Genomic DNA, 461,373 nt, shown 5'->3' on the forward strand with positions numbered 1-461,373 from the left:
AATATCGGCGGCGAGCCCGCTCCTCCGCGCTGGCGGTCAGGAAAATCTTCAGCGGCGCATCGGTGAACACCACCGTGCCCATGTCCCGGCCGTCCGCCACCAGCCCCGGCGGCTCCTGGAAAGCCCGCTGGCGTTGCAGCAACGCCTCGCGCACCGCCGGCAGCGCGGCGACCTGGGAAGCCCCGGCGCCAACGCTTTCGGTGCGGATGACATCACTGACTTCATCACCTTCGAGGATGATCCGCTGCAACTGGCCATCGGTGGCCGCGATGAACTGCACGTCCAGATGGGCGGCAAGGGCCTTGAGCAGCTCTTCGTTGGTCAGATCGACGCCATGGTTGGCCGCGGCGAAGGCCAGCAAGCGATACAGGGCACCGGAATCGAGCAGATTCCAGCCCAGTTGCTTGGCCAGCATGCCGGCGATGGTGCCCTTGCCCGATCCGCTTGGGCCATCGATGGTGATGACCGGTGCCTTGATGTTCACGACTGTGCCTCTTGTGCTACTCGAATACCGACCTGCGCGCACAACGCCAGGAAGTTCGGGAACGACGTGGCGACGTTGGCGCAATCATGGATGCGGATCGGCGCGCTGGCGCGCAGGGACGCAACACTGAAGGCCATGGCGATACGGTGATCACCGTGCCCATGGACCTCGCCGCCACCAATCTGGCCGCCGTCGATGATGATGCCATCCGGCGTCGGCTCACATTTGACGCCGAGCGCGAGCAGGCCGTCCGCCATCACCTGGATGCGGTCCGATTCCTTGACCCGCAGCTCTTCGGCGCCAGTCAGCACAGTGCGGCCTTCCGCGCAGGCAGCCGCCACGAACAGCACCGGGAACTCGTCAATCGCCAGGGGAACCAGCGCTTCCGGAATCTCGATGCCCTTGAGTTTAGCCGCTCGTACGCGCAAGTCCGCAACCGGTTCGCCGCCCACTTCACGCTGGTTCTCCAGGGTGATGTCGGCGCCCATGAGGCGCAGGATGTCGATCACGCCGGTACGGGTCGGGTTGATGCCGACATGCTCCAGCACCAGGTCGGAGCCTTCGGCGATCGAGGCCGCCACCAGGAAGAATGCCGACGAGGAGATATCGCCTGGCACTTCGATGTGGGTCGCGGTCAGTTTGTTGCCGGATTCAACAGACGCCGTGGCGCCGTCGACCGTGACCGGGTAGCCGAAGCCACGCAGCATGCGTTCGGTGTGGTCGCGGGTCGGAGCCGGCTCGGTGACCGTCGTCTTGCCTTCGGCGTAGAGGCCCGCCAGCAGCAGGCAGGATTTCACCTGGGCACTGGCCATCGGCATGGTGTAGGTCAGGCCCTTGAGCTTGTTGCCACCACGAATGGTCATGGGTGGACGGCCCTCGGCAGCGGTCTCGATCACCGCGCCCATTTCCCGCAACGGGTTGGCAACACGGTTCATCGGGCGCTTGGACAGCGAGGCATCGCCGGTCAGGGTGCTGTCGAAGTCCTGGGCGGCCAGCAGGCCGGACAACAGGCGCATCGAGGTGCCGGAGTTGCCCAGGTAGATCGGGCCCGGCGCAGGCTTGAGGCCGTGCAGGCCGACACCATGAATCGTCACGCGGCCGTGGTGCGGACCTTCGATGACCACGCCCATGTCGCGAAACGCTTGCAGCGTCGCCAGAGCGTCTTCACCCTCGAGGAAACCTTCCACCTCGGTCACGCCCTCGGCCAGCGAGCCGAGCATGATCGAACGGTGGGAAATCGATTTATCGCCCGGTACACGAATCCGCCCCCTGAGGGAGCCACCAGGTTGTGCCAGGAAAATCAGATCGTTGGAGTTCATAGCGTCCACATAGGCCCGACGGGCCAGGATTTTACTGAAATGCTCGCGGGCCACCCTGGCACGTGTGAAAACGCCCAGCAATTGGTGCCCGTCCCCTGCATCGACCGCGTCGCGCAAGGCGTCGAGGTCGCTGCGAAATGTATCGAGTGTGCGTAGGACAGCTTCACGGTTGGCGAGGAAGATGTCATGCCACATGACCGGGTCGCTACCCGCGATTCTCGTGAAATCGCGGAAACCGCCGGCAGCGTAACGGAAGATCTCAAGATTTTCATTGCGTTTGGCCAATGAATCCACCAGACCGAACGCCAGCAGATGCGGCAAATGGCTGGTGGCGGCCAATACTTCGTCGTGTCGCTCGACCTGCATGTGCTCGACATCCGCCCCCAACTCGCGCCACAGGCGATCCACCACCGCCAGCGCCGTCGGGTCCGTCTGGTCCAACGGCGTCAGGATGACCTTGTGCCGACGGAACAGCTCGGCATTGGAAGCCTCCACCCCGCTCTGTTCGGAGCCGGCGATCGGGTGACCGGGCACGAAACGCGCCGGCACGCCGCCAAACGCCTCGGTCGCCGCCCGCACAACATTGCCCTTGGCACTGCCGACGTCGGTGAGAATCGCTTGCCCGAGCTCCATGCCGGCCAATCGGGCCAGTAGTTTCTCCATGGCCAGGATCGGCACCGCCAGCTGGATCACATCCGCGCCCTGGCAAGCGACCTGCAAATCGTCTTCACAGCGGTCCACCACGCCCAGCTCTACCGCCAGCTTGCGTGAATGCGGGTCAAGATCGACGCCCACGACTACCTGGCACAGCCCGCTTTCACGAAGGCCCTTGGCGAACGAACCGCCAATCAACCCCAGGCCGACCACCACCAGGCGACCGATCATAGGGGTCGCAGGTTGCAGCAAGGTGACATCACCCACGAGCCAGGACCTTGCTCAGCGCCTCCAGGAAACGGGTGTTTTCCGCCGGCAGGCCAACGGTGACGCGCAGGTGATTCGGCATGCCGTAGTTGGCCACCGGACGCACGATCACGCCTTCGCGCAGCAAGCCTTGATAGACCGGCGCCGCGACGCGTCCAACGTCCACACAAATGAAGTTGCCCTTGGAAGGAATCCAGCCCAGACCCAACTCACGCAAGCCCGTTTCCAATTGCTGCATGCCGGCTTCGTTCAAGCGACGGCTTTGCCCCAGGTAGGCTTCGTCCTGCAATGCGGCGCAAGCGGCAGCCAGGGCGAAGCTGTTGACGTTGAATGGTTGGCGCACGCGGTTCAGCACATCGGCCACCACCGCAGTGGACAAGCCGTAGCCAACCCGAAGCGACGCCAGGCCATAAGCCTTGGAGAAGGTGCGCGACACCAGCAGGTTCGGGTAGGCGGCGAGGAAATCCAACCCATCGGGCAAGTCACTGCCTTCGGCGTATTCGATGTAGGCCTCGTCCAGCACCACCAGGACGTGCTCGGGCACGTCCTGCAGGAAGTCGTCCAAGGCTTGGGCGTCGAACCAGGTGCCGGTCGGGTTGTTCGGGTTGGCGATGAAGACTACGCGGGTATTGGCGTCGATGGCGGCGAGCATGGCGGGCAGGTCGTGCCCCCAAGCCTTGGCTGGAACGACACGGGCATCGGCACCGACGGCCTGGGTGGCAATCGGGTAGACCGCGAACGCATGTTCACTGAACACGGCATTGAGGCCCGGCGCCAGGTACGCGCGGGCGACCAGCTCGAGAATGTCGTTGGAGCCGTTACCCAGGGTCACCTGGTTCAGCTCGACGCCGCAGCGCTCGGCCAGCAGGCTTTTCAAGGCGAAGCCGTTGCCATCGGGGTAGCGCGTCAGCTCGGCCAGTTCGTCGCGAATTGCCGCGAGTGCCTTGGGGCTCGCGCCCAGCGGATTTTCGTTGCTCGCCAACTTGACGATGCTGGCCGGGTCAAGATTCAGCTCGCGGGCCAGTTCGTCCACAGGCTTGCCTGGAACGTAGGGCGAAAGTTGTTGAACGCCTGGCTGGGCCAGGGCGAGGAAGTTGCCACTCATTTGCTATCCGCCCTTAAAGAACTGCCTTGGGGTAGGAACCCAGCACCTTGAGTGCCACTGCTTCCTGACTGATTTTCTCCAGCACACCTTTCACCAGCGGATCGCGGTGGTGGCCGACGAAATCGATGAAGAACACGTAGGTCCATTTACCACTGCGCGAAGGGCGAGTCTCGATCCGCGTCAGATCGATGCCGTTGTCATGGAACGGCACCAACAGCTCATGAAGTGCCCCCGGCTTGTTGCTCATGGAGACAATGATCGAGGTCTTGTCGTCGCCGGTCGGCGGAACTTCCTGGTTACCGATCATCAGGAACCGGGTGGAGTTGTCCGGACGGTCCTCGATTTTCTCGGCCAGGCGCGTCAGCTCGTAAAGGCCTGCCGCCATGTCGCCGGCGATCGCCGCCGAGTTCCACTCACCCTTGACCCGCTTGGCCGCCTCGGCATTGCTCGATACCGCCACGCGCTCGACGTTCGGGTAATGGGCGTCCAGCCACTTGCGGCACTGGGCCAGGGACTGTGCGTGGGAGTAGATCCGGCTGATGCTGTCGGTCTTGGTGTTCTCACCCACCAGCAGGTGATGGTGAATGCGCAGCTCGACTTCGCCGCAGATCACCATGTCGTGCTCGAGGAAGCTGTCCAGCGTGTGGTTGACCGCACCTTCGGTGGAGTTCTCCACCGGCACCACGCCGAAATTCACGGCACCGGCCGCCACTTCGCGGAAGACTTCGTCGATGGCCGCCATCGGCTTGCTGATCACGGCGTGACCGAAATGCTTCATGGCCGCTGCCTGGGTGAAGGTGCCCTCCGGGCCCAGGTAAGCGACTTTCAGCGGCTGTTCGAGAGCCAGGCACGAGGACATGATTTCGCGGAACAAGCGCGCCATCTCTTCGTTGCCCAACGGCCCCTTGTTGCGTTCCATGACACGCTTGAGCACTTGGGCTTCGCGCTCCGGCCGGTAGAACACCGGCACTTCGCCTTCGGCCAGGGACGCCATTTTTACCCGGGCAACTTCCTGGGCACAGCGTGCGCGCTCGCTGATCAACTCCAGGACTTTCTCATCCAGGGCATCGATGCGCAGGCGCAGCGCCTTGAGTTCTTGCTCAGACATCAGCCGTGTTCCTTCTCGAACTCCGCCATGTAGGCAATCAGCGCGTTGACTGCGTTGATGTCCACGGCGTTGTAGATGGAGGCGCGCATGCCGCCGACCGAGCGGTGGCCCTTGAGGTTCAGCAGGCCACGCTCGTCGGCGCCGGCCAGGAACGGCTTGTCGAGACGATCATCCGCCAGGCGGAACGGCACGTTCATCCAGGAGCGATCAGACTTGTTGATCGGGTTGCTGTAGAGGCCGCTGGCATCGATGAAGTCATACAGCGTGCGCTGCTTCACTTCGTTGAGCTTGCCGATAGCCTCGACACCGCCCTGCTCTTTCAGCCACTCGAAGACCAGGCCTGACAGGTACCAGGCCAGGGTCGGCGGGGTGTTGTACATCGAGCCGTTGTCCGCCGCGACCTTGTAGTTGAGCATGGTCGGGCACAGAGAGCGGGCGCGACCGAGCAGGTCTTCGCGGATGATCGCGACCAGAATGCCGCTCGGGCCGATGTTCTTCTGGGCGCCGGCGTAAATCATGCCGAAACGGGAGATGTCCACTGGACGCGAAAGGATGTCGGAGGACATGTCGGCCACCAGCGGCACGTCACCGGTTTCCGGGACCCAGTTGAATTCCAGGCCACCAATGGTTTCGTTCGGCGCGTAGTGGACGTACGCCGCGTCCTTGGACAGCTTCCACTCGTTCTGGCCGGGTATCGCGAAATAGTCGTAGGGCTTGGCGGTGGCCGCCACGTTGACGTGACCGTAGCGCGACGCTTCTTCGATGGCCTTCTGCGACCAGATACCGGTGTCGATGTAGTCAGCCGAGCCGTTTTCCGGCAGCAGATTCAGCGCAATCTGGGCGAACTGCTGGCTGGCGCCGCCCTGCAGGAACAGCACTTTATAGTTGGACGGGATGTTCAGCAGATCACGCAGGTCCTGCTCGGCCTTGGTGGCGATGGACACGAATTCATCGCTGCGATGGCTCATCTCCATGACCGACAGGCCCTTGCCATGCCAGTCGAGAAGTTCGCCCTGGGCACGCTTCAGGACCGCTTCGGGAAGCGCCGCCGGGCCGGCACAGAAGTTATAGGCTCTCTTGCTCACATCCAATCTCGCTCTGATCTGGTGGTCACATAAATCTTTTGGTCCGCACACCGCCCTACAGGGCTACCGCTTAATCAAGACATGGATGAATCCGTGGCGAGGGGGCTTGCTCCCGCTTGAGTGCGAAGCGCTCACAAAAAAGAGGGGCCGCTGCGCACTGGAACGCCAGCCGGCCCAGCGGGAGCAAGCTCCCTCGCCACAATGAATCAAACAAGCCTCAAGAGAGGGCAGTCCCCAAGGGATTGCGCAGTGTCGCAAATTTTCAAACGGAACAAACAACAAGGGGGCGAATTTTCATCCGCCCCCTGCGTGCCCGCTTAGTCCTGCGGCTCTTCTTCGTCTGCGGCAGCATCGAGCGGTTGGTCGCCGACGGTGTCGTCGACATCGGCACCGAGGGCGCCATCGAACCCCACGCCGTCCTCGCCTTCCAGCTCTTCGCCTTCGACTTCCGAAGGCTCCTGGACGCGCTCAAGGCCGACCAGTTTTTCGTCTTTGGCCAGCTTGATCAGCGTCACGCCCTGGGTGTTACGACCCAGGCTGGAGACTTCGTCGACCCGCGTACGCACCAACGTGCCTTGGTCGGAAATCAGCATGATCTCCTCGCCGTCGAGCACCTGGACCGCGCCAACCAGGCGACCGTTACGCTCGTTGCTGACCATGGCGATCACGCCCTGGCCGCCACGCTTGTACTCGGGGAACTCGCTGATGGCGGTACGCTTGCCGTAGCCACGCTCGGATGCGGTGAGGATCTGGCTGCCTTCTTCGGGGATCAGCATGGAAATCAGCTTTTGCCCTTCCGGCAGACGCATGCCGCGCACACCACGGGCGGTACGGCCCATGGCGCGGACATCGGATTCCTTGAAGCGCGTGACCTTGCCGCCGTCGGAGAACAGCATGACTTCGCGTTCGCCGTCGGTGATGGCGGCGGAAATCAGCACGTCGCCCTCGTCCAGCTCCAGGGCGATCAGGCCGACGCTGCGCTGGCGGCTGAAGGATTCCAGCGGGGTCTTCTTCACGGTGCCGTTGGCGGTTGCCATGAAGATGTAGTGACCTTCGGTGTATTCCTCCACCGGCAGCATGGTGGTGATGTATTCACCGTCGTCCAGCGGCAACAGGTTGACCAGCGGACGACCACGGGCAGCGCGGGATGCTTCGGGAATTTCGTAGGTCTTGAGCCAGTACACCTTGCCCTTGCTGGAGAACAGCAGCAACGTGGTGTGGCTGTTGGCGACCAGCAGGTGTGCGATGTAGTCCTCGTCCTTGACGCCGGTAGCAGATTTGCCTTTGCCGCCACGACGTTGGGCCTGGTAGGCGGCCAACGGTTGGGTCTTGGCATAGCCTCCGTGGGAAATGGTCACCACGCGCTCTTCTTCCGGGATCATGTCCCCCAGGGTCAGGTCCAGGCGCGCATCGAGGATTTCGGTGCGGCGCACGTCGCCGTATTCGGCGCGGATCACTTCCAGTTCTTCGCGGATCACTTCCATCAGGCGCGTGGCGCTGTTGAGGATGCGGATCAGCTCGCCGATCTGGTTGAGGATTTCCTGGTATTCGGCCAGCAGCTTCTCGTGCTCCAGACCGGTCAGGCGGTGCAGGCGCAGTTCCAGGATGGCTTGCGCCTGCTCCGGGGACAGGAAGTACTTGCCTTCGCGCAGGCCGTATTGCGGATCTAGGTTTTCCGGACGGCACGAATCGGCACCGGCGCGTTCGACCATCGCCACTACCGCACTGGATTCCCAAGGGGTGCTGACCAACGCTTCCTTGGCTTCCGACGGCGTCGGCGAGGCCTTGATCAAGGCGATCACCGGGTCGATGTTCGACAGGGCAACGGCCTGGCCTTCGAGGATATGGCCGCGCTCGCGCGCCTTGCGCAGCTCGAATACGGTACGGCGGGTAACCACTTCGCGACGGTGACGGACGAAGGCTTCCAGCAGGTCCTTGAGGTTCAGGATCCGCGGACGGCCGTCGATCAACGCGACGATGTTGATGCCGAACACGCTTTGCAGCTGGGTCTGGGCGTAGAGGTTGTTGAGGATCACCTCGGGCACTTCGCCACGGCGCAGCTCGATCACGACGCGCATGCCGTCCTTGTCGGACTCGTCACGCAGCTCGGTGATGCCTTCGAGTTTCTTCTCTTTCACCAGCTCGGCGATCTTCTCGATCAGGCGAGCCTTGTTCAGTTGGTACGGCAGCTCGGTGATGACGATCTGCTGGCGGCCGCCGACCTTGTCGATGTCCTCGACGGTGGAGCGGGCGCGCATGTAGATGCGGCCACGACCGGTGCGATAGGCCTCGATGATGCCGGCGCGACCGTTGATGATCGCGGCGGTCGGGAAATCCGGGCCGGGGATGTACTGCATCAGCTCATCGACGGACAGTTCCGGGTTGTCGATGAGGGCCAGGCAACCGTCGATGACTTCGCCGAGGTTGTGCGGCGGGATGTTGGTCGCCATGCCCACGGCGATACCGCTGGAGCCGTTGACGAGCAGGTTCGGGATACGGGTCGGCATGACCGCCGGGATCATCTCGGTGCCGTCGTAGTTCGGCACCCAGTCCACGGTTTCCTTGTGCAGGTCGGCCAGCAGCTCGTGGGCCAGCTTGGTCATGCGCACTTCGGTGTATCGCATGGCCGCGGCGTTGTCGCCGTCCACCGAACCGAAGTTGCCCTGGCCATCCACCAGCAGGTAGCGCAGGGAGAACGGTTGCGCCATCCGCACGATGGTGTCGTACACGGCAGTGTCGCCGTGGGGGTGATACTTACCGATCACGTCGCCGACGACACGGGCGGATTTCTTGTACGGCTTGTTGAAGTCGTTGCCCAGCTCGCTCATCGCGAACAGCACGCGCCGGTGCACGGGCTTCAAGCCATCGCGCGCATCCGGCAGCGCCCGCCCGACGATCACGCTCATTGCGTAGTCGAGGTAGGACTGTTTCAGCTCGTCTTCGATATTGACCGGGAGGATTTCTTTGGCCAGTTCGCCCATGAGAAGCCTGATTCCTTTTTCTGGTGAAACCTCGTCACGTCCAGATGGGACGAACGAAGCTCGCCGCTGCAGGACAAATGCCGAGCAGCGACTTACGACAAATCAACGAGTTATGCCATGGATCTGCGCAGTAAAGGCCACCTCGCGAGGCAGCCTTGGAAACCGCCGGATGTTATCACAAGAGCCGCCACGCACCTATCCCCCAGATGCGCATGGTGCGTAGTTAGTTGACCGATGACAGGCTGAAAAGGGACGAGAGAAGCTCAGAGGCGCTGGGAATGGCGATTGGTGGCCGGATTTGGCTGTTTTTTCAGGCTTTGCCGGCCCCATCGCGAGCAGGCTCGCTCCCACAGGGCAACGTACGCCGTCCAATGTCGGAGCGAGCCTGCTCGCGATGGGGCCAGCTCAGGCGCCGAAGCCCTTAGTGCAACCGCTTGCGACACATCAGTTGGGCCATCTTCGCCGCATCTGGCCGCTCAACAATGCCTTTCTCCGTCACGATAGCGTCGATCAGGTCTGCCGGGGTCACGTCGAAAACCGGATTGAAGGCGTCGGCATCGGCCCCGACCCGCTTGCCGCCAACTTCCAGCAATTCGCGGCCGTCACGCTCTTCGATGGGAATGTCTTCACCGCTGGCCAGGTTCATGTCGATGGTCGAGCTCGGCGCCACCACCATGAAGCGCACGCCGTGGTGCATGGCGCAGACTGCCAATTGATAGGTGCCGATCTTGTTCGCCACGTCGCCATTGGCGGTGATGCGGTCGGCGCCGACGATCACCCAGGTCACACCTTTGGTCTTCATGATGTGGGCGGCAGCGGAGTCGGCGTTGAGGGTCACCGGAATGCCTTCGTTCGCCAGTTCCCACGCGGTCAACCGCGAACCCTGTAGCCATGGGCGGGTTTCGTCGGCGTAGACCCGCTCGACCATGCCTTCAAGGAATGCACCGCGAATCACCCCGAGCGCAGTACCGAAGCCGCCGGTGGCAAGGGCGCCGGTGTTGCAGTGGGTCAGGATCGCCTGGGCGTTGCCCTGATGCTTGCGAATCAGGTCGACGCCGAGCTGGGCCATGGTCAGGTTGGCCTCGCGATCGCTTTCGTGGATCGCCATGGCTTCGGCCTCCAGGGCCGCCAGTGGATCGGCATGCTCTTTGAGGCGCGCCAAGCGGTCGCGCATGCGGTCAAGCGCCCAGAACAGATTGACCGCCGTCGGCCGGGAATCGGCCAGCAAGGCGAAATCCGCTTCCAGCGCATCTTGCCAGTCACCGCCCTCGGCCAACCGCGCCCGCGCCGCCAGCACCACGCCATAGGCGGCACTGATGCCGATGGCCGGCGCGCCGCGCACTACCATCGAACGGATGGCCTCGGCCACGCCGGCCGCACTGGTGTAGCCGATCCAGTTCTCCTCGAACGGTAAAACACGCTGATCGAGCAGATAAAGAGCGCCATCACGCCAATCGATGGCCTTCACCTTCTCCGCAGCCAACAGTCGATTGCGCATCCTTCACCCCGCACTCAGAAACAAAAGCCGCCGATTATAGCGATCCCTCCGCGAAGACGCTCGGGTATACTTCGCCTCCTTTATAACTCATGGAACCGTTCCACGATGCCCAAGCCTGCCGTTGCGCTCGACTTATTATTGCTGCCGACCTGGTTGGTGCCTGTCGAACCCGCCGGTGTCGTGCTCAAGGATCATGGCCTGGGCATTCGCGACGGTTGCATCGTGTTCATCGGGCCACGGGCCGAAGCCATGAGGTGCGACGCCGCTGAAGTCCGCGAATTGCCCGGCATGCTGCTCAGCCCAGGCCTGGTCAACGCCCACGGTCACGCGGCGATGACGCTGTTCCGCGGCCTGGCCGATGACCTGCCGCTGATGACCTGGCTCGAACAGCACATCTGGCCCGCCGAGGGCAAATGGGTCGATGAGGATTTCGTCCGCGACGGCACCGACCTGGCGATCGCCGAGCAGATCCAGGGCGGCATCACCTGCTTTTCGGACATGTACTTCTACCCCAAGGTCGCCAGCGACCGCGTCCATAACAGCGGCATCCGCGCGCAAATAGCCATTCCCATTCTCGACTTTCCGATCCCCGGCGCCGCCAACGCCGACGACGCCATTCGTCAGGGCATCGAATTATTCGGCGACCTCAAGCACCACCCGAGGATCAAAGTCGCATTCGGCCCGCATGCGCCATACACCGTGGGCGACGACAACCTGGAGAAGATCCGGGTGATCGCCGAAGAACTGGACGCGGCCATCCACATGCATGTTCACGAAACCGCCTTCGAAGTGCAGCAGGCTGTGGATAATACCGGCGAGCGGCCGATGGCCCGACTGGCGCGGCTTGGCCTGTTGGGGCCACGCTTCCAGGCGGTGCACATGACCCAGGTCAGCGACGAGGACCAGGCCCTGCTGGTAGAACACAACTGCAGCGTGATCCATTGTCCGGAGTCCAATCTGAAGCTGGCCAGCGGCTTCTGCCCGGTGGAGCGCCTGTGGCAGGCTGGCGTCAACGTCGCGGTCGGCACCGACGGTGCGGCGAGCAACAATGACCTGGACCTGCTGGGCGAAACCCGCACCGCCGCCCTGCTGGCGAAGGCCGTTGCGGGCTCGGCCACCGCCCTGGACGCCCACCGTGCGCTGCGCATGGCCACGCTCAACGGCGCCCGGGCTTTGGGCATCGAAGCGACGGTCGGTTCACTGGAAGTCGGCAAGGCCGCCGACCTGGTGGCCTTCGACCTGTCCGGGCTGGCGCAACAACCGGTCTACGACCCGGTTTCGCAGTTGATCTACGCCACGGGCCGGCATTGCGTCAAACACCTGTGGGTGGCCGGAAAACAATTGCTGGAGGAAGGTCGCCTGACTCGCATGGACGAGTCGCAACTGACTGCCACGGCCCAGGCCTGGGGCCGGCGGGTGAGCGGCCAGGACGAATAGCACGCCCTTTGAGCCAAGGCTCGGGGTCACTGATTTTTCAAGTTTTTCGAGGATCTTCACATGAGCAACGTCGACCACGCCGAAATCGCCAAGTTCGAAGCCCTGGCCCATCGCTGGTGGGACCGCGAGAGCGAATTCAAACCGCTGCACGACATCAACCCGCTGCGGGTCAACTGGATCGACGAGCGCGTCAGCCTCGCGGGCAAGAAAGTCCTCGACGTCGGTTGTGGCGGCGGCATCCTCAGCGAAGCCATGGCCCTGCGTGGCGCCACTGTCATGGGCATCGACATGGGCGAGGCGCCGCTGGCGGTTGCGCAATTGCATCAGCTTGAATCCGGCGTCAGCGTGGAATATCGGCAGATCACCGCCGAAGCCCTGGCCGAGGAAATGCCCGGCCAGTTCGACGTGGTCACCTGCCTGGAGATGCTCGAGCACGTGCCGGACCCTTCGTCGGTCATCCGCGCCTGCTTCCAGATGGTCAAGCCCGGCGGCCAGGTGTTCTTCTCCACGATCAACCGCAACCCGAAGGCCTACCTGTTCGCCATCATCGGCGCCGAATACATCATGAAGCTGCTGCCGCGTGGCACCCACGACTTCAAGAAATTCATCCGTCCTTCCGAGCTCGGCGCCTGGAGCCGCATGGCCGGGTTGACCGTCAAGGACATCATCGGCCTGACCTACAACCCGCTGACCAAGCACTACAAGCTGGCCGCCGACGTTGACGTCAACTACATGATCCAGACCCTGCGCGAGGAATAAGTCGATGCGTCTCAAAGCGGTTCTCTTCGACATGGACGGCACGCTGCTCGACACCGCGCCCGACTTCATCGCCATCTGCCAGGCCATGCGCGCCGACCGTGGCTTGCCGCCGATGAACACCCAGCACATCCGCGACGAAATTTCCGGCGGTGCCCGGGCGATGGTCGCGGCGACGTTCTCGATGGACCCCGAATCGCCGGGCTTCGAAGAACTGCGCCAGGAATTCCTCGACCGTTACCTCAAAGGGTGCGCGGTTCACAGTCACCTGTTCGACGGCATGGCCGAAGTGCTGGCCGACATCGAGGCGGCCAACCTTATCTGGGGCGTGGTCACCAACAAACCGGTACGTTTTGCCGAGCCGATCATGCAGCAGCTGGGCCTGGCCGAGCGCTCGAAAGTGTTGATCTGCCCCGACCATGTGAAAAACAGCAAGCCGGATCCCGAACCGTTGACCCTGGCCTGCAAGATGCTCGACCTGGACCCGGCCAGCGTGCTGTTCGTGGGGGATGACCTACGCGATATCGAGTCGGGCCGCGGCGCTGGCACCAAGACCTGTGCGGTCACTTATGGCTATATCCATCCAGACGACAATCCCAAGCACTGGGGCGCGGATGTGGTGATCGACCATCCCCTGGCCCTGCGTGAAGTGCTGGATAACGCGTTGTGCAGTTGCTGATCTGAGGCCCGCTCTTGTGGCGAGGGAGCTTGCTGTGGCGAGGGGATTTATCCCCGCTGGGGTGCGCAGCGTCCCCAAAAATATAACTGCCACCGCAGTACATCAAACCGAACCCAGAGGGGCGGTGCGACGTTTCGATAAATCCCCTCGCCACAACTGCGCACCACTGACGCATTGTTTTGTTTCGTGAGGTTTCTTTATGTTTGATTACTCCGCCCGCCCCGACCTGCTCGAAGGCCGCATCATTCTCGTCACCGGCGCCGGCCGCGGGATCGGCGCCGCTGCCGCCAAGGCTTATGCCGCCCATGGCGCCACCGTGCTGTTGCTGGGCAAGACCGAGGCCAACCTGACCCAGGTCTATGACGAAATCGAAGCGGCCGGCCATCCGCAACCAGCGGTGATTCCCTTCAACCTCGAAACTGCCCTGCCCCATCAATACGATGAGCTGGCCGCCATGATCGAGGCCGAGTTCGGTCACCTCGACGGGCTGCTGCACAACGCCTCGATCATTGGTCCGCGCACGCCGCTGGAGCAGCTTTCCGGCGAGAATTTCATGCGCGTGATGCAAGTGAACGTCAACGCCATGTTCATGCTCACCAGCACGTTGTTGCCGCTGCTCAAATTGTCCAGGGATGCCTCCGTGGTGTTCACTTCCAGCAGCGTCGGACGCAAAGGCCGGGCGTATTGGGGCGCTTATGGCGTGTCCAAGTTCGCCACCGAGGGGCTGATGCAAACTCTCGCTGACGAAGTCGACACCGTAGCGCCAGTGCGTTCCAACAGCATCAATCCCGGCGCCACCCGCACCAGCATGCGGGCCCAGGCCTACCCGGGAGAAAATCCGCTCAACAATCCGACACCCGAAGAAATCATGCCGGTCTACCTGTACCTCATGGGACCTGACAGCCAGGGCGTCAATGGCCAGGCGCTCAACGCGCAGTGACAGCCATCCGCGTCGCGGCGGTTTACCGTCGCGACGCACCCTTCCTCGATGCGCCACCCAACCGAAACGCCAAGCCGTTGCCGCCGCTTGCTCGCATTACGACCACCGTCAGTCATCAACGCCTTGATTCAATAGTGGTTTTTATCAAGGTGAACTGAATGGCACGAGTTTCGCTCTAACCCTTTTAAACACGCCGTGTCCGGCGAGTAGCGAACATTGCGAAGGGTTTATGCCTGCCAGATAAAGCGGACTAAACTCAACTCAGTGTCCTTCGGGACTGATGGATCAGTACGACGCGTAGCCTAGGGCCACCTCACCCCCGCCGGTCAGGATCGATAAAGTTCAGGGGCTCACGCCATATGAAAACGCCCACACAGACCAACGCGATCGACTTTGATAGCGCCAAGTTGCAGCGCCTGGGCCTGGCCCAGCCGTCTCCACTCGTGGCGCGGCCCGTCAGCCTGTCCCAGCTGCGCCAACAACTTGGTCAACAGTTGCAGACCAGCCTGGAACCGCAACGGATCCTTGGCTTGTTCTTCCGCGAAGTGCAACGGCTGGTGCCCTTGGACGCGCTGGCGTATCAGCACAAGCCCAGCGACCTGCGTATGGAATTCGGCCAACGCGGACACCACAACCTCAGCTACAACCTCAGCCATGAGGGCGAACATCTGGGTGAGCTGGTGTTCCGCCGCAATCAGCGCTTTACCGAGTCGGAACAGAGCGATCTGGAATCGACACTGTCTTCGCTGTTTTTTCCGCTGCGCAACGCCTTGCTCTACCGCGCCGCCACCCAAAGCGCCCTACGCGATCCGCTGACCGGCACCGGCAACCGCATCGCGATGGACCAGACGCTGGAACGTGAGATCGACATGGCCCGGCGCCACATGCAGCCACTGTCGCTGTTGATGCTGGACATCGATCATTTCAAGCGGATCAACGACACCCATGGGCATGGTGTCGGCGATGAAGTGCTCAGGGCCGTCGCTGACTCGATCAAAAGCCATCTGCGCAATGTCGACATGGTGTTCCGGTTTGGCGGGGAAGAGTTCCTGATCCTGCTGGCCAACACCAGCCGGGATGCCGCGGCCATGGTCGGCGAACGGCTGCGTTATGCCGCCCAGACCCAGGATTATTTCGCCGGCGGGACAAGGATTGAACTGACCGTCAGCCTCGGCTGCGCGACATTGCTGCCGGGCGAGTCGGCCGAAAGCCTCTTGCGCCGAGCCGACAGTGCGCTGTATGTAGCAAAGCGCGAGGGCAGAAACCGGTTGACGATGGCGGGCTGAAGCCCCAACTGCTTGACGCCGACACACCGCCATCGCGAGCAGGCTCGCTCCCACAGGGGATTGGCGGTGTACATAAGATCCTCACTCACCACAAAGCCACTGTGGGAGCGAGCCTGCTCGCGAAGGGGCCGGGTCTGCCAACGCAAGATTAACTGCCAGCCCGCCATCGCGAGCAAGCTCGCTCCCACAGGGGATTGGCGGTGTACATAGGATCTTCACTCACCACAAAACCACTGTGGCAGCGAGCCTGCTCGCGAAGGGGCCGGGTCTGCCAATACAAGATTAACTGCCAGACCGCCATCGCGAGCAAGCTCGCTCCCACAAGGGATTGGCGGTGTACATAAGATCTTCACTCACCACAAAACCACTGTGGGAGCGAGCCTGCTCGCGAAGGGGCCGGGCCTGCCAACGCAAGGTTAACTGCCAGACCGCCATCGCGAGCAGGCTCGCTCCCACAAGGGATTGGCGGTGTGCATAAGATCTTCACTCACCACAAAACCACTGTGGGAGCGAGCCTGCTCGCGAAGGGGTCGGACCTGCCAACGCAAGGTTAACTGCCAGCCCGCCGTCGCGAGCAAGCTCGCTCCCACAAGGGATTGGCGGTGTACATAAGATCTTCACTCACCACAAAGCCACTGTGGGAGCGAGCCTGCTCGCGAAGGGGCCGGGCCTGCCAACACAAGGTCAACAGCCAGCCCGCCATCGCGAGCAGGCTCGCTCCCACAGGGGATTGGCGGTGTACATAAGATCTTCACTCACCACAAAGCCACTGTGGGAGCGAGCCTGCTCGCGAAGGGACCGGGCCTGCCAACGCAAGGTTAACTGCCAGACCGCTATCGCGAGCAAGCTCGCTCCCACAAGGGATTGGCGGTGTACATAAGATCTTCACTCACCACAAAGCCACTGTGGGAGCGAGCCTGCTCGCGAAGGGGCCGGGCCTGCCAACACAAGGTCAACAGCCAGCCCGCCATCGCGAGCAAGCTCGCTCCCACAAGGGATTGGCGGTGTACATAAGATCTTCACTCACCACAAAACCACTGTGGGAGCGAGCCTGCTCGCGAAGGGGCCGGGTCTGCCAACTCAGGTTAACTGCCAGACCGCCATCGCGAGCAGGCTCGCTCCCACAAGGGATTGGCGGTGTACATAAGATCTTCACTCACCACAAAACCACTGTGGCAGCGAGCCTGCTCGCGAAGGGGCCGGGCCTGCCAACGCAAGATTAACTGCCAGACCGCCATCGCGAGCAGGCTCGCTCCCACAAGGGATTGGCGGTGTAGATAAGATCTTCACTCACCACAAAACCACTGTGGGAGCGAGCCTGCTCGCGAAGGGGCCGGGCCTGCCAACGCAAGGTTAACGGCCAGCCCGCCATCGCGAGCAAGCTCGCTCCCACAAGGGATTGGCGGTGTACATCAGATTTTCGATCCCCACAAAACCACTGTGGCAGCGAGCCTGCTCGCGAAGGGGCCGGGCCTGCCAACGCAAGGTTAACTGCCAGACCGTCATCGCGAGCAGGCTCGCTCCCACAGGGGATTGGCGGTGTACATCAGATTTTCGATCCCCACAAAACCACTGTGGGAGCGAGCTTGCTCGCGAAGGGGCCGGGCCTGCCAACGCAAGGTTAACTGCCAGACCGCCATCGCGAGCAGGCTCGCTCCCACAAGGGATTGGCGGTGTACATAAGATCTTCACTCACCACAAAGCCACTGTGGGAGCGAGCCTGCTCGCGAAGGGGCCGGGCCTGCCAACGCAAGGTTAACTGCCAGCCCGCCATCGCGAGCAAGGTCGCTCCCACAGGGGATTGGCGGTGCACATCAGATTTTCGATCCCCACAAAACCACTGTGGGAGCGAGCCTGCTCGCGAAGGGGCCGGGTCTGCCAACGCAAGATTAACTGCCAGACCGCCATCGCGAGCAAGGTCGCTCCCACAGGGGATTGGCGGTGTACATCAGATTTTCGATCCCCACAAAACCATTGTGGGAGCGAGCTTGCTCGCGAAGGGGCCGGAACATTCAACACAAGGTTGACGGTTCAGACCGCTTTCGCGAGCAAGCCCGCTCCCACAGGTGGGTCAAGCTATCGGGTATCAGCTACCCGCCAACGCCAGGCGCTCGCGGCTGGGCGGGGTCTTCTCGGCTACGCCCGATTGCTCCAGCTGCATGCATCGTTCCAGGAACAGATACATGTAGTCGTAGCTCTTGCAAACGGCCTGCCGCAGCTCCACCTGCAGCGCCTTGCTCGGGTTCATGCCCGCCAGTGTGCAGATGATTTCCAGCGCTTCCCAAGGGTGGGCATCGTCATACTGGGCATGCATCTTCAGCCATTTCATGGCCCGCTTGCGGTCTTCCTCGGCGAAGGCCGATGCGTAGACGCCATTGGAGCAGACCAGCGCCGACCATTCCCCGGTCGCGCCCTCGATGGCGTAGTTGGTCGCCGCGATCGCCACGATCAGCGAGTCCGCCGAGCTGGTGTGCCAGCACCAATGGCTCAGTGCGTGCAGCTCGGGCGGCACCTGCTGTGCCTGGAGATCCTCGAGCGTCACACCATGGGCGGCGCTCCAGTTCACCCAGTAGTCGGCGTGATTGAGTTCGACACGAATGTTGCGCATCAGCCAGCGACGCGCCATGTCCTCGCCAGGGTGGCGGGCAAAGCGGGTCTTGGTGAGATTCTGTGCCATGTATAAAGCGAACTGTTCAACGACCGGCCAACCACCAATGAGGTAGTGGCGCATGGTCTTGGCGCTGAGCTTGTTGTCACGCATGCGTTGATACAGCTCGTGTTCGACAACCCGGCGCTTGCTCTCGCTGCAATCTGTAATGAGCTGCTGTGCCCATTTCGGATAGCTACTAGCGTCCATGAGCGGGCCTGTTCGGTTGAATGTGTCGATCACTGTCGGGCTCCTTTTGATTGTGATTTTTTGCGGACCAACAAGAGTTTCAGCGGAACGTGCCGGGGGCCTTGAATAACAACGGCTGGGGCCTGGCCGGCCTGCACTGCAATGTGTCACAGGTAAACATTTGTGGACGCTCGATAACATACCCCTGAGCGTAATCCACGCCAATCTCAAGCAATGCCTGTTCGATCTGTACCGTTTCTACGAACTCGGCAATCGTACGCTTACCCATGACGTGGCCGATATGATTGATCACTTCGACCATTGCCCGGTTAATCGGGTCGTCCAGCATATCCTTTACGAAACTCCCATCGATCTTCAGGAAGTCTACAGGTAAATGTTTCAAGTAAGCGAATGAAGACATTCCGGCACAAAAGTCATCCAGGGAAAAGTAACAACCCAAGCCTTTGAGTTCATTGATAAAGCGGATCGCACTGCCCAGATTGGAAATTGCACTGGTCTCGGTAATTTCAAAACAAATCATTTCTGGTGGGATGGCGTACGTCTCAAACTGTTTACGCAGGAAGTCCAGGAATGCCTGATCTCCTATAGTCGTGCCTGACAGATTAATCGCACACATTGCCAACGGACCCCGCCTTGATTCGTTCAGGCACTGGCGAATGATCCTGAAAACATTCTCCACTACCCAACGGTCCAGCGAAGTCATCAGGCCATAACGTTCCGCCGCCGGGATGAAACTGTCCGGCAGGATCATCCGGCCCGCCTCGTCATGCAGGCGCAACAGGATTTCAATGTGACCGCCGCCATGGTCACCGGGACCCAATGCGGCAATTTCCTGGGCGTAGAGACAGAAGCGATTTTCTTCCAGGGCCATATGCAGGCGCTGGACCCAGGCCATCTCGCCGAAACGCAGGGACAGTTCCGAATCGTCGGCATGGTAGACCTGGACCCGGTTGCGCCCTTTTTCCTTGGCCATGTAGCACGCCATGTCCGCGGCCCGCAGGGACGCCTCCAGCGTGGTCGGACTCTGGGCGATGTGCACGAGGCCAATGCTCACGGTGGTCACGAATGGCCGACCTTTCCATACAAAATGCAGGTTCTGTACGGTCTGGCGCAGACCTTCGGCAATTTTTTCCGCCGCGTCCGGCGAACAGTTTTCCAACAAGATGCCGAACTCATCCCCGCCCAGCCGGGCCAATGTATCGTTTTCCCGCAACCCCGATTGCAGCAGCGCGCAAATATGGCGCAGCAACTCGTCACCCGCGGCATGACCGCACGTGTCGTTGACCAGCTTGAACTGATCCAGGTCGAGAAACATCAAGGCGTGGCGGCCCACTTGCCGAGTGAGGTTATGCAGGGCCTGTTCGAGGCGGTATTCGAATTCGCGACGGTTCGCCAGGCCGGTCAATGCATCGTGCGTGGCCTGCCAGGACAGGTTGGCGATGTACTGCCGCTCCTGGGTCATGTCGTGCAACACCAGCACCGCGCCGCTGACCTTGCCCGAGTGGCGGATCGGCGCACCGACCAGCGTGACCGACACGGTACTGCCGTCCAGCCTCTGGATCAGCTTGGAATGTTCGCTGCCGCCGCCAAGCCGCCCGCTGAGGATATGCTCGATCAATGTCAGCCCCTCGGTCTGGGCATTGTCGTCGAGCAGATTGAACAGCGCCGCCAGGGGCAGCCCCGCCGCATGCTCGGCTTTCCAGTGCGTCATCGCTTCGGCCGCGGGGTTCATGTAGGCAATGGCGCCTTCAACGTCGGTGGTGATCACCCCGTCGCCGATCGATTGCAGGGTGATCTGCGCCCGCTCCTTCTCTAACTGCAGCGCGTTGGCGAAGACTTGTCGCTGGGCCAGCAATTTATGCGTGCGCAACAGCGCCAGCACGATCAGCCCCAGGGCCGTGGCGAAGTTGGTCACGAGCAACAGGCGCAGGATGAACCGCGACCCCTCGCCCAGCGCATCGCTGAAAGCCTTGGCGGCCGGCGTCACCGAATCGTTGATCGCGAAAATCTGCGCTTTCCAGCCTCGCACGTCGTTTTCCGTCACCTCCCCCGCCGTGATGCTGCGGTGCATTTGTCGCGCGACATTATCCAGCTCGGTGAGGTAGCCATCGCCCACTGTCCAGAGGTCGATGGCTTCTTCCAGGTAACTGAAGTGGCGAAAGTTGAGGTACAGCCAGATCAGGCTGGAAACGTCGTCCGGATGATTCCCGCCCTGGAGGATCCCGGCCCGCGCCGCTTCCAGGTCCGGCGGTTGGCGGTCGAGGGCCACGCGAAGGTCATGGCCGCCCTCAGGCACGGCGATGGCCTGTTGGTATTTGCGGAAAATCGATTCGTCACGGCTGTCGGCATACAAATTGAGGTAATAAATGGCGTCTTTCTGGCCCTTGGACCAAAGACTTTCCCCCGCCACATATCCGCGTACCGCAGACAAGACATACAGGCTGACGCCGCCAAGCAATGCTTGAAATAGCACAACGGCAATAAAGGGCCAGACAATGCCCAACAATCGTGGCGTTCCGAGAGTCCGCTTTTGCTTCATGAGGTCCCTTGCACAAGCATTGCCAATGAGCACCCGCGAGAATTCCGCTCCAGATTCCACAGCCTAGGCTAGTTTTCGATCCTTCGAACGAATGGATCACGGGATCGCTTGGCTTGGGGTGGAGATTCGGACGAATCGGGGGCTCTGGCTGATTTTTTTCCGATACTAAGCACAGAAAAGCAAAGGAAACTCAAGGTCGCTGTATTTGTTGCAAGTGACCATAGAGTCGAGCGTACAAACCACCCTCGGCAATCAGTTGCAGATGGTCACCGTCTTCGGCGATTTGCCCGCCGTCGAATACCAATACCCGGTCGGCCTGTTTCACCGCCGATAATCGGTGGGCGATGATCAAGGTGGTGCGCCCGTGCAGGAACTTCGCCAATGCCTGGTGCAGGTTATATTCGGTGGCGGCGTCCAGCGCCGATGTGGCTTCATCGAGAATCACCACCCGGGGATCGGCCAGGACCATGCGCGCAATCGCCAGTCGCTGACGCTGCCCGCCCGACAACCTCACCCCGGATCGACCCACAACACTCTCCAGCCCCATGGGCAGCGCCCGCACTGTCGATTCGAGCTGGGCGATCGCCAGTGCTCGCCAGCAATCCTCATCGCTGCAGTCGCGACCCATGGACAAATTGGCCCGCACCGTGTCGTTGAACAGCGCGGGGTGCTGAAGCACCACCGCGACATTTTCCCGGATGGTTTCCAGGCCGATTTCCTGTTGGCTCGCGCCCCCGAACCGAATACTGCCGGCCTGTGGCGTATAGAGCCCCAACAGCAGTTGCACCAGGGTGCTTTTTCCGCCACCGCTGGCCCCGACGATTGCGACCTTTTCCCCCGGCGAGATGGACAGGTTCATCTGATCGAGCACCCGCTCCTCGCCGTAGCCAAAACTGAGCCCCTGAATGTCGATGCCTACCGTGTCCCGCCCTTTGAATGGGTCGACGCCACCGTCGTACTGAGGCTCATCGGCGCGGGCCAGCAATTCGTTGATGCGATTCAAGGCGCCGGACGCCGCGTAATAGGCGTATTGCAGGTTCAGCAGTTGCTCGACTGGGCCAATCATGAACCACAAGTAGCTGAACACCGCGAGCATCTGGCCCACGGACAGGTCCGAAAACAACACGGTGAGCATGGCCGCGGCGCGGAAAATGTCGATGCCGAACTGGAACAGCAGGCCACTGGCACGGTTCGAGGCGTCGGTTTTCCATTGTGAATTCACCGCGTAGTCCCGGACATCCCGGGCACGGATCCCCAATCGTCCGAGGAAAAATCCCTGGCGGTTACCGGCGCGTACTTCCTGGATGGCATCCAGGGTTTCAGTCAGCGCCTGGGTGAAACGCGAGGTGCTGTCGTTTTCCAGCTTCTTCAGGTGCTTGACCCGCTTGCCCAGTTGCACCGTGGCGTAGATCACCAACGGATTGAACAACAGGATCAGCAGCGCCAGCTTCCAGTGCATGCACATCAGGATCCCGGCGGTGCCCACCAGGGTCAGCATGGCCACCAGGAACCGGCTAAGGGTTTCGCCGACGAACTTGTCCAGGGTGTCCAGGTCGGTGACCAGATGGGTGGTCACGGTGCCGCTGCCCAGGCTTTCGTATTCGCCGAGGGAAATGCGTTTGAGGCGTTCAATCAGCCGGATACGGATGCGATAGACGATGTCCTTGGCCAGGCTGGCGAATAAACGGGCCTGCAAGACGTTGAACAGCAATGCGCCGCAACGCAGTGCCAACGTCACGAGCAGCATCAACCCAATGTAGCCGGCCGCACTCTGCCAGGCCGCCGGCAGCGCATGATTCATGACCTTCAATGCCGCGTCGCCATGACCCAGCAAGACTTCGTCCACGAGCAACGGCAGCAACAACGGGATGGGTACGCTGCACAGCGTCGCCAGCACGGCAACGCCGTTGGCGATCCACAGGGCTTTTTTGTGCTTGAGGGCCAGGCGACGGATTTCCGCCCAGCTCAACCGATCGATGCGCCGCGTGGCGGATACGCCATCACCGGGCAGGTCAGGCACAGGCCGCGCGCTCCAACCAGCGGCCCAGCAGCGGGGCCAACTGATCCAAAGGTTGGTAGCCGTTGGTCAGCAAGGCCAATTGGCCGTCCCGTTCGGCCAGCAGCGTGGGGAATCCGGCGATGCCCAGGTCTTGTACCCAAGTGAAGTCAGCGGCCGTGGCGGCATGTTGATCGGCGCGATCGAAGGCGGCGGCAAACTCGATGCGAGGCAGCCCGGCCTGCTCCGCCAGTTCCACCAGGACGCTGGCGTGGGTCACGTCGCGACCCTGTGCATAAAAAGCCCGCTGGATCAGCTTCATCAGCGTCCAGGCCATGTCCGGCGCCAGGCTGCGGGCCGTCACCAGCGCGCGGCAAGCGGGCTCGGTGTCGTAGACAAAACCGTCCGGTAGCGCACCCTCGAGCTTGAACGGCTGGCCGGTGGCCTGGGTGACCGCCTGCCAGTGTTCCAAGATGTAGCGCCGAGTCGTCGGCTCCAAGGCCGAACCGCTGCCAGTGCGCAAGCCGCCCACCACCAGGTGCAATTCCACGCCCGCGGCCTGCGCCTGCTCGGCCAACGCCTCGGCCACCGGCGCGAAGCCCCAGCACCAGGAACACATCGGGTCCATCACATACAGCAGGCGCGACGCCATGGCTCAAGCCTCGGAAGGTGTTTGCTTGTAGTTGTAGCCGATCGGGTGCGGCATGTTGCGGGCCTTGGCCAGTTCGATCTGCTTTTGCCGGTCGATGGCGCTGCGGCGGGTCTTCTCGCTCAGCTTGTCCCAGCAGTGCGGGCAACTGATCCCGGGCACGTAGTGCTCGGAGGCGCGATCTTCAACGCTCACCGGCGTACGGCATGCATGACATTGATCGTAGTCGCCTTCGCTGAGATCGTGGCGCACGGTCACGCGGTTATCGAATACAAAGCAGTCGCCGCGCCATTTGGTTTCTTCCTGGGGCACCTCTTCAAGGTATTTCAGGATGCCGCCCTTGAGGTGATAGACCTCGTCGAAACCTTGGCCAAGCATATAGCTCGACGCTTTTTCACAACGAATGCCACCGGTGCAGAACATCGCCACTTTCTTGTGCCGGGTTGGGTCGAAGTGGGCTTTGATGTAGTCGGGGAACTCTCGGAAGCTGGTGGTCTTGGGATCGATGGCGCCTTCGAAGGTGCCGATGGCCACTTCGTAGTCATTGCGCGTGTCGATCAGCAGGACTTCCGGATCGCTGATCAAGGCGTTCCAGTCTTGCGGCTCGACATAGGTGCCAACCTGCTTGTTCGGGTCCACGCCGTCGACGCCGAGGGTGACGATTTCTTTCTTGAGCTTGACCTTGGTGCGGTAGAACGGCTGCTCGTCGCAGTACGACTCCTTGTGGTCGATATCATCCATGCGCGGGTCGTTCTTGAGCCAGGCCATCAATCCGTCAATCCCTTCGCGGGTGCCGGAAACGGTGCCGTTGATGCCTTCTTCGGCGATCAACAACGTGCCTTTGATGCCGTTGTCGAGCATCGCCTTGAGCAGGGGCTCGCGCAGCTCGACGTAATCTTCCAGGGTGACGAACTTATACAGTGCCGCCACGACAATGGGTGGTGTCATGGGTATTTCTCCAGGTGGCTACCCTCGCAAAGGGTGAACCGGATGCGAAAAAAAACGCGCCGGGTAAGCGGCGCGGTGCGGATTCTAGCAAAAACATATGTATTGCAGGGCTGCAATTGCACGGCCGGACACTGCCCTGTGGCGAGGGGATTTATCCCCGCTCGGCTGCGAAGCAGGCGCCAGGCTTCCTTCCGGATGGGCCTGCTTCGCAGGCCAGCGGGGATGAATCCCCTCGCCACAACGAGCTACTTCACCCATGACAATCAGTGCTTGCTGCCTCCGGCACAGGTCGGCGAAGCCGGGGCCGCGTCGATCTGGGCCCATTCTTGCGGCGTGTAGGTGTGCAGCGCCAGTGCATGGAATTCGCCCATCAATTCGCCCAGCGTGCCGTAGACCATCTGGTGACGCTTGACCCGATTGAGCCCCTCGAACTGTCGGCTGACCACGACCGCCTTGAAGTGGGTCTGCAACCCACGGCTGTGCATGTGGCTTTCGTCCAGCACTTGCAAGTGCTCGGGCTGCAGAAGCCCAAGGGTCGATTCAATGCGTTGTTGCATGCTCATGCCGGGGCTCCGCTTATGGCTTTTTCTTGGCCGGGGCAGCGGCTTTCGGCTCGAGCTCGGCGGTCATGTCCGCCAGCAGCTTGTTGACCACCGGCACCGCGCTTTCCAGCTTGGCCTGGGTCAGTTGCGCCGATTGCTGGGTCAGCTGGGGCATTTTTTCCAGGACTTTCTTGCCCAGGGGAGACTGATAGAAGGACACCAGTTCCTTGAGCTCCGATTCGCTGAAGTTGCTGGTGTAGAGCTTGACCATGTCCGGCTTGAGCTTGTTCCAGCCGATGGCCTGGTCCAGCGCGGCATTGGCCTTGGCCTGGTAGGTCTCCAGCGTGGCCTTTTTCGACTCGGGAGCTTTGGTCTGCTCGAAGCGCTGGGCAAACATCTGCTGTACTTGCATGTAGACGGGGGTACCCAGCTTGTCGGCATGCGCCAGGGTCAGGAACGCTTCGGCACTGGCGTTGTGGCTGGCGGTATCGGCGAAGACAGGGCCGCTGGCACACACCAGAGCAACGGCGGTACAGATGGCACGAAGACGGGTCATCGAGTTTCCTTTTCTAACAGGCGAGGTAAAACCCCAAGGGCGACCATTCTGCGCCTAATAAACGCCGGGGCTCAACCCCGACCCTTGGCGGGGCCGATTGACGGACAGAACCGCGCGCCCCTAGATTGAGGGGTGATTGAGGGAACCGCTGGCGCCCACCAGGGCCTAAACTGCGCATTCAGACCTACAGGAGTTTGACCCGATGAGCCGTATTGAAACCGACAGCCTTGGCCAGGTTGAAGTCCCGGATGAAGCCTATTGGGGCGCACAGACACAGCGCTCCATGATCAACTTTGCCATCGGCAACGAACGCATGCCGCTGTCGGTGTTGCACGCTTTGGCGCTGGTCAAAAAAGCCGCCGCGCGGGTCAACGACCGCAACGGTGACCTGCCCGCCGACATCGCCCGCCTGATAGAGCAGGCCGCCGACGAGGTGCTGGCCGGCCAGCATGACGACCAGTTTCCTCTGGTGGTCTGGCAGACCGGCAGCGGGACCCAGAGCAACATGAACGTCAACGAGGTCATCGCCGGGCGCGCCAATGAGCTGGCGGGCAACCCGCGAGGCGGCAAGAGCCCGGTTCACCCCAACGACCACGTCAACCGTTCCCAGAGTTCCAACGACTGCTTCCCCACCGCGATGCACATCGCCGCCGCCCAAGCCGTCTACCAGCAATTGCTGCCGGCCATCAGCGAGTTGTCGGGTGGTCTCGCGGAACTGGCGGCGCGCCATATGAAGCTGGTCAAGACCGGCCGTACCCACATGATGGACGCCACGCCGATCACGTTCGGCCAGGAACTGTCCGCGTTCATCGCCCAACTCGATTATGCCGAACGAGCGATCCGCGCCGCCTTGCCGGCCGTCTGCGAGCTGGCCCAGGGCGGCACGGCGGTGGGCACAGGGCTCAATTCCCCCCATGGTTTTGGCGAAGCGATTGCCGCTGAGTTGGCGGCGCTGTCCGGCTTGCCCTTCGTTACCGCGCCGAACAAGTTCGCTGCGCTGGCGGGCCATGAGCCGCTGACCACATTGTCCGGCGCGCTGAAGACCCTGGCCGTGACCCTGATGAAAATCGCCAACGACCTTCGCCTGCTGGGTTCCGGGCCGCGAGCGGGGTTTGCCGAGGTGAAATTGCCGGCCAACGAGCCGGGCAGTTCCATCATGCCTGGCAAGGTCAACCCGACCCAGTGCGAAGCCTTGTCGATGCTCGCCTGCCAAGTCCTGGGCAACGACGTGGCCATCGGTTTCGCCGCCAGCCAGGGTCACTTGCAGCTGAACGTGTTCAAGCCGGTGATCATCCACAACCTGCTGCAATCGATCCGCCTGCTGGCCGATGGCTGCAGCAACTTCCAACAGCATTGCATCGCCGGCCTCGAACCGGATGCCGAGCAGATGGCGGCGCACCTGGAACGCGGATTGATGCTAGTGACGGCGCTGAACCCGCACATCGGCTACGACAAGTCGGCGGAAATCGCCAAGAAAGCCTACAGCGAGGGGCTGACCCTGCGGGAGGCCGCGTTGCAGCTGGGGTACCTGACCGATGAGGAGTTCGAGGCCTGGGTCCGGCCGGAGAACATGCTGGAGGCCGGTGGGCAGGGTTGAGTTTGTTGTCCTGAAGGCCGCCATCGCGAGCAGGCTCGCTCCCACAGGGGCCGGTGTGGGCCTTGATGTCGAGTCCACAGACGAACCCATGTGGGAGCGAGCCTGCTCGCGATGGCGCCAGCAGGCTCGACATCACCATACATGACACCCACATACGCTCCCTCAGCGATCTAGCGACCCACCGCCAAACGCTCGCGCCGGGCCCTGAGCCCGGCGATGAGCGATGGTCCCAACGCCACCAGCGCGGACCCCAGCACGACCAACACCGCCCCGCCATACCCCAAAACATTGATCTGTTCGGCATGGACATACTCGGGCCACCACCAGGCGGCCATCGCCACGGCGGCGAACGTCACCAGCGGCGTGATCGCCAGGGTCGCGCTGACCCGCGAGGCTTCCCAATGGGCCAGCGCCTCGGCAAACGCACCATAAGCGATCAACGTGTTGAGGCAACAGGCGAGCAACAGCCAGCCCTGCAATGGGGTCAGTTGCAACGCCTCCAGCGGATGAACCCAAGGCGTGAGCAACAACGCGCAGAACAGGTAGATCACCATCATCACTTGCAATGAATTCCAGACCGTCAGCAGTTGCTTCTGGCCCAGGGCATAAAACGTCCAGACCGTCGACGCAGACAGCACCAGCAAGACCCCGGCGGTGTAGTCGCTCAACGACGTCAGCAACTCGGTGAGACGCTGGTTGAAGAACAGCGCAAAACCAATCAGCAACACCAGCAGGCCAATGCCCTGCCCCACGCTGAAACGCTCCTTGAATACAAACAGACTGGCGACCAGCAGCATGATCGGCCCCATCTGCACCACCAGTTGCGCCGTACCGGGACTCAAGCGGTTCAGGCCCATCAGGTACAGAACGTAGTTACCCACCAGCCCCAACACCGCCATCACCACCAGCCAGCCGCCACGCGGGCCGAGCACCTTGCGGCTGGGCAGGCGCCGTGTCGCCGCCAGGTACACGAAGAGCAACCCGCCGGACACCGTCAGCCGAAACCAGGTCACCGTCACCGGATCCATCACTTGCAGCACTTGCTTGAGCTTGATCGGCAGGATTCCCCACAACAGGGCGGTCAACAAAGCCAGAAGAAGCCCGTAGACCCAGCGACCGGACGATATGTGCATGCAACCCTCGAAGCCCTCGATATGAACGCCCATTCTAGGCTCGGATCGATCGGTGGCACAGGCACAATCGGGCATTTGGCGCCGACGCAATTGTACGGGTCGCTAGCCGTCGATCGGCTGGACAGGCGCAAACCTGCGACACCACATATGCTCAATTGAGACAACCACGCAGCCCCCATGGAGACCCGAAATGCCAGGAACGCGCGCAAACGATACAGACGCCCCCAAGACAGTATTCCGAAGTGACCGGATCTGCCGGGTAAATGGCGAATTTTATTTCAATACGCGCGAAGGCACCCAGGAAGGTCCGTTCGAAACTCGTGAGGCGGCGGAGCAGGAGATTGCGGCATACATCCAACGGATGCAGAAGTTGCCCAAGGTGGCTGAACAGTTTGCAGCTCCCGTGGCGAGGGAGCTTGCTCCCGCTGGGCCGCAAAGCGGCCCTTCTATGGTTCATACCCAGTAAAAAGGGGCAACTGCTTCGCAGCCGAGTGGGAGCAAGCGCCCTCGCCACGAAGCTCCTGAGGCGGCGCTTATCGCACCGCCTCGAACAACCCCGTCGCCCCCATCCCGCCGCCCACGCACATGGTCACGACGCCATAGCGCAGGTTGCGCCGTTGCAACTCCCGCACCAGATGCCCCACTTGCCGCGAGCCGGTCATGCCGAACGGGTGACCGATGGAAATCGAGCCGCCGTTGACGTTGTATTTCTCGTTATCGATTTCCAACCGGTTGCGACTGTAGAGGCATTGGGAGGCAAACGCTTCGTTGAGCTCCCACAGATCGATGTCGCCAATCTGTAGTCCCTTGGCCTTGAGCAACCTGGGCACCGAGAACACCGGGCCGATGCCCATCTCGTCCGGCTCGCAACCGGCGACGGTAAAGCCGCGAAAAAACGCCTTGGGTTTGAGTCCCAGGGCCAGGGCTTTTTCCAGGCTCATCACCAGCGTCATCGAGGCGCCATCGGACAGTTGGGAAGAGTTGCCCGCCGTTACCGAACCGTCCTCGGCAAACACCGGCTTCAAGCCGGCCAGGCTTTCGTAGGTGGTATCGGGGCGGTTGCAGTCATCGCGGTCAACCACACCGTCCAGAATCTGAACCGCGCCGGTGTTCTTGTCCTCGACCCGGTACTTGACCGTCATCGGCACGATTTCATCGTTGAACAGCCCCTCGGCCTGGGCCCGGGCCGTGCGCTGCTGGCTCTGCAAGGCGTAGCGGTCCTGCTCCTCGCGGCTCACCTGATAACGGCGCGCGACGACCTCGGCAGTCTGACCCATGGGGAAGTAGATTCCCGGCACCTGTTCCTTGAGCAATGGATTGATCAGGTTGTCGGTGTTGACGCTCTTCATCGTCAGGCTGATGGATTCGACGCCGCCGGCGACGATGATCTCGCTGCAACCCGAGGCGATCTGGTTGGCGGCAATCGCGATGGCTTGTAGGCCCGAGGAGCAGAAACGGTTGAGGGTCATCCCGGCGGTGCCGATGCCCAGTTGCGAGAGCACCGCCACGTTACGCCCGATGTTGAAGCCTTGGGCGCCTTCGTTGGAACCAGCGCCGACGATGCAATCCTCGACACTGGCCGGGTCGATGTCGTTACGCGCCAGCAACGCATTGACGCAATGCGCCGCCATGTCGTCCGGACGGGTCATGTTGAACTTGCCGCGAAAGGACTTGGCCAATCCGGTCCGTACGCTGTCGACGATCACCACTTCACGCATGGCGGCACCTCATTGTTGTTATCGGTTAAGAGTGGATTCGAGGATAAATCCACCGCATAACCGAACGCGACAATCATTCACCCCGCGTATGCGTGCCCATCGTGCTAGCTCTTTTTCCGCGCTTGCCTGGCGGAACGCTCGAACGCGGCCTCCAGCGCGTCATTGAGCGTACGCAACACCTTGACCCGGGCCCAGCGCTTGTCATTGGCCTCTACCAGCGTCCAAGGAGCGATCTCGGTGCTGGTGCGATCGACCATGTCGCAGACCGCCGAGCGATAGGCGTCCCACTTGTCCCGGTTGCGCCAGTCGTCCTCGGTGATCTTGAAGCGTTTGAAGGGGATTTCCTCCCGCTCCTGGAAGCGCTCCAGCTGCGTTTCCTTGTCGATCGCCAGCCAGAACTTCACCACCACCACGCCGGCATCGGTCAACTGTTCCTCGAAATCGTTGATCTCGCCGTAGGCCCGCAGCCAGTCGGCACGGCTGCAAAAGCCTTCGACCCGCTCCACCAACACCCGGCCGTACCAGGAGCGATCGAACATGGTGAACTTGCCCCGGGCCGGAATATGTCGCCAGAACCGCCACATGTAGGGGTGGGCACGTTCTTCCTCGGTGGGCGCGGCAATCGGCACGATGCTGTACTGGCGCGGATCGAGCGCCGCCGCGACCCGGCGGATGGCACCGCCCTTGCCCGCCGCGTCGTTGCCTTCGAACACGGCCACCAGGGCATGCCGGCGCATGCGCTTGTCGCGCAGCAGGCCGGCGAAGCGGGCCTGCTCGGTGATCAACTGTTCTTCGTAGTCGGCCTTGTCCAGACGTAGCGTCATGTCCAGGCTATCGATCAAGGTCACCTGGTCATCCAGCGCTGGCAACGGCGCCACGTTGACCTTGGCCGCCTTGACCTTCGGCCGATCCAGGGCCTGGCGCAAGCCTTCGAGCAAGATGCGTCCGACCGCAAGGCTGCGGTAACAGGCATCCACCCCTTCGATCACATGCCACGGCGCGTAATCGCGACTGGTGCGGCGCAGCACGCGCTCGCCGTACTTGACGAACTTGTCGTAGGTCTTCGACTGCTGCCAGTCCAGCGGGCTGATGCGCCAGCTGTGCAGCGGATCGTCCTGGAGGCTTTTGAGGCGGGCCTTCATCTGTTTCTTGGATAGGTGAAACCAGAACTTGAAGATCAGCGCGCCCTCATCGCAGAGCATTTTCTCCAGGCGTTCGGCACCGTTGATCCCCTGGTCGAGCCGCGGGTCCTTGAACTCGCCGTGGACCCGCCCTTGCAGCATCTGGCTGTACCAGTTACCGAAAAAAATCCCCATGCGCCCCTTGGCCGGCAGCATCCGCCAATAGCGCCAGGCCGGCGGCCGCGCCAGCTCCTCGTCAGTCTGCTGGTCGAAGGTGCGGACCTCGATCAATCGCGGATCCATCCACTCGTTGAGCAACTTCACCGTCTCGCCCTTACCCGCGCCTTCGATGCCGTTGATCAGTACGATGACCGGGAAACGCCCCTGCTGGTGCAGCTCGTATTGCGCTTCGAGCAACGCTTCGCGCAGTGCCGGGACTTCAGCCTCATAGGTTTCTTTATCAACGACGTGACCGATTTCGGCGGACTCGAACATGGGCAGCTCCTTCAAGGAATGGGGCAAGACTAGCGGATTGGATGCGCGCCTGCGCAGCAGATTCCTTCCGGATGCGGGCACCCTTGCCTTGGATCAAGCAACGCCTTGCCGATCGGCTAGAATGGCGCCTTCATTTTCGCCGAGCCCGTCATGACGCCCATTCAACACCACGCCCAACTCGACTGGGACGACCAGGGTCGCCCCCGCTCCCGGGTGTTCAACGATGTCTATTTCTCGGACCAGTCGGGCCTGGAAGAAACCCGCTACGTGTTCTTGCAACAGAACAACCTCGCCGAGCGTTTCGCCGGGCTGGCGGAGGGCGGGCGGCTGGTGATCGGTGAAACCGGGTTTGGTACCGGGTTGAATTTCCTCTGCGCCTGGCAGTTGTTCGAGCAATGCGCACCGGCCGGGGCACGGCTGCATTTTGTCAGCGTCGAGAAGTTTCCCCTGAGCCCCGAGGACCTGCGCCGGGCCCTGGCCTTGTGGCCAGCGCTCAAGGTCCAGGCCGATCAATTGCTCGGGCAGTACGTGGCGATCCACCCAGGTTTCCAGCGCCTGACCCTGGCGAGCGGCCGGGTCACCCTGACGTTGTTGATTGGCGATGCCCTGGAGCAATTGCCGCAACTGGATGGGCGGATCGACGCCTGGTTCCTCGACGGTTTCGCCCCGGCGAAAAACCCCGAGATGTGGAGCGCCGAGCTGTTCGCCGAGCTGGCGCGACTGGCCGCGCCGGGGGCTACCCTCAGCACCTTCACCAGCACCGGCTGGGTGCGGCGCCGGTTGAACGCGGCGGGTTTCAAGATGAAGCGCACGCCAGGCATCGGCCATAAATGGGAGATTCTTCGCGGCGTGTTCCTCGGTTGGCCGGAGCAGACGCCGTCACCCGCGCCGATCAAGCCCTGGTACGCCCGGCCCGCGCCGCATACCCGCGAGCGGCGGGCCTTGGTGATCGGCGGCGGACTGGCCGGTTGCGCCAGCGCGGCCAGCCTCGCGGCCCGTGGCTGGCACGTGACCTTGCTGGAGCGTCACGCTGGGTTGGCCGAGGAAGCGTCCGGCAATCCCCAGGGCGTGCTGTACCTCAAGCTGTCGGCCCACGGCACGGCGCTGTCGCAGATGATCCTCAGCGGTTTCGGCTACACGCGGCGCGTGCTCGAACACCTGCAGCGCAGCCTCGACTGGGACGGCTGCGGTGTCCTGCAATTGGCCTTCGATGCCAAGGAAGCCGAGCGTCAGGCGCGCTTGGCCGAGGCCTTTGCGGCCAGTCTGTTGAAGGTGCTTGATCGCGACGAGGCCGAGGCGCATGCCGGCATTGGTTTGCCCAGCGGGGGCCTGTTTTACCCCGAGGGCGGCTGGGTGCATCCGCCAGCGCTGTGTCGCTGGCAGGCTTCGAACCCTGCGATTACCTTGCAGCCACACCATGAAGTGTTGGAACTGCGCCGTGTCGACGGCCAATGGCAGGCCTGGGACGGCGAACGTTGCGTGGCCAGCGCACCGGTGGCGATCCTCGCCAGCGCGGCCGAGATCAAACGTTTCGAGCCTGCCGCCGAGCTGCCCCTCAAGCGCATTCGCGGGCAGATCACTCGCCTGCCGCAAACCACCCGCAGCCAGCGCCTGGCAACGGTGGTCTGTGCCGAAGGCTACGTGGCGCCCCCGCGAATGGGCGAGCACACGTTGGGCGCCAGTTTCGATTTCCACAGCGACGACCTGACCCCCACCGCCGCCGAGCATGCCGGTAACCTTAAGATGCTCGAAGATATTTCCGTGGACCTGGTAGACCGGCTCAACGCCAAAGCGCTGGACCCAGCGCAACTGGAAGGCCGCGCGGCGTTTCGCTGTACCAGCCCGGACTACCTGCCAATCGTCGGGCCACTGGCCGATCATTCTGCCTTCATCGAGGCGTATTCGGTTCTGGCCAAGGACGCCCGTCAAGTGCCCGACGCCCCCTGCCCCTGGCTCGACGGCCTGTACGTCAACAGCGGCCACGGCTCCCGAGGCCTGATCACCGCGCCGCTGTCGGGCGAGCTGATCGCCGCGTGGCTGGAGAACGAACCGCTGCCCCTGCCGCGAAGCGTGGCCGAGGCCTGTCATCCCAACCGATTTGCGTTACGGGCGTTGATTCGGGGCAAGGCCTGACGGACTTTGACGATTCGCCACATTCTCCTGTGGGAGCGAGCCTGCTCGCGAAAGCGGTGGTTCAACCGGCTTAGAAGTTGGCTGAGCCACCGCCTTCGCGAGCAGGCTCGCTCCCACAAGGTCTAGTTTTTCCTGGACAAATGTCGCAAGACCCACAGCCTCCATCCGTCGGCTTATAACGCATCGATATAAAACTCACAGCCATCCCTCCGGTCAGTTTCAGAGTACCCGCCCTTTTGGCGTGTATGGCTTGACCCCTCCCCAACGGAAAAACCGGTAAGGACTTATGTGCGGATTAGCTGGTGAGTTACGTTTCGATCAACACCCTGCGGACCTTGCGGCCGTAGAGCGCATCACCCATCACTTGGCCCCTCGCGGCCCCGACGCGTGGGGCTTTCATAGCCAGGGCCCAATTGCCCTCGGCCATCGACGCCTGAAAATCATGGACCTGTCCGACGGCTCGGCCCAGCCGATGATCGACAATCAACTGGGCCTGTCACTGGCGTTCAACGGCGCGATCTACAACTACCCGGAATTACGGGCCGAACTCGAAGGCCTGGGCTACGCCTTTCATTCGGGCGGCGACACCGAAGTGCTGCTCAAGGGCTATCACGCCTGGGGCGAAGCTCTGCTGCCCAAGCTCAACGGCATGTTCGCCTTCGCCATCTGGGAGCGCGACGCCAAGCGGCTGTTCATCGCCCGTGACCGTCTCGGCGTGAAGCCGCTGTACCTGTCTCGCACCGGCCAGCGCCTGCGCTTCGCCTCGGCATTGCCGGCATTGCTCAAGGGCGGCGACATCAACCCGGTGCTCGACCCGGTCGCGCTGAATCACTACCTCAATTTCCACGCGGTCGTCCCGGCGCCTCGCACCTTGCTGGCTGGCATCGAGAAGTTGCCCCCGGCCACTTGGATGCGCTTCGAGGCGGATGGCAGCACCGAGCAGAAAACCTGGTGGACGCTGCCATACGGCCCCCGGCCCGACGAGCAGAACCTCAACCTGGAAGACTGGATCGAGCGTGTATTGGACAGCACCCGCGAAGCGGTCGCCATCCGCCAGCGCGCCGCCGTCGATGTCGGCGTGCTGCTGTCGGGCGGCGTGGACTCGAGCATGCTCGTGGGCCTGCTGCGCGAAGTCGGCGTTGACGACCTGTCCACCTTCTCCATCGGCTTCCAGGACGCCGGCGGCGAACGCGGCGACGAGTTCCAATATTCAGACTTGATCGCCAAGCACTACGGTACCCGCCACCATCAGTTGCGCATCGACGAAAAAGAAATCATTGAACAGTTGCCCGCCGCGTTCCGCGCCATGAGTGAACCGATGGTGAGCCACGACTGCATCGCCTTCTACCTGCTCTCGCGGGAAGTGGCCAAGCACTGCAAAGTGGTTCAGAGCGGCCAGGGCGCCGATGAGTTGTTCGCCGGTTACCATTGGTATCCGCAAGTGGATGGCGCCAGCGACCCGTATGCGGCCTATCGCGCGGCGTTCTTCGACCGCACTTACGAGGAGTATGCCGCCACCGTTCAACCCAAATGGCTGACGGCCAACGATGCCGCCGGAGACTTCGTCAAGGAGCACTTCGACCAGCCGGGCGCCGATGCCGCCGTCGACAAGGCCTTGCGCCTGGACAGCACGGTGATGCTGGTGGACGACCCGGTCAAGCGCGTCGACAACATGACCATGGCCTGGGGCCTGGAAGCACGCACACCGTTCCTCGACTACCGTCTGGTGGAGCTTTCCGCTCGGGTGCCGGCCAAATTCAAGCTCCCCGAGGGCGGCAAGCACGTGCTCAAGGAAGCGGCACGCCGGGTGGTCCCGAGCGAGGTCATCGACCGCAAGAAAGGCTATTTCCCGGTGCCGGGCCTCAAGCACCTTGAAGGCAACACCCTGGCCTGGGTCCGTGAACTGCTGCTGGATCCGAGCCAGGATCGCGGCCTGTTCAACCCGACCATGCTTGATCGCCTGCTGACCGACCCCAACGGCCAGCTGACGCCGTTGCGCGGTTCGCGGCTGTGGCAATTGGCAGCGCTGAACCTGTGGCTCAGCGAGCAAGGAATCTGACCGATGAAACCCCATTCCACCCTCCACAACCAACGACTCTTGCGCGGCCAACCGCCGTCCTACGAACGCTTGCAGGCACGCCTGGCCGAAGACGGCAGCGAACTCAATGCCGCCCCCATCGCCGTGCATTGCGGCTGGGGCCGGCTGCTGATCGGCCATACGTTCCCGGACCCGGCGACCCTGGCCCAGGAACTGCTCAACGAACAACCCGGCGAACGGGACATCGCCCTGTACGTCGCCGCGCCCCAACAAGTGCTGGGGCTGGAGCCGGCGCACCTGTTTCTCGATCCGTCCGACACCCTGCGCCTGTGGTTCAGCGATTACCGACAAGCCACGCGAGTATTCCGCGGTTTCCGGATCCGCCGCGCCCAGAACGATAGCGACTGGCAGGCCATCAATCAGCTGTACCAGGCTCGCGGCATGCTGCCCATCGACCCGGAGCGATTGACACCGCGCCATCAAGGTGGCCCGGTCTACTGGCTGGCCGAGGACGACGACACCGGCGCGGTGATTGGCAGCGTCATGGGCCTTAATCACCAGAAAGCCTTCAACGATCCAGAAAACGGCAGCAGTCTCTGGTGCCTGGCGGTGGACCCACAGTGTTCACGCCCCGGCGTTGGCGAGGTGCTGGTGCGCCACCTCATCGAGCATTTCATGAGCCGGGGCTTGAGCTACCTCGACCTGTCGGTACTGCACGATAATCGGATGGCGAAAAACCTCTATGCCAAACTCGGTTTCCGCAGCCTCCAGACCTTCGCCATCAAGCGCAAGAATGGCATCAACCAGCCGTTGTTCCTTGGGCCCGGCCCCGAGGCGCAATTCAACCCCTATGCGCGGATCATCGTCGAGGAAGCGCATCGTCGCGGCATCGAAGTGCAAGTGGACGACGCCGAGGCCGGCCTGTTCACCCTGATGCACGGCAGCCGCCGGATTCGCTGCCGGGAATCGCTGAGCGACCTGACCAGCGCAATCAGCATGACGCTGTGCCAGAACAAGAGCCTGACCCACAAAGTGCTGAAAAACGCTGGCCTGAACCTGCCGGCCCAACAGCTGGCGGGCAATGCCGACGACAACCTGGCGTTTCTCGATGAGCATGAACGGGTGGTCGTGAAGCCGTTGGACGGCGAACAGGGCCAAGGCGTGGCGGTGGACCTGCGCACGATCGAAGAAGTACAGGCCGCCATCGAAGCTGCCCGGCGGTTTGACAGCCGGGTATTGCTAGAAAGCTTCCACGAAGGGTTGGACTTGCGAATCCTCGTGATCGGTTTTGAAGTGGTGGCCGCGGCAATCCGTCGCCCGGCCGAGGTAATCGGCGACGGGCAGCACACCATCGGCGCGCTCATCGAAGCCCAGAGCCGACGGCGCCAGGCCGCTACCGGCGGTGAGAGCAAGATCCCGATGGATGCCGAAACCGAGCGCACCTTGAGCGCGGCCGGTTATGCCTACGATAGCGTGCTGCCCAAGGGTGAGCATCTGTTCGTACGGCGCACGGCGAACCTGCATACCGGTGGCGTCCTGGAGGACGTGACCGCCATCCTCCATCCGACCCTGGCCGATGCGGCGGTTCGTGCAGCACGGGCCCTGGACATCCCGATGGTCGGCCTGGACCTGCTCGTCCCGGCGGCTGATCAACCGGAATACGTGTTCATCGAAGCCAACGAACGCGCCGGGCTGGCCAATCACGAACCGCAACCCACCGCAGAGCGTTTTGTGGACTTGTTGTTTCCCCATAGCCAAGCGGTGGTCTGAGATTTCTGTGGCGAGGGAGCTTGCTCCCGCTGGGCCGGGCCGGCCACCAGCGCGAGGCGGCCCTGCTGACTCACTTAGTGCTCCGATTTGAGCTCAAGGCGACTGCTTCGCAGTCGAGCGGGAGCAAGCTCCCTCGCCACGGGTCTCTCGTTCCAATATTTCGCGAGGAGTTTCCATGATCAGTAAGATTCCCGAACCGAATCTCGAATACCTGCAGAAAGTCTTGCTGGAAATGCTCGCCATTCCCAGCCCTACCGGTTTCACCGACACCATTGTCCGTTACGTCGCCGAGCGCCTCGAAGAGCTGGGCATTCCTTTCGAAATGACCCGGCGCGGTACCATTCGCGCCACCCTCAAGGGCCGCAAAAGCAGCCCCGACCGCGCGGTCTCGGCGCACCTGGACACCATTGGCGCCTCGGTCCGGGCCATCAAGGACAACGGTCGCCTGACACTGGCGCCCGTGGGTTGCTGGTCGAGCCGGTTTGCCGAGGGCAGCCGGGTCAGCCTGTTTACCGATACGGGCGTGATTCGCGGCAGCGTCCTGCCGTTGATGGCGTCCGGTCACGCGTTCAATACCGCCGTGGATGAAATGCCCATCAGTTGGGACCACATCGAACTGCGCCTGGATGCCTACTGCGCCACCCGCGCCGATTGCGAGACCCTGGGCGTGGGCATCGGCGACTACGTGGCCTTCGATCCCTTGCCCGAATTCACCGAAAGCGGCCATATCAGCGCCCGTCACCTGGATGACAAGGCCGGGGTCGCCGCGTTGTTGGCGGCGCTGAAGGCCATCGTCGACAGCGGCGAAGAGCTGCTGATCGATTGCCATCCGCTGTTCACCATCACCGAGGAGACCGGCAGCGGCGCGGCCGCCGCGCTGCCCTGGGACGTCAGTGAGTTCGTCGGGATCGACATCGCACCGGTCGCGCCGGGCCAGCACTCCAGCGAACACGCCGTAAGCGTGGCGATGCAGGATTCCGGCGGCCCTTACGACTACCATCTGTCGCGGCACTTATTGAAACTGGCCAAGGAAAACGAACTGCCGGCGCGCCGTGACCTGTTTCGCTACTACTTCAGTGACGCCCATTCCGCGATCACCGCCGGCCACGACATCCGCACCGCCCTGCTCGCTTTCGGCTGCGACGCCACCCATGGCTACGAACGCACCCACATCGACAGCCTGGCGGCTCTCAGCCGTCTGCTCGGCGCCTACATCCTCAGCCCGCCGGTGTTTGCCAGCGATGCGCAACCGGCCCAGGGTTCACTGGACCGCTTCAGCCATCAGATCGAACACGATGCACAAATGGAAAGCGACACCCGGGTGCCTTCTGTGGACAGCCTGATTGGGCAGCGTTCCGATAGCTGATCCCACATGCTCACAATTCCATCAAGAACACGCTCGCTCCCACAACAGACTTCAATGCACTGAGGCCCTGTGGGAGCGAGCTTGCTCGCGATGAGGCCAGAGCAGACATGAGAAAGCCCGGGCTAGCCGCCACAGCTCATCCGCCGTAGCATCCGCCCAATATTTAGCGGAGCCCTATCATGCTGATCCCCCACGACCAACTCGAAGTCGACACCCTCACCCGCCTGATCGAGGATTTCGTCACCCGTGACGGGACCGACAATGGCGACGACACGCCTTTGGAAACCCGCGTCCTGCGGGTCCGCCAGGCCCTGACCAAAGGCCAGGCAATGATTGTCTTCGATCCGGAAAGCGAACAGTGCCAATTGATGCTCAAGCACGACGTGCCCAAGCATCTATTCGATTGAACAGGCCTTGCGTGCCGCCTGGGCCTTTTTTCTCTGGATCTTGTCGTAGATTTCGGAACGATGCACTTCGACGTGTCGAGGCGCCTCCACGCCGAAACGCACGGTGCTGCCGCTGACCGACAGCACGCGCACGGAAATATTGTCACCGATGGAAATCAACTCGCCCACTGCGCGGCTTAATACGAGCATGGTTCTTGTCCTTAAGAGTGTCTGGACCTTGACCATGCCCGGCCTGTTTTCCATGCACAAGATACCGGCGCGAATTCAGTATTCCCCTACACATCGGGATCCTTGTAACTGAAGGAAATGTCCTGCAAAAAACGTTTATCGAAGCCGATCAAGGTCCCGTGAATCGCGGCCCGAAGAGAATTATTCCCGCCCCCATTACACAGAGCGCCACGCCGATCCAGTCGGAAGCCAGCGGCCGCGCGCGCTCGATGACCGCCAGCCAGCCGATGGACGCGACGATATAGATCCCACCATAGGCGGCATAGGCGCGACCGGCATACGTGGCTTCGATACGAGTCAGCAACAGGGCGAACAATGTCAGGCTGAGTAACGCCGGCGCGATCCACCAGGCGCTCTTGCCCTGGCGCAACCACATCCAGAAGGCATAGCACCCGGCGATTTCAAAGAGCGCGGCAAGGAAAAACCACAGGTAATTGAGCATGGAGCGGTCCATCAGGAGGGCACGAGGCGCCATCCTGATGGATGCCGGGAAGGCAGGTCAACTTGGGGAGTGTCGCGCCTTGGCGCGCATTTTGTCTGCCATGGCGGTCATTTCGTCGTAGAGCAGCTGTGGGTTTTTCTGCTTCAACGTCCAGGCCGCGCGCCCCTGTTCGTGGGGCAGGATCATGAACTGGCCCTCGGCAACGTGCTGGTAGATGTAGTCGGCGATGTCAGCGGCACTGATCGGCGAGCTCTCCAGCAATTTACCGACCTGGGCTTTCATGGCGGGAGTCGGCCCGCGGAACGAGTCCAGCAGGTTGGTCTGGAAGAACGACGGGCAGACCACGTGCACACCGATTTCCTGCTGCGCCAGTTCAATCAGCAGGCTTTCCGACAACGCCACCACGCCGGCCTTGGCCACGTTGTAGTTGCTCATGGCGGGGCCTTGCATCAGGGCCGCCATGGAGGCGATGTTGATGATTTTGCCACGGCTTTTCTCCAGCAGTGGCAGGAACGCCTTGCAGCCCTTGACCACTCCCATCAGGTTGATCGCGATCTGCCAGTCCCAATCCTCGAGGGACAGTTCGCTGAAGAATCCACCCGACGCCACGCCAGCGTTGTTGACGATGATGTCGATGCCGCCAAGTTTTTCTTCGCAAGCCTGGGCAAACGCGGTGAGCTGGCTGTAGTCACGCACGTCGCAACGTTGCACAAAGCCGTCGCCGCCCGCTTCGCGAACCAGCCTGAGGGTTTCCTGCAGGCCCGGTTCACTGACGTCAGACAAGGCCAGGCGCCAGCCTTCGCGGGCCCAGCGCAGCGCGATTTCGCGACCCAGGCCAGAGCCAGCACCGGTGATCATCATGCGATTTTGCATAGGGAAACAGCCTTGTTGTTCCGGGAGAGATGGGCCGAGTGTAGCGAAGGAGCCGGCCCGACCCACGTTCCATCATCTTGCTGAATGGCGAGGGCAAACCATGACAGTTGATGGGTTTGAAACCTTGGCAAGAGATGGCGTCAACCCGCGCGCAATGGCGACGACAAAAAACTTTGAATTTTTTACAGGACGTTACGGTCGGAGTTTATAAGCCGCCCGGATTTAATGCATGCGCGCTGGCAGTTGAAAGTTTCATCACTCCAGAACTGACCAATAAGGAAATCAACAATGGGCACTATACTTATCATCATCCTGATCCTCCTGCTGATCGGTGGCCTTCCGGTCTTCCCGCACTCCAGAAGTTGGGGTTACGGCCCGTCCGGTATCATCGGCGTAGTATTGGTGGTGCTGTTGATCCTGCTGTTACTTGGCAAGATATAGATCCCCAAGCGCAAAAAAAAGAGGCCTTCAAGGCCTCTTTTTTATTCACCGGTTATCAGTCCGGCTTGCCGTCGATAACGCCGGCGGTGTTATCCAACAAACTCTTTGTCGCGGTTTGCAGGAACGATTCAAGCTTGAGTTTCATCTCGGCAGTTTCCGGTGCATCCGGAATGACTTCTGCCCGCGGGTTCGCACCGAGTTCATAGCGATACATCTTGGGCGCCATTTCTTTCTCTTTTGGCAGCACCAGGATCTTGTCGTCGCGAATGATCGCCGTGGTCTGCTCGCTACCGGACGGCTTGATCACGCCGAAACCGGTATCGCCTTGCGGCAGGTTCAGCAGGTCACGGCCCCAACATTGATTGCGCACTTCCCCGCCGAGGCGGCCCATGATGGTCGGGACGATATCGACCTGGGTGCCCACGGTGTGATTGCGCTGGCCAAACTTCTCCTGCACGCCCGGTCCGATCAGCAGCATCGGCACGTTGAAGCGGCCCAGGTCCATTTCGGTGATCTGGCGCTCGTTGCCAAAACCATGGTCGCCGACCACCACGAACAGGGTTTCCTTGAAGTAAGGCTCTTTGCGGGCCTTCTCGAAGAACTGGCCCAGCGCCCAATCGGAGTAACGCATGGCGGTCAGGTGTTCGTTCAGGCTGCCACGGTCAGTCACGCGCTCCACCGGCAACGGCGTTGGCAGTGCGTAGGGCGTGTGGTTGGACAGGGTTTGCAACAACGCATAGAACGGCTTGCCATTCTCCCGTGCCTTGAGCTCGATCAGGCCACGGTCGAACATGTCCTGGTCCGACACGCCCCAGGTTGGATCGGAGAACACCGGGTTCACGAAGTCGTTACGGCCGATGAACGTGGTCATGCCCTGGCTGCTGAAGAAGCCCGACTGGTTGTCCCAGGCGAAGTCGCCGTTATAGACATACACGTCGTCATATTCACGGGCGCTGAGCAGCTGCGGCAAGCCCGACAGCTTGTGACTGCCTTCCGGCGTCTGCATCAGGTATTCGAAACCTGGCAGGTTCGGGAAGCAGGCCATGGTGGCGAACATACCCTGGTGGGTGTGCGTGCCATTGGAGAAGAAGCGGTCGAACAGCAGGCCCTCCTTGGACAGCTTGTCCAGGTAAGGCGTGATGTTGCCCGGCGCGCCAAGGGCGCCCACGGAATGACCGGCCATGCTTTCCATCAGGATCACGACGACGTTCTTGATCGGCAGCGTCTTGTCGGCAGGCGGCGTGTAGTCGCGACGCACGGCGGCCGTCTCGGCGTCCACCAGCTTGTCGTCAGCCATCACCAGCATGTCGCGCACGGTCTGCTGCGCCAGCGGCTGCTCAAGAGTGGCTTTCCAGATGTTGTCACGGTCTTCGGACATCCGGCTCTTCGCCGCTGCCACCAGCGACAGCGTGCCGTTGAGACCCAACTGGTTGGCGAAGTTGGAATCAGTGGTGTAGACGTCACCCCAACGCAGCGGTGGCCCTTGGCGCAGGGTGCCACGCGCAGCGGCCACGGCCACCAGCAGGCAAACCAGGAACACGGCGACACGGCCATACCACGGCGCGATCTGGCGCGTGCCGATGCTGCCGCCACTGAAAGGCCCACGCGGCCGTGTGGCACGATCGGCGCCCTTGAACGCCAGGCTCAGGATGATGGTGCCGCCCACCCAGGCCAGCAGGTAACGAACCACGGGAAAACCATACCAGAGCATGCTCGCCACGGTTTTGGGGTCTTCCTTCACGTACTGGAAGACCAGGCCGTTGAGGCGCTGGTGAAACTCACGGTAGAAGTCCATCTCCATCAAGCCCAGGAACAGCGCGATGCTGGAGGTGACCGTCAGCCAGAAACGAAAGAATCCACGTGCCGCCATGGCCCGCGCGCTGAACAATGCCAGCAGCAGCGGAATGCAGAGATAGACGACCAGGCGCAAGTCGAAACGCAGCCCATTGATAAAAGCTTCCACGAAGGTCGAGGCTGGGGTATCGAGGATCATCTGGCGGTTGTAGACCAGCAGCGCCACGCGCAGCAGGCTGAGCATGATCATCATCACCAGGGCACAGAGCAGCGTGTAGGCCAGGTGCGATTTGACGGTCGGTTGCAGCAGGCGATGCGTGGTGCGCTGCTGACTCAGGGCGTCCGGGATTGCCATGTCGTTTTAGGACCTATTGGAAGTGGGGTCGAAAGTAGGAACAACAGCGCGCCCTCTGTTGAGCCATTCAAGGCCGGGGCTTGCGCGAAAGCGCAAATCTTGCACGAACGGTCATGGCATTGCCATTAATAACCGCCGCAATAAAAGCGCGTGGGATTGTCTGCAAGGTTTCGTGAAAATTTCGTTGATTGAATATTTGGCAACACAAAAGGGCCAGCGCCTAGTGGCGAGGGAGCTTGCTCTCTCGCCACAGGAGCAGACTGTCGCTGACGTCAGTCGTTGCTCGGCTTGTTGATCGCCTGCAGCACGTATTGCGGCATGGCGAACGCACCGATATGAATCTCGGGGTTGTAGTAGCGCGTCACGATACCGCTGCCGGTAAAGCGCTCGCGCAGGGTTTCGCGGGAGAGCTTGCGGTAAGCGGCGTTGGTCGAACCCCAGGCAAAGGTCATGGCGCCGCCGATATAGGTCGGCACGGCGGCCTGGTAGAAATGCCAGTCGGCGAACAGGCCGTGCAAGCGCCCGGCGGTGGTCTGGACTTCGCCCAACTGCATGAACGGCGTGCCGTTCTGAGTGACCAGGATCCCGCCTTCATTGAGGCAGCGGTGGCATGCCTGGTAGAAGTTCTCCGAGAACAGTACTTCGCCCGGACCGATCGGGTCGGTGGAGTCGGAAATGATGACGTCGAATTTTTCCTGGGTCGTGGCAACGAAACGCATGCCATCGTCAATCACCAGGTTCAGGCGCGGGTCGTCATAGGCGCCCTTGGAATGGTTCGGCAAAAACTCCTTGCACATGTCCACCACCGTGCCGTCGATCTCCACCATGGTGATGTGCTCGATGCCCACATGCTTGGTCACTTCCCGCAGCATGCCGCCGTCACCACCGCCAATGATCAGCACGCGCTTGACCGCGCCATGGGCCAGGATCGGCACGTGGGTCAACATCTCGTGGTAGATATATTCATCGGCTTCGGTGGTCTGGATCACGCCATCCAGGGCCATGACCCGGCCCATGCGCGGGTTTTCGAAAATCACCAGGTGCTGGTGCTCGGTGCGCACTTCATGCAGCAGCTTGTCCATGCGAAAACGCTGGCCATAGCCTTCGTAGAGGGTTTCAAGGTAATCGCCGGTCGGGGTGGTCGTCATGGTCAGGTGCTCCGATAAATACGCGGTTGGCCAGTGAGGCTCGCAAAGGCGCGCATTCTACGACGCTGGGGATGACAGGTCGAACCTTCAACTGTCTGACGACACAACGCAGCCTTTGTGGCGAGGGAGCAAGCTCCCTCCCCATCATGGTTTTTTAGTTGAATTTGCGTCCGAGCCCAGCCGGCACGCCTTCGATGGTGGTGTCTTCCCACGGCCCGTTCGGGCTGACGGAACGGCTCCATCCATTGTTCCAGCGATAGTAGGTGCGCTGGCGGTAGAAGGTATTGGTCTGATCATCCAGCACATAGACCCCGAGCTTGGCATCCCAATGGCTGTTGCCGCCGGGTGGGGGCGCGAAACTGGCGGAGGTACGCGGCACTGGCTTGGCCGGTTTGTTCGGGGTCACCGGTTTGCCGGGGGCGGTCGACGGTGCTGGCTTGGTGGTCGGCGTCGACGGCGGTATGGGCGGCAGCGGCGCCGAAGGTTCGGGCGGACGCTGGACCGCACAAGCGCTCAGGCCCAGGACGAGCGTGAGCAGTGTGATACGAGCGATGGCGGTCATGGGGCGAGTTCCTGTCATTGGTCCGGACTGTCGATGGTCAATTGCTGCGGTGCGGTGGTACTGCTCGCCAAGGGCTGGCTGCGACCGATCCACTCGCCGGCGGTCGGTTGACCGGCCCGGGATATACGCGCCACCAGTTGGACTTCGGGGAAGTTCGACAGTTTCAGCTGCGGCATCATTGCGTCCGCGTCGCCCAACTCGACGCTGGCGGGCAGGTCGGCGACGGTCAGGCGCTTGGCCGCCAGCGGCGCCGGCGGGCCGGAAACGGCGCGGGCGAAAATGAACACGCTGTCGCCCGGCTGCACCTTCGCCTTGAGCGCCGGAGCCAGGTCGACGCGAACCTTGAGCAGTGCCACGGCCTTGGCCGTCGGCGCCTGGGCGAGCTTGCCCCCACTGGCCTGGAGCTTCTCGGTGGCCCGGGTGATGCCGCCCTGCAACGCTTCGCGGGATCTATCGCCTTCAGGCAATTGCGCCAGCAAGCGTTCCCAATAATCGATCGCTTCCTGATAACGCTCGCCTTCAAACGCGGCGATGCCCAACAGGCCAAGGCTGGTCACTTCCTTGGGGTCGAGCTTCAGCGCTTCGTCGGTCAGGGCCTGGACTTTATCCGACCATTTCTTGCCATCGGCAAAGTACTGCGCCTGCGCCCATTGGCCCAACAGCTCCGGTTGGCGACCCGCGACCGCCACGGTGCGTTCGAAAATCTTCGCCGCGTCCGCCGGCCGATCCTGCGCCATGTAGGTCCGACCGAGGAAATACAAGCCCTCGGCGGAATCCGGTTGTGCCGCCACCGCGCGCTCCAGGCGCAGGGTCATCTCCTCCATGGACTGCGGCGCCTGGGCGAATTCGCGGGTCAGTTCGACTTTGTCGATGGCACCGAAATGCAGGTACAACGCCAGGCCCAACACCGGCACCAGCACAGCGGCGAGAAGCGGCAACGGCTTGCCCAGGCGTGATTCACGCGGCGCATCGGCGCCTTCGGTATCAGCCAGCAATTCTCGGGCGGCCTCGGCGCGCCCGGTGTCCAGTTGGGACGCGTTGAGCACGCCCTCTTCCCGCTCGGCCTGCAGTTCGGCAACCCGCTCCTGATACAGCGCCACGTTCAGCGCGGTGCGATCTTCTTCCAATTGGGCGCGACGGCCACGTAACACGGGGATCAACAGAAAACTCAGGGCGACCAGGAGAAGCAGACCTGCGGCGAGCCAGAAATCAATCATGCTTGGTTTTATCCAACAGTTGGTCGAGGCGCTGGCGCTCTTCGACAGAAAGCGTATCCGGGGCGGCGCTGCGCTGCACCCGACGGCGGCGCACGATCACCGCGATCACCACGAAACCACCCAGCAGCAGCCCGGCGGGGCCGAACCATAGCAGCGCGGTCTTGGAAGACAGGGCTGGGTTGTAGCGCACGAACTCACCGTAGCGATCCACCATGAAATCGATGATTTGCTGGTTGTCCTTGCCCTCGCCGAGCATCCGGAAGATTTCCTTGCGCAAATCGGTCGCGATCGGCGCGTTGGAATCGGCGATGTCCTGATTCTGACATTTGGGGCAGCGCAACTCCTTGGTCAGCTCGCGAAACCGCTCGCGCTCCGCGTCATTGGCGAATTCATAGGTATCGATGGCGGCATGGGCCACACCCGACAGACTCAAGCCGAGGACAGCGGCGGCTAACCAGCGCTTCATGGCTTGGCCTCATCCACCAGGGCCTGGTATTTGCCAGCCAGTTTTTCGCGCCAGACCTGTTCGTCGATCACACCGACGAACTTGTCGCGGATGATGCCCTTGGCGTCGATGAAGAATGTTTCCGGCGCGCCGTACACACCCAGGTTCAGGCCGAGGGTGCCCTCTTCGTCGCGGATATCGAGCTGATATGGGTTGTGGAATTCAGCCAGCCATTTCAAGGCGTCGGCGTTGACGTCCTTGTAGTTGACGCCGTAGATCACCACGCCATTCTGGGCCAGCTTGTTCAACACCGGATGCTCGACCCGGCAGGAAATGCACCAGGTACCCCACACGTTGACCAACGCCGGCTTGCCCTGCAGGTCGGCGTGGGTCAGGGTCCTGTCGCCTTGTACCGAGGGCAGGGAAAATTCCGGGAACGGCTTGCCGATCAGCGCCGAGGGCAACTCCGACGGATTCAAGAACAGCCCCCGGTAGAGGAACACCGCAACCATCAGGAACAGCGCCAGCGGCAATACCATCAACCAACGTTTCATGCAGTGGCTCCTGTCACGCCCAGCGCTTCACGCACCCGGGTCTTCACTTTGACGCGATAACGACGATCCAGCGCCGCCAGGACTCCGCCCAGGCCGGTCAGCAAGCCACCGAACCAGATCCAGCGCACGAACGGCTTGACGTGGACGCGCACCGCCCAGGCGCCATCGCCCAGAGATTCGCCCAGCGCGACATAGAGATCACGGGTGAAACCAGCATCGATCCCGGCTTCGGTCATCACCGAGTTCTGCACGGTGTAGAGGCGTTTCTCCGGGTGCAGCACGGTAATTTCCTGGCCGTTGCGAAGGACCCGCACGGTGCCCTTGTCGGAGGTGAAGTTAGGCCCTTCGAAATGCTTGGCGCCCTCGAAGACGAACTGGTAGCCACCCAGGTCCATGGATTCGCCCGGCGACAGGCGCAGGTCACGTTCGGCACTGTTCTGGCTGGACAGCACCACGCCCAGGGCGCAAACGGCGATGCCCAGGTGGGCGAGTTGCATGCCCCAATAACTGCGGGTCAGAGTTGGCAGGCCCTTGATCAGGCCTTTGTGACGGGTCTTGTCGAAGATGTCCCGAACGCCGGCCAGCAATACCCAGGCGGCCAGGACGAAGGTCGCCAGCACGGCCCAGTTGAAGTCGCCGTAGGCGATCCCGGCCACCACGGCCAGGGCAGCCGTGCCCAACAGCACCGGTGTCAGCATGCCCATCAGCCATTTGACCGGCGTGTCTTTCCAGCGCACCAGCACGCCGACGGCCATCACCACCATGAGGATCGCCATCAGCGGTATGAACAATGCGTTGAAATACGGCGGGCCAACCGACAGCTTGGCGCCGGACAACGCATCGAGCACCAGCGGGTACAGCGTGCCCAGCAGGATCATCGACGCCGCCACCACCAGCACCAGGTTGTTGCCCAACAGCAGGGTTTCCCGGGACCAGAGGTTGAAGCCGACCTGGCTCTTGACCACCGGCGCGCGCAGGGCGAACAGCGTCAGCGAACCGCCGACCACGACCATCAGGAACATCAGGATGAACACGCCACGCTCCGGGTCCGAGGCGAAGGCATGCACCGACGTCAGCACGCCGGAACGCACGAGGAAGGTTCCCAGCAGGCTCAAGGAGAATGCCGCGATGGCCAGCAGGACCGTCCAGCTCTTGAATACCCCGCGCTTTTCCGTGACCGCTAGGGAATGGATCAGGGCCGTGCCGACGAGCCATGGCATGAACGAGGCGTTTTCCACCGGGTCCCAGAACCACCAGCCGCCCCAGCCGAGTTCATAGTAGGCCCACCACGAGCCGAGGGTGATGCCGATGCCGAGAAAGGCCCAGGCAACAATGGTCCATGGGCGCGACCAGCGAGCCCAAGCGGCATCGAGGCGACCACCGAGCAACGCGGCGATGGCAAACGCGAAGGCCACGGAAAAACCGACGTACCCCATGTACAGCATCGGCGGATGGACAATCAGGCCTATGTCCTGGAGCAACGGGTTCAGGTCGCGACCGTCGGTCGGCACCTGGGGCAGGATGCGCTCGAACGGGTTGGACGTGACGATCAAAAACAGCAGGAAACCGGTGCTGATGATGCCCATCACCGCCAATACCCGGGCCAGCATCACCTGGGGCAATTGCCGAGAGAACACCGACACGGCAAAGGTCCACCCGGCGAGGATCAAGGCCCAGAGCAACAACGAACCTTCGTGGGCGCCCCACACCGCGCTGAACTTGTAGTACCAGGGCAAGGCGCTGTTGGAGTTGCTGGCGACGTACTCAACGGAAAAGTCGTCGGCCATGAACGCGTAGGTCAGGCAGGCGAAGGCAAACAGCATGAACGCAAACTGTCCCCATGCCGCTGGCTGGGCGAGGCTCATCCACAGACGGTCACCACGCCAGGCGCCGAGCAATGGAACCACGGCCTGCACCAGGGAGAAACACAGGGCCAGGATCATCGCCAGATGGCCCAGCTCGGGGATGAAGATACCGGTGGTCATCTTATCAACCCTCCTTCGCGGGCGCGGGCGCCGATTGGCCGCTGTCTTTCAGGGCCTTGGTCACTTCCGGCGGCATGTACTTCTCGTCGTGCTTGGCCAGCACTTCGTCGGCCACCACCACTCCGTCTGCATTGAGCTTGCCCAGGGCGACGATGCCCTGCCCTTCGCGGAACAGGTCAGGGAGAATGCCGCGGTAGGTGATGGTCACGGTCTTGTTGAAGTCGGTGACGTTGAACCTCACGTCCAGCGAATCGCCGGAACGCACCAGCGACCCCTGCTCCACCATGCCGCCGGCGCGGATGCGAGTGTCCTTGGGCGCCTCTCCGCTGGCAATCTGCGTCGGGGTATAGAACAGGTTGATGTTCTGCTGCAGGGCGCTCAGGGCCAGGCCGACCGCCGCGCCGACGCCGACCAGGATCGCCAGAATGATGACAAGACGTTTTTTGCGCAGCGGATTCACTGACCATTCTCCCGGCGCAGACGACGCGCCTCTTGTTGCAGATACCGCTTGCGGGCCAGGATCGGCGCCGCCACGTTGAGAGCCAGCACCGCCAGGCAAATGCCGTAGGCTGACCAGACATACAAGCCGTGATGGCCCATGGCGAGGAAATCGCCGAATGACGCGAAACTCATCGAGCGGCCTCCAGGCTGTTCTGTACTTCGGCTTTCACCCAGCTGGCCCGGGACTCACGCTTGAGCACTTCCAGGCGCATGCGCAGCAGCAGCACCGCGCCGAAGAAGCAATAGAACCCCAGCGCGGTCAGCAACAGCGGCAGCCACATCTCCACCGGCATCGCCGGTTTTTCAGTGAGGGTGAAGGTCGCGCCCTGGTGCAGGGTGTTCCACCACTCCACCGAGTACTTGATGATCGGGATGTTGATCACCCCGACGATCGCCAGCACCGCGCTGGCCTTGGCGGCGCTGTCACGATTGCTGATGGCGTTGCCCAGCGCAATAAGACCGAAGTACAGGAACAGCAGGATCAGCATCGACGTCAGTCGTGCATCCCAGACCCACCACGAACCCCAGGTCGGCTTGCCCCAGATGGCCCCGGTGACCAGCGCCACGGCGGTCATCCAGGCGCCGATGGGCGCGGCGCATTGCAGGGCTACGTCGGCCAGTTTCATTTTCCACACCAGCCCGACCACGCCGCATACCGCCAGCATCACGTAGATCGACTGGGCCAGCATCGCCGTCGGGACATGGATATAGATAATGCGGAAGCTGTTGCCTTGCTGATAGTCCGGCGGCGCGAAGGCCAGGCCCCAGACCACGCCGATGCCGATCAGCAACAGGGCGGCGATGCTCAACCAGGGCAGCATTTTGCCACTGATGCCGTAGAACCACTTGGGTGAGCCGAGCTTGTGAAACCAGGTCCAGTTCATTGCAGATTCCATCACGGTTGCGGCTCGCTATCGCGAACCGCTGGGGCGGCCTTTACTTCCTGGGAAGTGGTCAACTCCTGACCAGGCCTCATTATTATTCGCCGACGCTGATCTTCAGGCCAGCGGCTATTGCAAAGGGTGTCAGGGTTATCGCCAGGGCGGTCAGGCTCCCAAGCCACAGCAGATAACCGGTTGCCGGCATGCCTTGCAGTGCCGCTTGCAAGGCGCCACTTCCAAGGATCAATACCGGTATGTACAGCGGCAGAATCAGCAGGGCCAGCAACAAGCCTCCGCGCTTGAGCCCCACAGTCAGCGCCGCGCCTACCGCGCCGAGCAGGCTCAGCACCGGCGTGCCCAGCAACAGCGACAACAGCAGCACCGGCATGCAGGCCGCGGGCAAGCCCAGCATCATCGCCATCAACGGCGAGAGCAGCACCAGCGCCAGGCCGGAAAAAACCCAGTGTGCCAGTACCTTGGCCAAAACCAGAAGGGCCAGGGGGTGCGACGAAAGGACCCACTGTTCCAGGGATCCGTCCTCGAAATCACTGCGGAAAAGCCCGTCCAGCGAGAGCAGGACCGATAAAAGCGCTGCCACCCAGACCAGTCCAGGCGACAACGTTTGCAACAATTGAGTCTCCGGGCCGACCGCAAGCGGGAACAAGGCGATGACGATTGCGAAGAATACCAACGGGTTGGCCAGTTCTGCCGGACGACGGAACAACAGGCGCGCCTCACGGGCGAGCAACAAGCCAAAGACACTCATACCGCCCAGTTCCCCAGGTCGATGCTGCGATAACCGGAGGGCATCCGGGCCAAGGTGTGGTGCGTGGTGAGCAACACCATGCCGCCGTTTTCGCAATGGCCGGCCAGGTGTTCTTCAAGTTGCGCCACGCCCTGCTTGTCCAGAGCGGTGAACGGCTCGTCGAGGATCCACAGTGGCGGGCTGTCCAGGTACAGCCGGGCCAGGGCCACGCGGCGCTGCTGGCCGGCCGACAGGGTATGGCTCGGAACGTCCTCGAAACCTTTCAATCCCACCGCCGCCAATGCCCGCCAAATCGCCTCGCGCCCAGCCGGACGATGCAACGCGCAGAGCCAACTCAGGTTCTCTTCGGGGGTCAGCAGGTCCTTGATGCCGGCGGCATGGCCGATCCAGAGCAGGTTGCGTGCCAGTTCGCTACGCTGGCTGTGCAGCGGCTGGCCGTTGAGCAGGATCTCGCCGGCGGTGGGCTGCATCAACCCGGCCAGCAGGCGCAACAGGCTGGTCTTGCCACTGCCGTTGGGGCCACTGATCTGTACCATATCGCCAGGCGAGAGTCTCAATTCGAGATTTTCGAAAAGCAGTCGCAGATCTCGCTCACAGGCGAGGCCGACGGTTTGCAGGAGAGGACTGGTCAAGGGATCACGAGCCTTATACGGTTCAAGTCGGCAGTGCGGCAGCCGTTAAAGTGATGCAGCATAGATGCATTGACGGCCCGATCCACAGAGCTGCGTCAAACAATTGCAAGGTTTTGCCACTCTCTGGAAGGCGGGCGGCATTATACATGTGAAGTTCTTCTCTCAAGAGCGCTGATTTCCCCAAGGTAATACCGCAGATGACAGGCGACATGAACATCCCGCCGCTGCCCCAGCCCACGGCAACGACGCGTATGCCGGCGGTCACGGGCGAGTTGCTCAAGCTGCTGGCACCGGCCGAGGGATTGATCGGTCCGGGCCAGACCGCCAAGGCCGAGGTGCTGTCGCTCAAGCAGGCGGACCAGGCTTTCCAACTGCTGCTCAAGGTCACGCTGGAGAGCGGCCGGCAGGCCACCGTACAAGCCACCAGCACCCAGCCGTTGCCCCAGGGCACCAGCCTGGCCGTGACTCAGCCTTCGGCCAGCAACCTGGCGATTACCGTGCAGCAGGCCCTCGCCTCCAGCGTCGCCGCCCTGACCCGGATCGACACCGCGCAATTGCCCGTGGGCACTTTGTTGCAGGGCAAAGTGCTGACCAGCCAGGCCTTGCCGCAACAGCCCGGGCAACCGGCGGTGTATCGCTCGCTGGTAAGCCTGCTCAACACCGCCCAGGCCGGCAGCACCCTGGACATCGACAGCCCGCAGCCGCTGCGCATCGGCATGCTGTTGAGCGCCCAGGTACAGGATGCTCAGACATTGAAATTCGTGCCCTTGAGCAATCGCCAGGAGCAATTGGCGGTGAGCCAGCAATTGGTGACACAAGTGAGCCGCCAGGGCTCGCTGGACAGCCTGCTCACCGCCCTGCAAAACCTTCCCGCCAGCGATGACGCCGGCCCCGAACTGCGCGCGGCGGTGACACGCCTGCTGGCTGGCCTGCCGGACGTACAACAACTGAGCACACCCAAGGGCCTGGCCCAAGCCATGGCCGCCAGCGGCGTGTTCCTGGAAAGCAAGCTGCTGGCCGGCCAACCGCCAAGCCTGGCCCCGGACATGAAAGGCGACCTGCTGAAACTGATCGCCCAACTGACACCCGCCCTGCCCGCTTCCACCAACCTCTCCGCGGTCATCGCCGCCAACACCCTGGCCCAGGCATTGCCCAGCTTCGTGCGCAGCGCCCTGGGAATGCTCGGCCAGGTCAGCGCCAAGCCACAACCCACCGGCTTTCCGCTGCCCGCCAGATTATTGAAAGGTCAGGATGAAGAAGGTGACCTGGAGCATCTGCTGCGCCTGGCGGCCGCCGCCGTGTCACGCCTGCAAAGCCATCAGCTGTCCAGCCTGGAGCAAACCGGGCTGACCGATGACGGCCGGTTGATGAGCACTTGGCAACTGGAGATTCCGATGCGCAACCTGCAGGACATCGTGCCGTTGCAGGTCAAGTTCCAGCGCGAGGAAACCGCCGCCCGGGAACAACCGGACGAACGCCGCGAACAAACCGAACCGAAACAGCAGCTCTGGCGGGTCGAGCTGGCCTTCGACATGGAACCGCTGGGGCCGCTGCAGATCCAGGCCCAGTTGCTCAGTGGCAGCCTGTCCAGTCAGCTGTGGGCAGAACGAGCGTACACCGCGGGCCTGATCGAAATGAACCTGACCGCATTGCGCGAGCGCCTTGTGACGTGCGGGTTGAATGTCGGCGACCTCGACTGCCACCTCGGCACCCCGCCCCAAGGACCCAAGACCCGGCTGGAACAACGCTGGGTGGACGAAACCGCATGACAACCCACACCGAACCCCGCCAGGCCATCGCCCTCAAGTACGACGGCCACCACGCCCCCACCCTCACCGCCAAGGGCGACGAAGCCCTGGCCGAGGAAATCCTGCGCATCGCCCGCGAGAGCGAAGTACCGATCTACGAAAATGCTGAACTGGTGAAGTTGCTGGCACGGCTGGAGCTGGGCGACAGCATTCCGGAAGAGTTGTACCGCACGATTGCCGAAATCATTGCGTTTGCCTGGAACCTGAAGGGCAAATTTCCCCAGGGCTTCGACCCGCATGCGCAAAACATCGAGAAAGACGTGACGGAGCGTGGGGATGATTACTAATCGCTGAACGCGCTACCCCGTGGCGAGGGAGCTTGCTCCCGCTCGGCTGCTAAGCAGTCGTAAAAGCTGGGGCCGCTGCGCGACCCAGCGGGAGCAAGCTCCCTCGCCACGGGGACCGGGCTGGAATGATTATTTCTGAACGCCAGAAAAAACCTGTGGGAGCGAGCCTGCTCGCGATGGCGGTCATACACTCAGCATATTTGCTGACTGTCACACCGCTATCGCGAGCAAGCTCGCTCCCACACAGAGGTCACGGAACGCGGGAATGATCAGCGATCAGCGACGACGCTATCCGTGGCGAGGGAGCTTGCTCCCGCTCGGCTGCGAAGCAGTCGTAAAAACTTGGGGCCGCTGCGCGACCCAGCGGGAGCAAGCTCCCTCGCCACGGTGGCTGGGCTGGAATGATTATTTCTGAACGCCAGAAAAACCTGTGGGAGCGAGCCTGCTCGCGATGGCGGTCATACATTCAGCATATTTGCTGACTGTCACACCGCTAATTACTAATCGCTGAAGGCACTATCCCGTGGCGAGGGAGCTTGCTCCCGCTCGGCTGCGAAGCAGTCGTAAAAACTTGGGGCCGCTGCGCGGCCCAGCGGGAGCAAGCTCCCTCGCCACGGTGGCTGGGCTGGAATGATTATTTCTGAACGCCAGAAAAACCTGTGGGAGCGAGCCTGCTCGCGATGGCGGTCATACATTCAGCATATTTGCTGACTGTCACACCGCTATCGCGAGCAAGCTCGCTCCCACATGGGTCCTGGGGGATAGATAGATATCAGCCGCCCTTGTGCAACTTGCTCATCAATTCGGCTTCGGCCTGGGTCAGGCCGCACGCCTGGGTCAGTTCGTCGATGCTGGCGCCCATGCCGACCAGCCGGGCGGCTTGGGCAAAGGACAGGCTGGAGGGGTCGCGCTGTTCCAGTTGCGCCAGTTTGTCCGGCAATGGCGCGACGACGGCACGCAGCTCATGGAGCGCTTCGCCCATGCGCACGGCGCCGTTCTGATAGTCGTCGACACGCTTGGCCAGGTCCCGGATGCGCTGATCGCGCAGCGCATCGCCCTGGGCCTGTTGAGCGGCGATTTCCCGCTGGCCACGTATGTAGGACAAAAACATCGCCAGCGTGCCTGCCCAGAAAAGGAACAGGACAATGACTGCTACCTCAAGAATCAAATCAGATACTCTCCAGTTCCGACCACTCTTCTTCGCTCATCATTTTTTCCAGTTCGACCAGGATCAGCAACTCGTTGTTCTTGTTGCAGACGCCCTGGATGAACTTGGCCGATTCCTCGTTACCGACGTTAGGCGCGGTTTCGATTTCCGACTGACGCAAGTAAACCACTTCAGCAACGCTGTCGACCAGGATACCGACCACTTGCTTGTCCGCCTCGATGATCACGATACGGGTGTTGTCGTTGACCTCGGTGGAGTTCAAGCCGAAACGCTGACGGGTGTCGATCACGGTCACGACGTTACCACGCAGGTTGATGATGCCCAGCACGTAGCTTGGCGCACCCGGGACCGGGGCGATCTCGGTGTAGCGCAGCACTTCCTGCACGCGCATCACGTTGATGCCGTAGGTTTCGTTATCGAGCTTGAAAGTCACCCATTGCAAGATCGGATCTTCGGAACCCTTGAGAGACGACGCCTTATCATTCATACCCTGACCCCTCGAAAAACCGCCTGTGGCGGTGTGTGTTCTGTCCGGCGTCGCCCTGCGCCGCCGGTTGTCTTATTTCGGTTTCCGGACCGGCTTGGCGCCGTCCAGGTGTTTTGCCCCGCCGCTGGCGATCAGCTCCGCCAGTTCGGAAACGTCCAGCAAGGCGCACATGTGTTCGATCACCGTACCGGCCAGCCATGGCCGTTGCCCTCGATGGCTGCGCCACTTGATCTCGTTCGGGTCCAGGCGCAGCGAACGGCTGACCTGATGCACCGCCAATCCCCATTCGTAGCCCTGCACAGAAATCACGTACTGCAGGCCCTGGCGAAAATCATCGCGATAACGATCCGGCATGACCCAGCGCGCGGTGTCCAGCACTTTCAGGTTGCCGGCCTGGCTCGGCAGGATTCCGAGGAACCACTCCGGTTGGCCAAACAACGGCGTCAATTCCTGCCCGGCCAGGGAGTAGATCGATCCCAGGCACACCAGCGGCACCGCCAGCGTCAAACCGGCCACATCGAACAACAAGCACTCGAACGGCTCGGCGGCCCACGCCGGGCGATCATCGCCCGGCGCCGGCGGCGGCGTGTTGCTCGGCGGCATGTGGATTTCCACTACCGGCGTCACCAACCCCTGCAACAATGGCGCGACGGTGGAGACCGGCGCCAGGATCGGTGCGGGTGCTTCCATCACCGCCAACTGCGGCTTGACGAACGGCGCTTCCACCGCTGTCACAACCGCTGAAGCCTGTGCATCACGGGCCTGCTCCTCGAGCACGGCGGCCTGGAACTCGTCGAGCGCGGGTTCGGCTTCGACAGGCTCGGGCAACGCCTGGAACGCGCTCGGCTGCGCTGGCAATTCATCGGTCGCTTCCTGCAACAGCCCATCCAGATAGGACTGCAGGGCCAATTGGGGACGCGAAGTTGTCTTGATGGGGCGGTTCATGGGAACTGTGCGCCACTTGAAAAGGTTATCGGCATGGATACGGCAGGACTTGAGCGCCCGCAAGCAAGCACAACGTCTAAGGAGAACTTCATCAACTCAAGCCACCTGCTGCGCAACGAGCTGCTGGGCCAGCAGGTGCTTGAGAAGCGCGCGATAGGCCAGTACACCACGGCTTTTGCCATCGAATTGCGACGGTGTCACGCCGGCGCGGCTGGCGTCGCGCAAACGTGTGTCCACCGGGATGTAGCCTTGCCAGATGTCGTCCGGGTACATGTCGCGCAGCACTCGCAAGGTGCCGAGGGACGCCTGGGTACGACGGTCGAACAGGGTCGGCACGATATTGAATGCCAGCGACTGCTTGCGTGAACGGTTGACCATCGCCAGGGTGTTGACCATGCGCTCCAGGCCCTTCACCGCGAGGTGTTCGGTCTGCACAGGAATGACCAATTGCTGGCTGGCGGCCAAGGCATTGACCATCAGCAGGCCCAGCAACGGCGGGCTGTCGATGATCGCGTAATCGAAATCCTGCCACAGCTGCGCCAGACTCTTGGCGATCACCAGGCCCAGGCCGCTCTGGCCGGGCGATTGGCGCTCCAAGGTGGCCAGGGCGGTGCTCGACGGTAGCAAGGAGATCCGCTCGTCGCTGGTGGACAGCAGCAACTGCCCCGGCAAGCCTTCGGGCACGCTGCCCTTGTGCAGGAACAAATCATAGTTGCTGTGTTCCAGGCTATCGGGATCGTAGCCGAAGTAACTGGTCATCGAGCCATGGGGGTCCAGATCGACGATGACCACACGCTTGCCGGCCTCGGCCAGCAAACCGGCTAAAGCGATGGAGGATGTGGTTTTGCCCACACCACCTTTTTGATTGGCGACTGCCCAGACTCTCATTCGGATCGTTCCTCCCGGTCGAGACGTGCTCGACCGAGAAATAGCTCGGTTATAAAGCCGGTGACGGAGAATTGACGGCGTTCTGTCTATCCGGCGACTTGACCGGGGTCGGTGCAGTTTGTGTGCCAGCCCGCTTCAATGCCGCATCGGGCTTTGCGTTGGCGGTGCCGGTACCGGTCAGGCTGCGACGCACATCGAGGTTGCGCGAAACCACCAGCACCACCCGTCGATTGCGTGCGCGCCCCTCGGCCGTGGCGTTATTGGCCACCGGCTGGAATTCGCCATACCCCACCGACGCCAGGCGGCCCGGGTTGACACCCTGCATGGCGAGCATGCGCACGATGCTTGCCGAACGGGCCGACGACAATTCCCAGTTGGTGGGGTACTGCGCGGTGCGGATCGGCTGGTCGTCGGTGAAACCTTCGACGTGGATAGGGTTGTCGAACGGTCTCAGGATCGCCGCCACTTTATCGATGATGTTGAACGCCATGTCGCTGGGCATGGCATCGCCGCTGCCGAACAGCAGGCTGGAGTTGAGTTCGATCTCGACCCACAACTCGTTGCCACGCACGGTCATCTGGTTGGAACTGATCAGGTCGCCGAACGCCGAACTGATGTCATCGGCAATGCTCTTCAACGGATCGCTGCCACCGGCAATGCCGGCGTCGACCTGTTCGCTGTCCTTGACCAGCGGCTTGGCCGGGGTCGTCGTCTTCGGACGCTCTTCGCCGATGGGAATCGGCTTGAGGGCGCGGTCCGAATCGGTAAAGACGCCGATCAACGCTTCGGAAATGACCTTGTACTTGCCTTCGTTCACCGAAGAGATCGAATACATGACCACAAAAAAGGCGAACAGCAGCGTGATGAAGTCGGCATAGGAAACCAGCCAGCGTTCATGGTTGACGTGTTCTTCACGATGTCTGCGACGCGCCATCTGCCATTTCCCCCATCAGTCCATGAAGCCCTGGAGCTTCAACTCGATGGAACGCGGGTTCTCGCCTTCGGCAATCGACAGGATCCCTTCCAGCAGCATTTCGCGGTAGCGCGACTGGCGCAACGCAATGGATTTGAGCTTGGCCGCGATCGGCAGCAGCACCAGGTTGGCGCTCGCCACGCCGTAGATGGTGGCAACGAATGCCACGGCAATGCCGCTGCCCAGTTGCGACGGATCGGCCAGGTTGCCCATCACATGGATCAAACCCATGACAGCACCGATGATACCGATGGTCGGCGCGTAGCCTCCCATGCTCTCGAACACCTTGGCCGCTTCGATGTCGCGGCTTTCCTGGGTGTAGAAATCCACCTCCAGGATGCTGCGAATCGCTTCGGGTTCGGCGCCGTCCACGAGCAATTGAAGGCCCTTGCGCGAGTAGCTGTCGGGTTCGGCATCGGCCACCCCTTCCAGCCCAAGCAGGCCTTCCTTGCGGGCGGTCAGGCTCCAGTTGACTACGCGGTCGATGCCGCCGGCCAGGTCGACCCGAGGTGGAAACAGAATCCACACCAGGACCTGCATGGCGCGCTTGAAGGCGCTCATCGGCGACTGCAACAGCGCAGCGCCTACAGTGCCACCGATCACGATCAACGCGGCCGGGCCGTTGGCCAGCGCACCGAGATGACCGCCTTCCAGGTAATTGCCACCAATGATGGCGACGAACGCCATGATGATGCCGATCAGACTGAGCACATCCATTACAGGCACGCCTCGATCAGATGTTTACCCATGTCGTCCAGGCTGTAGACCGCGTCAGCCAGGTCGGCCTTGACGATCGCCATGGGCATGCCGTAGATCACGCAACTGGCCTCGTCCTGGGCCCAGATCGCACTGCCGCCCTGCTTGAGCAGGCGCGCACCCTCGCGGCCATCGGCACCCATGCCGGTGAGCACCACCGCCAGAACTTTGTCGCCGTAGGATTTCGCCGCGGAACCGAAGGTGATGTCTACGCAAGGCTTGTAGTTCAAGCGCTCATCGCCCGGCAGGATTTTCACCGCGCCACGGCCGTCGATCATCATCTGCTTGCCACCCGGTGCCAGCAGCGCCAGGCCTGGACGGAGGATGTCGCCATCCTCGGCTTCCTTGACGCTGATGCGGCACAGTTTGTCCAAACGTTCAGCGAACGCCTTGGTGAACGCGGCGGGCATGTGCTGGATCAACACGATCGGGGCCGGGAAGTTCGCTGGCAGCTGGGTCAAGACCCGTTGCAGCGCAACCGGGCCGCCCGTGGACGTGCCGATGGCGACCAGTTTGTAGGCCTTGCGCTTGGGCGCTGGCGACGACGGGCTGGCGGGCGCCGGGCGAGCGGGCGCCGGCGCAGGAGCACTGCGAACCGGCGCCGAACTGAAGCTGCTCGACGCAGAAGGCGCAGGCGTTGGTGCTGGCGCAGCAGCCGGCACTGACGCCGGTGCGCTGTAGGCACTGACGCGGCGGTTACTGCGGGAAATACTGTGGACCTTCTCACATAGCAACTGGCGGACCTTGTCCGGGTTGCGCGAGATGTCTTCAAAGTTCTTTGGCAGGAAGTCCACCGCCCCGGCATCCAGCGCATCGAGGGTGACTCGGGCGCCTTCATGGGTCAGGGACGAGAACATCAAAACCGGGGTCGGACAGCGTTGCATGATATGCCGCACTGCCGTGATGCCGTCCATCATCGGCATCTCGTAGTCCATGGTGATCACGTCCGGCTTGAGCGCCAGGGCCTGATCGATCGCCTCTTTGCCATTGGTCGCCGTACCGACGACCTGAATGCTCGTGTCCGCTGAAAGAATTTCCGAGACGCGGCGGCGGAAAAACCCCGAATCGTCCACCACCAGGACTTTAACTACCATAAACACTCCGTTAGACAAGGCGCGGCGTCGGGCCGCGCCCCTCCAGAATCAAATACGCCGAGCGGCGTAGCGCTTGAGCATGCTAGGCACATCGAGGATCAACGCGATGCGGCCGTCGCCGGTGATGGTGGCGCCGGACATGCCCGGGGTGCCCTGGAGCATCTTGCCCAACGGCTTGATGACCACTTCTTCCTGGCCCACCAACTGGTCGACGACGAAGCCGATCCGCTGGGTGCCCACCGAAAGGATCACCACATGGCCTTCGCCCTGCTCCACATGAGCGGCAGAGCTGACCAGCCAGCGCTTGAGGTAGAACAGCGGCAGTGCCTTGTCCCGTACGATGACCACTTCCTGGCCATCGACGACGTTGGTGCGCGACAGGTCGAGGTGGAAAATCTCGTTGACGTTGACCAGCGGGAAGGCGAACGCCTGGTTGCCCAGCATCACCATCAGGGTCGGCATGATCGCCAAGGTCAACGGGACCTTGATGACGATCTTCGAGCCCTGGCCCTTGGTCGAGTAAATGTTGATCGAACCGTTGAGCTGGGAAATCTTGGTTTTCACCACGTCCATGCCCACGCCACGACCCGACACATCGGAAATCTCGGTCTTGGTCGAGAAGCCCGGGGCGAAGATCAGGTTGTAGCACTCGGTGTCGCTCAGGCGATCGGCCGCGTCCTTGTCCATCACACCGCGTTTCACGGCAATGGAACGGAGCACGTTCGGGTCCATGCCCTTGCCGTCGTCGGAGATCGACAGCAGGATATGGTCGCCTTCCTGCTCGGCGGCCAGGATCACCTTGCCGCTGCGGACCTTGCCTGACGCTTCGCGCTCTTCCGGCGACTCGATGCCGTGGTCGACCGCGTTGCGCACCAAGTGGACCAGCGGGTCGGCCAGGGCCTCGACAAGGTTCTTGTCGAGGTCGGTCTCTTCACCCACCAGTTCCAGGTTGATTTCTTTCTTGAGCTGGCGAGCCAGGTCGCGAACCAGGCGCGGGAAGCGCCCGAAAACTTTCTTGATCGGCTGCATCCGGGTCTTCATGACCGCGGTTTGCAGGTCAGCCGTGACCACGTCGAGGTTCGACACGGCCTTGGACATGGCTTCGTCCTGGCTGTTGAGGCCCAGGCGCACCAGCCGGTTACGCACCAGCACCAGTTCGCCGACCATGTTCATGATCTCATCCAGCCGCGCGGTGTCGACGCGAACGGTGGTCTCGGCTTCGCTCGCCGGTTTTTCGGCGGGCGCGGCGGAAGGCGCGCGAGCCGGGGCTGGCGCCACTGCGGCGGCAGGCTTCGGGGTTTCGGCTTTCGGTTCCGGCGCCTTGGCGGCCGGCTTCGGCGCGGCCTTGGCGGCGGGTGCAGCCGTGGCGGCAGCGGCAGGCGCGGCGGCGGCCGTGCCGACTTCGCTGAACTTGCCCTTGCCATGCAGCTCGTCGAGCAGCGATTCGAATTCGTGGTCGCTGATCAAGTCGCTTCCGGCTGCCGCTGCCACTGGTTTGGCCGGGGTCGGCGCCGAAGCGATGGCCGAATCCAACGCGTCGACGGCAAAGTTGCCCTTGCCATGCAACTGGTCGAGCAAGGCTTCGAATTCGTCGTCGGTAATGTCGGAGTCATCCCCCGCTGCCTTTGGCGCAGCCGGGGCCGCCGGCGCTACGACCGCATCGGGGGCGAACTGGCCCTTGCCGTGCAGTTGGTCGAGCAGCGATTCGAACTCATCGTCGGTAATTTCATCGCTGGCAGCGGCATCGGCGGCTGGCGCAGCGGGCGCGGCCGGAGCCTCGGCTTCGGCCTTGACGGCGTTCAGCGAGTCCAGCAGCGATTCGAATTCATGATCGGTGATGTCGCCCGATTCTTGCGCAACCGGTTCTTCGACCACAGGCTCGGCAACGGGCATGGCCTCGTCAGCCGACTGCGGCTCGGCCAGGCGCGACAGCGCGGCGAGCAGCTCGGGGGTGGCCGGGGTGATCGGCGAGCGCTCGCGCACTTCGCTGAACATGCTGTTGACCGCATCCAGGGCCTCGAGCACCACGTCCATCAGTTCCGAGTCGACGCGACGCTCACCCTTGCGCAGGATGTCGAACACGTTCTCGGCAATGTGGCAGCACTCCACCAGCTCATTAAGCTGGAGGAAGCCGGCGCCTCCTTTTACAGTGTGGAAACCGCGAAAAATTGCATTGAGCAGATCCGCATCATCAGGTCGGCTTTCCAGCTCGACCAGCTGTTCGGATAGTTGCTCTAGAATCTCGCCGGCCTCAACCAGGAAATCCTGAAGGATCTCTTCATCGGCGCCGAAGCTCATTAATGGCTGCTCCTAAAATAGGGCTAAAACTTAGAATCCAAGGCTGGACAGCAAATCGTCCACATCGTCCTGACCGGACACAACGTCTTCTCTTTTATCGGCATGAATCTGCGGACCTTCACCCTGAGAGAGATGTTTTTGTGGATCTTTTTCAGCGAGCATCGCTTCACGGTCGTGTTCGATGCCGGCAAAGCGGTCGACCTGGCTTGCCATCAACACCAGTTTGAGCAAATTGCTTTCCACTTCGGTGACCAGTTGGGTCACACGCTTGATCACCTGGCCGGTCAGGTCCTGGTAGTCCTGGGCCAGCAGAATGTCGTTGAGGTTGCTGGCCACGGCGCGATTCTCGGCGCTGCTGCGCGCCAGGAAACCGTCAACCCGACGGGCCAGCTCCCGGAACTCCTCGGCGCCCACTTCGCGACGCATGAACCGTCCCCAATCGGTGCTCAACGCCTGGGCTTCCTCGCTCAGGCCGTTGACCAGGGGCGTTGCGCTTTCCACCAGGTCCATGGTGCGGTTCGCTGCGGCTTCGGTCAGCTTGACCACATAACCCAGGCGCTCGGTGGCGTCGGTGATCTGCGAGACTTCCTCGGCCTGCGGCATGTTCGGATCGATCTGGAAATTGACGATCGCGCTGTGCAGTTCACGGGTGAGCTTGCCGACTTCCTGGTACAGACCGCGATCACGGGTCTGGTTGAGCTCATGAATCATTTGAACCGCATCGCCGAAGCGGCCCTTTTCAAGGCTGTCTACCAGTTCGCGGGCATGTTTTTTCAGGGTCGATTCGAAATCGCCCATTGAAGATTCGTTGTCCATAGCTCCCCCGTGGCGCCGTTAACCGATGCGTTCGAAGATTTTTTCGATCTTCTCTTTCAACGCCTGGGCCGTGAAGGGTTTGACCACATAGCCGTTCACACCGGCCTGGGCCGCTTCGATGATCTGCTCGCGCTTGGCTTCGGCAGTGACCATCAGCACCGGGAGGTGCTTGAGTTTTTCGTCGGCGCGCACGTGGCGCAGCAAGTCGATACCGGTCATGCCAGGCATGTTCCAGTCAGTCACCAGAAAGTCGATGCTCCCGCTGTTGAGGACCGGAATGGCGGTTGTGCCATCGTCGGCCTCGACCGTGTTGGTGAACCCGAGGTCACGCAACAGGTTTTTTATGATCCGCCGCATCGTTGAGAAGTCATCAACGATGAGGATTTTCATGTTCTTGTCCAATTCGACCTCCAAGCAGTCTTAAACGCGCCCAGCACCTGGACGCGCCATTTCAATCAATCCGGCACAACACTCGACAACGGTATGGAGCACAACGGATGGAGACTGGCCCGGCATACGCCATGCCAGCCCCGCTCGCAGCGTCCCCACACTGCTCGTCAGCGCGCTCGCCACTCCCCCAAACGCCCCCGCAAGCGGGCCGCGCACTGGCTATGTAACTGGCTGACCCGCGATTCGCTGACCCCCAGGACCTCACCGATTTCCTTGAGGTTCAGCTCTTCGTCGTAGTACAGCGCCAAGACCAGTCGCTCACGCTCCGGCAAATTGGCAATCGCATCCGCCAGGGCGCTCTGGAAACGTTCATCTTCCAGGTCGCGCGACGGCTCCATGTGAGCACTCGCGCCGTCCTCGTGCAGCCCTTCGTGTTCGCCGTCCTGCAACAGGTCGTCGAAACTGAACAGGCGACTGCCCAAGGTATCGTTCAAAATCCCGTAATAATCATCGAGACTCAACTGGAGTTCGGCCGCAACTTCGTGATCTTTAGCGTCTCGCCCGGTTTTCGCTTCAATCGCACGAATCGCGTCGCTGACCATGCGGGTGTTGCGATGCACCGAACGCGGCGCCCAGTCGCCCTTGCGGACCTCATCGAGCATCGCCCCGCGGATACGGATACCGGCGTATGTCTCGAAACTGGCGCCCTTGCTCGCGTCGTATTTATTCGACACTTCGAGCAGGCCGATCATGCCCGCCTGGATCAAGTCCTCGACCTGGACACTGGCCGGCAAACGCGCCAGCAAGTGGTAGGCGATGCGCTTGACCAGTGGCGCGTAACGCTCGATCAATTCGTACTGGGCGTCCCGTGCCGATTTTTTGTAGAGATGGTTGTAACCGCTGGCTGTCATAACACGGGCCCTGCTGTTTGTTGCACGAGACGCTCGACGAAAAATTCCAGATGCCCACGTGGGTTGGCCGGCAGCGGCCAGGTGTCGACCTTCTGGGCGATCGCCTTGAACGCCAGGGCGCATTTGGAACGAGGAAAAGCTTCATAAACGGCACGTTGCTTCTGGACAGCCTTGCGTACGCTTTCGTCGTAAGGCACTGCGCCGACGTATTGCAGGGCGACGTCCAGGAAGCGATCCGTGACCTTGGTCAACTTGGCGAACAGGTTGCGTCCTTCCTGTGGGCTTTGGGCCATGTTGGCCAGGACGCGAAAGCGGTTCATGCCATAGTCGCGGTTAAGCAGTTTGATCAGCGCGTAGGCGTCGGTGATCGACGTCGGTTCGTCGCAGACCACCAGCAACACTTCCTGGGCGGCGCGCACGAAACTGACCACCGAGTCACCAATACCGGCAGCCGTGTCAATCACCAGCACATCGAGGTTGTCACCGATGTCGCTGAAGGCCTGGATCAGGCCGGCGTGCTGCGCCGGGGTCAGGTGAACCATGCTCTGGGTGCCGGAGGCGGCCGGCACGATGCGAATCCCGCCGGGGCCTTGCAACAGCACGTCGCGCAATTCACAGCGCCCTTCGATCACGTCCGCCAGCGTGCGCTTGGGTGTGAGCCCCAGCAGCACGTCGACGTTCGCCAGGCCCAGGTCGGCGTCCAGCAGCATGACCCGTCGGCCAAGCTCTGCCAGAGCCAGGGACAAGTTCACTGACACGTTAGTCTTCCCGACGCCACCTTTGCCGCCGGTCACCGCGATCACCTGTACGGGATGCATGCTGCCCATGTTCGTTCTTTACCTTGTCTTACTTAGACGGAGGCCACATTACTGGCTGCGCGTTCACATACGGAACAATGCATGGCAGACCATCGATGTAGGTACAAAAAATATTCATGAATACCTCAGCCAACCTGCTTGGTCGGGCTGTGGTAGATATCAGCGAACATGTCAGCCATGGCTTCTTCGCTGGGTTCTTCCTGCATTTGCACACTCACGGCACGACTGACCAGTTGATGACGGCGCGGCAGATGCAAATCATCCGGGATCCGCGGCCCGTCGGTCAGGTAGGCCACCGGTAGTTCATGACCGATCGCCAGGCTCAACACCTCGCCCAGGCTTGCCGTTTCGTCCAGCTTAGTCAGGATGCAGCCGGCCAGCCCGCAGCGTTTGTAACTGTGGTATGCGGCGGTTAGAACCTGTTTCTGGCTGGTGGTTGCCAACACGAGATAATTTTTTGACTTGATGCCACGCCCGGCCAGGCTTTCCAGCTGCATGCGCAGGGCCGGATCGCTGGCTTGCAGGCCGGCGGTGTCGATCAGTACGACGCGCTTGCGCATCAGCGGTTCCAGCGCCTGGGCCAGGGATTGGCCCGGATCCACATGGGTCACCGACACATTGAGGATCCGGCCCAAGGTCTTGAGTTGCTCCTGGGCACCGATGCGGAAACTGTCCATGCTCACCAGGGCGATACTCTGGGCGCCGTACTTGAGTACATAACGGGCCGCGAGCTTGGCCAGAGTGGTGGTCTTGCCCATGCCGGCCGGGCCGACCATGGCGATTACTCCGCCCTCTTCCAGTGGCTCGACTTCCGGCGTGGCGATCATCCGCGCCAGGTGCGCCAGCAGCATGCGCCAGGCCTGGCGAGGCTCGTCGATGTCGCTGATCAATGCCAGCAGGTCGCGCGCCAGCGGGCCGGACAGGCCAATGCGTTGCAGGCGACGCCACAGGTTGGCCTGGGCCGGACGGCTGCCTTGCAGTTGGTTCCAGGCCAGCGAGCCGAGCTGGACTTCCATCAGCTCGCGCAGGCTGTTGAGTTCGAAGCGCATCGAGTCCAGGGCACGGGGATCAACGCCCGCGGCTGCGGCAACGGGTGCCGGTGCCGGACGACGCGGTTCGGCCGGCGTCGGCTCGATCAGCGGTTCGGCAGCGGTCAGCGGCAGGCCTGCGGTCAGTGGCTGGCCGGCGAACAATTGACGATTGGTGCCCGCGCTGGCCGAGCCTTCGCTGCTGCGCAGGCTCAACTCGGCCTGGGCGCTGGCGATGCGCGACTGAGTCTTGCGCAGCTCGTCCTCGAGCTCCATGTTCGGAACGCGAGGGGCCAGCGCCGACAATTTGTAGTCCAGGGCTGCCGTCAGCTCGACACCGCCGGCGATACGACGGTTGCCGATGATGGCTGCTTCAGCGCCCAGCTCGTCACGAACCAGTTTCATGGCCTGACGCATATCGGCGGCGAAAAAACGCTTCACTTGCATAAACCACTACCTCAGCCGTTGGGCCCTACTGTCGCAACGATGGTCACTTGCTTGTTGTCCGGTATTTCCTGGTACGCCAGCACATGCAGCCCCGGGACCGCGAGGCGCCCGAACCGCGAAAGCATCGCGCGAATCGGACCGGCCACCAGCAGGATCACCGGTTGGCCTTGCATCTCTTGCCGCTGGGCTGCTTCGATCAGCGAACGCTGCAGCTTCTCGGCCATGCTTGGCTCCAGCAGAACACCCTCTTCCGAGCCTTGTCCTGCCTTCTGCAGACTATTGAGCAATATCTGTTCCAACCTTGGTTCCAGAGTGATCACAGGCAGCTCAGACTCAGTGCCTACAATGCTTTGGACGATTGCGCGGGATACGCCGACCCGCACCGCAGCCACCAGAGCGGCGGTATCTTGACTCTTCGAAGCGTTGTTGGCGATCGCTTCGGCAATGCTGCGTATGTCGCGCACCGGAACCTGTTCGGCTAGCAGCGCCTGCAACACCTTGAGCAATTGGGACAACGAAACCACGCCCGGCACCAATTCTTCAGCCAGTTTCGGCGAGCCTTTGGCCAGTACTTGCAGCAGTTGCTGGACTTCTTCGTGACCGATCAGCTCGCTGGAATGCTTGTAGAGAATCTGGTTCAAGTGGGTCGCCACGACCGTGCTCGCGTCCACCACGGTATAACCGAGGGACTGGGCCTGGGCCCGCTGGCTGATTTCGATCCACACCGCTTCCAGGCCGAAAGCCGGATCCTTGGCGGTAATGCCGTTGAGCGAACCGTAGACCTGCCCTGGGTTGATCGCCAGCTCGCGGTCCGGGTAGATCTCGGCTTCCGCCAGGATCACGCCCATGAGCGTCAGGCGATAGGCGCTCGGCGCCAGGTCGAGGTTGTCGCGAATGTGGACGGTGGGCATGAGGAAGCCCAGATCCTGGGACAGCTTCTTGCGCACGCCCTTGATCCGCGCCAGCAATTGGCCGCCCTGGTTGCGATCGACCAATGGAATCAAGCGGTAGCCGACTTCCAGGCCGATCATGTCGATCGGCGTCACGTCATCCCAACCCAATTCCTTGGTTTCCATGGCACGCGCTGGCGACGGCAGCAGTTCCTGCTGGCGCTTGACCTCTTCCAGTGCCTGGACCTTCTGCACGTTCTGCTTCTTCCAGAACAGGTACGCGCCACCCGCGGCCAAGGCCGCCATGCTCAGGAAAGAAAAGTGCGGCATTCCCGGCACGAGGCCCATCACCGCCATCAGGCCGGCCGCCACGGCCAGGGCCTTGGGCGACGCGAACATCTGGCGATTGATCTGCTTGCCCATGTCTTCGGAGCCCGAAGCACGGGTCACCATGATCGCCGCCGCTGTGGATAACAACAGTGATGGCAATTGCGCCACCAAACCGTCACCGATGGTCAGCAACGCGTAGACCTTGCCGGCGTCGCCGAAAGCCATGCCGTGCTGGAAGATACCGACGGCCATGCCGCCAATCAGGTTGATGAACAGGATCAGCAGGCCGGCGATGGCGTCACCGCGGACAAACTTACTGGCACCGTCCATGGACCCGTAGAACTCGGCTTCCTGGGCTACTTCGAGACGGCGCAGCTTGGCCTGGCTCTGGTCGATCAAGCCGGCATTGAGGTCGGCGTCGATCGCCATCTGCTTGCCAGGCATCGCGTCGAGGGTGAAACGCGCGCTCACCTCGGAAATCCGCCCGGCGCCCTTGGTCACCACGACGAAGTTAATGATCATCAAGATGGCAAAGACCACGATACCGACCACGTAGTTGCCGCCGATCACCACTTCGCCGAAGGCCTGGATCACCTTACCGGCGGCCTGGTGCCCCTCGTGACCGTGAATCATCACCACCCGGGTGGACGCCACGTTCAGCGCCAGGCGCAACAGCGTCGCCACCAGCAGGATGGTCGGGAAGACGGCGAAGTCCAATGGGCGCAGGGCGTATACGCACACCAGCAGCACCACGATCGACAAGGCGAGGTTGAACGTGAAGAACACGTCCAGCAGGAACGGCGGTACCGGCAGCATCATCATGGCGAGCAGGACCAGCAGCAACAGCGGCACGCCCAGATTGCCCCTGCTGAGGTCTACGACGTTGCTGCGCGCGGTGCTGAGTAACTGAGAGCGATCCACCAATATTCCCCGTTCCTGGAAGCAAACTTTTGACGCCCGGAAGGGGCGCAGGCGGGGTATTGCAAGAAGCTTTCCAACTTTTGCGGGAGGTTGAAATAGAGGCTTTCAAGGGATGCCGACCTGTGGGAGCGAGCTTGCTCGCGATGGCGGAGGGTCAGTTTGTGCGAGCGTTGACTGGAAGACCGCTATCGCGAGCAAGCTCGCTCCCACAGGGGCTTTGGCACCTTGGTTCAGGAATCGCGGCGCAAATCCGGCGGGATGGGCAGGTCCTTGAGCGGTTCTGGCCGCTTGCCCTTGCCGGCGCGGTGCTGGCGGATCTGGTAGACGTAGGCCAGCACCTGGGCGACGGCGAGGTACAAGCCTCCTGGGATTTCCTGGTCAAGCTCGGTGGAGTAATAGATCGACCGCGCCAATGCCGGAGATTCGAGCAACATCACTTCGTTGGCGACGGCGATCTCGCGAATCTTCAACGCCAGGAAATCGCTGCCCTTGGCCAGCAGGACCGGCGCATTGCCCTTGTCGGGATCGTACTTGAGCGCGACGGCATAGTGAGTCGGGTTAGTGATGACCACGTCGGCGTCGGGAATCGCCGCCATCATCCGCCGCTGGGAAACCTCGCGCTGCAACTGGCGGATCCGCTGCTTGACCTCCGGCTTGCCCTCCGAGTCCTTGTACTCGTCGCGCACCTCCTGCTTGGTCATCATCAATTTCTGCTTGCTCTGGTAGAGCTGGATCGGCACGTCGATGGCGGCGATGAGGATCAGCCCGCAAGCCATCCACAAGGTGCTCCAGCCGACCAACTGCACGCTATGGATGATGGCTTGCTCCAGCGGCTCATGGGCGATGCGCAGCAGATCGTCGATATCGGCCTGCAACACCGCCAGCGCGACGAACAACACCAGAAGAAATTTTCCGAAAGCCTTGAGCAGTTCCATCAACGCCGTGGTGGAAAACATGCGCTTGATACCGGCGGCCGGATTCATCCGGCTGAACTTCGGTGCCAGGCTACCGGCGGCGAACAGCCATCCGCCCAGGGAAATCGGGCCGATGAAAGCCGCCAACAGCAGAAAAATGAGCACCGGTTGCATTGCAAGAATCGCGATCTTGCCCGAATGCAACAGGTACTGCGTCATAGCGCCCGGCGTGAGCAATACCTCGCGAGGCAAGGAAAAATTCAACCGCATGATTTCCAGCAGATCCAACGCCAGTCCGCCACCGTAAATCAGCAAGCCACCGGCACCGGCGAGCATGATCGCCAGGGTGTTGAGCTCCTTGGAACGGGCAATCTCGCCCTTTTCCCGGGATTGCTTCTTGCGTTTCTCGGTGGGGTCTTCTGTTTTATCCTGACCGCTTTCGCTCTCGGCCATGGTTCAGCGCGCCTGTGCCATGTCGCGTAACAGCTGCAAGGCCTGGGTGGCCAACGGCTGATACTGATTGAGAATGTCCCCCAGGCTGACCCAGAAAATCACCATGCCCAGCACCAGGGTCAGCGGGAAGCCGATGGAAAAGATGTTCAACTGCGGCGCCGCCCGGGTCATCACACCGAAGGCGATGTTGACCACCAGCAGCGCGGTAATCGCCGGCAACACCAGTACCATCGCCGCGCCGAGGACCCAGCCAAGCTTGCTGGCAATGTCCCAGAAATGATTGACCAGCATCGCGCTGCCTACCGGCAATGTGGTGAAGCTCTCCGTCAATACTTCGAACACCACCAGATGCCCGTTCATGGCGAGGAACAGCAACGTCACCAGCATCGTCAGGAACTGCCCGATAACGGCAGTGTTCACGCCGTTGGTGGGGTCGATCATCGAGGCGAACGCCATGCCCATCTGGATTGAGATGATTTGCCCGGCCACCACGAATGCCTGGAAAAACAACTGAAGCGAAAAGCCCAGCAAGGCGCCTATGAGGATCTGTTCGGCCACCAGCATCAACGCGGTGAGGTCCAGGGCGTTGACCGGCGGCATGGGCGGCAGCCCGGGGGCGATGACCACCGTAATCGCCAGGGCGAAATACAGGCGCACACGACCCGGCACCAAGGTCGTGCCGAAGACCGGCATGCTCATCAGCACGGCCGTGACACGAAACAACGGCAGGATGAACGACGCCACCCAGGTACTGATCTGGGTATCCGTCAGCGCGAGCATCGACATCGTCAGCCGATCAACTGCGGAATACTGCCGTACAACTGCAGGATGTATTCCATGAAGGTTTGCACCAGCCAGGGGCCGGCGACGATCAGCGTGACCAGCATCACCAGCAGGCGCGGCAGGAAACTCAGGGTCTGCTCGTTGATCTGCGTGGCGGCCTGGAACATCGCCACGAGCAAGCCAACCAGCAGGCTCGGGATCACCAGGATGGCCACCATCATGGTGGTCAGCCAGAGGGCCTCGCGGAACAGGTCTACCGCTACTTCAGGCGTCATATCGTGCTACCCGCGTGAGAGGTCTAAACACCGCCGAAACTGCCCGCCAGGGTGCCGATGATCAACGCCCAGCCATCCACCAGCACGAACAGCATGATCTTGAATGGCAGCGAAATGATCAGCGGCGACAACATCATCATGCCCATGGCCATGAGGATACTGGCGACCACCAGGTCGATGATCAGGAACGGGATGAATATCATGAAACCGATCTGGAAGGCGGTCTTGAGCTCGGAGGTCACGAACGCCGGCACCAGGATGGTCAATGGCGCCTGGTCGGGGCTGGCAATGTCGGTGCGTTTGGACAGGCGCATGAACAGCTCCAGGTCGCTGCTGCGGGTCTGGGCGAGCATGAAATCCTTGATCGGCACCTGGGCCCTGGCCACGGCATCCTGGGCGCTGAGGGTTTCCGCCAGATAGGGTTGCAGCGCGTCCTGGTTCACCCGGTCGAACACCGGCGCCATGATGAACATGGTCAGGAACAGCGCCATGCCGGTGAGGATCTGGTTCGACGGCGTCTGTTGCAGGCCAAGGGCCTGGCGCAAGATCGAAAAGACGATGATGATCCGGGTGAAACTGGTCATCAGCATGACGAACGCCGGGATGAAACTCAGCGCGGTCATGATCAGCAGGATCTGCAAGCTGACCGAGTATTCCTGTGCCCCTTCGGCGTTGGTGCCCAAGGTGATCGCAGGGATCGACAGCGGGTCGGCGGAGAACGCCAACGGCGCGGCCAGCATCAGGGCCAACGCCAAGAGAATGCGCAACGGCATTACTTTTTATCCTTTTGGTCTTTTCCCAGCAGTTCCATGAGCCGTTGGGCAAACTCGGGCGTGGCCTGCTCCGTGACCGGCACCTGCACCGGTTCCTTCAGGACATGCAGCGCAGTGATGCTGCCAGGACTCAGGCCGAGCAGGATCTGCTCGGTGCCGACCTGCACCAGCACCAGCCGATCCCGTGGCCCCAGCGCGCGGGAACCGACAATGTCGATGACCTGCCCTTTGCCGGCGGGCCCCGCCTGCTGAACGCGTCGCAGCATCCACGCCAGGAAGAAAATCAACCCGAGCACCACCAGCAGGCCCAGCACCAGTTGCGCCAGTTGCCCGGCCATGCCGCTGCCACTCGCCGGCGCAACGGCAGCCGTGGCCACCGGCTCGGCTGCCAGAACACTGAACGGCAGCATCAGGGCTGCGGCGAGAAAGCCTTTCATTCAGCGCAGCTTCTTGATGCGTTCGCTCGGGCTGATCACGTCCGTCAGGCGAATGCCGAACTTCTCGTTGACCACAACCACTTCGCCATGGGCGATCAGGGTGCCGTTGACCAACACATCCAGCGGCTCACCGGCCAGGCGATCCAGCTCGATCACCGAGCCTTGGTTGAGCTGCAGCAAGTTGCGGATGTTGATGTCGGTGCTGCCCACTTCCATGGAGATCGACACCGGGATGTCGAGGATCACGTCCAGGTTGGGACCGTCGAGCGTCACTTGTTCGTTGCTTTTCGGCACGCTGCCGAATTCTTCCATTTGCAAGCGGTTGGAACCATGGTTGCCTGTGTCAGCCGCCAGCAATGCATCGATGTCTGCCTGCCCGGCATCGCCGGTTTCTTCCAGGGCCGCAGCCCACTCATCGGCCAGCGCCTGGTCATCCTGGGTATTCATATCGTCAGCCATCATGTTTCCTCGGCGGGCAAAAATCGGTTAAAAACCAAAACTTAAGAAGTTGACACCGCTCAGCGGCGTTCGATCGGCTCGATCACCTGCAACGCCAGGTTGCCTTTGTGAGAGCCCATCTTGACCTTGAAGGCCGGCACGCCATTGGCGCGCATGATCATGTCTTCCGGCATTTCGACGGGGATGATATCCCCCGGCTGCATGTGCAGGATGTCCCGCAATCGTAGCTGGCGCCGGGCGACCGTCGCGCCGATCGGCACGTCGACATCCAGCACGTCCTGGCGCAAGGCGTTGATCCAACGCTCGTCCTGGTCGTCGAGGTCCGACTGGAAACCGGCGTCGAGCATTTCACGCACCGGCTCGATCATCGAATACGGCATGGTCACGTGCAGGTCGCCGCCACCCCCATCGAGCTCGATGTGGAACGTCGAGACGACAATGGCTTCGCTTGGGCCGACGATGTTGGCCATCGCCGGGTTCACTTCCGAGTTGATGTACTCGAAATTCACTTCCATGATCGCCTGCCAAGCTTCCTTCAAATCGACGAAAGCCTGCTCCAGCACCATGCGCACGACACGCAGTTCGGTCGGTGTGAATTCGCGACCTTCGATCTTGGCGTGACGACCGTCGCCGCCGAAGAAGTTGTCCACCAACTTGAACACCAGCTTGGCGTCGAGGATGAACAATGCCGTGCCACGCAGCGGCTTGATCTTCACCAGATTGAGGCTGGTGGGCACGTACAGCGAATGAACATATTCGCCGAATTTCATCACCTGCACGCCACCCACGGCCACGTCGGCCGAGCGGCGCAGCATGTTGAACATACTGATGCGGGTGTATCGGGCGAAACGCTCGTTGATCATTTCCAGGGTCGGCATGCGTCCACGAACGATGCGATCCTGGCTGGTCAGGTCGTAGCTTTTGACGCTGCCCGGTTCAGCAGCGTTTTCGGTCTGCACCAGGCCGTCGTCGACACCGTGCAACAGCGCGTCGATTTCGTCCTGGGACAACAAGTCCTGCACGGCCATGTCGTGTTCCTACTGCAATACGAAGTTAGTGAAGAGCAACTGTTCGATCACCACTTTGCCGAGTTCTTTCTGGGCCACTTCCTGCACGCTGGCCGTGGCTTTCTGACGCAGCATTTCCTGGCCCACCGGAGTGGCCAGGGTGTCGAAACTCTGTCCGGAAAACAGCATCACCAGATTATTGCGAATCAGCGGCATGTGTACACGCAACGCTTCCAGGTCGGCCTGGTTGCGCCCCAGCAAGGTAATGCTCACCTGCATGTAGCGCTGACGACCGTTCTGGGTGTAGTTGGCGACGAAGGCCGGGGCCATCGGCTCGAAAACCGCTGGCTGCTTGCCCACCGGAGCAGCTTCCACCGCCTCGGCCGGCTTGCTCTGGGCGTTGTGCATGAAATACCAGGTCGCCCCCACGGACACGCCCACGGCCAGGAGCAAGCCCACCACGATCAGGATGATCATCTTGAGTTTGCCTTTGGTTGCGGGGTCTTTTCCAGCTGCTGCTTCGCTCTTCGCCATGCCAATAATCCGTCGTTAATCGGGGGTTCACTGTTGCATGGCTAGGCTGGAGCAAGTGTTATGCCAGAAGAGAAACGATGGTCGACGCAATTTCGAGAACACCCTAAACCATTATGGGAGCGAGCTTGCTCGCGACGCCGGTTTTTCAGCCACCGTTGCAGGTGACTGATCCATCGTTATCGCGAGCCAGCTCGCTCCCACAAGGTTAATGCGTTGAATCAGGCGTAATAATCGACCGCGCTGGTGCCAATGACGCTGGTGGTGCTGGCCGCCACTTCGGCAACGCTGGCCGGCACCTCTTCATCCAGCGAGTCAACTCGGCCGCCGGAGGACGTGGTGCGTCCAGCCTGGGCTTGCTGCTGGGCCTGTTGATCCTGGTTCTGCGAGCCACGGGATTGATCCGACACGCTGACGTCGACCTGCCCCATTCCCTGCTGGGCGAAACTGTCACGCAGACGATGCATCTGGCCCTCAAGGGCTTCGCGCACGCCTGAGTGGGCGCTCATGAAGGTCACCTGGGTCTGCTGGTCTGGAATCATGTTCACCCGAATATCCAGGCGTCCGAGCTCGGCCGGTTGCAACTGGATGTCCGCCGCCTTGAGATTGGCGCTCGACAAGTACATCACCCGGTTGACCACCTCCTCGGTCCAGCCGCCCTGGTTCATGGCGATGGGCTGATTGACCGGCACCGCGTTGGCGGTTTTCGGTGTGGCGGCCTGGGTCAGTGCCGCCAGGCGGTTGGCAAAGTCATCCACGCGCGTATCGCTGGAAGCGGCCGTCAGATCCTTGAGGCCTTCGCTGATCAGGCCACTGAACGCCTTGTCACCCCCCTGGCTGCCGGCACCGGTGCTGTCCTGGTCGGCTTGCACGGTGAGCATGCTCGCCATACCGGCGGCGAACGTCTGGGCCGAAGTCGGCTCACCATCGAGAGACGCCGGCGCAGCGGTCTTGGACTGCGCCTGGCTGGAAGCGGACACGTGGCCGCTCTGCTCCATCGCCAACCGCAACGCCGGTAGTGCGTCGAGCGGATCGGCCTGCGGGTCGAACTCCGGGTCCGTCACCGGCGCCGAGGCATTGGCCGCCACACTCGGAGCAACGGGAGCCGCTACCGCCGCAGTGACTTGGGCCTCGATCGTAGGCACCACGGGAGCAGGCTGCGCCTCAGCGACGCCCTCTGGAATAACGGTGCCCGGCAACAACGCAGGGTCCAGCGTCGGATCGACAGGCGCGGCATCCGCTACGGGCGTTTCTGGCGCATCGCTGTCGGCATCATCCGCCGTCTTGCTGCCGGCAGTGGTCGGCTTGTCGGCGGGCAAGGGTTTGCCGCTATCGGCAACCGCCGGCTCCGGAGCGGCAGTATCGCTGCCCGCGTCCTTCTTGGCGACATTGTCGGCGGTCTTGTCGCGCACCGGTTTTGCCGATGGCTCAGGCACCGCCGGTGATTTGACGGGTGCCTGCTTGGCGAAGACCTGGGCGAAGCTGGAGGCTCTGTTCTCGGCGTCCGGACCTGCTGCCAGTGGATTGACGGCGGCCTGCGGCTTGGCCTGGGCGGTGGCCTGGAGCAGTGTGTTGGGTGTAACGGGCATAAGATGGTCTCCGCTGCACTGGAATCATAGATGCAGTTGAGACAGGGCAATGCAAGGGACGGGCCAATGAAGCAAACGGGATGCTTCAGCAGTGAAAGCTTTCGCGCTCTTCTCGACAAAGCGTACGAACGTGAGCGAATTCGCTATCGATTTCATTGACCAGGCTCTCGATACCGTGCAGCGACGGCTCCTTGGCACGCTGCTCCAGCTCACCACACAGCTCGGCCAGGCGAATGGCGCCCATGTTGCTGCTGCTGCCCTTGAAGCTATGGGCAGTAGCACTGAGCATTTGCGCGTCCCTCGCCTCGTGCAGTACACGAAGGCGGGCTTCGGAATCCTTGAGGAAAGTATCCAACAGCTCCGGATACCCGTCCTCCATGACTTCCTTCAACGTGCTCAGCACGTCGAGATCCAGATGAACTTCGTTCACTTGTTCGCTCCCTGATCAAGAATGGCCCCGATTATGACAGAGCCTCCCAGAAAAACTCCACGCGCGCACTACGACCATCGTCGGACCAGGAGGCCTGATGACAGAGTTGGCGCACCAGGCTCACGCCGCGCCCAGACAATCGATCCCGGTCCAGCGGCCGCGCCAACACCTTGGCGACATCGAAGCCCTTTCCGCTGTCTTCGACTTCAATGATTAGTCTGCCACCGTCGCCCTGGGGCGTGACGTGCAGATGCACCCGCACGTGACCATCGTCCAGCTTGTCCAGACGCGCGCCGCGCTCCTGATAGTAACGAGCAAAACCGGTCGCATCACGCTTCAGGCTGGAGTCGAGCCCCAGCACCCCGTGTTCCAGGGCGTTGGAATAAAGCTCCGACAACACGTTGTATAGTGCTCCACTCTGCGCCCTTAGCCCGTGGACCTCCAACAATAATTGCAGCAGGTAAGGCATCGGGTTGAAGCGCTTGAGTGTTTGCGCGCGGAATTCGAAACTCAACGACCAATCCAGCGGGCTGGACTGGCCACTATCGGAATAGACCGGTGGCGGCGGGTTGAGTTGCGTCGGCGCGACCAGCCGCACCTCGACCATGCTGAAGTCATCACGGGCCTCACCGCGAAAATCCCGCAAGGCTTGCTGGATATCCTCGAAGAGACGGTCGGGTTCGCGGTTGGCCGAGAACACCTGCTGCAACCGCTCCACGCCAAACGGTTGATCATCGTGGTCGCTGGTTTCTATCACTCCGTCGGACAACAGGAAGACCCGATCACCCACCGACAGCGAGTGGACCTCGGTGCGATCGTCGAACAACTGGGGCGTCAGCACACCCAGCGGCAAGTGCCGCGCCGGCAACGGCGTGCGCACGCCACTGAGGCTGTCGTGCAGATACCCGTCAGGCATGCCGCCATTCCAGACCTCGACGGTGCAGCGCTGGAAACTCATGCTTAACAGCGTCGCGCAACAGAACATATCCACCGGCAGGATGCGCTTGAGCTTGGCATTCATCTCCCGCAGGATCTGCGCCAGGCCATAACCTTTGGCAGTCATCCCGTAGAACACTTCCGCCAGCGGCATCGCGCCGACCGCCGCCGGCAGGCCGTGCCCGGTAAAATCGCCGAGCAGGATATGCATGTCGCCGGCCGGGTTGAACGCGGCCAGCAGCAAGTCGCCGTTGAACAAGGCATAAGGTGATTGCAGATAACGGATATTCGGCGCGCTCAGGCAACCGGAGTGGGCAATCTTGTCGAACACGGCCTTGGCGACCCGCTGCTCATTGAGAAGGTAATCGTGGTGTCGGGCGATCTGGTCGCGCTGCTCGACCACCGTGGCCTGCAACCGACGCAAGCGGTCCATGGCCTTGATTTTCGCAGCCAGGATGACTTGGTTATAGGGTTTCGCCAGGAAGTCATCCCCACCGGCCTCAAGGCATCGGGCGAGCCCTTCGCTTTCGGTCAATGAGGTGAGGAAAATGATCGGGACCAACTGATCCCCGGCCAATTGCTTGATTTTTTGCGCCGCTTCGAAGCCATCCATGACCGGCATCATCGCGTCCATCAGCACAAGATGAGGACGCTGCTCCAGATAGACGTCGACCGCCTCGGCGCCATCGGCGGCGGTGAGCACGTGGTGCCCCTGGCGACGGACAATGGTCGACAACAGCAGTCGGTCCGCGGCGCTGTCTTCGGCAATCAGGATCGTCAGCGGCTCCGGCGACGATTGCATGGCGATCAACTGATATCGAACAGCTTGTCGAAATTGGAAATCGCGAGGATTTTCTTGACGTCGCTGCTGCTGTTGACGACGCGGATATCCGATTCGTCGCCACCGGCATGGTCACGCAACAGCAGGAGCATGCCCAAGGCAGAGCTATCTAGGTAAGTGGCCTCTTTCAGATCCACCACGATGGACTCGGGTTTCGTGTTGAGCTTTTCATAGGACTCACGAAACTCCTGATGCCGGCCAAAATCGAAGCGGCCCTTGATCGAGATCGTCAGTTTTTGCCCATCAGGAGATACTTCGGTAACGACAGACATATTCACTTCCTTGTCGTGGACATACGTGTACAAGGTTTAGCACCTGGTAGAGGTCTGAGCAAGGTTTCAAATCGCCTGCCCGACAAAACTCTACCGCCAATATCAATACGGGTCCTGGCGCGGCAAGCGCTGGGACAATTCATCCAGCAGTTTCTGCTCACGCTTATCCTCCAATTGCCGCGCCTCGTCGATGTAACGCTGTACCAGTTTGCGCAGCCCCTCGACTCGGGCGAACGCTTCCTGCCAACTCTGGCGAGCCTTCTCGAGATTGTTCTGGTGCCAGACCAGGCTTTGGCGCTGCTGATCGATGGCGGTGCCCAATTGCGCCAGGAACCCCTGGTAACCCAACAACCACTGTCCGGAAACGCCGTGACTGCCACGGGCAATCCACTGTTCCTGGTATTCCAGACGAAAATTCTCCAGGTCAGCCAGCTTGCTTTCAGCAACAGCCACTTGCCCCTGGAAATACGCCAACCGCTGTACAGCGGTTTTCTCAGCCTTTTCCGCCATGTCCACCACCGGTGCCAGGCGCGCCGCACGACTCGTGGCCATGATCGGTTACGTGCCGGAGACTGGGGCGAAAATGGTTTGCAGGTGCGCTTCGCTGGCGCCCATGCCGATGCTGTCATTCAGCGCCTGGCGCAGATACACCGCCATGGCCGGATAGAGGTTGATGGCCGTGTCGGTTTCGCGATCGCCGCCAGGCACATAGGCACCTACGCTGATCAGGTCGCGACTCTGCTGGTAACGGGACCAGTACTGCTTGAACTGTTGCGCCCGCTTCATGTGCTCGGGGCTGATCACCGATGGCATGACCCGGCTGATCGACGCTTCGATGTCGATGGCGGGGTAATGTCCTTCTTCCGCCAGACGCCGGGACAATACGATATGGCCGTCGAGCACACCACGGGCCGAGTCGGCGATCGGATCCTGTTGGTCGTCGCCCTCGGACAGCACGGTGTAGAACGCGGTGATGGAGCCACCGCCCTTCTCCGCGTTTCCGGCGCGTTCCACCAATTTCGGCAGCTTGGCGAAGACTGAAGGCGGATACCCTTTGGTCGCCGGAGGTTCGCCGATGGCCAGGGCGATTTCCCGCTGGGCCTGGGCGAAACGGGTCAGTGAGTCCATCAGCAACAGGACATTCTTGCCCTTGTCGCGGAAATATTCAGCGATACGCGTGCAGTACATGGCGGCACGCAGGCGCATCAATGGCGCATCGTCCGCCGGCGAAGCCACCACCACGGAACGTTTGAGCCCTTCTTCGCCGAGGATGTGCTCGATGAATTCCTTCACCTCGCGACCCCGCTCGCCGATCAAGCCCACCACGATGATGTCGGCTTCGGTAAAGCGGGTCATCATGCCCAGCAGCACACTCTTGCCCACACCAGTACCGGCGAACAGGCCCAGGCGCTGGCCGCGTCCAACCGTCAACAAACCGTTGATGCAACGAATGCCCACGTCCAGCGGTACGCTGATGGGGTCGCGCTTGAGCGGGTTGATCGTCGGGCCATCCATCGGCACCCAATCTTCAGCCTTCATACCGCCCTTGCCGTCCAGGGCCCGTCCAGCGCCATCCAGCACCCGGCCGAGCATGCTCATGCCCATGGGCAGGCGACCGGTATCGGCCAGCGGTACCACGCGGGCACCCGGGGCGATGCCGGCGACACTGCCCACCGGCATCAGGAATACCTTGCTGCCGGAGAAACCCATGACCTCGGCTTCGACCTGCACCGGGTGATAACTGTCATCGTTGATCACCAGGCAACGACTGCCCATGGCGGCACGCAAGCCTTCCGCCTCAAGGGTCAGGCCGACCATACGCAGCAGGCGACCTTCCAGGATCGGTTGGCCGGCCAGCTCGGTGGCCTCGGCGTAGCTGCCCAGGCGCTTGCCAAAGCTGGTTCGCTCAAGGCGCATCGCGGCTGTCCGTTGCGCCAACAAGCGGTTCGTCACCGTCCGGATCGACGATGACAGCGGCCTTGGGTTCGTCCGGCAGATCCAGGCTGAGGTCGGCCGGAGCCGGATGCAGGGCCTGTTCGTGCAGTTGGTCAAAGAGTTTCGCCATGATCTGGCTGATGCGCGTCTCGATTGTCGCGTCGATGCGGCTGTGCTCGGTTTCTACGCGGCAACCGCCCGGCAGCAGGGACTCGTCCTCGACGATGCGCCAGGTTTCCTCGTGGCGCTCGCGCAGGGCCTTCACCAGTTCGAAGTCCTGAGGATTGATGTACAGCCGCACGTTGCCCACGCCCAGCGGCAGCAGCTTGAGGGCTTCGCGCATGACGTGTTCGATCTGGCTCGAATCGATCGCCAGCTCGCGCTGGATCACTTGGCGGGTGATGTGCTGCACCAGCCCGACCAATGACTTTTCGATCTGGGTGTCCTGCTCGGCGATGGGCTCGAACAGATTGAGCATCAGTGATTCCAACGCACGTAGCTTCGCCGTCAGCGCCACGTCGGCTTCCTGGCGAACCTTGATCGTCGTGCTGTGGAAACCTTCTTTCTCGCCAATGGCGAAGCCTTCGTTGTAGGCCTCCTGACGAATGCTCTCGACTTCTTCGAGGGTCAGTGGCTGGACTTCCTCCAGCGGCACCTCCTCCATCTCCGGCAGTTCTTCCACCGGCTCCGGCTCGGGCTCGGGCACGAAGGGGTCGAAACTGGGCAGCGACCAGACGTCGAAACCTCCGACGTCCCGGGCGCGGATCAGGTCGCTGGGTGCATCATCACTCTTGGCAGACATAACGACCTTAGATCATCTCTTCGCCGCCCTTGCCACCGAGCACGATTTCTCCGGCTTCGGCCATACGGCGGGCGATGGTGAGGATTTCCTTCTGTGCGGTTTCCACGTCGCTGACGCGCACCGGGCCCTTGGCCTCGAGGTCGTCGCGCAACAGTTCGGCCGCTCGTTTGGACATGTTCTTGAAGATCTTCTCCTTGACGCCTTCGTCCGAACCCTTGAGGGCCAGGACCAGGACGTCGGAGGACACTTCGCGCAACAGAGCCTGGATACCACGATCGTCGACATCGGCCAGGTTGTTGAACACGAACATGAGGTCTTCAATCTGACCGGACAGGTCTTCGTCGACTTCGCGAATCGAGTCCATCAGTTGACCTTCGATCGAACTGTCGAGGAAGTTCATGATGTCCGCCGCGCGTTTGATACCGCCCAAGGTGGTGCGCGAGGCATTGGAGTTGCCCGAGAACTGCTTCTCGAGAATCTGGTTCAGTTCTTTCAGGGCCGCCGGCTGCACGGTGTTCAACGACGACACACGCAGGATGATATCGAGGCGAACCTTATGGTCGAAGTTGCCTAGCACTTCGCCGGCCTGGTCCGGGTCGAGGTACGCCACCACGATCGCCTGGATCTGGGGGTGTTCGTAACGGATCACGTCGGCAACCGCGCGCGGCTCCATCCACTTGAGGCTGTCCAGGCCGCTGGTGTTGCCACCCAGCAGGATCCGGTCGATCAGGCCGTTGGCCTTGTCCTCGCCCAGGGCCTGGGTGAGCATCTTGCGCACGTAGTCGTCGGAACCGACGCCCAGGCTGGTCTGGTCGCCGACGATGTCGACGAACTCGCTCATGACCTGCTCGACCTGCTCGCGATGGACATTGCCCATCTGGGCCATGGCCACGCCAACGCGCTGGACCTCTTTGGGCCCCATGTGACGCAGCACTTGGGCGGCGTCGGTCGAACCCAGGGACAGCAGCAGGATCGCGGCTTTGTCGACCCGGGACAATTTGGCAACAGCGGCTCGATTATCACTCATCTGCGTTAATCCACTCTTTCACGACCTGGGCCACACGACCCGGATCTTCTGCCACCAGACTCTTGATGGCGTTCAACTGAGCGTCGTAGCCTTCGCTCGGGCTTGGCAGCAGGATGCTCTGCGGCCCGCCGAGGCTGACGCGATCGTTGGCCAATTCGCCATCCAGGCCGCCCATGCCTCCCAGCTCTACATCGCCCAAGCCTGCCAACTGCTTGTTCTTGCCGCCACCGGTGATGTTGTTCAGCACCGGGCGCAACACGCCGAATACCAGTATCAGGATGAACAACACACCCAATACTTGCTTGACCACATCCCAGAACCAGGGTTGCGAATAAAACGGAATGTCGGCGATTTCTTCACCGCGCTCCAGGGAGAACGGCACGTTGATCACGCTGACGCTGTCGCCACGGCTGGCGTCGAAACCAACGGCGTCCTGCACCAGGCGAGTGAAGCGCGCCAATTCGTCGGCGCTCCACGGCGCGCGGCTGGTTTCGCCGTTGGCCGGGTTGATCTTGACCTGATCGTCCACGACGACGGCGACCGACAGGCGATTCAAACGGCCCTGCTGCTGCTTGGTGTGGCTGATGGAACGGTCGAGCTCGAAGTTCTTGGTGGATTGTTGACGCTTGTCGGCCGGGTACGGCGCGAGCATCGGCTGGCCGGTGGCCGGGTCCATGATCTGTTGGCCGTTGGCATCGATCAGCGGCTGGCCGGGCTGCACCATGCCCGCGGCGGCGGTGGCGCCACCGGTGGTTTGCGGCGCGCTGGCCGGCGACGGCGGCTGGTTGCTCAGGGCACCCGGCACGCCTTGCGGTCCATTGCTGGCGGTACGCTGTTCGTTCACCGACTGCTCGCTGCGCAACGCGGGTTGATCCGGGTTGAATTGCTCGGAGGTCGATTCGACCGCACTGAAATCCACGTCCGCCGAGACTTCGGCCTTGTAGCGGCCATTGCCCAGGATAGGTTGCAAGATGTTATGCACCCGCTGGGTGAACATGCCTTCCATGCGGCGGCTGTAATCGTATTGCTTGCCGGCCATGGTCAGTTCGGAGTTTTCCGCCTGGTCGGACAGCAGGTTGCCCTTCTGGTCGACCACGGTGATTTGCGACTTGCTCAGTTCGGGAACGCTGGTCGCCACCAGGTTGATGATAGCGACGACTTGGCCTGGCTCCAGGGAGCGGCCGGAATACAGTTCAACCAGTACCGAAGCACTCGGCTTGCGCTCATCGCGCACGAACACCGAGCTTTTCGGGATCGCCAAGTGCACACGGGCAGCCTTGACGTTGTTGAGGCTGGAGATGGTGCGCGCCAGTTCGCCTTCCAGGCCGCGACGATAACGAGTCGCTTCCATGAACTGGCTGGTGCCCAGGCCCTGGTCCTTGTCCAGAATCTCGAAACCGATGTTGCCATCGGTCGGTGTCACGCCAGCGGCAGCGAGCTTGAGGCGCGCGCGCGCCACGTCGTCGGCCTTGACCAGCAAGGCGCCAGAATTGGGTTCAACGGTGTAGGGAATGTCGGCAGAAGCCAGGGTTTCCATGACCTGCTTGGCGTCCATGCCTTCCAGGCTACCGTACAACGGACGGTAGTCTGGCTGCTGGGACCACAACACGACGGCGAAACCAATCGCCACGCTGGCAGCCAGGCCGACCAACAGGCCAACCTGACGCAGCATGGTCATCTCGGAGAGGTTTTCCAGGAAAGACAGACCGAACAACGGCGGTTTGCCGTCTACCGGAGTGGCCTTGGCTGGAACGTTATCAACGGCTGCTTCTGCCATGACTCAATAGTTTCCTTAGACCGGCATCTGCATGATGTCTTGGTAGGCTTGAACCAGTTTGTTACGTACCTGGGTCAACGCCTGAAACGAGACACTGGCTTTCTGCGAAGAGATCATTACATCCGTCAGGTCGACGCCACTTTTACCAATCTCGAAAGCACTGGCCAACTGGTTCGAAGCCTGCTGGGTATCGTTCACTTTATTGACGGCCTGACCGAGCATGTCGGAAAAGCTGCTGCCACCCACCTGGGGGACCGCGACCGATTTCGGCTGGGCCATGGCGTCCATTTGCATGGACCGCATGTCCAACATCAATCGATTAAATTCAATACCTTGGCTCATGGTCTATTCTCTCTGGCGGCCCGCATTTTTTTGACACTTACTCAGCGGGTACGTAGGTGTTAGCAACAAGGGTGCCAGCTCGATGGCCGTAAAAAACAAATGCATGCGCGAGCTCATCCGGACTCATGTGGGAGCGAGCCTGCTCGCGATAGCGGCCTGTCAGCCAACATCTACATCGCCTGAATCACCGCCTTCGCGAGCAGGGCTCGCTCCCACAGATTTAGAGGTGCAACTGCTTGGATCAATGATTCAACTGGCGAAAAGGTAAGCCTCCACATCCATCCCGGCATCACGCATTTGCGCCAACTTGTAGCGCAGGGTTCGGGGACTGATGCCGAGGCGTTCGGCCGCTTCCTTGCGACGGCCGCGCTCGGCGCGCAGGGTGTCGATGATCATCTGGAATTCGCGACGACGCAGATCGTCCTCCAACGCACCGGCTGATTCGGCTACCTCGACCGGAGGCACTACCGGCGCCAGCGGCGGTACCGGCAAAGGCGCACAAGCCACCGGACCGGCCAGGCAGAAATCCTCGGGCTGGATCAAGCCGCCCTGCTGCAGGATCAGCGCCCGCTGGATCGCGTTATCCAGTTCCCGGACGTTACCGGGCCAGGGATACCCGATCAGGCAAGCCTGTGCCTCGGCGGACAGGCGCGCCGTTGCGTGCTTCATTTTATTGACGTGCTTGGCCAGCAGACGCTCGGCCAGCGGCAGGATATCGGCGGTGCGCTCGCGTAACGGACGCCAGGCCAACGGAAAAACCGACAGCCGGTAATAAAGGTCTTCCCGGAAACGCCCCGCCGCCACTTCGCCCGCCAGGTCGCGGTTGGTCGTCGCGACCACCCGGATGTCCAGGCTGATGGGCTTGCGCGCGCCGACCCGCTCCACTTCTCGCTCCTGCAACACCCGCAGCAATTTTGCCTGCAGGCCCAGGGGCATCTCAGAGATTTCATCCAGCAGGATGGTGCCGCCATCGGCCTGTTCGAACTTGCCAGCCTGGGCCGCGATGGCGCCGGTGAACGAACCCTTTTCATGGCCGAACAATGTTGCTTCGAGCATGTTGTCGGGAATCGCCGCGCAGTTGATGGCAATGAACGGCTCGCTGGCGCGACGGGACTGCTGGTGAATATAACGGGCCAAGACTTCCTTGCCCGTACCGGACTCACCGGAAATCAATACGGTTGAATCGCTGCGTGCCACCCGCGCGGCCAATTCCAGCAGCTGCGCACTGGCTGGCTCGATCGCCACCGGGCCTTCACCTTCAACGGCAAGGCTTCCCAGGGCATGGCGCGCCACTAGGTCCAGCAGCGCCTTGGGCTCGAACGGCTTGACCAGATAGTCCGCCGCCCCCTGGCGCATGGCATCCACCGCTCGTTCGACCGCACCGTGGGCGGTCATCAACAGGACTGGCAATTGAGGCTGGCGCGCCCGCAGTAAACCGAGCAACTGATGGCCGTCCATGCCCGGCATATTGACGTCGCTGACCACCAGGCTGAACGGCTCACGGGCGACCGCCAACAACGCCTCCTCCGCCGAACCGACGACGGCATGATCATGCCCGGCCAACAGCAGTGTATCGGCGAGCGCCTCGCGCAGGGCACGATCGTCCTCCACCAGCAAAACCTTGATTGCCATTGCCTTCACTCCACCCCTGGCACACTGGAAAACAGCGGCAGGAGGACCAGCGCGCACGTGCCGCGCCCCGGCCGCGAGCGCAACTGCAATTCACCCTGATGGGCCCGCGCCACGGCCTTGACCACGGTCAGACCGAGGCCCGTCCCGGTGGTCTTGGTGGTGAAAAAAGGCTCACCCAGGCGGGTCAACACGGCTGGATCAATGCCGCTGCCGTTGTCGCTGACACACAGGCGCAACGTGCTGCCACGGGTGTACAGGTGGACTTTCAGGCGAACGTCGCCGTCGCCCGCCTGGATCGCGTTTTCAATCAGGTTCAATACCGCGCCCACCAGTGTGTCGCGGTTGCACAGGACTTCGCCCGCGCGGCTGTCACACTGCCAGCGGATCGGCAAACCCTGTACGTGGGTCGACGCTGCGGCCTGCAAGGATTGCAGCAACGCCTTGGGCGTCACGCGGTCGGTCAACGGCAATTCGCCGCGGGCAAACACCAGCATGTCGCGGACCTGGTGCTCCAGCTCATGCAAGCGTTCCTTCAGGCGGCCGGCGAAGCGCTGCTGGGTATCCATCGGCAGTTGCTGTTCAGTCAAATGACTGGCGTAGAGCAACGCGGCGGACAGCGGCGTACGGATCTGATGGGCCAGCGACGCCACCATCCGCCCAAGGGAAGACAGCCGCTCGTGGCGAGCCAGCTGATCTTGCAGGTGACGGGTTTCAGTCAGGTCGTTGAGCAGCACCAACTGCCCGGGCTCGGCATCAAGCGAACGGGTCGAGATAGAAAGGCGTCGACCGTCCTTGAGGGAGATCTCATGGCCGTCATCTTCGCGAGGAGCGAAGCAGCGGGCAATCACATGCCGCCACAGCTCGCCCTCCAATGGCAGGCCGAGCAGCTCGCACGCTGCCGGGTTGGCTTCGCGCACGAAACCGTGCTCATCAATGACAATGACGCCGCCAGGCAAGAGGTCGAGGAGGTTTTGCAGCCGATTGGCCAGGCGTTCTTTTTCCGCCAACTCCTGCATGCGCTGAGCGCTGACCACCGCCAGCTCACCCTTGAGCTCGGTGACCCGGGCTTCGAGCAGGCTGTAGGAGTCGGATAACTGGCTGGAGACCTGGTTAAACAGCGAAAACGCCTGCTCAAGTCCAAGCCGGCTAGCCTGCTCGGCGGACGGCATGAGTCCCGGCTCAGGGACAGGAGACATCAGGGCGGCTTGGGTCATCGTGCTCTCTCGCTTGGCTGACCGTCAGTTAAACGGAACGTTGCGAGGGCAGTAGCAATACCCGTGCCGAAAAAAAACCGCCCAGAAATCAGGCGGTTGTAAAACAGGCGTCAATCATCCGCCTGTTCATCTCCTTCGCGACGGCTCATGCCGTACTTGCGCATCTTTTCCACCAGTGTCGTGCGACGGATGCGCAGGCGTTCCGCCGCGCGGGCGACGATGCCGTTGGCATCGTCGAGTGCCTGCTGGATGAGGCCCTGCTCCAGGCCTCCCAGATAATCCTTCAGATCCAGGCCTTCCGGCGGCAGCATGGCGTTACTGGTGAAGTCCGGCGTATGGCCATTGATCGCTACGCGCTCTTCCAAGTCGCTGCGCAGGCTGTCGACCATCTGCTCGTCTTCGTCGTCGACGTAGCGGAACTTCTTCGGCAACTCGGCCACGCCGATCACGCCGTATGGGTGCATGATCGCCATGCGCTCCACCAGGTTGGCCAACTCGCGGACGTTGCCCGGCCAGCCATGGCGGCAGAGGGACATGATCGCCGCAGAGTTGAAGCGGATCGAACCGCGCTTCTCATGCTCCATGCGCGAGATCAATTCGTTCATCAGCAGCGGGATGTCTTCGACCCGCTCACGCAGCGGCGCCATTTCGATCGGGAATACGTTGAGGCGGTAATAGAGATCCTCGCGGAAACTGCCGACCTCGATCATGCTTTCCAGATTCTTGTGAGTCGCGGCGATGATCCGCACGTCGACGCTCTGGGTCTTGTTGCTGCCCACGCGTTCAAAGGTGCGCTCTTGCAGCACGCGCAGCAGCTTGACCTGCATCGGCAGCGGCATGTCGCCGATTTCATCGAGGAACAGCGTGCCGCCGTTAGCCAATTCGAAACGCCCGGCGCGACTGGTAATTGCGCCGGTGAAGGCGCCCTTCTCGTGGCCGAACAATTCGCTTTCCAGCAACTCGGCTGGGATCGCCCCGCAGTTGACTGGAACGAACGGCGCTTCGCGGCGCTTGGAATGGTAATGCAGGTTGCGCGCAACCACTTCCTTGCCGGTGCCGGACTCACCCAGGATCAGCACGCTGGCGTCGGTGTCGGCCACCTGCTGCATCATCTGGCGCACGTGCTGGATCGCACGGCTGGTGCCGACAAGGCTGCGGAAAAGATTGGGTTCACGATGCCGGCCGCGTTCACGGGCCTGGTCATACATTTCGCGATAAACCTGGGCACGGTGCAGCGAATCAAGCAATTTGCTGTAGCTGGGCGGCATTTCCAAGGTGGAAAGTACCCGGCGGCGCTGGTCTTCCGGCAGGTCTAGGGAAGAATTTTCGCCCATCAGCAAAACGGGAAGGAACTCATCCCAGGTTGAGAGTGTCTTTAGCAAGCCCAAAAGCGATGCGGGGGCATTTACGGTCCCGATAAGGACGCAAATGACTTCACGGCTGGACGACAATGAGCCGACAGCCTGCTGCCAGTCATGGCTGCCGCAGGGTAAATTTTCTTCGCCGAGAAAATTAAGGATCACCGCCAGGTCACGGCGGCGGACGCTATCGTCATCGATCAGGAGAATTTTGGTTTCACGCCACATGCAATAGCAACTTCCCTAGTCAACTCAGTGCCCGAATTTGGGGGCAAGCTAGACGCTTGCAGACTTGTCATGCCTGTAGACGCCTGAAATCTGTAAACAGCCACTAGTTAAGTCAAAAAATCGTGCACAGTCAAATTTATGGCGCACTTTGTTCGGATTAAATGAAAATTAAATCATCCGAACAGGTGATAAACCTTCGCCGCGTTCTGTGCCTGGTTAATCTGTGACATTTCGTTCACGATCGCCTGACGTTCCCCCGTCGCGGCATCCAGCAACTGCCGATACACGCCAAGCAACTCTTCCAGGTTGTTACGCAACGCCGCCTCGTCCACCTCGGACTCGCCCATGACGTCTTCCATGCAGGAACGGCACGCCAGGTCCAATTGACCGATGGCCTCCCAATTGCGCTCAGCCAGGGCATCAACCAGGGCATCTCGGGTTTGTTCTATGCGCTGCAAGACAAGACTCATGAGCTTATTCCTCAGAATTGCGGGCCAGGTGGCGCGATACCGTCCCAGCCTTCCTTGACCGTGCGCAGTAGATCAGCGACTTCGTCGAGAATCTTCGGATCGGTCTTGGCGTTGGCTTCGGCGAGACGTTTCATCATGTAGGTGTAAAGAGCATCCAACTCGGCTACCGACTCGGCCTGGTTTTCCAGATCCAGGCCTTCACGCAGGCCACCCACGATACCGATGGCCTTACTGATCAGGACGCCTTTGTTGGCTATGTCCTTGCGCTCCATAGCGCCCTTGGCCTGGGCGATACGGTCCAACCCACCTTCCATGAGCATCTGCACGAGACGATGGGGACTTGCTTCGGAGGTTTGCGCCTGGGCGCCAATCTTCTGGTATTGGCGAAGGGCTAACATCGGATTCATGTTCTACCTCATCAAAAACTTCGGTTCGTATAAACAGCGTATCGACGCTGTGTCAAAAAACTTTAGACCGAAAAGCCGAAAGCCCGGAGCGTTGTCAAAACGCTGCCGGGCTTTTTGTATCGGTCGAAAATCAGCTGTTCTTCTGTTGTGCCGTCATCGCTTCAAACATCGAGGTGATGTTACTGGCAGTGGCTTTCAGCTTGCCGACGAGGGTATCCATGTCGTTGTACTTTTTGGTCAGTACGGCGGTGAGGGTTTCGATGCGGCGATCAAGAGCCTGCTGATCTTCGAACAGCTTCGTCTTGATGATGTCGAGGTTCTTGGAGCGAGTAGTCAGGATGGCCTCTGAGCCCCCAATACCACCCGCACCCGTTTTGCCTTCAGTGTACGGCTTGATGGCGTTATCCATGCGCTCAAGCAGGCCATTCTCACCTACAAACAGTGTCTGGATCTCCCCACCCAACTGTTTGTCATTCAACGCAGAGGTGAATTTCCCACTGTCGAAATCCAGAGCCCCGGTCGTCTGATTGGTGGTGATTCCCAACTGAGAAAGAACCGTCAGCTTGTCACCTGCCCCGGTCTCAGACAAAGGCGCGCGAATGGCCGCCAAAAGCGAGCGAGGCAACGAGTCACCGGTCAAGGCGGCTGGAACCGAGTTACCCTCAGCATCTGTGGTCGGCTTGGTCAGGGACGTCACGGCCTTAGCAACAGCATTATAAGCGTCGACGAACTTCTGGATCGAAGCTTTAAGGCCGTCGGCGTTGGTAGCGACGGTAACGACGGTCGGGCCAGTGCCCTCGACGAGTAACGTCATGCTCAAGCCCGAGACCACGTTATCCAGCTTGTTGGTCGGGCTGGTCATTGCCAAGCCGTCAACAGTGAAAATAGCGTCCTTGGCAAACCCCAGCGACCCCGAAGAAGTCGCGGTGGGTGATGAGGCCATGGCTACGGAGCCATCAGCTGCGAGGCTGGCAATGCCGCTGAGGGAGATATCATTACCCGCACCGGTTTTAGTCGAGCCGACCACCAGGCGTGAACCAAAACTGTCGGTCACGATGTTGGCGGTCAGACCGCTGGCCGAGTACTTGCTGTTGATGGCGTCCCGAACCGACTGCAGCGTCGAATCAGCAGGTATATCAAGGGTGTAATCCGTGTCTCCTTGACTGATGGTCAGCGTACCGGCTTCCACTGCACTGGAAGCACCACCGGCGAAAGCAGCCGTCGCAACTTTCGACGAGGTTGCCAACTGAGTAACGTTTACCGTGTAAGTGCCGCTAACCGCCGAGTTGCCGGCTGTCACCGTCAACGCGCTGGTGTTGGCCGAAGTCGCGGAAACCCCGGTAAATTGAGGCGTAGTCGTGCTGCCCAGGCTTTTCAGCGTGGATTGGAAGGTAGCCAACAGCGACTTCAGGGTGCCGATCCCCGAAATATTGGCCGTATTGATCTTGGTGGCACGATCAATCTGACCTTGCTTGGCCGCTTTGTCAGAATCCACCAATGCCTTGACGATAGCACCGGTATCAAGGCCGGAGCCTAAACCCAAGCCAGGTAGAATTGGACTTGCCATGTGGGACTCCCTTCAGTGTGTCGCCGGCCTTTTGACCTTTACAACGCCCAAAAGAACATAACAACAGAATTCGTGCCGGTTGTCAGGCTTCAGCGCTGAACAACAAGCTGTTTGCATCATTCAAACTGTTGGCCAGTTTCAGAACTTCTTCGTTCGGGATCTGGCGAATCACTTCACCGGAACCACTGGCGATCACTTTGACCACTACTTTGCCTGAAGGCTCATCGATAGAGAACTCCAGGTTACGCTTGACCGACTGGACGAACTTCTCGATTTCCTGAACGGCTTTCTTGAGTTTGTCCTGCTCGGCAGCAGCATCCTTAGGGGCTTTTTTGACCGGAGCTACCACAGCCATCTCGGCCCGAGGCTTCTCCACCGGCTTATCGGCCACACTAGGCGCCGGTTTCGCCGCCGGATAAGACAAGTTCAGCTTCACGCTCATATCCATGTCCATCACCTCTTGAACGGAAAAAGCGAGAGAGTACGCAAGCGCACTCCCCCGCTAAAACTCATCCGACTATTACTGAAGCAGCTTCAGTACAGCGGACGGCAGTTGGTTAGCCTGGGCCAGAACCGAAGTGGAAGCTTGTTGCAGAGTCTGCTGCTTGGTCAGCTGGGCAGTTTCAGCAGCGAAGTCGGTGTCTTGTACGCGACCCAGTGCAGCAGCGGCGTTTTCGTTGATGTTCTGCAGGTTGGAGATGGTGCTGGTCAGACGGTTCTGGGCAGCACCGAGGTCCGCACGGCTGGCGTTGATGGTCGCCAAAGCAGCGTCGATCGCGTCGATTGCAGCAGAGGTGTTGGTTTCGGCTTCGGCGCTGTCTGCAGCACTGATCGCGATGGCACCAGAGTCAACGCTCAGGGTAGCAGCGTCGAAGCTGTCGCTCAGGGTCAGAGTGATCTGGTTGGTAGCACCAGTGTTGGAACCGACCTGGAAGGTCATGGTGCCAGCGGAACCGTCGATCAGGTTCTTGCCGTTGAGGTTGGTCGAATCAGCGATACGAGTCAGCTCGTCCGACATCTGAGCAAATTCTTTGTTCAGAGCATCACGGTCAGCTGTACCGTTGTTGTCGTTTCGTGCCTGTACGGCCAGTTCACGCATACGCTGCAGAATGTTGGTGGATTCCTGCAGAGCGCCTTCAGCGGTCTGAGCGATGGAGATACCGTCGTTGGCGTTCTTGATCGCAACAGTCTGACCGCGGATTTGCGAAGTCATACGAGTGGAGATCTGCAAGCCGGCGGCGTCGTCTTTGGCACTGTTGATTTTCAGGCCGGACGACAGGCGGGTCATCGAAGTGGACAGAGCATCGGAAGCCTTGTTCAGGTTCTTCTGAACGTTCAACGATGTGACGTTGGTGTTTACTGTTAAAGCCATGACGAATTCCTCGTTGGTTGGGTACTGCGGCTTCCGGCCCTGGCAACCGCCGGGTGTGGCCTAGAGAACCTTCGTAATAGTTATCGTCGTATTCGGAACTTGCTTTAGCAGATTTTTCAAAAAATTTGCCATCAGGGTGCCACCCCTCGTAAATCAAGGACTTGGCTGCGATTCAAGGGTGAAAAAATGGCGTCAGGGAAACGCCGCTGACGTCGCTGGAAGCGCATGACAGCGGGGAAGCTGCGAAAAGTAGCTAGATGGAGTGACCAGCGGTCAGCAGCTGGACCCACTCGTACTCAAGATAATCGGCCAGCGAAATCCAATTCTGCGCCTGCTGATCATCGAGCATCAGGGCAAGCAGCGCGTTCCACGACGAGAGGACATCGCCTGGCATCCGTTCGACCAGGGGCTGCGCCGACTCGATCAGCGTGACCATCGCCAACCCCGCCTCAACATCCCGCCCAAGTCGAAACAGGCGCGCGCATGCGCGGGCATCAATGATTGCCTCATCAAGCGTGGTCATTGCACGTACTCCGGATGGAAATCGGTGCCGACGATCATCGCCCCGTCCCGACTGCTGTTGAAGAAGCGTACGTTGGGGTGCCTGGCAATGAAACGCTCCAGTTCACAGAGGTAGCTGCGAAAGTTGAGCTGGGTCTTGACGCGCCGTCCATGCCCATCGAGCACCCAATGCCTTGACGCCCCCAACTGCGGCCCCAAATCGCCATCGCCCCATCCTGCGTGAGTCTTGTCATGGGGGAAGGCAAAATCGGCACCAAACAGCGTGATTTGCGCAGCGCCCATTTGCACCGCTAAATCGACCGCTGGATGAATCACGCTCCCGCCCACATGAAGTTCGGCCCGGCAGAGTCGCTCACGCATCTGGCGGTAGACGGGACTGGAGGAATAACCGGCGTAGCGCGGCCCCCGCCATGCCTGAATCACTAAGGGGTCGGCCATGGGCAGATAAACAAGGGCAATGCCTTCGGTTTGCTCAGGCGGAAGATGACGCCCCGAGATACGCTGGTCGATGCTGACCACGACATCAGGACGGATGCCGTGATTGATCAACGGTCGGTAAGCCGTGTCGACACAAATCAACAACGGTCGCTCAGCTCGCTCGCTCACGCGGCGCAGCCTGTCGAAATGGTGCTCAAGGCTCGGACCGGTGGCAACGACGAACACCTCACGCCCCTGGAATGCGCCGAACAGCTCGGCAACATCGCGGTCGCCCTGTACAAGATTGAACGTCGATTGCAGCCGCTCGACGACCTCGGGAGCCTTGGGGTCGAACGTTCGGTTGGTGAAGTCCAGATGAACTTCACTGATCAACCGATCGCGAATCTTGGCACTGTAATCATCGGCCAGTACCAGCTCGGCGGGGAGTGCGAAGAATGGCAGCTGGATTTCCGTCAGATCTCCCGCGTAGAGCAATACCACCCTGGGATCGGCAAGCCATGGCATCTGATCCAGCACCTGCAATACCAACGCAAACACCGCGCCATTGAGCACATGAACATACAACCGCTCGAGCCCTGCCCGTTCCAGCAAACGGTTTTGCAGGTCGCCCAGCCCGGTTCCGTAGACGTGCACGACGCAAGCGTCCAAAGGCAGACTGGCGGCTTGCAGGTCCGCCTCGGCAAGACGGTCATGTCGGCTGGTCAGTTGGATTCCATTGATACTCAGGGTCGAACCAATGCCCTCCACCAGATCAGCTTGCAATCTACCCACGTCTTCCAGCAGCAAGCGCTCGGCCAGGGCCGGCCAACGCTGCTGGATGATCTGGAGATTGCGCTCGAAGAACTCGCTCATGGTGTCTCGCCTTCGCGTCAGGCAAAAAAATAGCGTCCAAGATTACACCTTGGACGCTATTTTTGTGCCTGGGTTTTATAGATTCACGGGCGATAGATGATCGCCGACCCCCATGACAGACCTACGCCAAAGCCACTCAACGCGACCCGTTTCCAGTCGGAATCGAGCACGTGCTTTTCGAGCAGCAACGGAATACTCGACGACACGGTGTTGCCGGTCTCGACCATGTCCTTGATGAACTTCTCCGGCTCGCCTTCGAAACGCCGCGCCACGGCATCGACGATTGCGGCGCTGCCTTGATGAATGCAGAACGCATCGATGTCACTGGGTTGCAGATCGGAATCGGCGAGCAACTCATGCAAATGTGCCGGCACCTTGAGCAACGCGAAGTTGAACACCTGGCGGCCGTTCATGAAGAATACGCCGTCGCTGACCTTCAGGTGCGGCGCACCGGAGCCGTCGGTGCCGAACTTTGCCTTGCCCAGTTGCCACGGCGCATCCTCGCCTATCCACGTCGCCGTGGCGGCATCACCGAACAGCATCGTGGTGTTGCGATCTTCCGGGTCGACGATTTTCGAGTATGGGTCGGCGGTTACCAACAGGCCATTCTTCAGGCCAGCGGCTTCCATGAAGCCCTTGATGGCGTAGATGCCATAGACATAACCCGAGCAACCCAGGGATATATCGAACGCCGCTACGCTGGTGGGCAGGCCGAGCTTGTCCTGGACGATAGCCGCCGTGTGGGGCAAGCCTTCTTCATCGCCGTTCTGGGTGACGACGATCAGCACGTCAATGGATTCGCGCTTCAGATCGGGATTATTGGCAAACAGCGCGTTGGCCGCTTCGACGCACAGATCCGAGGTTTCCTGGCCGTCATCCTTGCGTGGCAAGAAGGCGGAACCGATCTTGCCGAGGATGAACTCTTCATCCTTTTCAAATTTTGCACCTTGTGCGTAATTGTCCACGCCGGCTACAGGAACGTAGCTCGCAATGCTTTTTATGCCAATCATTACGGCTTCCCAATCAAAAACAGCCCAATACCACCGCTCGCAAGGAATCGAGGGGCGCCGACAAACGGGAAGTGTAAAGGGCTATCACCGGTCCTGATAAGGGCCAGGCGCCATCTTCCCGGTCAATACAATACAGTGAAGATGCGCGTTATGACTCGCAGGTCACGCTAAATTGCCGAATAAGCCCATTGAGAAGCTATTCAACCAATGACCAGGACAGCGCCGTGCCACGCTTGATTGCCTGGCGGGCACGACGACCCATTAAGGAATCCAGATGTTTGGGCGCCAACCCGAGCCCCGGACGGATGGCCCGGACGTTCTGCGACGTGAACACTTCGCCGGTGGCCATGTCCTGCGTAGCGTACAGCGAACGACGATAGACCAGCGATTTCTGCTCGGCCTCGGTCACGCCATAGCGCACCTGTCCCATGGCCTGCCAGGCGCGCTCGGTTTCGATCACCAGCGCTGCCAGCTCTGCCGGTTCCAGGGAGAAACTGGCGTCCACGCCGCCAGCGGCACGGTCAAGGGTGAAATGCTTTTCCACGACGGTCGCCCCCAGCGCCACCGCAGCCACGGATACCCCGACGCCCATGGAGTGGTCCGACAAACCAACCTCACAGCCGAACAACTCCCGCAGATGAGGGATGGTGCGCACGTTGCTATTGGCCGGCGTCGCCGGGTAGGTGCTGGTGCACTTGAGCAGCACCAAATCCTTGCAACCAGCCTGGCGAGCGGCACGCACGGTTTCGTCGAGTTCGGCGATGCTGGCCATGCCGGTGGAGATAATCAACGGCTTGCCGGTGGCAGCGACCCGGCGAATCAGCGGCAAGTCAGTGTTTTCGAAACTGGCGATCTTGTAGGCCGGCACATCCAGGCTTTCCAGGAAGTCCACCGCCGTTTCGTCGAACGGGGTCGAGAACGCTAGCATCCCCAGCGCCTTGGCCCGGGCAAAAATCGGCGCGTGCCATTCCCACGGCGTATGAGCTTTTTCGTACAAATCATAAAGGGATGTTCCAGCCCAAAGGCTGCTGGGGTCCCTGATGAAGAACTCCCCTTCGCTCAGATCTAACGTCATGGTATCGGCAGTGTAGGTCTGCAGCTTCAAAGCGTGAGCACCGGCTCGGGCAGCGGCTTCGACGATCTGCAAGGCCACCTCCAGGGATTGGTTATGGTTGCCGCTCATCTCGGCAATGATGAAAGGCGGCGCGTCAGCCCCGATGCTGCGCTGACCGATCTTGAAACTACTCATGAATTTCTTCCTTCAATACGCGGGTAAACACGCATGTGCCCTGACTGAAACCTGCCTGGCGGAACAACGCCAGAGACGCTTGGTTAGCGGGCAGGATCTGAGCGGTAAAGCTGCGCAGTTGCGGCCAATGGACGGTAGCAAACGCCTCACCACGGGCCAGCAATGCCCTGCCCCACCCCAACCCCAGGCGGTTCTTGAACAAATAAATCGATACCAGCGCTTCGCTGCCTTGCAGGTCATAACGCAATACACCGACGGGTCCGTCGGACGCTTCGCCAACCAACAACAAGCGCTGTGGATTGACCAGACTGGCTTGCAGCCATTGGCAATGACGATCCCAGTCGACGGGCGACTGATCCAGCGATACGCGGCGCACGACCTCGGCATTACGCCCCTCGAAAAGCAAACGGGCGTCGGCTTGCGTGGCCGGACGAACCCGCAGCAAGGCACCAGCCAGTGCGACGGCCACGCGCAAGGCACCCAGGCCATCGACCAATTGCCGGGAGTGCTGCGCAAGACTCTGACGCAACCCCTGGTTATCCACGACAAAGCCGATGGCCTGGCGCAACTGTTCAACGGTGACGCTTTCTCTGCACCCGAGATAGACATGGGCACCGAACGTCGCCATGACATCGCTGTTGGCCTGCTGGTTGTTCGATACCGCGATACAGATCGTGGGCAACCCCATGGCGGCCCGCTCCCAACTGGTTCCGCCACCGGCCCCGATGAACAGATCGGCCTCCAGCATGAGCTGATGAAAATCGCTGACGAAACTGTGCAATCGCCAGTGGGGTCGGCTCGCCGCCATCCGTTGCATCCGAGCCCAGGCCGGGTTGTCCGCACCGGCGACAAAATCCACTTCCAACTCGGGGTAAGCCACCAGCGCCAGCATTGCGTGATGGGTCTGCATCGCCGCATCGAAACCGCCGAAATTGACGAGTACGCGCCTGACCTTCTTTTTTATCTCAATCGCCCCGCAACGAAACTCATCGCGCAACAACGCGTAACGCGGTCCCAGCAGCGTCCGGCAATGCTCAGGCAACAATCCTTCATACGCAGCTTGCGTGCCGGACAGATTCTGATTGAGCAAGAGGTCAGCGCTGTAAGTCCGAGTCGCCAGGTCATCCAATGCCATGATCCGAGGCGCGAAGCGCCGGGCCGCAGTCTGCCAACGTTGATCCAGACCATAGTGGTCAACAATGACCCAGTCGAAGCCGGGCCGCTCGGCCAACGCTTGTTCCAACGCATCGATATCCGCTTGCCAGGGCAGCAACGATTCGATGGCCTGTTGCGGATCTTCCCCGCGATAAAGATCCGGCAGGGCGAACGTTTCGAAGCCCTCGGCCGTCAGAGCGTGCAGACGATGCCCAACAAGCAGCCGACAAGCAAACGCGACGTGCACGCCTTGCCCGCGCAGGGCTCGCGCCAGGGTCAGGCAACGGGCAATGTGCCCGCTGCCGATGATTGGCGAAGCATCGGCGCGAATCAGCACTCTCATTGCAATTCACCGCCCGCTCTCAAAGCGGCGTAGAGATACTCGGCGCGCTTCCAGTCCTCGGCTGTGTCGATGTCTTGCACCAGATGACGAGGCAGCACAACCGGCAGGCTTTTCGGCGAAAACAACGTATCGCCACGCAACCAGGCGTCCCGACGCCCCCAATAGAATTGGCCGGCGTCCTGGAAAGCTTCAGCCAGGTCCTGGGAGCGCGTATCGCGAAATTGCGGATACAGTGGGGTCAACGCGCCCTGCTCATCCAACGTCAAGGCGCGCTGTACGGGAAAACCGAAACTGCTCACGGAAAACGCGAACGACTTGTCCGGATGGCCGCGCAGCAAGTCAATGCCCTCACGTAAAAACCGCGCTTGCAACAGCGGCGCCGTGGCGTAGATGCAACAGGCGAAATCGAACGAGCGCTCACGTAGCTCACCCAGGGCGTGAACCATCACCGCTGCCGTCCCGGTGAAATCATCCGCCAGCGCGGCTGGTCGCAAGAACGGCACTTGCGCACCATGAGCCATCGCCAATTCAGCAATTTCTTCGTCATCGGTACTGACAATCACCCAGTTGAAAAGTCCCGAGTCCAACGCCGTGCGAATCGAGCGGGCAATCATGGGCACGCCATCGAACGGCTTCAGGTTCTTGCGAGGAATGCGCTTGCTGCCGCCACGGGCGGGAATGATCGCGATTGCGCTCACGCGTCGTTACTCCTCAAGCAATCGTTGCAGTTGCCCCATCACATAGTCTTGCTGTTCATCACTGAGGGAAGGAAACATTGGCAAGCTGATGGCCTCGGCGTAATAACGCTCAGCCTGTGGATAGTCTCCAGGGGCAAATCCCAGTTCGCGGTAATACGGCTGCAGGTGAACCGGTATGTAGTGCAGGTTCACGCCGATCCCTGCCGCACGCAAGCCTTCGAAAATCTGGCGATGATCCAGGGATATCTCGTCGAGCCGCAAGCGCACTACATACAAATGCCAAGCCGATTCGGCCTCGGGTTGCAAACCGGGCAAGGTCAGTGGCAAACCATTCAGCAAGCGGTTATAGCGCGCCGCCAGTGCACGACGGCGGGCGATGAAACGTTCAAGCTTATCCAACTGGGAAAGCCCCAGGGCAGCTTGGAGATCCGTGATCCGGTAATTGAATCCCAACTCCACCTGCTGGTAGTACCAAGGCCCATGGCTGGGCTCGCTCATCTGTTCAGCGTCACGGGTCATCCCATGGCTGCGCAGACGTCGCAGGCGCTGCGCCAGCTCCGGGCGATTGGTCAAGACCATCCCACCTTCGGCGCTGGTAATAATTTTCACTGGGTGGAAACTGAACACCGTCATGTCCGCAAATTCGCCACACCCCACCGGCCTGCCGGCATAAGACGCGCCCACCGCGTGAGAGGCATCTTCAATGACCGTGAACCCGTAGCGCTCGGACAAGCGAGCCACTTCACGCATGTCACAGCTTTGCCCGGAGAACGCTACCGCCACCAACACGTTGGGCAGGGTCCCATCACGCTCGGCTTTTTCAAGCTTTGCGGCCAGGGCAACGGCATCCAGGTTCCAGGTCAGCGGATCGATATCGACGAAATCCACCTGCGCGCCGCAATATCGGCCGCAGTTGGCCGAGGCCAGGAAGGTATTGGGTGTGGTCCACAAACGATCCCCCGGCCCAAGCCCCGCCGCCAGGCAAGCGATGTGCAGCGCAGCGGTCGCGTTGCACACCGCCACGGCATGGCCGGCCTGGCAGCGGCGCGCCATGGCCTGTTCAAAACGCTCGATCGCAGGCCCTTGCGTCAGCCAATCGGACTGCAACACGGCGACGACGGCATCGATGTCAGCTTGATCGAGGCTTTGCCGACCGTAGGGAATCATACCGACAGCCGGGCGTGCAGATCGGCGATCTGCTCCACCGACAAAAAGTGTGGATTGGTGTCAGAGCGATACTCGAAGTCTTCCGCAACTGGCGTGCCTCGTTCGCCCAAATTGTCCATAGCGAAATCCACGTCCACGCTGGTGAAGCGAATCGATGGCTGGATCGTATAGTGATCGGTGAACTCGATGGTCATGCGCGCGTCGTCCAGCGGCACCATTAACTCGTGCAGCTTTTCACCGGGCCGGATGCCCACGTTCTTATGAGGCAGATGCCTGGCCATGCCCGACGCCAAGTCGACGATGCGAATCGACGGGATCTTCGGCACGAACACTTCACCGCCATGCATGCGGGCGAAACTGTCGAGCACAAACTGCACGCCGTGATCGAGGGTGATCCAGAAGCGGGTCATGCGCTCATCGGTGATCGGCAACTCCGTGGCCCCCTCGGCAATAAGCTTGCTAAAGAACGGCACCACCGAGCCCCGCGAGCCCGCAACGTTGCCATAGCGCACCACGGCGAAGCGGGTCTGCTGTTCACCCGCGATATTGTTGGCGGCGACGAACAGTTTGTCCGACAGCAATTTGGTCGCGCCGTACAGATTGATCGGGCTGGCCGCTTTGTCGGTGGACAGCGCAACGACCTTTTTCACGCCATTGTCGATGGCCGCAGCGATGATGTTTTCTGCGCCATTGACGTTGGTACGAATGCATTCGGTGGGATTGTATTCCGCCGCCGGCACCTGTTTGAGCGCCGCCGCATGCACCACGTAATCAATCCCGCGCATGGCCTGGCGCAGGCGATCGGCGTCGCGCACGTCCCCCAGGAAATAACGCATGCACGGAGCATTGAAGGTTTGTTGCATCTCGTACTGCTTGAGTTCGTCTCGGGAAAACACCACCACGCGCTTGGGCTGGTATTGCTCGAGCAACCGGCGGATAAAATTGCGCCCGAACGAACCGGTACCGCCTGAGATGAAAATCGATTTACCGTTGAACATACCTGATTCCTTTTGCCTGGCAGGCTTATGCGAGCAACCGGGCCCAGTCGACCGCCGTGGCGGTGCCCAACGCAAAACCGGTGTCGGTCAAGGCCAGGTTCGGATTACGGGCCGCGTCATGTTGGAAGCGTGCCTGCCACTTGTCGCGCAAGGCAATCACCGCCTCGGGTGCCGCGGAAACCGTACCGGCGTGCAGCATCTGCGCCTGGGGTGTCCAGACCGTGAGATAGCCTGCGTCAGCTACTTTCAGACAAAGGTCGACGTCGGCAAAGGCCTCGGCGAAATGTTCTTCGTCCAGGCCGCCTACGGCTTCGAACAAATCCTTACGAATCATCAGGCAAACGCCGGACACCGCAGAGTAGTTCTGTTCCGCCTGATGGCCATTGAGATAACCCTTGGCGTCCTTGCGTTCGCCAACGAACACCGAGGCCACCTGGCCATCGGGCTTGAGCACCAGGCCAGCCTGAGTGGTGATGCCGCGAATATCCATCTGTTTGCTGCCGACGATCCCCACCTCCGGGCGCTGGGCCTGGTTGAGCAAGCTGTCGAGCCAGTTGGCGTTGATCACTTGCACCTCGGCCGACAACAGCACCAGGTATTCCCCCTTGGCCTGGGCGCTCGCCCAGTTGTACAGAGCCGACGCACTCAAGCGCCGATCGCTGCGCAGGATACGGATCCGATCGCCTTTGCCTTCCAGGCTGTCGAGCCACTGGGCCATTGCTTCGGACTGGCTATGATTATCTGCGATCAGGATTTCATGGCGATGATAACGGGTGCGCTGCAGCACGCTGACCAGCGCCTGTTGAATCTGTTCGAAGTTGTCCCGGCTTTCGAGAATGATCGATACCAACGGCCGCTCGGCATGCTGGTAGTCGATTTGATAGGTCAGCGGTTGCGCCGAGGTGACCTGGGCACGATAACCCCGGGCCGCCAAGTGGCGCGTCAGTACTTGACGCTCCTGGGCATTTTCCTCTTGCGCCGGGGCATTGCAGATCAGCAACGGCTCGGACAGATGCGCCAGGCCGGCAAGCCCCGCCTCTTCGATCAGACGCAACAACACGTCCAACTCCAACGCCTGGGTGTATTCAGGCGTTAAACCGCGTGCCTGTACCAGCACGTCACGACGAATCAGCCAATGCCGCGCCATCAGCGAAGGCACCGATTGCAGGAAGTCAAGATTGACGCCAGGACGGAACACATCGACCAGGCTGCCGTCGGCCTTACGCTGGATTTCGTCCATGGCCACGGCACGCACGCCATCAGCGCCGATCAGTTCAAGACTGGCGCGCAGCAGACCGCTTTCGGTGAACTGGTCGCCAGCCTCGGCCAGTACCATCCAGTCGGCGGAGGACTGCCCGATGATCTGGTTGATGCGCTCGACATAATTGCCAGTGCTGACTTTGACGAAGTGCACGGTGTCGCGCACGGTGGTGGTCGCCGGCAGGTCGCCGGTGGTGAAGACCACCACGTTGAACGCCTTGCTATGACCGTTGACCAGGCTGTCGAAGGTCGCCTGCAGCTTGAACATGTCAGCGTCCAGGTCCAGCAACAAGATGCCGAACCGCGGGCCGCCTTGATGCTCGGCCAGGTGCGCCGCGATGGACTTGAGCTGCTGCGCATCTGGATTACGCGCCTCAAGCCAATTTAACAAACGGCCGGAGTGCATGTTTTCCAGTAACCGGCGCTCTTGCTGACCCGGCACCGAGTCCAGGCGCTCGGCCCAGGCCTGCAGTTTCACTGCCTCATCAGGCTCATCGCTGCTTTTCAACGACTCGGCCAGGCGCTTGATCACGGTGCGGTTGAACGCGTACAGGCCTTGGGCTTCCCACAGACGGCTGCGTAGGGTGCGCTCGTTATCGTTTGGTTGCACACGCATCAGCTCATGCTGACGCAGCAGAATGCCTTCCAATTGTTGAAGCTGAAGGCGGCCGGCTGGCATGGCATGCAGCAGGAATTCAAAGTGAGTCAGAAGATCGAAGACCCCTTGATTGTAGAAAGGCATTTCAACAAATTGCTGTGGGCCAAACGAACGAACCGGCTCACCACCGGCCTCCAACCAGGCCGAACGGATAATCTGCGTGCCCTTGAGCGAACGCCCTTGCTGCAGGCAGTCGGCCATGGCCGCAAAACTGTCCAGGGCAATCTGCTTGATGCGTTCCGGAGCCTGCTCGCTGAGCTGGGTCGGCACCGATGCCAGGAACTCGGCGAACTGCTCACGCTCGGCGACGCTTTTGGCGTCTTTGTAACTCAACACCGTCAGGACGTTGGTGTTGTGTTCGGAACCGCCGTAGTTGAGTTCGCGCACGGCGAACGGAATCGGCAGGATCCGCGCCTTGGCACAAGCCAGCAAGTAAAAGGTATGGCCGATCTCCTGCCACTCGAAACTGGTGCCAGGCGGCAACATGCCGTACCACTGTTGCAGCAAGTCAGTGCGGGTCACGGCGTAGAACGGCGGCAGGAATTGATCCATGAAACGGATCACACGGTCCTCGGCCAGTTCGCTGTCGTAGTCCTCATGCACCTTGCGGTCACGACGGAAGTAGCAGACTTCTGTTGCGCAGGACAAATACATGATGCCGTAGCCGTGGCAAAGGCCGTAGTCGGGGTTGGCTTCGAGAAACTCAACCGATTCGGTCAAGGCATCATGCAGCAGGAAATCGTCGTCGGCGGCGAACACCATATAAGGCGTTTTGACCTGGTTGACACCGTAGGTCAATTTTTCCTGAAGCCCTTTGTAGGTGAACTGGGGCAAGTGGCGGTAATCGACCGACGGAAAATCCTCGGCGATCCGATCATCGCGCTCCACCGACGAGTCCAATACCAGTACCGAACATGGATAGCTGCTGTAGTAATGCAATGTGCGGCGCAGAAATGCGCTGCGGTTGTGGGAGATGATTACCACGGTGAACCGCTCGCTCAGCGGTGCCACGTTGTTTTGAAGCATATTTCGAACCTGCATATTTCCTAGTCCCCACAACCTGCCAGACGCCAATGACTTAAACGGATGGATTAACGAACCCGACGCAGATAACCATCCGGCGCAACGGTGATCAGCAGCTTGTTCTGCAGTTGCTGGTCGATTTCGAAGCTGTCGTTTTCTTCGAGGTATTTCCACACAGCGGTTTTCGGGTTGTCGCCCGGGCCCCATGGGCGATCCGGGAAGAAGTCCGCCGGCATGTCTTCCACCACCGTGTCCATCACCACGCAGTAGCTGCCCACCGAAACCAGCGGCGCGTACAGGCGCAGTTCTTCGAGGACATGGTCATGGGTGTGGTTGGAGTCGAGTACCAGAATAACTTTCTTGCCTTTGGCCGCTGCATGGACCTGCTCGGCAATGGCCGGATCGATGCTCGAACCCTCGATCATCGAGATGCGCTTGCTCATCGGATGGCTCTCGATGGCTTCACGGTTGTGCGGGCGGATATCCAGGTCGATGCCCAATACTTCGCCGTGGCCTTGCAACTCCAGCAACGAAGCGTAATAGATGATCGAACCGCCGTGGGCGATACCGCATTCGATGATCAGGTCAGGCTTGATCTGCCAGATCAGTTCCTGCATGGCCATCATGTCCTGCGGCAGTTGGATGATTGGCCGGCCCATCCATGAAAAATGGTAGCTGTACTTGTGGCGGGCCGACTCGTTGAAAAACTCCTTGGCCAAGCCGACGAGTTTCTGATCTTGGCCTTGCCCGGCGATTTCGGTCTGGCATTGGGCTTCGAAAGCTGTATGGATAGTGTTGTCAGTCATTTTTCGAATCTCGCGGTTATTGGAACGAAGCGCTGTCAACGGCGTGGTAGACGTAGCGCCCACCGGTCATCCGCTTGATCTCTTCGAGGTAATTGGAATTCATTACGAACAGGTTGGCGCCTTCGGGCAATGCATTCATGGCTTCTTGCGGCGAAGACACCCGGGCGCCCGACAGCGGCAGATATCGCCCCTGCTTGGCCGGGTTGATATCCACCACGCAGTCCACCGCTACACCGGCTCGTTGCAGGAATAGCGAGTAGATCACCCCTTTGGAGGATGCCCCCCAGATCGCCGAGCCTTGTTGCGGCGCGGCCTGAACGATCTGCACGGCGCGACTGAGGCTGGCGGTGAATTCGTCTGGCATTTGCAAGGCTGGAACGGGTTGCTCCGGCTCCAGGCGCAACGTGGCCAGATCGGCAACGATGTACAGGTACTGACCGCCGAACAGGTGCCCGGCCTCATGCACCGTGCCAAACATCCGGCGCAGGTCATCGAGGCGGAAATAGTTCACGTGCTCATAGAACAGGTCGAACCAGGCACGATGCTCCAGGATCCAGTCCAGGCACGGCACTTCAATATAAATCTGTCCGCCCTGGTTGGCCGCTGAGATTTCTGCAAGGAAAGCCACCGGATCCTGAATATGCTCCAGCACGTGACGTAGCACGACCGCGTCGGCCGACAGGCCCAGATCGCGAGTGAACGGCGCCTTGATCACGTCGGCGTTGTCGCCCTCATAGGCAGGGTCGATACCCGTGATCGCATAACCACGTTCCTTGAGCAGTTCCAGGAAATAGCCTTTGCCGCAACCGACCTCGATCAAGTCCTGACCGCTGAAATGCCTGGCGATGATGCCTTCCACGTCAGCGAGATGCCTCTGGAACTGACCGGAGTGGGCCTGTTCATTCTGGTAGTCGCTGTCATAGCTGAGCTTGTCCGCATCGAACGCTTGGTTGAAAACCAACCCGCTCACGTCGTCCTGAACCAACACCATGTCGGCACTCGCCGAGGCTCTGGCCGACTGCTCATCGGCGAAGGTACGGTTCTGCAGAACCGGAAGGCCGGCGGCCCGGTACAGCTCACGCGTCATGTTCGGCTCCCAACAAGGTTTGCAAACGTTCGGCCACGCCCCAGAACGCCATGGGTTCGTGGGTCGGATAGGGATAATGGCCCAAGTTCAGGCGAATGGCCGCGCCACGCTCGCGCAGGCGTGCTTCTACCAGTGCGCGAACCGACACCGGTTCGCCACTTGAGCAATTGACGACACCATTGAATTCGCGCCGCGACAGCAGACCCGCCATATAAGCACTCGCTGTTTCGATGGCCAGGTAATCGCGCAACTGCTCGCCACCCGACATATCGAATACCGGCGCTTGGGCATCGATGGCCCGGTCCAGCGCCGCGAGCAGGCTGTTGGGGTTCTGACCGATGCCGTGCAAATAGAACAAGCGTACCCACTGCAACGTAAACGAATGCTCGCGTTGCAGGTGTTCAAGAAACAGGCGCAAGGTATTTTTTGCCAAGCCGTAAGGGTTGGACGGTTGTGGCGCAGTCTGCTCGTCAAGCGGCCCGCTCTGCAGGCCATATTCAAAACAGGTCCCCGTGACCAGCACCTGTCCCACCCCCGCCACGACTACCTGTTTGATGAACTGATAATCGGCCATCAGGTTATGTTCGAAATGAAGGAGGGCCTGGTAATTCGGCAATCCCGGCCACGCCAGGTGCGCCAAGGCATCGACACCCTTGACCAATGCAGCGACGTCCAGCTCTTTGGAATGGACATCGGCCGCGACGAATTCAACACGGTCGAACCAGGGCAGCGCCTCGGCCGGCTCGACCCGACGTGCAACGGCCCGAACCTGGCAACCACGCGCGAGCAGAGCTTCGACGAGATGTCGACCGACAAATCCGGTTGCCCCCGTCACCAGCACCTTCATAGGAGCGTCAACTCAGGTACGGCGACTACAAATCGGCCACCCCACCCACGCGCCTCTTCCAACTGCTGGCTGACTTCGCTCAGCAGGTTCCAAGGCAGGACGAGAATGTAATCAGGCTTCTCGGCGGCAATACGCTCAGGCGCCACTATGGGAATGCGACTGCCCGGCAAGTATTTACCTTGTTTGTGTGGATTGGCATCGGCTACCCATGCCAGCAGGTCGGGCCTGACCCCCGCATAATTCAGCAATGTATTGCCCTTGGCCGCTGCGCCGTAGCCCACCACACGCTTGCCGTCGGCCTTGGCCTGCAAAAGGAAACGCAGCAAGCCATGCTTGATCGCTTCGGCAGCCGGCGCCAGGGTGGCGTAGTACGCGGCGGTCTTCACGCCAGCCTCCTGTTCGGCCTGCAATTGTTGCTGCACCGAGGACTGGATCGAACGCCGCACTCCGTCGGCACGCTGGACGAAGACTCGCAACGAACCGCCATGGGTCGACAACCGGCTAACATCGAATACTTCCAGCCCGTTGCGCTCGCACAGGGTTTGCACGGACGTCAGCGACAAGTAGGAAAAATGCTCGTGGTACAGCGTGTCGAATTGCTGCCCGGCCATCAATGTCAGCAGTTGCGGAAACTCGAACGTGGCGACGCCGGTTGGCTTGAGCAGGGTGGCAAAACCAGCAAGGAAATCGTTGATGTCCGGCACGTGGGCAAGCACGTTGTTGGCCGCCATCAAATCCGCTGCCCAGCCTTCGCTGTTCAATTGCATGGCCGTTTCGCGACCAAAGAACAACTCGCGGATCACCAGGCCTTTGGCACGAGCCGCCTCGGCGGTGCTGCGCGTCGGCTCGACGCCCAGGCAGGGAATACTGCGCTTGGCCACGTACTGCAACAGGTAGCCATCGTTGGCGGCAATTTCCACCACGCGACTGTCTGCACTCAATTCGAAGCGCTCCACCATCTCGGCAACGTAGCGCTCGGCGTGGGCCAGCCAGGTGCTGGAGAACGAACTGAAATAGGCGTACTCAGCGTCGAACAATGTGTCCGCGCGGGTGTAGTCCTCGGTCTGCACCAACCAGCATTGCTGGCACACCGCGACCTTGAGCGGCATCCACTGCTCGGCCTGATCCAGTTGGTCGGCCCGCACATAAGCGTTGGATGGCGGCGAAGTACCAAGATCGATCAAAGGCAAAGCCAGGGCAGTTCCGCAACCTCGGCAGTTCATAGACGCACTCCAGCGAAACGCTCGTCGAGCAAGGGATGGTTGCTGTCCCGGCTCGACAGATTATTGACAGGCAGCGGCCAGGCAATCGCCAGCCGCGGATCATTCACCGACAGGCCGCCCTCGTGCTCGGGAGCGTAGTCGGCACTGTGCAAGTAAAGCAGCTCGGCGTCTTCGGTCAGGGTCTGGAACCCATGGGCAAACCCGGCCGGGATCAACAGGCTGCGGCCATCGCCAGCCTTCAAGTGCTCGGCATGCCAATGCAAAAACGTCTCGGAATCGGGACGCAGATCCACGGCTACATCCCAGACTTCGCCACGCAGGCAGGTGATCAGCTTGGCTTCCGGCTGCGCCGCGTTCTGATAATGCAACCCACGCACGCTACCGCGCTCACGAGTGCAGGAATGGTTGATCTGGCGGATATGAAATGGCTGGCCAAATGCGCTCAGGCTACCTTCGCAGAACAGCCGGGCGAAATGCCCGCGCTGGTCTTCGAAGCGTTTGTGCTGAACGCTGAACAGACCGGCCAGCGGCAACGCCATCAAGGAAAACTCGCTCACAACGCCCCTCGATACAGGTTCAGTTGGCCGAGGCTGACTTGACGCATATCATCGCCGTCCTGCCATGCCAAGTGCCAATCCAGGGTCTGGGCCAGGCATTGTTGCAACGACCAGCGCGGCTGCCAGCCAAGCAGCTGCCGGGCGCGACTGCTGTCCAGGCGCAACAGGCCGGCCTCGTGTAAGTCGCTCGGCTCGATGCGCAGGCCGGGCGCTTGCGGCCAGCGCTCGGCCAACAGCTGGACGACCTCGCCGACGCTGCACATGTCGGTTTCACCCGGGCCGAAGTTCCAGGCACCGGCGAACTCTGGTCCCTGCTGATAAAGGCACTCAGCCAATAACAGGTAACCGGCCAACGGTTCCAGGGCGTGCTGCCACGGACGAACGGCCTGTGGATAACGCAGCGTCACCGGCTCGTCTGCCGACCAGGCTTTAAGCACGTCGGGAATCAGGCGCTCGGGAGCGAAATCACCGCCGCCCAGCACATTGCCGGCCCGTGCCGTGGCCAGAGCAAGGCCATGCTCGGCATAGCGCTCAGCCGAAAAGAATGAGGCGGCATAAGACTGCGCCAGCAATTCGCAGCAGGCCTTGCTGCTGCTATAAGGATCGTGACCGCCCAAAGGCTCGTTTTCGCGGTAGGGCCATAACCATTCCTGATTGGCGTAGACCTTGTCGGTGGTAACCAGTACACATGCCTTGACGCCACCCACCTGGCGAACCGCTTCCAGCAGGTTGAGAGTGCCCATGACGTTGCTGGAATACGTGCCCAATGGGTCCCGGTAACCTTCGCGCACCAGCGGCTGAGCGGCGAGGTGCAGGACGATCTCCGGCTGCACGTCGGCCAGCAGTTCCAGCAAGGCGCCGAGGTCGCGCAAGTCACCGCGCCGGTCATCGATGCCCTCGCTCACGCGGGCCAACTCGAACAGGTTCGGCTGGGTGGCGGGGTCGAGGGAAAAACCACTGACCTTGGCCCCGAGGCTTTGCAGCCACAGCGTCAGCCAACTGCCCTTGAAGCCGGTATGGCCTGTGACCAGTACGCGCTTGCCACGCCAGAACTCAGGGTTCAAGACCATTGCTTCCATGGGGCCTCGCCGCTTTGCCACAGGGCTTCGAGGTGGTTCTTGTCCCGCAGGGTGTCCATCGGATGCCAGAAACCGTCGTGCTGGAAAGCGTTGAGTTGCTCCTGCGCTGCCAGCGTCGCCAGCGGTTCGGCCTCCCATGAGGTCTGATCGTCAGCGATATAAGGCAACACCTTGGGCGAAAGCACGAAGAATCCGCCATTGATCCAACCGCCATCGCCTCGCGGTTTTTCGGTAAACCCGAGGACAGAATCGCCGTTGCGCTCCAGCGCACCGTAACGTCCAGGCGGCTGGACGGCTGTCACCGTGGCAAGCTTGCCGTGGGACAAATGAAAATCCACCAGCGCGCCAATATTGAGATCCGACACACCGTCGCCATAGGTGAAGCAGAACGCCTCTTCATTCTCCAGGTAACGCGCCGCCCGACGCAGTCGCCCACCGGTCATGGTGTCATCGCCAGTGTCGATCAAGGTCACACGCCACGGTTCACTGTAGTTCTGGTGAACGTCCATGCGGTTGTTGCACATGTCGAAGGTAACGTCAGAGGTGTGCAAGAAGTAGTTGGCGAAGAAATCCTTGATGGCATAGCCCTTGTAGCCCAGGCAGATCACGAAGTCGTGGATTCCATGGGCGGAATACTGCTTCATGATGTGCCAAAGAATTGGCTTGCCACCGATCTCGATCATCGGCTTGGGCTTGAGGTGCGACTCCTCGCTGATCCGCGTGCCGAGACCACCTGCCAAGATAACTGCCTTCATCGTCTCCCCTCTTGTTCATCACCGGGCTCGACCAAGCGTTGTTTCGCTTTGCGGACGCGGGGATTACACCTTCAATGCCGATTTGGGCGCTGCGAAAGGCCGCGAGCGCTCGTTTTATGGCGATATGAGGGGGGCTTGCAGGAAACGCGCCAGCAAATGCTGGTATCTAAACTATAACGTTTATAACCTCACCAAGACATTCGGCGTAAGAACTAGCCCTCTCTGAATGCTCGTTGGGCATGGTCGCTGATCGGTTTAAGCAGGTAAGACATGACGTTTCTGGAGCCGGTCTGAATCATCGACTCAACCGGCATTCCCGGCACTAAGGCTAGCCCTTGCAATTTTGCCAGTTCACTTTGAGGAATCTTGATGCCCGCCCGATAAAACCCCACCCCGGTGCGCTCATCCTGAATCAGATCCGCTGACAGCCGCACCACGGTGCCGGTCAGTTCCGGGGTGGTGCTGCGGTTGAACGCACTCAAGCGCAAGGTCGCAGATTGTCCAACCGTTAGTTGGTCGATGTCCTGGGCACTGATTTTCGCCTCCACCAGCAGTTCATCGTCGGCGGGTACGATCTGCATGAGCCCCTCGGCCGGTGAGATGACGCCACCGATTGTGTGCACGGCCAATTGCTGCACGCGCCCAGCAATCGGCGAGGTGATGTCGATGCGTTTGAGCTGATCACTGGCAGTGATTTCCCGCTCGATCAACTCGCCCTGACGGGCCAGCAAATCCCTCAGTTCCTGGGACACTTCACTGCGGAAAGTCTGGTCAACCTGAAGTCGTTGCAACTCGGTTTCGGCGATCTTGCCCCGCGCCTCGGCAATGGACGCCATCAACTGTCCCCGCTCTCCGCGCAAGCGGGCAATACCTCGAGCCAGGGCATTAACTCGGTCGAGGGTCATCATTCCTTTGTCGAACAGCTTTTTGACGGCTTGGTATTCGCTATCAATCAGTTCGATTTCCTCAAGCTTGGTTTTTTGCTGGAGGTCGTGGCCGGCAATGGTTTCGTTGAGTTGCTGGACACGCTCGCGCAGTTGCTTCTTCTGCCCTTCCCGGGAAGCGCGGCGGTCGATGAACAGTTGCTGCTCGCTGGCCATGACTGTCTTGGCCTCTTCCAAGCTCATACGACTCAGTAGCTCTTTCGGCACCATCACTTCGCTGGCATTGTCCCGCTCGGCCTCCAGGCGAGCCAGACGGGCCCAGGCCTGATTCAAAGACTTGCTTACGATGGCCTGGCTGGCGGCTGGCAAGGTGGCATCTAGACGCAACAACACGTCCCCTGCCGCGACTGCCTGCCCTTCCTTGATCAGCAATTCGGCCACCACACCTCCAGTAGGATGCTGGATCGTCTTAACGCTGCCCTCCACGGCCACCACCCCCGAAGCAACGACTGCACTAGACAGGTTGGTCAGCATCGCCCAAGTCAGGCTTCCGCCGAGCAGCAGCACCAATGACACTGCCCCCCAACGCAGATGACTGGATAAAGAATCGGTCAGATTGGCTTCTTGATCGGTCTGCATCAGTTGGACACTCCCAATTCCGCGACATTGGTGGTGGGCCGGGGAGCTGGCGCAGGCGGCCTTTTAAGGACGACATCCTTGGGACCAAAAGCTGCCTGCATGCCGTTTTCGAGAATCAACACATGGTCAATCACCGACAAGATACTGGTGCGATGGGCAATCACCACCACGATTGCGCCACGGGCCTTGAGTGCCAGGATGGCCTTGGCAAGCGCCTGTTCACCTTCGGCATCGAGGTTTGAATTTGGCTCGTCCAGCACCACCAGGAACGGATCACCAAATAGAGCCCTGGCCAGTGCCACCCGTTGTCGCTGACCGGCCGAGAGGTTGACCCCACCTTCCCCCACTTGGGTTTCATAGCCTTGGGGCAGTTGCAGAATCAACTCATGGACCCCAGCCAATTGCGCTGCGCTGACGATCGCACTGTCCGGTGCCGAAGGGTCTAGCCGAGCGATGTTCTGGGCGACAGTTCCGGTAAACAGCCCAACGCATTGCGGCAGATAACCGATCAACTTGCCTCGCGCCTGTTCGGTCAGCAGCTCCAGCGGCGCGCCGTCGAGCCGGACATGTCCGCGAGCCGGCGCCCAGGCGTTGACCAGCACCCGCGCCAATGACGACTTGCCCGATGCGCTCGGCCCTACCACACCAACGGCAGTGCCCGCGGCGACCATGAAGTGGATATTTTGCAAGGTCAGGCTTTGCACGCCGGGCGGCGCGGCAAAAACATTTTCGACCTGCAAACTGCGATAGGCAGCGGGCAATTCGGTCTTGCTCTGTGCATCCGGAAACAGAGAGAACACTTCCAACAGCTTCTTCCAGGCGATCTGGGCACCCAACAGGCTACGCCACGTGGCAATGACCTGCTCCGCTGGCGCCAGGGTCCGCGCCACGATGATCGAGGCCGCGATCATTGTGCCGCCGCTCAAGTCGCCTTGGATCACCAGCCACGCCCCCAAGGCCAGGGCGGCCGACTGAACGACCTGGCGCAGGGTTTTAGAAATGCCACCGTAAAAGCCGCCGATGTCGATCGAGCGTCGTTGTAGGGTGATGAAGGTGCTGTGATTCTTCTGCCAGATGGTCGACGTATTGGCCAACATGCCCATGGCCATCAGTGCTTCGGCGTTCTGGTGAGCTTGCTGGCCCAGATGATTGCGCTTGTTCAACGCCTCGGCCGACGCTAGCATCAGTTTGCGGGTTTGCCGGTCAGTGATCAGGGTCAGACCGATGAGGATAATCATCAGGCCGACGGTCAAAAAACCAAAGAGCGGGTGAATATAAAAGCAGATCGCGAGGTAAACCGGCATCCACGGCAAATCGAAAAATGCCATAAGTCCCGGACCACCAATAAAACTGCGGATCTGGTCTAGCTCCTGGGCCGGTTTCAAAGCGTCTCCGGTAATCGGCGTTTTCAGCGAAGCGCCGGCAATCATGTTGAAGACTCTCGAAGAGAGCGTCAGATCCAGCGAGGAAGCAATTCGCACCATGACTCGGGAGCGAATTATGTCCAGCAGGCCTGAAAGCGCATAAACCCCCAGCGCCAGCAGCCCCAGGGCGACCAGGGTCGGGACGCTTTGGCTGGGAATCACCCGGTCATACACTTCCAGCATGAACACCGGGCCAATCAGCGCCAGGATATTAATCACCCCGGAAAACAGCGCGGCGCCTATCAGCCCCCGGCGCAGTGCCGATTTCAATGGAGGCGCGACAACAGGCGCGCTGACAGCGTTAGGGGGTTTCAACTGTTATCCATCCCTTGGTTTTTCATGACATCCATGTCCCCAGTCCATACTGACTGGATGACAGAGATCGTATGGAAACTTGACGCTCTTCGAGCGCTTTGCGCTGAACTGCAAGTTCCGCACCAGACAGTCCGCCTACGGCAGGACTCGGCTGCGTAAGATTGCGCCCAAGCTGCGGGCAAAATAAAAACGCCTCTGGGTCAATAAGACCCAAAGGCGCTCCTGTAGCCCTGTTCTTGATCAAGCTCCCCAGGCTAGAAGGAGCTCACGCAGGTGTTATGCGGGGATCGTAAAGACATCCCCATTGGCCGTATGGAACTGTTCGATGGTGTTAAAGCCCGCATACCAGTCCTGCAGCTTCACGCCCATGTCCGAAAGAGGTTGGCCAGAATGGTAGCTGGAGGTATTGAAGATATAGGCATCATTGCCACTTCGTACGGTCGTTATCGTGTCCATCGACTCCATTCCATTCAGCATCACCCGATCAAATCCTCCTGCGCCGTCATCCTTGATCGAGACTTGACCGTAGGTATCAATGACGTAGGTATCGTCATCCTGGCCCCCATTGACGAACCCTTGACCACCTTCAGCGACAGTCAAAGTGTCATCGCCTGCCCCGCCCAATAAGCGGAAACCATACCCTTTGCCCAACAGAACATCGTTGCCGGCCCCACCGTCAGCAGTGCCGCTGAACACCGCGATACCGTCGCTGCCAGCCTCGCCATAAGCCACTGTGCCGGTGTCCAGGCTGGCCGTGGTGATCGAATCATTGCCGAGGCCACCATAGAGCTGATCGGCCTGGGCAACGTTGGTGGAGCTACCGGGAAGCATCGGGCCTGTAGCCGTGTACAAGCCGCCATAGATGTAATCGGCGCCATCGCCCCCGTAGATGATGTCGCTGCCCAACCCGCCCTCCAGCCAGTTAGCCAGGCTGTCTCCTGTCATGGAGTCATTGAACTGGCTGCCCATGACCCGCTCGATGTTAGTCAGCACATCGCCCTGGGCGTCGCCTCCCTGGTGAATGCCCGTCTGAAGGTTGATATCCACAGCGGCAGCACTGTTGATGTACCACGCTTGGTCCACACCATCGCGACCATTGATGACGTCGGCGCCCGCACCACCAATAAAAATGTCGGCTTTAGCAGAGCCCAGCAGGGTGTCATCGAAGCCCGATCCCTGATAGATTTCGATCGCGGTAAACGTATCGCCAGCCGCATCGCCGGCATTCACATTGGTTGTCAAATCGATGGTCACCGCGCTGGAGGACTGTTCATAGCTGGCCAAGTCTGTACCCAGCGCTCCATCAAGGCCCATCGCTTGCGAGCCACCGATAAAGGTGTCAGCAGCGCCTGTACCACGAATGACTTCAATGTCGGTGAAGGTATCACCCGCGGCAATCCCAGAATGGATGCCAGTCTTGAGGTTGATGTTCACGGCAACTTTGCTGTCAATATAACCAACCACATCAAGCCCCGCGCCACCGAAAAACTGATCTGCGCCATCACCACCAAACAACAGGTCGTTGTTTGCACCGCCGATAATGATGTTGTCACTGGCGCTACCGTAACCGGTAAAAGAGCCCGTGCCCGTGTACACCATTTTTTCGACGAACACATCCATGGTGGTCGTTGCGGCGCTAGTACGCAGTTCGTCGAAGCCGCCATTGTCCTGCTCAATGATCTTCACATTGGTGGTAGCAATGTTGTAGATATCGTTGCCGGAACCGCCTTCAAAAGTCACGTTGGTGATCGCGCTGGTGAAAGTGTCATCGAAAGCCGTCCCGATGACTTTTTCCACCGCCGCTAACGTGTCGCCTTCCGCGTCACCACCGATGCCAGCCCTGCCAACACCGTTGCGGATGTCCACGTCAATGGCAGCAGAAGATCCAGAGTAGTCCATGGTGTCGATACCCGCGCCACCGTCAAAGCCAATTGCCCGGTCATCCGCCACCACGGTGTCAGCAGCGCCTGTACCACGAATGACTTCAATGTCGGTGAAGGTATCGCCCGCCGCAATCCCAGAATGGATGCCAGTCTTGAGGTTGATGTTCACGGCAACTTTGCTGTCAATATAACCAACCACGTCAAGCCCCGCGCCACCGAAAAACTGATCTGCGCCATCACCACCAAACAACACGTCGTTGTTTGCACCGCCGATAATGATGTTGTCACTGGCGCTACCGTAACCGGTAAAAGAGCCCGTGCCCGTGTACACCATTTTTTCGACGAACACATCCATGGTGGTCGTTGCGGCGCTAGTACGCAGTTCGTCGAAGCCGCCATTGTCCTGCTCAATGATCTTCACATTGGTGGTAGCAATGTTGTAGATATCGTTGCCGGAACCGCCTTCAAAAGTCACGTTGGTGATCGCGCTGGTGAAAGTGTCATCGAAAGCCGTCCCGATGACTTTTTCCACCGCCGCTAACGTGTCGCCTTCCGCGTCACCACCGATGCCAGCCCTGCCAACACCGTTGCGGATGTCGACGTCAATGGCAGCAGAAGATCCAGAGTAGTCCATCGTGTCGATACCCGCGCCACCGTCAAAGCCAATTGCCCGGTCATCCGCCACCACGGTGTCAGCAGCGCCTGTACCACGAATGACTTCAATGTCGGTGAAGGTATCGCCCGCGGCAATCCCAGAATGGATGCCAGTCTTGAGGTTGATGTTCACGGCAACTTTGCTGTCAATATAACCAACCACGTCAAGCCCCGCGCCACCGAAAAACTGATCTGCGCCATCACCACCAAACAACACGTCGTTGTTTGCACCGCCGATAATGATGTTGTCACTGGCGCTACCGTAACCGGTAAAAGAGCCCGTGCCCGTGTACACCATTTTTTCGACGAACACATCCATGGTGGTCGTTGCGGCGCTAGTACGCAGTTCGTCGAAGCCGCCATTGTCCTGCTCAATGATCTTCACATTGGTGGTAGCAATGTTGTAGATATCGTTGCCGGAACCGCCTTCAAAAGTCACGTTGGTGATCGCGCTGGTGAAAGTGTCATCGAAAGCCGTCCCGATGACTTTTTCCACCGCCGCTAACGTGTCGCCTTCCGCGTCACCACCGATGCCAGCCCTGCCAACACCGTTGCGGATGTCCACGTCAATGGCAGCAGAAGATCCAGAGTAGTCCATGGTGTCGATACCCGCGCCACCGTCAAAGCCAATTGCCCGGTCATCCGCCACCACGGTGTCAGCAGCGCCTGTACCACGAATGACTTCAATGTCGGTGAAGGTATCGCCCGCCGCAATCCCAGAATGGATACCAGTCTTGAGGTTGATGTTCACGGCAACTTTGCTGTCAATATAACCAACCACGTCAAGCCCCGCGCCACCGAAAAACTGATCTGCGCCATCACCACCAAACAACACGTCGTTGTTTGCACCGCCGATAATGATGTTGTCACTGGCGCTACCGTAACCGGTAAAAGAGCCCGTGCCCGTGTACACCATTTTTTCGACGAACACATCCATGGTGGTCGTTGCGGCGCTAGTACGCAGTTCGTCGAAGCCGCCATTGTCCTGCTCGATGATCTTCACGCCGGTGGTGGCAACGTTGTAGATATCGTTCCCATTACCCCCTTCAAATGTCACGTTACCGATCGCGCTGGTGAAAGTGTCGTCGAAAGCCGTCCCGATCACTTTTTCCACCGCCAATAACGTATCGCCTTCCGCATCGCCACCGATGCCAGCCCTGCCGACACCGTTACGAAGATCAATGTTAATGGCAGCCGTCGATGCGGAATAATCCACCGTATCAACGCCCGTTCCCCCATCCAGTTTGTCCGCCCCAGCACTGCCCCAGAGAATATCATTCGAACCTAAACCAAAAATCTCATCATCCCCGCTGCTTCCGGCCAGCGTATCTACGCCGCTTGTCCCATTAATCACTGCCATTTGCTTCGTCCTTGCTCCGTTGTGAAAAGCGGGTATCGTCCAAGCGGCAGAGGAACGCCACTTTTGATCGAAAAGTATTTCCGGTAACCCGTCTATAGTTGGAGCGACAGGTCATAAAAAAGGCGACTGAAGTCGCCTATCCCTCGGAATCAATCCGGCAACCACCCCCACAACCAATGCTGCAGGTTCTTGCCGCTGAGCATGTAGTCCCGCAGCACCGCTTCGCGCAGTTCGTCACCCATGCGGTAACTCGCGTCCGGATCGGCCAGGTGCATGCGGATCGCTTCAACCCACTCCTCAGTGCTGTTGCTGCGCACTTTGGTGCAGGGCAGAAAACCGTCGTAGGCCTTGGTGTCGGTGCAGATGACCGGGTAGCCACAGGCACCGTATTCCAGCAAGCGCAGGTTGCTCTTGCAGTCGTTGAAAATGTGGAACTCCAGGGGAGCCAGCGCCAAGTCGAGATTCAGGCTGGCCAGCTTGAATGGGTAGGTGTTCAAGCCGACCGAGCTGTGGAACTCATGAATATACGGACGCAGTGCATCCGGGCACATACCGAAGAACACCCATTCCACTTCGTTTGCCAACTCGCGAACCACGTCCGCAATGATTTCCAGATCACCGCTGTGGCTGGTTCCTCCCCCCCAACCCACCCGAGGCTTGGAGGACGTGCCGCGCCGGCTGGTCAGCTTCGCCCACGGCTCAGGTGGCAACATGTTAGGCACGATACGAATTTCATTGTGCATGCTGGACAAGGCATCAGCGAGCGAAGGTGTCGTCACCACCACACGATCACACAGCCCGATTCCTTCGCGCAGCATCTGTTCGATATTGGCCGGCTTGTTGCGCGCATGCGTGTTTTTCTTGGGTGCCTGGATGACGTAATCGTCGAGTTCGAAAATCCGCAAGGCACCGGAGTATTTTTTCATTCTGAGAATATCGCCGGCGGCCCCTTCGCTGTAGCGCCCCTGCAATACGATCGTATCCGGCGACAGGCGCTCAATCTCGACGGTAGGAGGCGACTCGTAGGCGACCCGAGCGATTACCCGCCCGGCGGCCTCCAAAGCGGCCAACGGGGCCGTGACGCGATAATGCCCAACCGCGGTGGCGTTGACCGGCAAGCCAAGTATCAATGGCAGGGCGCGGCGGCAGAACGGGTTCCAATTGTTGCGCAGCGAAGGTTCCAGGCTGAAGCTGGACGCCCCGAGGCTCAGCGCAGGGTTGTAGCCTGGATCCTGGGCGATCTGCGGCAGCCATTTGCGATAGAAGATTTCGCGCTCGCGCTCCACCAACGTGGTTTCTTCAGGCTGGACAGCGGTCGACGGCAGGTCGACTTTCATGACCGTGGCGTAGGGCGTCCAGACAACCAGGTAGCCAATTTTTCCTGCGCGCAGGCACAGATCGACATCGCTGAGGCCGAAGGTTAAGGACGCATCCAGGCAGCCGAGTTCATCGAATACCTGCTTGCGCACCATCAAGCAATCGCTGCTTACCGAACTCCAGTTCTGCGTCGTATGCAAACGCTGCATGTAGCCGCGCGAAGCCGCGGATTCACCGTAGAACGGCGTGCCCACCGGCCCAGCCAACCCAAGAACTTGCCCGCCGCCGACAATCGTGCCTTGAGGACTGAGTATCCTCGCACCGACCACCGCTACCTCAGGACGCTGGGCATGATTGACCATCTCGTCCAACCAGTCATTTTCACAAATGACCGTTTGCGGACTGAGCAACAGCAAATAGTCGCCCCGGGCCTGACCTGCAGCAAAATTGCGCACCGCTGCATCGCTGTCATCACCGGCGTATCGCAATACGCGCAACATGCTCGCACCCAACTGCGACATGTTATCCAGCCAGTCGAGCATTGCCGGGTCCCGGACGCCGCTGTCAACAATCAGAATTTCATAATGGGTGTAGGCCGTACGTTCGATCAGGCTCTCGGCGCAACGCTGCAAGGCGGCGAGCGAGTCACCGGTACGCATGATGATCGATACCAGCGGGCGCTCGCCGTGTCGGTAGCTGATGCGGTTGATCAACGGCAAGGTGTCCGGGGAAATCTCATGATCGATGCCGATACGCTCCAGATGCGCGCCAACCAACCGGGCGTTGCCCTCGATCACCTCGGGCAGCGACAACCATTGGGCGAAGCTCAGGACCGACTCAACCTGGATTTCCGCGATGTGTTCGATGGTCTGAGGGCCAGCCTCTTCCACCAGGCGCCAGAGCAGATCGTGGGGCGCCAGTTCACCGTGATCCGGTTCAAAACCACCGAGGGCCATGAATCGTTCACGCTCGAAAGCCAAGGTCCGACCGACATAGGGATAGGCGCGCATCAGGTCCAGGTTGAAATCCGGCTTGAACACTGGCTCGAAGGACTCGCCGTCCACCAAAGCGCCTTCATCGCTGTAGACGCAAAGGATGCCCGGCCTTCCGGCAACGCGCTCGGCCAGGATCAACAACGCTGAATCGCGCAGCACGTCGCCCGCGCGCAGCACGTAGAACCAATGGGCGCCTTCCAGCTGTGGAACGATGGCATTAAGCTGACTCGGCCAATCCGCCTGGTAAGGCAACTGCAGAACCCGTTCATCCGCTTCGCAAGGAGCATCGGAAAGCACCACTACGGCCTGGGCTGAATACAGCTGGCCCTTGATGCTGCGTAGCGTCGCCTCAAGCGACTCCGCATCGCCGAGCGCGTCGATGACCAAAGGCACGATGTTCGGCCGAAACGGCCAACTATCGATGCGCGCGGGCATGACGCGTCGTTCTACCTCACTGAACCGGCGGACGGCCAGCCATTCCCGATAGAAGTCGGCATAACTATCGCTTTGCGCCCCGACTCGACCATTCACGACGGTATTGCGGTTGCCCAATACGCGGGTTACGCAGAGCTCCTGCCAGGCGTGAGGTTCATCGGTGATCTTGTCCAGATCAATGCAGCGCACCCAACCAGAAGCCGGCGCCGCTTCACCGCTGCGCGCGACAAGCATCTGCGCCAGCCATTCCCACTCTGTCTTTGCTGCCTTGAGCATTTCCGGGGTCTTGCTCAAACGCTCCGGGTAGAGGCGCTCGATACTCAACACGGTATTCAAGGCAATCAGATTGCCGCGCCGCATCAGGCAAACAAACAAGGCGAAGTCGAGCACCGCGACAAAACCGGCACCGTCCTGGATCAACGCAGGCAACAATTCCAGCACATCGGCGCGGCGCATCAGGGTGGAACTGAAATTGCCGATGAAGTTGGTTGGCGTGCTCTCGAAAATTGCCAGCATGTCGTCGCCTTTGAGCAAGGCGTCATTTGGCGAGAAGCGGCAGTTATCCACCCGGGGCGGCAAGATGAAGTTGCCTGCGTCGCACAACAGCCGCAGCGCGAACACCACGCTCACGTCAGCATGATCCATCAACGCCTGGGCCTGCATCGCAATGCTCGGTGCGAATAGACGATCGTCATCGCACAAGACCTTGATGAACTCGCCCTGCGCCTCATCGACACAACGCAACAGGTTGCCCGGCAGTCCTAGCCGTTGAGGATTTTTCAGATAGCGGACCGGATGGGCCGGCTGTTTGAATGACGCGACTATGTTGCGAATCTCATCGTCAGGCGAATCGTCGCAAACGATGATTTCAACGTTTTCGTAGGTCTGGGCCAACGCACTGAGCAGTGCCTGGTCGAAGAACCGCGGGTTGTAGGCAGGAATGACGATACTGACGAGGGGAAGTGACTTCACGGTTTAAACTCTCGAGCGGCGGGCCCCGGCCTTTTCAGGCCGGAGCCCCGGAACCGCTTAAAAAAAGACGGTTGGCGGCTCGGTCGATACCGGCTCAGATCTTGTTGAACAGACCCAACTGGGCGATCTTGCTGAACGCCAGTTGCGAGGCTTGCAGCATGGTCTGTTGCAATGTCAGGCGGGTTAATACCTCGGCCGAATCGGAGTCACGGATCGACGATTGGGTCTGTTTATTGGCCAGCATCAAGCTCTGGTTGGTGTCGCTCTGGGTGTCCAGAGCGGCACCACGACCACCCACGGAACTCAGGGCGCTGGACAATTGATCGGTGCCGCTTGCCAGGTTGCCGATGCCGGACGCCAGCGAAGCCTGCAGTTTCTGCAACGCTATCGGATCGTTGTTGGTCGGTGTGTTCAACGCGGTTTTCAGCTGATTCACGGTGTCCAGGATGTTCTGGGTTTCGTGGGTGTTGACCGCGATGCTGAACTGATCGTCTGCGGCTGGCGTGCCGTCCAGGGTGAAGCTCACGCCTGAAGCGGTGGCTACGTTACCGGCCAGGGTGCCGCTGGACACGGGTTGGCTGTTAGCGGTCAGCGGCGCTGCGTAAAGGTCGAAATCGGTGGCGCTGGTGAACTTCAACACGGCCGCCCCCGTAGGGAAACTGGCGTGGTAGGCCACCGGATCGGTGATTTCGCTGCCGGTGACTTGCACCGCGGTCGGGTTGCCAGGACTGCGCATCGGAACAAAGGTGTCCGGCTTGGCAGCCAGGGTGAAGGTATGGCCTGGCAACACCGTGCCAGGGACATCGCCCGTTTGCAGATTGATGTTCAGGGTCAGCTCCACACCACGGAACTGGACCGCCTGCCCGCTCTTGCTGTTAGGGTCGAACGCGCCGCCCTGGCTCGCTTCGGCGGTCACGTCATTGCCGAGCGAGTCGGTGATTCTCAGTTGCGTGCCGCTGGTGAACTCCACGGTGTACGGCTCGCCGCTGCGGAACTTGCTGTTATAGCTAACGCTGGAGGAAACCTGGCCGTCGGACAAGACCACGCGCCCGTCATCCACCGGCGGCGCGGTCCGAGTGACCTGGCTGCGGCTGGTGTTGACGGCTTGCTGGAACACCTCCCAGCCGGTGCTGTTGGTGGCCATCGACATGGTGTCACCGACCGGCAGGTCGAGCGTCACCTGGTCGCCGTTGTAGCTGTAGCTACCATCGGTGTTGCGGGTGAACGGGACGGTGTCACCCTTGGAACCGGAGAAGATGTACTTTCCGTTTTCGTCCTTGCTGTTCATCAGGCTCAGCAACTGTTCTTCGATCTGCGCCAGCTCCGAAGCGTTGGCCTGACGATCAGCGTCGGTGTAACCGGCGTTACCGGCACCGACAGCCAGTTCCTTGGCGCGCTGCAGCACGTTGCCGATGCTGGTCATCACCGCTTCGGTGGTACCCAGGGTGGCCTTGATGGTGTTGGCGTTGGTTTCGTACTGGGCCAGCATCGAAGCCTGGGTACCCAATTGCAGCAGACGCGAAGCGCCCACCGGATCATCGGCGGCGGTGTTCACGCGCACCAGGCTGCTGGCCTCTTCGCTGGTCTTGACCACGTTGGCGAAGTTCTTCTGGTAGTTCGCAGCCGTGCTTTCGTAAAACTGAGAAGTAGAAATGCGCATGGGCTACGGCTCCTTAAAGACTGTTGATCAATGTGCTGAAGATTTCCTGCGCAGCCTTGATGATCTGCGAAGACGCGGTGTAGTACTGCTGGAACTTGACCAGATTGCCGGTCTCTTCATCCAGGTCAACGCCCGACAGCGAGTCGCGGGCATTCTTGGCGTTGTCCAGGATCGCGCCGGTGGCGGCGCTGTCCAGCTTGCCTTGGGCGGCCTTGGCACCGACGCCTTCCACCAGTTTGCCGTAGGCATCGTTCAAGGAAATGCCCTTGCTGGCCGAACCGGTATCCACGGTTTTGGCGGTCTGCAAGCCAGCGAGCACGGTACCGTTACGGTTATCAAGGCTACCAGGCTGACTGAGGCTTATATCGATGCCGGCACCGTCGGAAGGCGCGCCGGCGATGGACATATCGAACGTGACGGTACGCTGCACCGGCGGTACGGACGAATCCATGATCGGGGCGCCGGTGGCGTCCTTGAGCGGAACGCTCAGGCTCAGGGTGTTGCTCTGACCGGGTTTGATGGTGCCACTGCTGATCACGCCGCCCTTGGCATCGAGCAACTGATAAGCCTGGCTGGTGCCACCGGCCGACGTCGCCCCGAACACCACTTTGACCGGCATCGAATTCTTGATGCCGTTCTGGATGATGCTGGTAGTGGCTTCGTCGTAGATGTCCAGCTTGGTGGTCATGGTCGGCTGGCCGCTGGCCGGAATGGTCAGCGTGCCGCTGCCGCCCGGCGTGATGGCGGCGCCCAGCGGCGCGGCAATCGCCAGCCGCTTGGAGTCGGTCATCTCGGTCTTGATGCTGCCCGCGGCGTTGCGGGTCGGGGTGATCTTGAACGAGTCACCGACGGCCGCGGTGCCGTTGGCGAAGGTCAGCGAGAAACCATCGACCACCGGTGCCGGCGTGGTCGCGGTGTTGAACGCACCCATCGGCGTGTTATCGGGCAGACGCTGGACGGTGTAGTCGGTGGCGCTGGTGAAGGTGATCTTGTAGTCGTTGGTCGTCAGCTTGCCCGTGTCTTCGATCGACACGTTGAAGTTGCCGGACCCGGCGCTGTTGCCCAGCGAGGCAACGCTGCGCTGGCTCATCTGGGCCGCACTATTGATGCTGCTGAACAGGTTGGAACCGAATGCGCCGTTCTTGTCGATACCCGAGGCCTGGATGCTGTTCATCTGGTCGGCGACGACCAGCGCCACACGGCCCAGCTCGTTCATGGCCGGGTCGAGGACGGTGCTGCGGTAGCGCATCAGGCCACCGATTTCACCGCCGGTCATCACCTGGGTGATGTCCATGACGCTGGAGCCGCTGTTGAGCTGGATGCCAATGCGACCGGGGTCGTTCTTGTCCGGCACCGCTTCCAGTTTATTGGTGATATTGCCCATGACCAGTGGCTGGCCGGATCCCAGGTAGATGTCCAGGCTGCTGCCGTTCTCCACGACCTGAGTGCCGGTGAAGGTGGACAGCTGGCGAATGGTCTCGCTGCGGGCATCGAGCAGGTCGTTCGGCGCGCCGCCGGCGTTGGAAACTTCGGCGATTTTCTTGTTCAACTGGGCGACGGTGGTGGCCAGGCTGTTGATCTGCTCGACCATGTTCGACAGGTTGCCGTTGATGTTCTCGCTCTGCGCCGTCAACTGGCTGGCTACCGAATTGAAACGGTTGCTCAAGGCCTGTGCATCGCTGAGCAGCAACTGGCGAGAGGCGTCGTCGCCCGGCTTGGCGTTGACGTTCTGCACCGAGGCGAAGAACTTGGTCAGCGCGCCGTTGAGGCCAGTGCCGCTGTCCGACAGCAGGGAATCAAGCGGTGTGATCTGCCCCTGGTAGGCCGCCGCATCGCTGTTGAGCGAGGTGGTGGTCTTCAGTTGCGCTTCAAGATAGGAGTTGTAGACCCGGCGTACGTCCGCCAGGGTCGTGCCGGAGCCGATGAACACGTTGCCGTACTGGTTCGACGCCTTGGTGGTCTGCACGGTCTGCTGACGCGAATACCCTGCGGTATCGACGTTGGCGATGTTGTTACCCGTGGTCACCAGTGCGGTCTGGCTTGCGGACAGACCCGACATCCCGATATTGAGCAAACTCATGGTTCAGACCTTATAAAGTCGTGGTGGCACCAGCCGAAGCGTAGTTTTGGTAACTCGTCATCTGCCGGGCTATGTTCGAAATCTTGCTGGCGTAGTTCGGGTCGGTGGCGTAACCGGCCTTCTGCAACTCGCGTACAAACTGTTCCGGGTTATCGGCCGACTTCAGCACAGCTTGATAGCGACTGTTGCTTTGCAGCAGATTGACCAGGTCATGGAAACTGTCACGGTACGAGGCGTAGGAACGGAACTCGGCCGTCTCCTTGACCATCTCGCCATTGCGGAATTCGCTGGTGATCGCCCGCGCCGAATCGCCCTTCCAGTTCGCGCTGGCCTTGATGCCGAACAGGTTGTGGCTGCTGCTGCCATCGGGCTGTCGCATCACCGATTTGCCCCAACCGGTTTCGAGAGCAGCCTGGGCCACCAGGTAACGAGGGTCGACGCCGATACGGTCCGCTGCTTCCTTGGCCATTGGCAGCATGGCGTTGACGAATTCATCGGCATCGCGGAAGGCCTTGCGCGCCGGCGCCAGCGGTGGCTGGGCCACGGCGCGGCCATAGACTTGCATGTCGCCTTTGGGCTCGGCAGCCTTGAGCGCGGCCAGCCAGTCACCGTTGGCCAGCTCACCGGAAGCCGGCTTGACGGCGGCAATGGCGCGATCAGGCAAGACGTTCTGCGCCATCGCTTCAGGCTTGACCGATGCCGAAGGCACCAACCCCGCGAGCAAGCGGTCGGCGAGTTTCGGTGGCAGGGCCAGGCGGCGCTGGTTGATCAATTCCATGTCGTTACGGTGAATGCCCTCGGCACCTTGCGGCGCGCTCACGGCACGCGACGCCCAGAGTGGGCGCTGGCCGTTGCTGCGCGACAACGGCCCGTCGGGCAGCGTTCCGGCCGCCACAGGCGTGGGTACTGGCGCCTTGGCCTTGTCCAGCGCCTCTTGCTGCTTGGCGGCCGATAAGGTGGCCGCCTCGCCCGAGGCCAGCGGTTTGTTCTTCGACATCTGGCGCAGCAGCACGTCAGCCAGGCCGATACCGCCGCCCTCGCGGGACATGGAAACGGCCAACTGCTGGTCGTACATTTCCTGGTATTGCTTGGCTTCCGGCGTGTTCATCGGATTGTCCTTGCCGAGGGCCTCGGTGGCCGAACGCATGGACTTGAGCATTTCGCCGAGGAACAGCGACTCGAACTCCTGCGCCACTTTGCGCAGGTTGCCTTCGCTGTTCTTGTCGCCGACCTTGAGCTGATTGAGGCGATTGAGGTCCGAATAGGACGCTGAATCCCCACTGATCAAGGCGCCTTTGCGCATATCCACCATGACCGCTTTCCTTAAATCACGATCAGGTCGGCTTGCAACGCGCCGGCCTGCTTCAAGGCTTCGAGAATCGCCATCAGGTCGCCCGGTGCCGCGCCGACCTGGTTCACCGCCCGGACGATTTCATCCAGGGTCGTGCCCGGGCCGAACTTGAACATCGGCTTGGCTTCCTGCTCGGCATTGACCCGCGAACGCGGGACCACGGCGGTCTGGCCGTTGGACAATGGGCCCGGCTGGCTGACGATCGGGTCTTCGGTGATGGTCACGGTCAGGCTGCCGTGGGTCACGGCGGCTGGCGAAACCTTGACGTTCTGGCCAATCACGATGGTGCCGGTGCGCGAGTTGATGATGACTTTCGCCACCGCCTGGCCCGGGTCGACTTCGAGGTTTTCCAGGATCGACAGGTAGTCGACCCGCTGGCTCGGATCCAGTGGCGCGGTGACGCGGATCGAACCGCCGTCGATGGCCTGGGCCACGCCTGGGCCGAGCATGTCATTGATCTTGTCGACGATGCGCTTGGCCGTGGTGAAGTCGGAACGATTGAGGTTCAGCGTCAGGCTGTTGCCCTGGTTGAAACCGCTCGGCACCGCACGTTCAACCGACGCGCCGCCAGGGATGCGCCCGGCCGACGGAACGTTGACGGTGATCTTCGAACCGTCGCGCCCTTCGGCATCGAAACCGCCCACCACCAGGTTGCCCTGGGCGATGGCGTAGACGTTGCCGTCGATACCCTTGAGCGGGGTCAGCAACAAGGTGCCGCCGCGCAAGCTCTTGGAGTTACCGATGGACGAAACGGTGATGTCCACCTGCTGGCCGGGCTTGGCGAAGGCCGGCAGATCGGCACTGACCGACACCGCCGCTACGTTTTTCAACTGCACGTTGCCGGAGCCCGCCGGCACCTTGATGCCGAACTGCGACAGCATGTTGTTGAAGGTCTGCAGGGTAAACGGTGTCTGTGTGGTCTGGTCACCGGTGCCATTGAGGCCAACGACCAGGCCGTAGCCGATCAACTGGTTGGAACGCACGCCGGAAATACTGGCGATGTCCTTCAGGCGCTCGGCTTGAGCGCTGAAGGCTGCCGACATCACCAGGGCACCGATCAACAGCTGTTTAAGATTCAACTTGATCACCTAGAAAGGGAACTTCGGGCTGAGGAAGAAGCGGTCGAACCAACCTGGCTGACTCGCATCGGCAAAGGCACCAGTGCCCGAATAGGTGATGCGCGCATCGGCCACGCGAGTGGACGAAACGGTGTTATCGGTGGCGATGTCATCGGCCCGAACCATGCCGGCGATGCGTACCAGTTCGTCACCGGTGTTGAGCGTCAGCCACTTTTCACCCCGTACGACGATGATGCCGTTGGGCAGGACGTCGGCCACCGTCACGGTGATCGAACCGGTCAGGCTGTTGCTCTGTCCCGACTTGCTGTCGCCCTTGGTGGCACGGTCGGCGCCATAGCCGGCGTTGAGGCTGAGATCGTTGCTGCCGATCGGATTGTTGGTGGTCAGGCCCGAGCCGAACAGCGATGTCAGGCCGACGCTGGTCTCGCTGGTCTTGTCGATCTGCGAGTTGGCGTTCTTGCTGGCCTGGGTCCGCTCGTTCAGGGTGATGGTGATGATGTCACCGACCCGGAAAGCCTTGCGATCGCTGTACAGGTTCTGCTCGAAACCGGCCTGGTAGATCGAACCGTTATTGGCCGCCGCCGGCAACGGTGTGCGCGGCAACACCGGAGCGTAGTACGGGTCATTGGGCCTTGGCGTTGGCGCGACACAGCCCGCCAATGTGGTGATCCCACTCAATGCCAGAACAGATACGAAGCGATTCATGACCCTACCTCTTGGTGTTGCAGGCGACCCTGGAGCCGCCCTGTCTACGTGATGACGAATGTTGCGACGCGATTACAGGTTCTGCGTGACGAACGAGAGCATCTGGTCGGCGGTGGAGATCACTTTGGAGTTCATCTCGTAGGCGCGCTGGGTGGTGATCATGTTGACCATCTCCTCAACGGTGCTCACGTTCGACGTTTCCAGGGTGTTCTGCAGCGTGGTGCCGAAGCCGTTCAGGCCAGGCGTGCCGACTTGTGGCGCGCCGCTGGCAGCGGTTTCCATGAACAGGTTGTTACCCACCGCTTGCAGGCCGGCCGGGTTGATGAAGTCGGCGGTCTGCAGGTTGCCGATCACCTGGGAGGCCGGGTTGCCCGCCACGGTGATGGACACGGTGCCGTCGCGGCCCACGGTGAAGGTCTGGGCATCGTTCGGGATGATGATGGCCGGTTCCAGGGCGAAACCACTGGCGTTGACGATCTGGCCATTGGAATCGAGGTGGAAGGTACCGTCGCGAGTGTAGGACGTGGTGCCGTCCGGCTGCAGGATCTGGAAGAAACCGCGACCGTCGATGGCCATGTCCAGCGGCTGCTCGGTGGTCTGCAGGCTGCCGGCGTTGAAGTTTTTCTGGGTGCCGACGATGCGCACACCAGTACCCACTTGCAGGCCCGACGGCAATTCGCTGTCCTGGGTCGACTGGGCGCCTGGCTGGCGTTTTACCTGGTAGAGCAGGTCCTGGAACTCGGCGCGATCACGTTTGAAACCCGTGGTCGAGACGTTCGCCAGGTTGTTGGAAATGGTGGACAGGTTTGTGTCCTGGGCGGACAGACCTGTTTTGGCAACCCAAAGAGCCGGAAGCATTCGATTCTCCTCTCACGCCTGTTTTTCGGCGCAGCGCTGTAATTAGTGATTAGATCTGCAAGACCCGAGCCATGGCCTCATCGCCTTCTTTGGCGGTGTTCATCATCTTGACGTGAAGCTCGAACTGCTTGGCCAGGGCCAGCACCGAAGTCATTTCATCCACGGCATTGACGTTGCTCGCTTCCTGGAAGCCCGACACCAGTTGTACGTTGGCATCGATGGGCGCGGGCTGGCCATCCTTGGTACGGATCGAGCCGTCGAGGCCCTTGGTCATGTTCTTGAGGTCAGGGTTGACCAGTTTGATTCGGTCCACCTCAGCCATCACCCGCGGGCCTTCGCCCATGGCGCGAATGCTGATGGTGCCGTCCTGCCCGATTTCGATTTTCTGCTCTGGTGGCACGGCGATCGGACCGCCATTGCCCATTACCGGCATGCCGTTGCCGGCCCGCAGCACACCCAGGGCGTCAACGTTGAGGCTGCCGGTACGCACGTAGCTTTCACCGCCGTCGGGATTCTGCACGGCCATCCAGCCCGGCCCGCTGACCGCCACGTCCAGGTCGCGACCGGTTTCAACCAGTGCTCCCGGGGTGAAGTCAGTGGCAGGCCGCTCGGACATGGCAAACGCCCGCGCCGGAAAGCTGTCGCCGAACACCGGCATCGAACGTGCCTGCTCCAGGTCTTTCTGAAAACCATTGGTGGAGATGTTCGCCAGGTTGTTGGCATGGGCCCGTTGCGCCAGTGCGTTCTGGCTGGCGCCGGTCATTGCCACATAAAGGTACTTGTCCACTGTCGTTCCTCTGCATGCCGGACGTTTGCCGCCCACTGCTGTGTTGCACAGCCTTAAGCAAATTGCAGACCAACTTATTTCTGACGCTGGTGGGGCCGGTAAATAAAGGACTTGGCGGAATTGAAAGGGATTATGGAAACGTATCGAAGACGAAAAACCGGCGGTGTCGTGCCGCTTACGGCAAGTGTCCGCCTAACCTGATCAAATAGACGCCCCGTGGCGAGGGAGCTTGCTCCCGCTGGGCCGGTCCGACGCCTCGGGCGTAGCGGCTCCACACTTTTGGCGATTGCTACGCAACCGAGCGGGAGCAGCTCCCTCGCCACGAAGCGTCTATCATCACACGCCGGGTTCTTTGCCCACCTCATACTCACGCAACTTATTGGCAATCGTCGTATGGGAAACCCCCAACCGCTTGCCCAGTTGCCGGCTGCTCGGGTGTTCGGAATACAGGCGCTCGAGCACGGCCTTCTCGAAACGGCCGACGATCTCGTCCAGCCCTCCGTCGAGGGAAAAGTCACCGAGGGGTTGGCGCACGCCGTAGTCCGGCAGGCGAATGTGTTCGGCCTTGACCTTCCCGCCGTCGCATAGGGAAACGGCCTGGAACAGCACGTTTTCCAGTTGCCGGACATTGCCTGGCCAGTGGTAATGACTGAGCCGGTCCATCGCCGCTGGGGCCAGTCTTGGCAGTGGGCAGCCAATCTGGCGACTGGCCTGGTCGAGGAAATGCTCGACCAGCGGGGCCAGCCCGTCGAGGCATTCGCGCAGCGGCGGGATGTGCAGAGAAAGCACATTCAGGCGATGGTACAAATCTTGACGGAATTCTCCCCGGGCACAGAGTTCGGACAAATCGACCTGGGTCGCGCAGATCACCCTGACATCCAGGTAGACCTCTTCGTCACTGCCTACGCGGCGGAAGCAACCGTCCTGTAGGAAACGCAGCAATTTCACTTGCAAGCGCGGACTCATTTCTCCGACACCGTCGAGAAACAGCGTACCGCCCGCCGTCAGCTCCAGCAGCCCGAGCTTGCCTTCGGCCCGCGCCCCTTCGAAGGCGCCGGGCCCGTAGCCGAACAGTTCAGTCTCGGCCATGGACTCCGGTAATCCGGCGCAGTTGAGCGCCATCAACGGCGATTGCCCCCGTGGGCTTGCCAGGTGACAGGCACGGGCCAGCAATTCCTTGCCGGTTCCGGTTTCGCCTTCTATCAATAGCGGCGCGTCCAGCGGCGCCATGCGCCGGGCCTCGCGGACCACCGCCGCCATTACCTTCGAACTCTGGAAAATACTGTCGAAGCCGCGCAGTTCCTGCTTGCGCACGTTATAGATGCGCTCGCCCACCCGGTCGGCGCGGTGCAAGGTCAGCACCGCGCCGGCCATCGCCTCGCTGTCGTCGTGCTCCGATTGCAACGGCGCGATGTCCGCCAGGAACACATCGCCCTTGACCTTGACCCGCAGGCCATTGATCCGCGATTGGTTGGCCCGCACCAGTTCCGGCAGGTCGAAGTCCTCGGCGTAGCGGGACAAGGGAATCCCCGGCACCTCGTCGACCCGCACCCCGAGCAACTGCGCCGCCGCCCGGTTGGCCGCGACGATGGAGCCGCCCATGTCGATGGACAACACCGGAAACTCCAAGGCGCCAAGCAAGGCATTGAGTTCCATGTGCCGACGCTCGCTCGGCATCAGCCCTACGCGCTTGACGCCGAACACCCCGGCGATGCCTTCGAACTTCGGACGCAACGCCTGGAACTGGATGTTGATCAGGTTCGGGCAGTGCAGGTAGATCGCATTGCCATGCTCGCCACCGACCTCGCCTCGGGCGACGTTGATGCCGTATTCCACCAGCAGATTGAGAATGTCCCGCAGGATGCCGATGCGGTTCTGGCAATGGACTTTGATACGCATGAGAGGCCCGATGCTGTTCACTTAAGGTTTGTTTGATTCATTGTGGCGAGGGAGCTTGCTCCCGCTGGGGCGCGAAGCGGCCCTGTTTTTTTGGGGCTGCTGCGTAGCCCAGCGGGAGCAAGCTCCCTCGCCACGGTTTTCTGCGCTGCGGCGCAAATAGCCGTCAAGATTATGTGACAGTTTGAGGACCTTTCCCAGCCGAAAATACCTGCAACACCGAGACTCGCCAGAATACGTAACGGAAACTTTACACTTTATGCATGACTGGCGGTTGTTCGGCCAGCTAGCCCTGCTGCGCCTGCCCCTGGTTTGGGTTATCCCTTATGCATCGCTGGAGATAACAACAAACAAATCTTCCCTTTGAGGGATATCAGCAGGAGAGCAGCATGAAGCAGACGCAATACGTGGCCCGCGAGCCCGATGCGCAAGGTTTTATCCACTACACCGCTGAAGAACACGCAGTGTGGAACACGCTGATCACCCGCCAGCTGAAAGTCATCGAAGGCCGTGCGTGCCAGGAGTACCTGGACGGTATCGACAAGCTGGGGTTGCCCCATGACCGCATCCCGCAGCTGGACGAAGTCAACAAAGTGCTGGGCGAGACCACGGGCTGGCAGGTCGCCCGGGTGCCCGCGCTAATCCCTTTCCAGACCTTTTTTGAGTTGCTCGCCAGCAAGCAGTTTCCGGTGGCGACCTTTATTCGTACCCGTGAAGAACTGGACTACTTGCAAGAGCCGGACATTTTCCACGAGATCTTTGGTCACTGCCCTCTGCTGACCAATCCCTGGTTTGCTGAATTTACCCACACCTACGGCAAACTCGGCCTACAGGCCTCCAAGGAAGAACGCGTCTACCTGGCGCGTCTGTATTGGATGACCATCGAATTCGGCCTGGTGCAGACGCCGCAAGGCCGGCGCATCTACGGCGGCGGCATTCTCTCGTCGCCCAAGGAAACCGTGTACTGCCTGTCAGACGAGCCGGAGCATCAAGCCTTCGACCCGCTGGAAGCCATGCGTACGCCTTATCGCATCGACATCCTGCAGCCAGTGTATTTCGTGCTGCCCGAGCTCAAGCGCCTGTTCGACCTGGCCCACGAGGACATCATGGGCATGGTCAAGCGCGGGCGGGAACTGGGTCTGCACGCACCGAAATTTCCACCGAAAGCCGCGTGAACCGCTGGTTTTGATTCCAATTGAGTCTGTTGCGCCTCGCGACTTTGCTTTAGCGTGGCTGCATCGACGTTTTCCAAATATCCGATCCGGGAACCCACCATGACCACTTTGAACCAAGCCCATTGCGAAGCCTGCCGCGCCGATGCCCCACAGGTCAGCGACGAAGAACTTCCAGTACTGATCAAGCAGATCCCCGACTGGAACATCGAAGTGCGCGACGGCGTGATGCAGCTGGAAAAGGTTTTCCTGTTCAAGAATTTCAAGCACGCCCTAGCGTTCACCAACGCCGTCGGCGAGATCTCCGAGGCCGAAGGTCATCACCCGGGCCTGCTTACCGAATGGGGCAAAGTCACCGTCACCTGGTGGAGCCATTCGATCAAGGGCCTGCACCGCAACGACTTCATCATGGCCGCCCGCACCGATGAAGTTGCCAAGACCGCCGAGGGCCGCAAGTAATGCATTTCGATGCCATCGGCCGCGTGCCCGGCGACCCGATCCTGGGCCTGATGGAGGCCTACGGGGCGGACTGCAACCCTGGCAAGTTCGACCTGGGCGTTGGCGTCTACAAGGACGCCCAGGGTCTGACGCCGATTCTTCAGTCAGTGAAACAGGCCGAGCAGTGGCTGGTGGATCGCCAGTCCACCAAGACTTACATCGGCGGTCATGGCGACGCCGCGTTCGGCCAATTGATGAATGCGCTGGTGCTGGGCGCCGATTCACCGTTGATCGCCGGCAAACACGCCGGTGCCACCCAGACCCCAGGCGGCACCGGCGCCCTGCGCTTGAGCGCCGACTTCATCGCACAGTGCCTGCCGGGCCGTGGTGTCTGGTTGAGCAACCCGACCTGGCCGATCCACGAAACCATCTTCGCCGCCGCGGGCGTCAAGGCCAGTCATTACCCCTACGTGGGCGCCGACAACCGCCTGGATTTCGAGGCAATGCTCGCCACCCTGGGCCAAGTGCCAAAAGGCGATGTGGTGTTGCTGCACGCGTGCTGCCACAACCCGACCGGCTTCGACCTGTCTCACGAGCAATGGCGCCAGGTGTTGGAAGTGGTGCGCAGCCGTGGCCTGCTGCCGTTGATCGATTTCGCTTACCAGGGCTTCGGCGACGGGCTGGAGCAGGACGCCTGGGCCGTGCGGTTGTTTGCCGAAGCGTTGCCCGAGGTGCTGGTCACCAGTTCATGCTCGAAGAATTTTGGCCTTTACCGCGACCGCACCGGTGCGCTGATTGTCTGTGCTCGCGATGGGGAAAAATTGACGGACATTCGCAGCCAACTGGCCAACATCGCCCGCAACCTTTGGTCGACGCCGCCGGATCATGGCGCGGCGGTGGTGGCGACGATCCTCGGCAATCCGGAACTCAGGGGCCTGTGGGCCGACGAAGTGGAAGCCATGCGCCTACGCATCGCTCAACTGCGCGGCGGTCTGCTGGAAGCACTCGAACCCCACGGCTTGCGTGAGCGCTTTGCCCATATGGGGGTGCAGCGCGGGATGTTTTCCTACACCGGCCTGACGCCGGAACAGGTCAAGCACCTGCGCGAGCGCCATAGCGTCTATATGGTCGGCACCGGCCGGGCCAACGTGGCCGGCATCGATGCGACGCGCCTGGATGCGCTGGCGGTGGCGATTGCGGATGTTTGCAGGTAGCTTTCTGTCGCCGCTGGTCTCGTGGCGAGGGAGCTTGCTCCCGCTGGGCTGCGCAGCAGCCCTAAAGTAGAAGCTTAAGATTGTCAGGCTGTCTCTGCTCGACACTTTGGGGCGGCTTCGCCGCCCAGCGGGAGCAAGCTCCCTCGCCACGATGGATCCAAACAGCCTCGAGTCATCCGCCGCCCTTGAGAAGTTATTCCCCCGTCCAGGCCCGGACAAACCGCCCGATATCTTCCTGTGGTGCCGTGCGCGCCTCTTTCTGCGGCGTCCCAAGGTAAAGGAAACCAATCACCTCCTCGCCGTCTTCAAGCCCCAGGCCCCGGGCCACATGCGGCGAGTAAGCCAGCTCACCCGTACGCCACACGCCGCCTATCCCTTGTGCATAAGCGGCCAGCAGAATGCCGTGTGCCGCGCAGCCTGCCGCCAGCAATTGTTCAGGCTTTGGAATCTTGAAATGGTCTTGCAACCGCGCAATCACTACCACCACCAGCGGCGCCCGTAGCGGGCCGTTGAGGGCTTTCTCCACGACGGCTTCGGGCACCAGCGGATCATTGAAGCGCGCTGCTTCGGCCAACAGCTCGCCCATGCGATGGCGTGCCTGCCCCTCTACCGTCAGGAACCGCCACGGGCGCAACTGGCCATGATCGGGCGCGCGCATCGCGGCCGCGAACATGACTTCGCGCTGTTGCGGCGTGGGCGCCGGGTCCACCAGGCGTGGCACGGAAACACGGTTGAGCAAAGCATCTAAAGCCTGCATCGGCGACCTCCTGGAAAAATGTTCGGCTATTCTAGTGGCTGTTCCGTCAATCCGTTAGCCCGAATTCAGAGACAGGCAACGCCGGACGCCGGTTTACACGCCGCTTGTCGCAGGTAGAATGGCGCCCTTTCCTCTTTCAGACCGAGCGGACTTCATGGCGTTGCCGACCCTGCGGATCATTGGTTTCATCATCGGCATCTTCCTGATCACCCTGGCGATCTTCATGGTCGTGCCGATGGCCACGTTGCTGGTCTACGAGCGCACCGGCGACCTGCCATCGTTCCTCTGGTCAAGCATGATTACTTTTGTCGCCGGCCTGGCACTGATTCTTCCCGGACGCCCCGAGCACGTCCATCTTCGGCCCCGGGACATGTACCTTTTGACCGTCAGCAGTTGGCTGGTGGTGTGTGTGTTTGCCGCGCTCCCCTTCCTGTTGACCCAGCACATCAGCTACACCGATTCGTTCTTCGAAAGCATGTCAGGCATTACCGCCACCGGCGCGACGGTGTTGAGCGGCCTGGACACGATGTCGCCCGGAATCCTGATGTGGCGATCGCTGTTGCACTGGCTTGGCGGCATCGGCTTTATCGGCATGGCCGTGGCGATCCTGCCGCTGTTGCGCATCGGCGGCATGCGGCTGTTCCAGACCGAGTCGTCCGACCGCTCGGAAAAGGTCATGCCCCGCTCGCACATGGTGGCGCGGCTGATCGTGGCGTCCTATGTGGGCATTACGGTTCTCGGCACGCTGGCGCTCTGGTGGGCCGGGATGAGCCTGTTCGATGCGATCAACCATTCGATGTCGGCGATTTCCACCGGTGGTTTTTCCACCTCGGACCTGTCCCTGGCCAAATGGACCCAGCCAGCGGTGCATTGGGTCACTATTGTGATCATGATCCTCGGCAGCCTGCCGTTCGCCTTGTATGTCTCGACGCTGCGGGGCAATCGCCGGGCGCTGATCAAGGACCAGCAAGTCCAGGGGCTTATCGGCGTGCTGCTGGTCACCTGGCTGGTGCTTGGCACCTGGTATTGGGCGACCACCGACCTGCATTGGCTCGACGCGCTGCGGCATGTGGCGCTGAACGTGACGTCCATCGTCACCACCACCGGTTTCGCCCTGGGCGACTACAGCCTCTGGGGCAATTTCTCACTGATGCTGTTCTTCTACCTGGGTTTCGTCGGCGGCTGCTCGGGCTCGACCGCCGGCGGAATCAAGATTTTCCGCTTCCAGGTCGCCTACATCCTGCTTCGGGCCAACCTTAACCAACTGATCCACCCGCGTGCGGTGATCAAGCAGAAATACAACGGCCATCGCCTCGATGAAGAAATCGTGCGTTCGATCCTGACCTTCTCGTTCTTCTTCGCCATCACCATCTGCGTGATCGCCCTGCTGTTGTCGCTGTTGGGCGTGGAATGGATGACAGCGTTGACCGGCGCGGCCAGTACCGTGTCCGGCGTCGGCCCTGGGCTCGGCGAGACAATCGGCCCGGCCGGCAACTTCGCGCCGCTGCCGGACGCGGCCAAGTGGATCCTCTCGGGCGGCATGTTGCTGGGCCGGCTGGAGATCATCACGGTGTTCGTGTTGTGTATTCCTGCGTTCTGGCGTCACTGACCGGCTTGGCCACGCCCCGCGCCCGATAGTCGCCGGGTGTGGTACCGAACCAACGGCGGAAGGCCCGGAAAAAATTGCTCGGATCGGCAAACCCGAGCAAATAGGCGACTTCCAGCAAGGTCATGCTGGGTTGCGCCAGGTATTGCTCGGCCAGTTCGCGTCGGGTGTCGTCCAGCAAACTCTGGAAACTGGTGCCCTCTTCCTGCAAGCGCCGCTGCAAGGTGCGCTGGGACAAGTGCAGCGTCTGCGCCACCACGTCACGCTTGGGCTCGCCCTGGGGCAGCAACCGGCACAGCACTTGCCGCGCCTGGTGAGTCACGCGGCTGCCTGAAAACCGCGCCAGGTATTCCCCCGCGAACCGGTCGTGCAACAGCGCCATGGCCTCGTTGGCCGTGGGCAGTGGTGTTTCCATGTCGTCCTGCTGGAAAATCAGCGCATCGTAGGGTGCGTCAAAAACCAGCGGCGCGCCGAAGGCCTGTCGATAAGGTGCAACGTCAACGGGTTCGTTGCCTTGGAACAGCACTTTCACCGGATGCAAAGCGCGCCCGGTCAGCCAACTGCACAAGGCCAGCGCGCAAGCCAGGGACGCTTCGGCACTTTGCCGGGTGGGCGGGAGGTGGTCGCCGTGTACCGTCAGGATCAGACCATACCCTTCATCCAAATGGCGGAAGCTCAAGTCGGCGCTTTCGGCAATGATTCGTTGATAACGCACCAACCGGCGGAACCCTTCGGCCAGCGTCCGACTGGACATCAACGCGTAACCGACCACATGGAACGATGCCGGGCGCACCACCTTGCCCATGTTCAAGCCGATGGCCGGATTGCCCGACTGCTCCACCGCAAGCTGCCAGAGCCGTGTCATCGAATCCTGGGGAAAGCGCGCATCCGGATCGTCCAGCGCCTCGAAATCCAGCCCCAGTTGCTTGAACAGCGCCCGACAGTCCAGGCCGTCCATTTCCAACGCCTTGACAATCCCCATCGCCCAGCTTGAAGAAGTGGTTCGTTCGCTCATGACGTTTACTTGCATGACGAGCCGCAGGGTACGGCTGGATTTGCGGAGGATATCAGTGTCCTGTCATACGAACAGTATTTGTAAGACAGGACACTAGAGTGGCGCTGATTGTCACTGGCCGTTGCGAACGGCCGCTCTAGACTTGGTCATGAGCCATGAAACACCGGTCGCCAGAACAATAACCAAAGAGCCCGCAGTCTTGGAAAACACTAAACGATTCAACACCTTCGCCGAGTTTTATCCGTACTACCTCAGCGAACACCGCAACAGCACCTGCCGACGCTTGCACTTCATCGGCACCTCCCTGGTCCTGCTGGTTTTCGCCACGGCGCTGGTGGTCGGTGCCTGGTGGCTGTGGGTCGCCCTGCCGGTGGCGGGCTACGGTTTCGCCTGGGTCGGGCATTTTTTCTTCGAGAAAAACCGTCCTGCCACTTTCCAACATCCCCTTTACAGCCTGCTCGGTGACTTTGTCATGTACCGCGACATGCTGCTGGGCAAAGTCGCGTTCTAGGAGGGCTGTCGATGAATTCTCACGCACGCTTCACCCACATGCAGGACGGGACCCAGGAAGACTGGGCGATCATCGCGGCCGACTTCAGCGCCTATGCGCGGCAGCTGCCGAGTCGGGTTCTCGCTCATCTGAAATTGCTCGACGGCGATTTTGGCGGGTTCCCGGTGGATCGCATGACCCATTCCCTGCAAACCGCCACGCGCGCCTACCGCGACGGGCGGGACGAGGAGTACGTGGTCTGCGCCCTGCTTCATGACATCGGCGATACGTTGGGCACCTACAATCACCCGGACATCGCCGCGGCGATCCTCAAGCCGTTCGTCAGCGCCGAAAACCTGTGGATGGTGGAAAAACACGGGATTTTCCAGGGCTACTACTTTTTCCATCATTTGGGCATGGACCGGCATTTGCGCGAGCAATTCTGCGAACATCCTCAGTACCAGGCGACCATCGACTTCTGTGCGAAATACGACGCCGCGGCGTTCGATCCCGAATACGACACGCTGCCGTTGAGCTTCTTCGAGCCGATGCTGGAAAGGGTGTTCGCCGCGCCGAAGCAATCCATCTACAAGGCGGCGATGGCCGAACAGCCCTGAATTCTTGCAGACGCAACCACAGGTTCTAAGTGGGTGGATAGACAGGCCGGCGCTCTAGGCAGGCTCAGCCACTTTCAATTCAGCCTTGAGCAGCGCCTCCCGCGCCTGGGCGTCCGCCAACCGATACAGCTCGATCGTCCCATCCCAATGTTCGATCAGCGCCGTGCAGGATTCGACCCAGTCGCCGCAGTTAAGGTATTCCACCTCGCCCACCTTGCGAATCTCGGCATGGTGGATGTGCCCGCAAACCACCCCGTGCAATTCACGCTTCACGCATTCATGGGCGATGGCTTCTTCGAAATCGCTGATAAAACTGACGGCGGTCTTGACCTTGTGCTTGAGGTACGCCGACAGCGACCAATAGCCGTAGCCGTAACGGGCCCGCCAATGGTTGAGCCAACGGTTCAGCGTCAGGGTGAATTCGTAGGCCCAATCCCCAAGGAACGCCAACCAACGGTGGTAACGGGTAATGACATCGAACTGATCGCCATGGATCACCAGCAGGTGCCGGCCGTCGGCGGTGACGTGCACCGCTTCGTCCACCAACTGGATATTGCCCAGTATCAGCTTCGAATAACGCCGCAGGAATTCGTCATGGTTGCCGGTGACATAGATCACCTCGGTGCCGCGCTTGCTCATGGTCAGCAGGCGGCGAATGACATTGGTATGGGCCTGGGGCCAATACATGCCGCTGCGCAGTTTCCAGCCGTCGATGATATCGCCCACCAGATAGACCTTGTCGGCGTGGTAGCCCTTGAGGAAGTGCGACAGGTGTTCGGCCTGGCAATCCCGAGTGCCCAGGTGCACATCGGAAATCCACAGGGTGCGTACACGTTGCTTGCGGCTGGGCCTGGCGAGCTCGGCGCTGGTCATGGGGGCAACCCTCTGATCGTTTTCACCACAGTGCACCCGAGCGGTTAATGCTCCGTGACAGCAATAAGTCGATTACATGACAGCGCGGGGCGCCGCGCCCTCGGTGTAGACTGGCCGCCTGACAAGGGAGACTGCGATGAGACCGATCCTCACGCTACGCCACTACAGCCACGATCTGATTGTCCACAGCCACGACCACGCGCAACTGGTGTTCGGGGTGTCTGGCGCGCTGGACTTCGAAGTCGAAGGGCGTGGCAGCCAGGTGGTGCAGCAGAGTTTCGTGGTGGTACCGGCCGGTGCTCATCATGCGTGCGGCAGCCCCCGGGGCAGCCGTTGCCTGGTACTGGACGTGCCGGATGATGAATGGATCGGGCAATGCCTGGGCGACCATGCCGATGCCAGCCGCCGATTACTCGACAACAACACCCGCCTGCCCCTGGATGCGGGGCAAAGCCAACTGGTCAGTTGGTTGGCGGGCAGCCCGGTAGACGACCCGGTGATTGCACAGCAAGGCGCGGTACTGTTGCTGGCCAGCCTCAACGGCGGGCGTGTGGAAACCACCGGTGGCCGGCGCCTGCCCTACGCGGCGCTCCACGCTCACATCGACCAATATGCCGCTTATCCGCTACAGGTAGCGGACCTGGCGCAAGTCGCAGGGCTTTCCAGTGCTCGCCTGCATGCCCGTTTCGTCGCCGAATGCGGCCAGACACCGATGGAATACATCCGCAGCCGCCGCTTGCACAAGGCACTTGAGCTGCTGCGTGACTCGCAGTTGGCGATCGGCGAGATCGCCCATCGCGTTGGCTACAGCTCGCAAAGCGCTTTTGCCGCAGCCGTGCAGCGCGAATTCGGCGTCCCGCCGGGCAAGCTCCGGCAACCGCGCTAGTCTCGCGCTAAAAATCGCTAGGATCGCGACAGACGAAGGCGCTTGGCAGCGGGCTTAATAGCCGAACGTCCCACCGTTGAACAAGGATTGCAATGACACCCCGTACCGCCCTCGGCGCCCTGCACATCGGCGCACTCATGTTCGGCCTCACCGGCGTGTTCGGTAAGCTCGCCGCAGCCTCGCCGGCCGTCATCGTGTTTGGTCGCGCGGTGTTCGCCGTGCTGGCGCTGGCGGCGTTTGCCCGGTTCGCCAGCCCTACCCGCTGGGAAAAGCTGCGGGGCCGGGACCTGCGCAGGTTGCTGCTTGGCGGGCTGTTGCTCACCGGGCACTGGGTGAGTTTTTTCATTTCGGTGAAAGTCGCCGGCGTTGCGATCGCCACCCTGGGATTCGCCAGTTTTCCGGCCTTTACGGTGCTGCTTGAAGGGCTGATTTTCCGCGAGCGCATCCGCGCCAACGAAATCCTCTTGGTGGTGCTGGTGAGCGTCGGCCTGGTGTTGGTCACGCCAACCTTCGACCTGGCGAGCGGCGCTACCACCGGGCTGCTCTGGGCGGTGGCCTCGGGGCTGTTGTTCTCGTTGTTATCGCTGACCAATCGCGCCGGCTCCGGACACGTGCCCCCGGTGCAAGCCGCGCTGTGCCAGAACGTCGTGGTCGGACTCTGCCTGTTGCCAATGGCCGCGCCGCAATTGGCCGACGTTCGTCCGCTCGACTGGTTGTGGATCGGCCTGCTCGGGGTGTTCTGCACCGGCCTGGCCCATAGCCTGTTCGTCGCCAGCCTCGCGGTGATCAAGGCCCGCACCGCCGCGGTGGTGTTCGCCATGGAGCCGGTCTACGGCATCACCATCGCCTGGCTGCTGTTCGACGAAGACCCGACCCTGCGCATGTTGCTCGGTGGCGCGCTGATCATCGTTGCGATCGTGGTGTCGAGCCAGCTGGACGGCACAAAGAAATCCAGCGCCGGTGCCCAGGCCCCGTCTCACTGAGCCCGGTCACTGGATTCTGTCGTTGTGCCCCAGGTCGCGCTCCGGGTCGATCTGGTCGCGGACCCGCTGCTTGAGCACCTTGGCCTCGGGAAAACCTCCATCCGCCTTGCGCTCCCAGATCTGGGTACCATCGCAGCCAATGTGGAAAACCCCACCGGTGCCTGGCACCAGGGACACCTTGCCGAGGTCGTCGCCGAACGTGCTTAGCAGTTCCTGGGCCAACCAGGCGGCACGCAGCAGCCATTGGCACTGTGTGCAATAAGTGATGACGATTTCCGGTTTCTGCGCGGTCATGGGATCAACTCCTGGTTGCAAAGGCGTCGTTATACTACTCGCCTTTGATTGCCTACCCGGAATTGACGATGCGCCGCCTGCTGCCTTGCCTGCTACTTTTGCTATTGCCCCTGCTCGGCCAGGCCAACGAGCCCGCCGTCGAAACATCGCGCCCGAAGATCGGCCTGGTACTGTCCGGCGGCGCGGCCCGTGGCCTGGCCCACATCGGCGTGCTCAAGGCCCTGGAGGAACAAGGCATCAAGATCGACGCCATCGCCGGCACCAGCATGGGCGCGGTGATCGGCGGCCTCTATGCCTCGGGCTACAAGATCGACGAGCTGGAAAAACTCGCCCTGGGCATTGATTGGCAACAAGCCCTGTCCGATGCCCCGCCGCGCAAGGACGTACCCTTCAGGCGCAAGCAGGATGACCGGGATTTCCTGGTCAAGCAGAAACTGAGCTTTCGCGACGACGGCAGCCTCGGCCTGCCGCTGGGAGTGATCCAGGGACAGAACCTGGCCCTGCTGCTCGAAAGTCTCCTGGCCCACGCCAGTGATACCCGGGACTTCGACAAACTGCCAATCCCCTTCCGCGCCGTGGCGACCGACATCGCCACCGGTGAAAAAGTCGTGTTTCGCAAGGGCCACCTGCCCAAGGTCATCCGCGCCAGCATGTCGATCCCGGCCGTGTTTGCGCCGGTGGAGCTGGACGGCCGCCTTCTGGTGGACGGTGGCATGACCGACAACATCCCTTTGGATGTGGCTCGGGAAATGGGGGTGGACGTGGCCATCGTCGTTGATATCGGCACCCCACTGCGCACCCGCAAGCAACTGGTCACGGTGGTGGACGTGTTGAATCAGTCAACGACGCTGATGACCCGGCGCAACTCCGAAGAGCAATTGGCCACGTTGGGGAAAGATGACGTGTTGATCCAACCGGCCCTGGCAAGCTTCGGTTCCACCGACTTCGGACGAGCGCAGGAAATAGTCGATGCCGGTTACCGCGCCACACGGATACTCCAAACGCGCCTGGCGCACTTGCGTCCCGCCGAGCCGGCCGACGCCGAACTGCTGGCGGCGCGCACCCCGAGCGAGCGCACCCCGGTCATCACCGCGATCCGGGTGGAAAACGATTCGAAAGTCGGTGACGACGTGATCCGCTATTACATTCGCCAGAAGATCGGCGAGCCGCTGGATCTGGGGCGCCTGCAAACCGACATGGGCACGCTGTACGGCCTGGATTATTTCGAGCAGGTGCAATACCGCGTCGTACACAAGGGCGCGGACAACACGCTGGTGATCAATGCCCGGGGCAGACGCACCGGCACCGATTACCTGCGCGTGGGCCTGAGCCTGTCGGACGACATGCGCGGCGACAGCGCCTTCAACCTTGGCGCCAGCTATCGGGTCAACGGTATCAATCGACTGGGTGCGGAATGGCTGACCCGGGCGCAGATCGGCGACAAACAGGAGCTGTACAGCGAGTTCTACCAACCGCTGGATGTCGGCTCGCGCTACTTCGTCGCGCCCTATGGACGGTTCGAATCGCGCAACGTCGATTCGATCCTCGACAACGATCCGGTGGCCCAGTACAGGGTCGAGCGCTATGGCTTTGGTCTGAACCTGGGTCGCCAGATCGGCAACAGCGGGGAGATCCGCTTCGGTGTCGGCCAGGCCTGGGGCAAGGCCGACGTGCGCATCGGCGACCACGACCAGCCCAGCGAGAATTTCAATGAGGGCTTTTACGAGCTCAAGTATTCCTTCGACTCCCTGGACAACGTGTACTTCCCCCACGAAGGCGAAGACATCGGTTTGTCCTGGCGTCAGTACGAACCGGGCCTGGGCTCGGACCAGCGCTACCGCCAATGGGAATTCAAACTGGACAAGGCCCTGAGCAGCGGCCCGGATACGTTCATCCTGGGCGGTCGCTACGGCCGCACCCTCGATACCGCCGAAGTAGTGACCTCCAGTTTTGTCCTCGGCGGCGCTCGGCAATTATCAGGCTTTCGCGAGGACGGGATATCCGGCCAGAACATGAGCCTGATGCGCGCCGTGTATTACCGCAGGCTCACGCCTCGGGCCTACCTGCCACTGGATTTCCCGCTGTATATCGGCGGCTCGCTGGAGCGTGGTCGGGCCTGGAACAACGACAACGAGTTCGACAGTGGCTACATCAATGCCGCCAGTGTCTTCCTAGGCTTCGACACGCCGCTGGGCCCCTTGAACTTCAGCTATGGCGTAAATGACGACGATGAGCAGGCGGTGTATTTGAACCTGGGGCAGACGTTCTAAAGTACACAGCCCCTACCTTGTGGGAGCGAGCCTGCTCGCGAAAGCGGTAGACCGGCTTGCACTGGTCGTGAATACACAACTGTCATCCCGAGCAGGCTCGCCCCCACACGGGATTCCCGTCGGCCTTGCAATCGTCTCAGCGAATCCCGGCGAGCAAAACCCGGGCGGTTTCCCTGAGCGGTTCATCGCCCTCTTGCAGCAGCTCCTCCAGCAACGTGATGGCGCTCTTCAGATCGCCCTCGTCGATGCAATTCTGGGCTTCTTCAAGTTTCTCCGAGTGCTCCGATGTGTGCGGTTCGAAGGAGACAGGTTCGAGGGAGAGGGATTCGAATTCGGGTTCAACGGGCGCTGGCTCCAACTCCAGCGCTTGCTCCTCATCGGCAAACCCATCGAGGAAATCATCGTCCAACGACTCCGTTTCCAACGGCGCGCCCCATTGCAGGTCCGTCTCATCGAAGCCCGATAGGGTCAGCGTATCGGCGGCAGCGGCCGGCGGTTTTGGGGGCTCTGGGGATGCCCGTTGGTCATCGGCCAGGTCCCAGCTGTTCTCCAGGGAAAGTCCATCCAGGTTCAACTCGAACTCATCGCTGGGCGCGGCCACAGGTTTCGGCGCGGGCACTGGTGCCTGGAGTTCTGTCGGCGTTTGCGTCGCAGCATTAACGAGGGTCACCCTGGGGTAACGCTTGCGGACGTCTTCCAGTGCCTGGCGATCGACGCCCTGGGCCGATAAATGGCTCTCCTGGGCCTGGAAGCCGATCACATCGCCCTGCTTGCCCAATACATCCAGCAACTTCAGGCCCAGGTCGGTACGGTCCGGCTCGGCCAGCAGTGCCGCGCGCAGCAGCCCCGCGGCTTCAGTGAAACGGCCATACGTCAGGTAGATCCCAACGCCCTCGAGCACGTCTCCCAAAGGCGCATCGCCATTGTTGAACGACGAGGCGACCTCGGGATGCTCTTTGTCGGCACTCTCGGCATAGGTTTCGGTGTCGTCATCCAGGGCCAGGTCCGGACGCTCGGCCAATGGCACAGGCCTTGTCACTTCCTGTTGTTGACGGTGACGAAGGAACAGCAAAAGCGCAAGCAACCCAACCAGCCCCACCAATCCCCCTACCCACAACCAGTCGACGCCTTCGGTTTGCGTCGCTGGTGCTGTCTCGTCCATCGGCAAGGCTTCGGCGGGTTCGGTTGATTCGGCAGGTTCCGGAGCAAGTTCCGAGGTGATCTCAGGTGACGATGCCTGGGTCAGTTGCGCCTGGAGATCGCTGATCTGCTGGCGTTGAGCGGCGATTTCCTGGTCCTGAGCCTGGATCCTGGCTTGCAGTTGTTCGATGGTCTGCTGTTGCTGCTGGCCTTGCAGCACACTGGCTGCCAATTGCTCGGCATTGTTGTCGGGCGCGGCGGGAGCCGGGCTGACAGCACTCTGGGCTGGAGCAGGCAGGATGGCCGAATCGGGAAGCAACAAGCGTTGGCCGATGGAAAGTCGCTCGCTGCCGGGGTTCAAGGCCTCAATCCCCTGCATCAGTTCATTGACCGATGCATTGCTGCCCGCATCGTGCAGGCGCTTGGCGATGATCCAAGGGTTGTCGCCCTGCACCACGGTGTAGCGTTTGCCCTGTGTGGCCGGAGGCGGCTTGATGGCTGCCTTTGTCTCGGCCGGGGCGGAAGGCTCATCAACAGACGGAGCTATGCCGGGCGCGCCCGGTGGATCGATCAACACGGTGTATTCGCGCAACAAACGCCCGTTGGGCTGATTGAGCTGCACCAGAAAGTTGAGAAACGGCTCCTCCACCGGTTTGCTGGACGTCACCCGAATGAAACTGCGCCCGCCACGCAGCACGGGGGTAAAGCGCAAATTATTGAGGAAGAATACCCGCTCCACGCCCGCACGACTGAAATCCTCCGCCCCCGCCAGGCTGGCGGACAGGTCGCCCTCGCTGAGGCCCGCCGCGTCAACCAAGGCGATATCGGCGCGCAACGGCTGGTTCAGGGCGGAATGGAGCGTGATCTCACCCAGCCCCAGCGCCGACGCCAGGGCTGGAAATCCCAGGACACCCACGACGACCGACACGTTGATCCAACTGCGCAACGTGGACTGCAAACTTTCAAGCATGGGTATCCCTTTGATCAACGACCTATGCGAAACGCTTCCAATACGATCGCTTAGTACTGGTTATAGTTCGCTAACCGTCGAATCTCAAAAGTCGGATGCCAGGGATATGCCTCAGGATTTTTCAAGGTTGGCCAGGATCGTGCCGTGAACCCGCATGCAAACCCGCATGTCCGCTTCATCGACGCCCTCGAACAACTCCCGGCGCAACTGCGTGGCAATGGTTTCGATTTGTTCGATCAGCGGTAACGCCGGGGCGCACAGCACGATTTTCTTGGCCCGACGGTCTTCGGCCACGGCTTGGCGTTGCACCAGCCCCTGGGTTTCCAGGCTATCGAGCAAGCGGGCCAGGGTCGGGCCTTCGACGGCGACACTCTGGGCCAACTCGCGTTGGGTCGGCGCCTGCTCGAAACGGGCCAGGTGCAGCAGCACCAGCCAGCGCGCCTGGGACAGGCCCAGTCCGGCGAGACGACGATCCAGTTCGGCGCGCCAGCCTCGGGACATTTGCGCCAACTGCATGCCAAAACGGTGTTGATCGGTCAAAGGCATAAAAAACTCATCAAATCTGAAATAGAGAAAAACTAATTATTAGTCAGCTAAGCATGAGCTTGAGGTTCAGGCAAGGCTCGCACTGTAGTGAATCGTTAAAGGAATGTAACTGGCTGATCAGACTTCAAATTCCGATTGCAATGCAGCCCTGACGCAATACAAAACTCCTTCTGGGACACGTCCTACAAACAACGCGGCGACTTCCGATACGGGAGGCAACTCGCCCTCCCCATCGAGGAACGCATCCTGAACCTCGCCCATCAATTCTTCAGGCAGATCCAGCGCCTGCTCCAGGGACAGCTGTTGCTCGCCGATGGCCTCGGCCAGCATCGTGTAGACGTTCTTTTCCGAGCATTGCAACTGTCCGGCAATCTGCAGCGGGGTCATGCCGGCTCGAGCCAAGGTGATGAGTTCGTGGCGTACATCGGCCACCGCTGGCGGTGTCTCGGCTTCGCCGCCCAACACCTGGAGGAAGGCCTCGCCGTAACGCTCCAGCTTGCGCGCGCCGACACCACTGACCCGGGCCATTTCCGCCAGGGAAGTCGGTTGGCTGCGGAGCATTTCCAGCAAAGTGGAATCGGGAAAGATGACATACGGCGGTACACCGTGTTCCTCGGCCAGCTTGCGACGCAGGGCGCGCAAGGCTTCCCACTGATCGCGCTCTTCGCCGCGCACCAGTTGGCTGGCCTGGCTCTTGCTGCTCTTGACCGCTGTCGCGGGCTTGAGGTCGCGGCGCAGCTCCAGGGTGACCTCACCCTTGAGCAAGGGGCGGCAACTCGCGCTCAGGCGTAAGCCGCCGTAGCCTTCCAGGTCGATGTCCACCAGCCCGCGGGCCACCAGTTGCCGGAACAATGACCGCCATTCGCTTTCGCTGCGGGCCTTGCCCACGCCAAAGACTGACAAGTGCTGATGACCGAAGCCACGGACCTTCTCGTTGTCCTTGCCCAGCAGCACATCGACCAGATGCCCCACGCCATAACGCTGGCCCGTGCGATAGATCGTCGAGAGTGCCTGGCGGGCAGGCTCGGTGGCGTCCCAGGTCTCCACTCCATCGACGCAGTTGTCACAGTGCCCGCAAGGCTGGGGCATGTCTTCGTCGAAATAGGCGAGCAGGGTCTGGCGTCGGCAGCGGGTTTCTTCGCACAGTGAAAGCATCGCGTCGAGCTTGTGCTGCTCCAACCGCTTGTGACGTTCATCGCCCTCCGAGTTCTGCAGCATCTGCTTGAGCATCACCACGTCTTGCAGGCCGTAGGCCATCCAGGCATCCGCCGGCAAGCCGTCACGACCGGCACGCCCGGTTTCCTGGTAATAGGCCTCGAGGGACTTGGGCAAGTCAAGATGAGCGACGAAACGCACGTTGGGCTTGTCGATGCCCATGCCGAACGCCACGGTGGCGACCATGATCAAGCCTTCTTCGTTGAGAAAGCGCTTCTGGTGATAGGCCCGCAAGTCATTGGGTAGCCCCGCATGATAGGGCAATGCCGGGAAACCTTGTTCGCTGAGGAACGCCGCCACCTCCTCGACTTTCTTGCGCGACAGGCAATAGACAATGCCCGCGTCGCTGCGCCGCTCCGCGAGGAACGCCAGCAACTGCTTGCGTGGCTGCTCCTTGGGCACGATGCGATAGAAAATATTCGGGCGGTCGAAACTGGAGAGGAATCGCTCGGCGTCTTGCAGATGCAGCCGCTCAATGATTTCTTCACGGGTACGCTTGTCGGCGGTGGCCGTCAGCGCGATCCGCGGTACATCGGGAAACAGCTCCGCCAGTTGTCCCAACTGCAGGTATTCGCGACGGAAATCATGACCCCATTGGGACACGCAGTGAGCTTCGTCGATGGCGAACAGGGCTATTTCCAAGCCCTGTAGAAAAGCCAGCATGCGCGGCTGCACGAGGCGCTCCGGCGCCAGGTACAGCATTTTCACCTCGCCACGCTTGATGCGCGCCGCCAGGTCCCGCTGCTGCTCGGCGCTCAAGGTGGAATTGAGCGATGCGGCGGCGACACCCAGCTCTTCAAGCGTGGCGACCTGGTCATCCATCAAAGCGATCAGCGGCGAAACCACCACCGCCAGACCATTGCGCAGCAGCGCGGGCACCTGGAAACACAAGGACTTGCCACCGCCGGTGGGCATGAGCACCAGGGCATCGCCACCGCTGGCCACGCGCTCAATAATGGCACCCTGGCGGCCACGGAAACTGTCGTAGCCGAAGATGTCCTTGAGAACGCGTTGAGCCTGTTCGAGCATAGAAACTCCAAAATCACCAAAACATCCCTGCAAGGCTGGTTCAGAATCCAAAAGACTGCACCGACAAATCGTAAGTGGGCGTTTCGAACCGGCGGGACGCCGCAGGGCATCACAAAACGCGGCAGTATACCCGAGGGCTTCGTTGCGAAGGGGGTTGCTGACAAGAGGCGCTAGCGGCGAGTGTTGGACCAGGCCCAGACCTGCCACAGATCGCCCTGACATTGAGTCATGCCCGGCCAACGAAGAGGCAAATCCACCACGCGGCTGGCCTGAGCGCTCAAGAAGGCCTAGAATTCCCGCATTGTTTATTCCCCAAGGTAGCCCGTAATGTCCTTCGCTGAGCAACTGACCCGCCTGCAAGTCTTCCTCGACGCCGATGAGCTGCACGAAGAGGCGCTGGATTACGTGGCCGCTCATGGCTATCTGACTGCCCTGTCGATCTGCGCAGAATCGGTGCCCGATCGTGAGTGGATCGACGCCCTGTTCGCCGAAGAACCGCACTACGCCGACGAAGCCCAGCGCGCTGAAATCGAAGCCACGCTGGTGGGCCTCAAGGCCCACATCGCGCGTCAACTGGCTTCCGATGAGGAATTCGAGTTGCCGTGCGAGCTGGACCTGGGCGACGACCCGGACGATTCGGAACTGCGCGGCTGGTGCATCGGTTTCATGGAAGGCGTGTTCCTGCGCGAAGCCGCCTGGTTCGAAACCGCCGAGGAAGAAGTCAGCGAAATGCTGCTGCCGATCATGGTCGGTTCCGGCCTGTTCGACGAGCAACCGGAGTTCGAAGACATTGCCAAGGACGCGAACCTGATGGACGACATGATCGTGCAGATTCCGGAAGCGCTGACGGCCCTGTATCTGCTATGCAACGCACCGGACGAGAAGCCGGCGATTCTCAAGCCTCGCCACCACTGAGTCACCGGGTGCGCGCCCCTATCGGCAAGCGCCCGCTGATCCTGCGTTACGCTCTGCTGGCCGTCGGCTGGCTGAGCGTGGTGCTGGGGGTCATCGGCATCTTCATTCCCGTTCTCCCCACCACCCCCTTCCTCCTCCTGGCCGCTGCCTGTTTCGCTCGCAGTTCGCCGCGCTTCTACCAATGGCTGGTGGAACATCCCCGCCTCGGCCCGTGGATCGGCGACTACCTCAGCGGCAACGGCATCCCGCTCAAGGGCAAGGTCTACGCCATCGGCTTGATGTGGGTAAGCATCCTGCTCTCGTGCTACCTGGTGCCATTGCCGTGGGCGCGGGTCTTCATGCTGACCAGCGCGGTGCTGGTGACGGTTTACATACTCCGGCAAAAAACGCTGCGCCGGCCCTGATGCAGAAGGTCGCGTAGCGTCGCAAAGGTTCTGCACCTTTCGTCGCGAATCGCTGCCGACCTGTCAACCTTGACAGTAGCCAGCGCGCCACGGTCGAGGCTCAATGTCATCATTTCGTCATGCTTCAACCATAGCGTCGCCCCAAGGAGCGTGGTCATGCCCGACATTTCCTCCCCACTCGGTTCCTACGCCAATCAAGTATCGCCTCGCGCCCGCCATGCAGCCAAACGGCTGCCCCCTACCGTGCGTGCCACGTTGCCCTGCCCCAGGTTGGAAGAGGCCTCCCCGCCGGATGTGTTCGACCCTGGCAAAGAGTTCGAAGTCGTTCACGTGCTGATCGAATATCCGCAAATGGCCCGCAACGACATTCTTAGGTGCTATTGGCTTGGGGAAGATTCGTTGGGGTGTACCAGCAGCAAATTGACCGTCTCCGACGTCTTCGAAGGCCGTCCGGTGCGGTTCGCGGTGGGGACAGAATTTGTCATGCCGAACATGGGCCGACGTGTCAGGGTGAGCTACACCTTGTGGCGCGCCGGCACGAGGGAATATGAATACTCATCGGTGCTCAACTTGTTGGTGCGTGAACTCATAGCATGACCCGTTCCAGCAGAGCCCTCCCGTAGCTGAATAGACAACACCCGGCATTGCGCCGGGTGTTGTCTATTCAGCTCAGCTCAAACCGTGTCCAGCTTCAACGCTTCGCCCACCAAGCCTGCGAAAAACGTCACCCCTCCCAGCTCCCTGCCGCTCATCCAAAACCCGCCCAAACCTGTCGACTCTGACAGTAGCCAGCGCTTCCCGTCGGGAGTTTGATAGCCCTTACGTCTACGGGTATTCGCCCGTTAATTCTCTGGGAAACTCGCCATGGATATCCAGAACAGTGCCGGCGCCAATCGTTGGGATCGATGACATCGTACAAATAACCTCCACCCAAGGCGCCTTCGCCGCACTGCGTGCCAACGGCACGATCGTGGCCTAGGGTCTCCCGGCGTGGGGGGGGCGATACCGCCGCGGTGGCGAGCCAATTGCACGATGTGCGCGCGGTTTATGCCAACAACCAGGCGTTCACCGCGTTGACGACCGACGGACGGGTCGTCACCTGGGGACTTGCCGGGGCGGGCGGCAACAGCGACGCAGTCCAGGGTCAGCTGCAAGGCCAGGTTTCTTACGAGGCCACCCCCATATCGCGTGGCGTGGCGTGGCGCAGACAACGTTTGCAGCGTTCCAGGACGATGCCTGACCCTCGCTCATAAGCTCCCGCAATCCAATAGACAACACCCGGCAGATCGCCGGGTGTTGTCATTTCTGCTCAGCTCAGACCGTATCCACCTTCAACGAATGATCATTCAGCATCCCGTTGATGATCGTCGCCGTATCAGCCCCGCCAATCATTCCACCCGATCCCGTCGTCACCCCGTAATGGCTGGCAAGATCGATGCCGGCCAGGTCGATGGTCTGGTTCGGCGTGGTACCGGCGGTGGTGCTGACGTCGATGCTGGTCACGACCGATGCGCCGGTGCCGTTATCTCCCCCCCCTGCCCAACCACTCGTCCAGAACATGTCCGCACCTGTCAGACCTGACAGTAGCCGACTTTTGCGAGCCGGGGTCTCATAGCATTTCAACCCACTGCCCGCGCAATAGGAGTCCGTTCATGTCCGACTCAACGCCAACCGACGATCAAACCGTACTGGTGCTCTTCCCTCCCCGTCTCCCCCTGGCCACATCCCCTGTGGCCCGCGCGCACTACGGTGTGCCCATACACAGTTACGATTTAATCCCGATGGGTTGCAAAGTGGAGGTCGACCCTTATCAGGGGCAGCAGGCTGGCGACACCGTTTCAATCAATCTAAATGGCGAAACGGCTCTTGATAGCCAACAGACCACCGGTACGAACGACACCGTCACGCTCCATATTCCTCATCAGAAATTGATGCCTGGCGTTGTAAATCGCTTGACCTACACCGTGACTCGCGCCAGCACGAACCTGGACACCTCTGAGCCACCGCTGGAAATCCTTTACCACAGGATCCGCCCAGGTAACGAGGACTTGACCCCGGGAGACAGGGAGCACTCCGAGCTTGTCCTGCTGTTGCCGGACGAAATCAAAAATGGTGTGGGCCCGGGTTTTACCGGGGCGACCGTGTGCGTGGAATATCCGTATTGCCGTGCTCACGACGTCATTCGACTCAACTGCAATGGCAATGACGTGCGTTACGTGGTGACCGAGACCCAGGCCCCTGCGCCGCCGGATCATGGTTCGTCCGTACCCACTCGGGTGTGCTTCGACATCACCAGTACCGACCTGGGCCCTGATCATCCCGAGTTCAAATTCTCCTTCACCGTAAACGACCAGCTCAACAACAGCCCCGACCTCGATTCCCCTTGGTCGGCCGTCCAGACAGTGGACGTGGACCAAGCCGGGGCCCGTTTGCCGGAGCCGATTCCACGGGAAATTCTCAGCGAGGCGAACGACGACCCCCATGTTATCGACCTCGAGAAACTGGGTTCCAATTCTTTATCGGTGATTATTCTGACCAGCGATCCGCGCTTTGTAGCAGGGGATACGATCGAGGCGACTTATATCGCGAAAATCGCCGGACAGCAGAATATCGAGTTCACCGTGACGGGCATCGTTGAATTGGATGAACTGGGACAAAAGAAGGCATGCATCCTTCTGGTTCCAAACGACAAGGTGATTCCAGACAGTACGGTGCAGATATCCTACAAACTATCCAGAAATGGCGCCCCGGTGGGCTCTTCCAGAACAGCAACCGCAACCGTTGTCGGAACAGCACCGGGACAACTTCCCACACCTTTAATCGATGAGGCTGCTGGAGATCACCTCGATCCATCCAACGTACCCAGCACCGGCGCAACCGTACGCATCGACGCATCAGCCCAATTGAAGGCCAACGATAACGGCGAAGTCCACTGGATGGGCGCGGCAGGCGCCGGTAGCAGGACTGTCCCGTTTTCGGTGGCGGCAAGTGAGGAAGGCCAGGACAAGACGGTCAAGGTACCGTTCTCGGTGGTTGAGGCTAACGAGGGGCGCACCATTACCCTGACCTACACCCTCAACCGCGCCGCAGGCGGCCCGCCCGAAGACTCGCCACCGTCGATTTACGACGTCGGGCGGCAGGTAGGCCCCGGCGCGCTGTTGGTCATGGGTGCTCGTAGCGCTTTCTTCAGGCATTGGTCCAGCATGGACATACGCCAGCTGGCGGCACTGGACCCAACGACCCTTCAGCCCCGCCTAGCGCTGTGGAGCTATGAGGGGGACAGTGGCAGCGTAAATGCAACCCACTTCCCGGATACCCAACCGTCACGCATGCTGTTGGTGCGCAGTGGCGACGATTCGATTCGTATCAATCCCATCAACGTTTTCAGCAACGGCAACGACCGGGAAACCGACCACCCGCTACCCTTCAGCGCATTTGCCGCTCGCCGTGACCGAGGCACCCTGATCGGGTGGGGCAGGATAGAGAACGGCAGTGACATCCCGCCGACCATCCGTACCTTCACAGACATTGTCGAAGTTGCCGGCTCAGCCTTCGCCTTTGCAGCATTGCGCGCCAACGGCCATGTGGTTGCCTGGGGCGATCCGACCAATGGTGGAGACCTGCCAGCATCGATAGCCCCTTACAACGATATCGTTGGAGTCAGCGCAAATGCTTCCGCCTTCGCAGCGCGCCGGTCCAACGGTAATCTGCTTGTCTGGGGCAGTGGTCGCTATGGTGGAGTTGTGCCGGACGAGATCGCGTCCCTTGGTGACATCGTTGAAGTGACAGGTAATCACGCGGCATTCGCTGCTCGTCGCGCCAATGGTCATGTTGTTGCTTGGGGCGTTTCAACCGCAGGCGGCTCGGTCCCGTCAGACATCTCGGCGCTGAACGATATCGATCACATCGTGAGCTCTGCTGCTGCTTTTGCAGCGCTACGCACCAATGGCAGGGTGGCCGCCTGGGGATATCCTACAGGGGGCGGAAGCGTTCCAGGCGCGATCACGATATTGGATGACATAACCTACATTACTTCCACTCAGGTTGACGCCAACGCCGATGCCACCCAAGGCACCTTCGCAGCACTTCGGCAAAACGGACACGTCGTGGCCTGGGGCAACCCAGCACTTGGCGGCACAGTTCCTGGGGACATCGCCGAGCTGAGCGACATCAGGCAGATCTCCTCCACGCTCGGGGCCTACGCGGTGTTGCGAGCCAGCGGGCATGTGGCAGCCTGGGGCCATACGACATATGGCGCAGTGGTACCGGCAGATATCATCGGGATCAATGACATCGTGCAAGTCACCTCCACCCAAGGCGCCTTCGCCGCACTGCGTGCCAACGGCACGGTCGTGGCCTGGGGTCTCGCGGCGTGGGGGGGCGATACCGCCGCGGTGGCGAGCCAATTGCACGATGTGCGCGCGGTTTATGCCAACAACCAGGCGTTCACCGCGTTGACGACCGACGGACGGGTCGTCACCTGGGGACTTGCCGGGGCGGGGGGCAACAGCGACGCAGTCCAGGGTCAGCTGCAAGGCCAGGTTTCTTACGAAGCCACCCCCATATCGCGTGGCGTGGCGCAGACAACGTTTGCAGCGTTCCAGGACGGTGCCTGACCCTCGCTCATAAGCTCCCGCAATCCAATAGACAACGCCCGGCAGATCGCCGGGTGTTGTCATTTATGCTCAGCTCAAACCGTATCCACCTTCAACGAATGATCATTCAGCATCCCATTGATGATCGTCGCCGTATCAGCCCCGCCAATCATTCCACCCGATCCCGGCGTCACCCCGTAATGGCTGGCAAGATCGATGCCGGCCAGGTCGATGGTCTGGTTCGGCGTGGCGCCCGCGGTGCTGCTGACGTCGATGCTGGTCACGACCGATGCGCCGGTGCCGGTGACGGTGAAGTGCAGGTAGTCGTCCAGGGACGCCGCGCTGCCGTTTTCGCCCAGTAGCAGTTGGGACAGGTCGAGTTTGTCCAGGCCCGGGGTGAAGTCGGTGATGACGTCGTGGCCGCTGTTGCCAGCCTGCCATTGGAAGGTGTCCGCGCCGCTGCCGCCGCTGAGGATGTTATTGCCCAGGCCGCCAATCAAAATGTCGTCGCCGCCCCCGCCGTTGAGCACGTCATGGCCAAGGCCGCCATCGATGCGATTGCCCGAGCCGTCGCCCGTGAGGGTGTCGTTGAAATTCGAGCCAACGAGGTTTTCGATGCCGGCCAGGGTGTCGGTCCCGGCCCCGAGGGTGTTTTGCGCGGCCAGCAGGCCGAGGTTCACAGTGACGCCTGCCGTGGCATGGGCATAGCTGGCGGTATCGTTGCCGGTGCCGCCGTCGAGCAGGTCGTTGCCGACGCCGCTGTAGAGCACATCATCCCCTGCCCCACCGTGCATGGCGTTATTGCCAGAGCCCGCGCTGAGAACATCGTCGCCACCGCCGGCGTTCAGCACGTTGTCGCCATTGCCGGCCAGCAGCACGTCGTCGCCCGCCGTCCCCGTCAGGGTGTGACCGGCTTGATAGCTGATGCCTACCCCGGCGCTATCGCTGCCACCGTGGTTGTCGCTGGCGGTGTAGGTGCCATGGAAATCCGGCGTGCTGTTTTGAGCGCCCGCGTAGTTGACCGTCAGGGTCAGCTGGTAGTTTTCCGAGCCATTGCCGTTGCCATTGCCAGGATTGGGAATGTTGGTCACATGGATCTGGTAGTTGCCAGTCGCCGCCGCCGTGAACGAGGCACCGTCGCTGATCGCGATGAAGGGCCCGCCATTCAAGGAGTACTCCATGGCGATGCGGCCCGCGGCCAGGTTGTGATCCAGTTTGAGGGTTTCGCCCTGCTTCAGGCTGATGTTGAGCCGGTCTTCATCGTTGGCGTTGCTGTTCGACACCGCCCCCAGCGCGCCACTGACTACCAGCACCGCTGTCATGCTCGCGGCATTGGCGACGAAGGCGCTGCGGTTCAGGTTGATCGACTGGACGTTGTTGCCGGCGAAGCTTGCGGTGCCGGTGCTGCCGGTGAAGTCCGCGCCCTTGGCAACCCAGCCTGTGTTGAAACTGGTCGGCGACGCGGTAAGCGGGTCGCTATTGGCGTCGCTGTCGTTGCCCAGCAACAGCTCACCGGGGACTACGATATTGCCCGACAGCACGTTGGTTATGACGTTGTCATCGATCGCCACCGGCGGGCTGTTGGGTTGGACCTTGATGACCAGGTTGGAGCTGGCCAGGTCGCCATCGTTATCACTGAGGGTGTAGCCGATGTTCTCGGTGATCAACGTACCGGTGGTGGTCTGGGAGGTGTAGCTGAACGCCCCGGTGTCGAGGTTCACCACCAGAGTGCCGTCGTGGCCGGTGGCGATGCTGACCGTGTTGGTCGCCGTATTGAAGACCCCATGATTGGTGCCGCCGCTGGCAGTCAGTGCTCCCTGGCCACCGTTGGCGTCCGGGTTGTAGCTGTAGGTCGTGCCGTCCACCAGGAGGCTTTTCACAAATCCGCCGTCGGCGCCGAACGAACCGCCCTCCCCGAGCAGGCTGCCGGTGACCGGCACGCCCTGCACGGTGCCGGAAAGCACCGAGTTGAGCTGGTTCAGGTCGGTGACCACGACCGCGTTCGTGTCGGTGTGGGTGCTGCCGTCGTGGGCCAGCGGATCGAGATTGATGTTTCTCGCGCCGCTGCCCAGTCCGATGGCGTAGTTCTTGATGCCATTGGCATCGAGAAAGGCTTTCCACGCGACCTCGTCCGCCGAGCCGATTTCGCCCAAGGTCGGCTTGCCGTCGGAAAAGAAGTAGCCAACGTTTTGTGCGCCAGCCAGTTTGCCGGAGGTTGCGAACGCAGTCTGGGCCGTGGCCACTGCCGCGTCGTAATTGGTGTCACCGTGCGCTTTCAGCGCGGCGATCAGCGTCTTGGCGGTTGCAACGTCCACCCAGACGGCACTCTGGTCGGTGGCGCTGCCGCTGAAGGTCACCAGTTGGACTTTCACGTCGCCCATGTCGTCGTATTTGTCGAGCAAGGCGCTGACCGCCTGCTTGGCCAGGTCCATTCGCGAAAGCCCCGGGACACCGGAGGCATCTTTCATGCTGCCGGAGACGTCGAGCACGATCAGCAGGTTCGAGTCGATCTCGGTCGCCGTGACCGAACGCTCGGACGCGACAGCCTTGGGTACGTCATCGACGATGCTGACCATCAGGTTGCCGGTGGTGCTGTTGCCCAGGGCGTCAGTAGCCTGATAGGTGAAGTTCTCGGTCAATACGTTCGGGCCATTGTTGGCATTGGGCGACGTTGCCGCCGCAGACGTCAGCGTATAGGTGTAGGAACCATTGGGGTTGAGCGACAATTGGCCGTGGGCGCCGTTGGCATCACCCACCAGGGCGAACGTGACGGCTCCGGTTGCGCCAGTGACCGAGCCTACCAGGGAGCCAGTCGCGGTTTCGCTGGTGGAGCCTGGCTCGCTGCCGGTCGTGGTGCCGGGCGCCAGGTCCTGGCCGTCCTGTTTCAGGTCCAGGGCCTTTTCGTAGACGGTGATGTCATGGTCGGTCTCGGCAACCAGGCAACTGTTGTGCACATCGATGGTGATGGTCGTGGTGCTTTCATCGCCGTCACCGTCGCGCACGGTGTAGGTGAACACATCAGTTGCACCTGGCGCGCCGACGGAGTCCGGATTGCTGTGATAGACCGCATTGCCGTTGGCATCCAGCGTCAGGTAGCCATAAGCGCCATTGATCTGCGTATTGAGGCCGCCGTTGGCGGGGCTTGAGGTGTCGTTGCCAGCGCGCACGCCAACCACCGTGCCACCGTCGGCACCAAGCACGTCGTTGTGCAAAACGTTGCCGCTGACCGTCCCGCCCTCCACCACCGCTGCGGTATCGCAATGCGCCTTGGGCACATCGTCGACAATATTGATGACGATGGTGCTGGTGACGGTGTTGCCGAGTGCATCCGTGGCCTGATAGGTAAAGCTTTCACTCAGTTCATTCGGGCCATCGTTGGCGGCGGGCGTTGTCGTGGCGGGCGACGTCAGGGTGTAGGTGTAGGAACCGTCCGGGTTGAGCAATAGTTGACCGTGGGCGCCGGTGGCATTGCCGACCAGGGCGAACGTGACGGCGCCAACGGCACCGGTCACCGAGTCCAGCAGGCTGCCGCTGGCGGTTTCGCTGGTGGCGTTCGGCAGGCTACCGGTGACGGTGCCGGGGGCCAGGTCCTGGCCGTCCTGGTTCAGGTCGAGCGCGCTTTCACGCACGCTGACTTCATCATCCGGTGCGGCGACGAGGCAGCTGTTATGCACGTCGATGGTGATGGTGGTGGTGCTTTCGTCACCGTCGGCGTCGCGCACGGTGTAGGTGAACACGTCGGTGGCACCCGGTGCGCTGACGGCATTCGGATTGCTGTGGTACACAGCGTTGCCATTGGCGTCCAGGGTCAGGTAACCATAGCTGCCGTTGATCTGGGTATTGAGGCCGCCAACGGCCGAGGTCGAGGTATCGCTGCCAGCGCGAACGCCGATCACCGCGCCGCTTGCCGCAGGCCCATCGGCACCGCCCTCATCGTTGTTGAGAACGTTGCCGCTGACCGTCCCGCCCTCATCCACCGAGGCGGAGTCGGCATGAGCGGTAGGCAAGTCATCGACAATGTTCACGTCCAGATTGCCGGTGGCCGTGGTCCCGTTATCGTCCGTGACCACCACGGTAAATTGCTCGCCCAGGCTGTTGGCGCCGTTGGCGTTGGGATGGGCTTCGTTGTCGAGCAAGGTGTAGCTGTAGCTGACCACGCCCGTGGCGGCGTTGAAGCCGGTCACGGTCAGGGTATTGCCCAGCGCCGTGGTGATCGATTGTGGAAATCCGGCGGCCACGCCACCGCTGACCACGGTGATGCCGCCAACGCTCAGGCTCTGCACGCCGTCCAGCGCGGTCACGGTGAAGGTGCCGTTTTGCGTCAGCGCCGACGTGTCCGGGCTGCTGCCGTCGTCGAGGTTGTTTTCCTGGACCGTGAGCTCGCCGCCATCGGTATCCAGGCCGGTGATGATCACCGGGTCGTCGTTGTTGTGGACTTGCAGCACCAGGTTCGCGGTGCTGGTGTCGCCATCGGCGTCGGTCAGGGTGTAGGTGAAGGTTTCCGTGCCGCTGCCGCCGCCATTCAGGCCTTTGAAATCGGTATCGGACGCATTGAGCGTGTAGGTGTAGGACCCATCGGCGTTCAGGACGAGGGTGCCATAGGTGCCGGTGAACGTTCCGGGCGTGATCGGATCGGACGCCACCTGATCGGCGCCTTGGGTGTCGTTGGGCAGCACGCTGCCGGTGAGGGTCAGGTTGCTTTCCGACGCGGTGCCGGTGTTGCTGTCGTCCACGGCGTTGGGCACGTCATCGACGATATTCACGTCCAGGTTGCCGGTGGCCGTGGTCCCGTTATCGTCCGTGACCACCACGGTAAATTGCTCGCCCAGGCTGTTGGCGCCGTTGGCGTTGGGATGGGCTTCGTTGTCGAGCAAGGTGTAGCTGTAGCTGACCACGCCCGTGGCGGCGTTGAAGCCGGTCACGGTCAGGGTATTGCCCAGCGCCGTGGTGATCGATTGTGGAAATCCGGCGGCCACGCCACCGCTGACCACGGTGATGCCGCCAACGCTCAGGCTCTGCACGCCGTCCAGCGCGGTCACGGTGAAGGTGCCGTTTTGCGTCAGCGCCGACGTGTCCGGGCTGCTGCCGTCGTCGAGGTTGTTTTCCTGGACCGTGAGCTCGCCGCCATCGGTATCCAGGCCGGTGATGATCACCGGGTCGTCGTTGTTGTGGACTTGCAGCACCAGGTTCGCGGTGCTGGTGTCGCCATCGGCGTCGGTCAGGGTGTAGGTGAAGGTTTCCGTGCCGCTGCCGCCACCGTGTAACGCGACAAACTGCGGATCGCTGGTGTTCAGCGTGTAGGTGTAGGTGCCATTGGGATTGAGAACCAAAGTACCGTAGGTGCCGGTAAATGTGCCGCCAATGATCGGCCCGCTGTCAGGGCCGGTGGGAATGCGGTCCGCACCCTGGTGATCGTTGGGCAAAACGTTGCCGGTCAGGCTCACGAGGGTTTCCGACGCGGTACTGGCGTGGCTGTCGTCGATCGCCTGGGGCACGTCGTCGGTGATGTTGACGTCCAGGCTCCCGTTCGCGGTATCACCGTCGGTGTCGATTGCCACCACCGGGAATTGCTCGCTGATGGTGTTGGCACCACCGCCCGCCGGATGCGCTTCGTTGTCGGTCAAGGTGTAGCTGTAGGTGACGACGCCAGTGGCGGGGTCGTATCCGGTAATCGTCAGCGTGTTGCCCAGGGCCGAAGTGATGGACTGCGGGAAACCTGCGGGCACGCCACCGGTGATGACGCTGATGCCGCCGATGCTCAAGCTGCTCAGGCCGTCGGGAGCCGAGATGGTAAAGGTGCCATTTTGCACCAATGCACCAGCATTACTGGCGGTGCCGTCGGCGAGGTTGGCCTCGTTGGCGGTCAATTCGCCACCGTCCACGGTCAGGCCATCGAGGGTGACGGGGTTGTCTGGGGTTTCAGGAATGACCGGCGCAACGGCTGCGTCGTCGCCATCCGGGTCAGCCGCCACCTCCAGCAGCGGAAATTCGGGTATGCCATTGAAGCCTGCGGTGGGGAAGCCGATCAGTGGATCGACCTGTCCACCGACTTCTTCCAGCAACACAAAACTGTGCCCGCCGCCCACTGCGCCGGGGTTGCCGCCCTCGGCCCCGGCGGCCGTGGCCTCGCCAGTCTGGGTCGGGTCGGCGCCGGCCGCGATGGCTTGCTGCAGCTTCTGCACATCGGTCAGTTGGGCCTCGCTGGGCGTCGGCGTTTGCGGCGTGTCCACCCGCGGCGCCTGCTGATCGGCGAGCAATTGTGGGGTCAAGGTCAAGTCGCTGCCGCGACCCAGGGTCAGCTCATGGCCGTTCTGCAACTGCACCGCGACAGCGCCTTCGGCCCCGGTGACCAGGTGCTCGCCGGCATACAGCCGGTCACCTTCGACCAGAGGACGCCGCAGCCCGCCGACGTCCTGTGCGAAAACCTGCCCTACCACCTTGCTGACGGTACCGATGAGCGCTGCCATGTGCATTCCCTCCGCTGCCAACCACAGTCGGCACCTGTCTGGGTGAAGATCGGTGCTGGGTAGCCGCCAGAATTTGGAAAATCTGCCAGCTTTCGAGACCGTACGAGGGACAGTCAAATTGCCATAACGACAAAAAAACGTCACTCAAAACTGTCTCACTTTTGAACCCTTAGCACCTCTTCACATCGTTTCAAAAATTATGTGGAACTTTTTATTGACGCCTACAAACCGACGAAACCCTTATTCGGCGAGGCTTTCGCTTTGAACAATGTGCTGGATTTTTCCAAGCTCATAAGTTTTTTTTGGAATAACTGTTATGAGAAATTCTTCTTAGGTTTTTCCTAGGATGTTCTTAGCTGTGTTGTTACAAGGTTGAAACGGTTTTGATCTTTTAAACGTCAATATTCTGGCGACAACGAAGTACAACAGACCTCAGGAGAAGCACCCCATGCGCGTTCTTACCCCCCTCTGCAGCGCGGTTCTACTGGCCATGGCCTGCTCCTCTCAGGTTCAGGCGATGTCCCTGACCGAGGCGATCCAGAGCACCATCGCGACTCACCCGGAACTGGCGCAACGGGTAGACAGCCGTCTGTCGGCCAACGAGGACGTCAAGGTCGCCAGAGGAGGCTTCTTTCCGTCGGTGGATTTGAACGCCGGTTATGGCCGTGGCTACAGCGACAACACCAATACCCGGGCACTGGGCAACCATCACACCAACATCCTGACCTACACCCAGTCGGAACTGCGCCTGCGGCAGATGATCTTCGACGGTTTTAATACCGCCAATGAAGTGGAACGTACCCAGGGCGTGGTCAATTCCCGGGCCTATTACGCCCAGGGCACCGCGCAGGATCTGGCGCTGCGGACCATCGAGGTCTACCTGGAAGTGCTCAAGCGTCGCGAACTGGTGACCTTGGCCAAGAACAACCTGCAAGCGCACCTGCGCGTCAATGACCAGATCGGCCTGCGCACCGAGCGCGGCGTGGGCAGTACCGCCGACTCCGATCAGTCCAATGCACGTCGGGCCCTGGCGGAAAACAACTACGACACCGCCCAGGTCGACCTGGCGGACGCGGAAGCAAATTTCTACAGCGTGGTCGGGCGCATGCCCGATGAGCTGGAAACCCCACCGTCCACCAAAGGCGAGATCCCCGTGGACCTGCGCGAAGCCCAGCAAAGCATGGTGGATAACAACCCGTACCTGAAATCGGCCCAGGCCGACATCCAGTCCGCCGAAAGCCAATACGAGGTGGCGAAATCACCGTTCTATCCGCGCTTCGACGCCGAAGCAGCCGTGGGCGCCAACAACAACCTGGGTGGCGAGGAAGGCCACGACAACAACTGGCGGCTGGGCGTGGTGATGAACTACAACCTGTTCCGCGGCGGCAGCGACAAGGCGCGGCTGGCATCCAACGCCCACCAGATCAACCAGGCGATGGACATCCGCAACAACGCACTGCGCCAGCTCAACGAAGACACCCGCCTGGCCTGGAACGCAATGCTCAACGCCCGCAAACAGACGCCGACCGCCCGGGAATACGCCGACACCACTTCTCGTGTGCGCGCGGCTTATCAAGATCAGTTCGGCCTCGGCCAACGCACACTGCTTGACCTGCTCGACAGTGAAAACGAGCTGTATAACGCCAACCGCCGTTACACCGAGGTGCGCTACACCGAGGAGTATTCGATGTACCGGGTGTTGGCGAACATGGGCCTGCTGCTGCAGAAACAGCGGATCGTGCTGCCGGCCGATGCGGTCGCGCAGACCGAAGTCAAGAACCAGGCACGGCTGCCGGAACTGAAGTAATCCAGTGGGAGTGATCAGCATGACCCGCATGGAACCGGCAATTCCCGGCACCGACCCGCGCTTGAACTTCGATGATCCCTTGCTGGACGGCTTGTTGATCCTCTGCAAACTCCATGGCGCGACCGTCAGCCGCGCCAGCCTCAGCGCCGGGCTTCCTATGGCGCACCAACGTCTGAGCCTGGACCTGCTGCCTCGCGCAGCGGCCCGGGCCAGTTTGCAGGCGCGGCTGTTGCGCCGCGAGCTGGGGGATATATCGGCGCTGAATTTGCCAGTGATGCTGATCCTCGCCGGGGGCCGCTGCGCGATATTGCGGCGCTGGGGCGAGGACGGTCGCGCGCTGATCCTGCCCAGCGAGGCCGATGGCGGTGAACAATGGGTCAGCCGCGAGGAACTGACCACCGATTACAGCGGCCAGGCGCTCTTCGCCCGGCCGCGCCATGAGCTTGAAGACCTGCGCGCGCCTCTGGTGCCACGGGTCGAAGCGTGGTTTCGCGACACCTTGAAACTGTCCCGCTGGCTGTACAGCGACGCAATCCTGGCCAGTTTCCTGATCAATCTGCTGGGCTTGATGGTGCCACTGTTCGTCATGCAGACCTACGACCGCGTGGTGCCGAACCAGGCCACCTCCACGTTGTGGGTGCTGGCCGTCGGGCTGTTGATCGGCACCGGTTTCGAGCTCGTGTTGCGGGTGGTGCGTGCTCATCTGCTGGACACCGCCGGCAAGAAAACCGACGTGATTCTTTCCGCCACCCTGTTCGAGCGCATCACCGGCATGGCCATGAAAGCCAAGCCGGTGACCATCGGCGGATTCGCCCAAAGCATCCATGACTTCCAAGGGCTGCGGGAGTTTCTTACCGCCGTGACCCTTACCAGCCTGATCGACCTACCCTTCGCCCTGCTGATGCTGGTGGTGATTGGGCTGCTGGGCGGTTGGCTGGTGGTGATTCCGGTGGTGGCGTTTCCCATCACCGTGGTATTCGCGATGATCATCCAGGCGCGCCTGCGCGACACCGTGCAAAAAAGCCTGGCCCTGGGCGCCCAGCGCCAAGCCCTGCTGATCGAAACCCTCGGCGGCCTGGAAACCCTCAAGGCCTGCAGCGCCGAAAGCGAACGCCAGCATCAGTGGGAAAGCACCCACGGCGCCCTCACCCGCCTCGACAGCCATGCGCGCAATCTTTCGGCTCTGGCGACCAACGGCACGTTGTTCCTGCAACAACTGGCGGGCATGGCGACCATCGTCGCCGGGGTCTACAGCATCATCGCTGGCAACCTCAGCGTCGGCGCACTGGTGGCGACTTACATGCTCGGCAGCCGCGTGCTGGCCCCGCTCGGGCAGATCGCCGGGTTGATCACCCGCTACCAGCAAGCGCAGCTCACCATGCGCAGCACCGATGCCCTGATGGCCTTGCCCCAGGAGCGCGACGCCAAGCAGCGCCCGCTGGACCGAACCCAATTGCAAGGTGCCCTGGACATCAGCGGCATCACCTTCCATTACAACGGCCAGGACGCTCCGGCGCTGGCCGATGTCAGCTTCAGCCTCAAGCCCGGCGAACGGGTCGGGATCATCGGCCGCAGCGGCTCGGGCAAAAGCACCCTGGCGCGGCTGGTGATGGGGTTTTATGCGCCGGAGCAAGGCCAGTTGCTGCTGGACGGCCTGGACTTGCGGCAACTGGACGTTGCCGACTTGCGTCAGCAGATCGGCTATGTCGCCCATGACTTGCCGCTGCTGGCCGGCAGCCTGCGGGACAACCTCACCCTCGGCGCGCGCTACATCAGCGACGGGCGCATGCTGGAAGTGGCGGAACTGACCGGCGTTACCGAATTGGCCCGTCAACATCCCCAAGGCTTCGACCGCCCGGTGGGCGAACGCGGGCAACTGCTGTCCGGCGGCCAACGCCAGGCCGTGCTACTGGCCCGGGCCTTGTTGCTCGATCCGCCGATCCTGCTGCTGGACGAACCCACCAGCGCCATGGACAACAGCAGCGAAGACACTCTGCGCCAGAAGCTTCATACCCATGTGCAAGGCAAGACCGTGCTGCTGGTCACCCACCGTACCTCGATGTTGAGCCTGGTTGACCGGTTGGTGGTGCTGGATAACGGGCGGATCGTGGCGGACGGACCGAAGGACGCGGTGATCGATGCGCTGCGCAAGGGACGGGTGGGCTCTGCTGCGGTGTAGAAGCCAACACATAATCTGTTTGGTCCGGGGACAGGGTTAACACTGTGGCGAGGGAGCTTGCTCCCGCTGGGCTGTGAAGCAGCCCCAGAACCATTCACCTCGGTGTATCTGACAGACCGCATCGACTGGTTTTGCGATGGCTGCGCCATCGAGCGGGAGCAAGCTCCCTCGCCACAAGAAGCAGCATCCAGCTCTATTTCATTTAACCAACGGGTACCGCCCATGTCTGCTCAAACATCCGATTCAGCCGCCCGAAGCTACTTCGGCAGCTTCAGCAAAAGCGCTGAAAGCGAGTTCATGCCGGAAACCGCCGGTGCCACGCTGCAGGACTCGCCCCGTCGCTCGCGGGTCACTGTCTGGCTGGCGGCCGGGCTGATTGTCACTGGGCTGGTCTGGGCGAAACTGGCGGTCCTGGAGGAAGTCACCACCGGCGAAGGCAAGGCGATTCCATCGAGCAAGATCCAGGTGATCCAGAACCTGGAGGGCGGCATCGTCACCGAGATTTTCGTGCGCGAAGGCCAGATGGTGAACAAGGGCGACACCTTGCTGCGCCTGGATGACACGCGGTTCCTGTCGAACAAGGGCGAGAGCGAGGCCGACCGTTATGCGTTGATGGCCCAGGTCGAACGCTTGTCGGCGGAGGCCGAAGGACGACCATTGCAGTTATCCAGCGAAGTGACCGGCAAGGCGCCACAAGTGGCCGAGGACGAGCGTGCGCTCCATGAGCAGCGCCAGCGTCGCCTGGCCAGCGAGCAACGGACCTTGACCGAACAATTGCGGCAGAAAACCCAGGAACTGGCGGAGTTTCGCTCCAAGCAAGGCCAATTCAGCTCGGCACTGGCGTTGCTGCAGGAAGAGATGAACATGTCGGCACCGCTGGTGCGTACCGGGGCGGTGTCGCCGGTGGAGATTCTGCGGCTCAAGCGCAGCGCGGTGGAAATCCGCGGCTCGCTCAACGCCACCACCCTGGCGATCCCTCGGGCCGAGTCGGCCATCAATGAGATCAAGAGCAAGATCGACGAATCGGAACAGACCTTCCGCTCCGACGCGGCCAAGGAGCTCAACGAGAAACGCACGGAACTGTCGAAAATCACCGCCTCCAGCATCGCCATCGATGACCGCGTGACCCGCACCACCGTAGTCTCGCCGGTGCATGGGGTAATCAAGCAAATGAAGGTCAACACCATCGGCGGCGTGGTCCAGCCGGGCAGCGACATGATCGAAGTCGTGCCCTTGGAAGACAACCTGCTGATCGAAGCCAAGGTCCGCCCACAGGACGTCGCCTTCCTGCACCCAGGCCAGAAAGCCATGGTCAAGTTCAGCGCCTACGACTACACGATCTATGGTGGGCTGAGCGCCAAGCTCGAACTGATCGGCGCCGACACCATCACCGACGACAAGGGCAACAGTTTCTATTTGATCCAGGTGCGCACCGATAAGAACCACTTGGGTGGGGACGCGAAACCATTGCTGATCATTCCGGGAATGGTGGCGACAGTGGACATCATTACCGGGGAGAAAAGTGTGTTGGACTACCTGCTCAAGCCGGTGTTGAAGGCGCGGACCGAGGCGATGCGCGAGCGGTAATCCGAATCTACGCCGATCTCGTGGCGAGGGAGCTTGCTCCCGCTGGGCTGCGCAGCAGCCCAAGACCATTCACCTCGTTGTGTCAGGCAGACCGCGCCGGCAGGTTTTACGACGGCTGCGCCCGAGGCGTCGGACCGGCCGAGCGGGAGCAAGCTCCCTCGCCACAGGGGTCTCTATACCCCTCCATGGTTCTTCTGGTAAGTCTCCTCCCCCATCGCCGCAATCTGCCCCTCGATCAACGCCTCGAACGGCCGCAACAACGGCTCGAAACTCACCGGTGTCTCAAGCGTCTGCAACGCCTGGGCGATCGCCTCCACCGTCGACAACGCCCCTGGCCCTGGCGCCTTGCGCAAACGATAGCGGGACACGCCGCCGTCGGCCAAGGTCACCCTTGGCAGTGCCGCCAGCAGCGGGTTGAGGTGCAGTAACTTGCGGGCCTTGCGCCAGGTGCCGTCAGGAACGACCAACAGCAGCGGTTCATCGCAGGGGGTGTAGGCTTGCAGCGGCTGCGCATCGTCGGCGGGAAACAACAACCGCGCCCGGTAACCCGGTTGATCGAGCAGCCGTGACAGATCCTCGAACACCTCGCCCACGATCAATTCGGCATTGTTGAGCCCCAACGCCGCCAGCCGTGCGGTGTTCAAGGCATGGTTCACCTCGCTGGGATGCTGTAACAGCAACACGCGGGTGCGGCTGTCGAGGCTGGGGATCAAAGGGCACAGGCAATGGCTTTGCGGCCTGAGGCAACGTGGGCAGTGGATTCTGGACATGGTCAGGCCTGGTTCAGTTGAGCTTTGAGCAGATCACGGAAGGTCTGGATCAGCGGCTCGCGGCTGCGGCCACGGCGCACGATCATAGAGAACGGCGCCTGATAACCAAACGTCGCCGGCAGCAGCACGCGTAAATCGTCCTTGTCGACCCAGGCCTGAGCGTAATGTTCGGGCAGATAACCGATGTAGGCGCCCGACAGTACCAGGATCAACTGTGCCTCCATGCTTTCCACTGTCGCCGCGCTGTGCTTGAAGCCATGGCGGGCCAGCTCGGCCTGACTCCAGTAACCGCGCCCGACCATGCGCTGCTGGGTGATGAGTTGCTCCGGGATACGTCGTTCGCCGAACAACGGGTGGCGACTGCTGCAATACAGCCAGTGCTGCTCGCGGTACAGCGGCATGTAGACCAGCCCACTCATGCGCGTGGAAAACGCGCCGATGGCCAGGTCCAGGCGGTTGTCCTGGACGCCGAGTTGCAATTCGTAAGGGCTCAGGACCGACAGGTGCAGATGCACCGCCGGGTGTTCCTGACTGTACGCGCCGATGGCTTCGGCGAACGGCAAGGCTTTGTCGCTCACCGTGGAATCGATCACCCCCAGGTTCAGGGTGCCGCGCAACTCGCCCTTGAGGGCCGCAGCATATTGCTCGAAGCCTTCGAGTTCGCCGAGCAGGCGCAAGGTTTCCTGATGGAACAACTCGCCCTTGCTGGTCAGGCTGAACCCACCCCGCCCGCGATGACAGAGCACCAGGCCCAGGGCCGATTCGAGTTGGCTCATGTAGGTACTGATGGCGGATGTGGAGAGGTTGAGCTCGTGCTGCGCGTTGGCAAACCCCTGGTGCCGGACCACGCTGACGAAGATGCGCAGCAGTTTCAGGTCGGGTAGAGCGTTGGCCATGGGGGTCTCCGAATTACTCAGGGCTTAGTAGCGCTCTTGTGGCGAGGGAGCTTGCTCCCGCTCGATGGCGCAGCCGTCGCAAAACCTGCCCACGCGATCTACCTGATACACCGAGGTGAATGGTTTTGGGGCTGCTTCGCAGCCCAGCGGGAGCAAGCTCCCTCGCCACAGGGGGCATCATGTCCGCTACAACTGCGCCGGATCGGAGTCTATCGCCCCGCCCGCCATTAGTTTAGAAAAATCTGAACTAAGTATTTGCCGCCAGCGATTCTTCACGGCACAGGCTTTTCGCAGAATCGGCCCCTGATAAATAAAACAAACGATGAGGCCCTACCCGTGGACAAGATTCTTCACCAACCACTGGGCGGCAACGAAATGCCGCGCTTCGGCGGCATCGCCACCATGATGCGACTTCCCCACGTGCCCACCGCCGCCGGCCTGGACGCTGCCTTTGTCGGCGTGCCGCTGGACATCGGCACGTCCCTGCGCGCCGGCACCCGTTTCGGGCCGCGCGAAATCCGCGCCGAATCCGTGATGATCCGCCCCTACAACATGGCCACTGGTGCCGCGCCGTTCGACTCCTTGTCGGTGGCGGACATTGGCGACGTGGCGATCAATACCTTCAACCTGCTCGATGCCGTGCGAATCATTGAGGAGTCGTACCACAAGATCCTCGAACACAACGTCATCCCCCTGACCCTGGGCGGTGACCACACCATTACCCTGCCGATTTTGCGGGCGATCCACAAAAAACACGGCAAGGTCGGCCTCGTGCACATCGACGCCCACGCCGACGTGAACGACCACATGTTCGGCGAGAAAATCGCCCACGGCACCACCTTCCGCCGCGCCGTGGAAGAAGGCCTGCTCGATTGCGACCGCGTGGTGCAGATCGGCCTGCGGGCCCAGGGCTATACCGCTGAGGATTTCAATTGGAGCCGCAACCAGGGTTTCCGCGTGGTCCAGGCCGAAGAGTGCTGGCATAAATCCCTGGCACCGCTGATGGCCGAAGTGCGCGAGAAAGTCGGTGGCGGACCGGTGTACCTGAGCTTCGACATCGACGGCATCGACCCGGCCTGGGCGCCAGGCACCGGCACCCCGGAAATCGGCGGCCTGACCACCATCCAGGCAATCGAAATCGTCCGCGGCTGCCAGGGCCTCGACCTGGTCGGTTGCGATCTGGTAGAAGTTTCGCCGCCGTACGACACCACCGGCAACACCTCGCTGCTGGGCGCGAACCTGCTGTACGAGATGCTCTGCGTACTGCCCGGCGTGGTTCATCGCTGAGGCGCGGCCATGAACGATCGAGATCAAGTCTTCGAAGCCGCCGCCGATCTGGTGTCGGCCTTCGCCCGCAACGATCGCGAGGCTTACTTCGGTGCGTTCAGCACCGATGCGAGCTTCGTGTTCCACACCCTCGAACAGCCGCTGCTGTCGCGCGATGCCTACCAGGCGTTGTGGGATCGCTGGCGGTCCGAGGATGGTTTCGAGGTGCTGAGCTGCACCTCGAGCAACGCCTTCGTCAGCCTGCAAGGGAACGTGGCGATTTTCATCCATGACGTGGCCACCGAGCTGCGCATGCAAGGGGAGCTTCACTTTAGCCAGGAGCGCGAAACCATCGTGTTTCGCCAAGAACAACAAGGCCTATGGCTGGCCTGTCATGAACATTTGTCCGCAATGCCGGAAGGGCTGCCACCCCCTTAGCCAAGCAGGCGACGTTCACGCACGATGAACGCGCCTTGATGATCGGAGCAGATCATGGATAACAATAACGATAAAAGCCTTACGCAGATTGAAACCAACGGGGTCGAGCAGATCCCGGACCATGAACGAACCGCCGGCCCGGGTGATCTGTTTCGACTGATCTTCGGCGGCGCCAATACCTTTGCCACCGCCGTGCTCGGCAGTTTCCCGGTGTTGTTCGGCCTTTCGTTCCAGGCCGGGGTCTGGGCGATCGTGCTGGGGGTTTTGGTCGGTTCGATCATCCTCGCGCCGATGGGCCTGTTCGGCCCGCTCAACGGCACCAACAACGCGGTTTCGTCCGGCGCGCATTTCGGTGTTCACGGCCGGATCGTCGGCTCGTTCCTGTCGCTGCTGACCGCTATCGCGTTCTTCTCCCTGTCGGTATGGAGTTCGGGGGACGCGCTGATCGGCGGCGCCAAGCGGCTGGTCGGTGTGCCGGAAACCGACTTGAGTCTGGGCCTGGCCTACGGCCTGTTCGCCCTGCTGGTGCTGACGGTGTGCATCTACGGCTTCCGCTTCATGCTGTGGGTCAATCGCATCGCCGTGTGGGCCGCGAGCCTGTTGTTCCTGCTGGGCATCTTCGCCTTCGCGCCGAGTTTCGACAGCCAGTTCGCCGGCACGGTCGCCCTCGGCCAAACAGGCTTCTATGCCGCCTTCATCGGCGCGGCACTGGTGGCCATGAGCAACCCGATTTCTTTCGGCGCCTTCCTGGGTGACTGGTCGCGCTACATTCCGCGAAATACCCCCAAGCGACACATCATGCTGGCGGTGATTGCCGCTCAGTTGGCAACGCTGATCCCGTTCCTGTTCGGCCTCGCCACCGCCACCATCGTGGCGACCAAGGCGCCGGACTACATCGCGGCAAACAACTACGTGGGCGGGCTGCTGGCGGTTTCGCCGGGATGGTTCTTCCTGCCGGTGTGCCTGATAGCGGTGATCGGTGGCATGTCCACCGGCACCACATCGCTGTATGGCACGGGATTGGACATGTCCAGCGTATTCCCACGGGTGCTGTCGCGGGTCAAGGCGACGCTGCTGATCGGCGTCATGTCGATTGCCTTCATCTTCATCGGCCGCTTCGCGGCAAACCTTGTGCAGAGCGTCTCGACCTTCGCCGTGCTGATCATCACCTGCACCACGCCGTGGATGGTGATCATGATCATCGGGCTGCTGGTGCGCCGCGGCTTCTACTGCCCGGATGACCTGCAAGTGTTCACCCGAGGCGAGACCGGCGGACGCTACTGGTTCAGCCACGGCTGGAACTGGCGCGGTCTGGGAGCGTGGATTCCCAGCGCATTGGTCGGGCTGTGCTTCGTCAACTTGCCGGGACAGTTCGTCGGGCCGCTGGGTGAGTTGGCCGGTGGGATCGACATCAGCCTGCCGGTGACCCTGGGGCTGGCCTCGGTGGTGTACCTGGCATTGCTGGGGCTGTTTCCGGAACCGGCGGCGGTGTATGGGCCGCAGGATCCGCGGAGCATAGCGCCGCTCACGAAACCAGCGCTCCGGCAGGCCGCCTGACTGACAAATTCCGTGGCGAGGGAGCTTGCTCCCGCTGGGCTGCGCAGCAGCCCCGGTTTTCTGAACTGAAAAGCGACGACGGCTGCGCCGTCGAGCGGGAGCAAGCTCCCTCGCCACCAACGCTCGTTCGCCAGGGACGGCAGCACTTCATCCCGTACATAAAAAATAAAATCGGAGACACGCCATCATGGCCTTGGATTTAATCGTCGTTCTCATCTACGCCACCGGCATGATCGCCCTCGGCTGGTACGGCATGCGCCGCGCCAAGACCCGTGACGACTACCTCGTCGCCGGACGCAACCTCGGCCCGGGCTTCTACCTGGGCACCATGGCCGCCACCGTGCTCGGCGGCGCATCGACCATCGGCACCGTGCGCCTGGGCTATGTCCATGGCATTTCCGGATTCTGGCTGTGCGGCGCCATCGGCCTGGGCATCGTCGGGCTGAGCCTGTTTCTCGCCAAGCCGTTGCTCAAGCTCAAGATCTATACCGTGACCCAAGTGCTAGAGCGCCGTTACAACCCGGCCGCACGCCATGCCAGCGCATTGATCATGCTGGTCTACGCGCTGATGATCGGCGCCACCTCGACCATCGCCATCGGCACGGTCATGCAGGTGCTGTTCGGCCTGCCCTTCTGGGTTTCGATCCTGGTGGGCGGCGGCGTGGTGGTGCTGTATTCAACCATTGGCGGGATGTGGTCGCTGACCCTGACCGACATCGTGCAATTCCTAATCATGACCATCGGCCTGGTGTTCTTGCTGATGCCCCTGTCCATCAGTGACGCGGGTGGCTGGGACGCGATGGTGGTGGCCTTGCCGGCGCGCTATTTCGATTTCACGGCCATTGGCTGGGACACCATCATCACGTACTTCCTGATCTACTTCTTTGGCATCTTCATCGGCCAGGACATCTGGCAACGGGTGTTCACCGCCCGCAGCGAAGGCGTGGCAAAAGTCGCCGGCACCGCCGCCGGCCTGTACTGCGTGCTGTACGGCCTGGCCGGTGCGCTGATCGGCATGGCCGCCAAGGTGCTGTTGCCGGACCTGGAAAACGTCAACAACGCCTTTGCCAGCGTGGTGCAACACAGCTTGCCCAACGGGATACGCGGTCTGGTAATCGCCGCAGCCCTCGCGGCGCTGATGTCCACTGCGGCGGCGGGTCTGTTGGCAGCCTCCACCACCGTGGTCCAGGACCTGCTGCCGCGTCTGCGCCAGGGTCGTGAAAGCGGCAACGGCGACGTCCATGAAAACCGCATCGCAACCCTGCTACTGGGCGCCGTGGTCCTGGCGATCGCCCTGGTGGTGAGCGACGTGATCAGCGCCCTGACCCTGGCCTACAACCTGCTGGTGGGCGGCATGCTGGTCCCGCTGATCGGCGCCATTTACTGGAAACGCGCTACCACGGCCGGCGCGATTACCAGCATGTCGCTGGGCTTCGTGACCGCGCTGTTCTTCATGGTCAAGGATGGCCTGGACGCGAATACGCCGATCTATTACAGCCTGAGCGTGGCATTGGTGAGTTTCGTGGTGGTCAGCCTGCTTTCGCCACGGTCGAATGTGGTGCCAAAGGCGGCTTGATCGTCAACTCTCGGCAAGAAGAGATTCCTGTGGGAGCGAGCTTGCTCGCGATGACGGCGGTACATTCAACATGGATGCATGCCGGTCACCGCTATCGCGAGCAAGCTCCCTCCCCCAGGTTCTGTCTTTCAGAAATAAAAAGATCGCAGCTGCGGGCCATCTCGACTGAAATGGTCCGCAGCTGCGATCTCTCCAAATTCGGCGGTGTTTACCGGCGGCGCGGCTGGCGGCGGCGTTGCTCATCGTCAGTGCGGATCGGTATCGGCTGCATGGGCGGCTCGATCAGGCCGAGCGCGACACCCAAGTCGTGAAGCCAGTTCTGGATTTTCTCTTTCATCGTGGTGCCCCCTCAGGTGGTGCGAGCGGCAGATTTCTGTGGCCCCTTCGCACTGATAATAGTCCGAAGTCCTACGCAATGCTCGTTACAGATTGCAATGATCTGTTACTGAATTGATCCGAATCCCAGGCTGTGAGTTCAAGCCGATTGCGCCGTCATCATTGGCGCCCGCGGCCACGCTTGTTGTTGCATCTCAATCCAGGCGTTCAGGTTGGCTCCGACCATGCCTTTACGCCACATCAACCACGTTGTCGCACTCGCAAATGGCTCAGCCAGTGGATGGACCATCACACGCTCGCGCCCCGGCAGGCTGGCGAGCATCGACTCGGACATCAGCGCCACCCCGGACCCGGCGATGACACACGCCAGCATCCCCTGATAGGACTCGATCTCCATCGCCCGACCCATGGTTGCATGATCATGGGCAAACCAGGCCTCCAGGCGCATCCGGTACGAACAGCCCCGGCGAAAGGTGAACACTGCGCGGCCTTGCACGTCCAGCGCACTGCGTACCGGTGCGTGGTCAGCCTCGGTGATCAGCACCAGCCGCTCGTCGCACAACGGCACGCCATCGAGCCCCGCCAGTTCCAGCGGGCCGTCCACCAGCGCCGCGTCGAGGCGATTGGTGAGCAGGCCTTCAAGTAATTCGCCACTTGGCCCCGATTGCACTTGCAGGTTCACCGCCGGGTAGGCCCGGTGATAAGCCGCCAGCAGATCAGGCAAATGCGTCGCTGCCGTGCTGTACATGGTGCCGAGCAGGAAATCCCCGGCCGGCTGACCGCCCTGCACCGCCGCGTGGGCTTCGTCATGCAGGGCAAACAGCTTGGTCGCATAGTCCAACAGGACTTTTCCCGCAGGCGACAATTGCAAACGCTGACGCTCTCTTAGGAAAAGATCCACGCCCAACTGCTCTTCGAGCTGTTTGAGCCGCGTCGACAAGTTCGACGGCACCCGATGCAAGCGCTCGGCAGCCCGGGTGATCGAACCTTCCTCGGCCACGGCCTGGAAAATCCTAAGTTGGCTGAACTCCATGACCTTCTCCAAAAAAGAACAAGTTACTCACTATTATTCATTTTTAATGAAAGTCAATCAGTCCTAGCCTGACGGTCATTCGCCTCAGCGCTGGAGTACGACCATGTCGCCCTTGATTCGCCTGCTCGCCAGTTTCATAGCCCTGATGATGGCCATGGGCATCGGCCGCTTCGCCCTTACACCGCAGTTACCTCATTTGATCGGCGAAGGCCAGGTGGACTTGACCGCCGCCGGTCTGATCGCCGCCGCCAACTACCTGGGTTATTTCCTCGGGGCGCTGGACGCCATGTTTGCTCGTCGCGCCGAACAGGTACAGCGGCGTTTATTGGGCGGCCTGTGGTTGTGCGTGCTGCTGACGCTGGCGTCGTTCTGGGCCTGGGGCTTCTGGCCGCACTTGGCGCTGCGCTTCGGCACAGGCGTGGCGAGCGCTTGGGTGATGGTGATGATCACCGCCCTCAGCCAACCCTTGGCTGCGGCGGCAGGACGGCCACGCCTTGGTGCACTGGTATTCGCCGGACCGGGGCTGGGGATTTTTCTCACAGGCTTGTTGGCCCTTGGCTCGAACCTGCTGGGCCAGACCTCCGACGTGTTGTGGCTGGTATATGCCGGCGCGGCACTGTTGATGTTGCTGGTGATCCTGCCGGCCCTGCCGAAACCCACGTCGGCAGCCGCCCCAGCAGCATCCGTCGTTGCATCCAGCAATCGCGGCATCGCCCGGCTTTGCGTGGTCTACGCCTTGTATGGCGTGGGCTACATCATACCGGCGACGTTCCTGTCGCAGATGGCTTCGGCGCAGTTCCACGGGCAATGGCAGGCGGATCTGTTCTGGCCTTGTTTCGGCCTGGCGGCCGCCACGGGCGTGCTGTTGGTGAGTCTGCGGCGGCCGAACCCGGACACCACTGCCCGGTGGTTGATGGCCACTTTATGGCTGCAAGCCGCGGGCGTGTTTGCCTGCATGCTGGGCAGTGGCACAGGCCTGGCGCTGGGCGTGATCCTGTGTGGCGCCCCGTTTCTGGCCTGCATGCAATTGATGGTGATGCGCGCCCGGGAACTGGCGCCCCATGCCACCCAGCGCAACATCGGTTTGTTGACCGCATGCTTCGCCGTCGGCCAACTCAGCGGCCCCCTGTTGGCGGCACTGAGCAGTCACTTCAGCGGCGGCTTGCAACCGGCATTGATCGTTGCCGGCAGCGGCCTGGTGCTGGCGGGCGGCCTGTTGCTGCGGCCCACCAATGCGAGCGCGGTGAAACCTTGCGCCCAGACCGCCCTGCGCTGATCAAGCCGGGCCGACCGGGTTTAACGACGGGTTCAGGTGTAGGAAGGGTTGGCGTCGGGCCAAGGCGAAATACAACACGCCTCCAAGGAAGCAACCGGTGAACCAGGCAAAGTTGGCCATTGGCTGGAGGAGCGGCGTGAAAGTGATCGCCACGCCCATCAGCGTCGCCGGGATCAACGCTTTGACTGCTGTCCAGTTAATGCCCCCGCTGTAGTAATAGCGCCCGGTCGGGCCATCATTGAATAGCGAATCAACGTCGATCTGCTGCTTCTTGATCAGGTAGTAATCCACCAGCAGGATCCCGAAAAGCGGGCCAATAAACGCCGCTAGCACGTCCAGGGTGTAGTGGATCACTTCAGGGTTATTGAACAGGTTCCAAGGCGTGATGAAAATCGAGGCCACTGCCGCGATCATGCCGCCGGCGCGCCAGCTGATCTTGCTCGGCGCGACGTTGGCGAAATCAAAAGCCGGGGACACGAAGTTGGCGACGATGTTGATGCCAATGGTTGCGGTGACGAACGCAAAGGCTCCCAGCAAGACGGCCACGTCGTTGTCGATGCGTGCCACGGTGGCGATCGGGTCGTGGAGCATCTCGCCGAACACTGGCAACGTCCCGGAAACGATCACCACGGTCACCAGGGAAAAGGCCAGGAAATTCACCGGTAGCCCCCAGAAATTGCCGCGACGTACGTCGGACATGCTCCGGCAGTACCGGCTGAAATCACCGAAATTCAAGGTAGGGCCGGAAAAGTACGACACAACCAGGGCCGTTGCCACGATCACTTGGCCGAATGCCTGCCAGCCGGACAGCGATTTTTCCGCCAAGGTAAAACTGATGTTGCTCCAGCCGGCCTTCCAGACGATCCAGCCGGCCAGCAGGAACATCACGGCATACACCACCGGCCCGGCCCAGTCGATGAAGCGACGGATCGACTCCATGCCCGTCCAGAACACCAGCGCCTGGACAAACCACAGCCCAAGGAAACCGAACCAGCCGAGGTAGGACAAACCTGCAAAATGTGGCGTCGCGTAGACTTCCATCGAAGGAAAGAACCGCAGGACCACGATGATCAGAGCGCTGGACGCCAGGTACGTCTGGATCCCATACCAAGCCACGGCGATCAGCCCACGAATGACCGCCGGGATGTTCGCCCCGAACACGCCGAACGCCAGCCTGCAAATGACCGGATAAGGCACCGCCGCTTGCTGGCTCGGCTTGGCGACCAGGTTGGCGATCAACTGCACGATACAAATCCCGCCGAGCAAGGCAATCAGCACCTGCCAACTCGCCAGGCCCAAGGCGAACAGGCTGGCAGCAAACACATAACCGCCGACGCTGTGCACATCACTCATCCAGAACGCGAAGATGTTGTACCAATTCCATTTCTGCGGCAGCGGGCCCAGGTCTTCGTTATAGAGGCGGGGGCTGTAGCCGTTGGGCAATTGCTCGGACATTGCGGGGCTCCTTGGGTGGCCGCCGTGCTCCCGCGTTTGATTGTCCACCACACTGCGCACGGGAGCCGGCGTGGTTTGTATACGGGTTCCTACGCAGAATGCGTGCCATGGATGGTGGATACGAGACAAACCGCGCTTTTCAGCGCAGGTAAAAACCGAACGAACACAACAGAACGCCCACGAACGGGGCGCGGGTGCATGGTTAAGGTGCAAGGATTTTTGTATACAGCGAAGATTTGTGGCGAGGGGATTTATCCCCGCTGGGCTGCGGAGCAGCCCCAAAAATAACCACTCAATCTGGCAGGTACACCGAGGCGTTCGAATCAGGGCTGCTTCGCAGCCCAGCGGGGATAAATCCCCTCGCCACAGGATGACCTAGCCAACGGTGGTTTGCTCGGCCTAACGATCAAGTCAGCTCAATACGATCAGCATGAATGATAATCTGGCCATTCTTGTACAGCGCACCAATGGCTTTCTTGAAGTTGCCCTTGCTGACGCCAAACAGACTGGTGATCAGCGCAGGATCGCTCTTGTCGCTCACCGCGAGCGTGCCGTTGTTCTCACGCAACTTGGCAAGAATCTTGGCGTTGAGGCTGGTCGCCGCTTCCTGGCCCACCGGCTGCAAGCTCAGGCTGATCTTGCCGTCCGGACGGACTTCCTTGATAAAGCCCTTTTCCTGTTTGCCGGCGCGCATGAACTTGAAGATTTCGTTCTTGTGGATCAAGCCCCAGTGCTTGTTATTGATGATTGCCTTGAAGCCCATGTCGGTGGCTTCGGCGACCAGCAAATCCACTTCCTGACCAGGCGTGTAGTTGGCCGGGGTCTTGTCCAGATAACGATCCAGGCGTGCCGTCGCGGTGATGCGGCGGGTGTGCTTGTCCAGATAGACATGGACCACGCAGTACTCGCCGGCGGTCAGCTGGCGTTTCTCTTCGGAATACGGCAACAGCAAATCCTTGGGCAGGCCCCAGTCCAGGAACACGCCGATGCTGTTGACTTCAACCACTTTCAGACTGGCGAATTCGCCCACCTGGACTTTTGGTTTTTCTGTCGTAGCGATCAGTTTGTCGTCGCTGTCCAGATAAATGAAAACATTGAGCCAGTCTTCATCTTCGCTGGGAATATCCTTGGGGATATAACGGTTGGGCAGCAGGATTTCACCGTCCGCGCCGCCGTCCAGATATAAACCGAAGTTAGTATGTTTAACCACTTGCAAACTGTTGTAGCGCCCGACTAAAGCCATTTCCAAATACCCTCGTTACGTGGGCGGCATTCTACCCGGTTTTGGCGTGCGATTCGTCGCCGCCAGCATCGATCGGCGTGCACCCTTGATTTTCCTGACTTTTTGCCCCGCAAGCGGCCATTCGTCAGAAGACACTGGGTTTGAATCGCCCCGCTTACGTTTTAAATTTCAAGACACGTTGTTATTTAAAACAGTGGCTTAGGTCAATACACAGGCATGAGTCGGTCGATATTCCAGCCCTACTGCAAATAATTCAGGGGGATATTTGCCAAGCAATTGTCAAGTATTTCCTGTACGATGCCTGGCCCAATTAATTATCCATAGGTTAATGGCCGTCATGCGCGTAAAAGCATCCAACAGCAAAGCAAAGCCAGCTCCAGCCGTTGAAACCAGCGAGTCGATCAACGACCAGATCGCTGCGTTCCTCAAGTCCGGCGGTGAAATCCAGCAGATTGCCAAAGGTGTCAGCGGCCAGACATTCGGCCCGTCCAAGCAGATCAGCCTGGGCAAGAAGTAATCCCCGCGTCACCTGGTCCCAAAGCGCTTTGAATCTCGAAGCGCTTGGACTGGAACCCCTCTCTCAGCCCCCTTCCCCGCAAAAATCGACGAACGGCCATCTCGGTCGAGCATTCGTCGGTATGCTTGCACCTCTCTAGCTCAAGCGTTTCAGCTTGGTTACGGTTCCCTGCTCCTCGCTATTCATGGAGTGAAGCATTTGCGCATTACTGTTGTCCTGCTGGCGTTCAGTCTGCTCGCTTGCCCTGCTTCTTATGGGCAGGTGTTTCAGCGTGAGCTCGGTGACTTCGACCTTAAACTCGGCACCACACCCAGCCGCAGCATGGCACAGGGCCTCGTCACGCCGTCGAGCACCGGCTCGTTCCATGGCGGCCTGGACCTGAGCCATGACAGCGGCTGGTACGTCGGACAATGGTCACCCAGCGCCGGCTTCTCCGCTGACCTGGAAGTCGATTCCTACATGGGTTTCAAACAACCCTTCGACCAGACCTTGGGTTACGAAGTCGGCCTGATCCACTACAGCTACCCCACCGTCGATACCCTCGACAGCCAGGAATTCTATGGCGGCCTGACCATTCTAGGCAGCCGCTTCGGTGCGGCCTTGAGCAACGACCCGGACAAACAGAACAGCACCCTGTTCGCCGACCTCGGTGGCAACGTGCCCTTCGGCATCGGCATCAGCGCCAAGTACACCACCCACCAGCTCAATACCCCGGTCTCGGTGGAGAATGGTTACGTAGGCAGTTTCAGCGACTGGTCGTTGAAAATATCCCGTCCCTGGAAAGGTATCGACCTGGACCTGATCTACAGCGACTCAAGCCTCAGCGGCAGCAGTTGCTCGGCCTATTCCGGGCACAACAGCGAATGCGACAGCCTGCTGACCCTGAAGATGGCCCATCCTTTTTACTAAGCGTTACTTATTCGTTCGGCTGAACTGCCGCGCGCCTGCCATGCTCAAACAAATCACCTCCGCCTTCGCAAGGACCCGCTCATGTCGCGCTGGTTAACACGCACCGCCATGTTCATCGCCCTGCTGCTGACACTCACCGCTTGCAGCCGTGTCGGCCTGGCCTACCGCAACCTCGACCTGATCATTCCCTGGACCCTCAACGATTACCTGGAAGGACGATTACCTGGAGATCAACGGCGAGCAAAAGGACTGGTTCGACGATCGCCTCAAGGAACACCTGAGCTGGCACTGCACCACGCAACTACCAGGCTACCTCGATTGGCTGGACCGCCTGAAGACCATGGTGCAAACCAACGCGGTAACCGACGAAGCCCTGCAGCAACGCACCCGCGAAGCCAAGGCCGCCATCGCCGAAACCGCCCGGGCAATCACCCCGTCGGCCATCGAACTGCTGCAAGGCCTGAGCGACGAACAAGTCGCCGACATGGACGCCGCGTTCGTCAAGGATCAACAAAAGCGTCAGCGCGAATACCTCAAGCCGACGTTGCAGCAGCAGATCCAGGAACGTGCCGAGCGCATGGAGAAACGGCTCAACGACTGGATCGGCCCGCTCAACGACGCCCAGCGCCAGCGTGTGATGGCTTGGTCTACCGCTCTTGGCGATCAAAACCAGCAATGGATCGCCAACCGCGCACACTGGCAAAACCAGTTCAGCGAGGCCGTCGCCCAACGCCACAGCCCCGACTTCCCGAAACGCATCGAGCAACTGCTGGTAAACCGCGAAAGCTTGTGGACCCCGGCCTACCGCGAGGCCTACAACAAAACCGAAGCCCAGGCTCGCAGCCTGCTGGTGGATCTGATGGCCGACAGCACCCCGGCACAGCGTGAACGGCTATTGCAGAAAATCGACGGCGTAAAGAAGGATTTCAGCGATCTGAAATGCTTGAAGGCAGCACGATCATAAACCACTGAGATCCATGTGGAAGAACCAATGTGGGAGCGAGCTTGCTCGCGATAGCGGCCTGACATTCAACAGGTGTTTTGCCTGTTTAATCGCCATCGCGAGCAAGCTCGCTCCCACCGGGTTCAGTGCCAGCCTTTCAGGCAATCTGCGCCTTAGAAGCCAGATCATCAAAGGTAAACTCATCCAGCGCATCTTCCTGCTCATCCAGCACCTGGCGCGGATGATCATTGCCCGGAATGCTGCTGTCGATCAGGCTCAACAACCGCGAGCCGCGAGGCGTCAGCACAAAATTCTCGCCATTGCCGCCCTCTTCCTCCGGCCGAGGCTCGATATACCCACGCTCCAGCAGTAATTTTTCGTACTCTCCGGCGACCGCTTTCAGATGATCAAGGTTCTCGATTTCCTCGCCCTGAGCCGCCTTTTCCGCCGCGTGCTGCTCCGCGTAGGGCCGAGGGGTAAAACTGTGGCCGGCGCCGTTCTGCACTTCGTGCAGCAACCGTTCGATCAAGTCCCAGTTATAAGTCGTCATCCTGGTCCATCCTCTAATGCTTAAGAGTGAGATGCCTACTTAAGGTGTGACCTAGGCGGTTCAGCGCCGTTCAGCTTGGTTTTCCAACGGGTCCGCCAGCCAGCCGACCAACGGTGTGTCGAAACCGTGGCCGCCCAAACGACTAGGCATTGCAAACGTCGATAATTGAATCCCTGAGGAGAAGCCCCATGAACATCGAGCACCATCAGGTCGTCTCGCGGGAAGCCTGGCTCGCCGCCCGCCGCGAACACCTGGCCCACGAAAAAGCCTTCACCCGTGAACGAGACAAACTCAGCGCCGAACGCCGCGCCCTGCCCTGGGTAAAAATCGACAAACCCTACCGCTTCCAAGGCCCCCACGGCGAATTGAGCCTCGCCGACCTGTTCGGCGGCCGCAGCCAACTGATCATCTACCACTTCATGTTCGGCCCCGGCTGGACCGAAGGCTGCCAAGGCTGCTCGTTCCTGTCCGACCACATCGACGGCGCCAACCAACACCTGGCCCACCACGACGTCGCCGTCGTAGCCGTCTCCCGCGCGCCCTTCACCGAATTCCAACCCTTCAAACGCCGCATGGGCTGGGCCTTCGATTGGGTCTCGTCGCAAGGCTGCGACTTCAACTACGACTTCGGCGTCAGCTTCAAAACCGAAGACACCGCCGCCGGAACAGCCACCTACAACTACGAAAAAACCGACACCACCGAAGGCGAACTCCCCGGCCTGAGTGTCTTCTATCGCAACGAAGCCGGCGACATCTTCCACACCTACTCCACCTACGCCCGCGGCCTCGACATCCTCGTCGGCACCTACAACTACCTCGACCTCACGCCCAAGGGCCGCAATGAAGACGAGATCATGGATTGGGTGAGGCATCATGATAAGTATGAAGAGGCCAGGCCGCGTGGTTGCTGCCACAGTTGATGCGCCAAGCAGCCCAGTCGAGCCCAGTCCCCGTGGCGAGGGAGCTTGCTCCCGCTCGACTGCGCAGCAGTCGCCAGTTTTGTCTTAACCACAGCGCCACGCGAGAGGATTGATCGAATCGGAAGACCTGCGAGCGCAGCTAACAGAATCAATGACAACGGGCGACTTCTCAGTCGCCCGCTTCATAGCATTGATTTGCTCATCGCCGATGGCCCTGCTGGGCCTGCATGTATTGGCGAAGAAGCTGATTGATGCGTGTCTGATAGCCCGCGCCCTGCCCCTTGAACCACTCGACCACATCGGCATCAAGGCGAATAGTCACCGCCTGCTTTACCGGCACACGCAGCTCGGCGCGACGGAAGAAATCCTCATCCAATTCGGGGATATCGCTGGTATCGATGTCCGCATCATCTAACTTGGCCAAGCGCTCCCAGTCAGTTTTCGATGTTTTCGACATAACGTATGGCCTCCTGCTTAGTGGCTTTTCGGGCGGAGATGATGCGGATCACATCGTCCCGCCGTTCGGTATACACGACCACGCCAATCAACGCTTTGATCAATCCGATAGTGATCCAACGCTCTTCCCCGTAAGCCATTCGGTCATCGTGGAAGACCAGCATCGGATGCTGGAAAATGCCCGGCACGTCGTTGAAGTCGATGCCGTGCTTAAGAATGTTGGCCCGGTTCTTGGCTTCGTCCCATTTAAATAGCATGGGACCTTCTGTACTTACTTACGTACATACACACTACTCTCCTCTGCAGAAATACACAGCCCCGGTAGCTCGATGAGATGACCATCGGATCACTAGCGACATTGGAAACGGCTCAGAAGGCGCAACCGTATTCGACACATGACGCCTCTTTCCCGAAGATTACTGTCGTAACCGTCCATCCGAAATCAGACGCATCCTGTAAAAAAGTGCGAAAGGTCCTGCGCAGAGGTGGAAACCTCCTGCAAAACGGACAGACAAGATGGCAAACAGGTCGTAGTAAGAAACGGGGACTGGCTCCGCATCGCGATGAATACGAAGCAGAAATGCCCGCGGTTGCTGATGCGACTAAGCGCAATCCTCAAGTCGTCACCGCTCCCGTGGCGAGGGAGCTTGCTCCCGCTCGACTGCGCAGCAGTCGCTTGCTTTAAGCCGACAAATGCTAGGTCAAACGTCCTACATGAAGCTCGGAAAGCGGTGTCTTGTGGCATTGGAACAAGCCAGCCTATAGTCCCTCGTCGCCCAAAAAGGCGATTCGGGTTTGGCGACTCGATTACAGAGAATGCGAAAGCTACCGGCTGATTGCAGGTACCGACGCACCCGCAAAGCCGCTATATTCCACGGCGGCTGTGCGCGGGAGATCCTCGGATCTGCCGGTTTTCTCTGTAACCGGTTCGCCAACCTGCGCACAGCCACCACCCAATCGTTTGGCGACGATTGAGTGATGGCTTTCAGCCAATCAAACAGAGATATTCAAAATGAATCGATACATGCCCATCACCGGCGTCGACTGTACCCCGGCCACCCTTCTCATCGACACCGAAGCCCCACTCGACGTCCTCTTCGAAACCGCTGACTACCGCATCCGCACCGTGACCCAACTGCTGGAAAACATCGCGTTTCGTTCGGATATCAGTTCCGATACGCTGGTGCTTTCAGACTTTTGCAAGATGCTGACGATAGCGTTGCGTGATGGGTGTGATGTGATGGATGTGATTGGGAGACGATTGCGGGCGCTAGCTGCTGAATAACGAAAACGGGCGACCTTTGGGTCGCCGTTTTCATATAAGTATTTGTTGCTAAACACGACGCCAAGTTTGGTGAAGAGCTGGCACCGATCATCATGTTAGAAACCGATGACATAGACCGGTTTGCAAAGGTCGGTAACTTGGCCTCTTACGCTCGCATGCTGATGAAAATACGTCGATTAGCCAGGGCCGAAGTCAGGAAAAATGGTCAGGTCACCCGAAGAAGGTTAAGTAAGAGCCATTCAAATCTGTCCCCTTTTCTTCATGGATATATACCGAGCCGCTCAAGCTCAGAGAAAAAATATTCCATACCTTCCCGCATGCTATCTGTATCTTTTCTTATTACAACATCGTTATTTGTCGACGTATTTAAAATAAAAGTATAAATATTACACTCTCTTTCACCATCCACCTTAAAGATGAAAAAACCCTTACTTTTCATCGCCACCAACTCTAGTATTTGAATAAACTCCTCTAGCCCGACGCTATTCATACTTGGCGAACCGAAACGAGCCGCATATTTTTCAGAAAGCTCATTGAAAGACATTAATCCCGCCCTCTTAATGCTTTTGAAACGTCTTGGACATGGAAAAACGGGGACAGACCACGTTTTCCTGCTATCTGGGAAACGCACAGATAACGTGGTCTGTCCCCGTTTTTCCGCCGCAACAGGTTTGAAACCAGGTCCTGACAAGGACTTGAAATCCAATATCAATCAACTCCTTAGAACACACAGGACGTACGGTTAGTTCGTTCTGAACGGTCTCATCCATAGGAAAATACCAAACGCCATGCTGTTCGATATCTCGCGCAGTCAAATCACACACCTGCTTATCAAACATAAACCACCTACTCAATTAAATGTTTGATAAGCTCAAAGAGCTCGGGACGCCCAATATCCTTGTAAGCCTGCTGCAACCCAGTTTTTATTTGATCAGAGGTATAGATTGCTTTTTTACCTTCCTTCATTGGCGGCAAATATTGATTGATCGCTTAAATCCCTCAGGGACAGACCACGATTCCTATCTGGGAAACGCACATAAAACGTGGTCTGCCCCCCGATTCTGTTCGTTACTCTTCATCCCAAAAAACTCCCGGAGGCGCATACTCCCCACCCTGTAAGACAGCGCACCAGCCGTAACTTCTATAGAACATCTCAAGATCAAGGATCTTGTAAACGCCTTCATCGACTTTCTGCAACGTAATCAAACCATAAGCGAAATGCGTATATCGACCACCCGCCCCTGCAACTGCTCTTAGCTCCAGCTCTCTACGATCCCAGCCTGATACCACCCCCGACGACTCAGGAACAGTATCCGAAAATGAAATTTCAAACTCATTTGAAACCTTGCAAAAGCAAGGAATTCGTTCCTGCCTAAGTAATTCATCCGTGATCATGTTTTTAGGGAAATCAATATTTAATTTCACTTAAGTGCCCTCCGAGGAACAACAACCTCACCTGAAAAATTTCTTTGAAAAATACTTATAGGACTAAAATATTGACAAAAACGGGACGGATTTATTTTCCGGTCTTCACCCTTGGCCGCCCCTGACCTCGTTGTTCTACCCGGATACCAACTATCCGCTCTACCTCATCAACGAAGCGTCCCGTCCCAGTCAACTGGCCTCGCTGCAACGCATCACGGATCAAACGGACCTGCTCTGCAGGTATGGCCTCGCACACGAAAGCCTCATACCTACGACGCCGCTCCAAAGCCGTAGCGCCTAGAGCAACGAAGCAGGGATCGACATCCAGCCATTCGCTGTCAGGCCCATCACACACCCTGCTTCTGTAGCTCGACCAAAGGTAGTCCGCCAACATCGGCCACCATTTGAGCGCGTACGGGATTCAATTCAATGTAACGACAACAGGCAAGGAGATAGGCATCTGATTGCACCACGCTGGATTTGTAACGACTTTCCCATAGCGTACCGGAGCGCCCTTCGAGTCGATTGCGGTAACGCGTGGCTCGCGCCGCTAAAGCCTTCATCATCTGTCCCAATCCAGCGATGGACTCACCCGGAGCCAGTAACAGATGAACATGATTGGTCATCAAACAATAGGCGTAGACCCTGACCCCAAACGCGTCCTTGAGCTCGCGCAGATCCGTCAGGTAGCGTTGATAATCCTCGGCGACCGCAAAAACTACCTGACGGTTGTGACCGCGTTGCACGATATGGTGTGGGTAATTCGGCAAAACAATACGTCCCATCCTGGGCATATTTGACCTCTCCTCCGTGGAAGCTTCCAGCGTAGCAAAGGCTTAGAAAATAAATCTGTCCCCTTTTCTAGTCCCCTTTTCTCAGCGACTAAAAGAGACAGCTTGCCGGGCCAATAAAACGGGCCAACCTTGAAAAAAGGACCAGTTCTGTGGGGCTGCCGCTGTGTATAACAAATGCTATACAACTCACGTCAGTGCTTGCTGGGTGAAACACTCGTTTTGTATTACAAATGTATAACAGCACCCAGAAGACAGAAACCGGATAACTAATTGATACATATAGAAAATACCCACCTCGCGAGAGGTGCGTGTTGTGTATTGAGATTTTGCTCCTGTTAAGGGGCGAAAAATCATGCTCAAAAAGGGCGTATTGGTTAGGTAGACCGAAGGTCGTCAGACTGGGGTGCAGAAAGACTACAGAACGGGTGCAACTTGAGTGCAGAGAGGGCGCAATCAGGGTGCAGCAGCAACTGAAAATACCGGCGCAAGAGTGCGCCGGATCACAGACAAAGCAAAATACCTGCTGATTAAGACTCTGGCAAAACCGAAAGTACTGCTTTAAAAATATAAGCTCCATCATCAACGGCTGATGATGCCTCATATATTGCTTCGGTCGCTGTCATAAGCGAATCCTCTCCACCAGCTAAGGACAGCGCCGATACAGCGCGGGCCTGGCTAAACAACTGAAGTCCTTCTTCATTTAAGTTTTGCCCTTCATCCAGGCTGTCTTGCAAGTCAAAATACTTCTCATCTAACTGTGCAGCTAAAGCATCTAGCCCAGAAACCTGATCAGTCGTGAGTTTATTACCAGATCGTAGCTGCCTAAGAGATTCGACAACAATAGGCACCTCTACTGGACAGGCCTGAAAAGCAAGTTCACAAGCCACTTTTACAGCACTTCTTCGTTGCTCTTGACTGACTAACTTAAGCTTTTCTACAAGGCCTTTCTCAACCTTTTCTAAACGCATAATCATTGTTTAGCCTTTGGCAGTGGTTTTAATGGTGTTGACACATTGGCCCCTGTCGGCTCAATTACGTTCTGACATGATGCACAGACAGGGCGTGTCGCACCGATATCAACAACTTTCAATCCGTTAGCGTTGGCATAGCTGACAATATCCGCTTCTGCGTGGCCAGTTCCAACAACTACTTTCTCGCCTTCTTGCAAACTCACTCCAGGGCGAAGATAGCCACGAGGTTCACTTGTACTGACCAGAACAGAGCGAACACCATTCGCATCCTCTACTACCGCGACCCCCATAGTTATTCGGCCTTGAGAGTTCGCAGGTATTTGTGACTGAATTTCACTTACACGATTTTGGACAAGGTTTGATGGGTTGTCATAGGCAAGACCTCGCTCTAAGGATGTACCTGCGCCTTTTGCACCCACCACCACCGCATCAGCACCACCAGCCGCAGCAAGCCGCCTAGCCAGCAAGGCCCTTAATACCGCAGGCGCCCCCGTAACTGCAAGCGCAGCATCCAAATCCCAGGTAACCCTTTCGATCCCACCGCCGACTATAGTTGAAACCCTTTGCACCAGGTCGTCGAACTCTTGCCGGCTACTGGAAACTCCAGCGATTTCCCTAAGATAAGTGACGGCGTCCCGACCGAATTGCTCCCTCCAAGCCGTGGGAACGATCTCAGGCTCATTGGCCCAATTGTTGTTGCTGGACCATTGGGAGGCGGTATTGAACAAGGCCGGATCAACAAACTGAGCCGTCGTCGCCTGAAACGCATGTACCTCGGCGCCGTTGGCGACAATTGTGCGGCCATCACTCCATGTAAGGGCAGTGTTCCGAGCAGCTAGGCTTTGAATGCTACTGGTCGCCTTTAACAAGTCTTGCGCAAGATGCTGACCTTCAGGGTTGCCCGGGGGAAAGCTGTTTACCAGTGCCTGCAATCGCGCATTTTCGGTAGCATCCACTTGAGCATTGGCCGCGAGGAGCAGTACCTCTTCCCAAGACATATCTGACTTGGGCTTGCCCAATTTCTCTTCTAGAGCCTTCGCCTCATCAGCAAGCGCTTTTTTCTCCGACGAATGCAACAGCCGGTTATAGGAAGTCGCACTGCCCGCTACCCATGACCCGGTCTGAAGGCTCTTCGCATCCCCTCCCTGCGCGGCGGCTGCAAGCACGCCTACTATTTGGGAGTTCATCACCAGAAGCCGATTCTTCTGTTCCAAGGTCATCTCGGTGTACTGCTCGGCCAAGCTATCAATCAGCAACTCATTGACACCCGCAGCCAATGCGCCGGTTTTGAAATCACCGCCGGCCGCCTCAGCGGCCAGTCCGCCCATGACCGCGTGCAAGCCAACCTTGGCCAGCCCCCCTTCTTTCAAATCGAATTTCTTGCCAAGATCCCCAACGAGATTGAATCCCGCGGCAGCAAAGGTATTCGCCAAACTGGAACGCAGGGCATTATCGAACTGACTGTCACCACCCAGCGCCCGGTCCAATAGTGTTGACGTACCGTTCTGCAACAGCTGGTTCGCGCCGAAGCGACCGATGCCTTCCAAACTTCCTAAGCCGCCTTCGGCAATTACCTTGCCTGCATTCGGCAACGCCCCCTCCAGCGAGGTGGTGGTACTGGTCATCTTGTCGAAGATGCCGGCCGTCAACCCCGCCGTCACCCCCGACACGACATAACCGCGCAAGGCATCCGAAGAAGTTACATCCTTGAATACGGCCCCCAGATTTCCACCGTTATTGATAAAGCTGACCGTGGCGTTGCTCGCAGCCCCCGTTGCGACAGCCGTGAGCGCCACGTTCGCCCAACCTGCGGCCACGGTTGACCCAGCTGCCGCGCCACCGGCCACCGCTGATGTGGTGGCTGTTCCGGCTGCTGCAAAGGCTGTACCTGAACCAGCAGCAGCGGTGCTTCCGGCCATAGTGCCAATCAAGCCACTGGCAGCACCCGCGGTGAAATAGACGACAAGGATCGCGATGATCATCTGCACAGCCGGCCCCATGCCGGAGTGGCTGTATTTATAAGAGTCGTGGACTTCCCTGACCTTGCGCCAATCCACATCGCCGCGCTTCTCGGCTTCGGCCAACCACGCCAGTTGCGGGTCCGCATCGACCATGGCTTTGATCGATTGATGGACGCTTTCTTGATTGACCTGCTTGATGTCGATGTTCAACCCATCGACAGCTTTGATCGCAATGGCACCGGCAGCAACCATGTGCGTCTGGCGCAGTGTTTCGTCGGTATTGCCTTTGCCCGACATCGAGCTCCAGGCCATGCTGCTTTTGCTTTTTGCGTGGTCCTCTTTATGCAAATCCTTCACGGCTTCGAAGGTAATCGAACCGCCACTGTCCAGCGTGATGTCCTTGCCACTTTCAAGCTTCGCCACCTGATATCGCTGGTCATCCCCGCTCTTGATGACCAGATCGCCCCCCGTCGTGATCTCACTCCCAATGTTCTTCACATCAGTCACTTCATCACGCTGAGTCTTCTTGCTCCCCCAACTCCCCTTTTTCTTCTCGTCATACAGTGAGTAATCGCTGTTCTGCGCCGCGATCAACCCCAGTTTCCCCCCCCGCCACCAGGTAGGCCTCGTCACCCGCCGTGATCCGGCTGGCGACCATCATCAGGTTCTTGCCCGCCGCCAAGGCAACATCGCCGCCGGCGGTGATTTGGGCCTTGACCTGCCGGACATGGTCTTCCTGGATCGTCAGCTTCTTGCTCTTGTACAGAAAGTGCTGTTCATCCGCCGCCGAGCTGATGTTGACGTTCTCGGTCGCGGCCATGTCGACGTCGCGCTTGGCGTCGATCTGGCTGGCAACGACATTGAGGTCCCGGCCGGCCGTAGCCGATACATCTCGCCCGGCGCTGACGCTGGCGCCGTACTGGGTGATGGTGCTGCTGTTGCGGTTGACGTCGCGGATCAGGTTGTCGACGGTCTGCGCAGCGACGAGGTTGACGTCGTTTCCGGCATTCAAGCGGATGTCGCGCCCACTTTGCAGGGCACCGCCGATGTTGTTGAGGCTGCCGCCCGCCGAGAGGCTCAGGTCATTGGCGGCTTCGATGCGCGCCGCGCTGTCGGCGAAATCGTTGCGATCCTGGACCTGGCCGTAGGCAATTTGCGATGACGTCACCGTGCGCTCGTTGACCACATCCCCCATCAACGCCGTGGCAGAGACATCCCGACCGGTGATGATGCCACCCGCCCTGTTGACGAGATGGTTGCCGGCCAAAAGGTCGAGACGCTCACCTGCTTGCACCAAGCCGCTGTTGACCAGATTCTCCCCCGCCGAAGCTGACAGGTTACTGGTCGCCTTCAGCGTACCTACGTTAGCCAGGTTCTTGCCGGCGACCAGGTTGAGGTTGTTGCCCTCAATCAACGCCCCATTCGGCGAGAGGCGGTTATTGGCGTTGGCCAGGTACAGGACTGGCGTCAGAAAAAACGGGGACAGACCACGTTTTCCTGTTTTAGCTCCTTCACCTCAGCGACGAGTCGATTTCGATCGCCACTCACCAACAACCAAATGAAACTTTCCCTCCCGCCTCAGCCTCAACCGAATATCCGCCCATCAAAGGAATACGAGGCCCGAGCCATGAAAACCTTCCTTAAACTCACCCTCGCCGCCACCCTCGCCTGCGCCCTGCCGGCCTGGGCTACGTGCACGCCTGAAGAAGCCACCATCAAGCGTGAGCAGCTGGCGGACAAAGTCGCCAAGCTCACCGAGCAGGACCCATCCAAGGCAAAAGAGATGAATGAAGAACTGCAGGCCATGAACATGGAGACATCCAGCAAGGACGTGCCGGACAAGTGCCAGTTGATCGACAAGCGTCTGCAGGAGTTGGAAGAGGCGCAGAAGAAGGCGGAGTGATGAGTCGGGCACGACCCGCTTTTGTGGCGAGGGAGCTTGCTCCCGCTGGGCTGCGCAGCAGCCCCAATAAAAGCCCCCCGTTTGCTCCTGGCACACCGAGTCGGTGGTTTTAGGGCTGCTTCGCAGCCCAGCGGGAGCAAGCTCCCTCGCCACAGGGTTTGTGGAATTCTCTCAATAAAAAACCGGACCCAAGGTCCGGTTTTTATGCAGCGTTAACGCGATTTCACTCAGCCGCCGGCGCCTCTGGCTTGCGGCGCTTGAGCGGGGCCATGCCGTCCTTGCTGACCAGAGACGGCGCGTCGGTCTTCGGGCGGTTGGCGGTCTTGCGTTTGGTCGGGGCCTTGGCGCCGGTCTTTTTCTTGTCGCCCTTGCCGTCGACCTTTTTCTTCTTCACGCCAACGGCCTTGCCCGATGCCTTGACCTTCTTCGGTCCGCTGTAGGTGCCTTTGACTTCCTTGATGGTGCGGCGCTCGAAGCTCTGCTTCAGGTAGCGCTCGATGCTCGACATCAGGTTCCAGTCGCCGTGGCAAATCAGCGAGATCGCCAAGCCATCGTTGCCAGCACGACCGGTACGGCCGATGCGGTGAACGTATTCATCACCACTGCGGGGCATGTCGAAGTTGATGACCATGTCCAGGCCTTCCACGTCCAGGCCACGAGCGGCGACGTCGGTGGCGACGAGGATTTTCACGCCGCCCTGCTTCAGACGGTCGATGGCCAGCTTGCGGTCCTTTTGATCCTTCTCGCCGTGCAGCACGAACGCCTTGTATTCCTGGGCAACGAGGCGGCCGTAGATGCGGTCGGCCATGGCCCGGGTGTTGGTGAAGATGATGGCCTTTTCGTAGGTCTCGTTGGCCAGCAGCCAGTTCACGATCTGTTCTTTGTGCTGGTTATGGTCAGCGGTGATGATCTGCTGGCGGGTGGTGGAGTTCAGCTGGCTGACCGCGTTGAGCTGCAGGTGCTCGGGGTTGTTCAGCACCTTGGCGATCATCTCGCGCAGGCCCGAACCGCCGGTGGTGGCGGAGAATAGCATGGTCTGCTGGCGGTTCACGCACTCGTCTACCAGGCGTCGCACGTCTTCGGCAAAACCCATGTCGAGCATGCGGTCGGCTTCGTCGAGCACAAGCACTTCGACTTCCTTGAGGTCGAGGTTGCCGGCGTTCAGCTGCTCGATCATCCGCCCAGGGGTGCCAATCAGGATGTCCGGAACCTTGCGCAGCATGGCGGCCTGGACCTTGAAATCTTCGCCGCCGGTGATCAGGCCGGACTTGATGAAGGTGAACTGCGAGAAGCGCTCCACTTCCTTCAAGGTCTGCTGGGCCAGTTCACGGGTTGGCAGCAGGATCAGCGTCTTGATGCTGACACGGACCTTGGCCGGGCCGATCAGGCGATTGAGGATCGGCAGCACGAACGCGGCCGTTTTGCCGCTCCCGGTCTGCGCCGTCACCCGCAGGTCACGCCCTTGGAGCGCGAGCGGAATAGCCGCTGCCTGCACCGGCGTTGGCTCGACAAATTTAAGCTCGGCCACGGCTTTGAGCAGGCGTTCGTGCAGGGCGAATTGGGAAAACACGGGTGCTACCTCGAAGAAATGCAAAAAAACAGCTGCATAGGGTAACGGTTTCGAGCGCGAAGGCCGAGTTTCTTTATGCAAACGGCCGCAAATCAGTGTGTTGTCATGATTGGATTCACGATCAACGGTCACTTCCCGCCGCTTAAAATGCTCTAATTCGCCCCTCGCGCTCATAAAAGAACCGTCTCGCCCATGGATATCAAACAACTCTGGCTCAACCTCCAGGATTTCTGGGGCGCCCTTGATCAACATCCGATCCTGCATTCGAGCCTTGCGCTGGTGTTGCTGCTGGCGATCGCGCTGGTGCTTGGACGGGTGGCGCGCTATTTGATCCTGCACGGCGCCAAGCTGATCGGCCGCCAGCCGGCGCTGCACTGGGTCAACGACCTGCGCCAGAACAAAGTTTTTCATCGCCTGGCGCAGACGACGCCGTCGCTGATCATTCAGTTCGGCTTGCACCTGGTGCCAGGGCTGAGCAAGACCAGCATGATTTTCCTGGGCAATGTCGCGCTGTCCTTCACCATCCTGTTCATGTTGCTGGCCATCAGCGCCTTGCTCAGCGCCCTGCTGGACGTCTACGCCCGCACCGAACACGCGCGCACCCGCTCGATCAAAGGCTACGTGCAGCTCACGAAAATGGTGTTGTACGTGTTTGGCGCGATCATCATTGTCGCCACGCTGATCGATCGTTCGCCGCTGTTGCTGCTGTCGGGCCTGGGTGCGATGTCGGCGGTGATCCTGTTGGTCTACAAGGACACCCTGCTGTCGTTCGTCGCCAGCGTGCAGCTGACCAGCAACGACATGCTGCGGGTTGGCGATTGGATCGAAATGCCACAAGTGGGCGCCGACGGTGATGTAGTGGACATCACGCTGCACACGGTGAAGGTGCAGAATTTCGACAAGACCATCGTCTCGATCCCCACCTGGCGGTTGATGTCCGAGTCGTTCAAGAACTGGCGCGGCATGCAGCAATCCGGCGGACGACGGATCAAGCGCAGCCTGTTCATCGACGCCAGTGGCGTGCGCTTCCTGCATGACGACGAAGAGCAGCGCCTGTCCCAGGTTCGCCTGCTGACTGATTACATCGGCCGCAAACAGGCCGAGCTCAAGGCCTGGAACGAAGCCCAGGGCAACGTCGCGGCGATGTCGGCCAACCGTCGGCGCATGACCAACCTGGGCACCTTTCGCGCCTATGCCCTGGCCTATCTGAAAAGCCACCCCGAGATCCAGCCGAACATGACCTGCATGGTCCGGCAGCTACAGACCACCGCCCAAGGGATCCCGCTGGAGATCTACTGCTTCACGGGTACCACCGTGTGGGCCGACTACGAGCGCATCCAGGGGGATATTTTCGATTACCTGCTGGCGGTGATGCCGGAGTTCGGGCTGGGCTTGTACCAGCAGCCGAGCGGCACGGATTTGCGGGCGGGACTGCTGCCGGCGGCGCTGGGGGCGAGTCACTTGTCGGAGCCGGAGAAGCAGGCGGTATAAAGCCAACCCCATTCGCCTGTGGGAGCGAGCTTGCTCGCGATAGCAGTGTGTCAGAAACATAGATGCTGACTGATACAACGCCATCGCGAGCAGGCTCGCTCCCACAGAGGTCAGCGTGTAACGAGCGGTTGGCGAACCCCCAACCGACTGATCCACACCGCCGCCAGTATCACCGAACCACCCAACACCAACCGCCCCAGCGCCTCGTGCTGGTTCCAGATCAGCAGGTTCACCAGCAACCCCACCGGCACGTGCAGGTTATTCATCACCGCCAGCGTGCCGCCGTTGACCAGGCACGCGCCTTTGTTCCACCAGTAGAGGCCCAACGCGGTGGAAACCAGGCCGAGGAAGACCAGCACGCCCCACTGCAACGGCGCTTGCGGCCAGAAGTCGGCTTTGCCGAACAGCAGGAACGCCGGCAACGCCACCATCAATGCACCGAGGTAGAAATAACCGAAACGCCGGTAATGCGGCAGATCGCTTGGGTGACGCGCCACCAAGTGCTTGTAAAGCACCTGCCCGGCCGCGTAGGTGAAGTTGGCCAGTTGCAGCAGCAGGAAACCCATGAAGAAGTCCGGGTTGATCCTGTCATAACGAATCACCGCCGCACCGGCCACGGCCACCAGTGCCGCAACCAATGCCCAGGGATTGAAGCGCCGATTGAGGGCGTCTTCGATCAAGGTCACGTGCAGGGGTGTAAGGATGGTGAACAGCAGCACTTCCGGGACCGTCAACACCCGGAAACTCAGGTAGAGGCAGACGTAGGTCACACCAAACTGCAAGGCACCGATCAACAGCATGCCGCGCATGAACGACGGCTCGACCTGGCGCCAGCGCGTCAGGGGGATGAACACCAGCCCCGCCAGCACGACCCGCACCAGCACCGCGAAATAACTGTCGACATGCCCCGCCAGGTATTCGCCGATCAGGCTGAAGGAAAACGCCTGGATCAGCGTTACAAAAAGTAGATAGCCCATACCGCCCCTCGTTTTGAATGGCGGCGAAGATAGCGGGTTTTGGTGGTTGTCGCTAATTACCTCAATACACAGATCCTGTGGGAGCGAGCCTGCTCGCGATAGCGGAGTGTCACGTAGCAAATGTTTGGCTGACATGACGCCTTCGCGAGCAGGCTCGCTCCCACATCGGGTTATTGAGCTGGTTTGAAATAGCAGGCAAAAAAAAGCCCGATCTCGCTTAAGCGTTCAATCGGGCGGGTGCACTCAGGAGCTGTGAAAGTGCGAAGGGAGGTTCGATGCGCAAAACGGTTTGAAGGGAAGCGCCGAGTCACTAGAACACCCGGCGATTATCCGAAGATTAACGGCTTAGGCGACCTGGGAAAGCTTGGCGTTGGCCTGGTTCAAACCCTTCTCCTGGAAGTCGCCACCCAGGTTCATGCCCTCGGCGTGAATGAAGGTCACGTCGTGGATACCGATGAAACCCATCACTTGGCGCAGGTACGGTTCCTGGTGATCGGTGGCGCCGCCGGCGTGGATGCCGCCGCGAGCGGTGAGCACGAAGGCGCGCTTTTCGGTCAGCAGACCTTGAGGACCGGTGGGGGTGTATTTGAAGGTCACACCAGCACGCAGCACATGGTCGAGCCAGGCTTTCAAAGTGCTGGGAATGGCGAAGTTGTACATCGGCGCCGCCATCACCAGGACGTCGGCGGCCAGCAGCTCGTCAGTCAGTTCGTTGGAGCGTTCCAGCGAAGCGTTCTCGATGTCGTTGCGTTGCTCGGCAGGCTTCATCCAGCCGCCCAGCAGGTTGGCATCCAGGTGCGGCACCGGATTGATTGCCAGGTCGCGGACGCTGATCTCATCGGCCGGGTGCGCGGCTTTCCACTGGCTGATAAACGTTTGGGTCAGTTGGCGGGAAACCGAATGTTGCTGGCGGGCGCTGCTTTCGATGATCAGGACGCGGGACATGGCTTGTAGGCTCCATCTGAGAATGTTGTCAGTCGATGGAGTGAAGGTTAAGCGTGATCATATCGATGAGAAAGCGCAAATAATTGCTGCGAACCATCGATATTTTCGTTTATAAGCGGAGCAAGCTTTGTGATGCCGCCCCGCCGCTGGCTATTTCGGCTTGCAGGTCAGCTCGATGCGCAGCTTGATGATGTTGCGGTTGAACTTGGCGGTGGCGTTCTTGAACTTGCCGGCGGCGACTTCGATGGTGCGGGTGCGCGGCGCCTCCGGGCCGTTGCGGAACACTACTTTGCAGGTTGCATCGGTGCTGCCGTAGTTGTTGACCTGGATCGAGCCGATGTCGGCGTCGGTGTCATAGGCGTTGTAGTCGATGCTCAGGCCGTTGAGGTGTTTTTCCACATCGATCGGGTAGGCAAATGCAGTCAGCGGCAGCAGGGCCAGCACCGCACAACAGATTTTTTTCATTCGGCAGTCTCCACCAAGGGACCGCCAGCTTAGGACAAGAGGAGCTCAATATGAAAGCGCCCCGCGTGACCCTTGATCAATGGCGAACGTTGCAGGCGGTGGTGGACCACGGTGGTTTCGCCCAGGCCGCCGAAGTGCTGCACCGCTCGCAATCGTCGGTGAGCTACACCGTGGCTCGCATGCAAGACCAGCTCGGCGTGCCGCTGCTGCGCATCGATGGACGCAAGGCGGTGCTGACCGAGGCCGGCGGCGTGCTGCTGCGCCGCTCGCGGCAACTGGTGAAGCAGGCCAGCCAACTGGAAGACCTGGCCCACCACATGGAGCAAGGCTGGGAAGCGGAAGTGCGTCTGGTGGTGGATGCGGCCTACCCCAACGCCCGCCTCGTCCGCGCCCTCACGGCATTCATGCCACAAAGCCGGGGCTGCCGGGTGCGCCTGCGCGAAGAAGTGTTGTCGGGCGTCGAAGAAGTGCTGCTCGAAGGCGTGGCCGACCTGGCCATCAGCGGCTTCAGCATCCCTGGTTACCTGGGCGCGGAGTTGAGCGACGTCGAATTCGTCGCGGTGGCCCACCCCGAACATGCCCTGCATCGCCTCAACCGCGAACTGAGTTTCCAGGACCTGGAAAGCCAGCTGCAAGTGGTCATCCGCGACTCCGGTCGCCAGCAGCCCAGGGACGTCGGCTGGCTCGGTGCCGAACAACGCTGGACCGTAGGCAGCCTGGCCACCGCCGCGACGTTTGTCGGCAGCGGCCTGGGGTTCGCCTGGCTGCCGCGGCACATGATCGAACGAGAGCTCAAGGAAGGCTTGCTCAAGCGTCTACCCTTGGAGCAAGGAGGCAGCCGCAACTCGACTTTCTATCTGTTCTCCAACAAGGAAAAACCTCTGGGCCCGGCCACGCAAATCCTCATCGAGCTGCTGCGCACCTTTGATACCGCGCCGCTGGATGCGCCGTTCGCCGCACCTGAACAAGCCTGACAAGGAATTCGCCGATGGCCTATTTTGCGCACGAAGGTTGCAACCTGCACTATGAGGAATATGGCCACGGCGCGCCCCTGGTGCTGGTCCACGGGTTGGGCTCCAGCACACGGGATTGGGAAAAGCAGATCCCGGTGCTGTCCGCCCGCTATCGCCTGATCGTGTTGGATGTGCGCGGACACGGTCGGTCCGACAAGCCGCGTGAGCGCTACAGCATCGAAGGCTTCAGCGACGACCTGAGCGCCCTGATCGATTACCTCGACCTGGGCGCGGTGCATCTGGTGGGCTGGTCCATGGGCGGCATGATCTGCTTCCAACTGGCCGTGGACGAACCCACGCGGGTCAAGAGCCTGTGCATCGTCAACAGCGCCCCGGAGGTCAAGGTCCGCACGCCCGACGATTGCTGGCAATGGTTCAAGCGCTGGAGCCTGATGCGGCTGCTCAGCCTGGAAACCATCGGCAAGGCCCTCGGTGCCAAGCTGTTCCCCAAGCCCGAACAGACCGAGTTGCGCCTGGAAATGGCCCGGCGCTGGGCAATGAATGACAAACGTGCTTATCTGGCCAGCTTCGACGCCATTGTCGGCTGGAGCGTACAGGAACGCCTGTCGCAAGTTGCCTGTCCAACCCTCATCATTTGCGCCGACCACGACTACACCCCGGTGGCGCTGAAAGAAGCCTATTCAAAGCGTTTGCCTGACGCACGACTGGCAGTCATCACCGATTCACGGCACGCTACGCCGCTGGATCAACCCGAACGCTTCAACCAAACCCTGCTCGAATTCTTGATCGCAATCGATTCCACTACTCAGGATCACTGAACCCATGCTGAAAAAAATCGCCCTCGCCGCCGGCTCCGTCCTCTTTGCTGCCAACCTGATGGCCGCGCAACCGGCCAAGGCCCCTCACGTATTGCTGGACACCACCAACGGTCAGATTGAAATCGAACTGGACCCGGTCAAGGCCCCTATCAGTACCAAGAATTTTCTTGAGTACGTTGACAGCGGCTTCTACAACAACACGATTTTCCACCGTGTGATCCCGGGCTTCATGGCCCAGGGCGGCGGTTTCACCCAACAGATGCAACAGAAAGACACCAAGGCGCCGATCAAGAACGAAGCCAGCAATGGCCTGCACAACGTACGCGGCACCTTGTCGATGGCCCGCACATCCAACCCGGATTCGGCCACCAGCCAGTTCTTCATCAACGTGGCCGACAACGCCTTCCTGGATCCGGGTCGCGACGCTGGTTACGCGGTGTTCGCCAAGGTGGTCAAGGGGATGGACGTGGTGGACATCATCGTCAACTCCCAGACCACCACCAAGCAAGGCATGCAAAACGTGCCGATCGACCCTGTGATCATCAAGTCGGCCAAGCGCATCGACTAAACCCACAGGGCAAGCCTGGGCGGCGTCGGCGATCCCGCGCCGCCCACAGCAAAAAAGGAGAGCCCTGCCCGGGCTAGGTACCCCATGGTTTATCGCCGTTTCGAAAAACTGATCGACATCTTCCGCGACGCCCCGACTTCGGCCCCGCCGAACCGCGTCCTGCCCTTTTACACGTATTACCTGAAACAGGTCTGGCCCAGCTTCGCCGTGCTGCTGGTGGTCGGCCTGATCGGCGCGCTGATCGAAGTGGCGCTGTTCAGCTACCTGAGCCGCATCATCGACCTGACCCAGGCCACGCCCAACGCAGAGTTCTTCAAGCTCCACGGCCTCGAATTGGCCTGGATGGCGGTGGTCGCACTGGTTCTTCGGCCGATTTTCGTCGCCCTGCATGACTTGCTGGTTCACCAGACCCTGAGCCCCAGCATGACCAGCCTGATCCGCTGGCAAAACCACAGCTATGTGCTCAAGCAGAGCCTCAACTTCTTCCAGAACGATTTTGCCGGGCGTATCGCCCAACGCATCATGCAGACCGGCAACTCGCTGCGGGACTCGGCGGTGCAGGCCGTGGATGCGTTGTGGCACGTGCTGATCTACGCCGTCAGCTCGCTGGTGCTGTTCGCCGAAGCCGATTGGCGCCTGATGATCCCGCTGTTGATGTGGATCGCCGCCTACATCGGCGCGCTCTATTACTTCGTCCCCCGGGTCAAGGAACGCTCGGTGGTGTCCTCCGATGCCCGTTCAAAGCTCATGGGGCGGATCGTCGATGGCTATACCAACATCACTACCCTGAAGCTGTTCGCCCACACCAACTTCGAACAGCAATACGCTCGCGAAGCCATCGAAGAGCAGACTCAAAAAGCCCAGCTCGCCGGTCGCGTCGTGACCAGCATGGATGTGGTCATCACCAGCATGAACGGGCTGCTGATCGTCGGCACCACAGCCCTGGCGCTGTGGCTGTGGACCCAGTCGCTGATCAGCGTCGGCGCGATTGCACTGGCCACCGGACTGGTGATCCGCATCGTCAACATGTCCGGCTGGATCATGTGGGTGGTCACCGGCATTTTTGAGAATATCGGCATGGTCCAGGACGGATTGCAGACCATCTCCCAGCCCGTCAGCGTCATCGACCGAGATCAGGCCAAGCCGTTGGCGGTAGCCCAGGGCGAAGTGCGTTTCGAGCAGGTGGATTTTCACTACGGCAAGAAAAGCGGCGTGATCAGCGACCTCAACCTGGTGATCAAGCCGGGCGAGAAAATCGGCCTGATCGGCCCGTCCGGCGCCGGCAAATCGACCTTGGTCAACCTGCTGCTGCGCCTTTATGACGTGCAGGGCGGGCGCATCCTCATCGACGGCCAGGACATCGCCCACGTCGGCCAGGAAAGCCTGCGCGCACGCATCGGCATGATCACCCAGGACACGTCGCTGCTGCACCGTTCGATTCGCGACAACCTGCTTTACGGCAAGCCCGACGCCACCGACGCGCAACTCTGGGAAGCGGTACACAAGGCCCGGGCCGATGAATTCATCCCGTTGCTCTCAGACGCTGAGGGCCGCACCGGTTTCGATGCCCACGTGGGCGAGCGCGGCGTGAAGCTCTCTGGCGGCCAGCGTCAGCGCATCGCTATTGCCCGGGTGCTGCTCAAGGACGCGCCAATCCTGATCATGGACGAAGCGACCTCCGCGCTGGACTCGGAAGTCGAGGCGGCCATCCAGGAAAGCCTCGAGACGCTGATGCAAGGCAAAACCGTGATCGCCATCGCCCACCGCCTCTCCACCATCGCCCGGATGGACCGGCTGGTGGTGCTGGAGAAGGGTCGCATCGCCGAGACCGGCAGCCATGCCGAGTTGCTGGCCCAGGGTGGGTTGTACGCGCGGCTGTGGCAGCATCAGACGGGTGGGTTCGTCGGGATCGACTGAACCCTGGTTATGCACAAAACCCCGTGGCGAGGGAGCTTGCTCCCGCTGGGTTGCGTAGCAGCCCCAAACTGTATCTGGCACTGCGATGTGTCAGATACACCGCAGGGGCCTGCTGCGCAGTCCAGCGGGAGCAAGCTCCCTCGCCACGGGGGCTCAGAGAACTTCAGCACTGCCGATAAGGCAGTGCCGTTTTCGCTTCTTCGGCATACGCCATCACGCCCTCCTGCTCGCGCGCAAGAAAATCCGCCACCGCCGCTTTCAAGCCCGGATGGCGAAGGTAGTGCCATGAACGGGTGATCACCGGTTCGAAGCCGCGAATCAACTTGTGCTCACCCTGGGCCCCGGCGTCAAAACGCTGCACGCCGTTGGCAATCGCGTAGTCCATGCCTTGATAGAAACACGTCTCGAAATGCAGCCGATCGAACTCTGCCAGGCAGCCCCAATAACGCCCATAAAAACTGTCGCCCGCCAACAGGCTGAACGCCATCGCCACCGGCCGTGAACCTTGCTTGGCCAGTACCACGCGAATGGCCTCGGGCATGCGCTCGGCCAGCAGGCTGAAAAAAGCACGGGTCAGATAAGGCGCCTGCCGACGCACCGCGTAGGTATTGGCGTAACAGGCGTAGACAAAATCCCACTGCGCCTCGTCCAATTGATGGCCTTCCAGCCATTCGAAATCAATGCCCTGCCCCGCCACCTGCTCGCGCTCCTTGCGCATCTGCTTGCGCTTGCGGGAACTGAGCGCGTCGAGGAAATCCTGGAAATCCCGATAGCCGCGATTCTGCCAGTGGTACTGGCAACCGATTCGCTGCAACCAGCCCTCCTGCCTGGCCAATGCCTCGTCGGTGAAGGCGTCGGTGAAGTTGATGTGGGCGCTGGATAGCCCTTCGATCTCCAGATAGCCCGGCAGGCTGCCCAGCAGTTCCAAGCCATCCTCAACACGCGCCGTCAGCAGTCGCGGGCCGCTCACCGGACTGAATGGCACCGCCGTCAGTAGCTTGGGGTAATAGTCGATGCCGGCCCGGGCACAAGCGTCGGCCCAGCCATGATCGAACACGTACTCACCGTAGGAATGCCACTTGCGATAGCTGGGCAAAGCCGCCAGCAGCCGCCCCTCTTCAAGGTGCAGCAGATGCTCGGGCTGCCACCCGGAATGCGAACCCAGGCTGGCGCTGTCTTCCAGGGCGGTGAGAAAAGCGTGGCGCAGGAAGGGTTGGTTGACGGGCACCAGCGCGTCCCACTCATGTGGCGCGATGGCGGACAGGCTGTCCAAGACGTGAAGCGGCATGCGGTTCCCCGATATCCAGACGACGGATTGGGCGAGTATCGCCGATCCGAATCGCAAGGGGATAAAAAAACCCCGCCAGAGGCGGGGTTCAAAGGAGCTGTAACGGATGAAAGTGCAGCGGTGTATCAGGTCAAAAGGGCTTAGAACACGTACTGGGCACGGACTACGAAACCGTCGCCATCATCATCGCCATTGGCGTTGGTGACTTTATCGGTCTTGGCCTTGACGTAGGCACCGGTGATTTTCACCGCTTCGTTGGCGTACCAGTTCACACCCAGGTTGTGCACCTTGGCTTCGGCATCGCCCACTTCGCGGGTCGCCGAGGCGGTGGTGATGTTGTCGTCTTCGACGGTCATGCTGTCGAAGCGGTAGAACACTTCCCAAGCGCCGATGGATTTGTTCTGAGGCTTGATGGCGTCGAATTTGCCGAGTTTATAACCACGGGATTCACCAGTGAGGGTGTAGGCACCCTGGACGTAGAAGCCGTGACCTTTTAGGTCTTCGAAGGCGTCGCTGTCAGCCTTGGTCTTGCGGGAGATGTATTCACCCTGGATAGACGCTGGGCCCATGGCGAAAGCGGCTTCCAGACCGAAGGCAGTGTCGGTGTCGTAGGAACCGGCCGGCGAGTTGTTGGCGCCGCCCAGGACCGGACGGTTGCCGTTAGGGCCGGCGTCATTGCCGCCCAGGGTTTCAACGCCACGCATGCCCAGACGGGAGCGATAACGAGCGTCGAATGCGGTGTCCGAAACGTCGCGCGAGGCCACGTTCAAACCGAAGTGCAGCACGTTGCCAGCTTCGTGCATCGGGGCGAACACGAAACGACCATTGGCTTGCTTGATGCTGTTGCCGTCGGTGTCGTCGGTGTCTTTGCTGAACACACCGGCCGAGACGTAGAACGAATCAGCGAAGACGCCGGATGCTTGCAGGCCCAGGCCGTTCTGGTGGCCGTTGGCCCAGTCGATCAGGTCGTAGGCGGCATTACGCTCAGGTGCGGTGACCCATTTGGAGCTGGTGGCTTTTTCAAGGCCGAAATCCGGGTCGAAACGGCCGACCTTGATCGAAACCGGCTTGAAGCCGTTGTAGGCCAAGGAAGCTTCGTCGAAGTAGCCGTTATCGGAATCGCCGCTGTTGTGGGAGAAATCGTAGTTGATGGTGTAGGCCCAGTCCGTGTACAGCACACCGGACAACTCCAGGAAGCCACGGCGGATGTAAGCGGCATCGGCTTTGTCACCGTTGTCGGTGTAGATGCCATCGAACTGGCTGTAGTCAGCCTGCAAACGACCGCCGAGCTTGAAGCTGAACTCTTTGTCAGTGGTAGCGACCTCCAGGCCGCCCTTGGTCTTGACCACGATATCGGCGCCGTCTGTGGTCACGGTGCCGGCGAAAGCCTGGGCGGTTACTGCCATTGCCAGAGCGCTGGCGGCAAAACCTGCGAAGTGCTTACGGATCATCGAAGAATTCCCCTATCTGGTAATCTATGCGTTAGAAAACACGCGGAACTGGGCCCGCTGGTGTTGGGAGGGGATCTTGGCGACGGGGTGTGTCAGGCAAGTTGCTATCACATAAAGATTTTATGACAGCGGAACTTTTTACTTCGAAAGGGAATAACAGAAATGCCACAAAAATGTGGGAGCGAGCCTGCTCGCGAAGGCGGTGGATCAGTCAGATTCAAGTTGACAGATCTTCCGCCTTCGCGAGCAGGCTCGCTCCCACAGGAGTTTTTTTACATTGAACGAGAGTTCAACGCTTGCGCAGGATCACGCTGCCGATCGAATAGCCGGCGCCAAACGAGCTGAGCACCGCGACGGAGCCGCTGGGCAGGTCGTCCTGATACAGGTGGAACGAAATCACCGAGCCGGCCGAGCTGGTGTTGGCGTAGCGGTCGAGGATCACCGGGGCTTCCTCTTCGCTGGCTTCGCGTCCCAGCAACTTGCGCACGATCAGCTGGTTCATGCTCAGGTTGGCCTGATGCAGCCAGAATCGCTTCACTTCGCCGACGTTCAGCTGGTTTTCCTCCAAATGGGCGCCGATCAGTTCAGCCACCATCGGGCAGACGTCGCGGAACACCTTGCGTCCTTCCTGAACGAACAGTTTGTCCCGGGTGCCGATGCCCTCCTCCGCCGCGCGGTTGAGGAAGCCGAAGTTGTTGCGGATGTTGTTGGAAAACTTGGTGAGCAGCTTGGTGCTGACCACATCGAACTGATACGGCGACGTGGCCTGGTCCGCGCGCTCGATGATCACGGCGGTGGCCGCGTCGCCGAAGATGAAGTGGCTGTCGCGGTCACGGAAATTCAGGTGGCCTGTGCAGACTTCCGGGTTGACCATGAGGATCGCCCGGGCCTGGCCCAGTTGCACGCTGTTGGCGGCGGCCTGGATGCCGAACGTCGCCGAAGAACAGGCCACGTTCATGTCGAAACCGAAACCTTCGATGCCCAGGGCTTCCTGTACTTCGATGGCGATGGCCGGGTAAGGACGCTGCAAGTTCGAACAAGCCACGATCACGCCGTCGATGTCGGCGGCGGTGCGACCGGCGCGTTCCAGGGCCTGCTTCGCGGCGCCGACGGCCATTTCGCAGAGCACCGACCACTCGTCATTGGAGCGCTCGGGCAGGCGCGGCGTCATGCGTTGTGGATCAAGAATGCCGTCCTTGTCCATGACAAAGCGGCTCTTGATGCCGGAAGCCTTCTCGATGAACGCGGCGTTGGATTCGGTCAATGCTTGCACTTCGCCGCGCTCGATGGCCTCGGCGTTATCGGCGTTGAACTGCGCGACGTAAGTATTGAAGGATTGCACCAGCTCTTCGTTGGAGATGCTGTTGGCCGGGGTGTACAGGCCGGTGCCGCTGATGACGACGTTATGCATGGTCGTGTCTCTATTCTGTTCAGGCAGAAAGTATTGGCACCGACGTACCAACACGCAAAGGGACTTTTCCCATCCCGGGGAAGCAGCCCTGGCATCGCTTTATTCCGATCCGCCCGTGACCTTGAAGAGCAAAACCACGGGACCGGTATTTATAGGCGCGAAGTTTGCCATAAACGCTGGCTTTTGGCCCTTGTTCCCTTTTACCAGACAAGAATCCACAGGGAATAGGTGGTGGTCTGATCAACCCTCCACCAACCCCCACTGCTTACCCAGGCGCTTGTCGGAAATCGGCACCTTGGTCCCCAACTGCTGGGCGAACAGCGACACGCGGTATTCCTCCAGCCACCAACGGTAGAGCTCCAGTTGCGGGTCGCGCTTGCCTTCCTGGGCGTGTTTGCTGGCGCGGGCCTGGTATTGAGCCCAGAGATTGGAGAGCTCGCCGCTCCAGACCCGGTCCTTCTGGACCTGGCTGCCCAGCTTCTCGAAACGTTGCTCGATTGCCTTGAGATAGCGTGGCAGCTCCTTGAGCCATTGATGGGGGGTTTCCCGCACGAAGCCTGGGTACACCAAGTGGCCGAGCTGTTGCTTGATGTCGTTCAGCGCCACGGCCTGGGCCAGGTCGATCTTGCCCTTGAAGCGTTTTTGCAGGCCGTGCCAGAGCTTGAGGATGTCCAGGGTCAGCTTCGCCAGGCGTTCGGCGTGCTCGGTCCAGGCGCCGCGCTTGCGTTCGGCCAGGGCCGCCAGCGCGGCACCGTCACGGGGCAGGCTCGGCTCGCCTTCGAGGATGCAGCTGTCGAGGCTCGCCAGCAGGATGTCTTCCACCAGAGCGTCGACGCGCCCCAATTCACGATAGAGCAGGCCCAACTCCGTCAATCCCGGCAGCTTGCCACGGAGGAATTTCGCCGTTTCGGCCAATTGCTGCATGAGCAAACGCTGCAAGGCACGACGGTGCTGGAACTCGGCTTCGGCCGGGGTCGGGAAGCGCCCTTCCTTGACCACGCCGCCCTCTTCCACCAACGCCGGGTACACCGTCATCGACAACCCGGCGATCTTCTGCTGGGTTTTCTCGGCCACCGGTGCGAAGACTTTCGCCTCCACCGGTTCCTGGCTCTTGGCTGTTTGCGGCACGGCCAAGGCGGCCTGGCTGGCCTCGGCAAAACGCGCCGTCAGCTCGGCCAGGTCGCGGCCTTCACCGAGGAACTTGCCCTGGCCATCGACGATTTCCAGGTTCATGCGCAAATGGCTTTCTACCTGCTGCGCCGCTTCCGCCCAGGCGTCATCGCTGACCCGCGCACCGGTCATGCGCAGCAATTCGCGCCCCAGGGATTGCGGCAACGAACCTTCGGCAAACGTGATGCGTTGCAACGCGGCCTTGACGAAGTCCGGCACCGGCACGAAGTTCTTGCGCAAGGCCTTGGGCAGGTTGCGCACCAGCGCGATGCACTTGGCTTCGATCATCCCCGGCACCAGCCATTCCAGGCGCTCAGGTGGCAGCATCGGCAGCAGCGGCGCCGGTACACGCAACGTGACGCCGTCGCGGGGATGGTTGGGCTCGAAGTGATAGCTTAACGGCAACGTCAAGTCGCCGACGCGCAAGGTGTCGGGGTACTGGTTGGCCGTCACCTCGCTGGCCTCCCGGGCCAGCACGTCTTCTTCGCGCATGATCAACAGCTGCGGATCTTTCTGGCTGTTGATCCGATACCAGCTGTCAAACGTCGCGGTCTGATGAATTTCGGCAGGCAGGCGCGCGTCGTAGAAGGCGAACAGCGTTTCCTCGTCCGCGAGGATGTCGCGGCGACGGGCCTTGGCTTCGAGCTCGTCGAGTTGTTCAAGCAACCGCGTATTGGCGCTCAGGCACTTGGCCTTGGACTGGATCTCGCCACGCACCAGCGCCTCGCGGATGAACAATTCACGGGACACCACCGGGTCCACCGGCCCGTAGTGAACGGGCCGACGACCAACGACGATCAGCCCGAACAAGGTGATCTGCTCATAAGCCACCACTTGCCCGCGCTTCTTCTCCCAATGGGGCTCGAAGTGGTTTTTCTTGATCAGGTGCCCCGCCAGCGGTTCGATCCAGTCCGGCTCGATCTTCGCCACCATGCGCGCGTACAACTTGGTGGTTTCCACCAGTTCGGCGGTCATCAGCCACTGCGGACGCTTCTTGCCCAGGCCTGACGATGGATGGACCCAGAAGCGCCGCTGGCGAGCGCCGAGGTAATCGCCGTCTTCGGTTTTCTGGCCGATCTGGCTCAACAGCCCCGAGAGCACCGCCTTGTGCAGTTTCGGGTAATCGGCCGGCTCTTTGTTGAGGCTCAACTGCATGTCGCGGCAGATCAGGCTCAACTGGCGGTGGGAATCACGCCATTCGCGCAGGCGCAGGTAATTCAGGAAGTTCTTGCGGCACCAGTTGCGCAGCGGGTTGGCGGTCAGGGCCTGGCGCTGTTCTTCGAAACCTCGCCACAGATTGACCAGCCCGGCGAAGTCCGAATCCGCGTCCTTCCATTGGGCGTGAGCCTGGTCGGCGGCCTGTTGGCGCTCGGGCGGACGCTCGCGCGGATCCTGGATCGACATGGCGCTGGCGACAATCAGCACTTCCTGCAGGCTGCCCAGCTTCGCTGCTTCCAACAGCATGCGGCCCATGCGCGGATCCACCGGCAAACGCGCCAATTGCCGACCCAACGGCGTCAATTGGCTGTTACGGTCCACCGCCGACAATTCTTGCAGCAGGTTGAATCCGTCGCTGATGGCCTTGCCGTCCGGCGGCTCGATGAACGGGAAATCGGTGATCTCGCCGAGACGCAGGTGCAGCATCTGCAGGATCACCGCCGCCAGGTTGGTGCGCAGGATTTCCGGATCGGTGAATTCAGGGCGACTGATGAAATCCTCTTCGCTGTACAACCGCACGCAGATCCCCGGCTCGACCCGCCCGCAACGGCCTTTGCGCTGGTTGGCGCTGGCCTGGGATATGGCTTCGATGGGCAGGCGCTGGACCTTCGCGCGATAGCTGTAGCGGCTGATGCGCGCGGTGCCGCTGTCGATTACGTAGCGGATACCCGGCACGGTCAATGAGGTTTCGGCGACGTTGGTGGCCAGCACCACGCGACGGCCCGGGTGGGACTGGAAGATCCGTTGTTGTTCGGCCGGCGACAAGCGCGCGTACAGCGGCAGGATCTCGGTGTGCTTGAGTTGGGCCTTGCGCAGCATTTCCGCGGCGTCGCGAATCTCCCGCTCGCCCGGCAGGAACACCAGCACGTCGCCGGGGCTGCGCCGTTCGCTGCGCTCGTAAGCAGCGATTTCGTCGAGGGTGGCGAGAATCGCCTGGTCGACGGTCAAGTCATCCTCGACCCGGTTACCCTCCTCGTCTTGCTCAAGGGTCAGCGGGCGATACCAGGTTTCCACCGGGAAGGTGCGGCCCGAGACTTCAACGATGGGGGCGTCATCGAAGTGCTTGGAGAAACGCTCCAGGTCGATGGTCGCCGACGTAATGATGACTTTCAGATCGGGGCGACGCGGCAACAGGGTCTTGAGGTAGCCCAGCAGGAAGTCGATATTCAGGCTGCGCTCGTGGGCTTCGTCGACGATGATCGTGTCGTAACGTTCGAGGTAGCGGTCGTTCTGGGTTTCCGCCAGCAGGATGCCATCGGTCATCAACTTGATGAGCGTGTTGGCGTCGCTCTGGTCCTCGAAACGCACCTGATAACCCACCAGCGCCCCCAGGGGGGTCGCCAGCTCTTCGGCGACACGGCTCGCCACGCTGCGGGCGGCGATGCGGCGTGGCTGGGTGTGGCCGATCAAACCCTGCTGGCCACGGCCGATCTCCAGGCAGATCTTCGGCAACTGGGTGGTTTTGCCCGAGCCGGTTTCTCCGGCGATGATCAGCACCTGATGCTTGAGCAGCGCCTCCTTGATCTCGTCGCGCTTGGCGGCGATCGGCAAGTTGTCGTCGTAGCGAATCGACGGCACGCTCGCCTTGCGCGCCAGCACCAGGTCGCACGACGCTTGCATCCGCGCTACCCACTGGGCCAGCTTGGCCTCGTCGGGCTTCTTGCGCAGCTCGAGCAACTGCCGCCGCAACCGGTGCCGGTCGGCGAGCATGGCGTGATCGAGGTTTTTCAGCAGTTTGTCGATAGCGGGGGTTTGGTCAGTCATCAGGTACGCAGGGTTCGTCGGTTTGAGCGAGGGGGCGATTGTCGCAGATTTGCGGCTATTGCGCCGAACACCAGAAGTGGCCTCACCACCGTCCCCTTGTGGGAGAGAGCTTGCTCGCGATAGCGGTGGATCAGCAATCGTTGATGTTAACTGGCACACCGTCATCGCGAGCAAGCTCGCTCCCACAGGTGGCTTTTGCTTGCCTGCTGGTTATTCGCTGTCCAGGTCTTTACGCCGATACGGGAACACATCGATCACCTTTCCCGCCCGGATCGCGTCCTGCAGGCCTTTCCAGTAGTCAGCGTTGTACAACTCGCCGTGCAACTGGTCGAACAGCTTGCGCTGCCCGGCGTCGGCGAACAGGAACGGCGGGAACTCTTCAGGGAAAACGTCCAGCGGGCCGATGGAATACCAAGGCTCGGACGCCATCTCATCTTCCGGCGTGCGCGGCTGGGGGATATGGCGGAAGTTGGCCTCGGTGAGAAAGCAGATCTCATCGTAATCGTAGAACACCACGCGGCCATGGCGGGTTACGCCGAAGTTCTTGAGCAGCATGTCGCCGGGGAAGATATTGGCGGCCGCCAGTTGCTTGATCGCCAGGCCATAATCTTCCAGCGCCTCGCGCACCTGAGCTTCGTTGGCGTTTTCCAGGTAGAGGTTCAGAGGCGTCATCCGGCGTTCGGTCCAGCAGTGGCGGATCAACACCGTGTCGCCCTCCACCGACACCGTGGACGGCGCCACATCCAGCAGTTCTTCCAGGCAGGCCGGCTCGAATTTGCTCAGGGGGAAGCGGAAGTCGGCGAACTCCTGGGTGTCGGCCATGCGCCCGACCCGGTCAACGCTTTTCACCAATCGGTATTTCTCGATGACCGTGGCCCGGTCGACGTTCTTCGACGGCGAGAAACGGTCCTTGATGATCTTGAACACGGTGTTGAAGCCCGGCAGGGTGAACACGCTCATGACCATGCCGCGCACGCCAGGCGCCATGATGAACTGGTCATCGGTGTTCGCCAGGTGGTTGATCAGCGCCCGGTAGAACTCCGACTTGCCGTGCTTGTAGAAACCAATCGAAGTGTACAGCTCGGCAATGTGCTTGCCCGGCAGGATGCGCTTGAGAAAGCCAATGAATTCCGCCGGCACCGGCACGTCCACCATGAAATACGAACGGGTGAACGAGAAGATGATCGACACCTGCGCCTCGTCGGTGATCAGCGCGTCGATCTGGATACCCCGGCCTTCGCGGTGCAGCAACGGGATCACCAGGGGCCACTGATCGTCATGGGTGTAGATGCGGCCCACCAGGTAGGCGCCCTTGTTGCGATAGAGCACCGAGGAAAACAGTTCGACCGTCAGTTCCGGGTCCTTGCAGACCCAATCCGGCAGGTTTTCGCGCAGCTGGCTTTCGAGACGTCGCAGGTCGCCGGGCAGGTCGGCGTACTCTTCACTGAAGCGATAATCGGCAAAGATCGCCGCGAGCATTTTGTCCAGTTGCCCTTCGGGTTTATAGGTGCGGGTCTGTGCCGCGCGAGCACGACGCAGGCTCGGCCGGGTCGTGTGGATGAACATGGTGCCGTCGCTGATCAGATCATGGCTGAACAGGCCGCAGAAGATCGAGTTGTACCAGGTCTCCGACAATTCATCGTCGAAGCGCAGGTCGATCAGGCTGATATAGGCGCTCTTCACCAATGGCCAGCAACCAACGTCCATCAAGGCCTCGGCGCTAAAGGCCTGGCGCAACCGGGCGACGGTTTCGAAGACTTTTTCTTCATACAGATTGATGCGCGCCGCCGAGGCCGCCTGCGCCTCCAACCATTGCGCCTGCTCGAACCGGGCGCGGGCGCCGTCGGTGATCTGCCGGAAATGCTCACGATAATCGTCGAAACCGTCGAGGATCGAACGGGCGATATCGGTCGCGGGCCATGGCTGCGGCATAGGGTAAACCTCGGCGGGTCATGCTTGTTATTGGCGACTGAGCTTAGAGGCCAATCCCTGGGCAACGCAACCATTGCCATCGGTGTTTAGCGGGGTGACACTTGCGACCCGATCAAGGAAGGATGCACCCGTGAACCTCGTCGATATCCTGCGCTTGCTGTCACTGGCCGCCATCTGGGGCGCGAGCTTCTTGTTCATGCGCATTATCGCTCCGGTCATCGGTACGATTCCCACGGCTTTCTTTCGCGTCTCCATTGCCTTCGTCGGCCTGCTGGTCATTCTTGCGCTGATGCGTGTCGACTGGAATTTTCGCGGCAAGCTAAAAGCCGTGATGGTTTTTGGGCTTGATCAATTCCGGCATTCCCGCAACGTTCTACTCCCTGGCGGCCCAAGTGTTGCCGGCGGGCTACTCGGCGATCTTCAACGCGACGACGCCGCTGATGGGCGTGCTGATCGGTGGGTTGTTTTTCCGTGAGCCACTCACGGCGGCCAAGGTCAGCGGGGTTTTTCTCGGCCTGATGGGCGTCGCGATCCTCACCCGCGCAGGTCCGGTGGCGTTCGACCAGCAACTGTTGATGGGCGCCCTCGCCTGCCTGCTCGCCACGACCTGCTATGGCTTTGCCGGTTTTCTGACCCGGCGCTGGCTCGATCATCAAGGCGGGTTGGACAGCCGCTTGTCCGCCCTTGGCAGCATGTTCGGCGCCACGATCTTCCTGTTGCCGCTGTTTGGCTACAGTGTCATCACCCAACCACCGGCCAGCTGGGGCGGCTGGAGCGTATGGCTGTCGCTGCTGGGCCTGGGCCTGGTGTGTACGGCGCTGGCGTACATTCTTTATTTCCGCTTGCTCAGCTCCATTGGCCCAGTCAAATCCATGACAACGACCTTTCTGATCCCGCCGTTCGGCGTGCTGTGGGGCGCATTGCTGCTGGATGAGCCACTGGGCATGGCCCATGTGTATGGCGGGGTGTTGATTGCGGCGGCGTTGTGGTTGGTGTTGAAGCCTGGGGTGGTCAAGCCGGTTGGAGCGTCTGCCCGGTAATTCATCGGTGTAGCGGAGTAGGCCATCGCGAGCAAGCTCGCTCCCACAGGGTTATGCGCAGCCTTTTGTGGGAGCGAGCTTGCTCGCGATAGCGGTGGAACTGCCAGCGATCAGCTAGCGACTTTTACGAAACACAAACAGCAACCCCACGATGATCAACCCCATCCCCAGCAAGCTCAACAACGCCAACCGGTTGCCGAACACCAGGTAGTCCATGATCGCCGTCACCGCCGGCACCAGGTAGAACAGGCTGGTGACGTTGACCAGATTGCCCCGGGCAATCAGCCGGTACAGCAGCAACGTCGCCAACACCGACACCACCAGCCCCATCCACAACACCGGCACGATGAAACCCGCGCTGCGCTCGAAGTGGAAGGGTTGGAACGGCACGAACACCGAGCACAACACCAGCCCGGCCAGGTACTGCACCGGCAGCGTGCCCAGTGGGTTGTCGGTGATGCGCTTCTGCATGATGGAGCCCGCCGTCATGCTCACCAGCGCCAGCAACCCGCACAGCATGCCCGCCAGGGACATGCCGGCCAGGCCAATGCCTTGGTAAACCACCATCACCAACCCCACCAGCCCCAGCGCCAGGCCGAACATGCGCTGCCATGAACGCTGACGCTCCATGAGCACCACGGTAAGGATCGGCTGCACGCCCATGAGCGTCGCCATTACTCCAGGGGTGACGTTCAGTTGCAGCGCCAGCAGATAGAAAATCTGATAGGCACCCAACAGCACCAGTCCCGTCGCCGCCGCGTACAGCATCGGCTTGCCGGTGCCGGGCAGCTTGAACTTCAACATGGGGATCAACAGCACCAATGCGCACAACGCGATGGCGAAGCGGATCAGCAGGAAGGCGAAAGGTGACGCGTGGGCCAGGCCCAATTTGGAGAAGATCGCCCCGCTGCTCCACAACAGAACGAACAGGCTCGTCGAAGCCGTCGCCAATAAGGCGTTTTTGGAAAAGGAAAACATGAAAAACCACCTGTAGTCAGGCAAAAAGCCAACTCAGCCGAAGCTGAAATCCAGTCGTTTTTTCAGGCGGGCGCAGGGAACGGCAACCGTTGCCGATCAGCCCTGAACGCCAACACCCGGCGGTGATACGCAGGCGTATACCGGTGAGCGACTGACAGGTGGAGGGTATTGACCGATCTGCTCAGGCGACCTGTTCCCGCACGGCACGACGCCAGCGTTGAACGCTGGGACCACGACCGCGGTGACTGGGAATGAAGGCATGAGCCGATCTCTTGGAGGGTGGGTTCGAAAACCGAGCGCTGACTATAACCAGCGCTCGACATGTAACGCAATGTTTAAACAAACAACCAGTAGCCGAGCGCCGTCAGCACAGCCACGGCCAGCACCGGCCGCATCACCCGATACGCCTTGGGGTGCTTGCGCTTGAATTGCTTGACCCTACCGCTGATGCCGTCACTGAACGACTTGCTCCAGGCGTAGGCCCGGTTGATACCGCCGACGCGTTCGTCGTCGAGGTTCTGCGGCGCGGTAGCGCGGCCAAGGAATGCACTGATAGCGCGATTGAGACGAGTCATCAGCGGGTTTTTAAGTGGACGCTCGACATCGCAGAACAGGATAACGCGGGTCTGCGGCGTTTCGTTCTTGACCCAGTGCACGTAGGTTTCGTCGAACATGACGTCTTCACCGTCGCGCCAGGCGTAGATTTGTCCGTCTACGAAGATCCGGCAATCATCGGAGTTGGGCGTGGACAACCCGAGGTGATAGCGCAGGGACCCAGCGAACGGATCGCGATGGGGGTTCAGGTGACTGTCGCCCGGCAGCAGGGCAAACATCGCGCCCCGAACGTTGGGAATTCGATTGACCAGCTCAACGGTCCTTGGGCAGAGCTGCTTCGCCGAGGGCAGCGGCTTGTCATACCACTTGAGATAGAAGCGCTTCCAGCCCTTCTTGAAGAAAGAGCCGAAGCCGGCATCGTTGTTCTTCTCGGCGGCGCGAATATAACCCTCGTCGAACAGGCGCATGGCTTCGTCGCGGATCACTTGCCAGTTCTCCTTGAGCACATCCAGCTCTGGGAACTGGCTGCGATCCAGATAAGGCTTGGACGGCACGCTGGAGAACAAGTACATCAGGGCGTTATAGGGCGCGAAGAATGCCGAGTGGTTGACGAACTGGCGCAGGACAGGCAAACGCGCCTTGCCACGTAAATGCACGTAAAGCGTGCTGCCCAAAAACAGCAGCAATACCGAAGCCTTCGCGACAAACGAAACGGTCATTTCTTTTTCAACTCCTTGTTTAAATGCAACTTGCGCTACGCCATCTGCCCGACGCGGCGGCCGGCCATGTTAAATATCCCTGTCCAGGTTAAACATCGCCGGAGGCGACATTCACCGTTGAGAAAAATGCAACAAAGCCCTTGTTACCATGCGTCGCCTGAACCTTGGCTGACGCACTCTCAAACGTGACTCCTTTTCGTGGCTAGGGAGCTTGCTCCCGCTCGACTGCGCAGCAGTCGCCTCCAACCGCAAGGATCGCCGGGGCGCGCTTCGCATTCCAGCGGGAGCAAGCTCCATCGCCACATGGATCAAGCTTCCACAGAAAGCTATTTCGCCATTGCACAGAGGTCTACTGCTGGGTCTCCTGCTCGGTAAACAAGTCACTGAACAACATGCTCGACAGGTATCGTTCGCCCGAATCCGGCAGGATTACCACGATGGTCTTGCCCTGCATTTCCGGCTTTTCCGCCAGGCGTGCCGCCACGGCCATCGCCGCGCCGCAAGAGATGCCGCAGAGAATTCCCTCTTCCTGCATCAAGCGCAGGGCCATGGCCTTGGACTCGTCATCGGTCACCCGCTCCACCTGATCGACGATCGACAGATCGAGGTTCTTCGGCACGAAGCCCGCGCCGATACCCTGGATCTTGTGGGGGCTGGGCTTGATTTCCTGCCCCGCCATCACCTGGGTGATCACCGGGGAAGCCTCGGGCTCTACCGCCACCGACAGGATCGGTTTGCCGCACGTATTCTTGATATACCGCGAGACACCGGTAATGGTTCCGCCCGTCCCGACGCCCGCGACCAGAACGTCCACCGCGCCATCGGTGTCGTTCCAGATTTCCGGGCCGGTGGTTTTCTCGTGGATCGCCGGGTTGGCCGGATTCTCGAACTGCTGCGGCATGAAGTATTTCGAGGGGTCGCTGGCCATGATCTCGGCGGCTTTCTCGATGGCACCTTTCATGCCCTTGGCCGGCTCGGTGAGCACCAGTTCCGCCCCCAGGGCCTTGAGCACCTTGCGCCGCTCGATGCTCATGGACGCCGGCATGGTCAGCATCAATTTATAGCCACGGGCGGCGGCCACGAATGCCAGGCCAATGCCGGTGTTGCCCGAAGTCGGTTCGACGATGGTCATGCCGGGCTTGAGTTTGCCGGAGCTTTCGGCGTCCCAGATCATGTTCGCGCCTATCCGGCACTTGACCGAATAACCCGGGTTGCGCCCTTCGATCTTGGCCAGGATGGTCACGCCGCGCGGGGCGATGCGATTGATCTGCACCAGTGGCGTATTGCCAATGGAATGGGCGTTGTCAGCGTATATACGACTCATGACCGGGTCCTTAATGCAGAGGGAATTTAGCGCTTAAAGGTAAGCCTGTTGCCCAAAGGCGTCCAGTTGCACCGAACGTTCCCGTTGTTACAAGAGTCAATGGCTTTAACAACGGAGACTACTGTCATGAAGCGTCGATACAGCTGGCCACTGTGGGCCTTCGTCGCCATCGTTGCGCTGTTGGTGGCCCTGCATTTCGCATTGCCTTACCTGGTGCGCAACTACCTCAACGACAAACTGGCGGACATGGGTGATTACCGCGGCCAGGTCGTCGATGTCGACCTGGCCCTCTGGCGTGGAGCCTACCGGATCAATGGCTTGAAGATCGTCAAGGTCGACGGCAAGGTGCCGGTGCCATTCGTCGATGCTCCGGTGGTCGACCTGTCCGTGAGCTGGCACTCGCTGTGGTATGACCATGCGGTGGTGGCCGAAGTGGAATTTGCCCGTCCCGAAGTCAACTTCGTCGACGGCGGGGCCGACCGGCAAAACTCCCAGACCGGCCAGGGCACCAACTGGCGCGAGCAGTTGAGCAAACTGTTGCCTATCACCTTCAACGAAGTGCGCCTGCGGGATGGCAAGGTCACCTTTCGCAATTTCAACTCCAAGCCACCGGTCAACCTGCGGGCCACAGAGGTCAACGCCAGCTTCTATAACCTGACCAACGTGGTCGACACCGAAGGCAAGCGCGACGCCCGGTTCGAGGGCAAGGCCCTGGTGGCCGAACACGCGCCCCTGGAGGTGCAAGCGACCTTCGATCCCTTGAGCAATTTCGAGGACTTCGACTTCCGTCTGCGGGCCAGAAACATCGAGTTGAAACGCCTGAACGACTTTGCCGCGGCCTATGGGAAATTCGACTTCAATGCCGGTCACGGCGATCTGGTGGTCGAAGCCGAAGCTGACAATGCTCGGCTCAGCGGCTACATCAAGCCGCTGCTTCGCGACGTCGACGTGTTCGATTGGCAGCAGGACGTGGAGAACGAGAAAAAGAACATCTTCCGCTCGGTCTGGGAAGCCTTGGTCGGCACGGGCGAAACGGCCCTGAAAAATCAGAGCAAGAACCAGTTCGCCACGCGGGTGGAGCTGAGTGGCAACGTGCATCAGCAGAACATCAGTGCCTTCGAAGCCTTCCTGCAAATCCTGCGCAACGGTTTCGTACAGGCCTTCAATGCCCGGTACGAGCAACCGCCGCCTTCCAAAGATTAGATCTTGCGTTATTGGTGGCGAGGGGATACATCCCCGCCAGGGTGCGAAGCGGCCCCAAACCAGGCAACTCGGTGTGCAAGGTAAAACGGGTTCACTGCCTTAGGGCTGCTGCACAGCCCAGCGGAGCGGTGCGACGTTTCGCTTAATCCCCTCGGCACAAGACTGAGTCAACATGTGACGCTCCATTCAGAGACTGAATACAGCGTCTGCGTTCACAGTCGGCGGGGCCTCGCGGTATAGTCGGGCACGACATTTATTTCGCGCGCCCCGCCTCGCCGGGCCGGCGACACGTTCGAGGAATTGCAGATGAAGTTCGAAGGCACCAGCGCCTACGTGGCCACCGATGACCTGAAACTGGCCGTCAACGCCGCCATCACCCTGGAGCGGCCGCTGTTGGTCAAGGGCGAACCGGGCACTGGCAAGACCATGCTCGCCGAACAACTGGCGGAGTCCTTCGGCGCGCGCCTGATCACCTGGCACATCAAGTCCACCACCAAGGCCCACCAGGGCCTGTACGAGTACGATGCGGTCAGCCGCCTGCGGGACTCGCAGTTGGGCGTGGACAAGGTCCACGACGTGCGCAACTACTTGAAGAAGGGCAAGCTCTGGGAAGCCTTCGAGTCCGAAGAACGGGTGATCCTGCTGATCGACGAGATCGATAAGGCCGACATCGAGTTCCCCAACGACCTGCTGCAAGAGCTCGACAAGATGGAGTTCTACGTCTACGAGACCGACGAAACCATCAAGGCCAAGCAGCGCCCGATCATCATCATTACCTCCAACAACGAAAAGGAACTGCCGGACGCCTTCCTGCGTCGCTGCTTCTTCCACTACATCGCATTTCCCGACCGCGCCACCCTGCAGAAAATCGTCGACGTGCATTACCCGGATATCAAGAAGGACCTGGTCAGCGAAGCGCTGGACGTGTTTTTCGATGTGCGCAAAGTCCCGGGCCTGAAGAAAAAGCCTTCCACCTCCGAGTTGGTGGATTGGCTCAAGCTGCTGATGGCCGACAACATCGGCGAAGCGGTGCTGCGCGAGCGTGATCCGACCAAGGCCATTCCGCCGCTGGCCGGCGCCTTGGTCAAGAACGAACAGGACGTGCAATTGCTTGAGCGCCTGGCGTTCATGAGCCGTCGCGGCACTCGCTGATCCTCTTCGTCCAACAAGAGCGAGGGCGATTGCCATGCTGCTTAACCTGTTCAATGAGATGCGCGCCGCCAAGGTGCCCGTGTCGGTGCGAGAACTGCTGGACCTGATCAACGCGCTGAAACAGCGGGTGATCTTTGCCGACATGGATGAGTTCTATTACCTGTCCCGGGCCATCCTGGTGAAGGACGAGCGGCATTTCGACAAGTTCGACCGGGCGTTCGCCGCGTATTTCAATGGCCTGGAGAAACTCGACGATCACCTCCAGGCGCTGATTCCCGAAGACTGGCTGCGCAAGGAATTCGAGCGCTCGTTGACCGACGAGGAACGGGCGCAGATCCAATCCCTGGGCGGCCTGGACAAGCTGATCGAAGAATTCAAGAAGCGCCTGGAAGAACAAAAGGAACGCCATGCCGGCGGCAACAAGTGGATCGGCACTGGCGGCACCAGCCCGTTCGGTTCCGGCGGCTTCAACCCCGAAGGCATTCGCGTCGGCGACGCCGGCAAGCGCCAGGGCAAGGCCGTCAAGGTCTGGGACCAGCGCGAATACAAGAACCTCGACGACCAGGTCGAACTGGGCACCCGCAACATCAAGATCGCCCTGCGCCGCCTGCGCAAGTTTGCCCGTCAGGGCGCGGCGGAAGAGCTGGACATCGACGGCACCATCGACCACACCGCCCGGGATGCCGGCCTGCTGAATATCCAGATGCGCCCGGAGCGACGCAACACCGTCAAGCTCCTGTTGCTGTTCGATATCGGCGGTTCGATGGACGCCCACGTGAAGATCTGCGAAGAGTTGTTCTCGGCCTGCAAGACCGAGTTCAAGCACCTGGAATACTTCTACTTCCATAACTTTGTGTATGAATCGGTTTGGAAGAACAACCTGCGCCGTACCTCGGAGCGCACGTCGACTCAGGATTTGTTGCACAAGTATGGCGCCGACTACAAAGTGATCTTCATCGGCGACGCCGCCATGGCGCCCTATGAAATCACTCAGGCCGGCGGCAGCGTCGAGCACTGGAACGAAGAAGCCGGTTACGTGTGGATGCAGCGCTTCATGGAGAAGTACAAGAAACTCATCTGGATCAATCCCTACCCCAAAGACACCTGGGGTTATACCGCCTCGACCAACATCGTGCGCGAGCTGGTGGAAGACCGGATGTATCCGCTGACCTTGCGGGGGCTGGAGGAAGGGATGCGGTTTCTTTCCAAGTAAAGTTCTTTGGTGCCTTTCAGGGCCTCATCGCGAGCAGGCTCGCTCCCACAGGGGTCTTGTATACGACGAAGATCCAGTGTGGGAGCGAGCCTGCTCCGGGCGGCGATCCGACGATGCTTTTAGCGGTTTAACAGCGCCCGCATACACTCCACCTGCTGCCGATGCGCAACCGCCTGCACCACCGGACGCAACCGCACCTGAGTTCCCGGCAGGCATTGCGCCAACCGTGCCAGGGACAGCGGCGTCAACGCACCCAGGCGTGGGTAACCGCCGATGGTTTGCCGATCATTGAGCAACACGATCGGCTGGCCGTCCGGCGGTACCTGCACGGCACCGAGGGGAATGCCCTCCGAGATCATCGCCGGCCCCTGATACTCCAGCGCAGTCCCCAGCAAACGCATGCCCATGCGGTCGGCGCGACTGTCCAGCGTCCACGGGCTGTTGAACGCATCGAACAGGCTCCGTCCGCTGAACTCGCCATTCTGCGCACCCAGGATCAGATCCAGCGGCTGCACCTGCTGGAAATCCGGAATCCGCGTGTGCGGCATGGGCCGAGGCGTCGCCGAGCCTGAATAGCTCAAGCGCGCCCCACGATCCAGGGCCCGCCCTCGCCCATCCAGGCCACCAAGTTCTTCGCGCACGACGGTCGAACGGCTGCCCAGGACTTGCGGTGCATCGAACCCGCCAGGCGCCGCCAGGTAGGCCCGGGCACCGAGCACGGGCTGGGTCAGCGCCAGCACCTGGCCCTTGCGCAAGCTGAAAAAGCGCCACGACGCCACGCCCTGGCCGTCTATCCGCGCACCCAGGTCCGCTCCGGCCAGGGCCAGCACACAATCCTCTTCAGCCACCACCGTGAAGCCGCCGAGGGTAACCTCCACCACCGCCGCGTCGAGATCATTGCCGAGCATCCAGTTGGCCCACGCCATCGACAGCCAATCCGCCGCGCCGCCCTGGGTCACGCCCAAGTGCCTCACGCCGAAGCGGCCGGTGTCCTGCAACAGGCACAGCGGCGTGCTGGCCTCGATCAACAACCGACTCATGCCTGGGCCTCCAACGGTGTGTCGTCGCCACCCAGGGCGATGAATTCGGCGTGGTCCACGGCAGCGAAACGCACCGTGTCCCCCGGCTGCATCAGGCTGTAGCCGTCGCGCTCACGATCAAACAGTCTGGCCGGGGTGCGCCCGATCAGGTTCCAACCGCCGGGCGACACCGCCGGATACGCTGCGGTCTGCCGTTCGGCAATGCCGACACTGCCCGCCGCGACCCGTTTGCGCGGCGTGTCGAGGCGCGGGGCGGCCAGTGCTTCGTCCACCAGCCCCATGAAGGCGAACCCCGGTGCGAAGCCCAGGGCAAATACCTGGTATTCGCGCTCGCTGTGGCGCCGGATCACCTGCTCCACCGTCAGCCCACTGCGACTCGCCAGCAGGCCCAACTCCGGCCCGACGGTAGCGTCGTACCACACCGGCAGCACGTGGCATTGACCGGCGGATCGGGCGTCCGGTGAAAGGTTATGCAATGCCTCGTCGATCAGTTCGCGGGCCTGGACCGGGTTCAGGACGAGCAAATCGTAATGGACCATCAACGTGGTATAGGACGGCACCAGGTCGATCAAACGCTCGGCAAACACCGCTCGCAGGCGCTCGCTGGCGGCCAGCATCCAAGGCATGTTGGCCTCTGCGATTTCGTCGAACAGGCGCACCATCAGGCAGTCCACCGCCACCACTTCCAAGCGTGGTTTCATGGCGCGCTCTGCCGGTCCAGGGCTTCACGGATGCGTTGAACAGCGGCTACCGAACTGGCGTTGTCGCCATGTACGCACAACGTAGTGGCGTGCAGGTTCAGGGCGCTGCCATCGCTGGCCGTCAACGGATCGCCGCGAGCAATTGTCAGGGCCTGCGCGATGATGACCTCGGGGTCGTGATGCACCGCGCCCGGCGTTTGCCGCGAAACCAGGCGGCCGGCACTGTCATAAGCACGATCGGCGAAGGCTTCGAACCACAGCGTCAGGCCATACTCATCGCCCAGGGCCTGGGCGGCGCTGTTGTCCCGGGTCGCCATGAGCATCAACGGCAACCCGCGATCATAAGCGGCAACGGCCTGGATGACGGCGCGCAGTTGCGCCGGGTTGGCCATCATGTCGTTGTACATCGCGCCGTGGGGCTTGACGTAGCTGACCTGCCCGCCCTGGGCCCGGCAAATGCCGTCCAGCGCGCCGATCTGATAATGCAGCAAGTCCTGCAGTTCCTGGGCGCCATAAGCCATGGAACGCCGGCCGAAGCCCGCCAGGTCCTGATAGGCCGGGTGGGCGCCTATCCGCACGCCGTGGCTCAGGGCCAGACCGACGGTCTTGCGCATGATGCTCGGGTCGCCGGCATGGAAACCGCAGGCGATGTTGGCGCAATCGATGAAGGGCATCACCTCGGCATCCAGACCCATGGTCCAACTGCCGAAACTTTCGCCTATGTCGCAATTCAATAGCAGGCGGTTCACGGTGAACGCTCCTGTAAGTTCTTTCTTTTAAGCCTGTGGGACTTCGTCCCCCAGGGTATCAGTTACTCGGCTTCCAGCTGCTTGCCTTGGGTTTCCGGCAGGCTCAGGGCCGCCAGGATCACCACGCCGTAGGACACTGCCGCGAACGCACCGATGCCAACACTCAACGGCACCTTCTGGCTCAAGATACCGATCAGCAGCGGAAACAGTGCCGCCACCGCCCTGCCGATGTTGTAGCAGAAACCCTGGCCAGAACCCCGGATGCGCGTGGGAAACAGCTCGGTGAGGAACGAGCCCATGCCACTGAACATACCCGATGCGAAAAAGCCCAGGGGAAAGCCCAGCCAGAGCATCACGTTATTGCTCACCGGCACCTGGGTGTACAGCAAGACGATGGTGAACGAGCCTACGGCATACAGGACGAAATTCTTCTTTCGTCCCAGGATGTCCGACAGGTACGCACTGATGACGTAACCCACGTAGGAGCCGACGATCACCATGGCCAAGTAGCCACCGGTGCCCAGGACGCTCAGGCCACGTTCGTTCTTGAGAAAAGTCGGCAGCCAGGACGTGATCGCGTAGTAACCACCCAGCGCGCCGGTGGTCAGCAACGAGGCTCGTATCGTGGTGAAGAGAATGCCGGGGGCGAAAATCTCGTAGAACTTCGCTGGGTTTTCCGGCGTCAGGCGGGCCTTGGTCTGGTTATAGACTTCCGGATCCTTGACCAACCGGCGGACGAAAATCACGAACACGGCGGGCACGATGCCGAGAATGAACAGTGCGCGCCAGGCGTCTTCCGGCGGCAGCACCGAAAACAGCAGCGCATACAGGATCGCCGTCATGCCCCAACCCAGCGCCCAGCCCGATTGCACCATGCCCACCGCTTTACCGCGGTCCTTGGCGCGAATGACTTCGCCCATCAACACCGCGCCAGCGGTCCACTCGCCGCCGAAACCGAAGCCCATCAGCGTGCGGGCGATCAACAGTTGTTCGTAGTTCTGGGCAAAGCCGCACAGAAAAGTGAAGAATGCGAACCACAGCACCGTCAGTTGCAGGGTACGGACCCGGCCGATGCGGTCAGAGAGAATGCCCGCCACCCAGCCGCCAATGGCGGAGGCGATCAAGGTGCTGGTGTGAATCAGGCCTGCCTGCCCGGTGGTGATGCCCCACATCGCGATCAGGGTCGGCACCACGAAACTGAGCATTTGCGTGTCCATGCCGTCCAGGGCGTAACCGATCTTGCAGCTCCAGAAGGTGCGCCGTTCCTGCTGGTTGATGTTGCGATACCAATCGAACGGGCCGGACCGGGCCTGGGGTTGGGGGACGCCGAGCGTGTCGGGTGCACTCATGGTGGTTCTCCACGGTTTTATTGTTGTGAGTCTCGACGATGCTGGCGCGGAGACCGTTGCCCCGATTCTTGAGCGCGCAGCCGATCCCGTCCAACGAATAAAACCTTGGCCGGGTCATAAGAAAAATTTGATTGGGTGGGCAAGATTGCCGGAAAACTTGGAGGACACCGTTGTGGCGAGGGGATTTATCCCCGCTGGGTCGCGAAGCGGCCCCCAACAAGGCCAAACAGGATTATCTAATTAACTGCAATGGGGGCTGCTTTGCAGCCCAGCGGGGATAAATCCCCTCGCCACTAGAGCCCGCGCAGGTCACGCTCTTCGATCGGCCGGCTCTGGCGCAAGCGCTTGCCGCCCAGCACCACCCAGTCGATCAGGCGGAACAGGCATTCCAGGCCGAACGACAGCAACATCGCGCCGCTGATGCCCCAGATCATCGCCTCGGGGGTCAGCAGGATCTGGTAGCTGTAGCCGTTCCAGGTTTCCTTGCGGATGTCCGGATCGGCGGCCAGCGCCACTTGCAGCAGGCGGATGTACCACGGGCCTTGCATCGCCTGGAATTGCTTGTCCAGGGCCTGCTGGCGCACGAGCAAGGTGTTCAGGCTGTCGGCATCGCTGCGAAAGATCGGGTCTTCGCTGGCGCGGTAATGGGCCACGAGGGCCTGCATGTCGCCTTTGAAGAACTGATTGGCGGTGCCCTGGAAACCTTGCAGGCCAGTCTGCGCCTCGATCAGGTGAGCCTCGACCCGCTTGGCGTAGTCATTGATGAACCCCGGAACCTGGACCCCCACCAACAGGCCCACCGCGAACAACACCAGCCGTAGATAACTGAGCAACATAACGTGACGTCCTTATTCGGTCCGGCCGTGGCTGACGCATTCGCCGCGCCGCCACAGGCTCCATTGGCCCGGCTCGTAGCGGGTCCAGGTTTCGTTTTCGGTCAAGGGTTCGGTAGCGATCACCGTGACCACGTCGTTGGGGGTGGTTTCCGCCTGGAAATCGACAATCACGTCCACGTCCTTGAGCCGCGCCGGGCCGAACGGCGCGCGACGGGTTATCTGCGCCAGTTTCGTCGAGCAATAGCAGAACAGCCAGTCGCCATCGCTGAGCAAGCAGTTGAACACGCCTTTGCTGCGGTATTCGGTGCAGGCCTCGATCAACGACGGCAGCAACTGTTCCACGTCTACTGGCTCGGGAAACGCCTGGCGCACGCGGTTAAGCAGGTCGCAGAACGCCGCTTCGCTGTCGGTATCACCCACCGGACGGTAGAAGCTTGCGCCCGGCTGGAAATCAGCGAGCTGGCCGTTGTGGGCGAAACACCAGTTACGTCCCCATAACTCCCGCACGAACGGGTGCGTATTGGACAGGCAGACCTTGCCGACGTTGGCCTGGCGGATATGCCCGATCACCACTTCGCTCTTGATCGGATAACGCTGCACCAGGTTCGCCACTTCAGACTCGCTGCTCGCGGCCGGGTCCTGGAACAGGCGCAGGCCACGGCCCTCGTAAAAGGCGATGCCCCAGCCGTCGCGGTGCGGCCCGGTCTTGCCGCCGCGCTGCATCAGCCCAGTGAAGCTGAACACGATGTCGGTCGGCACATTCGCGCTCATGCCCAATAACTCACACATGCTCGAACCCTCGTTTGAATGGGCGGCCCGATTACAGGCGCGGTTCGATACGCGAACGCTGGGGGTTGCTCGGCACGGGTGGGCGACCGTAACGGTCGTCACCGGCCACGCCGAACGGCGGCTCGTCGTCAGGCTCGGCAGCGGCGGCGGCTTTAGCGGCGGCGGCCCGTTCCCTGCGAGCGTTGGCAGCGCGTTCGATGGGGAAGCGGATCAGCACGAAAATCAGATAAAGGCCGAACGCGATCATGCCGTACATAAGCAGGTCGGACGCTGCGCGCCATACGTTGTTGCCGACCTTGAACAATACGTCCAGGGCGACGATGGCCAAGGCCGGCGCGACTTTTTCCTTCACCGGGTCGACGATGGTGGGGCTGAACAGCAACACCGCCATCAGCAGCCGCAGCGGCTCGCGCAACCAGCGCCACATGAAGCGGGTCATGCGCATCCAAACCAGGAGGCAGCCCACGGCGGCAAAGGCGTACAGGCCCCAGGCAATCAGATAGTCGTTCTCGGTCATGGTGTCCATGGCAAGGCAGGCAAAGAGGCGCTTATAGTAACGGCTTTTCGCTCGTCAGGCTGCCCCGGCATCCAGCGGATGCCCGGCATGGAGAGTTTTTCGGTCCGGCGGCAGAACTGACCCCGCCAGGCACTTGTCCCTTTTCGTATCACGCTCGAGAGTTTTTCCATGCCCCGATCTGCCCACGTTACCGATGCCCCGATTGCCCGCAAGGCCCCTGGTATCGACCCGTATGCCTGGCTGCAAGACCGCGACACCGACGCCGTGCTCGATTACCTAAAGGCTGAAAACAGCTACCAGGAGGCCCTGCTTGCCGACCAGGCCGAACTGCGCGAGACGCTGTTTAAGGAAATCAAGGGACGGATCCTCGAAACCGACCTGTCCCTGCCCTCGCCCTGGGGTCCCTACCTGTATTACACCCGCACCACGGCGGGCGACGAATACCCGCGCCACTACCGCTGCCCGCGTCCGGCCGACGACAGCCTGACCGTGGATGAAAGCCATGAACAGCTGCTGCTGGACCCGAACGCCCTGGCCGGGGGCGGATTCTTTGCCCTGGGCGCGTTCAGCATCAGCCCCGATCACCAACGCTTGGCCTACAGCCTGGATACCACGGGTGATGAGATCTACACGCTGTTCGTGAAGGAATTGTCCAACGACAGGGTCAGCGAACTGTCCTTCGAAAACTGTGATGGCAGCATGACCTGGGCCAACGACAGCCTGACGCTGTTCTTTGGCGAACTGGACGACACCCATCGCCCGCATAAGCTGTTTCGTTATCGTTTGGACGGCACCGCCGCCGAAGAGGTCTTCCATGAGCCGGACGGGCGGTTTTTCCTGCATTGCTACCGCTCCAGCTCGGAAAAACAGTTAATCCTGTCCCTGAGCAGCAAGACCACGAGTGAAGTCTGGGTGCTCGACGCGGCGCAGCCGCAACAACCGTTTACCTGCGTGGCGCCACGGGTGGAAAACCATGAGTACGACGTCGACCACGGCTTGCTCGATGATCGTTGGACCTGGTTTATCCGCAGCAACCGTGACGGCATCAACTTCGCGCTGTACGAGGCCGTCGACACGGGCGAGGCGCCGACCGAGGCCGACTGGCAGAACCTGATCCCCCACAGCGACACGGTGATGATCGACGGCCTGAGCCTGAACGCCATGGCCATGACCTTGAGCTTGCGCGAAGGCGGCCTGCCGATCATCGAAGTTCACCCACAGGGATCGCCGACATATCGGGTGCAACTTCCAGACGCGGCCTACAGCCTGCACGTACAGAACAGCCTGGAATTCGTCAGTGAGCGCATCCGCCTGCGCTACGAGGCACTGAATCGCCCGGCCCAGATCCGCCAGTTGGACCTGGCCAGCGGCAACCAGGTCGTGCTCAAGCAAACCCCGGTACTGGGTCCGTTCGATGCCGACGCCTATGTCAGCCAACGGCTTTGGGCCACGGCACCGGACGGCACGCAAGTGCCCATCAGCCTGGTGGTCAAGCGCGAGGCCCTGGGTCGGCCAGTGCCGCTGTATCTGTATGGCTACGGCGCCTATGGCGAAAGCCTCGACCCGTGGTTTTCCCATTCACGGTTGAGCCTGCTGGACCGCGGCGTGGCGTTTGCCATCGCCCATGTGCGCGGTGGCGGTGAACTGGGCGAAGCCTGGTATCGCGCCGGCAAGCAAGAGCACAAGCACAACACCTTCAGCGACTTCATCGCCTGCGCCGAACACCTGATCGCCAATGGCTTCACCACCGCCGGCCAGTTGGCGATCAGCGGCGGCAGCGCCGGTGGGCTATTGATCGGCGCGGTGCTCAACCAGCGCCCGGAGCTGTTCAAGGTCGCGATCGCCGAAGTGCCGTTTGTCGATGTTCTAAACACCATGCTCGATCCCGAGTTGCCATTGACGGTGACCGAATACGACGAATGGGGTAATCCCGAGGAGCCGCAGGTCTATGATCGGATCAGGGCCTACGCCCCGTACGAAAACGTCCGCGCCCAGGAATATCCGGCGATGCTGGTGATCGCTGGCTACAACGACAGCCGCGTGCAGTACTGGGAAGCGGCCAAGTGGGTCGCGAAGCTGCGGGCCACCAAGACCGACGACAACCTGCTGCTGCTCAAGACTGAACTGGGCGCCGGCCATGGCGGCATGAGCGGTCGCTACCAGGGATTGCGTGACGTAGCGCTCGAATATGCGTTTGTGTTGAAGGTTTTGGGAGTGGCCTGAGGAACTCTGTGTGAAGGCCGGGTCTTAGCTCCATGCGCTGGGCCCGGATTTGACACAATCCTCTGTGGGAATTGGCTGATACCCAAGCACTCCAAAACCGCAACGAGCACAAGAAAAAGACCGTGACGACATGTCAGAACCGACCTTACTGAACAACCAAATCCGCGATTGGCTGATGGACTGCGGTCTGTTCGACCAACTGCTGCCCGTCGACTTCGCCGCCGCATCGGGTTACTTCAGCATCAGCACCGTCGCCGAGGGCGAGGCGATTTTTCGCGAGGGCGATGCTGGCAGTTTCATGTGCATCCTTCATACAGGGCAGGTGGCCGTGCAGAAAACCGGCCCCGACGGCCAACCCGTGACCATTGCCACACTGCGCAGCGGCAGGGCGTTCGGCGAAATGGCCGTGCTCGACGGCGAACGGCGCTCGGCCAGCTGCATCGCGGCCACTCACTGCCAATTGCTGAACCTGGGCAAGGACTCATTGGAAAAAATGCTCAACGACGCACCGAAGGTCGCCGCCAAGATCATCCGCGCCCTCGCCGTCTCCCTCTCCAAGCGTCTGCGCATGGCGGATGGACAGCTGCTGTCGCAGCAGGTCTAGCCCCTAGCTGAAACACAGACCTGTGGGAGCGAGCAAGCTCGCTCCCACAGGGGATGGCGTCGTATTCGCAATCTACCCCCCCGGAGACTTGGCCTTCTCCGGCTTCGGCTCCATACCCGGTATCGGCTGGTCCTTGGGCGGCCTGGGCATTTCGATGGGCGGCAACAGGGGCGGGCCGTTTCCTGGCGCCACCTTTGGGACGCCGCTGGGCGTAACCGGCGGATACGGCATGGGCGTGGCGGTGCCGGGAGAGCCGGGAATGCTCGGCGGCGCGACCGGAATCGTCGGTTGCTGGGCCTGGGCGCAACTTATCGAGAGCGTCACCAGCGCAATGGCCGTTAGAATGATGCACTTCATCAATGGCTCCGTGGCTATTGTCTGCTTTCAGGCTAGCCCCTGCCGGGCCGGTCTGCTTCTTCTCCATGAGATTTCCATGAAACGTTTTGTTCTGCTCGACACCACGCCTATCCCCGACAACGGCGGCGCCTTGTGCCTGTTCGAGTATGGCGAGGACTTCGTCATCAAGATCCAGGGCGGCGACGGCGGGCAACTGATGAACACCCGCATGCACGGTTCCGAAGACGCCTTGGCCGAGATCCCCTGCCGCAAGGTCGCCGGTCGCCCCGGCTCGCGCGTGTTAATCGGCGGGCTTGGCATGGGCTTTACCCTCGCCTCGGCCCTCAAGCATTTGGGCAAGAGCGCTGAAGTGGTGGTGGCTGAACTGGTGCCAGGCGTGGTGGAGTGGAATCGTGGCCCCTTGGGCGAAAAAGCCGGGCGACCGCTGTCGGACCCACGCACGGTGATCCGCCTGGAGGACGTTGCCAAGGTGTTGCAAGCCGAACCTCAGGGGTTCGACGCGATCATGCTGGATGTCGACAACGGCCCCGAAGGCCTGACCCAGAAAGCCAACAGCTGGTTGTATTCGGCCGGGGGCCTGGCCGCCTGCGCCAAGGCCCTGCGGCCCAAGGGCGTACTGGCCGTATGGTCGGCCAGCGCCGACCGGCAGTTTTCCGACAAATTGAAGAAGGCCGGTTTCAAGGCCGAAGAGGTGCAGGTGTTCGCCCATGGCAACAAAGGCACCCGCCACACCATCTGGATTGCCGAGAAGCTCAAGGGCTGAGCTAAACTCTATCCAACCGTCATCAGTCTTTTCTACTAAGGTGAACCCATGAGTTCGTCCACCCCGCCGTCCAACACTGCCAAGCTGGACCGTATCCTCGCCGACGCCCAGCGCGACCGGGAGATGGGCTACCGCGACAAAGCCCTGAAAATGTACCCCCACGTCTGCGGCCGCTGCGCCCGTGAATTTTCCGGCAAGCGCCTGAGCGAACTGACCGTTCACCACCGCGACCACAACCACGACAACAACCCGCAGGACGGTTCCAACTGGGAACTGCTGTGCTTGTATTGCCACGACAACGAGCACTCGCGCTACACCGACCAGCAGTATTTCGGCGACGGCTCCCTGAGTACGCCGAAGATCGCCAAGGCGACCCACAACCCCTTCGCCGCGTTGGCGGGGTTGATGAAAAAAGACGACTGATTGGCATCACCGAAGAATCTTTACAGGCTGCAAGGCCGCCATCGCGAGCAGGCTCGCTCCCACAATTTTTTGATCGCCAAAAAATCCAATGTGGGAGCGAGCCTGCTCGCGATGACGATCGAACGAACACCACACATCTCGAACCTGACCACCCTCCCCCATTCCCCGTATAATCGCGCCTTTTCCCAAAGGCACCCCGTCCGTGGCCAACAAACGCTACAGCTGCATCGGTCTGTTCAACCCCAAGTCACCGGAAAACGTCGGTTCGGTCATGCGCGCCGCCGGCTGCTACGGCGTGGCGTCGGTGTTCTACACCGGCAAACGCTATGAACGCGCGGCCGACTTTGTCACCGACACCAAGAAAGTCCACTACGACATCCCGCTGATCGGCATCGACGACTTGAAAAAGATCCTGCCCCTGGGCTGCGTGCCGGTGGCCGTCGAACTGGTGGAAGGCGCCCGCCCGTTGCCCGAATACACCCATCCGGACCGCGCCTTGTATATCTTCGGCCCGGAAGACGGCTCGCTGGACAAAGACATCCGCGACTGGTGCGAAGACGTGATCTACATCCCCACTCATGGCTGCATGAACCTGGCGGCCACGGTCAACGTCGTGCTGTACGACCGGATGGCCAAAGGCAACAACACGCGCTCGGGACCGCAATTCCGCTGACCGGCGGGAAATTCCATGGAACGACGGATTCGCTCTGGCAGTCAGCTCTATACAAATTCCCACACTGGAGACAGATCATGAGCGATAACAATCCGTTCGGGCCGGTTGAAACCACCCCCTTCCAATCCCACAGCCCACAGAACGTTCACGGCTGGGAGCGCATTGGTTCATTGGCCGGCGGGGTGCTGATGATGGGCAAGGGTCTGCGTCGCGGCGGGGTGATCGGCCTGGCGCAACTGGCAATCGGTGGCATGGCCTTGGCGCGCGGCATCACCGGGCATTGTTCGGCCAAGAGCATGCTGGAAAGAAATCGCCAGCATCTGCATGACGCCCGGGCCCGCATCGAACAGGCCGGCGACGAACTGAGCCGCATGAAGGCCAATGCCGAGGCGGCGACTGGCACGGCTACCGTGACCGGGAATGATTCGTTGGTTTCGCCAAAGGCTGGGCTCTGATTTTTTTCAGTGCCGCTGATGGCCTCATCGCGAGCAGGCTCGCTCCCACATTGGATTTGTGGTGTTTACAAGAACCCTGTGGAGCGAGCCTGCTCCGGGCGGCGTTCCGACGATAGCGGTATTACTGAAGTAACCGGGTATCCAGAACAGTTGAACCACCACCCAGAATGCTCTCGCTGAGCTGCACAAATTCCTCGGTGTCGACCGTTTCCAGGCGCATCGCCGCCTGCAGCACATCATCGAGCGAGCGCTTGTTGCGAGTCTTCAGGCGAATCTCCCGGTCCAGCTCCTGTAACAACAGCACCGCCCTGGACACCATCGCGGGGCTCATCTGCTCGCCGCGCAGCGTGGTGACGCCCTTGCTGTCCCGGGCGAGCCGATCGTTCAGGGCCTGATAACGCTCATCGCTCATGCCTCCGGCTCGGCGCAGCAATTCGATGGCGTAGTATTCATTGAACCCTTCGCTGATCCAGTCGCTGCGATCATGATCGTTGATACGCGCCAGCACCTGCATCAACTCGCGCAACAAAGGGCTGCTGCCTCGCTCGCTGACCAACGGTGGGCGGCTATGCAGATAAATCGATTCGCGGCCGGCCTGGGCGCCACGCCACAACGGATCGCCAGCGCCGACAATCAGCAACTTGCCGGGATGACGCGGCACCACCGCCTGGACCTGCGGCCAGACAAACGTCAGCAGTGTCAGTACGTCCATCCTGCGCATGCCCTGGCCCTTGGGCGAAGTCACCGTCACGTCGGTCTCGCCCAGGCGCGTGCGGCGACTGCCGAGCTTGCCGGCAAGCATCCAACCGGTGGGACGATCGAAGAGGCGAGATGGATTATCGATACGAAAGCGATGCTTGCCGATACGCGGCCAGGCCGTCTCGATGCTTTGCCAGCCGCCCGGCAACTCGAACGCCAGGCGCGACACCAGCTCAACGCCGTCCTGCTGGTCCAGCTTCGCCGGCGGCACCAGGGCGTCGCCGCGCAGCAGCGCCCAGCCAGGGGTCATGCGGGTTTCGAAAGAGCCGTTCTTGCGCGACTCGCTGATGCGTACGCGGTAAGTCAGGCTCGCCTTGTCAGCAGCGGGACGCCAGACGCCTCGCGACGCCTTGCCGGATGTGAGCTGCCATTGGCCGTCCGCCTTGAAATCGCTGTAGCGGCCATCATCGCCGAGGTCAAAATCCAGGCTGCGCACCGCCGAGCCCCGCGCGAGGGTCAGGCGCACTTCAGCCTGGTCGCTCTGCGGCAACAAATGCACGTGATAATCCAGATCGACTTTCTGCGCCGCCCACAGCGGCCCGCACACCGCCAGCAGCCCCGCCGCCAGTGTCTGTCTCAATCCTGAAGCCATGGGCGCTCCCGTGATGCGATGCGATGTCTTTTGATTCAACCAGCGCGGAAAATCAGATGATCTTCCCAATCTTCTTCAGCCACGCTGCCTTCGGCCAGCATGCGCCCCGACTGGGAAATGCGCTCGTGATGCACGGCATCCCTGTCGCCACAGACCAAGTGGTGCCACAGCGGCAAATCCTTGCCCTCGCTGACCAGGCGATAACCGCAGGTCGGCGGCAGCCATTTGAACTCATCGGCCTTGCCCGGCGTAAGCTGGATGCAATCGGGCACGAAGTCGCGGCGGTTGGGGTAGTCGGTGCACTGGCAGGTCTTCAGGTCCAGCAGTTTGCAGGCGATGCGCGTGTAATAGACGGCGTTGTCGTCTTCGTCCTCGAGCTTTTGCAGGCAGCACAGGCCACAGCCGTCGCACAACGATTCCCACTCCTGCGGATCGAGTTGATCGAGGGTTTTGCGTATCCAGAACGGTTCGACTTTGGCGGCCATAGCTCGAGCATCAACATCACGTGGTGAAAAGGCCGACAGTCTAGTGCCGAGGCCTCGTGAGGCCAAGCATTGGCGACTGTCGGTAGAAGGGACTTGTCAGGCCACACACCGAGACGTAGGTTGCGTCATCAGATTCCCTAACCTAGCCAAGGTGAACCCATGAGCGCCAACTCCCGCATTGCCGACTACGCGATCCATCCCCAATTCATCGAACGCTGGTCCCCCCGCGCTTTCACTGGCGAACATATTGCGGAAGAAACCTTGCTGAGTTTCTTCGAAGCCGCGCGCTGGGCGCCGTCGGCCTACAACTCACAGCCGTGGCGCTTCCTTTATGCCCGTCGCGACACGCCGAACTGGGAGCGTTACCTGGGCCTGCTCAACGAGTTCAACCGTGGCTGGGCCCAGCACGCCTCGGCGCTGGTGATCATTGCCTCGAAAACCACGTTCGCGGTGCCCGGCGCCACCGAAGAAACCCCGGCGCAATGCCACACCTTCGACACCGGCGCGGCGTGGGGCCATCTGGCGCTGCAAGCGAGCCTAAGCGGCTGGCATACCCATGGCATGGCCGGCTTCGACCAGGAGCTGACCCGCAAGGAATTGAAGATCCCGGACGGCTACGCCCTGCATGCCGCCGTGGCGATCGGCAAGCTGGGGGATAAATCCACCTTGGCCGACTACCTCCAGGCCCGCGAAGTCCCAAGCCCGCGCCGGCCGTTGAGCGAACTGGTGGCCGAGGGGGATTTCACTCTCTGAGCGTCACAAGCAACAGTGGGAGCGAGCTTGCTCGCGATGGCGTCAGGCCAGTCACTTTTGATGGCAACTGACACACCGCTATCGCGAGCAAGCTCGCTCCCACAGTTTGATCGGGGCTTGCTCAATAGCCCCGATTGAAATCCACTTCCCCACGCAGCGCTTCGCCAGCCTGGTAAGCGCGCAGGTTCTCCAGGAACAGCTGCACCATCATGGACGGCGAGGTCGGTGCCGAGCTATGCCCCGTCAACAGCAAGCCCCAAGCCGTCCAGAACGGATGGCGCTGCGGCAACGGCTCCTGGCGACACACATCGATCACCGCCCCGGCCAGGTGCCCGTCCTTCAAGGCTTGCACCAGGTCGGCATCAACCACGGCCACGCCACGGCCGACATTGATAAACAAACCGGTGGGCTTGAATTGCTTGAACAGCGCGGCGTCGTAGATGTCATGGGTATCCGGCGTGTTCGGCAGCAGGTTGATCACATAATCCATCTCGCCCACCAACCGCGGCAAATCCGCCAGCGCACCGACTTCGATAAACGGCGCCAACTCACGGGCTTCACTGGCGATGCCGTACAACTGCACGCCAAACGGCACCAGGAACTGCGCCACGCGCTGGCCGATATCGCCGGTTCCGACGATCAGCACCTTGCGCCCCGCCAGGCTTTGCCCCTGGCGGTTGTCCCACTTGCGCTCCACCTGGCTGACCAGCCGAGCCAGCACCTCGCGCTCATGCCCCAGCATGTAGGTCAATACATATTCAGCCATCACTTGACCAAAGATGCCCACTGCGCGGGTCAGACGGTACTCGCGGGTCAGGCCCTCGGCCAGCAGCGGCGTGATGCCCGCCCACGTCGATTGCAACCAACGGGGTTGATGGCCCTGACGCAACAGCGTCGCCAATAGATCAGGCTGGCCGAGCCAGACCGGGCAGTCGGTGGCAAGCCGCGACAGCTCGGCGGAATCGCCGCTGGTCAGCACTTCGATATCGGGTGCAGCCTGACGCAGGAGCTGGGCATAGACCGCGTGGTCGTGTTCGGCAATCAGAACGCGCATGAATCAAACCTTTCAAAAACAGTGCAGACGACCGCTGACAGAGTATCGCTCCATCCTTGCGGCCAATCGCCAATAATCATTTTTCGTTTTCAACAGGCGCCTGGACAGGCGCCCAGGCATCGTCAGACCGGATCGTTGCGTCGCAGCAACTCTTCAGGCAGATGCTCGATGTACTCATCTTCGGCCGGTGGCATTTGCAGGTGATAACCCTGGGTGTCGAGGTTCTCCAGCACCTTGCCGATGTCCTCCCGGGACAACTGGCGCTCCGGGCTCAATACCAGGTCGAATGCGTGGATGGCCTTGCCGAATGCCGCCATCAACGGTTCCGGCACACGGGCCAACGCGTCGCTCTTGAGCACGTACAGGTACATCTCGTTTTTCTTCGAGCTTCGGTAGATGGAGCAGATTCGTTTCAAGGCTGTTCTCCGGCGGTGGCCAGGCTGTCGAGCAATGCCTGGCCCATCAACTCGCGGCGCCAGCCACGCAGCGAATCGGGCAGTTGGTAAGGGCCCTCGGGAAAGCCACTCTTGATCAGGGCTTCGAGGGTTTTCTTGCGCAGCATCAATTCCGGGGCGATGCCCAGGCGCTCGGCTTCGGCCTGTCCCAGTGCCTTGAGACGCTTGAGCAGCGCCGAGGCCTCGATGGGCAAGGGTTCAGCCACGGTGGGCGGCCACTGTTCGGGCGGCACGCTGCCCGCGCGCTTGATCAGGTCCAGCAGGAACTCACCGTCCTGACGCACGGTACGCGGATGCATGTCTTCGATTTTTGCCAGCGCAGCGAGGTTATCCGGCTGCGTGCGGGCCAGGGGCCACAACGAGTGCTCGCGAATGATCCGGTTGCGCGGCAAATCACGAGCCCTCGCCTCGCGCTCGCGCCAGGCACACAGTTCGCGCAGCACGGCCAACTGCGCGCGGGACAGTTTCCAGGCCAGCTTAGCCTCGCGGTAAACCTCGTAGGGGTCCACTTCGCGACGCAGGTTGGCGACCAGTTCGGCGCCGTCTTCCAGCACCCAGGCGTATTTGTCGTCGCAAAGCTTGGGACGCAGCTCTACAAAGACTTCCGCCAGATGCACCGCGTCCTCCGCGGCGTAGCTGATCTGCGTCTCGGACAAGGGTCGCTGCAGCCAGTCGGAGCGCGTCTCGCCCTTGGGCAACTCGATGCCCAGCACCTCCTGCACCAACCGCGAGTAACCCATGGAAAAACCCAGGTTCAGGTAGGCGGCGGCCAGTTGGGTGTCGAACAGCGGCGCGGGCAGGCTGCCCGTCAGGCGTAGCAGGACTTCCAGGTCTTCGCTGCAGGCATGAAGCACCTTGAGCACAGCCGGATTTTCCAGCAGCGCGGCCAAGGGCTGCCAATTGTCGATGCTCAAGGGGTCGATCAGGTACGCACTTTTACCATCGCCAATCTGCAGCAAGCCGGCGATGGGATAGAAGGTGTCGACCCGCATGAATTCGGTGTCGAGGGCGACGAACGGCAACTGTTGCCATTCGGCGCAAAACCGACCGAGGCTATCGTTGTCGCGAATCCAGTGAATATCGATGGCCACACGGCTCTCCCTTGAAGAATGGCGCGCAGTATATATCGCCGTCGGCGATTGCGAGCATCTACGGAGCAAGAGCTTGAGAGAAATCGCCTACGCAATCGCAAGAATAGTCCTACATCAGAACTTAACTGGCCTTGCGTAATACATAAACCCGTCTCAAGGCGAAACCCGGAAGGAAATCCTGATACCACAGCACACTGAAACCGGCTTCGACAAACTCCCCTTCGACGTCGTTCTTGCCAGCCAGGATTCGCCGCCCAGGCTGGCCGAGCTTGAGACGCCCTTCGATCCGGACCGACACGACCACCGTATCGCGGCTGACCCGATGAAACTCGCGCAACAAGGCCTGGCGATGTTCGCTGGCCTTGATGTGCTGAAACAGTTGCAGGCAGAAAATGCAGTCCACGGCGTTGGCTGACAGCCCAAGGGTAAACGCCGAACTGGGGAAGGTCTTGACCCGCTTGAGCAACGCACCACCGTGGTGGCTGCGTGCGTGATCGAGGGTGTCCGGCGAAGGGTCCGCCGCCAGGATGACCCGGTTGGCATGTTCGGCCAACACCGGCCAGAACCGCCCGGCTCCACACGCGACATCCAACACCAGCCCAGGCTCACCGGCCACTTTCATGGCGTTGCGCACTAATTGCTCGTCACGCCAGAAGGTCAGGCGTAAACGGCGGGGCACCGGCTGGCGACAGATTTGTGCATGCTCTTGGTCATGCTGCCTGGCGAATTCAAGCTCGACGGTGGATGGGGGTTGCCCGGACATACTTACGCTCATGGAAGATTCGACAACAGCTTAAACAACGCCAGGTGAAAAAAAGGTGTAGGAATCATTCCCGGGCAAGCACGCCATCGATCACCGCTCCCCGGCAATTGGCAAACAGATCGAGGTCCGGGTTGTAGACCTTGCTGTTGACTTCCAACAGCCCAATCATCGAATGAAACAAGTTGTCCTGGCTCAGGGGCTTGTCCCGACTCAGTTGCAAGCAATGGGTGTCGACAGCAAAGGACTTCTGATAGCTATCGGAGAACCATGCCAGCATTGCCACATGTTTCTGTTGCTCCGGCGCTAGCATGTAGGGCGTGCCATGGAGGAACAGGTTGTACTCGCCCAAGGATTCGCCATGGTCCGACAGGTACAGCATGGCCGTGTCGACTTTGTCCTGGTTGGCCCGCAACAGATCGATCAGCGTCGACAACACGTGGTCGGTGTACACCAGCGTGTTGTCGTAGCCGTTGACGATGCTTTCGCGGCTGCAGTTGTTCAACGCGTTGCTTTCACACACCGGGGTGAAATGCTCGTATTCCTTGGGGTAGCGCTTGAAGTATTCCGGCCCATGGCTGCCCATCTGATGCAGTACCAGCACGGTGTCCTTGTCGAGGCTGTCGATGAAGTGCTGCAAGCCCTGAAGCAGGATTTCATCACGGCATTCACTGTTGGCGCACAGGGCCGGGTCCTTGAGATTACTCACGTCCTGCACCGTGACCCGATCACAGGTGCCTTTGCAGCCGGACTGATTGTCGCGCCAGATCACGTCCAGCCCGGCGTGCTTGAGCACGTCGAGCAACCCCTCTTCGTTCTTGGCCTTGCTCGCGTCGTAGTTCTTGCGCCCCATGTTGGAAAACATGCAAGGCACTGACACGGCGGTTTCGGTGCCACAGGAATGCACGTCGGTGAAGGCGATCAGGCCGGCCTCTTTGTCCAGTTGCGGCGTGGTATCACGGTTATACCCAAGAATGCCGAAGTTCTCGGCACGGGCGCTCTCGCCCACGACCAGCACAGTGAGGGATTTTCGTGGATGGGTTTGCCAGGCGGGGTTGCGACTCGCATCCTCGCCCAACGTGATGAACGGTTGCTTGGCCGATGCGACCTGCTCGCGCAAATAGCCGATCGACGCACCGATGTAGTTGCTCGGCACGACCATCAAGTGCAACTCGTGATGATTGCGAAACAACGACGCCAAGCCCTGGTAGTTGACCAACGCCACCCCGCCGAGCACGGCAATCGTGACCACGGAGACCACAAACTTACTTAACAACTCCTTGGGCCAGCGACGATATTTTATCGGTGTCTTGAATAACAACCAGGCTGGCAGGACACCCAACGAGAATAAATAGGCAAACAACTTGAACGACAACAGGTCGCGAACTTCCGTGGCATTGGTTTCGGCAAAGTTGCGCAACATCCCGGCATCGATCAACACGCCGTACTCGGCCATGAAATATGCCACGCCAGCGCTGATCATAAACAGCGCCATCAACAACGGCTTTAGCAGCGGCCGGAACGCCAGCAGCGTGAGCACCAGGTTGAACGCGCAGAACACCATCACGCCAAACGCCAGGCACAGCAGCGCACCGTGCCCATCGGATGCGGTTATGGTGAGCAGATGCTGCCAGAGGATCAGATTGAAACCCACTAACAAAAAGGCACTGGCGGCCAGCGTCACCCACTCGGGGCGCACGGCTTTGATAGTCAGCATGATGGGTGGAAACTTCCTGAAAAGTTGCTCTAAGAAAGAAAAGCGCCGCAAGGAAAATGTGAAAATTCATTCCCTACGGCAGCACAAACTTTAGGTAGCCCACCATCAATTTTTCGTGAAAAAGTTGCCGTTAAATAATTATTTAGATCTTCCTGAACGCCCTCAGGCCTGGTTCAGGTACCAACGCCAATCCTGCTCGCCGACCTCACCCATGAACTGGCGATACTCCGCACGTTTGACCGCCAGGTAGACACCGAGGAACGCCTCCCCAAAAGCGTCCCGCGCCCAAGTGGACGCCTCCAGGGCGCGTAAAGTCGTGAGCCAGTCGGTGGGCAATAATTGGGTGGCCTGGGCATAGCCGTTGCCTTCGACAGGCGCACCAGGATCAGACTGTCCACGGATGCCCCGATGGATGCCAGCCAATATTGCCGCCGCAGCCAGGTAGGGGTTGGCATCGGCGCCACAGATACGATGCTCGATGTGCCGCGAGGACGCCGGGCCGCCGGGCACCCGCAAGCTGACGGTGCGATTGTCCACGCCCCACGTCGCCCCCAGCGGCGCGTAGCTGTTGCTTTGAAACCGACGGTAGGAATTGGCGTTCGGACAGAACATCAACAGCGAGTCGAGCAACGTTTCGAGCATACCGCCCACCGCTTGACGCAGTAACGGCGTGCCATCGGCGGCTTCGCTGGCAAACAGATTGTTGCCATCCCGGTCCGCGAGGCTGACGTGCATGTGCAGGCCAGATCCCGCCAGATGCTCGAATGGCTTGGCCATGAAACACGCCGCCATCCCATGTTTATGGGCCACGCCCTTGACCAGTCGTTTGTAGCGCACCGCTTCATCCATGGCTTGCAAGGCATCGGCACGGTGTTCGAGGGTGATTTCCACCTGCCCCGGAGCGTATTCGGAAATGGCTGTCCGGGCCGCAATGCCCTGCAGTTTGCAGGCCGCATAGAGATCGGCGAGAAAGGGCTCGATCTGCTCCAGTTCACGCAAGCCATAGACCTGGGTATGGCGCGGCCTGCTGCCGTCGGCGTCCCGCGCCGGTTGGGGCCGGCCCTCGCTGTCGCGCTGCCCATCCAACAGGTAGAACTCCAGCTCCGCCGCCATCACCGGGTAATAGCCGTCCGCCTGCAATTCATCGATGACCCGGCCGAGCAGATGGCGGGGATCGGCGATGGCCGCCGGCATGCCCTCCTGGGGATGCATGGCCACTTGCACCGCGGCGGTAGGAATCTGCCGCCAGGGCATGCGTTGCAAGCTGCCGCTGATGGGATAGGCCCGGCAATCAATGTCACCCACATCCCAGACCAGGCCGGAATTCTCCACGTCGTCGCCATTGACGGTCAGCCCCAGAATCGTGCTGGGCAGTGGCCGGCCACTTTGATAGACCGCGAGCAATTCGTCCCGATGCAGCCACTTGCCCCGGGGCACGCCGTTGTTGTCGACGATAAACAATTCGAACAGCTCGATATCCGGGTTTTGTGCCAGGAACGCCTGGGCCTGTTGCTCGGATGCAAAAGAAAGATTCATGGACACACTCGTATATTCATGTCGGACGGGCGACCAGGCGCCGTCAGGCTGTACTCGCCAGCGACGAGCACAGTTCAAGGATCAACAGGAAATACGAAGGTCTGGAGGACGCGCATGGCGGCAATGCCAGAGCGCCCAGAACGCCAGTTCACAGGGCAGCGCGCAGGATGAAGGTGCGATGGCAGGTATGCGGCCGCCAGCCGCCCCCTCGGCGGTGAGTGGTGGGTATGCAGGGCCTGCGGGCCAACCGTCCATAGGGATATCACAGGAAATGTTCGGTTCAAGCGTCACACGACGCCATTGACCGTTAAACCATCATTTAGCGGAGTCTGGATCGACTCGCGCTAAACAATCGCACCGCTCGAACAGACATTAAAAACCGATGGCAGCCTTGGCGTACGGGCCACGGTCGATATCCAGCAGTTCCACGCACAACTGCACGCTAACGCCGGCGGGCCAAGGGCCCAGGTCCTGAATTACCACCAGCAGGCTGTCCGCCAGCTGTTTTTTGATTTCCGGTGAACGGCCGCTCAGCAAGGCCAGTTTCACATGCACGAAAGCCCGCTCCCCCATGCCGGTTCCTACGCGGAACGTCTCGAGCTTCACGGCCCGGCTCTTGATGTCGAACTCGGCAGCGAACTGCCCCGAGGCTACCAGCGCATTGTTCAAGCGCAACAGCGCGACATCAGCGTTCAGCTCGGTCAGGTTGGCGGTGTACTCCATGTGCAGGTGAGGCATGCGTTCGACTCCGATTCGAAAAAAAGTGATTGCTGGAATGGGTTGGCGCAACCATACCTCGACTTTGTGCTTTCAGGCAGGTTTTGTTTCGTCCATCGCTCCCATGCGCTCACTCATGAAGGCCTCCAGCCGGGAATTCAACCAGCGCTCCGCCGGACCGTTGTCGACATGGCTCAGCCAGACCATGGACAGGTCCAGCGTCGGCGTCTTGAAGGGAAATGGCTCGCTGAACAAGTGACCGGAAGCGGCCATGGCCGTGGCGGTGTAGTCCGGCAGGCTGGCGGTTACGCTCCAGCATCAACGTTTCAAAGACGACCATGAGGTTGATGTCGGCCTTGCGCAATTCGTTGCGGTTCATCCTTTCGCTCCTGGTTATCAGTTTGAGCAGCGCTGAAATTCACTGAAATATCCCATCATCATTGGAAACGTTTTCCCCATAGCGAAAACGTGCAGCTTGGCTAGGCTTGCGACGACATGTCCAGAACATGTCTTGAATGAATAAATCGCAGGGAGCGAACCGATGTATTTTGAAATCTACCGACAGACCCGAGGAACCCCAAGCACCGGACGAGGCCAGTGGCGCTGGCGCCTGAGGGCCGGCAATCACGAAACCATCGCCAGCGGCGAGTCCTATGTGAACAAGGCCGACTGCCTGCACGTTATCGGATTGATCAAAAGTGCCCACGGCGAGACGCCCGTGAAGGAAATCTGAAGCCGTCCATGGGCGGCGGATGCGCAAGCTGCTCTGCACCAGAGCAGCTTTACCCGAACTTGAATTGAGTTTTTTGCTGCGACGCGAGCTGGCAGGCGGGTATCGTGTGCAGACAACAGCGAGAGGTCGGAGCTCATGAGTCAATTCAGTCACCGTCGCGACTGGCTGATGCGTGCGCCTGAATCGAGGAAACTGGAACGCATCGAGGCCTATTTCAGCGGTCATGGGTATAACACCCATCGGCATGACACCTATGCCATCGGCTTCACGCTTTCCGGCGTCCAGAGCTTCAATTACCGGCACAGCAAGCGCCATAGCCAGCCCGGCGGAACCATCGTCCTGCACCCGGACGAGGTGCATGATGGGGAGGCCGGAACGATCGATGGCTTTCGTTACCGGATGTCCTACATTGAGCCCGCGTTGATCCAACAAGTGTTGGGCGGCAGGTCACTGCCCTTCATCGAAGGCGGACTTTCGAACGATCCACGACTCAACATAGCGACCCGCCGGTTATTGGCCAGCCTCGAGCATCGTCTCGATCCACTGGAGGAAGAGGATGCCATCTACGACCTGGCCCAGGCGCTCGCCGTCGCGTCAGGGAGCCGACGAGGCCGCAGGCTGCTTGATTACCCTGCTGCGGAACGCGCGCGGCTGTTCATTCATGATGCCCTTGACCAACCCATTACCCTCGATGACCTCGTGCAGGCCAGTGGCCGGGACCGATGGAGCCTGTCGCGGGACTTTCGCGCCTTGTACGGCACCAGCCCCTATCGCTACATCACCCAACGTCGATTGAGCGAAGCTCGTCGCCTGGTATTGCACGGCATGCCCTTGAGTGAAGCGGCGCTGGCCTGTGGCTTTTTCGACCAGAGCCACATGACGCGGCTCCATACCCAGGCCTTTGGTCTTTCACCGGCACGCTGGCTGAAAATGCTGCGCTGAAGCCCTGCGCCCCTCCAGCAGAAAGCTGCACGATCATCCAATACCCGCGACGATCCAGACCCTAACGTAGCACTCACTTTCAATTGAGGAGCGTACCGCGATGAATCATTACTCCCCCATTAACTTCGCGCAGAAATACGCGCTGTTCCATGAGCAGTGGGCGCCCAAGGTTGTCGCCGAGATGAACGACTACCAGTTCAAGATTGCTCGTCTCGAAGGCGATTTTATCTGGCACACCCATGCCGATACCGACGAAACCTTTATCGTGCTGGAAGGTGAATTGCGCATCGACTTTCGCGACGGCGCCGTCATGATTGGCCCGGGCGAGATGTATGTGGTCAAGAAAGGCGTCGAGCACAAACCCAGTGCCGAGCGGGAAGTGAAGTTGTTGTTGATCGAACCGCGGGGCGTCATCAACACGGGGGAGCAAATCAATACGCGAACCGCAGTCAATGACGTCTGGATCTGACCGGGCAGCTCAGTCGTATTGCGCTTCCTGGTGATCGCCAAGCAGCCGTCGCTGGCGAGGCGTCGCGGCGGCCAGTACATGCGGGGTTGAACCGCCACTGAAGATAAGGCGAGAACTTCTGCGCAACCATCCGCCGACCGTAATGCACTTGGAGCATGTACCGCGTGCGGTCGGCGGTCCGGTTGTCGCTGCCGGCGTGCCACAACTCACTGCGCAGTACCAGAACATCGCCCGCCCGGCACAACACTGGCTGCGCCGAACGTCCCTGCCACTGCGTTTCGCCCGCCGCAGGCGCCCGGCCCGCCTTGTGACTGCCGGGTATTACCCGTGTCGGGCTCAGGTCAGCATCGATGTCATCAAGGTAAAACTGTGCGGTGAACACCTGCATCGGCAGTTCGAAGCCGGAGTCGGCCAACAGGGCGGGCGGCAGCTCCATGGGCAGGTAATCCAGATGCAACGGCGCGCCGATAAAACCGGGATGGCAGCGCCAGGCTGTCTGCCCGATGATATGGCAATCATCTCCCAGGGCGGCCTCGGCAAGCTCGATAACTGCGCTCACGTCCAGGTACGGCAACCAGAACGGATCCCGGTTGAAAACGCATTTGTAATGATCGATGACGCCGCTGTAATCCCAGTGCTGAGGCTTCAGCAAGTCGATAGCGCGACGCAGGTCGGCGACCTGCCCGGCGTCCAACACACCGGGCATCAGGACGAAGCCGTCCTGATGCAAGGCACGTAGAAGGTCGTCAGTCGCCACGACACCACCTGGCTCAGGTGCGGAAGCGGCCGGTCAGCTCTGCGAGATTCCTCGACAGATTCGACAACTGCTGGCTGGCATGCATGCTTTGGGCAGAATTGGCGGCCGCTTCGTTGGAAAGATCGCGGATATCGGAAATATTGCGGGCTATTTCCTCGGTGACGCTGCTTTGTTCCTCACAGGCATTGGCGATCTGCGCGGCCATGTCGTTGATCCGCTGGATCGAACCGCCGGTACCGCTGAGCACCTGATCGACACCTGCCGCACGCTCCACGCTGTCCCGGGCCTTGCTACTGCCCACATGCATGGCTTGTACCGCCTTGGCGACGCCGCTCTGCAAGCGCTCGATGCGAACCTGGATGTCCTTGGTGGAGTCCTGGGTGCGGGCCGCGAGCGCCCTCACCTCGTCGGCCACCACAGCAAAACCACGGCCCTGCTCACCGGCCCGAGCGGCTTCGATGGCAGCATTCAGCGCCAACAGGTTGGTCTGCTCAGCGATGCCACGGATCACCTCGAGCACGGCACCGATACTGGAGGTCTCCTGGGCCAGTGCCTCGATCGTACCCGAGGCGCTCTCCACTTCCTGGGCCAACTGGCGGATCGACTCGATGGTGCTGCTGACCACCTCGGCGCCATCGCGAGATTGACTGCTCGCCTGTTGCGCTGCATCCGAAGCACTTACCGCGTTGTGCGCCACTTCATGCACCGCCGCGCTCATTTGGGTGGCGGCGGTACTGACCTGATCGAGCGCGGCATGCTCGCTGCTGATCAACCGATCGTTCGTCGCGGCCATATCGGCCATGGCCCGCGCGGCGGAATCGACCTCGCCGGTCACCCGCCCTACTTCGGCAATCAGCGGTTGCAGCTTGTCGAGGAAACGGTTGAAGGCGCTGCCGAGTTGTCCCAGCTCATCGGCCGAACGTACCTCCAGGCGTCCCTTGAGATCGCCGCCGCCCTCGGCAATTTGCTCGACACGATGCAGCAGCCGGCGCATCGGGCTCAACACCACCAGCGGCAGGGCAACCAGCACCAAGATGCAACCGAGCAAACCGACCAACAGAATCACACCCTGTTGCACCCCGACTGTCTCGCCGTTTTCAATCGCTGCGTCGCCTTCACGATGCGACGCAGCATCTTCCAGCTCACCCAGCTTGTCGATGGAATCGCGCATGGTTTCGAACAAGCGCTCACTGTCACCAAAGCTCAGCGCGCTAGCGCCTTGCGGATCGCCTACCGACAGCTCGAGGACCCGTCGCGAAACCTGCATCCATTTGCCGAAACTGTCATTGAACTGACTGACCAACGCCTGCGACTCGGCACCGGGCTGCATCGCAGCATATTGCTGCACACGGTCATAAGCCTGCTTCGCATTTTCACTGTGACTGGCACCCAGCGCTTGCAGGTGCTCGCTTGCATGACCGTCCAGCAAACTGCGCTCGGCCACGAAAGCCTGATAAAGATCACGATCGGCATTGAGCAACAGGCTGATGGCCGGCAGATAACGCTTGGTCAACTGCGTGCTGGACTCCGTCACCTGGCCGATACCGCGCACACCCGCCCCCCCCATCAGCACAAGCAATGCAGCCAGGAACGCAATCGGCAGAGTGATTTTCCAACGAAAGCCCAAATCGGCAAAAAACCGCGGCATGGGGTGAAACTCCTTTCATGGGGGATTAACTGGCCTATCGGCAGCCATGTCTTGAGCTATAGACCATTAGTCCAATTGTTACAAAGCTCTGGGTGTTGGGAAGGCTATGGTTATGCAGGTTGCGGAGGGGTTGGGCGGGATAAAAAAGATGGGATGGACGCAGGAGCTGCGGGGAATTTTCTGACATTTCAAATCAGCGGCGGCCTGGCCGGTGAAAACGCACAGAGCCAGGACCATGATTTTGGCAAATGCACAGGGACGTTTTCATCGGTGCCCATCCTTGAAGCTATTGTTCGTAGAAACGAAGCCAGAAATCCGTTTCTTGGACTCCCAAAGCGTCCGGGGGGGGTGGGCAAGTGTCCCTCAAGCACTGATCATTGGGGGTGAAGCTAAATACCTGGCCGTCCGTGGCGTCGAAACGCATATGGACGATAGGCCAGAAGCGCCCCGTTACCTTGAAGTAGTCATCCTGGATGTACCGCGCCCCGACAGGTCCGTCTCCTGGAACGCCTCCGTCGCTGTGATACAACGCATCGACAGGCAACTGCTCCGGGATATTTTGTTCCCAAAGTGTCAGGACAGACTCGTTCCAGTGGGAATGGGGATGGGTCACTCCATTGCGGATGTCCATCATCAACTGGACGCCTTCTTCCGTAGGAGAAAAACTGCAAGAGTCGAAAACATTCGAAGTATAGCGGGCCGCCCATTTTTCAACGCTGTCGATACCCAGGTCCGAACACCGCTGACGCTTTGTACATGCATCTCCCCCACCCTGCGTCCATCCATCGAATGGGTAATAGCAACGTACCGGTACGGGGTTGATGGCAGGTGCCGACAAGGGTTTGAACAATAGTCCTTGCCGATATGGCACCATTACCAGCGAGGAGTCAGCCCGTGCATAGCTGCTGGAAACACCGCCCATGGCGATTGCAATTGGACTGGGGTTCCATGAATGAAACTGTGAGGTGGAATGGACCCCCCTGACGATGACCCCATTGCAATAAGGCGCCGGCTGGCCATTCGGGCAGGTTTTCGCCGTGTTGAAATAGCGCTTGTTGAGCCGCTCCGCCACCTGATAGCCGACGTACAACTGCTCCTGCAAATCGAAACCAAACACCAGGCCGTCGGCCTGTGTCAGATCCAGGCGCAGGATCGGCAGCCATTGCCCCGTGGCCGCGTAATAGTCGTTCTGATCAGCCTGGGCCACACGTAGCCCGCCGCGCTGCTTGAGGTCATAGAACAACGCTTGCACGGGCACTTGGCCCGGCGCCTGGGGATCCCAATTGCGCACTTGCAGCTCATTGGGCTGGGCGCTCCAACTGCCGCCCAGTTGTTCATGGGCCAGCAAACTGGCACGAAACTGCGCCGCGATGCGGCTGCTCAACGAACATTGCAGCGACGGCGCCTGGCCTTGCTGCTGGAAATGCGCCAGCCAGCCTGGGGCATCGCTCACGCCCTGGGCAGCGCAGGAGCCCGGATCACTCTCGTTGCCTCCGACGCCACAACCATATTTATCCCGATTCGCCGCCACCAATGGAAAGGCGCAGAGCACGTCCAGCGGTTTGCCTTGGCTGATAGCGGTAAACGAGTCAGTGAACACCATTCCGCTGGGCTGCGTCAGGGTGCGAGTACCCACATCGCGCCGCAGATAGGAAAAGCCGCGCGCGCCCAGCGCGATAGCCGTGGGGCCATGTTCCCAAAACTTCACCGTGAAATTGCCCGCCAGCCCGCTGACCAGCACGCCGCTGCAGTAGTACGCAGGATGGTTTCCGGGGCATTCCTGCGGAGTCGCGCGGTAACGGTTGTTGAGCAGTTGTGCGACTTCCGGGCCAGTGGCGGCCTGAGTCGTGCAAGCAAGCAAACACAAGATCAACAACAAGCCTTTACCAGACCAATCTGAAGAACCTCTCATACCAGCCTCCCCTCGATGTTATTGCCCGTGCTTGAGAAACCAGATATCCGCGTCCTGTGCCCCAAACGCCTGCGCAGGGGGAGCACAATCGTCAGCCAGGCACTGATCGACGGGATTAAAGATGAATATCTGTCGATCCGTGGCGCCAAGTTTTAGCTGAACAATTGGCCAAAAGCGCTGCGTACTCTTGAAGTAGTCATCTTGGATATAACGCGCGCCGGCCAGACCATCTCTTGGAAAATAGGATGTGTGGCTATAAAAAAGAGCATCGACGGGCAATTGCTCGGGAATATTTTGTGGCCAGGCCGCCAGGATGAATTCGTTCCAATCGTACTCAGGCATCGAGACCGTTCGGCGAATCTCATCGATCAATCGAAAAGCCGCTACCGTTGGATCGAAGCTGCAGGAAGAGTAGAGACTCGCATGATATTTCTCCGTCCATTTTGCCAGGCTGTCGATCCCAAGATTGACGCATGCGTCATTTACCAGGCACGCATCGGTGCCCCATCCCGTATGACCATCGTAAGGGTATCCACAGCGCAATGCCTGCGGGTGAGCGGTGGGAGCACCCAACTCTTTGAACAATAACCCTTGAGGCCAAACCGGTCGCGGCACCAAGGAGTCAGTCCTGAGGAGAGTGACGGAAACACCATTATTCAAGACCGAAGCGGGACTGGGATTCCAAGAGTGAAATAAAGCGGAAACATCCGTTCCTCTCAACATTACCCAATTGCAGTAGAACGACGCCCGACCATCCGGACAAGTCTGTGCCGTATCGAAATAGCGCTTGTTGAGCCGCTCCGCCACCTGATAGCCGATGTACAACTGCTCCTGCAAATCGAAACCAAACACCAGGCCGTCCGGCTGTGTCAGGTCCAGCCGCAGGATCGGCAGCCATTGCCCCGTAGCCGCGTAATAGTCGTTCTGGTCAGCCTGGGCCACGCGCAATCCGCCGCGCTGCTTGATGTCATAAAACAACGCTTGTACAGGCACCTGTGCCGGGGCCTGGGGATCCCAGTTACGCATTTGCAGTTGATTGGGTTGAGCGACCCAACTGCCACCCAGTTGCTCATGGGCAAGCAGACTGGCGCGAAATTGCCCGGCGATCCGGCTACTCAGTGAACATTGCAACGACGGTTCCTGGCCTTGTTGCTGGAAAAACGCCAGCCAGCCTGGGGCATCGCTAACGCCCTGGGCGGCGCAGGAACCCGGATCATTCTCGCTGCCACCGATGCCGCAACCGTATTTATCCCGATTCGCCGATACCAGCGGATAGGCGCACAGCACCTCCAGCGGCTTGCCTTGGCTGATGGCAGTAAACGCATCACTGAACACCATTCCGCTGGGCTGCGTCAGGGTGCGAGTGCCCACATCGCGCCGCAGATAGGAAAAGCTGCGCGCGCCCAGTTCAATGGCCGTGGGGCCATGTTCCCAGAACTTCACCGTAAAATTGCCCGCCAGCCCGCTGACCAGCACCCCGCTGCAGTAATACGCCGCATGATTGCCGGGGCATTCCTGCGGTGTGCTGCGATAGCGGTTGTTGAGCAGTTGCGCGACTTCTGGACCGGTGGCGGCCTGAGTGCAGAGGACACTTAATAGCAATGACAACAGAATGATCTTGCGAGGCTCGAGCATTTTCATATGCCTGGTGCTCCAGGCTCCACCTGATCTCGCGGATCGAAGGAAAAGCTCGGCGCCTCGTCCGTAGGGGTTGGATTGAGTTTGACGATCGGCAAAAATTTTCCGGTCTGCTCGAAATAATTCCACTGAAAATACCGAGCCTGGGGTAGGGCCTGGCTGGAAACAGTATAGAAAAACGCTTCCAGAGGAATCCGTTCTGGAATGTCCTGGTCCCAACTGGCAATGATGACTTCGTTGTGCCCCCGCTTGAAGTTCTCAGGAAGCTGGATCCGGGCTTGTATGCTCAAGGCAAAATACGTCGCATCCCCTCTGAAGCTGCATCCTGTGATCGGATTAGCAAGAGAGCGAAAATAAACCAGCCATTGCTCGACCGTGGAAATTCCCTGTTCAGCGCACGGGCGGCTTACGGCAGGGTTAACACTGTGTTCGTTACAACTGTCACTTCTAGAAAAGGTTGATCCGTCATAAGGATAGGAACATCGCACGATCAGGCGATATGACATGGGTGCAGCGAGTTCCTTGACTATCAACCCTTGATGTTTATCCCAAGCGAGAATCGGAAAGGGTATGTCGGCGCGCATATAGGAAAATGCCACACCATTGCGCTCTACCGAACCAGGACTTGGATTCCAAGCATGAAAATCCGGATGCGCGTCGGTGGTACGTATCAGAACGCCGTTGCAATTGAACGCCGCGCTGCCGTCGGGACAGGTAGTAGCAGTATTGGCATAGCGCGCATTCAAACGTCCGGCCACCTGATAACCGACATACAACTGTTCTTGCAAATCGAAACCAAACACCAAGCCGTCGGGCTGCGTCATATCCAGCCGCAGAATCGGCAGCCACTCGCCCGTGGCCGCGTAATAATCCCTCTGGTCAGATTGGGCCACGCGCAGTCCCTTGGCCCCATGCACGTCATAAAACAGCGCCTGCACAGGCACCTGCGCCGGGGCTTGGGAATCCCAGTTGCGTACCTGCAATTGATTGGGCTGGGCAACCCAACTACCGCCCAGTTGCTCATGGGCAAGCAGACTGGCGCGAAATTGCCCGGCGATCCGGCTACTCAGTGAACATTGCAACGACGGTTCCTGGCCTTGTTGCTGGAAAAACGCCAGCCAGCCTGGGGCATCGCTAACGCCCTGGGCGGCGCAGGAACCCGGATCATTCTCGCTGCCACCGATGCCGCAACCGTATTTATCCCGATTCGCCGATACCAGCGGATAGGCGCACAGCACCTCCAGCGGCTTGCCTTGGCTGATGGCAGTAAACGCATCACTGAACACCATTCCGCTGGGCTGCGTCAGGGTGCGAGTGCCCACATCGCGCCGCAGATAGGAAAAGCTGCGCGCGCCCAGTTCAATGGCCGTGGGGCCATGTTCCCAGAACTTCACCGTAAAATTGCCCGCCAGCCCGCTGACCAGCACCCCGCTGCAGTAATACGCCGCATGATTGCCGGGGCATTCCTGTGGGGTGGCGCGGTAACGGTTGTTGAGTAGCTGGGCGACTTCCGGGCCAGTGGCCGCCTGAGCCATCGGCCCCAGCAACACCCATAGCAGCCAGACGAGCCTGACCAGCGCCCCCCGGGAAGAACGACTCATGATGCTTCACCGTTCATGCCAGTGCCCTGGCTGACCGGTAATAAGAAACCTGGCCATTGAGCAAAGACTGCACGGCGTCACGGTCTCCGCCTCCAAGGGCATGGCCCCAGGTCACCACCCGGCCGTCGCCAGTCAAGGCAGTGAACCCATGTGAGTTGCCGTAGATGGCAAGGACATTGATCAACGACTCATCTTCCGGAGTCGAATCTCCCCCCACCGTGGCGTCGCCCCAGGCGACCACGCTGCCATCCTCGCGCAGGGCCGCGAAAGCCTTGGATGACGCAACCACCTGGACAATGTCATTCAGCCGGGCGATGTCATCGCTGAGTTCGCCACCGCTCTCCACGGTTCCCCAGGCCGCTACACGGCCATTTTCCCGACGGGCGACAAACGACTGCCAATTGGCCGTCACCTCGACGACATCGTCCAGGTCCTTGATAAGGTCCGGCAATACCCCACCGTGAGTCGCCGCTCCCCAAGCGACAATGTTGCCGCTGGCGCGCCGGGCGACGAAGGCCTGGGCATTGGCGCAACTCAACTCGATCACGTCATCCAGATAGGCAATCTCTTCCGGCAGCACCCCACCTTGCGCGTCGCTCCCCCAGGCAATCAGACGACGGTTGGCACGCAGGGCGGCGAACGCGCCAAAGTTGCCGATCACATCTTCGATGTCAGTCAGCTGTGCGATCTCTTCGCCCAGCTCGCCGCCATGGGCGACGTTACCCCAAGCGACGAGTGCACCCGTGCCGCGGATGGCGGTGAAGGCCGTCGCCCCGCCATACACCCGAACGATATCGGTACACTCTGCGACCGACTCCGACAGCACTCCACCACTGGGCCCGTCGCCCCAGGCAACCAGTTGGCCGCTGCGCTTGAGACCGGCGAACGCCGCGCCATGGGTCGCCAGCCCCCAGGCAACCACGTTGCCATTGGCGCGGCGCGCGGCAAACGCCGCCATCGTGGCACTCACCTCAACGATATCGTCCATGCTGATGATGGTTGGCGGAATCTTCGCGCCCTCGACAGCATTGCCCCAGCCCACCAGATCGCCGATATTCCGCCGAGCAACAAAGGCCGCATCGCCGGTAAGCAGGGTATCGACGCCGTTGCCAAAGACGTTGGCCGGGTTGAGGGTGACCTGGGAATCGGTTGAGCGCACATGCAGGAGTCGGGACGCATCGGTGTCACGGAACGTCGTACCGGCGACCCAGCTGTCATCACCGTCATACTGCCATTGCGCCAGGATCGGCCGCCCCGTGGCGGCCTGGAACGCACTCAAGCGCCGCGAACAACCCGAACAGCGATACAAGCCACGGTTGTACCGCGCGCCCATGACCCGCAGTTCCCCGGCGCCAATGTCTCGCTTGATTGAATACACGGCCTCTGGGCTCGGGTCCCGCCCGTTGACGGTATAGGACAACACGACAGACCGGCCTTCGTTGGCGTTGATCACGCTATAGAGAATGGTAACTTCCAGCGCCTGCCCGGCCTCGCTCGGCAGGACCGTATGCGTCACCTCGGTACTGCCGGCACCCGCCGCGCCCGCCAGGTTCACCCGCAGTACATCGCCAGCTTTCAGCCAGGCTTCGCGCGGTATCAGTGCCGTGGCGTCACCTAACAAGTCGTCCGGGTTCAGTTGGTTGTCCTCGGCCTTCAGCATCGTCGGCGCGGGCAGCGGCAGCTTTGCCACCCGAAAGCTGAAGACTTCAGAGTCTTCGTCTGCGCCGCCCCCCAAGCGCTGCACCGTGTAGCTCAGCGCCACGCTTTGATCGAGGAACCGGCGAGCCTCTGCCTGGGCTACGGTGAAGTACAAAGGTTGGCCCACGTCGTTATAGGTATAGGGCTTGTCGCGCGTGTAAGCGGCCACGACGCCTGCCGCGTCCGCCCAACTGAGCACTGCAAGATCACCCTCGACCAAGCTGCCTGCGGGAATTTGAACCCTGATACCCTTGGGCACCGAATCGGGATCAAGTGTCGCGTCCTCACCCACTCCCTCCACGGAAGGCGGTGGCAACAAAGCGTTTGCTGCAGTGTTCTCTGGCGTGTCGTTCATGTCGCGCACCCCTCCAGCGAATAGTCATGACACTCGTTTGGAGATACCGAGTGCCTGGTGATGGGCGCCGGCATCGGCTGACGTCTTGTCACCGGTGTCCATGTCATAGATCCAATAGGTACCCGCCCCCGCCGCGTCACCGGTCCAGAACGGATAGGGCAACCAACCCAGATACTCCCCGACCGCCTCACCAATATCCGGGTGTTTGTACACTGCCCGTAACCGGTCGAGGTCCGATCGCGCGACGATATCCACGCCGGCGACATCACAAACCGCGGTCATGCCCTGCCAATCGGCGCTGTTACTCAGCCACTGCACTTGCCGGATGCCCTTGACGGTCAGCTCATACTGGCGCGGCTGATTCAGGCTGTCGGTGGCAGTGATCGTGCATTGGCCGTTGCCCCTGGCGGTCACCTCGCCGGTCTGGGCATCGACGCTGGCCACGTACTCGTTGCTGCTTTCATAGCGATAGGGCGGGGTGCCCCCGGTCGCCAGTCGTGTCATCCGGGCATAGGGCGGTACGTCCAGCGGAGCCTTGTCGGCCACCGCGACATAATTATCCTGGCTGAGATCGAATATCGCAGGCGCCTCGAAGCCAACGTCTACTTTCAGTTCAAGATTTTCCGAGTGTTCCGTGCTGCCATCGCTCATCAGCACGTCATAACGGATGATCACGATACCGTCCGCATCAGCAACAAAATGCTCTGCCTCGACATAGAACACGACATCCTTGATCGTCGTTCCTACGGGTAGCTGATTGCTATAGGTAGGGCCGACGAAGACAAACGCCTTCTGCCAGCCAGTATCGGCGGCAGAGCGCTTGAGCCGGACACGGGCGCCATCAGGCGGGATATCGGCAGGGTCGAGGACGCCGTCAGGCGCTTCATCCACCGACGGGGGAGGCAGGTTTACCGCACGTTCAGGCGTACCGGACATGATGAAACCTCATAGGAAGTGAGGACTCGGCGCCCTTGCGCTGCGCCGAGAGGAGCCACGCGTCGAATAATCGGTCAGGAGCTGCTGGAGGCGTGCTCAGCCTGGGCGGCCAACGGTCTCGGTGCCGGTGGCGAGCGGTAGTAGGAAACGTTGTTGCGCAACAGATGGATTACGCTCGCATTGTTCCCGCCGCCGATGGAATGCCCCCAGGAGACCACGTCGCCCGTAGAGGTCAATGCGGTAAAACCATGAGAGTTGCTGTAGAGGGCCAAGACGTTAGTCAGGGTCGGTGCCACGCCGCCCACCGACTGATTGCCCCAGACTACGATCGTGCCGTCACTGCGCAACGCGGCGAAAGCCTCCGAACTGCCAGCTATCTGCACCACGTTGTCCAGCCCCGGCGGCGCGGTTCCACCCTCGCTAACCCGCCCCCATGCGCCCACGGTACCGTCACTGCGACGCGCGGCGAATGCGCGCCAAGTGCTGACGACTTCGACGACGTTGCTGTTGGGTGACGGAACCCCGCCGCCTCCGTAATCCGGTGTGCCCGACGATTGCACCTGCTGACTGTTATTCAGGACACAGAACGCCTGGGCGTTTGAACACCCCAGAGAAGCAATGCCGGAGAGATTTGGTGACGTGCCGCCATAGGCAGGATTACCCCATGCCACCACTCGGCCGCCAGTACGCAACACCGCGAAAGCGGCGAAACTGCCCATGATATCCACCGCGTCAGTGATGACGAGGCCCACAGGAATAGTACCGCCGTAGTCACCGTCCCAGTTTCGACCCCAGGCCACGACTGGGTTATTCAGGCGACGAACCGCAAATGCCTGGGAGGCGCCGTAAACATGTGTCGTTCCGGGGAGCCCGCCCAGTTCCGGGGGGATCAAATCCGTCTGCTGACCTCTCCCCCAGGCCACCAAGCTGTTGTTGCTGGTCTTGCGTCCGGCAAATGCATTGCCATTGGCGGTCAAATCAGCGAAGCCATAAGGCAATACGCTTCCCATCATCCCGCCTGCGGCCGGATCACCCCAGACATGGACAGTGCCGCCACTGTCCAGCGCCGCGTAAGCGCTCTGGGTGCAGCTTATTTCGACAATGTTGTTCAAGGCAGGAGGTGCCGCGCCGAAATCCGAATTGCCCCAGCCAACCACACTGCCTTGGTCGAGCAAGGCGACAAAAGCCGCACCACCATTGGTAAGCGTATCGGCCCCATTGCCGAAAATATTCGCCGGGTTCACTGTCGCCTCATGGCTGCTGGAGCGTACCTGCAAGGGCTTGGACGGTTGGGTATCACGCCAGCTAGCGGAAGGAGCACTCCAGCTCGATTCATCCAGGTATTTCCACTCGACCCGCAACGGCTGCAGGGTCGTGGCGTGTAGCGCGCTCAGCAACCGTGAGCTGCCGGAAGCTCGATAGGTGGTGCGGTTGAAACGCGCGCCCATGACCTTGAACGGCTCCTGCGATACAGGCGTTTCAACCCGCATATTGAACGCCAGTGATGGTCCGGTGATCGTCCCGTTTCGATCCCGCGTATAGGTGACTCTCACGTTCTTCCCGAGGAATCTCAGAACATCAGCCGCAGGGATCAGAAACCGCAGATAATTATTGGGCTGGTCGTTGGCCGTATACGGTTTGGGTGGAGAGACGTAGGGCGTGATCGCTCCATTTGAGTCCGTCCAGGTTACGGTGACGTCATCACCAGGGTTCAATCTATCACCGGGTACTCGAGTCCAGACTTGGACTGTTTGAGAGGGGTCGAGCGTGCCGCCGTCCTGCACACCTTCGACGATGGGTGCCGGTAGCTCCGGCTCGATCTGATCAAGGTGGACAGCGATGTATTTGATCGCTGATTGGTTGGAGTTGCCCAGTTGGTCCATCACCCGGAATTCGAGAGGCGTGTCTGGATTGTCCCCTGCCTGTACGAATGTATCGGTAAAGAGCGTATGCACCACGGGCACCGAACCGTCCAATACCTCAAATGGAACCGTCGCATTGCCTATCAAAAAATTGATGCGGTCATAGGTCCGCCGGTTGGAATAAGTAAAACCAAACGCTACACCTTGCGCCGCCCGTTCGGCGCTGACTCCGTCGGCAATCACGTCGGGTGGAATCACCAGGTCGAGACCTTGGGGCGCAGGCTCGCCCGGCGCCCTGAGGTGATAAAGTACGAGCAAATCCCTGGATGGCGCACCGTTCTGGCCGGGACGGGTTACTTTGTAGTGCAGCCGATTGACACCATCCAATAAACGGCCATGGGGCACATGCAACTCCATTCGCAATTGCTCTTCTCCTGGCCCTACGTCCTTGCCAGCCACCGGAAAAGGATCGTCGTTGACGTACAAGTCCGCTCGATCATCCACCGCCATTGTCCAGGAACGCCGCTGAAGTTCGGTCCACGGATCGATCAGACATCTCAGTCCCCTGGGCTGATCGTCGTAAAGGCTCTTGGGAATACCGCCATGCGCACGATCCGCCGGCTTCACTGGCGTTACCCATCCCATAATGATCACAGGGTATAGCGTGAACAATTCGCTCAAGGCGGAAGATTGGATGTCCATGATGTTTCCTGACCAAGACGTAAGGCCTTTCGGCATAGAGTCATCAGACTCCATCCAGGGAGGACCAGCTACTGTCAGAACTAACAGGTCGGACGAGATTTACGACGGACGGTTGAGTAAGGCTGGATGAGCAACGGATTTTTAGAATCGCCAAAAACGAAAAGGCCCCTGAAATGTTCAACCATTTCAGGGGCTTAGTCGTATTCAATAATGGCGGAGAGATAGGGATTTGAACCCTAGGTACTGTTGCCAGTACAACGGATTTCGAATCCGTCCCGTTCGGCCACTCCGGCATCTCTCCAGTGGCGCGCATCATACCAGCACATTCGCCGGAAGCGAACCCCCGGGCGAAATTTTTTCCGTGCTATCAGTCGCTTGCGTCGACTACAGCGGTACACCCAGGCGCTGGGCGACTTCTTCGTAGGCTTCGATGACGTCACCGAGGCCTTGGCGGAAGCGGTCCTTGTCCATTTTCTTCTTGGTATCCTTGTCCCACAGGCGGCAGCCATCCGGGCTGAACTCGTCGCCCAGGACGATGGAGCCATCGCTGAACACACCGAATTCAAGCTTGAAGTCCACCAGCAGCAGGCCCGCGTCGTCGAACAGCTTGGTCAGCACTTCGTTGACCTTCAGGGACAGTTCCTTCATGCGAGCCAGTTGCTCGGCGGTGCCCCAACCGAAGGCCACGACATGGGATTCGTTGATGAACGGGTCGCCCTTGGCGTCGTCCTTCAGGAACAGCTCGAACGTGTAAGGGTTGAGCTTCATGCCCTCCTCCACGCCCAGGCGCTTGACCAGGCTGCCAGCGGCGTAGTTACGCACGACGCATTCGACCGGGATCATGTCCAGCTTCTTGACCAGGCACTCGTTGTCGCCCAGCAGCTTGTCGAACTGAGTCGGCACGCCGGCGGCTTCGAGTTTCTGCATGATGAAGGCGTTGAACTTGTTGTTCACCATGCCCTTGCGGTCGAGTTGTTCGATGCGCTTGCCGTCGAACGCCGAAGTGTCGTTGCGAAACAGCAGGATCAAGCGGTCAGCGTCGTCGGTCTTGTAAACCGACTTCGCTTTGCCGCGGTAGAGTTCTTCACGTTTTTCCATGATGGGCTCCGCTTGCTAAGTAGATGGGCTAGGCGATATGTCGCCAGTCGAGCCCTGAATCTTGATCGGCCAGTTGCAGCCAGTCCGGGTCGCACCCAAGGGTGTCGACGAAACATTGCCGGGCCAGCTGCGGCAGGTTGTTCTTGCTGCTCAAATGGGCCAGGACCAGGTGTTGCAGGCCTTGCCAGCCCAACTCGGCCACCAGGTATGCCGCCTGGTGGTTGTTCAAATGTCCGTGCTCCCCGCCTACCCGCTGCTTGAGAAAATACGGATAGTACCCACGCGCCAACATGTCCCGGCAGTGGTTGGACTCGATCATCAACGCATCGAGGTCCCGGTAGCTGTCCATGACCCTGTCGCAATACGATCCCAGGTCGGTGAGCAATCCAAAGCGCCGCTCGCCGTCGCTGAACACATACTGGGTTGGCTCCCGGGCATCGTGGGCCACACTGACCACGCTGATATCCAGGCCGCCGACACGCAGTTGCTCGCCGCCGGCCACGAAACCAGCTGGCTCGATGGGTTTGCGCAGGCCTTCGAACGTCCCACGGCTCAGGTACACCGGCAGATTGTAGCGCCGAGACAGCAAACCCACGCCATGCACGTGGTCGGCATGTTCGTGGGTCACCAATATCGCGCTCAGTTGCGCCGGGTGCACACCCAGGCGCAGCAGGCGCTTCTCGGTTTCCCGCAGGGAGAAACCACAATCGACCAGAACGTAGGTCCCAGCACTGGCTATCAGCGTGCCGTTCCCCTGGCTACCGCTGCCGAGAACGGCAAAACGCATCGGATCAGCCCAGGTTGTCCTGAATCACGCCCAACACCTTGCGGGCTACATCGGCCGGCGCCACGGTGTTGATGTTCTTCTCGACGGTGACCTGGACGTTGTCGCCGACCTTGCTCAGGCGAACCTGGTAACGCTCGGCGCGGGCTTCGATTTCTTCCTTGTCCGGCGCGCTGCCGAACAGGTTGCTGAAGAAGCCAGGCTTCTCGTCTTTCTTCTCGGCTTTTTCAGCCAGGTTGATGTAGTACAGGCCCAGGCTGCGGTTGATGTCTTCAACGCGCCATTCGCCCTGCTCCAGCGCACGACCCACGCTCGACCAGGCACGGTCGAGGTCGGAGCCGACGTTGAGCACCGGGTTGCCGCTGCCGTCTTCGCTCAGGCTGACGCGGCTTGGCGTGTCGTAGTCGCGGGTCGCGAGCATCGAAACCGAACCGCCCTGCTCCGCGGTGCGGCTCATGCTGGCAAGCATGTCGTCCACCAGCGCGGCGTCGAGGCCGGTATTGACCGAGCGATTGGTGAAGGCCACGTCGGCGGTGCTGCCGGCGGGACGCTCGGCGCTGACCACGTAGATCTCACTGGTGTTGCGCTGTACGCCCGGCTCGATCCGTACGCGCACGCGGGTTTCGCTGTCTGCCGAGACACCGGCGGCGCTCAGGCGCTTGGCCATGGCGGCGGACAGTTCATCGGAACGCTGCCAGGTGGTGGTGAATTCACCCGTCTGTGGGCGCTGCTCGTCCAGGCGGAAACCGTTGTCCTGGAAGAACTGGATCGCCACCGGCCAGACTTCGGCCGGTGGGTGCTGGCCCATGACCCAGCTGGAGTCACCGCTCTTTTGCAGGGTGTAGTCGCTGGCATCGGCCACGGCCGACAGCGGCTGTGGTCGCGGGACTACGTATTCGCCCTTGACGCTGTCGTCAGCGACGTTGCGCGGGATCGGCAGCAGCGGATCCAAACGCTTGGCGACGCTGACGTCCGGTGGCAGTTGCATCGGTGCAGTCTGTTGCGCTTCGAGGTAGTCGCTACCACGGTCGCGGAAGTAACCATCCGGTCCCCAGATCCACCCGCAGCCACTGGTGCTGGAGATAATCAAGGCAAGTGCGGAAAGTCCGGCCATTCGCTTCATGCGTTGTACTTCCTCAATTAAACCAGGACGCCGGACTGGCGCATGGCCTGCCGCAGCGGTTCGTGACAGGTGTTGCTCAACCAGGTGAGCGGCAGGCGAATGCCTTCGTGCATCAGGCCCATTTCGACCAAGGCAAACTTCACCGGGATCGGGTTGGCTTCGATGAACAGGTCCTTGTGCAGCGGCATCAGTTTTTCGTTGATTGCACGTGCGGTCTCGGCATCGCCCTTGAGCGCGGCCTCGCACAGATCGGCCATTTCTCGCGGAGCGACGTTGGCGGTCACGGAAATATTGCCCTTGCCGCCCAGCAGGATCAGCTCGACGGCTGTCGGGTCATCGCCAGACAGCACGATGAAATCCTTGCTGACGCCATCGAGGATGGCCTTGGCCCGTACCAGGTCGCCCGTGGCTTCCTTGATGCCGATGATGTTCGGCACGGTGGACAGGCGAATCACGGTCTCGGCTTGCATATCGCAGGAGGTGCGGCCGGGAACGTTATAGAGGATCTGCGGGATGTCGACCGCTTCGGCAATGTACTTGAAGTGCTGGTACAAGCCTTCCTGGGTCGGCTTGTTGTAGTACGGAACGACCAGCAGGCAGGCATCGGCGCCGGCTTCCTTGGCGTTGCGGGTCAGTTCGACGGCTTCGCGGGTCGAGTTGGCTCCGGTGCCGGCGATCACCGGAATGCGCCCGTTGACCTGCTTGACGACGGCGCGGATGACTTCGATATGTTCGTTGACATCAAGGGTAGCCGACTCGCCGGTGGTGCCGACGGCGACAATGGCATGGGTGCCGTTTTCAAGGTGGAAGTCCACGAGTTTGCTGAGGCTGGCCCAGTCAAGACGCCCTTGTGCATCCATGGGTGTGACCAGTGCCACCATACTGCCCGCAATCATGAAACCGCTCCTGCCGGAAAAAGAGAGCCGTAATGGTACTGGCGCCAAGATGCTTGTACAAGCGAACTCCCATTCCCCTTGGCGATGGTTTTCGCTACCCTTCAGGCTTTGATCGGTAACGATAAGCTCATACGCCGGTCCCCAGCCTCCGTTTTCGTCGTTACAAGCCCCGATCCTGCGTGTGTCCCGGTGTATTTGTGTTGCCCCGCAACGCAACGCATCCACGAGGCGAAGGGCTTGAACCGTTCGATTTCCCAAGGCTGGCACCACATCGAGCTGAAACGTACCGACCGCTCATCGCTTTAGGAATGCTGCATGTCCACCCCCACAGTCCGCGAACAATTCCTTGTTATCAGTGCCCTTGGCGCCAACCCCATGGAGCTGACTAACGTCCTGTGCCGCGCCAGCCATGAAAATCGCTGCGCCGTCGTGACGTCACGCCTGACCCGTCATGGCGAGTGCAGCGCGCTCGTGCTGGAAATTTCCGGCAGCTGGGACGCGCTGGCCCGCCTTGAGGGCAGCCTGCCTGTACTGGCCAAGAAACATGCCTTCACCGTCAACGTGGTACGCAGCGCCGCCTTGGAGAATCGTCCCCAGGCCCTGCCTTATGTGGCTTACGTCAGCTCGGCCTACCGCCCGGACATCATCAACGAGCTGTGCCAGTTCTTCATGGACCACCACGTCGAACTGGAGAACCTGACCTGCGACACCTACCAGGCCCCGCAGACCGGCGGCACCATGCTCAACGCCACGTTCACCGTGACACTGCCGGCCGGCACCCAGATCAGCTGGCTGCGCGATCAGTTCCTGGATTTCGCCGATGCGATGAACCTGGACGCATTGATCGAACCGTGGCGCCCACAAAACCCAATGTAAGGAAGCGTTCATGGCCGTTGCCATCGACCAGCCGGTTACCGATTTCCAGGCGCCCGCCACCAGCGGGCAGACCATCAGCCTCGCGGCCCTGAAGGGCAAGCAAGTGGTCATTTATTTTTACCCCAAGGACAGCACGCCCGGCTGCACCACCGAAGGCCAGGGTTTCCGCGATCAGTACGCGCAATTCCAGGCCGCCAACACCGAAGTGTTCGGCGTCTCCCGGGACAGCCTCAAGTCCCACGAGAACTTCAAGTGCAAGCAGCAATTCCCCTTCGAGCTGATCAGCGACAAGGACGAAGCGGTTTGCCAGTTGTTCGACGTGATCAAGTTGAAGAAGCTTTACGGCAAGGAATACCTGGGCGTTGATCGCAGCACGTTCCTGATCGATAAACAGGGAGTGTTGCGCCAGGAATGGCGTGGCGTGAAGGTGCCGGGGCATGTGGATGCGGTGTTGGCGGCGGCTCAGGCCCTCGACAAGTCCTGAAGTTCTTCGCCGTCAGCACTGGCCTCTTCGCGAGCAGGCTCGCTCCCACAGGGAATTGATTAACATCATCGATCCAATGTGGGAGCGAGCCTGCTCGCGAAGAGGCCGGCAGCCTCACCGGCTAGGCTAACTCACCTCTTATAACAACGGCGCCACCACCGGCTCCTTGCTCGGCCACGCATCCAGCACCGCCTTGAACAGCGTCGCCAGGGGAATCGCGAAGAACACTCCCCAGAACCCCCACAATCCGCCGAACAGCAACACTGCGCAGATAATCGCCACCGGATGCAGGTTCACCGCCTCGGAGAACAGCAACGGTACGAGCACGTTGCCGTCCAGGGTCTGGATGATTCCGTAGACGGCCATCAGATAGATGAACTGATCGCTCCAGCCCCACTGGAACAGTGCGATCAATGCCACCGGCACGGTCACCACCACGGTGCCGACGTAGGGCACCACCACTGAAATACCCACCAGCAGCGCCAACAGGGCGGCGTAATTGAGCCCCAGGGCGACGAAGCCGATGTAGGTGACGCCGCCACAGATAAAAATCTCGATGACTTTCCCGCGGATGTAATTGGCGATCTGCCGATTCATCTCCTGCGCCACCCGGGTGATCAATGCCCGTTCGCGCGGCAGGTAACCGCGGACCCAGCGTCCGATCATTTCCCGGTCCTTGAGGAAGAAAAACACCAGGATTGGCACCAGCACCAGATAGATCATGATGTTCACGAGCAACGGCAGGCTGGACAGCGAAAACGTCAGCGCCCACTGGCCGAACTTGCCGATCTCGCCGCGTACCACTTCGATCGTCTGCAATACCTGCTCGTCCGAGACCAGGTGGGGATAACGCTCCGGTAGCAGCAACAGCAGCGATTGCCATTTGACAAGCATCCCCGGCAATTCGTTGAACAACGTCACCAACTGGTGCCACAGCAAGGGCACGATCACCACCAGGAAGACCACCAGCACGCCCATGAACAGCGCGAACACCAACCCTACCGCGACCGAACCCGGCAGTCGCAAGCGCTCCAAAGTGATGACCAGCCCTTGCATCAGGTACGCCAGCACCATCCCCGCCAACACCGGTGCCAACATGCCGCCCAGCGTGAGCACGGCGGTAAAAGCCAGGAACAGGAGCACTGCCAGGACCACCGCCTCTTCATCGGAAAAGTAGCGCTGAATCCAGTCGCGTAACACTTTGAACATTAAAAATCCCTAAGAGATGTCGCCTGCCTTCAGGCTTTTTTCAACCAGTAACGGTAGGTGCCGTTTTCGTCCTCTTCACGCAGCAGCGTATGACCGGCCAACCGGGCGAAGGTGCGGAAATCGCGCTGGGAGCCAGCGTCCGTGGCGGTTACCTTGAGCACGGCGCCACTGGTCAGACGATTGAGTTCCAGCTTGGCCTTGAGCAACGGCAACGGACAATTCAGGCCACTGGCGTCCAGCTCGGCATCGTGGGCTACAGCATCGGTCATTATTTCACTCCGCAACGGGTCGTCGAGCCGCCTAGAATATCTGGTCCCGGACCCGCTGTCCGGCTACAGTAAGGTCTTTGTCGACTAAGGCTTCGTGCATGACATTTCTGCGCCCCACCCTGCTGACGCTCGCCTGCCTGCTTGCCTCACCGGGCTTCGCCGACGACCTGCCGTCACTTGGCGACGCCAGTTCTGCCATCGTCTCGCCAGAACAGGAGCACCAACTGGGCCGCGCCTGGCTGGCGCTGCTGCGCAGCCAGGTTTCACAGCTCAACGACCCCCAGCTCAAGGACTACGTCGAAACCAGCGTCTACAAGCTGGTGGAGACCAGCCAGGTCAATGACCGGCGCCTGGAATTCATCCTGATCAACAGCCCGCAGCTCAACGCCTTCGCCGCACCGGGCGGAATCGTCGGGGTCAACGGCGGGCTGTTCCTCAACGCACAGACCGAAGGCGAATACGCGTCGGTCATGGCCCACGAGCTGGCGCACTTGTCGCAGCGCCACTTCGCCCGTGGCGTGGAAGCTCAACAGCGCATGCAAGTACCGATGATGGCCGCGCTGCTGGCTGGCATCGTGGTCGCCGCCGCTGGCGGGGGCGATGCAGGGATTGCCGCCATCGCGGGGACCCAGGCCGCCGCCATCCAGGAGCAACGGCGCTTTTCGCGCCAGAACGAACAGGAAGCCGACCGAATCGGCATCCAGAATCTGGAAAAAGCTGGGTACGACCCTCGATCCATGCCGACCATGTTCGAGCGTCTGATGCGCCAATACCGCTTTGACGCCAAGCCTCCGGAGTTTCTGTTGACGCACCCGGTCACCGAGTCGCGTATCGCCGACACCCGCAACCGCGCCGAACAGGCCAAGCCGGGGGGCATCGAGGACAGCATGCGTTATCAACTGATTCGTGCGCGCGTCCAGCTGACCTATGAGGAAACCCCAGGCCTGGCCGCCAAGCGCTTTCGCGCACTGTTGGACGAGAACCCCAAAAACGATGTGGCCCGCTATGGCCTGGCCATCGCCCAGGTCAAGGGTGGCCAGTTGAATGAAGCGCGGGAGAACCTCAAGCCGCTGCTGGCCAAATCACCCAACGAAATCATCTACAACCTGGCCCAAGTCGATCTGGACATTACCAACAACAAGCTGGCTGACGCCCAATCCCGCGTTGACCGGATGCTGGTTCAATACCCTGGCAACTATCCCCTCAACCAAGTGCGCGTTGACCTGCTGCTAAAGCAAAACCGCCCCGCTGACGCAGAGAAAGCCCTGGAGACGCTGCTCAAGAGTCGCCCGGACGATCCGGACGTCTGGTACATGGTTGCCGAGACGCGCGGCCTGTCGGGCAACATCATCGGCTTGCACCAGGCCCGCGCCGAATACTTCGCGTTGGTCGGCGACTATCGCCAGGCGATTCAACAATTGGACTTCGCCAAACGCCGCGCCGGCGGCAACTTTCCATTGTCGTCCCGCATCGACGCACGGCAGCGTGAGCTTATGGAACAGGAGCGTATGGTCAAGGACATGATGGGCTGAGCTTCAGCCAGGCATAAAAAAAACCGCCTCGACATACATCGAGGCGGTTTTTTTTCAGCTGCAGACGGGCTTATTCAGCCAGTTTGAACGTGATGAAGCTCGCACGTCCCTGGCGCAGGACTCGCATCGACACCGAGCGATTCTTCGGCAGGGCCTTGGCGATATCGGTGAATTCCTTGGCGGACCCGATGGCCTGGTTATTCAGGTGCGTAATGATGTCGCCCGGTTGCAGGCCGATCAGTGCAGCAGGACCGTCCTGTACTTCCCTGATCACCACCCCGCCCTGCAGTTCCAGAGTGCGCTTCTGCTCGTCGGTCAGTTCGACCACCGCGACGCCCAAGCGATTACTGCTGCGCTCTACGCCGGACTTGGGCAGCGAATCCAGCTCCTTGCCCTCTTCCGGGATAGCGCCAACGGTCAACTCGACGTTCTTGCGCTTGCCTTCGCGAATCACTTCGAGGCTGGCCTTGGCACCGGCCTTCAGGGCACCCACCAGGTGCGGCAAGTCGGCGGACATGACGATCGGCTGGCCATTGAGGCTGAGAATCACATCACCAACCTGCAAGCCGCCCTTGGCAGCCGGGCCACCTTCCTGGATCTGTGCCACCAGGGCACCGGCGGGTTTTTCCAGCCCGAACGACTCGGCCAGGTCCTTGTTCACTTCCTGGATGACCACGCCCAGCCAGCCACGGCTGACTTTGCCTTCGCTTTTCAACTGATTGGAAACGTCCATTGCCACGTCGATTGGAATGGCGAAGGACACACCCATGAAACCGCCCGAGCGGGTGTAGATCTGGGAATTGATGCCCACTACTTCACCGTCAAGGTTGAACAACGGGCCGCCGGAGTTGCCGGGGTTGATCGGCACATCGGTCTGGATGAACGGCACGTAGTTCTCGTTCGGCAGGCTGCGGCCGATGGCGCTGACAATGCCCTGGGTCACGGTGTGGTCAAAGCCGAACGGCGAACCGATCGCCACGACCCATTGGCCGGCCTTCAGGTTCTGGGATTTGCCAAGCTTGAGGACTGGCAAATCCTTGCCTTCGATTTTGAGTAGCGCCACATCGGACCGTGGATCGGTGCCGATCAGTTTGGCCTTGAGCTCACTGCGATCGGCCAGGCGGACCAGGATCTCATCGGCATCCGCGATGACATGGTTATTGGTGAGGATGTAGCCATCGGGCGAAATAATGAAACCCGAACCCAGGGATTGCGCTTCCCGCTGGCGGCCACCACCCGGTGAACGAGGCTGCGGCATTCCGCGCTCGAAAAACTCGCGCAGCATGGGTGGCAGACCTTCCAGGTCCGGCATCTGTGGGTCCATCACCCGGCGCTCAGGCAGCTTCTGCGTCGTACTGATGTTCACGACTGCGGGTGAAGCCTGTTCGACCAGTTGGGTGAAGTCCGGCAATTCGACCGCCGCTGCGGGAACGGCCTGACCGAGGACCAGCACGGTGGCGAATATGGAGAGATAGGTTTTCAAGCGTGGTATCGACATACGGCTCCCGTTACGACGAGCATGGTTAAGCGATATGGAGCTGAAACACCGGAGAACGATACGCCGGTATTTTCGTTCCGCAAACAGACAAGGCCAGAGCCGAGCGGCTCTGACCTAATAGAAAAAAAATCGATTTTTTGCAAATGAAAATGCTGACAGGAAGTTTCAGCAATTCGATCAAGCCTTGGCGTTAACGGCCTGCCGCGCAATCGAGCCACTTGCGCAATGGCTACTTGGCTGCCGCGACGTCGGAGCGCATGGAAAGCGCGATCCGTTCCGCCGTCCCGATAGGTATCTCACCTACCACCGTGACCATCATTTCACCTTGCGGCGTGGTCAGACGGCGGGATACGGCGGCGGTCGGACCTAGCTGAGTTCGGGTATCGGTAGCCGTGGCGCCGTTCAACGGCTCCAGAAACACCGAGAACCGAGCCAGGCCATCGTCGTACATGAGGCTGCTGACCTGTACTTTGGTGTCTGGGTCATTTCGCGCAACACTGCTGGTCAATTCAAAGCCCGGCGGAAGCCAGTCCGAACGCCACGCGGTCTTCACTGCCGTCGCCTTGTTCGGATCCTGCGCCACAGCCGTGCATTCGGCACTGGCCTGCAGGTCAGCGTCCGAAGGTGAGGTGATGTTCAGGCGGGTGAATTGAAAGCGTTCGAGCAACTGTCCCTTGTCGTTGAGCAGCAGGGATTTGAGCGGCAGCCCGGTTTCCTTGTCCAGATGCAACTCGAACCCGTAGCGATGCTGGTCCTTCGGGGTCAGGGCCACAATGACAGCTTGTCGCCCAGCCACACGCGACTTGCCGATCACGGCAAGGTCATACCAATTCTTGAGTTTTTGCGGATCGAGCGCACGTGCAGTGCCATCTGGCGTATTTCCCAGCCCGGCGATCAAGGTGCCACTGACGCATTGAGTACGTCCATCAATGCGCATGACCTCCTGTGCCGAACCGTCGAGCTGGAGCAACCGCTCGCGGATTTTGCCATCCTGGACGCGATGCCAGATGTTATGGGTAGAAAAACTACCGTTACGCTCGTAAACGAAAGTGCCCTGGAAGCTTTGCTGTTGCTCGGCTTGACTCAGACGATTAAGCCAGTCTTGAGCCTCGCCGGCATGGGCTGGAATCACGCACCAGCCACCGAGCAGAAGCGATAAAAGAGGTATGGCGCGCATGGTCCTCCTTAACGGTTTTCCAGACTGGCCGCGCGAGCGTAGGGCAGCGCGCTTTCAGTGCCCTTCAATGCAGCCTGTTGGGCATGCTGGCGCAGGTAGTTAGGCAGGCGTTGATCGTGCCAGCCTGGTTGTCCTTGCAGGACACCATTGTTCATCGGGCCAGCAGCTTCCGAACCTTCACTGTAGCCGGCCAGCACCGCAGGACCTTTGACCTGTGGCGTTGCCAGGCTTGGCTGGTTAGATTGCTGCGCCATTTGAACGCCAGCGATCTCGTCCTGGTTGTACAACCGCACACCGGCCAGTACCGCTACGGTGACCGAAGCAGCTACAGCCAGGCGACCCAGGCTACGCCATGGACCGCGGGAGGCTTTTGCCGGTACGGCTTCATCAGCCAGCGCAGCAGACACTGCCGCAGCGATATCCAGACGCGGAAGCAGCAGGTCCTTGTGCATGACAGCCCGGGCGATCTGATAGCGCGCCCAGGTCTCACGGGTTTCAACATCGTCGAAGGCATTCAATACCCGACGTAATTCCAATTCGTCCGCTTCGTTATCCATCACTGCGGACAGCGATTCCTGCAGGGCTTCACGACTCATGGCGTTCCTCTCTTGGCTGTCGCCGCTGTCTCAGTTTTCCTGCAACAACGGTTGCAGGGCTTTATCGATGGCCTCCCGAGCGCGGAAGATCCGGGAGCGCACGGTACCCACCGGACATTGCATGACGCTCGCAATGTCCTCGTAACTCAGACCGTCGAATTCACGTAAAGTTAAAGCCGTACGCAAATCTTCAGGCAATTGCTGGATGGTTCGATGGACGGTGCCTTCGATCTCATCCCGCAGTAATGCACGCTCCGGAGATTCGAGGTCCTTGAGGCCATGATCGCCATCGTAGAACTCAGCATCTTCGGAACTCACATCACTATCCGGCGGCCGGCGGCCGCGTGAAACCAGATAGTTTTTCGCCGTGTTAATGGCGATGCGGTAAAGCCACGTGTAAAACGCGCTATCCCCGCGGAAATTTCCAAGTGCGCGGTAGGCCTTGATGAAGGCTTCCTGGGCAACATCCTGGGCTTCATGGGTGTCGTGCACGAAACGCACGATCAACCCGAGAATTTTGTGCTGGTATTTCAGCACTAGCAGATCGAAAGCTCGCTTGTCGCCGCGCTGAACGCGTTCGACCAGCTGCTGATCCTCTTCCTGGGTTAGCATGAACACTCCTCGATAAGCTCGAAGGAGGGTTGCACTACTAATCGACCGGGCTTGCAAACATAGACTCGGGCTTTTCGCAAAAGTTCTCCCCCTTCCAAGCAAGTTTCCGGCGCGCTCTGATCCGGCACGCACGAAAAACGCAGCACGAGATTCCCCGGCTGCGCGAATAATCTGTCGCCGGGCCTGTCGGACGAGGACTTGAATCGAAGTCCTTAACCAACCCGACGCTGTTCCCTTTTGCAGACAACCGTCTATTGAACGTAGGCGCTTGGCAAAAGTTCCCGTTATTTTCAGCTCTTCGAAACGAAAATCTGGCAACCGTGACGAGATAAACAACGTTCTGTCCGCGAAAACGTCGCGTTGTCGCCATTTCAAGAAAACCCTGATCCGACGAAGCGTGTTGTTTTTCCGTCACGCTGGTTTCACATCGCCATGATTGCCCGGCTATTGTGCCGATCCCCCCCTCTATATACTAGTGGGCTGCAAGGCTGCCCGACCCGTCAAACGGATGTCCGGCGCCAACCCCTCACGGGTCGCTTTGAGCGGAAATCATTCGAATGAGCCAACAGTTCCAACATGATGTTCTGGTAATCGGCAGCGGTGCCGCCGGATTGAGCCTGGCGTTGACTTTGCCCGCGCATCTGCGCATCGCCGTGCTGAGCAAGGGCGACCTGGCCAACGGCTCGACGTTCTGGGCCCAGGGCGGCGTCGCGGCCGTGCTGGATGACGCCGACACGATCCAATCCCACGTCGACGACACACTCAACGCTGGCGGCGGGCTGTGCAATCAGGATGCGGTGCGCTTTACCGTCGAGCACAGCAGGGAGGCCATCCAATGGCTGATCGACCAAGGCGTGCCATTCTCCCGCGATGAGCAGTCCGGCACCGAAGATGGCGGCTTTGAATTTCACCTGACCCGCGAGGGCGGCCATAGCCATCGGCGGATCATCCATGCCGCCGATGCGACCGGCGCGGCGATTTTCAAGACGCTCCTGGCCCAGGCCAGGCAACGGCCGAACATCGAGTTGCTGGAGCAACGGGTCGCGATCGATCTGATTACCGAAAAACGCCTGGGTCTGAACGGTGATCGCTGCCTGGGCGCCTATGTGCTCAACCGTGGCACGGGCGAAGTCGACACCTACGGCGCGCGCTTCGTGATCCTGGCCTCCGGTGGCGCGGCCAAGGTCTACCTCTACACCAGCAACCCGGACGGCGCCTGCGGTGACGGCATTGCCATGGCCTGGCGTTCCGGTTGCCGGGTGGCGAACCTGGAGTTCAACCAGTTCCACCCGACTTGTTTATATCACCCGCTCGCCAAGAGTTTTTTGGTGACCGAGGCCCTGCGCGGCGAAGGCGCGCACCTGAAGCTGCCCAACGGGGAACGCTTCATGCAGCGCTTCGATCCCCGCGCCGAACTGGCCCCACGGGACATCGTTGCCCGAGCCATCGACCATGAGATGAAGCGCCTGGGCATCGACTGCGTTTACCTGGATATCAGCCACAAGCCCGAAGCGTTCATCAAGAGTCATTTCCCGACGGTCTACGAACGCTGCCTAGAATTTTCCATCGACATCACCAAGCAGCCTATCCCGGTGGTGCCGGCGGCGCATTACACCTGCGGCGGGGTCATGGTCGATCAGTTCGGTCGCACCGACGTCCCCGGCCTGTATGCCATTGGCGAAACCAGTTTTACCGGGCTGCACGGCGCCAATCGCATGGCCAGCAATTCGCTGCTGGAATGTTTTGTCTACGCCCGCTCGGCAGCGGCCGACATCCTTGAGCAATTGCCGCGCATCGACATACCTGCCGCCCTGCCCTCGTGGGATGCCAGCCAGGTCACCGACTCGGATGAAGACGTCATCATCGCCCACAACTGGGACGAACTGCGGCGCTTCATGTGGGACTACGTTGGGATCGTGCGCACCAACAAACGCTTGCAACGGGCCCAGCATCGGGTACGACTGCTCCTCGATGAGATCGATGAGTTCTACAGTAACTACAAGGTCAGCCGGGACCTGATCGAACTGCGCAACCTCGCGCAAGTGGCCGAATTGATGATTCGCTCGGCGATGGAACGCAAGGAAAGTCGAGGGCTGCATTACACCCTCGATTACCCGGACCTGTTGCCCGAGCCATTGGATACTATCCTGGTGCCGCCCACCTACGCCGGCTGAACCTGAGCCGCACTCGCAGGCGTCGGTGCACATCCGGCGCCAGCGCATCACGGGGCACACACAGCGAGCGGACCCGCCGCTCGCCCTGGAGCCGAAAGCGCAACACGACGATTATCGGCAATGCGAGGCTATCGGGCCGCAACTGCACCGATTGCCAGCCGCCGTCGGAGCTCCATAGCTGCCAGCCACCGGCATCGCGACGCAAGCCGCGAAACGCCTGTCGATGGGTCAGCAGCAGGTGTCGCGGCAGTACCCAGGCGCCATGGCCCAGGCACAGTATGATGCCGACGGCTGCGAACCCGGGTGGGACGGCCAATAGCAACAACGAGCCAAGGGCGAACAGCTGCGCCAGCAGATAGGCCGCCAACAACTGCCCGGAGGCGCGCCAGCGGCATTCGAAGCGATTACTTGGGTTGGACACGGTCCAGGATCATCCGGACCATGCGCTGCAACTCCGGATCTTCGGACTCACTGCGTTCCATGAACCAGCCGAACATGTCCTGGTCCTCACATTCCAGCAGGCGGACGTAGCATGCACGGTCAACCTCATTGAGGTGGGGGTAGACCTCCTTCACGAAAGGCACCAGCAACACGTCAAGCTCAAGCATGCCGCGGCGGCTGTGCCAGTAGAGGCGATTCAGTTCAACATCTTCGACCATGGAGCGCTCCTCAAATAGGGCGCAAGTATACAGGCCCGGCCGTGGCGGAACACACGGCTTTGTCGGCCGTCGACGATCCTTTGGCAACTACCCATTTCAAGGGCGCCCCCTTATGATGTCCACCAGACTTTTTTACCCTGCGATGACCCATGGCTGATTCCGCTTTTTTCTGCACCCTGTCCCACGAAGGCATTCTCGCGGTCCGCGGCGTGGATGCCGGTAAATTCCTGCAAGGCCAATTGACCTGCAATCTCAATTACCTGAGCGACAGCCGGGCCAGCCTCGGCGCCCGCTGCACACAGAAAGGCCGGATGCAATCAAGCTTCCGGATCCTGCTCGAGGGCGACGGCGTACTCATGGCGATGGCCAGCGAGTTACTCGAACCGCAACTGGCGGACCTGAAAAAATACGCGGTGTTTTCCAAATCCAAACTCACCGATGAAAGCCCGGCCTGGGTTCGCTTCGGACTGGAAAACGCTGACGCCGCCCTCAGCGAACTGGGCCTGGAGCTGCCGGCCGACACCGATAGCATGGCACGCCATGAATCCTTGATCGCCATCCGCGTATCCCCGGGCCGCGCCGAACTCTGGGTCCGCGCCGAACAGGCCGATACGCTGCGCGCTCGCCTGGGCTCGCAACTGGGCGAAGGCGACTTGAACCGCTGGCTGCTGGGCCAGGTTCGTGCGGGAATCGGCCAAGTCATGGCGGCCACACGCGAACTGTTCATTCCTCAGATGCTCAACCTGCAGGCCGTTGGCGGTGTCAGCTTCAAGAAAGGCTGCTATACCGGCCAGGAAATCGTCGCGCGCATGCAGTACCTCGGCAAGCTCAAGCGTCGCCTGTATCGCCTGCAACTGGACGCCACCGAGTTGCCGGAGCCTGGCACCCCGCTGTTTTCCCCTACGCATGGCAGCTCGATCGGCGAGGTCGTCATTGCTGCCCGGGCCGAGCAGAATATTGAGCTGCTGGGAGTGTTGCAGGCCGAAGCCGCCGAGGATGGCAATTTGCACCTCGGTGCTTTGGAAGGACCCGCGCTACAATTGCTGGACTTGCCTTACGAACTGGACCGCGACCGCGAAATCCAGCGTTGATCGCAACATTTTGTCGCAACACCTAGAGAACCGAAATGAGCGATTTGGCGGATAAGGTCCAGCGGGATTTGGTGGCGGCCATCGATAAGGACGACCTGGTCCTGCCCACACTACCGGAAGTGGCCATGCAGATTCGCCGGGCCGCGGAAGATCCGGAGATCAGTGTCAGTAACCTGAGCAAAGTGATCGGTCGTGACACGGCACTCTCGGCGCGCCTGATAAAAGTGGTCAACAGCCCGCTGCTACGCGCCACGCAGGAAGTGACGGACTTGCACACGGCCATCACTCGGCTGGGCGTCAACTACAGCAGTAACCTGGCGATTGGCCTGGTCATGGAGCAGATATTCCATGCCCGCTCCGATGTCGTGGAACAGAAGATGCGTGAGGTGTGGCGCAAGAGCCTGGAGATCGCCGGTGTCAGTTATGCGCTATGTCGCAGCTATACCCACCTCAAGCCTGACCAGGCCGCGCTGGGCGGATTGGTCCATCAGATCGGCGTGCTGCCGATCCTGACGTACGCCGAAGACAACAACGAATTGCTGTCGGATCCAATCAGCCTCAACCACGTCATCGAGACGATTCATCCCGTGTTGGGGGACAAGCTGCTCAGCGTCTGGGAGTTTCCGGAACGATTGATGAGGTTGCCGGGGTTGTATCTGGATTTCACCCGGGATTCGGAACAACTCGATTACGTCGACCTGGTGCAAGTCGCCGCACTGTACTGCTACAAGGACTCCGACCATCCGCTGAGCAGAATCGACGTATTTGGCGTCCCCGCGATCAAGAAGCTGGGCATTGACCTGGACAACCACGACCGCTGCGCGGATCTGGAAGAAGCGCGGTCGATGTTTTACTGACAAAGCCCGTTGTGGCGAGGGACTTTGCTCCCTTTCCACGGGTTTTGCATTGCCTGGCTTAGCCGGGGATAAAACTCACCCGCACCTTCAGCCCACTCTCCTGCCCGTCATGCAGGGTGATCTGGGCCAGATGCGCGCGACAGATTTCCCCGACGATCGCCAATCCCAAGCCAGAACCGGCCACTTGCTGGTTGCGTCGATAGAAGCGCTCGAATACTCGCTCGCGCTCAGTCTCAGGAATGCCGGGGCCGTCGTCCTCGACTTCCAGGATCGCCGGCGCGATCACCCGCAGGATGACGTTGCCACCCGAGGGGGTGTGGGCCAGGGCGTTGTCCACCAGGTTGCTCAACAGTTCGTTCAGCAACGTCGGTTCGCCCCGCAACCAGACGGGCTCATCGGCCTCCAGCGCCAACGCGACCCCACGGGCATGGGCCAAAGGTGCCATGGCCATGCCCAGCTCACGGGCGAGCTGGCTCAGGTCGAGCAATTGCGCGCCGCCCTCGGCAATCGCCCGGGCGCCATTTTCCACCCGGGCCAATGACAGCAACTGGTTGGCCAGGTGGGTCAAGCGGTCGGTGCCCTGGGCGGCGGTCTCCAGGGTTTGGCGCCACGTGGCCGGTTCGCTGGCGCGCAGGCCCAGCTCCAGGCGAGCCTTGAGGGCGGCCAATGGCGTTCGCAGCTCATGGGCGGCGTCGGCAATGAATTGCGCCTGACGCTCGAATTGGCCGCGCAGGCGCTCGGTGAAGTGATTGAGTGCCCGTACCAGCGGCCATAACTCATGTTGGACTTCCACCAGCGGCAGCGGTCGCAGATCGTCTGGCTGCCGCTCTTCCACCGCCGTGCGCAAGCGTTCCAGGGGACGCAGCGCGGCACTGACCGCGAACCACACCAAAAGCAGCGCACCCACCGCCAGCATGCCCAACCGCAGCAAGGTATCGGCCATCAAGCTGCGCGCCATGCTGACCCGCGCCTCTTCGGTTTCCGCCACGCGGATTTCCGCCATGCCGTTCATCTCCGGCTCGCTCACGGCCTTGAGCAGGCTTACGACGCGCACATTCTGGCCCTGATAAGAGGCGTTATAGAAGCGCGCCAGCGCGGGGTAATCGTCCGTGCGCGGCGTACCCGGCGGCGGGCCAGGAAGATTTTCGTACCCGGAGATCAGCTTCTGGTGGATATCGTTGACCTGATAGTAGATACGCCCGGCGCTGTCATAGGCGAAGGTGTCCAAGGCCACGTACGGCACGTCCGCACTCAGGGTGCCGTCTCGCTGGGAAAGCCCGGCGGCAATGGTCCGGGCCGAAGCCAGCAACGTCCGGTCATAGGCAGTATCGGCCGCTTCGCGACCATTCCAATAGGCACTCAGCCCACTGGCGAGCATCAGCACCACCAGCAGCGATGCAAGGTTGCGAAGGAGCCGCCAGCGCAGGCTGTCGGGCTTATGCATCACGGGTTTCCAGCAAATAGCCCAGGCCCCGGAACGTCACGATCGCCACCGCATGGCCATCGAGTTTCTTACGCAGCCGATGAACGTAGATCTCGATGGCGTCGGGGCTGGCCTCTTCGTCCAGGCCAAACACCTGGGCGGCCAGTTGTTCCTTGCTCATCACCCGCCCCGGTCGAGCTATCAACGCCTCCAGGACCGCCTGCTCGCGGGAGGTCAAGGTCATCAGTTCCTCATCAAGGGTAAAGCGGCGGGTGTCCAGGTCGTAGACCAACCCACCGCAGCGCTGCTGGCGCTCGCCCCCGAGTACGCTACGGCGCAGCAACGCCTTGACCCGGGCTTCCAGCTCGGTCAGTTCGAATGGCTTGGCCAGGTAATCATCGGCGCCGAGGTTCAGGCCGTGGACGCGGTCCTTGACGTCGCTGCGCGCGGTCAACATCAGCACCGGCAAGGTCTTGCCCCGCGCCCGCAAGCGCGCCAGCACTTCGAAACCGTCCATGCGCGGCAGCCCCACATCTAGAATCGCCACGGCGTATTCCTCGCTGCTCAGGGCCAGGTCAGCGGCCACCCCATCGTGCAGCACGTCCACTGTCAAACCCGTGCTCTTGAGCGCCTGGGCGACACTTTCGGCCAGCTGCAGATGGTCTTCGACGAGCAGAACACGCATGGGTTTTTCCTCGATTCAGGGATGGCCGGCGCCATTCTTTGGCGCGGAGTTTACAGCCGCATCCGCCACTGTGAAGCCAAAAATCATCCTGAAAGCTTTTGAAAGGTTAGCGAAAGGTTGGGTCGTTAGAGTCGCTCCACGGACAGTTTCGACTGCCGGTCGCGACACACCTCGCGAACGAAAAACGCCACGAAGCGTTTTCGCCGAATAAAAACAATAAGCGGAGTATTCACCATGCTGTCCATACAGCTCCAGGCTTCAATGCCCACCCGCCTTTGCTGCCCCAACCAGACTACCCTTGCCTGTGCCTCTGCGCAGACCGAACTGCTGCGTCTTTGAAACGCGTTCAGGGGTCTGCACCGTACATGTTCTGCGAAGCCTGATTTGAAACACAAAACAACAACTCCTGTGGAGACAAAAATGAACCTAGCACTGCGTAAAGTAGCCCTTGCCGTCGGATGCCTGATGCTCGCCGGGCAAACGCTCGCCGCTGATTCGTCCAAAGAGCCGAAGCGCCCTGAGTGCATCGCCCCCGCCGCACCCGGCGGTGGTTTCGACCTGACCTGCAAATTGGCGCAAAGCGCACTGGTCAATGAAAAGCTGCTGACCAAGCCGATGCGCGTCACCTACATGCCCGGCGGTGTCGGCGCGGTGGCCTACAACGCAGTGGTTGCGCAGCGCCCGGCAGACGCCGGCACGCTGGTGGCCTGGTCCAGCGGCTCGTTGCTGAACCTGGCGCAAGGCAAGTTCGGCCGTTTCGATGAAACCAATGTGCGCTGGCTCGCTGCCGTCGGCACCAGCTATGGCGCCATCGCGGTGAAAAGCAATTCGCCCTACAAGAATCTCGACGATCTGGTACAGGCTCTGAAGAAAGATCCTGGCTCGGTGGTGATCGGCTCTGGCGGCACCGTCGGTAGCCAGGATTGGATGCAGACCGCTTTGATTGCCAAGGCTGCCGGTATCGACCCGCGCAAACTGCGCTACGTGGCCCTTGAAGGCGGCGGCGAAATCGCTACCGCTCTGCTCGGCGGTCATATCCAGGTGGGCAGTACGGACATCTCCGACTCCATGCCACACATCCTGAGCGGCGACATGCGTCTGCTGGCCGTATTCTCCGATAAGCGCCTGGAAGAGCCGGAAATGAAAGACATCCCGACCGCCGTGGAACAAGGCTACGACATCCGCTGGCCGGTGGTACGTGGCTTCTACCTGGGCCCGAAGGTCACCGATGAGGAATACGCCTGGTGGAAAAACGCCTTCGACAAACTGCTGGCCTCCGAAGAGTTCGCCAAGCTGCGTGACCAGCGCGAACTGTTCCCGTTCGCCATGACCGGTCCGGAGCTGGACACCTACGTGAAGAAGCAAGTGGCCGACTACAAGATGCTGGCCAAAGAGTTCGGCCTGATCCAGTAATCGCCCCTGTCTCGCGGCGGCGTCGGCACAACCGGCGCCGCCCAGGAGTTAGTCATGCTCGTCATCCAACGTATTGTTGCCGCGGTGCTGCTGCTGGCCTGTATCGGCCTGGCGCTGATGGCCTGGCCTTATCAGGCCGCCTTTTCCTATGAACCGGTCGGCCCGCGCGCCTTTCCCCTGCTGATAATCGGGCTGATGGGGCTGGCGCTGCTGTACATGCTGTTTCGTCCTACCCCCGTGGTGCACAGCGAAGACGACCCGCAACTGGACCGTGAAACCCTGCAGAAAATCGGCATCTGCGTTTTGCTGCTGTTGGTCTTCGCCGGAACTTTCGAACCCCTGGGCTTCATCCTCGCCAGCATTGTCACCGGCGTGCCGATGGCGCGCCTGTACGGCGGCCGCTGGGTACCGAGCGTAGTGATCATCAGCCTGATGGCCATTGGTCTTTATCTGTTGTTCGACAAGCTGATGGACGTGCCGCTGCCCCTGGGCCTGCTCGACGTCCTGGAGAATTGATATGGATACCCTGAATTATCTCGGCCAGGGTTTTGGCGTTGCATTGACTCCCTACAACCTCGTCACCGCGTTGAGCGGCACCTTGATCGGCACCGTCGTAGGGCTGCTGCCGGGCCTGGGCCCGATCAACGGCGTGGCGCTGCTGATCCCGATCGCCTTCGCCCTGGGCCTGCCGCCGGAGTCGGCGTTGATCCTGTTGGCGGCCGTTTACCTGGGCTGCGAATACGGCGGGCGTATCAGCTCGATTCTGCTCAACATCCCGGGCGAAGCGTCCACTGTAATGACCACGCTGGACGGCTACCCAATGGCTCGCCAAGGCCTGGCCGGGGTCGCTTTGTCACTGTCGGCGTGGAGTTCGTTCCTCGGCGCGCTCATTGCCACCTGCGGCATGGTGCTGTTTGCTCCCTTGCTGGCCAAATGGGCAATTGCCTTCGGACCGGCGGAATACTTCGTACTGATGGTGTTCGCCATCGTCTGCCTGGGCGGCATGGCCGGTGATCGACCGCTCAAGACGTTCATCGCGGCGCTGATCGGCCTGTTCCTGTCGTGCGTCGGCATCGACGCCAACAGCGGCGTCTACCGCTTCACCGGTGACAACATTCACTTGACCGATGGCATCCAGTTCGTCGTGCTGGTGCTGGGCCTGTTCTCCATCAGCGAGATTCTGTTGCTGCTGGAAAAAACCCATCGCGGCCAGGAAGCTGTGAAAGCCACCGGGCGGATGATGTTCAACGTCAAGGAAGCTGCCTCGGTGTTCTGGGTGAACATGCGCTGTGGCGTGCTCGGTTTCATCATGGGCGTATTGCCAGGTGCCGGCGCGACCTTGGCCAGTGCCGTAGCCTATATGACTGAAAAACGCATGGCCGGTGCCACCGGTACGTTCGGCCAGGGCGACAAGCGTGGGCTCGCGGCGCCGGAAACCGCCATCGGTGGCGCAGCCTGCGGCGCCCTCGTGCCTATGCTGACCCTCGGCGTTCCCGGCTCGGGCACCACGGCGGTCATGATCGGCGCGCTGTCGCTGTACAACATCACCCCCGGCCCGCTGCTGTTCCAACAGCAACCGGACATCGTCTGGGGCCTGATCGCCTCGTTGTTCATCGCCAACGTCATGCTGGTGATCCTCAACATCCCTATGATCCGCGTGTTTACGCGCATCCTGGCGGTGCCGAACTGGGCGCTGGTGCCGGTCATCGCAATCATCACCGGGATCGGTGTCTATGCGGTACACGCCACCACGTTCGACCTGTTCCTGATGATCGGCATCGGTATCTTCGGCTATATCCTGCGCAAGCTTGAGTTCCCGCTGTCGCCAGTCCTGCTGGGCTTCATCCTTGGCGGCCTGATGGAGCAGAACCTGCGTCGTGCGTTGTCGATCTCCAACGGCGCGCTGGAAATCCTCTGGTCGAGCCCGATCACCTTCGGTTGCTGGGTCCTGACCGCAATCATGTTGTTCCTGCCGCTGCTGCGCATCTGGCGTCGCCGCAGTGCCCAGCGTCGTGCCCTGGCCAATGCCTGAGACGACAACTTTCAGACAATGGTGGGGAACACCGCTGGTCGGTCTGGCCGGCGGTTATCTGGCCAGCCTGATCGGCTGGCCCTTGCCCTGGATGGTCGGCTCGCTGTTGGCGATCATCCTGGTGCGCTGCCTCACGCCGTGGCAATTGATGGAAATCCCCGGCGGCCGCAAATGCGGCCAATGGGTGGTGGGCATCGGTATCGGCCTGCACTTTACGCCAGTGGTGATGGAGCAAGTTCTGAGCCACTTCGGCCTGATTTTCTTCGGCGCGCTGATCACCAGCGTGTCCAGCGTGGTGAGCGTGTGGCTGATGCGCCGCACCGGCGAGGACCGCGCCACCGCTTTCTTTTCCAGCATGCCAGGCGGTTCCGGCGAGATGGTCAACCTCGGCGCCCGCAACGGCGCGATGCTCAGCCATGTCGCCGCGGGCCAGAGCCTACGCGTGCTGGTGGTGGTGCTGTGCGTTCCCGCCGCCTTCAAGTACCTGCTGGGCGAAGGCACCCCACTGCAACACGCCACGACAGTGGACTGGATGTGGCTGGCGATCCTGTTCCCGGCCGGCGCACTGCTCGCCTGGATCTGGGAGCGCCTGCGCCAGCCCAACCCATGGCTGTTCGGTCCGCTGTTGGTCAGCGCGGCGGTGAGCATCGGCTGGGATTTGCACATCGGCCTGCCCGACGGCGGTAGCCAGATCGGCCAATGGCTGATCGGCAGCGGCCTGGGCTGTCATTTCAACCGGCAGTTCTTCCGCCGGGCACCGTCGTTCATGGGGCGTACATTGGTTGGCACGGTATTGACGATGCTGATCGCCACGCTCGCGGCCCTGGGCCTGAGCACCTTGACTCACCTGGATTTGCGTTCGCTGACCCTGGGCATGATGCCCGGTGGCATCGCGGAGATGAGCCTGACGGCGGAGACGTTGCAATTGTCGGTGCCGTTGGTCACGGCGTTGCAGGTGATGCGGCTGCTGTTCGTGCTGTTCCTGGCGGAGCCGTTGTTCAGGTATTGGATGCGCAAGACAGGTTCAAGCTTGTAACCGAGTTGCCTCATCGCGAGCAGGCTCGCTCCCACGGGAGTCTGCGGCGAGTATCCATTTGGCGTCCCACCACAAAACCTTTGTAGAAGCGAGCCTGCTCGCGATGGGGCCCGCTCGACTAGCGCGTCAAACCGGCGGCAACCGCCACTCGATCGGCTTCTCGCCGTGCTGCTCCAGAAACTTGTTGGCCCGGCTGAAATGCCCGCAACCAATAAAGCCCCGATGGGCCGACAGCGGTGACGGATGCACCGAGGTCAAGACCAAATGCTTGGTCGCATCGATCAGCTTCTGTTTGCTCTGGGCATGGGCGCCCCACAGCAGGAACACCAGGTTCGACTGGTGTTCGCTGACCACCTCGATGACCCTGTCGGTAAAGTGCTGCCAACCTTTCTTGGCGTGGGCGTTGGCATTGGCGCGTTCAACGGTCAGGGTGGTATTGAGCAGCAATACGCCCTGTTCGGCCCAACTTTGCAAATAACCGTGGTTGGGAATGTCGATGTTCAGGTCGCGCTTCAATTCCTTGTAGATATTCACCAGCGATGGCGGTGTCGGCACGCCCGACTGCACCGAGAAGCACAAGCCATGTGCCTGGCCCGGCCCGTGGTAGGGATCCTGGCCGAGGATCACGACCTTGACCTTGTCCAGCGGAGTGGAATTGAGGGCGTTGAAAATCAACGGGGCCGGAGGGTAGATCTCCTTGCCGGCGGCGTATTCACTGCGCAGGAATTCGCGCAACTCTGCCATGTAGGGCTGGTCGAACTCGGCACGCAGTGCCTGCTTCCAGCTGGGTTCGAGCTTGATACGGTCGTCAGCGGTCATGGTTGTACCCGGTAAAAACAATGGGCGCACCCTAGGAAAGCCCACAAGGCTTGTCAATTGATCTGACACGGATCCGGCACTTTCCCGTACAGCAGTCATACTGATCATTCAATTTCTGATCGAGGTCACGATGAATCTGCACTTCGAAGAACTCACCGGCATCGATGGCGCGCGCCTGGGCATCGCCACCCTGGACGCCGAAAAATCCTTGAACGCCCTCTCCCTGCCAATGATCAACGCCCTGCGTGATCGGCTCGACACCTGGGCCAGGGACCCGCAGATAGTCTGCGTATTGCTGCGCGGCAAAGGTGCCAAAGCGTTTTGCGCCGGTGGCGAGGTCCGCAGCCTGGCAGAAGCCTGCCGCGCCCACCCCGGCGAGGTGCCGCCGCTGGCCGCGCAATTCTTCGCCGCCGAATATCGCTTGGACTTCAATCTCCATACCTACCCCAAGCCATTGCTGTGCTGGGGCCATGGCTACGTGCTCGGCGGCGGCATGGGATTGCTGCAAGGCGCGAGCACGCGGATCGTCACGCCGAGCAGTCGGTTGGCGATGCCCGAAATCAGCATCGGGTTGTACCCGGATGTAGGCGCCAGTTGGTTCCTGTCGCGCCTGCCGGGCAAGCTGGGCCTGTTTCTCGGCCTGACCGGTGCCCACATGAACGCGCGCGACGCCATCGACCTGGGCCTGGCCGATCGTTTTTTACTCGATGAGCAGCAGGACGACCTGATCGAGGGCTTGTTGCAACTCAATTGGCAGGAACAGACCGAGATGCAACTCAACAGTCTGCTCAAGGCCTTGCAGCAAGAAGCGCTGACCCAGTTGCCCGAAGCCCAGTGGTTGCCCCGTCGGCACAAAATCGACGAATGGCTGGATGTCAGTGACGTCCGCTGCGCCTGGAAGGCCCTCAGCTTGCTGGTGGAGCATCCTGATCCGCTGATCGCCCGCGCGGCCAAGACCATGACCGAGGGCTCGCCGTTGACGGCGCACCTGGTCTGGGAGCAGATCAGCCGGGCGCGGCATTTGTCATTGGCCGGTGTGTTCCGCATGGAGTACACCTTGAGCCTGAACTGCTGTCGCCATCCGGAATTCAGCGAAGGCGTGCGGGCGCGATTGATCGACAAGGATCACAAACCCCACTGGCACTGGCCGGACATCAATCATGTACCGGAAGCAGCGGTGCAAGCGCATTTTCACAAGGTGTGGGAGGGTCGGCATCCGTTGGCGGATTTGTCCAACGAATAACCGAGCCAGAATCATATCCGCGCAGGAGAAAACTCACTCCCACAGAGGTCATCCCGCCGGATTTATCGCAGGCACAAAAAAAGCGGCGCTTCATGCGCCGCTTTTGCTGCCTGTCCTTTACCGATGGTTGCCTCGCCCATCATGACCACGTCCTCGATGGTCATGTCCGCGGTCACGCCCGCCCCGGCCACGACGGTCATCGTTCCAGCCGCCTCGATCGCGACCATCCCAGCCGCCTCGGTGTGGATAAGGCCGGTACGCCGCTCGCGGTGGCGAGTAATAGCGCGGGCCATGTTGGTAGTAGCGCGGGGCCGAGTAATAACGGGGCGCCGGTTGGTAGTACCGTGGGGCGTAATAGCCCCGTGGGGCCGAGTAATACCCACCGCTGTAATAGGCCGGCGCTGGTGAGGTATAGACCTCTGAACGATAGTAGCTCGAGCCTCCGTCATAGTAAGGCACGCATGCCGAAAGAGTCAGACCAAGAAACGCAATGAGGAGCAGTCGTCGATACATGGCGGCCTCCTGGACCGCGAATGGGCCGCACCAGCGACGCTGATGGGCGGCAGTCATCTATTGGGGTGACTGACGATTAATCTGACAGCGAAATCGGAATCTGGTGCGACCTGGCAACAACTGGAAACATGTCCCTCGTCGCCCTCTTCCGGTGCGCGACAGCACCACAACCAAGCACAAATCCGCCCCCCGATCATTGCTCCCTCAGACCCACCCCCTCTGGCCCGGGCCTCTGCCCGAATTGGCACGGCTCTCGCTTTACCAATCCCGTGCAGGAGTCATCACAGGTTCGCGGCACCACAATTTGCAATGGCTGACTAGGGTTCCGGCTCGCCTCTGGCGAGTGGCTGGTCCGAGAGTTGGCGACCTCCAGTTGAGGTTACACGGCGGGACAAAAGCCCGGGAGACAAGACACCGTTCGCGGTGCCGCGTTGCTCCTGTCCGCCCTTGATCAACTGGAGAACCACCATGTTCAAGCTTCGTCTGTCCGCCCTGCTCGTCGCCGTCCTCTCGGCCTTCCTGAGCTTCTCATCCGCCGCCACGCAAAAAGACCACTTCAGCGTCTGCTGGACCATTTATGCCGGCTGGATGCCCTGGGAGTACGCGGGCAGCCAAGGCATCGTCGACAAGTGGGCAAAAAAGTACGGCATTACCATCGATGTCGTGCAGCTCAACGATTACGTTGAATCCATCAACCAGTACACCGCCGGCCAGTTCGACGGCTGCACCATGACCAACATGGACGCCCTGACCATTCCCGCCGCCGGCGGCGTGGACAGCACCGCGCTGATCGTCAGCGATTTCTCCAACGGCAACGACGGCATCGTCCTCAAGGGCGAAGGCAAGAAAGTCGACGATCTTAAAGGCATGGACGTCAACCTGGTGGAACTGTCGGTGTCCCATTACCTGCTGGCCCGTGCCCTGGATTCGGTCGGCCTCGCCGAGAAAGACCTGAAAGTCGTCAACACCTCCGACGCTGACATCTCCGCTGCCTTCAACACCGACCAGGTCAAGGCCGTCACCACTTGGAACCCGATGCTTTCGGACATCAAGGCCCAGCCGGGCGTGAGCGAAGTGTTCAACTCCAGCCAAGTGCCCGGCGAGATCATGGACATGATGGTGGTCAACACCCAGACCCTGAAAGACAACCCAGCCCTGGGCAAGGCCTTGACCGGCGCCTGGTTTGAAGTGGTGGCGCTGATGAACGCCAGGAACGCTGCCGCCAACGCTGCGCTGGAACACATGGCCAAAGCGTCGGGCACTGACCTCAAAGGTTTCCAGGCGCAACTGGACACCACCAAATTGTTCGCCACGCCCACGGAAGCGCTGGCCTTCGTCACCAGCGAACAACTGCCCGCCACCATGGGCAAGGTGGCGGCATTTTCGTTCCAGCACGGCTTGCTGGGCGAAGGCGCCAAGGACACCGATGCGGTCGGCATGGCGTTCGCCAATGGCGTGACTCGCGGCGACAAGGCCAACCTGAAGCTGCGCTTTGATCCGACCTACGTACAGCTGGCCGCCGACGCCAAGCTGTAAACCGGAGGAGCTGGCATGCGCCTGATCAACCGCTACCCGGACCGTCCCAGCCGCTTGTTGCTGGTGATCCTGCCGTTCGCGTTGGTGCTGTTCGCCTACTTCATGGGCTCTGCCGAACGGTTGACGGACAACCCCAACGACAAGCTGCTGCCCAGCGCCGGGCAGATGGCCGATGCGGTGAAACGCCTGGCCTTTACCGCCGATGCGCGCAGTGGCGACTACCTGCTCTGGCAAGACACCGCGTCGAGCCTGCGCCGGTTGGCGATCGGCCTGGGCATCAGCGCCCTGGTCGGGCTGTGCCTGGGCATCGCGGCTGGCACGCTGCCGCTGTTGGGCGCACCGCTTTCACCGTTGCTCACCGTGGTGTCGATGGTGCCGCCATTGGCGATTCTGCCGATCCTCTTCATCGTCTTCGGCCTGGGGGAACTGTCGAAAGTGATGCTGATCGTGATCGGCATCACACCGTGTCTGGCCCGGGACTTGGAACAGCGCGCCCGGGAGATTCCCCGTGAGCTGCTGATCAAGGCCCAGACCCTCGGCGCGTCAACCTGGACTCTGATCTTGCGCGTGGTCCTGCCGCAACTGCTGCCACGCTTGCTGATCTCCCTGAGGTTGATGCTGGGTTCGGCCTGGCTGTTTCTGATCGCCGCCGAAGCCATCGCGTCCACCGATGGGCTGGGTTATCGGATTTTCCTGGTGCGTCGTTACTTGGCGATGGACGTGATCCTGCCGTACGTGGTGTGGATCACCCTGCTCGCCTGGCTGATGGACTGGGGTCTCAAGCGCCTGACCCGTCGAGCGTTTCCTTGGTACGAGGGAGCGCAGGCATGAGTTTTATCTGTGTGAACAATGTCTGGCAGCAATACGCCGATCAGGTCGTGCTGGAACGCTTGAACCTGAACGTCGCCGAGGGTGAATTTTGCACCTTGGTGGGCGCATCGGGTTGCGGCAAGTCGACTTTCCTGCGCTTGCTGCTCGGCCAGGAGCGCGCCAGTCGCGGACAGATCCTGCTGGACGGCGAACCCTTGGCGGGCGAGCCGGATGCGAGCCGGGGCGTAGTGTTCCAGCGCTATTCGGTGTTCCCGCACCTGACGGTGCTGGACAACGTCGCCCTGGGCCTGGAGTTGCCGCGCTCGCCGATGCTGGGGCGTTTGTTCGGCAGTGCCAAACGCCAAGCTCGCGAAGAGGCTGCGCAACTGTTGGACAAGGTTGGCCTCGGCCACGCGCTGGACAAATACCCGGCGCAGCTCTCCGGCGGCATGCAGCAACGGCTGGCGATTGCCCAGGCGTTGATCATGAAGCCCCGGGTCCTGCTGCTGGACGAACCGTTCGGCGCCCTCGACCCGGGCATTCGCAAAGACATGCACGCCCTGCTGCTGGAACTGTGGCGCGAAACCCGGCTGACGGTATTCATGGTCACCCATGATCTGTCCGAAGGTTTCAGCCTCGGCACACGCCTGCTGGTGTTCGACAAGGTCCGCGTCGATCCACACGCCCCTGGCGCCTATGGCGCACGCATCACCTACGACATTCCATTGAACAGCGACCGTCGCACCGCCCGTGCCGCCGTCGACGCCCTGCCCGCCGAACTGGCCGGCACGCTGCGTATCGCTTGAAAGGAGCTTTTCCATGACCGATTCGATCCAAGTGTTTCCCCCCTTCGCTGAAGAGATTCTGCCCGGCGGCGGCCACCGTTCCTTCGTGCTCAAGCGCGGCCAACTGCTGCGCCTGACCGACCTTCGCGGCGGCGCCAACGTGAGCCTGACGCTGCTCAACGCCAACGAAAAAACCGAACGCCTGAACCTGCCGGACAGCCTCAAGTGCCAACACACCGCCAAGCTCACCGCCGGCCATTGCCTTTATTCCGACATGGGCCGGGTATTGGCGGCGATCACCGTCGACACCTGCGGCTGGAGCGACAGCCTGGGCGGTGTGCTCTGCGCCGAGGAAGTCGATGATAAATATGGCCAGGGCCGCTATCAGGAACTGCGCAACGGCTTCTTTCGCAACGGCACCGACAACCTGTTGGTGGAACTGGGCAAATGGGGGCTGGGCCTGTCCGACCTGCTGATGACCCTCAACCTGTTCAGCCGGGTCGATGTCGACGAGGCCGGCCACTTTCATTTCGTGGAAGGCAACTCCAAGGCGGGCGACTACATCGAGTTGTACGCGCCAATGGACACCTTGGTGGTGCTGACCGCATTGCAACACCCGATGGACCCGAACCCGCAATACGCCCCGCAGCCGCTCAAGCTCAGCTGGATGAATGCCAACCCCAGCGTCGCCGAACACTGCCGCCTTTCGCGCCCGGAAAACCAGCGGGGCTTCATCAATACCGACCGCCTGTTCGCCTGAGGATCGTCGCCATGTCACTCGCCATCGCCACCGCACACAAGCACGCCGAGACCGCTGTCTACCGCGCCACGATTCCCGCCGGGGAACCCTGGCTGACCGAGGTCAAGGCCGGCCAGACCCTGCGCATCCTGGACCTGGAAGGCAACCAGGCGGTCGATACGCTGTTCTACAGCCTGGCCAACCCCAAGGAACGCTACGACGTGCAACGCACCCTGCGCCGGCAGAACAGCGTTTATCTAAGTACCGGCAGCGTGCTGTACTCCAACCTCGGTCGACCGATGCTGACGATCATCGAAGACACCTGCGGACGTCACGACACCCTCGGCGGCGCCTGCGCCCAGGAAAGCAACACCGTGCGCTACGCCCTGGAAAAACGCTACATGCACAGCTGTCGCGATAACTACCTGCGGGCCTGCGCCCACGACGGCCGCCTCGGTAAAGGCGACATCGGGCCGAACATCAATTTCTTCATGAACGTACCGGTGACCGCCGAGGGCGGCCTGACCTTCGAAGACGGGATCTCGGCACCGGGCAAATACGTCGACCTACGGGCCGAGATGGACGTGATCGTCCTGATCTCCAACTGCCCGCAGTTGAATAACCCATGTAACGCCTATAACCCCACGCCTGCGGAGCTTTTGATATGGAACTGAAACTCATGCGCCTGCGCCGCTGGCTGTTCGCGTTGTGCCAGAGCCGGTCGGGGCAGTGCATTAAATAAAGACAATTTTACGACCCCCCAATCCCCTGTGGGAGCGAGCCTGCTCGCGATAGCGGTCTGTCAGTCACATTGATGTTGAATGTACCACCGCTATCGCGAGCAGGCTCGCTCCCACAAAGGGAGGATTGGTGTTCGGAGATATTTGCCGCCGGGGACGACCCCGGCGGCCATCGAAAACTGCGGGACGGCCCGCATCCCAGTTCAGGCAGCACCCATGCCTGAGGGGGTAATGCCATGTTCGAAAAAATCCTCATCGCCAACCGTGGCGCTATTGCCTGCCGCGTCCTGCGGACCTTGCGCGAGCTGAATGTCCAAGGCATCGCGGTGTACTCCCAAGCGGACGAAGCCAGCCTGCACATCCTCCAGGCCGACGAAGCCCACTGCCTGGGCGAAGGCGCGGCGGCGGGCACCTACCTGGCGGTGGATAAGCTCCTGGCAATCGCCAAAAGCAGCGGCGCGAAGGCGATTCATCCCGGCTACGGTTTCCTCTCGGAAAACGCCGCTTTCGCCGAAGCCTGCGAGGCCGCCAGTATCGCCTTCATCGGCCCCACGCCGGAACAACTGCGGGTGTTCGGCCTCAAGCACACCGCCCGAGACCTGGCCAAGCGGCACGGCGTGCCGCTGCTCGAAGGCACCGAACTGCTCGACAGCCTCGACGCCGCGCTGCTGGCCGGAACGCAGGTCGGTTACCCGGTAATGCTGAAAAGTACGGCTGGCGGCGGTGGGATTGGCATGCGTGTGTGCCGTAGCGCCGCCGAATTGAGCGATTCCTTCGAAGCGGTCAAGCGCCTGGGACAAAACAACTTCAGCGACGCCGGCGTGTTCATCGAAAAATACATCGAACGGGCACGGCACCTGGAGGTGCAGATCTTCGGCGACGGCCAAGGCCAAGTGATCGCCCTCGGCGTGCGCGACTGTTCGGTGCAGCGGCGCAACCAGAAGGTCATCGAAGAAACGCCCGCGCCCAACCTGCCCGAGGGCATGGCCGACGCCCTCTGCGCAGCGGCGATCAAACTGGCCCGGGCAGTGAACTACCGCAGCGCGGGCACCGTGGAGTTCGTCTACGACAGCGACGCCGGGCGCTTCTACTTCCTGGAAGTAAACACGCGCCTGCAAGTGGAGCACGGCGTTACCGAGCAGGTATGGGGCGTGGACCTGGTGCGCTGGATGGTGCAACTGGCCGCCGGCGAACTGCCGCCCTTGAGCGAGCTGAGCCTGGGCCTGAAAGCCGAGGGCCACGCGATCCAGGCGCGCCTGTATGCCGAGGATCCGGGCCGGGATTTCCAGCCGAGCCCGGGCCTGTTGACCGCCGTGAAATTCCCCCACGCCGACGGGCAACAACTGCGCATCGACACGTGGGTCGAGGCCGGCTGCCAGATCCCGCCCTATTTCGACCCGATGATCGCCAAGGTGATTCGCTGGGCGCCGACCCGTGAACAGGCGCGCTTGGGATTGCATCAAGCGCTGGACGAAAGCCTGCTCTACGGCGTGGAAACCAACCGCATCTACCTGCAACAAATTCTTCTCGACGCGCCCTTCGCCGGCGGCCAGCCCTGGACGCGCTGCCTGGAAACCCTGGCCTATCGCGCCAACACCTTCGAAGTGCTCAGCCCTGGCACCCAGACCAGCGTGCAAGATTACCCGGGCCGCCTCGGTTATTGGGCCGTGGGCGTACCGCCGTCGGGTCCGATGGACAGCCGCTCGCAGCGCTTGGGCAATCGCCTGCTGGGCAATGACGAAGGCGCGGCGGCCCTGGAAATCACCATGAGCGGGCCGGTGCTGCGCTTCAATTGCAACGCCCGGGTGGCGGTGACCGGTGCGCAAATTGCCCTGACCCTGGACGGCGAAGCGGTGCCGATGAACGCCCCGCTGTCGATCAATCCCGGATCCACTCTGGCCCTGGGCACCATCACCGGCGCCGGGGCGCGCAGCTATGTGTGCCTGCAAGGTGGCTTGCAGGTACCGAATTACCTCGGCAGCAAAAGCACCTTCACCCTCGGCCAGTTTGGCGGCCATGGCGGACGGGCGCTGTGTACCGGCGATGTGCTGCACCTGGCTGCGCTGGATGAGCACGCCGTGTTGCCGACAGTGGACGAGCCGCCTCTGCTGTTGCCAGCCGTGCGGCAAATCCGGGTGATCTACGGCCCCCATGGCGCGCCGGAATATTTCACCGAGCGCTACATCCAGACGTTTTTCGATACCTCCTGGGAAGTGCATTTCAACTCCAGCCGAACCGGCGTGCGACTGATCGGGCCCAAGCCGCAATGGGTGCGCGCCGACGGCGGCGAAGCAGGCCTGCACCCGTCCAATATCCATGACAATCCCTACGCCATTGGCGCCGTGGACTTCACCGGCGACATGCCTGTCATCCTCGGCCCCGACGGCCCTAGCCTGGGTGGCTTCGTCTGCCCGGTGACGGTGATCGAGGCGGACCTCTGGCAGTTGGGGCAGCTCAAGGCGGGGGACAAGGTGCGGTTCGTACCGGTGGATCTGAAGACCGCCCGCTCCCTTGCATTGAAATGGGATCAATGTGGGAGCGAGCCTGCTCGCGAAGGGGCCAGTTCAACCACCGCGTCGACTTCTTCGCGAGCGGGCTCACTCCCACAGGGGATGGTGTCGCCTGTGGTATTGGACATCGGCCAGGACGATACCCGCCTGGTCGCACGCCTGTCCGGCGACACCCATCTGCTGCTGGAAATCGGCGCACCCGAACTGGACCTGGTGCTGCGCTTTCGCGCCCACGCCTTGATGCAGGCGCTGGAACAAAAACACCTGCACGGCGTGATCGACCTGACGCCTGGCATCCGTTCGCTGCAAGTGCATTACCAACCCGAACAACTGCCTCTGGCCGAACTGCTGGCAATCGTCGCCGGCGAGTGGGGCGCCGTGTGCGCCGCGCGAGATCTTCAAGTGCCGTCGCGCATCGTTCATCTGCCACTGTCCTGGGACGATCCGGCCTGCCAATTGGCCATCGAAAAATACATGACCACCGTGCGCAAGGACGCCCCTTGGTGCCCAAGCAACCTGGAGTTCATCCGCCGCATCAATGACCTGCCGAACCTCGACGAGGTCCAGCGCACGGTCTTTGACGCCAGCTACCTGGTGATGGGGCTGGGAGACGTCTACCTCGGCGCGCCGGTCGCCACCCCGCTGGACCCGCGTCATCGCCTGGTGACCACCAAATACAACCCGGCACGGACCTGGACCGCGGAAAACTCGGTGGGCATCGGCGGCGCCTACATGTGCGTGTACGGCATGGAGGGTCCCGGCGGCTATCAGTTCGTCGGGCGCACGTTGCAGATGTGGAATCGTTATCGGGACGTCGCCGCGTTCGATGGCAAGCCCTGGTTGCTGCGGTTCTTCGACCAGATCCGCTTCTACCCGGTCAGCGCCGATGAGCTGTTGCGCATCCGCCGGGATTTCCCGCTGGGCCGCTTCGACCTCAAGATCGAGCACAGCCAACTCAACCTCTCGCACTACCAGCATTTCCTGGCCCGGGAAGCGGACAGCATCGGCGCATTCCGCCAGCAGCAACAACGTGCCTTCAACGCCGAGCGTGAGCGCTGGATCGCCAGCGGCCAGGCTCATTTCGACAGTGAGGAACCGACACTCGCGCCGAGCGAAGATGCGTTGCTGGGCGCGGGCCAACTGAGCGTCGACAGCCACATCGCCGGCAATCTCTGGCAAGTCCAAGTGCAGGTGGGTACGCGAGTTGCTGCCGGTGACGTACTGGTCATTCTGGAGTCCATGAAGATGGAGATCCCGGTGCTTGCGCCCATGGCCGGCGTGGTACGTGAAGTACGCGTCCAACCCGGTTCGGCGGTGCGCGCAGGGCAGCGTGTCGTGGTGCTGGAACGTGACTGAACTCAATCAAAGGATTAACGCGATGAACCTTTCTCTGCGCCTGGACAACCTTCGCGACGCCTATCGCAAAGGGGAAACGACACCCCGCCAGTTGCTGCTGGCCCTGCGGGAAAAAGCCGCTGCGCTCAACCCGGACTACCACCTGTTCATTCACCTGCTGTCGCCCGAGGAGCTGGAGCCTTATCTGGCGGCCCTGGAAAGTCGCGACCTGGACAGCTTGCCGTTGTATGGCGTGCCGTTCGCCATCAAGGACAACATTGACCTGGCCGGCATTCCCACCACGGCCGCCTGCCCGGCGTTTGCCTACGTACCGCAACGTTCGGCCACGGTGGTCGAGCAGTTGCTGGCGTTGGGCGCTGTTCCCCTGGGCAAGACCAACCTCGATCAGTTCGCCACCGGGCTCAACGGCACCCGCACCCCCTACGGTGCCTGCCGCAACAGCGTGCTGGCGGATTATCCGGCGGGTGGCTCGAGTGCCGGCTCGCCGCTGGCGGTGGCCCTGGGTGTGGCAAGCTTTGCCTTGGGCACCGACACCGCGGGCTCCGGCCGGGTGCCCGCGGCGCTGAACAATCTGGTCGGCCTGAAAGCCACCAAAGGTTTGGTTTCCACCGCCGGCGTGGTGCCGGCCTGCCGTACGCTGGACTGCGTGACGACCTTCACCGCGACGGCGCGGGAAGCCAGCCAGCTGTTGGCATTGACCGCGCATCTCGACCCGCGCGACGAATACAGCCGCCGCAACCCGCAATGGAACGACGGCTCGGCGTTCGGCGCGCCACGGCGCTTTCGTTTCGGTGTGCCTCGCTGGCAAGACCTGGAATTTTTTGGCTGCGACGAAGGCCCACGGTTGTTCCGCGACGCCATTGAGCGACTCGAACGTCTGGGCGGCGAAGCCGTCGAGCTGGACCTGTCGCCCTTCCTCGAAGCGGCGCGCTTGCTGTATGAGGGGCCTTGGGTTGCCGAGCGCTACAGCGTTGCCGGGGACCTGATCGAGCGCGACTCCAGCGCGGTACTGCCGGTCATCCGCGCCGTGCTGGCGAAAGCGCCTACCGTAACGGGTGTAGAAACTTTCCGCGCCCAGTACCGTTTGCAAGCGCTCAAGGCCCAGTGCGACCGAACGATGGAAGCCCTCGACTGCGTGCTCACCCCCACCATCGGGCGCCCGGTGAACCTCGCCGAACTCGCTGCCGAACCGCTGCAGCGCAACGCTGAACTGGGTTATTACACCAACTTCATGAACCTGCTGGACTACGCCGCCGTCGCCGTGCCCAGCGCCTTCATGGCCAGCGGTTTGCCTTGGGGCGTGACGTTGTTCGGCCGGGCCTTCACCGATCAATACCTGCTGGGCGTGGCCGACGCCTTGCAGCGTCAGCAACTGGATGACTTGCCAACCCCCGCCAATCCCGCGCGCCATGATCGGGCTCGGCTGGTGGTGTGCGGCGCGCACCTGGAGGGTTTGGCGTTGAATTGGCAACTCAAGCAGCGTGGGGCCCGGCTGGTCGAGGTCAGCCAAAGCTCACCGGATTATCGGCTCTATGCCCTCGCCGGCGGCCCGCCAATGCGCCCCGGCATGCTTCGGATTGGCGAGGGAGGCATGGCGATCGAGGTGGAGATCTGGGATCTGCCAACCAGTGAACTGGGCTCGTTCCTGACCGGTATCCCCGCACCGCTTGGGTTGGGCAAGGTGCAATTGGCCGACGGGCGCTGGGAAAGCGGTTTCATCTGCGAGCCGTATGGCCTGGACGGCGCACAGGACATCAGCCATTTGGGCGGATGGCGGGCTTATTTGCGAACCCTGGAATCGCGATGAACCGGTGGCGAGGGAGTCCGCTCCCTCGCCACCGTTTCACAAATCGCAAATCCAGGGGCTCCTTTTCTCACAAGGCCACTAAACTGATTCCATCGGGTCACTCCTGAGGAATCGCCATGTCGCTTCGTTCGCCGCTGTATTCCCAGCGCTCACCGGTGCTGATGCTCGCCGTTTTGCTGGGTGCCGCCTTCCTGCTGACTTCGCTGTTGGCTTATTACGCCGCCAACACGTCACTCAAGGACAACATCCTCAAGGCGTTGTACGTCAACCTCCTGATTGGCCTACTGGTCACGGTGACGGTGTTCGTCATGCTTTATCGGCTGATCGCCAGTTTCCAACGCCGGATCGACGCCCAAGCGATTCTGGATGGGCTGACGGAACTGCCCAATCGCCGGGGCTTCGACCTGCTGGCGGTGCAAGCGCTGCACGAAGCCCAGCGAGAACCCAAGCCCTTGAGCGCGTTGTTGCTGGAGGTGGATGCTTTCAAACAACTGGATGCCACCCACGGTCATGTCGTCAGCGACCAATTGCTGAGCGGTTTCGCCCACGACCTGACCGACACCTTGCGGCACTCGGACATCGTGTGTCGGTGGGGCACAGACGCCTTCGTCATGCTACTCAAGGACACCGATGGACAGAACGGTCTGAAAATCGCTGAGAAAATTCGCCAGCGCATCGAGTTGCAGCGCTACTTTTGCAGCGGGAAACAATTGCAGGTCACCGTCAGCATCGGCCTGACCACCTTGCAGGACAAAGACACCTTGCATAGCCTGCTGTCCCGAGCCGATCATGCGCTGCAACGCGCCCGACAAACCGGCAGCAACCGAACCTGCGTGGAAATGCCTCACTCCAGCTATGAATGAACCTGACCATTGCCCGGCCTGCGGCGGCGCCAACGACTGCACCCTCGCCGATCCGAGGACCGCCGACCGCGCCTGCTGGTGCTATGGCGTCAGCATCGACCCGGCTGTGCTCCTGGCATTGCCGGCCGATCTACGGAACAGATCCTGCCTGTGCCCACGGTGCGCTCAGGTCGACGACCAGCTGCGCGCCAATCCGCGACCGATCGCGTAATATTGCGCCCCCGCTTCCTGGCCTGAACGTCCCATGCGCGTTGACCGTTTCCTCAGTAATCTGCCGCGTTTCAATCGGCAGCAGGTCCGCCTGCTCCTGGTGGGGCGTCGGGTGCGTATCGATGGCCAGACCGTCACCGACCCACACGCGCCGGTGCGCGAGTTCAGCCGCGTCGAAGTCGATGGTGACGTATTGCAAGCAGGCCGACCCGCGCGGTACTTCATGCTGCACAAGCCGCCTGGCTGCGTCAGTGCCACCCGCGATCCACAGCACCGCACCGTGCTCGATCTACTGGACGAGCCGGACAAGGACGACTTGCACATCGCCGGCCGCCTGGATTTCAACACCACCGGGCTGATGCTGATCACCAACGACGGCAGTTGGTCGCGGCGCCTGACCCAACCGCAAACCAAACTGCCGAAGGTCTACTACGTCGAGACCGAGCAGCCCCTCACCGCCGAGTACGCCCCCACCTTTGCCAAAGGCCTGTATTTCGGATTCGAAGACCTGACCACGCAACCGGCGCAACTGACGCTGCTAGGGCCGAAGTCCGCGCGATTGAGCATCGTTGAAGGTCGCTACCACCAGGTCAAGCGCATGTTCGGTCACTTCAATAACAAGGTGCTGCGCCTGCACCGCGAGAGCATGGGCCCCCTGGTGCTGGACTCGGATCTCGAGCCCGGTCGCTACCGTGCCCTTGGCCCCGAGGAAATCTGCCTGGTCTGAGCCAACGACCGCTGGGCAGAAGTGCCGGACAATTTTCAAAGAGCACTTGCGCAACGCTCGACCCCCTGCTTGAATCAAACCGTCGGCCGAAATGTGACCGACGAGTCACCTCATACCTCTAAGAAACTTTTTGCCGGCTGGAGCCCCCAGGTTCCGCCCCATCCCTCCGGCAAACTGCCCGCCATAACAATACCCGTCGACCGAATGTCATGGATCGACATGGGCCTTATCTTCCAGGCGTATGCCTACCTGTCACATTGCCCGTGCAATCTCATTGCGCGCATACCCGCTTGCCAGGAGTCTTATGACATGAGGCCAGAAATCGCTGTGCTGGATATACAGGGTCAGTATCGGGTTTACACGGAGTTCTATCGCGCAGACGCCGCGCAAAAGACCATCATCCTGGTCAACGGCTCGATGGCCACCACCGCGTCGTTTGCCCAGACCGCCAAGAACCTCTACCCGCAATTCAACGTCGTGCTGTACGACCAGCCCTACGCGGGCAAGTCCAAGGCCCATAACCGTCACGAGAAAATGCTCACGAAGGAAATCGAAGGGCAGATCCTCCTGGAGTTGATCGACCACTTCGCCGCCGAACACGTGCTGTCCTTTTCGTGGGGCGGCGCGGCCGCGCTGACGGCACTGGCCCACCGCCCGCGGCGCATCGAAAAAGCCGTCATCAGCTCGTTCTCACCGGTGCTCAACATGCCGATGCGCGACTACCTGGAACGCGGTGTCGACTACCTCAGCAGCCTGGACGGCGACCGTGTTGGACATTTGGTCAACAGCACCATCGGCAAGCACCTGCCGCCCCTGTTCAAGCGCTTCAACTATCGCCACGTCAGCAACCTGGCCGAGCATGAATACGGACAGATGCACTTTCACATCAACGACGTGCTTCACAGCGACCAACAGTGCTACGTCAACGCAGCCAGGAAGGTCAACGTTCCGGTGCTGTTCCTGAACGGCGAATGGGACGAGTACACCTCGGCAACCGACGCCAGGCTCTTCGCCGACCACGTCCAGCACAGCAGCTTCACCACGTTGCAAGCGACCGGGCACTTCCTGGACATGGAACACAAAGCCGCCTGCCGCGACAGCCGCGACGCGTTGCTGGGCTTCCTCAAGCCGACCCGCCACGAAAGCCGACCGCGCTACAGCTATGTGCAGGACTACCATGCACTGGCTATCTGAAAAAAGTCATCGCGAGCGAGCCTCCCACAACGAGGCTTGCCCGCGAAGACCGCTCTGCTTTAAGGCTTGCGCAGACGGATGACCTGACCGGCCGGAAAGAAAAACTTCAAATCCAAGGCGACATCTGGTACAAAGTCAGCCGCTCTGAGCGGGTGTCGTATAATGGCATTACTCCAGCTTCCCAAGCTGATAACGAGGGTTCGATTCCCTTCACCCGCTCCAATCGAATTCTGGTCTCGCGTCGTGGTGGTTTTTGACGGGAGATTGAAAAAACCGGCTCTTGGTGGCCGGTTTTTTTTGGTCTGGGGTTTGTGGGGTTTCTGTCCTGACGCTTACGCCAGTCATTTATTGTTTTCCATAAGGGCGGTAAGGCGGCGGATGATCAGCGCTTGGTTCGTCGACATAAAACAGCAAGTTGCTTACGACAGACAACCGCCTCAATCCCCACCCAAATGCCCCAACGGCAACGGCCCCGGCGCCTTCACCGTGTTGATCGCGAAATTGCTGCGAATATCACTGACCCCCGGCAACTTCAGCAGCTTGCCCGTGACAAAACGGTCATAGGCTCGTAGGTCAGGCACCGCCACTTGCAGCAGGAAGTCGGACTCACCGGACACCAGGAACGCCGAGATCACTTCGGGCAGCGCGGTCACCGCCTGACGGAAAGCCTCGGCTCGCTCGTCGGTGTGCCGTTCGACCTTGATGCCAACGAAAATCGTCATCCCAAGTCCCACTTCATCGCGATCCAGGATGGCTTGATAACCGCGAATCACCCCCGCCTCTTCAAGCATCCGCACGCGACGCAGACAGGGTGAGGGAGACAAGCCGATTTCTTCGGCCAGTTGCACGTTGCTCAGCCTACCGTCCCGTTGCAGTGCCGTCAGGATTTTGCGGTCGAACGTATCCAATTTCATAATTTGGCATTATCCGTTTCAATCATTCGATTAAGTGGCAGGTTATGCCAATTTCAAGAGCTTTAGAAGCTGACTACGCAACCACCTGCCCTGCCCTTCGACCCTAGACTGGCGTCTCCAATCTACAGAATGCGGAGGGCTTGCAATGACAGGGCTCTGGTTGTTTTTCATGGCATTGACGGTGGCGTATCTACTGCCTGGGCCGGACATGATCCTGGTGCTGCAAACCGGAGCTCGACAGGGCAAAGGCGTGGCATTGGCAACGGCGCTGGGATTGGGCGTTGCCCGGGCATGTCATGTCGCGCTGGCAGCGATGGGCCTTTCGGTATTGTTCAAGACGGCGCCGTGGACGTTTGATGCGGTGCGCCTGGCCGGAGCTGCTTATCTGGCCTGGATCGGGTTTCAATGTTTGCGGACGACGTTGTTGCCCCGCTTCGAAGGAGCCGCCGCTGAAATCGGGAAGAGGCAATGGCATCAGGCGATCCGGCGCGGTCTGTTGACGAATTTGCTCAACCCCAAGGCGTTGCTGTTCTGCTCGGTGTTGCTCCCGCAATTCATCGATCCACAGGACGGGCCGGTGTTGGGGCAATTCGCGATATTGGGTGTAGTACTGGTCGGCGTTGGCCTGCTGTTCGACAGCGCTTATGCATTGATCGGTGTAGCGCTTGGGCGATGGCTCCAACGCTCGCCTTCGGCCCAGCGCGTGCAGCGGTGGGTGTTTGGTGGTTTGCTGATCGGTTTTGCGGTCCGGCTGACGTTTGTGCAGCAGTCGTGAGTCCTATGGATTTGTAGCGGATACGCTGAAAAACCAGGGCTGCTCCGCAGCCCAGCGGCAGCAAGCTCCCTCGCCACGTCAATATCAACCACCCCGTCTCACATCCCGAAATAAAGCCAACCCGCCCTTTCCCACCCTAGCGTGACGCTGCTCCTAGACTTCAAGCAAAGAGCTCGCCAGCCCAACCGTCCTTAATGGTGGTTATGGTGTTGATCATTTTTCTTCAGTAGGTATAGTACTTACCGATGACACCACAGGGAGGTGTTGTGAACAGCCGATTTTTGATAAGCCAAATTGTTGCGGATGGTTGGTATCTGGTGCGTATCCGAGGCAGTCACCATCACTTCAAACACCCAACCAAACCGGGGCTGGTTACGGTTCCTCATCCCAAGAAGGACCTGCTCAAGAAGACGGCTATCAGTATCTTGCAACAGGCCCTTCTCCAGACGCCTGGTTGCCGCGCTTTTCCAGAGGACGATTGAATGCTTTACCCAATTGCGATTTCCATGGGCGATGACAAGCACGCCTGGGGTGTGGAAGTGCCGGATATTCCCGGTTGTTTTTCCGCAGGTGACGACCTGGACGAGGCCATGGCGATGGCGCGGGAGGCCATCGAGGGTCATTTCGAGATTCTGGCCGAAGACGGTTCGCCCATTCCATCGGCCAACACCGTTACCCTGCACGCAGCCAACCCACAATACGCCGGTTGCACCTGGGCGCTGGTGGACATCGATGTGACCAAGTACCTGGGCAAGGCGCAGAAACTCAACATCACGTTACCCGGCTACCTGCTCAACCGGATTGATGAATATGTATTGCACCATCCCGAAGAGAAGAGCCGCTCCGGCTTCCTCGCGTCGGCAGCGCTGAAGGTGCTGCAGCAAGGGCGATGAGCAATCACTGACGAAACACGAACCGGTGTGAGCGAGCTTGCTCGCGATGGCTTAGGGTCAGCGATAACAGGTTGCCTGACACAGAGCCATCACGAGCAAGCTCGCTCCCACCGTTTCACCGATTCTACTTGCTCTCCGACTTGGACTCCTGCATCTGCACCGAAGACTTGCTGCCGTCGGTGTTGTCCTTGGTCTCGTTACCCGAGTTGTCGAAGCAGCCTTGCAAAGCGAACAGGCAGCAGGCGAGGCAAAGGGTGCGGGCGATATTCATGATGTACTCCAATGCTGAGGGCTTTCATGAGTGACCCGTGGCAGCGGCAATGGTTGCGACTGTCATCGTGCTGCACGATGAACGTAAGGGACCTTGCGATTGAAATGTAAGTAGAATTTTCACCGCCTCGTTGCTGTCTCACCAGACAGGTGCATCCCAAAAGGAAACACAGCAATGACGTTCGCCAAAATCGCTCAAAAACTATCCCTCTGGGCCGGGAGCCCCAAGACCTTCCTAGGGGCCATCGTGCTGTTGGTGCTCTGGGCTGCCAGCGGACCTTTGTTCGGTTTCAACGATACCTGGCAACTGATCATCAACACCTCGACCACGATCATCACCTTCCTGATGGTGTTCCTCATCCAGAATACGCAGAACCGCGATACGGATATCCTGCACCTGAAAGTGGATGAATTGCTTCGGGCGTCCAAGGACGCGCAGAACGCAATGCTCGGTCTCGAGTCGCTTGATCTCAAACAACTTGAAGCGTTGAGGAAGCGGTATCAGGACATGGGCAAGGTCGACGCCAAGAGCCTTGATGGCGTCGAACAGGAAAAAAAGGTAGACCTGAACCAATGCTGATACTGATGCGCGAGGGGCCCATGCCACTCGCGCACTCCCTTGGGCATCAGGGCAAAGGGTTGCCTCCCGTCACGCCAAATACTTCCCCGGTGATATAGCTCGACTCCTGGGAAGCGAGCAGTACATAAAGCGGCGCGCATTCAGCGGGTTGGCCCGGACGTTTCATCGGAACCTGGGAGCCGAACGTAGGAATCTTCTCCCTAGGTTGTCCGCCGCTGGGTTGCAGCACGGTCCAGATTGGACCCGGCGCGACTGCATTGACACGAATGCCCTTGCTGATGACTTGCCCGGCCAGCGCCTTGGTAAACGCCACGATTGCCGCTTTGGTGGTGGCGTAGTCCAGCAGCGTCGCGGACGGATCGTAGGATTGGATAGAGGCGGTATTGATGATGGTTGCCCCAGCTGGCATCAGCGGAACAGCAGCCTTGCAGATCCAGAACATCGCATAGATGTTGGTCTTCATGGTGTCATCGAATTGCGCGGTGGTGATGTCGGCAATGTCTTTTTGCGCCTCCTGCTTACCGGCGACATTCACCAGGATATCCAGGCCATCGAGTTGCTGCTGCGCCATCTTCACCATCTGGACACAGAACGCCTCATCCTTCAGGTCGCCTGGTATGGCGATGGCCTTGCGGCCCTCAGCCTTGATCAGTTCGATGACTTGTTGTGCATCGCGCTCTTCGCTGGGCAGATAATTGATCGCGACATCAGCCCCTTCCCGGGCGTAGGCGATGGCAGCGGCGCGACCAATCCCCGAATCGCCGCCCGTGATCAAGGCCTTGCGCCCCTCCAGGCGACCAAAACCTTGATAGCTTTTTTCACCATGATCCGGTTGCGGTTCCATATCCTGATCAATGCCAGGGGGTGACTGCGGCTGGTCGGGAAATTCCGGACGCGGGTATTGGGTCAGCGGATTCTGCATCGCGTATTGGTTGGGTTCTCGGCGTGTAGACATCGAGGTTCTCCTTTTCAGCGGGCAAAACAAGCCGGGACGTTGGCGCCCCGGCCCTGGAATTGACACAGGTGCAGCGAAGATCAACGGCTGGCTTGCAGGGCCCTGGCCATTTCAAGGTGCGTCTGCAATTTAGGCAGGGTTTCGTCGGCGAATGCCTTGATCTCCGGCACGTCAGTGGTCTGGGCCTGCTGCTGGATCTGCGCGATGGCGTCCTCAGTGGCCTTGACCTGGCTGGCGGCATACGCCGCTTCAAACGACTCGCCCTCGGCGACTTGCGGCTGCAGGGTCTTCGCTTTGTCCGCCACTACTTCCCGCGGCGCGACAGGCAAGTCGAGTTTCTTGGCGATCTTCGCCAGATGTTGGTTGGCGGTGGTGCGGTCGTTGATCACCATGATGGTGTAATCCTTGACCTCCCGTGACTCCGCCTTCGAATGTGCCTCGCGGCTGGCTTCGATGTCGGCCATGCCTTTGGCGGATGCATCGTTGATGAATTCGACAGGTGACTGGGCCCACGCACTGTTGGCACCCAGGCCCATCAGTACAACAACACTGGTGGTGCGTAAAAAGGTGGCCATCCGGCTCATGGTCGCGCCCTCCTCTGAAAGATATTGCGACGGGATTTTGCGCCGCAGAAATCAGAACCACCGTTGAACATTCAGCGAGACGTCCCGCCCGGCTTGCGGCCAATCTCGGCTTTCAGCGGACTTTTATCGACACTCGCGATGGTGGTTCTCCCACTTTTGCGACCCGCTTCGGACACCTTCGTTCGATCGTGGGCAATGTTTCCCGGATAAATGTTGCTTGATCCGCCCATAGTCCAACCCTCCGTAAACAAAGAATGATGGGCACGCTTGCCCCGTATTCATTTGAAGTGACCTGGGATTCAAGGTTTGGAGAAAACGCTCACGCCACGACGAACGGTGGCGCGAATTCAAATGCCGAAAGCCCTATGATTGTGGCGCTTGGCTGCGTACATCGCCTCATCGGCATGGCGGAACAGCGTTACGTCTTCGGTCCCGTGGTCAGGAAAACAGGCCAGACCGATGCTCGGCTCGATGCTGAGACAGTGGCCGTCCAGCCGCAGAGGTTGGGCCAATGCGAGACGAATTTTCTCCTGTACCCTGCCGGCATCTTCCACGCTGTGGACGCTATGGAGCAACACGACGAACTCATCGCCACCGATGCGCGCGACGGTGTCGGCGTCACGTATGCACCCCTTCAATCGGCTGGCGACCGCTTGCAGCAGCATATCGCCGACGCCATGGCCGTAGGTGTCGTTGACTTGCTTGAAACGATCCAGGTCGATGTACAACAACGCCATCCGTCCGGAAACAACACGGGCCGTGGCCAACGCGGCCTTGAACCGATCCCGCAGCAACTCACGGTTGGGTACCTGGGTCAGTTGGTCGTACTGCGCCATGTGCTGAAGCCGGGCGTGCAGTTGCTGGCGCTCGATGGCGAGGGTGATCTGGGCGCAGACGTATTGCAGCAATTCCTTGTCCTGCTCCGTATAGCGACCACTGTCCGGAGCACTCTTGACGATCAATGCGCCGATCGTACTGCCTTGCGAATTCAGCGGTACACCCAGCCAGCAAGGCGCATCAGGCTTCGCCACGAGGTCGCAGAATTCCACGGGCGACGAGCTGCAACCGGGCGTGAGCAGGATCGGCTGGCCGCTGCGTACCACTTCGGCGCACAAGCGCCCGATAGCCGTGCCAGGCAGCTCGGGCTGTCGTTCTCGATCGTCGACGTGATAGGCAAAGTTGAGCTGTGCGCACTGCTCGTCATACAACGCCACCGAGAAATTCAGCGCCGGCAACCACTCGCCAATGATGAGGTGGATACGCTTGAATAATGCCAGCAAGTCGGCGGCGGCATGGGCCGCCTCGGAAATTGCATACAACGCGGCCTGCCTGGATTCCGCCTGCTTGCGCTCGGTGATGTCGCGAGCCACGGCGATCCGAAGCTGGTCAGCCTCCGACCAGCGCGCCGACCACAAGATGTGCACCACGCCACCGTCCTTGCGCAGATAGCGGTTTTCGAAATTGAGCTTGGGCTCGCCCCCCATGATCTCCCGCGCCGCCTCGAGGGTACGTTGGCGATCGGCGGGATGAACCAGCTCGATCATCGACCGACCGATCAGTTCCTGGGGGGTATAGCCGAAAATACGCTCGCAGGCGGCGCTGACGAATACGAAGCGTCCCTGGACATCGACGGCGCAGACGGCATCGAGCAGCAGGTCGAGGTAACTGGCCAACGGCGTGGAGTTTCGGGTGTCCATGACGCGCAAGCCATCCGGGTAATCAAGCAATGGGCGAACCGGGTCGCCCCCGTTCATGACGCCGACGGAGCATGCAAAGCCGACGCGCCCCCCACGGTACCGATGAGGATAGCGCAGGGTATCGACACGCGGGGTGCCCAGACGCCTGAGGATAGCAAACGCCCCGGGCTCAGAGGCGAGGAAGCAGCTCCGACATGGCAAATGGATTTCCCGGCCAAGGTCCTAGGCAGGGTCCTACGCAGAAGTCTCCGGTAACACTCAAACACGCCGGAATCAGCCGATTCAAAGCCCCGCCCATCGGTCTGTAAAGTCTGGACACACAAGCCCCACGGACAGCAACGCTAACCAAGGAATGTATTCACGCCATGAACCAGATTGCGCAGCCCACTCAGCACTTCAGTAACTATCGCAAAATCATTTCCCTGGCGGACCGGGACTGGCAGAACGCCGAAAACGGAAAGATCGCTGGACTGAACGTCGAGGTCCAGTCTCCCAACGTGCTCATCGACCAATATGGTCGCACCTTGCATCACTTTTGCACCACGTCGTACCTGGGCCTGGATTACCACCCCGCCTTGCTGGATGGCGCCATGACCACGCTGTGGGAAACAGGAACACTGCGTGTCGCTAACCCCAGAAACCGCAGCCGGCTAGCAATCCTGGACCAATACGAAACCCAGCTGTCGGAGCTGTTCGGCGCCAGCTGCCTCAGTGCGCTGTCCTGCAGTGCGGCGAGTGCGGGAATCCTGCCGCTGCTGGCCAGCGGCGCGCTGACGAAAAACCGCCCGCCGGTGATGGTGTTCGACAAGCACGCCCACTACTCGATGAACCATATCAAGGCCGCTTGTGCGGATGAAACCCAGGTCCTCACCTGCCCACACAACGACATGGATTTTCTTGAGGACGTCTGCAAACGCCAGGGCAACGTGGCCTACGTGACGGACGGTGCCTACAGCATGGGCGGCATGGCGGACCTGGACAGTTTGTTGTACCTCAGACAGCGCTATGGTCTGTTCCTTTATTTGGACGATTCCCATGCCGTGTCTACCGTGGGGCACTGCGGCATCGGTCGGGTACGCTCACGGATCCACGCCTTGGATGAGCGAACCCTGATCGTCGCCTCGCTGGCCAAGTCCTTCGGGGCCAGTGGCGGGCTGGCCATGTTCGGCAGCGAGCGGCACAAGACGCTGGTGCAGCGTTACGGCGGCCCCGCCAACTGGTCGCAGAGCCTCAATTCGGCGGCTATCGGCGCCGGCATGGCCTCGATCCGCTTGCATCGCAGTCGAGAATTCCACGCCTTGCAAGAACGTTTGCAGGCTAATATCCGTTTTTTCGACAGCCTCATCCGCACCGAACAGTATGCAAGCCCCATGGCAATCCGCCTGGTGCGCTGCGGTGAGGCAGCCCTGGCTACCCGCCTGGCGGTGGAGTTGGCCGACCTGGGGTATTTCACTTCAGCGGTCTTTTTCCCCGTGGTGCCGCAAGACAAGGCCGCGATCCGCATCACCCTGCGCGCCGACATGGAGCCGGACGTGATTCGTTTGTTCTGCGAACAGCTGACCAGTCTTTTGGTGGCCCACGGCCGTGATATCCGTCCTTGAAACGAGCCCTTGATGAAAAACCGTACAACACTGATCGTCACCTGCACCACGGTCTTCCTGGCACAGCTGGGCATGAGCATCTATCTGCCAGCCCTGCCGGATATCGCCCAGGCTCTGAGCGCCGATGCATCCCGAGTGTCGTGGGGGTTGTCGGTGTACCTGGTCGGCATGGCCTTGCCGATGCTGATGTGGGGCAGCCTGAGCCAGCGTCTTGGACGCAAACCGGTGCTGTTGGCGGCATTGACGCTGTACGGCCTCGCAAACCTGGCGCTGCCGTTGGGTACGACGATAGAAACGTTCCTGGCGTTCAGGTTGGTCCAGGGCGTCGGCGCCAGCGGTATTTCGGTGATGGCGAGGGTGCTGATCCGTGACAGCTTCAGCGGCGACCAACTGGCCAAGGCCTTGTCCTGGATATCGATCGCCTTCGTGGTTGCCCTCGGCATCGGCCAGTACCTCGGCTCACTGATCCAGGCTGCGTTTGGATGGGAGGCGATTTTTCTCGGATTGGGCGCGGCCAGCCTGGTCATGGCCGCCGCGGTGTCCACGGCGGCGTTCCCGGTACTTGCCGAAAACAGCAATGGACAGTCGGCTTGGGGGATCTACGTACGGATACTCCAGCATCGTGGTTTTCTGTTGCCTGCGTTGGCGGGCGGGTTGGGTTATGGCGTGATCATCGCCTTCAACACCGCCGCGCCGCTGATCCTGCAACAGGGCTTTCACTGGTCTGCCATCGAGTATGGGCTGTTGGGCTGGCCGATCAGCGGCGCGTACTTGCTGGGCGCGCTCGCGGTCAATGCCTTTGTGCTGCGCACGGGCCAGCGCCGGCTGATGGGTTGGGGCATTGCCCTGGTCCTGGGTGGCAGCGCGACCATGCTGGCAGGAAGCGTTTCATTGAGCAGCGTCGCGCTTTTGTTCTGGTTGCCATACTGCTTCGCGGTGTTCGGCCAGTCGTTGAATTATCCGATCAGCCTGTCGCTGGCAAACGAAGGCTCGCCGATCGCCGGTGCTTACGCCATGGCGTTGAGCGGTTTCCTGCACCAGCTGATGGCGTCTATGATCGGCGCGATTGCCAGCCTCTTGCTAAGCCAACAGGCGTGGCCACTCGCGGTTTTATGCATGTTATTGGCGACGGCGGCGACGCTGTGCGCCAGGTTCACGCCAAATGGACCGGGTCGGTAAAAACACAGGAAATCGACTGTTCAAAACGCATCTCGATCTGGCTCAAGACTGGGTCGTGATAAAGTCACGCCCTGCCTTAGCCACGTTTTGAGATGATTTTCGCGATGACCGATTTCCAGGAATACGACGCCCGGCTCGAAGATTGGGAGACCTTGCGCGCCGACACCGCCTTCAGCGGCTTGTTGGTGGGCAATGGCGCCAGCCGCGCCGTGTGGGATGATTTCGGCTATGACTCGTTGTTCGAGAACGCCCGCACCGTCGAGGAAAAACCCTTGAGCGCGTCGGAACTGAGCGTCTTCGACGCGCTGCAGACACGCAGTTTCGAACAAGTGCTGGGGGCGCTGAAAACCACCAGTCGGGTCAACAAGGCCTTGGCCGTCAGCTCCGCGGCGCCGCGCAATCGTTATTACGCGATCAAGGAAGCGCTGATCAACACCGTACATGCGGTGCATATTCCTTGGCGGTTGGTACAACCGTCGACCCTGGAGAACCTCAATCAGGAACTGGGTAGCTACCGTACGGTGTTTACCACCAACTACGATCTGCTGAGCTATTGGGCGATCCAACAAGCGCCCGAAACCCTCACCGATCTGTTCCTGGGGGCCGACCACAGCTTTGACCTGAGCCAGGCCCACCTCGACAAACCCCGTCTCTTGTACCTGCACGGTGGCCTGCACCTGGTGCGCAACCAGGACGGCACGGCACGCAAGCTCACCTCCACCGAAGGCACGCTGCTGGGCAGCTTCGCCATCAACAACACCATCAAGACCCTCGACGATGTGCCGTTGTTGGTCAGCGAAGGGCCGAGCCAGGACAAACTCAAAACGATTCGCAGCAGCGACTATCTGTCGTTCTGCTACGACCAACTGCTGCATCACCACGACAATCTGTGCCTGTTCGGCCATGCCCTGGGCGAGCAGGACAGCCACATTGTCGATGCCTTGCGCCAAGCCGCGCCGAAGACCGTCGCCATCTCGATCTACCCACGCAGCCAGGCGTTCATCCAGCACCAGAAACGGCATTACGCCAAGCTGTTCCAGGGTTTGGACACAGAGCTGCGTTTCTTCGATGCCAAGAGCCATCCACTGGGCGATCCGAAGCTGTCGGTGCCGGTGGAGGTCTAGACCGCCCCGTTGGCTCGGTGCCTATAGGGTAATCGCCGTACCGAGCAACGTCAGAAACCCCGCCAGCCAGCTCGGGTGCGCCGGCCAGGCCGGTGCCGTGGCGAGGTTGCCCTGGACATGGCCTTCGGTCACCGGGATGTCGATGAACGTCCCGCCGGCCAAGCGCACTTCCGGGGCACAGGCCGGATAGGCGCTGCACTCGCGCCCCTCCAGGATGCCCGCCGCCGCCAGCAATTGCGCCCCGTGGCACACCGCCGCGATCGGCTTGCCCGCCAAGTCAAAATCGCGCACCAGTTGCAAGACTTTTTCATTCAGCCGCAAGTATTCCGGAGCGCGACCGCCTGGCACCAGCAACGCATCGTAGTCGGCCGCCTCGACGCTGGCGAAGTCATGGTTGAGGGCGAACAGATGTCCCGGTTTTTCGCTGTAGGTCTGGTCGCCCTCGAAGTCATGAATCGCCGTGCGGACAGTCTGCCCGGTCGTTTTATCCGGGCACACGGCATGGACGGTGTGGCCGATCATCTGCAGGGCCTGAAACGGCACCATGACTTCGTAATCTTCGACGTAATCGCCGACCAGCATGAGGATTTTCTTGGCGGCCATGGAATGGGCTCCTTTGGAATGCGTGAGAGTGGACGCATTAAAGGTAGACCGCTGTAACGACAGCCCGCCATTAACTGACAGACTGCACCACTTGATGGGTGGGAGCGAGCAGGCTCGCGAATCAGGCAGCGCGGTTTGTCAGATATTCCGCGTTATCGTTCTTCGCGAGCAGGCTCGCTCCCACAGGGTTCAGATTGGTTTGTCAGGCCAGGTAACCATCCGCCCGCAGCAGCGTTTCGAGGCAGTGCTCGGTAATGTGGTAGAACGCCTTGAGTTCGTCGATCCTGGCCAGCAGTTCGGTAGGCTCCACCGGTTCGGGGCGTTTGACCGCCAGGATCATCTTGTTCTTGTTGGTGTGGTCCAGGGAAATGAACTCGAACACCTTGGTCTCATAGCCGCAGGCTTCGAGGAACAACGCCCGCAAACTGTCGGTGACCATTTCCGCCTGCTGGCCCAGGTGCAGGCCATATTGCAACATCGGCTTGAGCAGCGCCGGGCTCTGGATTTGCAGGCGGATCTGCTTGTGGCAGCACGGTGAGCACATGATGATCGAGGCGCCCGAGCGGATGCCCATGTGGATAGCGTAATCGGTGGCGATGTCGCAGGCGTGCAAGGCGATCATCACATCCACCGCGCTCGGCGCCACGGTGCGCACGTCACCGTGCTGGAAACTCAGGCCCGGATGCTCCAGTCGTGCCGCGGCTTCATTGCACAGCTTGACCATGTCTTCGCGCAGCTCGACACCCGTCACCACGCCTTCGGCCTGCAAGGTGTTGCGCAAGTAATCATGGATGGCGAAGGTCAGGTAGCCCTTGCCCGAGCCGAAATCCGAGACTCGCACCGGCTTGTCCAAGGCCAATGGCGAAGATGTCAGCGCGTGGCTGAACACTTCGATGAACTTGTTGATCTGCTTCCACTTGCGCGACATGGCCGGGATCAATTCGTGCTTATGGTTGGTCACCCCCAGGTCGGCCAAAAAGGGCCGATTCAGGTCGAGGAAGCGGTTTTTCTCGCGGTTGTGCCCGGCGGACGGTACTTCCCGCAGTTGCTGCGGCTTGCTCTTGAACAGCGAGCTCTTGCCTTTCTTGCTGTATTCCAACTGCGCCTCGTCGGTAATCGCCAACAAGTGAGCATTCTTGAACGAAGTCGGCAACAGCGTGGCGATGGCATCCACGCCTTCGGCCAGCGAAAAATTCTTGGTGATGTCGCGGGTCTTGTAGCGATAGACAAAGGACAGGCACGGCTGGTCCTTGACGGTCAGTTGCTTGATGATCAGCCGCTGCAGATCGCTTTCGTCACCGACGTACTTGGCCAGCACCAGCTTGATGAACGCGTTTTGTTCGAGACTGGTTTGCAAAAGCTCGATGAACTGAGCGTGGTGATCCGGCCCGGGACGGGTGGGAGTTGCGGTGACGGACATGGAAAAGCGGCCTCGGGGCGGGCGGATCGGGAATGACGGGTATTTTAGGGGGGATCGGATGCGGGGGCACGGGGAATTTCCCCAACGGTGCGAAATGCGCAGCGCAATCTAGGTGGCAGCGCGCTTTTGTGGCGAGGGAGCTTGCGCCCGCTCGGCTGCGAAGCAGTCGTCGATGTGCGAGCCCGTTGCCTGACCCTGGAATCGATGGGGACCGCTTCGCGGTCCAGCGGGAGCAAGCTCCCTCGCCACAAAGGCGCCTTCGCCATGGTGGCCGGCAGCCAATCAGCCCAACACCACCAACCGATTCGGCAGCTCATTACGCGCATGGGTCACCGGCACGTGCTCCTTGAGCAATTCGCCGCAAGCCTCGATGCACGCCACAAAACCTTGCAACGTCTGGCCTTGGCGAACCTGCTGGGTGAACGTACCGACGATGGCATCCCAATGGCTGTTGTCGAGTCGCTTGGAAATACCCTCGTCCACCAGGATTTCCACATACCGCTCGGCCTCGCAGACGAAAATGAGCATGCCGGTGCTGCCTACGGTGTGATGCAGGTTCTGTTCGAGGAATTGCCGGCGCGCCAGGTTGGAAGCCCGCCAGTGGCGTACCGAGCGAGGAATGAGGTGCGTGGTGACGGCAGGAATGCGAAACATCAGGCACAGCACGATGAAACCACCCCATTGCACCCACAACAGGCTATGCACGCTCAGCCATCCCGTCACGTAATGCAGGATGCCCGGCACCACCAGCGCCAGCAGGCTGGCCCAGAGCAAGGGGATATAGGCGTAGTCATCGGCGCGGGCGGCGAGCACCGTGACCAGTTCGGCGTCGGTGTCGCGCTCGACCCGAGCGATCGCCTCGGCCACTTTGCGCTGTTCGTGTTCAGTCAGTAATGCCATGTTTGAAAATGCCCGCTCATTGTTATTCTCACCAGCCGCCGGACGAACCGCCGCCGCCGAAACTGCCGCCACCACCGCCGAAGCCACCGCCACCACCGCCGCCGAAGCCGCCTCCTCCGCCTCTATAACTTGCGCCGGAGCCCCCTCCGCTGGGCAGGATACCGAGCACTTGGCAAACGAAAATCGTCAGGATGAAAAGCATCGCGAGGAAGATGAACAAGCCTGGGTGGCGCTCGACGAAATCGCCCTCGTCCGCACTGCCCGCGCTGTATGCCGCAGCCGGTTCATCGAGGGGGTTGCCACCCAACACCACGAGCATCGCCGCCACACCGTCACTGATGCCCTTGTTGAAGTTGCCCGTCTTGAACGCCGGGGTGATCACCTGGTTGATGATCACCGAACTCTGGGCGTCGGTCAGGCGATCTTCCAGCCCGTAACCCACTTCGATGCGCAGTTTACGGTCATCGCGGGCGACGATCAGCAGCGCGCCGTTGTTTTTATCCTTTTGCCCGATGCCCCAATGGCGCCCCAATTGATAACCGAAGTCTTCGATGCTGGCGCCTTGAAGGTTCGCCAGCGTAACGACAACCACCTGCTCGCCGGTGGCCTGTTCATGGGCCTTGAGTTGCGCATCGAGTTGCGTGCGCACCGATGGGTCGAGCAACTGGGCGGTGTCCACCACCCGCCCGGTCAGCGCCGGGAAGCTCAATTCTGCCTGGGCCGTGGCTGCAAAAGCCCAGAGCAACAGCACGAACAGCTTCAAGCTTCGAGCAGCAAGCCTCAAGCCGAAAGCCGTACGCGTTACCTGAGCTTGCAGCTTGCCGCTCAGAACTTGAGGCTGCTCCATCAGAACTTCACTTCAGGCGCTTTTTCGGCATTCGGGCTGGTGGCCTCGAAAGTCTCGCGAACTGGCAGATCGCTGTACATCACGCTGTGCCACAGGCGACCCGGGAAGGTACGAATCTCTGTGTTGTATTTCTGCACGGCCAGGATGAAATCACGACGCGCCACGGCGATGCGGTTCTCGGTGCCTTCGAGTTGCGATTGCAAGGCCAGGAAGTTCTGGTTGGCCTTCAGGTCCGGGTAGCGCTCGGATACCACCATCAGGCGGCTCAATGCGCCGCTCAACTGGTCCTGGGCCTGCTGGAACTGCTTGAGTTTTTCCGGGTTGTCCAGGGTGCTGGCATCGACCTGAATGGACGTGGCCTTGGCCCGGGCTTCGATCACCGCCGTCAAGGTTTCCTGCTCATGCTGGGCATAACCCTTGACGGTCTCCACCAGGTTGGGAATCAGGTCGGCGCGGCGCTGGTATTGGTTCTGCACCTGGCCCCAGGCCGCCTTTGCCTGCTCGTCCAGGGTCGGGATGTTGTTGATGCCGCAACCGGCCAGCAGCGTGGTGAACAGCATCAGGGCCAGCATTTGCAGCGCGCTGCGGTGGTTCAGTCGTCGAATCATCGGGTGAAGCTCTCCCTTGCATTGCATTAAGAAAACACCGCCACCTATCTTACCGGCGTCTGGGGCATAATCGCCGCCGCACTGGATCGAATCGGGTCTATGGGCTAAAAGATGCGCAGTGCGAAACTAAGTTCATCGGCACAGGTTCGAAAGTGTGCTGCATTTAACTGGATAACACCCGAACAACAATAGCCGTTCCTCACATTTAGGCTGACCGGCGTGTCCTGATCACCGCCCTTTAGGCTTGCGAGAAAACTATTCATGAAGAAGCTGTGTTTGCTGGGCCTGTTTGTCAGTCTGGCCAGTCAATCCGTATTAGCCGACAACCTGCCAGCCCCCATAGAGAACAAGGACGCTTTCATCAGCAGCCTGATGAAGCAAATGACCCTCGAGGAAAAGATCGGCCAGCTGCGCCTGATCAGCATCGGCCCGGAGATGCCCCGGGAGATGATCCGCAAGGAAATCGCCGCCGGCAACATCGGAGGCACATTCAACTCCATTACCCGCGATGAGAACCGTCCGATGCAGGACGCGGCCATGCGCAGCCGGCTGAAGATCCCGATGTTCTTCGCCTATGACGTGATTCATGGCCATCGCACCATTTTTCCGATTCCCCTGGCCCTGGCCTCGAGCTGGGACATGGACGCCATCTACCGCTCCGGCCGCATCGCGGCCAAGGAAGCAGCGGCCGACAGCATCGACATCACCTTCGCGCCCATGGTCGATATCTCCCGCGATCCACGCTGGGGCCGGACCTCCGAAGGCTTCGGCGAAGACACTTATCTGGTGTCGCGCATTGCCGGGGTGATGGTCAAGGCGTTCCAGGGCACCGGCGCCAACGCCGCCGACAGCATCATGGCCAGCGTCAAGCACTTCGCCCTGTACGGCGCCGTGGAAGGCGGCCGGGACTACAACACCGTGGACATGAGCCCGGTGAAAATGTACCAGGACTACCTGCCGCCCTATCGCGCCGCCATCGACGCCGGCGCGGGCGGGGTAATGGTCGCGCTGAATTCCATCAACGGCGTACCGGCCACCGCGAACACATGGTTGATGCACGACCTGCTGCGCAAGGAATGGGGCTTCAAGGGCCTGGCCGTCAGTGACCACGGCGCGATTTTCGAGCTGATCAAGCATGGCGTCGCTCGGGACGGTCGCGAAGCGGCCAGGCTAGCGATCAAGGCCGGCATCGACATGAGCATGAACGACTCGCTCTATGGCAAGGAGCTGCCAGGGCTGCTCAAGGCGGGCGAGATCGAGCAGAGCGACCTCGACAACGCGGTGCGTGAAGTGCTGGCCGCCAAGTACGACATGGGCTTGTTCAAGGATCCGTACCTGCGTATCGGCAAGGCCGAGGACGACCCGGCCGATGTCTATGCCGACAACCGCATGCACCGCGCCGATGCCCGTGACGTGGCGCGCCGCAGCCTGGTGCTGCTGGAAAACCGCAACCAGACTCTGCCCCTGAAGAAAACCGCGAAGATCGCCCTGGTCGGCCCGCTGGCCAAGGCGCCGATCGACATGATGGGCAGTTGGGCCGCCGCCGGGCGACCGGCGTTGTCGGTCACGGTGTATGACGGCATGGCCCGCGCGTTGGGCGGTGAGTCGAAGCTGATCTATGCCCGTGGCGCCAACATCACGGGCGACAAGAAGGTGCTCGATTACCTGAACTTCCTCAACTTCGATGCCCCGGAAGTGGTGGACGATCCGCGTCCGGCCCAAGTGCTGATCGATGAAGCGGTGAAAGCCGCGAAAGAAGCGGACGTAGTCGTCGCCGCCGTGGGCGAGTCCCGTGGCATGTCCCATGAATCGTCGAGCCGTACCGAACTGAACATCCCCGCCAGCCAGCGCGAGCTGATCAAGGCCCTGAAGGCCACCGGCAAGCCGTTGGTGCTGGTGTTGATGAATGGCCGCCCGCTGTCGTTGCTGGAAGAAAAACAGCAGGCCGATGCGATCCTGGAAACCTGGTTCAGCGGTACCGAAGGCGGCAACGCCATCGCGGACGTGCTGTTCGGCGACTACAACCCGTCGGGCAAGCTGCCGATCACGTTCCCACGCTCGGTCGGGCAGATTCCGACCTACTACAACCACCTGAGCATTGGTCGGCCGTTCACGCCGGGCAAGCCAGGCAACTACACCTCGCAGTACTTCGACGACACCACCGGCCCGCTCTACCCGTTCGGCTATGGGCTGAGCTACACGACGTTCAGCCTGTCGGACATGGCCCTGTCGTCCACCACGCTGAACAAGACCGGCAAGCTCGACGCCAGCATCACTCTGGAAAACACCGGCGATCGTGACGGCGAAACCGTGGTGCAGCTGTACATCCAGGACGTTACCGGCTCGATCATCCGTCCGGTGAAGGAGCTGAAAAACTTCCGCAAGGTCATGCTCAAGGCCGGCGAGAAGAAGGTCATCCACTTCGACATCACCGAAGACGACCTGAAGTTCTTCAACGCGCAGCTCAAGTACGCGGCAGAGCCAGGCAAGTTCAACGTGCAGATCGGCCTGGATTCCCAGGACGTGAAGCAGCAGAGTTTTGAGTTGCTCTGATCCAGCAACACCGCAATACCCTGTGGGAGCGAGCCTGCTCGCGAAGGCGATCTTTCAGTCATTGCATCATTGACTGTCAGGCCGCTTTCGCGAGCAGGCTCGCTCCCACAGTTGTATCCAAGGTGTTTGAACTAACCCCGCCGATCCAGCAGATTCACCACCACCCGATCCACCAACCCCCATACCCTTTGCTTGACGCGCTTCCAAAATGGCCGGCGCTGCCAGGTGTCGAGGCTCACTTGCAGGCTCTGCTCGAAGTCCCGTTCAAAACTGGCGGCCACGGCCTTGCTCAGCCCAGAGTCCAGTGCTTCCAGGTTGGCTTCGAGGTTGAAGCGCAGGTTCCAGTGATCGAAATTGCATGAGCCAATGCTGACCCAATCGTCCACCAGCACCATTTTCAAGTGCAGGAAGCAGGGCTGGTATTCGTAGATTTTCACCCCTGCCTTGAGCAAGCGTGGGTAATAGCGATGGCCTGCGTATCGCACCGATGGATGATCCGTGCGCGGGCCCGTCAGCAGCAGCCGCACGTCGATGCCTCGCGCCGCGGCCTTGCGCAAGGAGCGGCGCACGTTCCAGGTCGGCAAAAAGTATGGCGTGGCCATCCAGATGCGTTTCTGGCCGCTGTTCAATGCCCGGGATAGCGACTGCAGGATGTCGCGGTGCTGGCGGGCGTCGGCATAGGCGACCCGGCCCATGCCTTCGCCCACCGGCGGGACGCGAGGCAGACGGGGCAGGCCGAAATTGGACGCCGGTTTCCAAGCCCGTCGATGGCGGTTGGCAAGCCATTGGCGATCGAACAGCAATTGCCAGTCCAGTACCAACGGGCCGACGATTTCCACCATCACCTCATGCCAATCGCTTCGGTCGTCCGAAGGGTTCCAGAATTCGTCGGTGACCCCGGTACCGCCCACCACCGCCAAGCGTTGGTCGACCAACAGCAACTTGCGGTGATCGCGGTAGAGATTGCGCACCCAACGCCGCCAACTCAGGCGATTATAGAACCGCAGCTCCACGCCCGCCTGGATGAGGCGATTGCGCAGGCCCAAGGTAAATGCCAGGCTGCCATAGTCATCGAACAGACAGCGCACGCGCACCCCGCGCTCGGCCGCCTGGACAAGGGCCTGGACCATCGCCTCGGCGCAAGCGCCCGCTTCCACCAGGTACAACTCCAGTTCGACCTGTTCCTGGGCGCGGGCGATTTCCACCAGCATGCGCGGGAAAAATTGCGGGCCGTCGATCAACAGCTCGAAGCGATTGCCTTCACGCCAGGGAAAGACCGGGCCGCTCATGTCAGCGCGCCGTGAAAATCAGCACCGCACTCACCGGCACCGACAGGCTGATGGTCGACAATCCGGCCAGGTCGCGCAGCTTCTCCAACCCCGGCGCCAGGTCGAAATCCGCCGCGTTGAGCACCACCGGTTCCAGGGTCACGACCTGAAAACGCCGCTCATCCAGGCGAGTCGCCAGCAGTTGGACGTTGTACTCATGCTGCTTGCCATGCAGGTCCACGGTCACCGGCAGGCGCAGTTCCAGTTGCGCGCCGTTGGCCAGGTCCTGGATCGGCATCAGGTCGAGCTGCGCGGTGATGGTGGCTTCGGCGAATTGCTTGATATCGAACAACTCGGCGCGCATGCGCTCGTCCCGCAGGGGGATACCGCTGTTGATGGATTCGAGTTCGACCTCCAGCCGTGCCTGGCCCTTGGGCTGGACCTGCCCATGAAGCACCAAGAAACGCTGGACTTCGGAGACATTGCCGTTTTTGCTGCTGATAAAGGACAGTCGCGAGGACTCACCATCCAGGTACCAGTCGGCCTGGGCCGGCAGCGTGGCGCAGGCCAGGAGCAAGGTGGTGACAGCGCGAGAAAATAACCGCTTGAACATACAGACTCGGGGGGCAGATAAACCTGTGGCGAACCTTAACCGGGCCGAGGGCGCTTGCAAACTGTCTGTTTCACAACATCGCTGCTTCCGACATAACCCAGTGGCGAGGGAGCTTGCTCCCGCTGGGCTGTGAAGCAGCCCCAAGTCGCGATTGACTGATGGATTTGCGAGCGCTGCGCACTCGAGCGGGAGCAAGCCCCCTCGCCACAAAAGGCATCGCTGAAACAGCATTCAGGGTTCTAACCGACAGCCTTCCCGCTCCCCCATCCACCGCGCACTGTGGCTACGCCCCAAGCCGCTGACTGTGATGCGTTTTGCTTCGACGGTCTCGAGGAAATCGCTGATCGGCACCGACTGCTTCACATAGCCGCGGCAATAGTCGGCAGGTTGCCGCATCACATAGCGGCACGAGCAGTATTCCTTCGCGGTATAGGCGCTGATGATGTCGGGGAACGCCCGCAAGGCCACCCGCTCCTGCCAGCCCCAACCGAACAGGCCAACAAGCAACATCGACAAAAGAATGAGCACTATCCTGCGCTTCATGGTTGCACCGTCCCGGCGAAGGCCGCCATGGCACGCTTGAGCAGTTCGTTGTGGCGATAGGTGCCGTCGCGGTCATCGCCGTAGCGCACGATCACCAGCCTGGCGCTGGGGATGACATACAGCGCCTGGCCCCAATGGCCCAGGGCGGCGAACGTATCCGGCGGCGCGTCGGGCCACGGGCGGGTCGACGGGTCGGCGCCGCGATTGAGCCACCAGTGTCCGCCAGGCACGGCTTCGTCCTGGCCCGCCTGAAACCGAGCGAAAGGCTCGCGGTTGAAGGCAATCCAATCCTTGGGAATCAATTGCCGGTCGCCCCAACGGCCATCGCGTTGCATCAGCAGGCCGACACGCGCCAGGTCCCGGCCGGTGAGATAGGCATAGGACGAACCGACAAACATGCCGCTGGCGTCGGTTTCCCAGGTCGCGTGGCGTATGCCCAGCGGCTCGAACAAGGCTGTCCAGGGGTAATCGGCATAACGCGCCGGGCCGACGATATTTTTCAGGGCTGCCGCCAGCAGATTGCTGTCGCCGCTGGAATAACGGAACACCTGCCCGGGTGGGCTGAAGCTGTCGTGCCTGGCGGTGAACGCGGCCATGGCGTGGCGTCCACGGGTATAGAGCATCGCCACGACCGAGGAATTGAGTGGCGCGTATTCATAGTCTTCTTGCCAGTCCAGGCCAGACGCCCAATGAAAAAGATCGGCCAGGGTCATGTCCGGATGTCGCTTGAGCGGCGGGTAGTACTGGGCGGCTGGATCATCCAGGGCAAAGCGTTTTTCACCGTAGGCGACGCCGAACACCGTCGCCAGCAGGCTTTTACTGATGGACCAGGTCAGGTGCGGGGTCTGTACGTCAGTCGGTCCGGCGTAGCGTTCGTAGACCAGTCGACCGTCCTGGATAACCACCAGCGCGTCGGTGCGGATGCCTTGGCGGGTGGCGTCGTCCCTGGGTGCAAAAGCGTAATGCGCCAAGGCTTCGATGGCCGGCCCACTCGAGGCCTGGCCGGTCGGCCATTGTTCGCCAGGCCAGACTTCGGCGCGGGCCGTCAGGGTCAGCAGCAGGAGCGAAAGCAACAACCAGCCTTTGGGCATGCGCGGGGCTCGCAGAGGTGAACTTGCAGAGCCTATTCAGACTTGATGACAGTTTAAGTTTTGGTGTTCGAAAGGACGCCATCGCGAGCAAGCTCGCTCCCACAGCAACCTTATGCGCGACGCAAAGCCCCGAAAGAGCGAGCTTGCTCGCGATGAGGCCCCTCAAATCGACGAAGACCCCAACGCCTTGTCCAACCGCTTGGCCCGCGCGCCCGCCGCGATGTCCATCACCGCCTTGTCACGCCCCCACATCTCACGCCACGCCGCCGGCCCATCGGCCAAGGCATCGTCCAACTCAGCATCGAGCCCTTTGAATTGGGCGAACAGCCCACCCAGCAACACATGCGCGACAGCACTCGAAGGGTTGTGGCGACTCGTCTGCGCGCAACCGGCGAGCAACGCCAACAGACGCAGTTGCAACGGCCGGGGCCAGCCGCATTCTTGCCCTAAGCCGTACAACCAGGCCGTCATCGCACTGAGCACGTAGACATCTTCCAAGGTGCGAAACGGTTTGACGTAGACGTCCCAGCCGTCGCCGGGGAGCAATTGGCACAGCGCACCGTCCAGCAACATCCGCCCATGGCTGATATCCGGCATGAACGGCAACGTCGGCAACTTTTCCAGCGTCACGCCCGGTTCGCCCGCATGCACCACCGCCAGGTTCAATCGCGGCGCCTCGTCGGGAGCCTCGCTCCGGGCCGCGACCAGCAACCACTCGGCGGCATCGCCCGCGGTGACGAAATCCTTGCGCCCGCTAAGCCGCAAGTCGGCGAGTCGGGTCTGCATGTCCGCCGGGCGCAAGCTGCGCTGCTCGGTTGCGCACAACGCACCGAGGCTTTGGGGCGCGCTCGGCCAAAGCGCCCGCAACGCCGCTTGGTAACCCACCAGAAACGCCAACCCGGGCGTGGCCATCGACCGACCGCCGACCACGGCCAACTCGAACGGCGTCACCGACCCCAAGCGATGCAGCAACGCGGCATAACCTTCGGCCAGATCCGCACAGGCGGGCAGCCGCTCGCCGCGTTCGATCAGGGTTTGCCAAGGCATCTGGGCCTCCTTGTGGGCTGTCATATAAGCATCACCAAAGCTTCATGGCGATGACACCGGGGCTACATAGCCTGACTTTGCACAACATGGCTGCATAAAGAAAGTCGACAGGCTGCAACTGAACAGCCCGCACGGAGATTCGCTATGACCCAGATCGCCCGCATCAGCGACACCGGCAATGAACGCCGCCTGCAAGCCGAACGCCTGATCGGCGCCCAGGCCTTGCAAGAAGCACAGGCCCTGCGCTTCAACGTCTTCAGCGGCGAATTCAACGCCAAGCTCAAGGGCGCGGAGATGGGTCTGGACATGGATGACTATGATGTTCACTGCGCTCACATTGGCGTACGCGACCTGAACACTGGCCGCCTCGTGGCCACCACTCGCCTGCTCGACCACCAGGCCGCCAGCAGCCTGGGCCGGTTCTACAGCGAAGAAGAATTCGCCCTCCACGGCCTAATTCATCTCCAAGGCCCGATTCTGGAAATAGGCCGTACCTGCGTGGACCCGGCCTACCGCAACGGCGGTACCATCGCGGTGCTCTGGGGCGAGTTGGCCGAAGTCCTCAATCAAGGCGGCTACAGCTACTTGATGGGTTGCGCAAGCATCCCGATGCAGGACGGCGGCATCCAGGCCCAGGCAATCATGCAGCGCCTGCGCGAGCGCTACCTGTGCACCGAACACCTGCAAGCGGTGCCGAAAAAGCCGTTGCCGGCTTTGGACGTCCCGTCCAACGTCATCGCCGAAATGCCCCCGCTGCTCAAGGCCTACATGCGCCTGGGGGCGAAAATCTGCGGCGAGCCCTGCTGGGATGAAGACTTCCAGGTGGCCGACGTGTTTATCCTGCTCAAGCGCGACGAGCTCTGCCCGCGTTATGCCCGTCACTTCAAGGCGGCGGTCTGATGAGCCGGTTGCGGGTGTACGCGCGAGTCGCACGAGTATTGCTGGTCGTCACCCTGGGCCTGGCCATGGCCAGTGTGTTCGGGATGCTGGAACGTCTGGGACTCGCTCATTCGATGGTGCGCCGCCAGCGCTGGTCGCGTTTCTTCATGGCGCGGCTGACCAATGCCCTGCCCTTTCGCGTCACCGTCCATGGGCAACTGCCGAAACAGCCGATGCTGTGGGTCAGCAACCACGTGTCCTGGACCGATATCCCACTGCTGGGCATGCTCACGCCCCTGTCGTTCCTGTCCAAGGCCGAAGTGCGTACCTGGCCGGTCGCCGGATGGCTGGCAGCCAAGGCCGGCAGCCTGTTCATCCGTCGTGGTTCGGGCGACAGTCAGTTGATTCGCAAGCAGATGAGCCGTCACCTGGAGCAGGCCTATCCGCTGCTCATGTTCCCCGAAGGCACCACCACCGACGGCCGCACGCTGCGCACTTTCCACGGCCGCCTGTTGTCGGCGGCCATCGATGCCGACGTGGCCTTGCAACCGGTGGCGATCCGTTACCTGCGCAAGGGCGAACCCGATTTGCTGGCGCCGTTCATTGGCGATGACGATCTGCTGTCGCACCTGATGCGATTGTTCGCCAATGATCGTGGCGATGTGGAAATCCATCTCTTGGAGCCGATTGCTTGCCACGGCCAGGAACGCGCGGCCCTGGCTTTCCAGGCCCAACAAGCGGTACACAAAGCATTGTTCGGCGAAATGCCCGAGAAGCAGACAATGCCGGTTCGGCCGGCGGCGATTGCGGCTTGATCCAGGATATTGTGCAGTTCCCCCTGTGGGAGCGAGCCTGCTCGCGAAGACGGCGCATCAGTCGATAAATATATTAGCTGACACACCGCTTTCGCGAGCAGGCTCGCTCCCACAGTTAGTTTTGTGGCGTGACTTGGCCCAGCGCAAAATCCTGCAACTGCGGATAGAACAACCGAAAGTCTTCGCTCAACGGCTCATAGAGCCTGACCAGTTCTGACATCGCCCCCGCCAGTTCCTCCGGCCGCGATAGCCGCCGGGAAATGCCGCGCAGCACCTGGCCCAGCACCTCGAATTCCGTATACGACCCCAGCCAGTCGTCCGCCGCCATATAAGGTGCGATCTGCGCCAGCCGCCCCGGCAGTTGCGGTTCAGCAGCGAGGACCTGATAGACCCGGGAGGTGAAGTCCATCAGCGGTCCTTCGCTGTACAGCGTCCAATCCCGGGCCAGGCAATGGTCGAAGAATACATCCAGCACGATCCCGGCATAACGCCGCCGCACCGTGGAGAAACGCGACAAGGCGATATCCACCAGCGGATGGCGATCGGTGTACATGTCGATGCGTCGATGCAGGGCTATCGCCGCTTCGATCCGCGGGTTGAATTGGCCCTGCAGCGGCCCTTTGACGAAGTCGCCATAAAGGCTGCCGAGCAGTTGTTCCCGGCCAGGGCCGCCGAGGTGCAGGTGCGCGAGATAGTTCATGGCCCGCAGCTTAGCACCCCGACGCCTATATCGTTATAACCCGATATAGCGATTTGTAAGATCTTCAGATCAAATACATATTGGTATATCGCGAAGCAACGATTTAAGGTTCGCCTCATCTCGATATAGCGTTATTCATGTGAGCTGCCCCAATGACTCTCGACCTCGACGAAATAATAAAAGCCCTGGCACACCCAGTACGGCGAGACATCCTCAACTGGCTCAAGGACCCCAAGGCCCAGTTTCCCGAACAGTTGCACAACCACGAATTCGGCATCTGCGCGGGCCAGATCGACCAGCGCTGCGGCCTGTCGCAGTCCACGGTTTCGGCGCATCTGGCGGTGTTGCAACGGGCCGGGTTGATCACCAGCCAGAAGGTCGGCCAATGGCACTTCTTCAAACGCAACGAGGAAGCGATCCAGCAGTTCCTCAAGCAAATGAGCCAAGAGCTCTAAACCGACAAGGATTCGAAATGCCCCTTTCACTCTTGATTCTGGCGCTTAGCGCCTTCGCCATCGGCACGACGGAATTCGTCATCATGGGCCTGTTGCCCGATGTGGCGGCGGACCTGGGCGTATCGATTCCCGGCGCCGGCTGGTTGGTGACCGGCTACGCCCTGGGCGTGGCCATCGGTGCGCCGTTCATGGCCCTGGCCACCGCGCGACTGCCGCGCAAGGCTGCGTTGGTGGCATTGATGGGGATTTTCATTGTCGGCAACCTGCTCTGCGCAGTAGCCAGCGACTACAACGTGCTGATGTTTGCCCGAGTCGTCACCGCCCTCTGCCACGGTGCGTTCTTTGGCATAGGCTCGGTCGTCGCCGCCGGCCTGGTGGCGCCCAACAAGCGTGCCTCGGCCGTGGCCCTGATGTTCACCGGCCTGACCCTGGCCAATGTGCTTGGCGTACCGCTGGGCACTGCATTGGGCCAGCAAGCCGGCTGGCGCTCGACCTTCTGGGCCGTGACGATCATCGGCGTGATTGCCCTGATCGGTCTGATCCGCTTCCTGCCGGCCAAGCGCGACGAGGAAAAACTCGACATGCGTTCAGAGCTGGTGGCGCTCAAGGGCGCCGGCTTGTGGCTGTCGTTGAGCATGACCGCGCTGTTCTCCGCCTCGGTATTCACCCTGTTCACCTACGTCGCCCCGCTGCTCGGCGAAGTGACCGGCGTGTCGCCCCGTGGCGTGACCTGGACCCTGGTACTGATCGGCCTCGGCCTGACCCTGGGCAACATCATTGGCGGCAAGCTGGCGGACAAGAGCCTGGCGAACACGCTGATGGGCGTATTCCTGACCATGGCCGTCGTGTCCACCGTCCTGAGCTGGACCAGCGTGGCGCTGATCCCGACCGAGATAACGCTGTTCCTGTGGGCCACCGCCTGCTTCGCCGCCGTGCCGGCCCTGCAGGTCAACGTGGTGACCTTCGGCAAAGACGCGCCCAACCTGGTGTCCACCTTGAATATCGGCGCCTTCAATATTGGCAATGCCTTGGGCGCCTGGGTCGGCGGCACTGTCATCGACCATGGCCTGGGCCTGACCACCGTGCCCCTCGCCGCCGGCGCGCTGGCCGTGCTGGCGCTGCTGGTGACCCTGATCACTTTCCGTCAGGGCGGCCATGCCGACCTGGCAACTGCCACTCACTGACTTCTGATCCTTCACTTTGCGAGGTTGTATTTCATGGCAACAATTTTCGACCCCATCAAACTCGGCGACATCGAACTGAAGAACCGCATCATCATGGCCCCGCTTACCCGCTGCCGCGCCGACGCAGGCCGCGTACCCAACGCCTTGATGGCCGAATACTACGTGCAACGCGCTTCCGCCGGCCTGATCCTCAGCGAAGCCACGTCAGTCACGCCAATGGGCGTGGGTTATCCGGACACCCCTGGCATCTGGTCCAACGACCAGGTACGCGGCTGGGCCAACGTGACCAAAGCCATCCACGGCGCCGGCGGCAAGATCTTCCTGCAGCTCTGGCACGTGGGCCGGATCTCCCACCCTTCCTACCTGGACGGCGAACTTCCAGTGGCACCGAGCGCCATCCAGCCCAAGGGCCACGTGAGCTTGGTTCGCCCGTTGGCTGACTACCCGACGCCGCGAGCACTGGAAACCGCTGAAATCGCCGACATCGTCGATGCCTACCGCGTCGGTGCCGAAAACGCCAAGGCCGCCGGTTTCGACGGGGTGGAAATCCATGGTGCCAACGGCTACCTGCTCGACCAGTTCCTGCAAAGCAGCACCAACCAGCGCACCGATCACTACGGCGGCTCCCTGGAAAACCGTGCTCGCCTGCTGCTGGAAGTCACCGATGCGGCCATCGAAGTCTGGGGCGCCGGCCGCGTGGGCGTACACCTGGCGCCGCGCGCCGACTCCCATGACATGGGCGACGAGAACCGTCTGGAAACCTTCAGCTATGTCGCCCGCGAGCTGGGCAAGCGTGGCATCGCCTTTATCTGCTCCCGCGAGAAAGAAGGCGACGACAGCATCGGCCCACAACTCAAGCAAGCCTTCGGCGGCCCGTACATTGCCAACGAGCGCTTCACCAAGGAAAGCGCCAACGCCTGGCTGGCAGCAGGCAAGGCGGACGCCGTGGCGTTTGGCGTGCCATTCATTGCCAACCCGGACCTGCCGGCACGCTTGAAAGCCGACGCGCCATTGAACGAGCCGCATCCGGAAACCTTCTACGGGAAAGGCCCGGTGGGTTATATCGATTACCCTGTACTTTAATCTCCACCTCTATAAAAGCCCTGCCTCGAAAGAGCCAGGGCTTTTTTAATTTCCAATATTCGGTCAAACATAAGAACTTTGTAATCAAGGCAAAGCCGCTCATTATCAGGAACAGTGAGCGCATACGGCGTTCCCCTCCTGCCATTGAAAGGCAACATTGAAAAAAGGAATTTGAGAATGAATGACGCGACGGACAGCACCCCACCGGCCAATAACGACCTTATCGAGAGACTCCTTTCACAGTTCCGCTTTTTGCCCTTGTCAGTCTTGTACGAGCAATTCAAGTCACTCGACACGACAGAGTACGCCGAGGCACTTAACGCCTTGATAGAAAAGAATAAAAAGAACGATGAGGTCGACCGGAAGATTCAAGCCTGGGAGCAAGAAAAGATTCGCCAGGATAAAATCCGATTGCTGGTCAAGATATTCAACCACACCGACCAGGCTTTTCAATTTCGCGAAAATAACCTCAACTTGAACGCCATTGATCATGATTTCATCAATATCCGTCGCGGGGATATCCAGGCGTTGAAATTCGACTTCTCGTACGTCAGGACATTGCGCAGCCGTAGCAAGGATATGTTCCAACACTTCATTGTGTTTGGCGACAAACAATGTGGATTCCGCTTCGATTTCGGCTTACGCGTGGAGACTTCTTTTGGCGTTTTCACCCCCACCCTGACACCGGTACGGACCCATAACGTGACCTCTATTGGCGCAACGCCCGTCAATTGCACAACTCGCATCACGCACGCGGCGGAGGGAGAACCCTACGGCTTTACCGTAGAAATCGTAATTAGCTGAAGATACTGCCCCGTCAGGCCAACCCGATGGGGCACATATTTCCACTTTGTAAGCGCACCGGGCCACTGCGCTTACAACCGCGAAACAATTTTCCTACAAAATTCGCCACCGATTTTATATACCCTTGGCCGACGTCAGTTTATAAAGCCTTTCTCACGCGCCCGTATTGACACAAACCGATTCAATTACGCATTTTGTTTCATTTGCGAAGGCTAGGGCTCAGGTGCAGCATATCCAGCCCGATGTCCACCCAGCGTTCGGCTTCATTCGCCAGGGCGAAACTGTCTGGAGCCAGCAACCACTGGTAAAGAATGCCGTCGATATAGGCATGGATGGCAACCGCCGCCCTTTCGGGATTGAGGTCATCCGGCAACTGGCCGCGTTTCATTGCATTGCGCAACGACAAGGCGATACGCACGTTGCAGTCGAGGCTGACTTCACGTCGCTGCTGGCGCAAATCGCACATTTCATCGGTGAACTCGCACTTATGGAACAGAATCTCATTGATGCGCCGGGTTTTCGGGTCCAGGGCCACCTGCTGGAACAACCGTACCAACAACTTGCGCACGCACCCCAGGGGATCAAGCTCTTCCTCGTTTTCGCTCGCGCGGGCCAATTCATCGAGCGGTTCATGCAGCGTATCGAGCATGGCCTGGAGCAGATCCGCCTTGTTGCTGAAATGCCAATAGATGGCGCCCCGTGTCACACCGGCGAGCGTCGCGATATCGGCCAGCGTGGTACGCGCAACGCCTCGCTCGAAGAAGGCTTTTTCGGCCGCTTCGAGTATCTGGCTGCGAGTCTCCAAGGCTTCCTCTTTGGTACGACGGACCATGGCAGTAAACACCTCAATCAGGATGCGTAAGGATCAGCAGGACAATCTATAGGCAACGTCTGCCTGCACGCGTCCCCGGTCCGCATTGGCCTTTGTCAGGCTTTTGTAAATCCGGATGGTACGCAATTTGGCTGTTTACAAACAACCGTGTACGTAAGTATATTTCTTAGCATCCTACTAATTGCTTATCTGGCTCTTTTTTTCACCTTTCACTTTCGAGCGCGCCTGTTACGCGCCTGGACCCGAGGATTTCCATGCAATTCAAGCCAGCTGTTACCGCTCTGGTCACTGCCATCGCCCTGGCATCGCTGCTCAGCGGATGCAAAAAGGAAGAGGCTGCACCCGCGCCTCCCCCTCCTCAGGTCGGCGTCGTAACCCTCAAGACCCAGCCTTTTACCCTGACCTCTGAACTGCCGGGCCGCACCAGTGCGTTCCGCGTTGCCGAAGTGCGCCCTCAGGTCAATGGCATCATCCTCAAGCGCCTGTTCAAGGAAGGTGCCGACGTCAAGGCCGGCCAGCAGCTGTACCAGATCGACCCCGCCGTTTACGAAGCGAACCTCAAGAGCGCCGAGGCCAACCTGCGTTCCACCAAGTCGATCGCTGATCGCTACAAGCAATTGGTTGATGAACAAGCCGTGAGCCGCCAGGAATACGACACTGCCATGGCCAATCGCCTGGAGTCGGAAGCCAGCCTGCAGACCGCGCAGATCAATGTGCGGTACACCAAGGTCTATGCGCCGATTTCAGGTCGCATCGGACGTTCCTCGGTGACCGAAGGCGCGCTGGTCAGCAACGGGCAGACCGATGCCCTGGCGACCATCCAGCAACTCGACCCGATCTATGTCGACGTGACGCAAAGCTCCGTCGAGCTCCTGCAACTGCGCCGCGAGCTGGAAAGCGGCCGCCTGCAGAAGGCCGGCGACAACGCCGCCATGGTCAAGCTGACCCTGGAAGACGGCAGCCAGTACCCCCATGAAGGCAAGCTCGAATTCTCCGAAGTCTCGGTCGACCAGACCACCGGCTCCGTGACCTTGCGCGCCGTGTTCCCCAACCCCGACCACACGTTGCTGCCGGGCATGTTTGTCCACGCGCAACTGCAGGCTGGCGTGAACAGCGCGGCGATCCTGGCACCGCAGCAAGGCGTGACCCGCGACCTCAAGGGTACGCCGACCGCCATGGTCGTGGGCGCCGATAACAAGGTCGAACTGCGTCAGCTCAAGGCCAGCCGCACCGTTGGCAACCAATGGCTGATCGAAGACGGCCTCAAGGCCGGTGATCGCCTGATCACCGAAGGGTTGCAGTACGTACGGCCAGGGGTAGAAGTCAAAGCCACCGAAGCCACCAACGTTGGCGCTAAGAACCCGGCCCCCGCTCAGGCAGCTGACAAAGCCGCCGGCGGCAAAGGGGAGTAAACCATGTCGAAATTCTTTATCGACCGTCCGATCTTCGCCTGGGTGATCGCCCTGGTGATCATGCTGGTCGGCGCTTTGTCGATCCTCAAGTTGCCGATCAACCAGTACCCGAGCATCGCGCCGCCGGCCATTGCGATCCAGGTGACCTACCCAGGTGCTTCCGCACAAACCGTGCAAGACACTGTGGTGCAGGTCATCGAGCAGCAGCTCAACGGTATCGACAACCTGCGTTATGTGTCCTCGGAAAGTAACTCCGACGGCAGCATGACCATCACCGCGACCTTCGAGCAGGGCACCAGCTCCGATACCGCCCAGGTCCAGGTCCAGAACAAGCTGAACCTGGCCACCCCGCTGTTGCCGCAAGAAGTGCAGCAGCAAGGCATCCGCGTGACCAAGTCGGTGAAAAACTTCCTGATGGTGATCGGGGTGGTGTCGCGCGACGGCAGCATGACCAAGGACGATCTGTCCAACTACATCGTGTCCAACATGCAGGATCCGATCTCGCGCACTGCCGGTGTCGGCGACTTCCAGGTCTTCGGGGCCCAGTATGCGATGCGGATCTGGCTCGACCCGGCCAAGTTGAACAATTTCAGCCTGACCCCGGTGGACGTCAAAAACGCTATCGCCGCGCAAAACGTCCAGGTCTCGTCCGGCCAACTCGGCGGCTTGCCTGCCCTGCCCGGCCAGCAACTGAACGCGACCATTATCGGCAAGACCCGCTTGCAGACCGCCGAGCAATTCAAGGCGATCCTGCTGAAGGTCAACCCGGACGGCTCCCAAGTGCGCGTTGGCGATGTGGCCGACGTTGGCCTGGGCGGCGAGAACTACAGCATCAGCGCCCAGTTCAATGGCGCACCAGCGTCGGGCCTGGCGGTAAAACTGGCCAACGGTGCCAACGCACTCGACACGGCCAAAGCCCTGCGCAAGACCATTGACGACCTCAAGCCGTTCTTCCCCCAGGGCGTAGAAGTGGTGTTCCCATACGACACCACGCCGGTGGTGAGCGAGTCGATCAAGGGTGTGGTTGAAACCCTGGTCGAGGCGGTCGTGCTGGTGTTCCTGGTGATGTTCCTGTTCCTGCAGAACTTCCGAGCCACCATCATCACCACGATGACGGTGCCGGTGGTGTTGCTGGGTACCTTCGGGATTCTCGCGGCGGCCGGCTTCAGCATCAACACCCTGACCATGTTCGGCATGGTGCTGGCCATCGGCTTGCTGGTGGACGACGCCATCGTCGTGGTGGAAAACGTCGAACGGGTGATGAGCGAAGAAGGCCTGTCGCCCAAGGAAGCCACCAAGAAGTCCATGGGCCAGATCCAGGGCGCCCTGGTGGGTATCGCCCTGGTGCTTTCGGCGGTGCTGCTGCCGATGGCGTTCTTCAGCGGCTCCACCGGCGTGATCTACAAACAGTTCTCCATCACGATCGTCTCCGCGATGGCGCTGTCGGTGTTGGTCGCCCTGATCTTCACCCCGGCCCTGTGCGCCACCATGCTCAAGCCCATTCCGAAAGGCGAGCACGGCACGCCGAAACGCGGTTTCTTCGGCTGGTTCAACCGCACTTTCGACCGTGGCGTCAGGAGCTACGAGCGTGGCGTGGGCAACATGCTCCAGCGCAAGGCTCCGTATCTGCTCGCTTACGTGATCATTGTGGTCGGCATGGTCTGGCTGTTCACCCGCATCCCCACCGCGTTCCTGCCCGAAGAAGACCAGGGCGTGTTGTTTGCCCAGGTACAGACACCGGCCGGCTCCAGTGCCGAGCGCACCCAGGTGGTGGTCGACAAGATGCGCGAGTTCCTGCTGCGTCCAAGCAAGGACGGTGGTGAAGGCGATGCCGTGGCCTCGGTGTTTACCGTGACCGGCTTCAACTTCGCCGGTCGTGGCCAGAGCTCGGGCATGGCGTTCATCATGCTGAAACCGTGGGAGGAGCGTAACGCCGACAACAGCGTGTTCAAGCTCGCCGCTCGCGCCCAGCAGCATTTCTTTACCTTCCGTGACGCAATGGTGTTCGCCTTCGCCCCGCCAGCAGTGCTGGAATTGGGTAACGCCACCGGTTTCGACGTGTTCCTGCAGGACCGCGCCGGCATCGGCCACGACAAGCTGATGGAAGCTCGTAACCAGTTCCTGGGCATGGCGTCCCAGAGCAAGGTCTTGACCCAGGTCCGTCCGAACGGCCTGAACGACGAGCCGCAATACCAGCTCGAGATCGACGACGAGAAGGCCAGCGCGCTGGGCATCACCTTGGCCGATATCAACAACACCCTGTCGATCGCCCTGGGCAGTAGCTACGTGAACGACTTCATCGACCGTGGCCGGGTTAAAAAGGTCTACGTGCAAGGCCAGCCGGGCGCTCGCATGAGTCCGGAAGACCTGAAGAAGTGGTACGTGCGCAACAGCGCCGGGACCATGGTACCGTTCAGCGCCTTTGCCAAAGGCGAGTGGACCTATGGTTCGCCGAAACTCGCGCGCTACAACGGCGTGGAAGCGATGGAAGTCTTGGGTGCTCCGGCGCCGGGCTATTCCACCGGTGAAGCCATGGCCGAGGTCGAAGCCATCGCCAAGAAGTTGCCGGCCGGCGTCGGCATCTCCTGGACAGGCCTGTCGTACGAGGAACGCCTGTCGGGTTCCCAGGCCCCAGCCCTGTACGCGCTCTCGCTGCTGATGGTATTCCTCTGTCTGGCGGCACTGTATGAAAGCTGGTCGATTCCGATCGCCGTCATGCTCGTGGTGCCGTTGGGGATTATCGGTGCCCTGCTGGCCACCAGCCTGCGCGGTCTGTCCAATGACGTGTACTTCCAGGTGGGCTTGTTGACAACGATCGGCCTGGCGGCGAAAAACGCCATCCTGATCGTCGAGTTCGCCAAGGAACTCCACGAACAAGGCCGGACCCTGGTGGAAGCCGCCATCGAAGCCTGTAGGATGCGTCTGCGGCCCATCATCATGACGTCCCTGGCGTTCGTCCTCGGCGTCGTCCCGCTGGCGATTTCCACCGGCGCCGGTTCGGGCAGCCAGCACGCCATCGGTACCGGCGTGATCGGCGGTATGCTCACGGCCACCATCCTGGCAATCTTCTGGGTGCCATTGTTCTTCGTGACAGTGTCGTCGTTAGGTCGTCGCAAAAATGCCGACCAGGACAACACTCCTGAAACTTCTAAAGAGGCTGGCCAATGAGCAAGTCGCTACTCTCCCTGACCATCGCCGCGGTCGTGCTCAGCGGTTGCTCGCTGATCCCGGACTATCAGCGGCCCGAAGCTCCGGTCGCGGCGCAGTACCCGCAAGGCCCGGCCTACGAACCGGCCAACGCCCCCGGCCAGGCAGCCGCCGAGCAGGGCTGGAAGCAGTTTTTCCATGACCCTGCGCTGCAACAGCTGATCCAGGTTGCCCTGGAAAACAACCGCGACCTACGGGTCGCTGCGTTGAACATCGACGCCTACGCCGCGCAATACCGCATCCAGCGGGCGGACCTGCTCCCGGCGGTCTCGGCAACCGGCTCCGGCAGCCGCCAGCGCGTGCCGGCACGGGCTTCGCAGACCGGCGAAGCGGCCATCAGCAGTTCCTACTCCGCAACGCTGGGGATCAGCGCCTACGAGTTGGACCTGTTCGGTCGCGTCCGCAGCCTGAGCGAGCAAGCGTTGCAAAGCTACTTCGCCACCGAAGAAGCCCGTCGCAGCACCCAGATCAGCCTGGTGGCCAACGTCGCCAACGCCTATCTGACCTGGCAGGCGGACAAGGAACTGCTCAAGCTGACCCAGGACACCCTGGGCACCTACGAACAGAGCCTGAAGCTGACCTCGCGCAGCGCCGAAGTCGGCGTGGCCTCGGCCCTGGACCTGAGCCAGGCGCGCACCGCAGTGGAAAACGCCCGCGTGCAACTGGCTCGCTACACCCGCCAAGTGGCCCAGGATGAAAACAGCCTGACCCTGCTGCTGGGCACCGGCCTGCCGGCCAACCTGCGCACTCAACCGTTGAGCGATGACCTGCTCAGCGAAGTGCCGGCCGGGCTGCCGTCGGACCTGCTGCAACGTCGTCCGGACATTCTCCAGGCCGAACGCAACCTGCTCGCCGCCAATGCCAACATCGGCGCCGCACGGGCCGCGTTCTTCCCAAGCATCAGCCTTACGGCCAACGCCGGTACCCTGAGCCCTGACCTGTCCGGTCTGTTCAAGGGCGGTTCGGGCACCTGGACCTTCGCGCCGCAGATCAACCTGCCGATCTTCAACGCCGGCAGCCTGCGGGCGAGCCTGGATTACGCCAAGATCCAGAAAGACATCAACGTCGCGCAGTATGAGAAGTCGATTCAGACAGCGTTCCAGGAAGTCTCCGACGGCCTGGCCGCGCGCCAGACCTACAACGAACAGCTGCAGGCCCAGACCGACTTCGTCGCCGCCAACCAGGACTACTACCGCCTGGCCGAGCGTCGCTACCGCATCGGCGTCGACAGCAACCTGACCTTCCTCGACGCCCAACGCCAGTTGTTCAGCGCACAACAATCGCTGATCACCGACCGCCTTGCGCAACTGACCAGCGAGGTCAATTTGTACAAGGCTCTGGGTGGTGGCTGGAATGCCGAGACGGGCAAGCACGAACCGCTGGCGGAAAAAGCGCCGGAGACGAAGTTGTTCTGATTGATGTACTGAAAACAAAAAGCCCACCGAAAGGTGGGCTTTTTGTTGGGGCCTGTTTTTACAACGACAGGGTTAACGCGGGTCGACGATATCCAGCGCTCGACTGGCCAGCAACTCGCTCAAGTCAATCATCTGCGCAACGCCTAGCGCGACATGCCGTCGCGAGCCTCCCAGATCGAACGCCAGGTCGTTGAGCATGGCATTGGCCGAGGCCAGGGTTTCGCTGAGATTTGCCAGTAGACACTCGGTGTCGAGGGTATCGATGACGGTGAACACTTGGGTGGTTGAGGTCTTGGGCTTGGGGTCGGGAGTGGTGCCCAGATGGTAATTGAGTGCTCGGTCTGCGGCTTCTTGGAGTTTTTGTGGATCGGGGTCGTTGTAGGGGAAGGTGGATTCAGGCGTTGGGGGATTTGGTGTTTCTTTGATCATGATGGTGCTCCTAACGAAAATGAGAGCCGCCAGCATCACTTGCAGATGATAGGTGGCAGCTGTATGCGGGTCTGCAAGACCGAGTCGTTAGGCAACCTCGGCAGACTCGAAGGTCTCCCGCACACAGCCACCATAAAACGATGGCACCAAAGCGCCATGGATTATAGGGGCGCGGCTAGGCGCCTAACAAATTCGGCGGGCTTGCAGTCCCGATCGCTGAATTGGCAGCGACACGAAGAACCTAGAGATATCGCTTCCGAGCAGCAACCTTAAAATCTCGTCGGAAAAATCGTTGCGTCTGTCAGACCGGAACAAATCGTGTGGGAACGAGCTTGCTCGCGGGTGGCGGCCTGACGGTCGGCCCTGCTTTTGTTGGCTGGGTACATATCTATTTCTGCGGTAACGGCCGCTGGCGGTTCCGCCAGCGGCCGTTACCGCAGAAATAGATATGTACCTAGACAACAAAATCCCGACCGGCTGTCAGGCCGCCTTCGCGAGCAGGCTCGCTCCCACAGGCCCCTCATCCAGCCAACTAGTGCTTTTGCCGTTCGTTAATCGCCCAAAACCCGCCAATCGCAATTGAATCAATCCCAGCCAGCCCGTCACCATCGCCCACACAAAACCAATAACAACAGGTTCGACGCCATGTTCATGCGCCCCGCTTCTTCCGGCTGATACCCGGGCAATTCCCACAATCCGAACGCACCGTCCCGCCGCAGCCCAAAGGTTGCGGCAACAACTCGCTTCGTCCACAAAAAATAAGAGACAACGCCCATGAAGCCCACACAGCACTTGTTCCCCAGCCTCATTGCCGTCGCCCTGACCAGCACCGCCCTCCCCGTCCTGGCGGCGGAATCGGGGTTCGTCGAAGATGCCAAAGCCACGCTGAACCTGCGCAACTTCTATATCAACCGCAACTTCACCAACCCGGACAATGCCCAGGGCAAAGCCGAGGAATGGACCCAGAGTTTCATCCTCGACGCCAAGTCCGGCTTCACCCAGGGCACCGTCGGTTTCGGCGTTGACGTGCTGGGCCTGTACTCGGTCAAGCTCGACGGCGGTCGTGGCACGGCCGGCACCCAGCTGCTGCCGGTGCACGACGACGGCCGCCCGGCCGATGACTTCGGTCGCCTGGGCGTCGCCCTGAAGGCCAAGGTCTCGAAGACCGAATTGAAAGTCGGCGAGTGGATGCCAGTGTTGCCGATCCTGCGTTCCGACGATGGCCGTTCCCTGCCGCAAACCTTCCGTGGCGGCCAGGTGACCTCCACCGAAATCAACGGCCTGAGTCTCTACGGCGGCCAGTTCCGCGCCAACAGCCCGCGTAACGACGCGAGCATGGAAGACATGTCGATGAACGGCCGCGGTGCATTCACCTCCGACCGTTTCAATTTCGGTGGCGGCGAATACGCCTTCAACGAAAAACGCACCCAGGTCGGCGTCTGGTACGCGGAACTGTCCGACATCTACCACCAGCAGTATTTCAACCTGACCCACAGCCAGCCCATCGGCGACTGGACCCTGGGCGCCAACCTCGGTTACTTCACCGGCAAGGAAGACGGCAGCGCATTGGCCGGCGACCTTGACAACAAAACCGCCTTCGCCATGCTTTCCGCCAAATACGGCGGCAACACCTTCTACGTCGGCCTGCAGAAAGTCGGCGGCGACGATGCCTGGATGCGCGTCAACGGCACCAGCGGCGGCACCCTGGCGAACGACAGCTACAACTCCAGCTACGACAACGCCAGGGAAAAATCCTGGCAACTGCGCCACGACTTCAACTTCGCCGCCGTCGGCGTGCCGGGCCTGACCCTGATGAACCGCTACATCAGCGGTGACAACGTTCACACCGCCACGGTCGACGACGGCAAGGAATGGGGCCGGGAAAGTGAGCTGGCCTACACGGTGCAGAGCGGCGTGTTCAAGAGCCTCAACGTGAAATGGCGTAATTCGACGATGCGTAGGGACTTCAGTACCAATGAGTTCGATGAGAACCGGTTGATTGTCAGCTATCCGATCAGCCTGCTGTAAAAACCAAAGATGGATGGAGGCTGTACCACCGTCATCGCGAGCAGGCTCGCTCCCACAGGGGATTGGCGGTGTACGTAGATTCAATGGCCGCTGGAGATCATTGTGGGAGCGAGCTTGCTCGCGATGGCGTCATCACATCCAACATCGATGCAAGCTGACCCACCGCTTTCGCGAGCAGGCTCGCTCCCACAGGAATCGAGGTATGCCCTAACCCCGCGACTCGACACCCAGTTCATCCCAGACCGATTCGGCCAGATGGAAGGTGGCATTGGCCGCCGGAATGCCGCAATAAATCGCACTTTGCATGATCACTTCCTTGATCTCACTACGGCTGACCCCATTGTTGGCGGCGGCGCGCAGGTGCAGCTTGAGTTCTTCGTTGCGGTTCATGCCGATCAGCATGGCAATGGTGATCAGGCTGCGGGTATGGCGCGGCAGTCCCGGGCGGGTCCAGATGTCGCCCCAGGCGTGACGGGTGATCATCTCCTGGAATTCGCTGTTGAATTCGGTCAGGGCGTTGAGGCTGCGATCCACGTGGGCATCGCCCAGCACGGCGCGGCGCACTTGCATGCCTTCGTCGTAACGTTGTTTCTCGTCCACAAAAAACTCCTCAGGCCCGGCCAGAATCAAGCAGGAAATCCAGCACCCGCGCGCTGAACGCAGCGCCGGCCTGGACGTTGGACAAATGCGCGGCGCGGAACTCGGCGTATTCGGCCCCATTGACCCGCTCTTGTATAAAATGCCCACCGGACGGCGGTGTCACCGCATCCTCGGTGCCCGCCACAACCAACAACGGCACGCGGATCGACGCCAACTGCTCGCGGAAATCGGCGTCCCGCACCGCCGCGCAGTTTGCCGCATAACCCTGGGGCGAGGTGGCAGCCAGCATGTCGGTGATTTTCTTTACCGTCGCGGGGTGCGCCTCGGCGAAGTCCGGTGTAAACCAACGGCCAATCGACGCGTCACGCAAGGCCACCATCGCCGCCTGGCCGTCACGCAGCACGGTTTCGATGCGCGGGTTCCACACCGACGGGTCGCCGATCTTGGCCGCCGTGTTGCAGATGACCAGTTTGAACAATCGCTCGCCCGCGTTGATTCCCAGCCATTGGCCGATCAGCCCGCCCATGGACAATCCGCAGAAATGCACCTTGTCGATGCTCAAGGCATCAAGCATGGCCAGCACATCGCGCCCCAGCTGATCAATGCTGTAGGGGCCTTCGGTCACCAACGACTGACCATGACCACGCGTGTCGAAACGCAGCACGCGAAAGTGTTCGCTGAAAGCTTGGATCTGCTCGTCCCACATGTGCAGGTCGGTGCCCAGGGAGTTGGAAAGCACCAGAACCGGCGCGTCTTCCGGCCCGTCCAATCGATAATTCAGATCGCCCTCGGCGAGTTTGACGAATCCCACAACAATCTCCTTTCAGGCATTCAAGGCAAGGTGTTCGGCCACGGCTCGGGCGACCCAGGTCTGGGCTTGTCCAAGGTAGTGGGCCGGGTCGAGCAGATGATCGAGCTCGGTCGTGGATAGCTGCGCGGTGACCTGAGGTTCGTCCCCCAGCACTTCGCGCAGGTGCCGTTGTTCGGCCACGGCGCGCTTGCAGCATTGTTCGAGCAAATGATGCGCGGTGTCGCGCCCCACACGCTGGGCCAGGACGATGCTCACGGCCTCCGCCAGCACCAGCCCTTGGGTCAACTCCAGGTTACGGGCCATGCGCGACGGATCCACGTCCAGCCCGTCGGCCAGCAGCCGCGCCTGTTGCAGCGCGCCGGATACCAGGCAGCAGATCTCCGGCAGGGTTTCCCATTCGGCGTGCCACAGCCCCAGGCTGCGCTCATGTTCCTGGGGCATGGCGCTGAACAGCGTCGACAACAAGCCCGGCACGCGCGTCGCCGCGCCGATCAGCACGGCCGCGCCCACCGGGTTGCGTTTGTGGGGCATGGTGGACGAACCGCCCTTGCCCGGCGCCGAGGGTTCGAACGCTTCGCCGGCTTCGGTTTGCATCAACAGACTGATGTCACGCCCCAACTTGCCCAGGCTGCCGGCGATCAGGCCCAGCACCGAACCGAACTCCACCAGGCGATCGCGCTGGGTGTGCCACGGCTGCTCCGGCAGGTTCAATTGCAGCTCGGCGGCCAACGCCTCTGCGACTGGCAGCGCGTGCTCACCCAAGGCAGCGAGCGTCCCGGAAGCGCCGCCGAATTGCAGCACCAGCAGGCGCGGCTTGAGCTCGCGCAAGCGTTGGCGACTGCGGGTGATCGCCCCCAGCCAACCGGCGACCTTCATGCCCAGGGTCACCGGCGTGGCGTGTTGCAACCACGTACGCCCGGCCAACGGCGTCGCGGCGTAGCGTTCGGCTTGTCGGGCCAGGCTGTCGGCCAGTTGCGCCAGTTCGTTTTCGATCAGCCCAAGCGCCTGGCGCAGCTGCACCACCAGACCGCTGTCCATCACGTCCTGGCTGGTGGCACCCAAATGCACGTACCGCTCAGCTTCCAGGCTCTGGGTGGCGATGCGCTTGCCCAACGCCTTGACCAGCGGGATCGCCGAATTGCCGGCACTGGCGATCGCTTCGCTCAACGCGCCGAAATCGTACAGGTGGGCGTGGCAGGCGTTCTCGATCGGCGCCACCGCCTCGTGGGGGATCAGCCCCACTCGCGCCTCGGCCCGGGCCAGTGCCGCTTCGACGTCCAGCATGGCCTGCACCCGCCCCGCATCGCAGAACACGTCGCGCATGTCGCGGGCGGTGAAGTAGGCATCGAAGAGCTGATTGCCCGGTCGTTCGCTCATAAACATTCCTTGAGAAAATAGATGCAGTTATGGCGAGGGAGCTTGCTCCCGCTTGAGTGCGAAGCGCTCACAAGAGAGGGCTGCCGCGCAGCCCAGCGGGGATAAATCCCCTCGCCACAATGAATCAAGCAAGCCTTAAAGATCGTGATGCAAATACGCCGGCTGCTTGGGCAGGCGCAGGCTGAACAGGAACGCCACTACCATCATCACCGTGACATACCAATAAAAGGCGTTCTCCATGCCCTGGGCCTTCAGGCTCAAGGCGACGTATTCGGCCGAACCGCCAAAAATCGCATTCGCCACCGCATACGCCAACCCTACTCCCAGCGCGCGCACTTCCGGTGGAAACATTTCAGCCTTCACCAAACCGCTGATGGAGGTGTAGAAGCTGACGATCGCCAACGCCAACGTGATCAGGACAAATGCCAGGAACGGGCTGCTGATGCTTTTGAGTGTCAGCAGGATCGGCACCGTGCACAGCGCCCCAAGGCCACCGAACCAGAGCATGGAGTTACGCCGGCCAATCTTGTCCGCCAGCATGCCGAACAGCGGTTGCATGCACATGTAGAGGAACAGCGCGCCGGTCATGATGTAGCTGGCGGTCTTGGCGTGCAGCCCGGCGGTGTTCACCAGGTATTTCTGCATATACGTGGTGAAGGTGTAGAAAATCAGCGAACCACCGGCGGTGTAGCCCAGTACGGTAATGAAGGCGGCCTTGTGGCTGCGAAACAGTGCTGCGATGCTGCCGGCGTCCTTGTTTTCGCGCATTTCCTTGCTGCTGGTTTCCTTCAGTGAGCGGCGCAGGAACAGGGAAATCATTGCCGCCACGGCGCCGACCACGAACGGAATCCGCCAGCCCCAGGCGCGCAGTTCATCTTCGTTGAGAAACTGCTGCAGGATCACCACCAGAGACACCGCCAGCAGCTGCCCGCCGATCAGCGTCACGTACTGGAACGACGCAAAGAAGCCGCGCTGGCCTTTCAGGGCGACTTCGCTCATGTAGGTGGCGGTGGTGCCATACTCGCCGCCCACCGACAGGCCTTGCAGCAGACGGGCGAGCAACAGCAGCACCGGCGCCCAGACGCCGATGTCCTTGTAGGTGGGCAGGCAGGCGATGAGCAACGAGCCGAAGCACATCATCAGCACCGAGATCATCATCGAATTCTTGCGCCCGTGACGGTCCGCCACCCGGCCGAAAATCCAACCGCCGATCGGCCGCATCAGGAACCCGGCGGCGAATACACCGGCGGTGTTGACCAGTTGCACGGTGGGGTTGTCCGACGGAAAGAATGCCGGCGCGAAGTAAATGGCGCAAAAGGCATAGACATAGAAGTCGAACCATTCGACCAGGTTGCCGGATGAGGCACCGACGATGGCGAAGATACGCTTGCTGCGCTCTTCACCGGTGTAGTGGCTGGTTGGGGTGGTCATGATTTTTCACTCGTTGGGGACTGACGACGTCTAGACACACTTCGTAACAGTCCCGTTCCACAAACAGTGTTTTATGCAGTAGCGCCTGTACCGACGCTATTGCGAGCAAGCTCGCTCCCACAGGGCTTGCATCACACCCGTGGCGAGGGAGCTTGCTCCCGCTCGGCTGCGAAGCAGTCGCAAACCAGGCAGCGCGATTGGTCTGACGAAATGCGTCGCAAGCCAGCGGGAGCGAACTCCCTCGCCACCGAGATTTTCACTCAGTAATCGAAGAACACCGTTTCGGCATCCGTGCCCTGCAGGATCACGTTCCACTGGTACACCCCCGACGCATCGGGCTTGGCCACGAGGGTGCCGCGTCGTTCCTGCGGCACGCAGGCCAGCAGCGGGTCGGCTTCGTTACCGGGTTCATCGTCAAAATAGATCCGCGTCAGTAGATGCTTGACCAGCCCACGGGCGAACACCAACACCACCAGGTGCGGGGCTTGGGTCGTGCCGCCCAGCCCCGGCACGGTGCCGGGCTTGATGGTGGTGAAACGAAAACGTCCCTCGGCATCCACCGGTACCCGACCAAAACCGTCGAAATGCGGGTCGAGGGGTTTGTCCTGGTCGTCTTCCGGGTGGGCGTACTTGCCGGCCGCGTTGGCCTGCCAGACTTCCAGCATCGCGTCGTTGACGAACTGACCATTGCCATCGACCACCTGCCCGGTGATCGCCACCCTTTGGCCGAGGGTCTGCTCGTCGGTCAGGTCTTCGCGGTTCAGCCAGGTCAGGCCGATGTGGTAGTAAGGCCCGACGGTGTGGGACGTAGTGGCGTTGAGCGTCATCTTATTTCTCCATCGGCGTGGCATCGCGGCCGCGCAAGACGATGTCCCAGCGATAACCGAGGGCGTAGTGAGGGACGGTTTTTTCCAGGTCGAACCGGGCGATCAAGCGTTCCTTGGCACTGGTGTCCGGCACGCAGTTATAGATCGGGTCGTATTCCAGCAACGGGTCGCCGGGGAAATACATCTGCGTCACTAGGCGCGTCAGGATGCTCGGCCCGAACAGTGAGAAGTGGATATGCGCCGGGCGCCAGGCGTTGTGGTGATTGCCCCACGGGTAGGCGCCGGGCTTGATGGTCTGGAATTGATACCAACCGTCGGCGTCGGTGACGGTGCGACCGGTGCCGGTGAAGTTCGGGTCCAGCGGCGCGTCATGGTTGTCACGGTCGTGGTTGTAGCGTCCGGCGGCGTTGGCCTGCCAGATCTCCACGAGAACGCCCGGCACCGGCTCGCCGTGCTCATCCAGCACGCGCCCATGAATGATGATCCGCTCGCCGAGCGGCTCGCCAGTGTGCTGGGCGGTCAGGTCGTGGTCCTTCTCCTGGATGCGATCTGCGCCCACAGTCGGGCCGGTGATTTCCGACAGCGAATGAGGCAGATACACCAAAGGTTTCGACGGCGAACGCAGGTTGGTGGACTGGTACGACGGGTGCAGGTATTCCGGCTGGGTGCCCACTTGAGGGCGGCGGTAACCAGGCTTGTCAGTCATGAAGCATTCCTCGGTTTCTTATTAGTGAAACGACCGTCAGACGCGTTCGATCGCCAGCGCCAGACCTTGGCCGACCCCAACACACATGGTCGCCAGGCCTTTCTTGCCGCCGGTCTTTTCCAGATGATGTAACGCGGTCAGCACCAACCGTGCCCCGCTCATGCCCAGCGGGTGGCCCAGGGCGATGGCGCCACCGTTCGGGTTGACTTGCGGCGCATCGTCCGCCAGCCCCAAGTCCCGAAGTACCGCCAAGCCTTGGCTGGCAAAGGCTTCGTTAAGCTCGATCACGTCAAAATCGGCGACGGCCATTCCCAGGCGCTCGGTGAGCTTGCGCACCGCTGGCACCGGGCCGATGCCCATCACCCGGGGCGCCACCCCGGCACTGGCCATGCCCAGCACTTTGCCCCGAGGCGTCAGGCCATGTTTTTTAACCGCCTCTGCAGACGCCAGGATCATCGCGGCCGCGCCGTCATTCACACCCGAGGCGTTGCCGGCGGTGACGGTTTTGTCCGCGCCGTTGACCGGCTTGAGCTTGCTCAGGGTCTCCAGCGTGGTGTCAGCCCGTGGATGCTCGTCCTGCTCGACCACGGTTTCACCTTTTTTGTGGGCGATGCGCACCGGCACGATTTCCTCGGCAAAAAAACCGGCCGCCTGGGCCGCTGCCGCCCGCTGCTGGCTGCGCACGGCGAAGGCGTCCTGGTCGGCGCGGGAGACAACATGGTCGTCGGCCACGTTATCCGCCGTCTGCGGCATCGCGTCCACGCCGTACTGGGCTTTCATCAAAGGGTTGATGAAGCGCCAGCCGATGGTGGTGTCTTCCAGTTTCATGTTGCGGGAAAACGCCGCGTCGGCCTTGCCCATCACGAACGGCGCACGGGACATCGACTCCACGCCGCCAGCAATCGCCAGTTCCATCTCGCCGCTGGCGATGGCGCGGAACGCGGTCCCGATAGCATCCATGCCCGAAGCGCAGAGGCGGTTGAGGGTCACGCCAGGAACACTTTCAGGGAGGCCCGCCAACAGCAGCGCCATGCGCGCGACGTTGCGGTTGTCCTCGCCGGCCTGGTTGGCGCAGCCGAGGAATACCTCGTCCACTGCATTCCAGTCCACGGATGGGTTGCGCTCCATCAATGCCTTGATCGGCACGGCCGCCAGATCATCGGCACGCACGGCGGCCAGGCTGCCGCCGAACCGGCCGATGGGGGTTCGAATCGCATCACAGATAAAAACGTCGCGCATCAGGCTTCTCCCGGTGTCTGCCCGTGGGCCGCCGCAGTGCGGGCCTCAAGGTCACGCAGTGCGCGCAGCTCCACCTCGGTCGGCTCGGCGGTGGTCTGCACCTGGTCAGCGAAGCGGATCGCCCACCCGGTGGCCGCGATCACTTGCTCGCGAGTCACGCCAGGGTGCAGCGAGGTGACCACGAATTCATGACTGCCGGCTTCCGGCTCCATGATGCACAGGTCAGTGATAATCCCCACCGGCCCGGCACCCGGCAAGCCAAGGCGCTTGCGCGAATCGCCACCTTCGCCGTGACCGACCGAGGTGATGAAATCCAGCTTGTCGACAAACGAACGGGCCGACTGCTTGAGGATGATCAGCACACTCTCGGCGGAACCGGCAATTTCCGGCGCGCCACCCGCGCCGGGCAGGCGGACTTTCGGCTGATGGTAGTCACCCACCACCGTGGTGTTGATATTGCCGAAACGGTCGACCTGGGCCGCACCGAGGAAACCGACGTCGATACGCCCCCCTTGCAGCCAGTAGCGGAAAATCTCACCGGTCGGTACGACAGTGTCCGCGGTTTCCGCCAGCTCACCGTCGCCGATGGACAGCGGCAATACGCTGGGCTTGGCACCGATCGGACCGGACTCGTAGATCAGCACTACATCGGGTGACGAAGTCAGCCGTGCCAGATTGGCCGCTTTCGACGGCAAACCGATGCCCACGAAGCACACGGCATTGTTCTTCAACCGCCGCGCCGCCGCGACCGTCATCATCTCATTGGTGGAATAGGTCATGGTTTCACCTGCGAAGCGGCTGCGAGCCGGGCCTGGAATTCACTGAAATCCTGGGTGCCGCGAATGTATTCGTCGATCCAAGCGCTAAACGTATCGCGATCCCGGGCGATGGGGTCCCACGCTTGGTAGAAACGATTATCTCGCTCGGTATAACCGTGGGCGTAGGACGGATGGGCGCCGCCGGGCACATGGCACACGGCGCTCAACGCCCAGGTCGGCAGCACGCAGGCGTTCATCGGCGCATTCAGGTCATCGACGATTTCTTCCACGGTGACGATGCAGCGCTTGGCGGCCAGGGCGGCTTCTTTCTGCACGCCGAGGATGCCCCACAGCAGCACGTTTCCTTTGCGGTCGGCTTTCTGAGCGTGGATCACCGTGACGTCCGGGCGCACCGAAGGCACGGCGGCCAACACCTCACCGGTAAAGGGACAGGTCACGCTCTTGATGAGCGGGTTGACCTTCGGCAGGTCGGAACCCGCGTAGGCCCGCAGCACCGCGAACGGTAGGCCGGAGGCACCGGCAACGTAGGCATTGGCCAGGTCTGCGTGGCTGTGCTCCTCGATTTCCAGCGGATGCGGCCATTGCTTTTCCACTGCGTCACGCAACCGGTGCAACGAGCCCACGCCAGGGTTGCCGCCCCAGGAGAAAATCAGCTTGCGAGCACAACCGGCTCCGATCAACTGGTCATAGATCAGGTCGGGCGTCATGCGCACCAGCGTCAGGTCTTTCTTGCCCTGACGGATGATTTCATGACCCGCCGCTGTCGGGATCAAGTGGGTGAAGCCTTCGAGCGCGACGGTATCGCCGTCGTTGACGAACTGCTTCACCGCATCGTGCAGCGAAAGGATTTCAGCCATGGGGCAGGCTCCCGTTTTCCAGTAGACCGACATGAATAAGGCGCGAGATTAGGCGCCGGAATGACTGAAGATTAAGCTTCGGGATGAGGGCAAAACAATCCGATAATCGACAGAGCGTTCGTTTATCGAACAGATTGTTGCTTGGCTATCTATTTATCAGGACACAGCAAATTCCCTGTGGGAGCGAGCTCGCTCGCGATAGCGACGTATCAACTTGCATCAATGTTGACTGACCCACCGCCATCGCGAGCAAGCGCGCTCCCACAGGTCTTTTACAGGCTCAAACTCTATGGCTCAGGTTGCGTCCGCATGGCTGACCATGCCCTTGATCACCACTGCCACGGTCGCCAGGGCCGCCGGGATCACCAACGCGGTCAGGACCTGTTCGAAGTTCCAGCCCAGCCCCAGCAGGGTCGCGCCCATCCAGGCCCCGAGAATCGCCCCGAAGCGACCTATGCCCAGCATCCAGGAAACACCGGTGGCCCGGCCCTGGGTCGGGTAGAAGCGCGCCGCCAGGGACGGCATCGCCGATTGGGCGCCGTTGACGCACATGCCCGCCACCAGCACCAAGGTGGCAAGCAGGGTGATGTTGCCCAGACTCTGCCCTACCGCATAGGCAAACAGCCCTGCCAACAGATAGAAAATGCCGATGACCTTGTGCGGATTGAACCGATCCATCGCCCAGCCCACGCCAACGGCGCTCAATACCCCACCGAACTGGAACAGCGCGCCGATGAACGCCGCCTGCTCCATGCTCGCGCCGCTGTCACGCATCAGGGTCGGCAACCAACTGGTCAGGAGATAAACGATCACCAGGCCCATGAAATACGTTAGCCACAGCAACAAAGTGCCGGCGCTGTAAGTGCCCGAGAAAATCACCGCCAGCACGTTGCGCGCCTTCACGGTTGTCTGCTCCGGCACGCTGAAGCTGGACGCCTGGGCGATAGTCGTTGGGTCAATCGGCGCCAGGGTCTTGCGCACTTTGTCGGTGCCACGGTTACGCACAACCAGGTAACGCGCGGACTCCGGCAACCAGAACACCAGCACGACCGCGAGTATCAGCGGCAGAACGCCGCCAATCAGCAGGAGGCTGTGCCAGCCAAATGCCGGGATCAACTTGGCCGAGATGAACCCGCCGCCGGCCATGCCGAGGTTGAAGCCACAGAACATGCTGGTCACCAGCAGGGATTTCTTGCGCTCCGGGGTGTATTCCGACAGCAGAGTGGTGGCGTTCGGCATGCCGGCGCCCAATCCCAGGCCGGTCAGGAAGCGCAGCACCAGCAATTGATCGACATTGGTACAGAACGCCGAGGCCAGGCTGAACGCGCCAAACAACACGACCGCGCCGACCAATACGAGTTTTCGTCCAAAGCGATCGGCCAACGGGCCGGAGCCCAGGGCGCCGAAGACCATGCCGATCAGCGCGGCACTCATGACCGGGCCAAGGCTGGCCCGGTCGATGCCCCAATCCTGGGACAAGGCCGGCGCGATGAAACCCATGGCCGCGGTATCGAGGCCATCAAGGAAAACGATCAGGAAACAGAGAATGACCACGCGCCACTGATAGCGTGAGATCGGTTGAGCGTTGATGAAGGACTGCACATCGAGGCAGGTGCCTACGGAAGTCTGGGGCTGATTCATTTTATTTTTATTCCACGCAAGAGACGCCAGATGACGCTGCGCGACATTAATGAGGCCGGGCAAATACCGTCAATTCATCGCAGCCGAGTGTGTGCGTTTATCGAACAGCTTAAGAAAACAACTGTGCGCTCAAGTCGCGGCTGGCCCCCAGCAGACCTGGCAGGAAACGTTGCTCCAACTCATTGCGGCTGACCCGCCCGGCATGCGTGCTGACATTCAGGGCCGCGACTACTTGACCCGACGCGTCATAGACCGGCACGGCAATTGAGCGCAGCCCCTGCTCCAACTCCTGATCGACGATGCACCACCCTTGCTGCCGGACCTGATGCAAGCATTCAAGCAGCGCCTCGGGCGTATGCAGGGTCCTGCTGGTCTTGGCCTGAAGGTCGGCATGGTCGAGGTAATCTCGCAGCGAAGCGTCGTCCAGGGCCGCCAGCAGGATCCTGCCCATGGACGTGCAATACGCCGGCAGGCGGCCGCCGACGGACAGGTCCACGGAAATCAGCCGCTGGGTGGTCGCCGACCGGGCGATGTAGAGGATATCGTCGCCTTCGAGCGTGGCCATGTTGCAGGCCTCGTGCAGCTGTTCGCTCATGCGGTCCAGATAAGGCTGGGCGGACACGGCCAGCGGCGTCGATGACAAATAGGCGTGGCCCAGCGTCAGCACTTTGGGCAGCAACGAATAGGTACGCCCATCGGTGGTCGCATAGCCGAGCTTGATCAAGGTATACAGGCAACGGCGGACGGCGGCGCGGGGGATTTCCGTGCGATGGCTGATCTGCGCGATGGTCAGGTGCCGCTTGCGCTCCTGGAAAGCCTGGACCACGGCAAGGCCCCGGGCCAGCGAGGTCATGAAATCCGGGTCACCCGTCATGGCCTGGATCCGCTTGGCCGGCGAGGCGACGATCGGTGGCGCGACTGACGTAAAGGCATTGCGCAATTGGTCGTTCATGTCAGGTCCTCGGAAATTGACGACTATTACAAGCGGCTGCCCGGCCGACAGACAAGCACCTGGCGATCAAGACCGTTCGATTATCGAACTGGCGACCGATAATCGCAATCCATGCATCAGCTCTTCATCTGGCCATGCTCCTGATATCGCCCACTCGGGTATGGAAATAACAAAGATGGGCCGTGACGGGTTGCAACAAACGAGGCTCAATATTGAACTTGTGGTACGTCTTGAAACTCTGTTGACACAACTTGCACATACAAACATTGGTTCACACAAGGCAACCGAACGTTTTAACTTTAGCGATAGTGTTATTCAGATGGACCGCTATAATGCGCTCAGTGACGGCGCGGCCAATCGGCCAGTCCCCGTCCGCGGGCACGACAGTTCTAACTGTCATGTCGGCAACCGGTGCGTGAAGCATCGATGACCGCTTCCTCTGTGTCGGCAATAACCCGAAGCCCTGATGCTACGTCAGCTGTCAGCTCTGGTGCCGTGGCCGTCTGCATGACTGCATGCAGTGCGTATCACCAGATTAATTTTCAATTCATTAGGTAATACTGTGACGAAAGAAGAACTGCGCGCGGAACTTGAGCGCCAGGAACAACGTTACAAGGAAGTCTACGGCGGGGAAATCACCACCTACGCCGCGCAACCCGAACCGGAACGCAAACCTTGGCGCAAACGCGCCACCGTCCAGGACCAGGCTTTCAGCCAGGAACTTCAAAAGATGGAAAAAGAGCTCAAGTCCGAAGAAGGATGACGTCGCGCACTTGATGTTGTTACGGGCCGTGTCCGGTCGCCACCCAGGCCGGACACGGCAGCGGACGCCCGCCAAAAGCGGGCCGCTTCAACTCACCAGCCATCGGTCGGGTAACCGTAACGACTGCTCGTCCTTCAGATTTTTTTTTCCGACGATCCCGGCGCGAGGCGAACACGCCAACAGAGCTTTCATCCTTGTAAACAAAGGCTTGCAGCCTCGTGGCGCCCCTCGAAAAAGACAGCCTGCACCCCGGTCGCTTAGCAGAAGATTGTTACCGATGAGCAGGCAATGCATCGATTTGCGAGGTTTTCTGGCATAATCGCGCCCCCTTATGACCGGGTCAGAAAACCTTCATGATCGATTTATTCAGCGGACTGGATGCTTGGGTGCTCGTGAGCCTCTTGCTCGCCCTGGCTTTTGTCCTCGCCTTCGAGTTCATCAACGGCTTTCATGACACCGCTAACGCGGTTGCCACTGTTATCTACACCAAAGCCATGCCGCCTCACCTGGCGGTGTTCTTTTCCGGTGTGTTCAATTTCCTCGGCGTGTTGCTGGGCGGTGTGGGGGTGGCGTATGCCATCGTGCACTTGCTGCCCGTGGAACTGTTGATCAACGTGAACACCGGCCACGGGTTGGCCATGGTGTTCTCACTGCTTGCGGCGGCCATCACCTGGAACCTGGGCACGTGGTACTTCGGTATCCCGGCTTCCAGCTCCCACACCCTGATCGGCTCGATCCTTGGCGTCGGCCTGGCCAACGCATTGATCAATGACATTGCGCTGCGCGATGGCGTGAATTGGCAGAAGGCAATCGACATCGGTGCTTCCCTGGTGTTCTCGCCCATGGCCGGCTTCCTGATCGCCGCCCTGGTGTTGATCGGCCTGAAATGGTGGCGTCCGTTGTCGAAGATGCACAAGACGCCGGAACAGCGCCGCAAGATCGACGACAAGAAACACCCGCCATTCTGGAACCGCCTGGTGCTGGTGATTTCCGCCATGGCCGTCAGCTTCGTCCACGGTTCCAACGACGGCCAGAAAGGCATCGGCCTGATCATGCTGGTGCTGATCGGGATCGTCCCCGCGCAGTTCGTACTCGACCTGAACAGCACGACCTACCAGATCGAGCGTACCCGCGACGCGACCCTGCACTTGAGCCAGTTCTACAAGCGCAACAGTGAATCCCTCGGCGAATTCCTGGCCTTGGGCAAGAGTGTCGAAGGCGATCTGCCGGAGAAATTCCGTTGCAACCCGCAACAGACCGAACCGACCATCAACGCGCTGCTCGATACGCTCAAAGGCGTGGCGGACTACCACTCGCTGCCTTCGGAAAGCCGTATCGAAGTGCGTCGCTACCTGCTCTGCCTGGACGACACGGCGAAAAAGGTCGGCAAGCTGCCGGGTTTGGCGGCTCGTGAGAAAGACGACCTGAACAAGCTGCGCAAGGACCTGACCGCGACCACCGAATACGCGCCGTTCTGGGTGATCCTGGCGGTTGCCCTGGCGCTGGGCCTGGGCACCATGGTTGGCTGGAAACGCGTGGTTCTGACCATCGGCGAGAAGATCGGCAAGCAAGGCATGACCTATGCCCAAGGCATGTCGGCCCAGATCACCACCGCTTGCATGATTGGCGCGGCGAACGTCTTCAGCCTGCCGGTTTCCACCACCCATGTACTGTCTTCCGGCGTGGCGGGCACCATGGTCGCCAACAAGAGCGGCCTGCAAGGCGGCACGGTGAAGACCATCCTGCTGGCCTGGGTGCTGACCTTGCCGGCAACGGTGGCCCTGTCGGCGGCGCTGTTCTGGCTGGCGTCCAAGGCCATCAGCGGCTGAGTCTCTGGCAGTTATGAAAAAAGGTGCGTTCCTTGCGGTTCGCACCTTTTTTCATGCCCAGCCACCTGTGGGAGCGAGCTTGCTCGCGATGGCGGTGGGTTAGCCAACACAGGTATCTACAGGCATACCGCTATTGCGAGCAAGCACGCTCCCAAAATGGTTTTATGTGAAACCGGAACATTTGCCAAAAAAAAGGGCGACCGAAGTCGCCCAAAATGCCTTGCGTGCTCGTTGTCGCTGAAAAGGCCTACGGCTTCTTGCGCTTGTGCGCATCTTTCCAGATGAATAATCCAAAACCTGCGAAAAACACGAACATGAGGCCGACCGTCAACACACCGGCAAACACCACATTATCGATAAACATGACTGGCCTCCTGGTCTTGCCCCTGTTTCGTTGGAGCCAAGTTAACCAATCGGGCCCGGATGAAAATTGACCGGAATCAATACCGCTCGCGACGGAGCGAAATGAAGAGGGAATAATTGATTTGGATCAATGAATCGAGGGGAGCTCAGCGCTTTTTCGGTTTGTTTTTCGGTTTTTTCTTTGGCTTGCCCAGCGGCATGGCCTGCTCGAAAGCCTGGCGAACTTCATTGAGGCGTTTTTCGTTGAGGTCGTGAACGCGCTTGGCGCGCTCAGCGCCCAGGTCAATCAGCTTGTCTTCTTGGCTCATGGTGTGTCGGCATCATACGGTGAGTTCGGATGCGCCCATGATGCGGGCTGCTTCCTGCGTTGACCAGCCCGGCCGTCTCGGCGGGCTTGGATCAGATCTGGATATCGACCCACAGGCCTTGGCGCGACTCCCCTTCCACCAGCGGTACGACCGGTACGGTGTTGTCGGCGTTCAGCTCGGTGCCCGGCACCGCCAAATGTTCGTCGGGGTCTTCATCGGCTTCACGGCGACGCCTTTCACGCTCCTGCTGGCGGCGCTGTTCCTCGCGCAGCAACAACGCGGTTTCTTCAGGATCGCGCTTTTGCAGGTCGATGGTGCTTTCGCTGGAGCTTTCCTGAACAGGGACCACGGGCGGAATATCCGGTCGCGGCCGGATAGGATCCTGCTGCGCGGTAACGGGTACGGCGCTCAAGGGAAGCATGGGTGGCAACATAAAGGTCTCCTGTCTTCAGGTTGTCGGCTGTGGCGGGGACAGCTTGAACCGCTGGTCCGAAACTTGTGACCTGGTTGGCATTGCGCCCTGCCAGCCCACAAGCTTGTTTGATCGCGCAACCCGTTTAAGTTCCCTTGGCCAGGTTGACGGGGAACGCCCACGCGAGGCCTGGCAGATGTGCGTAAATCCTTTGGTCTGGCGGCTCATTCCGTTAAGATAGCCGGCTTTTTCACGGCGGGAGTCAGGCAGCATGGCGCAGCAGTATCAACCGGGGCAACGCTGGATCAGTGACAGCGAAGCCGAGCTGGGTTTAGGCACCGTTCTGGCACAGGACGGCCGCTTGTTGACCGTGCTCTATCCGGCCACTGGCGACACTCGCCAGTACGCGCTACGGAATGCGCCCTTGACCCGCGTACGGTTTTCGCCGGGCGACGTGATCACTCACTTCGAAGGCTGGAAAATGACCGTGCGCGAAGTCGACGACGTCGATGGACTGTTGGTCTACCACGGCCTTGACGGCCAGAACGAAGTCGTCACGCTGCCCGAAACCCAGCTGTCGAACTTCATCCAGTTCCGCTTGGCCAGCGACCGCCTGTTCGCCGGCCAGATCGACCCACTGGCCTGGTTTTCCCTGCGCTACCACACGCTGGAACATACCAGCCGCCAATTGCAGTCCCCGCTTTGGGGCCTGGGTGGCGTCCGCGCCCAACCGATCGCCCACCAACTGCACATCGCCCGTGAAGTGGCTGACCGCATTGCGCCACGGGTACTGCTGGCAGACGAAGTGGGCCTGGGCAAGACCATCGAAGCCGGCCTCATCATCCACCGCCAACTGCTTTCCGGGCGCGCCAGCCGCATCCTGATCCTGGTCCCGGAAAACCTCCAGCACCAGTGGCTGGTGGAAATGCGCCGGCGCTTCAACCTGCAGGTGGCGCTGTTCGACGAAGAACGCTTCATTGAAAGCGATGCCAGCAACCCCTTCGAAGACACCCAACTGGCGCTGGTGGCGCTGGAATGGCTGGTAGACGACGAGAAGGCCCAGGACGCGCTGTTTGCCGCCGGATGGGACCTGATGGTTGTCGACGAAGCCCATCACCTGGTGTGGCACGAAGACCATGTCAGCCCTCAATACGCGCTGGTGGAGCAACTTGCCGAAACCATTCCCGGCGTACTGCTGCTGACCGCGACACCTGAGCAACTGGGACAGGACAGCCACTTCGCCCGTCTGCGCCTGCTGGACCCGAACCGTTTCCATGATTTGCAGGCCTTCCGTGCCGAAAGCGAGAACTATCGCCCGGTCGCCGAAGCCGTCCAGGAGTTGTTGGACAAAGGGCGCCTGTCGCCCGAAGCCCACCAGACCATCCACGGTTTCCTGGGTAACGAGGGCGAAGCGCTGCTGACGGCTGTCAACGATGGCGACATCGAAGCCAGCGCCCGCCTGGTTCGTGAATTGCTCGACCGACATGGCACTGGCCGCGTGCTGTTCCGCAATACCCGCGCCGCCGTGCAAGGCTTCCCGGAGCGCAAGCTGCACGCTTATCCTTTGCCATGCCCGGACGAATACCTGGAACTGCCGCTGGGCGATCATGCCGAGCTGTACCCGGAAGTCAGCTTCCAGGCCCAGCCGGACGCCAGCGAAGAAGAGCGCTGGTGGAAATTCGACCCGCGCGTCGAATGGCTGATCGACCAGTTGAAAATGCTCAAGCGCACCAAGGTCCTGGTGATCTGCGCCCACGCGGAAACCGCCATGGACCTGGAAGACGCCCTGCGCGTGCGCTCTGGCATCCCTGCCACGGTGTTCCACGAAGGCATGAACATTCTGGAGCGCGACCGCGCGGCCGCTTACTTCGCTGATGAAGAGTTTGGCGCCCAGGTGCTGATCTGCTCGGAAATCGGCAGCGAAGGTCGTAACTTCCAGTTTGCCCATCACCTGGTGCTGTTCGACCTGCCATCGCACCCGGACCTGCTGGAACAACGGATCGGCCGCCTGGACCGGATCGGCCAGAAACACACCATCGAGCTGCACGTGCCCTACCTGGAAACCAGCCCGCAGGCCCGGCTGTTCCAGTGGTATCACGAAGCCCTGAACGCGTTTCTCAACACCTGCCCGACCGGCAACGCCTTGCAGCATCAATTCGGCCCGCGCCTGCTGCCATTGCTCGAAGAAGCCGACGATGGCGACTGGCAAGCGCTGATCGACGAGGCCCGCGTGGAGCGCGAGCGCCTGGAAGCCGAGCTGCATACCGGCCGCGATCGCCTGCTGGAGCTCAATTCCGGCGGCGCGGGTGAAGGTGATGCGCTGGTGGAAGCCATTCTCGAACAGGATGACCAGTTTGCCCTGCCGATCTACATGGAGACCTTGTTCGACGCCTTCGGTATCGACAGCGAGGACCATTCAGACAACGCGCTGATCCTCAAGCCGAGCGAGAAAATGCTCGACGCCAGTTTCCCCTTGGGCGACGACGAAGGCGTGACCATCACCTACGACCGCAACCAGGCGCTGTCTCGCGAGGACATGCAATTCATCACCTGGGAGCACCCGATGGTGCAAGGCGGCATGGACCTGGTGCTGTCGGGCTCCATGGGCAACACGGCCGTGGCGCTGATCAAGAACAAGGCACTCAAACCCGGCACCGTGCTGCTGGAACTGCTCTATGTCAGCGAAGTGGTCGCCCCGCGTTCGCTGCAGCTGGGCCGCTACCTGCCACCAGCGGCCCTGCGCTGCCTGCTGGACGCCAACGGCAACGACCTGGCGGCCCGGGTCTCTTTCGAAACCCTGAACGACCAGCTCGAAAGCGTGCCACGCGCCAGCGCCAACAAATTCATCCAGGCCCAGCGCGACCAACTCGCGCCGCGGATCAATGCCGGCGAACAGAAAATCATCCCACGCCATGCCGAGCGCGTGGCCGAGGCCCAACGTCGCCTGGCGGCTGATACCGAAGAAGAGCTGGCACGCTTGACCGCGTTGCAAGCGGTCAACCCAACCGTGCGGGACAGCGAGCTGGAGGCTTTGCGCCAGCAGCGTGAGCAAGGGTTGGCGATGTTGGAGAAGGCTGCGTTGCGGTTGGAGGCAATTCGGGTGCTGGTGGCGGGGTAATTTCGGCTGGGCTTTCGTTTCCGTGTGGGGGCGAGCACGCTCGCTCCCACAGGGTTCGTTACTGAGATCGGTTGCTCAGTTGCTGTTGCAGGTACTGGATCTGCGATTGCAAGGTGTTGATGTTGCGGGTGACCTGGCCGCGGAAGGCATCGAATTCGGCGGTATTGCCGGAACGGTTTTCCTGTTGGCTCTTGAGCACGACCATGTCCTGCTCCAAACGCTCGATGGCCGAGTTGGAAGTGGCTCGTTTCAAAGCCGTGATGTCCGCACCGATGCTCTTGAGCTGGGCATCCAGGGCACCACCCTCGCCTTGGTTCTTCAAGGCCGACACTTCCGCCGCCAACGCCTTGACCTGAGCCTGGAGTTCCTTGTTGGCCGCTTGCAGCTGGGTGTTGGTGTTTTCCTGCTGCGAAGCCTGGGTGATCATCTTGGCCAGTTGCGTGTCCAGGTCGGCGGACGGGCCGAAGGCGCCTTGCAGCGCTTTATATTGTTCCTGCAGCTTGCCGTCGAATTGGCGGCCCTGCTCTTGCATCTTGTTTTCCAACTGTCTGATCTGCAGTTTCAAGGCTTCACTGTCGCTCATGACATTGGACTGTCCGGCGACCACCTTGCCGGAAATGTCCTGCAAGCGCCCGGCCGCATCCTCGCTGATGCGGGCGAAGCTTTCCTGGGTGGCCACCAATTGCTGTTCCATCAGGGAAATCTGCTGGAAACTCCACCACGCCAGGAAGGCCAGCGCGCACAGCAAGGCTCCGACCAAGGCCCACAGCGGCCCGGTGCTCGGTGCCTTGACCTTCGCCGCCGCAACGGACGCCGGACGCGCCTGCACGTGGGGCGGGCGATTGCTCAGGAAGTCATCGTCATCGGGGATGTCCGCCCGCATCCGCAGGCTCGGTACATCGTCGAAGTCGTCGTTGGCATCGTTACGCATGGGCATGGGTTCAACCTTTGGGAAATCGGTGGTGACTCGATGCGGCGAGTATAACCCCCTCGCCCGCCGCACCCATTGACCCCGAACCGGGCACTCGGTTCATGACGGGGCGATCAGCGGCCATGCTGGACGCGCCACCAGGCGCAGAATTCATCGAGGGCGGCCCAGAGGCTGACCTTCGGATCATAATCCAGACAGTGCCGTGCCCGGTCGATATCCAGGGTGAAATTCCTGCTCATCACCTGCATGCCCAGGCGTGACAGCGTCGGTTCAGGCCGTCCGGGCCAGATTGCGCAAAGACCTTCGTTCATGGCCGCAACGCTGTAGGCCAGTCCATAGGAGCGGTAACGCCTGACCTGCGGGACTTCCATCTGCCGCATCACATAATTGACCACATCCCACAGTGGGACAGGCGCGCCATTGCTGATGTTATAAGCCTTGCCCAAGGCCGAATCGGTGGCCAGCAGGCTGCTGAGCAGCGCTTCGTTGAGGTTCTGTACGCTGGTGAAATCCACTTTGTTCAAGCCGTTGCCAACAATCGCCAGGCGTCCCTTGCGCTGCATTTTAAGCAGCCGCGGGAAAATGCTCATGTCGCCGGCACCGGTGACGAATCGCGGGCGCAGGGCCAGCACTTCCAAACCGAACTCCTGAGCACCGAAGACTTTCTGTTCGGCCAGGTATTTGGTGGCAGCGTAGGGATGCTTGAAACGTTTGGGCACCTGTTCTTCGGTCAATCCCAAGTGGTCACGACCATCGAAGTAGATCGAGGGCGAAGAAAGGTGAACCAGTCGCCGGACCTTTTGCTTCAGACAAGCCTCGACGATGTTCTCGGTGAGCTGGACATTGCCTTGGTGAAAGTCCTGGTAGCGTCCCCATAACCCCACCGAGCCGGCGCAATGCACCACGGCGTCGACATCGCGACACAGGTCCCGGGCCAACATCGGGTCGCCCAGATCGCCCTCGATGAACTCGGCGCCGCGCGTCACCAGGTGCTGGACGTTTTCAGGCCGGCGGCCATTGACCCGAACATCCAGGCCTTGCTCCAGGGCGAAACGCGCAAAGCGTCCGCCAATGAAGCCGCTTGCGCCGGTGACCAGAATTTTCATGAAATGCTCCTAAATCAGTTTCGTGCCACAAGCCAGCTGCATCAGTTCACCCCATGCAGCGTGCTGCCTGCCGCTGCGACCAGCTGCTCGGTCAACAAACCGAGCAGCTGCCCACCATTGCGCCAATGATGCCAGTACAGCGGCACGTCAATCGGCTTATCTGCGAGTAATTCCACCAGTTCGCCTCTTTCCAGTGCATCGCGAACTTGCAGCTCGGGCACTAGCCCCCAGCCAAGCCCCGCCTCGATAAGGCGAAGGAAACCTTCGGATGATGGACATAAATGGTGTTCGAATCCGCCTTCGACGCCGAGGGAAGCGAGATACCGGTGTTGCAGGAAATCATCCGGCCCGAACACCAGGGCAGGTGTGCGAGCCAGTAGATCGGCGCGCACCCCGCCGGGGAAATGCCGGGCAATGAAGGCGGGGCTGGCGAGCGCCCGGTAGCGCATGGCCCCCAGCAACACGCTGCGGGCGCCGGCCACCGGGCGTTCACTGGCGCAAAGACAAGCGGCGACCTCTCCGGCGCGCATGCGCTTGAGGCCTACGGTCTGGTCCTCCACCACTAAATCGAGCAACACATGCTGCTCGGCACAGAATGTCCCCACCGCGCTGGCCCACCATGTGGCCAGGCTGTCGGCGTTCAGCGCAATGCGCAGGCGCTCCGGCAGGCCCTCTTCGTCCAGCGCCGGTACCAGGCTTTGCAGGTCGCGCTCCAGCAAACGCACCTGTTGTACATGGTTGAGCAGGCGACGGCCGATTTCCGTGGGCGTCGGAGGCGTGGCGCGCACCAGCACGGGCTGGCCGACCCGCGCTTCGAGTAGCTTTATCCGCTGGGAGATGGCCGATTGCGACAATCCCAGCACCTGCGCGGCTCGCTCGAAGCCAGCTTGCTCGACAACGCTCGCCAGGGCGGAAAGCAGTTTGTAATCGAACATCAGTTTTCCTTATGGCCGATCAGCATGATTTGTTTTTCTTATACCCCCGCACCCCGGAGAATGGCCAGCAATTTGCGAACTCCTGGAGTGACAACGTTATGTGGCAAAGCTATGTAAACGGGCTGCTGGTGGCCCTTGGGTTGATCATGGCGATCGGCGCGCAGAACGCGTTCGTGCTGGCCCAGAGCCTGCGCCGCGAGCATCACCTGCCGGTGGCTGCGCTGTGCATCGCCTGTGATGCGCTGTTGGTCGCCGCCGGGGTGTTCGGCCTGGCAACGCTGCTGGCCCAGAGCCCATTGTTGCTTTCGATCGCTCGCTGGGGCGGCGCTGCGTTCTTGCTTTGGTACGGCAGCCAGGCGCTGCGTCGGGCCTGTTCGAGGCAAAGTCTGGAGCGGGATGAAAAGCAGGTCGCGCGGTCTCTGCGAACCGTGCTGCTGAGCGCGCTGGCGGTCACGCTGCTCAACCCTCACGTCTACCTCGACACCGTGTTGCTGATCGGCTCTCTCGGTGCCCAGCAGAGCGTGCCTGGCGCCTACGTCGTGGGCGCGGCCAGTGCTTCGCTGCTGTGGTTTTCCACGTTGGCCCTGGGTGCCGCGTGGCTCGCTCCCTGGCTGGCCCGCCCTGCGACCTGGCGCGTCCTGGACCTGCTGGTGGCCGTGATGATGTTCACGGTAGCAGCGCAACTGATCGTGTCGGGCTGATATTCCAAACCGCTCTGGAACCTCTATTCCACACAGTTGTTGCGTGGTTATGCCGCACCCCCGGTGCTATGATCCGACTCCTGCGCCGCAAAGAGTACAAACTCCCCGGCGCTAGTCTGGCCGCCCGTGATCGGCCTTGCGCTCACCGCAACTGACCTGATTAGGAGAATCACCATGGCTTTCGAATTGCCGCCGCTGCCGTACCCACACGACGCACTGGCGCCACACATCTCCAAAGAAACGCTGGAATACCACCACGACAAGCACCACAACACCTATGTCGTGAACCTGAACAACCTGGTGCCTGGCACCGAGTTCGAAGGCAAGACCCTGGAAGAAATCGTCAAGACTTCCTCGGGCGGTATCTTCAACAACGCCGCTCAGGTCTGGAACCACACCTTCTACTGGAACTGCCTGACGCCTAACGGCGGCGGCCAACCTACCGGCGCGCTGGCTGAAGCCATCAATGCTGCCTTCGGTTCGTTCGACAAGTTCAAGGAAGAATTCAGCAAGACGTCCATCGGCACCTTCGGTTCCGGTTGGGGCTGGCTGGTGAAAAAGGCTGACGGTTCCCTGGCCCTGGCCAGCACCATCGGCGCCGGCAACCCGCTGACCAGCGGCGACACCCCGCTGCTGACCTGCGACGTCTGGGAGCACGCCTACTACATCGACTACCGTAACGTGCGTCCAAAATACGTCGAGGCGTTCTGGAACCTGGTGAACTGGGAGTTCGTGGCTCAGCAGTTCGAAGGCAAGACCTTTACTGCCTAAGCTGTGATGTCTTGAAAAACGGCGCTTTTCCGACGGGAAAGCGCCGTTTTTTTTAGACTTGGATTGCTCTGCGCGAGCGAGCTTGCCCCTCGGCAAGCTTCGCGGTGATCAAGCAATATCGCCCCAGGTAAATGACCTCGCGTCCGAAAAACCAATAAAAATCCCGCCTAGCCTCAAGTTGCAGGCCCTTCCAACCGAAACAATGGTCGTAGAGTCATCACTCTGCAAACACCGTATAACGGCCAGGTTTCAGGCGAAATCCCTTGTGTTTGATTGTCCCTTTGACTGACATCACAGGATTGCCAATACTCATGGCATCTTGACGCTACCCGCACGGAACAAGGAATCCCTCTTTGAAGCTGGAACTCAAAAACAGCTTGTCTGTGAAGTTGCTCCGGGTCGTGCTCCTCTCGGCGTTGATCGTTGGCATGGTTTTAAGCTGCGCCCAGATCGTATTCGACGCCTACAAAACCAACCGGGCCGTCGCCGACGACGCCCAGCGCATCCTCGATATGTTCCGCGATCCGTCCACCCAGGCGGTCTATAGCCTGGACCGCGAGATGGGCATGCAGGTGATCGAAGGCCTGTTCCAGGATGAAGCCGTGCGCATGGCGTCCATCGGGCATCCGCGCGAAACCATGCTGGCCGAAAAAACCCGGCCTCTGCAGAAGTATGAAAGCCGCTGGCTGACCGACCTGATACTGGGCCAGGAGCGGACCTTCACCACGCAACTGGTGGGCCGCGGCCCCTACAGTGAATATTATGGCGACCTGAGCATCACGCTCGACACCGCCACCTATGGCCAGGGCTTTATCGTCAGTTCGGTCATCATCTTCATTTCCGGAATGCTGCGGGCTCTGGCCATGGGCCTGGTGCTGTATCTGGTCTACCACTGGCTGTTGACCAAGCCGCTGTCGCGAATCATCCAGCACCTGACCGAAATTAACCCGGACCGCCCCAGTGCCCACAAGATCCCGCAGCTAAGGGGTCACGAGCACAACGAACTGGGCCTGTGGATCAACACCGCCAATCAATTGCTGGCCTCCATCGAGCGCAACACCCACCTGCGCCACGAGGCTGAAAACAGCCTGCTGCGCATGGCCCAGTACGATTTCCTGACCGGCCTGCCCAATCGCCAGCAACTGCAACAGCAACTGGACAAGATCCTCGTGGATGCCGGACGTCTGCAACGTCGCGTCGCGGTGCTGTGCGTGGGGCTGGATGATTTCAAGAGCATCAACGAACAGTTCAGCTACCAGACCGGTGACCAGCTGCTGCTTGCCCTGGCCGATCGGCTGCGCGCCCACAGCGGACGCCTCGGCGCATTGGCGCGACTGGGCGGCGACCAGTTTGCGCTGGTCCAGGCCGATATCGAGCAACCCTATGAAGCCGCCGAACTGGCCCAGAGCATTCTTGACGACCTGGAAGCGCCGTTCGCGCTGGACGACCAGGAGATCCGCCTGAGGGCGACCATTGGCATCACCTTGTTTCCTGAAGACGGCGACAGCACCGAAAAGCTGCTGCAAAAAGCCGAGCAGACCATGACCCTGGCCAAGACCCGCTCGCGCAATCGTTATCAGTTCTACATTGCCAGCGTCGACAGCGAGATGCGCCGCCGTCGCGAATTGGAAAAGGACCTGCGCGAAGCCCTGTCGCGCGAGCAGTTCACCCTGGTGTACCAGCCGCAGATCAGCTATCGCGACCTGCGCGTGGTGGGCACCGAAGCGCTGATTCGCTGGAACCATCCCGAACACGGTTTCGTGCCGCCAGACCTGTTCATTCCTCTGGCCGAGCAGAACGGCACGATCATCGCGATCGGCGAATGGGTCCTGGACCAGGCTTGCAAGCAGCTGCGGGACTGGCATGACCAGGGCTTCGTCGACCTGCGCATGGCGGTCAACCTGTCCACCGTGCAGCTGCACCACGCCGAGCTGCCCAGGGTGGTGAACAACTTCCTGCAGATGTACCGCCTGCCGCCGCGCAGCCTGGAGCTGGAAGTCACCGAGACCGGCCTGATGGAGGACATCACCACCGCTGCCCAGCATTTGCTGAGCCTGCGCCGTTCCGGCGCGCTGATCGCCATTGACGATTTCGGCACTGGCTACTCATCGCTGAGTTATCTCAAGAGCCTGCCGCTGGACAAGATCAAGATCGACAAGAGCTTCGTCCAGGACCTGCTCGATGACGAAGACGATGCAACAATCGTTCGCGCCATCATCCAACTGGGCAAGAGCCTGGGTATGCAGGTCATTGCCGAAGGTGTCGAGACTATCGAGCAGGAGGCGTACATCATTTCCGAGGGCTGCCATGAAGGCCAGGGTTACTACTACAGCAAACCCCTGCCCGCGCGGGAGTTGGGCCTTTACCTGAAGCAGGCGGAGCGCATCAAGGCTTCCATCGTCTGATCCTCGCCGGCCCCGTCATCGGAAATTTCTTACGGACGTCGTCGAAAGACAGCGATCCGCTCGAGTGAATAAGAAATATTTACAGGCACAACCCTTTACACATAATGCAAATCTTTCGCATTATGTCGCAGTTTTGCGCGCCCTCGCGCCTGTCCCATTCATCACCGAAGCAGGATGTTCGCCATGATTCGTATGCCTCTGGCTACCGCCAGTCTGTTGGCCATTGCTATTTCCCTCGCCGGTTGCGGCGAAGGCAAAGACAAGGCCGCCGCGCCGCAAGCGCCAACGCCGGCCGCCAGCACCGCTGCACCGGCTGCCCCCGCTACCGCTGGCAAGATCGATGAAGCCGCCGCCAAGGCTGTTGTCGCGCACTACGCCGACATCGTCTACGCCGTCTACAGCGATGCCGAATCCACCGCGAAAAACCTGCAGACCGCCGTCGATGCCTTCCTGGCCAAGCCGAACGCCGACACCCTGAAAGCCGCCAAGGCTGCCTGGGTCGCCGCACGCGTGCCATACCTGCAGAGCGAAGTGTTCCGCTTCGGCAACACCATCATCGACGACTGGGAAGGTCAGTTGAACGCATGGCCCCTGGACGAGGGCTTGATCGACTACGTCGACAAATCCTACGAGCATGCCTTGGGTAACCCGGGCGCCACCGCCAATATCATTGGCAACACCGAGGTCCAGGTCGGCGAAGACAAGGTCGACGTCAAGGACATCACCCCGGAAAAACTCGCCAGCCTGAACGAGCTGGGCGGTTCCGAGGCCAACGTCGCCACCGGCTACCACGCCATCGAATTCCTGCTGTGGGGCCAGGACCTCAACGGCACCGGCCCTGGCGCTGGCAATCGCCCGGCCTCGGATTACCTGGAAGGCGCCGGCGCCACGGGCGGCCACAACGATCGTCGTCGCGCCTACCTGAAGTCCGTCACCCAGCTGCTGGTCAACGACCTGCAGGAAATGGTCGGCAACTGGAAGCCGAACGTAGCCGACAACTATCGCGCCACCCTGGAAGCCGAGCCTGCCGAAACCGGCCTGCGCAAGATGCTGTTCGGCATGGGCAGCCTGTCCCTGGGTGAACTGGCGGGCGAGCGCATGAAAGTCTCCCTGGAAGCCAACTCCCCGGAAGACGAACAGGATTGCTTCAGCGACAACACCCACAACTCGCATTTCTACGATGCCAAGGGCGTGCGTAACGTTTACTTGGGTGAATACACACGCGTAGACGGCACCAAGATGACCGGTGCCAGCCTGTCGTCCCTGGTGGCGAAGGCCGACCCGGCCGCCGACACCGCGCTCAAGGCCGACCTGGCCGATACCGAAGCGAAGATCCAGGTCATGGTGGATCACGCCAACAAGGGTGAGCACTACGACCAACTGATCGCCGCTGGCAACACCGCGGGCAACCAGGTCGTGCGCGACGCCATTGCCGCCCTGGTCAAGCAGACCGGTTCGATCGAACAGGCCGCAGGCAAGCTGGGCATCAGCGACCTGAACCCGGACAGCGCTGATCACGAGTTCTGATCAACGCCGGTTCGGTCACCGATAAACCCGTGGGAGCGAGCTTGCTCGCGATGGGGTCTACCAGCCAACCATGATGTTGGCTGGGCCACCCCCATCGCGAGCAAGCTCGCTCCCACGTTGGTTTCTGGATACATGAATTCCATGCGTGCGATAACCTCCCTTGTGGGAGCGAGCCTGCTCGCGAAGGCGGTGGGTCAAGCGCAGTGATGCAGGATTTGCCGACGCAGCAGCTCCTTCATATAGCCGACACATCGCAGGGGGCCGCTTCGCGCCCCAGCGGGAGCAAGCTCCCTCGCCACGGGCCTGCTCGTGCCATCAGTGCAAGCCGGCAAGCCTGGCTTCGATAAACCGCCGCTCCGGCAACTGCTGCGTCAACGCCAGCGCACGACGGTACGCCGCCCTCGCCTCCTCCACCCGTCCCAACTGCCGACAAAACTCCGCCCGCGCCGAATGGGCCAGGTGATAGTCGGTCAATTCACCCCTACCCAGTATTCCATCGATCAGGCTCAGCCCAGCCTGCGGCCCGTCGCGCTTGGCCAAGGCGGCCGCGCGGTTGAGTTCGATGACCGGCGATGGCACGGCACGCAGCAGCACATCGTAGAGGCCGACGATCTGCGGCCAGTCGGTTTGCTGCGCTGTCGGCGCTTCGGCGTGCACCGCAGCGATCGCCGCTTGCAGGCAATACGGTCCGAACCGCCGGGTATTGAGCGCCGCCTCGACCATGGCGCAGCCTTCGGCAATCATTGCCTGGTCCCACAGCGACCGGTCCTGTTCATCCAGCAAGACCAGCTCACCGGTCATGGAAGTCCGCGCCGGCCGCCGCGATTCGTGCAACAGCATCAATGCCAGCAACCCCATTACTTCGGCTTCGGGCAACAGCTCCATCAACAGGCGTGCCAGGCGTATGGCTTCGCGGGTCAGGTCTTCCCGGGTCAACTCGGCGCCCATCGACGCCGAGTACCCTTCGTTGAACACCAGGTAGATCACGCGCAGGACGCTGTCGAGGCGTTCAGGCAATTCGGTGCGGGACGGCACCTGGTAAGGAATTCGTGCATCACGGATCTTCGCCTTGGCCCGCACGATGCGCTGGGCGATGGTCGCCGGCGCCGCGAGAAATGCGTGGGCGATCTCCTCGGTCGTCAGGTCGCACACTTCTCGCAGGGTCAACGGCACTTGGGCGTCAGCCGCCAGCGCGGGGTGGCAGCAGGTGAAAATCAGCCGCAGGCGATCGTCTTCCACGTCCTCGTCACTCCAATCGGCCTGCTCCAGCTCCTCGAGCTGCGCAATCAGCATCGGTTGGGATGCCGCGAAGCGCGCCCGCCGGCGCAGGCCGTCAATCGCCTTGAACCGCCCCGCCGATACAAGCCAGGCTCGCGGATTGTCCGGCACTCCGTCGCGCTGCCAGCGCTCCACCGCGATGAAAAAGGCCTCGTGCATAGCCTCTTCAGCGAGGTCGAAGTCTCCCAGCAGGCGAATCAGGGTCGCCAGGATCCGCCGCGAGTCCTGCCGGTAGACCTGCTCGACCCGCGCCTTGACCACTTCGGCCGACATCAGCCGGACAGCCCCCTGGTCACTGGGCTGATGGATCGCATGGAAGAAACAAGCTCAAGGTTCATGGAAGCAATCCTGTTGATCATCGTTTTCAAGGATTCAATTGACGTACCGGTCGAACCTCGACACAGCCGACCCGGGCCGCCGGTATGTGGCCGGCGACCTGGATGGCTTCGTTCAGGTCCTTGGCGTCGATCAAGTAGAAGCCCGCCAATTGCTCCTTGGTTTCGGCGAACGGGCCATCGGTGATGGACAGCTTGCCGCCGCGCATGCGCACCGTGGTGGCGGTCTGCACCGACTCCAGGGCTTCGGCCGCGACCATCCGGCCACTGCCCTGGACTGATTCGGCGTAGGCCATGCATTCGGCGTCCTCGGGACTGTCCGGCGAGTTGTGCAGGACCTTTTCGTTGCTATACACCAGGCATAAATACTTCATGGAGAGCTCCGTGATCGGCTGATCGACAAGGATGGCAGAAGCGAACCGCAGCCGCTCAGGGCTGCAAATCGAAAATCGCCGTCCCGGCCATGGGATCGAACGGCGCGGACCAATGCTCGTGGACGATTTTCCACTGCCCGGCCGAACGTTTGTAGCAGGCCGTCACGCGCATCCAGCAGGCCTGCTCCTCGCCCTTATCGTTGGTGCCACCGCAATAAGCCAGCCAGTGGGCAAACGCAATGTCATCGGCTGCGTTGATCTGCACCTGGTGAAAATCGAACTTGTGCGGGCCGGGGCACATTTCCATGCAAGCCTCCCAGTGCGCCCGGTAGGCGACCTTGCCCTTGAATTGCAAGGCCTGGATGGCGTCGAACGAAACGATGCCATCGTCATAAAGCGCCATGACCTTTTCTACATCCTTGGCCATGACCGCTTGGCGATAAGTATCGATCAGGGTCTGGATCTCGGTATCGGCAGCTTGGGTATTCATGGTGATTCTCCGCAGGTTTTTGTTAGAGACACCCTTTGTCGTTTGGAGAAACGGCAAATCGACAGCTAAACAAAAATAATCCAAAGAAAAAATTTCGCTAGAATCCAAGGTCCATTCTGTCGACAAACAACGGACGTTTTCGTGACTGCTCAGCTCGTACCCTATGAAGACCTGACCCCACTGCAACGGCAACAGGTCGAATCCATCGAGATTTACCCCGACCAAATCAAGTTCTCTGGCGACATCCACGGCGCGCTGCACACACTGCTGTCCAAGCCCGGCCCAGGGGTCAAGGGCTTCGCCTTGTTGGACGACGAGGTGCCCGTGGCGTTCCTGCTGCTCAAGCGCCCGCCCGTGCTGCCGGCCTGGGCCAACGAACACAGCGCGACCCTGCACGCGTTGCAAGTTGACCACCGCGCCCAGGGCAAAGGCTATGGCAAGGCGTGCCTGCAAGCGCTACCCGCCGCGGCCCGCGCGGCCTGGCCGGAAATCAGGGGATTGGAGCTCTCCGTCGATGCTGACAACCACTCGGCCATCGGCCTCTACACCCGACTGGGCTGGGTCGACAGTGGCGAAGCCTACAAAGGCCGCATCGGTTATGAGCGGCGGATGGGGTTGGTGTTTTGACAAACAGGGCCAACGATCAATAGCTGCAAAGTCTGGCGGCGAGCTTGCTCGCGATGAGGGCATATCGGTCGACGTCGACGTTGGCTGATCCGCTGCTATCGCGAGCAAGCTCGCTTCCACGGGGACCCGAGGTGATCAACTCGGCTTGAGCGGTATCCAGATTTCCAGGTGGCCTTCGCCGGTCCGGGGATTGAAATCTTCACTGTAGCGCTCAAACTCCGGTTCATCCGCCGCCTGATGGCCCGATTGGGGCAGCCATTCTTTCCAGATGTATTGGAACGTATCCGGCAGATCCTTGAGCGGCCCTTTGTGCTCGAAGACCGCGTAGGACCCGGGCTGGATCTCGATCCAGCGGTATTGTTCGGGTAGGTCGTCGAGCCGGCTGATTTCCACGCCAGCGATGTACTCGAAGCCGCCCTGGCCGTCCGGGTTGCAGCACACCCCGTACGTTACCTCGTCTTTCTGTCCGGGCACCTTGCCGAGCCAAGGCAGGAATTTTTCCCAGAGCTGCGGGATGTCCTGGGCGGTTTCCTGGGTAAAACGCGCGCCGAAACCGGCGATGAGCTGAAAGCGTCCCTGCTCGAAGCGCGGCTCGGCTGCGTTAGCGCGTTTTTGCGTTTCCATTGCTCAACACTCCGAAAACTTGAAGTCGGGTTTGGCAGTATAGAAGCCAAACCGTAATTGCCAGGCCGTTTCGCTTGTTAAAGTCCCGGCAAGCTGGGGGCGTTTACCGTTCCTACAAACTCGTTATAACCAGAAACGATCACGTAGACCGCGAAATAACAGAAGATCGCCGCCGATGCCCAATAGGAGTACCGCAGCAACTTATCGCCTAGCATTTTCCCGCCCTGGGTCGCTGCCAGGCACAGGCCAGCGCTCCAAAGCAGCCCGGCGCTGAGGAATCCGCCCAGGAACAAGGCCGAGCTGAGCACGGTGCCGCCACCCGAGCGGGCGATGAGCGTTCCGCCCACTGCGGCGAACCAGAGAATGGCGCTGGGCGATGACATGGCGAGGAAAATCCCGCGAAAAAATTCCTGGCGCGGCGAGTTGGCCCGATTCTCGCCCGCCTCAGCCAGCACCGCGTTGTGATAGATCGCCGAATGAACCATTTTCGCCGCGAAATACAAGAGCAGCACCGAGCCGCCAATCCACAGCGCCCAACGCACCGGTTCGTATTGCAGCAAAACGGTCATCCCGGCCAGCGCCAGGACTGCATAGACCAGGTCGCCCACGCACGTGCCCAGGCCCAAGGCGAAGCCTTGGAAATAGCCGCGTTGCATCGCCAGCGTGATCATCGCGATGTTGGCCACGCCAATGTCCAGGCACAGCGAAAGACTCAGCAGGAAGCCGCTGGAAAATTCCATGATTCGTTCCATCAGGATTGGATAGGCGTGTTCAGCCGCCTGCGGGGCCTTTCGGGGGCGCCGCAGCCAGGGCGACAGTGTCGTCGAAAATAGTTCGGCGCGGCTACTGGACAATTCGACATCCGCCCGATTATCTTGCGCCGCAGGCCACCGCAGTGGCCAACGTCGCTCGGACGGTTCCGGGCGCTCACGTATCTCGAGGCAACAATGGCCGAACAAGGTTCGCCGCGCCGCTTTGCGCGCATCGATCGACTCCCCCCGTACGTATTCAATATCACTGCCGAGCTGAAGATGGCTGCGCGTCGGCGCGGCGAAGACATCATCGACTTGAGCATGGGTAACCCCGATGGCGCCACGCCCCCACATATCGTGGAGAAGTTGGTCACCGTCGCCCAGCGTGAAGACACTCACGGCTACTCCACGTCCAAAGGCATCCCGCGCCTGCGCCGCGCCATTTCGCGCTGGTACAAGGACCGCTACGAGGTGGACATCGACCCGGAAAGCGAAGCCATCGTCACCATCGGTTCCAAGGAAGGCCTCGCGCACCTGATGCTGGCGACCCTGGACCAGGGCGACACGGTGCTGGTGCCCAACCCCAGCTATCCGATCCACATCTACGGCGCGGTGATCGCCGGCGCCCAGGTGCGTTCGGTGCCGCTGGTGCCCGGCGTGGATTTCTTCGATGAGCTGGAGCGGGCCATTCGCGGTTCGATCCCCAAGCCGAAGATGATGATCCTCGGCTTCCCGTCCAACCCGACCGCGCAATGCGTGGAGCTCGATTTTTTCGAACGGGTCATCGCCCTCGCCAAGCAATACGACGTGCTGGTGATCCACGACCTGGCGTACGCCGACATCGTGTATGACGGCTGGAAAGCGCCGTCGATCATGCAAGTGCCAGGGGCCAAAGACATCGCGGTGGAGTTCTTCACCCTGTCCAAGAGCTACAACATGGCCGGCTGGCGCATCGGTTTCATGGTCGGCAACCCGGAACTGGTCAGCGCCCTGGCGCGGATCAAGAGCTACCACGACTACGGCACCTTCACCCCGCTGCAAGTGGCCGCCATCGCCGCCCTCGAAGGCGACCAGCAATGCGTGCGCGACATTGCCGAGCAGTACCGCCAGCGCCGCAATGTGCTGGTCAAGGGCCTGCACGAGCTGGGGTGGATGGTGGAAAACCCGAAGGCGTCGATGTACGTCTGGGCCAAGATCCCCGAAGCCTATGCGCACCTGGGCTCACTGGAGTTTGCCAAGAAGCTGCTGGCCGAAGCCAAGGTCTGCGTCTCGCCGGGGGTGGGGTTCGGGGAATATGGGGATGATCACGTGCGCTTTGCGCTGATCGAGAACCAGGACCGGATTCGCCAGGCGGTGCGGGGGATCCGTGGGATGTTCCGGGCGGATGGGTTGGCTGGCAAACAAGCCTGACGGCCAACCACAACCTCTATGTGGCGAGGGAGCTTGCTCCCGCTCGACTGCGAAGCAGTCGCAAACCGGTCGCCTCACTCCATGAGACGGAGTTGACTGGATTGGGGCCGCTTCGCGGCCCAGCGGGAGCAAGCTCCCTTGCCACAGTTAGTCCAAGGTGTTCTTAGATCACCAGCGACAGCAGCAGGATGAAGATCAAGCCCACCACGGACAGAATGGTTTCCATCGCGGTCCAGGTCTTGAAAGTCTCGGCCACGGTCATGTTGAAGTACTGCTTGACCAGCCAGAAACCCGCATCGTTGACGTGGGACAGGATCAGCGAACCGGCGCCGGTCGCCAGCACCAGCAGCTCACGGTTCACGCCCGGCATCATCCCCACGACAGGCACCACGATCCCGGCACCGGTAATGGTTGCCACGGTCGCTGAGCCTGTGGCGATACGGATCACCGCCGCCACCAGCCACGCCAGCAGGATCGGCGAAATCTGCGCACTCACCGCCATGTGACCGATCACATCGCCCACACCGCTGGTCACCAGCATCTGCTTGAAGCCACCACCAGCACCGATGATCAGGATGATCGCGGCGGTCGGGGCCAGGCTCGCGTCGAGCCATTTCAACATCTGGCTGGAACCGATCCCCTGTTTGTAGCCGAAGGTGTAAAGCGATAGCAGCAACGCCAACAACAGCGCCGAGATCGGGTGGCCGATCATGTCCATCCAGACGCGGAAGAGGTTGCCATCCGGCAGCGCCACATCAGCGAACGTCTTGAGCAGCATCAGGAACACCGGCGAGAGCACGGTGATCAGGGTGATGCTGAAGCTTGGCAGCTCGGCGGCGTTCGTCTCACGGGCCAGTTGGTCCACCAGTTCCTGATTTGGATGCCCGGGGATGTGCTTGGCGATGAAGGTACCGAAGATCGGGCCGGCAATGATAGCGGTCGGCAGCGCGACGATCAGGCCATAAAGAATGGTCTTGCCGATGTCGGCGCCGAAGATGCCGATCGCCAGCAGTGGCCCCGGGTGCGGCGGCACCAGGCCGTGGACCGCGGAGAGGCCGGCCAGCAGCGGGATACCAATCTTGATAATCGACACGCCGGTGCGGCGCGCCACGATGAACACCAACGGAATCAGCAACACGAAGCCGATTTCGAAGAACAGCGGGATGCCCACCAGGAACGCGGCGAACATCATCGCCCACTGCACCTTTTCCTTGCCGAAGGCACGGATCAGCGTCTGGGCGATCTGATCGGCCCCGCCCGATTCAGCCATCATTTTTCCGAGCATCGTGCCCAGCGCCAGGATGATGCCGACAAAACCGAGCACGCCACCGAAGCCGTCCTGGAACGCCTTGATGATGGTGCCGGTCGGCATGCCCGACGTCAGGCCGAGGAACGCGGCGGCGATGGTCAGCGCAATGAACGGGTGGAATTTGAACTTGGTGATAAGGACGATGAGTCCGATCACCGTGACCACTGCATCAAGCAGTAGAAACGTCTCGTGGGACATGCCGAACATGGGAGGTGTCTCCTGATTTGTTGTTGTTATTGAAGCAGTTATTTATGGGCCGTCGGGACAGCGCTATCTTTCTGACGCATATTTTTCGAAACTCAGCCGGCGAGTTTCAAACCGTGGGCCAGCCACCAGACGTAGGCCTGGCGGGCCAATTCATCGATGCTGTGGCTGGACGCATCCAGAGCCAGGGTCAGGGGCTCGCCAACAGGGGATTCGAGGGTGGCAAACTGGCTGTCGATCAGGGTCGACGGCATGAAATGGCCCGGACGGTGGGAGACACGATCGGCAGCCACTTCGGGGGTCAATTCAAGGAATACGAAGCCCAGGCCCGGCAGGGCGCTGCGTAGGCGCTCGCGATAGCTGTGCTTGAGGGCCGAGCAGGTCAGCACCGGGCGCTCGCCCGTGCCGTCGACACGACGCAACTCGTCGCACAGGCTGTCGAGCCAGCCGGCACGGTCGTCGTCAGTCAAGGGAATACCGGCGCTCATCTTCTGAATGTTGGCCGCGGGGTGGAACGTGTCGCCTTCGATGGCGGTGGCGCCGCTCAGTTGGCACAGGGCCTGGCTGACGCAAGTTTTGCCGCAACCGGCAACGCCCATGATGACCAGGGCGGTGATTGGATTATTCATGTAACACCTCAGCGCGCAGACAGCGCTACCTTTGCCAGTTATGACACCGCAGCAAAAGCAGAAGTTGCCGACGCCTTCTTGTCATTTTTGTGGTTGCAGCATGTTCGTCCACGACACCCACGGGACAGGGATCAGGCAAACCCTGTCAACGCATTTGCAGCCGCGCCGAGACAGCGCTACCTTAGTGCCTTGATTTTTGTTTGGCAAGCCGCCCTGATGACCGCCCCTAAAAACGATAAGAATACTCGCACCACCGGTCGCCCCACGCTCAATGAAGTCGCCCGCCTGGCCGGGGTCAGCCCGATCACCGCCTCCCGTGCCCTGCGCGGCGTCAGCACCGTGGCCGTCGAACTGGTGGACAAGGTCCGCCAGGCCGCCCTGGAACTCAATTACGTCGTCAATCCCGCGGCCCGGGCCTTGGCTTCGGCCCAGAGCCATTCAGTGGTGGTACTGGTGCCGTCACTGTCCAACCTGTTGTTCATCGACACCCTGGAAGCCATCCATCGCGTCTTGCGGCCCAAGGGATTCGAAGTGGTGATCGGCAACTACCATTATTCCCGGGACGAAGAAGAAGACCTGCTGCGCAATTACATGGCCTATCAGCCGCGCGGTCTGTTGCTGACCGGATTCGACCGGACCGAAAGCGCCCGGCGCATGATCGAGGCCAGCAATATCCCCTGCGTGTACATGATGGAACTGGATCCGGGCGCCGGCCTCAACTGCGTGGGATTCTCCCAGCTCCAGGCCGGCGAGACCGCCGCCGAGCATTTGATCTCCCGAGGCCGCAAGCGCCTGGCCTACATCGGCGCGCAACTGGACCAACGCACGTTGCTGCGCGGCGAAGGCTTTCGTCGCGCCCTCCAGAAGGCCGGGCTCTACGACCCTGACCTGGAAGTGCTGACCCCTCGCCCGTCGTCGGTGGGCCTGGGCGGCGAATTGTTCCTGCAATTGCTGGCCAGCCATCCAGACGTCGACGCGATTTTCTTCGGCAACGACGACCTGGCCCACGGCGCCCTGCTCGAAGCGTTGCGCTGCGGCATCAGGATTCCCGAACAGGTTTCGATACTGGGCTTCAACGACCTGCCCGCTTCGGCCCACATGGTCCCGCGCTTGAGCAGCATCAGCACCCCGCGAGAAGAAATCGGCCGGCGCGCCGCCGAACAGATGCTCACGTTGATGGCCGGCAACCGCATCGCCCAGCCGGTCGTCGACCTGGGTTTCGAACTCAAGATTCGCGAAAGCACCTGAGCGCCCCGCCACCCTGCGGTCGATCCATGCCGACGAACGGCAAGGATTGGCCGCACCGCGCTGTGCGTTTCGCCTGTAGCCCTTGAAAAACGGGGCCTTGCGCGACGGCATGGTAATTGCTCCCACCATCGCTCAGCCATTACCTACGGGTACACATCATGTTGGTCAGCGTAAAACAACAAGCGATAAACCTGCCCCTCAAACGCCCCGGCGAAGACCCGACCGCCGAAGCCGCCAGCGGCTTGCAAAGCGCCGCCCTGCAATCGCTGCGTGACAACGTCCAGGCCCAGGCCAACCAGGGCAGCACCCAGGTCCAGGAATCCATCACCCGGCAAGCCACGCAGCAGGTCAACGCCGCCACCGCCATCAGCGACAACGTCGACGAGGCCTTCGCCAAGACCCGCGTGCAACTGCAGACCGTCGCTTCGTCAGCCGCCGACGAGGCGAAGAAAGCACGCAGCTCTGCCATGACGGAGTTCAAGGAATACATGAGCAAGACGCCTGAAGAACGCTTGCGTGACAGCATTCTTGAGGAAATGGGCATCACTGAAGAAGAGTACGCGCAGATGCCGCCCGAGAAGCAACGGGCGGTCGGCGAGGAAATTGCCCAGCGCATGCAGGACAAGGCCGCGATGGCGCAGGTGGAAAAAGCCCAGGAAAGCCGGACGGATGAGAAGAATCCGGCCACGGACATGTTCCTCGCCTCGCTGTAGACCTTGCAGACAGGCGCCGGAGATGTCCCGGCGCATTGTTTGTTCCCTTATAATCGCCCATCTCCCCTGCCCTCTCCGCCCTCGCCATGCCCGACTTCCACTACACACGTCTCGACGAGCCTCTGTGGCCGTTGATGAACAAGTTCTACCGCGCCCACCAATCCTCGATGAAAGCCGTGCGCGACGCCCAGCTGTGGGTAGCACGGCGCGAAGACATCGTCGCGGCGCTGTGCCTTCGACCGGTTTCGGGCGGGCATTGGTTGACGGGATTGTTCGTCGACCCGGCGCACCGCGTACAAGGCGTCGCCGCGCGACTGATCGCAGAAGCGGTGAAGGGGCTGGATGAACCGGTGTGGCTGTTCTGTCACCCGGACTTGCGCGGGTTTTATGAACGACGGGGCTTCAGCTTCGACCCCGAACTGCCCTATGCGATGGCTGAAAGGCTGAGCCGGTATGCGCGCAGCAAGCCGATGATTGCGATGGGGTTGGAGCCCAACATACTCTCCTGACGCCGAACACAGTTCATTGTGGGAGTGAGTCTGCTCGCGATCGCGGACTGAATTCAACAGGTGAGTTGACTGAAATACCGCAATCGCGAGCAAGCTCGCTCCCACAATTTTTTTGTGTCGGTTTTAGCTAGTCGTCAGCCATAGGGTCCAGATCCGGAAACATCACTTCGGTAAACCCGAACTTACTGAAATCAGTGATGCGCGACGGATACAAGCGGCCGATCAAGTGATCGCACTCATGCTGGACCACCCGGGCATGAAAGCCCGAGGCGGTGCGCATGATCGGCTCGCCCTTGGGGTCGAAACCTTCGTAACGAATATGCTGGTAACGATCCACCGCGCCGCGCAAGCCTGGCACCGACAGGCAACCTTCGAAGCCTTCTTCCATCAACGGACTCAGCGGCGTGATCAAAGGATTGATCAGGATCGTCTGCGGCACCGCTTCGGCATCGGGATAGCGCTCGCTGTGCTCGAAGCCAAAGATCACCAGTTGCAGGTCCACGCCGATCTGCGGCGCCGCCAGGCCGACGCCGCCGACGCTTTCCATGGTCTGGAACATGTCGTCGATCAGTTGCCACAACTCGGCGCTGTCGAACATTTCCGGCGGCAACGGCGGGGCGATGCGCAGCAGGCGTTCGTCGCCCATCTTCAGGATTTCGCGGATCATGGTCGGGCTTCGTCTGTAGGGGTATGAGCAACGGAATGGTCGCGCCCCAGGCCCGACACATGCTGTTTCTCGTGCTCGCCCGGGGTCTTTTCACCGGTGTCCTTGCCTTCGGCGGACATGTGTTCGATGACCGCATTCATCTCGGCGCCGAGTAGCAACACCGCCGCAGAGATATAGAAATACAGCAACAACACGATGATCGCGCCGATACTGCCATACATGGCGTTGTAGTCGGCGAAGGTCTTCACATAGAACGCAAAACCCAGGGACGCGATGATCCACACCACCACCGCCAAAACCGAGCCCGGCGTGATGAAGCGGAACTCCTGTTTGACGTCAGGCATCACGTAATAGATCAGCGCCACTGCCACCATCAGCAAAAACACGATGACCGGCCAGCGCGCCAGGGTCCAGACGGTGACGATGAACTCCTCCAGCCCGATCTGCGAGGCAATCCAACCCATCACTTGCGGGCCCAGTACCATCAAGGCCGCGGCGACCAACAGCATGCCGGCGATACCGACCGTATAAAGAATCGACAGCGGAAAGCGCTTCCAGGCCGGGCGCCCCTCGACCACGTCGTACGCCGCGTTCATGGCGCTCATCATCAGCCGCACGCCAGCCGACGCGGTCCACAGCGCAATGACGATACCCACCGAGAGCAAGCCGCCCTTGGATTGCTGGAGCTGGTCGATCACCGGGTTGACCTGCTCCAGCGCCTGGGGCGGCAGCACCAGTTCCGATTGCAGGCGCAGCCAGGAAAAGAAATCCGGCAGGTGCAGGAAGCCGATCAGCGCGATGAGGAAAAGAATGAAGGGAAACAGCGAAAACAGCATCTGGTAAGCCAGTGCGGAGGCGTAGGTCGACATCTCGTCGTCGAGAAACTCGGTCACCGTGCGCATCATCACGCGATGCAGGGGCAAGCCTTTCAAGGCCGGGAACATCATGTGCGTCTCCTTTCGCCGCAAAAGAGGAAGGTCGCCTGGCGACTCACGGGGCTGCTATCCGTGACAAAAGTAACCTGTTTGGCGACTTTGGAACAATTTCCCCGGTGCAAGTTCGAGCCGACATGATAACGGCCACCCGCGGATGGCCGTTCCAATCGCTTTTTTACAGGCCGGTTATGCCTCGTCCACGCCTTTCTTGACTGCATCCTTGGCCTTGCCCGCGGTTTGCTGGGCCTCACCTTTTTTCTCCTGGACCACGCCCTCGGCGCGCATGCGGTCATTGTCGGTGGCCTTGCCGACACCTTGCTTGATGTTGCCGACAGCTTCGTTGGCAACGCCCTTCACTTTATCGTTCGTGCTTCCCATGATGTTTCTCCTGTGAACAACTGTAAGAAAAGTCATTACATAGGGGTTGACCGACGCCGTTTGCAGGGAGTTTCATTTTTTCAGCGGCGCATTTCATCGTCAGATGCAGGTTGCGCTTTATGTTTGCCGACCCACACCCGAGAATGCTCCACGTATTCAGGCTGCGCCTGAAGCTCCAATTCCCGTAGGAACGTTATGAAACTCGATAAAAAGCAGGCCATCGCCCGCAGGAACCAGGAACTGGGCGGTGCCGTCCTGGGCGTCAACAACTGCCATTTCAGCGAACTGAACCGCAACCGCAACATCTTCTGGTTCGACATCCCGGTGGCCCGCCTGGCCATTGGGCAGTACGAATGGATTCACCTGCTGCTGCACACGCCTGCCACCGACGAACTCTTGCACCTGAAAGTGCCCACTGTGTTCCTGCGGGAAAAAATGGAAGGCCTGGAAGTACGCAACCAGGGCAAACGCAAGGCAGCCCTGAGCCTGGAGCTCAGCGCAGACAAGGATTCGTACCTGCAAGACATGCGGCCCGGCGGCACCAATCTGGATTTTGCGCAGTTTCGGTTGTAACGCTCCACTCGATCAACAAAAAGCCCCGCATCAGCGGGGCTTTTCATTGGTGGGGTTGTTACTTTTTCAGCCCCAGCTTCCTGAGCTCTTCATCACGCAACTCACGCCGCAGGATCTTGCCGACGTTGGTGGTCGGCAGTGCATCGCGGAACTCCACGGACTTGGGCACCTTGTAGCCGGTGACGTTGGCGCGCATGTGCTCCATCACCTGTTCCTTTGTGAGCGTGACACCCGGACGCGCGACGATGAATATCTTGATCGCCTCGCCGGATTTCTCGTCAGGTACACCGATGGCCGCGCATTGCAGCACGCCCGGCAAGGCCGCCAGCACGTCTTCCAGCTCGTTGGGGTAAACGTTGAAACCGGAGATCAGGATCATGTCTTTCTTGCGATCGACGATGCGCATGTAGCCATCCGGCTGGATCACGGCGATGTCACCGGTCTTGAGCCAGCCTTCGCTGTCGAGGATCTCGTCGGTGGCGTCCTGGCGCTGCCAGTAGCCCTTCATGACCTGCGGGCCTTTGACGCACAATTCGCCGATTTCCCCCAAAGGCAACTCTTCGCCCGCGTCATTGATGACCTTGCACAAGGTCGACGGAACCGGAATGCCGATGGTGCCGACCTGGATGTTCTGGATCGGGTTGACCGTGGCAACCGGGCTCGTCTCGGTCATGCCGTAGCCTTCGCAGATCGGGCAACCGGTGACCGCTTTCCAACGCTCCGCCGCCGCCAACTGCAAAGCCATGCCGCCAGACAGGGTAACCTTCAGCGCCGAGAAATCCAGCTTGCGGAAGGCTTCGTTGTTGCACAGCGCCACGAACAACGTGTTGAGCCCTACGAAGCCGCTGAACTTCCATTTCGACAGCTCCTTGACCATCGCCGACAAATCGCGCGGGTTACTGATCAGGATGTTGTGGTTGCCGATCAGCATCATCGCCATGCAATGGAAGGTAAACGCGTAGATGTGGTACAGCGGCAGCGGCGTGATCAGTACTTCACAGCCCTCATTGAGGTTGGAACCCATCAGCGCCTTGCATTGCAGCATGTTCGCCACCAGGTTGCGGTGGGTCAGCATGGCGCCCTTGGCCACGCCCGTGGTGCCGCCGGTGTATTGCAACACCGCCACATCATCACTGGTGGGGCTCGCTTCGTTCACAGGCTGGCCGTGGCCCTTGCTCAGGACGTCGTTGAACTTGATGGCCTTGGGCAAATGATAGGCCGGGACCATCTTCTTGACGTACTTGATCACGCTGTTGATCAACAGGCGCTTGAGCGGCGGCAGCAAGTCCGCCACTTCGGTGACGATGACGTGCTTGACGCCAGTCTTGGGCACCACGCTTTCGGCAAGGTGCGCCATGTTAGCCAGGCAGACCAGTGCCTTGGCACCGGAATCGTTGAATTGATGCTCCATTTCCCGCGCGGTGTAGAGCGGGTTGGTATTGACCACGATCAGTCCGGCGCGGATGGCGCCAAACACAGCCACTGGGTACTGGAGGACGTTGGGCAGTTGCACGGCGATTCGATCGCCCGGCTGCAAATCGGTATGCTGTTGCAGGTACGCGGCAAAGGCACCGGACAATTCGTAGAGCTCACCGTAGGTGATGGTCTTGCCGAGGTTGCTGAATGCCGGCTTGTCGGCGAAGCGTTGGCAGGAATGCTTCAACACCGCCTGAATATTCGGATACTCATCTGGATTGATGTCGGCAGCAATCCCAGCTGGGTACTTATCCTTCCAAAAGTTTTCAATCATGGAAGCCCCACTCCTCAGCAACGCGAATTCTCACCGCATTTGATGCGATTATTATTGGTGTATGTCTATTGGTGAATCTGGCTTGGATAACGGCCGAGAAGTCACAAAAGCGCGCCGAGAGTAGCAGCTTTGCCAAGGGTCGCCTAGAGCCAAAAGCGGCCCCTACAGTCACAAATATGACTCAAGAACATTCAATGGTCATTTTTAGAGTAAAAATTCTAAGCCTTATTTAATTGTCCCGAATCCATAAAACCTGTGGGAGCGAGCTTGCTCGCGATAACGATGTATCAGCCAATCTTTCTGGCACCGATACACCGCCATCGCGAGCAAGCTCGCTCCCACTAAGGGTCTGTCGCGCCGGCCTCAGGCGATATCGCGCAACTCCCGGCGCAGGATCTTGCCCACCGGTGTCATCGGCAGCGATTCCCGCAACACGATGTGCTTGGGCACCTTGTAGCCGGTGAAATTCTCCTTGCAGTACGCCTTGAGCTCTTCGAGGCTGACGCCCGCCTCACGGGCCACGACGAACAGTTTCACCGCCTCCCCCGAACGTTCGTCCGGCACGCCGATGACCGCGCAGCTGGCGACTTTCGGGTGGGCCATCACCACATCCTCGATTTCGTTCGGGTACACGTTGAAGCCCGAGACAATGATCATGTCTTTCTTGCGATCAACGATGCGCACGAACCCGTCGGGGTCGATCACAGCGATATCTCCGGACTTGAACCAGCCCTCGCTGTCGAGCACTTCGGCGGTCGCTTCGGGCTTGTTCCAGTAGCCCTTCATGATCTGCGGCCCCTTGATGCACAGCTCGCCGCGTTCGCCCAAGGGCAGCTCGACACCGTCGTCACTGATGACTTTCATCAGCGTACCCGGCACCGGCAGCCCCACCGTGCCCAGGCGCGACTTGCCACCGTAAGGGTTGGCGCTGGCCACTGGCGAGGTTTCCGTCAGGCCGTAGCCCTCGGTGATGCCGCAACCGGTCAACTGCTTCCAACGTTCGGCGGTGGCCTTGACCAACGCGGTGCCGCCTGAGTTGGTGACCTTGAGGTTGGAGAAATCCAGCGTCTTGAAATCCGGATGGTCCATCAGCGCGACGAACAGCGTGTTGAGCCCCAGCAGCAACGAAAACCGCCAGTTCTTCAGCTCCTTGATGAAACCGCCGATGTCCCTTGGATTGGTGATCAGCACGTTGTGGTTGCCCGTGACCATCATGCACATGCAGTTCGCCGTGAAGGCGTAGATGTGATACAGCGGCAGCGGTGCGATCATCACCTCCTGGCCCTCGCGCAACAAAGGCTTGCCGTCGTCGCCGATCTGCCCCAGGCAGGCGCGGGCCTGCTGCATGTTGGCCACCAGGTTGCCGTGGGTCAGCATGGCGCCCTTGGCCAAGCCGGTGGTGCCGCCGGTGTATTGCAGCACGGCAATGTCCCCGAGGCTGACATTGAGCGGATTGATGGCCTGGCCCCGTCCCAAACGCAAGGCGCTCTTGAAGGAAATGGCCTGGGGCAGCGAATAGGCCGGGACCATTTTCTTGACCTTGCTCACGACTGTATTGACCAGCCAGCCCTTGGCGGTGGGCATCAGGTCGCCCATCTTCGCCTCGATCAGGTATTGCAGGTCGGAGTCGGGCAGCACTTCCTGCACTTTCTGCCCGAACAGGTTCATGTACACCAGCGCCCGGGCGCCGGAGTCCTTGAATTGGTGACGCATTTCCCGAGGGGTGTACAGCGGATTGGTGTTGACCACCACCAGCCCGGCGCGCAGGGCACCAAAAACCGCGATCGGGTATTGCAGGACATTGGGCATCTGCACGGCGATACGATCGCCCGGCGCCAGGTCGGTATTGGCTTGCAGGTAACCGGCGAAGGCCGCGCTGTAACGCTCCAACTCGGCGTAGGTGATCGTCACCCCCATGTTGCTGTACGCCGGACGGTCGGCAAATTTCTTGCAGGAACGCTCGAACACCTCGACGACTGACTTGTAGGCACTCAGGTCGATGTCCGAGGGCACGCCGGCCGGGCGTTTGTCATTCCAGAAATCAGGCTGCATTGTTTTTGTCCTCTTTACCTGAACATATCCGGTAACCGCTTGCGTATCGCTTGCACAGGCGGAGCTCATGGGACACTAGCAGCTATGGCCAATCAGGCAAATATGGCAACTTGCGTCATAGATTGTGTGAATCTTGCTGAATCGCCTGGCGCAACGGATGCGCTATACAATGCAGCGACGCTGCGTCTGACTTTGTGCAAGGAACCGCCATGATCCACCAAACGTTCTGGCTGACCGCGACCGATCACAGCCGCTTGCTCGTCAACCAATGGCTACCCGAAACCGCCCCGCTGGCGGTGATCATGCTGGCTCACGGCATGGCGGAACACAGTGGCCGCTATGGGCGCCTGGCCCAGGCGTTGTGCGATGAAGGCTACGGCGTCTACGCGCCGGACCAACGTGGCCACGGCAAGACCGGCGAAGAAGCGATCCTGGGTCATTTTGCCGACCAGGACGGCTGGGCCAAGGTTGTGGGCGACCTGGCAAGCCTGAACCATCACATCGGCCAGCAACATCCAGAAACACCAATCCTGCTGCTGGGGCACAGCATGGGCAGCTATATCGCACAGGGCTATTTGTTGCACCACAGCGCCAGCCTGCACGGGGCCATCCTCAGCGGTTCGAACTTCCAACCCGTGGCGCTTTACCGCGCGGCGCGGCTAATCGCCCGCTTCGAACGCAGGCGGCAGGGCGCCACTGGGCGTAGCGCCCTGATCGAATGGCTCTCATTTGGCAGCTTCAATAAAAAGTTCAAACCGACCCGCACGCCCTTCGACTGGCTCAACCGCGACCCCGGCGAAGTCGACAAATACATTCGCGACCCGCTGTGCGGCTTTCGTTGCACCAATCAACTGTGGATCGACCTGCTCGGCGGGTTGCAGCAGATCAGCAAAGCGTCCAATCTCGCGCAGATCGATCCAGGGCTGCCGCTGCTGGTGATTGGCGGTGAATGTGATCCGGTGAGCGAAGGCAAGCGTCTGAGAGATCTGGCCGATGCCCTGCGCGACGCCGGCAACCAACGTTTGCAACTGAAGATCTATCCGCAGGCTCGGCACGAACTGTTCAACGAAACTAACCGCGATGAGGTGACCGCCGATGTGCTGGCCTGGATTGCCCAGACGCTAAGCCACCAGCGACCACCACGCAGCGAGTAGGTTTGCAGCGTTTTTTCTCTACACGTCACAGGATCCAGACATGACCCAGGTTACCAACATCCCTTACGAAGCCCTCGAAGTCGGCCAGACCGCCAGCTACAGCAAGACCGTCGAAGAGCGCGACATCCTGCTGTTCGCCGCCATGTCCGGCGATCACAACCCGGTACACCTGGACGCCGAATTCGCCGCCGCCAGCATGTTCAAGGAACGCATCGCCCACGGCATGTTCAGCGGTGCGCTGATCAGCGCGGCAGTGGCCTGTGAGTTGCCTGGGCCGGGGACCATCTATATCGGCCAGCAGATGAGTTTCCAGAAGCCGGTGAAGATTGGCGATACCCTGACCGTGCGCCTGGAGATCCTGGAAAAGCTGCCGAAATTCCGCGTGCGTATCGCCACGCGCGTGTTCAACCAGCGCGATGAGTTGGTGGTGGACGGCGAAGCGGAGATCCTGGCGCCGCGCAAGCAGCAGACCGTGACCTTGCCCGAGTTGCCGGCAATCAGCATCGGCTGATGCGACTCGACACTCCCGTGGCGAGGGAGCTTGCTCCCGCTGGGGTGCGAAGCGCCCCTTGGAAAAGGCTTGCGCGTCCAACCTGAACAACGCAACGTTCGTTTTGCGACTGCTTCGCAGCCGAGCGGGAGCAAGCTCCCTCGCCACGGGGTGCGCGGCGCAGCGGCTATCGCTGTTCGTCCTGCACCTGCACACTCGCTGTCATCCCGGCACTCAGGCTCACCCCTTCCGGCACCTTGTCCAACTTGATCCGCACCGGGATCCGCTGGGCCAGGCGCACCCAGTTGAAGGTCGGCTCGACCTCTGCCAGCAGTTGCGCATCGGGGTTGGTGTTGCGGTCGGTGATGCCTCGACTGATGCTTTCCACATGGCCGTCCAGCGCATGGCCGGCGCTCATCAACCAGACCTTGACCGGATCGCCGACGCGAATGCGCGGCAACTTGGTTTCCTCGAAGTAAGCTTGCACGTAGAACGTCGAATCATCGACCAACGCCATGACCGGTTGCCCGGCGTTCACATAGTTGCCTTCGGCCAGGCGCAGGTTGGTGACGTGGCCGCTGCGTGGGGCCAGGACCTGGCTGCGAGCCAGGTTCAGCTCCGCGACCTTGGCCTCGGCCTGGGCCTCGCGTAGCTCGCCACGGGCGATGCCGGCATTGATCTGGGCGTTCTCGCGCAATTCGGCGCTGATGGCCTGGGGTCCCAGGGCCGCTCGACGGCTGGCTTCGTGTTCGCGCAGGCTCAACTGCTGCTGGCGGGTCTGCACTACCGCGCGGGCCTTCTCCACCGCGGCCTCGAAACGCTCGCGATCGATACTCAGCAACAAATCCCCCGCCTTGACGTGCTGGTTGTCCACGGCCCTGAGCTCGCGCACCCAACCCGAGACGTCTGGGGCGATCACCACCACGTCGGCACGGATTCGCGCGTCCCGGGTCCAGGGCGTGAGCATGTAGTACTGCCACAAATGAAAACCGGCGAAGATCGCCAGGGCCACCACGCTCAACGTGACGGCGACACGTACGGAAGTACGCATGTTCAACTCCTCATGACGGTCCGAGGACCAGGGTAATGACAGTCAGGACACAGACATACAGAGCGCAGTCGAACAGCGCTTCATGCCAGATCCAGCGCCCTGCCGGCACGAGACTGAGCAGCAGTCGCAAGGCTCCGGTGACCAACAAGGCCAGCACGACATAAATCAAAAACGGGCTGAGCAGCACCCCGCCGATCGACCATTCATGCAAGCCCATGGCTATGTTTCCCTTCTGAAGATTCGTGCTGGCGGCACCAGGCGCGCCAGCTGTTCTGCAATTGCACCACCGCGCCCTGGGCCAGCTTCAGCGCGTCGCTTGGCGGTTGCTTTGAAAGCGCTGCCAGATAATCGTCGCTCGCCTGGGCCAGTGCGTCGGCCTGCCCGCCCGCCGGGCCGTGCTCCAGCACCTGCTCCAAGGTTTCGAAATATCGGCGTTGGGCTGGACTGTCCGGGACTTGGGCGACGGCCAGGCTCAAGCGCAGATGGAGCAATTCGTCCCCGATGTCCAGGCCCAGCAAACCATCGTCCCAACGACTGCGCGCCGGCACCGGCAGCTCCGGATAGTGCCGCGCCAGTTGCAGCAAACGATCGGCCATGCGCCCGCCGAACCAGCTCTCGGCGCCGCGCAGATTGCGATGGGTCAAGCGCACCAGGTCATCGAGCGTTGCCGCCAGCAACCGACGGCTGTGCCAGGCCGGGTTGCGCAGAATCAACAGATTGAATGCCAGCACGGCCGCGCCGACACCGATCATCATGGCCTGGGCATTGTTGAAAAATGTCGCAACGTCGTACTTCATGGCGTTAAGCGGCGATACCAACACCACGAAGTGCAGGCAGAACGAGGTGGCGGTCGCGTAGAGCGGCGGCTTGGCCATGCCCAGCGCCCCCAGGAACAGAGGTACGCCCATGGCCATGCAGAGCATCGCAAAGCTGCTCCATTGGGGCAGCAGGATTTCACCGATCACAAACGCGGTCGGTACCGCCAGGAGAATGCCTCGCAAGAAACTCATCCCGATCTGCGCGCCATTTTCGCGGCTGGCGAACAGGCTGCACACCACACACGTCAGCAACAGCGCGCCCGACGCGGCAGGCCAGGCAGTGGCCAGCCAGAAACACGCCACTGCCAGGAACGCCAGGGCGCTGCGGGCTCCAAACACCATCGCCAGGGACAAGTCCCGATGGGGCGCCAGGGTGCGTGGCGGATCGGCCGCCGCCCTGCCCTCTTGCACCGCCGACAGCGCAGCGCAGGCCGCCAGGGCGGTGTCGAGCAACAAAGCGAAACGTGCCAGGCAATAACTTTGCGCCGAGCTGAACCGTGCTTCGTGAGACGCATCCCATACCCGCGGCCGCAGTGCCTGCAATGTCGTGCTGTCGGCGTCGAGGGCTTGCTGCACCTCGCTCATCCACGGCTGCAGCGCTTGGGCTTCTTGAGGGTCGAGCTGGTTCCATTGTCGGCGTACCGAGCGCGAAATGCGCAGCAGCATCAACAGTTTCTGGCTCAAGCCACTGATGGCCCGGGCACGCTGGCGGCCCAGGCGGCCTTCGAACCAGGCATGTTCGCGCTGGGCGTCTACCGCGACGATTTTGCCGAGGATTTCCAACAGACCTTTGCGCGCCTGGGCATCGCCGGCCAATGTGGCGCGCGCCGCCTGCATGCCACTTTGCCAGGCGGCACGTGCCTGATCCGCCAATTGCCGTTCAACCCGCAACGGCCAGAGCAAGGCGCTGGTCACGGTGGCGCAGGTGATGCCCAGGCTGATCTCGGTGCAACGCGCCACCGCCTGGTCGAACACTCCAAGCGGATGGGCGATGGCCGGCAAGGCAATGATCGCCACGGTGTAGCCAGCCAGCACGAACGAATACGACCACGCGCTGCGCAAGAGCGTCGAACAGGCCGTGCACACGCCCAGCCACAACGCCAGCGCCAGCAGGAACAACCAGGGCGCCTGGGCGAACAGGCCCATGAACACCACCGACATGATTGTCCCCACCAGAGTCCCGACCAAGCGTGCCAGGCCCTTCTGCACCACCATCCCAGACAACGGCTGGGCAACGATAAACGCGGTCATCAGCGCCCACGACGGCTGCTCCAATCCCCAGCGCAACGCCAGCCACAACGCCAGGCCGCCACCGAGCACAGTCTTGATGGCGAACTGCACAGCGAGACGATCAGGGGCGAACAGAGCCTGAAAGGTGATGGGCACGCGCAAAACTCTTCTTGAGATGATGTAACGATAGATCGTGAGAGGGGCGGCGCAATTATTAGGGAGCTATCTATTCACGTCCAGAGTTGATTGTTGAGCGTTCTGACAAACACTCTTGCGAATTGGTGCCGAAAAGTCTTACTGCCCAGATCGCTCCCATAAAAAAACGCCAGGCAAGCTGGCGTTTTTTCTTCACACGCGGATGTTAGCTGGCACGCGCCTGGTTGCGCAGAGCCTTGACCTGGTCATGGTTGCGTTGCACGCCGTGGTACTGACGCTCCACGAGGTCACGAATGCCCACCAGGTTGTGTTTGTTGATCTTCTCGATGGCTTCCTTATAAGCCTTCAGCGCGTGGTCTTCGCCGCGTTCGGCTTCGTTCAGCACAGCCTCTTCGTCCTTGCCAGTGAACATGGATTTTACGTCGACCCAACGGCGGTGCAGGTCACCGGCAACGCTGGTAGAAGTTTCCGGATCGCCACCCAGGGAACGCACGGCGGCTTGCAGCTCAGCCGCAGCGGTGGCGCAATCGGCGGCGCGCTTGACAAACAGCGCCTTGAGCTCAGGGTGCTTGATGTCTTCAGCGCAGGTCTTGAATCCTTCCTGGCCATCCTTGCTGGTCTCGATCAGGTCGTTCAAGACAGAGATGGATTCTTTGTTGATGTCAGTCATTTTTCAGTTCCTTTGCTTGTTGAATAAAAACCTGCAAGGGATATTGCATCGGCCATGCCAGCCATCATCACAACTTAAAATCCATTTAAATCAATAAGTTATGAACACATGAGAAATCTGTATCCGCGTTATTTGCATGATCTGTCATTTGGCCTGCATGCAGAATGCCTGTATTTTCCCTAGGACTTTCAATAAGACAGCCGCCCTATGAATCCAGAAAAGCTTGAGCTGCTGGTCACCCGCCAGATGCCCTTCGGCAAGTACAAGGGCAGAATTCTTGCCGACCTGCCAGGCCAATACCTGAATTGGTTCGCGCGGGAGGGCTTCCCTCACGGCGAATTGGGCGGGTTGCTGGCATTGATGCAGGAAATCGACCACAACGGTCTGTCTGACCTGCTGGATCCGCTGCGGGCTAAACATGGCTTGCCCAAACCTCGCCATTGACCCCTGCCATTGACTGACTGAGCTCTGCGATGCCCGAAAATACGCTGCGTGCCCACGACGAAGCCTTCTGGGAAACCTTTGTCGGTCGTTACGATGTCGACGTCAATGGTCCGCTCAACCTGGAAAACGGCTACTTTGGCCGGATGTCCCGTACGGTGGTCGCGGAGTACCAACGCAATATCGACTGGGTGAACCGCGGCAATTCGGTCTACGTGCGCCAACAGTTCGACCTGGAGCATTGCGAAGTGATTCGCCGAGAGGTGGCGCAGCTCATCCACGCCCCAGCGTCCACCGTGGCGCTGGCCACCAACGCGGTTGACGCCTTGCAGACGCTGATCCGCAATTACAACCAGCTCAAGCCTGGCGACCAGGTTCTGATCAGCGACGTGGAGTACGAGTCGGTCAAAAGCGCGATGCGCTGGCTCGCCCGCCAGCGTGGCGCCGAGGTCATCGAGCTGGTCCATCCGCACCCCGCCAGTTTCGACAGCCTGGTGGGCACGTATCGAGAAGCCTTCATTCGTTATCCGCGCCTGAAGCTGATGGCGCTGACCTACGTTAACCACCTGACCGGCCTGGTGATGCCGGTCCAGGCGATAGCCGAGACGGCACGGGAGTTCGACGTCGATATCATTCTCGACGGCGCCCACGCCCTGGGGCAGATCGATTTCAATCTCAATAAGCTCGGCATTCAATTTGCCGGGTTCAACTTGCAGAAATGGCTTGGCGGCCCTCTGGCCCTGGGCTTTCTCTATATCGCTCCACACCGGCTGGCCGACATCGACCCGGACATGGACGAAGGCCACTACCCCACCACCGATATACGCTCGCGCACGCCCCACAGCACGCCCAACATCCCGGCCCTGCTGACGCTGCCCCTGGTATTCGAAGAGCACCGTGCCCTGGGCGGAGCACCGGCCAAGGGTGCTCGGCTCTGTTATCTACGGGACCTGTGGGTGAGCGCGGTGCGCGATGTGCCCGGCATCGAGGTCATGACCCCAGACGACCGGCGCCTCTATTGCGGTATCACGTCCATGCGATTCACCAACCAGCCTGATCAACAGGTGATGGCCGACCGACTGCTCAAGGAATATGGGATCTTTACCGTGGTGCGCAAGACCAGCGTCGGCCTCTGCATCCGCATTACGCCGGGGTTGATTACCTTGGCGCGGGATATGGAGCGGTTGACTGCGGCACTGATCAACCTGAACAGTACGTAACCCGTGGCGAGGGCGCTTGGTCCCTGGCCACGGGGATCTGCAGCCAAATAACAGGCAAAAAAAAAACGGTGCGCCGACCAAGCGCACCGTAAAGCCGTAGAACACACAACGAAGTTCGGTAGGACGATCAGTCCAGCAGCGCCAATGCCTCGGCGGTGCATTCCTGGATGCGGGCCCAGTCGCCGTTCTTGATCCACTCCGGATCGAGCATCCAGCTCCCGCCTACGCACATCACGTTTTTCAACGCCATGTAGCTTTTGATATTGGCCGGGCTCACGCCGCCGGTCGGACAGAATTTCACTTCGCCGAACGGCCCGCCCAATGCCTTGATGGCAGCAACGCCACCGCTGACTTCCGCCGGGAACAACTTGAAGCGGCGATAGCCCAGGCCATAACCTTCCATGATGCCCGAGGCATTGCTGATCCCCGGCAGCAACGGAATCGGACTCTGGACGCTGGCTTCCAACAGATCCCGAGTGATACCCGGCGTCACGATGAATTGCGAACCGGCAGCCTCGGCGGCGGCCAGCATGTGGCGATCGAGCACCGTGCCGGCACCGGTCACCAGCTCTGGGCGCTGCTCGCGAAGGACCTGAATGGCCTTGAGCCCGTATTGCGAGCGCAAGGTCACTTCCAGTGCCGTCAGGCCACCGGCGGCCAGGGCATCGGCCAGCGGCAAGATTTCCTGTTCACGCGCGATGGTAATCACCGGCAGGATCCGCGCCTTGGCGCAGAGGCTGTCGATCAGCGTCACTTTGTCCGCCATGGAAACGGTCGGGGATGGGTTTGTCATAGCGGCTGATCCTTGGTTCATGGGCACCAGTAAATCTCTAACGTAGGTTGCAGAAATGCGCGGATCGGCATCTCGGCGACATCGTCACCAGACACCGCGGCATTCAGGGTGGTCAGTTTCGATTGACCGGAAATAGACAGCACTTTGTGCCTGGCCGACGCCAGCAAGGCGCGGCTCATGGTCAGGCGTTGGTGTGGGACCGTCGGCGCGAGCATCGGCCAGCAGCGGCGAGCACCATTCTTATCCAGGGCCTCGGCCAGATTCGGGCTGTCGGGAAACAGCGACGCGGTATGCCCGTCATCGCCCATGCCCAGTATCAGCACGTCGATCGGCGGCAGCTCGGCGAGCAGGCGATCCGCCTGCTCGGCGGCGGCTTCCAGATTGGCGCTGGCGCTGTAGAGGCTTAGGAACTGGGCCTTGGCCGCAGCCCCTTGAAGCAGATAACGCTTGAGCAGGCCGGCGTTGCTGTCGGCATGTTCAACCGGCACCCAGCGCTCATCGGCCAGGCTCACCACCACGTTCGACCAGTCCAGCGCCTGCTTGGCCAGATGCTGGAAAAACGCCACCGGGCTACGACCGCCGGACACCACCAAGGTCGCCGCGCCTTTGGCATCGATCGCGGCGCGCAATTGCTCCGCCACGTTCACCGCCAATTTTTCCGCAAGCACCACTGGGCTCTTGAACTCCAGGGCAGTGACACCCTGGGGCAGTTTCAATTCAGATATCGCCATACCATGACCTCCCATCCCGCGTGATCAGTGCAATGGAGCTCATCGGCCCCCATGACCCAGCGGCATAAGGCTTGGGCGCATCGCCAGACTTCTTCCAGCCGGCGATCAACTGGTCACACCACGTCCACGCGGCTTCGATTTCATCTTTACGAACAAACAGGTTCTGATTGCCGTTCATGACTTCCAGCAACAACCGCTCGTAGGCATCGGGAATCCGTGCGCTGCGGTAGGTGTCGGAAAAGTTGAGTTGCAGCGGACCGCTGCGCAACTGCATGCCCTTGTCCAGGCCCTGCTCCTTGGTCATTACCCGCAAGGAAATCCCTTCGTCCGGTTGCAGGCGGATGATCAGTTTGTTGCTGATCTGCAAGCGCTGCTCGGGGGCGAAGATGTAGTGGGACGGTTCCTTGAAGTGAATCACGATCTGCGACAGCTTCTGCGGCATGCGCTTGCCGGTGCGCAGGTAGAACGGCACCCCGGCCCAGCGCCAGTTGCGGATATCGGCGCGCAGGGCAACGAAGGTCTCGGTGTCGCTCTGGGTATTGGAATTCGGCTCTTCGAGGTAGCCGGGCACCGCCTTGCCTTCGCTGTGGCCGGCGATGTACTGGCCACGCACCACCTGGGTGGTCAGGCCTTCCGGACTGATCGGCGCCAAGGCCTTGAGCACCTTGACCTTCTCGTCACGGATGCTGTCGGCGGAAAGGTCCGCCGGGGGGTCCATGGCGATCAGGCACAACAGCTGCAGCAGGTGGTTCTGGATCATGTCCCGCAGTTGGCCGGCCTTGTCGAAATAGCCCCAGCGCCCTTCGATCCCGACCTTCTCGGCCACGGTGATTTCCACGTGGGAAATGTAATTCTGGTTCCACTGGGTTTCGAACAGGCTGTTGGCGAACCGCAGCGCGATCAGGTTCTGTACCGTTTCCTTGCCCAGATAATGGTCGATGCGGTAAGTGCGGTTCTCCGGAAAGAACTGCGCCACGGCGTCGTTCACCTTGCGCGACGATTCGAGGTCCGAACCGATGGGCTTTTCCAGCACCACACGGGTGTTTTCGCTGAGGCCGACTTTCGCCAGGTTCTCGCAAATCGCGCCGTAGACCGCCGCCGGCGTGGCGAAATAGGCAATGACTTGTTGCTGCGTCAGCCCGACCTGCTCGGCAAGCGCGACGTAATCGTCCGCCTTGAGAAAATCCACGTGCAGGTACGTCAGCCGCGCCAGGAAGCGTTCGATCACGGATTCGTCGAGGTCTTTATCACCGACGTAACGCCGCAGTTCGGTGGTGATGAACGCCAGATGCTGTTGTTCGCTGCCCGGTTCACGGGCCAGCGCCAGGATCCGCGTGTCTTCGTGCAACAAGCCGGCGCCATCGAGCTGGTAAAGGGCAGGAAACAGCTTGCGTAGCGCCAGGTCGCCCAACGCGCCGAACAAGGCAAAAGTACACGGTTCAACCGTAATCGAATGCATGATGTTTGTTCTTTTATCAAGTTAAGCTACAAATACCTTTTTTCAAGGCATCACTCAAGGAAAAATGTAGTAATAACTACAACATTTTCCGAAAATACCGATTCCGAGTGGTGGTCCGTCGGAGCCATCAGTAGGATAGGCCACCGCAAAGGGTCGTATCAAAGACCCGTCTCTCTAGGAATCCTGTATGGACCGCGTGCGAAATCTACTGGAGCAGATCCAGAGTCGCCTGGAAGACCTGAACAAGGCCGAACGCAAGGTGGCCGAGGTGATCCTGCTCAACCCACAGCAGGCTACCCGCTTCAGCATTGCCGCCCTCGCCCAGGCGGCCTCGGTCAGCGAACCGACCGTCAACCGCTTTTGCCGCTCGTTCGGCGTGAGCGGTTACCCGGAACTCAAGCTGCAACTAGCCCAAAGCCTGGCCAGCGGCGCGGCTTATGTCAGCCGCGCAGTGGAAGCCGACGACAACCCTGAAGCCTACACCCAGAAAATCTTTGGCAGCGCCATTGCCTCATTGGACAGTGCCTGCCAGGCCCTTGATCCAAATTTGATCAGCCGCGCGGTCGACCTGCTGATCCAGGCCCGGCAGATCCACTTCTTCGGCCTCGGCGCCTCGGCTCCGGTGGCGCTGGATGCCCAGCACAAGTTTTTCCGGTTCAACCTGGCAGTGACCGCCCACGCCGACGTGCTGATGCAACGCATGATCGCCTCGGTGGCCCATACCGGTGAGTTGTTCGTGATCATTTCCTACACCGGTCGTACCCGCGAACTGGTGGAAGTAGCGCGTATCGCCCGGGAAAACGGCGCATCGGTACTCGGCCTGACCGCCGAGGGCTCGCCACTGGCCAAGGCCAGCACCTTGAGCCTCAATATTCCGCTGCCCGAAGACACCGATATCTACATGCCGATGACTTCGCGAATCATCCAGCTCACCGTACTGGACGTGCTCGCCACCGGCATGACCCTGCGCCGCGGGGTGGACTTCCAGCCGCACCTGCGCAAGATCAAGGAAAGCCTCAATGCCAGCCGGTATCCGGTTGGGGATGAGTTCAACTGATTCGATCCGGAACACTTGGTGCATGACAGGTCGTCATCGCGAGCAAGCTCGCTCCCACAGGGGTTTTGTGAACGCCAGAGAACCAGTGTGGGAGCGAGCTCGCTCGCGATGACGGCAGCCGCCACACCGTAGATCCAGAGCTAAGCCCCTACCCGCGCCTGCAAACTCAAATGCGCCCGCTCCCCGGGCGCCAGGCTCAGGCTGTCGGTGCCGCCACTGGCCGCTTCGACGCAAACGAACTCGTTGACCTCATCCCAGCTCACGCCCAGCAACGGCCGTGTACCGGGATGCCACACCACCGTGTCGGCGCTTTCACCGGTGTCGATGCACAATTCCCGCTGCCAGGCGTGATCCTTGAGCTGCAACTCTCCTTCATGCTGGAACACTCGCTGACAGCCGCCCTCGACCCGCAACTCGCCTTCCTGCCGGCAAACCGCACGGTTCAATTGGTCGTAACCTTGCGCGCCTTCGAGTCCAGACAGCGCTACCTCGCCAACGTCACCAATGCGCCAATAGGCATGCAAGGCCTGGCTCAATTGGCAAGGCAGGCTGTCTTGATGCTCGGTGCTCAAGCGCAATTCCATGCGGTCGCCCAAGTCGGCATGCAGGTCCACTTGCCAGTCGCACAGCTGCAATTGCCAATGCAGATGCACGCCATCGTCATCGCTGGCGCTGTCGAGCAACTTCCAATCGATCAGCCGCGCCCAACCATGAGACGGCCAGGCATTTTCACTCGGATGGCGGCCATACCAAGGCCAACACACCGGTACCCCGCCGCGTATCGCGCCGACCTGGGGCCACTTGGCCGCGCACCACAGCCAAGGTTTCTGGCCTCGCGGCTGGAAGTGCAACAACTGCGCACCCTGGCGGCTGAAAACCGCTTGGCACAACGGATGGTCAATAACCAAGACGTCGCGCTGCTGATAGCGCTCCCACGCAAACACCGGACGCTCGCGCAAGGATCTGAAAAAGCGTTGTAGCGGATGCTCATGCATGGGCTGTAGTCCTGGGAATCACTGAACTCTCAATTGATGCGACAGTTTTGGTGGCGAGGGGATTTATCCCCGCTGGGGTGCGGAGCAGCCCCAAAACAGGTTGCAGATAATCTGCCTGACGCACCGAGTTGGCCAGCTGAGGACTGCTCCGCAGCCCAGCGGGGATAAATCCCCTCGCCACAGGTTCGGCCCCCAACCAAACAATTGATCGCTCCGCAAAAAAAAGCGGACAGCCTTGGCCGTCCGCAAATATGCGCACATAGAGGAGAGCTTATCGCAACAGCGTCAGAACACCGACTGGATTTTCAGGCCAGCCACCAGCGCGTTGTCCACCTCGTCAACACCGCCCGGGTGAGTGACGTATTGCAGGTTCGGACGCACGGTCAGCCAGTTGGTGACGTGGAAGCCGTAGTTGATTTCGTAGTTGTACTCGGTGCTGCGCAACGGCGAAAACAGCGGATCGTCGTAATCGGTCACGCCATTGGCTACGTTGGTCAGATCGGCGTTCTTCTTCACGTCTTCGTTGACATGGATACGGGCGAAGCCGATACCCACGTCATCCTTTGGACGCGCATCGAATGGGCCCTTGTACACGAACATCAGCGACTGGTAGTTATCGACGATGTTGGTGTCCTTGTCGTGGAAGGTGGCGTTGGCCGCGATGTTCAAGCCGCGCGAAGCGTCACCATTGTGGGTGGTGAGCTGCTGTTGCATGACGAACCAGTAGCCGTCCTTGCTGCTGTGGCTGCGATAGGCGCTGCCGGTGGTTGCGGCGTCGTTGCCGTTGTCGTCCTCACGGACGTCATCGGCCTTGGCCGTGCTCTTGTAGTAACCGACACGGTATTCGCCGGGCAGGTTGTTGAGCTTGGGCGACCAGACCAACTCGACCGGAATCAGCGTACCCTCGGTCCCGCTGCCGCTGAGCTTGTAACGGTTGTTGTTTTCCAGTTGCGAAGGGTTCTGGTTGTACGCACCGATTTGCGCGTAGAGCTCAGGGGTGATGTTGTACTTGAACCGAATCGCTGCCTGCATGATTGGCCAGTTGTACCAGATGCCGGTGGCCCAGTTACCCGCTTGGGAACCGCAGAAGGCCAGGTTCTGGAAGTCGCAAGGGAAAGTGTTGAAATCCTCGCCCACGCCGTAGTAACCGGCCTTGACGTCCAGCTTGCTGTCAAAGTACTTCTGCTTGATCCACAACTGCGTCAGACGCGTGGTTTGGCCGCGGCCCCAGACTTCCTGGGACGAACTGAGCGTGCCGGCACGCGGGTCACCGATACGGTCGTTGGAAATGTTGCGACCATCCCGGCGAGTGAACTGGATCTTGGCTTCGGTATCGTTCCAGCCCGCCAGTTTTTCCAGGTCGAGCGCGACACCCAGGCCAAACTGCTGGGACCAACGCGCAGTCTTGTCATCGTTGTAGCCGCCGTGGAGGTTGGCACCCATCTCACCGACGAAATCGGCCTTGATGTCGATACCCTGCTCGATCAGCTTGGTCCGTTCACCGCCCCAGTCGCCCGTCATCCACTGCGAATCGGCGCTGAACGCGTCGGCAGCGTGTGCGCTACCGGCCAGCATCATCGCCGCAACGGCTGACAACTGGCAGATAAGCTGGGCATTGTTCTTCTTCTTCATCCCTACATCCTCGTCTTTATTGTTATTAACTGTTTTTATCTAACGCGGTTTACAACGATTGCGACGGATGTCCCCACCCGTCGCATACTCCTTCCTGTGGGAGCGGGCTTGCTCCCCCCACACTTGTTCATCACCGGCCTTTGAACTGCGCCACGTTGGCAGGTCGGTCTTCGGCCTGCGGCTGCGCAGCCACGCCCAGGCGTTCGCCGGACTTGGCGTCGAACAGCAGCACTTTCGCTGGGTCGAATTGCAACGTCAGGGTCTCTCCCGGCTGCGGCGCCACGTCTGGCGCCAGGCGGCAGCAGACCTTGGTGTCGTTGAGATTGACGAACACCAGGGTGTCTGGCCCGGTGGGTTCGGTGACCTGCACTTCGGCGCGAATGGTTGGCATGCCGTTCGGCTCGTTGCCGGCCAGCACGATCTGCTCCGGACGCAAGCCAAGGATCACTTCGCGATCTTCCAGGCCGGCGTCCTGCATGCCCAGCGGCAACTCGCAACGGGCCTGGCCGCTGTCGAGCAAGGCCAGCAGGCGGCCGTCCTTGCGTTGCAGGCGCAGCGGGATGAAGTTCATCGGCGGCGAACCGATGAAGCTCGCCACGAACAGGTTCGCCGGGTTGTTGTAGATGTCCTTCGGCGTGCCGAACTGTTGGATGATCCCGTCCTTCATCACCGCCACTTTGTCGCCCAGGGTCATGGCTTCGATCTGGTCGTGGGTCACGTAGACCGTGGTGGTCTTCAGGCGCTGGTGCATCAGTTTCATTTCGGTGCGCATCTCGACCCGCAGCTTGGCGTCGAGGTTGGACAACGGTTCGTCGAACAGGTAGATCTTCGGCCGCCGCGCCAGGGCCCGGCCCATCGCAACGCGCTGTTGCTGGCCACCGGAGAGCTGGCCAGGCTTGCGGTTGAGCAGGTGTTCGATCTGCAACAGCTTGGCGACCCGCGCCACTTCCTCATTGATGTCCGCCTGTTTCATCTTGCGAATCTTCAGGCCGAACTCGATGTTCTCGCGCACGCTCATGGTCGGGTACAGCGCGTAGGACTGGAACACCATGGCGATGTCGCGATCCTTCGGGCTCATGCCGCTGACATCCTGGTCGCCGATCATGATCGCGCCGCCGGTGATGGTCTCGAGGCCGGCGATGCAATTCATCAGGGTCGATTTGCCGCAGCCCGAAGGACCGACCAGGATCAGGAATTCGCCTTCTTTGATCGACAGCTGGATGTCTTTCAAGGTGTCGGGCAGGCCCGCGCCGTAGGTCTTGTTTACATTGCGAAGTTCAAGCGTAGCCATGATTACCCCTTGACCGCGCCAGCCGTGAGGCCGCGCACGAAATACTTGCCTGCGATCACATAGACCAGCAGGGTCGGCAGCCCGGCGATCATCGCCGCCGCCATGTCCACGTTATATTCCTTGGCCCCGGTGCTGGTGTTGACCAGGTTGTTCAGCGCCACCGTGATGGGCTGGGAGTCACCGCTGGAGAACACCACGCCGAACAGGAAGTCATTCCAGATCTGCGTGAACTGCCAGATGAGGCAGACCATGATGATCGGCGTCGACATCGGCAGGATGATCCGCCGGAAGATGGTGAAGAACCCGGCGCCATCGAGGCGCGCCGCCTTCACCAGCGCGTCGGGAATACTCACGTAGTAGTTACGGAAGAACAGCGTGGTGAACGCCAGGCCGTAGACGACGTGGACAAACACCAGGCCAGTGGTGGTGCTGGCCAGGCCCATCTTGCCGAGGGTGAACGAGGCCGGCAGCAGCACGGTTTGGAACGGCAGGAAGCAACCGAACAGCAGCAGGCCGAAGAACAACTGCGAGCCACGGAAGCGCCACATCGACAGCACATAACCGTTCAGCGCACCGATGGCCGTGGAAATCAGTACGGCCGGCACGGTGATCTTGATCGAGTTCCAGAAGTAACCGTTGACCGTCGCCCAGGCCTTGACCCAGCCGATGCCGCTGACCACGGTCGGCCAGCTCAACAGGTTGCCGGTGCTGATGTCTTCCGGCGTCTTGAAGCTGGTCAACAGCATGACCACCAACGGCACCAGGTAAAGCAGTACCGCAACAATCAGCACCGCATAGATCGCGATGCGGCTGATGGAAGGTTTCGCAGCGAGACTAGTCATGACGCTTGGCCCTCAGCTCGGAATACAAGTAAGGCACGATGATCGCGAGGATCGCACCGAGCATCAGGATTGCACTGGCCGAGCCCATGCCCATCTGACCGCGACTGAAGGTGAACGAATACATGAACATGGCAGGCAGGTCGGAGGAGTAGCCCGGACCACCGGCCGTCATGGCCGCCACCAGGTCGAAGCTCTTGATCGCAATGTGCGCCAGGATCATCACGGCGCTGAAGAACACTGGGCGCAGGCTCGGCAGTACGACTTTCCAGTAGATGCGCGGCATGCTCGCGCCATCGATCTGCGCGGCGCGGATGATCGACTGGTCCACGCCTCGCAGGCCGGCCAGGAACATCGCCATGATGAAGCCCGAGGCCTGCCAAACGGCAGCGATCACCAGGCAATACACCACGCGATCGGGGTCGATCAGCCAGTCCAGGCGGAAGCCTTCCCAACCCCAGTCACGCAACAATTTGTCCAGGCCCATGCCCGGGTTGAGCAGCCACTTCCAAGCGGTACCGGTGACGATCATCGAGAGCGCCATTGGGTACAGGTAAATGGTGCGGATGAAACCTTCGCGGCGAATACGTTGGTCGAGAAACACCGCCAGCAGCACGCCGATGACCAGGGTGATGCCGATGAACATCCCGCCGAACACCGCGAGGTTCTTGCTGGCCACCCACCAGCGGTCGTTGTCCCACAGCCGCGCATACTGAGCGAGGCCCGCCCATTTATAGGTAGGCAGGAAAGTCGACGTCGTGAACGACAGGACGAACGTCCACAGGATGTAGCCATAAAAGCCCACCAGGACGATGAACATGCTCGGCGCCAGCACCAGTTTTGGTAGCCAGCGCTGCAATGCATCGAACGGCGAGGCCTTGCTGAACACAGCAACAGAACTCATGGGGAAATCCAGTACCAGGAAAAACTACAAGTTTGTTCCTTGTGGGAGCGAGCCTGCTCGCGATGGCGTCGTATCAGCTCATGCACTGCTGCCTGACACTATGCTTTCGCGAGCAGGCTCGCTTCCACAGGGGTTAGCGGTTACTTCGCAGACTGAACCGCTGCGCCAAGTTTCTTGGCGGCGTCGGCCGGGTCGGCTTTCGGGTCGTTGATGTAGTTGGTCACGACGTCAAAGAACGCGCCTTGCACGGCCAGCGTGGTCGCCATGTTGTGTGCCATGCTCGGTTGCAGGCCGCCGTTCTTGGCGTCCGCCAGGAAGTCCTTGGCGGCGGTCTGGGCGCAGGAATCGAAACCGTACTTGCCCATGTCGGCCAGCATGTCGTTGCGCACCGGGATCGAACCCTTGTTGATGCTGAAGACTTTCTGGAAGTTCTCACCCAGCACGACCTTGGCGATGTCCTGCTGGCCCGCCGCAGTGCCTGCATCCTTCTGCTTGAACACCGCCAGGGAGTCGATGTTGTAGGTGAAGGCCTTCTCGGTACCCGGGAACGCTACGCACTCGTAGTCCTTGCCGGCGACTTTCTTGGCGGCGGTCCACTCGCTCTTGGCCCAGTCACCCATGATCTGCATGCCGGCCTTGCCATTGATGACCTTGGCCGCTTCCAGGTTCCAGTCCTGGCCCTTGCCATCGGCGTCCATGTAGGTCGCGACTTTCTTCAGCTCGGTCAGCGCCTTGACCATTTCCGGGCCGGTCAACGCTTTGTTGTCCAGGTCGACCAGTGCTTTCTTGTAGCCATCAGCGCCCATGACCGAGAGCACCACCGCTTCGAACACGGTGCTGTCCTGCCAAGGCTGGCCACCGTGGGCCAGGGGGATGAAGCCCGCGGCCTTGAGTTTGTCGCCGGCGGCGTAGAATTCTTCGAGGGTGGTTGGATTCTTGGTGATACCGGCTTTCTTGAAGACTTCCGGGTTGATCCACAGCCAGTTGACGCGGTGGATGTTCACCGGCACGGCAACGTAGTCACCTTCGTACTTCACGGTATCGGAGACTTTCTTGTCGAGCAGGCTGTCCCACTTTTCTGCCTTGGAAACGTCCTTGAGGACGTCGGTGTCGAGCAGGCCGGTGGTCGCCCATTCCTGGATGTCCGGGCCCTTGATCTGGGCAACGCCCGGTGGGTTGCCGGCCACGGCGCGGCTCTTGAGCACGGTCATGGCGGTAGAACCGCCACCGCCAGCGACGGCGCCGTCCTTCCAGGTAAAACCGTCTTTTTCTACTTGAGCCTTGAGCACATCGACCGCGGCTTTTTCACCGCCCGACGTCCACCAGTGGACGACTTCCACGGAACCTTTCGATTCGGCGGCCAGGGCGCTGACAGGGAATGCTGCGACGGGAAGCAAGGAAGCAAGAGAAATGACAGTAGCGAGGCGAGAAATCGCATTCATCTAGAAGTACCTTTCTTGTTGTTATGCATGCAAGTCTGGTGCTTGCGCTGCATGGATTCTAATCAGGGGTTATCCCTTCGCAGGTAACGAAGGGACGTGGATATGTCACGACATGGTTACACAGGTGCAGGATCGGACATCCGCGCCAAGGCTGACGCCATGCTCGGGGCCAACGGGAGACGAGGGATCAACACCGCTTGCCAGGCATGATAAAGGTCCGGCTTGCCCGGCCAGATGTCGGCGCTGGGGCGGTTCTGCGGGTCGAGCTCGTGATGCCAGCTGCCGTTGCAGCGATCGATGAAATGCTTGTCACAAAATTCCCAGAAGCGCCGGTACCACGCTTCGTATCGAGCCTCGTCGGTACGTTTGAGCAAGGCACTGGCCGCCGCTGCCGCTTCGGCATGCACCCAGTGCAGGCGATGGCGAACCACGGCGCGATTGTCCCAGTCCAGCGTGTAAACGATGCCCGGGGCGCCGTCGACGTTCCAGCCATGGCGGCAGTTCTGGTCGAACAGTTTCTGAGCGTCCTGGGCCAGCCAGCCCGGCGTCAGCATGCCGATCTGCACGCGTGCGGCCTCGAGGTGCAACAACAGCCGCGCCCATTCGAAACCATGGCCAGGGGTGGTGCCGTAGGGACGAAACCCATCGGCCGGGTTGTCGTGGTTGTACTCGCGCAGCGGCTGCCAGTCGCGGTCGAAATGCTCGACGACCATGTAGTCGTTGGCGGCCGCGTGACCATGGATCACCCGCTCGACGATACGCAACGCGCGAGCCAGCCAGCGCGGATCGTCCGTGGCATCGGCGAGGGCGAGGAAGGCTTCGGTGCCGTGCATGTTGCTGTTGGCGCCGCGATAGGCCTCTTCTTCTGACCAGTCGCGGTTGAAGGATTCACGCAGGGCACCCTCCTCCTCGCACCAGAAATGTTCGTCGATGACCCGCACCGCCTCCTTGAGCAGGGCCTCGGCGTCAGGGCGCTGGGCCACGACCGCAGAGCTGGCTGCCAGGGCAACGAAAGCATGCAGGTAAGCGGCTTTTCCAGTCTCGTTTTCAGCCGGATCGGTCTTGGCGAACCAACCGCCATGCTCGGCATCGCGCAGCGGCCCCATGAGCGCCTGTACGCCATGGTCAACCAGCTCGGCGAACCCCGGCAGGCCTTGGATGTGGGCCATGGCGAAGCTGTGGGTCATGCGCGCGGTATTCATGGTTTCGGCCCGGGCATCGGCCGGCAGGCGGCCCAATTCGTCCAGGTTGCCAAAGCCGTCCGGCAGCTTGGAGGCCTTGGCGAACGTCAGCAGACGCAAGCCTTCTGCGGCAAGCCATTGCTGGTGGGCGGGCGCATTCAGCCAACTGCTGAACGCCGGTTGGAAGGTGTCCATCGAGATACCTTTTTTGTTGTTTTGACGCAGGGAGTCTAAACAAGGGAGGGTTGACGGCAGGTAACGAAAGGGGCGAGTTATGTCACCGAGTTGTGACATTGGCATGGATATGTGTTGAAGCGATGGGCGCCTCCGTCGGAACGCCGCCCGGAGCAGGCTCGCTCCCACATTGGACTTCATTGACGCGCATATCCTGTTTGACGCAGATCCCCTGTGGTAGCGAGCCTGCTCGCGACGAACGATAACGCGGTCTAATCAATCCACGCTGCGAGGCAACTGCAACGTCACCCGCAACCCACCCTCGCGCAGGTTCTGCAAACTCACCTCACCGCCATGGCTGTGGGCAATGTTGCGTGCGATACCCAGCCCCAGGCCGTACCCCTGCTGCTGCCCGGCCAGGCGAAAGTGCGGCTCGAAGACTTGTTCGAGGCGTTGTTCCGGTACGCCCGGGCCTTCGTCATCGACGTGCAGGATGAACGCCGACTCATCATCATCGATGTGCAAATGGGCTCTCTGGCCGTATTTCAAGGCGTTGTCGATCAGGTTGCCGATGCACCGCTTGAGGGCCAGCGGCTTGCCGGGATACGGCGCCAGCGCCCGGCCATCCTGGGTCACTCGGCCGTTGCCGTTGGGCGCCAGATAAGGCTCTACCAGGCAATCCAGCACATGGTTGAGGTCCACCGGCTCGATGTTTTCGTGGATGTCGGTGTCCTTCACACATTGCAGCGCCCCCTTGACCAACAGCTCCAGCTCATCCAGGTCTCGGCCGAACTTGGCTTGCAGGTTTTCATCCTCCAGCAGCTCGACCCGCAACCGCAGCCGGGTAATCGGCGTGCGCAGATCGTGGGAGATGGCGCTGAACAACTGGCTGCGCTCGGTCAAATAGCGGCTGATGCGCTCGCGCATGGCATTGAAAGCCCGGCCCACCTCCACCACTTCGCTGCCGCCACCCTCGGCCACCGGTTCCACTTCGGCACCGAGGGACATGTCCCGCGCCGCTCGGGCCAGGCGTTTCAATGGTCGGCTCTGCCAATGCACCAACAAGCCGATGAACAACAGCAACAGGCTGCTGGTGAGCACGATGAAGCCCACCTGCTGCTTGGGCAGATCCTGCTCTTCGAGGCTGGTATAGGGTTCGGGCAGCAGCGAGGCGATGTAAAGCCATTCACCCGGCGCCATCTGGATTTGCGTGACCAAGACCGGTGGATTCACCGGCTCAAGCGTCAAGGCGTAATGGGCCCATGATCGCGGCAGCTCGTCGAGCTTGAGCCCGCCGTTGAAAATCCGCAGGTCTTCAGGGCTGACGAATTTGACCGAGATGTCGGCGCTGCTGCCCAGGGAGCGCCGCAGCACGTCATCCACGGCCTGGAGCACCGCCAGCTTTCGCGGCGTCACGGGCAGCACGTCCATGCCCAGCGGCTTGTCATTGAGGGTGACGACAAAGCGTGTGCCGCCCATGCTGCGCAACTGGTCCAGCACCAGGGGCCGGTACGCCACCGGCAGCGAGCGCAGATAACTGACAGTGGCGGTCATCGAATGGGCAAGGCTGCGCGCGCTGGTGACCAGGCCTTCAAGCTGGGTGGCGCGCAATTGGGAGACCCAGATCAGACTGGACAGCGTCTGGGCGAACAGCACCACCAGTAGCGTCAGCAGCAGCATCCGCCCCAGCAACGAGCGTGGCACGGGCACCCGGCGCACGACTTTCCTGATCGCTTCAGTGACCATTGCTGGCAACCACACTGGCCGCCAGTTGATAACCACTGCCGCGCACCGTGCGGATCAACCGCGGCGGCTTTTCCGTGTCGCGCAGGCGCTGGCGCAGGCGACTGACCGCCATGTCGACGATCCGGTCCAAGGGCATCAGTTCGCGCCCACGCGTGGCGTTGCCGATGGTGTCACGGTCGAGGATTTCCTGAGGGTGGTCGAGGAACAACTTGAGCAGGGCAAAATCAGCACCGGAGAGAATCACCTCTTCACCGTCGGCGTGGAACAGCCGATGGCTGACCATGTCCAGCCGCCATTCGTCGAAGGCCAGCACGTCGCCGCCCGTCCGCTCCTGGCCGAACTGCGCCCGGCGCAGCAGCGCCTTGATGCGCGCCTGCAATTCACGCGGGCTGAACGGCTTGCCCAGGTAATCATCGGCACCCAATTCCAGGCCAATGACCCGGTCGGCTTCGTCGGAGCTGGCGGTGAGCATGATGATCGGCACATGGGCCTGGCGTGGATGTTCGCGAACCCAGCGGCACAGGCTGAAACCGTCCTCATCGGGCAGCATCACATCGAGGATCACCAGGTCGCTTGGCGCCTCGTTCAAGGCCTGGCGAAACCCGGCGCCATCAGGCGTGGTGCGCACCTGGAAACCCGCACGGCTGAGGTAAGTGTCCAGCAGTTCGCGAATCTCCTGGTCATCGTCGACCAACAAAATCGATTTGTTCACTGCACTCACGGGGCCTCGTCCTTGTTGTGTGGATTGGGGGCGATTATGCCTGATGGCCGGGTTTTACAAACACTACAGAGCCCCTTGTGGGAGCGAGCTTGCTCGCAATAGCGGTGTATCAGTCAATCTCAATGGCGACTGACACTCCATCATCGCGAGCAAGCTCGCTCCCACAGGAGCGGTTTCCAATTTCAAATCGTGGAGGATTGCTCCAACGCCACGCCCGCGCCCATCAGGCCGGAGTATGGCGCCGTCACCAGCCAGACCGGAATACCCTTGAAATAATCGCTCATGCAGCCCTTGTCGGCGAAGGATTTGGCGAAACCGCTTTCGACGAAGAAATCGGCAAACCGCGGGACCACGCCGCCAACGATGTACACGCCGCCACGCCCGCCCACCGTGAGTACGTTGTTGCCGGCCACGCGGCCCAGCCATCGGCAGAACTGCTCGAGCACTTCCAGGGCGATAGGGTCGCCGGCCAGCCCGGCGGCAGTGATCGACTCGGGGGTATCGAGCACCGGGTCATGACCGTCCACCGCGCAAATCGCCCGGTAGACACGGGGCAGGCCGCTGCCGCTCAGGGCGGTTTCGGCGCTGACGTGGCCGATCTCGTTGTAGATGTGCTGCCAGAGCTGGGTCTCGCGCGGACTGCTCATCGGCAGGTCGACATGGCCGCCCTCCCCTGGCAACGCCGCAAAACGGCCCTCGCCCAAGTCCAGCAGCGTACCGACGCCCAGCCCGGTGCCCGGGCCGATCACCACCGCCGGGCGCATCGGCTCCGGCGTGCCCTGGCAGACAACCCGGTACTCATCCGGACGCAAGCAGGTCATGCCCAGGGCCATGGCGGAGAAGTCGTTGACCAGCAACAGTTTCTCCACCTGCAACCTCTGGCAGAACGCCAGGTTGCTCAGGCGCCAGTGATTGTTGGTAAAACGAAACTCATCGCCGCTCACGGGGCCGGCCACCGACAGGCACACCGAACCGATGGCGCCCGGTTTCATTCCCATGCCATTCAAGTAAACCTCGATGGCATCTTCCGGGCAGGCGTAATCCGCTGTCGCCAGCACCTGGATATTCTCCAGGTTGTGGTTCTTCCACAGGGCGAAACGCGCGTTGGTCCCACCGATGTCACCGACCAAAGCCAGTTTCAATTAAGCGTCTCCAAGGCAGAAGTGAAGGCGCTGGCGCCCTGCTCTGCCGAGCTGAAGGCCATGCGCATGAAACCGAACAGCTCGCGACCAGCGCCGATGTTGTTGCCCAACAAGCCCTTGGCCGGTTCGCGCGCGGCGAATTCCTCGGCGTCGACCTTCAGCTCCAAGGTGCCTTTGACGCCATCGACGCGGATGATATCGCCCTCCTGCACCCGCGCCAACGCGCCGCCGACATAAGCTTCAGGGCTGACATGAATGGCCGCCGGGATTTTCCCGGATGCCCCGGACATGCGTCCATCAGTGACCAGCGCCACCTTGAAGCCACGGTCCTGCAGCACGCCGAGGAACGGCGTCATCTTGTGCAGCTCCGGCATGCCGTTGGAGCGCGGGCCCTGGAAGCGCATCACCGCGACAAAATCCTTCTCCAGCAGACCCGCCTTGAACGCATCCGCCAGGTCCTGCTGATCCTGGAAGACCATGGCCGGCGCTTCGACGATCTGGTTTTCCAAGGCCACGGCCGAAACCTTCATGACCCCACGCCCGAGGTTGCCTTCCATCACCCGCAACCCGCCTTCTGGGGAGAAGGCACGGGCCACCGGACGCAGGATGGTTTCGTCGAGGCTTTCGGTCGGGCCGTCGCGCCACACCAGCTCGCCATCCTCCAGGAACGGCTCCTGGGTGTAGCGACTCAGGCCATGGCCGAGCACGGTGTTGACGTTGTCGTGGAGCAGGCCGGCTTCCAGCAATTCGCGGATCAGAAAGGACATGCCGCCCGCCGCCTGGAAGTGGTTGATGTCGGCCTTGCCGTTCGGGTAGACGTGGCTGAGGGTCGGCACCACTTCGGAGAGGTCGGCCATGTCCTGCCAGGTCAGCTGGATGCCCGCCGCCATGGCGATGGCCGGCATGTGCAGGGTGTGGTTGGTGGAACCGCCGGTGGCGTGCAGTGCAACGATGGAGTTGACCAGTGAGCGTTCGTCGACGATTTCGCCGATGGGCATGAAGTTGCCGCTCTGCTTGGTCAGGCGCGTCACCTGGAACGCGGCCTCACGGGTCAACGCATCGCGCAGCGGCGTGTTCGGGTTGACGAACGAAGCGCCCGGCAAATGCAAGCCCATCACTTCCATCAGCAACTGATTGGTGTTGGCGGTGCCGTAGAACGTGCAGGTGCCCGGACTGTGGTAGGACTTCATTTCCGATTCCAGCAGCTCTTCACGGCTGGCCTTGCCCTCGGCGTAGCGCTGGCGTACGTCGGCTTTTTCCTTGTTGGAAATGCCCGAGACCATCGGCCCGCCGGGCACGAAGATCGTCGGCAGATGACCGAAGCGCAGCGCGCCCATCATCAGGCCAGGGACGATTTTGTCGCAGATGCCGAGCATCAGCGCGCCGTCGAACATGTTGTGGGACAACGCCACCGCCGTGGACAGTGCGATCACTTCACGGCTCGGCAAGCTCAGTTCCATCCCCGCCTCACCCTGGGTCACGCCGTCGCACATGGCGGGCGTGCCGCCGGCGAACTGGCCAACCGAGCCGATCTCGCGCAGGGCTTTCTTGATTTGTTCTGGAAATGTTTCGTAGGGCTGGTGGGCCGAGAGCATGTCGTTGTAGGACGACACGATGGCGATGTTGGCGGCGTTCATCATCCGCAGGTGGTGCTTGTCTTCAGTGCCGCAACCGGCCACACCATGGGCGAAGTTGGCGCACTGCAGCTTGCCGCGCATCGGCCCGTCGCTGGCTGCACCGCGGATCAGTGCAAGGTAAGCCTCGCGCGTAGCGCGACTGCGGGCGATAAGCCGTTCGGTGACCTCAAGTACGCGGGGATGCATGTGTAGAACTCCAGGCTAGCGGGTGTGGCGACCTGATTGTCTATGCTGGTTAAAAGCCCGTTGCACACCCGGTGAAAGACAAGGCGACAAACGGTTTTTGACCAATCGGACCAGTTGATTCAGGTCACTCGTTGTAGATAAAACAAAATATTGCCACTAAAAAGGCTTGTTTTCTATTTTTATGCGAATAATCTTGTAATTCCAACAACAAATCGATGGCGGCGCAGTTAATGACTCTTCGAATCGCAATCAATGGTTTTGGCCGCATCGGCCGCAACGTCCTCCGCGCACTGTATACCCAAGGCTATCGTCGCGACCTGCAGATCGTCGCCATCAACGACCTAGGCGACAGTGCGATCAACGCTCATCTGCTCAAGTTCGACACCGTGCATGGCACTTTCGATGCCGACGTGCAGCACGATCACGAAAGCCTGACGGTCAATGGCGACCGCATTTCGGTCAGTGCCATCCGCAACCCGGCCGAGCTGCCCTGGGCCGCCGAGAAGATCGATGTGGTGTTTGAATGCACCGGTCTGTTTACCGACCGCGCCAAGGCTGCCGCCCACATCAGTGCCGGCGCTCGCAAAGTGATTATCTCGGCCCCGGCCAAGGGCGCCGATGCCACTGTGGTGTACGGCGTCAACCATGACATCTTGCGCCAGTCCCACCAGATCATTTCCAACGCGTCGTGCACCACTAACTGTTTGGCCCCGGTGGCCCAGGTGCTGCACCGCGAGCTCGGCATCGAAAGCGGCCTGATGACCACCATCCATGCCTACACCAACGACCAGAACCTGACCGACGTCTATCACAGCGACCCGTACCGCGCCCGCTCGGCCACCCAGAACATGATCCCGAGCAAGACCGGCGCCGCCGAAGCCGTGGGCCTGGTGCTGCCGGAACTGGCGGGCAAGTTGACCGGCATGGCCGTGCGCGTGCCGGTGATCAACGTCTCCCTGGTGGACCTCACCGTGCAACTCAAGCGCGAAGCGTCGGCCGATGAAGTCAACGCACTGCTCAAGCAGGCCAGCCAGCACTCCAAGATCCTCGGCTACAACACCCTGCCGTTGGTCTCCAGCGATTTCAACCACAACCCGTTGTCGTCGATCTTCGATGCCAACCACACCAAAGCCAGCGGCAAGCTGCTCAAGGTGCTGGCCTGGTATGACAACGAATGGGGCTTCTCCAACCGCATGCTGGATAACTGCCTGGCGTTGTGTAACGCGGAGTAACTGCCACGGTAGTTCTTGAGCTTTTCTGTGGGCGCTTTTCTGTGGGAGCGAGCTTGCTCGCAAAAGCGGCGTATCAGCCAACATCAATGGCAACTGACACTCCGTCATCGCGAGCAAGCTCGCTCCCACAGGGTTACAACATCGATGAAATGAAGGCTTGACCCGTCACGCAGATGATAAGCATTATCATCCGCTCGAACCGGACCGGGCCCTACCGTGAGTCAATCGCGCTTTCATCATGTCTTTCTCGCCCAGCGCACGCCCCTGCTGCGCACCCTCGAGCGGATGGTCAACAACCCGAGCACCGCCGAAGACTTGCTGCAGGAAACCTACCTGCGTGTCACCCGCGCCTTGAGCGAACGCACCGTCGATCATCTCGAACCCTTTGTTTTCCAGACCGCCCGCAATCTGGCGCTGGATCATCTGCGCGCGCGGCGGATCCAGTCGCGGGCCCTGGTCGACGACGTGCCGCTGGACATCGTGAACAACGTCGTCGCCCCTCAAAGCAGCGCCGAAGATGCCGCCCACGCCGCGCAAATGCTCGAACGCCTCAACGTCAGCCTGCAATCCCTCAGCCCCCGTCAACAGCAGATCTTCATTCTCAGCCGGCTGCATGGCCACAGCTACCAGGACATCGCGCAACGATTAGGCGTGTCCCTGAGCACGGTGCAAAAAGACCTGAAACTGATCATGGCCATCTGCGTGGGCGTGGCCGAACGCAACCCGTGAATACAAGCGGCAAGCCACAAGCTTCGAGCCGCAAGCGGGATGTGGGCTTGCCAGCTACCGCTTGCGGCTTGTAGCGTGTGCTTGCCGCCAATAATGAGAATCCACCGTGACGGACAACCATCGCCCACCTGAAGCCGCCGAGGCGCAGGACACCGCCCACGCCATGGATCAGGCGCTGGACTGGTTGATCCTGCTCGACAGCCCCAGCGAGGAGCAGCGCCGACACTTCCAGGCCTGGCTGGCGGCCGATCCACGCCATGGCGAAGCGTTCGCCAGGGCCCAGGCGATCTGGAACGGCCCGCAGATAATCGAAAGCGCCCGGCAACTGAGGGACCGGCCAAAGATCACCACGCTGTCGCGCCTGCGCGCCCATTGGAAACCCCTGGCCACCGCCGCCGTGCTGTTGCTGGGACTGTTCAATTTCAGCGACCTGCCCCTGCGCTTCCAGGCCGACCACCTGACCGTGGTCGGTGAACGCCAGCGCCTGCAGTTGGAAGACGGCTCCAAGGTGCTGCTCAATACCGATTCGGCCTTCTCCAGTTCATTCGACAACCAACGGCAAGTGGCCCGGCTCTACAAGGGCGAAGCTTTCTTCGAGGTGCCAGCCAACCGTCATTTGCCGTTGGAGCTGGACGCAGGCCCGGTCACCGCCAGCGTCAGCGACACCTCGTTCGCCGTGCGCTACGAGGATGGCGTCGCGCAAGTCCAGGTGCAGCGCGGCGACGTCGACCTGCGGGCCACCCGCTACGACACCCACGTGCGGCTGTCGGCTGGCGAAAGCATCCGCATCGGCCCCAATGGCTTCGACCGCCCGGCACGGCTCGATGCCGGCACCGACCTTGCCTGGGTGCAGGGCCGACTGGTGTTCGAGAACCGTCCGCTGAGCCAGGTCTTGGCGGAGTTGCGACGCTACTACCCAGGCTGGATCATCAACACCAACGAACGGCTGGCCAACGTCGCGGTGACGGGCAACTACCGCCTCGACCAGCCCCTGGACGTGGTCCGCTCCCTGGCCCAGATCACCTCCGCGCGCCTGCAGGAATTCCCGGCGCTGGTGATTTTGAACTAAATGAGAATTATTTTTACTCGATAGCCTCCGCTGGTTCGTCTCGTTATAGCCAATGCAATTGATTCGCATCTCCACGATGCCGATCTGCACCTATAACAGATGCGACACGGAGCGCTATCGATGTCCTCTCGCCTTACTTGCCGGTTACTCGCCCCTTCCCGCGCACTTTCATTGCTGACCGCCGCCATCCTGATGGCCGGTGCCGCGCCGGCCGCCCTTGCCGCCGCTGGCCAACCGCCCGCGCACAACATGGGCGACTACAGCTTCAACATCGCCCGGCAGCCCTTGGTCTCCGCGCTCAACGCGTTCACTGCCGTCACAGGCTGGCAGGTGGGGCTGCCGGCTGAACTGGCCGAAGGCATCGCCTCGCCGGGCGTCAACGGCTCGCTGTCGCCGGAGAAAGCCTTGGAGCGCCTGTTGGTGGGGACCGACTTGCGTTACCGCAAACTGGGCAGCAACAACATCGTTCTGGAAAAACGCAGCGCGGGCAACGTGCTGGACTTGCAGCAGGTGACCATCAGCGCCACCCGTCAAGAACAGGACATCACCCGCGTACCGAGCACCGTTTCCGTTCATGATCGCCAGCAACTGGACCGTAACAACGTAAACACCATCAAGGACTTGGTGCGCTACGAGCCCGGCGTATCGGTGGGCGGCGCGGGCGAGCGCGGCGGCATCAGCGGCTACAACATCCGCGGGATCGACGGCAACCGCATCCTGACCCAGGTCGACGGCGTGGAAGTGCCCGGCGGTTTCTTCAACGGCCCCTACGCCAAGACCCAGCGCAACTATGTCGACCCGGAGATCATCAAGCGCGTGGAGATCCTGCGCGGACCGGCCTCGGTGCTGTACGGCAGCAACGCCATTGGTGGCGTCGTGAGTTATTTCACCCTCGATGCGGATGACATCATCAAGCCGGGCAAGGATGTTGGCGCGCGCCTGAAGACTGGCTACAGCTCCGTCGACGAGAGCTGGCTCAAGTCCGCCACCATCGCCGGTCGCAGCGGGCCCTTCGACGGCCTGCTGCACTACAGCCAGCGCGACGGCCATGAAACCGAATCCTACGGCAGCAACAATGGCACCGGCCTGGACCGCACCGCGGCCAACCCGCAGGACGTGCGCGCCAACAACGTGCTGGCCAAGCTCGGCTGGAACTACAACGATGACGCACGCCTGAGCCTGGTCTACGAGAAGTACAAGGACGACCGTGACACCGATCTGAAAAGCGCCTACGGCGGTCCTTACGCCAACGGCCAACCGGCCATTCCCGCCTCCATCCTGCCGGGCGGCATGTACCAGTGGCGCACCGGCAACGACACCATCACCCGCGAACGTTTCGGCCTGGAGCACAGCTTCGCGCTCGACAGCCTGCTGGCCGATAACATCAAGTGGAGCCTGAACCACCAGGTCGCCAAGACCGACCAGAGCACCGCCGAATTCTACTTCCCGATCACCCGTAGGGTCCTTCGCACGCGAGAGACCCTGTATGAAGAAAAACAGTGGGTGCTTGATGCGCAAGTCGACAAGTCATTCAGCATTGCCGACACCGATCACACGCTGACCTACGGCACCACGCTCAAACAGCAGAAAGTCACCGGTTCGCGCAGCGGCAATGGCGTGTGCCTGGCGGTCGGCGTGGGCTGTGCCGCCGTCGGCGCCATCAGCACGCGGGACGTACTGGCAAAAGCCAGTGACTTCCCGGACCCGACCATCAACACCTACAGCCTGTTCGCCCAGGACCAGATCAGCTGGGAAAAATGGACCTTCACACCGGCGCTGCGTTACGACTACACCCAGCTCAAGCCACACCTGACCGAAGAATTCCTCAGCACCGTTGACCCTACCGCCGGCGGTAAAGTCAGTGATGAGAACAAGACCTGGCACCGCGTCTCGCCCAAGTTCGGGCTGACTTACGCCCTGACCGACCAATACACCTGGTTTGGCCAATACGCCGAGGGTTTCCGCACCCCGACCGCCAAGGCTCTGTACGGGCGCTTCGATAACCCGGACGCGGGCTACAGCGTGGAACCCAATCCCGACCTGGAGCCGGAAAAAAGCAAGAGCTACGAAACCGGCCTGCGCGGTCGTTTCGACTCCGGTTCGTTCGACGTGGCGGTGTTCTACAACAAGTACCGCGATTTCATCAACGAGGACGCCATTACCCCTGGCGCGGACCAGTTGACCTTCCAGAGCAACAACATCAAGCACGCCACCATCAAGGGCATCGAGGCCAAGGGGCGCCTGGACCTGGACGTGTTCGGCGCGCCACGGGGCCTCTATACCCAAGGTTCGGTGGCTTACCTCCAAGGCCGCAACGACGACACCGGCGAACCGCTCAACAGCATCAACCCGATGACCGGCGTATTCGGCCTGGGCTATGACCAGGAGCAGTTCGGCACTTTGCTCAGCTGGACCCTGGTGAAGAAGAAAAACCGCGTCGACGACAGCAACTTCAACTCTCCTGACGGCGTCAGCAGCCAGTTCAAGACGCCGGGCTTCGGCATCCTCGACCTGAGCGGGTACTACAAGGTCACCGACGATGTCACCGTCAGCGGCGGCCTCTACAACCTCACCGACAAGAAATACTGGCTGTGGGACGACGTGCGCGGCTACGACAGCGTCGGCGAAGCGGCAGTGCTGAGCCCGGCCAACCTCGACCGCCTGACCGCCCCTGGGCGCAACTTCGCGGTCAACCTGATCTGGGATATCTGATCCGATTCTTCACGCAAGACAGTTACCTGTGGCGAGGGAGCAGGCTCGCGCTGGGACGGTCCGACGCTTCGGGCGAAGCGCCCCCAGATCTAACGCTCGCTGCGCAACCGAGCGGGAGCAAGCTCCCTCGCCACGATGTATTCCACTCGAAGGAATTGCTATGAGCACACAACGCACCCTTTCCCGCTCCCAACGCCTGAACCAGATCACCCACGAGCCCCACGGCAAGCTCGACGCGCTGGTCAAGGCTCACGCCCCATTCGAAACCCAGGCCAGCTACGCCCGCTTCGTCGTCGCCCAGTACCAATTCCAGTCGGAACTGGTGGCGCTGTACAACGACGCGCAACTGACCGCGCTGATTGCCGACCTGCCCGCGCGCTGCCGCGCCGAAGCGGCCAAGGCCGACCTGGCGGACCTGCACACCGAAGTGCCGCCGCCAGTGGCCGGCGCAGTGAAAAACCCAACCCAGGCCGAAGCCCTCGGCTGGCTGTTCGTGTCCGAGGGTTCCAAGCTTGGCGCCGCGTTCCTGATCAAGCGCGCCGTGGGGCTGGGGCTGAGCGAAACCTTTGGTGCCCGACACTTGGCAGAACCGGCGGGCGGGCGTGCCGAAGGCTGGAAAACCTTCACCCGGATCCTCGACGCGCTGCCCCTCACCGAACAGCAGGAAGCCGAGGCGGACAAAGGAGCGCTGGCGGCCTTCAACCGCTTTACCGTGTTACTGGAGCAAGCCTACGCGACCGAGTTGGCCTGAAGCCTTCACAGTTTCCCTTGCGCGAGCGAGCCTGCTCGCGATGACACTGGCTCAGTCGCCACAGAAGTCGCCTGACCCACCGCCATCGCGAGCCGGCTCGTTCCCACAGGGAATGTGCATGAAAGAAGAACACTGATGAAACGCCCTTCCAGATTCACTCGCCTGCTCTTCGCCCTCCTCGCCTACACCAGCCTGGCCATCGGCCTGGTGGCCATCGTCGTGCCGGGCTTGCCCACCACCGAATTCATCCTGCTTGCCGCCTGGGCCGCGACCCGCAGTTCGCCGCGCCTGAGCGCTTGGCTGGAGGGCCATCGGTTGTTCGGGCCGATGCTGCGCAACTGGCGCAACGGCAAGGTTATCCCGCGCCGGGCCAAGATCGCTGCAACGGTCAGCATGCTGTGCTGTGCAGGGTTTATGCTGCTGATGCTCGATCACCGCTGGCCGGTATACCTGGCACTCGCAGGCATGGGCCTGGGCAATCTCTGGATCTGGTCCAGACCGGAGAATCGTGGCGAGGGAGCTGGCTCCCGCTGGGCCGGTCCGACGCCTCGGGCGTAGCGGCCCCCGACGTTTGTTTGATCTATGCTCGCTCTCTGGTTCAGGAGGGTTTCCAAATGTCAGACCTACTCACACCCATGCAAACCGCCATGGGCTTGCCCACGACACCCATCCCCTTCACCAGCGAAGGCGCCCTGCCCTCCGCCTTCGCCGTCACCGAGCTGGCCTGCGCGAGCATCGCCACGGCCGGTCAAGCGGTCGCCGAACTGATCCGCCAGCAAACCGGTCGCCTGCCGTCGATGGAAGTCGACCGGCGCCTGGCCTCATTCTGGTTTTCCACCTCCCTGCGGCCCATCGGCTGGGGCGTGCCGCCCCTGTGGGATCCGGTGGCGGGCGACTACGCCACCGCCGACGGCTGGATCCGCCTGCACACCAACGCGCCGCATCATCGCCAGGCGGCGCAAAAGGTGCTCGGCGCCTGCACCGACCGCGCCGACATGGCCAGCAGAGTGGTCCGGTGGAACAAGGCCGAACTGGAACAGGCCGTGATCGATGCCGGCGGTTGCGCCGCGCAGATGCGTTCATGGCTGGCATGGCAGGCGCATCCCCAGGGCATCGCTGTCAATGCCGAGCCCCTCGTTCATTTGGATAGCGGAGCGCAAGGCGCGCCTGGCCCCTGGCTCGGCTCCGTCGCCCAGCCCTTGGCGGGCCTCAAGGTGCTGGACCTGACCCGCGTGCTGGCCGGCCCGGTTGCCAGTCGCTTTCTCGCCGGGCTGGGGGCCGACGTGCTGCGCATCGACCCGCCGACCTGGAACGAACCCGGCGTGGTGCCTGAAGTCACCCTCGGCAAACGTTGCGCCCGCCTCGACTTGCGCCAGCCCACCGATCGAGCAGCGTTCGAGGCGCTGCTCCAGGAGGCGGACATCCTGTTGCACGGCTACCGCGCCGACGCGCTCGAACGCCTGGGCTACGGCGCTACACAACGTCGGCAGTTGGCGCCCGGCCTGATCGACGTCTGCCTCAACGCCTACGGCTGGAGCGGCCCCTGGCAACACCGCCGCGGCTTCGACAGCCTGGTGCAGATGAGCTGCGGTATCGCCGAGGCCGGCATGGCCTGGAAACACACGGACAAACCGACGCCTCTGCCGGTCCAGGCGCTGGACCACGGCACCGGTTACCTGATGGCCGCCAGCGCAATCGTGTTGCTGAATCGACGCTTGGCCAACGGCCGTGGGGGCTCGGCACGCTTGTCACTGGCGCGCACGGCGAAGCTGTTGATCGAGGGCGGCGCCGGCAGTGAGGTTGCATTGCGCCCCGAAGACGAGGCTGACCAGGGGTTGCTGGTGGAACAGACGCCCTGGGGTCCGGCGCATCGCTTGCAGGTACCGCTGAAAATGCCCGGCACGCCGCTGCAATGGAAGTTGCCGGCCGCTGACCTGGGCGCCCACCGCGCGCAATGGTGACGGTTCAATAGACCGCACCCGTCGCCCGACATGTTTATCGATAACGGGAAAACTTATGGGGCAGGCGCGGTGTCTGCCGTTCTCCACGCCTTCGAAGGAGAGACGCTGATGGCCACGTTCCAACCCGGACACCTGCACATGGAGCGCCATGCGCTGAACAAGGATGATTTCAGCTACAACCTGTGCATCGATTACGAAATAGCCCAGGATCCCGACGAGGGAAAGGGCATGTCATTTCGCCTGCACGGCACGGTAGAAGACAAGAACGTAGACGAGACGTTTTTCCTGGCCAAGGACCAAGCCTTCGACTTCGCCCGCCACGCCACCCGCATTGCCCAATACTACGGCCTGCCCAAGAGCACGAACATCGGCGCGATGCACAAGTACTACGACGAAATGTTCGAAGACGTGCGCCACCAGTTGGATGTCAAGCCGGGGGATCCGATGAAACCTGAGCATTTGGAATAGAACGCTCGAAAGAACAACCCTAATCCCTGTGGGAGCAAGCTTGCTCCCACAGGGAACATCAGCGAGCTGAATATCTGCTTACATACACACACCGCCTGGCTGGCAACCCGCCATGGCTGACCTATGCTGAAAACAGTACCCCCGGGTATTCGTTCAGAGGTCATCGCCATGAACATCAAAACAAGAAGACGCCTCGCCATATTTGTCACCTGCACCGCCACGCTGGCGCTGTATGGCACCGCGGCTTATCGGGTCGAGCAGGCCAGGCAGCTGCCCCGTGAATACGCCAGCTGCAACTTCGAACGCTGCATACCGCACAACGCAACCTTGAACGCGCTGCGCTGAGACGGTTTCAGTCGTCCTGCTGATCGGTCTTGAGCCGGTCTCGGAAGGCTTTGGGCGAGATACCGACGCGCCGACGGAACAGTCGGGTGAAGTTGGTCGGGTCGGAGAAGCCAAGCATCTCGGAGATCTCATAGATCGTCATGCCTGTATAGGTCAGCAGCCGCTTGGCTTCCAGCAACTGGCGCTCGTGCATGATTTGCAGTGCCGGCTGTCCCGCGAGTTCGCGACAGGTGCCATTGAGGTGCGACACCGAGATGCCCAGGCGATGGGCCAGGTCCTCGACCTTGACGTGCTGGCGATAGGTCTCTTCCACCAATTGGATGAACCCGTTGAGGTATTCCCGGGCCCGCTGCGGGCGCTGGGTGGAGATACGCCGGTTCATCACCTGGCGGCTCACCCAGACCATGATCACGCTGACCAAGGCATGCATGAGCATTTCCCGGGCCGGTTGATGGCCCACGTACTCCGCCTGCATGGCACTGAACAAACTATTGAGGTAATCAGCGTTCTCTCCGGCCGGATAGGCTTCCGCCTGGGCCAGGACATTGACCGAATGGCCTAGCTGGGCTTGCAGGTGCGTGACCAGCGGCGCCGCCAGGGTCACGACGTAACCCTGCACATCCTCCGAAAAACGGAAACCATGGACCGACAGCGGCGGCAGGATCTGCACGGCCGGCTCGTCGAGCCGTGTACGCTGGCCTTCGATTTCCAGTTCCGCTTGACCCTTGAACACAAAAAGCAGCTGGCACAGATCGGCATGTCGATGAGGTTTTATTTCCCATTGGTGCTCGCTGCTGCGGCTGGAAATGGTTTCGCAGTGCAGCAGATCCGGCGTGGGCCAATCCTGGCTCTCGCCGTAGAGCTTGAACACGGGAATCGAAGGCAGCTCAGTTTTCTTCATAACGAGGATCGGCCTTGGGTTACGGGCGGTAATCGCACCGATTGGCAGAATGTGCAGGTTTCAGCTCAGTTTTCCCCTTCAATTGACAGGTCCGCAAGCGAAAAATGCACGCCAGGATTACTAAAAATAAACGCCGACCCTGGTCGCGTGCCTCTTGCGAGCCATAACAACAATGAAAACCCTCAAGACCCAAGTCGCCATTATCGGCGCCGGCCCCTCTGGGCTGCTGCTCGGCCAGTTATTGCACAACGCAGGGATCGACACCGTGATCCTCGAGCGCCAGACTCCCGATTACGTCCTCGGCCGGATCCGCGCCGGTGTACTCGAGCAGGGCATAGTCCATCTGCTGCGCCAGGCCGGAGTTGGCCAACGCATGGACGCCGAGGGCTTGTCCCATGATGGCTTCGAGCTGGTCCTCAACGGTCGGCGCGTCCACATCGATCTCAAAGGGCTGACCGGTGGCCAGAACGTCATGATTTACGGTCAGACCGAAGTCACTCGCGACTTGATGGCCGCCCGGCAGGCATCCGGCGCCCAGACGCTGTATCAGGTCGACAACGCCCAGCCCCACGACCTGAAGACCGAGCACCCCTTCGTGACCTTTGAACACGCCGGCGAAACCTGGCGCCTGGACTGCGATTACGTGGCCGGCTGCGATGGTTTCCATGGCGCGGCAAGGCAATCGATCCCGGCGCAAAAGCTCAAGGTCTTCGAACGCGTCTACCCGTTCGGCTGGCTCGGCATCCTCGCCGACACCCCGCCCGTCCACGAAGAACTCGTCTACGCTCGCCACGAGCGCGGCTTTGCCCTGTGCAGCATGCGCTCGCGGACCCGCACCCGTTATTACCTGCAAGTGCCCGCCGAGGAACAAGTGGCCGACTGGCCGGACGAGCGTTTCTGGGATGAACTGAAAATACGCCTGCCCACCGACCTGGCCGAAACCCTGGTGACCGGTCCCTCCATAGAAAAAAGCATCGCACCACTGCGCAGCTTCGTCGTGGAACCGATGCAGTACGGGCGGATGTTTTTGGTGGGCGACGCCGCCCACATCGTCCCGCCGACCGGGGCCAAGGGGCTGAACCTGGCTGCCAGCGATGTCAGCACGCTATTCAATATTTTGCTTAAGGTCTATCGCGACGGTCGCGCGGATCTGCTGGAACGCTATTCCGACATCTGCCTGCGACGGGTCTGGAAAGCCGAGCGCTTCTCCTGGTGGATGACGTCGATGCTGCACCGCTTCGATGACGACGCGTTCAACCAGCGCATCAGCGAGGCGGAGCTGGAGTATTTCGTCGACTCCGAGGCGGGGCGCAAAACCATCGCGGAAAATTACGTCGGCCTTCCTTATGAGGCTATCGAATAGGCGGCTACCGAATTAAACTGCGGGCTTCGTCCCCTCGCCGCCAGGCGCGATGCCCGCAGGTCCTGCCTTGACTCAGCTCGATACGCCTCAAGCTATGCAACCCGCTATCCGCAGCGTGCTGGTGGCGCTGATGCTGGCGATTTTCCTCGGTGCGCTGGACCAGACCATCGTCGCGGTCTCGATGCCGGCCATTTCCGCGCAATTCAAGGATGTCAGCCTGCTGGCCTGGGTGATCTCCGGCTACATGGTCGCCATGACCGTAGCGGTGCCGATCTACGGCAAGCTGGGCGACCTGTATGGCCGGCGCCCGCTGATGCTGTTCGGCATGGGCCTGTTCACCCTCGCTTCGCTGTTTTGCGGGTTGGCACAGAACATGGAGCAACTGGTGCTGGCGCGGATTTTCCAAGGCATCGGCGCCGGCGGCATGATTTCTGTGAGCCAGGCGATCATCGGCGACATCATCCCGCCCCGCGAGCGTGGGCGCTACCAGGGTTATTTCAGCAGCATGTATGCGGTGGCCAGCGTGGCCGGACCGGTGCTGGGCGGCTACATGACCGAGTACCTGTCGTGGCGCTGGGTCTTCTGGATCAACCTGCCATTGGGCCTGGGCGCCTGGCTGGTGGCCCGGCGCGCCCTGGTGGGGCTGCCGGTGCCACAACGCACACCAATCATCGATTACCTGGGCACCGTGTTGCTGATCATCGGTCTGACCTCGCTGCTGCTGGGCATTACCCAGATCGGCCAAGGCCATGCCTGGCACAGCCGCGAAGTGCTCGGGCTGCTGGGTGGCGCAGTACTCGTGCTGGGTCTCTTCGCCTGGCATGAACGCCGCGCACGGGAGCCGTTGCTGCCTATGCACCTATTCGTCAACCGCAGCGCGGTGCTGTGCTGGTGCACGGTTTTTTTCACCAGCTTCCAGGCGATTTCCCTGACAGTGCTGGTGCCGTTGCGCTTCCAGAGCGTGACCGGCGCCGGCGCCGACAGCGCCGCGCTGCACTTGCTGCCGCTGGCGATGGGTTTGCCGATGGGCGCCTATTTTGCCGGGCGGCGCACCTCGATCACCGGGCGCTACAAACCGATGATCCTCAGTGGCGCCCTGCTCTTCCCGTTCGCCATTCTTGGCATGGCTTTCACGCCGCCCGCCGTGTTCTGGCTGAGCAGCCTGTTCATGTTGCTCAGCGGCATCGCTTCGGGCATGCAATTTCCCACTTCGCTGGTGGGCTCGCAGAATTCGGTGCAGCAACGGGACATCGGTGTCGCTACCAGCACCACTAACCTGTTTCGCTCATTGGGCGGCGCGGTGGGTGTGGCGCTGATGTCGGCGTTGCTGCTGGCCTTGCTGCAGGATTCCGGTTTTGCCCAGCTCGCCGGTTCGTCGATGATCGGCGAGGGGCATTCCGGCAACGTCCTGCTCGATGGTTTGAACGCCGCTCCCGGAGAGGCACGGGACGCCTTGCGTGAGGAGTTGCAAGCGACGTTCCGGCACTTGCTGATGATCAGCGCGGCGGTGTCATTGCTGGGGCTGGCGGCTGCGGTGGCCATGCCCGATCGCCTGTTGCGCGGGCGAGAGGAAAAGGCTCGTTAGTGCAGATGGCGCTGAACCCTGTGGCGAGGGGATTTATCCCCGCTGGGCTGCGCAGCAGCCCTAAAACCGACGCCGCACTGTGTCAGGTTAGCTGAGTGTTTTTCGAGGGCTGCTCTGCAGCCCAGCGGGGATAAATCCCCTCGCCACAAAAGCTGTTTCGCCAGCAGTTTGATCTCAAGCTGTCGCCGCCACGCCCGCCGGCTCCACCACGACGCTCATCCCGTCCTTCATCCGCTTGGCATCGCGCACGAAGCAGCGAGACGCCAGGAACAGGAACACCATGGTCAGCAACAGCGCCACCGGGATCAGATACATCGCGTCATGCAGGCCGATGGCCTTGAAGGCTTCGGTCATTTGCGGGGCACCTGCTACAGCCATCGCCGTGTGGGCGAAGTAGTCGGACAAGCCGCCCACCACCACCGGCCCGAGGCCGCCGCCGAGCAGATACAGCCCGGCAAAATACAAGGCCATCGCCGTAGCACGCAGTCGCGGCTCCACCACGTCCTGGATCGCGGTATAGACGCAGGTGTAGAAGTTATAGGCAAACAACCAACCAACGCTGAACACGGCCACGAAAACACCGATCTCGATGCGCCCGGCATGGAGGGCCCACGCCGTGGTCACTGTCGAAATGGCCAGGCTGAACGCTGCCAACAACAGACGGCCGTTGGGCACGCGCTGGTGGATCTTGTCTGCGACCCAGCCGCCAAGGGTCAGCCCGAACAATCCGGTCACGCCCACCATGATGCCGGTCGCCACGGCCGCCTCGTGCAGCGGCATCCCGAAATACCGTTGCAGCATTGGCACCAGGAATGAGTTGCAGGCGTAGGTGGCGAAGTTGAAGCACAGCCCCGCCAGCACCAACCAGAGAAAGGTCGGAATCGCCAGCACCCGGCGAACCGGTTTATCAACCTTCTCTTGGGACACCTGCACGGTTTCCGCCGCGCCGCGCTTGGGTTCCTTGATGAAGAACATGAACACCGCCAGCACCAGCCCCGGCACCGCCGCGATGAAGAAAGGCGCACGCCAGCTGTCGAAGGCCTTGACCATCGCGCTGATGGTGAAGAACGCCAACAACAGGCCCAGCGGCAGCCCCAACATGAAGATGCCCATTGCCCGAGCCCGGCGGTGAGCCGGGAACAGATCGCCAATCAACGAATTGGCGGCCGGCGCATAGCTGGCCTCACCGATGCCCACGCCCATGCGCACCACCAGGAACGCCCAGAAACTGCCCACCAGGCCATTCACCGCGGTCAATCCGCTCCAGGCGGCCAGGCCCCAGCCCATCAACTTGCTGCGCGAACCGGTATCGGCCATGCGCCCCAGCGGCAAGCCCGCAATGGCGTAGACGATTGTGAACGCGGTGCCGATGATGCCGATCTGGAAGTCGCTGAGGCTCCACTCCATGCGGATCGGCTCGATGATGATCGCCGGGATGGTGCGATCGAAGAAGTTGAACAGGTTGGCCAGGAACAACAGGAACAGAATGCGCCAGGCATTCGCCGCTTGGGTCGAGTTCTGCATGGGTCCGTCTCTTTTTATTGTTGGGCGAGGCATCCGAGCCCGGAGTCTGCAATCTAGACAGCGGGACGCGAGCTGTCTCCAATCATTCGCATGGCTGATACCAAACCATGGCGCAGGGCGTGTTTCATTGCTTTGGTCAATTTGCTGCAACAACTGCCATCATTTTGCCTGCTCTTGATTAAAGAACCTCGCGCGATGGCCGATCCAACATGATCAGGAATAGATTCTCCCGAGCGCTGCTCAGGCTGCAGCCCTGAACGCTTGGGCCGACATTCGCGTTGCCATCAAAGGACGCGAGTTCCCATTCGCGATGGTTCGATGACATGTCGTCGATCCGACCAGTCCAGGCATACGGCGCACAATGACTTCCAAAAAAACAGCCACTGCGGTTTCCGATCTGACCTTGAGCCCAGCCGCCAACGGCCCTGAAACCTCGACGCTGTCGAGCAGCTCGCGATCCCTGGCTACCCAGCAATACCTGTATTTCACCGAGACCAACACCGACCGCATCCTCGACAACCTCGACGGCCTGCGCGATGCCGTGTTCCCCCGTCCGCCGCACCTGGTGGACGACGAGAGCGAACGTGGCCAGCAGGAGTTCCCATCGGTTTGCCTGATCGGCCTAGGTCGCTGCGGTTCCAACATCGCCCTGGACGTCGCGGAGCTGGTCTACAACGCCCGCAAGTTCTACCTCAACGAATTCAATGCCGAGGATAAAAACTACGGCGACAAAAGTTATCGCCCGGCGCAGTGGATGCGCAACCTGCGCCTGGGCAACAGCAAGGCAAGCAAACCGGTGTTCCTGGTGGAACCACTGGTCATGCTGGGAGACTTGGACAAGGACATCGCCGGGCGCATCCGTTTCTCGCGCAAAGGCGAGAAAAGCGGCTTCTTGCGCGACTACAGCAAGATGAAAATCATGGACCTGTCGGAAGTCCATGCTGGTGGCGCCGGCAACGCGCCGATCCTCGGCCAGTATCTGGCGAAGATCATCCTGAACAAGGACACCCAGCGTTTCTCCAGCCCCGACTGGAAGATGATTCACTCGTACCTGATCGACAGCTGCGGCATCAAGGCCAACCAGTCGCGCCTGTATTTTTCGATCTTCAGCGCCGGCGGCGGTACCGGTTCGGGCATGGCCTCGGAGTTTGGCCTGGCCCAGCAGTACTCCTACATGAACAAGACGTTCGACACCAAGCCGATGGACGAACACGATAGCAAGAGCGGTCACTCCTTCGTCTTCGAGCCGATTTTCACCAGCGGCATCTGTGTGCTGCCGAATATCTCCGACCACCGCAGCGAAATGTCCGAGGCTCTGCACATCAACGCCGGTCGGCTGTTGTGCAAATACCTCTCGGAAGAATGGGATTTCTCGTACAACTTCGCCAACGAAGACAGCAGCGAAGCCAGCGTCATGGGCCGCATCCATCCGTGGAACGCGATGATGTTGATCTCCAACGACATCATGCGCTACGCCGAAGAGAGTGATGACGGCAACATCCAGAACATTGATGTCAATGCCATGGAAAAGCACGCCAACCAGTACATTTCCCAGCAGATATTCAACATCCTGACGGCCCAGGCCGTGACCACCGACTACGACCAGAACTACTTCCGTCGCGCCGGCATCGACATTGGTGAAACCATTCGCCTGGACGCCAACGACCTGTTCATGAGCCTGGCCGGCCCGGTGGCGATTGCCTACGCCGAGTCCGTGGTCCCGGAAACCCCGGCGCCGAGCGGCGACAAGTTCAAGGTGTTCGAGAAAGAGCCACCGCGCTTGAACATCGATGACCTGTTCTTCCGTTCCATCGACCTGCCGCACTTCAACAAAGTCACCCAGGCCATCGAAGGCATCAGCCTGTTGCCCATCGAGTCCAAGCGCTACCGCGCCTCGCTGGAGCAGTACAAGAACTCCGGCTACGACGCCGCTGCGCTGCATGACCTGCACTTCTTCAAGAACTGCTCGTCGGTGGTATCGATCGTCTCGTTGCCCAAGGATTACAAGCTGTCCTACATGGACTTGAACCGGCTCAAGACCCACCTCAACAGCCTGTTCCCCAACACCACGCTCAAGCGCTACGCGTTGGTGATCGGCGCCTCGGCGAACCTGTCGCTGACCACGCTGATCGCCAAGAGCCCGTGCCTGTCGGACGACTTCCTGACCCTGATCGTGGCGTTTATCAAACGCTGCTTCGCCCGTACGCCGTACCGCTTCGATGAGACCCTGGACAACTCGATCCTGGACTTCATCATCAACGAAGAATTCGACGAGGCACGCATCGACGACCTGCTCAATGAATTCGAGAACCCGGCGAAAATCCTCGACACCAACTGGTACGCGATCAAGCCGATGTATGAAAAGAAATACCGCGAGCTGATCAGCGACAAGGAAAAATTCGTCTCGATCAACGACATCCGCCTGTCCCGCGACTGCGTGAAGAAGTCCATCAAGTACCTGCGCGAGATCTACCGTCATCGGATCGGCAAGACCAAGGTTATTTCGCTTAATAACCATACTGGCCGTACTTACTGAGGCTGGCTTGAACCGAGTCGCCCAAATCGCGAGCAGGCTCGCTCCCACAATGGGCCTGCGCTCAGAAATCCCCTTGTGGGAGCGAGCCTGCTCGCGAAGACGGCCTTGAATACAACACTGAAACAACATCCAGAAACAATTAAGCAGCCAAAAGGCTGCCCAATAAACTGTTCCCGTTACGTATACGTCACCCTGCCCTGTGGCGTTTCGCCACGGCAGGCTGTCATCTCGCTACTCACCTACACACTTTCAACCGAGCCAGGGAGCGAACCAAGTTGGTGCATCGATCAATTCGATGCCCTTTCCTGGATCATGATCCAAGGCGAAACCACCACCGCCCAGAGCTGCGGATCGCGCTCCAGAAAATCCAGCGCCCGCGTTTCAGACAGCTTGGCGACCTGCCCGGCGCCCAGCCAGGCGGCGACTTTGGTACCTTCGTCCTGGGCCACGGCCTCGGCGGCAGCGATCAGATCCAGTGCCGGATCGACCCACAATAGGGCACCCTTGGCAAAGAACGGCTCCAGCTCTTTCCAGGTGATGGATGCGGTTTCACCGAGCAATTTGGCATAGAGGGTGCTAGGTTCTTGATTCATGGGAGCTGTCCGGAAAAGAAATCGGCGCGAATGATAACGTCGGTGGTCTGGCAGAAAAACCCAGTTGCAATTGCAGCACCGATTGAAAAGCGCAGCAAAGCCAAGGATTGCCGATTTGACCGGACAACCCCCGCCGCGAATCTGTCTTTTTCTTTCAATAAAGCGACACCCTCAGGTTTTGCCCCCAAGCGCCAGCTTCCCTTGCCAACAATCGGCGCTCTACACTGTACCGGTACAGTTGCCGGGGGCATTTTCCGCGAGGATATCCAAGATATCTGACCCGGTTCTGCTGCTACGGCGCCAGGACTATAAAAACTACAACAGCATGAGTGGAGCACTATGACTAAGGCTACTAAGCAGATTTCCAAACTGTTTGCCGCTATGGTTCTGGCCGGGGTTGCCAGCCATTCGTTTGCCGCCGATACCATCAAGATCGGCATCGCCGGCCCGAAAACCGGCCCTGTAGCCCAATACGGCGACATGCAGTTCAGCGGCTCCAAGATGGCGATCGAGCAAATCAACGCCAAGGGCGGCGTCGACGGCAAGAAACTCGAAGCCGTTGAATACGACGACGCCTGCGATCCAAAACAAGCGGTCGCCGTCGCGAACAAGGTCGTCAACGACGGCGTCAAGTTCGTGATCGGCCACCTGTGCTCCAGCTCCACCCAGCCGGCTTCGGACATCTACGAAGACGAAGGCGTGATCATGATCACCCCAGCGGCCACCAGCCCGGACATCACCGCCCGTGGCTACAAGATGATCTTCCGCACCATCGGTCTGGACAGTGCCCAAGGCCCAGCGGCCGGCAACTACATCGCCGATCACGTCAAGCCGAAAATCGTTGCGGTCCTGCACGACAAGCAGCAGTACGGTGAAGGCATCGCCAGCGCGGTGAAAGCCACCCTCGAGAAGAAAGGCACCAAGGTTGCCGTGTTCGAAGGCGTCAACGCCGGCGACAAGGACTTCTCCGCGATCATCGCCAAGCTCAAGCAAGCCGGTGTCGACTTCGTTTACTACGGCGGTTACCACCCGGAGCTGGGCCTGATCCTGCGCCAGGCCCAGGAAAAGGGCCTGAAAGCCCGCTTCATGGGTCCGGAAGGCGTGGGCAACGATTCGATCACCCAGATCGCCAAGGATGCTTCCGAAGGCCTGCTGGTGACCCTGCCGAAGTCCTTCGACCAGGATCCGGCCAACGTTGCATTGGCTGACGCGTTCAAAGCGAAGAAGGAAGACCCGAGCGGCCCGTTCGTGTTCCCGTCCTACTCCGCAGTGACCGTGATTGCCGAAGGCATCAAGGCGGCCAAGTCCGAAGACGCGACCAAAGTGGCTGAAGCCATCCACGCCGGCACTTTCAAGACGCCGACCGGTGACCTGAGCTTCGATGAAAAGGGCGACCTGAAAGACTTCAAATTCGTGGTTTACGAGTGGCACAACGGCAAACCTAAAACTGAAGTTTCGCCTCAGTAAGGCGCTGCCTCACTGACTGCCAATAAAGCCCACGGCGTGCCGTGGGCTTTGTTTTACGAATGTATGGGCCGCGCTGGCGTGATCCGCCAGTCTCCCCACCTGAAAATCTCAAAACCGTCATCAGCGGTTCGCTGGCAAAACCCGGATTCGAAGTGGATAGAGATCCACGGGGCCGGGCGGGAAAATGACTCCACCAGTGAAATGCGTATCAGGTTTTTAGGAGCGCTGTAATGCCTGACATCTATCACTTCTTCCAACAGCTGGTTAACGGCCTTAACGTTGGCAGCATGTATGCCCTGATCGCCATCGGCTACACGATGGTTTACGGCATCATTGGAATGATCAACTTCGCCCACGGCGAGGTGTACATGATCGGCTCCTACGTGGCGTTCATCGCCATTGCCGGGCTGACCATGATGGGACTCGACAGTGTCCCGCTGTTGATGACCGCGGCTTTTATCGCGAGCATCGTGGTCACCAGTTCCTATGGCTACAGCATCGAACGGATCGCCTATCGCCCCTTGCGCGGCAGCAACCGTCTTATCCCGCTGATTTCCGCCATTGGTATGTCGATTTTCCTGCAGAACACCGTTCTGCTGGCGCAAGACTCCAAGGACAAAGCAATCCCCAACCTGATCCCTGGCAACTTCGCCTTCGGTCCGGGTGGCGCACAAGAAGTGCTGATTTCCTACATGCAGATCGTGGTGTTCGTCGTCACTGTGATCGCCATGCTCGGCCTGACCCTGTTCATCTCCCGTTCTCGCCTGGGCCGCGCCTGCCGCGCCTGTGCCGAGGACATCAAGATGGCCAACCTGCTCGGCATCAACACCAACAACATCATCGCCCTGACTTTTGTCATTGGTGCTGCGCTGGCAGCCGTTGCGGCTGTTCTGCTGAGCATGCAATACGGCGTGATCAACCCGAACGCTGGTTTCCTCGTCGGCCTCAAGGCCTTCACCGCTGCGGTATTGGGCGGCATCGGCAGCATTCCCGGAGCCATGCTCGGTGGATTGGTGCTGGGGGTGGCGGAAGCCTTTGGCGCCGATATCTTCGGCGACCAGTACAAGGACGTCGTTGCATTCGGCTTGTTGGTTCTGGTGCTGTTGTTCCGTCCGACCGGCATTCTGGGCCGTCCGGAGGTTGAGAAAGTATGACTAGGAATCTTAAACAGGCACTGTTCAGTGCCTTGCTGGTCTGGGCCGTGGCCTACCCGGTACTCGGTCTGAAACTGACCATCGTCGGTATCAACCTGGAGGTGCACAACACCAGCCCTGCGGTGCTTGCGACCATCGCGATCTGCTCGGTGCTGATGTTCCTGCGCGTGCTGTTCAACCAGCAAATCAGCAAGGCCTGGCGCTCCTCCCCGGGCCTGCCGCTGATCCCGGCCAAGGCCAGCAACTTCCTGACCCTGCCAACGACTCAGCGCTATTTCATCATCGCCCTCATCATCGTCGCGCTGGTATGGCCGTTCTTCGGCTCGCGCGGCGCGGTGGACATCGCTACGCTGATCCTGATCTACGTGATGCTCGGCCTGGGCCTGAACATCGTGGTAGGCCTGGCCGGCCTGCTGGACCTGGGTTACGTCGGCTTCTATGCCGTCGGCGCCTACAGCTACGCGCTGCTGTCCCACTACTTCGGCCTGAGCTTCTGGATCTGCCTGCCGATCGCCGGGCTGATGGCTGCCACCTTCGGTTTCCTGCTGGGTTTCCCGGTCCTGCGCTTGCGTGGTGACTATCTGGCGATCGTGACCCTGGGTTTCGGTGAGATCATCCGGCTGTTCCTGCGTAACATGACCGACATCACCGGTGGTCCGAACGGCATCAGCAATATCGAGAAGCCGACGTTCTTCGGCCTGACCTTCGAGCGCAAGGCCGCCGAAGGCTTGCAGACCTTCCACGAGTACTTCGGCCTGCAATACAACTCGATCAACAAGGTGATCTTCCTGTACCTGGTTGCCCTGTTGCTGGCACTGGCGGCACTGTTTGTCATCAATCGCCTGCTGCGCATGCCGATCGGCCGTGCGTGGGAAGCGCTGCGTGAAGACGAAATCGCCTGCCGCGCGCTGGGTCTCAACCCAACCGTGATCAAACTGTCGGCCTTTACCCTCGGTGCTGCGTTCGCCGGTTTCGCCGGTAGCTTCTTCGCGGCTCGCCAGGGCCTGGTGACGCCCGAATCGTTCACCTTCATCGAGTCGGCGATCATCCTCGCCATCGTCGTGCTGGGCGGGATGGGCTCGCAGCTGGGCGTGATCCTGGCTGCGATCGTGATGATCCTGCTGCCTGAAATGATGCGTGAATTCAGTGAATACCGCATGTTGATGTTCGGCGCCTTGATGGTGCTGATGATGATCTGGCGTCCTCAAGGTCTGCTGCCTATGCAACGCCCACACATGGAGCTGCGCAAATGAGCCGCGAGATCCTCAAAGTTGAAAACTTGAGCATGCGCTTCGGCGGCTTGCTTGCGGTCAACGGCGTGGCCCTGACCGTGAAAGAGAAACAGGTGGTTGCCCTGATCGGGCCGAACGGCGCGGGCAAGACCACAGTGTTCAACTGCCTGACCGGCTTCTACCAGCCCACCGGCGGCACCATCCTGCTGGACGGCGAGCCGATCCAGGGCCTGGCCGGCCATCACATCGCTCGCAAGGGCGTGGTGCGGACCTTCCAGAACGTGCGGCTGTTCAAGGACATGACGGCGGTCGAGAACCTGTTGATCGCCCAGCACCGTCACCTGAACACCAACTTCTTCGCGGGCCTGTTCAAGACCCCGGCGTTCCGCAAGAGCGAACGCGAGGCGATGGAGTACGCCGCGTACTGGCTGGACAAGGTCAACCTCACCGAGTTCGCCAACCGTACCGCCGGCACCCTGGCCTACGGTCAGCAACGGCGCCTGGAAATCGCCCGCTGCATGATGACCCGCCCGCGGATCCTCATGCTCGACGAACCGGCCGCCGGCCTGAACCCGAAGGAAACCGAAGACCTGAAGGCGCTCATCAGCGTGTTGCGCGAGGAGCACAACGTCACCGTCCTGCTGATCGAGCACGATATGAAGCTGGTCATGAGCATTTCCGACCACATCGTCGTGATCAACCAGGGCACGCCGCTGGCCGACGGTACGCCGGAACAGATCCGCGATAATCCCGAAGTGATCAAAGCCTACCTGGGGGAAGCGTAAATGCTGCAATTCGAAAACGTTTCCACCTTCTACGGCAAGATCCAGGCGCTTCACAGCGTCAACGTCGAGGTCCGCCAGGGCGAAATCGTCACGCTGATCGGCGCCAACGGTGCTGGCAAATCGACGCTGCTGATGACCCTCTGCGGTTCGCCCCAGGCCCACAGCGGCAGCATCCGCTACATGGGCGAGGAACTGGTGGGCCAGGAGTCGGCGCAGATCATGCGCAAGAGCATCGCTGTGGTGCCTGAAGGCCGTCGGGTATTTGCCCGGCTGACCGTGGAAGAAAACCTCGCCATGGGCGGGTTCTTCACCGACAAGGGCGACTATCAGGAACAGATGGACAAGGTGCTGCACCTTTTCCCACGCCTGAAAGAGCGTTTTACCCAGCGCGGCGGCACCATGTCCGGTGGCGAACAGCAAATGCTCGCCATCGGCCGTGCGCTGATGAGCAAGCCCAAGCTGCTGCTGCTCGACGAGCCTTCCCTGGGCCTGGCACCGATCATCATCCAGCAGATCTTCGACATCATCGAACAGCTGCGCAAGGATGGCGTGACGGTGTTCCTGGTGGAGCAGAACGCCAACCAAGCGCTGAAAATCGCCGACCGGGCGTACGTGTTGGAGAACGGTCGCGTGGTGATGCAAGGCACCGGTGAAGCGCTGCTGACCGACCCGAAAGTGCGCGAGGCGTACCTGGGCGGCTGAGGCTGTCACCAAGAAAAAAACGGCCTTCGGGCCGTTTTTTTTTATCTGGATGCGCACGCCCCCGTGGCGAGGGAGCTTGCTCCCGCTGGGCCGGTCCGACGCCTCGGGCGTAGCGGCCCCCAGTTCTTGCGGTCGATACGCAACCGAGCGGGAGCAAGCTCCCTCGCCACGGGTATAGCGTCTTCACTCTACAACCGATCCAACGCCTCCCCACTGCGCTTGAACCATTCAATCAAATAATCAGCCAGCACCTGGGTACGCTTGGGCAACCCACCCTGATAAGGATGCACCAGGTACATCGGCATGCGCCGGGTCTGGAAATCGCGCAACAGCCAACGCAGGCGTCCGTCCGCCAGCTCTTCATGGAGCAAATACGATGGCAAACGGGCGATACCCGCGTCGGCCAAGGCGGCTTTTTTCAACAGGCTGTAATGGTTACTGGCGAACGGCCCGGACACTCGCACCCGCAACAATTCGTGCTGCTGGTGATACAGCCACTCTTCCCGACCACTGTAGTGGCTGTTGAGCAGGCACTTGTGCTCCACCAAGGCGTGGGGGGACTCGGGTTCGCCGTAGCGTTCCAGGTAGGCCGGGCTGGCGCAGGTCATTTCATGCCAGGCCAGCAACGGTCGAGCCACCAACCGCTCATCGACCGCCGCATCCGAACGAATCGCCAAATCGAAGCCATCGCGGGTTAAATCGCGGTAACCATTGTTGAGCTCCAGCTCAATCTGCACGTCGGGATAGGCACAGGCAAATTCCGTAAGCAATCCCTCGAAGAACGTTTCGCCCAACGAAACCGGAACCGTCATGCGCACCGGCCCGGAAATTTCGCCCTTCAAGCGCGCCAACGCCTGACGCGCCCTTTCCACCTGGACCAACAATGCCTGGGCCTGGGGCAACAGCGCAGCGCCCGCCGCCGTCAGGCTAAGGCGTCGTGTCGTGCGCTGGAGCAGCAGCACCGAAAACCGCTCTTCCAACAGACTGATGCGCTTGGACAGTTGCCCCTTGCTGCACCCCAGCTGCTGCGCCGCCAAGGTGAAACTCCCAGCCTCCACCAGCACTGCGAACGCTGCGAGGTCATCTATCTCGCTCACTGGATTGTTTCCAATTGAAAACCAAAGGTTTCCTATTAGCACGATTATCCCGAAGAAAATCCAGCCTAGACTGCAACCTCGTTCAAACCAATGAGGAACAGCCCATGAAAATCCTGTTGATCGGCGCCAACGGCACCATCGGTTCGGCCATCGATAATGAATTATCGCCCCGCCACGAAATCGTACGCATCGGCCGCCATAGCGGTGACGTACAAGTCGATATCAGCGACAGCGCCTCGATCCGCGCCTTGTTTGAAAAGACCGGCCGCTTCGACGCGCTGGTCTGTGCCGCGGGCAATGTCACCTTCGCACCTCTGGGCGACATGACCGAAGACAGCTTTGCCCTAGGCCTGAAGGACAAACTGATGGGCCAGGTCAATCTGCTGCTGATCGGCCGCGAGTTCGCCAACGACGGTGCATCCTTTACCTTCACCACTGGCGTACTTAGCCACGACCCCATCAAGAGCGGCGCTTCGGCGGCACTGGTGAACGGCGCCCTCGACAGTTTCGTGCGCGCGGCGGCAATCGAATTGCCGCGCGGGCTACGGGTCAATTCGGTAAGCCCGAACGTGCTTTTGGAAGCCATGGACAACTATGCGCCGTACTTCCGTGGCTATAAGCCCGTTCCTGCGGCGGAAGTGGCGTTGGCCTACGCGAAGAGTGTCGAAGGCCTGCAAACCGGCCAGACCTTTCACGTGGGCTGACCCCTTGTGATAGAGGGACAGTCTGAGTAACGTGGCGGCACTTGTCTGGAGACCCAATGATGCGTGCCGCTCGTTCCCTGCTGTTTGTCGCCCTCCTCCCGCTTTTCGCCGGCTGCCAGCTGCTCGAAGCCCCGCGCCAGAGCGCGCCCCATGCGGGGCAAACACGTATGCAAGGCGAACTGACAGCCGCGGACGGCAAGTTGATGTTCCAGCCGTGCCAGGAACAGCGCCGCTACATGGTCAATGACGCCGGCGGCACCAGCGTCCTGCAACAAGCCGCCACCCTGGCGGATGATAGCGGCAAGTTGTTCGCCGACCTGCGCGGCCGCATCGTTTCCAGCGCATCGGCCGGTGCCGACAGCCAGCTGGACGTTGGCCAGCTCTATCGCCTGGAACCTTCGGGGACCGCGTGCGGCGACGCAGACTTCAAGCGCGTGATTCTGCGTGCAACGGGCCACAGCCCTGAATGGACCCTCACGGCCAGCGGCAAGGGCCTGGTGCTGGATCGGGTAGGTCAGCCGCCACTGGCGGTGCCCTATGTCGAGGAGCAATTGGGTGATGGCCGGTTCAACCTCGGTACCGAAGCCAATGGCCAGAAAGTCGAGCTATGGGTCACCCCGGCTCGCTGTGTCGACAGCGCCAGCGGCAGCGTGCAACACATGAGCGCCGAATTGCGGATCAACGGCCAGGTCCAGCGCGGATGTGCCTATTTCGGTGGCGCACGGGACGACTGACTTGTCGCCAGTCTGTTTTAACCTCACGGGTAGCAGGGAATGCAGCTTATAATCGCCGGTTTGAAGCACGCCCTGGCGCAGTTGTGCGCCCCGCGAACCGGATCCTGTCATGTTACGAATCACCGAACTCAAGCTGCCGATCGACCATCCCGAAGAAGACCTGCGTCCCGCCATCGTGCAACGCCTGGGCATCGCCAGCGATGACCTGCTCGACTTCACCTTGTTCAAGCGCAGCTATGACGCACGCAAGAAATCTTCCGAGCTGTGCTTCATTTACACCATCGACCTGACGGTGCGCGATGAAGCCAGCGTGCTGCGCAAGTTCGCTGATGACCGTAACGTCAACGAAGCGCCGGACGTCAGCTACAAAGTGGTTGGCCAGGCGCCGGCCGACCTGGGCGAACGGCCGATCGTGGTCGGCTTCGGCCCGTGCGGCATTTTCGCCGCCATGTTGCTCGCGCAGATGGGCTTCAAGCCGATCATCCTCGAGCGCGGCCCGGAGGTGCGCCAGCGCACCAAGGACACTTGGGGCCTGTGGCGCAAAAGCGTGCTCAACCCTGAATCCAACGTGCAATTCGGCGAGGGCGGTGCGGGGACATTCTCCGACGGCAAGCTCTACAGCCAGATCAAGGACCCTAAATTCCTTGGGCGCAAGGTCCTGCACGAGTTCGTCAAGGCCGGGGCGCCCGAAGAAATCCTCTACGTCAGCAAGCCACACATCGGTACGTTCCGCCTGACAGGCGTCGTGGAAAACATGCGTGAGCAGATTCGCGCGCTGGGCGGCGAAGTGCGCTTCGGGCAGCGAGTCACCGATGTGCTGATCGAAGACGGCCAATTGGTCGGTGTCGAGTTGGCCAGCGGTGAACAGATCCATTCCAAACACGTGATCCTTGCCCTGGGCCACAGCGCCCGGGACACGTTCCGCATGCTCCACAGCCGTGGCGTGTACATGGAAGCGAAGCCGTTTTCGGTGGGTTTCCGCATCGAACACCCGCAATCACTGATCGACAGTGCACGCCTGGGCAAGTACGCCGGCCATCCGAAGCTCGGCGCGGCCGACTACAAACTGGTGCACCACGCCAAGAACGGCCGTTCGGTGTACAGCTTCTGCATGTGCCCGGGCGGTACAGTGGTGGCGGCGACTTCCGAGCCGAACCGGGTCGTGACCAACGGCATGAGCCAGTATTCACGTAACGAGCGCAACGCCAACTCCGGCATCGTTGTCGGCATTAGCCCGGAAGTGGATTACCCGGGGGGCCCGCTGGCGGGAATCGAGTTGCAGGAGCGCCTGGAGTCCCACGCCTTCGTACTTGGCGGCAGCAACTATGAGGCCCCCGCGCAACTGGTGGGCGATTTCATCGCCGGCAAGCCTTCGACGGCGCTGGGCAGCGTTGAACCGTCCTACAAACCGGGGGTTGCCTTGGGCGACCTGGCCCTGGCCCTGCCGGATTTCGCCATCGAAGCCATTCGTGAAGCGTTACCGGCGTTCGAGAAACAGATCCGTGGCTATTCGCTGCACGATGCAGTGCTCACCGGCATCGAGACGCGCACCTCGTCACCGCTGCGCATCACGCGAAACGAAACGCTGCAAAGCCTGAATGTGAAGGGCTTGTTCCCCGCTGGGGAAGGCGCCGGTTACGCAGGCGGCATCCTGTCGGCGGCCGTGGATGGAATCCGGATTGCCGAGGCGGTGGCGCGGGATATGCTCGGCCTCGAAGCCTGACATTCATCCCGGTGTGAGCGAGCTTGCTCGCGGTGGCGGTGGATCAGCCAGCATTTGTGTTGAATGTTGATCCGCTATCGCGAACAGGCTCGCTCCCACAAGGGATCTCAGCGTGTTCAAGAACTCAGATGTTAGCCCGCAACACACTCTCCGGCAGCGCTTCTCCGCGTTCCGCACACGCAGCCACCGCATCGATCAACCCACTCAACTCATACCCCTGCTGCTTGAGCCACGCCGGATCATAATAAGTCGTGGCATAACGCTCCCCGCCGTCGCAAAGAATGGCCACGATCGACCCTGACTCACCAGCATCCACCATCCCCTTCGCGGCGATCAGCGCGCCGATCAGGTTGGTACCGCTGGACCCACCTACCCGTCGCCCCAACCGCTGGGCCAGGTAATGCATGGCCGCGAGAGACAAGGCGTCCGGGACCTTGACCATCGCATCGATGACCGTGGGCAGGAACGACGCTTCGACCCGTGGTCGGCCGATGCCTTCGATCCGCGAGCCGCAATCCAGGCGCAGGCTGGCGTCGCCGCTGCGGTAGTAATCGAAGAATACCGAGCGCTCGGCGTCGGCACACAGCACACGGGTACAGTGCTGGCGGTAACGCACATAACGTCCCAGGGTGGCGGTCGTGCCACCGGTTCCGGGGCTGGAAATCAGCCAGGTCGGTTCCGGATGCTGCTCAAAACGCATCTGCTGGAAGATCGACTCGGCGATGTTGTTGTTGGCGCGCCAGTCCGTAGCGCGCTCGGCGTAGGTGAATTGGTCGATGAAATGGCCGTCATGCTCCCGCGCCAAGCGTTCGGACTCGGCGTAGATCTGCGTAGGATCATCCACCAAATGGCTCTGGCCGCCATAAAAGGCGATCTGTGCGATTTTTTCCCGAGAGGTCGTCGCCGGCATCACCGCAATGAATGGCAGGCCCAGCAACCGGGCGAAGTAGGCCTCGGAAATTGCCGTCGATCCGCTGGAGGCTTCGATCACCGGCGCCCCCGGCTTGAGCCAGCCGTTGCACAACGCATAGAGGAAAAGCGAACGAGCCAATCGATGCTTGAGGCTTCCAGTGGGATGGCTGGACTCATCCTTGAAGTACAGCTCAATGCCCGGCAACCCCGGCAACGGCAGTGGGATCAAGTGCGTATCGGCGCTGCGCTGGAAGTCCGCCTCGATGATACGGATGGCTTCACGCGCCCACTGGCGGTGGTCGTTCATGGTGTTTTCTCGCTGGATCGGTACGACGCAGGCAGACCGATAGCCACGGGGCACGATCTGGTTCGGAAATACGAGACGCAAGCTTAGGAAAAAACCGACATCGCGCACAGGTACAGCTAAGGTCCAATATGCCCGTCAACTGCCCGGCAGCAATACAGGCGCTGTAACAGCATATAACAAAAAAGAATATAACTTTTGTTTTAACAACTAAGGGTACGGGTTAGGGTGTCCCTATCTTTGGATCCGATGAATGGAGAGCAGTCTTGGCTCTACGTAGCTCTATGACACGTTTTTTCCAACTGGAAGCGGCAAGCGGCCTTTTGTTGATCGCGGCCGCTGTGCTGGCCCTGGTGATCAACAATTCGCCGCTGGACTGGCTTTATAACGGCTTGCTGGAGACTCCGGTGGTGGCTCAGGTCGGCGCCTTGCAGATCGCCAAGCCCTTGCTGCTGTGGATCAACGACGGCCTGATGGCTATGTTCTTCCTGCTCATCGGCCTTGAGGTCAAGCGGGAGGTCCTCGACGGGCAATTGTCCAAACCATCGCAGATTGTCCTGCCGGGCGCTGCAGCCGTCGGCGGCATGCTGGTGCCGGCGCTCATCTACTGGTTCCTCAACCGCGACAACCCAGCCGCACTGGCCGGCTGGGCGATCCCGACGGCCACCGATATTGCCTTCGCCCTGGGCGTGCTGGCCTTGCTGGGCAAGCGAGTGCCGGTGTCGCTCAAGCTGTTCCTGATGACGCTGGCGATCATTGATGACCTGGGCGCCATTATCATCATTGCGATCTTCTACTCTGGCGACCTGTCGACCCTGTCATTGGGGCTGGCTGCGGCCTGCATCGCGGCATTGGTGGCAATGAACCGCATGGGCGTGGTCAAACTCGGCCCCTACATGGTGGTCGGGCTGATTCTGTGGGTTTGCGTGCTCAAGAGCGGTGTCCATGCCACCCTGGCGGGTGTCACCCTGGCCTTCTGCATTCCACTGCGCACGAAAAACGCTGAAACGTCGCCATTACTGACCCTCGAACATGCGCTTCATCCCTGGGTGGCGTATGGCATCCTGCCGCTGTTCGCCTTCGCCAACGCGGGTCTGTCGTTGAGCGGCGTCACCGTCGAAAGTTTTACTCACCACGTGCCGATGGGCATCGCGGTCGGGCTGTTGCTGGGCAAGGCAGTCGGTGTGTTCGGCCTGACCTGGCTCGCGGTGAAAGTCGGCATTGCCAGCCTTCCCGCCGGGGCGAACTGGGGGCAGATACTGGGGGTGGCGATTCTCTGCGGGATCGGTTTCACGATGAGCCTGTTCGTGGGTTCCCTGGCGTTCGCACCGGGTGCAAGTGAGTATGCAGGAATGGACCGGATGGGGATTCTTACCGGGTCGATCCTGGCGGCGGTAATTGGGTATGGGGTTACGGCGATGGCGAGTCGCAAGCCCGTTTCGCAGCATTCATGACGTGTTGAGCGGGCCGTACAGCGGGGCACTCATCCAGCGTTTTCATAGCTGAACCAGCGCCTATCGCGAGCAAGCTCGCTCCCACGGTTTTTTCGGCGGACGCACCATTCGGTGTATACCCCGATCCACTGTGGGAGCGAGCTTGCTCGCGAAGAGGCCAGTTCATTCAACGTTATCAGCGGCGTTCGCGATCAAAGCCACTTAGTGGGAAACGCGACTGGTTCCACCGACAGTAGAAATCCGCACCCGCTCGCCCACGCGGAACACTTCATTCTCCTGAACCTGTTGAACATAGGCACGCATGCTGCCGTCGTCTTCACGAACCGTGATTTCAACACCCTGGGTACGGGTCAGGCCTTCTTCAGTGGCCGAACCGATCAAGCCGCCAGCCACCGCGCCGATTACGGCGGCAACGATGCTGCCACGGCCACCACCGATCGCGCTGCCACCCACGCCGCCTACTACAGCACCCGCCGCACCGCCGATAGGCGTCTTGGTGCCTTCGATCTTGACCGGACGCAGGGATTCAATAGTGCCCATGCGAATCGTCTGAACGCGACGCGCTTCGTCACGGGAGTAGGAGTCACCGGTCAGGCTCGACTGACAGCCAGTGAGCAACATCGCCATCGTGGAAAAGGAAGCAACCAGCAAAACAGACTTACGCATAGCATCAAACTCCAAAAGACAGGGATCCATTAAACTCCCCGGCTTGACACCTGTCACGGCCTCGCCGGGATAAAATTGTTTTCATTCAGGTGGGATACAGCCGCACCCGAGAAAATTCATCAAACATCAGCGCCAAATTCAGTCAGCGGCGTTACCGCTCCAAGGACTCTCCATGGATTACTTCATCATAGTCGCTACCACCCTAGCCGGCCTGTACTTCCACTGGTGGCTGTACGTACGCATCAAACGCTGGATGGATCGAGACCTGGCGCTGTCATTGGCGGGGCAGGATGAACCGAAAAAACACTACATGCTGCAACAACTGGCTCGCGCCCGCGAACAAGGCGTCAAGCGACGGGACCTGCCGCAGTGGCTCCAGGCGGCAGCGGCAGGTTACCCCATCAAGGCGCCAGGCGCTCGCGAGTCCAATCCGCCCCTTGCAGGCGGTAGTTGAGACGATCATGCAGGCGACTGGGGCGCCCCTGCCAGAACTCGATGCGCTCGGGCAGCAAGCGGTAGCCGCCCCAGTGCTCGGGACAATGGGGTTGGCTGTCGCTGAAACGCTGCTCAGTGGCCTTGAGCAAGTCTTCCAGCTCGCCGCGCCCGGCAATCACCCGGCTCTGGGGAGAGGCCCAGGCACCAAGGCGGCTGCCCAGCGGTCGGACCTGGTAATAAGCGTCCGACTCCTGCGAAGTGACTTTCACTACCTTGCCTTCGATACGCACCTGACGCTCCAGTGTCGGCCAGAAAAACGTCATGGCCGCGTACGGATTCGCAGCCAGTTGCTGGCCTTTGGCGCTGTCGTAGTTGGTGAAGAAAGTAAAGCCCTGGGCATCCAGGCCCTTCAGTAGCAGGATCCGGCAATGAGGCCGGCCGTCAGCGTCCACTGTTGCCAGGGTCATGGCATTGGCTTCCACCGGAGCCTGTTCGGTTTTCACCGCGTCGGCGAACCATTGGTGGAACAACGCGAACGGCTCGGCCGGGGCTTGCGCCTCGGTCAGGCCATCGCGGGTGTAGTCACGGCGCATATCAGCCAGCGCTTGGGTCATGGCGCGTTCCTTGTGATCAGCCAATCACTGTTTTTTGGAGGAGTCGGCGGCAGCAACTTTTTTTCCGTCAGCCGCGGCCTTGGCCGGTTCAGGTTTTTTCGCCGGAGTCGCCTTCTTGGCCGGGGCTTTTTTTGCCGGGGCCTTTGCAGGAGCCTTCTTGGCTGCGGCTTTCTTGGTTGCCGGCGTGGCGGATTTTTTCGCCGCCGGGGCCGGGGCAGGTGCCGCGGGCTTGACGTCCTGGGCAGCCACCATGGTCACCGGCGCAGGGGTCGGCATGTTATACTTGCTCAACAACGCGACCATGGTATTGGCGGGCGTGACCAGCAATTCGACACGACGGTTCAAAGCCCGACCCTCGACGCTATCGTTGGCCGCACGTGGCGCCACCGAGCCCATCCCGCGCAGCATCAGGCGATCACGCTGCAAGCCACTGAGCCGGAAGATCGCCGCGACGGATTGGGCGCGTTCCTGGCTGAGCTTCAGATTCGCCGGCGCCGCGCCCGACGTATCGGCGTGACCGAGGATCAGCACCGCGGTTTTCGGATCGGCCTCTAGAATCTTGGCGACGCGAGTGAACGGGCCGAGTGTCACCGGCAGCAGCATGGCCGGACGGTCCGGGTTGAACGAGCCGTCCACGGGAGCGGTAACCACCAGCACATTATCGCGGCGCTCCAGCTCAAGCTTGCTGTCCTTGATGGCGGTACGCAGCTTTGGCTCATAGTCGTCGAGCCAGGCCTGAGTGACTTTCGGGTCGGGCATCGGCACTGCCTTCGCGGTCTCCTGCTCTTTGCCGCCGAACGGCCACCACCACTTGCCACTGCTCTCGGCTTGGGCCTTGGCGACGGTAGCCGGCGCCTTGGTTTCAGGCTTGGCGACAGGTTTCGCTTCTTCTTTCTTGGCGACATCGGCGCCATCGTCGGAGGAGAACGGCCACCACCAATGCGTGGCCCCCTCTGCCTTGGCTTGCGGCGCCACGGCGGCGGGTTTCAGGGGAGCCGGCGGGACCGGCTCCTTGGCCGCGACCTTGTCGGAGGACCCGAACGGCCACCAGCCACCGCCGCCCTCGGCATCATTTTGTGGGTTTTGTGCGCAACCGGTGATAGCGAAGCACAGCGCCAGAGCGAGGGTTTTGTTCGATGACATTGGATATCCACAAAATGATCTGAAGTAAAAAACGAAGGCCATGTTCCGGCCGCATAAACAGTCGCTTGGAAAGCGAAAACAACACCTTGTTCCTTTACCCACTACCGCCAATGGCGTTTTATAGACAAGTGGCAAGCACCCGTGCAAGGTTCTGGGCACGTGGGTCCATCAAGACATAGGGCCCGAGGGTATTGGTCACGAACCCGAACGCAACGTCATGCTCAGGATCGGCGAAACCGATGGAGCCCCCGGCTCCGGGATGACCAAACGCCCGCGGCCCCAGGCCGTAGGTCGCATTGGCCACATCCGGTTGATCCAGCATGCAACCCAGGCCGAAACGGGTCTGGGTCAACAATGTCTTGTCCTCGCCGAAACTGTGCTGGCGAGTCAGTTCGTCGAGCATTTCACCTTCCAGCAAGCTTCCGTCCAGCAGGCCGGCGTAGAACCCGGCGAGACTGCGGGCGTTGCCGTGACCGTTGGCAGCCGGTTGCTGCATCCGCCGCCATTCCGGCTTGTTGGTGCTGGTCATGATCGATGGAGGGTTGGTGAAGGCCCGGGTGGTCATGGCCGTCGGTTCGCGCATCGTGACCTGCAACAGACGCTGGGCCGCTGCGTCGCCAACGTTGCCTTTGCCGCGGGCAATATGCGCCACGCGATGAAACTCTTCGTCGGCCAGGCCAACGTGGAAATCCAGTCCCAGGGGTTTGGCAACCCGGGCCACGATGGACTCGCCTGGCCCACGGCCATCGACCCTGCGCAACAATTCGCCCACCAACCAGCCGTACGTGATCGCGGCATAGCCGTGGCCCTCGCCCGGGGTCCACCAAGGCGTCTCGGCAGCCAGTGCATCGACCATGGTCTGCCAATCGTAAAGTGCCGCGGGGGCCATCAACTCCCTCAATGCGGGAAGTCCGGCCTGATGGCAGAGCAACTGGCGCAGGGTGACGGATTGCTTGCCCGCCGCCGCAAACTCAGGCCAATAGCGAGCGACCGGCGCGTCCAGTTGCAACTTGCCTTCGGCGACCAATTGCAAGGCGGCAACGGCGGTGAATGTCTTGGTGCAAGAAAACAGATTGGCGATGGTGTCGCAGTGCCAAGCCTCATGGCCATCCTTGTCGGCTGTGCCGGCCCAGAGGTCGACGACCGTGCGGCCCCCGACCTGGATGCACAACGCCGCGCCGCGCTCCTGCGGATCGTCGAACAGTGCCGCGAACGCTTCACGCACTGCTTCGAACTGAAGTTCGTAATGGCCTTGAATTTGCACCCGCAACTCCTTTGAAACACACGCTTTTTTTCAGCTGGCTGGCATTGTTTCAGTCATTGATGTTTTTGTGAACCTTCGCGAGACGGCTGGTTAAGCGCAGTCTTGTGTGGCGAGGGAGCAAGCCCCCTCGCCACACAAGACCGTCAGGAAATCTCCCGCCGAAACGGTGGCAGCGCGTTGAGGATGGCCTTGCCATAACGTTGGGTCACCAGCCTGCGGTCGAGCAAAGTGATGGTGCCGCGGTCTTCCTCGGTGCGCAGCAAGCGACCGCAGGCCTGGACCAGTTTCAGCGAGGCGTCCGGCACGGAGATTTCCATGAACGGATTGCCACCCCGGGCTTCGATCCATTCGGCCAGCGCGGCTTCAACCGGGTCGTCCGGGACCGAAAACGGTATCTTTGCGATCACCACGTGCTCGCAATAGGCGCCGGGCAAGTCGACGCCTTCGGCAAAACTTGCCAGGCCGAACAGTACGCTGGAGTCGCCGCCATCGACCCGCGCCTTGTGTTTGTTCAGGGTCTCCTGCTTCGACAGATTGCCCTGGATGAACACTTGCTTGCGCCAGTCACGGTCGAGACCGTCGAACACGTCCTGCATCTGCTTGCGTGAAGAAAAAAGCACGAGGGTGCCACGGGAACCTTCCACCAGGTCCGGCAAGTCACGGATGATCGCCGCGGTGTGGGCCGCGGCGTCCCGTGGGTCGGCCTTGAGGTCGGGGACTCGCAACACGCCGGCGTCGGCATGGTGGAATGGGCTCGGGACCACGGCCGTCACGGCGATTTTCGGCAAGCCGGCGCGCATACGGAAACGGTCGAACGTACCCAGGGCGGTCAGTGTGGCGGACGTCACCAGCGCGCCGTAGGCAACGTTCCACAGGTTGCGCCGCAGCATGTCCGCCGCCAGGATCGGGCTGGCATTGACCTCGATGTCGAACAGCGAACCGCTCTCGGCCAGGGTCAACCAGCGCGCCATCGGAGGGTTGTCTTCCGGGTCTTCGGTGGTGAAAGCCGTCCACAGCTCCCAATTGCCTTGCGAGCGGGACAGCAAGCTGCCGAACAGCGGATACCATTCCTCGGCCTGGTTGCTGGCGATCCCGATGTTCACCTCGCCATCCATGCCTTCCTTGAGCAAGTCGGTCAGGCGTGTGAACAAATCCGTCAGGCGCGCGAAGCCCTTCTTGAGCTCGATGCCCATCTCGCGCATATGCTCGGGGATGATCCCGCCGACAAACCGATGGCGAGGCCGCTCGCGGCCCTCTACATCTTCGCCTGGCTTGAAATCAGCCACCTGTTCGCATGCGGTGAACATGAACTGCTGGTTCGTCTTGATCTCACGCGCGAGCTCGGGCACCTGTTCGATGAATTTGCCCAGGTCGCCCGGCAGTGGGTGCTGAGCCAACAGCTTGGTCAGGTTCTTCGCCGTGGTTTCCAGCCAGTCGGCGGTGGAGCGCAGCCGCGTGTAATGGGCGAAATGGCCGATGGCCTTGTCCGGCAGATGATGGCCTTCGTCGAACACGTAGATGGTGTCGCGCGGGTCCGGCAACACCGCACCACCGCCCAGGGCCAGGTCGGCCAGGACCATGTCGTGGTTGGTGACGATCACGTCGACCTTGCCCATGCCTTCGCGCGCCTTGTAGAAAGCACACTGGCCGAAGTTGGGGCAGTGACGATTGGTGCACTGGCTGTGATCCGTGGTCAGGCGCGACCAGTCGGCGTCTTCCAGGGCCGTTGACCAGCTGTCGCGGTCACCGTCCCACTTATTGCCGGCCAGTTTTTCAATCATGCTGGTAAACAGCTTCTGGCTCGCCTCGTCGACTTCGATCTTGAAGCCTTCCTCTTCGAACAACTGCGCGGTGGCGGTCTGGGCGTGGCCTTCCTGCAGCAACATGTCGAGCTTGGACAGGCACATATAGCGCCCGCGGCCCTTGGCCAGGGCGAAGGTAAAATTCAGCCCGCTGTTGCGCATCAGGTCGGGCAGGTCCTTGTAGACGATCTGCTCCTGCAGGGCGACGGTGGCTGTGGCGATCACCAGCCGCTTGCCGGCAGCCTTGGCGCTCGGAATCGCCGCCAGGCTGTAGGCCACGGTCTTGCCGGTACCGGTGCCGGCCTCGACCGCCACGACGGCCGGCTCGCCACTGCGCCGACCTTCGTCATCGGTGTCGATGTCGCCCAGGACTTTTGCCACTTCGGCAATCATCAGGCGCTGGCCATATCGCGGCTTGAGGCTCTTGGCTTCGAGAAAACGCGAGTAGGCGCCCTGGATCGTGGTTTTGAGTTCGGTGCTGATCATGAATGTCGGGCGCAAAAAACGCTGGATAAATTTTCAGTGGTTCGGATCGGCGGCTATCATACCCCGCTAATGAATCTCGCGCAGAACGGAGTGACCCAATGACACCCTTTGCCCTCGTCTACACCCTGCATTTACTGGCGGCCCTGATCTGGGTCGGCGGCATGTTTTTCGCCTGGATGATCCTGCGTCCCGCCGCAATGACGGCGCTTGAAGGCCCCGCCCGGCTAAAACTATGGGTAGAAGTGTTTCAGCGTTTTTTTGTCTGGGTCTGGGTGGCGGTGGTGCTTTTGCCGATCAGCGGCGTGGGCCTGATCCACCTGCGCTTCACCGGCTTCGAAACCGCGCCACGTTATGTGCAGGTGATGATGGGGCTGTATATCGTGATGACGGCACTGTTCATCCGCATTCAGGGCCTGCAACTGCCTGCATTGCGCACCGCCGTGACGGCCCAGGACTGGCCGACTGGCGCAGCGATGCTGGGCAAGATACGCCGCTTGGTGGGCATCAATCTGTTGATCGGGTTGCTGGTGGTGGCGATAGGCGCGGCGCGGCCGATGTTTTGATATCGCATCAAACCCAGTGGGAACTCGCTCCCTCTGGGTCATGAATGTTATTCAGAACCGCTGCACCGTCACCGCGCCCGCCGTTCCGGCAGGCCCTGGCTGGCCATCGGCGCCTGGCCGGCCGCTCTTGCCACCGTCGGCGGTATAGACCAGGCATCCCTTGGCCTTGCCGCCTGCTCCGGGTTTGCCACCGTGCCCAGGTTTGCCGCCGGCGCCGCCGTCCACCGTGACCTTTATCTGTTCATCGGGGTAGGCGCGAGGCAACTCGAGCCGCACCAGCGCACCGGCCGCGCCCGGCTGGCCGTCGCCGCCATTGCTGCCGTCGGCGCCGCGACCGGCCGAACCCCAGGTACACCCCGGAGCTTGTCCGTTGGCGCCGTCGAGCCCCACATAACCTGGCGCACCGCTGCCGCCACGGGCATCCACTGACAGTAGCGGTGCGTTCAACGCATTGAAGCGCAGGTTGAGATTGCGCCCCGGCCGCGCCGCCTTCGTGTAGGTTCCCGGCGCGCCGCGAGCCGTGATCTGGCTGCCTTCGTCCAGTTCGGCCTGGGCCACCTTCATCTCCAATGCCTGTTGCGCCGGCACGATCGCAATGCGTGCCTCGCGCCCCAGGTGCAGCTCTGCGATGGACAGTTGCGTGACGTTCGATGGCACCAACAGCGTGCCGTAATCGGCCACATCCAAGCGCTCCAGGGCCAGCACGCTGGTGGTGTTCGGCAGGCGCATCAAGGAATTGCTTTCGACCTGGACCATTTGGGCACAGGCCAACGGGCACACGAATGCCGCGAGTAGACACAATTTACGCATGGGAAGCCTCTGGCGCGGTCGGAAGGGTTTGCAAGTGGAAGATGCCGAACAGCAGCACTCGGAGGCGATCACGGCCCGGAGCGGGACGCCCGCGAAACTGTGCCCTGAACAACAACAGCTCAAGCAAATGGACCGCCAGCAACAGCGCCCCGGCGAGATTGACCAAGACATGCAGCGGGTGGACAAACGGCAAGAGCAGATTGACCAGCACCACCAGCCAGAACAGCAGGGTCAACAAGCGCCCCAGCCCCCAAAACACCTTCATACGCCCCCCGTTCGAAATTATTCTTTGCGTGAACAGTAACGGCTCGCGCAAAGGATAAGCCAGAGGGCCGGGCAAATTTAATTTTGTGATCCGACGGCTCTGGCCCGTTGTCGCAACGGTTATCAACGCTGGATGCGCAACTCAACCCGACGGTTCTGGGCGCGGCCTTCGTCGGTCTCGTTGTCGGCCACCGGTTCGCTTTCGCCCTTGCCTTCACTGGTGACTTTTGCCGGCGCCACGCCCTGGGTCAGCAAATACTCCACGACGCTGCCGGCCCGGCGCTCGGAAAGGCCTTCGTTATAAGCGTCGGTACCGACACTGTCGGTATGGCCGACCACGCGAATGCTCGCGACGTTGGCGTGGCTCAGCTTGCCCATCAGCTCGTCGAGCTGGCTTCGAGCCGCCGGGGTGAGATCGGATTTATCGAATTCGAACAGCACCTTGCCGGTGTCATTGAGGGTGATGACTTCACTGGTCGGCGTTTGCGGCTCGTCCGGTGGTGCGCTGGCCGGATACTGCGGCAGCGGGCAACCGTGATGTTCAACGGCCGTACCGGCCGGCGTGTCGGGGCAACGGTCGCGACGATCGAACACGCCATCGTCATCTTCGTCGCCATCCTGGGCATAACAGATCAAGCCACCGCCGAGCAGCCCCAACGCGGCGCCACCGGCCGCCCAGCCAGTGCTTTCGATGGCACCCAGACCGCCGCCGACGAGCCCGCCGATCAGGCTGCAGATCGGCCAGGTGCGTTGATTGAGTGATGCGCTGCCGTCGCTGTGAGTGGCGCAACCGGATAACAGACTGCTCGCGAGCAGCACCGGCATGGCAACCCTGATGAGAACCTTCATGATGAATGCTCCTGTGTCACCGGCCCATACCGGTCACACAGGAGTAAAGACCCGCATCCGCGACTGTACAAGCCGCGGATGACAAGGGTTTCAACGGTTTATCTTGATTTCGGTACGACGGTTCATCGCCCGGCCATCAGCAGTTTTGTTGTCCGCCACCGGCTGGCCTTCCCCGGCGCCTTCCACCGAGACGAAACTGGCGCGAGGCACGCCGCTTTCCACCAGGTACTGCACCACGGAATTGGCGCGTTTTTCCGACAGTCTCTGGTTGTAGGCATCACTGCCGACACTGTCGGTGTGCCCCGTCACCCGCAGTTGCGCGGTGGAGGTTTCCTGTTTCAACCGGGTCGCGATGGTGCTCAGTACTTCCTTGTCGGTTGGTGTCAGCGTGGCCTTGTTGAATTCGAAATGCACATCGCGCACCACGATCGTTTCTTCCTTGACCACTACCGGCTCTTCGGCCATTGGCGCCGGGGCGGGCGGTGGGCAGCCGTCGGCGTCGACCTGCACGCCTTTCGGTGTGCCCGGGCACTTGTCGCGGCTGTCCGGGACGCCATCGCCGTCTTCGTCGCCATCGCCATGGGCCCAGCACCAACCTGCCGCCACGGTGCCGGCCACCAACGCGCCCGGCCCAATCCAGGAACTGCTCTCGATGGCGCCCAATCCCGCGCCCACGACACCACCGGTGGCCGCACAGATCGGCCAGTCGGTTTTCTGCAAACCTGCGCAACCAGTCAACACACTCGTTAGCAGAACCAGGGGTAACGCTGTCCGAACTATGCTCATCGGGTTTTCTCCTTGAAGGATCGGCTTCGCCGCCGATTCAGGGGAGTAAAGACCGGACTTCGGATCTGCGCCAGCCCCAACGATTACAGGTTTTCGCCACGTGTTTGCGCAGGTTCCGTACGTTCGTGGACAAACCGCTCTAGGCCATGATGTCCGGGCAGGCTATCTTGGCGGTTCTGATTGAGGAACTTCGATGACCGTTGCCATTTCTTCGCGTACGCCCCAGCAAGCCCTGGCCGCCGTGCTTGACCGTTACGCCCCGCAAAGGCTGCTGCTGATCGGCGCCAGCAGCTTTCCTGCGCTGGAGGCGTTCCAGCAGGCCCATCCCGCCACCGAAGTGGTCCACGCGGGCCCCGGCGCGCTGCCGGCGGACGTGGCGGCGCGGCGTTTCGACCTGGCCCTTGCGCTCGATTGCCTGGAGCATTTGCCCAAGCGCGACGGTCTGAACCTATTGGGCGGCATCCGCAATCTCAACGCCAGCCGGATTGCGGTGCTGGCCGACCTCAACGCCTGCGGCTGGCAGGAAACGGACTTCTTTTCCCTGGCCTTGCAAGCCAGCGAGCGGTTCCAGCGCGAGGACCAGGTGCTGACCCTGTTTACCTACGATCTGCTTGAATACAAGCAGGTCCCCGACTGGCTCAACTCACGGTTTTGGGCTAACCCCGAAAACTTTGGAAAATATTGGTGGTAGCTGTGGACACAAGCCTGCACACGACCATTTGCCCTTGTGGCAGTGGCAACCCATTGGATGGCTGCTGCGGCCGTTACCATGACGGCCATCCCGCGCCCTGTGCCGAAGCCTTGATGCGCTCGCGCTACAGCGCTTATGTACTGGGCCTTGTGGACTACCTGGTCAGCACCACTCTGCCGGCCCAGCAGGATGGCCTCGATCGCCAGTCCATCAGCGAATGGAGCGCCAGGAGCACCTGGCTGGGGCTGGAAGTGGAAAGCAGCGAAGTGTTCGGCGGCCAACCGGAACACGCTTTCGTTACGTTCACCGCGCGCTGGCACGACGGCCAAGGTGAGCACAGCCATCGCGAACAGTCATCGTTCGTGCAGAACGGCGGGCGTTGGTACTTCATCGACCCCACCGTGCCGGTGAAGATCGGCCGCAACGACAGTTGCCCTTGTGGCAGCGGGCATAAATTCAAAAAATGCTGCGCCGGGTATTTCAATCGCTGATTTTGCAAACGTCTGACGCTCGTCCACCACCCGAGGGCTAAACTGGGGACAAACCAGAGGCACGGACATGACCTTCAAACTCCAATGGCTATGCGTCACCTGCCTGCTACTGATCGTAGGGCTCGGCGGTTGCGCGTCCTGGCAAGCTGAAGAGGCACCCGAGCCGCGAGTCCACCTGGTCAAGGTCGAGGTGGTGCGGGCGCGCCTGGTGGAACAAAGGTTCATGCTGCACTTTCGCGTCGACAACCCCGGTGATAGCGACCTCACCGTGCGCGGCCTGACCTACCGGGTTCATTTGGGCGACCTCTTGCTGACCGAAGGCGAGCATGAGCACTGGTTCACGGTTCGCCCCGGACGCAGCGGGTATTTCAAGCTGCCGGTTCGCGCCAACCTGTGGCCCCAGGTGCGGGAGCTGGTAAAGCTGTTGGAGAAACCTCGTGAGCAGATCCCCTATCGCCTGGAAGGTGAGCTGGAAACCGGTTTATTCATCGCCCACTACGTGCACCTGGAGCGCAATGGCGTGATAATCGCCGCCGATTTAATTGCGGAGTAACCCCGATGACACAGCAACCCCATGTCCATGGCCCTGATTGCAACCACGATCATGACCACCACGACCATGATCACGGCCACGTCCATGGCCCGAACTGCGGCCACGCCCACCAAGAGCCCGTGCGCAATGCCTTGAAGGATGTGGGCCGCAACGATCCATGCCCTTGCGGCAATGGCAAGAAATTCAAGAAGTGCCACGGGGCTTGATGGCTAAAAAGTTTTTTGCCTGTTAGACCGTCATCGCGAGCAAGCTAGCTCCCACAGGATTCAAAGTCCGCCTAAGAATGTTGTGGGAGCGAGCCTGCTCGCGATGAGGCCGCCCTGTACCCCATCCATCACCCCGCCTGCAGAATCTGCATCACACTGACCACCGTCGCATATTCCCCGTGCAGGTTAGCCAGGGACATCCCATGCACCTCGGCAGCCGAACGGGCATTGCCGAAGTAATCGGCCTTGTCGAAGGTGAAACAGGCGTCTTCGGCCACCCACGTATCGAATCCCAGGTTGCCGGCCGTCCGCGCGGTGGACTCCACCGAATTGTTCGTCGCGACGCCGACGATCACCAGTTGCCCGATTCCCGCACCGCGCAAATCCGCCTCCAGGGAGGTGCCGCAGAACGCATCCGGCACCTGCTTTTGAACCAACCGCTCCCCGGCCATCGGCTCGAACCGTTCCTGGACTTGCACGCCTGATTGCCCGGGCCAGAACACCGAGTCTTCAGAGCGGGACAGATGGTGGACATGGATGACAGGCCGCGCCGAATTCCGCCAGCGGGCAAGCAGCTCAAGCATGCGCAGCTCCGCCTCGGGGTTGTTGCGGGGGCCGAGCTTGGGGTGGAGGATGCCTTTTTGTTGATCAATAAGAATCAGCGCCGCGTTTTTCTGTAGATCCATGTCGGATTTCCCATGATCGATCGTTGGATTTTGCACCACTTGAACATCACCGTTCCCTACGAGCAAGTCGTCGATCGGCCCGTGGCGAGGGGCCGCTTCATCGCCACGTGTTCAGCGGATTGCGGGCTTCGCCGCAGGCTTTGCCGCGGGCTTTCATCGCCAAATCAACAAATAACCCCACCGCCCGCTTGCGCGGCCCCTTCCTGCTCACTAACGTAGCGCCTTTATTGGTGCCACCCCTCCCGCAGGAGCTTTGCCATGGCCTCGCCAGCCTTTATTTCCCTCATTCCCAAGCTCGGCGTAGCCGCAGCAGCGGCCAGTGTGCTCGGTTTGAGCGGTTGCCAGGCCTGGAATACCCAGGACACTGTCCCGCCTACCACCGGCGTGCAACCGCTCAAGGGGCTGGCGCAGAATGTCTCGGTCCGGCGCAACGCCATGGGCATGCCGTTGATCGAAAGCAACAGTTTCCACGACGCCCTGTTCGCCCTCGGCTATGTCCACGCCAGTGATCGGATCACGCAGATGGCGACCCTGCGCCTGCTTGCCCAAGGTCGGCTGGCGGAAATGTCCGGGGCCGAACGGCTCGATATCGACCGCTACATGCGGGCGGTGAACCTGAAGAAAAACGCCGACGAGCTTTATAAAGCGTCATCGCCGCGCCTCAAGCGATTCTTTGAAGTCTATGCCCGGGGCGTCAATGCCTACCTGTTCCGCTATCGCGACAAGTTGCCGGCGGACTTGGCTGCCACCGGCTACAAGCCCGAATACTGGAAGCCGGAAGACTCGGCGCTGCTGTTCTGCCTGCTGAATTTCAGCCAGTCGGCCAACTTGCCGGAAGAGCTGGCCACCCTGGTGCTGGCCCAGACCGTCACAAACGACAAACTGGCCTGGCTGAGCCCGTCCTACCCCGATGAACCGCTGCCTCTGGCGGAAGCCGATAAACTTCAGGGCGTCCGCCTCAATGGCCAGGTGCCCGGCCTGGACCAAATCAGCAAGGCTGGCGCCCAGTTGTCCGACCTGAATCTGTTGGGCGCAGCGTTTTCGAGCAACTGGGCCATCGCCCCGCAACGCAGCCGCAACGGTAAAAGCCTGTTGGCCAGCGACAGCCATGGCCCGCTGGGCGTGCCGTCGCTCTGGAGCCCGGTGCAGATCCGCGCGCCCAAGTACCAGGCGGCCGGGCTTTCCGTGGCGGGTATTCCGATGATCCTGGCCGGCTTCAACGGCCACGTGGCGTGGAGCATGACCAGCGTCCTTGGTGACAACCAAGACCTCTTCCTGGAAAAGATCCGACGCCAGGGCAACGGGCTGTCCTACGAAGTGAACGGCAAATGGCAGCCGGCGACCGTGCGCAACGAAACCTATTTCATCAAGGGTCAACGGTCTATTCGTGAAGCCGTGTACGAGACCCGCCACGGCCCCCTGCTCAACAGCGCCCAAGGCCCGTCCATGGCCAACGGTCTGGGGCTGGCCTTGCAATTGCCGAGCTTCACCGACGACAAGACCCTGGATGCGTTCTTCGATCTGTCACGCTCGCGAAATATCGAGAAAGCCTCGGATGCGAGCCGGGAGATTCGCGCCCTGGCGGTGAACATGGTGTTTGCCGACGCGCGCAACATCGGCTGGCAAGTGACCGGCCGCTACCCCAACCGCCGTGAAGGCGAAGGATTGCTGCCATCGCCCGGCTGGGAGGGTCGCTATGACTGGGACGGTTATGCCGACCCGATGCTGCACCCCTACGACCAGGACCCGGTCCAGGGTTGGCTCGGCACTACCAACCAGCGAGTCATTCCCCATGGCTACGGCATGCAATTGTCTAACTCCTGGGCGGCGCCGGAGCGTGGCGAGCGCCTGGCCGAACTGGCCGGCGCCGGCAAGCACGACGCCCGCAGCCTGAGCGCCATGCAATATGACCAGACCACGACGTTCGCGGCCAAACTCAAGAAAGTCTTCGAAGCCCCAGGCATGGCCCAGCCGCTGAAACAGGCGATCGAAGCCCTGCCGGTGGCGGACCGGGCCAAGGCTCGCGAGGCCTACACCCGCCTGATGGCGTTCGACGGCAGGCTCAGCCCGGTGTCCACCGACGCGGCGCTCTACGAGCTGTTCCTGCAGGAAAGCATGAAGCAGACGTTCCTCGATGAACTGGGTCCGGAAAGCAGCCCGGCTTGGAAAGCACTGGTCGCGAACGGCCAACGATCCTACTCGGCCCAGGCCGATCACCTGCTCGGCCGCGAGGACAGCCCGTTCTGGGACGACGTGCGCACCCCGCAGAAAGAAGACAAGGCCGTGATCCTGGCTCGCAGCCTGGCAGCGGCAATCACTGTCGGCGAGAGCCAACTGGGCAGCGATCACACCACTTGGCAGTGGGGGAAACTGCACCGCTACGAGTGGAAAAACACCAGCGGCCAGGTCGTACGTGGGCCGTTGGCGGCTGGCGGTGATGGCACCACGCTCAATGCCGCCGCATTCGCCTGGGGCCAGGATTTCAACACCGCCCTGGCGCCGGCCCTGCGCTTGATCGTCGATTTCAGCCAGCCCGAGCCGTTGACGATCCAGGGCGGCGCCGGTCAATCGGGGAACCCGGCCAGCCCGAACTATGTGAACGGCATCGATCCGTGGATCAAGGCGCAGTATCAAAGCCTGCCGATGCAACCGCAGAACTTTGATCGCGGGTATGGCAAGGCGCGGTTGACGTTGGTGCCTGGAAAATAACCTGGAACGGCCTTTGAGATTTGCGGTGAGTTGAAAATTGCCATCGCGAGCAAGCTCGCTCCCACAATGAGGCGGTGTTGAGTTCCGTATTTCCGCATCACACCAAGCCACTGTGGGAGCGAGCTTGCTCGCGATGGCGTCAGTCCGTCCTCTGAAAACCGATCGAACTTCTCCCCCCGCCCCCGCCTCTACCTGACAAGCCCATCGCCCCGGTGACCGCATGGATCTTGTCATTGCCCGCCCCGAAGGCCTGTACTGTCCGCCCGGAGATTTCTACATCGACCCCTGGCGCCCGGTAGAACGCTCAGTGATTACCCACGCCCACGGCGATCATGCCCGCGGCGGCAACCAGCACTACCTCGCAGCGGCCCCCGGCGAAGGCATTCTCCGTTCCCGGCTGGGCCAGGACATCAATCTGCAAACCCTGCCCTATGGCGAACGCCTGCGGCATCACGGCGTGACGCTGAGCTTTCATCCCGCCGGCCATGTGCTGGGCTCGGCCCAGGTCAGGTTGGAATACGAAGGCGAAGTGTGGGTCGCCTCCGGCGATTACAAAGTCGAGCCCGACGGCACCTGCGCACCGTTCGAGCCGGTGAATTGTCACACGTTCATCACCGAATCCACCTTCGGCCTGCCGATCTATCGCTGGCAACCCCAGGCGCAAGTCTTTGATGAGATCAACCAGTGGTGGCGCGGGAACATTGCCGCCGGCCGGGCCAGCGTGTTGTTCTGCTATTCCTTCGGCAAGGCCCAGCGGATTCTCCACGGCATCGATGACAGCCTCGGGCCGATCCTCGCCCACGGCGCGGTGGAACCGTTGAACCGGGTGTACCGAGAAGCAGGTATTCACCTGCCGCCGACACTTTATGCGGGCGATTTCAAAAAGAACGACCCGATCATGAGCCAGGCGCTGATCATTGCTCCACCTTCCGCCGGCGGTAGCAGCTGGATGCGTCGTTTCGGCGACTACAGCGACGCCTTCGCCAGTGGCTGGATGCGCCTGCGCGGCACCCGTCGGCGCCGCGGCGTGGACCGCGGATTCGTATTGTCCGACCACGCCGACTGGCCTGGCCTGCTCTGGGCCGTCGAGCAGACCGGCGCCGAGCGGGTCATGGTCACCCATGGTTCGGTCGCCGTGCTGGTGCGCCACCTTTGCGAACAAGGTCTCGACGCCCAGGGTTTCACCACCGAGTACGGCGACGATGAAGAAGACCTCGCCCAGGCACCCGTCAGCGGCGAGGAGGCACCATGAAAGCCTTCGCCGAGCTGTATGCCGAACTGGACGCCACCACCTCCAGCAACGCCAAGCTGGCCGCCATGCAGGATTATTTCGGCAAGGCACCGCCGGAAGATGCCGCCTGGGCCGTGTACTTCCTCTCCGGTGGCCGTCCACGGCAACTGGTGCCGGTGAAAATCCTGCGGGAGCTGGCGGTCCGGGTGTCCGGGTTGTCGCTCTGGCTGTTCGAGGAAAGTTATCAGGCCGTGGGCGACCTGGCCGAAACCATTTCTCTGGTCCTTCCCGAATCGACCCACAACAGCGACGAGGGCCTGGCGCTTTGGATCGAAGAGAAACTGTTGCCGCTGCGCGGTGAGTCGCCCGAGGTCCTGGCTCAACGGCTTCCGGCGCTGTGGGCGCAGCTCGACCGGTCGAGCCTGATGCTCTGCATCAAGCTGATCACCGGCAGTTTCCGCGTCGGTGTGTCCAAGCTATTGGTGACCCGTGCCCTGGCGACCATGGCCGGGCTGGACAGCAAACGGGTGGCCCAACGACTGGTGGGCTACACCGATCTGTCCCATCGTCCCACGGCGGCCAGCTACCTCAAGCTGATCGCCGCCGAGTCCGACGATGAACATGCCCAGCGCGGCGGCCAGCCATATCCGTTCTTCCTGGCACACGCCCTGTCGCAACCGGCGGAGCAATTCGACACCCTGCTGGGGCCAGCCAGTGACTGGCAGGTTGAGTGGAAATGGGACGGGATCCGCGCCCAGGTGATCAAGCGCGACGGCCACTTGTGGATCTGGTCCCGAGGCGAGGACCTGGTCACGGAACGATTCCCGGAACTGCACCCACTGGCCCAGGCGTTGCCCGACGGCACGGTAATCGACGGCGAGATCGTCGTCTGGAAAGCGCCGCAGTCAGTCACCGACGACGCTTTCGACCCGCAGGCGCCACTGCAACCTGCGGTGCAACCCTTCGCCTTGTTGCAACAACGCATTGGTCGCAAGACCCTGGGCAAGAAAATCCTCGAAGACGCCCCCGTGGTGGTGATGGCCTATGACCTGCTGGAATGGCAAGGCGAGGACTGGCGCAGCCGGCCCCAGGCCGAGCGTCGCGAACAGTTGGAAACCCTCGTCGCCCGCTGCCACAGCCCCGTGCTGTTGCCGTCGCCCGTCGTGACCGGCCGGGACTGGCTCGACCTCGCCCGCCAGCGCGAAGCCTCACGCAGCCTCGGCGTCGAAGGCATGATGCTCAAGGCCCGCAATGCGCTGTACGGCGTCGGGCGGACCAAGGACATGGGCGTTTGGTGGAAATGGAAAATCGACCCGTTCAGCGTCGATGCCGTGTTGATCTACGCCCAACGCGGCCATGGCCGACGCGCCAGCCTGTACAGCGACTACACCTTCGCGGTGTGGGACAACCCGCCGGGCAGTCGCGAACGCACGCTGGTGCCGTTCGCCAAGGCTTATTCAGGCCTGACCGATGCACAAATGCGCCAGGTCGACAGCATCGTGCGCAAGACCACCGTGGAAAAGTTCGGCCCGGTAAGCAGCGTCACCCCCACCTTGGTGTTCGAATTGGGCTTCGAAGGCATCGCCCTGTCCAAGCGCCACAAGAGTGGGATCGCGGTGCGGTTTCCGCGAATGTTGCGCTGGCGCCAGGATAAGAGCGTCGATGAGGCCGACACACTGGCAACCCTTCAGGACTTGCTGAAATAACACCCCTCGCCACAAAAAACCGTTCGTCTTTTGCCATAGCGTTTTTCCAAACAGCGCACGCTCCATCCCGGTGCGCTTTTTGATGTACGCTCATCCCCGCGCACCATCGCGTTCCGTCACCTGCCGCGAGTGCTTTTAAAACACTTGTTCGGCACTATGGTTCGGAAATTGCTACCTTTATGCCGTCATACCGTTCAGACCTTCACCGGTAACAATCCAACGCGCCACAAGCGCTCAAATTGGTTTTAGGGACTCAATAATGAAAAAAGCACTGCTGACCCTTTCTGCACTGGCATTGTGCGTGGCTGCTGGCGCTGCCACGGCCAAGGAATACAAGGAACTGCGTTTTGGTGTCGACCCGTCCTACGCCCCGTTCGAATCCAAGGCCGCCGACGGCAATCTGGTCGGTTTCGACATCGACCTGGGCAATGCGATCTGCGCAGAACTGAAGGTCAAATGCAAATGGGTCGAAAGCGATTTCGACGGCATGATCCCAGGCCTCAAGGCCAATAAATTCGACGGCGTGATCTCGTCCATGACCGTGACCCCGGCCCGCGAAAAAGTCATCGACTTCTCCAACGAACTGTTCTCCGGCCCAACGGCTTATGTATTCAAGAAAGGTTCGGGCCTGAGCGAAGACGTTGCCTCGCTCAAAGGCAAGACCGTTGGCTACGAGCAAGGCACCATCCAGGAAACCTACGCCAAGACCGTGCTGGACAAGGCTGGCGTCAAGACCCAGGCCTACCAGAACCAGGACCAGGTCTATTCCGACCTGACCTCCGGCCGCCTCGATGCCGCGATCCAGGACATGCTCCAGGCTGAGCTGGGCTTCCTGAAGTCGCCAAAAGGCGAAGGCTATGAAGTCAGCAAGCCAGTGGACAGCGAACTGCTGCCCTCCAAGACCGCTATCGGTATCAAGAAAGGTAACAAAGAGCTGAAGGCGCTTTTGGATAAAGGTATCAAAGCGTTACACGACGACGGCAAGTACGCCGAAATCCAGAAAAAACACTTTGGCGATCTGAATCTGTACAGCGGCAAATAATGCGCAGTGCCCACCCGGTTTCGGGTGGGCACTTTTTTTCTGCCCAAGGCAATCTTCCATGTTCGAACAACTCCTACAAAATCTGGGGCTCTCGGCCTTCAGCCTGCAGGGCTTCGGCCCGCTGCTGATGCAGGGCACCTGGATGACGATCAAGCTCTCTGCCCTGTCCCTGTTGTTAAGCGTTCTGCTCGGCCTGCTGGGCGCCAGCGCCAAGCTGTCCAGCGTCAAACTGCTGCGTGTTCCAGCCCAGCTCTACACCACGCTGATTCGCGGTGTACCCGACCTGGTGCTGATGCTGCTCATCTTCTACAGCCTGCAAACCTGGCTGACGTCTTTTACCGATTTCATGGAATGGGAATACATCGAGATCAACCCATTCGGCGCCGGGGTCATCACCCTCGGCTTCATTTATGGCGCGTACTTCACCGAAACGTTCCGTGGCGCGATTCTCGCGGTGCCTCGCGGGCAGGTCGAAGCGGCCACGGCCTATGGCCTCAAGCGTGGCCAGCGTTTCCGCTACGTGGTGTTCCCGCAAATGATGCGCTTTGCCCTGCCGGGCATTGGCAACAACTGGATGGTGATGCTCAAGGCCACCGCGCTGGTGTCGATCATCGGCCTGGCTGACCTGGTCAAGGCGGCCCAGGACGCGGGCAAGAGCACCTACCAGCTGTTCTACTTTCTGGTGCTCGCGGCGCTGATCTATCTGATGATCACCAGCGCGTCCAATATCATCCTGCGCTGGCTTGAACGGCGCTACGCCGCCGGAGCCCGGGAGGCGGTGCGATGATCGAACTCCTGCAGGAATACTGGCGACCGTTTCTCTACAGCGACGGCGTCAACATCACGGGCCTGGCGATGACTCTGTGGCTGCTCAGCGCTTCGTTGCTGATCGGCTTCGTGGTATCGATCCCGCTGTCCATTGCCCGGGTTTCACCCAGGTTCTACGTCCGCTGGCCGGTGCAGTTCTACACCTACCTGTTCCGTGGCACGCCGCTCTACATTCAGCTGCTGATCTGCTACACCGGCATCTACAGCCTCGAGGCGGTGCGCGCCCAACCCATGCTCGACAGTTTCTTTCGCGACGCGATGAACTGCACGATCCTGGCATTCGCCTTGAACACCTGCGCCTACACCACGGAGATTTTCGCCGGGGCCATTCGCAGCATGAACCACGGCGAGGTCGAGGCGGCCAAGGCTTACGGCCTGACCGGCTGGAAACTCTACGCCTACGTGATCATGCCGTCGGCCCTGCGTCGTTCGCTGCCGTATTACAGCAACGAAGTGATTCTGATGCTGCACTCGACGACCGTGGCGTTCACCGCTACCGTTCCAGACGTGCTGAAGGTCGCGCGGGATGCAAACTCGGCCACGTTCCTGACGTTCCAGTCGTTCGGGATCGCCGCCTTGATCTACCTGACCATAACGTTTGCACTGGTGGGCCTCTTCCGCCTCGCCGAACGCCGCTGGCTGGCCTTCCTCGGGCCAACCCACTAAGGCTTCCGTTCCAGGACATACACGCACATGCGCCACCAGATACATGACCTGCTGGCCCCGCTGCCGGGGACCGCACGCAAGATCCACAGCTTTCACTTCGGCCCGGAAAAGGCCGATGGCAAAATCTACATCCAGTCGTCCCTGCACGCCGATGAGCTGCCCGGCATGCTCGTGGCCTGGCACCTCAAGCAGCGCCTGGCCGAGTTGGAGGCCTCCGGCCATTTGCGACACGAGATCGTGCTGGTGCCGATCGCCAACCCCATCGGCCTTGAACAAGTGCTGATGGACGTGCCGCTGGGCCGCTATGAGTTGGAGAGCGGGCAGAATTTCAACCGCCGGTTCGTCGACTTGAGCGAAGAGATCGGCAACGAAATCGAAGGCTTGCTGACCGACGACCCGCGGCACAACCTGAGGCTGATCCGTACCAGCCTGCGCGATGCCCTGAGCCGCCAGAGCGCCAGCACGCAATTGCAATCCCAGCGCCTGGTCCTGCAGCGGCTGGCCTGCGACGCCGACATGGTGCTCGACCTGCATTGCGATTTCGAAGCCGTGGCCCACCTCTACACCACCCCCGAAGCCTGGCCGCAGGTCGAGCCGCTGGCACGCTACATCGGCGCCGAGGCCAGCCTGTTGGCCACCGACTCGGGCGGCCAGTCGTTCGATGAGTGTTTCACGCTGCTGTGGTGGCAGCTCAAGGAACGTTTTGGCGAACGATTCGAGATTCCCCTGGGAAGCTTTTCGGTCACCGTCGAACTGCGCGGCCAGGGTGACGTCAACCACGGCCTGGCGAGCCTCGACTGCCAGGCATTGATCGAGTACCTGATCAACTACGGCGCCATCGACGGTGAACCGGTGCCGTTGCCCGACCTGCCCTACCCGGCCACGCCGCTGGCGGCCGTCGAACCGGTGGCGACGCCGGTTGGCGGGCTGCTGGTGTACAACGCTATGCCCGGCGAGTACATGGAGGCGGGGCAACTGATCGCCGAAATCATCGACCCGGTCAACGACACCGTCACGCCCGTTCATTGCCGCAACGCCGGGCTGCTTTATGCCCGCTCGCTGCGCCGCATGGCCACCGCCGGCATGGTCATCGCCCATGTCGCCGGAACCGAAGCCTACCGCAGCGGCTACTTACTTTCGCCTTGAGGATGCCTGTTCCATGTACAAACTGACCATCGAAGGCCTGCACAAGAGCTATGGCCAGCACGAGGTGCTCAAAGGGGTTTCACTCAAGGCCAGGACCGGCGACGTGATCAGCCTGATCGGCGCCAGCGGCTCGGGCAAAAGCACCTTCTTGCGCTGCATCAACTTCCTCGAACAACCCAACGACGGCGCCATGACCCTGGACGGCCAGTCGATCCAGATGATCAAGGATCATCACGGCATGCGCGTGGCCGATGCCGACGAGCTGCAACGCATCCGTACGCGCCTGGCCATGGTGTTCCAGCACTTCAACCTATGGAGCCACATGACCGTGCTGGAAAATATCACCATGGCGCCACGCCGGGTGCTGGGTGTCAGCAAGCAGGAAGCCGACGAGCGCGCCCGTCGTTATCTCGACAAGGTCGGCCTGCCGGCCCGCGTCGCCGAGCAATACCCGGCGTTCCTGTCCGGCGGGCAGCAACAGCGCGTGGCGATTGCCCGCGCCTTGGCGATGGAGCCGGAAGTCATGCTGTTCGACGAACCGACTTCCGCCCTCGACCCGGAGCTGGTGGGAGAAGTGTTGAAGGTGATCCAAGGCCTGGCGGAAGAAGGCCGCACCATGATCATGGTGACTCACGAAATGAGCTTCGCCCGCAAGGTTTCCAACCAGGTGCTGTTCCTGCACCAGGGCCTGGTGGAAGAAGAAGGCGCGCCGCAAGACGTGCTGGGCAACCCCAGGAGCGAGCGACTCAAGCAGTTCCTCAGCGGCAATCTGAAATAACTCCCCGCCTCCGTGGCGAGGGAGCTTGCTCCCGCTGGCGTTCAATCAACGAGTCTTAAACACAGCAATACCTGCGGGAGCGAGCTTGCTCGCGAAGGCGATAGACCAGTCGCCATCGATGCTGCCTGAGCTGGCCCTATCGCGAGCAAGCTCGCTCCCACAGGGGTCCGCGCCCGACCAGTCGATCAAATAAACCTTCATCTCCTGCCGTGGTCACTGAAGAAGGACCTTCAGGGCGCACACGGCACGCATGGCGACATCCAGCAACTTCGCAAAAAAGTGGTTCGACGCCCGGGGCTGGAAGCCGTTCGCTTTTCAAAAAAATGTGTGGGCCGCGGTCAAGCGCGGCGAGTCGGGGCTGCTGCACGCCAGCACCGGCGCCGGCAAGACCTACGCCGTGTGGTTTGCCGCTCTCAACCGTTTCGCCCGCGCCGTGCCGCCGCCGGACAAACCCCGAAAACGCAAACCTGCGGCCGAGCCGTTGACAGTCTTGTGGATAACGCCGATGCGCGCGCTGGCCGCTGATACCGGCAAGGCACTTCAAGCGCCCCTCGACCCGTTGCAGATCCCCTGGACCGTCGGCCTGCGCACCGGTGACACCAGCGCGAACGAACGCGCCCGCCAAGGCCGACGCCTGCCCACGGCGCTGATCACCACCCCGGAAAGCCTGACCCTGATGCTGGCCCGCGCCGACGCGCAAACCGCCGTTTCGACCTTGCGCATGGTCGTGGTGGATGAATGGCACGAATTGCTCGGCAACAAGCGTGGCGTGCAGTTGCAACTGGCCCTGGCCCGCTTGCGGCGCTGGCATCCGGGGCTGATCGTGTGGGGAGTCTCCGCGACCCTGGGTAACCAGGCCCACGCCGAACAGGTGCTTATCCCACAAGGCAATGGTGCCAGCGTGCAGGGTGCCAACGCCAAGGCCCTACAGGTCGATACGCTGTTGCCGCCGACCCTTGAACGTTTCCCCTGGGCCGGGCACATCGGCTTGAAAATGCTGCCCCAGGTCGTCGCCGAAATCGACGCCAGCAGCAGCTGCCTGGTCTTTACCAACACCCGTGCGCAGTCGGAAATCTGGTACCAGGCGATCCTCGAGACACGTCCGGACTGGGCCGGGCTGATCGCGCTGCATCACAGCTCGTTGTCCCGCGAGACCAGGGATTGGGTGGAACAAGCCCTCAAGGATGGCCAGCTCAAAGCGGTGGTGTGCACCTCAAGCCTGGACCTTGGGGTGGATTTTCTGCCGGTAGAACGGGTGTTGCAGATCGGCTCGGCCAAGGGTGTGGCGCGGCTGATGCAGCGCGCCGGACGCTCCGGCCACGCGCCGGGACGGACCTCGCGAATCACACTCGTGCCGACCCATAGCCTGGAACTGATCGAGTCCGCCGCCGCGCAGGACGCCGTGGCGCAGCGGCGCATCGAGCCCCGGGAATCGCCGCACAAACCCCTGGACGTGCTGGTCCAGCATTTGGTCAGCATGGCCCTGGGCGGCGGTTTCAGGCCCGACGAACTGTTCGACGAGGTGCGTGGCGCCTGGGCTTACCGCGATTTGAACCCTGCCGAATGGGCATGGGCCCTGGCGTTCGTGCGCCACGGTGGACTCTCGTTGACGGCCTACCCTGACTATCGACGGGTCGAGCCGGACGAGCACGGCGTATGGCGCGTGCCTGACGCACGCCTGGCCCGGCGCCACCGCATGAGCATCGGCACCATCGTCAGCGACGCCAGCCTGCAGCTGAAGTTCTGGAGCAAGGGCGGGGGCGGCAAAACCTTGGGCAGCGTGGAAGAAGGTTTTATCGCGCGGCTGCGTCCCGGCGACGGGTTTCTCTTCGCCGGGCGGTTATTGGAACTGGTCCGGGTCGCAGACATGACGGCCTACGTGCGGCGCAGCCAGGCGAAAAAAGCTGCCGTGCCACGTTGGAACGGCGGCCGCATGCCACTTTCCAGCGAACTTGCCGCCGCGGTCGTAGCACGCCTGAGCGAGGCCGCCGCAGGCCATTTCGACGGCCCGGAGATGCGCGCCGTGCAACCATTGCTATCGACGCAACTGCGCTGGTCCGGCCTCCCCACGCAGGGCACGTTGCTGGCCGAAGCGCTCAAGTCCCGGGAGGGCTGGCACCTGTTCCTCTATCCGTTCGCCGGGCGCCAGGTTCACCTCGGGCTTGCCAGCCTGCTGGCCTGGCGCGTCAGCCAGCGACAATCGGTGACATTTTCCATCGCGGTCAACGACTACGGACTGGAACTGCTCAGCGCCACCGAAGTGGACTGGTCAGCGCACCTGAACCCGGGGCTCTTGCGCACCGATAATCTGCTGGTGGACGTGCTCGCCAGCCTGAATGCCGGAGAACTGGCGCTGCGGCGCTTTCGCGAGATCGCCCGAATCGCCGGGCTGGTATTCGCCGGCTATCCCGGCGCGCCGAAGAGCACACGGCAAGTCCAGGCCTCCAGCGGACTGTTTTTTCAAGTGTTCAAGCAATACGACGCCGATAACCTGCTGCTGGCCCAGGCCGGCGAGGAGGTCCTGCGCGAAGAATTGGATATACGCCGACTGGAGCAGACCTTGGAACGCCTCGATACGTTGAAGCTGGACCTGCACATCATTAAACGCCCCACCCCGCTGGGCTTCCCGTTATTGGTGGAACGGTTCCGCGAAAGCATGAGCTCGGAAAAACTTGCCGATCGCATCCGCCGGATGGTCAGCGAACTGGAACGAACCGCCGATAAAGGTACCGTCTGATGCCCGCGCCCTACCCCATCAACCTCGCCGGTGAAGAACTCTGGCTGCTGCCGCACAAAGCCCTGTACTGGCCGGCCCAGGAAACCCTGATGGTGGCCGACGCACATTTCGGCAAGGCCGCTGCCTATCGCAGCCTCGGCCAACCGGTGCCCCACGGCACGACGGCGAGCAATATCGCCGTGCTGGATCAACTGCTGGCAAGCGTGCCGTGTCGATTGCTGATTTTCCTTGGGGATTTCCTTCACGGGCCTGGTTCCCATGCCCCTGGCACACTGAACGCTCTCGCCGGTTGGCGTGAACGGCATCAAGCACTTCCCATCACGCTCATACGTGGCAATCACGACAAGAGCGCTGGCGATCCACCGCCCTCGATGAATATCCGCGTCGTACCCGAGCCACTGCTGCTGGGCCCGTTCGCCGTGCAACACGAACCCACGCCGCACCCAAGCCGACATGTGCTGGCCGGGCATGTGCACCCGGTCTATCACTTGACAGGCAAAGGCCGGCAACGGCTTCGGCTTCCGTGTTTCCGCCTCGGTAGTGATGTCAGCCTGCTGCCGGCCTTCGGTGCGTTCACCGGAGGCTATCGGGTCGAGCAGGACAACGACTGCAAGATCTTCGTGATTGGCGACAACGAAATATGGCCCGTCAGCTAAAGCGCATTCGCTTCAACTGACGGGCCATATGTGATCAGGCTACGGGCGCAGGAGGCGGCTCGTCGGGAAGTGTCGGTTCGCCGGGTTCGGTTGGCTGCTCGTTGGGGGTATCGGGATCTGGCTGGCCGGGGATGCCGCCTGCCGCTTCAGCAGGATGGGCCAGCAGTGACCAAGCCAGGACGCCGATCTGATTGGGCTCAAGACTTGCCAGTTCGGCACTGATTCGCGGATCGATCTTCATAGAGCTACTCCTGAGCGAAGGCCCATTGGGCTGACGCAAAAAAACGGGCAGTACACTTCATAGAGTGCCTGCCCGCCCAGGAATTCCAACAGCTCGTCAGAATCAGGTACGCGGCAGTGTCACGCCGCGCTGGCCCTGGTATTTGCCACCCCGGTCCTTGTAGGACACTTCGCACTCTTCATCGGATTCGAGGAACAGCATCTGCGCCACGCCTTCGTTGGCGTAGATCTTGGCCGGGAGGGTCGTGGTGTTGGAAAACTCCAGGGTCACATGGCCTTCCCATTCCGGTTCCAGGGGCGTGACGTTGACGATGATGCCGCAACGGGCATAGGTGCTTTTACCCAGGCAAATAGTCAGCACGTTGCGCGGAATACGGAAATACTCGACGGTGCGGGCCAGGGCGAAGGAGTTCGGCGGAATGATGCAGACATCGCTCTTGATGTCGACGAAGCTCTTCTCGTCGAAGTTCTTCGGGTCGACGGTGGCCGAGTTGATGTTGGTGAACACCTTGAATTCATCGGCGCAGCGCACATCGTAGCCGTAGCTGGAAACTCCGAAGGAAATCAGCCGGTCGGCGCCTTCGCCACGCATCTGGCGCTCTACGAAGGGCTCGATCATGCCGTGCTCTTGCGCCATGCGGCGAATCCACTTGTCCGATTTGATGCTCATGGCGGGTTTCCTGAAATAGCGAGGTGGAAAAAACTGTCCGGCATCTTACCGGGGCGCGGGGCGGGTTCAAAGTGCGGGACGCAATTCTCGCCGATCCACCTTGATTTCCGGGCCCTGGCGGCAACCGTCAGCGCCGTCAGTCATTAAAACCGAGAAACCTTCGCAAAGACCATTGGCACGTTCCGGAAAAAGGGTTAAGGTGGCGTCACTGTGCTGCTTGTGTCACTGAGAATCTCTACACGATATGTTGAATTTCGATCCAACCATCTACAAGAATTTTTCCTGCTCTTTGCACTCAGTCTCGGCCAGGGTTCTTCCTGAGTCGCAGTTATCTTTGTTCAAGGAGTTACACCATGTCTAATCGCCAAACCGGTACCGTTAAGTGGTTCAACGATGAAAAAGGCTTCGGCTTCATCACTCCACAATCCGGTGACGATCTGTTCGTTCACTTCAAAGCTATCCAATCCGACGGCTTCAAAAGCCTGAAAGAAGGCCAACAGGTTTCTTTCATCGCTACCCGCGGTCAGAAAGGCATGCAAGCTGAAGAAGTTCAAGTTATCTAACTTGTACTTGCTTTAATAAGAAGCCCCGCCCTTAAAAGCGGGGCTTTTTTGTGCCTGTTGATTTTTCAGGCACAAAAAAACTGTGGGAGCGAGCTTGCTCGCGATAGCGGTCTGTCTGATCCACCACTATCGCGAGCAAGCTCGCTCCCACAGGAGGGTTCGTTGATTAGCCTGGGATTACCAGGTCACACCGAACCCAGCCGTGTAGCGCGTCTTACTGATGTCGCTGTCTTCCGTCCCTTCGATGACATCTTTCTCGGCCTTGAGATTGAGTGACGCCCAGTCGGTCACTTTATAGCGCAACCCCAACTCTGCGTCGTAGGCATAATCCGCCACGCCAGACAGCGGCTTGCCGACTTCGCCATTGGTGAAAAACTCAACCCGTTTGCCGATCAGGTAACGGTTGTAGTCCCATTTCATGGCGACGGAATAGAAGTTGTCCTTGCCGCCATCGCTGTACTCGTAATCGGTGCGGTTGAGCAGCGAACCCAGGGAGAACGCACCCAGTTCGTCGTCCCAGAACTGGTAGCCCGGACCGGTACCCACGACACGCTGGCGGGCCAGGTCCTCGACTTTGTCGCGCTTGTAGTTGAGCCGACCTTGCCAGAACCATTTATCGGTGATGAACCGGTCGAGGGAGTACTCCAGTCGCCAGTTATCAGCCGAGACTATGTCGTCCTGGAATTCGCGGTTGTATTCGCCTTCGGCGGTGTGCCGCCACCTGCCGTGGCGCGCCGAGGTCTTGAAGTCGATGTCGTAGTCGTCGGTGTCGTTTTCCGCCCGCTGGTAATCCAGTGCGGCGTCGATATTGCCCTTCCACACCAAATCCTCGACCACCGGCTTGGGCTTGAGAATCTGCTGGATGCTCGCCAGCTCGACGGTCTTGGGCACATCACCATTGGCCAAGGTCACCTTGCCATCCTCGGCCGCCTGCAACGCCTTGGCTTTCTCGCCACTGTAAGCGTCCTGCTTGACCAACAACTGCTGGTCGCTTTCAAGGGTCTTGACCTGTTTCCAATCGATAGGGACCGCGCCGGCATAATCGGTCTGGATCAGCAACTTGCCGCCGTCGAAAACGGTGATCTTGCCGCTGAGCTTGTCGCCGTTCTTCAACCAGACGGTATCGGCAAGCAAAGGCATGGAGGCGCTCGTAACAGCTAGGCAAAGCAGGGTTCTGGACAACATAAGCGATAATGGGCTCAAGTTTGCGATGAAAAGGCGGCATTATCCCCCAGGATGACACCTCAGCAACGACTGACCCACGTATGGAAGATGAGTTCATTTATCAACCCGCCCTGTAGGAATTAATCTACAGACGGACACTTTCAGGAACCGCGCTTGTGACTGACGCCACTTCGGCCACCCAGAACGCCGCCCAGATCCGCCGCACCACGCTTTACCTCACCCTGGCACAGGTGCCTGCCGGCAAAGTCGTAACCTACGGCCAACTCGCCGAAATGGCCGGGCTGGGCCGCGCCGCGCGCTGGGTCGGACGAGCCCTCAGCCAATTGCCCGGCGACACGAAGCTGCCGTGGCATCGCGTGCTCGGTGCCGGCGGTCGGATCAGCCTGCCGGTGGGAAGCCCCTCAGGGGACGAACAACGCGCGCGCTTGCGCACGGAGGGGATCAGTGTCCTGAATAATCGTGTTGATATTCAGCGCCATGGCTGGCGCCCGGTAGAGCACAGCGGTTAGAGTGCGCGCTTTGTTTTCGCAATTTTTGAGGCAGACTCCAGCCCATGCCCCGTAAAACCTGGCGCGCCGCCCTCGCCGCCTATGCCAGTCCTTCGACGCTCGTGCTGTTGCTGCTTGGCTTCGCCGCCGGCTT

412 protein-coding genes, 2 tRNA genes, 10 pseudogenes and 1 riboswitch (2 of these 425 cut by a window edge) are annotated in these 461,373 nt (G+C 60.9%); of the genes and pseudogenes, 162 read left to right on the plus strand and 262 right to left on the minus strand.

Features of this window, described 5'->3' with window-relative positions; translation table 11 throughout:
* From cmk to mtnA, 7 genes are all read right to left on the minus strand, one after another.
* Positions 1-484, minus strand: partial view of a (d)CMP kinase gene (gene cmk / locus J3Q04_RS17305; RefSeq protein ID WP_030141014.1) — the 5' portion only. 206 nt of this gene lie to the left of the window's left edge; the window shows 484 of its 690 coding nt (coding positions 1-484); it begins with the start codon at positions 482-484; its stop codon lies beyond the left edge, outside the window.
* Positions 481-2,688 carry a bifunctional prephenate dehydrogenase/3-phosphoshikimate 1-carboxyvinyltransferase gene (locus J3Q04_RS17310; protein ID WP_434611543.1) on the minus strand — a complete coding sequence of 736 codons (2,208 nt, stop codon included), beginning with the start codon at positions 2,686-2,688 and terminating at the stop codon, positions 481-483. Before J3Q04_RS17310 ends, cmk begins: the two co-directional genes overlap by 4 nt.
* A gap of 28 nt (positions 2,689-2,716) precedes the next feature.
* Positions 2,717-3,829, minus strand: coding sequence for a histidinol-phosphate transaminase (gene hisC, locus J3Q04_RS17315; protein WP_434610342.1), 1,113 nt, complete (start codon positions 3,827-3,829; stop codon positions 2,717-2,719).
* A 13-nt stretch (positions 3,830-3,842) separates the two neighbouring features.
* The gene (gene pheA, locus J3Q04_RS17320) at positions 3,843-4,937 is read right to left on the minus strand and encodes a prephenate dehydratase (protein ID WP_420767788.1); all 1,095 of its coding nucleotides are present in this window, start codon (positions 4,935-4,937) and stop codon (positions 3,843-3,845) included.
* Complete coding sequence (gene serC / locus J3Q04_RS17325) at positions 4,937-6,022, minus strand: 3-phosphoserine/phosphohydroxythreonine transaminase (protein ID WP_420767787.1); 1,086 nt, start codon at positions 6,020-6,022, stop codon at positions 4,937-4,939. Before serC ends, pheA begins: the two co-directional genes overlap by 1 nt.
* Positions 6,023-6,339: 317 nt before the next feature.
* Positions 6,340-9,003, minus strand: coding sequence for a DNA gyrase subunit A (gene gyrA / locus J3Q04_RS17330; protein WP_434610338.1), 2,664 nt, complete (start codon positions 9,001-9,003; stop codon positions 6,340-6,342).
* 421 nt (positions 9,004-9,424) lie between these two features.
* Positions 9,425-10,501 carry an S-methyl-5-thioribose-1-phosphate isomerase gene (gene mtnA / locus J3Q04_RS17335; RefSeq protein WP_434610335.1) on the minus strand — a complete coding sequence of 359 codons (1,077 nt, stop codon included), beginning with the start codon at positions 10,499-10,501 and terminating at the stop codon, positions 9,425-9,427.
* Positions 10,502-10,606: 105 nt separating this feature from the next.
* On the opposite strand from mtnA, the gene J3Q04_RS17340 reads away from it, so the two are divergent.
* The 5 genes from J3Q04_RS17340 (at position 10,607) to J3Q04_RS17360 (ending at position 15,599) form a co-directional block, all read left to right on the plus strand.
* On the plus strand, positions 10,607-11,938 hold the full coding sequence (locus J3Q04_RS17340) for a TRZ/ATZ family hydrolase (protein ID WP_434563058.1): 1,332 nt from the start codon (positions 10,607-10,609) through the stop codon (positions 11,936-11,938).
* Positions 11,939-11,998: 60 nt separating this feature from the next.
* Positions 11,999-12,697, plus strand: coding sequence for a bifunctional 2-polyprenyl-6-hydroxyphenol methylase/3-demethylubiquinol 3-O-methyltransferase UbiG (ubiG, locus tag J3Q04_RS17345; RefSeq protein ID WP_039588851.1), 699 nt, complete (start codon positions 11,999-12,001; stop codon positions 12,695-12,697).
* 4 nt (positions 12,698-12,701) lie between these two features.
* Entirely contained in the window at positions 12,702-13,373 is a 672-nt protein-coding gene (mupP, locus tag J3Q04_RS17350) for an N-acetylmuramic acid 6-phosphate phosphatase MupP (RefSeq protein ID WP_420767783.1), read from the plus strand.
* Between the two features lie 199 nt (positions 13,374-13,572).
* Positions 13,573-14,313: a YciK family oxidoreductase gene (locus J3Q04_RS17355; protein WP_434610331.1), complete on the plus strand. Its 741-nt coding sequence runs from the start codon at positions 13,573-13,575 to the stop codon at positions 14,311-14,313.
* 359 nt (positions 14,314-14,672) lie between these two features.
* On the plus strand, positions 14,673-15,599 hold the full coding sequence (locus tag J3Q04_RS17360) for a GGDEF domain-containing protein (protein ID WP_420767781.1): 927 nt from the start codon (positions 14,673-14,675) through the stop codon (positions 15,597-15,599).
* 2,086 nt (positions 15,600-17,685) lie between these two features.
* Here J3Q04_RS17360 and J3Q04_RS17365 read toward each other — a convergent pair.
* The 7 genes from J3Q04_RS17365 to J3Q04_RS17395 form a co-directional block, all read right to left on the minus strand.
* The gene (locus tag J3Q04_RS17365; RefSeq protein WP_420767904.1) at positions 17,686-18,456 is read right to left on the minus strand and encodes a TenA family transcriptional regulator; all 771 of its coding nucleotides are present in this window, start codon (positions 18,454-18,456) and stop codon (positions 17,686-17,688) included.
* Between the two features lie 79 nt (positions 18,457-18,535).
* Complete coding sequence (locus J3Q04_RS17370; protein WP_434610328.1) at positions 18,536-20,995, minus strand: EAL domain-containing protein; 2,460 nt, start codon at positions 20,993-20,995, stop codon at positions 18,536-18,538.
* 190 nt (positions 20,996-21,185) lie between these two features.
* A complete protein-coding gene (locus tag J3Q04_RS17375; protein WP_434610326.1) occupies positions 21,186-23,015 on the minus strand; it encodes an ABC transporter ATP-binding protein in 1,830 nt (609 codons plus the stop codon).
* Positions 23,008-23,610: a DsbA family protein gene (locus J3Q04_RS17380; RefSeq protein WP_434611540.1), complete on the minus strand. Its 603-nt coding sequence runs from the start codon at positions 23,608-23,610 to the stop codon at positions 23,008-23,010. The genes J3Q04_RS17375 and J3Q04_RS17380 overlap by 8 nt, the downstream gene beginning before the upstream one ends.
* A gap of 36 nt (positions 23,611-23,646) precedes the next feature.
* Complete coding sequence (locus tag J3Q04_RS17385; protein WP_420767907.1) at positions 23,647-24,588, minus strand: rhodanese-related sulfurtransferase; 942 nt, start codon at positions 24,586-24,588, stop codon at positions 23,647-23,649.
* A 263-nt stretch (positions 24,589-24,851) separates the two neighbouring features.
* The gene (locus J3Q04_RS17390; protein ID WP_420767908.1) at positions 24,852-25,151 is read right to left on the minus strand and encodes a BolA family protein; all 300 of its coding nucleotides are present in this window, start codon (positions 25,149-25,151) and stop codon (positions 24,852-24,854) included.
* A 13-nt stretch (positions 25,152-25,164) separates the two neighbouring features.
* Positions 25,165-25,686 carry a DUF2059 domain-containing protein gene (locus tag J3Q04_RS17395; RefSeq protein ID WP_420767909.1) on the minus strand — a complete coding sequence of 174 codons (522 nt, stop codon included), beginning with the start codon at positions 25,684-25,686 and terminating at the stop codon, positions 25,165-25,167.
* A 202-nt stretch (positions 25,687-25,888) separates the two neighbouring features.
* Between J3Q04_RS17395 and J3Q04_RS17400 the strand changes: the two genes are divergently transcribed.
* Positions 25,889-27,283 carry a class II fumarate hydratase gene (locus tag J3Q04_RS17400; protein WP_030141034.1) on the plus strand — a complete coding sequence of 465 codons (1,395 nt, stop codon included), beginning with the start codon at positions 25,889-25,891 and terminating at the stop codon, positions 27,281-27,283.
* A 170-nt stretch (positions 27,284-27,453) separates the two neighbouring features.
* On the opposite strand, the gene J3Q04_RS17405 is transcribed toward J3Q04_RS17400, so the two are convergent.
* Positions 27,454-28,416 (minus strand): DMT family transporter, encoded by a 963-nt coding sequence (locus tag J3Q04_RS17405; RefSeq protein ID WP_420767914.1) that lies wholly within the window; start codon positions 28,414-28,416, stop codon positions 27,454-27,456.
* 190 nt (positions 28,417-28,606) lie between these two features.
* On the opposite strand from J3Q04_RS17405, the pseudogene J3Q04_RS17410 reads away from it, so the two are divergent.
* A pseudogene (locus J3Q04_RS17410) lies at positions 28,607-28,801 on the plus strand (DUF6316 family protein); the annotation flags it as partial.
* Between the two features lie 148 nt (positions 28,802-28,949).
* Here J3Q04_RS17410 and J3Q04_RS17415 read toward each other — a convergent pair.
* Together J3Q04_RS17415 and pap are read right to left on the minus strand one after the other, a co-directional pair.
* On the minus strand, positions 28,950-30,134 hold the full coding sequence (locus J3Q04_RS17415; RefSeq protein ID WP_434610322.1) for a thiolase family protein: 1,185 nt from the start codon (positions 30,132-30,134) through the stop codon (positions 28,950-28,952).
* Between the two features lie 104 nt (positions 30,135-30,238).
* Complete coding sequence (gene pap / locus J3Q04_RS17420) at positions 30,239-31,750, minus strand: polyphosphate:AMP phosphotransferase (protein WP_434610319.1); 1,512 nt, start codon at positions 31,748-31,750, stop codon at positions 30,239-30,241.
* A gap of 150 nt (positions 31,751-31,900) precedes the next feature.
* Between pap and mnmC the strand changes: the two genes are divergently transcribed.
* The 5 genes from mnmC to J3Q04_RS17445 all read left to right on the plus strand — a co-directional run bounded on the left by mnmC (position 31,901) and on the right by J3Q04_RS17445 (position 39,464).
* The gene (mnmC, locus tag J3Q04_RS17425) at positions 31,901-33,883 is read left to right on the plus strand and encodes a bifunctional tRNA (5-methylaminomethyl-2-thiouridine)(34)-methyltransferase MnmD/FAD-dependent 5-carboxymethylaminomethyl-2-thiouridine(34) oxidoreductase MnmC (protein ID WP_434610316.1); all 1,983 of its coding nucleotides are present in this window, start codon (positions 31,901-31,903) and stop codon (positions 33,881-33,883) included.
* Positions 33,884-34,169: 286 nt separating this feature from the next.
* Positions 34,170-35,942 (plus strand): N-acetylglutaminylglutamine amidotransferase, encoded by a 1,773-nt coding sequence (locus J3Q04_RS17430; RefSeq protein ID WP_434610314.1) that lies wholly within the window; start codon positions 34,170-34,172, stop codon positions 35,940-35,942.
* Positions 35,943-35,945: 3 nt separating this feature from the next.
* Positions 35,946-37,691 carry an N-acetylglutaminylglutamine synthetase gene (ngg, locus tag J3Q04_RS17435; protein WP_420767886.1) on the plus strand — a complete coding sequence of 582 codons (1,746 nt, stop codon included), beginning with the start codon at positions 35,946-35,948 and terminating at the stop codon, positions 37,689-37,691.
* A 175-nt stretch (positions 37,692-37,866) separates the two neighbouring features.
* A complete protein-coding gene (locus J3Q04_RS17440; protein ID WP_420767887.1) occupies positions 37,867-39,057 on the plus strand; it encodes an osmoprotectant NAGGN system M42 family peptidase in 1,191 nt (396 codons plus the stop codon).
* 179 nt (positions 39,058-39,236) lie between these two features.
* Complete coding sequence (locus J3Q04_RS17445) at positions 39,237-39,464, plus strand: YheU family protein (RefSeq protein WP_024778700.1); 228 nt, start codon at positions 39,237-39,239, stop codon at positions 39,462-39,464.
* On the opposite strand, the gene csrA is transcribed toward J3Q04_RS17445, so the two are convergent.
* From csrA to J3Q04_RS17460, 3 genes are all read right to left on the minus strand, one after another.
* Positions 39,453-39,653, minus strand: a complete 201-nt coding sequence (gene csrA, locus J3Q04_RS17450; protein WP_420767888.1) for a carbon storage regulator CsrA — start codon at positions 39,651-39,653, stop codon at positions 39,453-39,455. The two genes, J3Q04_RS17445 and csrA, sit on opposite strands and share 12 nt — an antisense overlap.
* A gap of 148 nt (positions 39,654-39,801) precedes the next feature.
* Positions 39,802-40,134, minus strand: coding sequence for a YnfA family protein (locus tag J3Q04_RS17455; protein WP_434563038.1), 333 nt, complete (start codon positions 40,132-40,134; stop codon positions 39,802-39,804).
* A 57-nt stretch (positions 40,135-40,191) separates the two neighbouring features.
* Complete coding sequence (locus tag J3Q04_RS17460) at positions 40,192-41,007, minus strand: SDR family oxidoreductase (protein ID WP_434610309.1); 816 nt, start codon at positions 41,005-41,007, stop codon at positions 40,192-40,194.
* A 288-nt stretch (positions 41,008-41,295) separates the two neighbouring features.
* On the opposite strand from J3Q04_RS17460, the gene J3Q04_RS17465 reads away from it, so the two are divergent.
* Positions 41,296-41,448: a DUF3309 family protein gene (locus J3Q04_RS17465; RefSeq protein ID WP_018606531.1), complete on the plus strand. Its 153-nt coding sequence runs from the start codon at positions 41,296-41,298 to the stop codon at positions 41,446-41,448.
* 55 nt (positions 41,449-41,503) lie between these two features.
* On the opposite strand, the gene J3Q04_RS17470 is transcribed toward J3Q04_RS17465, so the two are convergent.
* The 12 genes from J3Q04_RS17470 to ccmA all read right to left on the minus strand — a co-directional run bounded on the left by J3Q04_RS17470 (position 41,504) and on the right by ccmA (position 52,288).
* Complete coding sequence (locus tag J3Q04_RS17470; protein ID WP_420767891.1) at positions 41,504-43,597, minus strand: LTA synthase family protein; 2,094 nt, start codon at positions 43,595-43,597, stop codon at positions 41,504-41,506.
* A gap of 272 nt (positions 43,598-43,869) precedes the next feature.
* Positions 43,870-44,745: a polyamine aminopropyltransferase gene (gene speE / locus J3Q04_RS17475; protein WP_434563036.1), complete on the minus strand. Its 876-nt coding sequence runs from the start codon at positions 44,743-44,745 to the stop codon at positions 43,870-43,872.
* A gap of 154 nt (positions 44,746-44,899) precedes the next feature.
* The gene (locus tag J3Q04_RS17480; protein WP_434563034.1) at positions 44,900-45,307 is read right to left on the minus strand and encodes a hypothetical protein; all 408 of its coding nucleotides are present in this window, start codon (positions 45,305-45,307) and stop codon (positions 44,900-44,902) included.
* 14 nt (positions 45,308-45,321) lie between these two features.
* The gene (ccmI, locus tag J3Q04_RS17485; RefSeq protein ID WP_434610306.1) at positions 45,322-46,524 is read right to left on the minus strand and encodes a c-type cytochrome biogenesis protein CcmI; all 1,203 of its coding nucleotides are present in this window, start codon (positions 46,522-46,524) and stop codon (positions 45,322-45,324) included.
* Positions 46,517-46,990, minus strand: coding sequence for a cytochrome c-type biogenesis protein (locus J3Q04_RS17490; RefSeq protein WP_420767895.1), 474 nt, complete (start codon positions 46,988-46,990; stop codon positions 46,517-46,519). The genes ccmI and J3Q04_RS17490 overlap by 8 nt, the downstream gene beginning before the upstream one ends.
* Positions 46,987-47,523: a DsbE family thiol:disulfide interchange protein gene (locus J3Q04_RS17495; protein WP_420767896.1), complete on the minus strand. Its 537-nt coding sequence runs from the start codon at positions 47,521-47,523 to the stop codon at positions 46,987-46,989. The genes J3Q04_RS17490 and J3Q04_RS17495 overlap by 4 nt, the downstream gene beginning before the upstream one ends.
* On the minus strand, positions 47,520-49,508 hold the full coding sequence (locus J3Q04_RS17500) for a heme lyase CcmF/NrfE family subunit (RefSeq protein WP_434610304.1): 1,989 nt from the start codon (positions 49,506-49,508) through the stop codon (positions 47,520-47,522). Before J3Q04_RS17500 ends, J3Q04_RS17495 begins: the two co-directional genes overlap by 4 nt.
* 4 nt (positions 49,509-49,512) lie before the next feature.
* A complete protein-coding gene (gene ccmE, locus J3Q04_RS17505; RefSeq protein ID WP_434563028.1) occupies positions 49,513-49,968 on the minus strand; it encodes a cytochrome c maturation protein CcmE in 456 nt (151 codons plus the stop codon).
* Positions 49,965-50,141 (minus strand): heme exporter protein CcmD, encoded by a 177-nt coding sequence (gene ccmD / locus J3Q04_RS17510; RefSeq protein WP_007939192.1) that lies wholly within the window; start codon positions 50,139-50,141, stop codon positions 49,965-49,967. Before ccmD ends, ccmE begins: the two co-directional genes overlap by 4 nt.
* Entirely contained in the window at positions 50,138-50,893 is a 756-nt protein-coding gene (locus J3Q04_RS17515) for a heme ABC transporter permease (protein WP_434610302.1), read from the minus strand. The genes ccmD and J3Q04_RS17515 overlap by 4 nt, the downstream gene beginning before the upstream one ends.
* A 94-nt stretch (positions 50,894-50,987) precedes the next feature.
* Positions 50,988-51,656: a heme exporter protein CcmB gene (gene ccmB / locus J3Q04_RS17520; RefSeq protein ID WP_420767900.1), complete on the minus strand. Its 669-nt coding sequence runs from the start codon at positions 51,654-51,656 to the stop codon at positions 50,988-50,990.
* Positions 51,653-52,288 carry a cytochrome c biogenesis heme-transporting ATPase CcmA gene (gene ccmA, locus J3Q04_RS17525; RefSeq protein WP_434563026.1) on the minus strand — a complete coding sequence of 212 codons (636 nt, stop codon included), beginning with the start codon at positions 52,286-52,288 and terminating at the stop codon, positions 51,653-51,655. Before ccmA ends, ccmB begins: the two co-directional genes overlap by 4 nt.
* 197 nt (positions 52,289-52,485) lie before the next feature.
* On the opposite strand from ccmA, the gene J3Q04_RS17530 reads away from it, so the two are divergent.
* On the plus strand, positions 52,486-54,057 hold the full coding sequence (locus J3Q04_RS17530) for a flagellar hook-length control protein FliK (protein WP_434610299.1): 1,572 nt from the start codon (positions 52,486-52,488) through the stop codon (positions 54,055-54,057).
* The gene (locus tag J3Q04_RS17535) at positions 54,054-54,383 is read left to right on the plus strand and encodes an EscU/YscU/HrcU family type III secretion system export apparatus switch protein (protein ID WP_420767903.1); all 330 of its coding nucleotides are present in this window, start codon (positions 54,054-54,056) and stop codon (positions 54,381-54,383) included. Before J3Q04_RS17530 ends, J3Q04_RS17535 begins: the two co-directional genes overlap by 4 nt.
* 772 nt (positions 54,384-55,155) lie before the next feature.
* Here J3Q04_RS17535 and J3Q04_RS17540 read toward each other — a convergent pair.
* The 68 genes from J3Q04_RS17540 to J3Q04_RS17875 all read right to left on the minus strand — a co-directional run bounded on the left by J3Q04_RS17540 (position 55,156) and on the right by J3Q04_RS17875 (position 132,398).
* On the minus strand, positions 55,156-55,551 hold the full coding sequence (locus J3Q04_RS17540) for a DUF2802 domain-containing protein (protein WP_434610296.1): 396 nt from the start codon (positions 55,549-55,551) through the stop codon (positions 55,156-55,158).
* Position 55,552: 1 nt separating this feature from the next.
* Positions 55,553-56,038, minus strand: coding sequence for a chemotaxis protein CheW (locus J3Q04_RS17545; RefSeq protein ID WP_024778681.1), 486 nt, complete (start codon positions 56,036-56,038; stop codon positions 55,553-55,555).
* Between the two features lie 72 nt (positions 56,039-56,110).
* A complete protein-coding gene (locus tag J3Q04_RS17550) occupies positions 56,111-56,983 on the minus strand; it encodes a CheW domain-containing protein (RefSeq protein WP_420767360.1) in 873 nt (290 codons plus the stop codon).
* Positions 56,984-57,079: 96 nt separating this feature from the next.
* Positions 57,080-57,871 (minus strand): ParA family protein, encoded by a 792-nt coding sequence (locus J3Q04_RS17555; RefSeq protein ID WP_420767361.1) that lies wholly within the window; start codon positions 57,869-57,871, stop codon positions 57,080-57,082.
* Between the two features lie 49 nt (positions 57,872-57,920).
* Positions 57,921-58,805: a flagellar motor protein MotD gene (gene motD / locus J3Q04_RS17560; RefSeq protein WP_420767362.1), complete on the minus strand. Its 885-nt coding sequence runs from the start codon at positions 58,803-58,805 to the stop codon at positions 57,921-57,923.
* Positions 58,806-58,820: 15 nt separating this feature from the next.
* Positions 58,821-59,561 (minus strand): flagellar motor protein, encoded by a 741-nt coding sequence (locus tag J3Q04_RS17565; protein WP_305499634.1) that lies wholly within the window; start codon positions 59,559-59,561, stop codon positions 58,821-58,823.
* The gene (locus J3Q04_RS17570; protein WP_434563020.1) at positions 59,561-60,694 is read right to left on the minus strand and encodes a protein-glutamate methylesterase/protein-glutamine glutaminase; all 1,134 of its coding nucleotides are present in this window, start codon (positions 60,692-60,694) and stop codon (positions 59,561-59,563) included. Before J3Q04_RS17570 ends, J3Q04_RS17565 begins: the two co-directional genes overlap by 1 nt.
* Before the next feature lie 48 nt (positions 60,695-60,742).
* Positions 60,743-62,992, minus strand: coding sequence for a chemotaxis protein CheA (locus J3Q04_RS17575; RefSeq protein WP_434610292.1), 2,250 nt, complete (start codon positions 62,990-62,992; stop codon positions 60,743-60,745).
* A gap of 30 nt (positions 62,993-63,022) precedes the next feature.
* Positions 63,023-63,808 carry a protein phosphatase CheZ gene (locus J3Q04_RS17580; protein ID WP_420767365.1) on the minus strand — a complete coding sequence of 262 codons (786 nt, stop codon included), beginning with the start codon at positions 63,806-63,808 and terminating at the stop codon, positions 63,023-63,025.
* A gap of 18 nt (positions 63,809-63,826) precedes the next feature.
* The gene (locus tag J3Q04_RS17585) at positions 63,827-64,198 is read right to left on the minus strand and encodes a chemotaxis response regulator CheY (RefSeq protein ID WP_003183998.1); all 372 of its coding nucleotides are present in this window, start codon (positions 64,196-64,198) and stop codon (positions 63,827-63,829) included.
* A 167-nt stretch (positions 64,199-64,365) separates the two neighbouring features.
* On the minus strand, positions 64,366-65,109 hold the full coding sequence (gene fliA, locus J3Q04_RS17590; RefSeq protein ID WP_003184000.1) for an RNA polymerase sigma factor FliA: 744 nt from the start codon (positions 65,107-65,109) through the stop codon (positions 64,366-64,368).
* Positions 65,106-65,936, minus strand: a complete 831-nt coding sequence (fleN, locus tag J3Q04_RS17595; protein WP_003184001.1) for a flagellar synthesis regulator FleN — start codon at positions 65,934-65,936, stop codon at positions 65,106-65,108. The genes fliA and fleN overlap by 4 nt, the downstream gene beginning before the upstream one ends.
* A gap of 116 nt (positions 65,937-66,052) precedes the next feature.
* Positions 66,053-67,402 carry a flagellar biosynthesis protein FlhF gene (flhF, locus tag J3Q04_RS17600; RefSeq protein WP_420767366.1) on the minus strand — a complete coding sequence of 450 codons (1,350 nt, stop codon included), beginning with the start codon at positions 67,400-67,402 and terminating at the stop codon, positions 66,053-66,055.
* A gap of 11 nt (positions 67,403-67,413) precedes the next feature.
* Entirely contained in the window at positions 67,414-69,543 is a 2,130-nt protein-coding gene (gene flhA / locus J3Q04_RS17605; RefSeq protein WP_420767367.1) for a flagellar biosynthesis protein FlhA, read from the minus strand.
* Between the two features lie 230 nt (positions 69,544-69,773).
* On the minus strand, positions 69,774-70,910 hold the full coding sequence (flhB, locus tag J3Q04_RS17610) for a flagellar biosynthesis protein FlhB (RefSeq protein WP_434610289.1): 1,137 nt from the start codon (positions 70,908-70,910) through the stop codon (positions 69,774-69,776).
* 3 nt (positions 70,911-70,913) lie between these two features.
* A complete protein-coding gene (fliR, locus tag J3Q04_RS17615; RefSeq protein WP_420767369.1) occupies positions 70,914-71,696 on the minus strand; it encodes a flagellar biosynthetic protein FliR in 783 nt (260 codons plus the stop codon).
* A 2-nt stretch (positions 71,697-71,698) separates the two neighbouring features.
* Positions 71,699-71,968, minus strand: a complete 270-nt coding sequence (gene fliQ / locus J3Q04_RS17620; protein WP_003184009.1) for a flagellar biosynthesis protein FliQ — start codon at positions 71,966-71,968, stop codon at positions 71,699-71,701.
* 23 nt (positions 71,969-71,991) lie between these two features.
* Positions 71,992-72,741, minus strand: a complete 750-nt coding sequence (fliP, locus tag J3Q04_RS17625; RefSeq protein WP_420767370.1) for a flagellar type III secretion system pore protein FliP — start codon at positions 72,739-72,741, stop codon at positions 71,992-71,994.
* Complete coding sequence (gene fliO / locus J3Q04_RS17630) at positions 72,741-73,178, minus strand: flagellar biosynthetic protein FliO (RefSeq protein ID WP_434610286.1); 438 nt, start codon at positions 73,176-73,178, stop codon at positions 72,741-72,743. The genes fliP and fliO overlap by 1 nt, the downstream gene beginning before the upstream one ends.
* Positions 73,179-73,637 (minus strand): flagellar motor switch protein FliN, encoded by a 459-nt coding sequence (gene fliN, locus J3Q04_RS17635; protein ID WP_420767372.1) that lies wholly within the window; start codon positions 73,635-73,637, stop codon positions 73,179-73,181.
* 59 nt (positions 73,638-73,696) lie between these two features.
* Positions 73,697-74,665, minus strand: coding sequence for a flagellar motor switch protein FliM (gene fliM / locus J3Q04_RS17640; protein WP_003184019.1), 969 nt, complete (start codon positions 74,663-74,665; stop codon positions 73,697-73,699).
* 9 nt (positions 74,666-74,674) lie between these two features.
* On the minus strand, positions 74,675-75,178 hold the full coding sequence (gene fliL / locus J3Q04_RS17645; RefSeq protein WP_434610282.1) for a flagellar basal body-associated protein FliL: 504 nt from the start codon (positions 75,176-75,178) through the stop codon (positions 74,675-74,677).
* 218 nt (positions 75,179-75,396) lie between these two features.
* Positions 75,397-76,764: a flagellar hook-length control protein FliK gene (locus J3Q04_RS17650; RefSeq protein ID WP_434610280.1), complete on the minus strand. Its 1,368-nt coding sequence runs from the start codon at positions 76,762-76,764 to the stop codon at positions 75,397-75,399.
* 85 nt (positions 76,765-76,849) lie between these two features.
* Positions 76,850-77,194, minus strand: a complete 345-nt coding sequence (locus J3Q04_RS17655; RefSeq protein WP_434610278.1) for an Hpt domain-containing protein — start codon at positions 77,192-77,194, stop codon at positions 76,850-76,852.
* A gap of 31 nt (positions 77,195-77,225) precedes the next feature.
* Positions 77,226-78,932: an ATP-binding SpoIIE family protein phosphatase gene (locus tag J3Q04_RS17660; protein WP_434610276.1), complete on the minus strand. Its 1,707-nt coding sequence runs from the start codon at positions 78,930-78,932 to the stop codon at positions 77,226-77,228.
* Between the two features lie 5 nt (positions 78,933-78,937).
* A complete protein-coding gene (locus tag J3Q04_RS17665; RefSeq protein ID WP_258648063.1) occupies positions 78,938-79,243 on the minus strand; it encodes an STAS domain-containing protein in 306 nt (101 codons plus the stop codon).
* Positions 79,244-79,345: 102 nt separating this feature from the next.
* Complete coding sequence (gene fliJ / locus J3Q04_RS17670; protein ID WP_003184033.1) at positions 79,346-79,795, minus strand: flagellar export protein FliJ; 450 nt, start codon at positions 79,793-79,795, stop codon at positions 79,346-79,348.
* Between the two features lie 6 nt (positions 79,796-79,801).
* Positions 79,802-81,160, minus strand: a complete 1,359-nt coding sequence (gene fliI / locus J3Q04_RS17675; protein ID WP_420767378.1) for a flagellar protein export ATPase FliI — start codon at positions 81,158-81,160, stop codon at positions 79,802-79,804.
* A complete protein-coding gene (gene fliH, locus J3Q04_RS17680; RefSeq protein ID WP_434610273.1) occupies positions 81,150-81,980 on the minus strand; it encodes a flagellar assembly protein FliH in 831 nt (276 codons plus the stop codon). The genes fliI and fliH overlap by 11 nt, the downstream gene beginning before the upstream one ends.
* Positions 81,981-81,987: 7 nt before the next feature.
* On the minus strand, positions 81,988-83,007 hold the full coding sequence (fliG, locus tag J3Q04_RS17685) for a flagellar motor switch protein FliG (RefSeq protein WP_007958288.1): 1,020 nt from the start codon (positions 83,005-83,007) through the stop codon (positions 81,988-81,990).
* On the minus strand, positions 83,000-84,784 hold the full coding sequence (fliF, locus tag J3Q04_RS17690) for a flagellar basal-body MS-ring/collar protein FliF (protein WP_258648065.1): 1,785 nt from the start codon (positions 84,782-84,784) through the stop codon (positions 83,000-83,002). The genes fliG and fliF overlap by 8 nt, the downstream gene beginning before the upstream one ends.
* A gap of 15 nt (positions 84,785-84,799) precedes the next feature.
* Positions 84,800-85,126: a flagellar hook-basal body complex protein FliE gene (fliE, locus tag J3Q04_RS17695; protein ID WP_003184044.1), complete on the minus strand. Its 327-nt coding sequence runs from the start codon at positions 85,124-85,126 to the stop codon at positions 84,800-84,802.
* Positions 85,127-85,375: 249 nt separating this feature from the next.
* Positions 85,376-86,758: a sigma-54-dependent response regulator transcription factor FleR gene (gene fleR / locus J3Q04_RS17700; protein ID WP_420767381.1), complete on the minus strand. Its 1,383-nt coding sequence runs from the start codon at positions 86,756-86,758 to the stop codon at positions 85,376-85,378.
* A 5-nt stretch (positions 86,759-86,763) separates the two neighbouring features.
* Positions 86,764-87,954 carry a sensor histidine kinase gene (locus J3Q04_RS17705; protein WP_434611538.1) on the minus strand — a complete coding sequence of 397 codons (1,191 nt, stop codon included), beginning with the start codon at positions 87,952-87,954 and terminating at the stop codon, positions 86,764-86,766.
* A gap of 128 nt (positions 87,955-88,082) precedes the next feature.
* Positions 88,083-89,558: a sigma-54 dependent transcriptional regulator gene (locus tag J3Q04_RS17710; protein WP_434563002.1), complete on the minus strand. Its 1,476-nt coding sequence runs from the start codon at positions 89,556-89,558 to the stop codon at positions 88,083-88,085.
* A 173-nt stretch (positions 89,559-89,731) separates the two neighbouring features.
* Positions 89,732-90,028, minus strand: a complete 297-nt coding sequence (locus J3Q04_RS17715) for a flagellar protein FliT (RefSeq protein WP_420767383.1) — start codon at positions 90,026-90,028, stop codon at positions 89,732-89,734.
* An 11-nt stretch (positions 90,029-90,039) separates the two neighbouring features.
* The gene (fliS, locus tag J3Q04_RS17720; RefSeq protein WP_092222857.1) at positions 90,040-90,435 is read right to left on the minus strand and encodes a flagellar export chaperone FliS; all 396 of its coding nucleotides are present in this window, start codon (positions 90,433-90,435) and stop codon (positions 90,040-90,042) included.
* 130 nt (positions 90,436-90,565) lie between these two features.
* Entirely contained in the window at positions 90,566-92,002 is a 1,437-nt protein-coding gene (gene fliD, locus J3Q04_RS17725) for a flagellar filament capping protein FliD (protein ID WP_434610269.1), read from the minus strand.
* Positions 92,003-92,084: 82 nt separating this feature from the next.
* Positions 92,085-92,450: a flagellar protein FlaG gene (locus tag J3Q04_RS17730; protein WP_434610267.1), complete on the minus strand. Its 366-nt coding sequence runs from the start codon at positions 92,448-92,450 to the stop codon at positions 92,085-92,087.
* Between the two features lie 72 nt (positions 92,451-92,522).
* Positions 92,523-93,374 (minus strand): flagellin domain-containing protein, encoded by an 852-nt coding sequence (locus J3Q04_RS17735; protein ID WP_079305252.1) that lies wholly within the window; start codon positions 93,372-93,374, stop codon positions 92,523-92,525.
* A gap of 253 nt (positions 93,375-93,627) precedes the next feature.
* Positions 93,628-93,897 (minus strand): hypothetical protein, encoded by a 270-nt coding sequence (locus J3Q04_RS17740; RefSeq protein WP_434610265.1) that lies wholly within the window; start codon positions 93,895-93,897, stop codon positions 93,628-93,630.
* The gene (locus J3Q04_RS17745) at positions 93,894-95,186 is read right to left on the minus strand and encodes a motility associated factor glycosyltransferase family protein (RefSeq protein WP_434610263.1); all 1,293 of its coding nucleotides are present in this window, start codon (positions 95,184-95,186) and stop codon (positions 93,894-93,896) included. The genes J3Q04_RS17740 and J3Q04_RS17745 overlap by 4 nt, the downstream gene beginning before the upstream one ends.
* 83 nt (positions 95,187-95,269) lie before the next feature.
* Positions 95,270-96,196, minus strand: a complete 927-nt coding sequence (locus J3Q04_RS17750) for a ketoacyl-ACP synthase III (RefSeq protein ID WP_434610261.1) — start codon at positions 96,194-96,196, stop codon at positions 95,270-95,272.
* A gap of 196 nt (positions 96,197-96,392) precedes the next feature.
* Positions 96,393-97,445, minus strand: coding sequence for a pseudaminic acid synthase (pseI, locus tag J3Q04_RS17755; RefSeq protein WP_434562990.1), 1,053 nt, complete (start codon positions 97,443-97,445; stop codon positions 96,393-96,395).
* Positions 97,438-98,943 (minus strand): UDP-2,4-diacetamido-2,4,6-trideoxy-beta-L-altropyranose hydrolase, encoded by a 1,506-nt coding sequence (pseG, locus tag J3Q04_RS17760; RefSeq protein ID WP_420767387.1) that lies wholly within the window; start codon positions 98,941-98,943, stop codon positions 97,438-97,440. The genes pseI and pseG overlap by 8 nt, the downstream gene beginning before the upstream one ends.
* Positions 98,940-99,641: a pseudaminic acid cytidylyltransferase gene (pseF, locus tag J3Q04_RS17765; protein ID WP_434610259.1), complete on the minus strand. Its 702-nt coding sequence runs from the start codon at positions 99,639-99,641 to the stop codon at positions 98,940-98,942. Before pseF ends, pseG begins: the two co-directional genes overlap by 4 nt.
* 6 nt (positions 99,642-99,647) lie before the next feature.
* Positions 99,648-100,808, minus strand: coding sequence for a UDP-4-amino-4,6-dideoxy-N-acetyl-beta-L-altrosamine transaminase (pseC, locus tag J3Q04_RS17770; protein WP_434562984.1), 1,161 nt, complete (start codon positions 100,806-100,808; stop codon positions 99,648-99,650).
* A complete protein-coding gene (gene pseB / locus J3Q04_RS17775; protein ID WP_434562982.1) occupies positions 100,805-101,806 on the minus strand; it encodes a UDP-N-acetylglucosamine 4,6-dehydratase (inverting) in 1,002 nt (333 codons plus the stop codon). The genes pseC and pseB overlap by 4 nt, the downstream gene beginning before the upstream one ends.
* Positions 101,807-101,831: 25 nt before the next feature.
* The gene (locus J3Q04_RS17780; protein ID WP_434610256.1) at positions 101,832-104,765 is read right to left on the minus strand and encodes a TIGR00180 family glycosyltransferase; all 2,934 of its coding nucleotides are present in this window, start codon (positions 104,763-104,765) and stop codon (positions 101,832-101,834) included.
* A 50-nt stretch (positions 104,766-104,815) separates the two neighbouring features.
* On the minus strand, positions 104,816-105,553 hold the full coding sequence (locus tag J3Q04_RS17785; RefSeq protein WP_420767392.1) for a cephalosporin hydroxylase family protein: 738 nt from the start codon (positions 105,551-105,553) through the stop codon (positions 104,816-104,818).
* A 16-nt stretch (positions 105,554-105,569) separates the two neighbouring features.
* Entirely contained in the window at positions 105,570-106,640 is a 1,071-nt protein-coding gene (locus tag J3Q04_RS17790; RefSeq protein ID WP_434610254.1) for a class I SAM-dependent methyltransferase, read from the minus strand.
* Positions 106,630-107,487, minus strand: coding sequence for an NAD-dependent epimerase/dehydratase family protein (locus J3Q04_RS17795; protein ID WP_420767394.1), 858 nt, complete (start codon positions 107,485-107,487; stop codon positions 106,630-106,632). The genes J3Q04_RS17790 and J3Q04_RS17795 overlap by 11 nt, the downstream gene beginning before the upstream one ends.
* On the minus strand, positions 107,484-108,710 hold the full coding sequence (locus J3Q04_RS17800; RefSeq protein WP_434610251.1) for a methyltransferase domain-containing protein: 1,227 nt from the start codon (positions 108,708-108,710) through the stop codon (positions 107,484-107,486). The genes J3Q04_RS17795 and J3Q04_RS17800 overlap by 4 nt, the downstream gene beginning before the upstream one ends.
* Positions 108,707-109,267: a dTDP-4-dehydrorhamnose 3,5-epimerase gene (rfbC, locus tag J3Q04_RS17805; protein WP_434562972.1), complete on the minus strand. Its 561-nt coding sequence runs from the start codon at positions 109,265-109,267 to the stop codon at positions 108,707-108,709. The genes J3Q04_RS17800 and rfbC overlap by 4 nt, the downstream gene beginning before the upstream one ends.
* Positions 109,264-110,346: a CDP-glucose 4,6-dehydratase gene (rfbG, locus tag J3Q04_RS17810; protein ID WP_434610249.1), complete on the minus strand. Its 1,083-nt coding sequence runs from the start codon at positions 110,344-110,346 to the stop codon at positions 109,264-109,266. The genes rfbC and rfbG overlap by 4 nt, the downstream gene beginning before the upstream one ends.
* A complete protein-coding gene (rfbF, locus tag J3Q04_RS17815; RefSeq protein ID WP_420767398.1) occupies positions 110,328-111,101 on the minus strand; it encodes a glucose-1-phosphate cytidylyltransferase in 774 nt (257 codons plus the stop codon). Before rfbF ends, rfbG begins: the two co-directional genes overlap by 19 nt.
* Positions 111,102-111,313: 212 nt before the next feature.
* Positions 111,314-112,624: an HlyD family type I secretion periplasmic adaptor subunit gene (locus tag J3Q04_RS17820; protein ID WP_434610247.1), complete on the minus strand. Its 1,311-nt coding sequence runs from the start codon at positions 112,622-112,624 to the stop codon at positions 111,314-111,316.
* Entirely contained in the window at positions 112,624-114,363 is a 1,740-nt protein-coding gene (locus J3Q04_RS17825) for a type I secretion system permease/ATPase (protein ID WP_434610245.1), read from the minus strand. The genes J3Q04_RS17820 and J3Q04_RS17825 overlap by 1 nt, the downstream gene beginning before the upstream one ends.
* Before the next feature lie 276 nt (positions 114,364-114,639).
* A complete protein-coding gene (locus J3Q04_RS17830; protein WP_434610243.1) occupies positions 114,640-118,260 on the minus strand; it encodes a beta strand repeat-containing protein in 3,621 nt (1,206 codons plus the stop codon).
* 149 nt (positions 118,261-118,409) lie between these two features.
* Positions 118,410-121,979 carry a glycosyltransferase gene (locus J3Q04_RS17835; RefSeq protein WP_434610241.1) on the minus strand — a complete coding sequence of 1,190 codons (3,570 nt, stop codon included), beginning with the start codon at positions 121,977-121,979 and terminating at the stop codon, positions 118,410-118,412.
* Between the two features lie 94 nt (positions 121,980-122,073).
* Positions 122,074-123,639, minus strand: a complete 1,566-nt coding sequence (locus J3Q04_RS17840; protein WP_434562966.1) for a flagellar hook-associated protein 3 — start codon at positions 123,637-123,639, stop codon at positions 122,074-122,076.
* 13 nt (positions 123,640-123,652) lie between these two features.
* Entirely contained in the window at positions 123,653-125,719 is a 2,067-nt protein-coding gene (gene flgK / locus J3Q04_RS17845; protein WP_420767401.1) for a flagellar hook-associated protein FlgK, read from the minus strand.
* Between the two features lie 10 nt (positions 125,720-125,729).
* Positions 125,730-127,028 (minus strand): flagellar assembly peptidoglycan hydrolase FlgJ, encoded by a 1,299-nt coding sequence (gene flgJ, locus J3Q04_RS17850; protein WP_420767430.1) that lies wholly within the window; start codon positions 127,026-127,028, stop codon positions 125,730-125,732.
* Positions 127,029-127,042: 14 nt separating this feature from the next.
* Complete coding sequence (locus J3Q04_RS17855; RefSeq protein ID WP_170847652.1) at positions 127,043-128,113, minus strand: flagellar basal body P-ring protein FlgI; 1,071 nt, start codon at positions 128,111-128,113, stop codon at positions 127,043-127,045.
* A gap of 45 nt (positions 128,114-128,158) precedes the next feature.
* The gene (gene flgH / locus J3Q04_RS17860) at positions 128,159-128,854 is read right to left on the minus strand and encodes a flagellar basal body L-ring protein FlgH (RefSeq protein ID WP_434610239.1); all 696 of its coding nucleotides are present in this window, start codon (positions 128,852-128,854) and stop codon (positions 128,159-128,161) included.
* 72 nt (positions 128,855-128,926) lie between these two features.
* On the minus strand, positions 128,927-129,712 hold the full coding sequence (flgG, locus tag J3Q04_RS17865; protein WP_186610404.1) for a flagellar basal-body rod protein FlgG: 786 nt from the start codon (positions 129,710-129,712) through the stop codon (positions 128,927-128,929).
* Between the two features lie 49 nt (positions 129,713-129,761).
* Positions 129,762-130,499 (minus strand): flagellar basal body rod protein FlgF, encoded by a 738-nt coding sequence (locus J3Q04_RS17870; protein WP_003199043.1) that lies wholly within the window; start codon positions 130,497-130,499, stop codon positions 129,762-129,764.
* Positions 130,500-130,835: 336 nt separating this feature from the next.
* A complete protein-coding gene (locus J3Q04_RS17875; protein ID WP_420767403.1) occupies positions 130,836-132,398 on the minus strand; it encodes a sigma-54-dependent transcriptional regulator in 1,563 nt (520 codons plus the stop codon).
* A gap of 386 nt (positions 132,399-132,784) precedes the next feature.
* On the opposite strand from J3Q04_RS17875, the gene phhA reads away from it, so the two are divergent.
* From phhA to J3Q04_RS17890, 3 genes are all read left to right on the plus strand, one after another.
* Entirely contained in the window at positions 132,785-133,570 is a 786-nt protein-coding gene (gene phhA / locus J3Q04_RS17880) for a phenylalanine 4-monooxygenase (protein ID WP_186704640.1), read from the plus strand.
* 99 nt (positions 133,571-133,669) lie between these two features.
* Positions 133,670-134,026 carry a 4a-hydroxytetrahydrobiopterin dehydratase gene (locus J3Q04_RS17885; RefSeq protein ID WP_420767404.1) on the plus strand — a complete coding sequence of 119 codons (357 nt, stop codon included), beginning with the start codon at positions 133,670-133,672 and terminating at the stop codon, positions 134,024-134,026.
* A complete protein-coding gene (locus J3Q04_RS17890) occupies positions 134,026-135,219 on the plus strand; it encodes an amino acid aminotransferase (protein WP_434610235.1) in 1,194 nt (397 codons plus the stop codon). The genes J3Q04_RS17885 and J3Q04_RS17890 overlap by 1 nt, the downstream gene beginning before the upstream one ends.
* A gap of 193 nt (positions 135,220-135,412) precedes the next feature.
* Here J3Q04_RS17890 and J3Q04_RS17895 read toward each other — a convergent pair whose 3' ends face one another.
* Positions 135,413-135,976, minus strand: a complete 564-nt coding sequence (locus J3Q04_RS17895; protein ID WP_434562958.1) for an NAD(P)H nitroreductase — start codon at positions 135,974-135,976, stop codon at positions 135,413-135,415.
* 154 nt (positions 135,977-136,130) lie between these two features.
* Between J3Q04_RS17895 and J3Q04_RS17900 the strand changes: the two genes are divergently transcribed.
* Positions 136,131-137,585 (plus strand): TrkH family potassium uptake protein, encoded by a 1,455-nt coding sequence (locus J3Q04_RS17900; protein WP_420767407.1) that lies wholly within the window; start codon positions 136,131-136,133, stop codon positions 137,583-137,585.
* On the opposite strand, the gene J3Q04_RS17905 is transcribed toward J3Q04_RS17900, so the two are convergent.
* Positions 137,542-138,597: an AraC family transcriptional regulator gene (locus J3Q04_RS17905; protein WP_434610232.1), complete on the minus strand. Its 1,056-nt coding sequence runs from the start codon at positions 138,595-138,597 to the stop codon at positions 137,542-137,544. The genes J3Q04_RS17900 and J3Q04_RS17905 overlap by 44 nt on opposite strands.
* 199 nt (positions 138,598-138,796) lie before the next feature.
* On the opposite strand from J3Q04_RS17905, the gene J3Q04_RS17910 reads away from it, so the two are divergent.
* Both J3Q04_RS17910 and J3Q04_RS17915 read left to right on the plus strand, forming a co-directional pair.
* On the plus strand, positions 138,797-139,108 hold the full coding sequence (locus tag J3Q04_RS17910) for an Mpo1-like protein (protein ID WP_420767409.1): 312 nt from the start codon (positions 138,797-138,799) through the stop codon (positions 139,106-139,108).
* 11 nt (positions 139,109-139,119) lie between these two features.
* Positions 139,120-139,704: an HD domain-containing protein gene (locus J3Q04_RS17915; RefSeq protein WP_434562953.1), complete on the plus strand. Its 585-nt coding sequence runs from the start codon at positions 139,120-139,122 to the stop codon at positions 139,702-139,704.
* Between the two features lie 54 nt (positions 139,705-139,758).
* On the opposite strand, the gene J3Q04_RS17920 is transcribed toward J3Q04_RS17915, so the two are convergent.
* A complete protein-coding gene (locus J3Q04_RS17920; protein ID WP_420767411.1) occupies positions 139,759-140,577 on the minus strand; it encodes a UDP-2,3-diacylglucosamine diphosphatase in 819 nt (272 codons plus the stop codon).
* A gap of 136 nt (positions 140,578-140,713) precedes the next feature.
* Here J3Q04_RS17920 and J3Q04_RS17925 point away from each other — a divergent pair, with 136 nt between their 5' ends.
* Positions 140,714-141,463, plus strand: coding sequence for an AraC family transcriptional regulator (locus tag J3Q04_RS17925; protein ID WP_434610229.1), 750 nt, complete (start codon positions 140,714-140,716; stop codon positions 141,461-141,463).
* Positions 141,464-141,555: 92 nt separating this feature from the next.
* Positions 141,556-142,446 carry a DMT family transporter gene (locus J3Q04_RS17930; RefSeq protein WP_420767413.1) on the plus strand — a complete coding sequence of 297 codons (891 nt, stop codon included), beginning with the start codon at positions 141,556-141,558 and terminating at the stop codon, positions 142,444-142,446.
* 6 nt (positions 142,447-142,452) lie between these two features.
* Here J3Q04_RS17930 and J3Q04_RS17935 read toward each other — a convergent pair whose 3' ends face one another.
* Positions 142,453-142,740 (minus strand): SelT/SelW/SelH family protein, encoded by a 288-nt coding sequence (locus J3Q04_RS17935; protein ID WP_420767414.1) that lies wholly within the window; start codon positions 142,738-142,740, stop codon positions 142,453-142,455.
* A gap of 68 nt (positions 142,741-142,808) precedes the next feature.
* Here J3Q04_RS17935 and J3Q04_RS17940 point away from each other — a divergent pair, with 68 nt between their 5' ends.
* Positions 142,809-145,010, plus strand: coding sequence for a patatin-like phospholipase family protein (locus tag J3Q04_RS17940; protein ID WP_434610226.1), 2,202 nt, complete (start codon positions 142,809-142,811; stop codon positions 145,008-145,010).
* 136 nt (positions 145,011-145,146) lie between these two features.
* Here J3Q04_RS17940 and J3Q04_RS17945 read toward each other — a convergent pair whose 3' ends face one another.
* The 3 genes from J3Q04_RS17945 to recQ all read right to left on the minus strand — a co-directional run bounded on the left by J3Q04_RS17945 (position 145,147) and on the right by recQ (position 149,910).
* The gene (locus J3Q04_RS17945) at positions 145,147-147,120 is read right to left on the minus strand and encodes a FimV/HubP family polar landmark protein (protein WP_434610224.1); all 1,974 of its coding nucleotides are present in this window, start codon (positions 147,118-147,120) and stop codon (positions 145,147-145,149) included.
* 111 nt (positions 147,121-147,231) lie between these two features.
* Positions 147,232-147,666, minus strand: coding sequence for a MarR family transcriptional regulator (locus J3Q04_RS17950; protein ID WP_003199001.1), 435 nt, complete (start codon positions 147,664-147,666; stop codon positions 147,232-147,234).
* Between the two features lie 117 nt (positions 147,667-147,783).
* The gene (gene recQ / locus J3Q04_RS17955) at positions 147,784-149,910 is read right to left on the minus strand and encodes a DNA helicase RecQ (RefSeq protein WP_434610221.1); all 2,127 of its coding nucleotides are present in this window, start codon (positions 149,908-149,910) and stop codon (positions 147,784-147,786) included.
* 327 nt (positions 149,911-150,237) lie between these two features.
* Between recQ and J3Q04_RS17960 the strand changes: the two genes are divergently transcribed.
* The 3 genes from J3Q04_RS17960 (at position 150,238) to J3Q04_RS17970 (ending at position 151,826) form a co-directional block, all read left to right on the plus strand.
* Complete coding sequence (locus J3Q04_RS17960; protein ID WP_420767418.1) at positions 150,238-150,825, plus strand: UPF0149 family protein; 588 nt, start codon at positions 150,238-150,240, stop codon at positions 150,823-150,825.
* Positions 150,826-150,833: 8 nt separating this feature from the next.
* Positions 150,834-151,229: a YbaN family protein gene (locus J3Q04_RS17965; protein WP_434562943.1), complete on the plus strand. Its 396-nt coding sequence runs from the start codon at positions 150,834-150,836 to the stop codon at positions 151,227-151,229.
* A 156-nt stretch (positions 151,230-151,385) separates the two neighbouring features.
* Positions 151,386-151,826, plus strand: a complete 441-nt coding sequence (locus J3Q04_RS17970) for a hypothetical protein (RefSeq protein WP_434610218.1) — start codon at positions 151,386-151,388, stop codon at positions 151,824-151,826.
* Between the two features lie 717 nt (positions 151,827-152,543).
* Here J3Q04_RS17970 and J3Q04_RS17975 read toward each other — a convergent pair.
* Positions 152,544-152,750: pseudogene (locus J3Q04_RS17975) on the minus strand (type I secretion C-terminal target domain-containing protein); the annotation flags it as partial.
* A gap of 131 nt (positions 152,751-152,881) precedes the next feature.
* Between J3Q04_RS17975 and J3Q04_RS17980 the strand changes: the two are divergent.
* Positions 152,882-155,845, plus strand: a complete 2,964-nt coding sequence (locus tag J3Q04_RS17980) for a hypothetical protein (RefSeq protein WP_434610216.1) — start codon at positions 152,882-152,884, stop codon at positions 155,843-155,845.
* 74 nt (positions 155,846-155,919) lie between these two features.
* Here J3Q04_RS17980 and J3Q04_RS17985 read toward each other — a convergent pair whose 3' ends face one another.
* Positions 155,920-162,291 (minus strand): retention module-containing protein, encoded by a 6,372-nt coding sequence (locus J3Q04_RS17985; protein ID WP_434610214.1) that lies wholly within the window; start codon positions 162,289-162,291, stop codon positions 155,920-155,922.
* Positions 162,292-162,739: 448 nt separating this feature from the next.
* Here J3Q04_RS17985 and J3Q04_RS17990 point away from each other — a divergent pair, with 448 nt between their 5' ends.
* The 3 genes from J3Q04_RS17990 (at position 162,740) to J3Q04_RS18000 (ending at position 167,864) form a co-directional block, all read left to right on the plus strand.
* On the plus strand, positions 162,740-164,098 hold the full coding sequence (locus J3Q04_RS17990; protein ID WP_420767423.1) for a TolC family outer membrane protein: 1,359 nt from the start codon (positions 162,740-162,742) through the stop codon (positions 164,096-164,098).
* Between the two features lie 19 nt (positions 164,099-164,117).
* On the plus strand, positions 164,118-166,277 hold the full coding sequence (locus tag J3Q04_RS17995; RefSeq protein ID WP_434610212.1) for a type I secretion system permease/ATPase: 2,160 nt from the start codon (positions 164,118-164,120) through the stop codon (positions 166,275-166,277).
* Between the two features lie 222 nt (positions 166,278-166,499).
* On the plus strand, positions 166,500-167,864 hold the full coding sequence (locus J3Q04_RS18000) for an HlyD family type I secretion periplasmic adaptor subunit (RefSeq protein WP_420767425.1): 1,365 nt from the start codon (positions 166,500-166,502) through the stop codon (positions 167,862-167,864).
* Between the two features lie 173 nt (positions 167,865-168,037).
* Here the strand turns inward: J3Q04_RS18000 and J3Q04_RS18005 are convergent, their stop codons facing one another.
* Both J3Q04_RS18005 and J3Q04_RS18010 read right to left on the minus strand, forming a co-directional pair.
* Positions 168,038-168,634 (minus strand): tRNA-uridine aminocarboxypropyltransferase, encoded by a 597-nt coding sequence (locus tag J3Q04_RS18005; RefSeq protein WP_434562937.1) that lies wholly within the window; start codon positions 168,632-168,634, stop codon positions 168,038-168,040.
* Between the two features lie 2 nt (positions 168,635-168,636).
* On the minus strand, positions 168,637-169,530 hold the full coding sequence (locus tag J3Q04_RS18010) for a LysR family transcriptional regulator (protein ID WP_434610208.1): 894 nt from the start codon (positions 169,528-169,530) through the stop codon (positions 168,637-168,639).
* Between the two features lie 336 nt (positions 169,531-169,866).
* On the opposite strand from J3Q04_RS18010, the gene speB reads away from it, so the two are divergent.
* The 4 genes from speB to J3Q04_RS18030 all read left to right on the plus strand — a co-directional run bounded on the left by speB (position 169,867) and on the right by J3Q04_RS18030 (position 174,367).
* Entirely contained in the window at positions 169,867-170,817 is a 951-nt protein-coding gene (gene speB / locus J3Q04_RS18015; RefSeq protein ID WP_420767428.1) for an agmatinase, read from the plus strand.
* A 9-nt stretch (positions 170,818-170,826) separates the two neighbouring features.
* Positions 170,827-171,234: a YybH family protein gene (locus tag J3Q04_RS18020; protein WP_434610206.1), complete on the plus strand. Its 408-nt coding sequence runs from the start codon at positions 170,827-170,829 to the stop codon at positions 171,232-171,234.
* A 54-nt stretch (positions 171,235-171,288) separates the two neighbouring features.
* On the plus strand, positions 171,289-172,791 hold the full coding sequence (locus tag J3Q04_RS18025) for a purine-cytosine permease family protein (RefSeq protein ID WP_434610204.1): 1,503 nt from the start codon (positions 171,289-171,291) through the stop codon (positions 172,789-172,791).
* 187 nt (positions 172,792-172,978) lie between these two features.
* The gene (locus J3Q04_RS18030) at positions 172,979-174,367 is read left to right on the plus strand and encodes a sodium:solute symporter (RefSeq protein ID WP_434610202.1); all 1,389 of its coding nucleotides are present in this window, start codon (positions 172,979-172,981) and stop codon (positions 174,365-174,367) included.
* A gap of 208 nt (positions 174,368-174,575) precedes the next feature.
* Here J3Q04_RS18030 and J3Q04_RS18035 read toward each other — a convergent pair whose 3' ends face one another.
* Both J3Q04_RS18035 and ptrR read right to left on the minus strand, forming a co-directional pair.
* Complete coding sequence (locus tag J3Q04_RS18035; protein ID WP_256222727.1) at positions 174,576-174,704, minus strand: PA1414 family protein; 129 nt, start codon at positions 174,702-174,704, stop codon at positions 174,576-174,578.
* Between the two features lie 138 nt (positions 174,705-174,842).
* The gene (gene ptrR / locus J3Q04_RS18040; protein WP_434562929.1) at positions 174,843-175,736 is read right to left on the minus strand and encodes a putrescine utilization regulator PtrR; all 894 of its coding nucleotides are present in this window, start codon (positions 175,734-175,736) and stop codon (positions 174,843-174,845) included.
* 103 nt (positions 175,737-175,839) lie between these two features.
* Here ptrR and J3Q04_RS18045 point away from each other — a divergent pair, with 103 nt between their 5' ends.
* A complete protein-coding gene (locus J3Q04_RS18045; protein ID WP_434562927.1) occupies positions 175,840-177,012 on the plus strand; it encodes an MFS transporter in 1,173 nt (390 codons plus the stop codon).
* On the opposite strand, the gene J3Q04_RS18050 is transcribed toward J3Q04_RS18045, so the two are convergent.
* Together J3Q04_RS18050 and J3Q04_RS18055 are read right to left on the minus strand one after the other, a co-directional pair.
* Positions 177,013-178,467 carry an NCS1 family nucleobase:cation symporter-1 gene (locus tag J3Q04_RS18050; RefSeq protein ID WP_434562925.1) on the minus strand — a complete coding sequence of 485 codons (1,455 nt, stop codon included), beginning with the start codon at positions 178,465-178,467 and terminating at the stop codon, positions 177,013-177,015.
* Positions 178,468-178,873: 406 nt separating this feature from the next.
* Complete coding sequence (locus J3Q04_RS18055; RefSeq protein ID WP_434610199.1) at positions 178,874-179,710, minus strand: CvfB family protein; 837 nt, start codon at positions 179,708-179,710, stop codon at positions 178,874-178,876.
* Positions 179,711-180,038: 328 nt separating this feature from the next.
* On the opposite strand from J3Q04_RS18055, the gene J3Q04_RS18060 reads away from it, so the two are divergent.
* The 3 genes and pseudogenes from J3Q04_RS18060 to J3Q04_RS18070 all read left to right on the plus strand — a co-directional run bounded on the left by J3Q04_RS18060 (position 180,039) and on the right by J3Q04_RS18070 (position 182,100).
* Positions 180,039-180,227 (plus strand): hypothetical protein, encoded by a 189-nt coding sequence (locus J3Q04_RS18060; RefSeq protein WP_018607615.1) that lies wholly within the window; start codon positions 180,039-180,041, stop codon positions 180,225-180,227.
* Between the two features lie 198 nt (positions 180,228-180,425).
* Positions 180,426-181,136, plus strand: a complete 711-nt coding sequence (locus J3Q04_RS18065; RefSeq protein WP_434610197.1) for a TorF family putative porin — start codon at positions 180,426-180,428, stop codon at positions 181,134-181,136.
* A gap of 81 nt (positions 181,137-181,217) precedes the next feature.
* A pseudogene (locus J3Q04_RS18070) lies at positions 181,218-182,100 on the plus strand (DUF6279 family lipoprotein).
* Positions 182,101-182,236: 136 nt separating this feature from the next.
* Here the strand turns inward: J3Q04_RS18070 and J3Q04_RS18075 are convergent.
* Entirely contained in the window at positions 182,237-182,629 is a 393-nt protein-coding gene (locus J3Q04_RS18075; RefSeq protein WP_030141150.1) for a hypothetical protein, read from the minus strand.
* A 188-nt stretch (positions 182,630-182,817) separates the two neighbouring features.
* Here J3Q04_RS18075 and J3Q04_RS18080 point away from each other — a divergent pair, with 188 nt between their 5' ends.
* Positions 182,818-183,549, plus strand: coding sequence for a DUF899 domain-containing protein (locus tag J3Q04_RS18080; RefSeq protein WP_434610193.1), 732 nt, complete (start codon positions 182,818-182,820; stop codon positions 183,547-183,549).
* A gap of 199 nt (positions 183,550-183,748) precedes the next feature.
* Here J3Q04_RS18080 and J3Q04_RS18085 read toward each other — a convergent pair whose 3' ends face one another.
* Positions 183,749-184,006, minus strand: coding sequence for a BrnA antitoxin family protein (locus J3Q04_RS18085; protein WP_053186480.1), 258 nt, complete (start codon positions 184,004-184,006; stop codon positions 183,749-183,751).
* Positions 183,984-184,262 (minus strand): BrnT family toxin, encoded by a 279-nt coding sequence (locus J3Q04_RS18090; RefSeq protein ID WP_434610190.1) that lies wholly within the window; start codon positions 184,260-184,262, stop codon positions 183,984-183,986. Before J3Q04_RS18090 ends, J3Q04_RS18085 begins: the two co-directional genes overlap by 23 nt.
* 755 nt (positions 184,263-185,017) lie before the next feature.
* Here J3Q04_RS18090 and J3Q04_RS18095 point away from each other — a divergent pair.
* Entirely contained in the window at positions 185,018-185,290 is a 273-nt protein-coding gene (locus J3Q04_RS18095; RefSeq protein ID WP_434610188.1) for a hypothetical protein, read from the plus strand.
* A gap of 259 nt (positions 185,291-185,549) precedes the next feature.
* On the opposite strand, the gene J3Q04_RS18100 is transcribed toward J3Q04_RS18095, so the two are convergent.
* From J3Q04_RS18100 to J3Q04_RS18120, 5 genes and pseudogenes are all read right to left on the minus strand, one after another.
* Positions 185,550-185,996 (minus strand): hypothetical protein, encoded by a 447-nt coding sequence (locus tag J3Q04_RS18100; protein WP_434610185.1) that lies wholly within the window; start codon positions 185,994-185,996, stop codon positions 185,550-185,552.
* Positions 185,997-186,358: 362 nt separating this feature from the next.
* Positions 186,359-186,715: a hypothetical protein gene (locus tag J3Q04_RS18105; protein WP_434610183.1), complete on the minus strand. Its 357-nt coding sequence runs from the start codon at positions 186,713-186,715 to the stop codon at positions 186,359-186,361.
* 91 nt (positions 186,716-186,806) lie between these two features.
* Positions 186,807-187,509 (minus strand): annotated as a pseudogene (locus J3Q04_RS18110) (transposase).
* A 527-nt stretch (positions 187,510-188,036) separates the two neighbouring features.
* The gene (locus tag J3Q04_RS18115; RefSeq protein WP_434610181.1) at positions 188,037-188,483 is read right to left on the minus strand and encodes a hypothetical protein; all 447 of its coding nucleotides are present in this window, start codon (positions 188,481-188,483) and stop codon (positions 188,037-188,039) included.
* Between the two features lie 1,034 nt (positions 188,484-189,517).
* Positions 189,518-191,912: pseudogene (locus J3Q04_RS18120) on the minus strand (DUF637 domain-containing protein); the annotation flags it as partial.
* Between the two features lie 156 nt (positions 191,913-192,068).
* Here J3Q04_RS18120 and J3Q04_RS18125 point away from each other — a divergent pair.
* Entirely contained in the window at positions 192,069-192,344 is a 276-nt protein-coding gene (locus tag J3Q04_RS18125) for a hypothetical protein (RefSeq protein ID WP_434562903.1), read from the plus strand.
* A 223-nt stretch (positions 192,345-192,567) separates the two neighbouring features.
* Here the strand turns inward: J3Q04_RS18125 and J3Q04_RS18130 are convergent, their stop codons facing one another.
* Positions 192,568-193,914, minus strand: coding sequence for a DEAD/DEAH box helicase (locus tag J3Q04_RS18130; protein WP_434610178.1), 1,347 nt, complete (start codon positions 193,912-193,914; stop codon positions 192,568-192,570).
* 192 nt (positions 193,915-194,106) lie between these two features.
* Here J3Q04_RS18130 and J3Q04_RS18135 point away from each other — a divergent pair, with 192 nt between their 5' ends.
* Positions 194,107-195,405, plus strand: a complete 1,299-nt coding sequence (locus J3Q04_RS18135) for a mechanosensitive ion channel family protein (protein WP_434610176.1) — start codon at positions 194,107-194,109, stop codon at positions 195,403-195,405.
* Positions 195,406-195,515: 110 nt separating this feature from the next.
* Here J3Q04_RS18135 and J3Q04_RS18140 read toward each other — a convergent pair whose 3' ends face one another.
* The 3 genes from J3Q04_RS18140 to J3Q04_RS18150 form a co-directional block, all read right to left on the minus strand.
* Positions 195,516-196,382, minus strand: coding sequence for a carboxylate/amino acid/amine transporter (locus J3Q04_RS18140; protein ID WP_420766658.1), 867 nt, complete (start codon positions 196,380-196,382; stop codon positions 195,516-195,518).
* Between the two features lie 345 nt (positions 196,383-196,727).
* Positions 196,728-197,327, minus strand: a complete 600-nt coding sequence (locus tag J3Q04_RS18145; protein WP_434610174.1) for an FMN-dependent NADH-azoreductase — start codon at positions 197,325-197,327, stop codon at positions 196,728-196,730.
* Positions 197,328-197,477: 150 nt separating this feature from the next.
* Positions 197,478-197,792: a 3-phosphoglycerate kinase gene (locus J3Q04_RS18150; protein WP_434610172.1), complete on the minus strand. Its 315-nt coding sequence runs from the start codon at positions 197,790-197,792 to the stop codon at positions 197,478-197,480.
* 50 nt (positions 197,793-197,842) lie between these two features.
* Here J3Q04_RS18150 and J3Q04_RS18155 point away from each other — a divergent pair, with 50 nt between their 5' ends.
* The 4 genes from J3Q04_RS18155 (at position 197,843) to J3Q04_RS18170 (ending at position 202,069) form a co-directional block, all read left to right on the plus strand.
* Positions 197,843-198,766 (plus strand): LysR family transcriptional regulator, encoded by a 924-nt coding sequence (locus J3Q04_RS18155; protein ID WP_256233402.1) that lies wholly within the window; start codon positions 197,843-197,845, stop codon positions 198,764-198,766.
* A gap of 14 nt (positions 198,767-198,780) precedes the next feature.
* The gene (locus J3Q04_RS18160; RefSeq protein ID WP_434610169.1) at positions 198,781-199,584 is read left to right on the plus strand and encodes an alpha/beta fold hydrolase; all 804 of its coding nucleotides are present in this window, start codon (positions 198,781-198,783) and stop codon (positions 199,582-199,584) included.
* A 4-nt stretch (positions 199,585-199,588) separates the two neighbouring features.
* Positions 199,589-200,152: a peptidylprolyl isomerase gene (locus J3Q04_RS18165; RefSeq protein WP_420766662.1), complete on the plus strand. Its 564-nt coding sequence runs from the start codon at positions 199,589-199,591 to the stop codon at positions 200,150-200,152.
* Between the two features lie 84 nt (positions 200,153-200,236).
* The gene (locus J3Q04_RS18170; protein WP_434610167.1) at positions 200,237-202,069 is read left to right on the plus strand and encodes an ABC transporter ATP-binding protein; all 1,833 of its coding nucleotides are present in this window, start codon (positions 200,237-200,239) and stop codon (positions 202,067-202,069) included.
* 163 nt (positions 202,070-202,232) lie between these two features.
* Here J3Q04_RS18170 and J3Q04_RS18175 read toward each other — a convergent pair whose 3' ends face one another.
* The 5 genes from J3Q04_RS18175 to aceK all read right to left on the minus strand — a co-directional run bounded on the left by J3Q04_RS18175 (position 202,233) and on the right by aceK (position 212,303).
* Entirely contained in the window at positions 202,233-203,357 is a 1,125-nt protein-coding gene (locus J3Q04_RS18175; protein ID WP_434610164.1) for a GNAT family N-acetyltransferase, read from the minus strand.
* A 140-nt stretch (positions 203,358-203,497) separates the two neighbouring features.
* Entirely contained in the window at positions 203,498-204,808 is a 1,311-nt protein-coding gene (locus J3Q04_RS18180) for an OprO/OprP family phosphate-selective porin (RefSeq protein ID WP_434562888.1), read from the minus strand.
* Positions 204,809-205,097: 289 nt separating this feature from the next.
* A complete protein-coding gene (locus J3Q04_RS18185; RefSeq protein WP_420766666.1) occupies positions 205,098-206,219 on the minus strand; it encodes a beta-ketoacyl-ACP synthase III in 1,122 nt (373 codons plus the stop codon).
* A gap of 240 nt (positions 206,220-206,459) precedes the next feature.
* Complete coding sequence (gene hrpA / locus J3Q04_RS18190; RefSeq protein WP_434610162.1) at positions 206,460-210,371, minus strand: ATP-dependent RNA helicase HrpA; 3,912 nt, start codon at positions 210,369-210,371, stop codon at positions 206,460-206,462.
* 210 nt (positions 210,372-210,581) lie between these two features.
* Positions 210,582-212,303 (minus strand): bifunctional isocitrate dehydrogenase kinase/phosphatase, encoded by a 1,722-nt coding sequence (aceK, locus tag J3Q04_RS18195; RefSeq protein WP_420766668.1) that lies wholly within the window; start codon positions 212,301-212,303, stop codon positions 210,582-210,584.
* Positions 212,304-212,433: 130 nt separating this feature from the next.
* Here aceK and J3Q04_RS18200 point away from each other — a divergent pair.
* A pseudogene (locus J3Q04_RS18200) lies at positions 212,434-213,343 on the plus strand (DMT family transporter).
* 114 nt (positions 213,344-213,457) lie between these two features.
* Here J3Q04_RS18200 and J3Q04_RS18205 read toward each other — a convergent pair.
* From J3Q04_RS18205 to cysK, 3 genes are all read right to left on the minus strand, one after another.
* Positions 213,458-214,321: a DMT family transporter gene (locus tag J3Q04_RS18205; protein ID WP_434610159.1), complete on the minus strand. Its 864-nt coding sequence runs from the start codon at positions 214,319-214,321 to the stop codon at positions 213,458-213,460.
* Positions 214,322-214,656: 335 nt separating this feature from the next.
* Positions 214,657-215,595: an aspartyl/asparaginyl beta-hydroxylase domain-containing protein gene (locus J3Q04_RS18210; RefSeq protein ID WP_434562878.1), complete on the minus strand. Its 939-nt coding sequence runs from the start codon at positions 215,593-215,595 to the stop codon at positions 214,657-214,659.
* Positions 215,596-215,944: 349 nt separating this feature from the next.
* On the minus strand, positions 215,945-216,919 hold the full coding sequence (cysK, locus tag J3Q04_RS18215; protein WP_434610156.1) for a cysteine synthase A: 975 nt from the start codon (positions 216,917-216,919) through the stop codon (positions 215,945-215,947).
* Positions 216,920-217,045: 126 nt separating this feature from the next.
* Here cysK and J3Q04_RS18220 point away from each other — a divergent pair, with 126 nt between their 5' ends.
* The 3 genes from J3Q04_RS18220 to J3Q04_RS18230 all read left to right on the plus strand — a co-directional run bounded on the left by J3Q04_RS18220 (position 217,046) and on the right by J3Q04_RS18230 (position 220,487).
* Positions 217,046-218,122: a DUF748 domain-containing protein gene (locus J3Q04_RS18220; RefSeq protein WP_434610153.1), complete on the plus strand. Its 1,077-nt coding sequence runs from the start codon at positions 217,046-217,048 to the stop codon at positions 218,120-218,122.
* A gap of 306 nt (positions 218,123-218,428) precedes the next feature.
* Complete coding sequence (locus J3Q04_RS18225; protein ID WP_053143593.1) at positions 218,429-219,274, plus strand: AAA family ATPase; 846 nt, start codon at positions 218,429-218,431, stop codon at positions 219,272-219,274.
* A 34-nt stretch (positions 219,275-219,308) separates the two neighbouring features.
* Complete coding sequence (locus J3Q04_RS18230; RefSeq protein ID WP_003198888.1) at positions 219,309-220,487, plus strand: vWA domain-containing protein; 1,179 nt, start codon at positions 219,309-219,311, stop codon at positions 220,485-220,487.
* A gap of 119 nt (positions 220,488-220,606) precedes the next feature.
* Here J3Q04_RS18230 and J3Q04_RS18235 read toward each other — a convergent pair whose 3' ends face one another.
* The 7 genes from J3Q04_RS18235 to J3Q04_RS18265 all read right to left on the minus strand — a co-directional run bounded on the left by J3Q04_RS18235 (position 220,607) and on the right by J3Q04_RS18265 (position 226,477).
* On the minus strand, positions 220,607-221,527 hold the full coding sequence (locus J3Q04_RS18235) for a biotin-dependent carboxyltransferase family protein (protein WP_434610149.1): 921 nt from the start codon (positions 221,525-221,527) through the stop codon (positions 220,607-220,609).
* The gene (pxpB, locus tag J3Q04_RS18240) at positions 221,524-222,228 is read right to left on the minus strand and encodes a 5-oxoprolinase subunit PxpB (RefSeq protein WP_434610147.1); all 705 of its coding nucleotides are present in this window, start codon (positions 222,226-222,228) and stop codon (positions 221,524-221,526) included. Before pxpB ends, J3Q04_RS18235 begins: the two co-directional genes overlap by 4 nt.
* Positions 222,225-222,977, minus strand: coding sequence for a 5-oxoprolinase subunit PxpA (locus tag J3Q04_RS18245; RefSeq protein WP_434562868.1), 753 nt, complete (start codon positions 222,975-222,977; stop codon positions 222,225-222,227). Before J3Q04_RS18245 ends, pxpB begins: the two co-directional genes overlap by 4 nt.
* 62 nt (positions 222,978-223,039) lie before the next feature.
* Positions 223,040-224,326, minus strand: a complete 1,287-nt coding sequence (locus tag J3Q04_RS18250; protein WP_420766678.1) for an MFS transporter — start codon at positions 224,324-224,326, stop codon at positions 223,040-223,042.
* A 293-nt stretch (positions 224,327-224,619) separates the two neighbouring features.
* Complete coding sequence (locus J3Q04_RS18255; protein WP_003184238.1) at positions 224,620-225,162, minus strand: DUF2937 family protein; 543 nt, start codon at positions 225,160-225,162, stop codon at positions 224,620-224,622.
* A 12-nt stretch (positions 225,163-225,174) separates the two neighbouring features.
* Positions 225,175-225,951 carry a class II glutamine amidotransferase gene (locus J3Q04_RS18260; RefSeq protein ID WP_420766680.1) on the minus strand — a complete coding sequence of 259 codons (777 nt, stop codon included), beginning with the start codon at positions 225,949-225,951 and terminating at the stop codon, positions 225,175-225,177.
* Between the two features lie 31 nt (positions 225,952-225,982).
* Complete coding sequence (locus tag J3Q04_RS18265; protein ID WP_434610143.1) at positions 225,983-226,477, minus strand: MFS transporter; 495 nt, start codon at positions 226,475-226,477, stop codon at positions 225,983-225,985.
* Positions 226,478-226,636: 159 nt separating this feature from the next.
* On the opposite strand from J3Q04_RS18265, the gene J3Q04_RS18270 reads away from it, so the two are divergent.
* Both J3Q04_RS18270 and J3Q04_RS18275 read left to right on the plus strand, forming a co-directional pair.
* Positions 226,637-228,691: a S9 family peptidase gene (locus tag J3Q04_RS18270; protein ID WP_434562864.1), complete on the plus strand. Its 2,055-nt coding sequence runs from the start codon at positions 226,637-226,639 to the stop codon at positions 228,689-228,691.
* Between the two features lie 130 nt (positions 228,692-228,821).
* Positions 228,822-229,295 (plus strand): cyclic nucleotide-binding domain-containing protein, encoded by a 474-nt coding sequence (locus J3Q04_RS18275; RefSeq protein WP_420766683.1) that lies wholly within the window; start codon positions 228,822-228,824, stop codon positions 229,293-229,295.
* Positions 229,296-229,367: 72 nt separating this feature from the next.
* Here the strand turns inward: J3Q04_RS18275 and J3Q04_RS18280 are convergent, their stop codons facing one another.
* Positions 229,368-229,652, minus strand: coding sequence for a hypothetical protein (locus J3Q04_RS18280; RefSeq protein ID WP_434562862.1), 285 nt, complete (start codon positions 229,650-229,652; stop codon positions 229,368-229,370).
* Between the two features lie 76 nt (positions 229,653-229,728).
* Here J3Q04_RS18280 and J3Q04_RS18285 point away from each other — a divergent pair, with 76 nt between their 5' ends.
* The 4 genes from J3Q04_RS18285 to J3Q04_RS18300 all read left to right on the plus strand — a co-directional run bounded on the left by J3Q04_RS18285 (position 229,729) and on the right by J3Q04_RS18300 (position 231,966).
* Positions 229,729-230,415, plus strand: a complete 687-nt coding sequence (locus J3Q04_RS18285) for a spermidine synthase (protein ID WP_039593339.1) — start codon at positions 229,729-229,731, stop codon at positions 230,413-230,415.
* A 48-nt stretch (positions 230,416-230,463) separates the two neighbouring features.
* Complete coding sequence (locus tag J3Q04_RS18290; protein WP_054596159.1) at positions 230,464-230,838, plus strand: YajD family HNH nuclease; 375 nt, start codon at positions 230,464-230,466, stop codon at positions 230,836-230,838.
* 202 nt (positions 230,839-231,040) lie between these two features.
* Entirely contained in the window at positions 231,041-231,511 is a 471-nt protein-coding gene (locus J3Q04_RS18295; RefSeq protein ID WP_420766685.1) for an RNA methyltransferase, read from the plus strand.
* Between the two features lie 77 nt (positions 231,512-231,588).
* Complete coding sequence (locus tag J3Q04_RS18300; RefSeq protein ID WP_434610137.1) at positions 231,589-231,966, plus strand: YgaP family membrane protein; 378 nt, start codon at positions 231,589-231,591, stop codon at positions 231,964-231,966.
* A gap of 121 nt (positions 231,967-232,087) precedes the next feature.
* Here the strand turns inward: J3Q04_RS18300 and J3Q04_RS18305 are convergent, their stop codons facing one another.
* Positions 232,088-233,317, minus strand: coding sequence for a hypothetical protein (locus J3Q04_RS18305; protein WP_434610134.1), 1,230 nt, complete (start codon positions 233,315-233,317; stop codon positions 232,088-232,090).
* A gap of 35 nt (positions 233,318-233,352) precedes the next feature.
* The gene (locus tag J3Q04_RS18310) at positions 233,353-233,802 is read right to left on the minus strand and encodes a YcgN family cysteine cluster protein (RefSeq protein WP_420766688.1); all 450 of its coding nucleotides are present in this window, start codon (positions 233,800-233,802) and stop codon (positions 233,353-233,355) included.
* Positions 233,803-233,961: 159 nt separating this feature from the next.
* Between J3Q04_RS18310 and J3Q04_RS18315 the strand changes: the two genes are divergently transcribed.
* The gene (locus tag J3Q04_RS18315) at positions 233,962-234,555 is read left to right on the plus strand and encodes a nitroreductase family protein (protein WP_434610131.1); all 594 of its coding nucleotides are present in this window, start codon (positions 233,962-233,964) and stop codon (positions 234,553-234,555) included.
* Positions 234,556-234,676: 121 nt separating this feature from the next.
* Here J3Q04_RS18315 and J3Q04_RS18320 read toward each other — a convergent pair whose 3' ends face one another.
* The 8 genes and pseudogenes from J3Q04_RS18320 to J3Q04_RS18355 all read right to left on the minus strand — a co-directional run.
* Positions 234,677-235,609: a D-2-hydroxyacid dehydrogenase gene (locus tag J3Q04_RS18320; protein ID WP_434610128.1), complete on the minus strand. Its 933-nt coding sequence runs from the start codon at positions 235,607-235,609 to the stop codon at positions 234,677-234,679.
* 122 nt (positions 235,610-235,731) lie between these two features.
* Positions 235,732-236,025, minus strand: coding sequence for a YcgL domain-containing protein (locus J3Q04_RS18325; RefSeq protein ID WP_420766691.1), 294 nt, complete (start codon positions 236,023-236,025; stop codon positions 235,732-235,734).
* A complete protein-coding gene (gene rnd, locus J3Q04_RS18330) occupies positions 236,022-237,155 on the minus strand; it encodes a ribonuclease D (protein WP_434610125.1) in 1,134 nt (377 codons plus the stop codon). Before rnd ends, J3Q04_RS18325 begins: the two co-directional genes overlap by 4 nt.
* A gap of 121 nt (positions 237,156-237,276) precedes the next feature.
* On the minus strand, positions 237,277-237,918 hold the full coding sequence (locus tag J3Q04_RS18335) for a class I SAM-dependent methyltransferase (protein ID WP_434610123.1): 642 nt from the start codon (positions 237,916-237,918) through the stop codon (positions 237,277-237,279).
* A gap of 64 nt (positions 237,919-237,982) precedes the next feature.
* Positions 237,983-239,632 carry a phosphoethanolamine transferase gene (locus J3Q04_RS18340; protein WP_434610120.1) on the minus strand — a complete coding sequence of 550 codons (1,650 nt, stop codon included), beginning with the start codon at positions 239,630-239,632 and terminating at the stop codon, positions 237,983-237,985.
* A gap of 162 nt (positions 239,633-239,794) precedes the next feature.
* Positions 239,795-241,168, minus strand: a complete 1,374-nt coding sequence (locus tag J3Q04_RS18345) for a glutamine synthetase family protein (RefSeq protein ID WP_434562852.1) — start codon at positions 241,166-241,168, stop codon at positions 239,795-239,797.
* A gap of 372 nt (positions 241,169-241,540) precedes the next feature.
* Positions 241,541-241,906 carry a 5-carboxymethyl-2-hydroxymuconate Delta-isomerase gene (locus J3Q04_RS18350; protein ID WP_420766696.1) on the minus strand — a complete coding sequence of 122 codons (366 nt, stop codon included), beginning with the start codon at positions 241,904-241,906 and terminating at the stop codon, positions 241,541-241,543.
* A 72-nt stretch (positions 241,907-241,978) separates the two neighbouring features.
* A pseudogene (locus J3Q04_RS18355) lies at positions 241,979-242,188 on the minus strand (hypothetical protein); the annotation flags it as partial.
* Between the two features lie 238 nt (positions 242,189-242,426).
* On the opposite strand from J3Q04_RS18355, the gene J3Q04_RS18360 reads away from it, so the two are divergent.
* The 3 genes from J3Q04_RS18360 to J3Q04_RS18370 all read left to right on the plus strand — a co-directional run bounded on the left by J3Q04_RS18360 (position 242,427) and on the right by J3Q04_RS18370 (position 244,029).
* On the plus strand, positions 242,427-242,618 hold the full coding sequence (locus tag J3Q04_RS18360) for a YegP family protein (RefSeq protein WP_249873713.1): 192 nt from the start codon (positions 242,427-242,429) through the stop codon (positions 242,616-242,618).
* A gap of 135 nt (positions 242,619-242,753) precedes the next feature.
* The gene (locus tag J3Q04_RS18365; RefSeq protein ID WP_420766698.1) at positions 242,754-243,560 is read left to right on the plus strand and encodes an AraC family transcriptional regulator; all 807 of its coding nucleotides are present in this window, start codon (positions 242,754-242,756) and stop codon (positions 243,558-243,560) included.
* A 100-nt stretch (positions 243,561-243,660) separates the two neighbouring features.
* On the plus strand, positions 243,661-244,029 hold the full coding sequence (locus J3Q04_RS18370) for a cupin domain-containing protein (protein WP_434562846.1): 369 nt from the start codon (positions 243,661-243,663) through the stop codon (positions 244,027-244,029).
* A gap of 9 nt (positions 244,030-244,038) precedes the next feature.
* Here the strand turns inward: J3Q04_RS18370 and J3Q04_RS18375 are convergent.
* From J3Q04_RS18375 to dapA, 14 genes and pseudogenes are all read right to left on the minus strand, one after another.
* Positions 244,039-244,735: pseudogene (locus tag J3Q04_RS18375) on the minus strand (phytanoyl-CoA dioxygenase family protein).
* Between the two features lie 64 nt (positions 244,736-244,799).
* Positions 244,800-245,588 carry a methyl-accepting chemotaxis protein gene (locus J3Q04_RS18380; protein ID WP_411829982.1) on the minus strand — a complete coding sequence of 263 codons (789 nt, stop codon included), beginning with the start codon at positions 245,586-245,588 and terminating at the stop codon, positions 244,800-244,802.
* Positions 245,589-245,705: 117 nt separating this feature from the next.
* A pseudogene (locus J3Q04_RS18385) lies at positions 245,706-246,434 on the minus strand (MCP four helix bundle domain-containing protein); the annotation flags it as partial.
* A 286-nt stretch (positions 246,435-246,720) separates the two neighbouring features.
* Positions 246,721-248,346, minus strand: coding sequence for a hypothetical protein (locus J3Q04_RS18390; RefSeq protein ID WP_434610116.1), 1,626 nt, complete (start codon positions 248,344-248,346; stop codon positions 246,721-246,723).
* Positions 248,347-248,364: 18 nt separating this feature from the next.
* The gene (locus J3Q04_RS18395) at positions 248,365-249,987 is read right to left on the minus strand and encodes a hypothetical protein (RefSeq protein ID WP_434610114.1); all 1,623 of its coding nucleotides are present in this window, start codon (positions 249,985-249,987) and stop codon (positions 248,365-248,367) included.
* On the minus strand, positions 249,984-251,585 hold the full coding sequence (locus tag J3Q04_RS18400; RefSeq protein ID WP_434610112.1) for a hypothetical protein: 1,602 nt from the start codon (positions 251,583-251,585) through the stop codon (positions 249,984-249,986). The genes J3Q04_RS18395 and J3Q04_RS18400 overlap by 4 nt, the downstream gene beginning before the upstream one ends.
* A gap of 13 nt (positions 251,586-251,598) precedes the next feature.
* Entirely contained in the window at positions 251,599-253,638 is a 2,040-nt protein-coding gene (locus tag J3Q04_RS18405) for an RCC1 domain-containing protein (protein WP_434610110.1), read from the minus strand.
* Positions 253,639-253,662: 24 nt separating this feature from the next.
* The gene (locus J3Q04_RS18410; protein ID WP_434610108.1) at positions 253,663-254,574 is read right to left on the minus strand and encodes an Ig-like domain-containing protein; all 912 of its coding nucleotides are present in this window, start codon (positions 254,572-254,574) and stop codon (positions 253,663-253,665) included.
* Between the two features lie 74 nt (positions 254,575-254,648).
* Positions 254,649-257,138: an RCC1 domain-containing protein gene (locus tag J3Q04_RS18415; protein WP_434610106.1), complete on the minus strand. Its 2,490-nt coding sequence runs from the start codon at positions 257,136-257,138 to the stop codon at positions 254,649-254,651.
* Between the two features lie 211 nt (positions 257,139-257,349).
* A tRNA-Ser gene (locus tag J3Q04_RS18420) sits at positions 257,350-257,439 on the minus strand.
* Between the two features lie 83 nt (positions 257,440-257,522).
* Positions 257,523-258,236 (minus strand): phosphoribosylaminoimidazolesuccinocarboxamide synthase, encoded by a 714-nt coding sequence (gene purC / locus J3Q04_RS18425; RefSeq protein ID WP_025212375.1) that lies wholly within the window; start codon positions 258,234-258,236, stop codon positions 257,523-257,525.
* A 28-nt stretch (positions 258,237-258,264) separates the two neighbouring features.
* On the minus strand, positions 258,265-259,023 hold the full coding sequence (locus J3Q04_RS18430; protein WP_420766700.1) for an MBL fold metallo-hydrolase: 759 nt from the start codon (positions 259,021-259,023) through the stop codon (positions 258,265-258,267).
* Between the two features lie 4 nt (positions 259,024-259,027).
* A complete protein-coding gene (bamC, locus tag J3Q04_RS18435; protein WP_420766701.1) occupies positions 259,028-260,143 on the minus strand; it encodes an outer membrane protein assembly factor BamC in 1,116 nt (371 codons plus the stop codon).
* Between the two features lie 17 nt (positions 260,144-260,160).
* A complete protein-coding gene (dapA, locus tag J3Q04_RS18440) occupies positions 260,161-261,039 on the minus strand; it encodes a 4-hydroxy-tetrahydrodipicolinate synthase (protein WP_420766702.1) in 879 nt (292 codons plus the stop codon).
* Positions 261,040-261,354: 315 nt separating this feature from the next.
* Between dapA and J3Q04_RS18445 the strand changes: the two genes are divergently transcribed.
* Both J3Q04_RS18445 and J3Q04_RS18450 read left to right on the plus strand, forming a co-directional pair.
* Positions 261,355-261,915 (plus strand): glycine cleavage system protein R, encoded by a 561-nt coding sequence (locus J3Q04_RS18445; RefSeq protein WP_003184325.1) that lies wholly within the window; start codon positions 261,355-261,357, stop codon positions 261,913-261,915.
* A 10-nt stretch (positions 261,916-261,925) separates the two neighbouring features.
* Complete coding sequence (locus tag J3Q04_RS18450) at positions 261,926-262,399, plus strand: peroxiredoxin (protein ID WP_434610103.1); 474 nt, start codon at positions 261,926-261,928, stop codon at positions 262,397-262,399.
* A 138-nt stretch (positions 262,400-262,537) separates the two neighbouring features.
* Here J3Q04_RS18450 and J3Q04_RS18455 read toward each other — a convergent pair whose 3' ends face one another.
* On the minus strand, positions 262,538-263,608 hold the full coding sequence (locus J3Q04_RS18455) for an AI-2E family transporter (protein WP_420766704.1): 1,071 nt from the start codon (positions 263,606-263,608) through the stop codon (positions 262,538-262,540).
* Between the two features lie 29 nt (positions 263,609-263,637).
* Entirely contained in the window at positions 263,638-263,877 is a 240-nt protein-coding gene (locus J3Q04_RS18460) for a sulfurtransferase TusA family protein (RefSeq protein WP_434562826.1), read from the minus strand.
* Between the two features lie 98 nt (positions 263,878-263,975).
* Between J3Q04_RS18460 and J3Q04_RS18465 the strand changes: the two genes are divergently transcribed.
* Positions 263,976-265,409: a M48 family metalloprotease gene (locus tag J3Q04_RS18465; protein ID WP_434562824.1), complete on the plus strand. Its 1,434-nt coding sequence runs from the start codon at positions 263,976-263,978 to the stop codon at positions 265,407-265,409.
* Positions 265,410-265,479: 70 nt separating this feature from the next.
* Here the strand turns inward: J3Q04_RS18465 and J3Q04_RS18470 are convergent, their stop codons facing one another.
* The 4 genes from J3Q04_RS18470 to rpoE form a co-directional block, all read right to left on the minus strand.
* Complete coding sequence (locus J3Q04_RS18470; protein WP_420766707.1) at positions 265,480-266,907, minus strand: DegQ family serine endoprotease; 1,428 nt, start codon at positions 266,905-266,907, stop codon at positions 265,480-265,482.
* 229 nt (positions 266,908-267,136) lie between these two features.
* Positions 267,137-268,084, minus strand: coding sequence for a MucB/RseB C-terminal domain-containing protein (locus tag J3Q04_RS18475; RefSeq protein WP_420766708.1), 948 nt, complete (start codon positions 268,082-268,084; stop codon positions 267,137-267,139).
* 8 nt (positions 268,085-268,092) lie between these two features.
* Positions 268,093-268,680, minus strand: a complete 588-nt coding sequence (locus tag J3Q04_RS18480) for a sigma-E factor negative regulatory protein (RefSeq protein ID WP_039593313.1) — start codon at positions 268,678-268,680, stop codon at positions 268,093-268,095.
* Positions 268,681-268,710: 30 nt separating this feature from the next.
* A complete protein-coding gene (gene rpoE / locus J3Q04_RS18485; RefSeq protein ID WP_003172477.1) occupies positions 268,711-269,292 on the minus strand; it encodes an RNA polymerase sigma factor RpoE in 582 nt (193 codons plus the stop codon).
* Positions 269,293-269,849: 557 nt separating this feature from the next.
* On the opposite strand from rpoE, the gene nadB reads away from it, so the two are divergent.
* A complete protein-coding gene (nadB, locus tag J3Q04_RS18490) occupies positions 269,850-271,466 on the plus strand; it encodes an L-aspartate oxidase (RefSeq protein WP_434610099.1) in 1,617 nt (538 codons plus the stop codon).
* Here the strand turns inward: nadB and J3Q04_RS18495 are convergent.
* Positions 271,435-271,887, minus strand: a complete 453-nt coding sequence (locus tag J3Q04_RS18495; protein WP_434610097.1) for a protein YgfX — start codon at positions 271,885-271,887, stop codon at positions 271,435-271,437. The genes nadB and J3Q04_RS18495 overlap by 32 nt on opposite strands.
* A complete protein-coding gene (locus J3Q04_RS18500) occupies positions 271,871-272,125 on the minus strand; it encodes a succinate dehydrogenase assembly factor 2 (RefSeq protein WP_003184348.1) in 255 nt (84 codons plus the stop codon). Before J3Q04_RS18500 ends, J3Q04_RS18495 begins: the two co-directional genes overlap by 17 nt.
* A gap of 149 nt (positions 272,126-272,274) precedes the next feature.
* Between J3Q04_RS18500 and J3Q04_RS18505 the strand changes: the two genes are divergently transcribed.
* Both J3Q04_RS18505 and J3Q04_RS18510 read left to right on the plus strand, forming a co-directional pair.
* Positions 272,275-273,216, plus strand: a complete 942-nt coding sequence (locus J3Q04_RS18505) for a YgfZ/GcvT domain-containing protein (protein ID WP_434610095.1) — start codon at positions 272,275-272,277, stop codon at positions 273,214-273,216.
* A 35-nt stretch (positions 273,217-273,251) separates the two neighbouring features.
* Positions 273,252-274,073 (plus strand): HDOD domain-containing protein, encoded by an 822-nt coding sequence (locus J3Q04_RS18510; RefSeq protein ID WP_420766712.1) that lies wholly within the window; start codon positions 273,252-273,254, stop codon positions 274,071-274,073.
* Between the two features lie 58 nt (positions 274,074-274,131).
* On the opposite strand, the gene J3Q04_RS18515 is transcribed toward J3Q04_RS18510, so the two are convergent.
* Both J3Q04_RS18515 and J3Q04_RS18520 read right to left on the minus strand, forming a co-directional pair.
* Complete coding sequence (locus J3Q04_RS18515; protein ID WP_420766713.1) at positions 274,132-275,517, minus strand: sensor histidine kinase; 1,386 nt, start codon at positions 275,515-275,517, stop codon at positions 274,132-274,134.
* Positions 275,510-276,181, minus strand: coding sequence for a response regulator (locus J3Q04_RS18520; RefSeq protein WP_420766714.1), 672 nt, complete (start codon positions 276,179-276,181; stop codon positions 275,510-275,512). Before J3Q04_RS18520 ends, J3Q04_RS18515 begins: the two co-directional genes overlap by 8 nt.
* 420 nt (positions 276,182-276,601) lie before the next feature.
* Here J3Q04_RS18520 and J3Q04_RS18525 point away from each other — a divergent pair, with 420 nt between their 5' ends.
* From J3Q04_RS18525 to J3Q04_RS18540, 4 genes are read left to right on the plus strand one after another with little or no spacing between them, the layout of a single operon-like run.
* Positions 276,602-277,594: a Bug family tripartite tricarboxylate transporter substrate binding protein gene (locus J3Q04_RS18525; RefSeq protein WP_434610092.1), complete on the plus strand. Its 993-nt coding sequence runs from the start codon at positions 276,602-276,604 to the stop codon at positions 277,592-277,594.
* 54 nt (positions 277,595-277,648) lie between these two features.
* Positions 277,649-278,110, plus strand: a complete 462-nt coding sequence (locus J3Q04_RS18530; protein WP_434562810.1) for a tripartite tricarboxylate transporter TctB family protein — start codon at positions 277,649-277,651, stop codon at positions 278,108-278,110.
* Position 278,111: 1 nt separating this feature from the next.
* Positions 278,112-279,626 (plus strand): tripartite tricarboxylate transporter permease, encoded by a 1,515-nt coding sequence (locus J3Q04_RS18535; RefSeq protein WP_420766717.1) that lies wholly within the window; start codon positions 278,112-278,114, stop codon positions 279,624-279,626.
* A complete protein-coding gene (locus J3Q04_RS18540; RefSeq protein ID WP_434562808.1) occupies positions 279,619-280,662 on the plus strand; it encodes an AbrB family transcriptional regulator in 1,044 nt (347 codons plus the stop codon). Before J3Q04_RS18535 ends, J3Q04_RS18540 begins: the two co-directional genes overlap by 8 nt.
* A 126-nt stretch (positions 280,663-280,788) precedes the next feature.
* Here J3Q04_RS18540 and ung read toward each other — a convergent pair whose 3' ends face one another.
* Positions 280,789-281,481, minus strand: coding sequence for a uracil-DNA glycosylase (gene ung / locus J3Q04_RS18545; protein ID WP_434562806.1), 693 nt, complete (start codon positions 281,479-281,481; stop codon positions 280,789-280,791).
* Positions 281,482-281,611: 130 nt separating this feature from the next.
* On the opposite strand from ung, the gene J3Q04_RS18550 reads away from it, so the two are divergent.
* Entirely contained in the window at positions 281,612-282,724 is a 1,113-nt protein-coding gene (locus J3Q04_RS18550) for an enoyl-CoA hydratase/isomerase family protein (protein ID WP_420766720.1), read from the plus strand.
* Between the two features lie 117 nt (positions 282,725-282,841).
* Here J3Q04_RS18550 and J3Q04_RS18555 read toward each other — a convergent pair whose 3' ends face one another.
* Positions 282,842-283,237, minus strand: a complete 396-nt coding sequence (locus tag J3Q04_RS18555; protein WP_420766721.1) for a hypothetical protein — start codon at positions 283,235-283,237, stop codon at positions 282,842-282,844.
* Positions 283,238-283,543: 306 nt separating this feature from the next.
* Positions 283,544-283,645, plus strand: a riboswitch (guanidine-I (ykkC/yxkD leader).
* Between the two features lie 60 nt (positions 283,646-283,705).
* On the opposite strand from J3Q04_RS18555, the gene J3Q04_RS18560 reads away from it, so the two are divergent.
* The 12 genes and pseudogenes from J3Q04_RS18560 (at position 283,706) to J3Q04_RS18615 (ending at position 296,736) form a co-directional block, all read left to right on the plus strand.
* Entirely contained in the window at positions 283,706-284,773 is a 1,068-nt protein-coding gene (locus tag J3Q04_RS18560) for a putative urea ABC transporter substrate-binding protein (RefSeq protein WP_434610088.1), read from the plus strand.
* 15 nt (positions 284,774-284,788) lie between these two features.
* Complete coding sequence (locus J3Q04_RS18565) at positions 284,789-285,604, plus strand: ABC transporter permease (protein ID WP_434610086.1); 816 nt, start codon at positions 284,789-284,791, stop codon at positions 285,602-285,604.
* Positions 285,601-286,389, plus strand: a complete 789-nt coding sequence (locus J3Q04_RS18570) for an ABC transporter ATP-binding protein (protein ID WP_434610084.1) — start codon at positions 285,601-285,603, stop codon at positions 286,387-286,389. Before J3Q04_RS18565 ends, J3Q04_RS18570 begins: the two co-directional genes overlap by 4 nt.
* A gap of 13 nt (positions 286,390-286,402) precedes the next feature.
* Positions 286,403-287,128 carry an urea amidolyase associated protein UAAP1 gene (locus J3Q04_RS18575; protein ID WP_434610082.1) on the plus strand — a complete coding sequence of 242 codons (726 nt, stop codon included), beginning with the start codon at positions 286,403-286,405 and terminating at the stop codon, positions 287,126-287,128.
* Between the two features lie 11 nt (positions 287,129-287,139).
* Positions 287,140-287,781, plus strand: a complete 642-nt coding sequence (locus J3Q04_RS18580) for an urea amidolyase associated protein UAAP2 (RefSeq protein WP_434610080.1) — start codon at positions 287,140-287,142, stop codon at positions 287,779-287,781.
* Positions 287,782-288,083: 302 nt separating this feature from the next.
* Positions 288,084-291,713: an urea carboxylase gene (uca, locus tag J3Q04_RS18585; protein ID WP_434610078.1), complete on the plus strand. Its 3,630-nt coding sequence runs from the start codon at positions 288,084-288,086 to the stop codon at positions 291,711-291,713.
* A 22-nt stretch (positions 291,714-291,735) separates the two neighbouring features.
* Positions 291,736-293,520, plus strand: a complete 1,785-nt coding sequence (gene atzF, locus J3Q04_RS18590; protein ID WP_434610076.1) for an allophanate hydrolase — start codon at positions 291,736-291,738, stop codon at positions 293,518-293,520.
* A gap of 245 nt (positions 293,521-293,765) precedes the next feature.
* Positions 293,766-294,383, plus strand: a pseudogene (locus J3Q04_RS18595) (GGDEF domain-containing protein); the annotation flags it as partial.
* On the plus strand, positions 294,376-294,594 hold the full coding sequence (locus J3Q04_RS18600; RefSeq protein ID WP_434610074.1) for a cysteine-rich CWC family protein: 219 nt from the start codon (positions 294,376-294,378) through the stop codon (positions 294,592-294,594). The pseudogene J3Q04_RS18595 and the gene J3Q04_RS18600, both read left to right, overlap by 8 nt.
* A 33-nt stretch (positions 294,595-294,627) precedes the next feature.
* On the plus strand, positions 294,628-295,320 hold the full coding sequence (locus J3Q04_RS18605; protein ID WP_434610071.1) for a pseudouridine synthase: 693 nt from the start codon (positions 294,628-294,630) through the stop codon (positions 295,318-295,320).
* A gap of 309 nt (positions 295,321-295,629) precedes the next feature.
* Complete coding sequence (locus tag J3Q04_RS18610) at positions 295,630-296,514, plus strand: alpha/beta fold hydrolase (protein ID WP_420766731.1); 885 nt, start codon at positions 295,630-295,632, stop codon at positions 296,512-296,514.
* Positions 296,515-296,662: 148 nt separating this feature from the next.
* Positions 296,663-296,736: transfer RNA gene (locus J3Q04_RS18615), tRNA-Gly, on the plus strand.
* A 215-nt stretch (positions 296,737-296,951) separates the two neighbouring features.
* Here the strand turns inward: J3Q04_RS18615 and J3Q04_RS18620 are convergent.
* Entirely contained in the window at positions 296,952-297,428 is a 477-nt protein-coding gene (locus tag J3Q04_RS18620) for an Lrp/AsnC family transcriptional regulator (protein WP_434610068.1), read from the minus strand.
* 145 nt (positions 297,429-297,573) lie between these two features.
* On the opposite strand from J3Q04_RS18620, the gene J3Q04_RS18625 reads away from it, so the two are divergent.
* The 3 genes from J3Q04_RS18625 to J3Q04_RS18635 all read left to right on the plus strand — a co-directional run bounded on the left by J3Q04_RS18625 (position 297,574) and on the right by J3Q04_RS18635 (position 299,096).
* Positions 297,574-298,203, plus strand: coding sequence for a LysE family translocator (locus J3Q04_RS18625; RefSeq protein ID WP_434610066.1), 630 nt, complete (start codon positions 297,574-297,576; stop codon positions 298,201-298,203).
* Between the two features lie 266 nt (positions 298,204-298,469).
* Complete coding sequence (locus J3Q04_RS18630) at positions 298,470-298,685, plus strand: type II toxin-antitoxin system HicA family toxin (protein WP_420766734.1); 216 nt, start codon at positions 298,470-298,472, stop codon at positions 298,683-298,685.
* On the plus strand, positions 298,686-299,096 hold the full coding sequence (locus J3Q04_RS18635; protein WP_198797116.1) for a type II toxin-antitoxin system HicB family antitoxin: 411 nt from the start codon (positions 298,686-298,688) through the stop codon (positions 299,094-299,096).
* A 124-nt stretch (positions 299,097-299,220) separates the two neighbouring features.
* Here the strand turns inward: J3Q04_RS18635 and J3Q04_RS18640 are convergent, their stop codons facing one another.
* Positions 299,221-299,367 (minus strand): hypothetical protein, encoded by a 147-nt coding sequence (locus J3Q04_RS18640; protein WP_434562766.1) that lies wholly within the window; start codon positions 299,365-299,367, stop codon positions 299,221-299,223.
* A 174-nt stretch (positions 299,368-299,541) separates the two neighbouring features.
* Here J3Q04_RS18640 and J3Q04_RS18645 point away from each other — a divergent pair, with 174 nt between their 5' ends.
* Positions 299,542-299,946 carry a low affinity iron permease family protein gene (locus J3Q04_RS18645; protein ID WP_420766736.1) on the plus strand — a complete coding sequence of 135 codons (405 nt, stop codon included), beginning with the start codon at positions 299,542-299,544 and terminating at the stop codon, positions 299,944-299,946.
* Positions 299,947-299,992: 46 nt separating this feature from the next.
* Here J3Q04_RS18645 and J3Q04_RS18650 read toward each other — a convergent pair whose 3' ends face one another.
* The 3 genes from J3Q04_RS18650 to J3Q04_RS18660 form a co-directional block, all read right to left on the minus strand.
* Positions 299,993-300,901 carry an SDR family oxidoreductase gene (locus tag J3Q04_RS18650; protein WP_420766737.1) on the minus strand — a complete coding sequence of 303 codons (909 nt, stop codon included), beginning with the start codon at positions 300,899-300,901 and terminating at the stop codon, positions 299,993-299,995.
* Between the two features lie 80 nt (positions 300,902-300,981).
* Positions 300,982-301,485, minus strand: coding sequence for a DUF4142 domain-containing protein (locus J3Q04_RS18655; RefSeq protein WP_420766738.1), 504 nt, complete (start codon positions 301,483-301,485; stop codon positions 300,982-300,984).
* A gap of 347 nt (positions 301,486-301,832) precedes the next feature.
* Positions 301,833-303,182: a sensor domain-containing protein gene (locus tag J3Q04_RS18660; protein WP_420766739.1), complete on the minus strand. Its 1,350-nt coding sequence runs from the start codon at positions 303,180-303,182 to the stop codon at positions 301,833-301,835.
* A 365-nt stretch (positions 303,183-303,547) separates the two neighbouring features.
* On the opposite strand from J3Q04_RS18660, the gene J3Q04_RS18665 reads away from it, so the two are divergent.
* The 3 genes from J3Q04_RS18665 (at position 303,548) to J3Q04_RS18675 (ending at position 307,086) form a co-directional block, all read left to right on the plus strand.
* Complete coding sequence (locus J3Q04_RS18665) at positions 303,548-304,783, plus strand: aminotransferase class I/II-fold pyridoxal phosphate-dependent enzyme (RefSeq protein WP_434610060.1); 1,236 nt, start codon at positions 303,548-303,550, stop codon at positions 304,781-304,783.
* A gap of 12 nt (positions 304,784-304,795) precedes the next feature.
* Complete coding sequence (locus tag J3Q04_RS18670) at positions 304,796-305,962, plus strand: MFS transporter (protein WP_434610057.1); 1,167 nt, start codon at positions 304,796-304,798, stop codon at positions 305,960-305,962.
* Between the two features lie 104 nt (positions 305,963-306,066).
* The gene (locus J3Q04_RS18675; protein ID WP_434610054.1) at positions 306,067-307,086 is read left to right on the plus strand and encodes a DUF4917 family protein; all 1,020 of its coding nucleotides are present in this window, start codon (positions 306,067-306,069) and stop codon (positions 307,084-307,086) included.
* 21 nt (positions 307,087-307,107) lie between these two features.
* On the opposite strand, the gene J3Q04_RS18680 is transcribed toward J3Q04_RS18675, so the two are convergent.
* The 5 genes from J3Q04_RS18680 to J3Q04_RS18700 all read right to left on the minus strand — a co-directional run bounded on the left by J3Q04_RS18680 (position 307,108) and on the right by J3Q04_RS18700 (position 311,464).
* On the minus strand, positions 307,108-307,689 hold the full coding sequence (locus J3Q04_RS18680; RefSeq protein WP_420766743.1) for a DJ-1/PfpI family protein: 582 nt from the start codon (positions 307,687-307,689) through the stop codon (positions 307,108-307,110).
* Between the two features lie 202 nt (positions 307,690-307,891).
* Positions 307,892-309,109 carry a class I SAM-dependent methyltransferase gene (locus tag J3Q04_RS18685; RefSeq protein ID WP_434610051.1) on the minus strand — a complete coding sequence of 406 codons (1,218 nt, stop codon included), beginning with the start codon at positions 309,107-309,109 and terminating at the stop codon, positions 307,892-307,894.
* A 282-nt stretch (positions 309,110-309,391) separates the two neighbouring features.
* Complete coding sequence (locus J3Q04_RS18690) at positions 309,392-310,009, minus strand: TPM domain-containing protein (protein ID WP_420766745.1); 618 nt, start codon at positions 310,007-310,009, stop codon at positions 309,392-309,394.
* A 28-nt stretch (positions 310,010-310,037) separates the two neighbouring features.
* Positions 310,038-310,856: a TPM domain-containing protein gene (locus J3Q04_RS18695; RefSeq protein WP_434610048.1), complete on the minus strand. Its 819-nt coding sequence runs from the start codon at positions 310,854-310,856 to the stop codon at positions 310,038-310,040.
* Complete coding sequence (locus tag J3Q04_RS18700; protein ID WP_420766747.1) at positions 310,856-311,464, minus strand: LemA family protein; 609 nt, start codon at positions 311,462-311,464, stop codon at positions 310,856-310,858. Before J3Q04_RS18700 ends, J3Q04_RS18695 begins: the two co-directional genes overlap by 1 nt.
* A gap of 261 nt (positions 311,465-311,725) precedes the next feature.
* On the opposite strand from J3Q04_RS18700, the gene bglX reads away from it, so the two are divergent.
* Positions 311,726-314,017, plus strand: a complete 2,292-nt coding sequence (gene bglX, locus J3Q04_RS18705; protein WP_420766748.1) for a beta-glucosidase BglX — start codon at positions 311,726-311,728, stop codon at positions 314,015-314,017.
* Positions 314,018-314,148: 131 nt separating this feature from the next.
* On the opposite strand, the gene J3Q04_RS18710 is transcribed toward bglX, so the two are convergent.
* The 5 genes from J3Q04_RS18710 to J3Q04_RS18730 all read right to left on the minus strand — a co-directional run bounded on the left by J3Q04_RS18710 (position 314,149) and on the right by J3Q04_RS18730 (position 318,579).
* Positions 314,149-315,306, minus strand: a complete 1,158-nt coding sequence (locus J3Q04_RS18710) for a phospholipase D-like domain-containing protein (RefSeq protein ID WP_434610045.1) — start codon at positions 315,304-315,306, stop codon at positions 314,149-314,151.
* 1 nt (position 315,307) lies between these two features.
* A complete protein-coding gene (locus J3Q04_RS18715; protein ID WP_420766750.1) occupies positions 315,308-315,898 on the minus strand; it encodes a YceI family protein in 591 nt (196 codons plus the stop codon).
* A gap of 231 nt (positions 315,899-316,129) precedes the next feature.
* Positions 316,130-316,441 carry an amidase gene (locus tag J3Q04_RS18720; protein WP_434610043.1) on the minus strand — a complete coding sequence of 104 codons (312 nt, stop codon included), beginning with the start codon at positions 316,439-316,441 and terminating at the stop codon, positions 316,130-316,132.
* Complete coding sequence (locus J3Q04_RS18725; protein ID WP_434610041.1) at positions 316,438-317,532, minus strand: serine hydrolase domain-containing protein; 1,095 nt, start codon at positions 317,530-317,532, stop codon at positions 316,438-316,440. Before J3Q04_RS18725 ends, J3Q04_RS18720 begins: the two co-directional genes overlap by 4 nt.
* Positions 317,533-317,694: 162 nt before the next feature.
* Positions 317,695-318,579, minus strand: coding sequence for an acyl-CoA dehydrogenase (locus J3Q04_RS18730; protein WP_434610039.1), 885 nt, complete (start codon positions 318,577-318,579; stop codon positions 317,695-317,697).
* Positions 318,580-318,723: 144 nt separating this feature from the next.
* On the opposite strand from J3Q04_RS18730, the gene olsB reads away from it, so the two are divergent.
* A complete protein-coding gene (olsB, locus tag J3Q04_RS18735; protein WP_434562738.1) occupies positions 318,724-319,479 on the plus strand; it encodes an L-ornithine N(alpha)-acyltransferase in 756 nt (251 codons plus the stop codon).
* Positions 319,479-320,273 (plus strand): lysophospholipid acyltransferase family protein, encoded by a 795-nt coding sequence (locus J3Q04_RS18740; RefSeq protein WP_434610037.1) that lies wholly within the window; start codon positions 319,479-319,481, stop codon positions 320,271-320,273. Before olsB ends, J3Q04_RS18740 begins: the two co-directional genes overlap by 1 nt.
* Positions 320,274-320,388: 115 nt before the next feature.
* Here J3Q04_RS18740 and J3Q04_RS18745 read toward each other — a convergent pair whose 3' ends face one another.
* Complete coding sequence (locus J3Q04_RS18745) at positions 320,389-320,973, minus strand: ACP phosphodiesterase (RefSeq protein ID WP_434610035.1); 585 nt, start codon at positions 320,971-320,973, stop codon at positions 320,389-320,391.
* Positions 320,974-321,125: 152 nt separating this feature from the next.
* On the opposite strand from J3Q04_RS18745, the gene J3Q04_RS18750 reads away from it, so the two are divergent.
* The 4 genes from J3Q04_RS18750 (at position 321,126) to J3Q04_RS18765 (ending at position 324,499) form a co-directional block, all read left to right on the plus strand.
* On the plus strand, positions 321,126-321,428 hold the full coding sequence (locus J3Q04_RS18750) for an ArsR/SmtB family transcription factor (RefSeq protein WP_434610033.1): 303 nt from the start codon (positions 321,126-321,128) through the stop codon (positions 321,426-321,428).
* Between the two features lie 17 nt (positions 321,429-321,445).
* Positions 321,446-322,612 carry an MFS transporter gene (locus J3Q04_RS18755; RefSeq protein WP_434610031.1) on the plus strand — a complete coding sequence of 389 codons (1,167 nt, stop codon included), beginning with the start codon at positions 321,446-321,448 and terminating at the stop codon, positions 322,610-322,612.
* A gap of 33 nt (positions 322,613-322,645) precedes the next feature.
* Positions 322,646-323,695: an alkene reductase gene (locus tag J3Q04_RS18760; protein WP_434562730.1), complete on the plus strand. Its 1,050-nt coding sequence runs from the start codon at positions 322,646-322,648 to the stop codon at positions 323,693-323,695.
* 177 nt (positions 323,696-323,872) lie between these two features.
* On the plus strand, positions 323,873-324,499 hold the full coding sequence (locus tag J3Q04_RS18765; protein ID WP_434610028.1) for a hypothetical protein: 627 nt from the start codon (positions 323,873-323,875) through the stop codon (positions 324,497-324,499).
* A 199-nt stretch (positions 324,500-324,698) separates the two neighbouring features.
* Here the strand turns inward: J3Q04_RS18765 and J3Q04_RS18770 are convergent, their stop codons facing one another.
* The gene (locus J3Q04_RS18770; protein ID WP_420766760.1) at positions 324,699-325,331 is read right to left on the minus strand and encodes a TetR family transcriptional regulator; all 633 of its coding nucleotides are present in this window, start codon (positions 325,329-325,331) and stop codon (positions 324,699-324,701) included.
* A 254-nt stretch (positions 325,332-325,585) separates the two neighbouring features.
* Here J3Q04_RS18770 and J3Q04_RS18775 point away from each other — a divergent pair, with 254 nt between their 5' ends.
* From J3Q04_RS18775 to adeC, 3 genes are read left to right on the plus strand one after another with little or no spacing between them, the layout of a single operon-like run.
* Positions 325,586-326,743 (plus strand): efflux RND transporter periplasmic adaptor subunit, encoded by a 1,158-nt coding sequence (locus J3Q04_RS18775; RefSeq protein ID WP_420766761.1) that lies wholly within the window; start codon positions 325,586-325,588, stop codon positions 326,741-326,743.
* A gap of 3 nt (positions 326,744-326,746) precedes the next feature.
* The gene (gene emhB / locus J3Q04_RS18780) at positions 326,747-329,911 is read left to right on the plus strand and encodes an efflux RND transporter permease subunit EmhB (RefSeq protein WP_434562726.1); all 3,165 of its coding nucleotides are present in this window, start codon (positions 326,747-326,749) and stop codon (positions 329,909-329,911) included.
* Positions 329,908-331,365 carry an AdeC/AdeK/OprM family multidrug efflux complex outer membrane factor gene (adeC, locus tag J3Q04_RS18785; RefSeq protein ID WP_420766763.1) on the plus strand — a complete coding sequence of 486 codons (1,458 nt, stop codon included), beginning with the start codon at positions 329,908-329,910 and terminating at the stop codon, positions 331,363-331,365. Before emhB ends, adeC begins: the two co-directional genes overlap by 4 nt.
* Before the next feature lie 72 nt (positions 331,366-331,437).
* Here adeC and J3Q04_RS18790 read toward each other — a convergent pair whose 3' ends face one another.
* Positions 331,438-331,794, minus strand: coding sequence for a DUF6124 family protein (locus J3Q04_RS18790; protein WP_434562724.1), 357 nt, complete (start codon positions 331,792-331,794; stop codon positions 331,438-331,440).
* A 774-nt stretch (positions 331,795-332,568) separates the two neighbouring features.
* Here J3Q04_RS18790 and J3Q04_RS18795 point away from each other — a divergent pair.
* Entirely contained in the window at positions 332,569-333,822 is a 1,254-nt protein-coding gene (locus J3Q04_RS18795; protein ID WP_434610025.1) for an OprD family porin, read from the plus strand.
* A gap of 207 nt (positions 333,823-334,029) precedes the next feature.
* Here the strand turns inward: J3Q04_RS18795 and pcaC are convergent, their stop codons facing one another.
* The 11 genes from pcaC to pcaR form a co-directional block, all read right to left on the minus strand.
* Complete coding sequence (gene pcaC / locus J3Q04_RS18800) at positions 334,030-334,422, minus strand: 4-carboxymuconolactone decarboxylase (RefSeq protein WP_030142291.1); 393 nt, start codon at positions 334,420-334,422, stop codon at positions 334,030-334,032.
* Positions 334,423-334,432: 10 nt separating this feature from the next.
* The gene (gene pcaD, locus J3Q04_RS18805; RefSeq protein ID WP_434610023.1) at positions 334,433-335,233 is read right to left on the minus strand and encodes a 3-oxoadipate enol-lactonase; all 801 of its coding nucleotides are present in this window, start codon (positions 335,231-335,233) and stop codon (positions 334,433-334,435) included.
* Positions 335,234-335,245: 12 nt separating this feature from the next.
* Complete coding sequence (locus J3Q04_RS18810) at positions 335,246-336,610, minus strand: 3-carboxy-cis,cis-muconate cycloisomerase (RefSeq protein WP_434610021.1); 1,365 nt, start codon at positions 336,608-336,610, stop codon at positions 335,246-335,248.
* Between the two features lie 135 nt (positions 336,611-336,745).
* Entirely contained in the window at positions 336,746-338,041 is a 1,296-nt protein-coding gene (locus tag J3Q04_RS18815) for an MFS family transporter (protein ID WP_434610019.1), read from the minus strand.
* A gap of 260 nt (positions 338,042-338,301) precedes the next feature.
* Positions 338,302-338,868, minus strand: a complete 567-nt coding sequence (gene pcaG / locus J3Q04_RS18820; RefSeq protein WP_420764443.1) for a protocatechuate 3,4-dioxygenase subunit alpha — start codon at positions 338,866-338,868, stop codon at positions 338,302-338,304.
* A gap of 1 nt (position 338,869) precedes the next feature.
* Positions 338,870-339,574: a protocatechuate 3,4-dioxygenase subunit beta gene (pcaH, locus tag J3Q04_RS18825; RefSeq protein ID WP_420764442.1), complete on the minus strand. Its 705-nt coding sequence runs from the start codon at positions 339,572-339,574 to the stop codon at positions 338,870-338,872.
* 36 nt (positions 339,575-339,610) lie between these two features.
* Positions 339,611-340,816 (minus strand): 3-oxoadipyl-CoA thiolase, encoded by a 1,206-nt coding sequence (pcaF, locus tag J3Q04_RS18830; protein ID WP_434611535.1) that lies wholly within the window; start codon positions 340,814-340,816, stop codon positions 339,611-339,613.
* Positions 340,813-341,592, minus strand: a complete 780-nt coding sequence (locus tag J3Q04_RS18835; protein WP_434610016.1) for a CoA-transferase subunit beta — start codon at positions 341,590-341,592, stop codon at positions 340,813-340,815. The genes pcaF and J3Q04_RS18835 overlap by 4 nt, the downstream gene beginning before the upstream one ends.
* On the minus strand, positions 341,589-342,449 hold the full coding sequence (locus J3Q04_RS18840; RefSeq protein ID WP_420764440.1) for a CoA transferase subunit A: 861 nt from the start codon (positions 342,447-342,449) through the stop codon (positions 341,589-341,591). The genes J3Q04_RS18835 and J3Q04_RS18840 overlap by 4 nt, the downstream gene beginning before the upstream one ends.
* A gap of 294 nt (positions 342,450-342,743) precedes the next feature.
* A complete protein-coding gene (locus tag J3Q04_RS18845) occupies positions 342,744-344,090 on the minus strand; it encodes an MFS transporter (RefSeq protein WP_434562714.1) in 1,347 nt (448 codons plus the stop codon).
* Positions 344,091-344,199: 109 nt separating this feature from the next.
* Positions 344,200-345,042: a pca regulon transcriptional regulator PcaR gene (pcaR, locus tag J3Q04_RS18850; protein ID WP_420764438.1), complete on the minus strand. Its 843-nt coding sequence runs from the start codon at positions 345,040-345,042 to the stop codon at positions 344,200-344,202.
* 16 nt (positions 345,043-345,058) lie between these two features.
* Here pcaR and J3Q04_RS18855 point away from each other — a divergent pair, with 16 nt between their 5' ends.
* The 3 genes from J3Q04_RS18855 to J3Q04_RS18865 all read left to right on the plus strand — a co-directional run bounded on the left by J3Q04_RS18855 (position 345,059) and on the right by J3Q04_RS18865 (position 347,634).
* Entirely contained in the window at positions 345,059-345,472 is a 414-nt protein-coding gene (locus J3Q04_RS18855) for a hypothetical protein (RefSeq protein ID WP_434610013.1), read from the plus strand.
* Between the two features lie 132 nt (positions 345,473-345,604).
* Positions 345,605-345,805, plus strand: coding sequence for a hypothetical protein (locus J3Q04_RS18860; protein WP_420764436.1), 201 nt, complete (start codon positions 345,605-345,607; stop codon positions 345,803-345,805).
* Between the two features lie 353 nt (positions 345,806-346,158).
* A complete protein-coding gene (locus tag J3Q04_RS18865; RefSeq protein WP_420764435.1) occupies positions 346,159-347,634 on the plus strand; it encodes an inorganic phosphate transporter in 1,476 nt (491 codons plus the stop codon).
* A gap of 247 nt (positions 347,635-347,881) precedes the next feature.
* On the opposite strand, the gene ccoM is transcribed toward J3Q04_RS18865, so the two are convergent.
* From ccoM to J3Q04_RS18880, 3 genes are all read right to left on the minus strand, one after another.
* Positions 347,882-347,998, minus strand: a complete 117-nt coding sequence (gene ccoM, locus J3Q04_RS18870; protein WP_030139315.1) for a cytochrome c oxidase subunit CcoM — start codon at positions 347,996-347,998, stop codon at positions 347,882-347,884.
* A 145-nt stretch (positions 347,999-348,143) separates the two neighbouring features.
* Positions 348,144-348,305: a hypothetical protein gene (locus J3Q04_RS18875; protein WP_305496283.1), complete on the minus strand. Its 162-nt coding sequence runs from the start codon at positions 348,303-348,305 to the stop codon at positions 348,144-348,146.
* 91 nt (positions 348,306-348,396) lie between these two features.
* Positions 348,397-348,738, minus strand: a complete 342-nt coding sequence (locus J3Q04_RS18880) for an aspartate-semialdehyde dehydrogenase (protein WP_420764433.1) — start codon at positions 348,736-348,738, stop codon at positions 348,397-348,399.
* A 250-nt stretch (positions 348,739-348,988) separates the two neighbouring features.
* Between J3Q04_RS18880 and rapA the strand changes: the two genes are divergently transcribed.
* Entirely contained in the window at positions 348,989-351,835 is a 2,847-nt protein-coding gene (rapA, locus tag J3Q04_RS18885; protein ID WP_420764432.1) for an RNA polymerase-associated protein RapA, read from the plus strand.
* Between the two features lie 58 nt (positions 351,836-351,893).
* Here the strand turns inward: rapA and J3Q04_RS18890 are convergent, their stop codons facing one another.
* The 3 genes from J3Q04_RS18890 to J3Q04_RS18900 form a co-directional block, all read right to left on the minus strand.
* Positions 351,894-352,772, minus strand: coding sequence for an ATPase (locus tag J3Q04_RS18890; protein WP_434610010.1), 879 nt, complete (start codon positions 352,770-352,772; stop codon positions 351,894-351,896).
* A gap of 107 nt (positions 352,773-352,879) precedes the next feature.
* Complete coding sequence (locus tag J3Q04_RS18895) at positions 352,880-353,872, minus strand: NAD-dependent epimerase/dehydratase family protein (protein WP_420764430.1); 993 nt, start codon at positions 353,870-353,872, stop codon at positions 352,880-352,882.
* Between the two features lie 41 nt (positions 353,873-353,913).
* Positions 353,914-354,807 carry a LysR family transcriptional regulator ArgP gene (locus tag J3Q04_RS18900; protein WP_420764429.1) on the minus strand — a complete coding sequence of 298 codons (894 nt, stop codon included), beginning with the start codon at positions 354,805-354,807 and terminating at the stop codon, positions 353,914-353,916.
* 98 nt (positions 354,808-354,905) lie between these two features.
* Here J3Q04_RS18900 and J3Q04_RS18905 point away from each other — a divergent pair, with 98 nt between their 5' ends.
* The 4 genes from J3Q04_RS18905 (at position 354,906) to J3Q04_RS18920 (ending at position 360,211) form a co-directional block, all read left to right on the plus strand.
* Positions 354,906-355,508: a LysE/ArgO family amino acid transporter gene (locus J3Q04_RS18905; RefSeq protein ID WP_434562704.1), complete on the plus strand. Its 603-nt coding sequence runs from the start codon at positions 354,906-354,908 to the stop codon at positions 355,506-355,508.
* A gap of 174 nt (positions 355,509-355,682) precedes the next feature.
* Positions 355,683-356,279 carry a superoxide dismutase gene (locus J3Q04_RS18910; protein WP_420764427.1) on the plus strand — a complete coding sequence of 199 codons (597 nt, stop codon included), beginning with the start codon at positions 355,683-355,685 and terminating at the stop codon, positions 356,277-356,279.
* 353 nt (positions 356,280-356,632) lie between these two features.
* Positions 356,633-358,684, plus strand: a complete 2,052-nt coding sequence (locus tag J3Q04_RS18915; RefSeq protein WP_434610005.1) for a putative bifunctional diguanylate cyclase/phosphodiesterase — start codon at positions 356,633-356,635, stop codon at positions 358,682-358,684.
* Positions 358,685-358,867: 183 nt separating this feature from the next.
* Complete coding sequence (locus tag J3Q04_RS18920) at positions 358,868-360,211, plus strand: imelysin family protein (RefSeq protein ID WP_434610003.1); 1,344 nt, start codon at positions 358,868-358,870, stop codon at positions 360,209-360,211.
* A gap of 315 nt (positions 360,212-360,526) precedes the next feature.
* On the opposite strand, the gene J3Q04_RS18925 is transcribed toward J3Q04_RS18920, so the two are convergent.
* The 3 genes from J3Q04_RS18925 to J3Q04_RS18935 all read right to left on the minus strand — a co-directional run bounded on the left by J3Q04_RS18925 (position 360,527) and on the right by J3Q04_RS18935 (position 362,688).
* Positions 360,527-361,762 carry an RNA polymerase sigma factor gene (locus tag J3Q04_RS18925; RefSeq protein ID WP_434610002.1) on the minus strand — a complete coding sequence of 412 codons (1,236 nt, stop codon included), beginning with the start codon at positions 361,760-361,762 and terminating at the stop codon, positions 360,527-360,529.
* Between the two features lie 91 nt (positions 361,763-361,853).
* Positions 361,854-362,198 carry a YciI family protein gene (locus J3Q04_RS18930; RefSeq protein ID WP_434609999.1) on the minus strand — a complete coding sequence of 115 codons (345 nt, stop codon included), beginning with the start codon at positions 362,196-362,198 and terminating at the stop codon, positions 361,854-361,856.
* Between the two features lie 55 nt (positions 362,199-362,253).
* Positions 362,254-362,688 (minus strand): YybH family protein, encoded by a 435-nt coding sequence (locus tag J3Q04_RS18935; protein ID WP_420764422.1) that lies wholly within the window; start codon positions 362,686-362,688, stop codon positions 362,254-362,256.
* A 141-nt stretch (positions 362,689-362,829) separates the two neighbouring features.
* Between J3Q04_RS18935 and J3Q04_RS18940 the strand changes: the two genes are divergently transcribed.
* A complete protein-coding gene (locus tag J3Q04_RS18940; RefSeq protein ID WP_434562698.1) occupies positions 362,830-363,315 on the plus strand; it encodes a GNAT family N-acetyltransferase in 486 nt (161 codons plus the stop codon).
* A 135-nt stretch (positions 363,316-363,450) separates the two neighbouring features.
* Here the strand turns inward: J3Q04_RS18940 and J3Q04_RS18945 are convergent, their stop codons facing one another.
* Positions 363,451-363,939: a GyrI-like domain-containing protein gene (locus tag J3Q04_RS18945; protein WP_420764420.1), complete on the minus strand. Its 489-nt coding sequence runs from the start codon at positions 363,937-363,939 to the stop codon at positions 363,451-363,453.
* Between the two features lie 77 nt (positions 363,940-364,016).
* Positions 364,017-364,679 carry a LysE family translocator gene (locus J3Q04_RS18950; RefSeq protein WP_434609996.1) on the minus strand — a complete coding sequence of 221 codons (663 nt, stop codon included), beginning with the start codon at positions 364,677-364,679 and terminating at the stop codon, positions 364,017-364,019.
* 207 nt (positions 364,680-364,886) lie between these two features.
* Here J3Q04_RS18950 and alaC point away from each other — a divergent pair, with 207 nt between their 5' ends.
* Positions 364,887-366,101: an alanine transaminase gene (gene alaC / locus J3Q04_RS18955; protein ID WP_305496304.1), complete on the plus strand. Its 1,215-nt coding sequence runs from the start codon at positions 364,887-364,889 to the stop codon at positions 366,099-366,101.
* 163 nt (positions 366,102-366,264) lie between these two features.
* Here alaC and J3Q04_RS18960 read toward each other — a convergent pair whose 3' ends face one another.
* The gene (locus J3Q04_RS18960) at positions 366,265-367,617 is read right to left on the minus strand and encodes a GntP family permease (protein ID WP_305496305.1); all 1,353 of its coding nucleotides are present in this window, start codon (positions 367,615-367,617) and stop codon (positions 366,265-366,267) included.
* A gap of 92 nt (positions 367,618-367,709) precedes the next feature.
* Positions 367,710-368,243 carry a gluconokinase gene (locus J3Q04_RS18965; RefSeq protein ID WP_420764418.1) on the minus strand — a complete coding sequence of 178 codons (534 nt, stop codon included), beginning with the start codon at positions 368,241-368,243 and terminating at the stop codon, positions 367,710-367,712.
* Between the two features lie 216 nt (positions 368,244-368,459).
* Between J3Q04_RS18965 and J3Q04_RS18970 the strand changes: the two genes are divergently transcribed.
* From J3Q04_RS18970 to J3Q04_RS18980, 3 genes are all read left to right on the plus strand, one after another.
* Positions 368,460-369,491, plus strand: a complete 1,032-nt coding sequence (locus J3Q04_RS18970; RefSeq protein WP_420764417.1) for a LacI family DNA-binding transcriptional regulator — start codon at positions 368,460-368,462, stop codon at positions 369,489-369,491.
* Positions 369,492-369,649: 158 nt separating this feature from the next.
* Complete coding sequence (locus J3Q04_RS18975) at positions 369,650-370,204, plus strand: hypothetical protein (RefSeq protein ID WP_434562688.1); 555 nt, start codon at positions 369,650-369,652, stop codon at positions 370,202-370,204.
* A gap of 86 nt (positions 370,205-370,290) precedes the next feature.
* A complete protein-coding gene (locus tag J3Q04_RS18980) occupies positions 370,291-370,713 on the plus strand; it encodes a GNAT family N-acetyltransferase (RefSeq protein WP_434609992.1) in 423 nt (140 codons plus the stop codon).
* Between the two features lie 127 nt (positions 370,714-370,840).
* Here J3Q04_RS18980 and def read toward each other — a convergent pair whose 3' ends face one another.
* The 3 genes from def to J3Q04_RS18995 form a co-directional block, all read right to left on the minus strand.
* Entirely contained in the window at positions 370,841-371,380 is a 540-nt protein-coding gene (def, locus tag J3Q04_RS18985; RefSeq protein ID WP_434562684.1) for a peptide deformylase, read from the minus strand.
* Positions 371,377-372,327 carry a YihY/virulence factor BrkB family protein gene (locus J3Q04_RS18990; RefSeq protein WP_420764413.1) on the minus strand — a complete coding sequence of 317 codons (951 nt, stop codon included), beginning with the start codon at positions 372,325-372,327 and terminating at the stop codon, positions 371,377-371,379. The genes def and J3Q04_RS18990 overlap by 4 nt, the downstream gene beginning before the upstream one ends.
* 174 nt (positions 372,328-372,501) lie before the next feature.
* Positions 372,502-372,693, minus strand: coding sequence for a CsbD family protein (locus J3Q04_RS18995; RefSeq protein ID WP_420764412.1), 192 nt, complete (start codon positions 372,691-372,693; stop codon positions 372,502-372,504).
* Positions 372,694-372,888: 195 nt separating this feature from the next.
* Between J3Q04_RS18995 and J3Q04_RS19000 the strand changes: the two genes are divergently transcribed.
* Positions 372,889-373,266 carry a hypothetical protein gene (locus J3Q04_RS19000; RefSeq protein WP_030139341.1) on the plus strand — a complete coding sequence of 126 codons (378 nt, stop codon included), beginning with the start codon at positions 372,889-372,891 and terminating at the stop codon, positions 373,264-373,266.
* Positions 373,267-373,324: 58 nt separating this feature from the next.
* Here J3Q04_RS19000 and fadD1 read toward each other — a convergent pair whose 3' ends face one another.
* Positions 373,325-375,016, minus strand: coding sequence for a long-chain-fatty-acid--CoA ligase FadD1 (gene fadD1, locus J3Q04_RS19005; protein WP_420764411.1), 1,692 nt, complete (start codon positions 375,014-375,016; stop codon positions 373,325-373,327).
* Positions 375,017-375,379: 363 nt separating this feature from the next.
* Positions 375,380-377,068, minus strand: coding sequence for a long-chain-fatty-acid--CoA ligase FadD2 (gene fadD2 / locus J3Q04_RS19010; protein WP_434609988.1), 1,689 nt, complete (start codon positions 377,066-377,068; stop codon positions 375,380-375,382).
* A 209-nt stretch (positions 377,069-377,277) separates the two neighbouring features.
* Between fadD2 and J3Q04_RS19015 the strand changes: the two genes are divergently transcribed.
* Both J3Q04_RS19015 and J3Q04_RS19020 read left to right on the plus strand, forming a co-directional pair.
* A complete protein-coding gene (locus tag J3Q04_RS19015) occupies positions 377,278-378,222 on the plus strand; it encodes a lysophospholipase (RefSeq protein WP_434609986.1) in 945 nt (314 codons plus the stop codon).
* 40 nt (positions 378,223-378,262) lie between these two features.
* Positions 378,263-378,733, plus strand: a complete 471-nt coding sequence (locus J3Q04_RS19020) for a MaoC family dehydratase (RefSeq protein WP_434609984.1) — start codon at positions 378,263-378,265, stop codon at positions 378,731-378,733.
* A gap of 166 nt (positions 378,734-378,899) precedes the next feature.
* Here the strand turns inward: J3Q04_RS19020 and J3Q04_RS19025 are convergent, their stop codons facing one another.
* From J3Q04_RS19025 to J3Q04_RS19040, 4 genes are all read right to left on the minus strand, one after another.
* Entirely contained in the window at positions 378,900-379,763 is an 864-nt protein-coding gene (locus J3Q04_RS19025) for an efflux RND transporter periplasmic adaptor subunit (RefSeq protein WP_420764407.1), read from the minus strand.
* Positions 379,764-379,773: 10 nt separating this feature from the next.
* Positions 379,774-379,980, minus strand: coding sequence for a DUF1656 domain-containing protein (locus tag J3Q04_RS19030; protein WP_420764406.1), 207 nt, complete (start codon positions 379,978-379,980; stop codon positions 379,774-379,776).
* Positions 379,967-381,967 carry an FUSC family protein gene (locus J3Q04_RS19035; protein WP_434609982.1) on the minus strand — a complete coding sequence of 667 codons (2,001 nt, stop codon included), beginning with the start codon at positions 381,965-381,967 and terminating at the stop codon, positions 379,967-379,969. Before J3Q04_RS19035 ends, J3Q04_RS19030 begins: the two co-directional genes overlap by 14 nt.
* A gap of 205 nt (positions 381,968-382,172) precedes the next feature.
* Positions 382,173-382,637 (minus strand): PA2169 family four-helix-bundle protein, encoded by a 465-nt coding sequence (locus J3Q04_RS19040; RefSeq protein ID WP_186709209.1) that lies wholly within the window; start codon positions 382,635-382,637, stop codon positions 382,173-382,175.
* Between the two features lie 207 nt (positions 382,638-382,844).
* Here J3Q04_RS19040 and J3Q04_RS19045 point away from each other — a divergent pair, with 207 nt between their 5' ends.
* Positions 382,845-383,081 carry a DUF3820 family protein gene (locus tag J3Q04_RS19045; RefSeq protein WP_060738861.1) on the plus strand — a complete coding sequence of 79 codons (237 nt, stop codon included), beginning with the start codon at positions 382,845-382,847 and terminating at the stop codon, positions 383,079-383,081.
* Between the two features lie 29 nt (positions 383,082-383,110).
* A complete protein-coding gene (locus J3Q04_RS19050) occupies positions 383,111-384,298 on the plus strand; it encodes an aminotransferase class V-fold PLP-dependent enzyme (protein ID WP_420764404.1) in 1,188 nt (395 codons plus the stop codon).
* A gap of 127 nt (positions 384,299-384,425) precedes the next feature.
* Here the strand turns inward: J3Q04_RS19050 and J3Q04_RS19055 are convergent, their stop codons facing one another.
* The 3 genes from J3Q04_RS19055 to zwf are packed head-to-tail and all read right to left on the minus strand — an operon-like array spanning position 384,426 to position 387,281.
* Positions 384,426-385,091 (minus strand): bifunctional 4-hydroxy-2-oxoglutarate aldolase/2-dehydro-3-deoxy-phosphogluconate aldolase, encoded by a 666-nt coding sequence (locus tag J3Q04_RS19055; protein ID WP_434609980.1) that lies wholly within the window; start codon positions 385,089-385,091, stop codon positions 384,426-384,428.
* Between the two features lie 17 nt (positions 385,092-385,108).
* Positions 385,109-385,822, minus strand: a complete 714-nt coding sequence (gene pgl / locus J3Q04_RS19060) for a 6-phosphogluconolactonase (RefSeq protein WP_434609978.1) — start codon at positions 385,820-385,822, stop codon at positions 385,109-385,111.
* Positions 385,809-387,281: a glucose-6-phosphate dehydrogenase gene (gene zwf / locus J3Q04_RS19065; RefSeq protein WP_434562672.1), complete on the minus strand. Its 1,473-nt coding sequence runs from the start codon at positions 387,279-387,281 to the stop codon at positions 385,809-385,811. The genes pgl and zwf overlap by 14 nt, the downstream gene beginning before the upstream one ends.
* 196 nt (positions 387,282-387,477) lie before the next feature.
* Between zwf and J3Q04_RS19070 the strand changes: the two genes are divergently transcribed.
* Positions 387,478-388,338 (plus strand): MurR/RpiR family transcriptional regulator, encoded by an 861-nt coding sequence (locus tag J3Q04_RS19070; RefSeq protein WP_181289374.1) that lies wholly within the window; start codon positions 387,478-387,480, stop codon positions 388,336-388,338.
* 140 nt (positions 388,339-388,478) lie between these two features.
* Here J3Q04_RS19070 and J3Q04_RS19075 read toward each other — a convergent pair whose 3' ends face one another.
* From J3Q04_RS19075 to edd, 11 genes are all read right to left on the minus strand, one after another.
* Positions 388,479-389,333, minus strand: a complete 855-nt coding sequence (locus J3Q04_RS19075) for a D-hexose-6-phosphate mutarotase (RefSeq protein WP_420764401.1) — start codon at positions 389,331-389,333, stop codon at positions 388,479-388,481.
* Between the two features lie 285 nt (positions 389,334-389,618).
* A complete protein-coding gene (locus J3Q04_RS19080) occupies positions 389,619-390,965 on the minus strand; it encodes a carbohydrate porin (protein WP_420764400.1) in 1,347 nt (448 codons plus the stop codon).
* Positions 390,966-391,095: 130 nt separating this feature from the next.
* Positions 391,096-392,256: an ABC transporter ATP-binding protein gene (locus tag J3Q04_RS19085; RefSeq protein ID WP_434609975.1), complete on the minus strand. Its 1,161-nt coding sequence runs from the start codon at positions 392,254-392,256 to the stop codon at positions 391,096-391,098.
* A gap of 2 nt (positions 392,257-392,258) precedes the next feature.
* On the minus strand, positions 392,259-393,098 hold the full coding sequence (locus tag J3Q04_RS19090) for a carbohydrate ABC transporter permease (RefSeq protein ID WP_420764398.1): 840 nt from the start codon (positions 393,096-393,098) through the stop codon (positions 392,259-392,261).
* Positions 393,091-393,999 carry a carbohydrate ABC transporter permease gene (locus J3Q04_RS19095; protein WP_030139360.1) on the minus strand — a complete coding sequence of 303 codons (909 nt, stop codon included), beginning with the start codon at positions 393,997-393,999 and terminating at the stop codon, positions 393,091-393,093. Before J3Q04_RS19095 ends, J3Q04_RS19090 begins: the two co-directional genes overlap by 8 nt.
* 140 nt (positions 394,000-394,139) lie before the next feature.
* The gene (locus J3Q04_RS19100) at positions 394,140-395,441 is read right to left on the minus strand and encodes an ABC transporter substrate-binding protein (RefSeq protein WP_420764397.1); all 1,302 of its coding nucleotides are present in this window, start codon (positions 395,439-395,441) and stop codon (positions 394,140-394,142) included.
* A gap of 116 nt (positions 395,442-395,557) precedes the next feature.
* The gene (locus J3Q04_RS19105; RefSeq protein ID WP_434609971.1) at positions 395,558-396,817 is read right to left on the minus strand and encodes an AGE family epimerase/isomerase; all 1,260 of its coding nucleotides are present in this window, start codon (positions 396,815-396,817) and stop codon (positions 395,558-395,560) included.
* A 255-nt stretch (positions 396,818-397,072) separates the two neighbouring features.
* Positions 397,073-398,542, minus strand: a complete 1,470-nt coding sequence (locus J3Q04_RS19110) for an ATP-binding protein (RefSeq protein ID WP_420764395.1) — start codon at positions 398,540-398,542, stop codon at positions 397,073-397,075.
* Positions 398,532-399,263, minus strand: coding sequence for a response regulator (locus J3Q04_RS19115; RefSeq protein WP_420764394.1), 732 nt, complete (start codon positions 399,261-399,263; stop codon positions 398,532-398,534). The genes J3Q04_RS19110 and J3Q04_RS19115 overlap by 11 nt, the downstream gene beginning before the upstream one ends.
* Before the next feature lie 182 nt (positions 399,264-399,445).
* Positions 399,446-400,405, minus strand: coding sequence for a glucokinase (locus J3Q04_RS19120; RefSeq protein ID WP_420764393.1), 960 nt, complete (start codon positions 400,403-400,405; stop codon positions 399,446-399,448).
* A complete protein-coding gene (edd, locus tag J3Q04_RS19125; RefSeq protein ID WP_434609968.1) occupies positions 400,402-402,228 on the minus strand; it encodes a phosphogluconate dehydratase in 1,827 nt (608 codons plus the stop codon). The genes J3Q04_RS19120 and edd overlap by 4 nt, the downstream gene beginning before the upstream one ends.
* Positions 402,229-402,458: 230 nt before the next feature.
* Here edd and gap point away from each other — a divergent pair, with 230 nt between their 5' ends.
* The 9 genes from gap (at position 402,459) to J3Q04_RS19170 (ending at position 411,495) form a co-directional block, all read left to right on the plus strand.
* On the plus strand, positions 402,459-403,460 hold the full coding sequence (gap, locus tag J3Q04_RS19130) for a type I glyceraldehyde-3-phosphate dehydrogenase (protein ID WP_039593774.1): 1,002 nt from the start codon (positions 402,459-402,461) through the stop codon (positions 403,458-403,460).
* A 216-nt stretch (positions 403,461-403,676) separates the two neighbouring features.
* A complete protein-coding gene (locus tag J3Q04_RS19135) occupies positions 403,677-404,189 on the plus strand; it encodes an RNA polymerase sigma factor (RefSeq protein WP_434609966.1) in 513 nt (170 codons plus the stop codon).
* A gap of 106 nt (positions 404,190-404,295) precedes the next feature.
* Complete coding sequence (locus tag J3Q04_RS19140; RefSeq protein WP_434609964.1) at positions 404,296-405,258, plus strand: FecR family protein; 963 nt, start codon at positions 404,296-404,298, stop codon at positions 405,256-405,258.
* 120 nt (positions 405,259-405,378) lie between these two features.
* Complete coding sequence (locus tag J3Q04_RS19145) at positions 405,379-407,970, plus strand: TonB-dependent receptor (RefSeq protein WP_434609961.1); 2,592 nt, start codon at positions 405,379-405,381, stop codon at positions 407,968-407,970.
* Positions 407,971-408,130: 160 nt separating this feature from the next.
* Positions 408,131-408,721 carry a biliverdin-producing heme oxygenase gene (locus J3Q04_RS19150; RefSeq protein WP_434609959.1) on the plus strand — a complete coding sequence of 197 codons (591 nt, stop codon included), beginning with the start codon at positions 408,131-408,133 and terminating at the stop codon, positions 408,719-408,721.
* Positions 408,722-408,856: 135 nt separating this feature from the next.
* Positions 408,857-409,279: a YbaN family protein gene (locus tag J3Q04_RS19155; protein ID WP_434609957.1), complete on the plus strand. Its 423-nt coding sequence runs from the start codon at positions 408,857-408,859 to the stop codon at positions 409,277-409,279.
* A 56-nt stretch (positions 409,280-409,335) separates the two neighbouring features.
* The gene (locus J3Q04_RS19160) at positions 409,336-410,682 is read left to right on the plus strand and encodes a CoA transferase (RefSeq protein ID WP_434609955.1); all 1,347 of its coding nucleotides are present in this window, start codon (positions 409,336-409,338) and stop codon (positions 410,680-410,682) included.
* Between the two features lie 108 nt (positions 410,683-410,790).
* Positions 410,791-411,150: a DUF5064 family protein gene (locus tag J3Q04_RS19165; protein ID WP_434609953.1), complete on the plus strand. Its 360-nt coding sequence runs from the start codon at positions 410,791-410,793 to the stop codon at positions 411,148-411,150.
* A gap of 168 nt (positions 411,151-411,318) precedes the next feature.
* Positions 411,319-411,495, plus strand: a complete 177-nt coding sequence (locus tag J3Q04_RS19170; RefSeq protein ID WP_420764340.1) for a hypothetical protein — start codon at positions 411,319-411,321, stop codon at positions 411,493-411,495.
* Positions 411,496-411,502: 7 nt separating this feature from the next.
* Here J3Q04_RS19170 and J3Q04_RS19175 read toward each other — a convergent pair whose 3' ends face one another.
* Complete coding sequence (locus J3Q04_RS19175) at positions 411,503-412,396, minus strand: helix-turn-helix domain-containing protein (protein WP_420764339.1); 894 nt, start codon at positions 412,394-412,396, stop codon at positions 411,503-411,505.
* 172 nt (positions 412,397-412,568) lie between these two features.
* On the opposite strand from J3Q04_RS19175, the gene pobA reads away from it, so the two are divergent.
* Both pobA and J3Q04_RS19185 read left to right on the plus strand, forming a co-directional pair.
* The gene (pobA, locus tag J3Q04_RS19180; RefSeq protein ID WP_434609949.1) at positions 412,569-413,759 is read left to right on the plus strand and encodes a 4-hydroxybenzoate 3-monooxygenase; all 1,191 of its coding nucleotides are present in this window, start codon (positions 412,569-412,571) and stop codon (positions 413,757-413,759) included.
* A 49-nt stretch (positions 413,760-413,808) separates the two neighbouring features.
* Complete coding sequence (locus tag J3Q04_RS19185; protein WP_434674608.1) at positions 413,809-415,344, plus strand: MDR family MFS transporter; 1,536 nt, start codon at positions 413,809-413,811, stop codon at positions 415,342-415,344.
* 174 nt (positions 415,345-415,518) lie between these two features.
* Here J3Q04_RS19185 and J3Q04_RS19190 read toward each other — a convergent pair whose 3' ends face one another.
* Complete coding sequence (locus J3Q04_RS19190) at positions 415,519-416,868, minus strand: spinster family MFS transporter (protein WP_434609945.1); 1,350 nt, start codon at positions 416,866-416,868, stop codon at positions 415,519-415,521.
* 361 nt (positions 416,869-417,229) lie between these two features.
* Between J3Q04_RS19190 and J3Q04_RS19195 the strand changes: the two genes are divergently transcribed.
* Positions 417,230-419,404 (plus strand): hypothetical protein, encoded by a 2,175-nt coding sequence (locus J3Q04_RS19195; protein WP_434609943.1) that lies wholly within the window; start codon positions 417,230-417,232, stop codon positions 419,402-419,404.
* Positions 419,405-419,691: 287 nt separating this feature from the next.
* Here J3Q04_RS19195 and J3Q04_RS19200 read toward each other — a convergent pair whose 3' ends face one another.
* Positions 419,692-419,997: a DUF2288 domain-containing protein gene (locus tag J3Q04_RS19200; protein ID WP_264428324.1), complete on the minus strand. Its 306-nt coding sequence runs from the start codon at positions 419,995-419,997 to the stop codon at positions 419,692-419,694.
* A 42-nt stretch (positions 419,998-420,039) separates the two neighbouring features.
* Between J3Q04_RS19200 and J3Q04_RS19205 the strand changes: the two genes are divergently transcribed.
* The 6 genes from J3Q04_RS19205 (at position 420,040) to J3Q04_RS19230 (ending at position 425,337) form a co-directional block, all read left to right on the plus strand.
* Positions 420,040-420,276, plus strand: a complete 237-nt coding sequence (locus J3Q04_RS19205; protein WP_434562644.1) for a hypothetical protein — start codon at positions 420,040-420,042, stop codon at positions 420,274-420,276.
* 60 nt (positions 420,277-420,336) lie between these two features.
* Complete coding sequence (locus J3Q04_RS19210; RefSeq protein WP_420764333.1) at positions 420,337-421,464, plus strand: branched-chain amino acid ABC transporter substrate-binding protein; 1,128 nt, start codon at positions 420,337-420,339, stop codon at positions 421,462-421,464.
* Positions 421,465-421,694: 230 nt separating this feature from the next.
* Complete coding sequence (gene livH / locus J3Q04_RS19215; RefSeq protein WP_434609939.1) at positions 421,695-422,618, plus strand: high-affinity branched-chain amino acid ABC transporter permease LivH; 924 nt, start codon at positions 421,695-421,697, stop codon at positions 422,616-422,618.
* The gene (locus J3Q04_RS19220) at positions 422,615-423,871 is read left to right on the plus strand and encodes a high-affinity branched-chain amino acid ABC transporter permease LivM (protein WP_420764331.1); all 1,257 of its coding nucleotides are present in this window, start codon (positions 422,615-422,617) and stop codon (positions 423,869-423,871) included. The genes livH and J3Q04_RS19220 overlap by 4 nt, the downstream gene beginning before the upstream one ends.
* On the plus strand, positions 423,868-424,635 hold the full coding sequence (gene livG / locus J3Q04_RS19225; protein ID WP_420764330.1) for a high-affinity branched-chain amino acid ABC transporter ATP-binding protein LivG: 768 nt from the start codon (positions 423,868-423,870) through the stop codon (positions 424,633-424,635). The genes J3Q04_RS19220 and livG overlap by 4 nt, the downstream gene beginning before the upstream one ends.
* Positions 424,636-425,337, plus strand: coding sequence for an ABC transporter ATP-binding protein (locus tag J3Q04_RS19230; RefSeq protein ID WP_072409624.1), 702 nt, complete (start codon positions 424,636-424,638; stop codon positions 425,335-425,337).
* Positions 425,338-425,525: 188 nt separating this feature from the next.
* Here the strand turns inward: J3Q04_RS19230 and J3Q04_RS19235 are convergent, their stop codons facing one another.
* A complete protein-coding gene (locus J3Q04_RS19235) occupies positions 425,526-426,434 on the minus strand; it encodes a LysR family transcriptional regulator (RefSeq protein ID WP_434562640.1) in 909 nt (302 codons plus the stop codon).
* Positions 426,435-426,538: 104 nt separating this feature from the next.
* Here J3Q04_RS19235 and J3Q04_RS19240 point away from each other — a divergent pair, with 104 nt between their 5' ends.
* The 3 genes from J3Q04_RS19240 to J3Q04_RS19250 all read left to right on the plus strand — a co-directional run bounded on the left by J3Q04_RS19240 (position 426,539) and on the right by J3Q04_RS19250 (position 429,595).
* Positions 426,539-427,138, plus strand: coding sequence for a short chain dehydrogenase (locus J3Q04_RS19240; RefSeq protein WP_434562638.1), 600 nt, complete (start codon positions 426,539-426,541; stop codon positions 427,136-427,138).
* 59 nt (positions 427,139-427,197) lie between these two features.
* Entirely contained in the window at positions 427,198-427,872 is a 675-nt protein-coding gene (locus tag J3Q04_RS19245; RefSeq protein ID WP_434611532.1) for a COG3650 family protein, read from the plus strand.
* A gap of 109 nt (positions 427,873-427,981) precedes the next feature.
* On the plus strand, positions 427,982-429,595 hold the full coding sequence (locus J3Q04_RS19250; protein ID WP_434609935.1) for an NAD(P)/FAD-dependent oxidoreductase: 1,614 nt from the start codon (positions 427,982-427,984) through the stop codon (positions 429,593-429,595).
* 124 nt (positions 429,596-429,719) lie between these two features.
* On the opposite strand, the gene J3Q04_RS19255 is transcribed toward J3Q04_RS19250, so the two are convergent.
* Positions 429,720-430,814 (minus strand): PLP-dependent cysteine synthase family protein, encoded by a 1,095-nt coding sequence (locus J3Q04_RS19255; RefSeq protein ID WP_434609933.1) that lies wholly within the window; start codon positions 430,812-430,814, stop codon positions 429,720-429,722.
* Between the two features lie 263 nt (positions 430,815-431,077).
* Here J3Q04_RS19255 and nhaA point away from each other — a divergent pair, with 263 nt between their 5' ends.
* Entirely contained in the window at positions 431,078-432,265 is a 1,188-nt protein-coding gene (gene nhaA, locus J3Q04_RS19260) for a Na+/H+ antiporter NhaA (protein WP_434609931.1), read from the plus strand.
* A gap of 201 nt (positions 432,266-432,466) precedes the next feature.
* Here the strand turns inward: nhaA and J3Q04_RS19265 are convergent, their stop codons facing one another.
* A complete protein-coding gene (locus tag J3Q04_RS19265) occupies positions 432,467-432,931 on the minus strand; it encodes a glycine zipper 2TM domain-containing protein (protein WP_024776354.1) in 465 nt (154 codons plus the stop codon).
* Positions 432,932-433,103: 172 nt separating this feature from the next.
* Here J3Q04_RS19265 and J3Q04_RS19270 point away from each other — a divergent pair, with 172 nt between their 5' ends.
* Entirely contained in the window at positions 433,104-433,385 is a 282-nt protein-coding gene (locus tag J3Q04_RS19270) for a hypothetical protein (RefSeq protein WP_420764324.1), read from the plus strand.
* Here J3Q04_RS19270 and pdxH read toward each other — a convergent pair.
* The 4 genes from pdxH to dinG all read right to left on the minus strand — a co-directional run bounded on the left by pdxH (position 433,333) and on the right by dinG (position 438,675).
* On the minus strand, positions 433,333-433,980 hold the full coding sequence (gene pdxH, locus J3Q04_RS19275) for a pyridoxamine 5'-phosphate oxidase (protein ID WP_434609929.1): 648 nt from the start codon (positions 433,978-433,980) through the stop codon (positions 433,333-433,335). The two genes, J3Q04_RS19270 and pdxH, sit on opposite strands and share 53 nt — an antisense overlap.
* 24 nt (positions 433,981-434,004) lie before the next feature.
* Positions 434,005-435,123 carry an OmpA family protein gene (locus J3Q04_RS19280; protein WP_434609927.1) on the minus strand — a complete coding sequence of 373 codons (1,119 nt, stop codon included), beginning with the start codon at positions 435,121-435,123 and terminating at the stop codon, positions 434,005-434,007.
* A 118-nt stretch (positions 435,124-435,241) separates the two neighbouring features.
* On the minus strand, positions 435,242-436,387 hold the full coding sequence (locus J3Q04_RS19285; protein ID WP_434609925.1) for a serine hydrolase domain-containing protein: 1,146 nt from the start codon (positions 436,385-436,387) through the stop codon (positions 435,242-435,244).
* Positions 436,388-436,530: 143 nt separating this feature from the next.
* Complete coding sequence (gene dinG, locus J3Q04_RS19290) at positions 436,531-438,675, minus strand: ATP-dependent DNA helicase DinG (RefSeq protein WP_420764320.1); 2,145 nt, start codon at positions 438,673-438,675, stop codon at positions 436,531-436,533.
* 98 nt (positions 438,676-438,773) lie between these two features.
* Between dinG and J3Q04_RS19295 the strand changes: the two genes are divergently transcribed.
* On the plus strand, positions 438,774-439,238 hold the full coding sequence (locus tag J3Q04_RS19295; RefSeq protein WP_420764319.1) for a CopD family protein: 465 nt from the start codon (positions 438,774-438,776) through the stop codon (positions 439,236-439,238).
* Positions 439,239-439,289: 51 nt separating this feature from the next.
* Here J3Q04_RS19295 and J3Q04_RS19300 read toward each other — a convergent pair whose 3' ends face one another.
* From J3Q04_RS19300 to J3Q04_RS19315, 4 genes are all read right to left on the minus strand, one after another.
* Positions 439,290-440,048 (minus strand): collagen-like protein, encoded by a 759-nt coding sequence (locus J3Q04_RS19300; protein WP_434609923.1) that lies wholly within the window; start codon positions 440,046-440,048, stop codon positions 439,290-439,292.
* Positions 440,041-440,313, minus strand: coding sequence for a DUF1145 domain-containing protein (locus J3Q04_RS19305; RefSeq protein ID WP_420764317.1), 273 nt, complete (start codon positions 440,311-440,313; stop codon positions 440,041-440,043). The genes J3Q04_RS19300 and J3Q04_RS19305 overlap by 8 nt, the downstream gene beginning before the upstream one ends.
* A 122-nt stretch (positions 440,314-440,435) precedes the next feature.
* Positions 440,436-441,161 carry an OmpA family protein gene (locus J3Q04_RS19310; protein ID WP_420764316.1) on the minus strand — a complete coding sequence of 242 codons (726 nt, stop codon included), beginning with the start codon at positions 441,159-441,161 and terminating at the stop codon, positions 440,436-440,438.
* A 90-nt stretch (positions 441,162-441,251) separates the two neighbouring features.
* Complete coding sequence (locus J3Q04_RS19315) at positions 441,252-441,947, minus strand: OmpA family protein (protein ID WP_420764315.1); 696 nt, start codon at positions 441,945-441,947, stop codon at positions 441,252-441,254.
* Between the two features lie 193 nt (positions 441,948-442,140).
* Between J3Q04_RS19315 and J3Q04_RS19320 the strand changes: the two genes are divergently transcribed.
* From J3Q04_RS19320 to J3Q04_RS19335, 4 genes are all read left to right on the plus strand, one after another.
* Positions 442,141-442,638, plus strand: coding sequence for a DUF6231 family protein (locus J3Q04_RS19320; protein ID WP_420764314.1), 498 nt, complete (start codon positions 442,141-442,143; stop codon positions 442,636-442,638).
* A 14-nt stretch (positions 442,639-442,652) separates the two neighbouring features.
* The gene (locus J3Q04_RS19325; protein WP_434611530.1) at positions 442,653-443,129 is read left to right on the plus strand and encodes a YchJ family protein; all 477 of its coding nucleotides are present in this window, start codon (positions 442,653-442,655) and stop codon (positions 443,127-443,129) included.
* Between the two features lie 67 nt (positions 443,130-443,196).
* Positions 443,197-443,682 (plus strand): LEA type 2 family protein, encoded by a 486-nt coding sequence (locus J3Q04_RS19330; RefSeq protein ID WP_434609919.1) that lies wholly within the window; start codon positions 443,197-443,199, stop codon positions 443,680-443,682.
* Positions 443,683-443,687: 5 nt separating this feature from the next.
* Positions 443,688-443,888 (plus strand): SEC-C metal-binding domain-containing protein, encoded by a 201-nt coding sequence (locus J3Q04_RS19335; RefSeq protein WP_034146774.1) that lies wholly within the window; start codon positions 443,688-443,690, stop codon positions 443,886-443,888.
* A gap of 128 nt (positions 443,889-444,016) precedes the next feature.
* Here the strand turns inward: J3Q04_RS19335 and J3Q04_RS19340 are convergent, their stop codons facing one another.
* Positions 444,017-444,574, minus strand: a complete 558-nt coding sequence (locus tag J3Q04_RS19340; protein ID WP_434562628.1) for a cysteine hydrolase family protein — start codon at positions 444,572-444,574, stop codon at positions 444,017-444,019.
* Positions 444,575-444,832: 258 nt separating this feature from the next.
* Here J3Q04_RS19340 and J3Q04_RS19345 point away from each other — a divergent pair, with 258 nt between their 5' ends.
* The 10 genes from J3Q04_RS19345 (at position 444,833) to pdeM (ending at position 458,073) form a co-directional block, all read left to right on the plus strand.
* The gene (locus tag J3Q04_RS19345) at positions 444,833-447,283 is read left to right on the plus strand and encodes a penicillin acylase family protein (RefSeq protein ID WP_434609917.1); all 2,451 of its coding nucleotides are present in this window, start codon (positions 444,833-444,835) and stop codon (positions 447,281-447,283) included.
* Between the two features lie 220 nt (positions 447,284-447,503).
* Entirely contained in the window at positions 447,504-448,535 is a 1,032-nt protein-coding gene (locus J3Q04_RS19350; RefSeq protein ID WP_434609915.1) for a ligase-associated DNA damage response exonuclease, read from the plus strand.
* On the plus strand, positions 448,532-450,220 hold the full coding sequence (locus J3Q04_RS19355) for an ATP-dependent DNA ligase (protein ID WP_434562622.1): 1,689 nt from the start codon (positions 448,532-448,534) through the stop codon (positions 450,218-450,220). The genes J3Q04_RS19350 and J3Q04_RS19355 overlap by 4 nt, the downstream gene beginning before the upstream one ends.
* 259 nt (positions 450,221-450,479) lie before the next feature.
* The gene (locus J3Q04_RS19360) at positions 450,480-451,262 is read left to right on the plus strand and encodes a transporter substrate-binding domain-containing protein (RefSeq protein WP_434609912.1); all 783 of its coding nucleotides are present in this window, start codon (positions 450,480-450,482) and stop codon (positions 451,260-451,262) included.
* A 58-nt stretch (positions 451,263-451,320) separates the two neighbouring features.
* Positions 451,321-452,049: an ABC transporter permease gene (locus J3Q04_RS19365; RefSeq protein ID WP_420764307.1), complete on the plus strand. Its 729-nt coding sequence runs from the start codon at positions 451,321-451,323 to the stop codon at positions 452,047-452,049.
* Entirely contained in the window at positions 452,046-452,756 is a 711-nt protein-coding gene (locus J3Q04_RS19370) for an ABC transporter permease (protein WP_434562618.1), read from the plus strand. Before J3Q04_RS19365 ends, J3Q04_RS19370 begins: the two co-directional genes overlap by 4 nt.
* 27 nt (positions 452,757-452,783) lie before the next feature.
* Complete coding sequence (locus J3Q04_RS19375) at positions 452,784-453,902, plus strand: succinylglutamate desuccinylase/aspartoacylase family protein (RefSeq protein ID WP_434609910.1); 1,119 nt, start codon at positions 452,784-452,786, stop codon at positions 453,900-453,902.
* Positions 453,903-453,915: 13 nt separating this feature from the next.
* Complete coding sequence (locus tag J3Q04_RS19380) at positions 453,916-454,680, plus strand: ABC transporter ATP-binding protein (RefSeq protein WP_420764304.1); 765 nt, start codon at positions 453,916-453,918, stop codon at positions 454,678-454,680.
* A gap of 250 nt (positions 454,681-454,930) precedes the next feature.
* The gene (locus J3Q04_RS19385; RefSeq protein ID WP_434609908.1) at positions 454,931-457,417 is read left to right on the plus strand and encodes a ligase-associated DNA damage response DEXH box helicase; all 2,487 of its coding nucleotides are present in this window, start codon (positions 454,931-454,933) and stop codon (positions 457,415-457,417) included.
* Positions 457,417-458,073, plus strand: coding sequence for a ligase-associated DNA damage response endonuclease PdeM (pdeM, locus tag J3Q04_RS19390; RefSeq protein WP_420764302.1), 657 nt, complete (start codon positions 457,417-457,419; stop codon positions 458,071-458,073). Before J3Q04_RS19385 ends, pdeM begins: the two co-directional genes overlap by 1 nt.
* Positions 458,074-458,107: 34 nt before the next feature.
* On the opposite strand, the gene J3Q04_RS19395 is transcribed toward pdeM, so the two are convergent.
* Positions 458,108-458,314, minus strand: a complete 207-nt coding sequence (locus J3Q04_RS19395; protein WP_420764301.1) for a hypothetical protein — start codon at positions 458,312-458,314, stop codon at positions 458,108-458,110.
* A gap of 102 nt (positions 458,315-458,416) precedes the next feature.
* Complete coding sequence (gene dcd / locus J3Q04_RS19400; protein WP_017126297.1) at positions 458,417-458,983, minus strand: dCTP deaminase; 567 nt, start codon at positions 458,981-458,983, stop codon at positions 458,417-458,419.
* A gap of 353 nt (positions 458,984-459,336) precedes the next feature.
* On the opposite strand from dcd, the gene J3Q04_RS19405 reads away from it, so the two are divergent.
* Complete coding sequence (locus J3Q04_RS19405; protein WP_002554837.1) at positions 459,337-459,546, plus strand: cold-shock protein; 210 nt, start codon at positions 459,337-459,339, stop codon at positions 459,544-459,546.
* A 177-nt stretch (positions 459,547-459,723) separates the two neighbouring features.
* Here the strand turns inward: J3Q04_RS19405 and J3Q04_RS19410 are convergent, their stop codons facing one another.
* Entirely contained in the window at positions 459,724-460,731 is a 1,008-nt protein-coding gene (locus tag J3Q04_RS19410) for a DUF481 domain-containing protein (RefSeq protein ID WP_420764300.1), read from the minus strand.
* A gap of 155 nt (positions 460,732-460,886) precedes the next feature.
* Here J3Q04_RS19410 and J3Q04_RS19415 point away from each other — a divergent pair, with 155 nt between their 5' ends.
* Together J3Q04_RS19415 and J3Q04_RS19420 are read left to right on the plus strand one after the other, a co-directional pair.
* Positions 460,887-461,240 carry an MGMT family protein gene (locus J3Q04_RS19415; protein ID WP_434609904.1) on the plus strand — a complete coding sequence of 118 codons (354 nt, stop codon included), beginning with the start codon at positions 460,887-460,889 and terminating at the stop codon, positions 461,238-461,240.
* A gap of 44 nt (positions 461,241-461,284) precedes the next feature.
* Positions 461,285-461,373, plus strand: partial view of an AmpG family muropeptide MFS transporter gene (locus tag J3Q04_RS19420; RefSeq protein WP_434609902.1) — the start only. Its footprint extends 1,495 nt past the window's final position; only the first 89 of its 1,584 coding nucleotides appear in the window; the start codon lies at positions 461,285-461,287; its stop codon lies beyond the right edge, outside the window.

Source organism: Pseudomonas sp. D4-21, from assembly GCF_051132125.1.
GTDB lineage: Bacteria > Pseudomonadota > Gammaproteobacteria > Pseudomonadales > Pseudomonadaceae > Aquipseudomonas.

Bases quoted from the DNA above. Each gene is read 5' to 3' on its own strand.
- J3Q04_RS17310 (WP_434611543.1), bottom strand. From the start codon at position 2,688: ATGATCGGTCGCCTGGTGGTGGTCGGCCTGGGGTTGATTGGCGGTTCG.
- hisC (WP_434610342.1), bottom strand. From the start codon at position 3,829: ATGAGTGGCAACTTCCTCGCCCTGGCCCAGCCAGGCGTTCAACAACTT.
- pheA (WP_420767788.1), bottom strand. From the start codon at position 4,937: ATGTCTGAGCAAGAACTCAAGGCGCTGCGCCTGCGCATCGATGCCCTG.
- gyrA (WP_434610338.1), bottom strand. From the start codon at position 9,003: ATGGGCGAACTGGCCAAAGAAATCCTCCCGGTCAATATCGAAGACGAG.
- mtnA (WP_434610335.1), bottom strand. From the start codon at position 10,501: ATGCGCAATCGACTGTTGGCTGCGGAGAAGGTGAAGGCCATCGATTGG.
- J3Q04_RS17340 (WP_434563058.1), top strand. From the start codon at position 10,607: ATGCCCAAGCCTGCCGTTGCGCTCGACTTATTATTGCTGCCGACCTGG.
- ubiG (WP_039588851.1), top strand. From the start codon at position 11,999: ATGAGCAACGTCGACCACGCCGAAATCGCCAAGTTCGAAGCCCTGGCC.
- mupP (WP_420767783.1), top strand. From the start codon at position 12,702: ATGCGTCTCAAAGCGGTTCTCTTCGACATGGACGGCACGCTGCTCGAC.
- J3Q04_RS17355 (WP_434610331.1), top strand. From the start codon at position 13,573: ATGTTTGATTACTCCGCCCGCCCCGACCTGCTCGAAGGCCGCATCATT.
- J3Q04_RS17360 (WP_420767781.1), top strand. From the start codon at position 14,673: ATGAAAACGCCCACACAGACCAACGCGATCGACTTTGATAGCGCCAAG.
- J3Q04_RS17365 (WP_420767904.1), bottom strand. From the start codon at position 18,456: ATGGACGCTAGTAGCTATCCGAAATGGGCACAGCAGCTCATTACAGAT.
- J3Q04_RS17370 (WP_434610328.1), bottom strand. From the start codon at position 20,995: ATGAAGCAAAAGCGGACTCTCGGAACGCCACGATTGTTGGGCATTGTC.
- J3Q04_RS17380 (WP_434611540.1), bottom strand. From the start codon at position 23,610: ATGTGTTCCTGGTGCTGGGGCTTCGCGCCGGTGGCCGAGGCGTTGGCC.
- J3Q04_RS17385 (WP_420767907.1), bottom strand. From the start codon at position 24,588: ATGACACCACCCATTGTCGTGGCGGCACTGTATAAGTTCGTCACCCTG.
- J3Q04_RS17390 (WP_420767908.1), bottom strand. From the start codon at position 25,151: ATGAGCATGCAACAACGCATTGAATCGACCCTTGGGCTTCTGCAGCCC.
- J3Q04_RS17395 (WP_420767909.1), bottom strand. From the start codon at position 25,686: ATGACCCGTCTTCGTGCCATCTGTACCGCCGTTGCTCTGGTGTGTGCC.
- J3Q04_RS17400 (WP_030141034.1), top strand. From the start codon at position 25,889: ATGAGCCGTATTGAAACCGACAGCCTTGGCCAGGTTGAAGTCCCGGAT.
- J3Q04_RS17405 (WP_420767914.1), bottom strand. From the start codon at position 28,416: ATGCACATATCGTCCGGTCGCTGGGTCTACGGGCTTCTTCTGGCTTTG.
- J3Q04_RS17415 (WP_434610322.1), bottom strand. From the start codon at position 30,134: ATGCGTGAAGTGGTGATCGTCGACAGCGTACGGACCGGATTGGCCAAG.
- pap (WP_434610319.1), bottom strand. From the start codon at position 31,750: ATGTTCGAGTCCGCCGAAATCGGTCACGTCGTTGATAAAGAAACCTAT.
- mnmC (WP_434610316.1), top strand. From the start codon at position 31,901: ATGACGCCCATTCAACACCACGCCCAACTCGACTGGGACGACCAGGGT.
- J3Q04_RS17430 (WP_434610314.1), top strand. From the start codon at position 34,170: ATGTGCGGATTAGCTGGTGAGTTACGTTTCGATCAACACCCTGCGGAC.
- ngg (WP_420767886.1), top strand. From the start codon at position 35,946: ATGAAACCCCATTCCACCCTCCACAACCAACGACTCTTGCGCGGCCAA.
- J3Q04_RS17440 (WP_420767887.1), top strand. From the start codon at position 37,867: ATGATCAGTAAGATTCCCGAACCGAATCTCGAATACCTGCAGAAAGTC.
- J3Q04_RS17445 (WP_024778700.1), top strand. From the start codon at position 39,237: ATGCTGATCCCCCACGACCAACTCGAAGTCGACACCCTCACCCGCCTG.
- csrA (WP_420767888.1), bottom strand. From the start codon at position 39,653: ATGCTCGTATTAAGCCGCGCAGTGGGCGAGTTGATTTCCATCGGTGAC.
- J3Q04_RS17455 (WP_434563038.1), bottom strand. From the start codon at position 40,134: ATGCTCAATTACCTGTGGTTTTTCCTTGCCGCGCTCTTTGAAATCGCC.
- J3Q04_RS17460 (WP_434610309.1), bottom strand. From the start codon at position 41,007: ATGCAAAATCGCATGATGATCACCGGTGCTGGCTCTGGCCTGGGTCGC.
- J3Q04_RS17465 (WP_018606531.1), top strand. From the start codon at position 41,296: ATGGGCACTATACTTATCATCATCCTGATCCTCCTGCTGATCGGTGGC.
- J3Q04_RS17470 (WP_420767891.1), bottom strand. From the start codon at position 43,597: ATGGCAATCCCGGACGCCCTGAGTCAGCAGCGCACCACGCATCGCCTG.
- speE (WP_434563036.1), bottom strand. From the start codon at position 44,745: ATGACGACCACCCCGACCGGCGATTACCTTGAAACCCTCTACGAAGGC.
- J3Q04_RS17480 (WP_434563034.1), bottom strand. From the start codon at position 45,307: ATGACCGCCATCGCTCGTATCACACTGCTCACGCTCGTCCTGGGCCTG.
- ccmI (WP_434610306.1), bottom strand. From the start codon at position 46,524: ATGATTGATTTCTGGCTCGCCGCAGGTCTGCTTCTCCTGGTCGCCCTG.
- J3Q04_RS17490 (WP_420767895.1), bottom strand. From the start codon at position 46,990: ATGAAGCGCTGGTTAGCCGCCGCTGTCCTCGGCTTGAGTCTGTCGGGT.
- J3Q04_RS17495 (WP_420767896.1), bottom strand. From the start codon at position 47,523: ATGAAACGTTGGTTGATGGTATTGCCGCTGGCGCTGTTCCTGATGGTT.
- J3Q04_RS17500 (WP_434610304.1), bottom strand. From the start codon at position 49,508: ATGACCACCGGTATCTTCATCCCCGAGCTGGGCCATCTGGCGATGATC.
- ccmD (WP_007939192.1), bottom strand. From the start codon at position 50,141: ATGAGTTTCGCGTCATTCGGCGATTTCCTCGCCATGGGCCATCACGGC.
- J3Q04_RS17515 (WP_434610302.1), bottom strand. From the start codon at position 50,893: ATGAACTGGACCTGGTTTCACAAGCTCGGCTCACCCAAGTGGTTCTAC.
- ccmB (WP_420767900.1), bottom strand. From the start codon at position 51,656: ATGAGTGTCTTTGGCTTGTTGCTCGCCCGTGAGGCGCGCCTGTTGTTC.
- J3Q04_RS17530 (WP_434610299.1), top strand. From the start codon at position 52,486: ATGACAGGCGACATGAACATCCCGCCGCTGCCCCAGCCCACGGCAACG.
- J3Q04_RS17535 (WP_420767903.1), top strand. From the start codon at position 54,054: ATGACAACCCACACCGAACCCCGCCAGGCCATCGCCCTCAAGTACGAC.
- J3Q04_RS17545 (WP_024778681.1), bottom strand. From the start codon at position 56,038: ATGAATGATAAGGCGTCGTCTCTCAAGGGTTCCGAAGATCCGATCTTG.
- J3Q04_RS17550 (WP_420767360.1), bottom strand. From the start codon at position 56,983: ATGAACCGCCCCATCAAGACAACTTCGCGTCCCCAATTGGCCCTGCAG.
- J3Q04_RS17555 (WP_420767361.1), bottom strand. From the start codon at position 57,871: ATGAGAGTCTGGGCAGTCGCCAATCAAAAAGGTGGTGTGGGCAAAACC.
- motD (WP_420767362.1), bottom strand. From the start codon at position 58,805: ATGGCGCGTCGCAGACATCGTGAAGAACACGTCAACCATGAACGCTGG.
- J3Q04_RS17565 (WP_305499634.1), bottom strand. From the start codon at position 59,561: ATGGATGTGCTCAGTCTGATCGGCATCATCATGGCGTTCGTCGCCATC.
- J3Q04_RS17570 (WP_434563020.1), bottom strand. From the start codon at position 60,694: ATGGTAGTTAAAGTCCTGGTGGTGGACGATTCGGGGTTTTTCCGCCGC.
- J3Q04_RS17575 (WP_434610292.1), bottom strand. From the start codon at position 62,992: ATGAGCTTCGGCGCCGATGAAGAGATCCTTCAGGATTTCCTGGTTGAG.
- J3Q04_RS17580 (WP_420767365.1), bottom strand. From the start codon at position 63,808: ATGGACAACGAATCTTCAATGGGCGATTTCGAATCGACCCTGAAAAAA.
- J3Q04_RS17585 (WP_003183998.1), bottom strand. From the start codon at position 64,198: ATGAAAATCCTCATCGTTGATGACTTCTCAACGATGCGGCGGATCATA.
- fliA (WP_003184000.1), bottom strand. From the start codon at position 65,109: ATGACAGCCAGCGGTTACAACCATCTCTACAAAAAATCGGCACGGGAC.
- fleN (WP_003184001.1), bottom strand. From the start codon at position 65,936: ATGGGCAGCATGCATCCCGTACAGGTGATCGCGGTGACCGGCGGCAAA.
- flhF (WP_420767366.1), bottom strand. From the start codon at position 67,402: ATGCAAGTGAAGCGTTTTTTCGCCGCCGATATGCGTCAGGCCATGAAA.
- flhB (WP_434610289.1), bottom strand. From the start codon at position 70,910: ATGGCCGAGAGCGAAAGCGGTCAGGATAAAACAGAAGACCCCACCGAG.
- fliR (WP_420767369.1), bottom strand. From the start codon at position 71,696: ATGTCGATGCTCGCGCTGACGGATACCCAGATCAGTACCTGGGTGGCG.
- fliQ (WP_003184009.1), bottom strand. From the start codon at position 71,968: ATGACGCCTGAAGTAGCGGTAGACCTGTTCCGCGAGGCCCTCTGGCTG.
- fliP (WP_420767370.1), bottom strand. From the start codon at position 72,741: ATGCCGTTGCGCATTCTCTTGGCGTTGGCCCTGATGCTGGCCGCGCCG.
- fliO (WP_434610286.1), bottom strand. From the start codon at position 73,178: ATGAAAGGCTTTCTCGCCGCAGCCCTGATGCTGCCGTTCAGTGTTCTG.
- fliN (WP_420767372.1), bottom strand. From the start codon at position 73,637: ATGGCTGACGATATGAATACCCAGGATGACCAGGCGCTGGCCGATGAG.
- fliM (WP_003184019.1), bottom strand. From the start codon at position 74,665: ATGGCCGTGCAGGACTTGTTGTCCCAGGACGAAATCGACGCGCTGTTG.
- fliL (WP_434610282.1), bottom strand. From the start codon at position 75,178: ATGGCGAAGAGCGAAGCAGCAGCTGGAAAAGACCCCGCAACCAAAGGC.
- J3Q04_RS17650 (WP_434610280.1), bottom strand. From the start codon at position 76,764: ATGCCCGTTACACCCAACACACTGCTCCAGGCCACCGCCCAGGCCAAG.
- J3Q04_RS17660 (WP_434610276.1), bottom strand. From the start codon at position 78,932: ATGCAATCGTCGCCGGAGCCGCTGACGATCCTGATTGCCGAAGACAGC.
- J3Q04_RS17665 (WP_258648063.1), bottom strand. From the start codon at position 79,243: ATGTCTGTCGTTACCGAAGTATCTCCTGATGGGCAAAAACTGACGATC.
- fliJ (WP_003184033.1), bottom strand. From the start codon at position 79,795: ATGGCCACGAGTCGTGCGGCGCGCCTGGCACCGGTGGTGGACATGGCG.
- fliI (WP_420767378.1), bottom strand. From the start codon at position 81,160: ATGCGCCTTGAGCGAACCAGCTTTGGCAAGCGCCTGGGCAGCTACGCC.
- fliH (WP_434610273.1), bottom strand. From the start codon at position 81,980: ATGTCTGCCAAGAGTGATGATGCACCCAGCGACCTGATCCGCGCCCGG.
- fliG (WP_007958288.1), bottom strand. From the start codon at position 83,007: ATGAGTGATAATCGAGCCGCTGTTGCCAAATTGTCCCGGGTCGACAAA.
- fliF (WP_258648065.1), bottom strand. From the start codon at position 84,784: ATGGCAGAAGCAGCCGTTGATAACGTTCCAGCCAAGGCCACTCCGGTA.
- fliE (WP_003184044.1), bottom strand. From the start codon at position 85,126: ATGAGCCAAGGTATTGAATTTAATCGATTGATGTTGGACATGCGGTCC.
- fleR (WP_420767381.1), bottom strand. From the start codon at position 86,758: ATGGCAATCAAGGTTTTGCTGGTGGAGGACGATCGTGCCCTGCGCGAG.
- J3Q04_RS17705 (WP_434611538.1), bottom strand. From the start codon at position 87,954: ATGTCTCCTGTCCCTGAGCCGGGACTCATGCCGTCCGCCGAGCAGGCT.
- J3Q04_RS17710 (WP_434563002.1), bottom strand. From the start codon at position 89,558: ATGTGGCGTGAAACCAAAATTCTCCTGATCGATGACGATAGCGTCCGC.
- J3Q04_RS17715 (WP_420767383.1), bottom strand. From the start codon at position 90,028: ATGAGTCTTGTCTTGCAGCGCATAGAACAAACCCGAGATGCCCTGGTT.
- fliS (WP_092222857.1), bottom strand. From the start codon at position 90,435: ATGAATCCGATGTTAGCCCTTCGCCAATACCAGAAGATTGGCGCCCAG.
- fliD (WP_434610269.1), bottom strand. From the start codon at position 92,002: ATGGCAAGTCCAATTCTACCTGGCTTGGGTTTAGGCTCCGGCCTTGAT.
- J3Q04_RS17730 (WP_434610267.1), bottom strand. From the start codon at position 92,450: ATGGATATGAGCGTGAAGCTGAACTTGTCTTATCCGGCGGCGAAACCG.
- J3Q04_RS17735 (WP_079305252.1), bottom strand. From the start codon at position 93,374: ATGGCTTTAACAGTAAACACCAACGTCACATCGTTGAACGTTCAGAAG.
- J3Q04_RS17740 (WP_434610265.1), bottom strand. From the start codon at position 93,897: ATGACCACGCTTGATGAGGCAATCATTGATGCCCGCGCATGCGCGCGC.
- J3Q04_RS17745 (WP_434610263.1), bottom strand. From the start codon at position 95,186: ATGAGCGAGTTCTTCGAGCGCAATCTCCAGATCATCCAGCAGCGTTGG.
- J3Q04_RS17750 (WP_434610261.1), bottom strand. From the start codon at position 96,196: ATGATTGGCATAAAAAGCATTGCGAGCTACGTTCCTGTAGCCGGCGTG.
- pseI (WP_434562990.1), bottom strand. From the start codon at position 97,445: ATGAGTAGTTTCAAGATCGGTCAGCGCAGCATCGGGGCTGACGCGCCG.
- pseG (WP_420767387.1), bottom strand. From the start codon at position 98,943: ATGAGAGTGCTGATTCGCGCCGATGCTTCGCCAATCATCGGCAGCGGG.
- pseC (WP_434562984.1), bottom strand. From the start codon at position 100,808: ATGATTCCCTACGGTCGGCAAAGCCTCGATCAAGCTGACATCGATGCC.
- pseB (WP_434562982.1), bottom strand. From the start codon at position 101,806: ATGTTCAACGGTAAATCGATTTTCATCTCAGGCGGTACCGGTTCGTTC.
- J3Q04_RS17780 (WP_434610256.1), bottom strand. From the start codon at position 104,765: ATGCAGGTTCGAAATATGCTTCAAAACAACGTGGCACCGCTGAGCGAG.
- J3Q04_RS17785 (WP_420767392.1), bottom strand. From the start codon at position 105,553: ATGACTGACAACACTATCCATACAGCTTTCGAAGCCCAATGCCAGACC.
- J3Q04_RS17790 (WP_434610254.1), bottom strand. From the start codon at position 106,640: ATGACGCGTGAGCTGTACCGGGCCGCCGGCCTTCCGGTTCTGCAGAAC.
- J3Q04_RS17795 (WP_420767394.1), bottom strand. From the start codon at position 107,487: ATGAAGGTGCTGGTGACGGGGGCAACCGGATTTGTCGGTCGACATCTC.
- J3Q04_RS17800 (WP_434610251.1), bottom strand. From the start codon at position 108,710: ATGAACTGCCGAGGTTGCGGAACTGCCCTGGCTTTGCCTTTGATCGAT.
- rfbG (WP_434610249.1), bottom strand. From the start codon at position 110,346: ATGGAAGCAATGGTCTTGAACCCTGAGTTCTGGCGTGGCAAGCGCGTA.
- rfbF (WP_420767398.1), bottom strand. From the start codon at position 111,101: ATGAAGGCAGTTATCTTGGCAGGTGGTCTCGGCACGCGGATCAGCGAG.
- J3Q04_RS17820 (WP_434610247.1), bottom strand. From the start codon at position 112,624: ATGCAGACCGATCAAGAAGCCAATCTGACCGATTCTTTATCCAGTCAT.
- J3Q04_RS17830 (WP_434610243.1), bottom strand. From the start codon at position 118,260: ATGGCAGTGATTAATGGGACAAGCGGCGTAGATACGCTGGCCGGAAGC.
- J3Q04_RS17840 (WP_434562966.1), bottom strand. From the start codon at position 123,639: ATGCGCATTTCTACTTCTCAGTTTTACGAAAGCACGGCTGCGAACTAC.
- flgK (WP_420767401.1), bottom strand. From the start codon at position 125,719: ATGAGTTTGCTCAATATCGGGATGTCGGGTCTGTCCGCAAGCCAGACC.
- J3Q04_RS17855 (WP_170847652.1), bottom strand. From the start codon at position 128,113: ATGTCGGCAGCCTTCAGCGCTCAAGCCGAGCGCCTGAAGGACATCGCC.
- flgH (WP_434610239.1), bottom strand. From the start codon at position 128,854: ATGAATCGCTTCGTATCTGTTCTGGCATTGAGTGGGATCACCACATTG.
- flgG (WP_186610404.1), bottom strand. From the start codon at position 129,712: ATGCTTCCGGCTCTTTGGGTTGCCAAAACAGGTCTGTCCGCCCAGGAC.
- J3Q04_RS17875 (WP_420767403.1), bottom strand. From the start codon at position 132,398: ATGCGTATCAAAGTCCATTGCCAGAACCGCATCGGCATCCTGCGGGAC.
- phhA (WP_186704640.1), top strand. From the start codon at position 132,785: ATGAAGCAGACGCAATACGTGGCCCGCGAGCCCGATGCGCAAGGTTTT.
- J3Q04_RS17885 (WP_420767404.1), top strand. From the start codon at position 133,670: ATGACCACTTTGAACCAAGCCCATTGCGAAGCCTGCCGCGCCGATGCC.
- J3Q04_RS17890 (WP_434610235.1), top strand. From the start codon at position 134,026: ATGCATTTCGATGCCATCGGCCGCGTGCCCGGCGACCCGATCCTGGGC.
- J3Q04_RS17895 (WP_434562958.1), bottom strand. From the start codon at position 135,976: ATGCAGGCTTTAGATGCTTTGCTCAACCGTGTTTCCGTGCCACGCCTG.
- J3Q04_RS17900 (WP_420767407.1), top strand. From the start codon at position 136,131: ATGGCGTTGCCGACCCTGCGGATCATTGGTTTCATCATCGGCATCTTC.
- J3Q04_RS17905 (WP_434610232.1), bottom strand. From the start codon at position 138,597: ATGAGCGAACGAACCACTTCTTCAAGCTGGGCGATGGGGATTGTCAAG.
- J3Q04_RS17915 (WP_434562953.1), top strand. From the start codon at position 139,120: ATGAATTCTCACGCACGCTTCACCCACATGCAGGACGGGACCCAGGAA.
- J3Q04_RS17920 (WP_420767411.1), bottom strand. From the start codon at position 140,577: ATGACCAGCGCCGAGCTCGCCAGGCCCAGCCGCAAGCAACGTGTACGC.
- J3Q04_RS17925 (WP_434610229.1), top strand. From the start codon at position 140,714: ATGAGACCGATCCTCACGCTACGCCACTACAGCCACGATCTGATTGTC.
- J3Q04_RS17930 (WP_420767413.1), top strand. From the start codon at position 141,556: ATGACACCCCGTACCGCCCTCGGCGCCCTGCACATCGGCGCACTCATG.
- J3Q04_RS17935 (WP_420767414.1), bottom strand. From the start codon at position 142,740: ATGACCGCGCAGAAACCGGAAATCGTCATCACTTATTGCACACAGTGC.
- J3Q04_RS17940 (WP_434610226.1), top strand. From the start codon at position 142,809: ATGCGCCGCCTGCTGCCTTGCCTGCTACTTTTGCTATTGCCCCTGCTC.
- J3Q04_RS17945 (WP_434610224.1), bottom strand. From the start codon at position 147,120: ATGCTTGAAAGTTTGCAGTCCACGTTGCGCAGTTGGATCAACGTGTCG.
- J3Q04_RS17950 (WP_003199001.1), bottom strand. From the start codon at position 147,666: ATGCCTTTGACCGATCAACACCGTTTTGGCATGCAGTTGGCGCAAATG.
- recQ (WP_434610221.1), bottom strand. From the start codon at position 149,910: ATGCTCGAACAGGCTCAACGCGTTCTCAAGGACATCTTCGGCTACGAC.
- J3Q04_RS17960 (WP_420767418.1), top strand. From the start codon at position 150,238: ATGTCCTTCGCTGAGCAACTGACCCGCCTGCAAGTCTTCCTCGACGCC.
- J3Q04_RS17970 (WP_434610218.1), top strand. From the start codon at position 151,386: ATGCCCGACATTTCCTCCCCACTCGGTTCCTACGCCAATCAAGTATCG.
- J3Q04_RS17980 (WP_434610216.1), top strand. From the start codon at position 152,882: ATGTCCGACTCAACGCCAACCGACGATCAAACCGTACTGGTGCTCTTC.
- J3Q04_RS17985 (WP_434610214.1), bottom strand. From the start codon at position 162,291: ATGGCAGCGCTCATCGGTACCGTCAGCAAGGTGGTAGGGCAGGTTTTC.
- J3Q04_RS17990 (WP_420767423.1), top strand. From the start codon at position 162,740: ATGCGCGTTCTTACCCCCCTCTGCAGCGCGGTTCTACTGGCCATGGCC.
- J3Q04_RS17995 (WP_434610212.1), top strand. From the start codon at position 164,118: ATGACCCGCATGGAACCGGCAATTCCCGGCACCGACCCGCGCTTGAAC.
- J3Q04_RS18000 (WP_420767425.1), top strand. From the start codon at position 166,500: ATGTCTGCTCAAACATCCGATTCAGCCGCCCGAAGCTACTTCGGCAGC.
- J3Q04_RS18005 (WP_434562937.1), bottom strand. From the start codon at position 168,634: ATGTCCAGAATCCACTGCCCACGTTGCCTCAGGCCGCAAAGCCATTGC.
- J3Q04_RS18010 (WP_434610208.1), bottom strand. From the start codon at position 169,530: ATGGCCAACGCTCTACCCGACCTGAAACTGCTGCGCATCTTCGTCAGC.
- J3Q04_RS18020 (WP_434610206.1), top strand. From the start codon at position 170,827: ATGAACGATCGAGATCAAGTCTTCGAAGCCGCCGCCGATCTGGTGTCG.
- J3Q04_RS18025 (WP_434610204.1), top strand. From the start codon at position 171,289: ATGGATAACAATAACGATAAAAGCCTTACGCAGATTGAAACCAACGGG.
- J3Q04_RS18030 (WP_434610202.1), top strand. From the start codon at position 172,979: ATGGCCTTGGATTTAATCGTCGTTCTCATCTACGCCACCGGCATGATC.
- J3Q04_RS18035 (WP_256222727.1), bottom strand. From the start codon at position 174,704: ATGAAAGAGAAAATCCAGAACTGGCTTCACGACTTGGGTGTCGCGCTC.
- ptrR (WP_434562929.1), bottom strand. From the start codon at position 175,736: ATGGAGTTCAGCCAACTTAGGATTTTCCAGGCCGTGGCCGAGGAAGGT.
- J3Q04_RS18045 (WP_434562927.1), top strand. From the start codon at position 175,840: ATGTCGCCCTTGATTCGCCTGCTCGCCAGTTTCATAGCCCTGATGATG.
- J3Q04_RS18050 (WP_434562925.1), bottom strand. From the start codon at position 178,467: ATGTCCGAGCAATTGCCCAACGGCTACAGCCCCCGCCTCTATAACGAA.
- J3Q04_RS18055 (WP_434610199.1), bottom strand. From the start codon at position 179,710: ATGGCTTTAGTCGGGCGCTACAACAGTTTGCAAGTGGTTAAACATACT.
- J3Q04_RS18060 (WP_018607615.1), top strand. From the start codon at position 180,039: ATGGCCGTCATGCGCGTAAAAGCATCCAACAGCAAAGCAAAGCCAGCT.
- J3Q04_RS18075 (WP_030141150.1), bottom strand. From the start codon at position 182,629: ATGACGACTTATAACTGGGACTTGATCGAACGGTTGCTGCACGAAGTG.
- J3Q04_RS18080 (WP_434610193.1), top strand. From the start codon at position 182,818: ATGAACATCGAGCACCATCAGGTCGTCTCGCGGGAAGCCTGGCTCGCC.
- J3Q04_RS18085 (WP_053186480.1), bottom strand. From the start codon at position 184,006: ATGTCGAAAACATCGAAAACTGACTGGGAGCGCTTGGCCAAGTTAGAT.
- J3Q04_RS18090 (WP_434610190.1), bottom strand. From the start codon at position 184,262: ATGCTATTTAAATGGGACGAAGCCAAGAACCGGGCCAACATTCTTAAG.
- J3Q04_RS18095 (WP_434610188.1), top strand. From the start codon at position 185,018: ATGAATCGATACATGCCCATCACCGGCGTCGACTGTACCCCGGCCACC.
- J3Q04_RS18115 (WP_434610181.1), bottom strand. From the start codon at position 188,483: ATGATTATGCGTTTAGAAAAGGTTGAGAAAGGCCTTGTAGAAAAGCTT.
- J3Q04_RS18125 (WP_434562903.1), top strand. From the start codon at position 192,069: ATGAAAACCTTCCTTAAACTCACCCTCGCCGCCACCCTCGCCTGCGCC.
- J3Q04_RS18135 (WP_434610176.1), top strand. From the start codon at position 194,107: ATGGATATCAAACAACTCTGGCTCAACCTCCAGGATTTCTGGGGCGCC.
- J3Q04_RS18140 (WP_420766658.1), bottom strand. From the start codon at position 196,382: ATGGGCTATCTACTTTTTGTAACGCTGATCCAGGCGTTTTCCTTCAGC.
- J3Q04_RS18145 (WP_434610174.1), bottom strand. From the start codon at position 197,327: ATGTCCCGCGTCCTGATCATCGAAAGCAGCGCCCGCCAGCAACATTCG.
- J3Q04_RS18150 (WP_434610172.1), bottom strand. From the start codon at position 197,792: ATGAAAAAAATCTGTTGTGCGGTGCTGGCCCTGCTGCCGCTGACTGCA.
- J3Q04_RS18155 (WP_256233402.1), top strand. From the start codon at position 197,843: ATGAAAGCGCCCCGCGTGACCCTTGATCAATGGCGAACGTTGCAGGCG.
- J3Q04_RS18160 (WP_434610169.1), top strand. From the start codon at position 198,781: ATGGCCTATTTTGCGCACGAAGGTTGCAACCTGCACTATGAGGAATAT.
- J3Q04_RS18165 (WP_420766662.1), top strand. From the start codon at position 199,589: ATGCTGAAAAAAATCGCCCTCGCCGCCGGCTCCGTCCTCTTTGCTGCC.
- J3Q04_RS18170 (WP_434610167.1), top strand. From the start codon at position 200,237: ATGGTTTATCGCCGTTTCGAAAAACTGATCGACATCTTCCGCGACGCC.
- J3Q04_RS18175 (WP_434610164.1), bottom strand. From the start codon at position 203,357: ATGCCGCTTCACGTCTTGGACAGCCTGTCCGCCATCGCGCCACATGAG.
- J3Q04_RS18180 (WP_434562888.1), bottom strand. From the start codon at position 204,808: ATGATCCGTAAGCACTTCGCAGGTTTTGCCGCCAGCGCTCTGGCAATG.
- J3Q04_RS18185 (WP_420766666.1), bottom strand. From the start codon at position 206,219: ATGCATAACGTCGTCATCAGCGGCACCGGCCTGTACACCCCGGCCAAC.
- hrpA (WP_434610162.1), bottom strand. From the start codon at position 210,371: ATGACTGACCAAACCCCCGCTATCGACAAACTGCTGAAAAACCTCGAT.
- aceK (WP_420766668.1), bottom strand. From the start codon at position 212,303: ATGCCGCAGCCATGGCCCGCGACCGATATCGCCCGTTCGATCCTCGAC.
- J3Q04_RS18205 (WP_434610159.1), bottom strand. From the start codon at position 214,321: ATGTTTTCCTTTTCCAAAAACGCCTTATTGGCGACGGCTTCGACGAGC.
- J3Q04_RS18210 (WP_434562878.1), bottom strand. From the start codon at position 215,595: ATGACCGTTTCGTTTGTCGCGAAGGCTTCGGTATTGCTGCTGTTTTTG.
- cysK (WP_434610156.1), bottom strand. From the start codon at position 216,919: ATGAGTCGTATATACGCTGACAACGCCCATTCCATTGGCAATACGCCA.
- J3Q04_RS18220 (WP_434610153.1), top strand. From the start codon at position 217,046: ATGAAGCGTCGATACAGCTGGCCACTGTGGGCCTTCGTCGCCATCGTT.
- J3Q04_RS18225 (WP_053143593.1), top strand. From the start codon at position 218,429: ATGAAGTTCGAAGGCACCAGCGCCTACGTGGCCACCGATGACCTGAAA.
- J3Q04_RS18230 (WP_003198888.1), top strand. From the start codon at position 219,309: ATGCTGCTTAACCTGTTCAATGAGATGCGCGCCGCCAAGGTGCCCGTG.
- J3Q04_RS18235 (WP_434610149.1), bottom strand. From the start codon at position 221,527: ATGAGTCGGTTGTTGATCGAGGCCAGCACGCCGCTGTGCCTGTTGCAG.
- pxpB (WP_434610147.1), bottom strand. From the start codon at position 222,228: ATGAAACCACGCTTGGAAGTGGTGGCGGTGGACTGCCTGATGGTGCGC.
- J3Q04_RS18250 (WP_420766678.1), bottom strand. From the start codon at position 224,326: ATGAGTGCACCCGACACGCTCGGCGTCCCCCAACCCCAGGCCCGGTCC.
- J3Q04_RS18255 (WP_003184238.1), bottom strand. From the start codon at position 225,162: ATGTTGCTCAGTTATCTACGGCTGGTGTTGTTCGCGGTGGGCCTGTTG.
- J3Q04_RS18260 (WP_420766680.1), bottom strand. From the start codon at position 225,951: ATGTGTGAGTTATTGGGCATGAGCGCGAATGTGCCGACCGACATCGTG.
- J3Q04_RS18265 (WP_434610143.1), bottom strand. From the start codon at position 226,477: ATGGACACCATGACCGAGAACGACTATCTGATTGCCTGGGGCCTGTAC.
- J3Q04_RS18270 (WP_434562864.1), top strand. From the start codon at position 226,637: ATGCCCCGATCTGCCCACGTTACCGATGCCCCGATTGCCCGCAAGGCC.
- J3Q04_RS18275 (WP_420766683.1), top strand. From the start codon at position 228,822: ATGTCAGAACCGACCTTACTGAACAACCAAATCCGCGATTGGCTGATG.
- J3Q04_RS18280 (WP_434562862.1), bottom strand. From the start codon at position 229,652: ATGAAGTGCATCATTCTAACGGCCATTGCGCTGGTGACGCTCTCGATA.
- J3Q04_RS18285 (WP_039593339.1), top strand. From the start codon at position 229,729: ATGAAACGTTTTGTTCTGCTCGACACCACGCCTATCCCCGACAACGGC.
- J3Q04_RS18290 (WP_054596159.1), top strand. From the start codon at position 230,464: ATGAGTTCGTCCACCCCGCCGTCCAACACTGCCAAGCTGGACCGTATC.
- J3Q04_RS18300 (WP_434610137.1), top strand. From the start codon at position 231,589: ATGAGCGATAACAATCCGTTCGGGCCGGTTGAAACCACCCCCTTCCAA.
- J3Q04_RS18305 (WP_434610134.1), bottom strand. From the start codon at position 233,317: ATGGCTTCAGGATTGAGACAGACACTGGCGGCGGGGCTGCTGGCGGTG.
- J3Q04_RS18310 (WP_420766688.1), bottom strand. From the start codon at position 233,802: ATGGCCGCCAAAGTCGAACCGTTCTGGATACGCAAAACCCTCGATCAA.
- J3Q04_RS18315 (WP_434610131.1), top strand. From the start codon at position 233,962: ATGAGCGCCAACTCCCGCATTGCCGACTACGCGATCCATCCCCAATTC.
- J3Q04_RS18320 (WP_434610128.1), bottom strand. From the start codon at position 235,609: ATGCGCGTTCTGATTGCCGAACACGACCACGCGGTCTATGCCCAGCTC.
- J3Q04_RS18335 (WP_434610123.1), bottom strand. From the start codon at position 237,918: ATGTCCGGGCAACCCCCATCCACCGTCGAGCTTGAATTCGCCAGGCAG.
- J3Q04_RS18340 (WP_434610120.1), bottom strand. From the start codon at position 239,632: ATGCTGACTATCAAAGCCGTGCGCCCCGAGTGGGTGACGCTGGCCGCC.
- J3Q04_RS18345 (WP_434562852.1), bottom strand. From the start codon at position 241,168: ATGAATCTTTCTTTTGCATCCGAGCAACAGGCCCAGGCGTTCCTGGCA.
- J3Q04_RS18350 (WP_420766696.1), bottom strand. From the start codon at position 241,906: ATGCCTCACCTGCACATGGAGTACACCGCCAACCTGACCGAGCTGAAC.
- J3Q04_RS18360 (WP_249873713.1), top strand. From the start codon at position 242,427: ATGTATTTTGAAATCTACCGACAGACCCGAGGAACCCCAAGCACCGGA.
- J3Q04_RS18365 (WP_420766698.1), top strand. From the start codon at position 242,754: ATGAGTCAATTCAGTCACCGTCGCGACTGGCTGATGCGTGCGCCTGAA.
- J3Q04_RS18370 (WP_434562846.1), top strand. From the start codon at position 243,661: ATGAATCATTACTCCCCCATTAACTTCGCGCAGAAATACGCGCTGTTC.
- J3Q04_RS18380 (WP_411829982.1), bottom strand. From the start codon at position 245,588: ATGGCCGATATGGCCGCGACGAACGATCGGTTGATCAGCAGCGAGCAT.
- J3Q04_RS18390 (WP_434610116.1), bottom strand. From the start codon at position 248,346: ATGAGAGGTTCTTCAGATTGGTCTGGTAAAGGCTTGTTGTTGATCTTG.
- J3Q04_RS18395 (WP_434610114.1), bottom strand. From the start codon at position 249,987: ATGAAAATGCTCGAGCCTCGCAAGATCATTCTGTTGTCATTGCTATTA.
- J3Q04_RS18400 (WP_434610112.1), bottom strand. From the start codon at position 251,585: ATGAGTCGTTCTTCCCGGGGGGCGCTGGTCAGGCTCGTCTGGCTGCTA.
- J3Q04_RS18405 (WP_434610110.1), bottom strand. From the start codon at position 253,638: ATGAACGACACGCCAGAGAACACTGCAGCAAACGCTTTGTTGCCACCG.
- J3Q04_RS18410 (WP_434610108.1), bottom strand. From the start codon at position 254,574: ATGTCCGGTACGCCTGAACGTGCGGTAAACCTGCCTCCCCCGTCGGTG.
- J3Q04_RS18415 (WP_434610106.1), bottom strand. From the start codon at position 257,138: ATGGACATCCAATCTTCCGCCTTGAGCGAATTGTTCACGCTATACCCT.
- purC (WP_025212375.1), bottom strand. From the start codon at position 258,236: ATGGAAAAACGTGAAGAACTCTACCGCGGCAAAGCGAAGTCGGTTTAC.
- J3Q04_RS18430 (WP_420766700.1), bottom strand. From the start codon at position 259,023: ATGCGTTTTGCCGTTCTCGGCAGCGGTAGCCAGGGGAACGGCACGCTG.
- bamC (WP_420766701.1), bottom strand. From the start codon at position 260,143: ATGAAGCGAATGGCCGGACTTTCCGCACTTGCCTTGATTATCTCCAGC.
- dapA (WP_420766702.1), bottom strand. From the start codon at position 261,039: ATGATTGCGGGCAGTATGGTGGCACTGGTCACACCCATGGATGCACAA.
- J3Q04_RS18445 (WP_003184325.1), top strand. From the start codon at position 261,355: ATGTCCACCCCCACAGTCCGCGAACAATTCCTTGTTATCAGTGCCCTT.
- J3Q04_RS18450 (WP_434610103.1), top strand. From the start codon at position 261,926: ATGGCCGTTGCCATCGACCAGCCGGTTACCGATTTCCAGGCGCCCGCC.
- J3Q04_RS18455 (WP_420766704.1), bottom strand. From the start codon at position 263,608: ATGTTCAAAGTGTTACGCGACTGGATTCAGCGCTACTTTTCCGATGAA.
- J3Q04_RS18460 (WP_434562826.1), bottom strand. From the start codon at position 263,877: ATGACCGATGCTGTAGCCCACGATGCCGAGCTGGACGCCAGTGGCCTG.
- J3Q04_RS18465 (WP_434562824.1), top strand. From the start codon at position 263,976: ATGACATTTCTGCGCCCCACCCTGCTGACGCTCGCCTGCCTGCTTGCC.
- J3Q04_RS18470 (WP_420766707.1), bottom strand. From the start codon at position 266,907: ATGTCGATACCACGCTTGAAAACCTATCTCTCCATATTCGCCACCGTG.
- J3Q04_RS18475 (WP_420766708.1), bottom strand. From the start codon at position 268,084: ATGCGCGCCATACCTCTTTTATCGCTTCTGCTCGGTGGCTGGTGCGTG.
- J3Q04_RS18480 (WP_039593313.1), bottom strand. From the start codon at position 268,680: ATGAGTCGTGAAGCCCTGCAGGAATCGCTGTCCGCAGTGATGGATAAC.
- rpoE (WP_003172477.1), bottom strand. From the start codon at position 269,292: ATGCTAACCCAGGAAGAGGATCAGCAGCTGGTCGAACGCGTTCAGCGC.
- nadB (WP_434610099.1), top strand. From the start codon at position 269,850: ATGAGCCAACAGTTCCAACATGATGTTCTGGTAATCGGCAGCGGTGCC.
- J3Q04_RS18500 (WP_003184348.1), bottom strand. From the start codon at position 272,125: ATGGTCGAAGATGTTGAACTGAATCGCCTCTACTGGCACAGCCGCCGC.
- J3Q04_RS18505 (WP_434610095.1), top strand. From the start codon at position 272,275: ATGGCTGATTCCGCTTTTTTCTGCACCCTGTCCCACGAAGGCATTCTC.
- J3Q04_RS18510 (WP_420766712.1), top strand. From the start codon at position 273,252: ATGAGCGATTTGGCGGATAAGGTCCAGCGGGATTTGGTGGCGGCCATC.
- J3Q04_RS18515 (WP_420766713.1), bottom strand. From the start codon at position 275,517: ATGCATAAGCCCGACAGCCTGCGCTGGCGGCTCCTTCGCAACCTTGCA.
- J3Q04_RS18520 (WP_420766714.1), bottom strand. From the start codon at position 276,181: ATGCGTGTTCTGCTCGTCGAAGACCATCTGCAGCTGGCCGAAAGTGTC.
- J3Q04_RS18525 (WP_434610092.1), top strand. From the start codon at position 276,602: ATGAACCTAGCACTGCGTAAAGTAGCCCTTGCCGTCGGATGCCTGATG.
- J3Q04_RS18530 (WP_434562810.1), top strand. From the start codon at position 277,649: ATGCTCGTCATCCAACGTATTGTTGCCGCGGTGCTGCTGCTGGCCTGT.
- J3Q04_RS18535 (WP_420766717.1), top strand. From the start codon at position 278,112: ATGGATACCCTGAATTATCTCGGCCAGGGTTTTGGCGTTGCATTGACT.
- J3Q04_RS18540 (WP_434562808.1), top strand. From the start codon at position 279,619: ATGCCTGAGACGACAACTTTCAGACAATGGTGGGGAACACCGCTGGTC.
- ung (WP_434562806.1), bottom strand. From the start codon at position 281,481: ATGACCGCTGACGACCGTATCAAGCTCGAACCCAGCTGGAAGCAGGCA.
- J3Q04_RS18550 (WP_420766720.1), top strand. From the start codon at position 281,612: ATGAATCTGCACTTCGAAGAACTCACCGGCATCGATGGCGCGCGCCTG.
- J3Q04_RS18555 (WP_420766721.1), bottom strand. From the start codon at position 283,237: ATGTATCGACGACTGCTCCTCATTGCGTTTCTTGGTCTGACTCTTTCG.
- J3Q04_RS18560 (WP_434610088.1), top strand. From the start codon at position 283,706: ATGTTCAAGCTTCGTCTGTCCGCCCTGCTCGTCGCCGTCCTCTCGGCC.
- J3Q04_RS18565 (WP_434610086.1), top strand. From the start codon at position 284,789: ATGCGCCTGATCAACCGCTACCCGGACCGTCCCAGCCGCTTGTTGCTG.
- J3Q04_RS18570 (WP_434610084.1), top strand. From the start codon at position 285,601: ATGAGTTTTATCTGTGTGAACAATGTCTGGCAGCAATACGCCGATCAG.
- J3Q04_RS18575 (WP_434610082.1), top strand. From the start codon at position 286,403: ATGACCGATTCGATCCAAGTGTTTCCCCCCTTCGCTGAAGAGATTCTG.
- J3Q04_RS18580 (WP_434610080.1), top strand. From the start codon at position 287,140: ATGTCACTCGCCATCGCCACCGCACACAAGCACGCCGAGACCGCTGTC.
- uca (WP_434610078.1), top strand. From the start codon at position 288,084: ATGTTCGAAAAAATCCTCATCGCCAACCGTGGCGCTATTGCCTGCCGC.
- atzF (WP_434610076.1), top strand. From the start codon at position 291,736: ATGAACCTTTCTCTGCGCCTGGACAACCTTCGCGACGCCTATCGCAAA.
- J3Q04_RS18600 (WP_434610074.1), top strand. From the start codon at position 294,376: ATGAATGAACCTGACCATTGCCCGGCCTGCGGCGGCGCCAACGACTGC.
- J3Q04_RS18605 (WP_434610071.1), top strand. From the start codon at position 294,628: ATGCGCGTTGACCGTTTCCTCAGTAATCTGCCGCGTTTCAATCGGCAG.
- J3Q04_RS18610 (WP_420766731.1), top strand. From the start codon at position 295,630: ATGAGGCCAGAAATCGCTGTGCTGGATATACAGGGTCAGTATCGGGTT.
- J3Q04_RS18620 (WP_434610068.1), bottom strand. From the start codon at position 297,428: ATGAAATTGGATACGTTCGACCGCAAAATCCTGACGGCACTGCAACGG.
- J3Q04_RS18625 (WP_434610066.1), top strand. From the start codon at position 297,574: ATGACAGGGCTCTGGTTGTTTTTCATGGCATTGACGGTGGCGTATCTA.
- J3Q04_RS18635 (WP_198797116.1), top strand. From the start codon at position 298,686: ATGCTTTACCCAATTGCGATTTCCATGGGCGATGACAAGCACGCCTGG.
- J3Q04_RS18640 (WP_434562766.1), bottom strand. From the start codon at position 299,367: ATGAATATCGCCCGCACCCTTTGCCTCGCCTGCTGCCTGTTCGCTTTG.
- J3Q04_RS18645 (WP_420766736.1), top strand. From the start codon at position 299,542: ATGACGTTCGCCAAAATCGCTCAAAAACTATCCCTCTGGGCCGGGAGC.
- J3Q04_RS18650 (WP_420766737.1), bottom strand. From the start codon at position 300,901: ATGTCTACACGCCGAGAACCCAACCAATACGCGATGCAGAATCCGCTG.
- J3Q04_RS18655 (WP_420766738.1), bottom strand. From the start codon at position 301,485: ATGAGCCGGATGGCCACCTTTTTACGCACCACCAGTGTTGTTGTACTG.
- J3Q04_RS18660 (WP_420766739.1), bottom strand. From the start codon at position 303,182: ATGGACACCCGAAACTCCACGCCGTTGGCCAGTTACCTCGACCTGCTG.
- J3Q04_RS18665 (WP_434610060.1), top strand. From the start codon at position 303,548: ATGAACCAGATTGCGCAGCCCACTCAGCACTTCAGTAACTATCGCAAA.
- J3Q04_RS18670 (WP_434610057.1), top strand. From the start codon at position 304,796: ATGAAAAACCGTACAACACTGATCGTCACCTGCACCACGGTCTTCCTG.
- J3Q04_RS18675 (WP_434610054.1), top strand. From the start codon at position 306,067: ATGACCGATTTCCAGGAATACGACGCCCGGCTCGAAGATTGGGAGACC.
- J3Q04_RS18680 (WP_420766743.1), bottom strand. From the start codon at position 307,689: ATGGCCGCCAAGAAAATCCTCATGCTGGTCGGCGATTACGTCGAAGAT.
- J3Q04_RS18685 (WP_434610051.1), bottom strand. From the start codon at position 309,109: ATGTCCGTCACCGCAACTCCCACCCGTCCCGGGCCGGATCACCACGCT.
- J3Q04_RS18690 (WP_420766745.1), bottom strand. From the start codon at position 310,009: ATGGCATTACTGACTGAACACGAACAGCGCAAAGTGGCCGAGGCGATC.
- J3Q04_RS18695 (WP_434610048.1), bottom strand. From the start codon at position 310,856: ATGGAGCAGCCTCAAGTTCTGAGCGGCAAGCTGCAAGCTCAGGTAACG.
- J3Q04_RS18700 (WP_420766747.1), bottom strand. From the start codon at position 311,464: ATGATTCGACGACTGAACCACCGCAGCGCGCTGCAAATGCTGGCCCTG.
- bglX (WP_420766748.1), top strand. From the start codon at position 311,726: ATGAAGAAGCTGTGTTTGCTGGGCCTGTTTGTCAGTCTGGCCAGTCAA.
- J3Q04_RS18710 (WP_434610045.1), bottom strand. From the start codon at position 315,306: ATGAGCGGCCCGGTCTTTCCCTGGCGTGAAGGCAATCGCTTCGAGCTG.
- J3Q04_RS18715 (WP_420766750.1), bottom strand. From the start codon at position 315,898: ATGTTCAAGCGGTTATTTTCTCGCGCTGTCACCACCTTGCTCCTGGCC.
- J3Q04_RS18720 (WP_434610043.1), bottom strand. From the start codon at position 316,441: ATGAAGCGCAGGATAGTGCTCATTCTTTTGTCGATGTTGCTTGTTGGC.
- J3Q04_RS18725 (WP_434610041.1), bottom strand. From the start codon at position 317,532: ATGCCCAAAGGCTGGTTGTTGCTTTCGCTCCTGCTGCTGACCCTGACG.
- J3Q04_RS18730 (WP_434610039.1), bottom strand. From the start codon at position 318,579: ATGCCTTGGCAAACCCTGATCGAACGCGGCGAGCGGCTGCCCGCCTGT.
- olsB (WP_434562738.1), top strand. From the start codon at position 318,724: ATGACCCAGATCGCCCGCATCAGCGACACCGGCAATGAACGCCGCCTG.
- J3Q04_RS18740 (WP_434610037.1), top strand. From the start codon at position 319,479: ATGAGCCGGTTGCGGGTGTACGCGCGAGTCGCACGAGTATTGCTGGTC.
- J3Q04_RS18745 (WP_434610035.1), bottom strand. From the start codon at position 320,973: ATGAACTATCTCGCGCACCTGCACCTCGGCGGCCCTGGCCGGGAACAA.
- J3Q04_RS18750 (WP_434610033.1), top strand. From the start codon at position 321,126: ATGACTCTCGACCTCGACGAAATAATAAAAGCCCTGGCACACCCAGTA.
- J3Q04_RS18755 (WP_434610031.1), top strand. From the start codon at position 321,446: ATGCCCCTTTCACTCTTGATTCTGGCGCTTAGCGCCTTCGCCATCGGC.
- J3Q04_RS18760 (WP_434562730.1), top strand. From the start codon at position 322,646: ATGGCAACAATTTTCGACCCCATCAAACTCGGCGACATCGAACTGAAG.
- J3Q04_RS18765 (WP_434610028.1), top strand. From the start codon at position 323,873: ATGAATGACGCGACGGACAGCACCCCACCGGCCAATAACGACCTTATC.
- J3Q04_RS18770 (WP_420766760.1), bottom strand. From the start codon at position 325,331: ATGGTCCGTCGTACCAAAGAGGAAGCCTTGGAGACTCGCAGCCAGATA.
- J3Q04_RS18775 (WP_420766761.1), top strand. From the start codon at position 325,586: ATGCAATTCAAGCCAGCTGTTACCGCTCTGGTCACTGCCATCGCCCTG.
- emhB (WP_434562726.1), top strand. From the start codon at position 326,747: ATGTCGAAATTCTTTATCGACCGTCCGATCTTCGCCTGGGTGATCGCC.
- adeC (WP_420766763.1), top strand. From the start codon at position 329,908: ATGAGCAAGTCGCTACTCTCCCTGACCATCGCCGCGGTCGTGCTCAGC.
- J3Q04_RS18790 (WP_434562724.1), bottom strand. From the start codon at position 331,794: ATGATCAAAGAAACACCAAATCCCCCAACGCCTGAATCCACCTTCCCC.
- J3Q04_RS18795 (WP_434610025.1), top strand. From the start codon at position 332,569: ATGAAGCCCACACAGCACTTGTTCCCCAGCCTCATTGCCGTCGCCCTG.
- J3Q04_RS18810 (WP_434610021.1), bottom strand. From the start codon at position 336,610: ATGAGCGAACGACCGGGCAATCAGCTCTTCGATGCCTACTTCACCGCC.
- J3Q04_RS18815 (WP_434610019.1), bottom strand. From the start codon at position 338,041: ATGACCACCCCAACCAGCCACTACACCGGTGAAGAGCGCAGCAAGCGT.
- pcaG (WP_420764443.1), bottom strand. From the start codon at position 338,868: ATGACGCTCAACGCCACTACGTCCCACACCGTCGGGCCTTACTACCAC.
- pcaH (WP_420764442.1), bottom strand. From the start codon at position 339,574: ATGACTGACAAGCCTGGTTACCGCCGCCCTCAAGTGGGCACCCAGCCG.
- J3Q04_RS18835 (WP_434610016.1), bottom strand. From the start codon at position 341,592: ATGACCTATTCCACCAATGAGATGATGACGGTCGCGGCGGCGCGGCGG.
- J3Q04_RS18840 (WP_420764440.1), bottom strand. From the start codon at position 342,449: ATGGCTGAAATCCTTTCGCTGCACGATGCGGTGAAGCAGTTCGTCAAC.
- J3Q04_RS18845 (WP_434562714.1), bottom strand. From the start codon at position 344,090: ATGAATCAGCCCCAGACTTCCGTAGGCACCTGCCTCGATGTGCAGTCC.
- pcaR (WP_420764438.1), bottom strand. From the start codon at position 345,042: ATGAACGACCAATTGCGCAATGCCTTTACGTCAGTCGCGCCACCGATC.
- J3Q04_RS18865 (WP_420764435.1), top strand. From the start codon at position 346,159: ATGATCGATTTATTCAGCGGACTGGATGCTTGGGTGCTCGTGAGCCTC.
- ccoM (WP_030139315.1), bottom strand. From the start codon at position 347,998: ATGTTTATCGATAATGTGGTGTTTGCCGGTGTGTTGACGGTCGGCCTC.
- J3Q04_RS18875 (WP_305496283.1), bottom strand. From the start codon at position 348,305: ATGAGCCAAGAAGACAAGCTGATTGACCTGGGCGCTGAGCGCGCCAAG.
- J3Q04_RS18880 (WP_420764433.1), bottom strand. From the start codon at position 348,738: ATGTTGCCACCCATGCTTCCCTTGAGCGCCGTACCCGTTACCGCGCAG.
- rapA (WP_420764432.1), top strand. From the start codon at position 348,989: ATGGCGCAGCAGTATCAACCGGGGCAACGCTGGATCAGTGACAGCGAA.
- J3Q04_RS18890 (WP_434610010.1), bottom strand. From the start codon at position 352,772: ATGCCCATGCGTAACGATGCCAACGACGACTTCGACGATGTACCGAGC.
- J3Q04_RS18895 (WP_420764430.1), bottom strand. From the start codon at position 353,872: ATGAAAATTCTGGTCACCGGCGCAAGCGGCTTCATTGGCGGACGCTTT.
- J3Q04_RS18900 (WP_420764429.1), bottom strand. From the start codon at position 354,807: ATGTTCGATTACAAACTGCTTTCCGCCCTGGCGAGCGTTGTCGAGCAA.
- J3Q04_RS18905 (WP_434562704.1), top strand. From the start codon at position 354,906: ATGTGGCAAAGCTATGTAAACGGGCTGCTGGTGGCCCTTGGGTTGATC.
- J3Q04_RS18910 (WP_420764427.1), top strand. From the start codon at position 355,683: ATGGCTTTCGAATTGCCGCCGCTGCCGTACCCACACGACGCACTGGCG.
- J3Q04_RS18920 (WP_434610003.1), top strand. From the start codon at position 358,868: ATGATTCGTATGCCTCTGGCTACCGCCAGTCTGTTGGCCATTGCTATT.
- J3Q04_RS18925 (WP_434610002.1), bottom strand. From the start codon at position 361,762: ATGTCGGCCGAAGTGGTCAAGGCGCGGGTCGAGCAGGTCTACCGGCAG.
- J3Q04_RS18930 (WP_434609999.1), bottom strand. From the start codon at position 362,198: ATGAAGTATTTATGCCTGGTGTATAGCAACGAAAAGGTCCTGCACAAC.
- J3Q04_RS18935 (WP_420764422.1), bottom strand. From the start codon at position 362,688: ATGAATACCCAAGCTGCCGATACCGAGATCCAGACCCTGATCGATACT.
- J3Q04_RS18945 (WP_420764420.1), bottom strand. From the start codon at position 363,939: ATGGAAACGCAAAAACGCGCTAACGCAGCCGAGCCGCGCTTCGAGCAG.
- J3Q04_RS18950 (WP_434609996.1), bottom strand. From the start codon at position 364,679: ATGGAATTTTCCAGCGGCTTCCTGCTGAGTCTTTCGCTGTGCCTGGAC.
- alaC (WP_305496304.1), top strand. From the start codon at position 364,887: ATGGCCGAACAAGGTTCGCCGCGCCGCTTTGCGCGCATCGATCGACTC.
- J3Q04_RS18960 (WP_305496305.1), bottom strand. From the start codon at position 367,617: ATGTTCGGCATGTCCCACGAGACGTTTCTACTGCTTGATGCAGTGGTC.
- J3Q04_RS18965 (WP_420764418.1), bottom strand. From the start codon at position 368,243: ATGAATAATCCAATCACCGCCCTGGTCATCATGGGCGTTGCCGGTTGC.
- J3Q04_RS18970 (WP_420764417.1), top strand. From the start codon at position 368,460: ATGACCGCCCCTAAAAACGATAAGAATACTCGCACCACCGGTCGCCCC.
- J3Q04_RS18975 (WP_434562688.1), top strand. From the start codon at position 369,650: ATGTTGGTCAGCGTAAAACAACAAGCGATAAACCTGCCCCTCAAACGC.
- J3Q04_RS18980 (WP_434609992.1), top strand. From the start codon at position 370,291: ATGCCCGACTTCCACTACACACGTCTCGACGAGCCTCTGTGGCCGTTG.
- def (WP_434562684.1), bottom strand. From the start codon at position 371,380: ATGATCCGCGAAATCCTGAAGATGGGCGACGAACGCCTGCTGCGCATC.
- J3Q04_RS18990 (WP_420764413.1), bottom strand. From the start codon at position 372,327: ATGATGTTCCCGGCCTTGAAAGGCTTGCCCCTGCATCGCGTGATGATG.
- J3Q04_RS18995 (WP_420764412.1), bottom strand. From the start codon at position 372,693: ATGGGAAGCACGAACGATAAAGTGAAGGGCGTTGCCAACGAAGCTGTC.
- J3Q04_RS19000 (WP_030139341.1), top strand. From the start codon at position 372,889: ATGAAACTCGATAAAAAGCAGGCCATCGCCCGCAGGAACCAGGAACTG.
- fadD1 (WP_420764411.1), bottom strand. From the start codon at position 375,016: ATGATTGAAAACTTTTGGAAGGATAAGTACCCAGCTGGGATTGCTGCC.
- fadD2 (WP_434609988.1), bottom strand. From the start codon at position 377,068: ATGCAGCCTGATTTCTGGAATGACAAACGCCCGGCCGGCGTGCCCTCG.
- J3Q04_RS19015 (WP_434609986.1), top strand. From the start codon at position 377,278: ATGATCCACCAAACGTTCTGGCTGACCGCGACCGATCACAGCCGCTTG.
- J3Q04_RS19020 (WP_434609984.1), top strand. From the start codon at position 378,263: ATGACCCAGGTTACCAACATCCCTTACGAAGCCCTCGAAGTCGGCCAG.
- J3Q04_RS19025 (WP_420764407.1), bottom strand. From the start codon at position 379,763: ATGCGTACTTCCGTACGTGTCGCCGTCACGTTGAGCGTGGTGGCCCTG.
- J3Q04_RS19030 (WP_420764406.1), bottom strand. From the start codon at position 379,980: ATGGGCTTGCATGAATGGTCGATCGGCGGGGTGCTGCTCAGCCCGTTT.
- J3Q04_RS19040 (WP_186709209.1), bottom strand. From the start codon at position 382,637: ATGACTGACATCAACAAAGAATCCATCTCTGTCTTGAACGACCTGATC.
- J3Q04_RS19045 (WP_060738861.1), top strand. From the start codon at position 382,845: ATGAATCCAGAAAAGCTTGAGCTGCTGGTCACCCGCCAGATGCCCTTC.
- J3Q04_RS19050 (WP_420764404.1), top strand. From the start codon at position 383,111: ATGCCCGAAAATACGCTGCGTGCCCACGACGAAGCCTTCTGGGAAACC.
- J3Q04_RS19055 (WP_434609980.1), bottom strand. From the start codon at position 385,091: ATGACAAACCCATCCCCGACCGTTTCCATGGCGGACAAAGTGACGCTG.
- pgl (WP_434609978.1), bottom strand. From the start codon at position 385,822: ATGGCGATATCTGAATTGAAACTGCCCCAGGGTGTCACTGCCCTGGAG.
- zwf (WP_434562672.1), bottom strand. From the start codon at position 387,281: ATGCATTCGATTACGGTTGAACCGTGTACTTTTGCCTTGTTCGGCGCG.
- J3Q04_RS19075 (WP_420764401.1), bottom strand. From the start codon at position 389,333: ATGCATGAGCATCCGCTACAACGCTTTTTCAGATCCTTGCGCGAGCGT.
- J3Q04_RS19080 (WP_420764400.1), bottom strand. From the start codon at position 390,965: ATGAAGAAGAAGAACAATGCCCAGCTTATCTGCCAGTTGTCAGCCGTT.
- J3Q04_RS19085 (WP_434609975.1), bottom strand. From the start codon at position 392,256: ATGGCTACGCTTGAACTTCGCAATGTAAACAAGACCTACGGCGCGGGC.
- J3Q04_RS19090 (WP_420764398.1), bottom strand. From the start codon at position 393,098: ATGACTAGTCTCGCTGCGAAACCTTCCATCAGCCGCATCGCGATCTAT.
- J3Q04_RS19095 (WP_030139360.1), bottom strand. From the start codon at position 393,999: ATGAGTTCTGTTGCTGTGTTCAGCAAGGCCTCGCCGTTCGATGCATTG.
- J3Q04_RS19100 (WP_420764397.1), bottom strand. From the start codon at position 395,441: ATGAATGCGATTTCTCGCCTCGCTACTGTCATTTCTCTTGCTTCCTTG.
- J3Q04_RS19105 (WP_434609971.1), bottom strand. From the start codon at position 396,817: ATGGACACCTTCCAACCGGCGTTCAGCAGTTGGCTGAATGCGCCCGCC.
- J3Q04_RS19110 (WP_420764395.1), bottom strand. From the start codon at position 398,542: ATGGTCACTGAAGCGATCAGGAAAGTCGTGCGCCGGGTGCCCGTGCCA.
- edd (WP_434609968.1), bottom strand. From the start codon at position 402,228: ATGCATCCCCGCGTACTTGAGGTCACCGAACGGCTTATCGCCCGCAGT.
- gap (WP_039593774.1), top strand. From the start codon at position 402,459: ATGACTCTTCGAATCGCAATCAATGGTTTTGGCCGCATCGGCCGCAAC.
- J3Q04_RS19145 (WP_434609961.1), top strand. From the start codon at position 405,379: ATGTCCTCTCGCCTTACTTGCCGGTTACTCGCCCCTTCCCGCGCACTT.
- J3Q04_RS19150 (WP_434609959.1), top strand. From the start codon at position 408,131: ATGAGCACACAACGCACCCTTTCCCGCTCCCAACGCCTGAACCAGATC.
- J3Q04_RS19155 (WP_434609957.1), top strand. From the start codon at position 408,857: ATGAAACGCCCTTCCAGATTCACTCGCCTGCTCTTCGCCCTCCTCGCC.
- J3Q04_RS19160 (WP_434609955.1), top strand. From the start codon at position 409,336: ATGTCAGACCTACTCACACCCATGCAAACCGCCATGGGCTTGCCCACG.
- J3Q04_RS19165 (WP_434609953.1), top strand. From the start codon at position 410,791: ATGGCCACGTTCCAACCCGGACACCTGCACATGGAGCGCCATGCGCTG.
- J3Q04_RS19170 (WP_420764340.1), top strand. From the start codon at position 411,319: ATGAACATCAAAACAAGAAGACGCCTCGCCATATTTGTCACCTGCACC.
- J3Q04_RS19175 (WP_420764339.1), bottom strand. From the start codon at position 412,396: ATGAAGAAAACTGAGCTGCCTTCGATTCCCGTGTTCAAGCTCTACGGC.
- pobA (WP_434609949.1), top strand. From the start codon at position 412,569: ATGAAAACCCTCAAGACCCAAGTCGCCATTATCGGCGCCGGCCCCTCT.
- J3Q04_RS19185 (WP_434674608.1), top strand. From the start codon at position 413,809: ATGCCCGCAGGTCCTGCCTTGACTCAGCTCGATACGCCTCAAGCTATG.
- J3Q04_RS19190 (WP_434609945.1), bottom strand. From the start codon at position 416,868: ATGCAGAACTCGACCCAAGCGGCGAATGCCTGGCGCATTCTGTTCCTG.
- J3Q04_RS19195 (WP_434609943.1), top strand. From the start codon at position 417,230: ATGACTTCCAAAAAAACAGCCACTGCGGTTTCCGATCTGACCTTGAGC.
- J3Q04_RS19200 (WP_264428324.1), bottom strand. From the start codon at position 419,997: ATGAATCAAGAACCTAGCACCCTCTATGCCAAATTGCTCGGTGAAACC.
- J3Q04_RS19210 (WP_420764333.1), top strand. From the start codon at position 420,337: ATGACTAAGGCTACTAAGCAGATTTCCAAACTGTTTGCCGCTATGGTT.
- livH (WP_434609939.1), top strand. From the start codon at position 421,695: ATGCCTGACATCTATCACTTCTTCCAACAGCTGGTTAACGGCCTTAAC.
- J3Q04_RS19220 (WP_420764331.1), top strand. From the start codon at position 422,615: ATGACTAGGAATCTTAAACAGGCACTGTTCAGTGCCTTGCTGGTCTGG.
- livG (WP_420764330.1), top strand. From the start codon at position 423,868: ATGAGCCGCGAGATCCTCAAAGTTGAAAACTTGAGCATGCGCTTCGGC.
- J3Q04_RS19230 (WP_072409624.1), top strand. From the start codon at position 424,636: ATGCTGCAATTCGAAAACGTTTCCACCTTCTACGGCAAGATCCAGGCG.
- J3Q04_RS19240 (WP_434562638.1), top strand. From the start codon at position 426,539: ATGAAAATCCTGTTGATCGGCGCCAACGGCACCATCGGTTCGGCCATC.
- J3Q04_RS19245 (WP_434611532.1), top strand. From the start codon at position 427,198: ATGCGTGCCGCTCGTTCCCTGCTGTTTGTCGCCCTCCTCCCGCTTTTC.
- J3Q04_RS19250 (WP_434609935.1), top strand. From the start codon at position 427,982: ATGTTACGAATCACCGAACTCAAGCTGCCGATCGACCATCCCGAAGAA.
- J3Q04_RS19255 (WP_434609933.1), bottom strand. From the start codon at position 430,814: ATGAACGACCACCGCCAGTGGGCGCGTGAAGCCATCCGTATCATCGAG.
- J3Q04_RS19265 (WP_024776354.1), bottom strand. From the start codon at position 432,931: ATGCGTAAGTCTGTTTTGCTGGTTGCTTCCTTTTCCACGATGGCGATG.
- J3Q04_RS19270 (WP_420764324.1), top strand. From the start codon at position 433,104: ATGGATTACTTCATCATAGTCGCTACCACCCTAGCCGGCCTGTACTTC.
- pdxH (WP_434609929.1), bottom strand. From the start codon at position 433,980: ATGACCCAAGCGCTGGCTGATATGCGCCGTGACTACACCCGCGATGGC.
- J3Q04_RS19280 (WP_434609927.1), bottom strand. From the start codon at position 435,123: ATGTCATCGAACAAAACCCTCGCTCTGGCGCTGTGCTTCGCTATCACC.
- dinG (WP_420764320.1), bottom strand. From the start codon at position 438,675: ATGATCAGCACCGAACTCAAAACCACGATCCAGGGCGCCTACTCGCGT.
- J3Q04_RS19295 (WP_420764319.1), top strand. From the start codon at position 438,774: ATGACACCCTTTGCCCTCGTCTACACCCTGCATTTACTGGCGGCCCTG.
- J3Q04_RS19300 (WP_434609923.1), bottom strand. From the start codon at position 440,048: ATGCGTAAATTGTGTCTACTCGCGGCATTCGTGTGCCCGTTGGCCTGT.
- J3Q04_RS19305 (WP_420764317.1), bottom strand. From the start codon at position 440,313: ATGAAGGTGTTTTGGGGGCTGGGGCGCTTGTTGACCCTGCTGTTCTGG.
- J3Q04_RS19310 (WP_420764316.1), bottom strand. From the start codon at position 441,161: ATGAAGGTTCTCATCAGGGTTGCCATGCCGGTGCTGCTCGCGAGCAGT.
- J3Q04_RS19315 (WP_420764315.1), bottom strand. From the start codon at position 441,947: ATGAGCATAGTTCGGACAGCGTTACCCCTGGTTCTGCTAACGAGTGTG.
- J3Q04_RS19320 (WP_420764314.1), top strand. From the start codon at position 442,141: ATGACCGTTGCCATTTCTTCGCGTACGCCCCAGCAAGCCCTGGCCGCC.
- J3Q04_RS19330 (WP_434609919.1), top strand. From the start codon at position 443,197: ATGACCTTCAAACTCCAATGGCTATGCGTCACCTGCCTGCTACTGATC.
- J3Q04_RS19335 (WP_034146774.1), top strand. From the start codon at position 443,688: ATGACACAGCAACCCCATGTCCATGGCCCTGATTGCAACCACGATCAT.
- J3Q04_RS19340 (WP_434562628.1), bottom strand. From the start codon at position 444,574: ATGGATCTACAGAAAAACGCGGCGCTGATTCTTATTGATCAACAAAAA.
- J3Q04_RS19345 (WP_434609917.1), top strand. From the start codon at position 444,833: ATGGCCTCGCCAGCCTTTATTTCCCTCATTCCCAAGCTCGGCGTAGCC.
- J3Q04_RS19350 (WP_434609915.1), top strand. From the start codon at position 447,504: ATGGATCTTGTCATTGCCCGCCCCGAAGGCCTGTACTGTCCGCCCGGA.
- J3Q04_RS19355 (WP_434562622.1), top strand. From the start codon at position 448,532: ATGAAAGCCTTCGCCGAGCTGTATGCCGAACTGGACGCCACCACCTCC.
- J3Q04_RS19360 (WP_434609912.1), top strand. From the start codon at position 450,480: ATGAAAAAAGCACTGCTGACCCTTTCTGCACTGGCATTGTGCGTGGCT.
- J3Q04_RS19365 (WP_420764307.1), top strand. From the start codon at position 451,321: ATGTTCGAACAACTCCTACAAAATCTGGGGCTCTCGGCCTTCAGCCTG.
- J3Q04_RS19370 (WP_434562618.1), top strand. From the start codon at position 452,046: ATGATCGAACTCCTGCAGGAATACTGGCGACCGTTTCTCTACAGCGAC.
- J3Q04_RS19375 (WP_434609910.1), top strand. From the start codon at position 452,784: ATGCGCCACCAGATACATGACCTGCTGGCCCCGCTGCCGGGGACCGCA.
- J3Q04_RS19380 (WP_420764304.1), top strand. From the start codon at position 453,916: ATGTACAAACTGACCATCGAAGGCCTGCACAAGAGCTATGGCCAGCAC.
- J3Q04_RS19385 (WP_434609908.1), top strand. From the start codon at position 454,931: ATGGCGACATCCAGCAACTTCGCAAAAAAGTGGTTCGACGCCCGGGGC.
- pdeM (WP_420764302.1), top strand. From the start codon at position 457,417: ATGCCCGCGCCCTACCCCATCAACCTCGCCGGTGAAGAACTCTGGCTG.
- J3Q04_RS19395 (WP_420764301.1), bottom strand. From the start codon at position 458,314: ATGAAGATCGATCCGCGAATCAGTGCCGAACTGGCAAGTCTTGAGCCC.
- dcd (WP_017126297.1), bottom strand. From the start codon at position 458,983: ATGAGCATCAAATCGGACAAGTGGATTCGCCGCATGGCGCAAGAGCAC.
- J3Q04_RS19405 (WP_002554837.1), top strand. From the start codon at position 459,337: ATGTCTAATCGCCAAACCGGTACCGTTAAGTGGTTCAACGATGAAAAA.
- J3Q04_RS19410 (WP_420764300.1), bottom strand. From the start codon at position 460,731: ATGTTGTCCAGAACCCTGCTTTGCCTAGCTGTTACGAGCGCCTCCATG.